Source organism: Priestia aryabhattai (genome assembly GCF_023715685.1).
In the GTDB taxonomy this organism is placed as follows: Bacteria; Bacillota; Bacilli; order Bacillales; family Bacillaceae_H; genus Priestia; species Priestia aryabhattai_B.
This window is the reverse complement of sequence record NZ_JAMBOQ010000001.1, coordinates 1-461,373: the sequence shown is the minus strand read 5'-3', so window position 1 is coordinate 461,373 and position 461,373 is coordinate 1. Positions and strand designations below refer to the sequence as shown.

At 36.7% G+C, this 461,373-nt stretch carries 470 protein-coding genes, 1 tRNA gene, 20 pseudogenes, 5 riboswitches and 1 other annotated feature (1 of these 497 only partly in view); of the genes and pseudogenes, 339 read left to right on the top strand and 152 right to left on the bottom strand.

All coding sequences use genetic code 11. The annotated features are described in order from the left end of the window. The 5 genes from tkt to M3225_RS02400 form a co-directional block, all read left to right on the top strand. Nucleotides 1-570: the 3' portion of a transketolase gene (tkt, locus tag M3225_RS02420; protein ID WP_013058774.1), read on the top strand. The gene continues 1,437 nt to the left of window position 1, outside the view; the window shows 570 of its 2,007 coding nt (coding positions 1,438-2,007); its start codon lies beyond the left edge, outside the window; its stop codon occupies nt 568-570. Between the two features lie 149 nt (nt 571-719). Continuing rightward, nucleotides 720-1,160, top strand: a complete 441-nt coding sequence (gene sirA / locus M3225_RS02415) for a sporulation inhibitor of replication protein SirA (RefSeq protein WP_251390894.1) — start codon at nt 720-722, stop codon at nt 1,158-1,160. Nucleotides 1,161-1,250: 90 nt separating this feature from the next. Then, nucleotides 1,251-1,463 carry a YneF family protein gene (locus M3225_RS02410; protein ID WP_013058772.1) on the top strand — a complete coding sequence of 71 codons (213 nt, stop codon included), beginning with the start codon at nt 1,251-1,253 and terminating at the stop codon, nt 1,461-1,463. A 90-nt stretch (nt 1,464-1,553) separates the two neighbouring features. Further along, nucleotides 1,554-3,317, top strand: a complete 1,764-nt coding sequence (locus M3225_RS02405) for an ABC transporter transmembrane domain-containing protein (RefSeq protein ID WP_251390892.1) — start codon at nt 1,554-1,556, stop codon at nt 3,315-3,317. Then, complete coding sequence (locus M3225_RS02400; protein ID WP_251390890.1) at nt 3,307-5,112, top strand: ABC transporter ATP-binding protein; 1,806 nt, start codon at nt 3,307-3,309, stop codon at nt 5,110-5,112. The genes M3225_RS02405 and M3225_RS02400 overlap by 11 nt, the downstream gene beginning before the upstream one ends. A 21-nt stretch (nt 5,113-5,133) precedes the next feature. Here M3225_RS02400 and M3225_RS02395 read toward each other — a convergent pair whose 3' ends face one another. Next, nucleotides 5,134-5,310 carry an aspartyl-phosphate phosphatase Spo0E family protein gene (locus tag M3225_RS02395; protein ID WP_251390888.1) on the bottom strand — a complete coding sequence of 59 codons (177 nt, stop codon included), beginning with the start codon at nt 5,308-5,310 and terminating at the stop codon, nt 5,134-5,136. 140 nt (nt 5,311-5,450) lie between these two features. On the opposite strand from M3225_RS02395, the gene M3225_RS02390 reads away from it, so the two are divergent. The 3 genes from M3225_RS02390 (at nt 5,451) to M3225_RS02380 (ending at nt 7,523) form a co-directional block, all read left to right on the top strand. Then, nucleotides 5,451-6,158 carry a cytochrome c biogenesis CcdA family protein gene (locus M3225_RS02390; RefSeq protein ID WP_251390886.1) on the top strand — a complete coding sequence of 236 codons (708 nt, stop codon included), beginning with the start codon at nt 5,451-5,453 and terminating at the stop codon, nt 6,156-6,158. A 211-nt stretch (nt 6,159-6,369) separates the two neighbouring features. Then, nucleotides 6,370-6,927 carry a DUF2179 domain-containing protein gene (locus M3225_RS02385; RefSeq protein WP_251390884.1) on the top strand — a complete coding sequence of 186 codons (558 nt, stop codon included), beginning with the start codon at nt 6,370-6,372 and terminating at the stop codon, nt 6,925-6,927. Between the two features lie 104 nt (nt 6,928-7,031). Next, nucleotides 7,032-7,523, top strand: coding sequence for a CcdC family protein (locus M3225_RS02380; RefSeq protein WP_251390882.1), 492 nt, complete (start codon nt 7,032-7,034; stop codon nt 7,521-7,523). Nucleotides 7,524-7,555: 32 nt separating this feature from the next. On the opposite strand, the gene M3225_RS02375 is transcribed toward M3225_RS02380, so the two are convergent. Then, entirely contained in the window at nt 7,556-7,981 is a 426-nt protein-coding gene (locus tag M3225_RS02375) for a DUF2621 domain-containing protein (protein ID WP_251390879.1), read from the bottom strand. Nucleotides 7,982-8,256: 275 nt separating this feature from the next. On the opposite strand from M3225_RS02375, the gene gabT (M3225_RS02370) reads away from it, so the two are divergent. From gabT (M3225_RS02370) to M3225_RS02360, 3 genes are all read left to right on the top strand, one after another. Further along, entirely contained in the window at nt 8,257-9,612 is a 1,356-nt protein-coding gene (gene gabT, locus M3225_RS02370) for a 4-aminobutyrate--2-oxoglutarate transaminase (protein ID WP_216887133.1), read from the top strand. Nucleotides 9,613-9,761: 149 nt separating this feature from the next. Then, nucleotides 9,762-11,132, top strand: a complete 1,371-nt coding sequence (locus M3225_RS02365) for a sigma-54 interaction domain-containing protein (protein WP_251390877.1) — start codon at nt 9,762-9,764, stop codon at nt 11,130-11,132. A 31-nt stretch (nt 11,133-11,163) separates the two neighbouring features. Continuing rightward, complete coding sequence (locus M3225_RS02360) at nt 11,164-12,588, top strand: NAD-dependent succinate-semialdehyde dehydrogenase (protein ID WP_251390875.1); 1,425 nt, start codon at nt 11,164-11,166, stop codon at nt 12,586-12,588. A gap of 37 nt (nt 12,589-12,625) precedes the next feature. Here M3225_RS02360 and M3225_RS02355 read toward each other — a convergent pair whose 3' ends face one another. After that, entirely contained in the window at nt 12,626-12,868 is a 243-nt protein-coding gene (locus M3225_RS02355; RefSeq protein WP_251390873.1) for a hypothetical protein, read from the bottom strand. A gap of 123 nt (nt 12,869-12,991) precedes the next feature. Here M3225_RS02355 and M3225_RS02350 point away from each other — a divergent pair, with 123 nt between their 5' ends. Both M3225_RS02350 and M3225_RS02345 read left to right on the top strand, forming a co-directional pair. Then, on the top strand, nt 12,992-13,159 hold the full coding sequence (locus M3225_RS02350; RefSeq protein ID WP_216143884.1) for a hypothetical protein: 168 nt from the start codon (nt 12,992-12,994) through the stop codon (nt 13,157-13,159). Nucleotides 13,160-13,275: 116 nt separating this feature from the next. Next, nucleotides 13,276-13,761 (top strand): metal-dependent hydrolase, encoded by a 486-nt coding sequence (locus M3225_RS02345; RefSeq protein WP_251390871.1) that lies wholly within the window; start codon nt 13,276-13,278, stop codon nt 13,759-13,761. A 36-nt stretch (nt 13,762-13,797) separates the two neighbouring features. Here the strand turns inward: M3225_RS02345 and M3225_RS02340 are convergent, their stop codons facing one another. After that, entirely contained in the window at nt 13,798-15,003 is a 1,206-nt protein-coding gene (locus M3225_RS02340; RefSeq protein WP_251390869.1) for an ATP-binding protein, read from the bottom strand. A 239-nt stretch (nt 15,004-15,242) separates the two neighbouring features. Continuing rightward, a pseudogene (locus M3225_RS02335) lies at nt 15,243-16,669 on the bottom strand (cryptochrome/photolyase family protein). Between the two features lie 165 nt (nt 16,670-16,834). On the opposite strand from M3225_RS02335, the gene M3225_RS02330 reads away from it, so the two are divergent. The 13 genes from M3225_RS02330 (at nt 16,835) to M3225_RS02270 (ending at nt 30,926) form a co-directional block, all read left to right on the top strand. Further along, nucleotides 16,835-17,641: a hypothetical protein gene (locus M3225_RS02330; RefSeq protein WP_251390867.1), complete on the top strand. Its 807-nt coding sequence runs from the start codon at nt 16,835-16,837 to the stop codon at nt 17,639-17,641. A 251-nt stretch (nt 17,642-17,892) separates the two neighbouring features. Further along, nucleotides 17,893-18,585 carry a copper homeostasis protein CutC gene (locus M3225_RS02325; RefSeq protein WP_251390866.1) on the top strand — a complete coding sequence of 231 codons (693 nt, stop codon included), beginning with the start codon at nt 17,893-17,895 and terminating at the stop codon, nt 18,583-18,585. A 261-nt stretch (nt 18,586-18,846) separates the two neighbouring features. Beyond that, entirely contained in the window at nt 18,847-20,217 is a 1,371-nt protein-coding gene (locus M3225_RS02320) for an aspartate aminotransferase family protein (protein WP_251390864.1), read from the top strand. 1 nt (nt 20,218) lies between these two features. Continuing rightward, nucleotides 20,219-21,739 (top strand): pyridoxal phosphate-dependent decarboxylase family protein, encoded by a 1,521-nt coding sequence (locus M3225_RS02315; RefSeq protein WP_251390862.1) that lies wholly within the window; start codon nt 20,219-20,221, stop codon nt 21,737-21,739. Next, nucleotides 21,717-23,471, top strand: coding sequence for an IucA/IucC family protein (locus M3225_RS02310; protein ID WP_251390860.1), 1,755 nt, complete (start codon nt 21,717-21,719; stop codon nt 23,469-23,471). Before M3225_RS02315 ends, M3225_RS02310 begins: the two co-directional genes overlap by 23 nt. Then, nucleotides 23,468-24,061, top strand: a complete 594-nt coding sequence (locus tag M3225_RS02305; RefSeq protein ID WP_251390858.1) for a GNAT family N-acetyltransferase — start codon at nt 23,468-23,470, stop codon at nt 24,059-24,061. The genes M3225_RS02310 and M3225_RS02305 overlap by 4 nt, the downstream gene beginning before the upstream one ends. Then, on the top strand, nt 24,040-25,329 hold the full coding sequence (locus M3225_RS02300) for a lysine N(6)-hydroxylase/L-ornithine N(5)-oxygenase family protein (RefSeq protein ID WP_251390856.1): 1,290 nt from the start codon (nt 24,040-24,042) through the stop codon (nt 25,327-25,329). The genes M3225_RS02305 and M3225_RS02300 overlap by 22 nt, the downstream gene beginning before the upstream one ends. A gap of 3 nt (nt 25,330-25,332) precedes the next feature. Then, complete coding sequence (locus M3225_RS02295; RefSeq protein WP_251390854.1) at nt 25,333-26,490, top strand: MFS transporter; 1,158 nt, start codon at nt 25,333-25,335, stop codon at nt 26,488-26,490. Beyond that, nucleotides 26,487-28,292, top strand: coding sequence for an IucA/IucC family protein (locus M3225_RS02290; RefSeq protein ID WP_251390852.1), 1,806 nt, complete (start codon nt 26,487-26,489; stop codon nt 28,290-28,292). The genes M3225_RS02295 and M3225_RS02290 overlap by 4 nt, the downstream gene beginning before the upstream one ends. Before the next feature lie 140 nt (nt 28,293-28,432). Continuing rightward, nucleotides 28,433-28,591: a hypothetical protein gene (locus M3225_RS02285; protein ID WP_251390850.1), complete on the top strand. Its 159-nt coding sequence runs from the start codon at nt 28,433-28,435 to the stop codon at nt 28,589-28,591. Next, nucleotides 28,588-29,490: a formyltetrahydrofolate deformylase gene (purU, locus tag M3225_RS02280; RefSeq protein ID WP_251390848.1), complete on the top strand. Its 903-nt coding sequence runs from the start codon at nt 28,588-28,590 to the stop codon at nt 29,488-29,490. The genes M3225_RS02285 and purU overlap by 4 nt, the downstream gene beginning before the upstream one ends. Nucleotides 29,491-29,649: 159 nt before the next feature. Beyond that, nucleotides 29,650-30,444 (top strand): thymidylate synthase, encoded by a 795-nt coding sequence (locus tag M3225_RS02275; RefSeq protein WP_251390846.1) that lies wholly within the window; start codon nt 29,650-29,652, stop codon nt 30,442-30,444. Then, nucleotides 30,441-30,926 carry a dihydrofolate reductase gene (locus tag M3225_RS02270; RefSeq protein ID WP_251390844.1) on the top strand — a complete coding sequence of 162 codons (486 nt, stop codon included), beginning with the start codon at nt 30,441-30,443 and terminating at the stop codon, nt 30,924-30,926. The genes M3225_RS02275 and M3225_RS02270 overlap by 4 nt, the downstream gene beginning before the upstream one ends. 52 nt (nt 30,927-30,978) lie before the next feature. Here M3225_RS02270 and M3225_RS02265 read toward each other — a convergent pair whose 3' ends face one another. Continuing rightward, entirely contained in the window at nt 30,979-31,197 is a 219-nt protein-coding gene (locus M3225_RS02265; protein WP_251390842.1) for a hypothetical protein, read from the bottom strand. 231 nt (nt 31,198-31,428) lie between these two features. Here M3225_RS02265 and ilvA point away from each other — a divergent pair, with 231 nt between their 5' ends. The 7 genes from ilvA (at nt 31,429) to M3225_RS02230 (ending at nt 38,206) form a co-directional block, all read left to right on the top strand. Then, nucleotides 31,429-32,700 (top strand): threonine ammonia-lyase IlvA, encoded by a 1,272-nt coding sequence (ilvA, locus tag M3225_RS02260; protein ID WP_013084697.1) that lies wholly within the window; start codon nt 31,429-31,431, stop codon nt 32,698-32,700. Between the two features lie 161 nt (nt 32,701-32,861). Beyond that, nucleotides 32,862-33,113 carry a DUF2535 family protein gene (locus M3225_RS02255; RefSeq protein WP_116077310.1) on the top strand — a complete coding sequence of 84 codons (252 nt, stop codon included), beginning with the start codon at nt 32,862-32,864 and terminating at the stop codon, nt 33,111-33,113. A 170-nt stretch (nt 33,114-33,283) separates the two neighbouring features. Next, nucleotides 33,284-34,126 carry a DegV family protein gene (locus M3225_RS02250; protein WP_251390840.1) on the top strand — a complete coding sequence of 281 codons (843 nt, stop codon included), beginning with the start codon at nt 33,284-33,286 and terminating at the stop codon, nt 34,124-34,126. A 150-nt stretch (nt 34,127-34,276) separates the two neighbouring features. Beyond that, entirely contained in the window at nt 34,277-35,893 is a 1,617-nt protein-coding gene (locus M3225_RS02245; RefSeq protein WP_251390837.1) for an ATP-binding protein, read from the top strand. A gap of 24 nt (nt 35,894-35,917) precedes the next feature. Further along, a complete protein-coding gene (locus M3225_RS02240; RefSeq protein WP_285885201.1) occupies nt 35,918-36,496 on the top strand; it encodes an SCO family protein in 579 nt (192 codons plus the stop codon). A gap of 240 nt (nt 36,497-36,736) precedes the next feature. Next, nucleotides 36,737-37,621, top strand: coding sequence for an SGNH/GDSL hydrolase family protein (locus M3225_RS02235; protein ID WP_251390836.1), 885 nt, complete (start codon nt 36,737-36,739; stop codon nt 37,619-37,621). A 12-nt stretch (nt 37,622-37,633) separates the two neighbouring features. Beyond that, entirely contained in the window at nt 37,634-38,206 is a 573-nt protein-coding gene (locus M3225_RS02230; protein ID WP_251390834.1) for a YpmS family protein, read from the top strand. Between the two features lie 32 nt (nt 38,207-38,238). Here the strand turns inward: M3225_RS02230 and M3225_RS02225 are convergent, their stop codons facing one another. Beyond that, entirely contained in the window at nt 38,239-38,994 is a 756-nt protein-coding gene (locus M3225_RS02225; protein ID WP_251390832.1) for a DUF4397 domain-containing protein, read from the bottom strand. 207 nt (nt 38,995-39,201) lie between these two features. On the opposite strand from M3225_RS02225, the gene M3225_RS02220 reads away from it, so the two are divergent. The 5 genes from M3225_RS02220 to M3225_RS02200 all read left to right on the top strand — a co-directional run bounded on the left by M3225_RS02220 (nt 39,202) and on the right by M3225_RS02200 (nt 43,280). Then, entirely contained in the window at nt 39,202-39,363 is a 162-nt protein-coding gene (locus M3225_RS02220; protein ID WP_251390831.1) for a hypothetical protein, read from the top strand. Continuing rightward, nucleotides 39,353-39,778 (top strand): hypothetical protein, encoded by a 426-nt coding sequence (locus M3225_RS02215; protein ID WP_251390829.1) that lies wholly within the window; start codon nt 39,353-39,355, stop codon nt 39,776-39,778. Before M3225_RS02220 ends, M3225_RS02215 begins: the two co-directional genes overlap by 11 nt. Before the next feature lie 88 nt (nt 39,779-39,866). Continuing rightward, a complete protein-coding gene (locus M3225_RS02210; RefSeq protein ID WP_116077315.1) occupies nt 39,867-40,040 on the top strand; it encodes a YjcZ family sporulation protein in 174 nt (57 codons plus the stop codon). Between the two features lie 153 nt (nt 40,041-40,193). After that, entirely contained in the window at nt 40,194-41,594 is a 1,401-nt protein-coding gene (locus tag M3225_RS02205; RefSeq protein ID WP_251390827.1) for an ATP-binding protein, read from the top strand. Between the two features lie 216 nt (nt 41,595-41,810). Then, nucleotides 41,811-43,280, top strand: coding sequence for an NAD(P)/FAD-dependent oxidoreductase (locus M3225_RS02200; RefSeq protein ID WP_251390825.1), 1,470 nt, complete (start codon nt 41,811-41,813; stop codon nt 43,278-43,280). Between the two features lie 28 nt (nt 43,281-43,308). On the opposite strand, the gene M3225_RS02195 is transcribed toward M3225_RS02200, so the two are convergent. From M3225_RS02195 to M3225_RS02180, 4 genes are all read right to left on the bottom strand, one after another. Then, nucleotides 43,309-45,216: an ABC transporter permease gene (locus tag M3225_RS02195; protein WP_251390823.1), complete on the bottom strand. Its 1,908-nt coding sequence runs from the start codon at nt 45,214-45,216 to the stop codon at nt 43,309-43,311. Next, nucleotides 45,191-45,964: an ABC transporter ATP-binding protein gene (locus tag M3225_RS02190; RefSeq protein ID WP_251390821.1), complete on the bottom strand. Its 774-nt coding sequence runs from the start codon at nt 45,962-45,964 to the stop codon at nt 45,191-45,193. The genes M3225_RS02195 and M3225_RS02190 overlap by 26 nt, the downstream gene beginning before the upstream one ends. Nucleotides 45,965-46,094: 130 nt before the next feature. Beyond that, nucleotides 46,095-47,108 carry a sensor histidine kinase gene (locus M3225_RS02185; protein ID WP_251390819.1) on the bottom strand — a complete coding sequence of 338 codons (1,014 nt, stop codon included), beginning with the start codon at nt 47,106-47,108 and terminating at the stop codon, nt 46,095-46,097. Then, nucleotides 47,105-47,806, bottom strand: coding sequence for a response regulator transcription factor (locus tag M3225_RS02180; RefSeq protein WP_251390817.1), 702 nt, complete (start codon nt 47,804-47,806; stop codon nt 47,105-47,107). The genes M3225_RS02185 and M3225_RS02180 overlap by 4 nt, the downstream gene beginning before the upstream one ends. A 225-nt stretch (nt 47,807-48,031) precedes the next feature. Between M3225_RS02180 and M3225_RS02175 the strand changes: the two are divergent. The 8 genes and pseudogenes from M3225_RS02175 to M3225_RS02140 form a co-directional block, all read left to right on the top strand. Beyond that, nucleotides 48,032-48,720 (top strand): annotated as a pseudogene (locus M3225_RS02175) (dicarboxylate/amino acid:cation symporter); the annotation flags it as partial. Nucleotides 48,721-48,880: 160 nt separating this feature from the next. Beyond that, nucleotides 48,881-50,230 carry an aspartate aminotransferase family protein gene (locus M3225_RS02170; RefSeq protein WP_251390816.1) on the top strand — a complete coding sequence of 450 codons (1,350 nt, stop codon included), beginning with the start codon at nt 48,881-48,883 and terminating at the stop codon, nt 50,228-50,230. Then, nucleotides 50,231-50,932: a CoA transferase subunit A gene (locus M3225_RS02165; RefSeq protein WP_251390814.1), complete on the top strand. Its 702-nt coding sequence runs from the start codon at nt 50,231-50,233 to the stop codon at nt 50,930-50,932. Further along, nucleotides 50,917-51,579, top strand: a complete 663-nt coding sequence (locus M3225_RS02160) for a 3-oxoacid CoA-transferase subunit B (RefSeq protein WP_251390812.1) — start codon at nt 50,917-50,919, stop codon at nt 51,577-51,579. Before M3225_RS02165 ends, M3225_RS02160 begins: the two co-directional genes overlap by 16 nt. 13 nt (nt 51,580-51,592) lie before the next feature. Beyond that, nucleotides 51,593-52,858, top strand: coding sequence for a peptidase (locus M3225_RS02155; protein WP_251390810.1), 1,266 nt, complete (start codon nt 51,593-51,595; stop codon nt 52,856-52,858). A 29-nt stretch (nt 52,859-52,887) separates the two neighbouring features. Next, nucleotides 52,888-53,736 carry a putative beta-lysine N-acetyltransferase gene (ablB, locus tag M3225_RS02150; RefSeq protein ID WP_251390809.1) on the top strand — a complete coding sequence of 283 codons (849 nt, stop codon included), beginning with the start codon at nt 52,888-52,890 and terminating at the stop codon, nt 53,734-53,736. 67 nt (nt 53,737-53,803) lie between these two features. Next, the gene (gene ablA, locus M3225_RS02145; RefSeq protein WP_251390807.1) at nt 53,804-55,216 is read left to right on the top strand and encodes a lysine 2,3-aminomutase; all 1,413 of its coding nucleotides are present in this window, start codon (nt 53,804-53,806) and stop codon (nt 55,214-55,216) included. 14 nt (nt 55,217-55,230) lie between these two features. Continuing rightward, nucleotides 55,231-55,509: a YokU family protein gene (locus tag M3225_RS02140; RefSeq protein WP_251390805.1), complete on the top strand. Its 279-nt coding sequence runs from the start codon at nt 55,231-55,233 to the stop codon at nt 55,507-55,509. A 35-nt stretch (nt 55,510-55,544) separates the two neighbouring features. Here M3225_RS02140 and dat read toward each other — a convergent pair whose 3' ends face one another. Together dat and M3225_RS02130 are read right to left on the bottom strand one after the other, a co-directional pair. Next, complete coding sequence (dat, locus tag M3225_RS02135; protein ID WP_251390803.1) at nt 55,545-56,390, bottom strand: D-amino-acid transaminase; 846 nt, start codon at nt 56,388-56,390, stop codon at nt 55,545-55,547. Between the two features lie 121 nt (nt 56,391-56,511). After that, nucleotides 56,512-57,549, bottom strand: coding sequence for an acyltransferase family protein (locus M3225_RS02130; RefSeq protein ID WP_116372305.1), 1,038 nt, complete (start codon nt 57,547-57,549; stop codon nt 56,512-56,514). A 409-nt stretch (nt 57,550-57,958) separates the two neighbouring features. Here M3225_RS02130 and M3225_RS02125 point away from each other — a divergent pair, with 409 nt between their 5' ends. From M3225_RS02125 to M3225_RS02115, 3 genes are all read left to right on the top strand, one after another. Next, on the top strand, nt 57,959-58,174 hold the full coding sequence (locus M3225_RS02125) for a YozE family protein (RefSeq protein WP_013058722.1): 216 nt from the start codon (nt 57,959-57,961) through the stop codon (nt 58,172-58,174). 202 nt (nt 58,175-58,376) lie between these two features. Then, a complete protein-coding gene (locus tag M3225_RS02120; protein WP_013058721.1) occupies nt 58,377-59,063 on the top strand; it encodes a hypothetical protein in 687 nt (228 codons plus the stop codon). A gap of 262 nt (nt 59,064-59,325) precedes the next feature. Beyond that, complete coding sequence (locus M3225_RS02115; protein ID WP_013058720.1) at nt 59,326-59,496, top strand: YozD family protein; 171 nt, start codon at nt 59,326-59,328, stop codon at nt 59,494-59,496. Nucleotides 59,497-59,554: 58 nt separating this feature from the next. Here the strand turns inward: M3225_RS02115 and M3225_RS02110 are convergent, their stop codons facing one another. Next, nucleotides 59,555-60,616: a DUF2515 family protein gene (locus M3225_RS02110; protein ID WP_251390801.1), complete on the bottom strand. Its 1,062-nt coding sequence runs from the start codon at nt 60,614-60,616 to the stop codon at nt 59,555-59,557. 117 nt (nt 60,617-60,733) lie between these two features. Here M3225_RS02110 and M3225_RS02105 point away from each other — a divergent pair, with 117 nt between their 5' ends. The 5 genes from M3225_RS02105 (at nt 60,734) to M3225_RS02085 (ending at nt 64,016) form a co-directional block, all read left to right on the top strand. Next, a complete protein-coding gene (locus tag M3225_RS02105) occupies nt 60,734-60,988 on the top strand; it encodes a hypothetical protein (protein WP_114324454.1) in 255 nt (84 codons plus the stop codon). Nucleotides 60,989-60,994: 6 nt separating this feature from the next. Further along, nucleotides 60,995-61,828 carry a serine/threonine protein kinase gene (locus tag M3225_RS02100; protein ID WP_251390799.1) on the top strand — a complete coding sequence of 278 codons (834 nt, stop codon included), beginning with the start codon at nt 60,995-60,997 and terminating at the stop codon, nt 61,826-61,828. Next, a complete protein-coding gene (locus M3225_RS02095; protein WP_251390797.1) occupies nt 61,815-62,585 on the top strand; it encodes a sporulation protein in 771 nt (256 codons plus the stop codon). Before M3225_RS02100 ends, M3225_RS02095 begins: the two co-directional genes overlap by 14 nt. A gap of 234 nt (nt 62,586-62,819) precedes the next feature. Further along, entirely contained in the window at nt 62,820-63,446 is a 627-nt protein-coding gene (locus M3225_RS02090) for a phosphatase PAP2 family protein (RefSeq protein WP_251390794.1), read from the top strand. 246 nt (nt 63,447-63,692) lie between these two features. Further along, nucleotides 63,693-64,016 carry a hypothetical protein gene (locus M3225_RS02085; protein ID WP_013058713.1) on the top strand — a complete coding sequence of 108 codons (324 nt, stop codon included), beginning with the start codon at nt 63,693-63,695 and terminating at the stop codon, nt 64,014-64,016. A gap of 51 nt (nt 64,017-64,067) precedes the next feature. Here the strand turns inward: M3225_RS02085 and M3225_RS02080 are convergent, their stop codons facing one another. Beyond that, complete coding sequence (locus M3225_RS02080; protein ID WP_013058712.1) at nt 64,068-64,220, bottom strand: hypothetical protein; 153 nt, start codon at nt 64,218-64,220, stop codon at nt 64,068-64,070. Between the two features lie 193 nt (nt 64,221-64,413). On the opposite strand from M3225_RS02080, the gene deoD reads away from it, so the two are divergent. Next, the gene (gene deoD / locus M3225_RS02075; RefSeq protein ID WP_013058711.1) at nt 64,414-65,118 is read left to right on the top strand and encodes a purine-nucleoside phosphorylase; all 705 of its coding nucleotides are present in this window, start codon (nt 64,414-64,416) and stop codon (nt 65,116-65,118) included. Nucleotides 65,119-65,337: 219 nt separating this feature from the next. Next, complete coding sequence (locus M3225_RS02070) at nt 65,338-66,786, top strand: SulP family inorganic anion transporter (RefSeq protein ID WP_251390792.1); 1,449 nt, start codon at nt 65,338-65,340, stop codon at nt 66,784-66,786. A gap of 243 nt (nt 66,787-67,029) precedes the next feature. On the opposite strand, the gene M3225_RS02065 is transcribed toward M3225_RS02070, so the two are convergent. Next, the gene (locus M3225_RS02065) at nt 67,030-68,196 is read right to left on the bottom strand and encodes an FtsW/RodA/SpoVE family cell cycle protein (RefSeq protein ID WP_013084672.1); all 1,167 of its coding nucleotides are present in this window, start codon (nt 68,194-68,196) and stop codon (nt 67,030-67,032) included. Between the two features lie 689 nt (nt 68,197-68,885). On the opposite strand from M3225_RS02065, the gene M3225_RS02060 reads away from it, so the two are divergent. From M3225_RS02060 to M3225_RS02005, 12 genes are all read left to right on the top strand, one after another. Then, nucleotides 68,886-69,431 carry a hypothetical protein gene (locus tag M3225_RS02060; protein ID WP_251390790.1) on the top strand — a complete coding sequence of 182 codons (546 nt, stop codon included), beginning with the start codon at nt 68,886-68,888 and terminating at the stop codon, nt 69,429-69,431. Nucleotides 69,432-69,591: 160 nt separating this feature from the next. Further along, nucleotides 69,592-70,053, top strand: a complete 462-nt coding sequence (locus tag M3225_RS02055; RefSeq protein WP_251390788.1) for a transporter — start codon at nt 69,592-69,594, stop codon at nt 70,051-70,053. Between the two features lie 140 nt (nt 70,054-70,193). Beyond that, the gene (locus M3225_RS02050) at nt 70,194-70,820 is read left to right on the top strand and encodes an FMN-dependent NADH-azoreductase (RefSeq protein WP_014458563.1); all 627 of its coding nucleotides are present in this window, start codon (nt 70,194-70,196) and stop codon (nt 70,818-70,820) included. A 254-nt stretch (nt 70,821-71,074) separates the two neighbouring features. Then, nucleotides 71,075-71,572 carry a PTS sugar transporter subunit IIA gene (locus M3225_RS02045; protein WP_251390786.1) on the top strand — a complete coding sequence of 166 codons (498 nt, stop codon included), beginning with the start codon at nt 71,075-71,077 and terminating at the stop codon, nt 71,570-71,572. A 37-nt stretch (nt 71,573-71,609) separates the two neighbouring features. After that, on the top strand, nt 71,610-72,437 hold the full coding sequence (gene licT / locus M3225_RS02040; RefSeq protein WP_251390784.1) for a BglG family transcription antiterminator LicT: 828 nt from the start codon (nt 71,610-71,612) through the stop codon (nt 72,435-72,437). 179 nt (nt 72,438-72,616) lie between these two features. Beyond that, the gene (locus M3225_RS02035; protein ID WP_251390782.1) at nt 72,617-73,996 is read left to right on the top strand and encodes a sucrose-specific PTS transporter subunit IIBC; all 1,380 of its coding nucleotides are present in this window, start codon (nt 72,617-72,619) and stop codon (nt 73,994-73,996) included. Nucleotides 73,997-74,207: 211 nt separating this feature from the next. After that, complete coding sequence (locus tag M3225_RS02030) at nt 74,208-74,480, top strand: hypothetical protein (RefSeq protein WP_013058702.1); 273 nt, start codon at nt 74,208-74,210, stop codon at nt 74,478-74,480. A gap of 21 nt (nt 74,481-74,501) precedes the next feature. Next, nucleotides 74,502-75,320 carry a membrane protein insertase YidC gene (yidC, locus tag M3225_RS02025; RefSeq protein ID WP_013058701.1) on the top strand — a complete coding sequence of 273 codons (819 nt, stop codon included), beginning with the start codon at nt 74,502-74,504 and terminating at the stop codon, nt 75,318-75,320. Between the two features lie 101 nt (nt 75,321-75,421). Beyond that, the gene (locus M3225_RS02020; RefSeq protein WP_251390779.1) at nt 75,422-76,627 is read left to right on the top strand and encodes a TolB domain-containing protein; all 1,206 of its coding nucleotides are present in this window, start codon (nt 75,422-75,424) and stop codon (nt 76,625-76,627) included. Nucleotides 76,628-76,662: 35 nt separating this feature from the next. Then, entirely contained in the window at nt 76,663-77,172 is a 510-nt protein-coding gene (locus tag M3225_RS02015) for a GNAT family N-acetyltransferase (RefSeq protein ID WP_251390777.1), read from the top strand. Between the two features lie 119 nt (nt 77,173-77,291). Next, nucleotides 77,292-78,134, top strand: a complete 843-nt coding sequence (locus M3225_RS02010) for an ATP-binding cassette domain-containing protein (protein ID WP_251390775.1) — start codon at nt 77,292-77,294, stop codon at nt 78,132-78,134. A 1-nt stretch (nt 78,135) separates the two neighbouring features. After that, nucleotides 78,136-78,822, top strand: coding sequence for an ABC transporter permease (locus tag M3225_RS02005; protein WP_251390774.1), 687 nt, complete (start codon nt 78,136-78,138; stop codon nt 78,820-78,822). Between the two features lie 27 nt (nt 78,823-78,849). Here the strand turns inward: M3225_RS02005 and M3225_RS02000 are convergent, their stop codons facing one another. From M3225_RS02000 to M3225_RS01990, 3 genes are all read right to left on the bottom strand, one after another. Next, nucleotides 78,850-79,668 carry a glycerophosphodiester phosphodiesterase family protein gene (locus M3225_RS02000; protein WP_251390772.1) on the bottom strand — a complete coding sequence of 273 codons (819 nt, stop codon included), beginning with the start codon at nt 79,666-79,668 and terminating at the stop codon, nt 78,850-78,852. Between the two features lie 128 nt (nt 79,669-79,796). Next, nucleotides 79,797-80,420, bottom strand: coding sequence for a class F sortase (locus tag M3225_RS01995; RefSeq protein WP_251390770.1), 624 nt, complete (start codon nt 80,418-80,420; stop codon nt 79,797-79,799). After that, nucleotides 80,417-81,226, bottom strand: a complete 810-nt coding sequence (locus M3225_RS01990; RefSeq protein ID WP_251390768.1) for a DUF4397 domain-containing protein — start codon at nt 81,224-81,226, stop codon at nt 80,417-80,419. Before M3225_RS01990 ends, M3225_RS01995 begins: the two co-directional genes overlap by 4 nt. Before the next feature lie 260 nt (nt 81,227-81,486). Here M3225_RS01990 and M3225_RS01985 point away from each other — a divergent pair, with 260 nt between their 5' ends. The 6 genes from M3225_RS01985 to M3225_RS01965 all read left to right on the top strand — a co-directional run bounded on the left by M3225_RS01985 (nt 81,487) and on the right by M3225_RS01965 (nt 85,412). Then, nucleotides 81,487-82,377 carry a YitT family protein gene (locus M3225_RS01985; protein ID WP_251390766.1) on the top strand — a complete coding sequence of 297 codons (891 nt, stop codon included), beginning with the start codon at nt 81,487-81,489 and terminating at the stop codon, nt 82,375-82,377. A gap of 218 nt (nt 82,378-82,595) precedes the next feature. After that, complete coding sequence (locus M3225_RS29425) at nt 82,596-82,718, top strand: hypothetical protein (RefSeq protein WP_285885198.1); 123 nt, start codon at nt 82,596-82,598, stop codon at nt 82,716-82,718. Between the two features lie 14 nt (nt 82,719-82,732). Beyond that, complete coding sequence (locus M3225_RS01980; protein WP_251390764.1) at nt 82,733-83,353, top strand: alpha/beta hydrolase; 621 nt, start codon at nt 82,733-82,735, stop codon at nt 83,351-83,353. Between the two features lie 102 nt (nt 83,354-83,455). Beyond that, nucleotides 83,456-83,824: a GntR family transcriptional regulator gene (locus M3225_RS01975; RefSeq protein ID WP_251390762.1), complete on the top strand. Its 369-nt coding sequence runs from the start codon at nt 83,456-83,458 to the stop codon at nt 83,822-83,824. Next, on the top strand, nt 83,821-84,690 hold the full coding sequence (locus M3225_RS01970) for an ABC transporter ATP-binding protein (protein WP_251390760.1): 870 nt from the start codon (nt 83,821-83,823) through the stop codon (nt 84,688-84,690). Before M3225_RS01975 ends, M3225_RS01970 begins: the two co-directional genes overlap by 4 nt. Next, complete coding sequence (locus tag M3225_RS01965; RefSeq protein ID WP_251390758.1) at nt 84,690-85,412, top strand: hypothetical protein; 723 nt, start codon at nt 84,690-84,692, stop codon at nt 85,410-85,412. Before M3225_RS01970 ends, M3225_RS01965 begins: the two co-directional genes overlap by 1 nt. A gap of 12 nt (nt 85,413-85,424) precedes the next feature. On the opposite strand, the gene M3225_RS01960 is transcribed toward M3225_RS01965, so the two are convergent. After that, entirely contained in the window at nt 85,425-86,027 is a 603-nt protein-coding gene (locus tag M3225_RS01960) for a DUF3885 domain-containing protein (protein ID WP_251390756.1), read from the bottom strand. 230 nt (nt 86,028-86,257) lie between these two features. Between M3225_RS01960 and M3225_RS01955 the strand changes: the two genes are divergently transcribed. Then, nucleotides 86,258-86,626, top strand: coding sequence for a hypothetical protein (locus M3225_RS01955; RefSeq protein ID WP_251390754.1), 369 nt, complete (start codon nt 86,258-86,260; stop codon nt 86,624-86,626). 6 nt (nt 86,627-86,632) lie between these two features. On the opposite strand, the gene M3225_RS01950 is transcribed toward M3225_RS01955, so the two are convergent. Genes M3225_RS01950 through M3225_RS01940 form a run of 3 tightly spaced genes read right to left on the bottom strand, consistent with a single transcriptional unit; the run spans nt 86,633 to nt 90,312 of the window. Then, the gene (locus M3225_RS01950; protein WP_251390752.1) at nt 86,633-87,760 is read right to left on the bottom strand and encodes a Ger(x)C family spore germination protein; all 1,128 of its coding nucleotides are present in this window, start codon (nt 87,758-87,760) and stop codon (nt 86,633-86,635) included. Further along, entirely contained in the window at nt 87,757-88,860 is a 1,104-nt protein-coding gene (locus M3225_RS01945) for a GerAB/ArcD/ProY family transporter (RefSeq protein ID WP_251390750.1), read from the bottom strand. Before M3225_RS01945 ends, M3225_RS01950 begins: the two co-directional genes overlap by 4 nt. 15 nt (nt 88,861-88,875) lie before the next feature. Beyond that, nucleotides 88,876-90,312 (bottom strand): spore germination protein, encoded by a 1,437-nt coding sequence (locus M3225_RS01940; protein ID WP_251390748.1) that lies wholly within the window; start codon nt 90,310-90,312, stop codon nt 88,876-88,878. Between the two features lie 118 nt (nt 90,313-90,430). Between M3225_RS01940 and M3225_RS01935 the strand changes: the two genes are divergently transcribed. From M3225_RS01935 to M3225_RS29415, 3 genes are all read left to right on the top strand, one after another. Continuing rightward, complete coding sequence (locus tag M3225_RS01935; RefSeq protein ID WP_251390746.1) at nt 90,431-90,835, top strand: secondary thiamine-phosphate synthase enzyme YjbQ; 405 nt, start codon at nt 90,431-90,433, stop codon at nt 90,833-90,835. 103 nt (nt 90,836-90,938) lie between these two features. After that, the gene (locus M3225_RS29420; RefSeq protein WP_016765283.1) at nt 90,939-91,064 is read left to right on the top strand and encodes a hypothetical protein; all 126 of its coding nucleotides are present in this window, start codon (nt 90,939-90,941) and stop codon (nt 91,062-91,064) included. A 364-nt stretch (nt 91,065-91,428) separates the two neighbouring features. Then, nucleotides 91,429-91,554, top strand: coding sequence for a hypothetical protein (locus M3225_RS29415; protein ID WP_264467360.1), 126 nt, complete (start codon nt 91,429-91,431; stop codon nt 91,552-91,554). A 152-nt stretch (nt 91,555-91,706) separates the two neighbouring features. Here the strand turns inward: M3225_RS29415 and M3225_RS01930 are convergent, their stop codons facing one another. Continuing rightward, entirely contained in the window at nt 91,707-92,249 is a 543-nt protein-coding gene (locus tag M3225_RS01930) for a 5' nucleotidase, NT5C type (protein WP_251390744.1), read from the bottom strand. 139 nt (nt 92,250-92,388) lie between these two features. Then, nucleotides 92,389-93,066, bottom strand: a complete 678-nt coding sequence (locus tag M3225_RS01925) for a C40 family peptidase (protein WP_251390743.1) — start codon at nt 93,064-93,066, stop codon at nt 92,389-92,391. 345 nt (nt 93,067-93,411) lie between these two features. Between M3225_RS01925 and pfkA the strand changes: the two genes are divergently transcribed. Beyond that, nucleotides 93,412-94,371 (top strand): 6-phosphofructokinase, encoded by a 960-nt coding sequence (pfkA, locus tag M3225_RS01920; protein WP_013058678.1) that lies wholly within the window; start codon nt 93,412-93,414, stop codon nt 94,369-94,371. Nucleotides 94,372-94,397: 26 nt separating this feature from the next. Here pfkA and M3225_RS01915 read toward each other — a convergent pair whose 3' ends face one another. Further along, on the bottom strand, nt 94,398-94,541 hold the full coding sequence (locus tag M3225_RS01915; protein WP_013058677.1) for a hypothetical protein: 144 nt from the start codon (nt 94,539-94,541) through the stop codon (nt 94,398-94,400). A 158-nt stretch (nt 94,542-94,699) separates the two neighbouring features. On the opposite strand from M3225_RS01915, the gene M3225_RS01910 reads away from it, so the two are divergent. The 3 genes from M3225_RS01910 to M3225_RS01900 all read left to right on the top strand — a co-directional run bounded on the left by M3225_RS01910 (nt 94,700) and on the right by M3225_RS01900 (nt 96,175). Then, nucleotides 94,700-95,098, top strand: coding sequence for a universal stress protein (locus M3225_RS01910; RefSeq protein ID WP_251390741.1), 399 nt, complete (start codon nt 94,700-94,702; stop codon nt 95,096-95,098). A 12-nt stretch (nt 95,099-95,110) separates the two neighbouring features. Next, nucleotides 95,111-95,830 (top strand): NAD-dependent protein deacylase, encoded by a 720-nt coding sequence (locus M3225_RS01905; RefSeq protein ID WP_251390739.1) that lies wholly within the window; start codon nt 95,111-95,113, stop codon nt 95,828-95,830. 114 nt (nt 95,831-95,944) lie between these two features. After that, complete coding sequence (locus tag M3225_RS01900) at nt 95,945-96,175, top strand: hypothetical protein (RefSeq protein WP_057233971.1); 231 nt, start codon at nt 95,945-95,947, stop codon at nt 96,173-96,175. A 309-nt stretch (nt 96,176-96,484) separates the two neighbouring features. Here M3225_RS01900 and M3225_RS01895 read toward each other — a convergent pair whose 3' ends face one another. Continuing rightward, complete coding sequence (locus M3225_RS01895; RefSeq protein ID WP_251390738.1) at nt 96,485-96,679, bottom strand: hypothetical protein; 195 nt, start codon at nt 96,677-96,679, stop codon at nt 96,485-96,487. A 121-nt stretch (nt 96,680-96,800) separates the two neighbouring features. On the opposite strand from M3225_RS01895, the gene M3225_RS01890 reads away from it, so the two are divergent. Beyond that, nucleotides 96,801-98,165 (top strand): hemolysin family protein, encoded by a 1,365-nt coding sequence (locus M3225_RS01890; protein WP_251390736.1) that lies wholly within the window; start codon nt 96,801-96,803, stop codon nt 98,163-98,165. Nucleotides 98,166-98,303: 138 nt separating this feature from the next. Next, entirely contained in the window at nt 98,304-98,927 is a 624-nt protein-coding gene (safA, locus tag M3225_RS01885) for a SafA/ExsA family spore coat assembly protein (RefSeq protein WP_078082276.1), read from the top strand. Nucleotides 98,928-98,967: 40 nt separating this feature from the next. Here the strand turns inward: safA and M3225_RS01880 are convergent, their stop codons facing one another. Then, nucleotides 98,968-100,074, bottom strand: coding sequence for a mechanosensitive ion channel family protein (locus M3225_RS01880; protein ID WP_251390734.1), 1,107 nt, complete (start codon nt 100,072-100,074; stop codon nt 98,968-98,970). Nucleotides 100,075-100,365: 291 nt separating this feature from the next. Between M3225_RS01880 and M3225_RS01875 the strand changes: the two genes are divergently transcribed. Together M3225_RS01875 and M3225_RS01870 are read left to right on the top strand one after the other, a co-directional pair. Beyond that, nucleotides 100,366-101,331, top strand: a complete 966-nt coding sequence (locus M3225_RS01875) for a bile acid:sodium symporter family protein (protein ID WP_251390731.1) — start codon at nt 100,366-100,368, stop codon at nt 101,329-101,331. A 157-nt stretch (nt 101,332-101,488) separates the two neighbouring features. Then, the gene (locus tag M3225_RS01870) at nt 101,489-101,941 is read left to right on the top strand and encodes a CBO0543 family protein (RefSeq protein ID WP_057233982.1); all 453 of its coding nucleotides are present in this window, start codon (nt 101,489-101,491) and stop codon (nt 101,939-101,941) included. A gap of 63 nt (nt 101,942-102,004) precedes the next feature. Here M3225_RS01870 and M3225_RS01865 read toward each other — a convergent pair whose 3' ends face one another. Both M3225_RS01865 and M3225_RS01860 read right to left on the bottom strand, forming a co-directional pair. Continuing rightward, nucleotides 102,005-103,438: an alanine/glycine:cation symporter family protein gene (locus M3225_RS01865; RefSeq protein WP_251390730.1), complete on the bottom strand. Its 1,434-nt coding sequence runs from the start codon at nt 103,436-103,438 to the stop codon at nt 102,005-102,007. Between the two features lie 276 nt (nt 103,439-103,714). Beyond that, nucleotides 103,715-104,335, bottom strand: a complete 621-nt coding sequence (locus M3225_RS01860) for a LysE family translocator (RefSeq protein WP_013058667.1) — start codon at nt 104,333-104,335, stop codon at nt 103,715-103,717. Nucleotides 104,336-104,554: 219 nt separating this feature from the next. Between M3225_RS01860 and M3225_RS01855 the strand changes: the two genes are divergently transcribed. From M3225_RS01855 to M3225_RS01840, 4 genes are all read left to right on the top strand, one after another. Next, the gene (locus M3225_RS01855; protein ID WP_251390728.1) at nt 104,555-105,037 is read left to right on the top strand and encodes a GNAT family N-acetyltransferase; all 483 of its coding nucleotides are present in this window, start codon (nt 104,555-104,557) and stop codon (nt 105,035-105,037) included. Further along, nucleotides 105,034-105,960, top strand: coding sequence for a DMT family transporter (locus M3225_RS01850; RefSeq protein ID WP_251390726.1), 927 nt, complete (start codon nt 105,034-105,036; stop codon nt 105,958-105,960). Before M3225_RS01855 ends, M3225_RS01850 begins: the two co-directional genes overlap by 4 nt. Before the next feature lie 24 nt (nt 105,961-105,984). After that, nucleotides 105,985-106,923: an MBL fold metallo-hydrolase gene (locus M3225_RS01845; protein WP_251390724.1), complete on the top strand. Its 939-nt coding sequence runs from the start codon at nt 105,985-105,987 to the stop codon at nt 106,921-106,923. 207 nt (nt 106,924-107,130) lie between these two features. Then, nucleotides 107,131-107,982 (top strand): VOC family protein, encoded by an 852-nt coding sequence (locus M3225_RS01840; RefSeq protein ID WP_251390722.1) that lies wholly within the window; start codon nt 107,131-107,133, stop codon nt 107,980-107,982. A 474-nt stretch (nt 107,983-108,456) separates the two neighbouring features. On the opposite strand, the gene M3225_RS01835 is transcribed toward M3225_RS01840, so the two are convergent. Further along, nucleotides 108,457-109,842: a protoporphyrinogen oxidase gene (locus tag M3225_RS01835; RefSeq protein WP_251390720.1), complete on the bottom strand. Its 1,386-nt coding sequence runs from the start codon at nt 109,840-109,842 to the stop codon at nt 108,457-108,459. A 221-nt stretch (nt 109,843-110,063) separates the two neighbouring features. Here M3225_RS01835 and M3225_RS01830 point away from each other — a divergent pair, with 221 nt between their 5' ends. The 6 genes from M3225_RS01830 to M3225_RS01805 all read left to right on the top strand — a co-directional run bounded on the left by M3225_RS01830 (nt 110,064) and on the right by M3225_RS01805 (nt 115,770). Continuing rightward, nucleotides 110,064-111,389, top strand: coding sequence for a metallophosphoesterase (locus tag M3225_RS01830; RefSeq protein WP_251390718.1), 1,326 nt, complete (start codon nt 110,064-110,066; stop codon nt 111,387-111,389). A gap of 158 nt (nt 111,390-111,547) precedes the next feature. After that, the gene (locus M3225_RS01825; RefSeq protein WP_251390716.1) at nt 111,548-111,970 is read left to right on the top strand and encodes a GtrA family protein; all 423 of its coding nucleotides are present in this window, start codon (nt 111,548-111,550) and stop codon (nt 111,968-111,970) included. A 37-nt stretch (nt 111,971-112,007) separates the two neighbouring features. Next, nucleotides 112,008-113,693: a DUF6044 family protein gene (locus tag M3225_RS01820; RefSeq protein WP_251390714.1), complete on the top strand. Its 1,686-nt coding sequence runs from the start codon at nt 112,008-112,010 to the stop codon at nt 113,691-113,693. 12 nt (nt 113,694-113,705) lie between these two features. Further along, nucleotides 113,706-114,695: a glycosyltransferase family 2 protein gene (locus M3225_RS01815; RefSeq protein ID WP_251390712.1), complete on the top strand. Its 990-nt coding sequence runs from the start codon at nt 113,706-113,708 to the stop codon at nt 114,693-114,695. A 108-nt stretch (nt 114,696-114,803) separates the two neighbouring features. Continuing rightward, nucleotides 114,804-115,244: a hypothetical protein gene (locus M3225_RS01810; protein ID WP_251390710.1), complete on the top strand. Its 441-nt coding sequence runs from the start codon at nt 114,804-114,806 to the stop codon at nt 115,242-115,244. 79 nt (nt 115,245-115,323) lie between these two features. Beyond that, on the top strand, nt 115,324-115,770 hold the full coding sequence (locus M3225_RS01805) for a GNAT family N-acetyltransferase (protein ID WP_251390708.1): 447 nt from the start codon (nt 115,324-115,326) through the stop codon (nt 115,768-115,770). Between the two features lie 12 nt (nt 115,771-115,782). Here the strand turns inward: M3225_RS01805 and M3225_RS01800 are convergent, their stop codons facing one another. Continuing rightward, nucleotides 115,783-116,079: a hypothetical protein gene (locus tag M3225_RS01800; protein ID WP_251390706.1), complete on the bottom strand. Its 297-nt coding sequence runs from the start codon at nt 116,077-116,079 to the stop codon at nt 115,783-115,785. Nucleotides 116,080-116,199: 120 nt separating this feature from the next. Then, nucleotides 116,200-116,301: riboswitch (SAM riboswitch) on the top strand. A gap of 69 nt (nt 116,302-116,370) precedes the next feature. Here M3225_RS01800 and M3225_RS01795 point away from each other — a divergent pair. The 3 genes from M3225_RS01795 to alaP all read left to right on the top strand — a co-directional run bounded on the left by M3225_RS01795 (nt 116,371) and on the right by alaP (nt 118,673). Beyond that, entirely contained in the window at nt 116,371-116,709 is a 339-nt protein-coding gene (locus tag M3225_RS01795) for a hypothetical protein (RefSeq protein ID WP_251390704.1), read from the top strand. A gap of 99 nt (nt 116,710-116,808) precedes the next feature. Further along, nucleotides 116,809-116,967, top strand: coding sequence for a DUF1540 domain-containing protein (locus M3225_RS01790; RefSeq protein ID WP_116514611.1), 159 nt, complete (start codon nt 116,809-116,811; stop codon nt 116,965-116,967). A gap of 302 nt (nt 116,968-117,269) precedes the next feature. Next, nucleotides 117,270-118,673: an alanine permease AlaP gene (gene alaP, locus M3225_RS01785; protein WP_251390702.1), complete on the top strand. Its 1,404-nt coding sequence runs from the start codon at nt 117,270-117,272 to the stop codon at nt 118,671-118,673. A gap of 194 nt (nt 118,674-118,867) precedes the next feature. On the opposite strand, the gene M3225_RS01780 is transcribed toward alaP, so the two are convergent. Further along, complete coding sequence (locus M3225_RS01780) at nt 118,868-119,266, bottom strand: GNAT family N-acetyltransferase (RefSeq protein WP_251390700.1); 399 nt, start codon at nt 119,264-119,266, stop codon at nt 118,868-118,870. Between the two features lie 112 nt (nt 119,267-119,378). Between M3225_RS01780 and pdxR the strand changes: the two genes are divergently transcribed. From pdxR to M3225_RS01765, 3 genes are read left to right on the top strand one after another with little or no spacing between them, the layout of a single operon-like run. Next, nucleotides 119,379-120,782 carry a MocR-like pyridoxine biosynthesis transcription factor PdxR gene (gene pdxR / locus M3225_RS01775; protein WP_251390698.1) on the top strand — a complete coding sequence of 468 codons (1,404 nt, stop codon included), beginning with the start codon at nt 119,379-119,381 and terminating at the stop codon, nt 120,780-120,782. Nucleotides 120,783-120,810: 28 nt separating this feature from the next. Further along, entirely contained in the window at nt 120,811-120,981 is a 171-nt protein-coding gene (locus M3225_RS01770) for a hypothetical protein (RefSeq protein ID WP_251390696.1), read from the top strand. 18 nt (nt 120,982-120,999) lie between these two features. Further along, complete coding sequence (locus M3225_RS01765) at nt 121,000-121,320, top strand: hypothetical protein (protein WP_251390694.1); 321 nt, start codon at nt 121,000-121,002, stop codon at nt 121,318-121,320. A 60-nt stretch (nt 121,321-121,380) separates the two neighbouring features. Here M3225_RS01765 and M3225_RS01760 read toward each other — a convergent pair whose 3' ends face one another. Further along, nucleotides 121,381-122,097: a poly-gamma-glutamate hydrolase family protein gene (locus M3225_RS01760; protein WP_251390692.1), complete on the bottom strand. Its 717-nt coding sequence runs from the start codon at nt 122,095-122,097 to the stop codon at nt 121,381-121,383. A gap of 43 nt (nt 122,098-122,140) precedes the next feature. Beyond that, a complete protein-coding gene (locus M3225_RS01755) occupies nt 122,141-122,950 on the bottom strand; it encodes a class I SAM-dependent methyltransferase (RefSeq protein ID WP_251390690.1) in 810 nt (269 codons plus the stop codon). Between the two features lie 111 nt (nt 122,951-123,061). On the opposite strand from M3225_RS01755, the gene M3225_RS01750 reads away from it, so the two are divergent. From M3225_RS01750 to M3225_RS01740, 3 genes are all read left to right on the top strand, one after another. After that, nucleotides 123,062-123,724 (top strand): MgtC/SapB family protein, encoded by a 663-nt coding sequence (locus M3225_RS01750; protein ID WP_251390688.1) that lies wholly within the window; start codon nt 123,062-123,064, stop codon nt 123,722-123,724. A gap of 130 nt (nt 123,725-123,854) precedes the next feature. Beyond that, nucleotides 123,855-124,496: an NAD(P)-dependent oxidoreductase gene (locus M3225_RS01745; RefSeq protein ID WP_251390685.1), complete on the top strand. Its 642-nt coding sequence runs from the start codon at nt 123,855-123,857 to the stop codon at nt 124,494-124,496. 72 nt (nt 124,497-124,568) lie between these two features. Continuing rightward, a complete protein-coding gene (locus M3225_RS01740; RefSeq protein WP_251390683.1) occupies nt 124,569-125,063 on the top strand; it encodes a GNAT family N-acetyltransferase in 495 nt (164 codons plus the stop codon). Between the two features lie 21 nt (nt 125,064-125,084). Here M3225_RS01740 and M3225_RS01735 read toward each other — a convergent pair whose 3' ends face one another. Further along, nucleotides 125,085-125,834 (bottom strand): sulfite exporter TauE/SafE family protein, encoded by a 750-nt coding sequence (locus tag M3225_RS01735; protein ID WP_014458620.1) that lies wholly within the window; start codon nt 125,832-125,834, stop codon nt 125,085-125,087. A 155-nt stretch (nt 125,835-125,989) separates the two neighbouring features. Between M3225_RS01735 and M3225_RS01730 the strand changes: the two genes are divergently transcribed. From M3225_RS01730 to M3225_RS01715, 4 genes are all read left to right on the top strand, one after another. Next, nucleotides 125,990-126,889 carry a LysR family transcriptional regulator gene (locus M3225_RS01730; RefSeq protein ID WP_251390681.1) on the top strand — a complete coding sequence of 300 codons (900 nt, stop codon included), beginning with the start codon at nt 125,990-125,992 and terminating at the stop codon, nt 126,887-126,889. Further along, the gene (locus tag M3225_RS01725) at nt 126,886-127,524 is read left to right on the top strand and encodes a hypothetical protein (RefSeq protein WP_251390680.1); all 639 of its coding nucleotides are present in this window, start codon (nt 126,886-126,888) and stop codon (nt 127,522-127,524) included. Before M3225_RS01730 ends, M3225_RS01725 begins: the two co-directional genes overlap by 4 nt. 121 nt (nt 127,525-127,645) lie before the next feature. Next, nucleotides 127,646-128,212, top strand: a complete 567-nt coding sequence (locus tag M3225_RS01720) for a TetR/AcrR family transcriptional regulator (RefSeq protein WP_251390678.1) — start codon at nt 127,646-127,648, stop codon at nt 128,210-128,212. Between the two features lie 130 nt (nt 128,213-128,342). Then, on the top strand, nt 128,343-129,569 hold the full coding sequence (locus tag M3225_RS01715) for a DUF819 family protein (RefSeq protein WP_251390676.1): 1,227 nt from the start codon (nt 128,343-128,345) through the stop codon (nt 129,567-129,569). A gap of 41 nt (nt 129,570-129,610) precedes the next feature. Here M3225_RS01715 and M3225_RS01710 read toward each other — a convergent pair whose 3' ends face one another. After that, the gene (locus M3225_RS01710) at nt 129,611-130,981 is read right to left on the bottom strand and encodes an amino acid permease (RefSeq protein ID WP_251390674.1); all 1,371 of its coding nucleotides are present in this window, start codon (nt 130,979-130,981) and stop codon (nt 129,611-129,613) included. A gap of 67 nt (nt 130,982-131,048) precedes the next feature. Further along, nucleotides 131,049-131,280: a binding site (T-box leader), on the bottom strand. A 238-nt stretch (nt 131,281-131,518) separates the two neighbouring features. Here M3225_RS01710 and M3225_RS01705 point away from each other — a divergent pair. The 7 genes from M3225_RS01705 to M3225_RS01675 all read left to right on the top strand — a co-directional run bounded on the left by M3225_RS01705 (nt 131,519) and on the right by M3225_RS01675 (nt 138,856). Then, complete coding sequence (locus M3225_RS01705; protein ID WP_374109805.1) at nt 131,519-132,403, top strand: DUF4405 domain-containing protein; 885 nt, start codon at nt 131,519-131,521, stop codon at nt 132,401-132,403. 108 nt (nt 132,404-132,511) lie between these two features. Continuing rightward, nucleotides 132,512-132,697, top strand: a complete 186-nt coding sequence (locus M3225_RS01700) for a Fur-regulated basic protein FbpA (RefSeq protein WP_251390670.1) — start codon at nt 132,512-132,514, stop codon at nt 132,695-132,697. A gap of 195 nt (nt 132,698-132,892) precedes the next feature. Beyond that, entirely contained in the window at nt 132,893-134,020 is a 1,128-nt protein-coding gene (locus tag M3225_RS01695) for an NADH-dependent flavin oxidoreductase (protein WP_251390668.1), read from the top strand. Between the two features lie 144 nt (nt 134,021-134,164). Further along, the gene (locus tag M3225_RS01690; RefSeq protein WP_251390666.1) at nt 134,165-135,064 is read left to right on the top strand and encodes a DMT family transporter; all 900 of its coding nucleotides are present in this window, start codon (nt 134,165-134,167) and stop codon (nt 135,062-135,064) included. 52 nt (nt 135,065-135,116) lie between these two features. Further along, nucleotides 135,117-135,470 carry a cupin domain-containing protein gene (locus M3225_RS01685; protein WP_251390665.1) on the top strand — a complete coding sequence of 118 codons (354 nt, stop codon included), beginning with the start codon at nt 135,117-135,119 and terminating at the stop codon, nt 135,468-135,470. A gap of 407 nt (nt 135,471-135,877) precedes the next feature. Continuing rightward, nucleotides 135,878-137,800, top strand: a complete 1,923-nt coding sequence (locus M3225_RS01680; protein ID WP_251390663.1) for an LTA synthase family protein — start codon at nt 135,878-135,880, stop codon at nt 137,798-137,800. An 87-nt stretch (nt 137,801-137,887) separates the two neighbouring features. Further along, on the top strand, nt 137,888-138,856 hold the full coding sequence (locus tag M3225_RS01675) for an LCP family protein (RefSeq protein ID WP_251390661.1): 969 nt from the start codon (nt 137,888-137,890) through the stop codon (nt 138,854-138,856). Between the two features lie 37 nt (nt 138,857-138,893). Here the strand turns inward: M3225_RS01675 and M3225_RS01670 are convergent, their stop codons facing one another. Beyond that, on the bottom strand, nt 138,894-139,475 hold the full coding sequence (locus tag M3225_RS01670) for a YitT family protein (protein WP_251390659.1): 582 nt from the start codon (nt 139,473-139,475) through the stop codon (nt 138,894-138,896). Between the two features lie 201 nt (nt 139,476-139,676). On the opposite strand from M3225_RS01670, the gene M3225_RS01665 reads away from it, so the two are divergent. The 3 genes from M3225_RS01665 to M3225_RS01655 all read left to right on the top strand — a co-directional run bounded on the left by M3225_RS01665 (nt 139,677) and on the right by M3225_RS01655 (nt 142,660). Continuing rightward, the gene (locus M3225_RS01665; RefSeq protein ID WP_251390657.1) at nt 139,677-141,044 is read left to right on the top strand and encodes an aspartate aminotransferase family protein; all 1,368 of its coding nucleotides are present in this window, start codon (nt 139,677-139,679) and stop codon (nt 141,042-141,044) included. 135 nt (nt 141,045-141,179) lie between these two features. After that, nucleotides 141,180-142,028 carry a MurR/RpiR family transcriptional regulator gene (locus M3225_RS01660; protein WP_251390655.1) on the top strand — a complete coding sequence of 283 codons (849 nt, stop codon included), beginning with the start codon at nt 141,180-141,182 and terminating at the stop codon, nt 142,026-142,028. 131 nt (nt 142,029-142,159) lie between these two features. Further along, the gene (locus M3225_RS01655; RefSeq protein ID WP_251390653.1) at nt 142,160-142,660 is read left to right on the top strand and encodes a GNAT family N-acetyltransferase; all 501 of its coding nucleotides are present in this window, start codon (nt 142,160-142,162) and stop codon (nt 142,658-142,660) included. Nucleotides 142,661-142,700: 40 nt separating this feature from the next. On the opposite strand, the gene M3225_RS01650 is transcribed toward M3225_RS01655, so the two are convergent. Then, nucleotides 142,701-144,743, bottom strand: a complete 2,043-nt coding sequence (locus M3225_RS01650) for a catalase (protein ID WP_251390651.1) — start codon at nt 144,741-144,743, stop codon at nt 142,701-142,703. Between the two features lie 172 nt (nt 144,744-144,915). On the opposite strand from M3225_RS01650, the gene M3225_RS01645 reads away from it, so the two are divergent. Continuing rightward, complete coding sequence (locus M3225_RS01645; protein WP_251390649.1) at nt 144,916-145,887, top strand: NAD(P)H-dependent flavin oxidoreductase; 972 nt, start codon at nt 144,916-144,918, stop codon at nt 145,885-145,887. Between the two features lie 70 nt (nt 145,888-145,957). Further along, nucleotides 145,958-146,353: a hypothetical protein gene (locus M3225_RS01640; protein ID WP_251390647.1), complete on the top strand. Its 396-nt coding sequence runs from the start codon at nt 145,958-145,960 to the stop codon at nt 146,351-146,353. A 27-nt stretch (nt 146,354-146,380) separates the two neighbouring features. On the opposite strand, the gene M3225_RS01635 is transcribed toward M3225_RS01640, so the two are convergent. Together M3225_RS01635 and M3225_RS01630 are read right to left on the bottom strand one after the other, a co-directional pair. Then, nucleotides 146,381-147,733, bottom strand: a complete 1,353-nt coding sequence (locus tag M3225_RS01635) for a cation:dicarboxylate symporter family transporter (RefSeq protein WP_251390645.1) — start codon at nt 147,731-147,733, stop codon at nt 146,381-146,383. Between the two features lie 232 nt (nt 147,734-147,965). Next, nucleotides 147,966-148,730, bottom strand: a complete 765-nt coding sequence (locus tag M3225_RS01630; RefSeq protein WP_251390643.1) for a sulfite exporter TauE/SafE family protein — start codon at nt 148,728-148,730, stop codon at nt 147,966-147,968. Between the two features lie 271 nt (nt 148,731-149,001). Between M3225_RS01630 and M3225_RS01625 the strand changes: the two genes are divergently transcribed. Continuing rightward, a complete protein-coding gene (locus M3225_RS01625) occupies nt 149,002-150,276 on the top strand; it encodes an ATP-binding protein (RefSeq protein ID WP_251390641.1) in 1,275 nt (424 codons plus the stop codon). Between the two features lie 26 nt (nt 150,277-150,302). Here M3225_RS01625 and M3225_RS01620 read toward each other — a convergent pair whose 3' ends face one another. Further along, nucleotides 150,303-151,205: a TetR/AcrR family transcriptional regulator gene (locus M3225_RS01620; RefSeq protein ID WP_251390639.1), complete on the bottom strand. Its 903-nt coding sequence runs from the start codon at nt 151,203-151,205 to the stop codon at nt 150,303-150,305. 269 nt (nt 151,206-151,474) lie between these two features. Here M3225_RS01620 and M3225_RS01615 point away from each other — a divergent pair, with 269 nt between their 5' ends. Further along, entirely contained in the window at nt 151,475-152,998 is a 1,524-nt protein-coding gene (locus M3225_RS01615) for a DHA2 family efflux MFS transporter permease subunit (RefSeq protein ID WP_251390637.1), read from the top strand. 33 nt (nt 152,999-153,031) lie between these two features. On the opposite strand, the gene M3225_RS01610 is transcribed toward M3225_RS01615, so the two are convergent. Next, nucleotides 153,032-154,084, bottom strand: coding sequence for an aromatic ring-hydroxylating oxygenase subunit alpha (locus M3225_RS01610; RefSeq protein ID WP_251390636.1), 1,053 nt, complete (start codon nt 154,082-154,084; stop codon nt 153,032-153,034). A 210-nt stretch (nt 154,085-154,294) separates the two neighbouring features. Here M3225_RS01610 and M3225_RS01605 point away from each other — a divergent pair. The 5 genes from M3225_RS01605 to M3225_RS01585 all read left to right on the top strand — a co-directional run bounded on the left by M3225_RS01605 (nt 154,295) and on the right by M3225_RS01585 (nt 158,645). Then, a tRNA-Thr gene (locus M3225_RS01605) sits at nt 154,295-154,367 on the top strand. 253 nt (nt 154,368-154,620) lie between these two features. Next, on the top strand, nt 154,621-155,571 hold the full coding sequence (locus tag M3225_RS01600) for an ABC transporter ATP-binding protein (RefSeq protein WP_251391842.1): 951 nt from the start codon (nt 154,621-154,623) through the stop codon (nt 155,569-155,571). Further along, entirely contained in the window at nt 155,571-157,094 is a 1,524-nt protein-coding gene (locus M3225_RS01595) for an ABC transporter permease/substrate-binding protein (protein WP_251390634.1), read from the top strand. The genes M3225_RS01600 and M3225_RS01595 overlap by 1 nt, the downstream gene beginning before the upstream one ends. A 142-nt stretch (nt 157,095-157,236) precedes the next feature. Next, entirely contained in the window at nt 157,237-157,983 is a 747-nt protein-coding gene (locus tag M3225_RS01590; RefSeq protein WP_251390632.1) for a YwaF family protein, read from the top strand. A gap of 140 nt (nt 157,984-158,123) precedes the next feature. Continuing rightward, a complete protein-coding gene (locus tag M3225_RS01585) occupies nt 158,124-158,645 on the top strand; it encodes an NAD(P)H-dependent oxidoreductase (RefSeq protein WP_251390630.1) in 522 nt (173 codons plus the stop codon). 24 nt (nt 158,646-158,669) lie between these two features. On the opposite strand, the gene M3225_RS01580 is transcribed toward M3225_RS01585, so the two are convergent. After that, nucleotides 158,670-159,035, bottom strand: a complete 366-nt coding sequence (locus tag M3225_RS01580; RefSeq protein WP_014458652.1) for a hypothetical protein — start codon at nt 159,033-159,035, stop codon at nt 158,670-158,672. A 225-nt stretch (nt 159,036-159,260) separates the two neighbouring features. After that, on the bottom strand, nt 159,261-159,992 hold the full coding sequence (locus M3225_RS01575) for an LCP family protein (protein WP_374109809.1): 732 nt from the start codon (nt 159,990-159,992) through the stop codon (nt 159,261-159,263). Between the two features lie 537 nt (nt 159,993-160,529). On the opposite strand from M3225_RS01575, the gene M3225_RS01570 reads away from it, so the two are divergent. The 3 genes from M3225_RS01570 (at nt 160,530) to M3225_RS01560 (ending at nt 163,183) form a co-directional block, all read left to right on the top strand. Next, nucleotides 160,530-161,204 carry a hypothetical protein gene (locus M3225_RS01570; RefSeq protein WP_251390626.1) on the top strand — a complete coding sequence of 225 codons (675 nt, stop codon included), beginning with the start codon at nt 160,530-160,532 and terminating at the stop codon, nt 161,202-161,204. Nucleotides 161,205-161,279: 75 nt separating this feature from the next. After that, the gene (locus tag M3225_RS01565) at nt 161,280-162,380 is read left to right on the top strand and encodes a M24 family metallopeptidase (protein ID WP_251390624.1); all 1,101 of its coding nucleotides are present in this window, start codon (nt 161,280-161,282) and stop codon (nt 162,378-162,380) included. A gap of 224 nt (nt 162,381-162,604) precedes the next feature. Further along, nucleotides 162,605-163,183, top strand: coding sequence for a suppressor of fused domain protein (locus M3225_RS01560; protein WP_251390622.1), 579 nt, complete (start codon nt 162,605-162,607; stop codon nt 163,181-163,183). Between the two features lie 40 nt (nt 163,184-163,223). Here the strand turns inward: M3225_RS01560 and M3225_RS01555 are convergent, their stop codons facing one another. The 3 genes from M3225_RS01555 to M3225_RS01545 form a co-directional block, all read right to left on the bottom strand. Next, nucleotides 163,224-164,165, bottom strand: a complete 942-nt coding sequence (locus tag M3225_RS01555) for a DMT family transporter (RefSeq protein ID WP_251390620.1) — start codon at nt 164,163-164,165, stop codon at nt 163,224-163,226. Then, entirely contained in the window at nt 164,162-164,842 is a 681-nt protein-coding gene (locus M3225_RS01550) for a GntR family transcriptional regulator (RefSeq protein WP_251390619.1), read from the bottom strand. Before M3225_RS01550 ends, M3225_RS01555 begins: the two co-directional genes overlap by 4 nt. Nucleotides 164,843-164,917: 75 nt before the next feature. Next, nucleotides 164,918-165,436, bottom strand: a complete 519-nt coding sequence (locus M3225_RS01545; protein WP_251390617.1) for an acyl-CoA thioesterase — start codon at nt 165,434-165,436, stop codon at nt 164,918-164,920. A gap of 151 nt (nt 165,437-165,587) precedes the next feature. On the opposite strand from M3225_RS01545, the gene M3225_RS01540 reads away from it, so the two are divergent. Then, nucleotides 165,588-166,580, top strand: a complete 993-nt coding sequence (locus M3225_RS01540) for a D-cysteine desulfhydrase (RefSeq protein WP_251390615.1) — start codon at nt 165,588-165,590, stop codon at nt 166,578-166,580. A gap of 35 nt (nt 166,581-166,615) precedes the next feature. Here the strand turns inward: M3225_RS01540 and M3225_RS01535 are convergent, their stop codons facing one another. Further along, complete coding sequence (locus M3225_RS01535) at nt 166,616-167,965, bottom strand: sensor histidine kinase (protein WP_251390613.1); 1,350 nt, start codon at nt 167,963-167,965, stop codon at nt 166,616-166,618. Beyond that, nucleotides 167,962-168,633: a response regulator transcription factor gene (locus M3225_RS01530; protein ID WP_251390611.1), complete on the bottom strand. Its 672-nt coding sequence runs from the start codon at nt 168,631-168,633 to the stop codon at nt 167,962-167,964. Before M3225_RS01530 ends, M3225_RS01535 begins: the two co-directional genes overlap by 4 nt. 228 nt (nt 168,634-168,861) lie before the next feature. On the opposite strand from M3225_RS01530, the gene M3225_RS01525 reads away from it, so the two are divergent. After that, nucleotides 168,862-170,145 carry a S1C family serine protease gene (locus tag M3225_RS01525; protein WP_251390610.1) on the top strand — a complete coding sequence of 428 codons (1,284 nt, stop codon included), beginning with the start codon at nt 168,862-168,864 and terminating at the stop codon, nt 170,143-170,145. Next, nucleotides 170,142-171,044 carry a hypothetical protein gene (locus M3225_RS01520; RefSeq protein ID WP_251390607.1) on the top strand — a complete coding sequence of 301 codons (903 nt, stop codon included), beginning with the start codon at nt 170,142-170,144 and terminating at the stop codon, nt 171,042-171,044. The genes M3225_RS01525 and M3225_RS01520 overlap by 4 nt, the downstream gene beginning before the upstream one ends. A gap of 228 nt (nt 171,045-171,272) precedes the next feature. On the opposite strand, the gene M3225_RS01515 is transcribed toward M3225_RS01520, so the two are convergent. Then, nucleotides 171,273-171,737: an Lrp/AsnC family transcriptional regulator gene (locus M3225_RS01515; protein ID WP_251390605.1), complete on the bottom strand. Its 465-nt coding sequence runs from the start codon at nt 171,735-171,737 to the stop codon at nt 171,273-171,275. A gap of 120 nt (nt 171,738-171,857) precedes the next feature. Here M3225_RS01515 and M3225_RS01510 point away from each other — a divergent pair, with 120 nt between their 5' ends. The 4 genes from M3225_RS01510 to M3225_RS01495 all read left to right on the top strand — a co-directional run bounded on the left by M3225_RS01510 (nt 171,858) and on the right by M3225_RS01495 (nt 175,092). Beyond that, on the top strand, nt 171,858-172,316 hold the full coding sequence (locus M3225_RS01510; protein ID WP_251390604.1) for a carboxymuconolactone decarboxylase family protein: 459 nt from the start codon (nt 171,858-171,860) through the stop codon (nt 172,314-172,316). A gap of 116 nt (nt 172,317-172,432) precedes the next feature. Continuing rightward, nucleotides 172,433-172,577: riboswitch (cyclic di-AMP (ydaO/yuaA leader) on the top strand. Nucleotides 172,578-172,701: 124 nt separating this feature from the next. Further along, nucleotides 172,702-173,361 carry a potassium channel family protein gene (locus tag M3225_RS01505; protein WP_251390602.1) on the top strand — a complete coding sequence of 220 codons (660 nt, stop codon included), beginning with the start codon at nt 172,702-172,704 and terminating at the stop codon, nt 173,359-173,361. Between the two features lie 3 nt (nt 173,362-173,364). Next, nucleotides 173,365-174,684, top strand: a complete 1,320-nt coding sequence (locus tag M3225_RS01500; protein ID WP_251390600.1) for a TrkH family potassium uptake protein — start codon at nt 173,365-173,367, stop codon at nt 174,682-174,684. 327 nt (nt 174,685-175,011) lie between these two features. After that, on the top strand, nt 175,012-175,092 hold the full coding sequence (locus M3225_RS01495; protein WP_251391841.1) for a YjcZ family sporulation protein: 81 nt from the start codon (nt 175,012-175,014) through the stop codon (nt 175,090-175,092). 190 nt (nt 175,093-175,282) lie between these two features. On the opposite strand, the gene M3225_RS01490 is transcribed toward M3225_RS01495, so the two are convergent. Further along, complete coding sequence (locus M3225_RS01490; protein ID WP_251391840.1) at nt 175,283-175,369, bottom strand: YjcZ family sporulation protein; 87 nt, start codon at nt 175,367-175,369, stop codon at nt 175,283-175,285. Nucleotides 175,370-175,544: 175 nt separating this feature from the next. Between M3225_RS01490 and M3225_RS01485 the strand changes: the two genes are divergently transcribed. The 4 genes from M3225_RS01485 to M3225_RS01470 all read left to right on the top strand — a co-directional run bounded on the left by M3225_RS01485 (nt 175,545) and on the right by M3225_RS01470 (nt 181,414). Then, nucleotides 175,545-176,042: a tetratricopeptide repeat protein gene (locus M3225_RS01485; RefSeq protein ID WP_251390598.1), complete on the top strand. Its 498-nt coding sequence runs from the start codon at nt 175,545-175,547 to the stop codon at nt 176,040-176,042. Nucleotides 176,043-176,451: 409 nt separating this feature from the next. After that, entirely contained in the window at nt 176,452-178,530 is a 2,079-nt protein-coding gene (gene ggt, locus M3225_RS01480) for a gamma-glutamyltransferase (protein ID WP_251390595.1), read from the top strand. A 297-nt stretch (nt 178,531-178,827) separates the two neighbouring features. After that, nucleotides 178,828-179,727: an arginase gene (gene rocF, locus M3225_RS01475; RefSeq protein ID WP_251390593.1), complete on the top strand. Its 900-nt coding sequence runs from the start codon at nt 178,828-178,830 to the stop codon at nt 179,725-179,727. 253 nt (nt 179,728-179,980) lie between these two features. Continuing rightward, entirely contained in the window at nt 179,981-181,414 is a 1,434-nt protein-coding gene (locus tag M3225_RS01470) for an amino acid permease (RefSeq protein WP_251390591.1), read from the top strand. A gap of 50 nt (nt 181,415-181,464) precedes the next feature. On the opposite strand, the gene M3225_RS01465 is transcribed toward M3225_RS01470, so the two are convergent. Continuing rightward, on the bottom strand, nt 181,465-182,625 hold the full coding sequence (locus tag M3225_RS01465; protein ID WP_251390589.1) for a hypothetical protein: 1,161 nt from the start codon (nt 182,623-182,625) through the stop codon (nt 181,465-181,467). A gap of 730 nt (nt 182,626-183,355) precedes the next feature. Here M3225_RS01465 and M3225_RS01455 point away from each other — a divergent pair. Next, nucleotides 183,356-183,730: a GerAB/ArcD/ProY family transporter gene (locus M3225_RS01455; protein WP_251391839.1), complete on the top strand. Its 375-nt coding sequence runs from the start codon at nt 183,356-183,358 to the stop codon at nt 183,728-183,730. Here the strand turns inward: M3225_RS01455 and M3225_RS01450 are convergent. Continuing rightward, nucleotides 183,686-185,095 (bottom strand): polysaccharide deacetylase family protein, encoded by a 1,410-nt coding sequence (locus tag M3225_RS01450; RefSeq protein ID WP_251390587.1) that lies wholly within the window; start codon nt 185,093-185,095, stop codon nt 183,686-183,688. The genes M3225_RS01455 and M3225_RS01450 overlap by 45 nt on opposite strands. A 158-nt stretch (nt 185,096-185,253) precedes the next feature. Between M3225_RS01450 and M3225_RS01445 the strand changes: the two genes are divergently transcribed. The 3 genes and pseudogenes from M3225_RS01445 to M3225_RS01435 all read left to right on the top strand — a co-directional run bounded on the left by M3225_RS01445 (nt 185,254) and on the right by M3225_RS01435 (nt 187,342). Beyond that, on the top strand, nt 185,254-185,754 hold the full coding sequence (locus M3225_RS01445; protein ID WP_251390585.1) for an RNA polymerase sigma factor: 501 nt from the start codon (nt 185,254-185,256) through the stop codon (nt 185,752-185,754). Next, nucleotides 185,751-186,615, top strand: a pseudogene (locus M3225_RS01440) (RsiV family protein). Before M3225_RS01445 ends, M3225_RS01440 begins: the two are co-directional and overlap by 4 nt. Before the next feature lie 196 nt (nt 186,616-186,811). Then, entirely contained in the window at nt 186,812-187,342 is a 531-nt protein-coding gene (locus M3225_RS01435) for an HTH-type transcriptional regulator Hpr (RefSeq protein WP_308215713.1), read from the top strand. A 41-nt stretch (nt 187,343-187,383) separates the two neighbouring features. Here M3225_RS01435 and M3225_RS01430 read toward each other — a convergent pair whose 3' ends face one another. Beyond that, the gene (locus M3225_RS01430; RefSeq protein WP_251390583.1) at nt 187,384-188,673 is read right to left on the bottom strand and encodes a globin-coupled sensor protein; all 1,290 of its coding nucleotides are present in this window, start codon (nt 188,671-188,673) and stop codon (nt 187,384-187,386) included. 185 nt (nt 188,674-188,858) lie between these two features. Here M3225_RS01430 and M3225_RS01425 point away from each other — a divergent pair, with 185 nt between their 5' ends. From M3225_RS01425 to M3225_RS01390, 8 genes are all read left to right on the top strand, one after another. Continuing rightward, on the top strand, nt 188,859-189,533 hold the full coding sequence (locus M3225_RS01425; RefSeq protein ID WP_251390581.1) for a C40 family peptidase: 675 nt from the start codon (nt 188,859-188,861) through the stop codon (nt 189,531-189,533). Between the two features lie 255 nt (nt 189,534-189,788). Beyond that, the gene (locus M3225_RS01420) at nt 189,789-190,136 is read left to right on the top strand and encodes a DUF2642 domain-containing protein (protein ID WP_251390579.1); all 348 of its coding nucleotides are present in this window, start codon (nt 189,789-189,791) and stop codon (nt 190,134-190,136) included. Nucleotides 190,137-190,154: 18 nt separating this feature from the next. Next, nucleotides 190,155-190,355: a hypothetical protein gene (locus M3225_RS01415; RefSeq protein WP_216144142.1), complete on the top strand. Its 201-nt coding sequence runs from the start codon at nt 190,155-190,157 to the stop codon at nt 190,353-190,355. A 2-nt stretch (nt 190,356-190,357) separates the two neighbouring features. After that, entirely contained in the window at nt 190,358-191,884 is a 1,527-nt protein-coding gene (locus M3225_RS01410; RefSeq protein WP_251390577.1) for a glycosyltransferase family 2 protein, read from the top strand. Beyond that, the gene (locus tag M3225_RS01405) at nt 191,877-193,109 is read left to right on the top strand and encodes a nucleotide sugar dehydrogenase (protein ID WP_251390575.1); all 1,233 of its coding nucleotides are present in this window, start codon (nt 191,877-191,879) and stop codon (nt 193,107-193,109) included. The genes M3225_RS01410 and M3225_RS01405 overlap by 8 nt, the downstream gene beginning before the upstream one ends. Nucleotides 193,110-193,144: 35 nt before the next feature. Further along, on the top strand, nt 193,145-194,566 hold the full coding sequence (locus M3225_RS01400) for a glycosyltransferase family 2 protein (RefSeq protein ID WP_251390574.1): 1,422 nt from the start codon (nt 193,145-193,147) through the stop codon (nt 194,564-194,566). A 148-nt stretch (nt 194,567-194,714) separates the two neighbouring features. Further along, complete coding sequence (locus M3225_RS01395) at nt 194,715-195,110, top strand: DoxX family protein (RefSeq protein ID WP_251390572.1); 396 nt, start codon at nt 194,715-194,717, stop codon at nt 195,108-195,110. A gap of 169 nt (nt 195,111-195,279) precedes the next feature. Then, nucleotides 195,280-196,494: a cytochrome P450 gene (locus M3225_RS01390; protein WP_251390570.1), complete on the top strand. Its 1,215-nt coding sequence runs from the start codon at nt 195,280-195,282 to the stop codon at nt 196,492-196,494. 23 nt (nt 196,495-196,517) lie between these two features. On the opposite strand, the gene M3225_RS01385 is transcribed toward M3225_RS01390, so the two are convergent. Continuing rightward, a complete protein-coding gene (locus M3225_RS01385; protein WP_014458688.1) occupies nt 196,518-196,886 on the bottom strand; it encodes a winged helix-turn-helix transcriptional regulator in 369 nt (122 codons plus the stop codon). A gap of 242 nt (nt 196,887-197,128) precedes the next feature. Here M3225_RS01385 and M3225_RS01380 point away from each other — a divergent pair, with 242 nt between their 5' ends. From M3225_RS01380 to helD, 3 genes are all read left to right on the top strand, one after another. Further along, the gene (locus tag M3225_RS01380; RefSeq protein WP_251390568.1) at nt 197,129-197,644 is read left to right on the top strand and encodes an enoyl-CoA hydratase/isomerase family protein; all 516 of its coding nucleotides are present in this window, start codon (nt 197,129-197,131) and stop codon (nt 197,642-197,644) included. Nucleotides 197,645-197,783: 139 nt separating this feature from the next. Next, nucleotides 197,784-197,912: a hypothetical protein gene (locus tag M3225_RS29410; RefSeq protein WP_276319764.1), complete on the top strand. Its 129-nt coding sequence runs from the start codon at nt 197,784-197,786 to the stop codon at nt 197,910-197,912. A gap of 240 nt (nt 197,913-198,152) precedes the next feature. Further along, nucleotides 198,153-200,471 carry an RNA polymerase recycling motor HelD gene (gene helD / locus M3225_RS01375; protein ID WP_251390566.1) on the top strand — a complete coding sequence of 773 codons (2,319 nt, stop codon included), beginning with the start codon at nt 198,153-198,155 and terminating at the stop codon, nt 200,469-200,471. A 31-nt stretch (nt 200,472-200,502) separates the two neighbouring features. Here the strand turns inward: helD and comJ are convergent, their stop codons facing one another. Further along, nucleotides 200,503-200,910, bottom strand: a complete 408-nt coding sequence (gene comJ, locus M3225_RS01370) for a competence protein ComJ (protein WP_251390564.1) — start codon at nt 200,908-200,910, stop codon at nt 200,503-200,505. Between the two features lie 35 nt (nt 200,911-200,945). Continuing rightward, a pseudogene (locus M3225_RS01365) lies at nt 200,946-201,047 on the bottom strand (NucA/NucB deoxyribonuclease domain-containing protein); the annotation flags it as partial. A gap of 270 nt (nt 201,048-201,317) precedes the next feature. On the opposite strand from M3225_RS01365, the gene M3225_RS01360 reads away from it, so the two are divergent. Together M3225_RS01360 and M3225_RS01355 are read left to right on the top strand one after the other, a co-directional pair. Next, complete coding sequence (locus M3225_RS01360) at nt 201,318-201,578, top strand: metal-sensitive transcriptional regulator (RefSeq protein ID WP_013058561.1); 261 nt, start codon at nt 201,318-201,320, stop codon at nt 201,576-201,578. 156 nt (nt 201,579-201,734) lie between these two features. Next, nucleotides 201,735-203,684, top strand: coding sequence for an FUSC family protein (locus tag M3225_RS01355; RefSeq protein WP_251390562.1), 1,950 nt, complete (start codon nt 201,735-201,737; stop codon nt 203,682-203,684). A 35-nt stretch (nt 203,685-203,719) separates the two neighbouring features. On the opposite strand, the gene M3225_RS01350 is transcribed toward M3225_RS01355, so the two are convergent. After that, on the bottom strand, nt 203,720-204,538 hold the full coding sequence (locus tag M3225_RS01350) for a squalene/phytoene synthase family protein (RefSeq protein WP_251390560.1): 819 nt from the start codon (nt 204,536-204,538) through the stop codon (nt 203,720-203,722). Between the two features lie 324 nt (nt 204,539-204,862). Between M3225_RS01350 and M3225_RS01345 the strand changes: the two genes are divergently transcribed. The 6 genes from M3225_RS01345 (at nt 204,863) to M3225_RS01320 (ending at nt 210,735) form a co-directional block, all read left to right on the top strand. Further along, nucleotides 204,863-205,534, top strand: coding sequence for a response regulator transcription factor (locus M3225_RS01345; RefSeq protein ID WP_251390558.1), 672 nt, complete (start codon nt 204,863-204,865; stop codon nt 205,532-205,534). Nucleotide 205,535: 1 nt separating this feature from the next. Then, nucleotides 205,536-206,570, top strand: coding sequence for a sensor histidine kinase (locus tag M3225_RS01340; RefSeq protein ID WP_251390557.1), 1,035 nt, complete (start codon nt 205,536-205,538; stop codon nt 206,568-206,570). A gap of 87 nt (nt 206,571-206,657) precedes the next feature. Next, nucleotides 206,658-207,014, top strand: a complete 357-nt coding sequence (locus M3225_RS01335) for a DUF1093 domain-containing protein (RefSeq protein WP_251390555.1) — start codon at nt 206,658-206,660, stop codon at nt 207,012-207,014. Further along, entirely contained in the window at nt 207,011-207,778 is a 768-nt protein-coding gene (locus M3225_RS01330) for an ABC transporter ATP-binding protein (RefSeq protein ID WP_251390553.1), read from the top strand. The genes M3225_RS01335 and M3225_RS01330 overlap by 4 nt, the downstream gene beginning before the upstream one ends. Continuing rightward, complete coding sequence (locus M3225_RS01325; protein WP_251390551.1) at nt 207,765-209,675, top strand: FtsX-like permease family protein; 1,911 nt, start codon at nt 207,765-207,767, stop codon at nt 209,673-209,675. The genes M3225_RS01330 and M3225_RS01325 overlap by 14 nt, the downstream gene beginning before the upstream one ends. Nucleotides 209,676-209,802: 127 nt before the next feature. Continuing rightward, nucleotides 209,803-210,735: a patatin-like phospholipase family protein gene (locus M3225_RS01320; protein WP_251390549.1), complete on the top strand. Its 933-nt coding sequence runs from the start codon at nt 209,803-209,805 to the stop codon at nt 210,733-210,735. 11 nt (nt 210,736-210,746) lie between these two features. Here M3225_RS01320 and M3225_RS01315 read toward each other — a convergent pair whose 3' ends face one another. Continuing rightward, nucleotides 210,747-211,112, bottom strand: a complete 366-nt coding sequence (locus M3225_RS01315) for a DUF3221 domain-containing protein (RefSeq protein WP_251390547.1) — start codon at nt 211,110-211,112, stop codon at nt 210,747-210,749. Nucleotides 211,113-211,285: 173 nt separating this feature from the next. On the opposite strand from M3225_RS01315, the gene M3225_RS01310 reads away from it, so the two are divergent. From M3225_RS01310 to M3225_RS01300, 3 genes are all read left to right on the top strand, one after another. Then, the gene (locus tag M3225_RS01310; protein ID WP_251390545.1) at nt 211,286-211,894 is read left to right on the top strand and encodes a hypothetical protein; all 609 of its coding nucleotides are present in this window, start codon (nt 211,286-211,288) and stop codon (nt 211,892-211,894) included. Nucleotides 211,895-212,030: 136 nt separating this feature from the next. Further along, complete coding sequence (locus M3225_RS01305) at nt 212,031-212,291, top strand: hypothetical protein (protein ID WP_251390543.1); 261 nt, start codon at nt 212,031-212,033, stop codon at nt 212,289-212,291. Between the two features lie 233 nt (nt 212,292-212,524). Beyond that, nucleotides 212,525-212,863, top strand: a complete 339-nt coding sequence (locus M3225_RS01300) for a hypothetical protein (RefSeq protein ID WP_251390540.1) — start codon at nt 212,525-212,527, stop codon at nt 212,861-212,863. 43 nt (nt 212,864-212,906) lie between these two features. Here the strand turns inward: M3225_RS01300 and M3225_RS01295 are convergent, their stop codons facing one another. Next, nucleotides 212,907-213,380 carry a YtxH domain-containing protein gene (locus M3225_RS01295; protein ID WP_251390538.1) on the bottom strand — a complete coding sequence of 158 codons (474 nt, stop codon included), beginning with the start codon at nt 213,378-213,380 and terminating at the stop codon, nt 212,907-212,909. Between the two features lie 328 nt (nt 213,381-213,708). Here M3225_RS01295 and M3225_RS01290 point away from each other — a divergent pair, with 328 nt between their 5' ends. Beyond that, nucleotides 213,709-215,184, top strand: coding sequence for a glycoside hydrolase family 32 protein (locus tag M3225_RS01290; protein WP_251390536.1), 1,476 nt, complete (start codon nt 213,709-213,711; stop codon nt 215,182-215,184). 50 nt (nt 215,185-215,234) lie between these two features. On the opposite strand, the gene M3225_RS01285 is transcribed toward M3225_RS01290, so the two are convergent. Further along, on the bottom strand, nt 215,235-215,516 hold the full coding sequence (locus M3225_RS01285) for a hypothetical protein (RefSeq protein ID WP_251390534.1): 282 nt from the start codon (nt 215,514-215,516) through the stop codon (nt 215,235-215,237). An 86-nt stretch (nt 215,517-215,602) separates the two neighbouring features. Beyond that, nucleotides 215,603-215,791 (bottom strand): hypothetical protein, encoded by a 189-nt coding sequence (locus M3225_RS01280; protein WP_251390532.1) that lies wholly within the window; start codon nt 215,789-215,791, stop codon nt 215,603-215,605. Between the two features lie 153 nt (nt 215,792-215,944). Here M3225_RS01280 and M3225_RS01275 point away from each other — a divergent pair, with 153 nt between their 5' ends. Continuing rightward, nucleotides 215,945-216,214, top strand: coding sequence for a hypothetical protein (locus M3225_RS01275; protein WP_251390529.1), 270 nt, complete (start codon nt 215,945-215,947; stop codon nt 216,212-216,214). 108 nt (nt 216,215-216,322) lie between these two features. Here the strand turns inward: M3225_RS01275 and M3225_RS01270 are convergent, their stop codons facing one another. Together M3225_RS01270 and M3225_RS01265 are read right to left on the bottom strand one after the other, a co-directional pair. Further along, nucleotides 216,323-216,814: an MSMEG_1061 family FMN-dependent PPOX-type flavoprotein gene (locus M3225_RS01270; RefSeq protein WP_251391836.1), complete on the bottom strand. Its 492-nt coding sequence runs from the start codon at nt 216,812-216,814 to the stop codon at nt 216,323-216,325. 263 nt (nt 216,815-217,077) lie between these two features. After that, the gene (locus tag M3225_RS01265; protein WP_251390527.1) at nt 217,078-217,326 is read right to left on the bottom strand and encodes a hypothetical protein; all 249 of its coding nucleotides are present in this window, start codon (nt 217,324-217,326) and stop codon (nt 217,078-217,080) included. Between the two features lie 298 nt (nt 217,327-217,624). Here M3225_RS01265 and M3225_RS01260 point away from each other — a divergent pair, with 298 nt between their 5' ends. The 4 genes from M3225_RS01260 (at nt 217,625) to M3225_RS01245 (ending at nt 221,082) form a co-directional block, all read left to right on the top strand. Then, nucleotides 217,625-218,635, top strand: a complete 1,011-nt coding sequence (locus M3225_RS01260; protein ID WP_251390525.1) for an aldo/keto reductase — start codon at nt 217,625-217,627, stop codon at nt 218,633-218,635. 189 nt (nt 218,636-218,824) lie between these two features. Further along, nucleotides 218,825-218,928, top strand: a riboswitch (purine riboswitch). A 156-nt stretch (nt 218,929-219,084) separates the two neighbouring features. After that, nucleotides 219,085-219,957 carry a 5'-methylthioadenosine/S-adenosylhomocysteine nucleosidase gene (locus tag M3225_RS01255; protein WP_251390523.1) on the top strand — a complete coding sequence of 291 codons (873 nt, stop codon included), beginning with the start codon at nt 219,085-219,087 and terminating at the stop codon, nt 219,955-219,957. 346 nt (nt 219,958-220,303) lie between these two features. Continuing rightward, nucleotides 220,304-220,726: a phosphate-starvation-inducible protein PsiE gene (locus M3225_RS01250; protein ID WP_251390521.1), complete on the top strand. Its 423-nt coding sequence runs from the start codon at nt 220,304-220,306 to the stop codon at nt 220,724-220,726. Between the two features lie 2 nt (nt 220,727-220,728). Then, nucleotides 220,729-221,082: a DUF2294 domain-containing protein gene (locus tag M3225_RS01245; RefSeq protein WP_214987352.1), complete on the top strand. Its 354-nt coding sequence runs from the start codon at nt 220,729-220,731 to the stop codon at nt 221,080-221,082. A 151-nt stretch (nt 221,083-221,233) separates the two neighbouring features. On the opposite strand, the gene M3225_RS01240 is transcribed toward M3225_RS01245, so the two are convergent. Continuing rightward, nucleotides 221,234-221,968 carry a class I SAM-dependent DNA methyltransferase gene (locus M3225_RS01240; protein ID WP_251390519.1) on the bottom strand — a complete coding sequence of 245 codons (735 nt, stop codon included), beginning with the start codon at nt 221,966-221,968 and terminating at the stop codon, nt 221,234-221,236. 156 nt (nt 221,969-222,124) lie between these two features. Here M3225_RS01240 and M3225_RS01235 point away from each other — a divergent pair, with 156 nt between their 5' ends. Then, entirely contained in the window at nt 222,125-223,474 is a 1,350-nt protein-coding gene (locus M3225_RS01235) for a TcaA NTF2-like domain-containing protein (RefSeq protein WP_251390517.1), read from the top strand. 100 nt (nt 223,475-223,574) lie between these two features. On the opposite strand, the gene M3225_RS01230 is transcribed toward M3225_RS01235, so the two are convergent. Then, a complete protein-coding gene (locus M3225_RS01230) occupies nt 223,575-224,300 on the bottom strand; it encodes an AbrB/MazE/SpoVT family DNA-binding domain-containing protein (protein ID WP_251390516.1) in 726 nt (241 codons plus the stop codon). 481 nt (nt 224,301-224,781) lie between these two features. Further along, nucleotides 224,782-224,937, bottom strand: a complete 156-nt coding sequence (locus tag M3225_RS01225; RefSeq protein WP_214987348.1) for a hypothetical protein — start codon at nt 224,935-224,937, stop codon at nt 224,782-224,784. 148 nt (nt 224,938-225,085) lie between these two features. On the opposite strand from M3225_RS01225, the gene M3225_RS01220 reads away from it, so the two are divergent. From M3225_RS01220 to M3225_RS01200, 5 genes and pseudogenes are all read left to right on the top strand, one after another. Then, nucleotides 225,086-225,481 carry a PAS domain-containing protein gene (locus M3225_RS01220; RefSeq protein ID WP_308215724.1) on the top strand — a complete coding sequence of 132 codons (396 nt, stop codon included), beginning with the start codon at nt 225,086-225,088 and terminating at the stop codon, nt 225,479-225,481. Further along, nucleotides 225,482-225,832, top strand: a complete 351-nt coding sequence (locus M3225_RS01215) for a diguanylate cyclase domain-containing protein (protein ID WP_251390511.1) — start codon at nt 225,482-225,484, stop codon at nt 225,830-225,832. Nucleotides 225,833-225,895: 63 nt separating this feature from the next. Continuing rightward, nucleotides 225,896-226,093, top strand: coding sequence for a hypothetical protein (locus M3225_RS01210; protein WP_251390509.1), 198 nt, complete (start codon nt 225,896-225,898; stop codon nt 226,091-226,093). Nucleotides 226,094-226,120: 27 nt separating this feature from the next. After that, a pseudogene (locus M3225_RS01205) lies at nt 226,121-226,720 on the top strand (EAL domain-containing protein); the annotation flags it as partial. An 82-nt stretch (nt 226,721-226,802) separates the two neighbouring features. Continuing rightward, nucleotides 226,803-226,952 (top strand): hypothetical protein, encoded by a 150-nt coding sequence (locus M3225_RS01200; RefSeq protein WP_251390505.1) that lies wholly within the window; start codon nt 226,803-226,805, stop codon nt 226,950-226,952. 138 nt (nt 226,953-227,090) lie between these two features. Here M3225_RS01200 and M3225_RS01195 read toward each other — a convergent pair whose 3' ends face one another. Together M3225_RS01195 and spoIIP are read right to left on the bottom strand one after the other, a co-directional pair. Further along, nucleotides 227,091-228,533 (bottom strand): MDR family MFS transporter, encoded by a 1,443-nt coding sequence (locus tag M3225_RS01195; RefSeq protein ID WP_251390504.1) that lies wholly within the window; start codon nt 228,531-228,533, stop codon nt 227,091-227,093. 176 nt (nt 228,534-228,709) lie between these two features. After that, nucleotides 228,710-229,894 carry a stage II sporulation protein P gene (spoIIP, locus tag M3225_RS01190; RefSeq protein WP_251390502.1) on the bottom strand — a complete coding sequence of 395 codons (1,185 nt, stop codon included), beginning with the start codon at nt 229,892-229,894 and terminating at the stop codon, nt 228,710-228,712. 190 nt (nt 229,895-230,084) lie between these two features. Here spoIIP and M3225_RS01185 point away from each other — a divergent pair, with 190 nt between their 5' ends. Then, on the top strand, nt 230,085-230,294 hold the full coding sequence (locus M3225_RS01185; RefSeq protein WP_251390500.1) for a hypothetical protein: 210 nt from the start codon (nt 230,085-230,087) through the stop codon (nt 230,292-230,294). Here M3225_RS01185 and M3225_RS01180 read toward each other — a convergent pair. The 4 genes and pseudogenes from M3225_RS01180 to pruA form a co-directional block, all read right to left on the bottom strand. Continuing rightward, nucleotides 230,262-230,648, bottom strand: a pseudogene (locus tag M3225_RS01180) (VOC family protein). The gene M3225_RS01185 and the pseudogene M3225_RS01180 overlap by 33 nt on opposite strands. Before the next feature lie 226 nt (nt 230,649-230,874). Then, nucleotides 230,875-231,678: a YwqG family protein gene (locus M3225_RS01175; RefSeq protein ID WP_251390498.1), complete on the bottom strand. Its 804-nt coding sequence runs from the start codon at nt 231,676-231,678 to the stop codon at nt 230,875-230,877. A 172-nt stretch (nt 231,679-231,850) separates the two neighbouring features. Continuing rightward, entirely contained in the window at nt 231,851-232,765 is a 915-nt protein-coding gene (locus M3225_RS01170; protein WP_025750035.1) for a proline dehydrogenase family protein, read from the bottom strand. 73 nt (nt 232,766-232,838) lie between these two features. Then, nucleotides 232,839-234,407 carry an L-glutamate gamma-semialdehyde dehydrogenase gene (gene pruA, locus M3225_RS01165; RefSeq protein WP_251390496.1) on the bottom strand — a complete coding sequence of 523 codons (1,569 nt, stop codon included), beginning with the start codon at nt 234,405-234,407 and terminating at the stop codon, nt 232,839-232,841. Between the two features lie 531 nt (nt 234,408-234,938). On the opposite strand from pruA, the gene M3225_RS01160 reads away from it, so the two are divergent. The 4 genes from M3225_RS01160 (at nt 234,939) to M3225_RS01145 (ending at nt 239,232) form a co-directional block, all read left to right on the top strand. Continuing rightward, a complete protein-coding gene (locus M3225_RS01160) occupies nt 234,939-236,333 on the top strand; it encodes an amino acid permease (protein WP_214987341.1) in 1,395 nt (464 codons plus the stop codon). 40 nt (nt 236,334-236,373) lie between these two features. Beyond that, a complete protein-coding gene (locus M3225_RS01155) occupies nt 236,374-237,762 on the top strand; it encodes an amino acid permease (RefSeq protein WP_251390494.1) in 1,389 nt (462 codons plus the stop codon). A 146-nt stretch (nt 237,763-237,908) separates the two neighbouring features. Then, nucleotides 237,909-238,781, top strand: coding sequence for an AraC family transcriptional regulator (locus M3225_RS01150; RefSeq protein ID WP_251390491.1), 873 nt, complete (start codon nt 237,909-237,911; stop codon nt 238,779-238,781). A 337-nt stretch (nt 238,782-239,118) separates the two neighbouring features. Beyond that, nucleotides 239,119-239,232: a YjcZ family sporulation protein gene (locus tag M3225_RS01145; RefSeq protein ID WP_013058504.1), complete on the top strand. Its 114-nt coding sequence runs from the start codon at nt 239,119-239,121 to the stop codon at nt 239,230-239,232. Nucleotides 239,233-239,275: 43 nt separating this feature from the next. On the opposite strand, the gene M3225_RS01140 is transcribed toward M3225_RS01145, so the two are convergent. Further along, nucleotides 239,276-239,950 carry a hypothetical protein gene (locus M3225_RS01140; RefSeq protein ID WP_251390488.1) on the bottom strand — a complete coding sequence of 225 codons (675 nt, stop codon included), beginning with the start codon at nt 239,948-239,950 and terminating at the stop codon, nt 239,276-239,278. Between the two features lie 96 nt (nt 239,951-240,046). On the opposite strand from M3225_RS01140, the gene M3225_RS01135 reads away from it, so the two are divergent. The 4 genes from M3225_RS01135 to sigH all read left to right on the top strand — a co-directional run bounded on the left by M3225_RS01135 (nt 240,047) and on the right by sigH (nt 242,395). After that, nucleotides 240,047-240,607: a histidine phosphatase family protein gene (locus tag M3225_RS01135; RefSeq protein WP_251390486.1), complete on the top strand. Its 561-nt coding sequence runs from the start codon at nt 240,047-240,049 to the stop codon at nt 240,605-240,607. 319 nt (nt 240,608-240,926) lie between these two features. After that, nucleotides 240,927-241,127 (top strand): cold-shock protein, encoded by a 201-nt coding sequence (locus tag M3225_RS01130; RefSeq protein WP_013058502.1) that lies wholly within the window; start codon nt 240,927-240,929, stop codon nt 241,125-241,127. 77 nt (nt 241,128-241,204) lie between these two features. Further along, entirely contained in the window at nt 241,205-241,360 is a 156-nt protein-coding gene (locus M3225_RS01125; RefSeq protein ID WP_251391834.1) for a DUF3934 domain-containing protein, read from the top strand. Nucleotides 241,361-241,744: 384 nt separating this feature from the next. Beyond that, entirely contained in the window at nt 241,745-242,395 is a 651-nt protein-coding gene (sigH, locus tag M3225_RS01120) for an RNA polymerase sporulation sigma factor SigH (protein WP_013058500.1), read from the top strand. Nucleotides 242,396-242,416: 21 nt separating this feature from the next. On the opposite strand, the gene M3225_RS01115 is transcribed toward sigH, so the two are convergent. Next, entirely contained in the window at nt 242,417-242,845 is a 429-nt protein-coding gene (locus M3225_RS01115; protein ID WP_251390483.1) for a hypothetical protein, read from the bottom strand. A gap of 252 nt (nt 242,846-243,097) precedes the next feature. Here M3225_RS01115 and M3225_RS01110 point away from each other — a divergent pair, with 252 nt between their 5' ends. The 6 genes from M3225_RS01110 (at nt 243,098) to M3225_RS01085 (ending at nt 248,577) form a co-directional block, all read left to right on the top strand. Further along, on the top strand, nt 243,098-243,550 hold the full coding sequence (locus tag M3225_RS01110; protein WP_251390481.1) for a MarR family winged helix-turn-helix transcriptional regulator: 453 nt from the start codon (nt 243,098-243,100) through the stop codon (nt 243,548-243,550). Then, nucleotides 243,519-244,718, top strand: a complete 1,200-nt coding sequence (locus M3225_RS01105) for an MFS transporter (RefSeq protein ID WP_251390479.1) — start codon at nt 243,519-243,521, stop codon at nt 244,716-244,718. Before M3225_RS01110 ends, M3225_RS01105 begins: the two co-directional genes overlap by 32 nt. 179 nt (nt 244,719-244,897) lie before the next feature. Next, on the top strand, nt 244,898-246,148 hold the full coding sequence (locus tag M3225_RS01100) for a C40 family peptidase (RefSeq protein ID WP_251390477.1): 1,251 nt from the start codon (nt 244,898-244,900) through the stop codon (nt 246,146-246,148). Between the two features lie 362 nt (nt 246,149-246,510). Then, nucleotides 246,511-247,176, top strand: coding sequence for a sigma-70 family RNA polymerase sigma factor (locus tag M3225_RS01095; RefSeq protein WP_251390475.1), 666 nt, complete (start codon nt 246,511-246,513; stop codon nt 247,174-247,176). A gap of 29 nt (nt 247,177-247,205) precedes the next feature. Further along, a complete protein-coding gene (clpP, locus tag M3225_RS01090) occupies nt 247,206-247,787 on the top strand; it encodes an ATP-dependent Clp endopeptidase proteolytic subunit ClpP (RefSeq protein WP_251390473.1) in 582 nt (193 codons plus the stop codon). Between the two features lie 145 nt (nt 247,788-247,932). Continuing rightward, on the top strand, nt 247,933-248,577 hold the full coding sequence (locus tag M3225_RS01085) for a Bax inhibitor-1/YccA family protein (RefSeq protein WP_251390470.1): 645 nt from the start codon (nt 247,933-247,935) through the stop codon (nt 248,575-248,577). Nucleotides 248,578-248,616: 39 nt separating this feature from the next. Here the strand turns inward: M3225_RS01085 and M3225_RS01080 are convergent, their stop codons facing one another. After that, on the bottom strand, nt 248,617-248,853 hold the full coding sequence (locus M3225_RS01080) for a hypothetical protein (protein WP_251390469.1): 237 nt from the start codon (nt 248,851-248,853) through the stop codon (nt 248,617-248,619). Between the two features lie 158 nt (nt 248,854-249,011). On the opposite strand from M3225_RS01080, the gene M3225_RS01075 reads away from it, so the two are divergent. After that, a complete protein-coding gene (locus M3225_RS01075) occupies nt 249,012-249,749 on the top strand; it encodes a hypothetical protein (protein ID WP_251390467.1) in 738 nt (245 codons plus the stop codon). Between the two features lie 159 nt (nt 249,750-249,908). Here the strand turns inward: M3225_RS01075 and M3225_RS01070 are convergent, their stop codons facing one another. The 3 genes from M3225_RS01070 to M3225_RS01060 form a co-directional block, all read right to left on the bottom strand. Then, complete coding sequence (locus tag M3225_RS01070; protein ID WP_251390465.1) at nt 249,909-250,070, bottom strand: hypothetical protein; 162 nt, start codon at nt 250,068-250,070, stop codon at nt 249,909-249,911. Nucleotides 250,071-250,130: 60 nt separating this feature from the next. Next, nucleotides 250,131-251,447: a CitMHS family transporter gene (locus M3225_RS01065; protein ID WP_251390463.1), complete on the bottom strand. Its 1,317-nt coding sequence runs from the start codon at nt 251,445-251,447 to the stop codon at nt 250,131-250,133. Between the two features lie 295 nt (nt 251,448-251,742). Then, complete coding sequence (locus tag M3225_RS01060; RefSeq protein WP_251390461.1) at nt 251,743-252,603, bottom strand: LysR family transcriptional regulator; 861 nt, start codon at nt 252,601-252,603, stop codon at nt 251,743-251,745. A 184-nt stretch (nt 252,604-252,787) separates the two neighbouring features. Here M3225_RS01060 and M3225_RS01055 point away from each other — a divergent pair, with 184 nt between their 5' ends. The 4 genes from M3225_RS01055 (at nt 252,788) to M3225_RS01040 (ending at nt 255,525) form a co-directional block, all read left to right on the top strand. Continuing rightward, entirely contained in the window at nt 252,788-253,915 is a 1,128-nt protein-coding gene (locus tag M3225_RS01055; protein WP_251391832.1) for a 2-methylaconitate cis-trans isomerase PrpF family protein, read from the top strand. A 251-nt stretch (nt 253,916-254,166) separates the two neighbouring features. After that, nucleotides 254,167-254,682 carry a cyclase family protein gene (locus M3225_RS01050; RefSeq protein WP_251390460.1) on the top strand — a complete coding sequence of 172 codons (516 nt, stop codon included), beginning with the start codon at nt 254,167-254,169 and terminating at the stop codon, nt 254,680-254,682. Further along, the gene (locus tag M3225_RS01045; RefSeq protein ID WP_251390458.1) at nt 254,679-254,921 is read left to right on the top strand and encodes a hypothetical protein; all 243 of its coding nucleotides are present in this window, start codon (nt 254,679-254,681) and stop codon (nt 254,919-254,921) included. The genes M3225_RS01050 and M3225_RS01045 overlap by 4 nt, the downstream gene beginning before the upstream one ends. Further along, nucleotides 254,890-255,525 carry a GNAT family N-acetyltransferase gene (locus M3225_RS01040; protein WP_251390456.1) on the top strand — a complete coding sequence of 212 codons (636 nt, stop codon included), beginning with the start codon at nt 254,890-254,892 and terminating at the stop codon, nt 255,523-255,525. Before M3225_RS01045 ends, M3225_RS01040 begins: the two co-directional genes overlap by 32 nt. 27 nt (nt 255,526-255,552) lie before the next feature. Here M3225_RS01040 and M3225_RS01035 read toward each other — a convergent pair whose 3' ends face one another. Continuing rightward, on the bottom strand, nt 255,553-256,131 hold the full coding sequence (locus M3225_RS01035; protein ID WP_251390454.1) for a YjgB family protein: 579 nt from the start codon (nt 256,129-256,131) through the stop codon (nt 255,553-255,555). A gap of 432 nt (nt 256,132-256,563) precedes the next feature. Here M3225_RS01035 and M3225_RS01030 point away from each other — a divergent pair, with 432 nt between their 5' ends. Together M3225_RS01030 and M3225_RS01025 are read left to right on the top strand one after the other, a co-directional pair. Then, a complete protein-coding gene (locus tag M3225_RS01030; protein WP_251390452.1) occupies nt 256,564-256,932 on the top strand; it encodes a hypothetical protein in 369 nt (122 codons plus the stop codon). Nucleotides 256,933-257,077: 145 nt separating this feature from the next. Further along, nucleotides 257,078-257,184, top strand: a riboswitch (SAM riboswitch). 76 nt (nt 257,185-257,260) lie between these two features. Continuing rightward, on the top strand, nt 257,261-257,923 hold the full coding sequence (locus M3225_RS01025; protein ID WP_251390450.1) for a sulfite oxidase-like oxidoreductase: 663 nt from the start codon (nt 257,261-257,263) through the stop codon (nt 257,921-257,923). Between the two features lie 33 nt (nt 257,924-257,956). Here M3225_RS01025 and M3225_RS01020 read toward each other — a convergent pair whose 3' ends face one another. Both M3225_RS01020 and moaC read right to left on the bottom strand, forming a co-directional pair. Further along, nucleotides 257,957-258,469, bottom strand: a complete 513-nt coding sequence (locus M3225_RS01020; RefSeq protein ID WP_251390448.1) for a MogA/MoaB family molybdenum cofactor biosynthesis protein — start codon at nt 258,467-258,469, stop codon at nt 257,957-257,959. A 12-nt stretch (nt 258,470-258,481) separates the two neighbouring features. Further along, entirely contained in the window at nt 258,482-258,970 is a 489-nt protein-coding gene (moaC, locus tag M3225_RS01015) for a cyclic pyranopterin monophosphate synthase MoaC (protein ID WP_013058475.1), read from the bottom strand. A gap of 114 nt (nt 258,971-259,084) precedes the next feature. Between moaC and M3225_RS01010 the strand changes: the two genes are divergently transcribed. From M3225_RS01010 to M3225_RS00995, 4 genes are all read left to right on the top strand, one after another. Then, nucleotides 259,085-260,350: a molybdopterin molybdotransferase MoeA gene (locus M3225_RS01010; RefSeq protein WP_251390446.1), complete on the top strand. Its 1,266-nt coding sequence runs from the start codon at nt 259,085-259,087 to the stop codon at nt 260,348-260,350. 437 nt (nt 260,351-260,787) lie between these two features. Then, nucleotides 260,788-261,039, top strand: coding sequence for a WGxxGxxG family protein (locus M3225_RS01005; RefSeq protein ID WP_074892997.1), 252 nt, complete (start codon nt 260,788-260,790; stop codon nt 261,037-261,039). A gap of 368 nt (nt 261,040-261,407) precedes the next feature. Continuing rightward, nucleotides 261,408-261,647, top strand: coding sequence for a hypothetical protein (locus tag M3225_RS01000; RefSeq protein WP_251390445.1), 240 nt, complete (start codon nt 261,408-261,410; stop codon nt 261,645-261,647). Between the two features lie 1,010 nt (nt 261,648-262,657). Beyond that, nucleotides 262,658-263,227 carry an MEDS domain-containing protein gene (locus tag M3225_RS00995; RefSeq protein WP_251390442.1) on the top strand — a complete coding sequence of 190 codons (570 nt, stop codon included), beginning with the start codon at nt 262,658-262,660 and terminating at the stop codon, nt 263,225-263,227. Between the two features lie 264 nt (nt 263,228-263,491). Here M3225_RS00995 and M3225_RS00990 read toward each other — a convergent pair whose 3' ends face one another. The 6 genes from M3225_RS00990 to M3225_RS00970 all read right to left on the bottom strand — a co-directional run bounded on the left by M3225_RS00990 (nt 263,492) and on the right by M3225_RS00970 (nt 267,818). Beyond that, nucleotides 263,492-263,962 carry a hypothetical protein gene (locus M3225_RS00990; RefSeq protein ID WP_251390440.1) on the bottom strand — a complete coding sequence of 157 codons (471 nt, stop codon included), beginning with the start codon at nt 263,960-263,962 and terminating at the stop codon, nt 263,492-263,494. Between the two features lie 4 nt (nt 263,963-263,966). After that, entirely contained in the window at nt 263,967-264,755 is a 789-nt protein-coding gene (locus M3225_RS00985) for a hypothetical protein (RefSeq protein ID WP_251390438.1), read from the bottom strand. A 454-nt stretch (nt 264,756-265,209) separates the two neighbouring features. After that, a complete protein-coding gene (locus tag M3225_RS29405; protein WP_308215712.1) occupies nt 265,210-265,485 on the bottom strand; it encodes a CBO0543 family protein in 276 nt (91 codons plus the stop codon). Nucleotides 265,486-266,042: 557 nt separating this feature from the next. Next, on the bottom strand, nt 266,043-266,555 hold the full coding sequence (locus M3225_RS00980) for a DUF3231 family protein (protein ID WP_251390436.1): 513 nt from the start codon (nt 266,553-266,555) through the stop codon (nt 266,043-266,045). Nucleotides 266,556-266,887: 332 nt separating this feature from the next. After that, the gene (locus M3225_RS00975) at nt 266,888-267,097 is read right to left on the bottom strand and encodes an alpha/beta-type small acid-soluble spore protein (RefSeq protein ID WP_013084404.1); all 210 of its coding nucleotides are present in this window, start codon (nt 267,095-267,097) and stop codon (nt 266,888-266,890) included. 493 nt (nt 267,098-267,590) lie between these two features. Continuing rightward, nucleotides 267,591-267,818 carry an alpha/beta-type small acid-soluble spore protein gene (locus M3225_RS00970; RefSeq protein ID WP_061860437.1) on the bottom strand — a complete coding sequence of 76 codons (228 nt, stop codon included), beginning with the start codon at nt 267,816-267,818 and terminating at the stop codon, nt 267,591-267,593. A gap of 957 nt (nt 267,819-268,775) precedes the next feature. On the opposite strand from M3225_RS00970, the gene M3225_RS00965 reads away from it, so the two are divergent. The 6 genes from M3225_RS00965 (at nt 268,776) to M3225_RS00940 (ending at nt 273,582) form a co-directional block, all read left to right on the top strand. Beyond that, on the top strand, nt 268,776-269,039 hold the full coding sequence (locus M3225_RS00965; RefSeq protein WP_251390435.1) for a DUF1292 domain-containing protein: 264 nt from the start codon (nt 268,776-268,778) through the stop codon (nt 269,037-269,039). Between the two features lie 18 nt (nt 269,040-269,057). Continuing rightward, nucleotides 269,058-269,444 carry a hypothetical protein gene (locus M3225_RS00960; RefSeq protein ID WP_251390433.1) on the top strand — a complete coding sequence of 129 codons (387 nt, stop codon included), beginning with the start codon at nt 269,058-269,060 and terminating at the stop codon, nt 269,442-269,444. A gap of 377 nt (nt 269,445-269,821) precedes the next feature. After that, nucleotides 269,822-270,313, top strand: coding sequence for a general stress protein (locus tag M3225_RS00955; protein ID WP_251390431.1), 492 nt, complete (start codon nt 269,822-269,824; stop codon nt 270,311-270,313). Nucleotides 270,314-270,528: 215 nt separating this feature from the next. After that, on the top strand, nt 270,529-271,524 hold the full coding sequence (locus M3225_RS00950) for a DUF3231 family protein (RefSeq protein WP_251390429.1): 996 nt from the start codon (nt 270,529-270,531) through the stop codon (nt 271,522-271,524). 723 nt (nt 271,525-272,247) lie between these two features. Further along, nucleotides 272,248-272,529, top strand: coding sequence for a MerR family transcriptional regulator (locus M3225_RS00945; RefSeq protein ID WP_251390426.1), 282 nt, complete (start codon nt 272,248-272,250; stop codon nt 272,527-272,529). An 816-nt stretch (nt 272,530-273,345) separates the two neighbouring features. Next, nucleotides 273,346-273,582 (top strand): hypothetical protein, encoded by a 237-nt coding sequence (locus M3225_RS00940; protein ID WP_251390424.1) that lies wholly within the window; start codon nt 273,346-273,348, stop codon nt 273,580-273,582. On the opposite strand, the gene M3225_RS00935 is transcribed toward M3225_RS00940, so the two are convergent. The 5 genes from M3225_RS00935 to M3225_RS00910 form a co-directional block, all read right to left on the bottom strand. Next, nucleotides 273,575-274,678 carry a GerAB/ArcD/ProY family transporter gene (locus tag M3225_RS00935; RefSeq protein WP_251390422.1) on the bottom strand — a complete coding sequence of 368 codons (1,104 nt, stop codon included), beginning with the start codon at nt 274,676-274,678 and terminating at the stop codon, nt 273,575-273,577. The two genes, M3225_RS00940 and M3225_RS00935, sit on opposite strands and share 8 nt — an antisense overlap. Nucleotides 274,679-274,786: 108 nt before the next feature. After that, nucleotides 274,787-275,884 carry a GerAB/ArcD/ProY family transporter gene (locus M3225_RS00930; RefSeq protein ID WP_251390421.1) on the bottom strand — a complete coding sequence of 366 codons (1,098 nt, stop codon included), beginning with the start codon at nt 275,882-275,884 and terminating at the stop codon, nt 274,787-274,789. 42 nt (nt 275,885-275,926) lie between these two features. Then, nucleotides 275,927-277,156, bottom strand: a complete 1,230-nt coding sequence (locus tag M3225_RS00925; protein ID WP_251390418.1) for a Ger(x)C family spore germination protein — start codon at nt 277,154-277,156, stop codon at nt 275,927-275,929. After that, nucleotides 277,125-278,768, bottom strand: a complete 1,644-nt coding sequence (locus M3225_RS00920) for a spore germination protein (RefSeq protein ID WP_251390416.1) — start codon at nt 278,766-278,768, stop codon at nt 277,125-277,127. Before M3225_RS00920 ends, M3225_RS00925 begins: the two co-directional genes overlap by 32 nt. Before the next feature lie 772 nt (nt 278,769-279,540). Next, nucleotides 279,541-280,770, bottom strand: a complete 1,230-nt coding sequence (locus M3225_RS00910; protein WP_251390414.1) for an MFS transporter — start codon at nt 280,768-280,770, stop codon at nt 279,541-279,543. Nucleotides 280,771-281,170: 400 nt separating this feature from the next. Between M3225_RS00910 and M3225_RS00905 the strand changes: the two genes are divergently transcribed. From M3225_RS00905 to M3225_RS00895, 3 genes are all read left to right on the top strand, one after another. Beyond that, nucleotides 281,171-282,163, top strand: a complete 993-nt coding sequence (locus tag M3225_RS00905) for a LacI family DNA-binding transcriptional regulator (protein ID WP_251390412.1) — start codon at nt 281,171-281,173, stop codon at nt 282,161-282,163. Between the two features lie 318 nt (nt 282,164-282,481). Then, nucleotides 282,482-284,203, top strand: a complete 1,722-nt coding sequence (locus tag M3225_RS00900; RefSeq protein ID WP_251390410.1) for a glycoside hydrolase family 13 protein — start codon at nt 282,482-282,484, stop codon at nt 284,201-284,203. 54 nt (nt 284,204-284,257) lie between these two features. Then, complete coding sequence (locus M3225_RS00895; protein WP_251390408.1) at nt 284,258-285,772, top strand: glycoside hydrolase family 32 protein; 1,515 nt, start codon at nt 284,258-284,260, stop codon at nt 285,770-285,772. 129 nt (nt 285,773-285,901) lie between these two features. On the opposite strand, the gene M3225_RS00890 is transcribed toward M3225_RS00895, so the two are convergent. Together M3225_RS00890 and M3225_RS00885 are read right to left on the bottom strand one after the other, a co-directional pair. After that, complete coding sequence (locus tag M3225_RS00890; RefSeq protein WP_251390406.1) at nt 285,902-286,312, bottom strand: YvaD family protein; 411 nt, start codon at nt 286,310-286,312, stop codon at nt 285,902-285,904. Nucleotides 286,313-286,316: 4 nt separating this feature from the next. Next, nucleotides 286,317-286,679, bottom strand: a complete 363-nt coding sequence (locus M3225_RS00885) for a DMT family transporter (RefSeq protein WP_251390404.1) — start codon at nt 286,677-286,679, stop codon at nt 286,317-286,319. Between the two features lie 213 nt (nt 286,680-286,892). Here M3225_RS00885 and M3225_RS00880 point away from each other — a divergent pair, with 213 nt between their 5' ends. Further along, nucleotides 286,893-287,525 (top strand): esterase/lipase family protein, encoded by a 633-nt coding sequence (locus tag M3225_RS00880; protein WP_251390402.1) that lies wholly within the window; start codon nt 286,893-286,895, stop codon nt 287,523-287,525. 221 nt (nt 287,526-287,746) lie between these two features. Here M3225_RS00880 and M3225_RS00875 read toward each other — a convergent pair whose 3' ends face one another. The 4 genes from M3225_RS00875 to M3225_RS00860 form a co-directional block, all read right to left on the bottom strand. Next, complete coding sequence (locus tag M3225_RS00875) at nt 287,747-287,905, bottom strand: hypothetical protein (RefSeq protein WP_251390400.1); 159 nt, start codon at nt 287,903-287,905, stop codon at nt 287,747-287,749. Nucleotides 287,906-287,988: 83 nt separating this feature from the next. Further along, entirely contained in the window at nt 287,989-288,198 is a 210-nt protein-coding gene (locus M3225_RS00870; protein WP_221785100.1) for an alpha/beta-type small acid-soluble spore protein, read from the bottom strand. Nucleotides 288,199-288,540: 342 nt separating this feature from the next. After that, nucleotides 288,541-288,747 (bottom strand): hypothetical protein, encoded by a 207-nt coding sequence (locus M3225_RS00865; RefSeq protein WP_251390398.1) that lies wholly within the window; start codon nt 288,745-288,747, stop codon nt 288,541-288,543. Between the two features lie 42 nt (nt 288,748-288,789). Further along, nucleotides 288,790-288,954: a hypothetical protein gene (locus tag M3225_RS00860; protein ID WP_251390396.1), complete on the bottom strand. Its 165-nt coding sequence runs from the start codon at nt 288,952-288,954 to the stop codon at nt 288,790-288,792. 186 nt (nt 288,955-289,140) lie between these two features. Here M3225_RS00860 and M3225_RS00855 point away from each other — a divergent pair, with 186 nt between their 5' ends. The 9 genes from M3225_RS00855 to M3225_RS00815 all read left to right on the top strand — a co-directional run bounded on the left by M3225_RS00855 (nt 289,141) and on the right by M3225_RS00815 (nt 294,071). Further along, a complete protein-coding gene (locus M3225_RS00855) occupies nt 289,141-289,347 on the top strand; it encodes a hypothetical protein (protein ID WP_251390395.1) in 207 nt (68 codons plus the stop codon). A gap of 139 nt (nt 289,348-289,486) precedes the next feature. Beyond that, on the top strand, nt 289,487-289,669 hold the full coding sequence (locus M3225_RS00850; protein ID WP_251390393.1) for a hypothetical protein: 183 nt from the start codon (nt 289,487-289,489) through the stop codon (nt 289,667-289,669). A 223-nt stretch (nt 289,670-289,892) separates the two neighbouring features. Then, nucleotides 289,893-290,636: an HAD family hydrolase gene (locus M3225_RS00845; protein ID WP_251390391.1), complete on the top strand. Its 744-nt coding sequence runs from the start codon at nt 289,893-289,895 to the stop codon at nt 290,634-290,636. 137 nt (nt 290,637-290,773) lie between these two features. After that, nucleotides 290,774-290,962, top strand: coding sequence for a hypothetical protein (locus tag M3225_RS00840; protein ID WP_251390389.1), 189 nt, complete (start codon nt 290,774-290,776; stop codon nt 290,960-290,962). Nucleotides 290,963-291,299: 337 nt separating this feature from the next. Continuing rightward, the gene (locus M3225_RS00835) at nt 291,300-291,584 is read left to right on the top strand and encodes a CotD family spore coat protein (protein ID WP_251390387.1); all 285 of its coding nucleotides are present in this window, start codon (nt 291,300-291,302) and stop codon (nt 291,582-291,584) included. 201 nt (nt 291,585-291,785) lie between these two features. Beyond that, a complete protein-coding gene (locus M3225_RS00830) occupies nt 291,786-291,896 on the top strand; it encodes a YjcZ family sporulation protein (RefSeq protein WP_251390386.1) in 111 nt (36 codons plus the stop codon). A 284-nt stretch (nt 291,897-292,180) separates the two neighbouring features. Further along, a complete protein-coding gene (locus M3225_RS00825; RefSeq protein WP_251390384.1) occupies nt 292,181-292,333 on the top strand; it encodes a YjcZ family sporulation protein in 153 nt (50 codons plus the stop codon). A 193-nt stretch (nt 292,334-292,526) separates the two neighbouring features. Then, nucleotides 292,527-292,715 (top strand): helix-turn-helix domain-containing protein, encoded by a 189-nt coding sequence (locus M3225_RS29785; protein ID WP_308215711.1) that lies wholly within the window; start codon nt 292,527-292,529, stop codon nt 292,713-292,715. Nucleotides 292,716-293,600: 885 nt separating this feature from the next. Then, a complete protein-coding gene (locus tag M3225_RS00815; protein ID WP_251390382.1) occupies nt 293,601-294,071 on the top strand; it encodes a DinB family protein in 471 nt (156 codons plus the stop codon). 83 nt (nt 294,072-294,154) lie between these two features. Here M3225_RS00815 and M3225_RS00810 read toward each other — a convergent pair. The 5 genes and pseudogenes from M3225_RS00810 to M3225_RS00790 form a co-directional block, all read right to left on the bottom strand. Then, a pseudogene (locus M3225_RS00810) lies at nt 294,155-294,400 on the bottom strand (DUF3231 family protein); the annotation flags it as partial. A gap of 174 nt (nt 294,401-294,574) precedes the next feature. Beyond that, nucleotides 294,575-296,638 (bottom strand): cation:proton antiporter, encoded by a 2,064-nt coding sequence (locus M3225_RS00805; RefSeq protein ID WP_251390380.1) that lies wholly within the window; start codon nt 296,636-296,638, stop codon nt 294,575-294,577. 592 nt (nt 296,639-297,230) lie between these two features. Beyond that, nucleotides 297,231-297,431 (bottom strand): hypothetical protein, encoded by a 201-nt coding sequence (locus M3225_RS00800; protein ID WP_251390379.1) that lies wholly within the window; start codon nt 297,429-297,431, stop codon nt 297,231-297,233. A gap of 412 nt (nt 297,432-297,843) precedes the next feature. Then, complete coding sequence (locus M3225_RS00795) at nt 297,844-298,803, bottom strand: TIGR03943 family putative permease subunit (RefSeq protein ID WP_251390376.1); 960 nt, start codon at nt 298,801-298,803, stop codon at nt 297,844-297,846. A 10-nt stretch (nt 298,804-298,813) separates the two neighbouring features. Beyond that, nucleotides 298,814-299,800, bottom strand: a complete 987-nt coding sequence (locus M3225_RS00790; protein WP_251390374.1) for a permease — start codon at nt 299,798-299,800, stop codon at nt 298,814-298,816. A gap of 259 nt (nt 299,801-300,059) precedes the next feature. Between M3225_RS00790 and M3225_RS00785 the strand changes: the two genes are divergently transcribed. From M3225_RS00785 to M3225_RS00765, 5 genes are all read left to right on the top strand, one after another. Continuing rightward, nucleotides 300,060-300,344, top strand: coding sequence for an HMA2 domain-containing protein (locus tag M3225_RS00785; RefSeq protein WP_251390372.1), 285 nt, complete (start codon nt 300,060-300,062; stop codon nt 300,342-300,344). Between the two features lie 18 nt (nt 300,345-300,362). Continuing rightward, nucleotides 300,363-300,896: an HMA2 domain-containing protein gene (locus M3225_RS00780; protein ID WP_251390371.1), complete on the top strand. Its 534-nt coding sequence runs from the start codon at nt 300,363-300,365 to the stop codon at nt 300,894-300,896. Then, complete coding sequence (locus M3225_RS00775) at nt 300,896-303,010, top strand: heavy metal translocating P-type ATPase (protein ID WP_251391830.1); 2,115 nt, start codon at nt 300,896-300,898, stop codon at nt 303,008-303,010. The genes M3225_RS00780 and M3225_RS00775 overlap by 1 nt, the downstream gene beginning before the upstream one ends. Further along, nucleotides 302,982-303,572: an HMA2 domain-containing protein gene (locus tag M3225_RS00770; RefSeq protein ID WP_251390369.1), complete on the top strand. Its 591-nt coding sequence runs from the start codon at nt 302,982-302,984 to the stop codon at nt 303,570-303,572. Before M3225_RS00775 ends, M3225_RS00770 begins: the two co-directional genes overlap by 29 nt. A gap of 65 nt (nt 303,573-303,637) precedes the next feature. Further along, nucleotides 303,638-303,862 (top strand): hypothetical protein, encoded by a 225-nt coding sequence (locus tag M3225_RS00765; protein ID WP_251390367.1) that lies wholly within the window; start codon nt 303,638-303,640, stop codon nt 303,860-303,862. A gap of 257 nt (nt 303,863-304,119) precedes the next feature. On the opposite strand, the gene M3225_RS00760 is transcribed toward M3225_RS00765, so the two are convergent. Together M3225_RS00760 and M3225_RS00755 are read right to left on the bottom strand one after the other, a co-directional pair. Beyond that, a complete protein-coding gene (locus M3225_RS00760; RefSeq protein ID WP_251390365.1) occupies nt 304,120-304,845 on the bottom strand; it encodes a hypothetical protein in 726 nt (241 codons plus the stop codon). A 938-nt stretch (nt 304,846-305,783) separates the two neighbouring features. Beyond that, nucleotides 305,784-305,978 carry a hypothetical protein gene (locus tag M3225_RS00755; protein WP_251390363.1) on the bottom strand — a complete coding sequence of 65 codons (195 nt, stop codon included), beginning with the start codon at nt 305,976-305,978 and terminating at the stop codon, nt 305,784-305,786. 516 nt (nt 305,979-306,494) lie between these two features. On the opposite strand from M3225_RS00755, the gene M3225_RS00750 reads away from it, so the two are divergent. Further along, nucleotides 306,495-307,127 carry a TetR/AcrR family transcriptional regulator gene (locus M3225_RS00750; RefSeq protein ID WP_251390362.1) on the top strand — a complete coding sequence of 211 codons (633 nt, stop codon included), beginning with the start codon at nt 306,495-306,497 and terminating at the stop codon, nt 307,125-307,127. 149 nt (nt 307,128-307,276) lie between these two features. Then, nucleotides 307,277-308,989, top strand: coding sequence for an MFS transporter (locus M3225_RS00745; RefSeq protein WP_251390360.1), 1,713 nt, complete (start codon nt 307,277-307,279; stop codon nt 308,987-308,989). 266 nt (nt 308,990-309,255) lie between these two features. Here the strand turns inward: M3225_RS00745 and M3225_RS00740 are convergent, their stop codons facing one another. From M3225_RS00740 to M3225_RS00730, 3 genes are all read right to left on the bottom strand, one after another. Continuing rightward, nucleotides 309,256-309,474 carry a helix-turn-helix domain-containing protein gene (locus M3225_RS00740; protein ID WP_251390358.1) on the bottom strand — a complete coding sequence of 73 codons (219 nt, stop codon included), beginning with the start codon at nt 309,472-309,474 and terminating at the stop codon, nt 309,256-309,258. 10 nt (nt 309,475-309,484) lie between these two features. After that, a complete protein-coding gene (locus tag M3225_RS00735) occupies nt 309,485-309,961 on the bottom strand; it encodes a DUF2975 domain-containing protein (RefSeq protein WP_251390356.1) in 477 nt (158 codons plus the stop codon). Nucleotides 309,962-310,340: 379 nt separating this feature from the next. Next, a complete protein-coding gene (locus tag M3225_RS00730) occupies nt 310,341-310,589 on the bottom strand; it encodes a hypothetical protein (protein WP_251390355.1) in 249 nt (82 codons plus the stop codon). A 1,416-nt stretch (nt 310,590-312,005) separates the two neighbouring features. Here M3225_RS00730 and M3225_RS00725 point away from each other — a divergent pair. Then, nucleotides 312,006-313,454 (top strand): DHA2 family efflux MFS transporter permease subunit, encoded by a 1,449-nt coding sequence (locus M3225_RS00725; RefSeq protein ID WP_251390353.1) that lies wholly within the window; start codon nt 312,006-312,008, stop codon nt 313,452-313,454. Between the two features lie 174 nt (nt 313,455-313,628). Here M3225_RS00725 and M3225_RS00720 read toward each other — a convergent pair whose 3' ends face one another. Further along, the gene (locus M3225_RS00720) at nt 313,629-314,756 is read right to left on the bottom strand and encodes a 5-methyltetrahydropteroyltriglutamate--homocysteine S-methyltransferase (protein ID WP_251390351.1); all 1,128 of its coding nucleotides are present in this window, start codon (nt 314,754-314,756) and stop codon (nt 313,629-313,631) included. Nucleotides 314,757-314,837: 81 nt separating this feature from the next. Beyond that, nucleotides 314,838-314,938: riboswitch (SAM riboswitch) on the bottom strand. Nucleotides 314,939-315,338: 400 nt separating this feature from the next. Between M3225_RS00720 and M3225_RS00715 the strand changes: the two genes are divergently transcribed. The 3 genes from M3225_RS00715 (at nt 315,339) to M3225_RS00705 (ending at nt 317,919) form a co-directional block, all read left to right on the top strand. Continuing rightward, complete coding sequence (locus M3225_RS00715) at nt 315,339-315,752, top strand: ATP-binding cassette domain-containing protein (RefSeq protein ID WP_251390349.1); 414 nt, start codon at nt 315,339-315,341, stop codon at nt 315,750-315,752. A 1,056-nt stretch (nt 315,753-316,808) separates the two neighbouring features. Beyond that, on the top strand, nt 316,809-317,729 hold the full coding sequence (locus M3225_RS00710; RefSeq protein ID WP_251390347.1) for a CPBP family intramembrane glutamic endopeptidase: 921 nt from the start codon (nt 316,809-316,811) through the stop codon (nt 317,727-317,729). Between the two features lie 43 nt (nt 317,730-317,772). Further along, a complete protein-coding gene (locus tag M3225_RS00705) occupies nt 317,773-317,919 on the top strand; it encodes a hypothetical protein (RefSeq protein ID WP_251390345.1) in 147 nt (48 codons plus the stop codon). 377 nt (nt 317,920-318,296) lie between these two features. Here the strand turns inward: M3225_RS00705 and M3225_RS00700 are convergent, their stop codons facing one another. Both M3225_RS00700 and M3225_RS00695 read right to left on the bottom strand, forming a co-directional pair. After that, nucleotides 318,297-319,091, bottom strand: a complete 795-nt coding sequence (locus tag M3225_RS00700; protein WP_162213552.1) for a DUF2935 domain-containing protein — start codon at nt 319,089-319,091, stop codon at nt 318,297-318,299. A 968-nt stretch (nt 319,092-320,059) separates the two neighbouring features. After that, the gene (locus M3225_RS00695; protein ID WP_251390343.1) at nt 320,060-320,272 is read right to left on the bottom strand and encodes a hypothetical protein; all 213 of its coding nucleotides are present in this window, start codon (nt 320,270-320,272) and stop codon (nt 320,060-320,062) included. A 316-nt stretch (nt 320,273-320,588) separates the two neighbouring features. Between M3225_RS00695 and M3225_RS00690 the strand changes: the two genes are divergently transcribed. From M3225_RS00690 to M3225_RS00675, 4 genes are all read left to right on the top strand, one after another. After that, nucleotides 320,589-320,900: a hypothetical protein gene (locus M3225_RS00690; protein ID WP_251390341.1), complete on the top strand. Its 312-nt coding sequence runs from the start codon at nt 320,589-320,591 to the stop codon at nt 320,898-320,900. Between the two features lie 215 nt (nt 320,901-321,115). Beyond that, nucleotides 321,116-321,952, top strand: a complete 837-nt coding sequence (locus M3225_RS00685; RefSeq protein WP_251390339.1) for an STAS domain-containing protein — start codon at nt 321,116-321,118, stop codon at nt 321,950-321,952. A gap of 589 nt (nt 321,953-322,541) precedes the next feature. After that, nucleotides 322,542-323,384 carry an STAS domain-containing protein gene (locus tag M3225_RS00680; RefSeq protein WP_251390337.1) on the top strand — a complete coding sequence of 281 codons (843 nt, stop codon included), beginning with the start codon at nt 322,542-322,544 and terminating at the stop codon, nt 323,382-323,384. Nucleotides 323,385-323,518: 134 nt separating this feature from the next. Continuing rightward, a complete protein-coding gene (locus M3225_RS00675; protein ID WP_251390334.1) occupies nt 323,519-324,337 on the top strand; it encodes an STAS domain-containing protein in 819 nt (272 codons plus the stop codon). 925 nt (nt 324,338-325,262) lie between these two features. On the opposite strand, the gene M3225_RS00670 is transcribed toward M3225_RS00675, so the two are convergent. Further along, on the bottom strand, nt 325,263-325,466 hold the full coding sequence (locus M3225_RS00670) for a cold-shock protein (protein WP_251390332.1): 204 nt from the start codon (nt 325,464-325,466) through the stop codon (nt 325,263-325,265). A gap of 561 nt (nt 325,467-326,027) precedes the next feature. On the opposite strand from M3225_RS00670, the gene M3225_RS29395 reads away from it, so the two are divergent. Continuing rightward, the gene (locus M3225_RS29395; RefSeq protein WP_285885288.1) at nt 326,028-326,162 is read left to right on the top strand and encodes a hypothetical protein; all 135 of its coding nucleotides are present in this window, start codon (nt 326,028-326,030) and stop codon (nt 326,160-326,162) included. A 155-nt stretch (nt 326,163-326,317) separates the two neighbouring features. Here the strand turns inward: M3225_RS29395 and M3225_RS00665 are convergent, their stop codons facing one another. After that, the gene (locus M3225_RS00665) at nt 326,318-326,467 is read right to left on the bottom strand and encodes a phosphoesterase (protein WP_095380783.1); all 150 of its coding nucleotides are present in this window, start codon (nt 326,465-326,467) and stop codon (nt 326,318-326,320) included. A gap of 199 nt (nt 326,468-326,666) precedes the next feature. Beyond that, nucleotides 326,667-327,091: pseudogene (locus M3225_RS00660) on the bottom strand (transposase); the annotation flags it as partial. Between the two features lie 561 nt (nt 327,092-327,652). Between M3225_RS00660 and M3225_RS00655 the strand changes: the two are divergent. The 4 genes and pseudogenes from M3225_RS00655 (at nt 327,653) to M3225_RS00640 (ending at nt 331,760) form a co-directional block, all read left to right on the top strand. Beyond that, nucleotides 327,653-328,129 (top strand): hypothetical protein, encoded by a 477-nt coding sequence (locus M3225_RS00655; protein WP_251390330.1) that lies wholly within the window; start codon nt 327,653-327,655, stop codon nt 328,127-328,129. Between the two features lie 468 nt (nt 328,130-328,597). After that, entirely contained in the window at nt 328,598-329,836 is a 1,239-nt protein-coding gene (locus M3225_RS00650) for a sugar efflux transporter (RefSeq protein ID WP_251390328.1), read from the top strand. Between the two features lie 548 nt (nt 329,837-330,384). Beyond that, nucleotides 330,385-330,735: an ArsR/SmtB family transcription factor gene (locus tag M3225_RS00645; protein ID WP_251390325.1), complete on the top strand. Its 351-nt coding sequence runs from the start codon at nt 330,385-330,387 to the stop codon at nt 330,733-330,735. 26 nt (nt 330,736-330,761) lie between these two features. Then, a pseudogene (locus M3225_RS00640) lies at nt 330,762-331,760 on the top strand (NADP-dependent oxidoreductase). Between the two features lie 310 nt (nt 331,761-332,070). On the opposite strand, the gene M3225_RS00635 reads toward M3225_RS00640, so the two are convergent. Continuing rightward, nucleotides 332,071-332,706, bottom strand: a complete 636-nt coding sequence (locus M3225_RS00635; RefSeq protein ID WP_251390323.1) for a YcnI family copper-binding membrane protein — start codon at nt 332,704-332,706, stop codon at nt 332,071-332,073. 24 nt (nt 332,707-332,730) lie between these two features. Continuing rightward, nucleotides 332,731-334,335: a copper resistance CopC/CopD family protein gene (locus M3225_RS00630; RefSeq protein WP_251390321.1), complete on the bottom strand. Its 1,605-nt coding sequence runs from the start codon at nt 334,333-334,335 to the stop codon at nt 332,731-332,733. Between the two features lie 592 nt (nt 334,336-334,927). On the opposite strand from M3225_RS00630, the gene M3225_RS00625 reads away from it, so the two are divergent. The 4 genes from M3225_RS00625 to M3225_RS00610 all read left to right on the top strand — a co-directional run bounded on the left by M3225_RS00625 (nt 334,928) and on the right by M3225_RS00610 (nt 338,067). Next, nucleotides 334,928-335,518, top strand: coding sequence for a Vgb family protein (locus M3225_RS00625; protein WP_251390319.1), 591 nt, complete (start codon nt 334,928-334,930; stop codon nt 335,516-335,518). A gap of 70 nt (nt 335,519-335,588) precedes the next feature. After that, on the top strand, nt 335,589-336,242 hold the full coding sequence (locus tag M3225_RS00620; RefSeq protein ID WP_251390317.1) for a Vat family streptogramin A O-acetyltransferase: 654 nt from the start codon (nt 335,589-335,591) through the stop codon (nt 336,240-336,242). A 120-nt stretch (nt 336,243-336,362) separates the two neighbouring features. Then, the gene (locus tag M3225_RS00615; RefSeq protein ID WP_251390315.1) at nt 336,363-336,749 is read left to right on the top strand and encodes a VOC family protein; all 387 of its coding nucleotides are present in this window, start codon (nt 336,363-336,365) and stop codon (nt 336,747-336,749) included. 517 nt (nt 336,750-337,266) lie between these two features. After that, nucleotides 337,267-338,067: a DUF2935 domain-containing protein gene (locus M3225_RS00610; protein WP_251390313.1), complete on the top strand. Its 801-nt coding sequence runs from the start codon at nt 337,267-337,269 to the stop codon at nt 338,065-338,067. Between the two features lie 262 nt (nt 338,068-338,329). On the opposite strand, the gene M3225_RS00605 is transcribed toward M3225_RS00610, so the two are convergent. After that, entirely contained in the window at nt 338,330-338,968 is a 639-nt protein-coding gene (locus M3225_RS00605) for a spore coat protein (protein WP_251391826.1), read from the bottom strand. Between the two features lie 249 nt (nt 338,969-339,217). After that, entirely contained in the window at nt 339,218-340,444 is a 1,227-nt protein-coding gene (locus tag M3225_RS00600; RefSeq protein ID WP_251390311.1) for a CynX/NimT family MFS transporter, read from the bottom strand. Between the two features lie 702 nt (nt 340,445-341,146). On the opposite strand from M3225_RS00600, the gene M3225_RS00595 reads away from it, so the two are divergent. From M3225_RS00595 to M3225_RS00580, 4 genes and pseudogenes are all read left to right on the top strand, one after another. Next, nucleotides 341,147-342,073 (top strand): bifunctional helix-turn-helix transcriptional regulator/GNAT family N-acetyltransferase, encoded by a 927-nt coding sequence (locus M3225_RS00595; RefSeq protein ID WP_251390309.1) that lies wholly within the window; start codon nt 341,147-341,149, stop codon nt 342,071-342,073. A gap of 23 nt (nt 342,074-342,096) precedes the next feature. After that, nucleotides 342,097-343,369, top strand: a pseudogene (locus M3225_RS00590) (MFS transporter). A gap of 127 nt (nt 343,370-343,496) precedes the next feature. Then, a complete protein-coding gene (locus M3225_RS00585) occupies nt 343,497-343,817 on the top strand; it encodes a hypothetical protein (RefSeq protein ID WP_251390307.1) in 321 nt (106 codons plus the stop codon). A gap of 84 nt (nt 343,818-343,901) precedes the next feature. Next, nucleotides 343,902-344,201: a hypothetical protein gene (locus M3225_RS00580; RefSeq protein ID WP_251390305.1), complete on the top strand. Its 300-nt coding sequence runs from the start codon at nt 343,902-343,904 to the stop codon at nt 344,199-344,201. A 13-nt stretch (nt 344,202-344,214) separates the two neighbouring features. Here M3225_RS00580 and M3225_RS00575 read toward each other — a convergent pair whose 3' ends face one another. Next, the gene (locus M3225_RS00575) at nt 344,215-345,057 is read right to left on the bottom strand and encodes a TrmB family transcriptional regulator (RefSeq protein WP_251390303.1); all 843 of its coding nucleotides are present in this window, start codon (nt 345,055-345,057) and stop codon (nt 344,215-344,217) included. A 157-nt stretch (nt 345,058-345,214) separates the two neighbouring features. Here M3225_RS00575 and M3225_RS00570 point away from each other — a divergent pair, with 157 nt between their 5' ends. From M3225_RS00570 to M3225_RS00560, 3 genes and pseudogenes are all read left to right on the top strand, one after another. Further along, on the top strand, nt 345,215-346,144 hold the full coding sequence (locus M3225_RS00570; RefSeq protein ID WP_251390301.1) for a DMT family transporter: 930 nt from the start codon (nt 345,215-345,217) through the stop codon (nt 346,142-346,144). 893 nt (nt 346,145-347,037) lie between these two features. Next, nucleotides 347,038-347,232, top strand: a pseudogene (locus M3225_RS00565) (MerR family transcriptional regulator); the annotation flags it as partial. A gap of 535 nt (nt 347,233-347,767) precedes the next feature. Continuing rightward, nucleotides 347,768-348,544 (top strand): hypothetical protein, encoded by a 777-nt coding sequence (locus M3225_RS00560; protein ID WP_251390299.1) that lies wholly within the window; start codon nt 347,768-347,770, stop codon nt 348,542-348,544. 89 nt (nt 348,545-348,633) lie between these two features. Here M3225_RS00560 and M3225_RS00555 read toward each other — a convergent pair whose 3' ends face one another. Next, nucleotides 348,634-348,858, bottom strand: a complete 225-nt coding sequence (locus M3225_RS00555) for a hypothetical protein (protein ID WP_088568229.1) — start codon at nt 348,856-348,858, stop codon at nt 348,634-348,636. A gap of 132 nt (nt 348,859-348,990) precedes the next feature. On the opposite strand from M3225_RS00555, the gene M3225_RS00550 reads away from it, so the two are divergent. The 5 genes from M3225_RS00550 (at nt 348,991) to M3225_RS00530 (ending at nt 356,142) form a co-directional block, all read left to right on the top strand. Continuing rightward, nucleotides 348,991-350,613 carry a spore germination protein gene (locus M3225_RS00550; RefSeq protein ID WP_251390297.1) on the top strand — a complete coding sequence of 541 codons (1,623 nt, stop codon included), beginning with the start codon at nt 348,991-348,993 and terminating at the stop codon, nt 350,611-350,613. Further along, complete coding sequence (locus tag M3225_RS00545) at nt 350,603-351,832, top strand: Ger(x)C family spore germination protein (RefSeq protein ID WP_251390295.1); 1,230 nt, start codon at nt 350,603-350,605, stop codon at nt 351,830-351,832. Before M3225_RS00550 ends, M3225_RS00545 begins: the two co-directional genes overlap by 11 nt. Before the next feature lie 21 nt (nt 351,833-351,853). After that, nucleotides 351,854-352,963 (top strand): GerAB/ArcD/ProY family transporter, encoded by a 1,110-nt coding sequence (locus M3225_RS00540; RefSeq protein ID WP_251390293.1) that lies wholly within the window; start codon nt 351,854-351,856, stop codon nt 352,961-352,963. Between the two features lie 216 nt (nt 352,964-353,179). Then, nucleotides 353,180-354,280: a GerAB/ArcD/ProY family transporter gene (locus M3225_RS00535; RefSeq protein ID WP_251390291.1), complete on the top strand. Its 1,101-nt coding sequence runs from the start codon at nt 353,180-353,182 to the stop codon at nt 354,278-354,280. 383 nt (nt 354,281-354,663) lie between these two features. Beyond that, nucleotides 354,664-356,142 (top strand): GerAB/ArcD/ProY family transporter, encoded by a 1,479-nt coding sequence (locus tag M3225_RS00530; protein ID WP_251390289.1) that lies wholly within the window; start codon nt 354,664-354,666, stop codon nt 356,140-356,142. A gap of 1,010 nt (nt 356,143-357,152) precedes the next feature. On the opposite strand, the gene M3225_RS00525 is transcribed toward M3225_RS00530, so the two are convergent. The 4 genes from M3225_RS00525 to M3225_RS00510 all read right to left on the bottom strand — a co-directional run bounded on the left by M3225_RS00525 (nt 357,153) and on the right by M3225_RS00510 (nt 362,429). Beyond that, nucleotides 357,153-358,253, bottom strand: a complete 1,101-nt coding sequence (locus tag M3225_RS00525) for a GerAB/ArcD/ProY family transporter (RefSeq protein WP_251390287.1) — start codon at nt 358,251-358,253, stop codon at nt 357,153-357,155. Nucleotides 358,254-358,465: 212 nt separating this feature from the next. Next, a complete protein-coding gene (locus tag M3225_RS00520; RefSeq protein ID WP_251390285.1) occupies nt 358,466-359,566 on the bottom strand; it encodes a GerAB/ArcD/ProY family transporter in 1,101 nt (366 codons plus the stop codon). Nucleotides 359,567-359,587: 21 nt separating this feature from the next. Next, a complete protein-coding gene (locus M3225_RS00515; protein WP_251390283.1) occupies nt 359,588-360,817 on the bottom strand; it encodes a Ger(x)C family spore germination protein in 1,230 nt (409 codons plus the stop codon). Further along, nucleotides 360,807-362,429 (bottom strand): spore germination protein, encoded by a 1,623-nt coding sequence (locus M3225_RS00510; RefSeq protein ID WP_251390281.1) that lies wholly within the window; start codon nt 362,427-362,429, stop codon nt 360,807-360,809. Before M3225_RS00510 ends, M3225_RS00515 begins: the two co-directional genes overlap by 11 nt. Nucleotides 362,430-362,561: 132 nt before the next feature. On the opposite strand from M3225_RS00510, the gene M3225_RS00505 reads away from it, so the two are divergent. After that, nucleotides 362,562-362,792, top strand: coding sequence for a hypothetical protein (locus M3225_RS00505; protein WP_013059999.1), 231 nt, complete (start codon nt 362,562-362,564; stop codon nt 362,790-362,792). Between the two features lie 113 nt (nt 362,793-362,905). On the opposite strand, the gene M3225_RS00500 is transcribed toward M3225_RS00505, so the two are convergent. Continuing rightward, nucleotides 362,906-363,658 (bottom strand): hypothetical protein, encoded by a 753-nt coding sequence (locus M3225_RS00500; protein WP_251390279.1) that lies wholly within the window; start codon nt 363,656-363,658, stop codon nt 362,906-362,908. 81 nt (nt 363,659-363,739) lie between these two features. On the opposite strand from M3225_RS00500, the gene M3225_RS29390 reads away from it, so the two are divergent. Together M3225_RS29390 and M3225_RS00495 are read left to right on the top strand one after the other, a co-directional pair. Continuing rightward, the gene (locus tag M3225_RS29390; protein WP_285885192.1) at nt 363,740-363,868 is read left to right on the top strand and encodes a hypothetical protein; all 129 of its coding nucleotides are present in this window, start codon (nt 363,740-363,742) and stop codon (nt 363,866-363,868) included. Between the two features lie 370 nt (nt 363,869-364,238). After that, a complete protein-coding gene (locus M3225_RS00495) occupies nt 364,239-364,700 on the top strand; it encodes an STAS domain-containing protein (protein ID WP_251390277.1) in 462 nt (153 codons plus the stop codon). A gap of 218 nt (nt 364,701-364,918) precedes the next feature. Here M3225_RS00495 and M3225_RS00490 read toward each other — a convergent pair whose 3' ends face one another. Continuing rightward, nucleotides 364,919-365,755: an STAS domain-containing protein gene (locus M3225_RS00490; RefSeq protein ID WP_251390275.1), complete on the bottom strand. Its 837-nt coding sequence runs from the start codon at nt 365,753-365,755 to the stop codon at nt 364,919-364,921. A 234-nt stretch (nt 365,756-365,989) separates the two neighbouring features. Beyond that, complete coding sequence (locus tag M3225_RS00485; RefSeq protein ID WP_251390273.1) at nt 365,990-366,301, bottom strand: hypothetical protein; 312 nt, start codon at nt 366,299-366,301, stop codon at nt 365,990-365,992. A gap of 316 nt (nt 366,302-366,617) precedes the next feature. Here M3225_RS00485 and M3225_RS00480 point away from each other — a divergent pair, with 316 nt between their 5' ends. The 6 genes from M3225_RS00480 (at nt 366,618) to M3225_RS00455 (ending at nt 372,004) form a co-directional block, all read left to right on the top strand. Continuing rightward, complete coding sequence (locus tag M3225_RS00480) at nt 366,618-366,857, top strand: hypothetical protein (protein WP_251390271.1); 240 nt, start codon at nt 366,618-366,620, stop codon at nt 366,855-366,857. Between the two features lie 122 nt (nt 366,858-366,979). Beyond that, nucleotides 366,980-367,984, top strand: coding sequence for a DUF3231 family protein (locus M3225_RS00475; RefSeq protein ID WP_251390270.1), 1,005 nt, complete (start codon nt 366,980-366,982; stop codon nt 367,982-367,984). 320 nt (nt 367,985-368,304) lie between these two features. After that, entirely contained in the window at nt 368,305-368,673 is a 369-nt protein-coding gene (locus M3225_RS00470; RefSeq protein ID WP_251390268.1) for a MerR family transcriptional regulator, read from the top strand. Nucleotides 368,674-368,911: 238 nt separating this feature from the next. Beyond that, nucleotides 368,912-370,045 carry an NADH-dependent flavin oxidoreductase gene (locus M3225_RS00465; RefSeq protein WP_251390266.1) on the top strand — a complete coding sequence of 378 codons (1,134 nt, stop codon included), beginning with the start codon at nt 368,912-368,914 and terminating at the stop codon, nt 370,043-370,045. Nucleotides 370,046-370,164: 119 nt separating this feature from the next. Then, complete coding sequence (locus tag M3225_RS00460) at nt 370,165-371,145, top strand: aldo/keto reductase (protein ID WP_251390264.1); 981 nt, start codon at nt 370,165-370,167, stop codon at nt 371,143-371,145. A gap of 118 nt (nt 371,146-371,263) precedes the next feature. After that, on the top strand, nt 371,264-372,004 hold the full coding sequence (locus M3225_RS00455) for an SDR family oxidoreductase (RefSeq protein ID WP_251390262.1): 741 nt from the start codon (nt 371,264-371,266) through the stop codon (nt 372,002-372,004). A 272-nt stretch (nt 372,005-372,276) separates the two neighbouring features. Here M3225_RS00455 and M3225_RS00450 read toward each other — a convergent pair whose 3' ends face one another. From M3225_RS00450 to M3225_RS00440, 3 genes are all read right to left on the bottom strand, one after another. Next, a complete protein-coding gene (locus tag M3225_RS00450; RefSeq protein WP_308215723.1) occupies nt 372,277-372,711 on the bottom strand; it encodes a LysR substrate-binding domain-containing protein in 435 nt (144 codons plus the stop codon). Between the two features lie 374 nt (nt 372,712-373,085). Beyond that, nucleotides 373,086-373,577: a CBO0543 family protein gene (locus M3225_RS00445; RefSeq protein WP_251390258.1), complete on the bottom strand. Its 492-nt coding sequence runs from the start codon at nt 373,575-373,577 to the stop codon at nt 373,086-373,088. Between the two features lie 557 nt (nt 373,578-374,134). Further along, a complete protein-coding gene (locus M3225_RS00440) occupies nt 374,135-375,139 on the bottom strand; it encodes a DUF3231 family protein (RefSeq protein ID WP_251390257.1) in 1,005 nt (334 codons plus the stop codon). A 696-nt stretch (nt 375,140-375,835) separates the two neighbouring features. Between M3225_RS00440 and M3225_RS00435 the strand changes: the two genes are divergently transcribed. The 6 genes from M3225_RS00435 to M3225_RS00410 all read left to right on the top strand — a co-directional run bounded on the left by M3225_RS00435 (nt 375,836) and on the right by M3225_RS00410 (nt 381,766). Then, on the top strand, nt 375,836-376,411 hold the full coding sequence (locus M3225_RS00435; protein WP_251390255.1) for a TetR/AcrR family transcriptional regulator: 576 nt from the start codon (nt 375,836-375,838) through the stop codon (nt 376,409-376,411). Nucleotides 376,412-376,479: 68 nt separating this feature from the next. Next, complete coding sequence (locus M3225_RS00430) at nt 376,480-377,229, top strand: SDR family NAD(P)-dependent oxidoreductase (protein ID WP_251390253.1); 750 nt, start codon at nt 376,480-376,482, stop codon at nt 377,227-377,229. 370 nt (nt 377,230-377,599) lie between these two features. Further along, nucleotides 377,600-378,613 (top strand): NADP-dependent oxidoreductase, encoded by a 1,014-nt coding sequence (locus tag M3225_RS00425; RefSeq protein ID WP_251390251.1) that lies wholly within the window; start codon nt 377,600-377,602, stop codon nt 378,611-378,613. Nucleotides 378,614-378,828: 215 nt separating this feature from the next. Further along, entirely contained in the window at nt 378,829-379,617 is a 789-nt protein-coding gene (locus M3225_RS00420) for an SDR family oxidoreductase (RefSeq protein WP_251390249.1), read from the top strand. Between the two features lie 589 nt (nt 379,618-380,206). Beyond that, a complete protein-coding gene (locus M3225_RS00415; RefSeq protein ID WP_251390247.1) occupies nt 380,207-380,668 on the top strand; it encodes a hypothetical protein in 462 nt (153 codons plus the stop codon). 270 nt (nt 380,669-380,938) lie between these two features. Beyond that, complete coding sequence (locus M3225_RS00410) at nt 380,939-381,766, top strand: STAS domain-containing protein (RefSeq protein WP_251390245.1); 828 nt, start codon at nt 380,939-380,941, stop codon at nt 381,764-381,766. A 279-nt stretch (nt 381,767-382,045) separates the two neighbouring features. On the opposite strand, the pseudogene M3225_RS29780 reads toward M3225_RS00410, so the two are convergent. Continuing rightward, a pseudogene (locus M3225_RS29780) lies at nt 382,046-382,540 on the bottom strand (DUF3231 family protein); the annotation flags it as partial. 21 nt (nt 382,541-382,561) lie between these two features. Then, a complete protein-coding gene (locus M3225_RS29775) occupies nt 382,562-383,050 on the bottom strand; it encodes a DUF3231 family protein (RefSeq protein ID WP_308215722.1) in 489 nt (162 codons plus the stop codon). A gap of 580 nt (nt 383,051-383,630) precedes the next feature. On the opposite strand from M3225_RS29775, the gene M3225_RS00400 reads away from it, so the two are divergent. The 17 genes and pseudogenes from M3225_RS00400 (at nt 383,631) to M3225_RS00320 (ending at nt 399,053) form a co-directional block, all read left to right on the top strand. Continuing rightward, nucleotides 383,631-384,041: a hypothetical protein gene (locus M3225_RS00400; RefSeq protein ID WP_251390244.1), complete on the top strand. Its 411-nt coding sequence runs from the start codon at nt 383,631-383,633 to the stop codon at nt 384,039-384,041. 412 nt (nt 384,042-384,453) lie between these two features. Continuing rightward, nucleotides 384,454-385,215 (top strand): ABC transporter ATP-binding protein, encoded by a 762-nt coding sequence (locus M3225_RS00395; protein WP_251390241.1) that lies wholly within the window; start codon nt 384,454-384,456, stop codon nt 385,213-385,215. Beyond that, complete coding sequence (locus M3225_RS00390; protein ID WP_251390239.1) at nt 385,212-387,695, top strand: FtsX-like permease family protein; 2,484 nt, start codon at nt 385,212-385,214, stop codon at nt 387,693-387,695. Before M3225_RS00395 ends, M3225_RS00390 begins: the two co-directional genes overlap by 4 nt. Nucleotides 387,696-388,308: 613 nt before the next feature. Continuing rightward, nucleotides 388,309-388,518, top strand: a pseudogene (locus M3225_RS00385) (hypothetical protein); the annotation flags it as partial. A gap of 13 nt (nt 388,519-388,531) precedes the next feature. Beyond that, complete coding sequence (locus tag M3225_RS00380; RefSeq protein WP_251390237.1) at nt 388,532-388,864, top strand: YolD-like family protein; 333 nt, start codon at nt 388,532-388,534, stop codon at nt 388,862-388,864. 107 nt (nt 388,865-388,971) lie between these two features. Continuing rightward, complete coding sequence (locus M3225_RS00375) at nt 388,972-390,174, top strand: macrolide family glycosyltransferase (protein ID WP_251390235.1); 1,203 nt, start codon at nt 388,972-388,974, stop codon at nt 390,172-390,174. Nucleotides 390,175-390,202: 28 nt separating this feature from the next. Beyond that, nucleotides 390,203-390,772, top strand: coding sequence for a dihydrofolate reductase family protein (locus M3225_RS00370; protein WP_251391824.1), 570 nt, complete (start codon nt 390,203-390,205; stop codon nt 390,770-390,772). Between the two features lie 61 nt (nt 390,773-390,833). Then, nucleotides 390,834-391,010 (top strand): hypothetical protein, encoded by a 177-nt coding sequence (locus M3225_RS00365; protein WP_251390233.1) that lies wholly within the window; start codon nt 390,834-390,836, stop codon nt 391,008-391,010. Nucleotides 391,011-391,507: 497 nt separating this feature from the next. Continuing rightward, nucleotides 391,508-391,906, top strand: coding sequence for a DoxX family protein (locus M3225_RS00360; RefSeq protein ID WP_251390231.1), 399 nt, complete (start codon nt 391,508-391,510; stop codon nt 391,904-391,906). Between the two features lie 152 nt (nt 391,907-392,058). Continuing rightward, nucleotides 392,059-392,997, top strand: a complete 939-nt coding sequence (locus tag M3225_RS00355) for a ring-cleaving dioxygenase (RefSeq protein WP_251390229.1) — start codon at nt 392,059-392,061, stop codon at nt 392,995-392,997. Between the two features lie 155 nt (nt 392,998-393,152). Beyond that, nucleotides 393,153-393,719, top strand: a complete 567-nt coding sequence (locus M3225_RS00350; RefSeq protein WP_251390227.1) for an NADPH-dependent FMN reductase — start codon at nt 393,153-393,155, stop codon at nt 393,717-393,719. 192 nt (nt 393,720-393,911) lie between these two features. Further along, the gene (gene ycaC, locus M3225_RS00345; protein WP_251390225.1) at nt 393,912-394,556 is read left to right on the top strand and encodes an isochorismate family cysteine hydrolase YcaC; all 645 of its coding nucleotides are present in this window, start codon (nt 393,912-393,914) and stop codon (nt 394,554-394,556) included. A gap of 259 nt (nt 394,557-394,815) precedes the next feature. Further along, complete coding sequence (locus M3225_RS00340) at nt 394,816-395,907, top strand: low temperature requirement protein A (RefSeq protein ID WP_251390224.1); 1,092 nt, start codon at nt 394,816-394,818, stop codon at nt 395,905-395,907. 36 nt (nt 395,908-395,943) lie between these two features. Further along, nucleotides 395,944-396,780 (top strand): alpha/beta fold hydrolase, encoded by an 837-nt coding sequence (locus M3225_RS00335; RefSeq protein ID WP_251390222.1) that lies wholly within the window; start codon nt 395,944-395,946, stop codon nt 396,778-396,780. Between the two features lie 226 nt (nt 396,781-397,006). Beyond that, nucleotides 397,007-397,528 carry a WGR domain-containing protein gene (locus M3225_RS00330; protein WP_308215721.1) on the top strand — a complete coding sequence of 174 codons (522 nt, stop codon included), beginning with the start codon at nt 397,007-397,009 and terminating at the stop codon, nt 397,526-397,528. A 515-nt stretch (nt 397,529-398,043) separates the two neighbouring features. Further along, nucleotides 398,044-398,595, top strand: a complete 552-nt coding sequence (locus M3225_RS00325) for an SF0329 family protein (protein ID WP_251390218.1) — start codon at nt 398,044-398,046, stop codon at nt 398,593-398,595. 20 nt (nt 398,596-398,615) lie between these two features. Further along, entirely contained in the window at nt 398,616-399,053 is a 438-nt protein-coding gene (locus tag M3225_RS00320; protein WP_251390216.1) for a hypothetical protein, read from the top strand. 324 nt (nt 399,054-399,377) lie between these two features. On the opposite strand, the gene M3225_RS00315 is transcribed toward M3225_RS00320, so the two are convergent. Then, nucleotides 399,378-400,253, bottom strand: coding sequence for a LysR family transcriptional regulator (locus tag M3225_RS00315; RefSeq protein WP_251390214.1), 876 nt, complete (start codon nt 400,251-400,253; stop codon nt 399,378-399,380). A gap of 106 nt (nt 400,254-400,359) precedes the next feature. Here M3225_RS00315 and M3225_RS00310 point away from each other — a divergent pair, with 106 nt between their 5' ends. The 4 genes from M3225_RS00310 (at nt 400,360) to M3225_RS00295 (ending at nt 402,586) form a co-directional block, all read left to right on the top strand. Next, entirely contained in the window at nt 400,360-400,770 is a 411-nt protein-coding gene (locus tag M3225_RS00310) for a tautomerase family protein (protein ID WP_251390212.1), read from the top strand. Nucleotides 400,771-400,772: 2 nt separating this feature from the next. Continuing rightward, nucleotides 400,773-401,084: a carboxymuconolactone decarboxylase family protein gene (locus M3225_RS00305; protein WP_251390210.1), complete on the top strand. Its 312-nt coding sequence runs from the start codon at nt 400,773-400,775 to the stop codon at nt 401,082-401,084. Nucleotides 401,085-401,597: 513 nt separating this feature from the next. Then, a complete protein-coding gene (locus M3225_RS00300) occupies nt 401,598-401,840 on the top strand; it encodes a hypothetical protein (protein WP_251390208.1) in 243 nt (80 codons plus the stop codon). A gap of 359 nt (nt 401,841-402,199) precedes the next feature. After that, nucleotides 402,200-402,586 carry a hypothetical protein gene (locus M3225_RS00295; protein ID WP_251390206.1) on the top strand — a complete coding sequence of 129 codons (387 nt, stop codon included), beginning with the start codon at nt 402,200-402,202 and terminating at the stop codon, nt 402,584-402,586. Between the two features lie 203 nt (nt 402,587-402,789). On the opposite strand, the gene M3225_RS00290 is transcribed toward M3225_RS00295, so the two are convergent. Continuing rightward, complete coding sequence (locus tag M3225_RS00290; protein WP_251390204.1) at nt 402,790-403,524, bottom strand: class I SAM-dependent methyltransferase; 735 nt, start codon at nt 403,522-403,524, stop codon at nt 402,790-402,792. A 314-nt stretch (nt 403,525-403,838) separates the two neighbouring features. Here M3225_RS00290 and M3225_RS00285 point away from each other — a divergent pair, with 314 nt between their 5' ends. Further along, complete coding sequence (locus M3225_RS00285; RefSeq protein WP_251390202.1) at nt 403,839-404,348, top strand: DoxX family protein; 510 nt, start codon at nt 403,839-403,841, stop codon at nt 404,346-404,348. Nucleotides 404,349-404,695: 347 nt separating this feature from the next. Next, nucleotides 404,696-405,379, top strand: a complete 684-nt coding sequence (locus M3225_RS00280) for a DUF421 domain-containing protein (protein WP_251390200.1) — start codon at nt 404,696-404,698, stop codon at nt 405,377-405,379. A 167-nt stretch (nt 405,380-405,546) separates the two neighbouring features. Here the strand turns inward: M3225_RS00280 and M3225_RS00275 are convergent, their stop codons facing one another. Continuing rightward, nucleotides 405,547-405,828, bottom strand: coding sequence for a hypothetical protein (locus tag M3225_RS00275; protein WP_251390198.1), 282 nt, complete (start codon nt 405,826-405,828; stop codon nt 405,547-405,549). Between the two features lie 170 nt (nt 405,829-405,998). On the opposite strand from M3225_RS00275, the gene M3225_RS00270 reads away from it, so the two are divergent. The 6 genes from M3225_RS00270 (at nt 405,999) to M3225_RS00245 (ending at nt 413,494) form a co-directional block, all read left to right on the top strand. Next, nucleotides 405,999-407,486 carry an FTR1 family protein gene (locus M3225_RS00270; protein WP_251390196.1) on the top strand — a complete coding sequence of 496 codons (1,488 nt, stop codon included), beginning with the start codon at nt 405,999-406,001 and terminating at the stop codon, nt 407,484-407,486. 1 nt (nt 407,487) lies between these two features. Then, the gene (efeO, locus tag M3225_RS00265; protein WP_251390193.1) at nt 407,488-408,669 is read left to right on the top strand and encodes an iron uptake system protein EfeO; all 1,182 of its coding nucleotides are present in this window, start codon (nt 407,488-407,490) and stop codon (nt 408,667-408,669) included. Nucleotides 408,670-408,684: 15 nt separating this feature from the next. After that, nucleotides 408,685-409,929, top strand: coding sequence for an iron uptake transporter deferrochelatase/peroxidase subunit (efeB, locus tag M3225_RS00260; protein WP_374109804.1), 1,245 nt, complete (start codon nt 408,685-408,687; stop codon nt 409,927-409,929). Nucleotides 409,930-410,001: 72 nt separating this feature from the next. Then, nucleotides 410,002-410,205, top strand: coding sequence for a twin-arginine translocase TatA/TatE family subunit (locus tag M3225_RS00255; RefSeq protein ID WP_251390188.1), 204 nt, complete (start codon nt 410,002-410,004; stop codon nt 410,203-410,205). A gap of 1,133 nt (nt 410,206-411,338) precedes the next feature. Further along, nucleotides 411,339-412,340, top strand: a complete 1,002-nt coding sequence (locus tag M3225_RS00250) for a DUF3231 family protein (RefSeq protein WP_251390186.1) — start codon at nt 411,339-411,341, stop codon at nt 412,338-412,340. Between the two features lie 167 nt (nt 412,341-412,507). Beyond that, nucleotides 412,508-413,494: a DUF3231 family protein gene (locus M3225_RS00245; RefSeq protein WP_251390184.1), complete on the top strand. Its 987-nt coding sequence runs from the start codon at nt 412,508-412,510 to the stop codon at nt 413,492-413,494. 142 nt (nt 413,495-413,636) lie between these two features. Here M3225_RS00245 and M3225_RS00240 read toward each other — a convergent pair. The 3 genes and pseudogenes from M3225_RS00240 to M3225_RS00230 all read right to left on the bottom strand — a co-directional run bounded on the left by M3225_RS00240 (nt 413,637) and on the right by M3225_RS00230 (nt 415,948). Beyond that, a pseudogene (locus M3225_RS00240) lies at nt 413,637-414,735 on the bottom strand (IS3 family transposase). A 430-nt stretch (nt 414,736-415,165) separates the two neighbouring features. Further along, nucleotides 415,166-415,570: an NUDIX hydrolase gene (locus tag M3225_RS00235; RefSeq protein ID WP_251390182.1), complete on the bottom strand. Its 405-nt coding sequence runs from the start codon at nt 415,568-415,570 to the stop codon at nt 415,166-415,168. Between the two features lie 132 nt (nt 415,571-415,702). Next, entirely contained in the window at nt 415,703-415,948 is a 246-nt protein-coding gene (locus M3225_RS00230; RefSeq protein WP_251390180.1) for a hypothetical protein, read from the bottom strand. 679 nt (nt 415,949-416,627) lie between these two features. Between M3225_RS00230 and M3225_RS00225 the strand changes: the two genes are divergently transcribed. Both M3225_RS00225 and M3225_RS00220 read left to right on the top strand, forming a co-directional pair. Next, entirely contained in the window at nt 416,628-416,816 is a 189-nt protein-coding gene (locus M3225_RS00225) for a hypothetical protein (RefSeq protein ID WP_251390178.1), read from the top strand. A 317-nt stretch (nt 416,817-417,133) separates the two neighbouring features. Beyond that, nucleotides 417,134-417,555 (top strand): annotated as a pseudogene (locus M3225_RS00220) (oxidoreductase). Here M3225_RS00220 and M3225_RS00215 read toward each other — a convergent pair. Then, a complete protein-coding gene (locus tag M3225_RS00215; protein WP_251390176.1) occupies nt 417,542-418,423 on the bottom strand; it encodes a LysR family transcriptional regulator in 882 nt (293 codons plus the stop codon). The pseudogene M3225_RS00220 and the gene M3225_RS00215 sit on opposite strands and share 14 nt — an antisense overlap. A 127-nt stretch (nt 418,424-418,550) precedes the next feature. Between M3225_RS00215 and M3225_RS00210 the strand changes: the two genes are divergently transcribed. From M3225_RS00210 to M3225_RS00195, 4 genes are all read left to right on the top strand, one after another. Beyond that, a complete protein-coding gene (locus M3225_RS00210; protein WP_251390174.1) occupies nt 418,551-419,753 on the top strand; it encodes a YbfB/YjiJ family MFS transporter in 1,203 nt (400 codons plus the stop codon). A 40-nt stretch (nt 419,754-419,793) separates the two neighbouring features. Further along, a complete protein-coding gene (locus tag M3225_RS00205; protein ID WP_251390172.1) occupies nt 419,794-420,879 on the top strand; it encodes an NAD(P)H-dependent flavin oxidoreductase in 1,086 nt (361 codons plus the stop codon). A 131-nt stretch (nt 420,880-421,010) separates the two neighbouring features. Next, nucleotides 421,011-421,811, top strand: coding sequence for a glutamate racemase (gene murI, locus M3225_RS00200; protein WP_251390171.1), 801 nt, complete (start codon nt 421,011-421,013; stop codon nt 421,809-421,811). Nucleotides 421,812-422,453: 642 nt separating this feature from the next. After that, a complete protein-coding gene (locus M3225_RS00195; RefSeq protein WP_374109803.1) occupies nt 422,454-422,603 on the top strand; it encodes a KGG domain-containing protein in 150 nt (49 codons plus the stop codon). Nucleotides 422,604-422,766: 163 nt separating this feature from the next. Here M3225_RS00195 and M3225_RS00190 read toward each other — a convergent pair whose 3' ends face one another. Next, nucleotides 422,767-422,955 (bottom strand): hypothetical protein, encoded by a 189-nt coding sequence (locus M3225_RS00190; protein WP_251390169.1) that lies wholly within the window; start codon nt 422,953-422,955, stop codon nt 422,767-422,769. Nucleotides 422,956-423,508: 553 nt separating this feature from the next. Between M3225_RS00190 and M3225_RS00185 the strand changes: the two genes are divergently transcribed. Beyond that, a complete protein-coding gene (locus tag M3225_RS00185; protein ID WP_251390167.1) occupies nt 423,509-423,721 on the top strand; it encodes a hypothetical protein in 213 nt (70 codons plus the stop codon). A gap of 732 nt (nt 423,722-424,453) precedes the next feature. On the opposite strand, the gene M3225_RS00180 is transcribed toward M3225_RS00185, so the two are convergent. Both M3225_RS00180 and M3225_RS00175 read right to left on the bottom strand, forming a co-directional pair. Next, entirely contained in the window at nt 424,454-424,882 is a 429-nt protein-coding gene (locus tag M3225_RS00180; RefSeq protein ID WP_251390165.1) for an SMI1/KNR4 family protein, read from the bottom strand. Nucleotides 424,883-425,440: 558 nt separating this feature from the next. Then, nucleotides 425,441-426,874 (bottom strand): amino acid permease, encoded by a 1,434-nt coding sequence (locus M3225_RS00175; protein ID WP_251390164.1) that lies wholly within the window; start codon nt 426,872-426,874, stop codon nt 425,441-425,443. Nucleotides 426,875-427,511: 637 nt separating this feature from the next. Here M3225_RS00175 and hutP point away from each other — a divergent pair. The 5 genes from hutP (at nt 427,512) to M3225_RS00150 (ending at nt 433,944) form a co-directional block, all read left to right on the top strand. Beyond that, nucleotides 427,512-427,976: a hut operon transcriptional regulator HutP gene (gene hutP, locus M3225_RS00170; protein WP_251390162.1), complete on the top strand. Its 465-nt coding sequence runs from the start codon at nt 427,512-427,514 to the stop codon at nt 427,974-427,976. Nucleotides 427,977-428,286: 310 nt separating this feature from the next. Next, nucleotides 428,287-429,798: a histidine ammonia-lyase gene (hutH, locus tag M3225_RS00165; RefSeq protein WP_251390159.1), complete on the top strand. Its 1,512-nt coding sequence runs from the start codon at nt 428,287-428,289 to the stop codon at nt 429,796-429,798. A 217-nt stretch (nt 429,799-430,015) separates the two neighbouring features. Continuing rightward, a complete protein-coding gene (gene hutU / locus M3225_RS00160) occupies nt 430,016-431,674 on the top strand; it encodes a urocanate hydratase (RefSeq protein WP_251390157.1) in 1,659 nt (552 codons plus the stop codon). Nucleotides 431,675-431,693: 19 nt separating this feature from the next. Continuing rightward, nucleotides 431,694-432,989, top strand: coding sequence for an imidazolonepropionase (gene hutI, locus M3225_RS00155; protein ID WP_251390155.1), 1,296 nt, complete (start codon nt 431,694-431,696; stop codon nt 432,987-432,989). Next, nucleotides 432,964-433,944, top strand: coding sequence for an agmatinase family protein (locus tag M3225_RS00150; protein ID WP_251390153.1), 981 nt, complete (start codon nt 432,964-432,966; stop codon nt 433,942-433,944). Before hutI ends, M3225_RS00150 begins: the two co-directional genes overlap by 26 nt. A gap of 262 nt (nt 433,945-434,206) precedes the next feature. Here the strand turns inward: M3225_RS00150 and M3225_RS00145 are convergent, their stop codons facing one another. Then, entirely contained in the window at nt 434,207-434,398 is a 192-nt protein-coding gene (locus M3225_RS00145) for a hypothetical protein (RefSeq protein WP_116079336.1), read from the bottom strand. Between the two features lie 307 nt (nt 434,399-434,705). Here M3225_RS00145 and M3225_RS00140 point away from each other — a divergent pair, with 307 nt between their 5' ends. The 3 genes and pseudogenes from M3225_RS00140 to M3225_RS00130 all read left to right on the top strand — a co-directional run bounded on the left by M3225_RS00140 (nt 434,706) and on the right by M3225_RS00130 (nt 436,768). Then, nucleotides 434,706-435,329, top strand: a complete 624-nt coding sequence (locus tag M3225_RS00140) for a LysE family translocator (RefSeq protein WP_251390151.1) — start codon at nt 434,706-434,708, stop codon at nt 435,327-435,329. A 306-nt stretch (nt 435,330-435,635) separates the two neighbouring features. Next, entirely contained in the window at nt 435,636-435,779 is a 144-nt protein-coding gene (locus M3225_RS00135; protein WP_251390149.1) for a hypothetical protein, read from the top strand. Between the two features lie 368 nt (nt 435,780-436,147). After that, nucleotides 436,148-436,768: pseudogene (locus tag M3225_RS00130) on the top strand (recombinase family protein). A gap of 87 nt (nt 436,769-436,855) precedes the next feature. On the opposite strand, the pseudogene M3225_RS00125 reads toward M3225_RS00130, so the two are convergent. Then, nucleotides 436,856-437,848 (bottom strand): annotated as a pseudogene (locus tag M3225_RS00125) (amino acid permease); the annotation flags it as partial. Here M3225_RS00125 and M3225_RS00120 point away from each other — a divergent pair. Continuing rightward, nucleotides 437,846-438,082 (top strand): annotated as a pseudogene (locus tag M3225_RS00120) (YdeI/OmpD-associated family protein); the annotation flags it as partial. The pseudogenes M3225_RS00125 and M3225_RS00120 sit on opposite strands and share 3 nt — an antisense overlap. A 71-nt stretch (nt 438,083-438,153) precedes the next feature. Here the strand turns inward: M3225_RS00120 and M3225_RS00115 are convergent. Then, entirely contained in the window at nt 438,154-440,679 is a 2,526-nt protein-coding gene (locus M3225_RS00115) for a tetratricopeptide repeat protein (RefSeq protein ID WP_251390147.1), read from the bottom strand. 301 nt (nt 440,680-440,980) lie between these two features. Between M3225_RS00115 and M3225_RS00110 the strand changes: the two genes are divergently transcribed. From M3225_RS00110 to M3225_RS00100, 3 genes are all read left to right on the top strand, one after another. Then, entirely contained in the window at nt 440,981-442,042 is a 1,062-nt protein-coding gene (locus M3225_RS00110) for an NAD(P)-dependent alcohol dehydrogenase (protein ID WP_251390145.1), read from the top strand. 287 nt (nt 442,043-442,329) lie between these two features. Next, nucleotides 442,330-443,724, top strand: a complete 1,395-nt coding sequence (locus tag M3225_RS00105) for an MFS transporter (RefSeq protein WP_251390143.1) — start codon at nt 442,330-442,332, stop codon at nt 443,722-443,724. 40 nt (nt 443,725-443,764) lie between these two features. Beyond that, nucleotides 443,765-444,745 (top strand): carbohydrate kinase family protein, encoded by a 981-nt coding sequence (locus tag M3225_RS00100; RefSeq protein WP_251390141.1) that lies wholly within the window; start codon nt 443,765-443,767, stop codon nt 444,743-444,745. A gap of 125 nt (nt 444,746-444,870) precedes the next feature. On the opposite strand, the gene M3225_RS00095 is transcribed toward M3225_RS00100, so the two are convergent. The 3 genes from M3225_RS00095 to M3225_RS00085 form a co-directional block, all read right to left on the bottom strand. After that, nucleotides 444,871-445,887: a quercetin 2,3-dioxygenase gene (locus M3225_RS00095; RefSeq protein ID WP_251390139.1), complete on the bottom strand. Its 1,017-nt coding sequence runs from the start codon at nt 445,885-445,887 to the stop codon at nt 444,871-444,873. Between the two features lie 90 nt (nt 445,888-445,977). Then, nucleotides 445,978-446,553 carry a TetR/AcrR family transcriptional regulator gene (locus M3225_RS00090; protein WP_251390137.1) on the bottom strand — a complete coding sequence of 192 codons (576 nt, stop codon included), beginning with the start codon at nt 446,551-446,553 and terminating at the stop codon, nt 445,978-445,980. 329 nt (nt 446,554-446,882) lie between these two features. Further along, complete coding sequence (locus M3225_RS00085; RefSeq protein WP_251390135.1) at nt 446,883-447,458, bottom strand: general stress protein; 576 nt, start codon at nt 447,456-447,458, stop codon at nt 446,883-446,885. 176 nt (nt 447,459-447,634) lie between these two features. Here M3225_RS00085 and M3225_RS00080 point away from each other — a divergent pair. The 5 genes and pseudogenes from M3225_RS00080 to M3225_RS00060 form a co-directional block, all read left to right on the top strand. Further along, nucleotides 447,635-447,832: pseudogene (locus tag M3225_RS00080) on the top strand (KGG domain-containing protein); the annotation flags it as partial. A 97-nt stretch (nt 447,833-447,929) separates the two neighbouring features. Then, a complete protein-coding gene (locus M3225_RS00075; RefSeq protein WP_251390133.1) occupies nt 447,930-448,127 on the top strand; it encodes a spore coat protein in 198 nt (65 codons plus the stop codon). A gap of 17 nt (nt 448,128-448,144) precedes the next feature. Further along, nucleotides 448,145-448,435, top strand: a complete 291-nt coding sequence (locus M3225_RS00070; RefSeq protein ID WP_251390131.1) for a spore coat protein — start codon at nt 448,145-448,147, stop codon at nt 448,433-448,435. 337 nt (nt 448,436-448,772) lie between these two features. After that, complete coding sequence (locus M3225_RS00065; RefSeq protein WP_251390129.1) at nt 448,773-448,943, top strand: hypothetical protein; 171 nt, start codon at nt 448,773-448,775, stop codon at nt 448,941-448,943. Between the two features lie 614 nt (nt 448,944-449,557). Next, entirely contained in the window at nt 449,558-449,767 is a 210-nt protein-coding gene (locus tag M3225_RS00060; protein ID WP_013084404.1) for an alpha/beta-type small acid-soluble spore protein, read from the top strand. Between the two features lie 131 nt (nt 449,768-449,898). On the opposite strand, the gene M3225_RS00055 is transcribed toward M3225_RS00060, so the two are convergent. Further along, nucleotides 449,899-450,168: a hypothetical protein gene (locus tag M3225_RS00055; RefSeq protein ID WP_251390127.1), complete on the bottom strand. Its 270-nt coding sequence runs from the start codon at nt 450,166-450,168 to the stop codon at nt 449,899-449,901. A 217-nt stretch (nt 450,169-450,385) separates the two neighbouring features. Next, nucleotides 450,386-450,703, bottom strand: coding sequence for a DUF3243 family protein (locus tag M3225_RS00050; RefSeq protein WP_251390125.1), 318 nt, complete (start codon nt 450,701-450,703; stop codon nt 450,386-450,388). Between the two features lie 466 nt (nt 450,704-451,169). On the opposite strand from M3225_RS00050, the gene M3225_RS00045 reads away from it, so the two are divergent. The 10 genes and pseudogenes from M3225_RS00045 (at nt 451,170) to M3225_RS00005 (ending at nt 461,264) form a co-directional block, all read left to right on the top strand. Beyond that, nucleotides 451,170-451,532 carry a hypothetical protein gene (locus M3225_RS00045; protein ID WP_251390123.1) on the top strand — a complete coding sequence of 121 codons (363 nt, stop codon included), beginning with the start codon at nt 451,170-451,172 and terminating at the stop codon, nt 451,530-451,532. A gap of 415 nt (nt 451,533-451,947) precedes the next feature. Then, entirely contained in the window at nt 451,948-453,294 is a 1,347-nt protein-coding gene (locus tag M3225_RS00040) for an APC family permease (protein ID WP_251390121.1), read from the top strand. 165 nt (nt 453,295-453,459) lie between these two features. Continuing rightward, a complete protein-coding gene (locus M3225_RS29880) occupies nt 453,460-453,717 on the top strand; it encodes an SAV0927 family protein (protein WP_374109802.1) in 258 nt (85 codons plus the stop codon). 53 nt (nt 453,718-453,770) lie between these two features. Continuing rightward, a complete protein-coding gene (locus tag M3225_RS00035; protein WP_251390119.1) occupies nt 453,771-454,022 on the top strand; it encodes a hypothetical protein in 252 nt (83 codons plus the stop codon). A 156-nt stretch (nt 454,023-454,178) separates the two neighbouring features. Beyond that, the gene (locus tag M3225_RS00030; protein ID WP_251390117.1) at nt 454,179-456,308 is read left to right on the top strand and encodes a sigma 54-interacting transcriptional regulator; all 2,130 of its coding nucleotides are present in this window, start codon (nt 454,179-454,181) and stop codon (nt 456,306-456,308) included. 269 nt (nt 456,309-456,577) lie between these two features. Further along, complete coding sequence (gabT, locus tag M3225_RS00025; protein ID WP_251390115.1) at nt 456,578-457,927, top strand: 4-aminobutyrate--2-oxoglutarate transaminase; 1,350 nt, start codon at nt 456,578-456,580, stop codon at nt 457,925-457,927. A 15-nt stretch (nt 457,928-457,942) separates the two neighbouring features. Beyond that, complete coding sequence (locus M3225_RS00020) at nt 457,943-459,412, top strand: NAD-dependent succinate-semialdehyde dehydrogenase (protein ID WP_251390113.1); 1,470 nt, start codon at nt 457,943-457,945, stop codon at nt 459,410-459,412. Between the two features lie 27 nt (nt 459,413-459,439). After that, nucleotides 459,440-459,586, top strand: a pseudogene (locus tag M3225_RS00015) (pyridoxal 5'-phosphate synthase lyase subunit PdxS); the annotation flags it as partial. 139 nt (nt 459,587-459,725) lie between these two features. Then, on the top strand, nt 459,726-461,003 hold the full coding sequence (locus M3225_RS00010; protein WP_251391822.1) for a Glu/Leu/Phe/Val family dehydrogenase: 1,278 nt from the start codon (nt 459,726-459,728) through the stop codon (nt 461,001-461,003). A 120-nt stretch (nt 461,004-461,123) separates the two neighbouring features. After that, entirely contained in the window at nt 461,124-461,264 is a 141-nt protein-coding gene (locus tag M3225_RS00005; RefSeq protein ID WP_251390111.1) for a hypothetical protein, read from the top strand. Nucleotides 461,265-461,373 lie beyond the last annotated feature (109 nt).

Sequence of the window (461,373 nt, the reverse complement as noted above, 5' to 3'; positions counted from 1 at the left end):
TTGCCTTCACTTCGTGCAATGCCAGGTCTTTCAGTGGTTCGTCCTGCAGATGCAAATGAAACAGCTGCTGCATGGCGCTTAGCATTAGAGTCAACTGACCGCCCAACGGCGCTTGTATTGACTCGTCAAAACTTGCCAACGCTTGAAGGTACAAAAGAAAATGCATACGAAGGCGTGTCTAAAGGTGCATACGTTGTATCTAAAGCTGGTAAAGACCAAGCGGATGCATTAATACTTGCAACAGGCTCTGAAGTAAGCCTAGCAGTAGAAGCACAAAAAGCATTAGCTGCAGAAGGCATTGACGTATCTGTAGTAAGTATGCCTGCATGGGATCGTTTCGAAGAGCAATCTGCTGAGTACAAAGAAAGTGTTATCCCTAAATCAGTGAAAAAACGTTTAGGTATTGAAATGGCTTCTACACTTGGCTGGGAACGCTATGTTGGAGACGAAGGACAAGTTCTTGGTATTAATCACTTCGGTGCATCTGCTCCTGGTGAAACAATCATGAAAGAATTTGGTTTTACAGTTGAAAATGTAGTAGCAAAAGTGAAAAGCTTGCTTAATGCATAATTCTTTTTCATAAGAAAGAGCAGACTCCTGTGGTCTGCTCTTTTTTTTCGACAAAAAAACAAAGAAATTTTTTCATCGATAGACAAGCATTGCGTACACCATTCGGTATAATGGTACAAAAAAGAACGAGCCGAAAGGGAGGATGAATCGTGAGAACGTATGAAGTATATTTAATGGAGGAAGAAGTTGCATCATCCTATTTTCGAAGAGAAAAGCTCATTTATCAGCTGCTGATTGAATATAGAATGAAACGTCACTTGCAAGAAACGCACTTGCAAAAACAAGTGAATTACATTACTCGCCAACTGCCCATTTCATTTATTCAACGAGAACTGCTTCAGGCGTTTTCTCATTATCCTCATTTTTTTACTCATCAAGAGACGTTTGTGCTGGAATATCCTCATAAAAAAAGTCGAGCATCTATAAAATTAACGAATCGCTGTATAACAATTGAAGGAGATGGCAATGTTGATGCTGAGACAGCTTTTTTTGAAGTATTACGCAAGCTAGATCCTTGTTTTTTAGCAGTGAATTATGGAACGGATGAATATGGCTGGCTGAGGCCTGTGAAAACAAGAAAATTTGTGTAATTATTTAAGGAAATTGGAACGGAAATATTGTATAATAGCGTATGGTCTAGTACACTGTAAGTTAGACAACATGAAGGAGGAAGTAATACCATGGGAATGTATATTCTAGTTGGTGTTCTAGCATTAATTGTTGGGATAGCGCTAGGATTTTTCATTGCTCGTAAATATATGATGAGCTATCTGAAGAAAAATCCACCAATTAATGAACAAATGTTAAAAATGATGATGATGCAAATGGGCATGAAACCATCGCAGAAAAAAATTAACCAAATGATGAAAGCAATGAACGGCCAAATTAAATAATGGTTAATTGGACAGACACTCTCTATTCAGAAGGGTGTCTTTTGTTTTATGATAGACATAAGAAAATGGTTGTGGGGCTAGGGGGATACGATGAAAATTTTTCGAGAACTATGGTGGTTTTTTAAACAGGAAAAAAAGTCTTACATAACGGGGGTAGCGTTGCTCATTATTGTGGCAGCATTAGAACTTCTCCCGCCTAAAATTATTGGCTTAACGGTAGATGGTATTAAAGAAGGGACGCTGAATGGAAAGCGCTTAATGCAGATGGTTGGCATTTTGCTAGGAGCTGCTGTTGTGGCCTATTTCACAAGATACATATGGCGTATTATGATATTTGGTTCATCTGTTAAACTAGCCAAGCAGCTGAGAAATACCCTCTACACTCATTTTACCAAGATGAATCAGGCCTTTTATCAGCGGAGGCGAATTGGGGATTTGATGGCGCATGCAACTAACGATATTCAAGCTATTCAACAAACTGCAGGTTCGGGCGTTTTGACACTCGTGGATTCGATTGTCACAGGAGGGCTTGTTCTATGCACAATGGCCCTCACAATCAGCTGGAAATTAACGCTTATTTGCCTTATTCCTATGCCGCTTATGGCCGTTTTAACAAGTTACTATGGTACATTGCTTCATGCGCGGTTTCATCACGCACAAGCAGCATTTTCTACTTTAAATGATAAGGTTCAAGAAAGCATTAGCGGAATTAAAGTCATTAAGACATTTGGGGAAGAAGCAGCTGATGTCGAAGAATTTCGCATTAAGTCTGCAGATGTTGTCCAAAAGAACATGAAAGTAGCACGAGTAGATGCATTGTTTGATCCGACCATTTCGATTATTGTAGCACTTTCTTTTTTACTTGCTCTTATTTTTGGCAGCAAGATGGTTATTAGTGAAGAGTTAACACTCGGGCAGCTTGTTACCTTTACAACTTATTTGGGCCTTCTCATTTGGCCGATGCTGGCGTTTGGCTGGCTATTTAACATTGTGGAACGAGGAAGAGCATCATATGACAGGGTATTTTCTTTATTAAAAGAAGAAAATTCGATTGAAGAAGCAGCGCATCCTAGTGTTGAAATGCCAACAGGAAATATTGAAGCTGTTATTCATAGGTTTTCGTACGTTAAAGAAGACGAATACACGTTAAACGAAATTTATTTTACACTTTCTCGCGGTCAAACGTTAGGTATTGTTGGAAAGACAGGAGCTGGGAAAACCACGCTTTTAAAGCTGTTGCTTCGTGAATTTGATGTAAGCGACGGAGCTGTTTTATGGGGAGGAAAAGACATTAAAGACTATGCTTTTGATTCATTGTACAAAAGCATTGGATATGTTCCTCAAGATCACTTTTTGTTTTCGACAACAGTCGCTGATAATATTGCGTTTGGAAAAAGAGAAGCAAGCAATCAAGAAATCAAAGAAGCGGCTAAACTTGCAAATGTACATAGAGACATCCTTGATTTTACAGATGGCTATCAAACAATAGTAGGTGAAAAAGGCGTTTCGTTATCAGGTGGACAAAAACAGCGTATCTCGATTGCAAGAGCTCTTCTATTAGATCCTGAGCTTTTAATTTTAGACGACTCGCTATCAGCGGTAGATGGTAAAACAGAAGCGGGTATTTTACAAGCGTTGAAGCAAAAACGTCAAAATCGAACAACGATTATTACAGCGCATCGACTGAGCTCGGTTATTCATGCGGACCTGATCCTTGTACTTGATAAAGGGAAAATCATTCAGAGAGGAACTCATGATGAACTGCTTAGCGTCAGCGGGTGGTACCGGGATATGTACGATAGACAGCAGCTTGAACGTGCAGTAGAAGAAGGAGAGACGAAAAATGAAAATTGAGCATTCTTCGGTACATAAACGTCTGTTTCGCTATACAATTCCGCATAAAAAATCATTTTTTTTAGCGTTCACACTATTATTAATTGCTACGGCCGCTGATTTATTAGGCCCCATTTTGATTAAAATTTTTATTGACGATTATTTAACTCCTAAGTATTTGCCTCTCCAGCCTCTTGTGCTGCTTGCAAGCAGTTATTTGTTTTTACAGCTTTTAAAAATTGTCGTTCAATACTTTCAGCTTCTGCACTTTCAAAAAATTGCGTTTCAAATTATTCAGCAGATTCGAATTGACGTTTTTTTCCATGTTCATCGTCTGGCGCTTCGCTTTTTTGACAATACGCCAACGGGAAGCCTAGTATCTCGAATTACAAATGACACGGAAGCCATGAAAGAAATGTTTGTGGAAGTCATCGCGGTTTTTATTCAAAATGGAGTATTTTTAATCGGCATTTTTATAGCCATGTTTATGCTAGATGTGAAGCTAGCTTTTTATTGTTTAGTTCTTCTCCCGTTTATTTGGGGACTTATGAAGCTTTATCAGCATTACAGTGCTATTTACTACGGACAGCTCCGAGAAAAGCTAAGTCAGTTAAATGCCAAGCTTCATGAGTCCTTGCAAGGCATGTCTATTATTCAATTGTTTCGTCAAGAAAAGCGGCTGCGCTCGGAATTTGAAGAAATTAATGATGAGCATTACAAAGCGGGAATGCGCAATATTAAGTTAGATGGTTTGTTGCTGAGGCCGGCAGTCGAAATTCTTTACATTTTAGCTGTTATTCTTGTGCTCAGTTATTTTGGTATTTCCGTAGCTGACAACCCTGTTAAAATTGGTGTTCTTTACGCGTTTATCAACTACTTGGATCGTTTTTTTGAACCTGTTAATGAAATGATGCAGCGTCTTTCTATGTATCAGCAAGCGATGGTATCAGCCTCCCGGGTATTTGATTTGATGGATGAAGAAGAAAAAAATCCAGTGATGACAGGAGAACAAAAGCAAGGGATTCAAAAAGGAACGGTGGAATTCCGAAACGTAACGTTCTCCTATGACGGTGTTCGAGATGTGCTTTCTGATATATCATTTACGGTAAACGAAGGAGAAACAGTGGCTTTAGTAGGACATACTGGAAGCGGAAAAAGCTCCATCATTAATTTGTTAATGCGTTTTTATGAGCAGCAAAAAGGAGACATTTTGATAGATAATAAACCACTATCGTCTTTTTCAAATAAACAGCTTCGAGATGAGGTAGGACTGGTGCTGCAAGATGCCTTTTTATTTGCAGATACCGTGAAGCGAAATATTACTCTGCATGAAGACCATTTTTCTGATGAACAAGTAAAAGAAGCGGCGGAATTTGTGCAAGCTCACGCATTTATCGAAGCTCTTCCTAATAAGTATAATGAAGTGCTAGTGGAAAGAGGTTCAACTTTATCAAGCGGCCAGCGTCAGCTCTTAGCATTTGCAAGAACGGTCATCCGAAATCCTAAAATTCTTATTCTTGATGAAGCAACAGCGCACATTGATACAGAAACAGAAGAAGCGATTCAAGAAGTGTTAAGAGATATGGGAAAAGGCCGCACAACAATTGCTATTGCCCATCGTTTATCGACTATTCAACACGCCGACTGTATTTTAGTATTGCATAAAGGAAAAATCGTCGAAAAAGGGACACATGCTGAACTGCTAAACAAAGGCGGTTTGTACTATAATATGTATCAGCTTCAGCACAGTGAGAAAGAGGAGAATTTTAGCAAAGAAACAGGAGTAAAAGAGATTTATACAGAATTGATAGAGTGAAGGAAAAAAAAGAAACAACCTTCATGAAGAGGTTGTTTCTGTCGTTTGAGCAGGGAATTCATTGTAAATGTTTAATAAATGATCTAATTCTTGACTATGTTTAATAGCAGGTGGAGAGTTTAATCCACTTACTCGGACTATGCGGATGAGTTCTTCTCGTTTCTTTTCAATCGCTAATAGAATATCTTTTTTGGCCAATGCTATGTGTCCCTTCTAACAAGTCGTTTACCTAATTATACAAGATAATGGTACTATTTGAAAGAAGTGAGATAAGACAATTTGGTTACAAAATGGTAACGAAAAAGAACAAAAAGAACAAAAAAAAGGAAGTGGGAAATGTGGGAGATGTAAATCTGTTTTTGTCGTTTGGCGCGGGCTTTTTGTCGTTTATTTCACCTTGCTGTTTGCCTTTGTACCCAGCTTTTTTATCGTACATAACGGGAATATCAGTTAGCGAGTTAAAGGAAGGGGCTAAATCACATCAGCGCAAAGCTTTTATTCACACAGCTTTTTTTCTGCTGGGTTTTTCTATTATTTTCATTATGATTGGCTTTACCACTTCGTTTATTGGTCAGTGGTTTTTTAACTATAGAGATTTAATTCGACAGATTGGAGCCATTCTTATTATTTTCTTTGGTCTAGTCGTATTAGGAATTTTTAAGCCTCGAATTCTTATGCAAGAACACAAGGTTAGATTCGCAAATAAACCGGCTGGTCTCTTTGGCTCCTCTTTTATTGGCATGGCTTTTGCTGCCGGTTGGACTCCGTGTACGGGCCCTATTTTAGTATCGGTTATGGCACTTGCAGCGACAAATCCAAGCTCTGGCCTTTTGTATATGATAACTTATTCACTTGGGTTTTCTATTCCGTTTTTTATTATGACGTTTTTTATTGGGAAAATGAACTGGTTAAAAAAACATATGAATTCCATGATGAAAGTTGGCGGATACGCAATGATTGGAATGGGATTTATCTTGTATTTTGACTGGATGACAAAAATTATTATTTATACAACGAGCGTATTTGGAGGGTTTACAGGCTTCTAAAAAGGGAAAGTGATACAAAAAAGAATCTGGGAATTAGCAGATTCTTTTTTGTTTTTTAAAGACAAAATGTTCACTATAGCTCTTAGGAAATAAGCAAGAATATGATTCGGAAAAATATATAGAAAAAATTTATTTTTACTATATCTTCTATAAATACGGAGTGATACAATGAAATCGTTATATTTTTAATTGTTAAAAAGAGGTGTATAAATTGAAAGATATTTTGTTAATCTTGCTTTTGCAACTGATCTATGTACCGATCTTGACGCTGCGCACAATTTTTTTAGTCAAAGGTATGAGTATGTATGCCTCGGTTTTTGGATTTGTTGAAGCGTTAATTTATGTATTCGGCTTATCCCTTGTATTTTCAGGAGATCAAAGCACGCTTGCTATGGTTGTGTATGCAGTTGGATTTGGAGTAGGAATTATACTTGGAAGTTATATCGAATCTAGGCTTGCTATCGGATATACAACATTCTTAGTTAACCTTATGACCAAAAATGAAGAGTTAATTAACCGCCTTCGACAGGAAGGTTTTGGTGTTACTGTTTACCAAGGAGAAGGAAGAGACAGTGCACGCTATAGATTGGACATTTTAACAAAAAGAAGTAGAGAAGAAGAGCTATTAGCATTCATTGAAGAATATGAGCCTCGTGCTTTCATTATTTCGTACGAGCCGCGTAAATTTAAAGGTGGGTTCTTACTAAAAGCAATGAAAAAGCAAAAACAAAAGCAAAAAGCAAAAGCAGATCTTACCTCTACTAAATAAAAACAGAAGAGATACTCTTCTGTTTTTTTGTTGCACTTTTACTTCTGATGTTTTTTGGATTATAATATAAGTAAACACTAAACTATAGTAAAGGAAGGATTTCATTGGTTATTGCTTCAACACTTGTCGCAATTTTTATGGCTTCTTTCATATTATTTATTCGAATGAAAGCTGCTGATAAACCAACGAATGCAAAAAAAATTATACTTCCGCCTTTTTTTATGAGTACGGGAGCGTTAATGTTTATCTTTCCAATGTTTCGAGTAACGGGTGCAGAACTGCTTGAGGCGTTAATAGCAGGCATGATTTTCTCAATCCTGTTAATTAAAACGTCTAAATTTGAAATTCGTGACGATCATATTTACTTGAAGCGTTCAAAAGCTTTTGCATTCATTATTATTGGTTTGCTTATTATTCGAATTGCAATGAAAATATATTTAAGTTCTTCAATTGATGTTGGCCAGCTTGGCGGTATGTTCTGGATTTTAGCATTTGGTATGATTGTACCTTGGCGTATTGCAATGTACACATCGTACAAAAAGCTTGAACGAAAGCTGCATAATGATCGTCTTGCTAATACAACTATATTAAACTAAAAAAGGTGGCTACGTAGCCACCTTTTTTGAATTTAAAATAAATGCTGATAGGGAACGGCATCTATTTTTTGCTTTTTTAATGTTTTTAATAAAAATTTATGATCACGTTTAGGCGTAGCTAAGATGTATCCACGTACGATTAAGTCTTCTGTTATAGAGGCTGCTTGTTCCTCAAGTGCGAGTTCCCCAATTTTCCCTGCAATTTTTTGTTTGGCTACATCGCGAAATAGTTCAGGTACTGGTTCAACAAGAACGTTTAATAGCTGCTTTTGATCCGCTGACCAAAGGTGGACGGTTTTGGAAAGGTAGTGATCTTGCCAATCAAGCTCAGACATACCGTCTTCTTTTGGTAAGCGCTTTAAAAATTTCCTGAACATAAAAAATCCGCCGATAGCAAACATGCTCATTAAAAAGACAACCCAAAATAAAATAACCCATAAAAACCAGCCCTCTAGCATATTTTTCACTCCTTTATAAAGAGGTTAATCATAACATTACTATATTTATACATTTATTATAAAAGCCTTGTTCCTTTTATGGCAATATAAAATTCCTGCACTTTGTGTGAGAAAAGAGTCGTTTTTGACTTATAGATAAGTTTATATAGACTTGATGCCGAGTGAATTATCGTTAGAATTATCTAAAAATGCTTATTTTTCAGCCTTTTAAAAGTTGGCACGTTTTTTGCATATAAACTAATTGAAGAATTATTTAATATGAGAGGAAGATAAAAATGAGTCAAACTTTTAGCAAAGTAGCAACAAATTTACCGGGAGAAAATGCAAAGCAGTTATTAGATAGAAGACACCGTGCCATTCCGAAAGGTGTAAGTTATGGCATTCCGACATTTGCTGATACGGCTGAAGGGGCGATCGTTAAAGATGTCGATGGCAATACATTTATTGATTTCGTAGGCGCAATTGGAACAATCAATGTAGGGCACAGTCATCCAAAAGTAAAAGAAGCACTTCACAAGCAAGTAGATCGTTTTATTCACACAGGATTTAATGTAATGATGTATGAGTCATATGTAGAGCTTGCAGAAAGATTAGCAGCAATTGCACCTGGTGAATTTGAAAAGAAAGTATTACTTTTAAATAGCGGAGCAGAAGCTGTAGAAAACGCAGTGAAAATTGCTCGTAAATATACAAAGCGACAAGGAATTATTTCATTTAACCGCGGTTTCCATGGTCGTACATTAATGACAATGACCATGACAAGTAAAGTAAAACCATATAAATATGAATTTGGACCTTTTGCTCCTGAAGTATATAAAGCTCCATATCCTTATGAGTATCGTCGTCCAGAAGGATTATCGGTTGAAGGATACGAAGAGTTTATGATTACAGAATTTAAAAACTTCTTAAATACAGAAGTAGCACCAGAAACGATTGCAGCTGTTGTAATGGAGCCAATTCAAGGCGAAGGTGGTTTCATTGTTCCAGGTAAACGTTTTGTGCAAGAAGTGTATCAACTATGTAAAGAGCACGGAATTTTATTTGTATCAGATGAAATTCAAGCAGGCTTTGCACGTACAGGCCGCTACTTCGGTATTGAACACTTTGATGTTGAACCTGATTTAATTACGGTATCTAAATCACTAGGAGCTGGCGTACCAATCAGCGGTGTGATTGGCCGTGCAGAAATCATGGATGAATCTAATCCTGGTGAGCTTGGCGGAACTTATTGTGGAAGCCCTCTTGGATGTGAAGCAGCTTTAGCTGTACTTGATATCATTGAAGAAGAAAAGCTAAACGAACGCGGTGAGTATCTTGGAAAAGTGGTAACGTCACGATTTGAAAAATTAGCAGAAAAATATGATTGTATCGGTGATATTCGTGGATTAGGAGCTATGTCTGCCATTGAGCTTGTGAAAGACCGTGAAACAAAAGAAGCTGATAAAGAGCTTACACAGCGCATCGTAAAAGAAGCAAACAAGCGTGGATTATTACTGCTTAGCGCAGGAGTATTCGGAAACGTTCTTCGTATCTTAATGCCAATTGTTATTACGGATGAGCAGCTAGAAGAAGGCTTAGCTATTTTTGAAGCAGCCCTAGAAGCAAGCGTACAGCAAACTGTTGAAGTGTAAGTGAAATTGAGACATGAGTGAAGAGAGAGCTCTTCACTCATTCTTCATGAATCACAAAAAATGGGTATGTTTGGACACTCTATTTATAGATTTTTCATTTTCTGATAAAATAAAATAATAATTATTTTTTTGACGAAAAGGTGATTCAAATGACCATTCATAAAAAGCATATTCAGCAAATTAACGACGAACTTTACGATATATTTGAGTCATCATTTGATGAAATCTTTGTAACTGATGCAAATGGGTATGTATTAGTTGTAAATTCAGAGTGTGAAAAAAATTATGCTTTGAAAGTGGAAGATTTTATTGGAAAGCACGTAAAAGAACTTCAGGAAATGGGTATTTTTTATCCTTCGGCCACGTTAAAAGTGATTGAATCTAATCAAGCGATCGAATTGGTTCAAAAAACAAACTCCGGCCGGTATCTTCATGTGCGGACAAGGCCGGTATTTACAAACGACGGGCATTTAAAAAGCGTTATTAGCTATTCTCGAGATCTCACAGACTTAATGGAATTAAAACGAAAAGTGGAAGAGATGGAAGAACAGCTTGAAAATTATAAAAAAGAGTTAAACGAAGCTGTGGATTTAGAAGGCATTGTGACAAAAAGCGAAGCGATGAAAAAAGTTTTTTCAACAATTCAACGAGTTGCTTTTGTAAATACAACCGTTCTTTTACTTGGAGAAACAGGCGTGGGAAAAAGCAGAGTAGCAAAACTGCTTCACCAGCTTAGTACAAGAAAACAGCAGCCGTATCATGAGCTTAATTGTGCAGCACTTCCTGAACAGCTTATTGAATCAGAGCTATTTGGTTATGAAGGTGGTACGTTCACTGGAGCATTTCGAGAAGGGAAAAAAGGTATCATTGAGCTTTCGAACGAAGGCACGCTTTTTTTAGATGAGATTGGCGAACTTTCTCTTTCAGCACAAAGTAAATTGCTCCATGTGTTGCAAGACCGGACAATTCGTCCCGTGGGTTCAACAAGAGCAGTATCAATAGATGTGCGAATTATTGCTGCTACGAATCAAAATCTAGAGCAAATGGTGGAAGAAGGAAAGTTTAGACGTGATTTGTACTATCGACTTAACGTGGTGCCGATTACCATTCCACCTTTACGAGAGCGAAAAGAAGATATTTTGCCTCTTGTCTATCAGTTTCTTCACCATTTTAATACGTTATACGAACGTAATGTACGCTTATCACCAAAGGCGTTAGATGCGTTTTTAGGACAAGAATGGAAAGGAAACGTTCGTGAAGTGGAAAATATCATTGAGCGTCTGGTTGTTACAGGGGAAGAAATGATTACGCTTAAAGATTTGCCTTTTGCAAAAGAGTTTGCTATCGATCCACCTGTGCACACGCTTCCTGAAATGATTGAACATGTGGAAAAAGAAATGGTCATAAAGGCGTTTGAACAGCATAGGTCGTCTTACAAAGTAGCGGAGCAACTTGGTATTAGCCAATCGCAAGCCAGTCGTAAAATTCGAAAGTACGTTTCGGACAGCACCGAACAGTGAGTAGATAAATTTAAGCAGGGAGTGAAGAAATATGAAGCAAGCAAACTTATATATTAACGGAGAATTTGTTTCAACAAATGATACATACGAAGTGGTAAATCCAGCGACAAATGAAGTAGTAGCTACTGTTGCAAAAGGCGGAGAAAAAGAAGCGAAGCTAGCAGCAGATGCTGCCTATGAGGCGTTTCAAACATGGTCTAAAAAAACAGCGGAAGAACGCGGTAAATTATTATTTAAATGGCATCAGCTGATCGAAGAACACACCGATGAACTGGCTGAAATAATGACAGTCGAGCAAGGTAAGCCTCTTAAAGAAGCAAAAGGTGAAATTGGCTACGCCAACGGATTCGTTTCATGGTATGCAGAAGAAGGAAAACGCATTTATGGGGAAACAATTCCAGCTTCTTCTCCTAATAAACGATTATTTGCTCATAAGCAACCTGTGGGAGTCATGGCAGCTATTACACCGTGGAACTTCCCGGCAGCAATGATTACACGTAAAGTAGCGCCAGCTTTAGCAGCTGGATGTACAGCGGTTATTAAACCGGCAGAACAAACGCCACTAACGGCTCTTCGTCTAGCAGAGCTGGCACAAGAAGCAGGTATCCCAAAAGGCGTAATTAATGTAGTTACGGGAGATGCAAAAGCGATTGGAGAAGCATGGCTTCAAGATGGACGTGTACGTAAACTATCGTTTACGGGCTCTACAGAGGTAGGTAAACTGTTAATGCGCGGAGCAGCTGATACGGTTAAAAAAGTGTCTTTAGAATTAGGAGGACACGCTCCGTTTATCGTAACAGCAAATGCTGATTTGGATAAAGCAGTAACAAATGCAATTGCTTCTAAATTTCGTAACGCTGGTCAAACATGCGTATGTACAAACCGCATCTATGTGCACGAGTCCATTGCTAAACCGTTTGCAGAACAGTTTGCAGCGGCTGTTAGCCAGCTGAAAGTGGGAGATGGCTTGGAAGAAGGCACGGATATTGGACCTTTAATCGATGAAAAAGCGTTAGAAAAAGTAAAGCGCCATTTAGCTGATGTTGTAGAAAAAGGTGGGAACGTCTTAACGGGAGGATCTGTACGTGAAGAGGGAAGCGGACTGTTTGTTGAACCTACGGTTGTAGATGGTGCAACAGATGATATGCTTTGTATGTACGAGGAAACATTCGGACCAATTGCTCCAATTGCGACGTATCAAACAGAAGAAGAAGTTATTCGCCGTGCAAATAACTCGCCTTACGGATTAGCAGCCTATGTGTTCACTGAAAATATTTCAGAAGCTATTCGTATTGCTGAAGCTTTAGAATATGGTATTGTAGGACTAAATGATGGACTACCTTCTACACCACAAGCGCCGTTTGGAGGCTTTAAAGAAAGTGGACTTGGACGTGAAGGCGGACATTATGGAATTGAAGAATATTTAGAAGTAAAATATATTTCTTTAGGCTTTTAATAAAAAGTGATTTCGCTTTCCTGCGAAATCACTTTTTTTAGTAATAGTACACGTGGGGAATTTGTGCATGGATCGATTGGAAATTCATAAATGAAAAACAAAATTCCTCAAGGGTACAGCATTCAAGGTCTTGGCAATCGTGAGAATTAAAAAAATCTTCAAGTATAGTTAGCTCGACGTCTTTAAATAACCAGTGGTGTTCAACATCTTCAAAATTGCCGCGATAAACCTCACTCAACCCATAAAAGTCGAATATATCTTCCAGCTGCATTTGTTGCATAACCATCCCTCCTCTTCCTAGTATAAGAAAAAGAAAGAGATATTAAACAAGCTGTCATACTACTTTGTTTTTTTTATGAAATCTCGTATAGTTAATAGTAATGACAAGCAAAGGAGTTTCGGTATGTTTACATATATCACGTTATTTGGTTTTCTTGGATTCGCTGTGTATTCGAGTACGTGGATTTATTCTATTGTCAAAAAAGATGGAAGAGCAAAGAAAAATGGAAAGGGTACTCTTATTAGTTTTATTGTGATGCTTATCGGATTAGTTGGTCTGCAGTTTACGTAACCATAGATTATTTTGACATTTTTACCACCTTCACTTATAGTTAACGTTGGGCGAACATATGTATGATTTTGGTCATAGTGCTTGCCTTAAGTTGAAAAAGAAAGAAGGTGGCATATTTGAGATATCACACACATATTGCAACATCGATTGCTGCCGGTGCCGGTGTGGCTATAACAGGAGACGCTTCGTTTACATTTCCTTATGTGGTAGGCATTGCGATTGGAGCGCTGCTTCCTGATATTGATGAACCAAATTCATATATTGGTAGAAGGTCTCTTGGTCTCGCAAAAGTGATTAAATCTATTTTTGGACACCGAGGTATTACGCATTCTATTCTTGCAAGCGGACTTATTTTTTATTTACATACGATGTATGACAACGATTTCACATTAGGAATAGCCTATGGATACGCTTTTCATATTCTTGGAGATTTCTTTTCTAAACGAGGGGTACCTTTTTTCTCCCCTCTTAGCAAGAAGAAGTTTAAGCCTCCTTTAACATATGAAACAGGTAGTAGAGCAGAGACTCTCATCTTTTACCTAGCAGTGATAGGAAGTTTTTATATGCTTTATAAGTATCAGCTGTACACCCAGCTGTTTTAAAGGAAGAAGCCATCTGAGTAAATCAGGTGGCTTCTTTCACGCTTCTACTACATAAAGTTCACTCGTTTTCATAGGAAGTGTAATAGTAATGCTTGTGCCGTCATTTTTTTTACTGGATACATGAAAAAAACCTTTATGTTCGTTAATAATTTTGTTGCAAATTGTTAGTCCAAGGCCTATTCCTCGTTCTTTTGTTGTATAAAAAGGCTCTCCAAGATGAGGGATACGCTTTGAGTCAATTCCACATCCACTGTCTTTTATCACGATGCAGAGCGTTTCTCTAGCTGATTTTTCAATCGATACAGCCAGCTTGCCGCCGCTTTCCATAGAATCAACGGCATTTTGTATAATATGAATAAATGCTTGGGTTATCTGTATTTTTTTTCCACTAATGAGCAGAGGATGTTCTTTTGAATAATGGCGAATGATGTGGATGTTTTTGACTCCAGTAACCGGTTCAAATTGCTTTAATACCTCATCTAGCAAGTCTGTAATAACAAGGTTTTCTGTATATACGTACTCTTGTTTAGCTAAACTCATAAACTCTGCGATGATATGTTCAATTTGTGAGAGTTCATGCTGAATGAGATCTTGATAAATCATTGTTTTTTTCGGCTGCTGTGTTTCGCAGAACAGTTGTACAAACCCTTTAATGGTTGTCAAAGGATTCCGAACCTCATGTGCGATACTTGCAGCAAGGTGGCCAATGACAGAGAGTTTTTCTGAATTTCGCATCTTTTTCTCTGCTTGTCTTTTTTCTGTTACGTCTCGTGATACAAATACAAAACCTTCAATTTCTCCAGTAGATGTGATAATTGGAGCGCCTTTACATTCTAATAAAACGATAGTGCCATTTACATGAAACTTTCGGTATTCAAATGTGGAGGCACCTTTTGTTTTACTCATGTTAGCTAAAACAGTGGAGATTATGTGCTTGTCTTCGGGATACGCATTGATGAGCACATGTTGTCCAATAAGCTCATCAGGATAAACGCCTAACGTTTTAGCGTAAGAAGGAGAAGCATATTCATAAATGCCATCTTCAGTAATAGCACATACTAAATCACGGGTATGAGATAAAATAGTCTGATGCTTTGGTTTATTGTCATCCGTAATGATTCGATCTTTTAAAGGATAAAAAAGCTGATCTTCCTGTTTGGCAAAGGTGTGCCGAACTTGAGTGCCACACATTCTGCAAAAATTATAATCTTCCTTATAGTTACAAGAAGGACAAACGGGCATCGAATCACTCCAATCAGATCTATGCAGTGAGAGAGTTCTCAAGCATATATAATAATTATTATATATTCAAATTATAGGAAAAAATATAAAAAATCAAATGTGCTATAGAGGGGAGCATTAGGCTTGAAAACCCTATAAAGAGATTTCAAATACATGTTTTTAGATGTAAATAGATTAGAAATGGAATTTTTACACATTTAAAAAAATCAGCACATCAAATAAGAGGCGTGATTTACCTCTTATTTGATGTGCTGATAATGCTCTAGCGCTCGCTCTCTAGCTGCTTTATGATCGACAATTGGAGTCGGATATGTTTTATTAAGCGTAACGTTTGCTTTTTCTAATACGTCTGCTGGAGCCTCCCAAGGTTTATGAATATAAGAAGACGGAATATCTTTAAGCTCTGGAAGCCACTTTTTAATATATTCTCCTTCTTTATCAAATTTTTCTGATTGAGTAATTGGATTAAAAATACGAAAATATGGCGCGGCGTCTGCTCCTGAGCCTGCAACCCACTGCCAGCCCATTGTGTTATTAGCTAAATCTGCATCTACTAAGGTATCAAAAAACCAATTTGCTCCGTGTTTCCAATGAATTAAAAGGTGCTTTACTAAAAAGGAAGCAGCTATCATTCGAACTCGATTGCGCATAAACCCTGTTTCCCACAGCTCCCGCATTCCGGCATCGACAAGGGGATAGCCGGTTTTTCCATTTTTCCAAGCTTGAAGCTCTTCATTGCCGTCAGCCCACTGAAATTGCTTGAATTTTTCATTAAGCGGTTCACTTGTAGTGTGTGGGAAATGATAAAGCAGCTGATAAGCAAACTCTCTCCATACAAGTTGACGAATAAACATTTCAGCTTGATGTTCAAAAGCATCAGAACGTACTTTTTCTGCTTTAGTTCTCAAATAATGATAAAGGACTCGAGCTGAGAGCTGTCCTGAAGCGAAATAAGGAGACAGAAATGAATTTAATGCTTCAGCGGGAAAATCTCGTCCTTTTTCATAATGAAGCAGCTTATTCTTTAAAAACGTTTTGAAGGCATCAATAGCGCCTTTTTCCGTAGCTTTCCACGTCGACTTAATCGTTTCATCCCACGGTATGCTTGGAAGCAAATCGAGATCTGAGACTGAAAGAGATTCAATCGGCTTAGAGAAGGCCTGGATGGAAGTAACTTTTTTTACAGCAGAAGATACTGAATGTTTTTGAAAAGCTTTATAGTAAGCTGTAAATACTTTATAAGGATCTCCATTTTCTTTTATGATTTTCCAAGGTTCATGAAGGAGAAATCCTTGGAATGTGCGAATATTTATTTGTTGCTCTGAAAAAAAGCTTGTAGCTCTTTATCTCTTTTTAGCGCATGTGGTTCATAGCGTCTGTTCCAATAAATATCTTGCGCATTCGTTTCATGGAGTAATTTTTGTAAAACATCTTTAGGGTTTCCTTTTTGTACAATCAGTGTTCCTTCTATTTTTTTGATCGAGGTTTTGAAGTCATTCAGCGCATGGTGAAGCCACCATTTACTTGCACTTCCTATTGAGCTTTCTTCATAGTCGTCATGGATATAAACAGGTACAATCATTCCTTCTTTAGCTGCGTGAAATAGAGCTGGGTTATCAACTAGCCGAAAATCTTTTCGAATCCATACGATAATGGTTTTATTCATCATGTGCCACCTTTCTATCTGCAATTTGCCTCGATTATAGCTTTTTTCTTATACGTTCTACAATTTTGAATGTGTAGAAGGCCTATTTTCTTATGGACGAATTTCAGATTGATGGTAAAAAGAATAACGTAAACAGAGTAAGAGAATGGGAAGGAGCCCTTAAAAATGAGAAATTCGTATGGAATGAAACAAACCGGACAACCGATATCCAATCCATATATGCAAGCAGCACCTAAACCTGCTAAAATGCCTCCAATGCCTTCTGCAAAAGAAATGCAGGCAATGCCGATGCAAGAAGGCGCAAATCAAATGCCAACGTACGGAGAAATGCCACCGATGAAAGATGGAATGCCACCGATGCATGGGGGAATGAGTCAAATGCCAACGCAAGGCGGAATGCCACCGATGCAAAAAGAAATGAATCAAATGCCAATGTACGGAGAGCTACCGCCAATGCATGGAGGAATGGACCAACTGCCAATGCAAGACGGAATGCCGCCAATGCACGGAGGAATGGACCAACTGCCGATACAAGGCGGAATGCCGCCAATGCACGGAGGAATGGACCAAATGTCGATGCAAGGTGGAATGTCGCCAATGCACGGAGGAATGGACCAAATGTCGATGCAAGGCGGAATGCCGCCAATGCATGGAGGAATGGGTCAGATGCCGATGCAAGGTGGAATGCCGCCAATGCATGGAGGAATGGGTCAGATGCCGATGCAAGGCGGAATGCCGCCAATGCATGGAGGAATGGGTCAGATGCCGATGCAAGGCGGAATGCCGCCAATGCATGGAGGAATGGGTCAGATGCCGATGCAAGGCGGAATGCCGCCAATGCACGGAGGAATGGGTCAGATGCCAATGCATGATTGCGGATGCCGCGATTTCTCAGCACCCGTTGGTCATCAGCAGCCTCATTCTTTAAATGAGTGGATGTTCATGCAACAAACAAATCCACGCTCTTTTTAATAAATCATTTACCCTAGATAAAAGGGATGTATTTTTGAATCTTTAGTATAAATATAGAATTTTATTAATTGAAACGTCATGAGAAAAAGAATAGTTCTTACTCTTTTTCCATGACATTCAATTTTTTGAAAATATTAATCACATCTTTTGGGTGTTTTCTTACATAAGAGAGTTTGGTAGAGTTTTTTAAGTATAAATACAGGGAAAAGAAGGCAAAAGCTCTATATTAAAGGGGAAAGGGTGTTTTTAGAATGATATTAGAAGTTACAGCTGCAACCTTACATGATGCTAAAGTTGCCCAGGAACATGGTGCCGATCGTATAAGCCTTGTAACTGGGATCAGTGAAGGCGGCTTAACCCCCAGCTATGGTTTGATGAAAAAAGTAAAAGAAACGATACATATTCCAATATTTGTGATGATCCGCCCACATAATCAATCTTTTCAATATGACGAAGATGATTTGCAAACAATGATTGAAGATATTCACTATGCAAGAGAAATTGGCATTGATGGAATTGAAATTGGCTGTTTAACAGAAGAAAAAATCATCGATGAGCAAGCTTTAAAGCGACTGCTGGATGCGGCAGGAGAAATGAATGTAACATTTCATTTAGCATTTGATGAAATTAGTGATCAAGAAAAGGCGCTTGAAACGCTTTTAAGCTATAAGCAAATTCAGCGTGTCATGACTTCAGGAGCGGATAAAAGTGCGCTAAACGGTATTCCTCATATTAAAAAACTGTTAAGAAGAATGAAAGATAAAGATATTATTTTAATCGGGACAAAAGGGCTTAAGCCTGAAAATCTTCAAGCGTTTTTATCAGTTACTCCCGTGACAGAAATTCGTATTGGTTCAGGGGTTCGAGTGAATTGTCAATATACAAAGCCGCTTGACCCAAGGAGTGTAAAAGCTGCAAAAGAAACGATGAATAAGCAAAAGTAACAGAAGTGCTACAAGGAATTGTAGCACTTTTTTATTTGGAAATAGAAAGGGACTTATTACATAGTTTTCCCTAATTGGAAAACGCCATAAAACCCTTTGAGTCCTTGATAAATAAGAAAATGTTTAGTTTTGAAGAATTTAGAGTGGAATAGGAATAATTTCATATTTTCAGAATAATCATTGACAGTGATAATCATTATCATTTATTGTTATAATTGTTAATGAAAATCATTATCAATTGAATAAACAGGAGGATATGATATGTCAACGTCAACGTCAACGAAACAACTTACATCAAACGAAATGCTGCTTGCTATGCAAAATGAACGAGAATCCAATGCAAGGTCTTACCCTAGACGCCTTCCTATTGCGATTAAGCAAGCAAAAGGCGCTGTGATTACGGATATGGATGGAAAAGAGTATATTGATTGTTTAGCAGGAGCCGGCACACTTGCTCTTGGCCATAACCATCACGTAGTTCATGAAGCAATTCAAGACGTTTTAGCGAAATCTATTCCTTTACATACATTAGATTTAACAACGCCTGTCAAAGAAGCTTTTATCGATGAAGTATTTGCTAGTTTACCAGAAAAATTTGCGAACAAAGCGAAAATACAGTTTTGCGGTCCAACTGGAGGAGACGCGATTGAAGCGGCTTTAAAGCTTGTGAAAACAGCAACAGGTAACCGAACGATTCTATCTTTTCAAGGGGGATATCACGGCTCAACGCATGGGACGTTAAGCATCAGCGGTACAACGAGTCCCAAAAAACACATTCATGCGTTAGTGCCGGACACACATTTTTTACCTTACCCATATGAATATCGCTGCCCGTTTGGCGTAGGTGCTGAAGGTCACACATACATTAGTACATATATTGAAAATATGCTGGATGATCCTGAAAGTGGAATTGTTACTCCAGCGGGTGTTGTAGTAGAAATCGTACAAGGAGAAGGGGGCTCTGTTCCAGCGCCGATTCCATGGTTAAAAGAGCTCCGCAGAATTACAAAAGAACGAAACATTCCGCTTATTGTAGATGAAGTTCAAACTGGAATTGGACGAACAGGAAAGCTGTATGCATTCGAGCACGCTGAGATCGAACCAGATGTATTAGTGCTGTCCAAAGCAATTGGAGGCAGCCTTCCTTTATCAGTCGTTCTGTATGATAAAAGGCTCGATCAATGGGAAGCGGGTGCACATATCGGTACATTTAGAGGGAATCAGCTTGCGATGGCTACAGGACAAGCCACTCTGCAATTTATAAAACAAGAAAACTTACCTGCACATGCCCATGAATTAGGAGCTTATATTCAAAGTCAGCTAAAACATATTCAAAAGCAAGTATCTTCGATTGGAGATGTACGGGGAAGAGGTTTGATGCTCGGTGTTGAAATCGTAGACGCAACAAAGTCAGCTAATAAAATCGGCAGTTATCCTGCAAACGGTGAGTTAGCTAAACTGATTCAAAGAGAATGTTTCGACAGAGGCGTCATTTTAGAAGTGGGTGGAAGACATGGTGCTGTTATTCGTCTGCTTCCTCCATTAATTTTAACGAAACAACAAACGGATGAAGTGTTAACAAGATTTGATGAAGCGATAAAAGCAGTAGAAAAGAAGTGGGTGAATAAATAGAATGGCGCCGTTTGAAAAATGGTTTTTATCATCATCAAAAGAAAGCCTCCAGAATTATGAAGTGATGCTAGGTGGAATGACTGAGATGATTAAACGTCACTACCGTGAATTACAATCGCCTTATACTCACATTAACGTTAATGATCTAATGAACTTAGTCAATCGTTCTGTCTATTTTAGCGAGCACGAACAGCCGCTAGAAGACTTGTTTGATGACGTACAAACGTTAGTGATGAATCATTCGCTTCATATTTCTCATCCCGGGGCAATGGCGCACTTGCATTGTCCTCCGATTATACCGGCCCTTGCTGCGGAAGTGATGATTTCTGCTTTAAATCAATCTATGGACTCATGGGATCAAAGTCCAGCAGCTACGTATATAGAAGATCAAGTAATTGATGAGTTAACAAAACAAATTGGTTATTCAAGCTCTTCTTCAGGTGTGTTCACAAGCGGAGGGACTCAGTCGAATTATATGGGACTTCTGCTTGCTCGTAATGAATATTGCCATTCTGCATTTTCAATTGATGTCAGTGAAGAAGGCTTACCCTTTGAAGCTAAAAAACTGCGAATTTTTTGTTCGGAAAAAGCCCACTTTACAGTGCAGCAATCTGCAGCTCAGCTTGGACTGGGCATGAATGCAGTGGTGAGTGTAAAGTGCAATGAGCGGTACGAGATGGATATAGAAAATTTAGAAGAAGCGATACAGGAAGTCAAGGCACAGGGAAACCTTCCTCTTGCTATTGTAGCAACGGCAGGTACGACAGATTTTGGAAGCGTAGATCCTCTTCTTGAAATGAGTGAGCTAGCTAAAGAAGAAGGACTTTGGCTTCATGCTGACGCAGCTTATGGAGGAGCGCTGCTATTTTCACATAAGTATCGTGAACGCTTAAAAGCTCTTGAACGAGCGGATTCTATTACGATGGATTTTCATAAGTGGTTTTATCAGCCGGTGAGCTGCGGGGCATTTTTGCTGAAGAATCAAGCTATGTTTAAACATATTCAGCTTCATGCCGATTATTTAAATCCTGAAGAAGATGAGTATGTTCATTTGGTAGATCGCAGTATTCAAACGACAAAACGATTTGACGCCTTAAAGCTATGGCTGACTTTCCGTGCAGTAGGTACAAATGAATATGGAAAAATGGTTGACCATACGATTGAAACTGCTAAGCAGACAGCTGAATATTTACAAAAACAAAGGAATATAGCGGTGTTAAATGACCCTTATATGAACGCCGTTGTCTTTCGCTATGTGCCGGATGTTTTATATGGTGATCCTCAAAAACAGCTGCACTATGAAAATAATTTGAATCAACGTATTCAGCAGCATTTATATGAAAAAGGTACTTTCATCATGGCAAAAACAAAGCATAAAAAACAAGCTTATTTAAAACTAACCATGTTAAACCCTATGATTACATTTGATTCTGTTTCCACTCAGTTAGAGGAAGTCGTTGCTTTAGGAAAACAGTTGGAGAAAAAGGAGGAGCGATTACGTGAACGCTCAGTTATCGGCTAATTTTATTACGATGCAAAATATTATTAATTGCTATATTCGAGAAACAGGGAAGGGAGTATGGCAGTCCGTTTCAGGAATGAAAAGCGAGGAAACGCTCGTTCTTAGGTTAGAAAAACAGCCGATAACTCTTTACTTTCCAGTAAAGTATCGTTCAGCTACCGGACGTCACTTGTTCTTTCCAAACTTTTATTATCGTATTCAGCAAGAGGAGCTCAAAGAGTTAGATATCGTCACTCTTTTGGCCTTTCTCTTAAAAGAAGTAACGGATCATTTATTACAAGTGAATGAGCTAATTGTACGTGTGCTATTAAGCTATGAAAATATGAAATTGTTCATTGAAAAAAGACAGGAAGAGTTAGAGGCGTGCTATAAATGGGACAAAACGTTCTTAGAATCTGAGCAGTCCTTGCTTATTGGACACCAGCTGCATCCAACACCTAAAAGCCGCCAAGGGATATTACCTGAAGAAGAAGAGGTGTTTGGACCTGAAGTGAACGGTGAATTTCAGCTTCATTATTTTAGAGCGCATGAATCTCTTGTTGTAGAACAGTCCGCTGGAAATCAAACCGCTTCACAGCTTATTAAAGAGCAGCTGAAAAAAGATAAGACAGTTTCTGAAGAATTCATACAGTCTTATTGCCAAGCGGACGATTATTCACTTATACCTATGCATCCGCTGCAAGCTCGCTACCTTTTAGGAAAAGAAGAAGTGTGTGAATGGATTCAAACAGGCAGGCTTGCTTACCTAGGTCCACATGGTCAGCGGTTTTATCCGACTTCGTCTGTTAGAACTGTATACAGTAAAGAGGCAGATGTGATGTACAAATTTTCTATTCCGGTGAAGATCACTAATTCACTGAGGGTGAATAAACGAAAAGAATTAAGCAGAGGTGTTGAAGTTAGCCGTTTATTACAAGGGGGATTGCAGGCGGAGCTTCACGAAAATCATCCGGCTTTTCAAGTGATTGAAGACCCTGCTTACATCACGCTTGGGGAAAAGGAACTTGGATTTGAAGTGATGATTCGAAGCAATCCTTTTCAAGGTGAGAAAGGAGATCGAACAACTTTGCTAGCAAGTTTGTGTCAAGACCATATATTTGGAAAAGCTTCTCAAATCGGAAATATTATTAATCATATTGCTGCAAGTGAAAATAGCACGAATGAAGACGTAAGCAAGCGCTGGTTTAACCGCTATTTAGATGTCTCTTTTCATCCTATGATGTGGCTATACACTCAAAAAGGAATAGCGTTAGAAGCTCATCAGCAAAATTCCGTTATTAAGCTTGATGAGAACGGATATCCATCGGTGTTTTACTACCGCGACAACCAAGGCTATTACTTTATGAAATCAAAGGAACAAGAGCTTCGCGAGCTGCTTCCTTCTTTAAACGGAGAAAGCGATACAGTATGTGATGACGCTATAGCAGAAGAAAGATTTCGTTATTACGTATTCTTTAATCATATTTTAGGATTAGTTAATGCTTTTGGTGCAGCTGGTTTGGTTCAAGAGTCAGACTTGCTATTGATTTTGCGACAAGAGATAGAGATGTACAAAGAAAAAGATCATACAGGGCTTGTTTCATCGATTTTAGAAGAGAAAGTGCTTCCTTGCAAAGCCAATTTCTTAACGCGTGTTCATGATATGGATGAGCTGGTAGGATCTCTTGAAACGCAGTCTGTTTATGTAAATGTCGAGAATCCTCTGTACGAATCTGCAGGTGTACGTGTATGAAATCAGCATTACAAACGCAGTATCCATTTATGATTAAACAAAAGGAGCAGAGCATTACCTTTCGCTCTGTTTCTTTTGCAGAAGATCTCGAACGGTTGTACAAGTGGATGCATGAACCACATGTTATTCCGTATTGGAATTTGAATATTTCAAAACAGGCATATAAGCAGCATTTAAAAACATTTCTAGCTGATTCTCATCAAAAGTTGCTAATTGGAGAAATTGACGGTGTACCTATGAGCTATTGGGAATCTTATATGGTTGAAGGCGACATTATCAGTAATTATTACCCTTATGAAAAAGGAGATCAAGGAATTCATTTATTAATTGGAGAACCTGCTTTTTTAGGAAAAGGCTATATTTATCCGCTCCTTCTTAGTTTGCTAAAGCACAAGTTCAACGTGGCAGACACGACTAAAGTAATAGCAGAGCCAGATGTACGAAACGAAAAAATGATTGCAGTATTTAAAAAATGCGGGTTTCAATTTATGAAAGAAGTAGTGCTGCCTGATAAAACAGGTGTATTGCTGAAATGTGAAAGAAAAGTATTTGAAAGAAGGTGGAGCGAATGGAACAACGGGACATTTTAGACGTAATTGGGGTAGGAGTTGGTCCATTTAATTTAGGATTAGCGGCTTTAATTGACAAAACAGATTGTACATACAAATGTTTTGAACAAAAAGATGAGTTTAATTGGCATCCAGGAATGCTTTTGGAAGGGACAACTCTTCAAGTTCCGTTTATGGCAGATGTGGTCACAATGGTGGATCCGAAGAGTCCGTACACGTTCTTAAATTATTTGCATGAGCATGAGCGCTTGTATCAGTTTTATTTCTTTGAGAAGTTTCATATTCCGAGAAATGAATACAATCATTATTGCCGCTGGGTAGCCAGCCAGCTAGGTGGGCTTGAATTTAACAGCACAGTAAAAGAAGTGAAGATGCATGAAGACGCTAAGCCTTTCTATGAAGTAACGGTTGAAAAAGAAGGAAAGCTTCATACATATTACAGCTATCATCTTGTAACCGGAGTAGGTACACAGCCCGTAGTGCCAAGAGACTTTCAATCAGTAGCCAGCGATACGTTCTATCACTCTGCTCATTACAAAATGAACCGTGAGCAAACGCTGCAGGCTAAGAGTATTACTGTGATTGGCTCTGGTCAAAGCGCAGCTGAAATTGTCTATGACTTACTTCAACAGCAGCCTCAGTTTGAGTATAAGCTGAATTGGTATACACGCTCAAAAGGATTTTATCCAATGGAATATTCAAAGCTTGGCCTTGAACATTTTTCACCTGATTATACCCGCTATTTTTACCGATTGGATGAAGAGAAAAAAGAGAGCGTTTTACGAAATCAAGCTCTTCTATACAAAGGAATAAGTTTTGAAACGATCGGTGATATTTATGATTTGATTTATGAACGAACAATTGGCGGCAAAGAATTGCCGCTGACGATGCGTGCGCTTACGGAACTTGCAGGCGTTGAAAAGATGAACGATACACATCTTCTTACTCTTCACCAGTACGAGCAAGACACATTTGAAAAAGAAGAAAGTGAAGTTGTCATTATGGCTACGGGCTACCATGCAAACGAGCCTGCTTTTATTGAAGGTATAAAAGAACATTTGCTGTTTGATGAAAAAGGACAGCTGAAAATTAGCGAATCCTATCAAGTTGAGATGAAGAAAAAAGGCGCCCCGCTATTTGTTCAAAACGGAGAGCTTCATACGCACGGGGTTGGAGCACCAGACTTAGGTTTAGGCGCTTATCGAAATGCTGTCTTGATTAATCAAATTGCAGGTAAAAGCGTGTACAAAATATATGAAAATACTGTCTTTCAAAAGTTTGGATTTTAAGAGATGATTTCTGCGCGCTTTGTTTTTATCTGTTTGTTTATGACCATGACATCAGAGGTATTATTATCACCATTTTATCCACAGTATTTTACAAATGCTTTTCATGTAGATGGAGTCACGATGACGTCTTTTTTCATTATTTGCTGCCGGATTGTGGTCATTGTCATGACACCTTTATGGGGAATGCTGCTTAAGAAGTGGAAAGTAAAACACGTAATCGTAACGTCACTTCTAATGACAGCCTTAATTAAAATCATTCTGAGCGAAGTTGCTACTTTTTATGGATTTTTAGCCACTTCGTTAGTGCTGCTCGTGTTTCAAAGCAATTTATATCTTTTGTACCCATATTTAGTAGGCGGCATTAAAAATGGACAGAAAAAGGCAAGTGCTGCAACAACCTATGTATTTATTGTTCATACGGCTATTATTGTTGCTAGCTTGTTTGGAAGTACGGTTATTGCATGGGAAATGCCGCTTAAAGTATATCAATACTTTGCTTTAGCCGATATTGTGCTGGCTGTATGGCTCTTGAGAATAAAAGATTCATCTTTAAAAATGGAGAAAACACCAGCATACATTCAAAGTATAAATGAGCCTATCTTTTTTTATTTGCTGGCTATTTTCTTTTTTCACTTTGGGCACAATGTAATTCGCCCTTATTTTACATTGTTTACAAATGACACATATGGCGTGAGCAGTCAAGGTAGCGCTTTGTTATATGTGACGCCGAGCATTATGGCCATTGTTTTAAAGCTTACGATACCTACAAAACTATTTAATGGCAAAGTTATACCGCTTTTTTATAGTGTAACGGGTGCTAGTGTTTTACTCCTATGTTTGCAAGCATATGCTGGTCATCTCAGCATGTTTATTATAAGCCGAATTTTATATGGAGCCGGTTTTTACCTCAGTATGGTCATACTGGATATTTATTTATTTCAAAAAAGCAAGCAAGCGGCTGCTTACTATTACAGCTGGCTTATTGCTGTTCAAAATATCGCCTTGCTGATTGCACCGCTTTTAGCATTAGAAATCAGCAAAGTGAATTTGGCGTTTCCTTTAGTAGCGGGAGCAGCCGCTCTGCTAGCTGCTAATGCTGTGATGCCGCTGCGTAATAAAACAATCCCTATTCTAAGACAAGTAAAGGAGAATGAAGGATGAAAATTAAAGAAACGAACCTTTCCGTATTTAATAAGCAATCATGGGAAAAAGCAAATCGGCAGCTTTTAGCTAAAATGCTGCAGGAATTCATGTATGAAAATATTATTGCACCGAAACAACTGCAAAAACAGGGTCCCATTGCTACGTATCAATGGGAAGACCACCGGGGCGTTACGTATATATATCAAGCGAAACAGCGATTGTTTGATAGTTTTTCTGTACTGCCAGAAAGTATTAAGCTAACATCTAAAACGTCAAACCCTACATTTTCGGAAGCCTTGCAGCTATTAATTAGCTTATCTGAAGATAAAGGAATGTCTAGCTCAACCGCAGGTCACTTAGCAAAAGAATATTTTCATACATTAATAGCAGATGTGCATTTGCAAAATCGAAAATCAGCTGATGAATTAGCAGATATGGATTATGCGGAGCTAGAAGGTGAAATGACGGGACACCCTTGGATTACGTACAACAAAGGGCGCATCGGGTTTGGCTATGATGACTATCTTCGGTTTGCACCTGAGCAAAAACAAAAAATTCAGCTTTCATGGATTGCTGTAGCGAAGCAAATTGCTTCATTTCATTCATTAGATACCCTCGACTTTGATGATGTCATAAAGCAGGAGCTAAGCGGTGAGACGCTAGCTGAATTTGAAAAAGAATTAACAAGCCAAGATCTTTTAGCAGCGGACTATTATTATATTCCTGTCCATGAATGGCAGTGGATGAACGTGATTGTTCCATTATTCGCTGAATACATTGCAAATCATTTAATTGTTCCTTTAGGAGAAGGTAAGGATCAGTACTTGCCTCAGCAGTCGATTCGTACATTTGTGAATACAACAAATCAAGATAAATATCATGTAAAGCTTCCAATGAGTATATTAAATACTCTTGTGTACAGAGGACTTCCAAGTGAGCGGACAGTAATTGCGCCTCAAGTAACTCAGCACATTAAAGGCATACGAGATCGTGATGCGTTTTTAAAAGATACGTGCAAAGTAGGGCTTTTAGGCGAAGTGGCTACGTTAAACGTAACTCAGCCGACGTTTGCTTCTATTAAAAATGCGCCTTATCAGTATTTAGAAATGCTGGGAGTGGTTTGGCGTGAAAGCATTTATCAAGAGTTAGAAGAAGGAGAGCATGCGATTACTCTAGCTGCGCTTTTACATGTTGACAGTGAAGGGAAAGCTTTAGTTTCGTCTTATATAGAAAAGTCGGGCTTAACCCCTAACCAGTGGATTGATGCGTTAACCAGCGCTGTTCTGCCGCCGCTTCTTCATTACTTGTATCAATACGGAACTGTATTTTCCCCCCACGGTCAAAATACAGTTCTAGTGCTTAAACATAACAAGCCGGTTCGAATTATTATGAAAGATTTTGTAGACGATGTGAATATTAGCGATCAGCCGTTTGAAGAACTGCAACAGCTATCTCTTGAATTGAAAAAAGTGTTGCGCAGCGAAGAGCCAGAAGGATTGACGCAGTTTATTTTAACAGGGCTATTTGTTTGTCACTTCCGCTATTTAGCGATCATTTTAGAAGAGCATGAAAGCGTAGGAGAAGCGGACTTTTGGAAAAGTGTACGAGAAGAAATTTTACATTATCAAGCATCATTTCCACATTTGAAAGAGCGATTTGAATTGTTTGATTTATTACGTCCAACCATTACGAAATTAACTTTAAATCGAAATCGAATGTTTGATTACGGGTACGAAGATGACGGAGATCGTCCTCATGCAAGTGAATACGGTAAGGTACGGAATGCCTTGCATGAAGTTAGTGAAAAAGCTGTGCAATAATAAGGAAAAGTCGCTGGTGTTGTACTAGCGGCTTTTTTGTTGAGGAAAAACAATAGGCAAAGTACTAGAGAAAGGGATGAGCCGCAGTGCTTTAGGAAACACTCATTTTAAGTATGTGTAAATTAAAGGTGGGTGATTGAATGAAATATATGATTGGAGTAGATATTGGAACAACAAGTACACAAGCCGAAGCAAACGTTTCGGTTTTCTTTTGTCAAAGCCTTATTTCAATGTCGCATCGCTACAAGGATAATGGTACAATTGTCTGTATATTTAAAAAAAGAGAGGGAATTACATGAAATCGCATATTCAAAAACATTTAACTTCATATAAAGAGAAATATAAAAATCGCGGTCGGCTGCTAATTAGCTGCCCGGATCAGCCAGGTATTGTATCGGCCGTGTCTACGTTTTTACATGAGCACGGTGCAAATATTGTAGAATCAAGTCAACATTCAACGAACCATGAAGGGGGTATGTTTTTTATCCGTTTCGAATTTGAATGTGAGGATTTATTAGCTAAAGAAGTAAAACTAGAAGAAAGCTTCAACAAAATTGCCGATACATTTTCAATGAACTGGCAGTTTACATATGCTCATAATTTGAAAAAAACAGCTATTTTTGTGTCAAAAGAGCATCATTGTCTACTAGAGTTGCTGTGGGCATGGGAAAGCGGAGATTTGATGACAGACATCGCTGTCGTTGTGAGCAATCACGAAGATGCACGCGAAGTGGTTGAATCATTCGGTATACCGTTTAAGCATATACCGGCGACAAAAGACATTCGCCAAGAAGCAGAAGCCAAACAGCTGCAGGTATTAAAAGATTATAATATTGATGTGATTATCTTGGCGCGTTATATGCAAATTTTAACGCCGACTTTTGTGGCTGAAAATCCATATCGTATCATTAATATTCACCATTCATTCTTACCGGCATTCATTGGAGCACGTCCATATGAACGCGCATATCAACGAGGTGTAAAATTAATTGGTGCTACGTCTCACTATGTAACGGACGACTTGGATGAAGGACCAATTATTGAACAAGATATTGAACGCGTGAACCACCGTGATGATGCGGATGACTTAAAGAAAAAAGGCCGCTTAATTGAACGTACGGTGCTTGCACGTGCTGTGAAATGGCACTTAGAAGACCGCATTTTAGTTCATGAAAACCGCACAATTGTATTTAATTAACGCAAACAGCCTAATTGTATAAATTAGGCTGTTTTTTCTGGGGAATCGCGTATCTAAACGATAAAGAACTTTTCTACATGCGCTGAGATTTAGTTGTTTACTTAGCCTGTGAACACTTATACAATAGAAAAGGACTTTTTAATAAAGGAAGTGTCGGAAGTGAAACAATATCTTGAACTTTGCGAGCATGTGTTAGTAAATGGAACAAAAAAAGAAGATCGGACAGGAACAGGTACAATTAGCACATTTGGCTATCAAATGCGTTTTAATTTACAAGAAGGTTTCCCGGTATTAACGACAAAAAAACTTCATTTGAAATCAATTATTCATGAACTGCTTTGGTTTTTACAAGGAGATACAAACGTTAAGTATTTACAAGATAACGGCGTGCGCATTTGGAATGAATGGGCGGATGAAAACGGCGAGCTTGGCCCTGTGTATGGTCATCAGTGGCGTTCATGGCCAACACCGGACGGAGAAAAAATTGATCAAATTACAAATGTTATCAATCAAATTAAAAACAATCCTGATTCGCGCCGCTTAATGGTAAGCGCCTGGAATGTATCTGATGTAGACAATATGGCTTTGCCGCCTTGTCACTGCTTATTTCAGTTTTATGTAGCGGACGGCAAATTGTCTTGTCAATTGTATCAGCGCTCAGCTGATATTTTCCTAGGGGTACCGTTTAATATTGCTTCATATGCGCTGCTGACAATGATGGTGGCACAAGTGTGCGATTTAGAGCCTGGTGATTTTGTTCATACGTTTGGTGATGCGCATATCTATAGCAACCACATTGAACAAGTAAACTTGCAGTTAACGCGCGAGCCTCATGCATTACCAAAAATGAAAATAAATCCAGATGTAAAGTCGATCTTTGACTTTAAATTTGAAGACTTTGAATTAGTCGATTATAATGCGCATCCTCATATCAAGGGAGCTGTAAGCGTATGATTTCTCTTATTGTCGCAATGGATCAAAATGGGCTTATCGGCAAAGATAACGATTTGCCATGGCGCCTTCCGGAAGATTTGAAGTATTTCAAGCGCATCACAATGGGTCACACGGTCGTGATGGGAAGAAAAACATTTGAATCAATTGGACGACCGCTTCCTAATCGTGAAAATGTGGTTCTTACGCGTCAAAAAGATTATAAAAAAGAAGGAGCAACAGTTATTCATTCAGTCGAAGAACTAGAAGCATTAGATGCTGAAAAGGAAGACGAGCTGTTTGTGATTGGTGGAGCTACCCTGTATGAGCAAACATTAGACATTGCAAATCGACTTTATATTACTCATATTGAAGAATCGTTTGAAGGAGATACACATTTTCCTGCGGTTAACTTGAACGAATGGAAGGTTATTTCAAAAGCACAAGGAATTCAAGATGAAAAAAATCCATATACGTATTATTTTACCGTATACGAGCGAAGCTAATTTCTTTTATCTATAAAAAAACGCACCCTGCCTGATAAAAAGGCAGGGTGTTTTATATTGATTTTAATTGCTTCATCATTTCGTGAAAAGCTGCTGTGCTAACAAACTGTTCAGCGCTCCAGTTTGCTTCAATCCATTGAATCAGCTCGCTTGGTGTCTTAAAAACTTCTCCGCTTGTATCTGCTTTGCGAAGCATATATCTACCGTTTTCTTCATCTGCAACTACTTCGCATGGAACGGCACTTTCATGACTTTGAAGTGAAAACTTCATTTATTCCACAACCTTTCTTAATTCATACCTGTTATCGCATCAGCTGCATGTAGAAAATATGGGTAATTTTGTAAGTCTATTTAGCGTTTGCTAAACATATGTAAAGTATGTGGACAGTAAAATAGTTGGAAAAGTTTTTTTAGTTATTATTAATGAAAAATAATGATTTTTCTAAATTTTATGTGATATAATGTACAAATTAATAATGGTAGAAGAGGAAGGAAGTTGGTTATGAAACAACAAGTAGATAATCGAACAAAACACGTACATTTAGAGGACATCATGATTGCAAATCAATTGATTAAAGATGTTGTTGTGCATACACCACTACAGCGTAATGACGTTTTGTCTGAACGATATGAATGTAATATCTATTTAAAACGTGAGGATTTACAGGTGGTGCGCTCATTTAAAATTCGCGGTGCGTACAATCGAATCAAAAAGTTATCCCCAGAAGAATTAGAAAATGGAATTGCCTGTGCAAGTGCAGGAAACCACGCACAAGGTGTAGCATATGCGTGCCGTCATTTGAATATCGACGGTAAAATCTTTATGCCGAGCACAACGCCACGCCAAAAAATTAATCAAGTGAAATTTTTAGGCAAAGACAACGTGAAGGTCGTACTAATCGGAGATACGTTTGATGATTCTTATGAACAAGCTATTGCATGCAGTGAAGAGGAACATCGAACATTTATTCATCCATTTAATGATGTGGACGTTATTGCAGGACAGGGTACAGTAGCCGTTGAAATGTTCAATGACTGTGAAGATGAAATTGACTACGTATTTGCGGGTATCGGCGGGGGCGGATTAATTTCCGGTGTCGGCACATACGTAAAAAGCATCTCGCCTCAAACAGCTGTGATTGGGGTAGAACCAGCAGGCGCGCCTGGCATGCAGACATCTTTAGCAAATGGAAATGTAGTGACGCTACCAGCAATCGACCCATTTGTAGATGGGGCGGCTGTTAAAACAGTTGGAACGCTTCCGTATGACATCAGTAAAGAGCTTGTGGACGATATTGTAGTTGTTCCTGAAGGCAAGGTTTGCACAACCATTTTATCTCTATACAATGAAAACGCGATTGTAGCAGAACCGGCAGGAGCTCTTTCGATTGCTGCTCTTGACTCGTACCGTGAGCAAATTAAAGGAAAAACGGTTGTTTGCGTCATCAGCGGAGGAAACAATGACATTGGACGTATGCAGGAAATCAAAGAACGTTCGATGATTTATGAAGGATTACAGCATTATTTTATCGTTAATTTCCCTCAGCGCGCAGGAGCTCTTCGTGAATTTCTAGATGAAGTGCTTGGACCGACAGACGATATTTCTCGCTTCGAGTATACGAAAAAGAATAACAAAGACAGCGGACCAGCACTTGTGGGAATCGAGCTTAAGCATAAAGAAGATTATTATCCACTAATTAACCGTATGGATAAAAAAGGATTTCCTTATACGGAAATTAATAAAGAAAGCAACTTGTTTCACTTATTTATTTAAATAGAAGATCATTTTAAAAAGGAATGCTTCATCAACTGTCGAATAAGTTGATGAAGCATTTTTATTTTAAAAAATATTTGTGCTTTCTTTCTATTTTATCAAGACAGAAAGTGCCTCAAGCATTATAATAAAATAAACGGGTAAAAAGAGGGTTGATCGCCTTGCTATTAAAAAGCCTTGAATTCAAACATGTCAGTGGTCAAAAAGTGAAAATTACTGAAATTCCAGTTTTAGAGGAAAATAGCACGTTTCGGTTCATGTTATCTGCAAAACTTGATTTATTTATTAGACAAATCACGAACGAATCAATTCCGAAGCAAACCTACTCGTTTCAAGAATATTTAAAACGTGTGTTGAAATGGAAAGATTACGAACAGCTCTTTAAGTCTCATGTATTAAAACATAATGCATAAACGTAAAAGTTGACTTTTCTGAATTTTTCAGCAGAGTCAACTTTTTTTTGTTGATATAAAAGGTTGAACATGCGTTTTACGAATTAGCAAAACTTGCATTCTATTATAACTATATTGTTGTAAGTGTTCATGTTATACTAGTCTGCAATGCATCTTATAGGGGTGAACACATGTCGAAAATTAAAGTGGTAACGGATTCAACAATTGATTTAACGTTAGAAGAAGCTGAAAAGTACGGTATTGAGATGATACCTTTATGTATTAATATTGATAATGAAACGTATTTGGATCGCGTGGAATTAACGCCGACAGATTTTATTGAAAAAATGAAAAATTCAAAAGAATTACCAAAAAGCTCTCAGCCAGCTATTGGTTCTTTTGTTGAAGTATATGAACGATTAGTGAGTGAAGGGTATGACGTCATTTCCATTCATATGACTGGAGGAATGAGCGGAACTGTTCGAGCAGCTGAAAGCGCGGCCCAAATGGTAGAAGGAAATATCACCGTTGTAGATTCTATGTACATTACAAAAGCTCTTTCGTTTCAAGTCTTTGAAGCAGTGAAAATGATTGAAGAGGGGCATACGGTGGAGGAAATTGTCGCGCGCTTGGAAGAGGTGCGTCAAAATACGAATCTTTTTGTCGTAGTTGATACGCTTGAAAACTTGGTTAAAGGTGGACGTATTGGACGAGGGAAAGGATTGATCGGTTCTCTTTTAAATATTAAGCCGATTGCTTCTCTAGCCGACGGAGTATATACTCCTGTTGCTAAAGTGCGCAGCCATTCTCAAATTGTTAAGTTTTTAACGAAACAGTTCGAAGAGCACACAGAAGGAAAAAGCATTAAAGGAGTAGGGCTTGTACATGCAGATGGATTTGGACTCGCTTCTAAGTTAAAAGAATCAATCGTGAAGGCAAGAGGATATACACAATTTTCGATTGAAGATACGACGCCTATTATCTCTACGCACACGGGTATTGGTGCAATTGGTTTTATGTATTTTGCTGAATAAAGTGGGTTGCTTTTTGCAAGTCACTTTTTTGGCTTTCTCTTTTTTGGAAAAAGGAGAAAGAGAAGTGGACGAACGTGTGATATAATAGAATCAACTTTCTACCAGCGAATGCTGTGCTGGTTACTATTCTTTTGAATCCGGAGTATACCGATGAAAAAATATATTCGAAATTTGAGTGTGTTTAACAAAACGGTTTTATTTTCTACTTTAATTGTAGTTGTCCTTGGAGTCATTTCTTTAGCCATTAGCTATCAAGTTCAAAAAAAAATGGCAAAAGAGACGTTAACGCAGCACGCGTTAATTATGGCCGATTTATGGAGGGAGTCTTTATCTAAACAAGACGTAATAGCAGCAGTGAATTCAAGAAACAAGACTCTCCCTGAAAAAGACGAGCTCGAAAAGCAGTTCAGAAAGATTTACGAATTGCATCCGTCGTACTTGCAGGGATATATCATGACGACAGAAAAATTCAAGTCGCATGGAAATAAGATTATCGTAACAGCGAATAAGAAAATTAAGCAATCGCTAGAGCCTTCCATGATTTATTATGGCGGAGAAGAATTTTACAAATCATTTAAGCAAGCAGAAAAAGAAAAGAAAAATATCGTAACATCTACATACAAAGACGAATTTGGGACATGGATAACCGTTTTATCGCCTATTACAAACAGCTCTGGAAAAGTGGTGGCGATTCTTGGTGTAGACATAGATGCAAGCGCTATCTATATCTATCAAAAACGTTTAATTGTGGCATTGCTCGTTGCGTTTACGAGTCTATTTACCTTCATTATTGTTATTCAAGACTGGGGGCTAAGGCGATTGATGTCGCCGCTTGGGGAATTAATAGAAGGAATTCAATCGGTAAGTCAAGGGAATTTTGATGTGAAGCTGACCCATGAAGATGATTCTGAGTTAGGGAACGTACACACAAGATTTAATGAAATGACCGAGCGCCTGCAGCAGCTTTTTCACCAAGTGTCAGCAACAAAAGAACAGCTGAACGTAGAAACGGATCTCAGTCATACAAAAGACGGAATTACCAAAGCGATTGATGAATTGGAAGTTATTATGGAAAAAACGCGAATGCAAAAGGAATTGCAGCGAGCAGAGAAAATGAATGCAATTGGTCAATTAGCTGCTTCTGTGGCGCATGAAATTCGAAATCCTATGACGGTTGTAAAAGGTTTTTTGCAGCTGTTTCAAGATAACATAAAGCTTTCAAACACTGAATTAAGTTACATTCATCTTATGATTAACGAAATGGACCGAGCCGAAGCGATTATTCATGACTATTTATCTTTAGCCAAGCGGGATGTTCATCAGCACCATTTTATTAACTGCTTGGAGTGTATCACTAGCTTAGTAGATTTATTATCTTCTTATGCTCTATTAACAAATAATATACTCATAGAATTAGATGCAAAAGAAGAGATGTATATTCAGGGAAACCGAAACGAATTGAATCAAGTCCTGCTTAATATTATGAAAAATGGAATTGAAGCGATGAGAGCTGGAGGAACGCTTCGAGTGGGGCTTTACAAGCGAGAAGGGCATGTACATATTCAAATTGAAGATACTGGTATAGGCATGACCAGTGAACAAGTGAACCGGCTGGGAACAGCGTTTTATTCTTTAAAAGAAAAAGGAACTGGGATTGGTCTAATGGTGTCTTATCAACTGATTGAACAAATGAATGGAAGAATTGAAGTGAAAAGCATATCAGGGAAAGGTTCAACTTTCACCTTGATTTTCCCTAGTTATGACTAAACTTTAAACGTGCAGGAGGAACATATGAAAAGCTGGTCTTATAAATTGGTTTTTTTACTGCTCATTAGTTGCATAATGTTAACAGCCTGTGGTTCCAAAATAGAAAATCCGCTTAATTGGAAGATGGACTCTTTTTCTTACGTTAACCAAGATCAAAAGAAAGTAGGGCTAAGTCAGCTGAAAGGCAATGTTTGGGTAGCTGACTTTATCTTTACAAGCTGTGAAACCGTATGTCCCCCAATGACGGCCCATATGGCTAAATTACAAAAAATGGCTAAGGATGAAGGGTTGGACGTTCGCTTTGTTTCATTTAGCGTAGACCCTGAAGTGGACACTCCACAGAAAATGAAGGATTATGCGACTAAATTTGGCGCTGATTTTTCGAATTGGGATTTCTTAACTGGTTATAAACAAGCGGAAATTGAAAAGTTTGCGCTGGATCAATTCAAAACGATTGTGAAAAAGCCGCAAGAAAATCCGCAGGTTATTCACGGTACGGACTTTTTTCTAATTGATAAAAATGGAGTCGTTCAAAAATCTTATCAGGGAGTGACTGATCCTCCTTATGAAGATATGATAAAAGATATCAAAACCCTTCAGTAAGGACCAGTTATAAAACCATCAAATCTATCCGCAAAACACAGCTATTTTTATAGTGAAGTGTTAGCGGATATTTTTATGAAAGAAACATGCTTATCCTTTTTTTTACATATACTATATATAAGAAACGTAGTAAAATATCAACTTGACATAGTATGATAAGATATAAAGATATAGTTATTCAGAGCGGTAAGCAGTATTGCTTGTGACAGCGAGAATACAGCATAGTTAGTAGGTGTTATAATGAGAAAATGGAAAAATATAGTGATAAGCAGTATGAGTGCGGTGGTGTTAGCGAGCTGTTCGACGACGACTTTTTTGCCAACGGACAATAAAGAAGAAGCAGTTCAGAAAGAAGTGGATTTAACACCTAAAAAGCATATTCCGAAAGGCTTTTTTCCTGTAGATTTAGATATTGTAGCCATTGGTGACTCATTAACAGAAGGGGTAGGAGATGAGTCTAAAAAAGGCGGTTATGTGCCATATTTAACTAAGTACCTTTCTAAGCAAAATGAAGTGCAAAATGTACGAACAGAGAATCTAGGCAAAAGAGGAAACCGGACGGACCAGCTATTAGCGAGGTTAAATCAGCCGGGAGTAGCAGCCGAAGTATCAAGAGCCGACATCGTTTTCTTGACGATTGGCGGCAATGACGTGATGAAAGTGGTAAGAGATTACTTTTATAATATCTCTATTAAGACGTTTGAATCACAGCAGTCAAAATATGAAAAACGTCTAAATGACGTGTTTTCACGTATACGTAAGCTTAATCCTACTGCTCATATTTATTTAATTGGTTTTTATAATCCATTCTTTAAATCGTTAAGCGATGTGAAAGAAATTAATGTAGTTATTAATGAATGGAATGCGGCAAGCGAGAAAATTGCTTCTCAATATGATAATGTAAGTTATGTAAAAATTGATGATATTTTTTATGATTCTGAAGTAAATTTATTAGGAAAAGACGAGTTTCACCCTAATAAAAAAGGGTACAAACTAATGGCTGAGCGCATTAGTAAATCAATGGAGGAAGAAGATCCTCTCGTTGGAGAGCAGAAAAAGGATACAGCAAAAGAAGTTACATCTGATGAAAAAGAGAAAAACACGAAAGAGAGTGGGAACGAGTAAGGAGATTGTTATATGAAGAAGTGGAAAACCCTATTTATCGCGTTATTAGGGATTAATGTTCTAGGGGCTATCCTTATTATTGCGTTTATTTTTCAACCGGTTGACAAGGCCAATCCAACTCCCTCTAAAAAAGTAGAAGGAGACGCAGAACTAACTATTTTGGCTAAAAAAGCGGATTTAAATGTACTTATTGATAAATATCTAAAAAAAGAATTTAAGAATCAGCCGCTTAACTACAAAATTACCCTTACCGATGTAGTAAGAGTAGACGGTACGATTCAAGTATTCGGCGATGATATTAATATTCGAATGACGTTTGATCCAATCGTACAAAAAAATGGAGATATTGTGCTTGAACAGCAGTCACTTTCTATTGGAAAGCTGCAGCTTCCTGTCCGCACAGTGCTTCGATACGTAAATAATAATTTTGCGCTACCAGAATGGGTCACGATTGATCCGAAGAATGAATCAGTATACGTAGCGTTACAGCAGATGAAGTTAGAGAGTGATTTTGCTGTAAAAGTACAAAAGTTTGATTTGAAAAATGATGATATTCGCGTACGTTTAATTTCGCGCAGTGAATAAAAAAACCTTCCAATTTGGAAGGTTTTTTTTTGTTAACGATCTTGAGAAATCAGCGCTTCTAATGCAGGACGATTCTTAGCAAATCCGACGGCGTATACGGTATATGTTCGATTTGGACGAAGGTTCAGTGCCGGGATTTCGAGTACTACATTTTTGGTTCCTGCTATGCGCACACTAAGTTGAACGTGCATGGGGGATAAAGGTAAATATTTTGTGACTTCTTTAAACTGCACCCCAGAAAAAATGACGTCTCCTCCTCTAGCCGCAATATCCACAGCAGGAGCATCAGGAGAAAGGTGCACAAACCGAAGCTTCGTTTCTCCACTTGGTACATCCGTATTGTCATAAATGAACAATAAATCAAGCTTGTTTAGCTCATCTACCGCCGCTACCGTGTAATTTTGATTTCCTTCAAATGTAAATGATTCCGTTAAAACAGGTCTCCCCGTTTCTCCAGCGGGATAAATAGAAATCGTATATCTTCCGGGTTCTTTTAATTCGATATAATCTGTTTCTTGTTTATAAGTTAAGTTGCGAATAACTCGTTTGTTGTTAATATAAATATCTACAGATGGAGAATCTGGAGAAGCATGAAGTATACGAATTTGCGGCGGATTTACGCGCAAATTGGTATTTTCAGAAGAAGTTAAGATGGCTTGCTGGATATAGTACAAATGTTTTTGATAATAATGAATATGCTTAGATGGATCACTATACTTGTAGTAATTAGCTAGAAAATCGTATTTCATTGCTTTTTTAATATATTGATCAAAGGAATAATTAGCCATATGTTCAGCTCCCTTATTGTCGGAGTATAAAAACATTTCCATACGTAACCAAACATATGCTAAAACTCATAATTTATGCCGATCACTCGCGAGACCTCCCAGAAGAAACAATGAGCCAAATGCCTGCTATGTGCATATACTGAATCAAATTATTGACTGAAGGCTTATTGTACTACCGAAATTAGTATAGGAAAAAGGAGTGAGAGCATGCGCGATTTTTATGCCCGGATGCTACGGTTAATTATGTTAAGTTTTTTACTGCTGCTACTTTTAATTCAATTTACAGAGCGCTCTGCTTCATTTATTCACATTACCCCCGCGCTAAATAAAGTAACCGAGCGAATTGAGCTGATTACTTATGATCAATAAATGTATGTTTTCTGCGTTTCGATATGTACTTGTTCTCTATGCTATCTGCTTTACATTTTTATTTGTCAGTACAGTTCCAAGCCTATTTGGTTTCACCGTGACCGTTCAAGAAACGGATTATCACCAGTTGCATCGTGGAGATATAGTTGTCTTTAGAGACGAATCATCTTCTTCAAAGAATGAACTTGTAATGGCCCATAATCAAGAGCTTGATGTACTGGTTACAGCTCAAAGAGATTCTTTGCCTGCTTCTTTTAAAGTGATTGGAAGCTATGCATATCATCTCCCATATGTAGGGGTCATTATTGAGTTTATGAAAGATTTTACTACGTCACTGGTGATGGGAAGTATTTTACTTTTGCTGTTTTCGTATACGCTGCAGCCTAAAAGGCGAATATGGCGTAAGAAAAAGTAAAAAATGGGCGAATGCACATGCAGGACAATCAACTAAAGCATAAAGTACAGTGTACGAAGTGAATAAAAAAACAAGAGGAGAGATTGCTATGTATAACTACGATTGTTACGACCCATGCCATCATGGAGGCTATCACCATCTATATGATACTTGTCACTATCCGATTGGTGGTTACCATCATTGCGGAACGGGTCAGTCATTTACACTAATTGTTGTGCTATTTATTTTATTAATCATCATTGGCTGCACCTGTTTTTGCTGATTAGGCCTCATTTGCTCGCATGTGCGAGCTTTTTATAACAGATGGAAAAGGACAAACTTACATATAAATTGTTTAAAAAATAAAAAAATTTTGCCAAATCAACATTTACCATATTATACTATAGCTAGTAACTCAATAAGCGAAGGTGAATATATGGAAAAGGAAAAAGTATTTCAGCAGCTATTTTCAATGTCATTTACACCACTGCTCGTAATGAATATGGATGGAGATATTCAAATTTTAAATGAAGCGTGCTGCCACCTTTTTAAAACGACGCAGGAACGACTTCTTTCCTGTAATGTATTTGAAGAGCCAAATCGCTTTTTTATTGAAAAGCATGAAGTGGAACCGTTAAGAAAGCAAGAGGAAGAAGTTGTTTTACTTAAGAAAAAAGTAGATCAGCAGTTTCCGATGCACATTCATATTCAACGCACGGAAGGGGATATTCCGCTCTTAGTTGTTCAGTGGAAAGAGTTTTCCTCAAGTATTGAAAAGCAAGAGGAAGTCATTCGGAAAATGAAGCAATATAAGCAGTTTGTCCAGCAAAGCCAAGATGCATTTATTGTAACAAGAGAAGGCAGAATTCAATATTTGAATCCCGCTGGTGTTAAACTTCTTGGCGGTGAGAAAAAAGAAGAGTATATCGGGCGTCCTTGGCTTCATTTTATTCACCCCGAGCATTTAGAAATCGTAAAAGAACGAATGGTTCAGCTGATGAATGGAATGTCTGTAAGGCCACGTGTTGATGTGAAATTATTGACTAAAAAAGGAGTCGTCATTATTGAATCTTCGGCAACTAAGATTAAGTTTGAAGGACAGGATGCCATTCAGTATATTATTCGCGACGTAACGGATCGAAAAAAATACGATGAAATGGCAAGCAAATCTGAAAAGCTTACAATGGTGAGCAAGTTAGCGGCAGGAGTAGCACATGAAATTCGTAATCCAATGACGGCGATTAAAGGGTTTATTCAGCTGTTAAAAGCATCCAAACAGTATAACGAAGAATACAATGATATTATGCTTGAAGAACTGAATCGCGTCGAATCCATTATTCAAGAATTTTTAACGTTGGCCAAGCCTAAAATTGAAAATTCATATCATCCCAAAAGTCTCAATCAAATCATACGCCACGTGACGTTACTATTAGATACACACGCCAATTATAAAAATTGTCGTATTATTAATGAGATTAGTGATGAGATTACAATCTTTTGTGAAGAAAATGCGCTTAAGCAAGTTTTTATCAATTTAATTCAAAATGCGCTTGAGTCAATGAGCAAAGGTACAGTTAAAGTCACCGTTGAGAAAAGAAATGAATACGGCATGGTCATTATTGAGGATGAAGGCTGTGGAATTGATGAGCAATCTTTAGCTCGGCTAGGTGAACCGTTTTATTCCACCAAACAAACAGGAACGGGGCTAGGGTTAATGATTAGTTACCGAATAATTGAACAGCATCAAGGGCATATTTCATTTGCGAGTGAAGTAGGAGTAGGAACAAAAGTAGAAATTGCTCTTCCGTACATTAAAGAACCAGTGAACATTTCATAGCGCTTGCTATTCGTTCACTGGTTTTTATTTGTTTGGAATAAAGACGAATGTTTTTGTAATATTTTATTTTAATGTTCGTATATATTGTTGACTAAAGGGTTTGTTTTTGATATATTATCAAATGGCTAGAAAATAACCGAATGATAATAAAAAAAGAAAATTCGGTCAATAACTTTTATCTTTTACCCAAAGAAAAAGATGATGGGAGAATGTACAATGAACTCAAATTATGATGTTATTGTGGTAGGGGCAGGACCCGCTGGGATTTTTACTTGTTATGAGTTAACGTTAAAATTACCGGAAGCAACTATTTTATTAATCGATAAAGGACACGATATCTATCGACGTAATTGTCCGATTCTTCAGAAAAAAATCGAAAAATGTCCGCCTGCGGTTGGCAAAAAAGATTTTGCTGGCTGTTTGCCTGCTTGTTCTATCACAAATGGTTTCGGTGGAGCCGGCGCATATTCAGACGGGAAATTTAATATCACCAGTGAATTTGGAGGCTGGATGACGGATTATCTGTCTGAATCACAGGTGGTAGATTTAATTAAATATGTGGATGAAATTAATTTAAAACACGGAGCAACCGATACGATTACGGATCCGTTAACTGATAAAGTTCGTGAAATTGAAAAACGCGGATACGCAGCAGGATTAAAGCTATTGCGTGCACAGGTGCGTCATTTAGGAACGGAGCAAAATTTAGAAATTTTAAAAAGCATTTATGAATACTTAAAAGAAAAAATTGATATGCAGTATAAAACCGAAGTAGCCGATTTAATAACAGAAAAAGAAGACGGTCAGCATATTGTGCGCGGGATTCAATTAAAGAATGGTGAAAAGATTACGGCTGATAAAGTAGTTGTTTCACCAGGTCGAGACGGCTCGAAGTGGATGAGCGACTTACTAAAAAAACGCCGCTTAAGAATGATTAACAATCAAGTAGACATCGGTGTTCGAGTAGAAACATCTAACGTTGTTATGGAAGAAATCAACAAGCACTTGTACGAAGGGAAATTCATTTATAATACGTCTGTAGGTACAAGAGTCAGAACGTTCTGCAGCAATCCTTCAGGACATGTGGTAGTAGAGAATCATTCAGGTATTATGTTAGCAAATGGACACGCATACAAAGATCCAAAGCTTGGAAGTCAAAACACGAACTTTGCGCTGCTTGTTTCTCATAAATTTTCGGATCCATTTGATCAGCCGAACGAATATGCGCACGAAGTATCAAGATTAGCTAATATGCTGTCAAACGGGGGCTTAGTTGTTCAAAAATATGGAGATATTTTAAAGGGCCGTCGTTCAACAGCGAATCGAATTAAAGAAGGCTTTTTAGAACCAACGTTAAAAGAAGCTGTGCCTGGTGATTTGGGCTTAGTGCTTCCTTACAATACAATGAAAAGCTTAATTGAAATGACAGAAGCACTGGATCATGTAACGCCTGGTTTAGCATCTGAACATACGCTGTTTTACGGTGTGGAAGCGAAATTTTACTCAGCCCGTCCGAAGTTAAACGATAAGTTTGAAACTGAAATTTCCGGTTTATACGTGGGAGGAGACGGAGCTGGTATTACGCGAGGACTCGCGCAGGCAAGCGCGTGCGGTGTGTGGGTAGCGCGTGACATTGTTGAAAAATTAAAGAATCGCAAAGCAAGTTCTGAACCTGTTACTGTATAAAAAAAGAGGCCGCCACGGCCTCTTTTTTTTACATCACAGCTTTTTTTATATGTGTTAAATAACGAGAGCGAATAAGTAAAAAGTAAAGAACTTGTACCGCTCCAAACCCTAAAAGAACAACAGCCGTTTCTTTTAGAATTGAAAATTCAAACATACTTTGAAGCGCAATAAAAGCAAAAACGCTGTGTACAAATGCAACGACTAAAGGAATAAAAAACAGTAAAAGAAGCTGTGGTGTAATAATTTTATTCAGCTCTTTTTCCGTTAAGCCTACTTTAGCAATCGTGCTGTATTGACGCTTGTCATAATCAAGATCTGTGTACAGACGGAAGTATAAAAAGCTTCCGGCTGCGATAAAGAAAACGCATCCGACTAAAAGAGCAACAAATAGCATGGTTTTATATGTTTCAGCCATCATATTGTACTCATACCCGTTTGAATTATACGCAAATTCAGGGGTGCTTGAGTATGAACCCGTATAAATACCGTTTTTACTTCCGTAAATCGCCGTACCAATATCTTTTGTTGCCAGCCAGTCTTCCGTGTAGTAGCCGTAATAGCGAACGGGGTTCGATGGATTCTTTATTTGAGAAAATAAGGAATCTGAAACTACATACACTTCATACCCAATAATACCTGAGCTTATTACGTTATTTCTAATCGTCTTAACAGGTTTAATAGAAAAGTCACTTTCTTTTAAATGAATTGAAGCAGGAACTTTAGATTTAACTGGATTGTACATGGTGGTTTCGAGTTTATATGCTTGCGTTCCTTTTAAAGAAAGGGTTTCTTGTTTTGCTGTCTTAGCGAATTGATTATAATCTGATAGCTTAATAAGTTCAACAGGCTGCTTTGTTTTTGTATCTGTTTGTTCAATGATGGTTGTTTTGACTTTTGTAAAAGGCAATTTTTGTTTTTTGAAGTCTTGTTCAATCGCTTGTAAGTGCTTGGCTTCCTGTGGATTTTTTTCAGCAGACTGATAAGACACAGGAAACGAAGCATTTTCTTCATATACTTTTTTAAATCCTCCAAAAGCAGATAGAGCACCAATGGCGCAAAACGCTACAGCCGAAACAATCGTCACAAGAAAAAACATGCGTGCATTATCTTTTATTCGATAAGCAAGATCTGAAATCGTAACGAGCCTTGTTTGTTTCCAGTAAAAATATTTGTTTCGTTTCACAAGTTTTAGCAAAAAGACGCTAAGCTGTGTGTAAAAGAAATAAGTACCCACAATCGTCATAAGGATTACCGGGAAAAAGCGAATTCCTATGGTCTGTAGAGTTGTGGTCGCAGCTAAATAATATCCGCCTCCGAGCAGTACAGCTGCGATTAAAGATAGAATAATGGACACTTTCGGCTCTTTTTTCGGCTTATTCGCTGATTGAAATAAGTCCAAAAGTTTATTCGTCCGAACAAAGAAGCTAGTAAAAAACGAAATAACTAAAAACAATGTTGTAAAAGCGAAAACGGTTAAAAGAAGTGCTTTCCATGAAATATAAAAGCGAAGCTCGTTCATTGAAATAATGTTAGCACCAATTAATAAATAAAGTTTAGCTAGAAGCATACCCACGCCGATACCGGTGATGGTAGCAGCGAATCCGATAATCATGTTTTCTAAAAAAATCATCGTATTAAGCTGACTTTTAGACATTCCATGCATGACGAAAATCCCAAACTCCCGTTTGCGTGATTTCAAAAAGGCACTTACAGAATAAAGAACAAAGAAAAAAGAGAAGACATAAATAATATACTCGGCTGCTGTCATTCCTTTTTTAGCAATTTCTCTTGTTACACCTTCTTCAATATCAGGATGAAAAATAAAAATGGCATATAAAAAGAAGATAGTTACTGAAAAAGCACTGCTTAAAAAGTAAGCTGCATACGTGCGTTTGTTTCGAAAGACGTTATTAAAAGCGAGCTGCCGAAAGTTCATGAGCGTCTCCTCCTAATACTGATAACACATCTATAATCTGTTGATAAAAGGCCTGACGATTTTGTCCGCGGTAAATTTCATTGTAGAGTTCACCATCTTTAATAAAAATAACGCGATCACAATAGCTAGCTGCCAAGGCATCATGAGTTACCATCATCATTGTTGCATTTTCTTCTTTATTTAAGTGCTGCAGTGTTTCCATCACATCTTTTGATGCTTTGGAATCCAAGTTTCCGGTAGGTTCATCGGCTAGAATTAGCTGAGGGTGATGAATAATAGCCCTTGCAATGGCTGTACGCTGCATTTGTCCTCCCGAAATTTCGTACGTTCTTTTCTTTAAAATACCTTCAATCCCTAGCTTGCGAGTAACGGATACGACGCGTTCAGCCATTTCCTTTACATTTACTTTATCGAGCGTAAGAGGCAGAATAATGTTTTCTTCTACTGTCAGCGTATCAAGTAAATTGAAATATTGAAATACAAAGCCAAGCTCTCGGCGGCGAAACAGCGCGATATCTTTCTTTTTTAACTTATGAGGGTTTCGCCCGTTAATCATGATCTCACCGGCCGTTGGGGTATCAATAGTTGATACCATATTTAAAAGCGTCGTTTTTCCGCTTCCTGAAGGACCCATAATCCCGACAAACTCACCTTTTTCGATTGAAAAATGAATGCCATCAAGCGCTTTATATGATACTTTCCCTTCGTATATTTTAGTTAAATTTCGAACTTCTAATATAGTAGACATAAAAAACTCCTTTCAAATTTTCATAAATGTAATGTTGAGTACGTATTTATTTTACCTAGTATTTGTAAGGTGTTTCCAATGGTTTATCTTACAGAAACCTTACAATGTTGTAAGGAAACGAAAAAAAGACCTATAAAGGCCTCTTTCTCAATGAAGAATCTGCCAGGTTTTGCTGAAAGACTAAGCGTACGGATGTCCCCACACCTTGTTTGGAATCCAATTCGACACGATGATTTAATTGCTTACAGATTTCTTTTACTAGATATAGACCCATTCCGGTAGACTCTTGGTATTTCCGCCCGTTTTCACCAGTAAAATATGCATTAAACACACGTTTTTGGTCTTGAGGAGAAATTCCGATGCCAAAGTCTTTTATTTCGAGCACGAGCTGTTTTCCGCGTTTGTAAGAGGAAATAGCTACTGTTTGACTGATGTTTGCAGAGTAGCGTACGGCATTCGTTAACAGTTGAGTCAGGACAAAAGCAAGCCATTTTTCATCAGAAGCAATCACTGCCTGAGCATCTACTTCTATAGAGGGATAGACACGATTTCGAATAAACAACCGCTTATGAGAAGAACAGACGTCTTTAACAAATTGTGACAGCGAAATGCTTTCTGCTTGGAAATCATGAGAGAAGACTGACAACCTTGACGTATATAAAATAGTTTCAAGCCCTTTTTGAATACGATCTACTTCATCTTGAATGCTAGTGAATACGGGATCGTCTTGATCTTGAATGGTTAAGTGAATCACGGATAGAGGAGTCTTCATATGATGCACCCATTGATTAATAAAGGTAATTTGTTTATTTAACTGATGTTCAGATGCGTAAAGCTTGTTATGAAATTGTTCAAATTGACTTGATAAAAACTCTCTAAGTGCTTTTGTTAAAGGACTTCTTTGAGAAGAGCTCATCAATTCTTCTGGTTGAAGAGCAGGTGGAGACAAGCGCATATAAAAATCACGATGAGAGACGTAGCGGTATACTAAATAACTTATGTAAAGAGCTGTGCTTAATAAGCAAGCATACAAAAGAGTAAAAAGGTGAGTAAAGCCGTCTAGCCAGCAAATAAGACAGATTAAAAAGAGCTGAAGGAAATAAAAAATGGTAAAAGGGACATGTTCTTTTAAAAACAATTTCATCTTTTTAACCCTCGCGCTGCGTGGAAGATGTATCCTGTTCCTCTTATAGTCTCAACTGCTTTTTCTATTCCTATATCTTTTAGCTTTTTTCGTACACGAGTCATATATACATTTAATGTATTCTCATCTACAAACGGTTGGTCGTCCCAAATCTTTTCAAGCAGCTTGTCTCTGCTTACCACTCTTTCTGCTTTTTCGATGAGTGCTTCAATAATTTTACTTTCTGTATGGCTAAGCTCTACTGTTTTACAATTAAATTCGAGTGTAAGTCTTTCTGGAAATAATGTTAATTCCTCGATACGAATGATTCTTTCTTGTTTATTCGCTGCATAGGAACCATAGGCACGACGCAGGTGACTATTGATTTTAGCTATAGCAATGTCATAATCAAACGGTTTCGTAATATAATCATCAGCTCCGTTTTCCAATGCCATTACTTGATCCATCTTCCCATCGCGAGCAGAAATAAATAGAATAGGACAAGTCGATAATGCACGTATTTGTCTGCACCAATAAAACCCATCAAATTTTGGTAAGTTTACATCAAGCAGTACGAGATGAGGATTTATTTCCTGAAATTCATTTAGAATGGTGTCGAAACTTTTGACGGATTGGGCTTCTAATCCATATTTGTGCAAATGTTCTTCTAACAAACAGGCAATTTTAGGATCGTCTTCTACGATTAAGATTTTAAACATATGTAGGTCTCCTCGTTAAAATTAGATAACTTTATTGTAACAAAAATGATAAAAATTAACAGTTGGAAAGAGATGGTTTTTTGTATAGCTAAAAATATTTCTAAACTACTAATCTGAAAATTTTTAATATATTGTATATTTTGAGAGTTATCGCTCTCAATGCATGGTAAAGCAAGTATGGTAGTTAGAATCATTCTAATATAATTTATTTACGGGAGGTAATCTATGAAGCTATCGACAAAGATCATTATCGCGCTAATTGCTGGTACTGTTGTAGGAGTGTTGATTAATGCTTTTGCTCCGCTGGACAAGTACTTGTTTACACCGCTTGGCCAAATTTTCTTAAGCTTAATTAAAATGTTTGTTGTACCAATTGTGTTTTTCTCTATCACGTTAGGTGTAGCAGGTTTAGGAGATCCTAAAAAACTAGGAAGAATCGGGCAAAAACAGTTTCGTACTTCCTAGTGACAACAACCGTTGCTATTATTATTGGTTTAATTTTAGCGTATGCAATTAAGCCGGGTACGTTTGGATCTTTTGATACAAAAAACGCTTCTTTTGAAGCTGAAAAAGCACCGCCGGTGGGAGAGACATTCTTAAATATGATTCCAGTCAATCCAATTCAAGCGATGGCTGAAGGGAATATGCTTCAACTTATCGTTTTCTCCATCTTTATCGGTTTTGGTATTACGATGCTTGGAAGTAAAACAAAAGGGCTTTACAATTTACTCGAGCAAGGTAATGAATTGATGATGAACCTTGTGAATCTAGTGATGAAGTTTGCTCCTTACGGCACGTTCGGGCTTCTTGCAACAGCGGTTGGAAGTCAAGGCTGGCAGGCAATTAAAGCGATGGGTCTGTACATGATTGTAGTTGTGCTAGCCCTGTTCACCCACTCGATCGTAACATATGGGGGATGAGTCAGAAGCAAAGCGTATCGATAAATCTGTAACGCAATCAGCTTAATAAGTGTAAAAGCTCTAGCTATATGCTAGGGCTTTTTTTATTGGCAAGAAACTCTTCTTTTCAGCATACAGTTTAATAAGAGTGTGTGTTTGAAAGGAGAGTGCGGAAATGAATAAAACCCATGTGATAAAGCCGCTGCTCGACGACGACTACCCAGTTATTTCATATGGAAAAGGAATTTATTTGTACGACCAAGATGGAAAAAGGTACATAGATGCTTCGTCAGGGGCAGTTACAGCAAGTATCGGACACGGCGTAAAAGAAATTATTGATGCGATGACGGATCAGGCACAGAAAGTTGCGTTTGTATATCGGTCGCAGTTTACAAGTGATACTACAGAAGCCTTAGCTAAGAAACTATGTGAATTAAGCAGCAATCATTTTGAGTGGAGCTTTTTTGTTAACAGCGGGACAGAAGCGACTGAAACGGCTATGAAAATGGCAATTCAGCATTTTCAAGAGCAAGGAAAGCCTACTAAAACAAAGATTTTGTCACGCTGGATGAGCTATCACGGTATTACAATAGGAGCTCTGTCTATGTCAGGGCACGTTGGAAGACGAAAACGCTTCTCGTCTTTGCTTGAAGATTATCCTTCCATTTCACCTCCTTATTGCTATCGATGTCCGTTTCATCAAACCTATCCATCCTGTAATCTTGCTTGTGCTCACGAATTAGAAACAGTTATCAAACGAACCGGCCCTGAACATATTGCTGCTTTTATTACAGAGCCCATTGTAGGAGCAGCCGGAGCAGCCCTTACGCCTCCTCCCGGTTATTATGAAGTGATAAGAGAAATTTGTGATAAATATGATGTGTTATGGATTGCGGATGAGGTCATGACTGGCGTTGGGCGTACAGGCGTGATGTTTGCGTATGAGCACTGGGGAGCTAAACCGGACATTATGACTCTTGGAAAAGGAGTGGGGGCAGGATATACGCCGATAGCCGTTACTTTGGCTAGCAGCAAAACGATTGAACCTATCATGAACGGATCCAAATTAATTATGAGCGGACATACGCTAAGCGCTAATCCGCTGTCATCCGCTGTAGGGCTAGCTGTTTTAACCTATATTGAAAAGCATGATCTTGTTCAAGAAGTAGCGCTGAAAGGAGACTATTTAGTAGAAAAATTGAAGGAGCTTCAACTTCTTTACCCTATCATTGGTGATATACGAGGCAAAGGTTTACTAGTTGGTCTTGAGCTTGTACAAAATCCAAAAACGAAGGAGCCTTTTTCATCCTCTGAAAATATGACGGCGCGCGTAATAAGTAAAGCCCAAAAAAATGGTCTTCTCCTTTATCCTTCACAAGCAGGAACAGACGGAGTCGAAGGAGACGGTATTATTATTGCGCCACCATTTACGATTACTCATCATCAACTTGATGAAGCGGTCGATCTGCTTTCGAAAACATTACATGAAGTGCAAAATGAAAAACAGGGAAATGAGGTGAAATAAGTGACAAAGGTCGAAAACTCATTTCAAAAGATTACAACTGTGGAACAAGCGATTGAATACGTGGATCATGCTGCTACGCTAATGATAGGAGGGTTTGGAGGAGTAGGCAGCCCGCCGTCTCTCATTGACAGTCTTATTGAAAGCGGAAAATCAAATTTTACATTGATTTGTAATGATTCAGGCTTTCCTCATATTGGTTCGGGGAAATTAGTAAGTCAAGGAAGAATTCAAAAGCTGATCGCTTCTCACATTGGATCGAACCCAGTGGCTGGAACGCTGATGACAGAAGAAAAGCTGAAAGTTGAGTTTTCTCCTCAAGGAACGCTTGCTGAACGGATTCGAGCGGGAGGAGTTGGACTTGGAGGAGTACTGATTGATGTAGGAATAGAAAATGACATTATTCAATTTGGAAAAGAAAAAGTGGAAGTAGACGGCAAGACATTTTTAGTTGAAAAACCGCTCACAGCCGATGTGGCTTTTGTATATGCAAAAAAAGCAGATCCATTCGGCAACTTGCTTTATGATAAAAGCGCTCGAAACACTAATCCATTAATGGCAATGGCAGGTCGTATAACTATCGCTGAAGTGGATGAAATCGTTCCTCTTGGCGACATTGACCCAGAGAACGTGATGACGTCAGGTGTATTTGTGGATTATATTGTCCCTTCAAAAGGAGTGAATTGGAAATGGGTTTGGGAATAGATATTCGTCATCGTATTGCAAAACGTGCTGCGGCTGAAATCAAAAACGGCATGATTGTTAACTTAGGGATTGGCATTCCTTCTCTTATTCCTAATTATGTACCAAGCGCTGTTCATGTGATGTTTCATGCTGAAAACGGAATTTTAGGGTTAGGATCTTCGCCTCCTTTAGGTGAAGAAGATGAGAATCTCTGCAATGCAGCAGGCTATCCAACAACTACCGTTCAAGGGGCTTCATACTGTGATAGTGCTACAGCATTCGCGATGATTCGAAAAGGATACGTCGATATGACCATTCTTGGTGCGTTAGAAGTGAGTGAAAAAGGGGATTTAGCTAATTGGATTGTGCCAGGTAAGCGAGTTCCTGGGATGGGAGGAGCGATGGAATTAGCTCAAAAAGCGAAAAAAGTCATTGTGCTAATGAATCATACAAGCAAGACAGGAGAACCGAAGCTGGTTAAGACGTGCTCTTTACCTCTTACTGCTTCGGGCTGCGTGGGATTAATTATTACGGATCGGGCGGTTTTTAAAGTAGAAAAAGATGCGCTTCTTCTAACAGAGTTAATGTCTCCTTATACCGTAGAGGATATTTTGGGTTCAACAGAAGCGACAGTTCGCCTGAGTGATCAATTGATTACGATACCATAAGGAGGACCATTACATGAACATACAGCAATCTATTCATAACTGGATGACAGAGCATCGTCAAAGTGCAGTGCGTTTACTCAAGCGTTTCGTAGAAGAAGCAAGCGTACAGGGTTCTGAAAAGCATGCGCAGGCAATTGTCATTGAACGCCTTCGACAGCTGCAGTTAGATATTGATATATGGGAACCGGACGAAAAAGCACTTCGTACCCATGAAGCTTTTGCCTCCAACCGTTCTAATTTTCGAGATAGTCCGAATGTGGTAGGCGTGTTAAAAGGGAAAGGTGGAGGGAAATCCATCATTTTGAATGGGCACATTGATGTGGTGCCACCCGGAGATCTTTCACAGTGGAGGGAAGACCCTTATACGGCAGTTGTAAAAGATGGAAAATTATATGGACGCGGCGCAACGGATATGAAAGGAGGGAATGTGTCGTTACTTTTAGCTATTCAAGCGTTGAAAGAGCTAGGTATTTCACTAAAAGGAGATGTTATTTTTCAAAGCGTAGTTGAAGAGGAGAGCGGAGGTGCAGGAACACTTTCCTGCGTACTTAGAGGATATAAAGCAGATGGTGCCATTATTCCAGAACCAACCAACATGAAGATCTTCCCTAAACAGCAAGGCTCCATGTGGTTTCGAGTGACCGTACATGGAGTAGCAGCACATGGAGGGACTCGGTATGAAGGCGTAAGTGCGATTGAAAAAGCAGCTGTTGTGCTTAAACATATTGAGGGTCTTGAAAAAGAGAGAAACAGTCGAATTACAGATCCGCTCTATAATAAAATTCCCATTCCCGTGCCGATTAATATCGGAAATATACTAGGAGGAACGTGGCCTTCTTCAGTCGCTGATCAAGTAGTATTAGAAGGCAGGATAGGAGTTGCTCCGCATGAAAAAATGAAAAATGTCAGAGCAGAAATGAAATCTTGGCTTGAACTTTTGCCTCAGTGCGATGAGTGGTTTGCTGAGCATCCTGTCGACTTGGAATGGTTTGGGGCCCACTGGCTTCCCGGTGAAATTGAATTGGAGCATCCGCTTATGACCTCTCTTTCGTCCTCTTTTTATCAAGTGAAACAGAATCAGCCGATCATTGAAGCATCTCCTTGGGGAACGGACGGAGGGATATTGTCACAAGTAGGGGATATTCCAACAGTTGTTTTTGGACCGGGAGTAACAGAAGTGGCCCACTTTCCGAATGAGTATATTTGTATTCAAACGATGCTTGACGCAGCAGAAATTATTGCCCTCACTGTAGCAGACTGGTGCAGTATTGCGGACTGAGCTAAAAAGGAGAGAGAGGATACAAACAAATGGCGAAACAAGAAAATATTTGTCAACCAACCTTTGCTATGGCTCTTTTTTTAGATGAATGTAACAAGCGTCTGAGAATAGATGATTACCGGGGAAATGTGAACGATATTTACAGCTATATGTATAAAGAAATTGACAAGGCAACATACGAAAAGTGGATTATAAAAGCACGTGCAGAACATCTTTTGGACTGGATGAGCTTGGGCTTTTCTTTAGAAGCAACTGTTCCCTACTATTTTAACGGAAGCGACGCATATCTTTTATGCTACTATACGTCTCAATCCCGCCGAGACAGCGGGGAGACGTTAAAAGAAACAGAGCTGCTTCAAGATGTTTTGAATTTGCCGACATCTGATTATTCTCCTTTATCAAATCAACTGATCATGCGCCGAGCAATTTCATCTGATGCTAAACAACTTTCTCAGCTCTACCGTCAAATCTTCACAGTGTATCCTACTCCCCTCTACGAAGAAGAGTATCTCTCTAGTTTGCTTCAAGAAGATAGTTTGTTTTATATCATAGTTGACAAGAACGGTATCGTTAGCGCTGCTTCTGCTGAAATCGATTATGTCTATCACAATGCTGAACTAACGGATTGTGCGACTCTCCCTGCTTACCGAAAGTATGGATTAATGAAGCATTTATTAAGCGCACTAGAGGCGGAGCTAAAACAGCGGCATATTTTTTGTGCATACACAATAGCGAGAGCGCTTTCATTTGGGATGAATGCCGCTTTTCATCAGCTTGGGTATATCTACACCGGACGGCTCACGAATAATTGTTACATTTATAAATCGTTAGAAGATATGAACGTATGGGTAAAGGATCTGTCAAAAAGTAAGGGGTGAGAAATAATTAACCAATTTATGGGCTGTAACATATAACAATAGTAAATCTTCATAAAGGAGCGATTGTATGTTATATGATTTATATAAGCCGTCCCGACATTGGAAAGATATTGAGTTATGGAAAGATGTTCCTGAAGAAAAATGGAATGACTGGATTTGGCAATTAACAAACACAATTCGAACGTTAGATGATTTAAAAAAGGTCATTAACTTAACTCCTGAAGAAGAAGAAGGAGTACGCATTTCAACCAAAACAATTCCGCTCAATATTACGCCTTACTATGCATCTTTGATGAATCCAGATGATCCTCGCTGCCCCGTTCGTATGCAGTCTGTTCCGGTTGGCAAAGAACTTCATAAAACAAAATACGATCTAGAAGATCCACTAGATGAAGACGAAGATTCTCCAGTGCCAGGGTTGACTCATCGTTATCCTGATCGCGTTTTGTTCTTAGTCACCAATCAATGTTCAATGTACTGCAGATACTGTACCCGAAGAAGGTTTTCAGGACAAATAGGAATGGGTGTTCCAAAAAAGCAGTTAGATGCTGCGATTGCTTATATTGCCAAAACACCTGAAGTAAGAGATGTACTCATTTCAGGCGGCGATGGCTTGCTGATTAATGACAACATTTTAGAATATATTTTGAAGAATTTAAGAGCTATTCCCCATGTGGAAATTATTCGAATTGGCACAAGAGCACCCGTTGTGTTTCCACAGCGAATAACGGAAAATTTATGTGCAATTTTAAGAAAATATCATCCAGTGTGGTTAAATACTCACTTTAATACATCCATTGAAATTACGGAAGAGACAAAAAAAGCATGTGAAATGCTTGTCGATGCAGGCGTTCCAGTTGGCAATCAAGCGGTTATTTTAGCTGGGATTAATGACAGCGTAGCTATCATGAAAAAGCTTATGCACGATTTAGTGAAAATACGAGTTCGGCCTTACTATATTTATCAATGTGATTTATCAGAAGGAATTGGGCATTTCCGCGCACCTGTTTCCAAAGGGCTTGAAATTATGGAAGGGCTACGAGGTCATACGTCTGGATATGCCGTTCCAACGTTTGTCATTGATGCTCCGGGAGGAGGAGGAAAGATTGCGGTTCAGCCAAACTATATTATTAGTCAAAGCGCAAGTAAAGTTGTTCTGAGAAACTTTGAAGGCGTGATTACAACGTATCCAGAGCCAGAAAGTTATGTAGCTGGGCGTGCAGATGATTATTTTCGAGCTATTTATCCAGCATCGGATGCTAAAGATTCTTCCATCGGCATCTCAGGTCTTATGAATGATACTCAATTCAATCTTGTACCGGAAGGGTTAGGGAGAGTAAAAAGACGTAAAACGTATGAAAGTGACAGTGCTCACGAAAGTCTAAAAGATAAACGCGAAAAAAGAGATGAATTAAAAGATAAAAAGTTTAAAGCTCAATTGAAAAAAGACGGTAAAAGCGACGATGCTCCATCACTTTAAGGAGGTCCTGTAATATGACTGTTCAATGCGCATGGTGCGAAGAAGAAAAAGCGGTAAAAACAACGAATACCGCATACTGGGAATTGCCAGATGGAACGAGAAGTATCGAAATTACTTATATGCCATGTATCAGCTGTTCAGCTTGCGGGATGTCATATCAAGAAGAAGAGACCATAGAAGAAGTGGAAACACAGCTGCTTCTTATCGACACAAAAAAACTTGATGAATCCATTCGGTATGATGAGCTATTAAAAGTGCCAAGATTATTAAAGCGCAACTACTTTAAATTCTGAAAAACCGCCCCTTATTTTGTAAGGGGCGGTTTTGCTTATTGATAAGCCTTTGTTCCAGCAGTACGTAGGCTGTAGGCGTGTTTTAAAGCCACTGTAACAGGACGAACAGTTGGAAGTTCGACTTCGTCTATTTTCGAAACGGGCAAGAGACCAACAGACGTGCTCGTAATAAAAACTTCGTCAGCGTCTTTTAAAAAGGAAGGAGTCATATTTTGTTCTCGAATTTGAATGGCTTGCTCCTGCGCACATTCCAGTACGTTGGCGCGCGTAATACCGGATAGAATTTTTCTTGTGGCAGGAGTCGTGAACAAGACGTTGTCTTTTATCGCAAATACATTGCTGCTCGACCCTTCGGTTATGTATCCGTCTTTTACTAAAATAGCTTCTTTACATCCTTTAGAAGCCGCAGCTTGTTTGGCCAGAAGGTTAGGAAGTAGGTTCAATGATTTGATATAGCAATTAGCCCATCGTTCGTCTTCCAAAAGAAGCGTGGAAATTCCTTTTTCATAGGCTTCTTCAGGTGTTTGGCGAGGATGGCGTATTGTGAGTGCTAATTGTGCAGGTGCATCGGGAAATAAATGATTTCGAGGAGCAATCCCGCGCGTAACTTGAATATAAATATCAGCGTCTTTTAACGTTGATTTTTCCATTGCTTGACGAATGATGTCCTTTAGCTCTTGTCTTGAAACAGGCATTTCGATAAAAATTGCCTTTGCACTTCTTTCTAAGCGGTCTAAGTGACGTTCAATTGAAAACGGAACTCCTTTGTATACGCGAATAAATTCATAAACACCGTCTCCAAACTGGTGACCGCGTTCATCAATTGGAATAACAGCCTCATTAATATCTCTAAACTCTCCAGCATAATATGCTAATTCCATCTTGAAAAACTCCCTTCCTTTAGATATTAAAACGTTAACATAAAATTCAGCAAAATGAAATTATTTACTTGGTTTCTCCAAAGAAAATGAAAAAAGTCATACTCCTTTAGGAGTATGACTTTTATGAAAACGTACGTTTGAATGCTAATGAAAATTTCTGAATGGCTTTTTTAGGTGTAACAAACTGAACGATGAGCTTGGTACCGGTGATGAACCAATCGATAATACGGCTGCCGAGAAGCATCGTTACTAAAATGGACAGTGCGATTAAGACGATAATACCCCATGATGTGGGCTCTAGACTTTTTGAGAAGTCAGTTGTAAAGAACCATTTTAAAATGAAGCCGTGCAATAAATACACGTATAGGGATCGCTGTCCAATGCTTGTTAAAGCAAAACCGCGCGTTGGAATTAAAGCCATAAAGGCAAAAGATACAAGAAAAGCAATTCCATAGTGAGAAACGCGCATTAAAAATTCGGCCACATTGTCGTACGTGTTCGTTCCATACAGCATATCTGTGTAAGCCGTGTCGTCTAAGAAAGAATAGCTTCCAATTAATGTAACCAGTAATACGATGGATGCAATGATTCGATTTCGCGCTGTCAAAAGATTTGTAAAAGGCTCTTGCCGCTGTGACAAATAGTAGCCTAAAAGGAAAAACGGGAAGAAGACAAACATTCGGCTAATGCTTAGAATTTTATCAAATCCGTCAATATCAATGAAGCCCATTGCAAGTCCAAGCGAAATAGAGACTGTTAAGCTAATCCACATCGGGAATTTTGCAAAGAAAGGAAGCATTAATTTCCAAAAAATTAAGCTCAGGAGAAACCACATTGCCCATCTAGGAACCAAATATTGAAGCGTGTACGTTTCATCCGTATAAAGCACACTATAATAAAGCGTATAGATAGTTTGGAAAGCTAAGTAAGGCAGAGCCACCTTTGTAAATATTTTTTTATAATATCCTTTTTTATGAAAATTTTTCGAGAAATAACCTGCTAGTAAAATAAAGACAGGCATATGGAAAATAAAGATAAAGTGGTAAATGGACAGCATTCCGCTGCTATCTGTTCGGTACGGAGAAATCATGTGTCCAAATACAACTAAAAAGATTAATACGAATTTAGCGTTATCAAAGTAAGCATTTCGAGTATTCATGGTATTATTTTTCCTCAACATATGCTGATGTAAACCTCCCACCAACAAGATTTATTTAAATGGCGATTATTGCTAGAATAACCTTTCACTACGGAATTAAAACATGAATTCTTCTTTTTTGCAATGACATAAAGGCTTGAGAAACCTGTCGAATCAACGCTTTTGTTATAAAAACGATGTGCTTTTGTTACAAATGTCTTTTTGAAAAAAGAAAAATATTGATATAACAATATTTATTCGTTACGCTAATAGTGAAATTTGTTTTGCAACTGTAACATGAATTTAATATTTTTTGTCCGGTAAAACAATTACATTGCAGTCTTCGACATCTACATATCACAGAAGAAAGTTGTAGATTTCTAAAAAAAATGATAGAAAAGATAACACATACCGCTGGAGGGGGAGTACGATGAAATCCTTTTATCACTATATAATGAAATTTCGATCAAATAAAAAACATGATCGAATGGGAGAGTTTGCGCGAAGTGCTTATGATGATCACAGCTTCCCGAAATCTTCAACAGATTATGACGAACTGAGCTCTTATTTAGAGCTCAACGGACATTATTTATCAAGTATGACCGTATTTGATGAAGCATGGGAGCTTTATCAAAATAATGCGTGAGAATATAAAAAGCAGGCTGATGGATATTCATCAGCCTGCTTTTTTACTTTCTTTAGCTCATGCAATAAGCAGGAGTAAAAATGATAGAGGGCAATAGATAATAAAGGCTTGGTTCTAAAGATGTTATACTTCCCCTTTTTTAGTTACTGCATATAATATTGTAACTTTTCAGTAGGTGTATGTTTACTAAGGAGGTGCGACGATGGCAGGGAAGAAAAAACCTAAATACGGAATTGGTGAAACAGTCGTTGTAACAATATACGGGACCGTTGGCACTATTACCGATATAAAAGTGATGGATGGGATTTTTGTATACGAAATCAACCATAGTGAAGGTCTTTTTTTAGAAGATACAATTGAGCTTCTAGAAGAATATGAAGGTCAAATATTAGTACAGGAAAGAGTAGAGCTTGAATATAAATTTTTCTTCGGCGATATCGTCCAGGTTTTTAATTATGGAAAAGAGTTATTTAAGATCATTGGTATTCGAACAGAAATATGGCGTTATAAAGAGGATTCATGGGAAGATATTGTCTATGAATTGTCACGTGTAACAGATGGAGAATGGCTTGAGGCTAGTGAAGAAGAACTCATTCTCGTAACTCCTCATGAGGAAACAGAAAATTACGCTCAAAGTGTTGATATGTTGTATTTAGGTAAAGAAATTAAAAAGACGGAGTTGCTACCAAAGATGAAAAAACAAAACGGTTCTGAAAAAGAAGAAGTGAGGTTAACTAAAGAAAAGCATGAGATTATAAACGGTCTTTTAGATGTGTACAATGATTATAAATTTTTGTATGAGCTTTTTGAAGATGAAGAATACGCTGAAGTCATGAACTTAGTGCTGAAACATTTAAAAAAGATAGCAAAATCCGAACAAGGAAAATAGCAGGTAGATGCCTAATAAATAAAAGATAGCCGAGATAGATCACATCTCTCTTAGCTATCTTTTATTGTGTATACGGCGATGGTAATAAAAAAAGAATGGGTATAATTACCTTTCTGTTTAAACTGCTGAAATTTTAGACATACTATTGCCGAATTGTTCATAAATGTGTATAAGGTAAAACTTCAAGCGGAAGATGAAGTGAACCTATTTTTAAGAAAAATGAGGTACGCTAATCCGTTCAAACGGGATAAGGAGTGATATTGTGAAAGAAATCGAAGTGGTCATTGATACGGAAGAAATTGCGGAGTTCTTTTACAATGAACTAGTCAAGCGAGGCTATGTTCCCGCTGAAGAAGAGCTAGGCGAATTAGCGGATATAACTTTTGATTATCTCATTGATAAATGTATTATTGATGAGCAAGATGAAGAATAAAAAGATAGATACATCTGTAACGACGGGGAAACTCGTCGTTTTGTTTATGAGACAGCGGTTATGAAAAAGGGTTAGCAGCTTTAATAGCAGATTGCACTTTTATATGATGCTGAAGGGGAATTTTTTTAACTGAAGAAGCAGGAATAGACTCAAGGAGAGAAAATATGCTTTCGTCTTCAAACCAATCATCTTTTCTTAAAAAAAGATGTACGCGGTCTCCCCAGCTCATATTTAAAGTCGGGCTATACAGCTTTTTGGAATGAGTTCGATCATTTGTAAATATATCCGAATTATAATCGCTTCGAGACCCTGTGTGGGGGTGTTTAAGGCTAAACGTATAAATACCATCATGCAAGTTTGAATAAAAAAGAAGAACGTATAAAGTTTTTCCCACTTCAATCCGTTTTAAGACAGACTCGAAATGATACACTTTTGTTCCACTTAAATCAATTTTATTACCTGAATAATAGGGAAAGATGATTTGAGTCATGCCGAGAAAGTTTTGAGTGTGAAACTGCCAAGAGTGAAGAACATCCCGCTGAAACTCTTTTTTAAAGAGAACATTTTTTTCGATATGATACTGTTCGTTCACAATCAGGGCTATTGATAAGAGCGTTTTGTTTCTATACTGCCAAAAGTCATTCCAAACAGCTTTCATAAAAGAAGATATGTGAAAAGCGGGGAGTAAATGAAACAGATTGCTGTTTTGCTCTTTGCTTTTTTCATAGAGTAAAAGCTGAGCGTAAGCATCATGAAAAATGGCGGAATTGGAATGTTCTAAAAACAAGAAGTACGCGTGCTGTTTTTCTGGCGAAAGCAGGGATTTTATTAAGGTAGTGGAGAGATCTGTCATATAATAGCCGCCGTTTCGTGAAACCAAGTGTGCTAAAAGAGCCCAGTGAATTTCAGGGTGCTTTTGATAATAGTCTAAATAAGCTTGTGTACGTGTAACATTGTTTTGATTAGCTTTTTTTACTTTTTTTCGAATCTCTTTAATCAATTTTACGTCTTCTCCGATAAAAGACAGCGGGAGAGTAGCAGGAGGTTTGAGCTGCATCATTTGCTGCAGGCGAAGAACATCCTCCAATCTAATGAGGGAATTTGTGTCAGTAGAAGTCATGTTAGGCCTCCTTTGAAACGTTTAACTATATAAAAAAAGGGTAAGGGATTTTTTGAAACCTTTATAACATTTCGTACGTATAAAGGGTAACAAATGTTAAGAAAAGAGGTTTTCTTTATGTTCAGAAAAATTTTTGAATCATTAACTGGATCTAAACATCGACGCTACAGCAGCAGCGATCGACACTATCGACGTCCTCGTCACTACAGTAGCAGTGATCATCATTACAGACGTCCGCGTCACCATAGCAGCAGTAGCGATTATAAACGCAGCAAATATTATGACAGCCACAGTCATTCAAAATATGGCCATCACCACTATAAGCGCAAACGTAAAAGCGGAAGCTTCTTCTCAAGCTTTTTCTCAAGTTGATTTGGAATGAAAAAACGAATGTTCAAACACCTTCATCGCTGGCTAGTTGACCGTCCTTTTAAAAAAGGAAAAGTCATTTGTGAGCGCTATGAAATCATAAATGTACTGGGAATGGGAAGCTATGGTATAACATATGTTGCTAACGACATTGTGCAACAAAAAGAGGTAGTAGTAAAACAGCTCCGTAAAACGAAGCAGCGCACGCCTCAGGGGTTGAAGTCTTATCATTATGAAGCGAAATTGCTGTCTCAATTAAATCACCCTCAAATTCCTTCGCTGTATGAAGTTATCGAAACAGATGAAGGATGTTTCCTAGTGATGGAGTTGATTCAAGGAAAAACGTTTGAAGATTTAATTTTTGAAGAAAAGTGCGTATATACGGAAGAAAAAGCGCTTGGAATTTTACTTGATATCCTAGAAGTAGTTTCCGTTATTCATGAGCAAGGAATTGTTCACCGTGATCTTCGTATTCCAAACATTATTGATGTTAAAGGAACCATCTATGTTATTGACTTTGGTCTTGCTAGATTGTTAGGGGATCATGAAGAAACAAGCAGCCTTATAGAAGAACAGCAGTTTATGAGACAAACATCTGTTGCAAGCGATATCTATGCACTTGGTCATTTTCTTTTATTTTTATTATACTCTGGTTATGAGCCGACGGAGAAACAAGAAAGAAGCTGGGAACAAGAGCTAAGTTTGTCGACACCTATTAAGACCATCATTCAAAAAATGCTGAGAGCCGATGAATCGTATGAAAGTATTAAAAGTTTACAAAAAGATATTTATGACTATATAAATAGTAAGAACTCGGGGAGGGGAAAATATGGCGCTATTTAATAAAGCGTTAGCCCGCATTGGAATTGGTGCAGCGCGAGTGGACGCTAAGCTTGTCAATGATGAATTTCGTGCTGGTGAAAAGATTGAAGGGATTGTTGAAGTGTATGGAGGCAATGTTGAACAGAAAATTGACAGCATCTATCTGCGTCTATTCACAACCTATGTAAAAGAAAGAGACGATAAAAAATACAAGCAGGATATTGAGCTTAATACGTTTAAGATTAACGACCCGTTCACGATTCAACCATCTGAAACGAAGTCTATTCCTTTTACATTTCAGCTGCCTGATGATACGCCTGTTACATTAGGGAGAACCCGGGTTTGGGTGGCGACGAGCCTTGATATTAAAGATGCGGTTGATCCGTCGGATATTGATCATGTAAAAGTGCTTCCTAACCTTATGGTAACAAGCACAATTGAAGCCATGGAACAGCTTGGCTTTCGCTTGCGCCAAGTCGAGTGCGAAGAAGCTCCTCGCAGGATGAGAAAAAGACTTCCTTTTGTTCAAGAATTTGAATTTGTTCCAAGCGGTGGAGTGTATGCTGGGAAAGTGGACGAAATTGAAATCATCGTGCAGCCGAGCGGCTTACATGACTACGATTTATTTATAGAAGTGGATCGACGTGCCAGAGGATTTGGCGGTTTTCTATCTGAAATGCTGGATGCAGATGAGTCGCTCGTTCATGTTCATGTTTCTGAAAAAGAAATTCCTCAGTTAAAAAATATATTAACTAATATTATTTCACGCTATAGCTAAAGTGCATAGCTCTCCTTTTTTTTCGTATATTAAAGACAGTAAAAAGAAAGGAGAGAGGTATATGCCGCAACCAAAGCAACCGAAAAAAATAAATGCAAAAGAGGAATTATCGGCTGAATTTGTCGTTCATCAAGCTCCTAAGCCAGAAGACTATATTCAGCCAAAACGTGTGAATAAGTAAAGCATGTAGAACGCTACATGCTTTTTCTTTTAATAGGTTGGAGGAAATAAAAAATGGTAAATCGCACTACAAAATATTCTCTATTTATTGTATCTCTCTTGGCTTTCTTTTTACTCATATTATTTACGTTTAATACACCTTGGGTGAAACAGCTTGACTTTAATGTACTTCATACTATTGAAGGATGGAGGACAGACACGTTAACATCCATCATCATATTTATAACAACGGTAGGATCTTGGTATGTAACTGCGCCAATATGGTTTGCGGTTATGGTCTTTCTTCTCTATAAACGAAAAGGATTGCTCGCTTTATATATGACGCTCGTTTTCTGGGGAGTTCGCGCGTTAAATTGGGGATTAAAGGAGATTTTTGCAAGACCAAGACCTGACTGGAGTCAAGTCGTTCCCGCATCTCACTACAGTTTTCCGAGCGGACATGCCATGAACTCAATGGCGTTTTACAGCGGATTACTTTTGTTAATATGGATGTATACAAGAAGCAGGGCGATTAAAACGGCAGCTACATGCGTAATTGCCATTCTTATTTTATTAATTGGCTTTAGCCGTTTGTATTTAGGCGTACACTTCTTAACTGATATACTAGCAGGATATTGTTTAGGACTTGCTTGGTCGTTAGGGATCTATCTTCTTTCTAAGCGCATATATAAGAAAAAATAGGAGCAATGGTTACATTTTTTTCGTTAATATTTCAATTTGTTTAAGTAGGCCTATTGATTCATCCATTCAAAAACAACTAGTGATAAAATGGGAAACAAATATTTTATGTACATGTTTAACAAGAAAAAACTAGTAATTTCGACAAAAAACGTTTTGATTCGATAAAGGGTTTTCGGATTTTATAACTAATTATATAAGAATACATGACGTAAAAGAGTAGATACTTGCTTTTGGGTGGAGGGAAGAATGTTGAGTGTGTGGACCACAATAAAAAAACAATTTAATATTAGCACAGAATATGATGTAACCATTATGCAAACAGAAGAAAAAGGCGAAAAGCGCGGATATAAGCCTGTCCATCGTCTAACGATTACAGCATTCGATCATCAAGACGCAGCAACACAAGTATTTCAGATGTTTAATATTGCTGATAATTTGCCAAAGGATTGTGATGCGAGGTTTATTAGCACAGGCGATATTTTGTTAATTGATGAAGGTACTCGAGGAAAGTATTACTACAAGCTATGGACAGACGGCTGGCAAAAAGTGAATCGCCTGCACGTACGTTAAACATAAGGTAAAAGCGACCTATCTGGCCGCTTTTTATTTATATGTTGACCCCTAGTAATCACGAGTATGATGGCCAGGGCCATTTTTTCGGTTTGTTGCTGAATATTCATCCCCATGCGCTTCATGTTCTGCTATAATTGCTTCTTTTGGAATATGATTATTCTTTTTAGGCGAATTAATTCGGTTGCGATGTTTTTTTCCCATACATATCACCTCAGCTAAAGTTATTAAATCCTTGCGCTATTAGCGTACCCTTATATAAAAAGACATACTACGCCATTTTTTGGGCAGTATGTCTTTTTATTTTTGACGCATAATGTTAGAAGTAAATAGACATGCAAGGGATACAATATGGTATAGTGAAAGCGTAAGATTTTTTACATATAGGAGGTACGAAATGAGCGTACATATTGGGGCAAAACAAGGTGATATTGCAGAAACGATTTTACTTCCAGGTGATCCACTTCGCGCAAAATACATTGCAGAAACGTTTTTAGAAGATGTAACTTGCTATAACGAAGTGCGCGGTATGCTTGGATTCACAGGAACATATAAAGGAAAGCGCGTTTCTGTTCAAGGAACAGGAATGGGTGTACCATCAATTGCTATTTATGTAAATGAACTAATGAATGAATATGGTGTTCAAAACCTAATTCGCGTTGGCACATGCGGGGCAATTCAAAAAGATGTAAAAGTACGTGACGTTATTTTAGCCATGTCTTCGTCAAGTGATTCACAAATGAACCGCGTTAAATTTGGTCCTATTGACTATGCACCGACAGCTAACTTTGACTTATTAAAGCGCGCTTATGATGCAGGTGTTGAAAAAGGCCTTCAGTTAAAAGTAGGAAGTGTATTTACATCTGATCAATTTTACAATGAAGACGGCCAGCTAGAAAAATTGGCAGCTCACGGCGTATTGGCAGTTGAAATGGAAACAACGGCTCTATATACGCTAGCCGCTAAATACGGCCGTAATGCTTTATCGGTTTTAACAGTAAGTGATCACATTTTCACTGGTGAAGAAACAACGTCAGAAGAGCGTCAAACGACCTTTAACGATATGATTGTTGTTGCGCTTGAAGCAGCAATTAATGAATGAACATAATTTCATTTCTTTTATTTGTTGAATGGCAGCGAAATGCCGCCGCGTAACAAATAAAAAGACGAGAAGCAATCAAGCTTCTCGTCTTTTTATTTGTGAAAATTAATTGTTTCCAAACAGGAAATTGTATGGTACGATTTGATACGTTAAAAACGGATTTGATTTTCGTGAAAGTCGAAAATCGTATAAAAAATTCATAAGAGGTGATAAACCATCATGATGGCAAGTATTAAACAGCAGTGGTTTTCAAACGTTCGAGCAGATATTTTGTCTGGGATGACAGTTGCTCTTGCGCTTATTCCAGAAGCTCTTGCTTTTTCCATTATCGCCGGTGTCGATCCTATGGTTGGCTTGTATGCATCTTTTTGTATGGCAATTGTGATTGCTTTTACAGGCGGAAGACCAGCTATGATTTCAGCTGCAACAGGAGCGATGTCTTTATTGATGATTAACTTAGTGAAAGACCATGGCATTGAGTATTTATTTGCAGCTACTGTTTTAACCGGAATCATTCAAATTTTATTTGGTGTTCTGAAAGTAGGGAAATTTTTATCGTTTCTTCCTCAAACAGTTATGATTGGATTTGTAAATGCGCTAGGTATTTTAATTTTTTCAGCACAGCTTCCGCATTTTGAAGGAGCAAATTGGATGATGTACGCGATGGTAGCCGGAACACTGCTCATCGTCTATTTGTTTCCGCTCATGACCAAAGCAATACCATCTCCGCTTGTTGCTATTGTCTTGATGACGATTGTAGCGATTGTCTTTCATTTAGATTTAAAAACGGTAGGAGATATGGGGAATATTACGCGTTCACTGCCGATTCTTCACTTTCCAAAGGTTGATTTATCAGTGGAGACACTGCTTATCATTTTACCTTATTCGCTTCCTTTAGCGATTGTAGGCCTGCTTGAATCTATGCTAACGGCAACGGTACTGGACGAAATTACAGATACGCCTTCGAATAAAAATAAAGAAGCGCGCGGTCAAGGCATCGCTAATATTGTAACAGGCTTCTTTGGAGGAATGGCTGGCTGTGCCATGATTGGACAATCTATGATTAATGTAAAATCAGGGGGACGAGGAAGGTTATCTACCTTAGTCGCCGGAGTCTTTTTATTGTTCTTAATTATGGTGCTTGGCGATGTTGTTAAACAAATTCCAATGGCTGCTCTTGTAGGCGTTATGTTTATGGTAGCTGCCGGTACATTTGATTGGCAGTCCCTTAAAGACTTAACGAAATATCCGCTATCGGATGCCATTGTAATGATTGTTACGGTGGTTATCGTATTGTTTACACATAACTTAGCACTAGGAGTAATGGTAGGTATTGTTTTAAGTGCCATTGTATTTGGCTGGAAGATGGCTAAAATCAAAACAACTTCACAAATAGAAGGCAATATGAAACAATACAGGGTTTCAGGGCAATTATTTTTTGCCACCATCAGTTTCTTCATGGATGAATTTCAGTATGAAACAGACCCAGATACCATCATTATTGATTTTAGTCATTCTCATATATGGGATCAATCGGCTGTGATTGGCATCTCAAAAATTATGGATAAGTACGAGCGATTGAATAAAAAGGTTATTGTAAAAGGGCTCAATGAAGACAGTAAAAAAATCGTAAGGCAACTCGGTTTAACGTCGCTGACCCATAAATAAAAGGTGTGCAATTGCACACCTTTTTTATGCGTTTCGTTTTAGTAGCTGTATAAGCCAGGTAAAAAAAGAAGATGTAGATGAAGTTACGGATGTCTGTTTTAACAAAATAGCATAGGCTTTGCGCCGATATTGGTAATCAAGCATGCATATCTACCCCTTTTAAAACAGAATTCGAAAGCGTTTTCTTTATTGTAGCATGCTTGATAGGTAGATAAAAGAAAAAAGAGAGACCATCGTCTCTCTTTAATCATTTCCAAACATATAGCGTTTGTGATGCCATGAGATTCCAAACATCAGACCCATTGCAAACATGTTCCCCATCAGTGAACTACCTCCATATGAAATAAAAGGAAGGGGAATTCCGGTAATAGGCAAGACTTGAATGGTCATACCGATATTTTGGAATACGTGGAACGTAAGCATTGAAATAACGCCTACACATAAGTAAGAATTGAATTCATTTTTTGTTTCAAGGCCTAGCTTGATCAAGTAATAAACGAGTACGAAGAAAAGACTAATAACAATGCTGGCACCGATAAAGCCAAACTCTTCTCCAATAACGGCAAAAATAAAGTCGGTCTGTCCCTCTGGCAAATAGACAACTCCATTTCCGATTCCTTTACCGTTTACCATTCCTGACCCAATCGCATCTAACGATTTCTTTAAATGATAGCCCTCACCGGAACTATATGACTCAGGATCAAGCCATGAATAAATACGTCCAAATTGGTATTGCTTAACCCCTAGATACTTTTCTAATAGGCTAGGTGCATAAACAACAAGTCCCAAAATGACAGAGCCAACTGCTGTAATACCTAAAAATGCAGGCGCGATGATTTTCCAGCTTACGCCTGAAACAAATACAAGTCCAACCGTGATTGCTAAGAAAACAAGAGCGGTACCTAAGTCAGGCTGCTGCATGATTAATAATAAAGGTAAAGCAAGTACAGCGCCCAGTTTACCAAGCAGTAAAAAGTCTTCTCTTACTGTCCGGATACGATATTTTTCATTGTGTTTAACAATGACCGTACTCAGTGTGATAATCAAAAACACTTTCATAAACTCTGATGGCTGCAACGAAAAGCCGGGAAGTGTGAACCAACTTTTTGCCCCATTAATTTCTCTGGCAATACTTGACGGAGCCACTAGTAAAAGAAGCAATAAAAAGTTCCCAAATCCATAAAAAACCCACGTTAGCTTTTGAAGCTGATCGGAGTCAAAACGCATGACAAATCCTATAATCACCATTCCAATAATATAAAAAACAACTTGTTGCGCTACGAAGTTCTTATCATACTGCCCAATTTTTTCAGCACTATGGATTGCCACAACGCTTACGCAAAATAATAGGAAGATTAGGAAAGCCAAGTTCCAGTCAAATCTACTAACATTTCTTTGATTTTCACCCATATTATTCACCTGTCACTATTAAATCTGATTCTTTCTTTATGATAAAAGAAAAATGCTGGTTTTTAGTGCAAAGTCGATTAATGAAGAGTCGCACTAACCCCACTTTGCAGTTTTTGCTTTGAATATAGACTTGCTAAAAGTAAGAAAAGATATGTCGCAAACTGCGTTACCATACAGCCTTTTATTATACATGAATTATTCTATAACATAAATAGGAGAAATGATAACAATTTCTTTTTTCTAAAAACTCTATTTGCAGGGATTTATCCAATTCATCTTCTTTATCTCCTTAAAGGTTAATATGAAAACATATTATAGGAATTTATCTTTTTTTGCACGTGAAAAGATAAAGAAACGTATATATATAACGAAAGAAAGGGGCAAATAGTTTCATATGAACGACTGAAAAATTCTAAACTGCGAGGACTAAATCTAGCAAGCTATACATATGAATAATAGTAAAGATAAGAGAGAGTGTTCTCTACTATCTTTTTCTAAACGCAGACATTCAACTTCTTAGCACACCCCCACAAGTAAACAGTTGAGACAAGAATACAGTCATATTCTGCTTTTTTGCTGATAAACGAAAGTATGGAAGGCATAGGGGTAGATTACCGAATAAGAGGCACAGGATATTAGGAAAATAATAGATAGAGATTAATAGAATCATAACGTAGAGAGGTGTGTTTATGATTATTGGGGCAAGTGTGATAGCATTTTTATTATTATGGTGGACAATTTTTTATAGTGGGCGCTACTATCATTATGTTTCAGAGCCTGTTGGCAAAAGACTTTCCCTTCACGTAGGAATACATGTCACCTTAGTGGTTGGAGTGAATGCATGTCTCTGGCTTGAGCAGCCGCTTCTTTTTTCTAGCATTTTAGCAGGGTGTGCAGGACTAGGAGCCGGGTGGTTTGTAGGGATTCCTTTTTCGGTAAAAAGTATTTTAAGCGGAATGATGGGGGGCATAGGAACGGGTATTAGTTTTTATATCTCTATGAGCATGTGGATGGATCAGTTTAACTGGCTATCTTTTTTATTAGTAGGCACGAGCGTTATTTTTAGCGGAAGCTCGTTATTTCAAGTGTTAAAATCGATTCCGTCATTTGAAAAGGTACTGGTGAAAATGTGGATTCAACATCCTTTTCTGATAGCTCCTATTTTGATTACCGTATTTTGGCTATATAATTTTATTGAAAAATATTTTCCACAAGCAGATCCAACACGCAAGTAGTTTCCGTGTTGGATTTATTACTTCCTCCGATAAGGCTCTTCTTTAAGCTCATCAAGTTTGATATAGTTCAATTAGTTTGTAGAAGGTAAAAGTAGACATTCACCTATCTTCATTATGATGCATATTGTAACGTAGCAAGCATTATAAAGGGGGAGTGCGTATGTATCCATATCAATATGATCCACGTTTTCAAAATTTGTTTCCACCTGGAGGAGGCCAAGGGTTTCCAGCGTTTCCACCTGGAGGAGGAGGCCAAGGGTTTCCAGCGTTTCCACCTGGAGGAGGAGGCCAAGGGTTTCCACCGTCACCACCTGGAGGAGGAGGTCAAGGATTTCCACCGCCGCCACCTGGAGGAGCGCAGCCGCCTTCAAGTCCGCCTCCAGCTTTTACACCTACACCAAAGCTAGGTTCAGGAGGTCCATCACTTTATGCTGTTGATCCAGGCGCTATTTCAGGATGCTTATACCGATACACCTATATATGGCCGAGAAATGGTCGACCTTACTGGTTTTACCCAACCTTTGTAGGCAGGCGCTCAGTTGCAGGATATCGCTGGACAGGATCTTTCTGGGTATATGCTGGGGTAGATGTAAATCAAATTCGAGAATTTCAATGTTTATAAAACTCCGCTTGCGGAGTTTTTTTATGCGAAAAGGTTGACGCATAAAAAATGACGTTATATAATAAATCTCGAATTAAAGATAATTTGTTTAGTAATATCTTGAATTAAATATAATATACACTTTTTAGGAGATGACATTTATGGCAAATGTATTATATGTAAAAGTAAATCCGCAGGTTGATGAAGCATCATTTTCAACTCGTTTAGCGCAGGTTTTCTTAGATGAGTATAAAACAGCAAATCCGACTGATACAGTAACAACGCTTGATTTGTATAAAGAAACAGTTCCGTTCATTGATGGAGATGTTTTAGCGGCATGGGGAAAAGCAGGAGCTGGCGAAGAATTATCAGCTGTTGAATTAGAAAAAGTAACGCGTATGGGTGAATTAGTAGAGCAGTTTTTACAAGCTGACAAAGTCATTTTCTCAGCTCCAATGTGGAACTTAAGCTTCCCTCCACTAATGAAAGCATACATTGATAACATTTTAATTGCAGGAAAAACGTTTAAATATACTGAAAATGGTCCAGTAGGATTAGCTTCAGATAAAAAAGTAGTATTACTAGAGGCTCGTGGAGGCGTATATTCAGAAGGCCCTGCGGCAGAGCTAGAATTTACTCAAAGCTATTTACGTACAGTGATGGGCTTCATTGGTGTTCAAGATTTCCAACTGGTTGTTGCAGAAGGTATGGCTTATACACCAGCAGAAGCAGACAATATTTTAGCAAAAGCATCTGAAAAAGCAAAAGAAGTTGCGTCAACATTCTAATGTAAAAAGCCCTTTAAAAGGGCTTTTTTTAGGTTTAAAATTCAATATCCCTCCTTCGAAAAATATGTGAAGGATTACATAAAGTGCAGCATAGGGAACGTACTTCTTATAAAAACGCTTATACATTTTTATTTACAAGACAAAAAAAGCATGGTTAAATAATGACCATGTTAACGTAACACCGGGATAGGAGAAGTTTTTCTACAGAATCATTGGGGTATGCTACAAGTACAATCTAAAAAAGGGTGATTGAGATGTTTAAAAAATTATTTGGTAGTAAGACAAAATCAAAAGAAACAACCGTTCTAGCTCCACTTTCAGGTAATATCCTGCCAATCAGCGAAGTGCCAGATCCAGTGTTTGCACAGAAGATGATGGGAGACGGTTTTGCAATCGAACCTTCAGAGGGAAAAGTTGTTTCACCCGTTGCTGGGGAAGTAGTTCAGCTTTTCCATACAAAACATGCAGTAGGCTTAAAAACAGAAGCCGGTACGGAAGTATTAATACATATCGGCCTTGAAACAGTGGCAATGGAAGGCGAAGGATTCGAAGCTCACGTGGCACAAGGTGACAAAGTAAGTGTAGGAACACCTCTTATTACATTTGATTTAGCGCTTATTCAAGAAAAAGCGAAAAGTATTATCACACCAATTGTTATTACAAATAGTGATGCAAGTGAAAGTTTCGAAATTTTGGCTCAAGGGACGGTTCAAAAAGGCGAAACGGCTTGTGCAAAAGTAACGATGAAGTAATAAGCAAGGCCTTTTCCTTTAAGAAAGGAGAGCGCATTTGAAGATTTTAAAAGTGCTAAATAACAACGCCGTTGTCTTTAAGGAAGGCGGAGTTGAAAAAATTGCGATGGGTCCCGGTATCGCTTTTCAAAAAGGTAAAAATGATCTTATTAATGCTGCGAAAGTTGAGAAAGTCTTTGTCATGAAAGAAGAACAGGAAAAGTTTCAAGAACTATTAAAAAACCTTCCTGAAGAGCATATTCAAGTGGCGGAAGAAATCATTTCTTATGCTGAGCAGCACCTTTCTGCTACGCTAAGTAATCATGTGCATATTGCTTTGAGCGATCATTTATCCTTTGCTATCGAAAGGATAGCCCGGGGAATTTCCATACAAAATAAATTGCTCAATGAAATTAAATCTCTTTATCAGCCTGAGTATGCAATAGGAATGTGGGCTCTTCAGCATATCAAAAAGAGACTAGGTATCACTATGCCGATTGACGAAGCGGGATATATTGCGCTTCATATTCATACAGCGAAACTGAATTCACCAGGAATGCAGCAGCTAATGATGAATACAACGATTATTAATGAAATGGTTACGATTATAAAAAAAGAGCTGAATATGGAGATTGATGAAAACAGCATGTCCTATCAGCGTCTGCTGACTCACTTGCGCTTTGCGTTAAATCGTTTAGCGCAAAATGAACCTTTTCATGAGATGGATGAAGAGATGCTCGAGGTATTAAAAGTCAAATATAAAAAATCGTATCAGTGCGCTGAAACAATAAAGCAATTTGTCAAAGATGAGTACGAAATTAATTTTCCAGAAGCGGAGTTAGGATACATCACGCTTCACATTTGCCGAATAGAGCAAAGAATATAGAAAAAAACCATTGACGAATATTGTTGCTTTGAGTACAATGAAAGCGTATTAATTGAATAATCGGGATTGTGACTGGTAAAGCAGGCAAGACCTAGGATGCGCATGAAGGACAAATGTGTCTTTTATAAGCGTATTTTAGGTCTTGCTTTTTTTATGACATACAAAAAGGAGGAAGTAAGATGGACGTAAAAGAAATTGCTAAAAAACTTGTTCCGCTTTTAGGAGGAAAAGAAAATATTGCTAGTGCTCAGCACTGTGCTACGCGTTTACGCCTCGTTATTCGAGATGAAAGCAAAATCGATCAAAAAGGTTTGGATGAAATAGAAGATGTAAAAGGGGCTTTTTCAAATTCAGGACAGTTTCAAATTATTTTTGGAACCGGTCTCGTTAATAAAATTCACGCTGCTTTTGTTAAAGAACTGGGTGCTGAAGAGGCTGCTGCCCCAGTGGATCACCAAGAAGAAATGAAAAAGAAAATGAACCCATTTGCTCGTTTTGCCCGCATGCTTTCCAATATTTTTGTTCCCATTATTCCAGCCATTGTAGCCAGTGGTTTATTAATGGGACTGCTCGGGATGATGAAAGCGTTCCGCTGGGTATCAGAAGATAGCGCGTTGTTTGTGTTGTTAGATATGTTCTCAGGTGCTGCATTTATTATTTTGCCAATTTTAATCGGGTTTTCAGCTGCAAAAGAATTTGGTTCAAACCCTTATCTTGGGGCGGTTATCGGAGGGATTTTGACGCATCCGATGTTATTAAATCCGTGGACATTGGCAGATGCTAAACCAGAATATATGGATTTGTTTGGCCTAAGTATTCCGCTTATTGGTTATCAAGGTACGGTCGTTCCGATTTTATTGGCTATCTACGTCATGAGCAAAATTGAAAAGGGACTGAGGAAAATTGTGCCGAATTCTGTTGATTTACTCATTACGCCTTTTTTAACTGTTATCATCACAGGCTTTGTGTCACTTGTGTTTATTGGTCCTTTTGGTCGCTATATTGGAGATTTAATTTCCATTAGCCTTCAGTCTCTATACGATGTAGCCGGAGTGTTTGCAGGAATTTTGTTTGGAGGCTTTTATTCAACCATTGTATTAACAGGCTTGCAGCATAGTTTTCATGCCATTGAAGCAGGACTGCTTGCTAATCCGAAGATTGGCGTTAACTTCTTACTCCCTATTTGGGCCTGCGCGAATGTAGCACAGGGAGGAGCAGGGTTAGCTGTTTATTTTAAAACGAAAAATACCAAAACGAAAAAAATTGCGATTCCAGCGGCTATTTCTTCCTTCTTAGGAATTACAGAACCGATTATTTTCGGCGTCAACTTAAGACTTCGCAAGCCCTTTATTGCTGCGGCTATAGGCGGAGCAGCCGGGGGAGGCTACGTTGTACTTATGCACGTAGTAGCCAATGCATACGGACTCACGGGCATTCCAATGATGGCAATCGCTGCACCGCTTGGTATGAGCAATTTAATTCACTATATAATCGGTATGATTATTTCTGTGGGTGTAGCATTCGGCGTTACGTGGTTTATGAAATTAAAAGAAGACTGATGAACAGCGGTAAGAATACAACAATAGCGAACGATATTACATTTGCTCATCATATCTTGTGGTGAGCAAATTTTGTGTCGTAAATATGAAACTTTTTAAAAAGTAATACGTAGAACAGTCAAAGAGATAAGTTGATGTTGTGTAACAGGAACGTAAATGCTACACTACATATATTGGATTGTACTATTATAGTCAGAAAGAGAGCTGGCACATGGAATTTTATCACGATCTTTTTCTATATGCGCCGTATTTATCTGCTTTCGTTTTATACATCCTTTGTTATTATATGCTTCGTGAAGCTAGGTTTACGGCTTTTCATGCGGAACCTGTCACCGACCATGTGAATGCAGGGATCGATCCTTCAGTATTAACGATATGGAAAAGACGAAATGTATTTATACATGTGTATAGAAAAACACCAGTTAAAGAGAAGAATAATGATGAAGAAGATCCTTTCCTTCTGAAAAACACTTCATACATTTAGTCATTATTAGGAGGAAAGAATATGAAAAGAAATAAAAAATTATTATTGCTTGGTTTAATGGGAGCGCTTCTTTTAGCTCTAGCCGGCTGTAGCAGTACAAAAACACCGGTCACGGCTACAAGCGGCGGATTCTGGGATCATTATTTTGTTTACCCTTTATCTATGGCATTAACGAAAATTGCTGAATGGGCAGGCGGAAGTTATGGTCTGTCTATTATCATTGCGACGGTTATCATTCGTTTAGTTCTATTACCGCTTATTTTAAAACAACAAAAGAGCACGATGGCTATGCAAGCACTTCGTCCAGAGATGGAAAAGATTCAAAAGAAATATGCTGGTAAAAAAGATCCGGAAACACAGCAAAAGCAGCAAAAAGAAATGATGCAGCTTTATCAAACGCATAAAATTAATCCGGTTGGCGGATGTTTGCCAATCTTTATTCAAATGCCTATTATTATTGCATTTTATAATGCCATTGCACGAACGCATGAAATTGCTCAGCATTCATTCTTATGGGTAAGTTTAGGAAAGCCAGATCCTTACTTCATTTTACCGGTAGTTGCAGCGATTACGACATTCTTACAAATTCGTGTAAGTATGACAGATGAAATTCAACCTCCAATGAAAATGATGATGAACATTATGCCAATCTTCATCTTAGTAGCTGGAATTTCACTTCCATCTGCTCTTGCATTATATTGGGTAATCGGTAACTTATTCGGAATTGGACAAGGTTACTACTTGAAAAAACGTATGAGTTTATTAAAAGAAAAAGATGCGGCTAATAATACAGCACAAGCTAAAACAAAGCCATCACCAAAATCTAAGTCAAAATCATAATATACAAAAAGCGCAGCGAATAGCTGCGCTTTTTTATTTTTTCAAAAATGTGATGAGATAAGAAGATTTGTGTAACGCTATAAAAAAAGACAGGAGTGAACATGTTGAAAAAAATAGCGTTATGTCTGCTTTTTCTTATGCTGTTCCCTATGCAAATAGATGCTGCCAATTCAGTGAAAGTTAGTTTTATACGGCAAGGAAACCTATGGGTATATGATAACGGTACCGAAAGGCAGTTATCCTATGCCCGTCATGCCTCTATGCCTCAATGGTCATCCCATGGAGATATGATTGCTTATGCAGAAAATGATTCCTTAATGATTGCACCGTTAAAAGGAAAACCAATAATTGTTGAACATGATGTGACTCATTATCAATGGTCACCGGTTGCCGAGGAGCTTGCGTATATTTCAAATGGAATTCTAGTATATTACAATGTTAAAACACATGAAAAGAAGCGTGTAGCCGTAGGCGTTGATCAATTTTCATGGTTTCCAGAAGGAGATCGATTTTTAATTACGTCAGCTGCTACGCTGACGCCCACGGGATGGGGACCGGTAAAGCTATATACAGTGAGCAAATATGCAGGGTTAGATGTGAAAAAAGTAGAGGCTTTTACGACGTTGCCAGCAGAAAATGATTCATTTTTTGCGTATACAACAAGCAGCTTCAAATGGTCTCCTAACGGTCAATGGATTAGTTTTATAGCTATTCCAACGGCTTCGATGTCTGCAGATGCAAATAAGCTGTGCATCATTACAAAAGAAGGAAAAGCTTTTCAAGTAGTGGGAGATATGCTTAATGTACCCAATTGGTTTAAGTGGAGTAATGAAGAGCAAGTACTGGCATTTATTAATGGAGAAGGAAGGTTCGCCACCGAAAATAAAAAGTTCACTTTAAAAGAGATGCCGGTTTTTAAAGAACATGTGTTTACCCCAAAAGGCTTCGCAGATTGGGATTTCACTTGGATAGAAAAAGATAACATCGTCATTTCACGTGTGCCCGAAGCAGGGTGGTCGAATGATGAAAAAAAGAGGCCGCTGCCCTTTTTGTATAGTATGAATGTAAAGACCAATAAGCAAAGTCAGTTCACATTTCCCCGAAAAGGCTTAGGAGATTACGCGCCCGTGTATCATAAAGCAACGAATCAAACGATGTGGATTCGCACAAATCGAAAACAAGCAAATCTTTTAACGCGTGTAAAAGATACGAAAAATGACAAGGTACTTATTTCAGGCTTAGACCTGCCGGGAAATTATTATGAGCTGTATCGGTGGAATGAAGTATTTAGCGTGTACAGTCCTTAATAGTTAATGAAAACATAAGAAACTAAGGTGAAAAAATGAATATACGATTGCTAGGAAAAGAAGACGCTGACGTGTACTTTGAACTCCGTCTTCGTGCTTTAAAAAATCATCCTGAAAGTTTTATTTTAAGTTATGAAGAAGAATATGAAAAAGAAATTGCTGATATCCGAAATCATTTTCCAAGCAGCCAATCAGAATTTGTAGTAGGAGCTTTTATGGAAAAACAACTTGTGGGGATTGTAGGGTTTCAGCAGCAAAAGCCTTTAAAAGTTCAGCATAAAGGAGATATTTGGGGCATGTACGTAGCCCCTGAAGCAAGGGGAAAAGGTCTTGGAAAGAAGCTGTTAAAAACCGCTGTTGAACAAGCTTTTTCCAAAACGAATGTTTTGCAAATCTACCTAGCCGTCGCTTCTGAAAATGAAGGAGCAAAAGCCCTATACAAAAGCCTCGGTTTTACTCCTTATGCGTATGAAAAAAGAGCTCTTCAAGTAGATGGTGAATTTATTGATGAAGAGCATATGGTATTATCTATGAAAAGCCTTTGATCACATCAAAGGCTTTTTCGTGTCGGAAAAATTTAGCTGAAACGTATAGAGATGGAAGCACATTCCCCATAAATATGCTATGATTTAATATATAGGATTATGGAGAGGCGAGGCAGCGGATGGAAAAACTGATTGAATTAAAAAATGTTGCAAAAGTATACAAAAAACATACCGTATTGGAAAACGTTCATACGACGCTTTATAAAGGAGAGACTGTCGCGATTGTTGGAAAAAACGGTGCTGGAAAAAGTACGTTTTTAAAGCTAATTGGCGGATTATCTAAACCGACTAAAGGATCTATTCACCTTCACAAAGGAACCGGTACGCCTGGATTTGTGGTGGAACAGTTTCCTCAGGAGCTGCGTTTTACGCTAGCAGGATATTTGCAGCACATGGGACGAATTCAAGGATTGTCTAAGAAAAAGCGCACCTCTAGAATTGAAGAACTGCTCGAAACTTTCGAAATGGTGGAGTTTAGACATGAAGAGATCATTTCTTTTTCAAAAGGAATGAAGCAAAAAGTCAACATGATGCAAGCGCTGTTGAGTTCTTCAAAGCTGCTATTGCTTGATGAACCACTATCTGGATTAGATGCTCGTGCTCAGCTAGAAGTAGAGAGAATTTTTACAAAGCTCAAAGAACGAGGGATGACCATTGTATTTACTTGTCATGAAGAAAGGCTCATCCATGCTGTAGCGGATCGCGTTATCACCATTGGCTCACAGCGTATTTTGAAGAATGAGCGCGTTCAACTCATTGAGCATTTAACAGTTATTGAGGCAAATGTCATTCTCAATAAGCCGCTTCGTTTATTAAAAGAAAAGTGTACGAAAATTGAACAGCACGGAAACTACTGGATTTTTTATATAGATAAAAAATATGTAAATGAGTTTCTTGCAGAATTGCTTGCTGTTCAAGCTGAAGTTGTAAAGCTATATCATATGGAAAGGGAAGAAATTTAAGATGGGTGCATTGATTCGCTATCATTTTATTACATACATTAAATCGTATCGATATATTCCTCCGCTTGCACTTTATATTATTTCGCTGTGTATGAACTATACATATAGACCGAATCCAGTGCTTGATAGCTTTTTTAATACGGCACTTTACCTCTTTTTTCTAACCACTTGGTTTACAATGTCGCTGTTTCACGCTGAAGATTCCAATCAAGAAGTTATTACAAAACTTCATGTGGGAAAAAAGAACAAGTACTTTACGAGCAAACTTATTAGCGGTATCCTGCTGTTTACGTTTTTATCCGCCGTTTCAATTGCTTATCCCGTGCTACTTGATATGTTTGAAGTGGACATATCCACTAAGCAAATGGTGTTTGGGTTTATTATTCACTGGACGTTTAGTTTGCTTGGTATGAGTATAGGTCTTGTTTTTACACGAGATGTTGTAAGAGAGGGCAGTTTATCTTGGTTTGGACCTCTATTTATTTTAATCGTTACGCTTGCAGCAGCAGGCGTTTCATTTCCGTATCAAGGAGGCGGATTGCTGCTGTATGTATTACCGCCTGTATCTGCAATCATTCAATTTATTAACGAAGGGTTAAATAAATTTTTAGTGTTTGGCTGGGCTTTACTTTATGCCATAGTATTAATCAGCCTGTACTTGTGGAGAGCCAATAGAAGAGATGTATAAAGAATAAACACTTGCCGCGGCAAGTGTTTATTCTTTATGAAGCACGTTATAAAGACGATCCGGGTAATTAGTAAACATACCGGTTACGCCCCATTCGATAAGCGTTCTCATTTGTTTTTCATCATTTACTGTATAAGGATGGACATCTAAATTATACGAGCGAGCTTTTTGTACATATGATTTTGTCAGCGTATTTGCCTTAGGGCCGATGCCGCTCGCGTACGTTTTAATTTGTCTGAACTGCTGATCTGTTAACATATTAGTTTGCTTGGAACGAATTAATTGAATGAGTTTCATAGTAGGTCGGTAGCGATGGACGGTTTTTAAGCTTTCAGGACTAAATGATTGTACAATAACATGATCGGTGTGAATGTTGTACTTAGCCATCAACGTTAACAATTCCTTTTCCATACCTGCATATTCATGAGGAGATTTTGTTTCAATATAATACTTTGTCTTATTGCCAAACGTACGAAATATTTCTTCTAAGGTTGGAATGAGGGCTTTTTTATTACCTTTTCCTGCGTTTAAACGCTGAAGCTGCTTCACTGTGTACTGCTTTACGTATCCTGTTCCATTTGTCGTTCGATCAATCTTATAGTCATGAATTGCTACAAGCTGCTGATCTTTAGACATGTGAAGGTCAAGTTCAATGTAATCCGCTTTTTGCTGTACGGCCGCGAGATAAGATTGCATCGTATGTTCTGGCTCATATCCTGAGGCGCCTCGATGAGCAATAATCGCCACTTTTTCTGCTTGAGTAGAAGCTGCCTGCGTATGGATAAACATAAAAATACCGCATAAACAAAGAGTGAGTGAGCTTACAAACCACCATTTTCGTCTCATATCAAAACTCCTTTTTATTGAGGGGGCGTGCATTAGTTTACTAGCGAGATGTTGTGTTCATATTAAGGCTTTGTAAATATTTAAATAAAACGAACGAGTATGTAATTAAAAGCAACAAACGCCGATGTTTAGTGAGAAACATCGGCTGTTTTTTCCGGACGGAGGCTTGTATAAATAACGAGTCTGCGCTCATGAGTTTTTTGTTTATGATCAAATGTTCCCGTACAGGTGATTAAATTAAGCCGATGTTGAAAAGTTGGACCGAAAATCTCTCTGATAGGAGCAGAATCCCGGGGGTAAGAAGCTTTATTAGTAACAACAAAGGTCAGCTGTTGACCTTGTTGATCGGTTACGAAAATTTCATCTCCTTTTATGAGCTTGTCGAGATGATAAAAAATAGCGGGTCCTTTTTGGTCATCAACATGCCCTGCAATAACCGCATTTCCTTCCTCACCGGGTCTTGCTCCAAGCTTAAACCAAGCTACATCATGACCATTATCAGGAACGCTCATTTCACCTTGATTAGTAAGGCCCATTCCTTTTATAAAAGCTTTGATATGAAGCTTTGGAATAATAAGCTGAGATGGAAGAGGTGTAGAAGCAGTCCCTGAAGATTTCAAGGATTGAGCCGATTTTGTTTCAGCCATCTTCACAACAAAATCTGTCGAGTTGTTTGCAAATGCTGACTGGGCAAACCAACTGCTCATGAAGAGTATAAAAGAAAAGGTGAAAACCCCTCCTATCCATTTCATTCGCTTTCATATCCTCTGTGACGACGCACAACAAATATAGCGACCGCTCCAATTCCTAATAAAGTAAGAACCGGCACAATTGAATTATAATTATCCTCTGAAGCACCGCCCATACCTGTTTTTGGCATTTCCGAAGGCATAGCCGTATTGTCTTTTAATAAAAGCGTTTCAAGGCTGTCGGCTTTATTAATAGCGAGCACTGTGTAGACCGTGTTGGCTTCTAAATTAAGATTTGGAATGTCCAGTACTTTTTTATTGTCTTGACTAGTTGCGATGGTTAAATCATAGGTTCCGGCATCTACTTCAGAATAATTTGTCATTTGTTTAAAAGCAGTATCTTTAAATAAAGTAGGGCCGTGATTAATACCTACATTAACAGCGGGAGCATCTGGAGAAAAGTGAGCAATTCGGATTTTACTCTTTCCTTTAGCTACGTTCATATCATCTTGAGCTACTTTTAATTCTAAGTGCGCAACTTGGTTAATAGCAGCAAGGGTATAGGCTTTGTTGGCTTCGACGGTTACATTAGTGGAAATGACAGGTTTTTCTTTTCCTTTTGTACCTATGGCATATACCTCTACTTTATGAGACCCCGCAGGTACTTTAAGGTAATCTGTCACATCTTTAAACGATGCGCCGACTACGATGCTTTGATTGTCCACATATATATCTACTTCAGGTGCATCAGGTGACGCATGCACCACTCGTATCATCGCCTCCTGCACAGCTGCAGAAGTGAAATTATCTGAAAAAGCTAGCAATAAAACTGCGAGTAAAGAAGCAGCAATAATCTTTACACGGTTCATAACGTTTTACTCTCCTTTTAATCTAAGTTTGTCCTGTTAATCCCGTATGAAAAGTGGTGGGTATGCATTCACTTTTGAACGTACTCGGGCATTTATTCACTTGTTATCATCTACAATTTTATCCAATATATTCATAATTTATTTCATTAGATGAAATTTTTGTAAAAGAACAGATGAATAGTTTGAATTTTATGATAATATAAAAATAGAGCGTTTGGTTAGTAGTTGATGTCTTTATCACAAAAAGGAGGGGAAGTTATGTGCTGCAAACGAATCATGAAATAAAAAAGGTTGTTCATCGTTCGCTATCAGTTAAGATGATTGTAAAGCGTATGCTGTTTATTTTAGTGGGAGCCCTTTTAATGGCCGTAGGGCTAGAATTTTTTCTTGTCCCTAATGAGGTTGTTGACGGTGGAATTGTAGGTATATCTATTATTTTATCCCACTTAACGGATGTTCAAATCGGGTTTTATATCTTCGTATTAAATCTTCCATTCTTTTTTATTGGATACAAGCAAATTGGAAAAACATTTGCGCTATCTACGCTTTTAGGTGTGATCATTCTATCCATTGCTACCTTTATTTTTCACGACTTGCCGGTCTTAACAGGCGACCCTCTTTTAGCAACTGTGTTTGGCGGAATTGTTCTCGGTGTGGGAGTAGGAATTGTTATTCGGTACGGAGGCTCTTTAGACGGCACCGAGATATTAGCTATTTTATTTAATAAGCGTACGCCTTTCTCCGTAGGTGAGACGATTATGTTTTTTAATTTATTTATTTTGGGAAGTGCCGGTTTTGTATTTGGCTGGGACCGCGCTATGTATTCTTTAATGGCTTACTTCATTGCTTTTAAAACGATTGATATTGTGATTCAAGGGTTAGATGAGTCCAAGTCAGCTTGGATTATCAGCGAACAATATGAACAAATTGGCGAAGCAATCCTTGCCCGTTTAGGAAGAGGGGTCACGTATTTAAATGGAGAAGGGGCGTATACGGGAGATGATAAAAAAGTAATTTTTTGTGTTATTACCAGGCTTGAAGAAGCAAAGCTAAAAGCAATTATCGATGAGATAGATCCATCTGCTTTTTTTGCTGTAGCAGCTATTGCTGAAGTCAGGGGAGGAAGGTTTAAGAAACGAGATATTCATTAATGAAGGTTGTCTACTAATGAGACTGCCCCTTATTACAGCTTACAGCAGAATTTTTAGCTTTCTCTGCTTGTTCGAGTATTTGTAATGGTTTGTGTCACTTCTGCTGCTTCATGCATATTGAGCCCCTCTTTTTTCTTGTATGTCTTTGAAACAAACATGTAAAATGTCTAAAAGATATAAAAAGAGTACATAGTAAAAAAACAGAAAGAGGGAGTGACATGAAAAAAACGTTAAAAATATTAGGAGTCGGTCTTGCAGTTCTTGTTGCAGTAACCGTGGCTTTTTTGTCATATGGTCAGGTTTTGATTATGAACCTTCAAAGCAGCTTCACTCACTGGTAGATGAGAAAAAAATAGTGAAGAAAGACAATTATTACGTATTTAAGCCCCAAACGAACAAAGAGATAAAAGCCGGTTATATTATTTATCAAGGTGCTAAAGTAGAGCCGTTAGCATATGGCTATTATGCTCAGCAAATTGCAAATGAAGGATATCTTGTTGCTGTTGTAGATTCTCCGTTTAATATGAGTTTTTTTAGTCAAAACAAAGCGACGGATATTGTGAAGAGCTATTCGAAGATTTCCGCATGGTTTATCGGAGGGCATTCCCTTGGAGGAGTTAGTGCAGCATCTTATGCGTATGATCATCAAAATTCAATAAAGGGCTTAGTTCTTTTAGCATCGTATCCAATGAATAAAAATGATTTTTCAACCTCCACTTACCCTATTTTGTCTTTAACCGGTAAAAAAGATGGTTTGTCGACGCCTGAAAAAATTAAAGAAACCAAGCATTTACTTTCAAAAAATACGGAGCTGGTTCAAGTAAAAGGAGCTAATCACGCACAGTTTGGAATGTACGGGAAACAAAAAGGCGACAACAAAGCCAGTATTTCTCCTAAACAGCAGCAGGATGAGCTAGTAAAAAGAACGGTCAAGTGGTTGAACAGTCAAATAGAAAGTCCGTCAGTAACTAACTGATGGACTTTTTTCTTTTTTTTTGGAAATAATACTTAAAAAAATAACCAAATAGTCATATAGTTAGTTACATGAGCAATGAACCACTTAAGTGAGGTAGTCAAAATGAAACAATCATTAGATCATCAGCGACCAATTTTTCAACAAATTAAAGAAACTATCGAAGAAAATATTTTGAATGATGCTTTTCCAGAAGAAGAGAGAGTACCGTCTACGAATGAATTTGCCAAAATGTATCGCATTAACCCTGCAACAGCAGCTAAAGGAATTAATCAGCTAGTCGACCGCGGAATATTGTATAAAAAGAGAGGGATAGGGATGTTTGTATGTCCTGGAGCCAAAGAAGTATTGCTTACACAAAGAAAAGAAGAATTTTATAACCGTTTTATCGTACCGTTGAAAAAAGAAGCACAGCATTTAGGGATTACGGTAAAAGAGTTAAAAGAGCTGTTAGATAAGGGGGAAATAAAATGAATATAGAAACGCAGCTGTTGAATAAATGCTATGGATCTAAACAAGTGTTAAAAGACATTTCACTTACGCTAGTACAAAATAAAATATACGGGTTGCTAGGGAGAAACGGAGCGGGCAAAACGACTCTTATGCAAATTGTAGCCGGACATATTCCAGTTACGACAGGAGAGGTAAAAGTGGGAAATCAATCTCCGTTTGAAAACCGCTCTGTTTTGCAAAACATCTGCTTAATTAACGAAAGCGGAAATTTCAAAAAAACATTAAAAGTCAAAGACGTACTAAAAATCGCCTCACTTTTTTATCCTTATTGGAGCCAAGAAACGGCTGAGAGGCTTATGGGAGAGTTTGATTTAGATTCGAATATGAAAGTTAAGGCATTATCTAAAGGAATGGAATCAGCGTTAGGAATTGTTGTTGGGCTATCTTCTCGAACAAGCATCACAATCTTTGATGAACCTTATATTGGACTTGATGCTGCGATGAGAGCAGGTTTTTATGAACTTTTATTAGATGAATATGAAGATTATCCACGCACGTTTATTATTTCGACGCACTTAATTGATGAAGTAAGTAATTTATTTGAAGAAGTACTAATTATGCAAAAAGGAAAGCTGATTCTTCAAGACACGGCAGAAAATTTGCAGCAGCGCTGTGTAAGTGTAAAAGGGCCTAAAAGTCAAGTTGAAGAATATGAAAAAGGAAAGCAAGTAATCCATGAACAAGTATTCGGGGGAGAGAAAAAAATAGTGCTGTTTAATGAAGATATTCATGCTGAAGAACTTGTCGACAGTTCATTTAATGTAGAAGCTGTTCACATACAGGATATTATGATTTATCTTACAGCAAATCGTGGAGGTGTAGCGTAATGAAAGGACAGTTTGCCGCCATTAGTTATTCGCTCTATGTTGAACTGAAGTATTTAATGATTCGCTTTTGGACGATTCTTTTAGCTTTTGTTGTAGTAGATATTTTAGTGTTCAGACAGGTGAACGAGCATCTTCTATTAGTAACGAGTATGCCGCAGTACATCTTTTCAGGTATTGTAAGTTTTATTATCATTCGAAAAAGTTTCTCCTTTTGCTTAAAGTTAGGAGCTACTCGCAAGGCATATCTTTCAACGATGACCTGTGTTTTTGCTCTATTTGCAATCGTGATGTCCCTTATCAATGTTGTCATCATGAGTGTTTCCACAAAGGTGATTAATAGTTTGAATTTAATGAATATTCAACTTTATTATGCGAGCGATTTTATCTTTCATGACCCTACTGTCGCTATTCACTTTTTAACAGACGCTGTATTTTATCTTTTTTATTACAGCAGCATCGTGTTTGCTCGGCAGCATCGTTTACAAATTCGGGCAAACAGGAGGGATGATCACCGGTGCTGTTCTGATTTTACTGTTCACGATTCCAGTGACAAAAGAACCGGTTATTCATTTTATAAAAGGCTTTGCGAGCGGGTCGTTATTGCTTACATTTGGAACAATGGTTATCTTAAGCTTCCTACTCTTTCTTATCAACTGGCTGTTTTTAAAAAAAGCGTCTCCTGTCCATCAAGCCTAATAAAAAAGCAATCATTTCTTTACTGAATGATTGCTTTTTTACTGTACTTTTGTTGAACAAGCTGCATCAATATCTAGAATCCAGTCGTGGAACTTTTGCTGAAGCAGTTGAAGAGAAGACTGATTGTTTGATACAATGTCCAGTCCTCGCTCGTCGTAAAGGTGAAAGATGGTTTCTTTATTCAAATTCACAATGTAACACTCTTCTTCAATAGCCGGATGAATATGAAGATCGCGGTTAGCAATTGATTGCAAAAGAAGCTTTTCTTTCACATCATTTGTTTTACAGGCAATAATATACTCAGCGTTATTTAATAATGCTACCGATTGAACTTCTTGCTTCTTAAGGCGAGAGCGAATGAATTTTTTAATAGCTGTTTCTTTTTTCTTTTTTAAAAGTAAATCATCTTGTGCAGCATTCGCTTTGAAAACAAGTAACAGCTCATCATTTTTTTCATGGAGTGTCTCAAAAATTTCGTAAGCGCGTGCGTACACATTTTTCATGTATTCTCGTTCCCATACGCCTTTTTGATTGGTAAGCGTAAAGCGGATACCTGCGGGCGCGTTGTAAAAAAGAGGTCTTTTCATTTGAACATTTGGAAACATTGTTGTTAAGTATGATTGAAGTCGCATTGTGGTCATACGCAACACCTCATTTATTTTAGTCCTAGCTTAATATGTTGAATTTAGTCTATCACGTGATTAGCTAAATTTGTAAAGAAGTAATGTTATTTAATCAAAAGGTAACCAAACTGTTATATTTTGTTGATTTTGCATTATTTCTTTACACAACCTTTGCGGATGAACAGGTTTTTTCATACGCCTGTCGTATTACTTAACGTAGTAACGACGTGAAGAAAGGATGATATACGGTGAAAAAACAGCTTGTTCTTATTTCAATTATTACAGCTGCTTTCTTTGTGCTCATTTTTTACAAAACGATCTTTCAAGAAGGTAATCCTCTTCCTATTGCATGGAGTATTGTAAAATTAAAATCTTCAGGTGAAGATGTTGTTCAAATATCCGATAAGCCTAAAAGGTATCTCATTCATTCAGATGACTACTTAACGTTTATTAAACAAATGAAAAGAAACAAAGTGAATTTTCAATATCAAGATGATAAAAAGTTTTATTTTAATAGCGATAATGAACGCCAGCTGTTTGTCAGCAAAAACTACACCGACAAGTTCACGATTATGGAACTGAAGAAAAAAGAGCTGACTGAAGCTGGCGTTGAGTAGTAGGGGTTAATCTCTGCCCTGTGTGCCAAAATCTTTAATTTGAACATGAACATGATAGTTGATTGTCGACTGGCTAAATATTTCATCCCATTCATGCTGGTGTTTTTTCCAAAAATGAGGATGATGAATTCTTACGTAATCATGCAGGTCAATCACATCAGCTTTGTAGTTATTTTGCAATAAGCGGAGTGTTTTTTCCGCGTTTTTGCGAATAATTGCTTCTATTTTTCTCTCGGTTTTCTTGACATTAGAAGCAGCAAGAGCTTGTTTTGAGGTCTCCCAATCTTCTGATAGCCTGCCGCTTGTTTGAACGTTGATGTCAAAATGAACGGAGTGATTTGAATCGATGCGGGCCTTCACATCTTGCTGAACATCTCCAATTTCATATGAAAAGGGGTATGGTCCGTGTTTGCCGTAAATAATTCCGCCTTTAATATTCCCCGTTAACCACGTTAAAGCTTCCACTTGGTGCTGAGTTAAGGTAAACTTTGCTTTTTTATCTTTTATGATCGCCGCACCGTCTAGTTCAACGCTATTTTTTATTTTAGAAATTCGCTGTATTAGAAAGCTTTGATCTGTTTTTAATTTGGCTGATAGCTCTCCCATTGTTAGGGGGTTTAAAATTTTATTGGTTTTGAATTTATTGTAAACGAGCTCGTAAATTAAGTTGACTGGTGGCACAGACATCCCTTGAATCGTTAAAACATCTTTGGCATCGCCTTTTGTAACAAATGCAAGGCTGCTGCGCCTTATCTCATTATCACGGACAAACTGATTGATAAGCGCATCAAGAGGGATGGTCTTGCTCGCTTTTTCTCCTATTAAAAGAGCGCGCTGATGCTGACTGTATATGGGATCAGATTTCAGCGAAATATTTCGCGTAATTTCATGAACGGTAGGGCCGGCAGTTGTAATGTTCTTGTATGGAATAGAAGAAGACATATTTCCGGATTCCGTTTCGGTTAATGTTTGATGAGTTAGCACAAGCTGGTTTTTTCCTGTTTTTGGTTCGATTTTTGGCGTAATATCCATTGCGACTCCGACGACGAGAGAAAGTTGTTCAATGTTTCGATGGCTCATACAGCCGCACAATAAAAAAATGGTCATTATGACAGGAAGACATTTTTTCGTCATTTGAACACAACCTTTTTCATTTTCATTAACATGCTGAAGAAAAGAGGGATAACCAAAAATGTCACTAAAAAGGCCCAGCCTAGAACAGTTGAATAATTCGACACGTCACTTGCTGTTTTGGGCGCCAAAGAGCTCATAAATAAAACGGGCACAAGAAAGATGATATTGGTAGTTGATCGATTTTTGAAAATCTTTTTAAAGCCTGAAACGGCTAAAAAGAAATACATTACAAAGGTTAAAAAAAACTGAAGAAGCCAAACAATAAGCAAAAATAATTCGAGTCTCTCAAAGAAAATTCCTTTTACTTCATGTGTCTGAACAAATTCAATTGTAGGCCAAACGGTTGTTTTTACTTCCGGGACGGATAAAGCTCCTACAACTAATACGTAAGTGACAATATATAAAAGTAAAGGAATGGAAAATCCGATGATAGAAACTTTTCGTAAATGATTTTTGTTTTTCATATGTTTTGGAAGAAATACAATGATTTCGATTCCTAAAAAGGAAACAGAGACGGTTGTAAAAGCAGCAAGAAGCGGGCTGAATCCGTCAGCTAATACAGGCTGCAAGTTTTTTAAATCCACCATTCCGATGCTAAGAAGATATAAGATAAGAAGAATGATGACCGTTACAGGGAAACATAGCGCCATTACTTTTCCGATAGAATCAATACCGCCAGTGATTAAATAGACGCCTGTCAAAATAAACGAAAGGATAATTAATTCAATGGGCATCGTTTCCAGTAAATAAAAATGAATCATCTCTGCCATAGCTCTTACTTCGAAACTTGCTACAGATGTGAAATAAACGACTATAGCAAAGTTGAATATATTTCCAATCAGCTTGCCGGTTACTTCTTGCGTGAAATCAAACATACAGCTAATCGTAAAATACTTAACCATCCAGACTAAAAAAAGAACAATTCCAATAAACAAAAGGCCGTCCATAATAAGTACAATCCATCCATCTGCATTATTTGTCTGGTTTGTAATGCTGCTTGGCAGTGTTAATAAACCGACGCCCAGCATGGTTGAAGAAATAATTGAAATAGCATAAAAATCTGAAAGAAGCTTGCTTGATTGTGACTGTGATTGTTCCATATGGTCCTCCTTTTGTCAGTTTTGTTGAGATTTATTTTTAGACTGTTTTAGGCTTTTGTTTGGAAGACGAACATAAGAGTCTTTCCATGCTTTTTTATTTAACGCAAAAAACGGTTTGAAGTAAGCCATACCAAAACTTTCGAGTTTGGTTAGGTGAATGACGAGAATAAGGAAAAACATGGTGACTCCATATAATCCAAAGATTGCTGCAATCATCATAGATACGAAACGCAATATTCGAAACGAAAGTCCAATTCCGTACTGAGGAACGGTAAAGGACGCAATTGCCGATACAGATACAACAATAATCATAACGGAGCTAACGATATGGGCTTCCACCGCTGCTTGACCAATAACAACCCCGCCTACAAGTCCAACTGTTTGTCCAACGGGAGTAGGGAGGCGCAGCCCGGCTTCGCGCAATAATTCAAGCGTCACTTCCATGACCACTGCTTCGATAAAAGGAGAAAAAGGAACGTTTTCTCGTGTGGCCGCAATGGTAATAGCTAGTTCCGTTGGAAGCAGACCTTGGTTAAACGAAACGAGTGAAATATAAATAGCTGAAAAGAATAGGGTAATAAAAATAGACAAGTACCTTAGTAATCTTAGCAATGAACCTGCTATCCATCTTTCGTAATAATCATCGGGTGATTTCATAATCATATCGAAAGTTGTAGGCACTAAAAGAGCAAAAGGAGAACCATCTACTAAAATGGCTACTCGCCCTTCATTGACTGCAGCAAGAACACGATCTGGTCTTTCGGTATTTTGTACTTGCGGAAATGGAGAGTAAGGTGCTTCTTCTAAAAATTCTTCAATCATTCCTGAGTCTTGAATGTTATCTAAAGGAATGTCTAATAATTTCTCTCGCACTTGATTCACAATGTGAGTTTGGCAGTGTTTATTGTGAAAAACGATACTTGTACGATGTTCCTTTGCATTTCCAATATAAATGTCTTCAATAACCATTTCTTCTTCGGTAGACCGCTGCCTTAAAAGCCCGAGGTTTTCATCTAAGTTTTCGATAAGCGCAATTTTAGGACCGCGCACCACTTTTTCCGTTGTAGGTTCGCTTAAAGAGCGCTGTTTTGTCATAGACATATTCAGTGAGTATGCAGTGGTGCTTTCGCTAATAAACAGCAAAGGCTGACCTTTAAAAAAACAGGAAATCGCTTGCTTGTATGTATAGACTTCTTTGTCTTTAATGACAGAAATAAACGAGTCAATGTCATCGATTGTTTGCGTTTCACTTTTTGCTTTGGTCTCAACAATATGCTGAGTAAGATTATCAAGTTTTTCTCCGTCGACTAATCCTTGGAGATAAATAATGCATATATATTTTGTGGGAGACAGCCATAATTTTTTGGAACCAACATCTGTATTTTGACCCACCAAATCTAGAAACGTTTGAACGGTGTAGTCTGCATTGGGCTGAAATTTTGAATCGAGCATAAATAAACTCACCGCCTGTTGTGTTAATGAGCTTAGTGTTTACGATGTAAAAATGAGTTATGCGAAAAATGTGGAAGAATAGAAAAGATATGTTATGGTAAAGAAAAGAGGTGATGGTATGCTACATTCATTTACGATAAAAACGAACAAGCGTGACGAAATGACTGACGTCACGAGTCAAGTACAGGCAGTGATAAGAACAGAAGGGTTAAAAGAAGGGGCTATAGTTGTTTACTGTCCTCATACAACAGCTGGTATCACAATTAATGAAAATGCGGATCCGGATGTAAAAACCGATATGATCCGACGCTTTGATGAAGTATATCCTTGGAAACATAAGTTAGATCTTCATATGGAAGGAAATACGGCGGCGCATCTCAAAGCGAGCACGGTCGGCTCTTCTCAGCATATAATCGTTCACGATGGGCAGCTGCTGCTAGGAACGTGGCAAGGAATTTATTTTTGTGAGTTTGATGGACCGAGGACTCGTACGTATTATGTAAAAATTTTATCTGCACAATAACTTTTTTTCATACGTCATTGTCCAACTTTTTTTTGGAAATTGTTATAAAACAAAGTTAATTTAATATAAATGTTATATAACAGTTAAAGGGAGAGATTGAACAATGGAAAAGATAGGTGCAGAACAAGAAACAGTGAAAAAAGAAAATGAAAAAACAAATTTTACATGGGTGGAAGAATACCCAACCATTTTAGACATTGTCAATGAGTATTATAGTACGTGTCGATAAAGTAGAGAGGAGCTAATCATTAGCTCCTCTTTTTTTTATAAAAAAAGATATAATAGTAGCAATTTTCCTAAAAAGTTTAATATAATAAATATTAGGGTACTGAATTGTATGAAATAAAGATAAAACGCATCGTTTCATACTATTTCCTTTTTTACCGCTAGTATAGCCTTGAAGAAAAAGCTTCGTTTGATATACTAACTATACGCTTAATCTTTAAGATAGAGATAAAGATGAAGATTCATTGTCATTGTTACACGCAGTGAATGAGCTGCCTTTGCTTGGCGAAAACGTCGTACTAACAAAGACAGATAGCGAATTGTTTTGGGGGCGTTCATTTAGTTCAAAACAGGGAGGCGATTAGTCTATGTTACTTGTACGTATGGCCATGATTGGTTTCTTTTCATTAACAGCCATATCATTGTTCTCTTTTCAGTCTGTTGAAATTATCCATGCCATTATGGACTTTTTCTCATCAACTGATAAGTACTAAAAACCTATATCTTTTTTAAATAAAAAGCGGATAACCCTTAGTGGGCTATCCGCCAAAAACCGCCCAAAAGGCGGTTTTTTTATGCCTTTAGCTGTGCTAACAAACGCACTACATTCATTCTCCGATGACAAAGTCCACATGTTTTTTTAAGCTCAACATTCTTTAAAATAAGTGTTTACGTACTGTTCAAACTGAAGCCAGTCGTCCACACGAGGGACATTTACTTCTTCGTTATACGGGTAGCTCATGGCAACAGCATGGCGACCTGTAGCTTGAAAAGCCTTCAAATTATGCGGTGCATCATCAAATAGCAAGTCTCCATATACTTTATCTTTTTGGTGTGTAAACACGATATTGTACTTTCCGATAAACGGAAGGTGTTTTTCAACCCACTGTTCTTTTTCTGTATAAGCATAGGTACGGCTGCTCGTGACAATTAAAATAGCAAACCTTTCATAAAGTCGTTTAAGAACCTCAAGAGCATGAGGCAGAGGTTTTAAATGTAAAAAAAGCCCCGGCTGATCGAGGTAGTCATAAATTTTTGTGCCGCACTCTGGCTTTACATACTTTTCTGATTCCCAGCATTTTAACTTTTCAACCGATAAGCTGTCACCATAATCTTTGTTATATTGGTTATGCCAATCTGTCATAAGGTCACAAATGACAGAATCCATGTCAATTAAAAGGGTGTGCATTTATTCAACTTCCTTTACAGTATTCATCTACACGCTTGGTTTTGCAATGTAATGTGCTGTTTCTACTATACCAAATCTTTTACATGCAGAAAAAGAGCAAGCCGCATCAAAATCACACAGCTTGCCCTTTTTATAGAAACTACATTCTTTTAGCACCTAAATAGCGTTTGCTCCAATAGCTCTCTTTCATAGAAGAGATGCTCACACCTTTAGATGAAGAGCAGTGAAGGAACTGGTTGTTTCCTAAATAAATTCCTGCATGAGAAGGTCCTTTTGTATAGGTTTGAAAGAATACAATATCTCCAGCTTTTGGACTTGAGACGCGCGTTCCTTTTTGATAAATTTGAGCTACTGTTCGAGGAAGTTGAACCCCGCCGCCATGTTTGAACGCATAGCCAATAAAACCGCTGCAGTCAAAGCCGCTTGGCGTTGTTCCACCCCAACGATATCGAACGCCCATATACTGTTTTCCTTTGTTAATCACCGCGTTAGGATTATAGCGCGCTGAGCTAGAAGACGATTTGCCCTTTGCTGAAACGCCTAGTTTAGCATACGTTCCTTTTCCGACAATGCCATCTGCTGCTAGTCCGTTTTTGCGCTGAAATGATTTTACAGCAGAAGTTGTAACAGTCCCAAAGTATGTAGTCGTATTCCCTTTAAAATAGCCTTTATTTTTCAACGTTTGTTGTAGTTGTTTAACATCTTGGTGATTTATGCCTTGGCGAAGCGTTTGGTCGCCTAGAGCCGCTTGGCTGACAATCGGGCTAGTAGAAACAATAACGCCAGCAAGCGTAAGAGCTGCTATTACTTTTTTCATAAAACTAGTACCCCCTGAAAATTTTTCCTGACTTGAGTAAATTCATCATATCATCTTTCGACAGTGTTCTACGTTACAATTTCATTACATATATGAAAAAAATGAAATATAACGGTGAATATAGTCTTATAAAAGCCGTACTTAAAAGGGTTCTTTGGATGTGTAATATTGCTAGAAAAACTTTGAATATTTGACGGTAAATAACTAAAAGATATGAAAAAGTATGTACATTTAAAATTTAACAAAGAAATATGTTGTGAATTACTACACAAAAAGTTCGAACTCGGGTAAAATGTAGAACTATAATATAGTAGTCATGTATGTGACTTTGATGAGGTGAAAGTAATGAAAAGAATAGGTGTATTAACAAGCGGCGGAGATTCTCCAGGTATGAATCCTGCGGTTCGTGCTGTTGTGCGTAAAGCAATTCATGAAGGTATGGAAGTTTACGGTATCTATCAAGGATATCAAGGGTTAATAGAAGGAAATATTAAAAAGCTAGAAGTTGGAGATGTTGGTGACATCATTCAACGCGGCGGAACCATGCTTTATTCTGCAAGATGTCCAGAATTCAAAACAGAAGAAGGACGTTTAAAAGGTATTGAAAACCTTAAGAAGCATGGTATTGAAGGCTTAGTAGTTATCGGTGGAGACGGATCATATATGGGAGCTGTAAAACTAACAGAGCTTGGTTTCCCTTGTATCGGTATCCCAGGAACGATTGATAACGACATTCCAGGAACAGATTTTACATTAGGATTTGATACAGCTCTTCATACGGTTATCGACGCAATTGATAAAATCCGTGATACGGCGACTTCTCATGAACGTACGTTTATTATTGAAGTTATGGGTCGTAATGCAGGAGACATCGCTCTTTGGTCAGGTCTTGCTGGCGGGGCGGAAACAATCCTTATCCCAGAAGCAAAAGATGAGTTCCAAGAAATGGTTGATCGTTTGAGAAAAGGACAAGAGCGCGGTAAAAAGCACAGCATTATCGTAGTAGCTGAAGGTGTAGCAAATGGTAATGAAGTAGCGAAGCAGCTGCATGAAGCTGCAGGTATTGAAACGCGTGTAACAGTATTAGGACACATTCAGCGCGGTGGTTCCCCAACTGCTCAAGATCGTGTGCTAGGAAGCCGTTTCGGCGGTCGTGCAGTCGAGCTTCTACTAGAAGGTAAAGGCGGCCGTGCAATCGGTATCCGTAAAAATGAAATTGTAGATTATGATATTATGGAAATTTTAGGTGAACCTCATCATATCAATGCTGATATGTACCGTTTATCTAAAGAGCTTTCAATCTAATCACAGTATTGATGAGGCGAAACTTCTTATATAGAAGGAGTTTCGTCTTTTTTTGATTGCATCCCTGTCCCTTCGCAGTGTTTGCATGTTTTCATGTAACCGATACCAGGAATAACGGCTAGCTTTCCGAGCCCTTTGCAAAAAGTGCAAATTAATTCAAAACCAAACATCGTTCCATCCCCTCTGTACACGTTTTCTTTCAGTTTATCATAAAAGTAGACAAATAATTTTAAAAATTATAGAAATAATCAAAAAAATGATTACATTTGAACAGCGAGTGATATAGTAAAGAGAGAAGACCATTTTACAAAAGAGGAGAGGAAACGTAATGTTTAAACGAATTTTACTTGCCTCAGATGGCTCAGAACATGCAGCTAAAGCAACAGAAAAAGCCGTTCAGCTGGCTCAGCTGATGGAAAACAGTTTTATTCAAGTTATTTATGCAGTAGAGGGTGATTCAAGGTTGAAATCACTTAGCCGCGATGAGGAACGGGAAAGTCGAATACATACAACAGATGAAATTTTAAAAAAGGGAAATGTCGAGTATGAGATTACGTTTATGCATGGAGACGCGGCTAAAACAGTGATTCAATTTGCTAATCAAAATTCATTTGACCTTGTAGTAATAGGAAGCAGAGGGTTAAATCCTGTAAAAGGCATGCTGCTTGGAAGCGTTAGTTCTAAGATTGCACAGCAAGTAACCATTCCTGTGCTAATTGTTAAATAGGAGAGAAATGCAATGTCAAAACAGTACAAAGAATTAAAACAGCTCATTGATGATGCTAAACACATTTGTTTTTTTACGGGAGCAGGGATGAGCACAGAGTCAGGAATACCTGACTTTCGCTCTCAAAATGGCTTATATCGCCAAAACAAAAGCTTTGTGGACATAGTAGCTGCTGACTTTTATGAACAGTATCCTCGTGAATTTTGGCCTCTGTTTAAAGAAATTTTTCATATTAAAATGCTGCATCAGTATAAAGCGAATACGGGCCATCGCTTTATTGCAGGACTAGAAGCAGCCAAAACCGTGCATGTTATTACGCAAAATATTGATGGATTGCACCAAGATGCAGGAAGCACGAACGTTTTTGAAATTCATGGCTCCATTAAACGAGCTCATTGTCCGAGCTGTAAAGAAGAGTATGATTTGGCTTATTTAAATCAGTCAGCTCTCCCACAATGTACAGTGTGTGAGCGCCTTTTAAAGCCAAATGTTGTTCTCTTTGGAGATGCAATTCATCAGTTCGATGAAGCAGTTACAGCAGCGCTGGCATCTGATTTGTTCATCGTGCTTGGTTCATCTCTTGAAGTAGCACCGATTAATCAGATTCCGCTGCTTGTGAGCCGATATAATCGTACAAACATGGTGATGATTAATAAAGAACCTACGCATTACGATTATTTGTTTGATTTGGTTATCTATGATTCCATTGGACAAGTGGTAGCAAATTTATAAGCGCCTATGTATGGACATAGCGCTTTTTTAGCATTTAGTGATAAAGTGTAGGGATGTATCATATGGTGTAGTACATCATACATTCGCTAATGGATAGAAGGGATGTTTTCGCGTATGAGTGTAGGCTTAAGAGTTTGTCTCTTCATTGTTGGTATTGCACTCAAAGTGACAGCTGTTTTGACTTTGATTTTTGAAATGAATCTTGTCCCTATTCACGGAAGGAGTCTCACTTATTATGCTGAAGCGATAGGTATGAAACTCCCCATTATCTGTTTTGTCCTTGGTTTTTTTTGTGTAGCAGCAAGCTTTTATTTACCTGCTAAAAATCGTCGCACCAGTAAATAGCAAGGGCAGGAGACTAACTAAAACGTTTGACTGCAAAGTTTTTAACATTTAAAATAAAGTCAATAAGTTTAAAAAGAAATAGGATAATTATTCCTTATTCTTTTTGGATATACGGAAATAGAGGTGATTGGATGGGGCAGTGTACCACGTTGGCGAAGTAGCATTATATGCACCAGTGTCAAAGCGTACAATACATGATTATACAAAACTACATTTGCTTCACGCATATCGCTCTTTATCACATAATCGCTCTTTTAAGACGTTAACAGACTTTAACTTTATAAAGATTGTAAACTATTATTAAATTTTTTATAAATGAATGGAAGAGAGAATCAGCGCTGAAGCAACATCATGAAATGAAGCGATGTGAGCCATTGCTTCACATCTAGAACAGCTGAATAAAGAATGACCTGTTACACTAACGAGTGAAGCGTGAGATAAGGAAGAAAGATTAGCAGTTTTGCTCCGTATAAAAATGTTTATACATTTATATACATTTATCATGTGATTCCTCCTTATATGCACTTTTCCATGTGATCAGTACAGGGATAGAGTTCTTTATCCAAATTTTTTATTTTTTAGGAGGTGAGTCCTTACTCGTTTTTAAACGAGCTAAGGAACTTGATTGGACATATTTAACTTGATTTTACTAGCGGTACTGATTGCATTAACTGCTTTTTTCGTTGCTACCGAGTTTGCGATTATTCGCGTGAGGAGTTCCAAAGTGGATCAGCTTATAGCAGAAGGGAGCAGCAATGCAAAAGCTGCGAAGCAAGTTATTTCAAATTTAGATGAATACTTATCTGCGTGTCAGCTTGGTATTACGATTACTGCGCTGGGAATTGGTTGGTTAGGAGAGCCTACATTTTCGCATCTCCTGTCACCATTACTTGATCAACTAGGGATAAGCGGAGCTTTAACAAAAGTACTATCTGTTGCGATTTCTTTTGCGGTTGTTACATTTATAAACGTTGTGGTCGGAGAGCTTGCTCCGAAAACATTTGCAATTCAAAAAGCAGAGAAAGTCACTTTATTATTTGTTCGTCCGCTTATACTCTTTTATAAAGTAACCTATCCTTTCATTTGGCTATTAAACAGTTCTTCGCGTTTAATAACAGGGTTATTTGGTCTAAAGCCTGCTTCAGAAAATGAGCTTGCACACAGTGAAGAAGAGCTTCGCATCTTGTTATCAGAAAGCTATAAAAGCGGTGAAATCAATCAATCGGAGTTTAAATATGTAAGTAAAATTTTTGACTTTGATGATCGCGTTGCCAAGGAAATTATGGTGCCCCGTACGGAAGTCGTTTCGATTGACCAGGAAGATACGGTCGAATACATCCTTGATATGGTGCAAGAAGAACGGTTTACCCGCTATCCGGTCATCGATGGAGATAAAGACCATATTATTGGAATGGTCAATATGAAAGAGATTTTAACCGAGATTGTAATGAACAACAGCAAGGAAAAAATAAATTTAAAACAGTATATCCGTCCTGTTATTGAAGTAATTGAGTCGATTCCTATTCATGATTTATTGCTTAAGATGCAGCGTGAACGTATTCATATGGCTATTTTAATTGATGAATACGGAGGAACAGCAGGGATTGTAACAGTAGAGGATATTTTAGAGGAAATTGTCGGTGAAATTCGGGATGAATTTGATGCTGATGAACTTCCATTAATTCAGAAAGTCAAACACGATCATTATATTGTAGATGGAAAGTTATTAGTAAGTGAGCTTAACGAGCTGCTTGGCACAACAATTGATGATACGGATGTCGATACAATTGGAGGCTGGGTCTTGACGGAAAAATATGACGTCAAGCAGGGAGAGAGCCTTAGCTTTGATCAGTATGACTTTACTGTTACGAAAATGGAAGGGCATCACATTCAATATATTGATGTGATAAAAAAACGTCAGGTGCATCAAAGCACGGATGAAGCGGTTAATGTGTCAGACATGAACCAGTCACAGGCTTTATCTTCATAACAAGAAGGCGCATTGTGAAAGAGCAATGCGTCTTTTTTTATAAAGAAAGCGTGCGGGGAAGATGAAAAAGTCATATGGTGGAACTAAGGGATAATATTACCGCTATCAATCTTGAAATCAATTTGCTTTAATAAAAGTATGAAAACTCTATCAAAACTTTTATTAGTAACACTGTTGTCTGTCACTCTAGCTTTTGGTCTTAATAACACTGCGCAAGCAGCAACCGTACATACCGTTCAATCGGGAGATACGATGTGGAAAATAGCAGTAAAATATCAGGTTGGTGTTTCCGAGCTGATTGAAGCGAACTCTGCTATTAAAAACCCTAATTCGATCTATCCTGGACAGAAAATTACTATTCCAACGGATAAAGCAGGAAGTTCCTACGAAGAGCAAGTGGTTCAGCTAGTGAATCAAGAACGTGCTAAAGTAGGGCTTAAGCCTTTAAAGTCTAATTGGGAAGTAGCTCGCGTTGCTCGCTATAAATCGCAGGATATGATTGATAAAAATTATTTCAGTCATACATCGCCTACATATGGAAGTCCGTTCGACATGATGAAAAACTTTGGCATTACATACAGTACAGCAGGTGAAAATATCGCTGCTGGACAAGCAACTCCAAAAGAAGTGGTTAACGCATGGATGAATAGCGAAGGTCACCGTAAAAACATACTATCGAGTCAATTTACCGAAATCGGAGTAGGTTACGCTAAAGGTGGAAGCTACGGCCATTACTGGACTCAAATGTTCATTTCAAACTAAAAAAGAGAGGAAAAAAAGCTGACTTAGTAGTCAGCTTTTTTTAGCTTCGAGCACTTTCTAGAAATTCTTTTGGATTGCCAGAAAGCTTTCCGTCCTGCTCAACGATGAGTGTGCGCGTAGGGAAAGCAAATTCTACACCTTCTTCTTCAAGAATGTCCATAATTTCGAAGTTTATTTTTTCTTTTACATCTAAATAATCAGCAAAAACGGTTGTATTTGTAAAGAAATACAGATAGATATTTAGACTAGATTCATAGAAACCGTCAAAGTTAACAAGAATCGTTTCATTGTGAATCTCTTCGTGCTCAGTCAGCATCTTTTTAATTCTTGCTACTACTGTTTCCAATTTTTCTTTTGGTGTATTATAATTCAAGTTTAAATGAAAGGCAATTTGACGTTTTCCCATTTTAGCCCAGTTGATAATGGGCTCATTAGAAAGAGTAGCATTTGGAACTGTTACGACTGCTTGAGCGAACGTTCGAACTTTGGTGCTTCGAAACGTAATATCTTCTACAACGCCTTCAACACTCGGTGTTTTAATCCAATCTCCAATGGTAAAAGGTTTTTCTGTAATAATCACAATTCCGCCGAATAAATTACTAACGGTGTCTTTTGCGGCTAGGGCAAAAGCAAGGCCACCTAACCCAAGACCTGCTACAAAGCCGTTTACGTTAAAGCCCCATTCTTCTGCGATGATGGAGATAGAAAGCATAACAACAACGATGCGGATGAACTTTTCAATAAAAGGAATAATGATTCGATCCACTTGGATATCAAAGTTTTTGGCAAACGTTGCAAAAAATAAATTGGTAGAAGCAGCTAAATTATACAATCCCCATCCTGCAAGGCCGACAGACGCTGAACGAACTAAATGTCTTTCCGTTTCCGCTGTTAAAACATCAAAGGGAAGATAGGGAAGAGCAAGTTTGAAACCAATAATCACAAAAATCCAGCGCAGCGGCTTTTCAAAAGCTTCTAAAACACTCGTAATTAAATTGATTTTTTTATTTTTGACAAAACCAATAATAAACTTAAATAAATAAGTCGTGAACAGCTTGCGAAGAATTAAAAAGATCAGAAAGATCCCAATCGCAATCACGATTTTTTTCCAATCATCTAACGATGACAGAGACTTCAAAAAATCCATACAATCCTCCTAATTACCAAAACTGTGCTACAGTTCATTTATATCCGTCAATTAAAAGCATTTCTATGTAGAGTGTTCTTTACCCTAAATTCATGCTTTTTAAAAGCTTCTTCCCTATTAAAATAGCACAAAAATACCTGTAAATCTATTTAAGTGATAATTATGAATATATGTCTTTTTAGTAAAACGGACAGACAATAGTCTGAAAATAAGTTGTATAATAAATAGATGATATTATAAACGTTAATTTATTTTATTATTTATTTAAAATGTTCGTTGGAGGGAGAAGCTTTGTTAAGTCAATTAAATAGAATGCTAGAAAAATTGATGCCGTTTATTACGCCGGTCAGCTTACTCATTGGAGTTCTTATCGGTTCGTCACTGAGTCAGTATACTTTTTTAATTCCATGGCTTTTTGCATTAATGACGTTTGCTGGAAGTTTAAACTCAAACTTTCAGCAGTTAAACGCCACGATACACCGTCCATTTCCAATCATTATGGCCCTGTTTGTTTTACATATTTTTATGCCAGCATGGGCTTGGAGCGTTGGCCAAGTGATTTTTCCGCATGATGTATTTACAAGCACAGGTCTTTTGCTAGCAGCGATTATTCCAACCGGAGTGACTAGCTTTATATGGGTCTCTATTTACAAAGGAAGCATTCCTCTTGCGCTATCCATTATTTTAATTGATACCCTTTTAGCGCCGCTTATCGTTCCTTATACGCTTTTATTGGTGGTTGGAGACACCGTGCATTTGGAAGCGCTAAAGTTAGTCAAAGATTTATGTTTTATGATTGTCCTTCCATCTCTGTTAGGCATGTGCTTAAATCAATATACCAAAGGAACAATTAAGCAAACGCTAGGACCAAAGCTGGCACCTGTTTCGAAAATAGGGTTAAGTGTGATGGTCATGGTAAACGGGGGAGTGATTGCACCTTATTTAAAGCATATTGATAAAAAACTGCTGTTTATCATCGTGATCGTCTTTTTAATGAGTTCAGCTGGTTATTTCTTCAGCTGGATGATTGGCAAATGGCTAAAGTGGGACCGAGCAAAAGTTGTGACGCTTACGTTTTGCGGAGGCATGAGAAATATTAGCGCCGGAGCCGTATTAGCCGTATCTTATTTTCCAGCTCCTGTTGCTGTACCCGTCGTATTAGGGATGTTATTTCAGCAGGTATTAGCTGCTTTATCAGGGCGTTTAGTTCAAAACTATTACCAGAAAAAAGACGCTGAATTTGTTTCATTAAAATAAATAGAAAAAGCAGGGAACAAACTACAGTAATCATAAATTAAGCACTCTGTTTTAATGATCAGAGATAAGATGCTTTTACGCTTGTTACGTTCAAGATAATGAGATGATTAGAAAAAGGTACGGTGTGGCATACTAGAAAGAAAAAGGTCGGATATTCTTGCTTATCAATATAGCGCTGGCATTTGTTTTACCTTGGGTTTTTGGCACACTCTATTTACATCCCAGAAATCGTCGTTTACTGCCTTTAGTAGGAACTGCTTTTTGCGTTTTAGCAATCGTCATTAATGAATTCGGTAGCTATTATGGCTTTTGGAAACTCCACACTTCTTTAGAAAATGAAGCATTAGAAGCGCTGCCTTTTAATTTAGGTGTCTATCCTGTATTGGCCAGCTATATGATTTTTTTAATCCAGCGAATCGGAAAGCCTCATTTTTTTATTTTTCTTATAGCGCTGCTTACAACATTTTTTGAAGGAACGTATGTGTATATGGAAAGAGTCATGTACGGGAACGGATGGAATCTTGGTTGGACATTTTTTTCCTACTGGATTCCGTACGGCGTGATTTATGTGTACTATAGGTACTTAGTGAGGCTTCGACTGCTTCATTAGAAGGAAGAAAAAGAAGTAAATATGCGCAACAAAAAAAGCCGTGAATATTCACGGCTTTTTTTGTTAGATCGCTTCTTTCGAGCTAGATTTATCTTTTGAATGATCCCATGCATCAATATTATCAAGTCCAGGAATGCTGTCTTGATAGAAGATAGGGTCTTTTCCAGCTTTCTTTTGGGCAAGATAATCCTTGAGCGCAGCAAAGGCAACTTTCGAGAGCAAGAGAATCGCGATTAAGTTGACTATTACCATAAAGCCCATAAACAGATCTGCTAAATCCCATACAAGCTGGATTTGAGAAATGGAACCAAACACAATCATTGCAAGTACGGCAACACGATAAGTCATCAGCCAAGCTTTATTTGTGTTCAAAAACTCAATATTTGTTTCTCCGTAGTAGTAGTTACCAATTAATGTACTAAAAGCAAATAGGAAAATCATAATCGCAAGAGCGCCCGATGCCCAAGAACCGATGTGAGTGCTTAAAGCAGCTTGTGTTAACTCAATACCGCTTAAATTTTTATTTGTATAAGCACCTGAAAGCAAAATGATAAAGGCAGTACTACTACAAATAATAAGCGTATCTGTTAATACACCAAATGCTTGAATTAATCCTTGTTTTACCGGGTGGCTTGTTGTTGCAGCCGCTGCGGCGTTTGGCGCACTACCCATACCCGCTTCGTTTGAGAATAGACCGCGTTTAATTCCTTGCATAAGAGCTGCTCCAAGAGAACCGCCTGCAATTTGCTCGAAACCAAATGCATTTTTTACGATTAACGCAATAAGAGAAGGCATCTCTTGAATGTTCATGATAATAATGAATAATGCTACGCCAATGTAGGCAACAGCTAGTACCACAACAATATATTCTGACATTTTTGCAATACGCTTAACTCCGCCAAAAATAATGGCAGCGAAAGCCACTGTCATAATAATGCCTAACACTAAACGATTTGTTCCGAACGCATTTTCAAACGCAAGAGTAATCGTATTCGATTGTACAGCATTAAAAATTAAGCCGAATGATAAAGTGATTAAAACGGCAAACAGTCCGCCCATCCATCGTTTTTTTAACCCTTTTTCCATATAGTAAGCGGGCCCGCCTCGGAAGCCGCCGTCTTTGTCTTTTACTTTATATACTTGTGCTAACGTACTTTCAATAAATGCTGAAGCTGAACCAATAATGGCAAGCACCCACATCCAAAATACAGCACCAGGTCCCCCTAAAGCGATCGCAATCGCAATACCTGTAATGTTACCTGTACCAACGCGGGCTGCCATACTGATACAGAACGCTTGGAATGGCGAAATTCCCTCTTTAGAAGAGCTATCCGCACCTTCTTTTAATACACGAATCATTTCTCTTAATAATCGAATTTGTAAAAACTTTGACCTGAACGTAAAAAACAAACCAAATGCAATCAGCATCGCAATCAGTAAGTAGGACCAAAGAAATTCGTTGATTGAACTAACAAAACCTTGAACTACTTCTTGCATAGTTTCACCTCTTCATGAATTATAGTAGAATAATAATAAAAAACATGAATTTATAGAATTTTCCCTCTATTTAGACAGATCTCCCTATTTCCCCGCTGTTTTCTGCATTATCCTTGTCGAATCTTGTTGCTAAATCTGAACCTTATATATATATAAAATAATAATTTTGGTCTTTTGTCAACTAACCTCACATGGAAAAATAGGGTGATATGACAAGTGAAGTGGGTGTGAAAAGGCGATAACAGCAGGGATGAAAGAAATTTCATTTTGTTTTACTTAATTGTTACTAGAAAATAAAAGTTTTAGGCCAAGTACGCCAAAAACCGTTCCTTTTACATATTTTAATGTGTGCTGAAAGATACGACTTTTTTTGACTTTTTTCCCAAGACCAGAAGCAAATAGCGCAATAAGTGAAAAGATGATGAGCGTTTCGGCGATAAAGATGATACCAAACAAAATCATCTGCAAACTTACATGTCCAAGAGACGAATTAACAAACTGCGGTAAGAACGTAATGAAGAAAATAGCTACTTTTGGATTGGTTAAGTTGCTAACAAATCCTTTTCTAAAGTGATGATGTTGTTGAACGTTTTCTGTTAATTCCAACGGACCGCTTTTTTCTCGAAACGATTGATACGCTAAAAACAGCAGATACAGAACGCCTACAACCTTTAGAATCGTAAAGGCAATAATTGATTTTTGAAAGATAATAGATAGCCCCACTGCGGCTAAAAGAGTATGTACAAATGTTCCTGTGATAGAACCTAATACGGTTTTAATGCCTGCTTTGACGCCTGAAGCAATACTTTGTGTCATTACAAAAATCATATCTTGTCCTGGTATTAAGACAATAATAAGTGACACGGCTATGTAAGGTATAAGCCAAGAAAATGTCATGATGATTCCCTCCCCACAGAATTTTAACCATTTCGACAAAGAGTTCTCAAGAGTATGTGCTAATGAATTAATAGATTAATGGAGTAAAGTTAGAAGGCATAAAAGCGTGGGAAGAGGTTATTCTCCCTGATAAAAATCAATAAAAGATGTAGGAAAAAAATAGGTGATGCTGTATAATGATTCGATATAATTAATTTTTATAGAAAGAGGGTGGAAATTATGAAGTACTGTTTAGCACAGCCGGAGGACGCTGCTACAGTTCACGATCTTATGCTGCAAGCTTTTTCGATATATCGCGATTCTGTACCACCGTCCAGTGCTCTTGATGAAACAATAGAATCTATTATGCAATCGTTAAAGAACGGAAAAGAAGCTGTCATTTTATATATCGAAAATAAGCCAATAGCGATGGCGCGTTTTACGCTAGAAGAAACGAGCTTATATTTTTACCGCCTATCTGTTATTCCTTCTTTTCAAGGAAAAGGAATGGCTAAACAGCTTATTCAATGGTTAGAAACATACGCAAAAGAGTGTGGTAAAGAAAGTTTATCATGCAAGGTGAGAATAAGTGTTTCTCGCAATATAGCTTTGTATGAATCAATCGGCTTTTACATAGAGGAAAAAGAAATCGTACATAGAGACGGAGTGGATATTCCTGTAGCAAATATGAAAAAAGACAGTCTAAAAGGAGTACTTGTATGAATAAATCAACCCTGCCTTTACCGCCTGCGTTATTCCTTTTAGTGGGTGTATTAGCCGTTTCTTTTTCTTCTATTTTAATTAAATGGTCGGAAGCGCCTGCTTCTATTTTAGGGATGTATAGACTGCTGTTTACGGTCCTTTTATTTTTACCGTTTTTACCATGGAGGAAAATGAACGTTCTTTTAAAAAATACCACGGTGAAAGAATGGCTAATGCTAGCTGTATCAGGCGTATTTTTAGGACTTCACTTTCTGTTTTGGATGGAGTCTTTTTCACATACAACAGTTGCTAGCGCTATGATTTTGACTGCGCTTGAGCCGGTCTTCGTAGTGGCAGGAGCTTATTTTTTATTTAAAGAAAAAACAGGCAAAGTAGGAATCATCAGCATTTTAATCGCTGTTAGCGGCGCAGCGATTATCGCATCGGGAGATATCGGAGTATCTAAAACGGCTCTTTACGGAGATTTACTTTCTGTTTTAGGTACAGTGGCTGTTTCTGTTCATATGCTGGCGGGACAAGACTTATGCAGGAAAATGCCTCCAATCATCTATAGCTTCGCCGTTTTTTTAATCGGTGGACTGGTTCTATTTGTCTACAATATTTGGACACATGTATCGCTGACTCAGTATGACACAAAGGACTGGTGGATCTTTTTGCTTTTAGCGCTTATTCCTAATATTTTTGGTCACGCCTTATTTAACTGGCTGTTAAAGTATGTAGGTGCTACAACGATTTCAATGGCTATTTTAGGCGAGCCAATTGGTGCCATCATTCTCGCTTATTTCTTGCTTGGAGAAATGACAACAGCTTCTCAGCTAGTGGGAGGAACGATTGTGATGATTAGTGTGATGGTATTCTTAAAGTACAAAGCAGCAGAGCCGGAAAAAGTCATAGCTCTTCAAGAAAAGTCGAATATCAGCTAATTGGATATGCAAGCAGCACCGAGTATGATCCAGTTTATTTATCATTATTTACCATTTGGTAAAGAGGCTTTTATTAAACTACATAAAGCAGGTGTAAATATGCTGAAAAAACTAACGGATCACGTTTATTACTTTCCTCACTCTGAAGAAACGGATCGACCGGTGCTCGGGCTTATATGCGGGGAGAAGTATAGTTTCGTCGTAGATGCTGGGAATTCTCCTGCGCATGCCTCATCATTTTTAGAAGAAGTTGAAAAAATGGGCGCCCCTCCAATCAAAGGAGTAGCTATTACGCATTGGCACTGGGATCATACATTTGGCATTCATGCAATGAACAAGTATACAATCAGCCATCATTTAACGAAGAAAAAGCTGGCCTATTTAAAGACACTGCGCTGGGACGATGATTCCTTGGATAAACGCGTCCAGAAGGGGGAGGAAATCGAATTTTGCCGGGATATGATAAAGAAAGAAATGCCGAGTCGAGAGACGTTAATTTTACAGGAGCCGGACGTAACGTTTCATCATCATATGGAAGTTGACCTAGGTGGAATCACTTGTTGCATTCAGCATATTGGAGGGGCACACGCGCAGGACTCGTCCATTGTCTACGTACCCCAAGAAAAAGTCCTGTTTTTAGGTGATTGTCTATGTCCAGATTTTTATAGCGGTGACTGGAGTCATGATAAAGAAGACTTTGAGCGGATTCAGAGAGAGCTTAAAAAATATGATGCGCAGTATTATCTCTCATCTCATTGGCATCCTGAAACCTCTGAGGAGCTTTGGGAAGATTTACATCAATTGAGTACTATCGGAGAAATTGTAGGAAATGAAGTAGACCTAGAAAAAGCATTTTTTCAGTTTGAATATGAAACGTATAAGAAGCCCACAAATGTAGAAAAAGAAAGAATACAGTATTTTGTTAATGGAAACGTCAAACGCAGAAGCAGAGAACTGTTTTGATGATTTATACATAATGGTAAATAAGCTCGCCTGTTCATACTATGTTATGAGAGGGCGAGCTTATTTAATTTGTTGTACCGTGATATAAGTTTTAATTAAAGTTATGATATTAAAATAAATAACTTGACGAAATAAAGTTATAAAAATATAATAAGTTACATAAAGTAAGTCGATTAAAAAATGATATGTTTTAAAGGAGAAATGATCATGTACTTTCATCGTGCACCGCATGTTTTTGTTGGGCAAGTGAATTTAAAAGTAGAAAATTTAGAGCGTTCACTCGCTTTTTATCAACAAATAATTGGTTTTCAACTTTTAGGGAGAAAAGAGAACAAAGCCTTGTTAACTGCTGATGGACGCACGGCGCTGTTATCGATTGAACAGCCGGAAAACGTTACAGCAAAACAGCCTCGTACAACAGGTTTGTATCATTTTGCTCTATTGTTGCCGACTCGTTCTGATTTAGGAAGTATCCTGCAGCATTTGTTAAATAGCGGTTATCCGCTTCAAGGGGCGTCTGATCATCTAGTGAGCGAAGCGCTATACTTGGCAGATCCAGATGGAAACGGCATAGAGATTTATCGAGATCGTCCGTCAAGTACATGGGAATGGAATGACAGTGAAGTAGTAATGGCTACAAAACCTTTAGATGCAGAAGCGATATTAGCTGAAGGAAACGGTAAACCTTGGACAGGATTGCCTTCAGCTACCTTAATGGGACATATTCACCTTCACGTTTCTGAGTTAGGACAAACGGAAAACTTTTATCGAAATGGATTAGGTTTTGACGTTGTGAGCAATTACCATAATCAAGCATTGTTTATTTCAACTGGGCGCTATCATCATCACATCGGATTAAACGTTTGGAATGGAATTGGAGCGCCTAGTCCTCTTGAAAGCAGCGTTGGTTTAGAGTCATTTACGCTTGTTTTTCCAACTGAAGAAGTAAGGAATCAGGCAATAAATCAGCTTCGTGGAATCGGAGCAACTGTGTATAAAGAAAACCAAGGTTTTGTCACAAAAGATCCATCAGGCAATATAATTAGATTAGTCCTTTAAAATAAAAGCTGCCGCGATTGGCAGCTTTTATTTATCGCAATGTTCGTCAAAATAAGAAAGGAATGTACACGTTTTTCTCAAATAGTAGGATGATAATAGCGAAAACGGTGTTATTTTCGGGGAAATAAACGAAGAGTCTTACGTTTAAAAAAGTTTGTAAACAAGTGGGCGTGGGAATAAAATACATATCAAGCATCATTTCTTATCGTTATTGAATCTTTATATAAAGTCTTTTCATATAAAACCTTAAAGGAAGGGAGCGGAAAGCTGTGAGATATAAAGTGAAACACTGGCTTAGATTAACTTCAGACGAGCGTTATCTTGTATTGTTTGCTACTGCTGCTTTGCAAAAAGAAAAGCGATAAAAGAGTTGTTAATAGTAAGGAAAGTAGCTTTATATGCTAACAAAAAGGTAATAAAAGGCCTGAAAATAATACATTTATTTTCAGGCCTTTTATTGTCTTCAAACCTCGGTTAAGCCAACTGCTGAGAGATAGCTTCAGCAGTTTGTTTGCCGTTTGTTATACACGCTGCAATCCCCACTCCATAGTAGGAACAGCCGGCTAATCTAATAGCGGGGTGCTTGTCATGCAATTTTTGAGTCAAGCTGCGTACGAGTTCACCGTGTTTAAGGTGATAGGTAGGCATTAATTTATCCCAATTGGTTACGTCGTTTTCAATGGGTTGCTCTTTGATGCCTAAGCTGTTTTCAATGTCCTTTTGTGCCATGGCCAGCAGCTCTTCTTTTGACATCGTCCGCAAGCTGTCAAAGTGGTGACTCGTGCTTTTATAAAACAGGCGAACTAACAAATTCCCTCGCTTAGAAGTGTGAGCCCACTTTTTGCTCGTCCACGTACAGGCATTGGCGATTAAGTTGCTTGATTGAGAGGCAATAAACCCAGTGCCTTCAGCGGGAAGAGATTCGTCTGGAACGTCGTAACCGATGTACACGCTAATGAGAGAAGAATCTTTTAACTGCTCAAAGTCTTCGTTTAATTCGGGATCGTTCAACAGGTGCTGAGCAGCCGTGTGCGGTGTAGCTAACACTGCGTAATCCGCCGAAAAGTCTTGCCTCGGCGTACTGATTCGGTAGCGCTCACCGTCCCGTTTTATGCTGGTGGTTGGCGTATCTTTTAAAATCGTTATGTCAGAAAGCTCTTCTTCTAAGCGGTGAATAATCGTTGATAAACCTTGTTTAAACGAAATGAATTTTTTATTTCCTGCCGTTTTAAATTTCTTTTCATTGGCTCCCATTCCTTTGATGATACTTCCGTACGTGTTTTTATAGTCGAGCAGATACGGGAGAGTGGAAGAAATCGTGAGTTTATCTAAATCCCCAGAGTAGACCCCGGATAAAATAGGTGCAATTTGCTTTTCTACTAGCTCTTCTCCTAAAAAATGTTTTAAAAAGAGTCCAATTGAGCTGTCTTTCGTAAACGTTGTATTTTTAGTGATTAAGTCTTTTAAAGCTGTAATTTTAGCTTTTGAAGAAATTAGCTCGCTTTTAAAAAGAGATTCCACGCTTGTCGGAATACCGAACATAGTATCTTCAGGAATTGGCAGTAGCTCATTAGCAGAATAAATAAACGATTTTCCTGTTTCGTTATACACCAAATCGTTCGTTAAGTATAGTTCTTCTAGCAGAGGCATAACGTTTTCTTTTCGAGCGACGATAGAGTCTGCCCCTGTTTCCATGATAAATTCCCCAGCTTCACGCGTATTAATTTTCCCTCCTAGGTGGGAATGTTTCTCTAGTAATAATAATTTAAGCGGGAGATTACGTTCTCGTTTTAGTTTCTGCAAATAGTACAGAGTAGTTAAGCCCGTAATTCCTCCTCCAATAACAGCGACCGTTTTCAAAGTATTCACTCCTACATCTTCAACAATTAGTCTGTAATATACGAAAATCATACCACTATGACTAGGAAAAGTGTAATGAATTGATTGTGAACATAGTTTGTGCAAACACGAAAAGAAATATTGAAACTATACGATTAGATATTTTGAAATTACATAAAATAAAAGCTCATACACGTAGAGAAAATGATTGAGACGCAGCAGTGAAGAAAGGAGGAAGCATCATGCTCGGCGGTTTTATGGAAACGCTGAAAAAAGACTGGCTCGCTTTCGTATTAATAAGTGTTCTTATATGCGGTATTACCTTGAACGTACGAGCCGAAGAGAAGAGCGGACGAAGCGGATACATCGAACCAAAGCTAGTTTTTCCTGTGATCAGTGATGTTCATATTAAGGAAACAGGAACGCTTGATTTGCGTACTTTTCAACATGCATTAACGCAATTAAATGAACAGGCACCAAAACAAGATGCATTTGTAGTAGTAGGAGATTTGGCTGATACAGGCGCGTTAAAAGAATACGACCGCTTTTTTTCTCTTTATAATCAAAATAAACAGCCGCAAGCCGTATCTCTTTTTACAATTGGTAATCATGAATACCGGGACAGTGTAACCAATCAGCAAGCGCAGCGGCGTTTTTTATCTAAAACCAAAATGAAAGCTCTTTACTTTCATCAAGTGATAAAAGGATATCATTTTATCATGCTTGGAACAGAAAGCCGTCTGACCGCCGGTGATTATTCAATCAAACAAATTAACTGGCTTGGTGAACAGTTGAAGATAGCAAAGCGAGATGATCCTAAAAAACCGATTTTTGTCTTTATTCATCAGCCTATTAACAATACACTGTACGGAAAAAACAGATGGGGAATAGAAGTGAATGAACAGCTTCTTTACAATACGTTAAAACCTTATCCGCAAGTCATTACATTTTCCGGTCATACCCACCATCCGTTGGACGATCCTCGTACTATTTTTCAAAAGGATTTTACATCTCTTGCAACGTCTTCTGTTCGGTATATATGGCCCGGTGCTGGATATTTACAAGGTGAACTTCCTCCTGGCTACCGAGATGTGAGTCAAGGTCTTCTTGTAGAGGTTTATAATCGAAAAGTAGTAGTTAAAAGGCGGGATTTTCACGCAAATAAGTGGACGGGAGAAGCGTGGGAAATTGACATACCTGCAGATGCAAAAAAGTTTCACTACACGAATGAACGAGATTTAGTAAAACCAATTTTTCTTCCAAGCTCTACTATTTCTGTTATACAAGAAAAAGCTTCATCGAATCAGATTTATATCCAGTTTACGCAAGCGGTGGATAATCTGATGGTTCATTCTTATCGCATTACCGTCAAAAATAAAGAAACTGGAAAAGTTGTCAAAACATATAATGCATTTTCTCAATATTACAGCGATCCTGTTCCGGATGTTTTAATTCTTCCGTTATCAGGTCTGCAGCCTCATACTGCGTATCAAATAGAAGTAGCAGCAGTGGATGCGTTTGACAATCAAAGTGATCAAAAATTAATCATTGAAGGCTCTACTAAATAGCTAAAAGAATCCTGATTTTTATTGATTCTTTTAGCTTTTTTTCATCTGTTTTTAATGTTATTTTCATTAGATTTTTAAGTGGAGTTGTTACACTAAAACTGTATTTAAAGTCATAATATGTAATCTTCATGAAAGTATTAAAATCAAAAGGAGTTTGTATGAAAGGATCTTTTGGACGTTTTTTAGTAGTAGGGCTGATTAATACAGGAGTAGGCCTCTCCATTATGTATGTGCTGCTTCATATCTTTCATCATTACTGGGCAGCAACGTTTGTCGGCAACGCAGCGGGGGCAGTAGTCAGCTACGTTTTAAATCGAATATTTACATTTAAAAGCGGAGTTCATTTATCTAAAAGCATACTGCGTTTTATTTTAGTTATTGGCGTTTGCTACGGTTTGTCTTACTATATCGGACTGCAGTTCTCCAGCTGGTTATTGCATCAACTCCCTGCTACTGTGCGCCCGTTCAAAAAAGACGTCGGTATATTAATTGGAACAGGTCTGTATACGCTTTTAAATTATACGGGTCAAAAATATGTTGTGTTCAACGAAAAAAAAGAAGCAGTCGTCATACACGATTAGCTTTTAGCAATTATGAAATGGAAATAGGTGTTAACAGATGAAGAAAGAAACAGCTATGAATAAAGAAAAAACATTGCTTATTATTGCTTTCCTTTTGCTGGTTGCGTACGTATCCCCCATGTTTTTGCTCGGGGAAAATTCACATATACGCGTGCACGATAATTTAGATTCAAATATTACGTGGTATAAAGTTCTGCATCAAAGCGGAGAGCTGTTTGGGTCTAGTCATGCCGTATTACCTCAAATTATTAATGGATTGCCAAGAAATACGTTTGGAACAGAATTTAGCGGTATTCAGTGGCTATATGGCTTATTTCCTAGCATGCTTGCGTACAGCCTCAGCCAAACGATCACGCGCGTATTTGCTTTAATTGGAATGTATTTATTATTAAAAAAGCATTTTATCACAAGCGAAGATGCTTATGCGATTCGAGTGCTTGTATCACTTGCTTTTGCACTTACTCCTTTTTGGCCTTCGGGCATGCTGAGTACATTAGGACAGCCACTGGCGCTGTGGGCGTTTTTAACCATTCGAAACCGCGAAGGAACGTGGAAGGAATGGCTTACACTTTTGCTGCTTCCGTTTTACGCGAGTTTTGTGCTAGGATTTTTCTTCTTTTTAGCGGCGATGGGGCTGCTATGGCTAAGAGATGCAGTAAAAAAACGAGCGTGGAATATTCCTTTTTTAAGCAGTATTGCAGCGATGACCGCTGTCTTTCTGCTCATTGAATACCGGCTTGTTGATTCTCTTTTATTTCCGGAAGACCCGACGAGTCGAAATGAATTTTTAAGCTCTACTCTAAGCTTTGGACATTCCGTTCGCCTTGCTTTGAAGAACTATACGCTTGGGCATACGCATGTAATGACGCTTCATACCTTTGTGCTTTTACCGCTTTCTTTTGTCGTGCTGTGGATTGTTGCTCGGAATCGCAAGGGAAAGCTTGAAAAAACGTTTTTGCAGTTATTTATTCTTAATCTACTACTGTCGATTTGGTATGCGTTTTGGTTTTATAAAGGATGGGAGCTGCTAAAAGAAAAATTTCAGCTTTTAAATACGTTCAACTTTGCTAGATTTCATTTTTTACGCCCGCTCATTATTTATTTGATGTTTGCAGTTGGCGGCTATGTTTTATGGAAGCGGGGCAAGACGTGGAAGAAGTTTGTGTGGGTGTGTTTGATTTTACAGCTGCTTGTGTTATTTATAGCGAACCCTGAACTTTATTATCGCTACAATCACGAACCGTCGTTTAAAGGATTTTATGCTGTTCATCAATTCGATGAAATAAGCAGATATATTGGAAAACCTAAATCATCTTATCGGGTAGCAAGCATTGGGCTTCATCCATCAATTGCTCAGTATAACGGCTTTTATACGCTAGATACGTATAACAACTTCTATCCCTTAACGTATAAACATGAGTTTCGCAAAATCATTGCCAAAGAGCTTGATAAAAATAAAAAGTTAGAAAGCTACTATGATCACTGGGGCAACCGCTGCTATGTGTTTGTTAGCGAGCTAGGGAAAAAATATGATTACCGTAAAGACTCAACAAAAAATATCCGTCATTTACAGCTTAATATCAATCAATTTAAAAAAATGGGCGGTCGCTATATCTTTTCAGCTGTGCCAATCGAAAATGCTGAAAGTGACGGTTTGCACTTTTTAAAAGCATTTAACGATAAACAGTCCGCTTGGAAAGTGTATGTATATGAAGCAAAGTAAGGGGGTAATAAAATGAACAGACCTATTTTAACGATTGTTGTTCCATGCTACAACGAAGAAGAAGTATTAAACGAGACGTCTTTTCAATTAACTACTGTAGTAAAAGAACTGATAGATGAACGTCTTGTATCAGGTGAAAGTACAATTTTATTTGTGGACGATGGAAGTAAAGACAGCACGTGGTCGCTTATTGAAAAAGAAAGCTGCAGTAATTTATTTGTAAAAGGGTTAAAGCTAGCGCGAAATGTAGGACATCAAAATGCTTTGCTGGCAGGACTAGAAGCAGCTTACAAACAATCTGACTGCGTCATTTCCATTGACGCAGATTTGCAAGATGATATCAACGTCATTCGTACTTTTGTGGAAAAATATTGGCTCGGGTATGAAGTCGTATATGGTGTTCGAGACAGCAGAGAAACCGATACATTTTTTAAACGAACCACGGCAGTAGGATTTTACCGTTTTATGAATAAGCTAGGAATTCAGCTCGTTCAAAATCACGCGGATTTTCGTCTCATGAGCAAACGTGCTCTTGGTGAACTCATGAAATACAAAGAAGGAAATGTCTTTTTACGAGGCCTTGTACCATTAGTAGGATTTCGCTCCACGGAAGTCACATATGACCGCAAAGAACGGACGGCGGGCGAATCAAAATATCCGCTAAAGAAAATGCTTGCTTTCGCATTTGACGGGATTACATCTTTTAGCGTAGCGCCTATACGATTATTAACGCTGCTTGGAGGAGCTTCTTTTCTCTTTAGTATTGCGTTTGGTATTTATGCGCTGATTCAAAAATATTTAGATCATACACAAATTGGCTGGACGTCTCTTATTTTATCGATTTGGCTTGTAGGCGGCCTGCAGCTAATGGGGATAGGGCTTGTCGGAGAATACATTGGCAAGATTTTCAACGAAGTGAAACAGCGTCCTAAATATGCGATTGAAAGAGATTTATATACGAAACACTCATTAGACAAACAAAAAGATTTGCTTATGCATTAACTAAGAAGCTTCTCCTGAATGGAGAGGCTTTTTGTGTTAAAACGTATATCATAATTTTTAGGGTAATAGGAGATGCTACTACTAAAATTTCTAAGGAGATCAAAATCTATGAAAAGACTAATTTATACAGTCAGCACTTTTTGTTTTGTTTGGCTTGCTTTTGCAACCATTCATGTTAGCGCTCTTTCTATTGAAAAGCTTCCAATGAAGAGAGCATCTGAACAATGGTCAGTTGAACTGACAAAAGCGAGTATGGCAGGAGATAATCAGCTAAAATGGAAAAATAACGTCTATCATACATATGGGTTAATCGTTGAAAACATTGGAAAAGATGTAGAGCGGGTACAGGTCCAAGCTTTTCGACACGAAGGAAAAAATAAGGCGAAATACAGCTTGTTTTCTCCTATTGAAAGGTCTAACTTAAGCAAAAGCGGTCAGCGTTTTCGCTATGCCAATTTTGCTGTTCCTGGAAAAGCTGCAAGTTTAGACATCGTGATTAACTGGACGGATGAACAAGGCAATCACCAAGAGCATTTTGAATTTAAATAAAAGTCTTCGCTTAGGCGAAGACTTTTTTGCAGGAATTCACCTGTGCATGTGGAAAAGCAAAACGAAAGGAGAGATCGTAATGATTGTGAAAGCTACTGAAGAAGAAATACAAGAAATTCGGACGAAATCTGCTGATGCACTGTTTGAAGGAACAATGAAGCAGTTTCATCCGCCAACTGAACGCGTAAATGAACTAATTGATAGCGCACTTGAAAAAGGATGTTATTATTTAGTCTCGAGACAAGAAAATAAACTCGCAGGCTGGGTTCTTGCCGGGCCATCTGCCGACTTCTTTTCAAAAGAAGAAATTGGCTTTATCTACGAATTATATATTTTATCCGAATACCGCGGGCAAGGTCTAGCCAAGCCGTTAATGCGAAAAGCGATCAATGAATTGTCTGCCAAAGGGTACCGTGAAATCAGACTAAGCGTCCATGCCGGGAATTTTGCACAGCATGTGTATCGTGAACTTGGATTTGTAGAAAAGCAAATATCAATGAGCCTGCAGGTGGTAAAACGTCCGTAATGTTGGTGAATGTCAGCGAGTCCATAAAACATAAGATGTTATACATGCGATGAGGTTTGGTAATGAAAGTAAAAGTAAATAAGTAGCCCAAACGGCGCCTTTATCTAGTACTTCAACAGCACCTCCACCTGTATTATTTGAGGAGGGGGGATCTTCAAGCGCATTCATAACCAAAGCCGCCGCTGCTAAAATAATCCCTCCGATGCTTCCAGTTGTTTTGACAATTGCAATATGGAAAGTAGATGAAAAGGCAATGCTGAGAAGCAACAGCAAGCTTCCCGAAAAAGCAGATAACATGTATCGTTTCATGTGCTCACCATCCTTTATGAAAGCATACCATATTTTACTTCTTTTTTCTTTTTATTGAAAAAGTATTGACGTAACCTATAAAACATATTAGAATAGTCAGAAATAATCCAAAACGAAATATTCTTATCTAGAGAGGTGGAGGGACTGGCCCTTTGAAGCCTCAGCAACCACAATTATTGAATGGTGCTAATTCCAGCATAGCCTAGCTCTGACAGATAAGAAGAGGAACCTTTTTCTATGATAAAATCCTCTTCTTACGAAGAAACATTTTGTATAGAAAAGGTGAGGACATTGAACAATAGACAAACGGCGTTAAGCATTGATGATTATTTAGACTTATACTTATTAGCAAAAGAAATAAAAGACGAAACGTGGCAGCATGAAATTTTAGCCGCGCTAAAAACGCAGCAAAATTGTTCATTTGAAGAAAAACAATCCGCACTAGTTCAAGAGATATGGGAAGATTTTAAACAGTTAAATGAAGATATTTCTTTTACGTATCGCTTAATTCAAGAAGAGCCAACTAACGAACGATTTCAGGCTAAATTAAGGCACTTGAGAGAACGACGGATCACGCTGAGTCGTGAGTTATATTTAGCTAAAAAACAGTATGTTAAACACACGCAATAAAAAGATCCGCTTGATAAACAAGCGGTTTTTTGCGTGAAAATGTTAGAAGTATTATATTTCGGGTAGTAAATAGATAAGACAAGCAAAGGAGGGATAACAGTGGCCCAAGGTGTATTATGTGAAGTGAATGAGTGTATGTATTGGAAATCCGGAAATAAATGCAGTGCAGAGTCCATTTACGTTGTGAGTCCTGAAAGTAGTCACCATGTTTCTGACACGGAAGAACCTGGCTGTAAAACTTTTGAACCGGCGAGATAAATGCTAGTTTTCATAAAATGAACGATGCGCTGACGGAGTTGAGTCGGCGTTTTTCTATTTTTTTAAAATGCTATTACTTAGGCGCAATAATAAATACATATTAAAAAAGCAGTGCGAACGCTTAATTGTGCGTTTAAACAAAATGATACGATATTTTTTTTGTTTTTCGACAAAAGAAAAGTGAGAGAAAGGTGATAGAATACAAATATACAGCCTGTCTTTTAGCACGAACTTATATGAAAGCGCTAACAAAAAGGTTGTGTTCATCTCGTTTTGACAGATTGGAAAAAGGGGAGACGTTTATGCAGGGGAAAACTCAGGAAAAAGAATTGAAACGCGGGTTAGAAGAAAGACATGTGACGCTGATGTCCTTAGGAGCAGCCATAGGGGTAGGACTGTTTCTTGGGTCTGCATCTGCTATTAAATTAGCAGGGCCGGGAATATTATTGGCGTACGGATTTAGCGGAATGATTATGTTTTTTATTATGAGAGCACTTGGAGAAATGGCGATTCAAAAACCTGTTGCAGGTTCATTTAGTAAGTACGCGCGTGACTATTTAGGGCCGCTCGCTGGTTATTTAACAGGATGGAATTACTGGTTTCTATGGGTTGTTACATGTATGGCTGAAATTACAGCCGTTGGTATTTATATGGGGTATTGGTATCCGGATGTACCAAACTGGATTTGGGCGTTATCAGCGCTTGTCATCATGACAACCGTTAACTTCTTAGCTGTTAAAGCATATGGTGAACTGGAATTTTGGTTTGCACTTATTAAAATTTTAGCGATTGTGTTAATGATTGCCGTTGGCGTATTGATGATTGTGTTTGGAATCGGTAACGGCGGCGTTGCGACCGGTATCAAAAATTTATGGGACAACGGAGGACTTTTCCCGAACGGATTCAAAGGTATTTTGCTGTCGTTGCAAATGGTAATGTTTGCGTATTTAGGAATTGAAATGATTGGCGTTACCGCGGGAGAAGTGAAAAATCCGGAAAAATCTCTAGCAAGAGCAATTGATTCTGTCTTTTGGCGTATTCTTATTTTCTACGTCGGTGCATTATTTGTCATTATGTCGATTTATCCGTGGCAAGAAATTGGTTCACAGGGAAGTCCGTTTGTATTAACATTTGAAAAAATCGGCATTCCATCGGCGGCTGGTATCATTAACTTTGTGGTGCTAACAGCAGCTCTTTCTTCTTGTAACAGCGGTATTTTCAGTACAGGCCGTATGCTGTTCAACTTAGCAGAACACGGCGAAGCGCCAAAAGGATACAGTCAGCTTACAAAAGGCGGCGTACCAGGAAAGGCTGTTTTAGCATCAGCGGGTGCGCTATTAGTCGGAGTAGCGTTAAACTATATTGTGCCTGCCAAAGTATTTACGTGGGTAACAAGCATTGCAACATTCGGTGCAATTTGGACGTGGGGAATTATTTTGCTTTCTCAAATTAAGTATCGCAAAACGTTAAAAAAGGGTGAAGAGGCAAAGTTAAAATATAAAATGCCTTTATTTCCATTAACATCTTATGTATCACTTGCGTTCTTAGCGCTTGTTGTTGTTCTCATGGCGTATAATCCAGATACAAGAATTGCAGTTGTCATCGGACCATTATGGTTTATCGGTCTTATTATCGCGTATTACGCAAAAGGATTCCATAAACGAAGTCAAGGTTCAGCTGCAACTGAGCAAAAGCTAGTGAAATAAATGAAGAGGCCTCTTTCTTGGAAAGAGGTCTTTTTTTATCATCAGTTTATACGCGAAGGCTTAGTTTATTTTAAGGGACCATTGGTACGTATAAATAATGTAGAAAATATTCTATTTATTCTGTACTATTTAATTATAAAGGAGAACTCATGAGTTATTGGATAAAAAGAAAGGAGAAGCTCATTTCTTCGCTTCTATCGAATTCTGTCAATTTTAAATCCGTTATCAATTTGATGAAAGCCGACTTTTGGATAGTAGTTCATAGCAGAAGGAGCGGAAAGTAAAATCAGCGCGGTTTCTTGGCCGATTTCTGATTGAACATGCTTGATGAGCTGTGTACCAATTCCTTGGTTTTGATAGTCTTTTACGACCGCTAAATCTGATAAATAGCAGCAGTAGCTAAAATCTGTTAACGCTCTGGCTATGCCAATGAGTTCGCTGTCGCTCCAAGCGGTAATGGTAAGAGAAGCGTGATCAAGCATTCTTTGAATACGATTAAGATCTTGTGCAGGACGTTTAATACCTGAATGTACAAACACTTCAGCGGCTTGTTGGGCACGGATTGCGACGTTGGTTTTATAAGTGATGGTCATTGTGTCATCTCCTTAAGTTATAAGATATAGTCCAGTATAGGAAGAAACTGAACTGAAAGTAAGTGTCAGAAATAGTAAATTTGATAGTATCAGTTAGAAAGGAAAGAACACCATGTTAGAGTTAATGCCTTTGCTTAATAAAAGAAAAGCAGATCCCTTATACATGCAGCTTTATACCTACATAAAGAAACAAATTCAAAAAGGTACCATTCCGCCTCATGAAAAACTGCCTTCTAAACGAAAGCTAGCTCTTCATTTAAGCATTAGCCAAAATACGGTTGAAGCGGCTTATGTGCAATTAGAAGCAGAGGGCTATATCGAGATACTAGCCAGGAAAGGAGCATTTGTAAAAGAGATAAAAAATGAAGTAGTACCTCAAAAACAGTCTCCCGTCTATGTGTCTCTGCCGCAAAAAGATCGGAAATCGACTGCCATTGATTTTAGCCATGGAAAGATAAATGTGGAAAAATTTCCGTATAATACGTGGAAAAAGCTAACGGTGCAAGCTATTTATCATGATGAAAGCCAGCTTTTTTATAGCGGACATCCGCAGGGAGAACTGCTCCTTCGTCAAGAAATTGCAGCGTACCTTTACCATTCAAGAGGAGTGCGCTGTACAGCGGAGCAAATTGTGATAGGTGCAGGTACGCAGTATCTCATGTGGCTGCTTTCTGTCATTCTGGGAAAAGAAAAGATAATTGGGTTCGAAAACCCAGGCTTTCACCGAACGAGGCACGTTTTTCAAGAACAAGGTATGTCGGTTGTCCCTATTTCTCTTGATGATTCTGGCTTGAAAGTGAAGGAACTGAAAGAAAGCGGAGCGGATGCGGTGTATATTACCCCGTCTCATCAATTTCCTATTGGTATGGTCATGCCGATTGCAAGAAGGCTTGAATTACTGGAGTGGGCGGCAAAAACGAACGGCTACATTATAGAAGATGACTATGACGGAGAATTTCGCTATAAAGGAAAACCAATTCCGGCACTTCAAGGACTTGATCAAGACGATCGCGTTATTTATACAGGTACGTTTTCAAAGTCGTTGATGCCTTCTCTTCGAATAAGTTATGCCGTGTTGCCACATCGGCTTCTTGCAAGCTATGTGAAGCACTGTGGGCTTTTTAAACAGCCTGTTTCAAGACTTCCTCAGCATACGCTCTTTCTGTTTATGAAAGAAGGGCACTGGGAACGCCACTTGAATAAAATGAGAACAACATACCGGAAAAAACAAGCGCTGCTTCTAGATTGTTTGACTACTATTATGGGAGAACGTGTAGATGTTATTGGAGAACATTCTGGCTTGCATATTCTTCTTAAGGTAAAAAACGGAATGAGTGAACAGAAACTAATTGAAGTAGCTGCCAAGCAAGAGGTAACGATTTATCCAACGTCGATTTATTATCATAGTACCGATGAAAACAAGACGCCTTATGTATTGCTTGGATTTGCGGGACTGTCTGATGAAGAAATAAAAACAGGTGTAAACTTGCTGTTTACAGCTTGGTTTGAACAGTAAGATTGAGGGATATGCTAGGGGGATTTCTATGAAAGTAAAGCGGAAATTATTTCGCTTGTGGACAGGAGAGCTTACGGCAACTTTACTGTTCGCTGTGCTGTGGATAGGGTACTTAAATGAGTTTTCTCATCTAGCTTTTTATTTAACAACATTTTCTAGTGTGTATGCTTTTATCGTACTTGAGTTTATCCTGTTTTAAGGAAGCTTGTACTGGTGTATGAAATGGAGGCGAGTGAGCCGAAAAGAAGATTCTCATTTGCCCTCTAACTACATTCAGTTGTTTCTACTTTTTAAGAAATTAAATAAAATTCTTCTTGCGTTAAGTTTAGGTGTGCTCATTTATCACTGTGTGCAGTTAGGAGTTAAGGGACTTGCTTTTTTTCTGGGCCTTTACGCGTTTGCTTGGATTGAATATATTAACTACTATGTGATTAGGCTTTCTTATCAAAGTACAAGTGAAATCAAGGAGTTTTTTGAGCAAAAAGGATTTAAACGGTCTATTTTAGCGAGAGAAATAGATAAGAACCAGCGCGTTTGATTAGACAGACTGCGCTGGCTTTTTTGTCTGGAAATCAAGGAATAGGCAAGAGTTGATAAGTTAGTGAACTTGAAAGTAAAGGAAAGTTTGATAGGAAGAAGATGCTTCTTGTAAGGAAGTGACAAATGTATGAAAAAGCGGTGTTACATTCATGCGGTTGTTTCTCGACCAATCATGGTTTACGAAAAATGATTTTCTTAGTTCGGCTGTGAGTTCAAGCTGTACTCCGGCTTTTAGAAGATTATCATTTACAATATTTTGCTCGCTTGTTCCGGCTATGTCAGAAGGGGCGTCGCGGACTGTAAAGCTGTTTTTGCGTAGCGCTTGCTTCACCAGCTCTTTATAAAGCTGATTTTTGCCGCCTACATATATGATAGGCTGGCTGCCGCTGTAGCCGTGAATCGTCATGACGGACATGCTTTGCTGAGACATCCCTCTAGCAATCGGTTCGTCAAAGTTTTCTGAGGTTATGTGCAGAACTCCGTTGTTACTTGACTTGATGCCTTCGAATAAATAATAAGAAGCGGAAAAGCGATCGGCGAGTTCTTTGGCGACTTCTGATGTACCTGGTTCAATTCCTCCGCCGTGAATGGCCATAATGGATAGATAGCTAAAGCGCTGTTCGTAGCGAATATCGTAGTCTTGATGGAGAATCTCGTGCTGCTGCAGTTCTGCATAAGAGGAATAATAGTCACCGCTTGCGTACGAGGGAGGGCTAATCAAAAAGCTGTACATCAAACATAGTAAAATGCTTGTACTCCATTTGAAACGGTTCATTAATAATCACCTCTATGTATCCTATGATACATAGAGGTGATTATTAGTATTTTCGCCCGATATAAAGTAAATGAGAAGACAGTCCAAGATGATAAGGGCTCGATGCTTGTTGGATAAGCAGCTGAATGATGCTGTTCATTTCTTCAGGAGACGTTTCCTGCCAGTACTTCCATTCCTCTGAATTAACGGATGAAGCAACGTTAGAGGCAATCAGCTCGACGCATTGAAATCCGTGCTCCTTTAAAAAAGGAATAATATCGTCAATCTCAGTGTAATAAGCGTGAGTAAACCGTCCTTCTTCGGCATGATCAAAGCAGCCTGATTCATAAAAATCATGCAGTGCTTTTGCCGTGTCGTTTGGTTTTAAACGCTCCGGCGATGTTAAAGAAGAAATGACGTGCTGAATGCGCGGCATAAACGAAATAAAGACAGTTCCTCCTGGCTTTGTGACTCGATGAAGCTCTCGAACGGCTTGAATGCGATCTTGTTTCTTCTGCAAATGATACATTGGTCCAAGCATTAATGCCGCATGAAATTGTTCATCTGAACAACATTGAAGGTTCCGGGCATCTGCCACGTGGAAATCACAAAATGCATTATATACTTGCCGTTCTAAAGCTTTCTCTTTGGCTGTTTCAACTAAATGAGGGGTCAAATCAGTTAGAGTTAATTCGTAGCCGTTTTCTGCTAGTTTCAAGGCATATCTTCCCGGTCCGGCACCGTTATCTAAAATATGTCCGCTAGGAGGAAGGTGCTTTTTTATAAAATGCCAGTTTACTTGAAACTCAATAGGCTCGCGTTCTAATCGTCCCCACTCATCGAATCTGCTGTAATAATCAATGATTTTATCCACTTTGATTAGCCTCCCCTTCAAAAATTGGTTATAGTAAATTATAACAAAAATAGAAATAGTTAATAGGTGCATTTATGAAAAAATGAAGATGAAGAGAAAGGAGGAGAAAAAATGACCGCAGCTTTTATTAGTCGTCTAGCGCTATCGGGTCTGTTAGGAGCCTTGGTTGGCTTAGAAAGAGAATTTAGAGCAAAAGAAGCGGGCTTTCGCACTCATTTTTTAGTTGCTGTCGGTAGCACGCTGATTATGTTAATTTCGAAATATGGCTTTTCAGACGTGCTTCATCAAGATCATATGGCCCTTGATCCGAGCCGGGTTGCAGCACAAGTAGTAAGCGGTATTGGGTTTTTAGGAGCAGGTATGATTATTATTCAAAAGCAGCATATTAGAGGGCTCACCACAGCCGCAGGCGTATGGGCCACGTCGGGAATTGGTTTAACAATTGGGGCGGGTATGTATACAGTCGGCATTAGCGCAACTGTACTGGTGCTGATTGGCTTAGAAATATTGAACGTAATGTTTACATCTCTTTCTACTCATTCCATTTTAATTAAGTTTCGTGCAGCCAATCAAGAGGATATTTATGAGCTGCTTGACAAGATTGAAAAGGAAAATATTATGATTTCATCCTATGAAATTCACCAGGATCATCATCAAGGGGAACTGCTTTATTTTGTTGAGATAAAAGGAAAGGCAAAAAAGAAAGGAAATAAAGTAGAGTTGATTAAATCAATTCACTCTATGGCTCACGTGTTATTTATTGAAATTGAATAAGTAATCATTTATTTTTTGTCAAAAGGCCTTCTTCAGGAGGCCTTTTACTTATTTGAACTCGCCCGATGTGTTTTAGCACTACAAAAAGAGGCTACTACTAAGTATGGAGAATTTTACTGGAGGTTTTAAAATGAAAATTGGAGTCGTAGGTGCTACAGGAAAAGCAGGAAGTTTTATCGTAAAAGAAGCCTTAAATCGTGGGCATGACGTAACAGCAATTGTACGCGATGCGAGCAAAGTAGAAGAAAGGGATGTTCGTACACTGGAAAAAGACATCTTTGATATTACGGCAAAAGATATTGAAGGCTTGGATGCAGTGGTAAATGCATTTGGAGCTCCTGAAGGAAAAGAACATCTTCATGTAGAAGCGGGGCAGGCGTTAATCCATGTATTTAAACAAGCTCCGGACGTTCGTCTTCTTGTTGTAGGAGGAGCAGGCAGTTTGTTTGTCGATGAAGAGAAAACGACGCGTCTAGCAGATACGCCTAATTTTCCAGAAGAGTACAAAGCGACAGCTGACAATCAAGCTCAAAATTTAAAAGACTTAGAAAGTACAAGCGACATTAATTGGACGTTTATTAGCCCGGCAGCATTTTTTAATCCTTCAGGAAAACGAACGGATGCTTATAAAAAAGGAAAAGATCATGTCATTTTAAACTCAGAAGGAAAGAGCCACGTCAGCTATGCTGATTACGCGATTGCTGTTGTTGATGAAATTGAGCGAGGAGAGCATGTAAACGAACGTTTTACCGTTGTATCCGACGCTAGATAAAAAAAGCCGCTTTATGCGGCTTTTTTTGTGCATGATATACTATGAAAAAAGAAGGAGGGAGTACAGCAGAAAATGGAGAATACAAAAAACGTAGCGCTAGCGTTTTATAGTGAAACCTACGACTCGTCTATACATAATTATACGCTGCCTGAAGAGCAGCTCATTTATACAGCACTCCCTGTTGAAGCCATAGTGAAGTGTGAGCAGGAAAAGGACAGAACGCCCGTTTTGATTTTGGTAGAAAACAAACTAGCCGGTTTTTTCGTACTCGATGCAGGGGAAGCCGTTAAAGAATATACCGATAGCTTCGGCGCGCTTTTAATACGGTCGTATTCCATTCATCCTGATTATCAAAGAAATGGAATTGGCAAAAAGTCATTGAAACTTCTTTCTTCTTTTATCCAACATCACTTTCCGACTAAAAATGAAGTAGTGCTAGGCGTGAATCATAAAAACACGGCTGCGCAGCATCTATATAACCGAAGCGGCTTTGTCGATACAAACCGGCGTATTTTTGGAAGTCAAGGCGAGCAGTTTGTTTATCAGATGAACATAAAAAAAGCTTGAACGAGAGTTCAAGCTTTTTTCTTAAATAACAAGGAGGAAGCTAGAGCAAATAGGCAGTGCCACAAGGGAAGTTTTTAACACGGGAGCAGGTACGCGATTTGTAAACTTTGCTCCAATGTATGAACCGACCATTGTGCCTACAACTACTTGAATCAGAAGCGGAATATCTAAAAAGCCTTGCTGATAATAGCCCATTCCTCCGCCGATCGCAATCGGAATAATAACGAGCATCGTCGTCCCAGCGGACTGGCGGATAGACAAGCCTAACACCATCATAAGGCCAAGCTGGATAAATGGAGTTGATCCAATTCCAAACATTCCTGACAGAGCGCCGGTAATCAAGCCAATTAGTAAAGAATAGACGACAAATTTAGCTCCTGTTGGAATAGTACGTTCTTTTTGCTGACGGGAAAATAAAAACATTCGCAGCCAAAGCAAAACACCAGATAATAAAAGCATGCCGGCTGTTAGCCATTTTAGCTCGCCTTCTGGGATAAATGATGAAAGGTTAGACCCAATCCAAGCCCCTAATGCGCCGAGGATACCAACAGAGATACCGGATTTTAAAGATACGTTACCTTCACGATAATGACTGACTGCGCCAGATAAAGAAGAGAAAATCATTGCGGTAAGAGCCGTTGCGAGAGCAACGTGTACAGATACGCCGTACAGCAGCGTTAAAATTGAAATAATAAAACCTGATCCGCCTGCCCCGACAAATCCTAAGATCAGTCCGACGGCTAACATTGTTAAAACAATTGAAACATCCATAAACCAATTCCTTCTTTCAACACTTATTCTATGCAGACACATAACATTTTCGGCAAGTGCTACGTTCTTCATTTAAACATGAATTTTTTATGACGTCCAATGTATAATTTATATGAAATTAATAGTATTATGTAATAAGTAAAGGGTGTGAAAAAATGGAATGGCAGCAGCTTGAATATTTTAATGTTGTAGCTCAAACGGAACATTTCACAAAGGCAGCGGAACAATTATCAATCGCACAGCCTACGCTCAGCCGTTCAATTTCTAAATTAGAATCAGAGCTTGGCGTGCCGCTGTTTGAACGAAAAGGAAGGCAAGTCATTTTAAATCGATACGGACGGCTTTTTTACGAACGAACGGCTAAAGTATTAAACGAAATGGAAGAAGCTAAACGTGAGCTTTCAGATTTGATTCATCCTCACCGCGGCAGTATTTCGTTTGCTTTTTTAAAATCATTAGGCGCTTCGTCCGTCCCAAAACTAGTTCATGCTTTTTTACAAGAGTATCCGAACGTTCAATTTCAAATTTTTGAGAACGCCACGAACATCATGCTCGATCAGCTTCAAACGGGGGAAATTGATTTTTGCATGTCTTCCGTAACGGAATCCAGGTCAGGAATTCAGTGGGAATATTTATGGAGAGACGAGCTGTACGCGTATGTCCCTGATACGCATCCTTTTGCCTCAAAGCAAGTGCTTTCGATTTCAGATTTGGCTCATGAATCGTTTATCGCTTTAAAAAAAGGATATGGAAGCCGAACAATTTTTGATCAGCTGTTTGAAGAAGCCGAAATTGTCCCAAATATTACGTTTGAAGGAGAAGAATTTTTGACGGTGATTGGTTTTGTAGCGGCTCATGTAGGGGTTGCCTTGCTTCCTGAAATAAAGGGAGTGGACTTGCGAGCCATAAAAAAAATAAAGCTCAAAGAAGACACAGCTTCAAGGGTAATTGGGATTGCGTGGAACAAGGATAAATATTTAACTCCTGTTGCGAAAAAGTTTCAGGAATTTTTAATTCAGTATTTCAAAGAACATCATACAGGAGGAGAACTATGAATAAAATTGCTTGCCTGCACGCTCATCATTCGAACATCTCTTATATAGAAAAAGCACTGTCGTTTGCGAACTGTATGCATTTCGTAGACCCTGGACTTGTACACCGGGTAACAACCGACCCTAAATTTGCAGCGGAGTCAGCAGCTGCAAAAGTAGAGAAGCAGTTAAAATGGATGGAGGAATGTTCAGCGGATGCCATTTTACTGACGTGTACGAACTACATTGCTCTTTTACCCCAAACATTTACAAGCGACATTCCCGTTATTAAAATCGACGAGCCTTATTTTCGCCGAATATGTGAAATAGAAGAACGGCAGCTTATCGTGTTTACAAATCCGGAGACCGTAGAAGGAACGATGAAGCGCCTAGATGAATTTGCATTTTATCAAAATGTAAAAATAAAGGTTCGCCCTGTTGTTATAGAAGGTGCTTTTGAACTAGTAATGAACGGCAACCTAAAAGAGTATAAACAAAAGGTGAAGCATGTCTTACATGAGTTAATGAAAGAGCATGACGCTGTTGTTTCAGTGGCGCAGCTTTCGATGGTAGAAGCGGCAGAGGAGGTAAGCGGTCGTATTATTACGCCTCTTCAACCATTAGCAGAGGAAGTAAGAAAAACGATCATTAGGTCATAAGGAATAAAAAAAGAAACTGAAAATGGTAAAATATTCACTTTATTTTGACAAAAATTTCATTTCCTTATATGATAAGTAGTGTTATAGAAACCACTTATTATATAGGGGAGGCATCGTTTTTGTGAAGAAAGCAAATGCACGCGATAAGATTTTAGAAACAGCATCGCGGCTTTTTCAGCTGCAAGGCTATCATGCAACAGGATTAAATCAAATTATTAAAGAGAGTGGGTCGCCAAAAGGGTCTCTTTATTATTATTTTCCAAAAGGGAAAGAAGAACTGGCAATTCACGCTGTTCAATATACGAATAAGTACGTCCAAGTTCAAATTAAAGAAAGCTTAAATCAATCTTCTGATGCAGCGCAGGCTATTCAGTATTTTATTGAAGAATTGTCCAAGCAGTTTGAACACGAAGAAAGTATTGCTGGTATGCCTGTTGGACTGATGGCTGGAGAAACAGCGCTTATTAATGAACAGCTTCGCGAAGTCTGCTACGCCGCGTTTCAAGATTGGGAAAAACTTTTTAGAGAGAAAATGATAGAGAGCGGATTTCAAGAGAAGCAAGCAGGAGAGCTCGCAGTTGTAATTAACTGTATGATAGAAGGCGGCATTTTGCGTTCGTTAACAGAAAAAACAAGCGCTCCTTTGCAGCAGATTCAGCAGAAGATTCCGGTTCTTGTTCGTAAATAAAAAGTAGCTTTTCACTTTTAAAGTGGAAAGCTTTTTTATGGATTGACGGAATTTGGCATATATTGATAAAATTTAAGAGTGTATTTTCTGAAAATTCCATTTCCTCTAAAGGGAAAGAAAGGAGTAGCTTGTGCTTTTTACTATTATTCAAGCTGATGATACGTGGGCACTATGGGGAATTCTAGCGATTTGGGCTTCTATTAGTATTTTTCTTGAACAAAAGTATAAGTGGGCTTCTTTTCTGTCAGGAGCGATTATTGCGCTAGCAGGGGCGCTTATTTTATCAAATTTAAAAATCATTCCAACAGAGTCTCCGGTTTATGATGCGGTTTGGGCTTATCTAGTGCCGCTTGCCATTCCTTTGCTGCTATTTCAGGTTAATATGAAAGAATTATTTCAAGAAAGCCGTAAACTGCTTTTTATTTTCTTGATCTGTGCAGTAGGCACGGTCATAGGGAGCACGGTCGGCTTCTTGTTATTAAAAGATTATATTTCCGAACTAGCAAAAATTGCAGCTGCTATCGGGGCTTCTTACGTAGGTGGAGGGGTTAACTTTGCTACCGTTACGGCCAAGTTTGAACCATCAAGCCAAATGGTTTCGGCCACGGTGGTTGCTGATAATATGGTCATGGCTTTACTGTTTGCCGTGTATATGTTTATTCCTTCTATGAAGTTTTTTAGAAAGCATTTTAAGACGCCACATATTCAAGAAGTAGAGGCTGGGCAAAATGGAGAAAGTGACCGTCATACGCTTGCAGAAAAATATTGGGCGAAAAAAGAAATTTCGTTAAAAGACGTTGCGGCTTCAATTGGTACATCGTTTTTTCTAGTGGTTGTGTCGTTTAAATTAGCCGGATGGTTTGGAACAATCATTCCAACCGGTGCAAATGTTTCGATATTTCAAACGTTATTACATACTATTTTAAGCGAAAAATACTTATTGCTTTCCACGCTTACGTTTCTTGTCATTTATCTGTTTCCTTCTTATTTTAAAAACATTAGCGGAAGCCAAGAAATCGGCACGTACTTCATTTATATTTTCTTTGTTGTAATCGGAGTACCGGCGTCCATTCCATTAATTGTTGAAAAAGCACCGCTTTTAATCCTATTTGTGTTCATTGTAGGAATGAGTAATTTAATAGTGGGACTGCTTTTAGGAAAAGTATTTAAAATTGATTTAGAGCATATTTTACTGGCGAGTAATGCAACGGTAGGGGGACCTACAACAGCAAGTGCGATGGCGATTGCTAAAGGATGGGGAAGCTTGATTGGTCCTATCTTGGTAGTGGGAACGCTTGGCTATATTATTGGTAACTATATTGGCTTTGTACTTGGCTATTGGTACTTAACATTTTAACGGAAAAAACGCCTCCTCTGACGATGCAGAGGGGGCGTTTTTTATTTAGCGTGCTTAACTGCTGAAGATTGATAAAAGCGACCTTTAAAGATATACGTAGCTGTAATAAATAAATAGATAGCTAGTGTAATAGTCGTAATAACAACGGATGTTGTACAGATAACGCCAATTAAAATAGCGCTTAGTGCAATAAGGGCAGCCCACGTTGTATAAGGAAACCATTTAACAGAGTAGCTGCTCGATGCTTCTGGCTGAACTTTGCGGGACTTTAAGTGTGCAATCGCAATAATCAACCAAATAAACAACACCGTATACCCTAAAGATCCCATCAGATAATCAAATGTTTTACTTCCTGCGAATAAGGAAATCAACACGCCGACATAAAGGGATGATGTACACATTAAGATTGCATAGACAGGAACTTTGTTAACAGAAAGTTTCGAAAATATCTTTGGCACTCGACCGTCTACTGCTTGCGTGTACAAAATACGTGATGAACCGTAAAGTCCTGAGTTCATAGAAGAAATAACGGCTAACAAGATAACAGCATTCATAATATGATCCGCTCCGGGAATGCCAATCATTTTAAATACCATAACAAAGGGACTTTGGGAAACGCCGTTCACTTCATTCCAAGGAATTAAGCTCACGATGATAAAAAACGGGAACAGATAAAAAGCAATGATGCGCGTTAATGTGCTGCGCACAGCTTTTGGTACTACTTTTTCAGGGTTTTTTGTTTCAGCTAGCGTTACCCCGATGATTTCAGTTCCGCCGTAAGAGTAGATGACAACTAACATCGCCGTAATTAACCCAGTTGGTCCTTTTGGAAAGAAACCGCCGTGATCGCTTAAATTAGAAAAACCCGCTGCGGTATGGTGACCGAATGATACAAACAGTAACAGAAGTCCAGCGATGATAAAGATTACAATGACCGTAATTTTAATTAAAGCTAACCAGTATTCCGTTTCAGCAAATGCTTTAACTGAAAGCAAGTTAATGACTGTGACAATAACGGATACGCCTAAAGCAAGCATCCAAATTGGATAATCAGGAAGCCAGTACTGAATAAAAATAGCGGCTACAACGGCTTCAGCTGCAATGTTTAATACCCACATTTTCCAATAAATCCAGTCCAAAAAGTAAGCGGGATAGTTTCCTAAAATCGATTGAACTAAATCACGAAACGTTCGTGCTTCACTATTTCGAACCGCCATTTCAGCAAGACCTTGCATGATAAATAGTAAAATAATTCCGCCAATTAAGTAGGCAATGATAACAGATGGTCCTGCCATATCAATAGCCGAGCTGCTTCCTTTAAATAAACCAGCGCCAATCGCTCCACCTAGCGCCATCATCATAATGTGACGTGAAGTCATTGTTCGCTGCAAACCTTGGTTGTCCTTCTTCATGACATTTCCCTCCACTTTTTTATAAAATAAAAAAAGCTTATCGTCTCCTACCTCATTATCAAATGAGAGAAGAGACGATAAGCTTTAGCTAACCGCGGTACCACTCTTGTTGGTTCTTAAAGAACCCTGCTTAAAACCTGATAACGAAGGTTAGACGTTAAAACTTAGAGAACACTTCTGCATTCTTTCTGAATTACCACTCCTGGGCGAGTTCAAAGTATTATTGGACTACGTCACACCAACCCGTAGCTCTCTTGACCGAATAATGAGCTTCTACTACTCCCAATCGCTGTGTTTTTAATTAAAATCTGAAAGTTCTTGATGAATAACCATTACTATACGTGCTTCTTTTTTCTTTGTCAACAGCTATTTTTGAAAAAGTGAAAATGATTGAACTTGGTTTTTTATAGAACTCAGGACTGGTTATTTTGGTAAAAAAATCAGTCGTTTCACCTAGTTTTCACCAAATCTGCGTACATTGAAGAATATGAAAAAGAGGTTGTTTTGACAAATACATAGCTGAGGAGAATGAATAAAGTGAAAAAGATGATGTACGTCAGGTTTGGACTGGATCTTTTAATGGCCGTTACGTTTGTTTTATTTTTTAACAAACAGGTATTGGGAGGATTAACGTTTCATGAAATTGCGGGGCTAGCGATTGCCGTCGCCTTTTTAACCCATGTGCTACTAAACTGGCAGTGGGTAAAGAAAGTCACGGTTAAATTATTTGACCGCAAGCTTCCGCGCAGAACAAAGTTCGGTTACTTTTTAAATGTAATGCTGTTGATTACGATGTCGTTTATTATGATCAGCGGTATTTTTATTTCAAGAGTAGTATTTCCAAATATTAATGTAAGCAATGAACAGTGGTTTAAGATTTCGCATATTTCGGTATCGTTTTTAGTATTAGTTTTAGTAGCGGCTCACATAGGTCTCCATTGGCAATGGGTCATAAATGTATGTAAAAACATGACAAAATTCAAAAAGTCAAAGAAAAGCTTGAGCATAGTAGCTAAGCTCGCGACCGTTGTGCTGTTAGTGGTTGGAATATATGAAATAAATGAGACTGGTTTTCTTGGGAAGCTTGGAGGAGTAGCAAGAGTAATGAATTTAAGTTCCTCAGATATGCCACAAAAAGGCGGCGGAAAGCCGGATTTTGATCGCCATTCATTTAGTGAGAACAAATCTTCTGCGACGGCAGCTGCTGGTCGCGAACGTCCGAATTTTGATCACGATGGCGGAGGGCCGGAAAGAGGAATGAAAGGAAAAGAAGGCGGATTTGAAAGTCCGAATCCTTTGGTTGTGATCGGTACTTATTTTGCTATTATGTCTGTTTTTATTATTGTTATTTATTATATTGAAAAAATATTAACGAGTATGAAGAGACGTAAAAAATTTGCGGGTCCTGCTACAGAAATTTAAATAAAAAAGCTTTGTATTTCACTGTTTTTTCATCGTGCAGAAGTAAAATCATTTATGTAAAAGCAAACGCTTTGCAAAATTAATGTGAGATGAACGTAGGTGGTGGAAATGGTGAAACAACACACACAGCCTGAAACGGAACATAAGAAAAATTGGTTTATTAATGCGCTATTGAATTTTGGTATTTATAAAAAAGGAAATCGGCACCTATACGAACTGACACTTCAAGAGTTAGAAGCTCAATATGTAAAAGTGAAAGCATTCATGTATAATCAGAAACCTCTTTCGCAATGATAAAAAAGCACTCAGTATATGAGTGCTTTTTATGTTAGAAAGTCATATTCTTTGACAGGTAAAACTGTACAGATTACAATCACAGTATATTTTAAAGTTACAGTTTTAAAATACGCATACTTATAGGAAGAAAAATCAGTTTCTACCTATAATACGCCAATATTTTTGACCGTATCATTTTTGGAGGGAAATAAAATGACGAATAAAAAGTATGAGCCGCTTTTACAGCCATTTGCTTTTTCAAATGGCATCAAATTAGATAACCGCGTTATTCTTGCACCTATGACAAATTTTTCATCAAATGAAGATGGAACGGTATCAAATGCAGAAGTTGACTACTATGTGCGACGTTCAAAAGGTGTTAGCATGGTCATTACAGCATGTACATACGGAACGCCGAACGGCAAAGGATTTCACGGAGAATTTGCTGCAGACAGCGATGAAATGATTCCTAGCTTGCGCCGTTTAGCAACAGCGATTCAAGATCAAGGAGCAAAGGCAGTTCTTCAAATTTTCCACGGAGGTCGCATGTGCCCGCCTGAACTGGTTCCAAATGGAGATGTTGTTAGCGCAAGCGCTGTTGCCGCAGAACAAGAAGGTGCACCGGTGCCTCGCGAGTTAACAAATGCAGAAATTGAAGGCATTATTCACGATTTTGGTGAAATGACGCGCCGTGCCATTGAAGCAGGATTTGACGGAGTTGAAATTCACGGAGCAAATAACTATTTAATTCAGCAGTTCTTTTCTCCGCATTCTAATCGTCGTGAAGATAAATGGGGTGGCAGCGTAGAGAAACGCTTAACATTCCCGCTAGCAATCGTAGACGAAGTAAAGCAAGCCGTTTCTAACTATGCAAAAGATCCGTTTTTAGTAGGCTATCGCTTCTCGCCAGAAGAGCCTGAAACGCCTGGAATTACAATGGCTGATACATTGAAGTTAGTTGATGCACTAGCTGCAAAAGACCTTGATTACCTTCACGTATCGCTAATGGAATTCTGGTCAAAACCGCGCCGAGGCGTGGAAGATACTCGTTCACGTATTGAAATTATTCAAGAGCGAGTAGGAAGTCGCGTGCCTGTGATGGGCGTAGGTTCTATTCATACAGCAGACGAAGCAGCAGCAGCTCTTGAAACGGGTATTCCACTGCTTGCTATTGGCCGCGAATTAATTATGGATCCAGACTGGGTTCAAAAAGTCAAAGAAGGCCGCGAAAATGAAATTGTTACAACATTAAGCAGAAAAGATCAGGAAAAGCTTGTGATTCCTGACCCGCTGTGGCAAGCAGTTATTAACACGCCAGGCTGGTTCCCAGTGGAAGATTAAAAGAAAGCAGAAAAGTGCAAAGACGATGGGACTGCCCCCATGTCTTTGTGCTTTTTTTATGGAATAGAACGTTCAAACCAGTAATTTACAAATGAGCTTTCTTATGTTTGAATAGTAATAGTTTTCTGAAAGTGAGGTGAGAAAATGAAAGCAGGGCCCATGGTGAAAATGATGATTTCAATGAGTATTTTTGGTTCAATTGGCTTTTTCTCCACCCAAACCGGACTGCCTTCCTTTGATTTAGTATTTGTTCGCTGTATTTGTGCAACGCTTTTTCTCGGAATGTGCTGGTTCGTAACGGGTGAGTACAAAAGGGAAAAATGGAATGTCAAAGAAATAAAGCAGGTTTTACTGTGTGGGATCTTTCTTGTGTTTAACTGGGTGTTTCTATTTAAAGCATTTGAAATGATGTCCGTTACGGTTGCCATTTCTATTTATCATCTTGCACCCGTTTTAGTATTGCTTCTGGGGAGTTTTATGTTTAAGGAGAAATTAACGATTCTTGGCGTTATGTCTATCTTAATTTGTTTTATAGGAACACTTCTAATTATTGGGGTGGAGCAACTTACGATTGAGGGCTTCATGTCTTCAGGAATACTTTGGGCGCTTTTAGCCGCTTTGTTTTATGCATGCACGACGCTGCTTGGAAAAGGAATTATTCATACGAGTGCTTATGCTGTTACATTTCTTCAGACTTTTTTAGGAATCTTTCTATTATTGCCGTTTGTGTATTTTAGTGATTTTCATTTCCTAACAACGGCCAATTGGACAGCTATTTTAGTAACGGGCTTTGTACATACTGGTTTAGTGTATTATTTGTTTTTTGACAGCCTGCGCTATTTAAAAACTCAGGTGATTTCGGTTCTGGTGTTTTTAGATCCAGCCGTTGCCATTTTATTAGATACAGCATTCACAGGATTTCGCCCGACGCTTCTTCAGCTTGCAGGCATTGTTTTGATCTTTTTAGGAATGCTTTTTACCTTAAAGCAAAAACCAGCATCTAAAAAAAACATTTCCAATTGTAGGGTTCAAAAAAGTACATAGAATTTTCCATTTAATTTGTTGGTGTTCGTTCATTAAAAAAAGGGGAGCTGTCATGAAAATCAGTAAGCAAAACGCAGAACATTACGTGTGGGGAGGAAAATGCGATGGGTGGCACCTAGTAAAAAATAAAGACGTAAGTATTATTCATGAGCGCATGCCCCCTCATACGAAAGAGGTAAGGCATTACCACACAAGAGCACATCAATTTTTCTTTGTGCTAAAAGGAACAGCTGCTCTAGAAGTAGACGGAATTATTTATGATATAAAAGCACATGAAGGAGTAGAAGTACTTCCGTCCATTCTTCATCAAATGATGAATCGTTCGAGGGAGGAGATTGAGTTTCTTGTTATTTCCCAGCCTTTTGCACAAGGGGACCGCGTAGCTGTTTGTGAAGAGGCAGAATAAGCATAGATAGAGCTATTTTTACTAGTTAAGACCGTACGCAAAGAATTTCGTCCAGTACAATAGTATCTTTTCATTCAGTAAGCGAAATATTATGCGTAATAAAATAAAAATACTTTTATTGCAGAGCAGAAATGTGGTAAATTAATATGTATGCAATATAGGGAGAACAAAATTTACAAATTAACAATTGTGTAATGTTAACATCATGATAAAAAAATAAGAGATTACAAGTTAAAATGTAAATTTTGTAGATGACTAAAAAAAGAGATGAAGATGATATTGTTTGACAGATTGAATCATTTTCAGGTAATCTTTTGCAGGACGTAACCGTTACGATTTAATGTAGGGGGCTTTCCTGAGGTTAGCTGAACATGAAATCTCTACTTTTTAGTGAAAGGAATTTGAAAATGAAAAAACTATTTTCAAAGCCGTTGTTTTACTTTTTTATAGCGGTTTTATTCATGTGGATCAAGTCTTACATGTCTTACAAAGTGGAGTTCAACTTAGATATAAGTGACTCAATGCAAAAAACGTTATTGTTTATTAATCCAATTAGTTCAACTTTGATCTTTTTAGGGTTAGCATTGTTTGCAAAAGGAAAAAGATCTATCGTTTGGACGCTTATCCTTAGTACAATCATGACGGTCATTTTGTACAGCAATATTTTATATTATCGATTCTTCAATGACTTCGTTACATTGCCTACTTTAACGCAAACAAGCAATGTGGGTCATTTAGGAGGCAGTATCGCTGACTTAGTAAAAGCTCACGATATTCTTTACTTTGTAGATATCATTTTACTGATTGCGCTATTGTTTGTTAGAAAAATCGAATGGCCAAAAGCACGTCTTAAGTTCCGCTATACGTTTGTAGTATTAGCGGCAGGAGCTATCGCTTTTGCAATTAACTTGCACTATGCTGAAAAAGATCGCCCTGAATTACTAACAAGAACATTTGATCGCAACTACTTAGTGAAATATTTAGGAGCATACAACTACACGGTGTATGATGCAGTTCAAACGGTTAAAAACTCAAAGCAGCGAGCATTCGCAAGCAGCGATGACTTAACAACAGTGAAAAACTTCAGTACAAGTCACTATGCAGCTCCAAATATTGAGTATGCGGGTAAAGCAAAAGGAAAAAATATTATTAAAATCCATCTAGAATCATTTCAGTCATTCCTAATTAACTATAAGTTAAACGGGCAAGAAGTAACGCCGTTTTTAAATTCATTAGCAAATGGAAATGAATTTATGTATTTTGATAACTTCTTCCATCAAACAGGACAAGGTAAAACAGCTGATGCAGAGCTTATGATGGATACGTCATTATATGGCTTGCCTCAAGGATCAGCATTTAGCTTAAAAGGCCGCAACACGTATCAAGCAGCACCGGCGATCTTAGATCAAGAAGGCGGCTATACAAGTGCCGTGTTACACGGAGATTATAAAACGTTCTGGAACCGTAATGAAATTTACAAACAGTTCGGTGTGGATAAATTCTTTGATGCAAGTTATTACAATATGACTGGTGATAACAAAGTAAACTATGGATTAAAAGATAAGCCATTCTTCAAAGAATCTATGCCAATGCTACAGTCATTGAAGCAGCCGTTCTATGCGCATATGATTACATTAACAAACCATTTCCCGTTCGTTCTTGATAAAGGCGATGCTAGCATTGAGCCGGCAAACACAGGAGATGGAACAGTAGACCGTTATTTCCAAACGGCTCGTTATTTGGATGAATCACTGCAAGAATTCTTTACAGAGCTAAAAGCGTCAGGCTTATATGACAACTCAGTGATTATGATTTACGGCGACCACTATGGTATTTCTGAAAATCATAACAAAGCGATGGAAAAAGTCCTTGGCGAGAAAATCACACCATATAAAAACGCTCAGCTTCAACGCGTACCGTTCTTCCTTCACGTACCAGGTGTAAAAGGCGGAGTAAACCACACGTACGGCGGTGAAATTGACGTAGTACCTACGCTTCTTCACTTAGTGGGAATTGATAGTAAAGAGTATGTTCAATTCGGTACAGATTTATTATCAAAAGACCATGATCAGGTAGTAGCATTTAGAAATGGTGATTATGTTTCTCCGAAATACACGTCAATTGACGGCAAGTATTACGATACAAACACAGGAGAAAGAATCACAGCAACAGACGAAGCAAAAGCTTATAAAAAGAAAGTTGGAAGAGAACTAGAACTTTCTGATAAAGTGTTATACGGTGATTTATTACGATTTAATAAATTAGATGACTTTAAACCGGTCGATCCTTCAAAATACATGTATGGAAAAGACCAAGAAACAGAAAAGTAATGTGAGCTTTCACATCATACAATCCAAACAAGCAAGTAGAGGAGCTTTTTAAAAGCTTAGCTACTTGCTTGTTTTATGAGAACTTCATTGAAAAAGAAAGCTGGTGACAGAAACGTGGAGCGAACAAGACGCAAAAGAAGAAGAAGAATTCGATGGGGCAGAGTGTTCTTTGCTTTGTTGTTCCTTTTTATTATCGTTGGGAGCATATACAGCTACTGGCAATATAAGCAAGGACTATCGATGGCAAGCGATGGTGAATTTGCTGATGACGGTACGACCTTTGAGCAGTTTCAAGGCAGTCTCCCAAATAATGGAGAAGTAAATATGCTGCTGTTAGGAAGTGACTCACGCGGGGAAAAGCATTCTCGTACAGACTCTATCTTAATTGCTCACTACGATTCTAGAAGCAAACACCCGAAAATTGTTTCACTTATGAGGGATATGTATGTGGATATTCCAGGACACGGCAAGCAAAAACTGAATGCTGCTTACGCGTTCGGAGGTCCTGAGCTGCTGCGTCAAACAATTAAACAAAATTTTGATATCGACATTAACTATTATGCAGTTGTGGACTTTGAAGGATTTTCAAAAATTGTAGATACGATTGCACCTGATGGCATTGAAGTAACCGTGCCTCACGATATGTCTTCAGGAATTGGTATGACGCTTCACAAAGGTACCCAAGTTTTACACGGTGAACAGCTGCTTGGCTACGTACGTTTTCGCCATGATAATATGAGTGACTTTGGACGCGTTCAGCGCCAGCAAGAAGTCGTTTTAAAGCTTAAAGATGAAGTGGCAAGCTTAAACAGCGTGTTTAAAATACCGAAGCTTCTCGGCGTAATGGATCCTTACATCGATACAAATTTAGATACAAAAAGCATGATGCTTTTGGCTAAAGATGCAGTAACAGGAAACATGAAAGATGTTCAAAGCTTGCGATTGCCGTTAGACGGATCGTTTGAAAACAAAACGTATAGCGGTGTTGGTATGGTGCTTGATATTGATTTAGATAAAAATAAAGAAGCACTGCAAGAATTCTTAAATGAAAAATAAAGAAAAGCCTTGAGACGCATATCTCGAGGCTTTTTCCTTATACATAGACGATGATGCGTTTGAATGACGTAATTAAACTGGTCACGATGCCCGAGCATACAACAATGAATAATGAATAAATAGCTGTTTCGTTTTGAAGCAGTAAAATACCTGAAATAATAATAGATGCGTCAAGCACTAAAATGATAATGCCGGGGTTTAAAGATAACCATTTCGCAAGTATCAGAGAAAATAAGTCGACTCCGCCTTGACTTGCGTGCTGCCGAAGCATGATGCCGGTTCCGATTCCGTTAAAAACACCTCCAAGGCAAGCGCTGATGATAATGGGAAGGTGAAAAATCCCGTGAAGCGGAAACAGCAAATCAATCATAACGGCTGAGAGAACCATGCCATAGATAGCATTTAAAAAATAAGAGCGGTTAAAACCTAGTGCCAGAAGATAAATGGGAAGGTTTAAGCAGAAAATCATAACGCCTACTTTATATCCCAGCAAATAATTAATGATTAAGCTGATTCCCGTAATGCCTCCTGTTACAAGCTGAAGCGGAAGAATAAAAACGTTAATTCCAATACTAACAAATACACTGCCGATTCCAATTGCAATCAATTTTTTGTACATGTTGTCTCATCCTTGTCTATGAATCTCTTTGTATGTATATGAAGACAAGCAGAGTTTCAGCACAAAGACTAATTTTTCATAGGGATAGTTTTCAAAAAAAAGTTGAAAAAGAAATAAATATTTCATATTATATTTATAATGAAACATTTATTTCTTTTATTCTTTAGGTTTGTCATTTTTTATGTATAGGGAGGTTTTTTTATGCAAACGAAAAATAAACAAGGATTTTCAAATCGAACAGCTACTTCACTCGAGCTTTTTGAAAAAGCATGCGAAGTAATTCCAGGAGGAGTTACCGCAAATATCAAATATTTTGACCCTCATCCTTTGATGATGGAAAAAGGGAACGGAAGCAAATTGTATGATGTAGATGGGAATGAATATATTGATTATTTGCTTTGCTACGGTGCATTAATTTTAGGGCATGGCCATCCCGCTGTTTTTAATGCAGTGACAGAACAAATGAAAGAGTCAGGTACAACCATTTTTGGCACGCCTCATAAGCTAGAAACCACGATGGCGGAAAAATTAATTGAACTATATCCAGGCATTGAAATGGTGAGGTACACAAACTCGGGGCTCGAAGCGACGCTACTTGCCATTCGTACAGCTGTTGCTTATACAGGAAAGCAGAAAATTGCTAAGTTTGAAGGACACTACCACGGAGGGTATGATCAAGTGCTAGTTAGTGTGAATCCAATTGTTGAACAAGCAGGAAATGCAAAAAAACCTCAAGCTGTTGGAGAATCAAAAGGATTGCCTGACTATTATTTACACAACACCGTTGTTTTGCCATTTAACGACGTAGAAGCAACTGAAAGAATTTTGCGGGCGCACGCTGATGAATTAGCAGGGGTCATTTTAGAGCCTGTTCAAGGCGGTTTTATTCCAGCTGAACAATCATTTATGGAAGGCTTGCGCAAACTTACTGAAGAGTTGGGGATTGTACTAATTTTTGATGAAGTAAAAACAGGGTTTCGTCTATCTCTTGGAGGAGCTCAAAAGGCGTATAATATCAAACCTGACATTACAGCTTTAGGAAAAGTGCTTGGAGGAGGCTTTCCGGTCGGAGCAATTGGAGGCAAAAAAGAAATAATGATGATTAGCTCAGCCAAAGGAGGCCGTGATATTTTAACAGCCGGAGAGAGTGAGGGGCAAGATTCTCTTTACCACAGCGGAACATATAACGGTCATCCAATCGTTCTTGCAGCAGGATTGGCAACCATCAGTGTTTTGGAAGAAGACGGTGTCATGGAGGGGCTGTTTGCTCAAACTACATCATTAAGAAATCAGTTAGAAGAAGTATATAAAAAACATGGAATCAATATGCAAACAGTGGGCATGGGAAGTATTTTTAATATTATTCTATCAAATCAAGAAATTAAAAATTACCGTGATATGAGCAAGGTGGATATGACGCTGCGCAAGACAATTGATTATGAACTGTTAAATTTGGGTATTTACACAAAACCATTAAATCGCTATTCGATGTCTGTTGTCCATACGGATGAAGACATCAAACGTACGGTACACGCGCATAATGAAGCGTTAAAGCGTATTAAAAAGTAAAGATGTAATACGACCGCTTGAATATCAAGCGGTTTTTGTCACGTAAGAATTTATATAAAAGAAAGAACCTTGACAGAAGGAGTATAGAAAAATTATTGTTGAAGTATTATAGTGCGAAGGAGATCAATAAAAGTTATGGAAAATGTATATAAACATATAGCGGAACGCATGTCTTCGATGAGCAAATCTCATGTGAAAATAGCGGAATTTATTTTAGAAAATCGCCACACTGTTCCTTTTTTTACCATAGATAAATTAGCTAAAATGACGGAAGTAAGCGATGCGACGGTTGTTCGTTTTGCTACATCACTAGGGTTTAAAGGATATCCTCATTTGCAGCAAGCGCTGCAAAGTTCTGTTCAGCAGCAGTTAACGACAACAGAGCGCTTAAAGATGTCTAAGGATGTTTATGACGATAACGATCAAGGCGTGTATGATGTTTTTTTAGATGATAGTGCAAATATACGGGCGACGTTAGAAAATTTAGATATGAAAGCATTTAAAAGTGCAGTAGAAGCATTAGTAAAGGCAAAAAGTGTCTATATTATTGCCAATCGAAGCGCTGTTTCGCTCGGGACGTTTCTTCAGTATTATCTTCAGTTCCTTTTAGGAAAAGTAGAGCTGCTCCATTCTATCGAAACAGTTTCTGAACGTTTATACGACCTAGGAAAAGAAGACGTTGTGATTGGGATCAGCTTTTCAAGATATACCAAAAGTACGGTGCAAGTATTTTCTTATGCGCATCAAAAGCAAGCTACGACAATTGCGATTACAGACCATTTATTATCACCGCTTATTCCGTATGCGGATATTCCTTTAACCGCATCTAGTCAAATGCCGACGTTTATTGACTCTTTTGTAGCGCCTCTTAGCTTAATCAATGCTTTATTAGTTTCCATCAGCAAAGAAAAAGAAATCGATTTTCAAGAGAAGCTGGAAGTATTGGAGAACGTTTGGGATCAATTTAATGTGTTTCATAAATGAATCTTCAGAAACCATAATGCAAGAATTAAATATATGCAAAGGAAGTTGTTTTAAGGTGCAAATGAGTTGCATTAACATTCTTCAGCGTAGACAATAAAAGCAAAGAAAGAAGGTAAATGGAGGAGAAAAAATTGATCGTTCGAGAAGCTAGAGAAGAAGAAAGACCATCTATTGAAACAGTGACGATTGCTGCTTATGAGCAATATGCAACCGTAAAATCAGAAGCAAACTGGAAGAGGTATCGAGAAGGAATTCTACATACCCTGAGTGAAGAGAATAAATTTGAGCGCATTGTAGCTGAAATCGATGGAGAAATGGCAGGAAGCGTTTTGTTTTACCCGCCGAATACCGATGTATATGGCGGGTTGTTAAAGCCATTTCCGTGGGCTGAAATTCGTCTGCTGGCAGTTGCTCCGTCTTATCGCCGAAAAGGAGTCGCCAATGCGCTTCTTGAAGCGTGTGAAAAAAAATCTCGGAAACTAGGATGTTCTTATTTAGGTTTGCACACAGATAACTCAATGGAACATGCCATTAAGCTGTACACTAAAAGAGGTTACGTCCGCTTCCCAGATAACGATTTTTATCCGGTAAAAGATTTGCACGTCATGGCATTTAGAAAATCAGTTAAATAAAAAAGCCTTTGAAATCAATGATTTCAAAGGCTTTTTTTATTTATATAACGTGACGATTCCAGTGACGGTGAGCTGAAATAGCTTCAATAAATTCATCTGTAAAGTGTGTAGAATCTCCAGTTACGACACCGGGACTACTGTCTAATCCAGCAGCTTGCAGCCACTTAACACCTTCATCTGTCGCGCCAATCGGTTTGAAATGCTCGAATGCTTCTTGAGCAAACGTCAGTGCTTCTTTACGAAACTTCTCATCAGTTGACGAACTTCCGACAACATAAACCGCATCGAATAAGACAGAATCAGTTGTTAAAAACGTGTGCTGTACTTCAAGTTCTGAGCCGTCTGTTCCTTTTACGTTTTGAAGCGTTGTGTTTACAATTTCAGGCTGAATGCCCTGTTGTTTTAAACTGTTTAACACTTGTGGTAGGTCACTGTTAAAGTCATTAGCTACAATGACAGCTACTTTACGCGTATTCGGCTTTTTAATCGTCTGTTCCTGACTAAGAGCCGGAGACGACTTGGTCACGGGCGCGTCTTCTCCTGATGGAGGCGTCGCACCAATCGCTTGTGCTATTTTTTTAGCTAGCACTGTACTGACGTTGGCAAACATATCGACGACCTGCTGCTGAACAGACTTGCTTTTCACTTTTCCAAGTTCAAAGCTGAAGGCACTGATAATATGCTCTTTTTCAGGGTCGCTCATGCTATTCCAAAATAGCGTTGCCTGTGAAAAGTGGTCTTTAAAACTTTCGCTGCGGCTTCGAACTTTTCTTCCTTCCACTTTTTCTTGATAGTGAGCATAACCGCCCTCTGACTCAGGGACAGGAGCAGGCGTGTTGGCTACAAGAGAGTTTCTGTGATAGCTGACAGGTCCTTTGTTAATCGTTTGGCGTCCGTAACCGTCTCGTTGGTTATTATGAAACGGGCATATAGGACGGTTGATTGGAAGTTCGTGAAAATTCGGACCGCCCAGACGAATAAGCTGGGTATCCGTGTATGAAAACAATCTTCCTTGCAGCAGAGGATCGTTAGAGAAATCAATTCCCGGTACCACATGCCCCGGATGAAATGCGACTTGTTCTGTTTCGGCAAATACGTTGTCTACATTTCGATTTAAGGTCATTTTTCCAACCAATTTGACGGGAATGTCTTCTTCTGGCCAAAGCTTAGTTGGATCGAGAATGTCAAAGTCGAACTTAAATTCATCTTCCTCAGCTATGATTTGAATGCCTAGCTCATATTCAGGATAGTATCCGTTTTCAATCGACTCCCATAAATCGCGGCGATGAAAATCAGGGTCTTTCCCAGAAATTGTTTGAGCTTCGTCCCAAACAAGGGAATGCGTTCCGAGCACAGGCTTCCAATGGAATTTGACAAAATGAGCTTTTCCTTCTGCATTAACTAAGCGAAAAGTATGTACGCCGAAGCCTTCCATCATACGCAAGCTGCGAGGAATTGCACGGTCTGACATTGACCACATGACCATGTGAGCAGACTCTTGGTTATTGGCGACAAAATCCCAAAACGTATCATGTGCTGAAGCCGCCTGCGGCATTTCGTTATGTGGCTCAGGCTTAACAGCGTGAATTAAATCCGGGAATTTAATCGCATCTTGGATGAAGAACACGGGAATGTTATTGCCAACTAAGTCATAGTTTCCTTCCTCCGTATAAAATTTTGTTGCAAAACCACGTGCGTCGCGCACTGTTTCAGCTGAACCTTTAGAACCTGCTACAGTAGAGAAACGGACAAATACAGGCGTTTTTACAGACGGGTTCTGTAAAAATTTAGCTTTTGTATATTCACTGAGAGAGTCATACAGCTCAAATTCTCCGTGAGCAGCGAAGCCGCGTGCGTGAACGATGCGTTCTGGAATGCGTTCATGGTCAAAATGCGTCATTTTTTCACGAAAATGAAAGTCTTCCATAAGGGTTGGGCCACGTTCACCTGCTTTTAAAGAAAATTCATCTTCGGAAAGCTTTAACCCTTGATTGGTTGTGAGCGCTTGGTTTCTATCATCTGTTTTAAACTGCTCGAGCTGTTCTTGCTTGCTTTTTTCATTTACAGGGTGCTTTTTTGTCATACCTGTCTTCCTCCTTGACCTTCAATTAATAATCATTACAAAATGTGTACCCTATCAAAAGTTGACGCAAACAGAAATGTTGGAATTTTTTCGTAGGAAATCCGTTATTTTCTTGTTATGATTATGAATAAGTATTCATAAATAAGAAAATAAAAGGAGAGGGGATACATAGATGAAAACACGGGTAACAGATTTGTTAGGAATTCAATATCCAATTGTACAAGGAGGTCTGGCGTATTTAGCGTACGCAGAGCTCGCTGCTGCTGTCTCAAATGCAGGAGGGCTTGGACAAATTACAGCTATGACGCTCCGAACACCTGAGAAACTTCGAGCTGAAATTAAGAAAGTACGTTCTTTAACTGCGCGTCCTTTTGGCGTTAATTTTGCCGTTGGTGGTCAAACAGAAGGTTCTTATAAAGAACTTCTCGACGTAGCAGTGGAAGAAGGTGCTCCGGTTGTCTCCATAACAGGAGCAAACCCTGCACCTATTTTTGAGAGATTAAAAGGAACGGGAATTAAAACGCTCGTGCTGGTAGCCAACGTTCGTCAAGCTCAAAAAGCTGAGAAGTTAGGAGCAGATGCCGTTATGGCAGTGGGGCAAGAAGCCGGAGGACATATCGGACGTGAGGATCTCGGCACAATGGTGTTAATTCCTCGAGTAGCTGCAGCTGTGTCAATTCCGGTACTTGCAAGCGGAGGAATTGGAAACGGACAAGGATTATTGGCAGCGTTATCATTAGGCGCTGAAGGTATTGAAATGGGAACACGTTTTATTGCGACAAAAGAATGTGTAGATGCTCATGATGCGTATAAACAAGCTATTGTAGAAGCAAAAGAAACCGATACTGTGGTTATTAAACGTTCGTTCGGAGCACCTGGGCGTGTATTAAAGTCTGACTATACTCTTGACATTATTGAACGTGAACAACAAGGTGAGAGGTACGAAGAGTTAAAAGACGTCATTAGCGGAGGGGCAAACTGCCGGTATATTTATGAAAATAAAGTTGATGAAGGCTTTGGATGGGCAGGTCAAGTCGTTGGACTGATTGAGCGTATCCCAACGGTGCAAGAGCTGTTTGACAGTATGATAGAAGAAGCGCAAGCCGGTTCTAAACGACTGCTGAGCATCGTAGAAAAAGAGTAGGTATACAAGCCGTCATACTGCAGCAATTATTCGCATATTTATAATCTATATCTCTAAATGAGGTGAGAGAATGAGAAGGGTGCGAGCATTTGCTATTATGACGTTTTTATTAGTAGGTTCAGGGTATGCAATTTTTACTAAAAAAGAAGAAAGTTCCAAAATGCAGCAAGCACAAGCGTACGAAGAGGCAAAGCCTGTTATTAAACAAATGGACAAACTGGATATTTGGCATAAAATCAGCAGCGGTTTAACAGAAGCGGGCTATAAATCAAGGGGCGTGAATTCATCACTTTACTCAAAGGACAGAGTAGAGCTGGATGTGTATATGGAGCCTTCCGTTTCATCTGATGTTAAAACGCAAGAAAGCATTAAACGAATGGTATATAAAATACTGGAAGAAAATAAGTTTCAGCAAAAGGCCTTTCATGTAACAATCAAATTCCTGCCCGAAAAACAAGCAAACTAGACTTGTCTCGGGCAGGAAATTCTTTTATTAAAATGCTTTTTCATTGGCTGCTGGAATACTCTCTGGGAGGGAAATTTCAGCATTTTTGGGCTGATACGCAATTTTTCCGTCCAGCACATCATTTGCTTTTTGTAGGTCTAATAAATTTTCCCATCGTGCGATAATAAAAGCAGCTACCGCATAACCAATAATATTAACTGTTGTCCGATAATTACCCATAAAGCGATCAGGAGCGAGCATCAGAGCAACGGCTGCTACTGGAATGGATCCAGTCGCTGCTGCGGTCGCAGAGAGAGCAACAAAGGCTGATCCTGGAATACCAGCCATTCCTTTAGACGTAAGAAGCAGGACACCAAGCATCAAAAGCTGATCTGTCAGGCTCAAGTCCACGCCCGTTGCTTGTGCTAAAAAGACGAGGGCAAGAGACAAGTAAATGGAAGCACCGTCTAGATTAAACGAATAGCCCGTAGGCACAACAAGACCAACGACTGCTTTGTTGCATCCTGCTTGTTCGAATTTATCCATAAGCTGCGGCATAACGGCTTCAGTGGAGCCCGTGGCAAATGCCAGCATAATTTCTTCTCGTATATATAGAATGACTTTCCATAAACTTAATTTTAAATAGATTCGTAAAATAACAGCTAAGACAAGAACAAATGCTAGACAAGCAATTGTCATAGCGATAAATAGCTTTCCGAATGCAGCAAGCGTTCCAAGACCGTACTGACTAACTGCAAATGCCATGGCACTAAACGTGGCGAGAGCCGTTAACTTCATAATGTATCCCATAATTTTAAACAACACATCATTTACTTTTTCTAATACATTTAAAAGGGTCTCTGCTGTTTTTCCACCTATATGGACAAGCGCGATGCCGAACAAACAAGAAATTAAAAGCACTTGAAGCATTGAGTTGCTTGAAAAAGCACCAACTGCACTGTCTGGAATCATATTAAGAAAAAAATCACCTTCACTCGGAAGTTCGGAGCCGTTTGTCTTCGCGTCCACTTCGCTTGTGCTTAGGCTTGAAGGATCGACATTCATACCGGTGCCGGGATTCATTACGTTCGCTACTAATAGACCGATCAATAGAGCGAATGTTGTGATAATTTCGAAGTAAAGAATGGTTTTTCCACCGATACGCCCAACTGTTTTAATGTTTCCAACCTTGGCAATTCCGACAACGACTACTCCAAAAATAAGAGGAGCAATCAGCATTTTGATGAGCTTAATAAAACCGTCTCCAATCGGTTTCACAGCATTCCCAAAGCTTGGCCATAGATATCCTACCGCTATACCGAGTATAATTGCCATCATAATTTGAAAGAAAAGACCTTTATAAAAAGGTTTTTGCTTACTTTTTGCTGCTGTTTGTGTCATGTGTTCTCCCTTCGTCGTACATTTTTTGGATATCACAATAGATGTTATGTTTTTTTACATTTTAACGTAAGGTTGTTTGAGGTGTCATTAGTCTCATTGACTAAAATTCAATAAAAATATTGGTTGAAGTGTATAAGAAGAGAAGTAAAGTGGTTTAAATCATTATTATTTTTAATGTGGATCTTTAAAAAAACTAATAAAAAGCACATGCAAAGGCATGTGCTTTTATTTGTTAAATTAATTTAATTCCGCTAATTAAAATGATGGTCGCCATAATGGCTTGAAGCGGTCTTGAAGGCACTTTAGTTGATAAACGGCTTCCGAGTAACACACCTGGAATAGATCCAGTTAATAGATTAGCAGTCAACATATAATCAACGCTTCCAAAGCTTGCATTTAAAATACCAGCCACCGTAACGAGAAGAAACGCATGTGCAATATCAGTTCCAACCAGCTCAGATGTTTTTAGCTTAAATAAGTACAGCATTGCAATCGCAAATAATGAGCCCGAACCAATCGATGTTAGTCCGACAATGAATCCAAAGACTACGCCAATTCCAATTGTTAAGCCTTTTTTCTGATCTAAGTCCATTTCCTGAAAACGATTTGGCCGAATTAGTTTATCAAAAAAGACGCGAAAGATAATTGAAATTGCAACCAGTGTCATTACATACCCAAGAGCGTGCTTAATAATCGTTTCTTGATGCTCGTGAAAAGATGGAAATGCATGAAGTGTGACAATGGCAAGCACAGCGCTCGGAATACTTCCGATGGCTAAATATTTTGCTAATTTAAAGTTAATGGTTCGCTGTTTGTAGTGCTGAGCGACTCCGAATAATTTTGTGATAGAATTGTAGACAAGATCTGTTCCTACGGCAATGGAAGGGTTAATGCCGAGTACAATCAGTAAAGGCGTTAATAAAGCGGCTCCTCCAACCCCCGTTAAGCCTACAAGGGTTCCAACGAATAATCCCATTAAGGTAATTGATAGTTCCATATTTCGTCCTCCTACTCTCAAAACCAAGTACATTGATCTGATTATAGAGCATTATCACTCATATGTAAATAAAATTCTGAATATTTTTAGTGAAGTTGAAAAGGTTTTCTTAGCCTTCACTATTTTAGGGAACGGACGATAAAGTCATAGGAAGTTATAAAAAAGTAAATAGAATACGTTTATTTATCTATGATTACGCTCTAATTTGTGTTACAAATGTAGATGCAATAAAAGAGTTTATTTTTATCTGATTTGAAAGACCGGTGAATACATGAGTTTTGTCACAAAAGATTTGTTAATTAATTTTTTATTTATTTTATTGGCGCTGTTTTTAGTGCAGATGTTTTATTTGATTAAGTATGCTAAAAAAATTCATTGGTGGAAAGATCGTTATATCGCGGTATTTCCGATTTTAGCTATTACCTTTTGCCTTTTGTTTCCGGTTAACGGAGCTTATGTCCCGGATGATTATCGAATGGATTTACGAAGAATCCCTTATATTTTAGGAACGTTATATGGAGGCTGGCCGCTAGGAAGCTTGCTTTTTGTCTTTATTTTACTGCTGCGCTTGCTAATTGGCGGGTACGATGTAGGATTTTTATCAACATTAATTGCTCTTCCGATTTTATCCATTCCTTTATTTTTCATAACGAAATACTTTTTACATTTCTCATTAAAAAATAGAATTATCGTAAGCACATGTCTTAGTGTAATCGGTTCTTTATTAGCTATGCTTGTATCTATTTTTGTCTTACACGTAACGAGCATCCCTATTAGCGTGTGGGTTCAGTTCGCGATTTTAGATGTCGCAGGAATGTTCGTGATTACCGTACTATGGGAAGCGATACGAGCAAATTTATTAGTGCTGCAGCGCCTGATGAAAGCAGAAAAGCTAGAAATTGTCAGTCATTTAGCCGCCAGCATCTCTCATGAGGTGCGAAATCCTCTAACAGCAAGCAGAGGATTTATGCAGATGCTGCAAGAAGATGAAAAAGAACCCGCTAAAAAACGCTACATTTCGATTGCCATTAATGAACTAGACCGTGCAAAAGAAATCATTGATGATTACTTGCTGTTTGCCAATTCCGCTCCAGAACGAAATGAAAAAATGAATATTTCAGAAGAAATTCATCATGTCACCCATATTATGACGCCTCTTGCCAATATGAATGGAGTCGCTATTGATTTTACATTTGATGAAGAAGTGAAGTTCTTCGTAATGGGAGAGAGAAGAAAGCTTCAGCAGTGTCTAATCAATTTATTTAAAAATAGTATTGAAGCCATGCAAAATGGAGGCACGTTAACCGTTAAAGTAGCAAAAGAAGGCGGGGCTGTTATCGTTGATATTATCGATACAGGCTGCGGTATGACGCAAGAACAAATCAATCGGTTAGGCGAACCGTACTTTACAACAAAAGAAAAAGGTACGGGGCTTGGAACGATGGTATCTTTCAGTATTATTCATTATATGAAGGGAAAAGTGAGTGTGTCTAGCATAAAAGGAAAAGAAACGTGCTTTTCACTTCAATTTCCCCTTTGCGAATAAAGAGCAGCTTTAGGACTGCTTTTTATTTAATGAAGTTCACTCACGTACTGATCAATCATCGCCTGCAGTTTTTCTAGCTTCGTTTTACTTTTGTTAACAGGCAGCTGCTTTAAGGAATGAAGAGCACTATCAACAACAAACTTGCGAGGATTCGATTGTTTAAACAGCTCTTCTTCAATAAAGCTAATAAGCTCTGTGCATTTTTGACGTTCGAATTCATCAGTAAATTGTTTGTGAACTTGTTTTTTTAAATCAATAAGTGCTGTAGAAATGTCCTGTTCTATTTGATTTCTGGTATTCGGGCAGGATGGAAGCCATTCTTTGATTGTTTGCGGATCGAGCAAAATGTCTCCTGAACTTGCTACTTCGTCTACAAGAGGAAACAAGCGCTTGACGCTGTAGCTTATGATCTCATGTGGGTCAGTATTTGTGCCGTTAACCATAAAATTATAGTGAAAGTTACGATGAAGTATACCAAGAAACATAATTGCACAATCTAGTAGATATGGTTTCTTTTCTTGTCCAAATAAATCAATGAACCGTTTATAAATCCAGTTTACTTCAATAAACTGGGTTTTTTTTATGTATGACTTTAAATCAGGATCATTGGAAACAAATACTTCTTCAAGTAATGTAAAAAATTTATGTTTATGATGGTTTTTCATCTGCGCATCGATTTGTTTAATAAATACATCTATATCGGTCAGGCTTTTACCAACCAACAGCTGATTGCGCTCTTGTTCAATGGTTGTATGAAGCCATGTAAAAACAGCGATTAATAATTCATTTTTTGATGAAAAATAGTTGTAGAATGTTCCTTTTGAAATGCCGCTATAATCAATGATGTCTTGAATAGATGTAGCTTGAAATCCTTTTTCAACGAAGAGATGGTGTGCATTTTTCACAACTTGCTGCTTTCGATTATTCATTATTATCACCTAAATATAAAAAAATTAGACTCATGGTCCAACTTTATGATACATGATTTAAAGCGTTTACACAAATGTTCTTTTTAAAACGGATTAGCGATATCCCGTCGATATATTGATATAAAAGGATTATAGGACTAAAAAAGTCGAATGAGTAAAGGGTATTAACGCAGGATTTTTCGCTTGCATAAATTGAACTCAGAGTATAACATACTCTATGTAGAACATGTGTCTAAAAAAATGAACTTAAAGTATAAGGAGGTACAATAATGAGTCAATCAATAAATCAAATGGAAAAGCCGCCGTATGGCATAATTGCTATTTTGTTAATTGGCGCTTTTATCTCATTGTTGAATGAAACGTTATTAAACGTGGCGCTGCCGTCTATCATGAAAGACTTAGATGTGACAACGTCAACTGTCCAGTGGCTTTCTACTGGTTATATGTTGGTGAATGGTATTATGATTCCAACTACCGCTTTTTTAATTCAGCGCTATTCTGTCAGAGGATTATTTTTAACGGCGATGACTTTATTTACAGCAGGAACGATACTTGCCGGTGCTTCGCCCGTATTTTCTGTATTGTTAACCGCTCGTATTATTCAAGCATCAGGCGCGGCCATCATGATGCCGCTTTTAATGAACGTATTGCTAACAAGTTTTCCATTAGAAAAACGCGGAGCTGCGATGGGGATTTTCGGTTTAGTTATGATTTTTGCTCCGGCAATTGGTCCTACATTATCAGGGTGGCTAATTGAACACTATGAGTGGAGAATGCTGTTCCACCTTGTTACGCCGATTGCGGCAATTGTATTAATAGGCGCTTTCTTCCTATTAAAAGACAAAAAAGAAAAAGTGGAAATCAATTTGGATTTCTTATCCCTTGTGTTATCTACAATTGGATTTGGAGGACTTCTATACGGATTTAGCTCAGCAGGAGATAAAGGCTGGGATTCTATGGAAGTGTACGGCACAATTATCGTAGGAGCTGTGGCTCTGATTTTATTTATTACGCGTCAGTTCAAGTTAGAAACACCTATGCTTGAATTCCGCATTTTTAAATATCCAATGTTTGCTTTATCGTCAACGATTTCAATGGTGATCACAATGGCATTATTCTCAGCGATGCTGTTAATGCCAATTTATGTTCAAACCGTACGAGGCATTTCTCCGCTTCATTCAGGACTATTAATGCTTCCGGGTGCGTTATTAATGGGTGTGATGTCACCGATTACCGGAAAATTATTTGATAAATTCGGAGCGCGTGCACTGGCTGTAACGGGTCTAGCTATTACAGCGGTTACGACGTATTTCTTCAGTAACTTAGAGCTTAATACGACGTATACAACGCTCATTACGCTTTACACGCTTCGCATGTTCGGAATGTCTATGGTTATGATGCCGGTTATGACAAACGGGTTAAATCAGCTGCCGCAGCGCTTTAATCCGCATGGTACTGCGATGAATAATACGCTTCAACAAGTATCGGGAGCTATTGGTTCGGCTCTTTTAGTAACGGTGATGTCAAACCGTACAGCTACGCATGCAAAAGAGCTGGCTCAAGATGCAATGAGCGGAGCAGGGTCAGCTAATGCAACGGCAGCCGGGGCAGCTCAAATCAAAGAACAAATTGGGATGCAGGCAATGGTGCAAGGAATTAACGATGCGTTTGCCGTCTCAGTAGTACTAGTGGTGGTTGCATTAATTCTTTCATTGTTTATGAAACGCGCAACGCCAGCAAGTGAAGATGAAGTGGTAAAGGAAAAAGCAGGACGCGAGCAGTTTGCTAAATAAAAAAAAATCCCCGCTTAGACAGCGGGGATTTTTTTAGCTTGTATATCTAAAGCTTAAGCCCATTTTCTTTAATAATTTCCGGTAGCCAATGGACGTTTGATCAGCCATAATATGCGCTTCCATCTGCAGGTCTAAAGGCAAGTCTTCAGGCTTTTGGTTTTCAACCATTTCACGGTCTTCGTCAAAGACGCGAAGATTAAAGTCATACACACCTTCGACACTCGAATCTTTGTCAAAGTTTCGAGCGATTGGCGCGAATAAACGCGTTTCGCGGGCTGAAATAGGAGAGACTGCGTTCATAATCCACAGCTCTGCGCCTTGCGGGAAGTAAACCTTTAATGTAGCTGTAAACGGCGGATAAACATCAAAGACGCGAAGCCATTTAAAATCGGGTGGATTTAAATGCTGCTGTTCTTTAGAATAATTGCTCACGGTGCTCGTATATTCTACATGAAGCCCATAATCTGTTTCGCTTACTTTATATTTAGGCACAAAAGCGTTGTTTCGATCGCCAAACGTGTCCGTGTGAACCCAAGCAAAATGAGCTACGTCTAAAAAGCCTTCCATTTGACGACCGGCTGAACCCATGATATCAAAACTCGGACAAACAATTTGCTGAAAATCAGGGTCATCCCACGCATCGAAATAAGGCAGGTTATCTTGTTCTCCTGTCAGGGAAGTCCACACTAATCCAAATCGTTCAATAACTGGATAGACGGCCATGCACAGGCGGGGAGAAATGTTGGCGTCGGGGTGAGCTGGAATCGACGTGCATGCGCCGTCTGTTGCATAGCGGAAGCCGTGGTAAGGACAGATAATCTCATCATCTTCCACCCAGCCCATGCTAAGCGGTGTACCTCGGTGAACGCATAAATCACGAGCCGCTACAACCTTGTTTGTGGTGCGGTATAGAACTAGATTTACATCTAGTAACTTTACGGACGTTGGTTTCTCTGTTACATCACTACAGCGTGCGACGGGGTACCAATACTTGGCGAGCGTCGTCCAATCTTCTAGGCTGAACGTGCAGTCTCTTGGGTAGGGAGTTGCCGTTTTTGATTTGGTCATGGTTGGTTGTTGTTCCATCTATTTTCTTCCCTTCTTTTGTAAGCTCTTTTACTAAGGGTAATATAGAAAAAGAAAATTCACACAATTTATGTAAGGAGTTCTAACATAAAATATGGAACTTTGTAGAAAGTGCGAATTTCAGAAGACGCAAATTAGAGAATATACCAATAAAAAAATTTAAAAAAGCGCTTCCTAAATGAATTTAAACGTGATATAATTTTCCAAGACGCTGGTGTAGCTCAGTAGGTAGAGCACTTGCATGGTAAGCAAGAGGTCGCAGGTTCGATCCCTGTCGCTAGCATACTAAAAAACCTTCTTTCTTGTTGAAAGGAGGTTTTTTTATTTTTGTTGGCTTTAAAATTATTCTTCCTCACCTTGTGAAAACTTTAACAGTTTGATAGCTTTATTAGGAAGCTGTTAGAAAACATGTGTATCTTTTCCACTAAGTCTTATGAATCATATTTAAAAATATTCTTAAAAGAATGTTTATTGCTTCTAAGTATTGGGTACACGAAACTAGGGGTTAAATTTCAACAGGGAGTGTGAACGATAATTTGATTACGTTTAAGAATGTGTCAAAGCAATACCCAGACGGTACAACTGCCGTGAAAAATATTAATCTAGAAATTAAAGAAGGGGAGTTTTTCGTTTTAATTGGTCCGAGTGGGTGTGGGAAAACAACCACCTTAAAAATGATTAACCGTCTTCATGATATTACCGAAGGAGAACTATACATAAAAGATAAGCTCGTATCGGACCACAACATACATGAGTTACGCTGGAACATTGGTTATGTCTTGCAGCAGATTGCTCTTTTTCCTCATATGACCATTGCCGAAAATATAGCCATTGTACCCGAGATGAAGCATTGGAAGAAAAATAAAATCAAAAAGCGCATTGATGAACTGCTTACCTTGGTAGGACTAGACCCAAAGCAGTATCGAAACCGAAAGCCGTCTGAGCTCTCAGGTGGCCAGCAGCAACGTGTCGGTGTAGCACGTGCCCTCGCAGCTGATCCTCCCGTTATTTTAATGGACGAACCCTTTAGTGCCCTCGATCCGTTAAGCCGCGAACAGCTTCAGCAAGATGTTATTAGCTTAAAAGAAAAAATCAAAAAAACATTTGTGTTTGTTACGCATGATATGAGCGAAGCGATGACGCTTGGAGATCGTATTTGCCTGATGAAAGATGGAGAAATTGTCCAAGTTGGAACGCCGGAAGAATTCATTCAAAAGCCTAAAAATGAATTTGTAAAAACGTTTATTGGAAATCAAGGCAATGCTTTATTTGAGACATTGGATATGTTTGTAAAAAAAAGTGAACAACCAGACGTAGAAGCAACTGAAGAGTTAGCTTCAACCGCCACTGTTCAGCAAGCAATGGACGCCCTTTACGACCATGAAGCAGTAGCCGTGAAAAAAGGGAGCAAGCGCATTGGCGTTGTAACGCGCAAAACTCTATTAGCGTTTCTTTCTGATAAAATGAAAGAAGGAGGAACGCTGTAATGAATACACTGAGCACATTATTAGATCAACGGGGAGACACACTGTTTCAAGCTCTTCTAGAACACATCCAAATTTCAGTACTGGCTCTTGTTATCGCCGTGTTAATTTCAGTGCCGCTCGGGCTGTACTTAACGAGGCATGACCGCATTGCTGAACCTATCATTGGGGTAACAGCCGTACTGCAAACCATTCCTTCACTCGCTTTATTAGGATTACTAATTCCTCTTGTCGGAATTGGAACTTTTCCCGCGGTTATTGCACTGTTTTTATATTCGCTTCTTCCTATTGTACGAAATACATATACCGGAATTAAAGAAGTGGACCCATCTTTAATTGAAGCATCCAAAGCGATGGGGATGAACTCGTGGAGACGATTAATTAAAGTAGAACTTCCTCTTGCACTTCCTGTCATTATGGCTGGAATTCGCACAGCGATGGTACTGATTATTGGTACAGCGACAATCGTGGCTCTTATCGGAGCAGGCGGACTGGGAAGCTTAATTTTGCTTGGTATTGACCGAAGTGATAATAGTTTGATTTTATTAGGAGCCATTCCAGCAGCATTATTAGCGCTTATTTTCGATGGAATTCTGCGAACGATTGAACACTCGGCTAAAAAAGGATCTAAAAAACGCTCGTTCATTATGATTATCGTATTAATACTCATTCTTGTTTCTCCGTTTGCTGCGATGAGCGCAACAAAACCAGACCTTGTTATCGGAGGGAAAATTGGCGCAGAACAAGATATTTTAATTAATATGTACAAAGAATTAATTGAAGATCAAACCGATATGAAAGTAAATCTGCGTTCGTCACTTGGAAAAACGGTATTTGTATTTGAGGCTCTGCGTAACAAGGAGATTGATTTGTACCCTGAGTATACGGGTACAGCCATTGTGACGCATCTAAAGGAACAGCCGGACAGCAAAGATGAAACACAGGTGTACAATCAAGCAAAAGAAGGATTTCAAAAGAAATTCGGCCTTGTCTATTTAGATCCAATGAAGTTTAATAATACGTACACATTGACAGTAACAAAAGAATTTGCAAAAGAAAATAATCTAACGACTATTTCGGATTTGGCAAATGCAAGAGATAAAGTAAAAGCAGGGTTGACGCTTGAGTTTAAAGATCGTGAAGACGGCTATGTAGGCATTCAGAAAGAATATGGCCTTACCTTCCCGAATATTAAAACGATGGAGCCCAAGCTTCGCTATCGCGCTGTAGAAAAAGGCGATATTAACATGCTTGATGCTTACGCAACGGATCCTGAAATCAAACAGTTTGGTTTAAAAGTCTTAAAAGACGACCAGCAGTTCTTCCCTCCGTATCAAGGAGCGCCTGTGCTTCGTGAAGATACGCTAAAAGAGCACCCTGAACTGAAAAAAATCTTAAATCAACTGGGCGGTAAAATCAGTGACGACGAAATGCGTGAAATGAACTATCAAGTAAATGCGAAAGGGAAAACGGCTGAAGAAGTCGCTCATCAATTCTTAGTGAAAAAAGGATTAATTAAAGAATAAAAATGAAAAAAAAGCAATTACAGGCACCAGCTGCTGTGTAATTGCTTTTTTATTGTGAGAAAACTGCGCATTAATGAAAATAAGGTCTTATGAACAAGCTAAAGGTACCGAATTTGTTTTCTGATGGAAGGGAGGCGCCGGTATGAATAGGTTTTTTACGTGTCATCCTGTACAACATTCCTTTCAGCTTTTTTCAGTTGAACATCTTGTAACTTTAGCCATCATCGTTGTCATAGGAGCATGTATTTTTTGGTGTCGAAAGCAGCTGAGAAGGAAGATGTGTGTGTTCGGTTTGCTTTCATTCGTTCTAATAGCTTCAGAAGTGGCCTACCAGGCTTGGGAAATCGACTGCCATCAGTGGTCTGCTAAAACTTCTTTGCCTCTTCAGCTAAGTGATATAGTCGTGCTGCTGGCTGCTGTTATGCTGATAACCAAAAGCAGGTTTCTTTTTTATTTTGTGTACTTCGCAGGAATCAGCAGCTCTGTTCAAGCGATGATTACCCCAGACCTTGGCGGTTATGCGTATGCCCAGTTTCGCTATGTGCAGTTCTATGTATCTCATGGCGGTGTGGTACTTGCTTGCTGTGTGCTAATTGCTACCTGCAGATATCAGCCGACATTTCGTTCTTTATGGGTAAGCGTGCTGTTTGTTAATCTTTATGGAGCTTTTATCTATATAATGAATCGTTTGATCGGTGCGAATTATTTATACATGATGAAAAAGCCAGGGCACGCTTCCTTGTTGGATATTCTAGGACCTCATCCTTGGTATTTAGTATGGGTTGAGGGAATCATGATTCTTAGCTTTCTTGTCCTTTATCTGCCGTTTTGGATACATAAGAAAATCAAAGGGGATAAAAGCGAAATCAATTTTGTTGAAGAAGAATGATAATACTGGTAGTTTATAAGTGTAAACTAGCTCGGATTTCCTGACTAAAAAGGAAAGAATGACTGAACAAGCTGTTAGAGGCAAGCATAAAAAATAGGAAAGAATAAAGCAAGCACAGACATCAGAAGGAGAGTATCAAAATGAAAACACTGATTATTTTAGCACATCCAAACTTAGCATCTTCTCGTATTAATAAAGCGTGGGCAGAGCGAGTAAAAAAAGAAGAGAATGTGTACGTTCATGATTTATACGCAGCCTATCCCGATTCTAAAATTGATGTAGAAAAAGAGCAGGAGTTAGCTGTTCAATTCGATCGTATTGTTTTTCAATTTCCATTTTACTGGTACAGCTCACCAGCACTCTTAAAAGAGTGGCAAGATGTTGTATTAACATACGGATGGGCTTATGGCAGCAAAGGCACTAAACTTCACGGAAAAGAGTTTATCGTGGCTACTTCCACAGGAGGCCCTGCAGAAGCTTATCAAGAAGGCGGCTACAACCGTTATCCAATGAGTAATCTGCTTCTTCCTTTTCAAGCTATGGCAAATTTAACAGGTATGAAGTTCCAAACCCCATTTTTATTTCAAGGAGCAGGCGGTGACCTGAGTGACAAAGTCATGCAAGATAGTGCAGAAAGCTACGCTCAATTACTAAGACAATAAAAAAAGCCGCGTCAAAGCGGCTTTTTAATTTACATTTGTTCGTGAGAAAGAAGTAAGCAGCTTTTGAGGAGCAATATCTAATCCTTCAATTAGTAATCCTGTCATAGCAGTTAGACTCCCGACTTCAAAAGATTCCCCGGCTCTCCAAAATGCTGATTCACCTTGTTTGATATAAATTTTCAGTCCGTTATCGCCAGCTACCCAGCCTTCCCCATGAACGACTAAAAGAAGCTGTGGAATCGTAGCTTCTTGACGGGGGGTATAATCATTTTCTTGAAAAGATAAAAAGCTGATTTTGACATCTCCAGTATGAGAAAGCAATGGGTTTACTTTATAGGTAGAATGAAGAAAGGAACGCTCTTCTTCAGATTGAAAACCATATAATTTCATAATTTCATCTCCTTGACTAAAAAATATAAAAAAGAAGTGCTTCTCATTTCATATACGCATGTGATAGAAAAAATAGAACTCTAAAGAAACAGCTGCTTCCTAGAAAATAGCTTGATTTCATCTCCATTTTTTGTCGAAGCTGAAATTTTTTTGAAGGATAGGGAGGAAAAACAGAAGTTTTTTTGAATAGTATAAAAAAAGGTGTCCGCTAATGGACACCTTTTCCTAATTTAAAAATGACTGTAATGCTTGTTTGTTTTCTTCAAGGTCTATGCTTAAAACAGCACCAATACCGGATACTCGTTCATTTGAATAGGAACCTTCAACCGGTAAACGAAGAGATTTTAAATCTGGCTGATTTCCAACTAAGAAATCTTTTCCTATCACAATAAATGTTTTTGGCGGAATATTCGTATCCACATATGGATCAATGACTCCCCATAGCTTAGGAGCTTTCGCCAGCGTCTTTACTTGAAGAGCTTCATCCATTAATTTACCAATAACTTCTTGTTGACGCTTCACGCGCCCGAAATCACTTTGGCTATCGTGTCGGAATCGCACGTATCCTAGTAATTTATCTCCGTGAAGAGTTTGTTTTCCAGGTTTTAGCGTTATGCCAATTCCTGATGACATTTCGTGTGGCACGGTAACCGTAATTCCATCAGGGGCAATCGTATCGGCAACTTTAGAAAAACCTTTAAAATCAACAACGGCATAATAGTTTACATCTACGCCAAAGTTTTCTTTAATTGTCTTACGCATTAATTCGGGCCCGCCAAATGCATAGGCTGAATTTAATTTGTTTTTGCCATGTCCAGGAATATCCACATATGAATCACGCATCAAAGAAACAATTTTAGGCTGATTGCTGTCTTTGTCATAATGAGCAATCATAATTGTATCGGCACGCGAATGTTCTTCACCTCGAGAGTCAATTCCAAGAAGTAGCACATTCATGCTATCTAAATTGGCACTTGCACCATTAAAATCAAACTGTCCATCTTTCCCAAAAGCTCCGTCTGCTTCTGCTAACCCTTGTTGGTATTGATAATACACATACGCACCAGCGGCGATTAGAAGAATTAGAAAGAAAAGAAGTAGCTTTCTAAAGCGTTTCTTTTTTCTTTGCTTCTTTCTTTTATGTTGTTTACGTTCTGTACGTTCTTCCAAATGTCTCACCATCGCATTCAAAAATATTAATACTTTTTTGTTTGAAACCAATTATGCAAAAAATTATAAAACGACATAATAAAATTAACACTAAGGAATTAGATTAGCAAGTACGTTCACTAGTAAATCTGCAGAGACAGCTAAAATAAGAGAAGTATACAAATAGAAGAAAGAGGAAATAAAGGTTATTTTTTTCGAGGATATTTGTTATAATCTATCATAGTTAGGGAAAAAGTTCTGTCTTTTAAGAATGGAATAAGAGGAAAGTCTCTGTTTGTCGAGGATTAAATATAGGTCTAAATGTAGAAAAAAGGAGTGAAGCGAATGAGTATATATGTGTCATCTTCGAACCTTGTGCTGATTCCAGAAGCGGCGTTGAGTCATTGGAAACCTTATGGCGCGGGGGAATTGACCGGAGCTATTATTTCAGGTAAAGATAGTGCTGAAATAATTAAAGAGCTTAATCAATCGTCTATTCTGCCTTTTACAAGTTTTTTCTATCGAAAGCATTTTGTTATTCTGTTTGATAAAGAACAAGTGAAAAATCATTTTGAACAGCTGCTTTTATTATATAAATCTCAGGGCTATGTTTTTTATTCTGCTACTTTATACGATGATCATTGGTCTCAGGTTCTTGAAGGAACCAAGCAGCTGCTAACGGTAAATGGGCAAGTGGTGCCGGTGCTTGAGCTTGAACAAAACGGTGAATTTGACGTTGTGCGTGATGAAGGTGGTCTGCACATTGTTATAGATGATGATGAAGACGAAGAGAAGCAGCTAGAAAAAAAAGTTCATGAGCTTCCGCTTGAAGAAGGTAACTATTTTATTGGCGATCCGGGATTTATTGAAAACCGAGACATGCTGGTAAAAGAATATTTTCCTAAAGGTACGTACGAATTTATTTATAGATACGGAGAAAATGGCTGGCTGATGAAAGTAAGTATTCAACGAAAAGCGATTAAAGAGCAGCTTACTACTCTTCACGCGGCTTTGTCTTAACCTCTATTCATTGTACAATATTGCTAAATAACTATGTTATAATAGTAATATTGCACAATGAAAGGGGTTTTTTTAATGGAAGCACGTTTGCAAAAAGTCGTATCATGGCTGAAAGAAAAGAATGTAGAAACGGCCTTTATTTCGTCAACTGAAAACGTATTTTATTTAACTGGATTTCACACGGATCCGCATGAGCGTCTGCTTGGCTTATTTGTATTTCACGAAGTGGAGCCGATGCTTATTTGTCCATCAATGGAAGTGGGTCAAGCAAAAGAAGCCGGCTGGAAGTTTGATGTGATTGGATATGAAGATCATCAAAATCCTTGGGAACTCATCAAAGAAGCTTTACATAAACGAAACGTAATAGATGTGAAAAAGGTTGCTGTAGAGAAAGAGCAGCTGCTGTATGCGCGAGCTGAAGAACTACTTAACTTATATCCAAATGCTGAGCTAGTTGGAGCAGAAGAGAAATTAAATCAGCTGCGTTTAATTAAAGATGAGCGTGAAGTTGAGATTCTGCAAAAAGCAGCTGAACTAGCTGATTTTGGTGTAGAAGTAGGCGTAGCTGCTTTAAAAGAAGGCGTTACGGAAATGGATGTTCTGGCTAAAATTGAATACGAGTTAAAGCGAAAAGGAATTCGTGAGATGTCGTTTTCAACCATGGTTTTATTTGGTGAAAAAACAGGAGAAGCCCACGGGAACCCAGGTCTTCGCACGTTAAAGCCAGGCGATATGGTTCTGTTTGATTTAGGTGTAGTACTAGACGGATACTGTTCAGATATTACGCGGACAGTAGCTTATAAGTCGATTAATGATAAGCAAAAAGAAATCTATGAAACGGTACAGCGCGCCGAGCAGGCAGCTCTTGAAGCTTCCAAGCCGGGCACTCGCATTGGTGACTTGGACATGGTAGCACGTAATATTATTACAGAAGCAGGGTATGGAGACTATTTCTTGCATCGTCTTGGTCATGGTCTTGGTATCAGCGTGCATGAGTTTCCTTCAATGAGCCGCAACAATGATGATGTGCTTCAAGAAGGCATGGTGTATACGATTGAACCGGGTATCTATATTCCAGGGCTCGGAGGCGTGCGTATTGAAGATGATGTAATCATTACAAAAGATGGATACAAAACGTTAACGAAGTACTCAAAAGAATTACAAATTATTTCATAATAATGTCTCCGAAAAATAGAGGCTGCCATGGCGCAGGCTCTATTTTTTATGGAAAAAGAAAAATTTGGTTAAGGTTTCTTGTTTGCTTCTTGGTACAATTTCATAGTATGTTACGAAACGATAACATTTCTATCACATTTTCTAAAAACTATATCGTAAGCGAGTGCGGTAGTATATGCTGTACAGTAGGGGGCTTTTTAAGGTCGCAAGCAAGGAGGTTTTTTATGAGTAATTTTACAAAAGATGAAGAATTAATTATACATAAAGCAATAGATGTATTTGGTCAAAAGGACCGAATTGAAGATTATTCAGATGAACGAAAAAAGCATGGTATTCACGTTGTGGCGTGTGAAAATCATCCGCGTCAAGACGTAACCGCGTATGCAACGCTCGGTGGACACCACTGTCCGACAGGCTATACAGTTGGAGGGATCCCGCTTCGAATTGAAATCGTTGGGGCTTGTCATGAGGAATTCGGTATTTATTCTGCTATTTTAGCAAACTGTATTTTCCATATGATGAAATCTCACGTGTCCATCTTCCCAGGAGCTATTTATAAAGACGTCATTGCGGTCCTTGATGACAGCTTTCATATGCAGCACATTTTGCTGATTCCGCCGTTTTTATGGGATAATTTTTCAACGATTGAACTATCTGATAAAAAAGTAACGTTCCTGCAAGCCGTTCCGATTTCAGAAAATGAACGTGCTTTTGCACTTGAGTACGGAGTAGACTCATTGCTAAGCCGCTTTGATGCTGAGCAGGTTAATGTCTTCAATTTAGAAAGAAGATCTGTTGTATAAACAAAAAGAGCGCCGACTGAGACGCTCTTTTTGTTATTGGTTAGTAGGTCAATTCTTTTTGCGGTATAGCTTTTTTATGGCTCGTTTGGTAGCTGTGAAGAACCATACCTGCTACGATAATTCCCATTCCAACCCAAGAAAGAATCGATGGTAAAGGACTTGATAGAAGGAAGACCTCACCTAGCAGAGCAAATAAAACTTCCATCGATTGTGTAGCTTCAACTGCACCTAACTTTTGAGAATCTTTTTTAACAAGGTCGGTTGCCGCAAAAAATAAAACCGTTGCACATACGCCTGAAAGTAAAGCAACTAAACTGCTTTGATAAATCTGAGTTGTTTTTGGTAGTCCAGCGGTCACGTAGGCATAGACAGAAAGAATAATCCAAAACGGCAGGCTTGAAAGTGTCATTCCAAGCACGCGCTGAAAAGTATTAAGTGACGACACCTCCATCATTTTACGGTTGCCAAGCGGATACGCAAAAGAGGCAATCAAAATTGGAATGGTACAAAGCAAGGCAGTAGCGGCCGACAGTTCAGTCGCATGCTCAAGCTGCATGAGCACAACTCCTATTAAAATAATAAACGAAAACCCTAGCTGTTTAAAAGGAATGACTCCTCGCTGTTTTCCTTCCTTGTAAAACAAAGGAGCTAGGAGAGACCCCGATAAAATCGTGATTTGCCAAGTGCCTGCAATAAGCCAACCGGGACCGTAGGCTGAAGCAAAACAAAGAGGAGCGTAAAATAAACCAAATCCCACCGTGCTCCAAAGCAGCCATTTTTGCGGCCGGGCTTTTATTTCTGCCACCACAGGTTTGATACCACCCCAAAAATAAACAAGCACAAGCAAAAGAGGTACCATAAAAAAATAGCGCAGCGACGCGCTCCACGCCCAGCTGCCTCCGGATAAATCCATCGCTCGATTTAAAACAAATGTAAAAGCAAAAAAAAATGATGCAGCAATGCCTAATAAAAGAGGCTTCACTTTGATTCCTCCTCACTTGTCAGCGCTTCACCTAGTGTCAGCCAGTTTGTTTCGACAAGCTGTGATGTCAGTGCGACATCTTTTTGACGGCAAGCGTTTATGATTTCTTTGTGCTGGTCAACGGAAGCAAGGCTAGCAAGAGAAGAAAAGCGAGCGATTTCCAGACGCTGAATTTTGGCGCTTGTTTGTTTTACAACACGCTCTAGCTCTACATTATTCGCCCGGTTTAAAAAAACGGAATGAAATGCTTCATCTGCTTCGATCGCTTCAAGTACATTTCTTGTTTTGATCGCATGTTCTAGAGATTGATTGTGTTTGGTTAGTTCGCCCATGTCTTTTTCTTGTAATGAAGTACAAGACAGCTTAGCAGCAAGTGCATGAAGAGCTGCGACGACAATAAAAGATTGTTTTGCCTCCTCAAGGTTTAATGGAGCCACTTTTGTAGAAGAGCCGGGAGTCGTTTGGACAAGGCCTTCATCTTCGAGCCTTTTTAATGCTTCTCGAACAGGAGTGCGGCTAACTCCAAATTGCTCAGCCAGTTCTTTATCCTGAAGCTTTTGTTCCGGCTGAAATTCAAGCATAACAATATTGTGTTTAAGTGTTTGATAGACTTCCTCCCGTAGGGAAAGTCGTTTGAGAGGTTGAATGTTATTTTTCATAAAACCAATATATCGCATATTACATTAAATAACAATGTGAAAACTAAAAAAACTTCATCTAAAAAGCAGACAACGGCTTTTTAGATGAAGAGCTTAATTACTGCTGCGCAAAGATTTAGATAAGATGCTCGCAATAGCTTTGCTGTGCTCAACCTGCGTTTTTTTGGACTCTTTTCGTTCAAGAGCTACTTTTTGAAGACTTTTTTCTTCTTCAGTTTGAGCAATAACTTGAGGAACGGGGGCAGGTTTCCCGTTTTCTAATGCAACAAAGGTGAGAAAAGAAGTAGCAGCAATACGTTTAATGCCCGTTAACAAATTTTCGGCAATCACTTTAACAAAAATAATCATAGAGCTTTTTCCTGTGACAACAACAAATGCTTCATATGAAATAAAATCTTCTTCGGTGACGGGTTCGATAAAGTCAACGTGATCAATGGAAACTGTAACACACGACTTTCGGGAATGTTTAGCTGCTGAAAGAGAAGCCGTCATGTCCATATCAGCTACAATTTTCCCACCAAAAAGGGTGTGGTAATTGTTTAGATCATTTGGAAAAATGTGCTGTGATTTGACTACTCGTGAGACGCTGCAAAGTACTGCTTTTTCACTCATTGAAAACACTCCTTCAAACTGTTTATATGGTTTAATGTATGTTGACTACTTGTTCTTATGTATACAAGTTATAGAAAGCCCTTTCGTAAAAAGCTCTTCACAAGCTGCTCCTATGGTAAAATAGAGCAAATACGAAAGAGAGGATGAGAGTATGAACTTAACCCAATTTTCTAGAAGAAAATATACAGATTCCCCTACACATTTAGAAAAGCTATCGGTTTTATCAGAGCAGTTAAACGGACCTTCAATTTATATGAAGCGGGATGATATGCTCGGACTGACAGGGGGCGGAAATAAGACGCGTAAGCTTGAATATTTAGTAGCAGATGCAAAAGCGCAAGGAGCAGACGTGCTTGTAACGTGCGGAGCGATACAATCCAATCACTGTCGTTTGACGCTTGCTGCGGCTGTAAAAGAGCAAATGAAATGCGTGCTCGTATTGGAAGAAGGAGAGAATAAAGCAAGCGATCAGCCGACAGGGAACTATTTTCTTTATCATTTATTAGGCGCTCACGACATGCGGTTTGTCGCTGAAGGTTCGGATTTGACAGCGGAAATGGAAAAAGTGGAGGGAGAGTTAATTGAAAAAGGTCATAAGCCGTACCTAATTCCAGTAGGAGGGTCGAATGTTATCGGTGCAACGGGGTACGCTGGTTGTGCACAAGAGTTGCTTATGCAAAGCTATGAGCAGCAAATAAAGCTTAGTCACGTGGTTTGCACAAGCGGCAGCGGGGGCATGCATGCAGGGTTAGTGGCAGGCTTTCAAAGTCTTCAAAGTGACGTGTCTGTTATTGGAATGAATGTCAGTCGTGCTAAAAAAGAGCAAGAAGTGAAAGTTGCCAAGCTGACGAGTGAACTTTATGATCATTTACATAGTAAAACGCCTTTTAAAAAAGAAGATATTGTATGTATGGATGAATACGTAGGTCCAGGTTACGCTGTTCCGACAGAAGAGATGGTGGAAGCAGTCAAACTTGTGGCCAGTACGGAAGGGATTTTATTGGATCCTGTATATACAGGAAAAGCGATGGCCGGCCTGATTGATTTAATTCGAAAGGGTTATTTTAAAAAGGATGAAAATGTGGTGTTCATTCACTCAGGCGGCTCACCGGCTCTTTATGCATATACATCGGTTTTTTCATAAAAAAGCAAGGGATTCGACTCCCTTGCTTTTTTAGTTTATATAGGAATAGTAAGTGAAAACGTCACTCCGGTGTCTGTGTTTTTAGCTGTAATTGCTGCATCGTGCATCGTAACAATACGCTTTACGATACTTAAGCCAATACCGAATTCACCGTTTGCTCCTTTTTTAAACGGTTCAAACAAGTGTTGAAGCACGCTTTGATCAATCGGCGGACCGTCGTTGCTGATTATACATTGAACGTTCGTTTGATGTTTAGCAAGCGAAAGTGAAACCTTCGCATCCGTATATCGTAGCTGATTATCGAGTACATTTTCAAGGACCTTTGTCCACAGCTCTTTGTCTCCTCTAATCGTTACGTTTACGTCGTCAAATTCCCACTTTATTTCAGGGCGTCTCCATCGCAAGCGATCCACTACTTCATGAAGTAGTGCAGCAAAATCAAAATCATCTTGTGCAAGCTGATGAGTGGACATATAGTCAAGCTTGGTTAAGTAAAGCAAATCGCGGATTTTCTTCTCAAGGTTTTTGGATTCATCTTCAATGACTTTTACCGTTTGAGATAAATCGCCTTTTGGATAAATGCCGTCTTGAATCGACTGAGCGTAGCTTTGAATAACCATAACCGGTGTTTTTAAATCGTGTGAAATATTTTGAAGCAGCGTTTGCTGTGCTTCATCTTTAGATACGAGCCTTTTGCGCATTTGCTCTATGGACGCGCCTAATTTGCCAATTTCATCGGAACGGTTCACCGTAACGGGTTCATGCCAATTTTGTTCAGCAATTTTTTTGACATCTTTTTCAAGCGATACAAGCGGCTTGCTTAAATATCTTGATAGCCAAATAGATGGAAGCCAGCTGAATAAAAATACAATCGAAATCACGAGAAGCAGCTGTTTAAAAAGAGTAGAAGTGAGCGCGTTGCGATACGTATCCCACGAAAAAGAAAGCAAAAAAGCAGGCTGTCCGTTCACGCTTACTTTTCGAATCACATAAAAAAGCGTTCGGTTGCCGAGATCTTTTTCATAGCGAGCGACGATTTTTCGCTGACTGATCGCATCTTCCTGTGCTTTTTTCAAAAAGTCTTGAGGCAAAACGCGTGATGAAAAATAAGAGATGTCCGCATGCTCAGGCAGTAAAATATGATCAACCGTCCGATTACCAAGCGTCGGTTCGCTATCTTCATTGCTAAAATAGTATTCTCCTGAGCGGCTTGGCAGGCCGTATTCTTTTAAAATATGCTGCTCATTTTCAATGGTTGTATAAATTTCGTCCGTGAAGAACTGTCTGAGCGTCGTTGGGAATAAAATAGCGAGCAAAATCGAAATAAGCAGTAAAATACCGGAGATTACGAGCCAAATTTGAAATGCAAGCGACTTGTTTTTCATGCTTTCATCATCCGATATCCGTATCCGTAAATCGTTTCAATTCGTGCTTGCGGCATTTTTTTACGCACGCGCCTTACTAAATCATCCACCACTCGGTCTGTGCCAAAATAATCTTCTCCCCAAATTAGATTCAGCAGCTGCTCCCGTGAAAAAGCCTGTCCAAGGTCCTTCGAAATGGTGACAAGAAAATCAAATTCTTTAGACGTTAAATCAATTGGCTTTCCATTTTCACTGACTGTGCGCGTATATAAATCGATTTCATAGGGAGTCAGCGTAATGGTATCGGTTTGTTTTTTGGTTGAACCATATACGAGGTTTAGCAGTTTATTTGCTCGAATGACTAGTTCACGAGGCAAAAAAGGCTTTGATAAATAGTCGTCGCTTCCCATTTCAAGTCCAAGAACTCGGTCAATATCAGCATCGCGTGCTGAGATGAAAATAACAGGAACATGTGGCGTTTGCTGCTTGATTTCACGAATGAGCTGATACCCGTCAATGTCAGGCAGCATAATATCTAAAATCCACAGGTGTGGAGGAGTTGCAATCATTTCTTTGGCATCCGTACCGTTAAAAAATGAGCGCACGTCCCAGCCTTCTTTTTGAAGGTAAAGGGTTAAAACTTCATTTAAATTTTGTTCATCCTCTACTAGATATAGTGTAAAGCTCAAATTTGACACCTTCCTCTGAATATATGAAAATTAAGGTAAATCAAGCATATTGCTCCATGAATGCCTATGCTCATTTCTTTAATGGTCTACGTACCCGCTATTATACTACGTGTTTGCTGTTATAAAGAAATTTTTCACAATTTCACACATTGTTTTGATACTTATCCCAAACTTTTATTTTATAGTATAGATAACATAAAATTTGCTACGTTTAAAGGAGTGTTTTTCATGGATCCACGTGATTATGAAAGAGAGCAAGAACGAAAAGAAGAATATGAAAACCGCCAGCAGCGCTATGATCAGTATCAGCCTTCATCGTCATCACAGCCACCAAAAAGACGCTTATTTCCAGTGATCGCATCTTCCATCGCAGGAGCAGTGCTAGGGGGAGGAATTGTGTTATACGGCGCTCCGCAGCTAGGGTTAATGGATTCAGCTGATACGCAAACAGCGAATCAAACGAATCAAACAACGCAGACTCAAACCGCAACAACGACGAGCACAACACCTCGAACAGTAAGCACCACCGTGAATCAGTCAGATCTTGTTTCAGTTGTAAATAAAGTATCAGCGGCTGTTGTAGGCGTGAATAACATCCAGCAGCAAACAAATCCATTTTCTGGAGATACCCAAACGCAAGAAGCAGGAACGGGTTCAGGTGTTATTTTTAAAAAAGAAAATGGAAAAGCATACGTTGTGACAAATAACCACGTTATTGATGGCGCAAGCGAAGTAGAAGTGTCACTTTCAAACGGTCAAAAAGAACAAGCTAAAATTGTAGGAGCTGATGCGCTAACGGATTTAGCCGTGCTTGAAATGTCCGATAAAAATGTGGAACAAGTGGCGAAGTTCGGGAAATCATCAGATTTAGTAGCGGGTGAAACGGTTCTTGCAATCGGAAACCCTCTTGGTGAACAATTCTCGCGTACGGTCACACAAGGTATCGTCAGCGCAGCGAAACGCTCCGTTCCTATTTCAGACAATTGGAACGTAGACGTGATTCAAACGGATGCGGCTATTAATCCGGGAAACAGCGGTGGTGCCTTAATCAATTCTTCCGGTGAAGTAATAGGTATTAACAGTATGAAAATTTCAGAAGACAATGTAGAAGGCATCGGCTTTGCTCTTCCAAGTGATGAAGTGCAGCCAACGATTGAACAGCTGATGAAAAACGGTAAAATAACCCGTCCATATATGGGCGTAGGTCTTCAAGATGTAGGTCAGCTTTCAGCCGAAACAAAACAAAATCAACTAGGCCTAACAAGCGATACGTCTGAAGGAGTTGTCGTAACGACAGTTGAACCGTTTTCTTCTGCTTCTGATGCAGGTTTACAATCAAAAGACGTGATTGTTGCCATCGATGGAAATAAAGTTAAAACATCCAGTGATTTACGTCAATACTTATACACAAAACGCAAAGTAGGAGACACGGTGAAATTAGACGTGTACCGAAACGGAAAGAAACAAACCATTTCTCTGAAGCTTTCAGAGCAGCAGGATAACAATGGATGAGTTCAACACCGTTAAAGCTGCAGCTAGCAGTATTAACAGCGTTCGGACTTTTGACAGGATGCGGAGGGAAGCATTCAAACACGATGTTTCCTTCTGTAGAAATTAGTCAGCTATCTTCTACCAAAGAAGTGGCAGCGTATGAAGGAGGAAAGGTGACAGGAGCTGAATTCAACCGTTTTTTAGCCGTTGAAGGGTTCTTAAATCCCGATGCTCCGCTAAATGATACAAGCTACCGCAAAGAGTTGTTGCGGCGGCTTGTGATGCAAAAAATCTTAATTGCACATCTAGAGACAAGCGATAGGGTACAAAAACAAGTCGAGGATATGTGGAAGCAAATCAAACGCTCATATGACGAGGATACACGAAAGCAAGGTTATGAAGTATTACACATTCGTTCTAGTGATGTAACCAACCAGTTAACGAATCAGTTTAAATTAGAGGAATACTTCCGTAAACAAATTACGTCTGATAAACTAAGCGCTTACTATAAACGTATTGAAAACAATGTAACGCGCGTATCTTTTACGCAGCTAACTCTTCCAACTTTACATGATGCCGATGCTGTTGCGGCTGAACTGCAGAAGGGAACATCGCTCCAAGACGGTCAAAAAAAATTTGCTGATCTCCACACAATCAGCAAAATAGAGAATGCTGATAATCTAAAGCTTTCAAGTCTATCCTCCTCATTTATAGACATTTTGAAAAAACAGCACATCGGAGAGAGTAGCGAACCCATTAAAATGGGTAAAGCCTATTATATTCTTATTTTGAAACAAAAAGATAAAAAAACGGAATCAGAGGTCAAAGAAGAAATGATGAATGAACTTGTTTTGAATGGAATCAACCGGTATATCCAGGATGAACTGCCAAGGCTTCACGTGACTTTTCACCTTAGGTAGTTCCCTTTTATATAGATTGATTGTTTCCAAAAAACAAGCAGTAAAAGAGCTGTCTATATAATAGAGAGCTCTTTTACATTTTTAAGTAGACAGAAATGTCAGCACCTGATAAAATAAAGTTGTAAAACTTTCATTATTCGGAAAATTTATACCCTCCAGCTTTGGAGGGTTATTTTTTGTGTGTTTTCACGCTGTACAATTTAATGGATGAACAAAAGCTTCTATCGTTTATGATAGGTGCTTTTTATGTTTTAAATGATTCAGTAGTTCAAGAGACATCTCCACGTGAGAAAGGGCGATGTGTGAAATCGTTTTGGCATAAGGTGTAATTTCGTTAATAAATTGTTCTAGTACGTGCAGGTGAGGAAGCTGAAGCTTTGTAATAAAGCAGGCTTGCCCAGCGATGCGCTCACAGAATAAAGCATAGGGGTACTGAGAAATAAATCGTTTAAAACGCTCGTGCTCTCCGTTTTTCATGGTTACTTCAATAAAACACGACACGGGCAAATGCAGCTTTTCATAATCAATATCGATTGTATACCCTTTTATAACGCCAAAGCTCTCTAGCTGCCTTACTCGCTCTGCTACCGAAGGAGGAGACAAGTTAATTTGTTTTCCTAGCTCTCTTAAGGAAAGACGGCTGTTTTGCTGCAGCGCCTGCAAAATCGATAAATCAATTTCATCAATTTTCAATTGAAAACCTTCTTTCTTATTAACGTTTCATTTGATTAGTAATAACAGATAAAATGTTTTATATGTTATCTGAAATTTCCATTTTTCTTACTATAATAATTAAAAAGGAGTGAGTAAAAAATGGCAAGAGTTTTGTTAACAAACGAAGAGGGAACAAATTTTGAAAAAGCACTGAATTTAATTCCACATGTAAAAAGATTGTATGATAGGCTTTACGACACGCTTTGGAAGAGCGATATAGTAGAAAAAGAGACAAAGGAAAAAATTAGGCTTTATCTAGCAGGTGTTAACGGCTGTGAGACGTGTATGAGCATGTCATATATAGGTGATGAGACGCTTAATCAAAAAGTATTAAGAGAAGAAAAGCTTGAAGAAAAAGATCGACTCCTGTTTCGATTTATTGATGTATATCGGGTGCGTCCGAGAGATTTGACGGATGCTGAGATGAATCAATTAAAGAAATATTACAGTGATACGCAGCTATTAGAGCTTTTGGCTGTTATTAATTTGTTTGATCAATTTCACAAACTGATTGTCAGTTTAGATTTATATGATTTTTGCAGTTTGCAGCGCAAGTGATGTCTTCCTTAAAAATACCTTGACAGACAAAATCCACAGGAGTAAGATAGCTTTCGTGAAGTGAAACGTATCATAAATCAAATTGATTATTCTAGAAAATAGATCATAGACATTTGAATAAAAAATCGCTTAATCCATTACGGAGCGGAGGACCCATTATTTACGCACATATTGTGCTCTGGGGTGAATCCTTAAAAAGGTAGGGTTACTCTTAAAACCCGAACCCGACAGCTAACTTCGCAAGCGTTTTGAGGGGGAAGAGTGTGAAAAAGCACAGGAGCCTTCCTGTGTTTTTTTGCGCTTTTTTTAAGAAAAAGATGTAATTTTTTAGAAAAAGTATAAGCTAAGAGAACACAGAGCAGTTGAAGAAAGGAATAAATACATTATGAAAAAACAGTTTGCTGTATTGGGATTAGGTCGTTTTGGAGGCAGTTTGGTTGAAGAGTTTGCTAATTTGGATGTGGATGTGCTCGCTATTGACCGCAATCAGGAGGTAGTAAATAAATATAGCAACTCAGCTACATATGTTGTGCAAGCGAACGCAATTGATGAAGCTAGCTTAAAAGGGCTAGGTATTCGCAATGTTGATCATGCTCTTATTTCGTTTGGGGATGATATCGAAGCAAGCGTGCTCGCAACGATGCTTTTAAAAGATATGGGCGTTAAGCAAGTATGGGTAAAAGCGGTGAATATGTATCATCAAAAAGTGCTGGAGAAAATAGGAGCGGACAAAGTCATTCATCCCGAGCGCGATATTGCTAAGCGCATTGCTCATCATGTGGTGTCAGAAAAAATCATTGACTACATTGAACTGTCAAAGGACTACAGTATTGTTGAAATTGTCGCTTCTAAGAAACTTCATAATAAAACGCTGTTTGATTTAAATATTCGCGCAAAGTACGGCTGCAATATTATCGGTTTTCAGCGAAAAGACGGGGAAATGGTGATTTCGCCTACCGCGCATGAAAGAATCGAACAAGGAGATATGCTTATTGTCATCGGACATAATCGCGATTTGAACCGTTTTGAAGAAGAAGGAGTTTAAATCATGAAAAAACAAATTATTAAACTCACCCCTCCTCAGCTGCTTGTTTCTATTTTTGGCGGAGGAATTATTATTGGTGCTTTTCTATTGATGATGCCTTTTTCTACTACTGAGCCGATCCGGTGGGTAGATGCTCTTTTTACGTCTACTTCCGCGATGACAGTAACCGGCTTAGCCGTCGTCGATACGGGCACGCGTTTTACCGTCATCGGTCAAACGATTATTATGCTGTTAATTCAAATAGGTGGTCTTGGCATTATGTCATTTGCCGTGTTGATTTTTATGATGCTAGGTAAAAAAATTGGATTTAAAGAGCGTATGCTTGTTCAGCAGGCATTAAATCAGACGAGCGTCGGTGGAGTTGTGCTGCTAGTTAAAAGGTTGTTTATCTTTTCATTTTTAATTGAGTTTGTTGCACTTATCTTTTTAGCGATACGCTGGGTTCCGGAGTTCGGATGGTCTAAGGGGCTGTTCTTTAGCTTGTTTCATTCGATTTCGGCTTTTAATAACGCAGGGTTCGGACTGTTGTCTGATAACTTAGTTCAGTATGTAGGAGATCCCATTATTAACATAACGATTTCTTTTTTGTTCATTATTGGTGGGTTAGGGTTTACCGTCCTTGCTGATATGTGGGTGAAAAAATCGTATAAAAAACTAACGCTGCATTCAAAAATTATGATTATCAGCACGTTCGCCATTAACGTGATTGCCATGCTTTTTATTTTCTTCTTAGAGTACGGCAATTCGCATACGCTCGGAAATTTATCATTAGGAGACAAAGTATGGGCTTCTTATTTTCAAGCGGTAACGACAAGAACCGCTGGGTTTAATACAATTGATTTAGCTCACCTGCATGATGCAACGGTCTTTTTAATGGTTTTATTAATGTTTATTGGTGCAGGAAGTGCGTCAACAGGAGGCGGTATCAAACTCACGACGTTTGTGGTTATTGTCTTTTCTATATGGGCATTTTTACGAAGCAGGGAAGATATTGTGCTGCTAAAGAGACGCCTTCTTCCTCTTCACGTGTTTAAGGCACTAGCCATTACGATGATTTCAATTATGTTTGTGTTTGGGGCCATTTTCCTGTTAAATATTTCGGAAAACCTGCCGTTTGTAAAAATTATGTTTGAAGTGGTTTCTGCGTTTGGAACAGTAGGTTTATCGATGGGAGCTACTCCTGAACTATCATACTTTGGACGCGTGATCATCATCTTTATTATGTGTTTAGGAAAAGTCGGGCCATTAACGCTTGCTTTTTCATTATCAAAACAGAAGCGAGAAGCTGTACGATATCCAAACGAAGATATTATGCTAGGGTAGAAAAAATCGCCTCCAAGGAGGCGATTTTTTTATGTTATTCATGGAGTCAGGACATGAAAGATGTCACGCATAAAATGGTCGCAATGAGTAAAAAGAAGGTGAAAACAAGAATACTGGGCAATTTGGAATGTCGGCGCATCAAAGGACCCCCTTTTTTTATAGTAAAAAATCTCTTATTATATATAACGAAAGAAACAAAAATATGATTCACTTTTTTTAGCGAATTTTGAAGATTTTTCTCGTAAAAAAATCCGCACAGCTGTCCTAAACATTTTGCCAAGCTGTTGCATACACTAAAAGCAGATAAAAGGAAGTGAGGGATGATACGTGGAAAAACAAAATTTTGCGTTAATCGTTGTGTTATTTGTTTTACTTGTTATTGTAGGCGCGTCTGGCTTTCGCTTTTAAACGTTAACTTTATTTGCGCATAGCCCCCGTCAAGAAGGGCATACTAGGCGGAAGTAAAAACCAAAAATTTCTTCAATATTGCCGAACAATGAGTTCCTCTACTCATTCATCTAATCGGTATGTAGCCATGCGAAAGAGCATGGTTTTTTTTTGAAATAAGAGGATGAATGATGTTCATCCCCTCTAGAAATTAGTAGTAGCAAGAACACCCTACGATTACTAATAGAATAAATAAAACAACGATAAATGAAAAACCCAAACCGCCTTTTTCGCCCATATGTGTAACCTCCTTTAATCAAAGTCTCTATATCCTATGTACTAATTGGGTTAAGTGATTGAGAAATTTGCCTATTTTTTAACGGTAACGATCTTTTGAGAAGAATGAAGAACACTTACTTTTTTTCATTTGCGTAGAAATCCTTTATGATAAAGAAGAAAAGGAGGGTAAATAGGTGGGAATACATGCACAATACGTTATGAATCAGCTAGAAGAGGGAAAGTGGAAAGAGATCAAACGCGAAATTCAACAAGAAATGAAGAAAAAACCTGAAGCATCTGATTTGTACTGTTACTTAGCGGTTTGTTTAGCAAAGCAAATCGAAGAATCAATTATATTTGAAAAAATGGTATTGAATTTAGAAATGGACCGAGCTCTTCACCAGGCATTAACATTAAATCCGTCTTCAAGCTTGGCGCACTTCGTTCGAGGAGTAAAATACCGGGAAACTCCGCTTATGTTTGGAGGGAATTACGAAAAATCGCTGTCTTATTTGCAGCGGGCGCAAGATCTTGGTTTTGAAGGGATTATGCTGCCGCTCGAACTCGCCAAAACATATATTCAATTAAAAGAAATCGAAAAAGCGAAAGAACAGATCGCCTATGCCCGGGAAATCAATCATACTCATGCGAATATTAAAAAAGTCGAAAACATGCTGCAAACAGGACGGTGAATCAAAAGTCCTGTTTTATTTTTGACTTTCAAGAAACGTATGCTGATTTTCATAAAGGATTGCTTTTTATATAACAATAAGAATATTTATAGATATTTTAAGAAGTGCATGTAAGTCGAACGACTTCTTAACTGCTAGATTTTTTACATTATTAGAGCGTTCAGTCTACATAGTTCCAAAAATAGTAAGAAACTATCAGCCTATGGATAAATTGTTAGAAAATATAGATAATTGTAAATGAATAGAGATAAAAGTTAAAAAGGCGACTAACTAAAAAAGCAAAGGTATGATTTACTTTGCTTTTTATTTATACATACATGTAAAAAATATCATAATAAACCAATTTGTTCTTGAGGAAATCCATCGTCTCAGGCGATGTGAAATAATGTATTTGAAGGAGGAGACCCAGATGAAGGTTATGAAGATGTTGGTTATTGCATTATTTAGTTTATGTTTAGTTGTCACACCAGCTGCTGCTCAAGTTCCGGGTGTCGACCATTCAATGAAACGGGGTGCTACACAAGGAATTGTAGCGGCATCTCACCCGCTTGCTGCTGAAGCGGGAAGGCAAGTTTTAGCTGAAGGCGGAAACGCTGTAGATGCGGCAGCTGCCATTCAACTATCTCTAAACGTTGTGGAACCGATGATGTCTGGTATCGGCGGCGGTGGCTTTATGATGATTTATGAAAAAAAGAAAGATAAAATTACGATGCTAGACAGCCGTGAAATGGCACCGGCTGATGTCACACCTAAGCTGTTTTTAGATCCAAGAGGAAAAGTCATCCCTTTCAGTAAACGTCACATAACAGGAAAAGCAGTTGGAGTTCCTGGCACGTTAAAAGGAGTAGAGACAGCACTTAAAGATTATGGAACAATGGACTTATCAGATGTTATTAAACCCGCTATTACTCAAGCAGAACAAGGAATTAAAGTAAATTGGTCGATGGCTCAGTACATTGATGAAAATGTGGATAAGCTTGAAAGATACCAAACGGCCGGTAATGTATTTGTGCCGAATGGCAAACCGTTAAAAGAAGGAGATAAGCTTGTTCAGCCGGATCTTGCTAAAACATTAAAGCTCATTCAAAAAGAAGGTTCAGACGCTCTTTATAAAGGAGAAATTGGAGAAGCGCTTGTTAAAGAAGTTCAAAAGCGCGACGGAAGTATGACCATGGATGATTTAAAAAACTACGTTGTAAAAGAACGCGAGCCGCTAAAAACAACTTACCGAGGCTATGATGTGGTTAGTGCGGCTCCTCCTAGCTCCGGCGGATTAACCGTGCAGCAAATTTTAAAGCTAATGGAAGGTTATGATGTAGAAAAAATGGGTTCCAATACGCCTCAGTATTTACAGCATTTAACGGAAGCTATGCACTTAGCTTTCGCTGACCGCGCGGCATATATGGCGGATGAAGATTTTTACGCAGTACCGAAAAAAGGACTGTTAGATGAAGATTATATTAAAGAACGCCGTAAATTAATTAATCCAAATAAAGCAACGCCTAATGTCAAAGAAGGAGATCCTTGGAAGTATGAAGGAAAAGAAAATCCAAATAAAGCAACTGTAACGGAAGAAAATCCAATTGGCCAAACGACTCATTTCTCTGTCGTGGACAAATGGGGGAACATGGTTTCTTACACGACTACCATTGAACAAGTGTTTGGTTCAGGAATTATGGTTCCTGACTACGGATTTATGCTCAACAATGAAATGACAGATTTTGATGCCGCCCCGGGAGGCGTGAACCAGGTTGAGCCTAAAAAACGTCCTCGAAGCAGCATGTCTCCAACGATGCTGTTAAAAGACGGAAAGCCGTTCATGGCAATTGGTTCACCGGGAGGTCCGACCATTATTGCGTCTGTAGCAGAAACGATTATGAATGTTATTGACCATAAGATGCCGATTCAAAAAGCAATTTTAACACCTCGCATTTATTCAGGCGGCTATCCAACCGTAAGATGGGAACCTGGCTTTAGCCAAGATACGATCCTTGAAATGATGGCTAAAGGAAATGCGTTTGAAGAAACGCCTCAGCATATTGGAAACGTCCAAGCTGTTATCTATGACTACGAAACGGGGAAAATGTACGGAGGAGCGGATAATACGCGCCAAGGCACTGTGTTAGGAGTAGACGCAATTAAATATGTGTCCAAACAGCCAAAATCAATTAAAGAAGAGAAAAAAGGAGAGTTTACCGTTGAAGTCAACAGCGCGGTGTATCCATTTACAGATAAGCAAATGAAGCTGATCGATGGAAAGCCTTATGTCCAGTCCGACCGCCTGCTGTTAGGCTTAGGCGTCATTGATTCGAGTGACTTAAAGCTGTATAAGCCAGATCCTCATTCATATTTATCGGTTATCAAAGTAGCAAGATCACTTGGTTACAAAGTGAAATGGGATAACGAAAAGAAAGTGGTCTCATTAGAAAAAGATCCTGGTGAAGGTGATACCAGTGATGATGAAGACGGAGACATTATTACAAATTAAAAAAAGTCAAAGGGGTAATCCCCTTTGACTTTTTTTATGGAAGCAAATAAAATTGACGATTTTAAACCAAAAGACAAAAAAATTTGCGTAGTTTTCCAAAAAGTTGTAGAAATCGACAATTTTTTTTGCATGTGTAAGAAAACGCGTGATAAAAAGACTGATAGAATGCTACAAACAAAGTTGGCATCATTTTTGCATAAGAAATAGATGAGGAGCTGTATGAATGAAAAAAATACATAGTTAAATAAACGCCTATGTTTACTTCACACAGAATAACATGCAACGGAGGTATAGAAAATGAAAAAAGAAATTTCAATTATCGGTGTACCAATGGATTACGGACAAACAAGAAGGGGTGTAGACATGGGGCCGAGCGCGATCCGCTATGCGGGCATGAATACACGCTTAGAAGCTCTTGGCTATACCGTACACGATGAAGGCGATATTAAAGTAGAAATTAAAGAACGAGCAGACGTGGATAAAAATACGAATTTAAAAAACTTAGCGGCTGTAGCCAGTGGCAATGAACAGCTTGCTGCAAAGGTTGAAGAGGTGAGAGAGCAGGACCGCTTTCCGTTAATATTAGGCGGAGACCACAGTATTGCGATTGGAACGCTTGCAGGAGTCGCGAAAGGTTCAGAAAATTTAGGCGTTATTTGGTATGATGCTCATGGTGATTTAAACACCGCTGAAACATCTCCATCAGGCAACATTCACGGCATGCCGTTAGCGGTGAGCCTGGGTATTGGACATCCTGTGCTTTTAGATATTGGAGGGTATACGCCCAAAATTAAACCTGAAAATCTAGTTATTATCGGCGCGCGCTCATTAGATGATGGTGAAAAAGAGTTAATTAAAGAAAAAGGAATTAAAGTGTATACCATGCATGAAATTGATCGTTTAGGTATGACGCAAGTGATGAAAGAAACGATTGATTATTTAAGTGGTACAGACGGCGTGCACCTGTCGCTAGACTTAGATGGCTTAGATCCAGATGATGCACCAGGCGTAGGTACACCTGTAAAAGGCGGTATCAGCTACCGAGAAAGTCATTTAGCGATGGAAATGTTAGCGGAAGCAGCCATGGTGACATCTGCTGAATTTGTAGAAGTGAACCCAATTTTAGATCAGCATAACAAAACTGCAGAAGTAGCGGTTGCGTTAATGAGTTCATTGTTTGGAGATAAGCTTTTATAAGAAAGAGCTACTTATAGGTATCGTGTGGAGAAAGTCTGTTATGATCCAAGAAACGGTCATGCAGGACTAAGCGGCTGCCATCCTCGCTACGGGGTTGGCGCCATTTGCAAATCATCCGGCATCAATTGACTCCAGTCATGAAATGAGAAGATTATGTCATGAAGAGCTACCTAATAAGAGGCTATAAAACCAAAATAAACCTAAAAAAATGAAAGCGATTTCATTTTTTTGTGCAGCAAAGGGAGGAAATGGGATGAATATTCCACAGGGACAGCCAGGAGAATTAAAAAGAACGATGAAAACAAGGCATCTTTTTATGATATCACTAGGGGGATGTATTGGTACCGGTTTTTTCCTTGGATCAGGTTATACCATCAATGAAGCAGGTCCGATGGGAGCAATGATTTCCTACTTGGTGGGAGGGCTCATTATGTATTTAACGATGCTGTGTCTTGGAGAATTATCCGTTGCCATGCCAGTTGCAGGATCGTTTCAAACGTACTCCACTAAATTTATCGGCCCCGCAACTGGTTTTGCGATTGGATGGCTGTACTGGCTAGGCTGGGCAGTAACGGTTGCACTTGAGTTTTTAGCTGCCGGACAATTAATGCAAAGATGGTTCCCGGACTCGCCCGTTTGGTTATGGTGCGCAATTTTTGGAGCTTTAATTTTTTCATTAAATGCACTTTCAGCTAAAGCATTTGGTGAAACAGAATTTTGGTTTTCAAGCGTTAAAATTTTCGCCATCATTATGTTTATTGTCGTAGGTGGAGCGGCAATGTTTGGACTCATTGATATGAAAAGCGGACAGGAAGCACCGTTTTTATCAAACTTCTTTGCCGAAGGGCTGTTTCCAAACGGCGTAACGGCTTTACTGATTACAATGATTACGGTGAACTTTTCGTTTCAAGGAACAGAATTGATTGGAATTGCGGCAGGAGAAAGTGAAAATCCGGAAAAAACAATTCCAAAAGCGATCAAGCAAACGGTTTGGCGTACGCTTTTCTTTTTCGTCTTATCCGTGTTTGTCTTAGCAAGCATGATTCCTCGTGAAAAAGCAGGCGTCGTAGAAAGCCCGTTTGTTGTTGTGTTAGACAGTGTAGGTGTACCTTATGCGGCGGATATTATGAACTTTATCATTTTAACAGCTCTTCTTTCAGTCGCAAACTCTGGATTTTACGCGGCTACACGTATGCTTTATTCTCTTTCAAGAGAAGGAATGGCAAGTCCTGCGCTTGGGAAAGTCAACAAAAGAGGGGTTCCGTTTAATGCGTTATTAATTACACTTGTGATTTCATGTTTTTCGCTGCTTTCAAGCGTAGTGGCAGCTAAAACCGTTTTTGTATGGCTGATTTCACTCGCTGGACTCGGCGCTCAAATTGGCTGGATTGCGATTACAGCTTCACTGCTTGCGTTCCGCCGTGCTTACGTGGCTAAAGGTGGAAAAGTAGAAGATCTGAAATTTAGAACACCTCTTTATCCGGTTCTTCCTATCGTAGCGCTTATTACGAACTGTATCGTTATGATCAGTCTTGCGTTTGATCCCGAGCAGCGAATGGCGTTATACTGCGGAGGTATTTTCTTTATAGGCTGCTATATTTATTATTATTTGAAAATTCGAAAACAAAATCAATCAAAACAGGTGCAAGAAGTTCAGCTTGCGGAAAATAAGCGAATGATTATTTAACATAAAAAACCCGGAAAATCGTGATTTTCCGGGTTTTTATGTACTCATCTTTAGCTATCTAGTGTTGTCTCTTCATTTTTACGGCGGCGAAGTCTCCATAGCGTGATAAGGGCAACCAGTGTAAGAACAATACCGCTGCCGAGCAGGATATGACTCACCGTTTTATCCTGCTTTTTTTGGCCTCGTTCGAAATATTTCTTGTACATCGCTACCGCAGCTTTATTTTGCTTGTATTTTTTCGGAACGCTCATTTCTTTTCCAAGTTTCCAGCCGTCTTTATAAGCTTTTTTCTGTAAATATTTAACATCTTTATTCGAATAAAAGCCTGCTTTGTACCATTTTTCTAGTTGAGGCTTGGACTGAAGACTTTTAGGCGCTCTATAGGTCTGATAAGTGAAAGCTGAGTCGTATCCATTTGCTTTTACGTCTTTTTGTTTTTGTTTCTGTCCTTTTTCATATCCTTGTTCAAAGGCTGTTTGCAATTCGCCCTCTGCTTCTGCGGGCACTTCGAGTGAAAGGTCGTGATAGCCTTGAACGTAGCCCTGCTTTTCAAACTGCTTTTTTTGCTGATTTAGCACTTCGGCTTGGGCGGTTTCAAAGCCTTCTGTAAAAGCCTGACGTGTGACATCATCATCATCATACATGCTCGGAACACTCATTGAATCATTTTCAAGACCTTGGTCATAGCCATCTTTTTTGGCTTTAACAGATAAGTCCATTAAAGAAATGGCTTTTTTGTAGCCTTGAACATAACCTTTATTCCAGTCGGATGACTTAGAAGGGAAGGATTCGATTTCTGACTGAATAGTAGCATGTTTGTAATCAAGCACGCCTTGCTGATAGCCTTCCTCTTCGCCGGAAGATATTTCATTTTCTTGTTCAGTCTTGAGTTCTTCCTCTTTTTGCTGCTGTCCTTTTTTATATCCTACCGTATACCCCATCATAAACCACGTGAATTCTTCAGAAGATTTGTCCAGTCCTGTTGTTTGATCAAACTGTTCGAATTTTTTCTCTGCGTACCCATCTTCTTCTCCAAGTGAATAACCTTCTTGATAGAGAGAGTCAAAAATAGCTTTTACGTCTTCATTTGTAACGCCTGTTGGTTGGTCCAAAACGTCCGAAGAAGAATCAGGAGTAGCATAAGAAGGGATCGGGTCATTTGCAAGAATAAGTAAGCAGGCTGTACTAATAACGGCTAATTTTTTTTTCATCATTTCTTCACCTTTTAGTTCAAAGTCAATGTTTATTTTGTAGTTTAAGCGTACAGCTTTCCATGCAGAAAGGCGTGTAAAAGCTTTTCCGATTATGAAAATTATAACATTTAAATGGAAAGGAGAATAGGTGGTGAAAAGGAGAAATATGTGTTTTTCACGGAGTTTTATTTTTGTCGCTGTTTTGCTTTTTTTACTTTGAATGAACGATAAAATACTTCAGCTACAAAACAGAACAAAAGGAAAAAAGTACAAATAGTTCAGCGGACTCCATAACACGAAACGGATTGTAGGCATTTTGCAAGGCCATGGAAAAACTAAATCCTTGCATCATATCCACACTGATAGAAAATCCCATTAAGCATCCTAAAAGCAAAGCTGATATCCAAATGATTGTTATATGTATCACTCTCCGTTTTCGTTTTTTTCATAAAGACATTCTATCGATAGTTTTTGTTATTTTTTTGTCTTACGCTTTGATTGTGCTATTAAAAATTGCATACAAAGCATTTATTTCGAAAAAGCTAAAAAAAGAAAGGTATTTTTAATCGTGCCTTCTTTATTTAAAAATAAAAAAAGCAAAGACAATAAAAAGGGTACAGAAGCATCGTCATCAAAGGAAAAAACGACAGCACTTTATTTGTGGTGAATGCGATGCTGATGCTGTTGATTATTTACAAGTTGCACAAAGGATTTGAAGTAATAGCTAGAGCGGCTAGACGTGTTTTTTATGATTACGCTGGTGATTGGAGGATTTGTCAAAATCAGCGTCTTTTTTTACGCTGTGATTGTTGGACTTTCCAAGCTGTTTAAGGTGAAACGACCTTCTGCGCTGACGTATCCTGCTGGCACGGTGATTTTATTTTTTTCTCTGACGATTGCAAGTAATTTTCAAGAGCATTTAAAAGAGGGGCTAACGATTATGCCGGTGTTACCTTTTATCCCTTTTCACGTAGTGATTCCGCTTACGCTACTCTGTATAGCATTTATTAAACATCGCATAAAAAAACAAAAGCACTGCAACCATCATAATGGCTGCAGCGCATTCGTCTGCTTTACGCTACTGCATGTGCAGCTGTTCCCGCTCTCTTTTTACTTGTTCTAGCTGTGAAATCGTAACAAGCTGATATCCTTGTGCATGAAGCTTCTTCATAATTTCAACGGCTGCTTCGGCGCTTGTTTGATAAATATCATGCATTAAAATGACTTTTCCGTCTCCCACTTGACTCATAACTGCTTGAACGGAGTGAGGAACGTTTCTATATTTCCAATCTTCGGGATCGATATCCCATAGAGTCACACCAACATTTCCGATATAGCGTCTTACATTTGCATTCACAGCTCCATAAGGAGGGCGTACATGCAGTGGTTCATAACCGCTGACTTGTTTAATGAGCGCTTGGGTATCTCCTATTTGGTGTTTGACCTGCGCTTCGTTTAAACGAGTGAGCTGAGGATGATCCCAAGAGTGATTTCCGACTTCGTTGCCTTCCTTCACCATACGTTCGATCGTTTCAGGATAATATTGAACGCGGCTTCCTAACACAAAAAAGGTAGCGTGTCCGTTCACTTCTTTTAATCCATCTAAAATCACATTGGTAGATGAAGGGTTAGGTCCATCATCAAAAGTCATCGCAACGACTTTTTTAGTTGGATCAATAGGCGCTCCTTGTTGCGGCATTTCGTTAACAATATGTTTTGGAGGTGTTTCTTTGACTTTATTTTTATTTGCTGCTTCTTCATTATAAGCATCGCTTATTATATCTTTAAATAAATCTTTTTGGATAGCGATTGTTTTGGTTTTAGCTTGTTCAGCGCTTAGCTGATAAGGCTTAAAATAGATCACAATACTGTTTTCAAGCAGTGCAAATTCACTGAAATTTTGATCAGCTGCCTGAGTTCCTTTTTGAAGGTCCGGGTCAAAATCAGCTGTTTTCATTTGTTTTTTTAATTCAGCATATGAAATAGCCGAAAGGCGAGCTAAGTAGTTTGCATCTCTTTTAAATAAATCCTTTAACGCCATTTGTTTTTGAGCAGGCAGGTCAAATGTAAAAGTCTTGAGAGAAGACGTTCCTTTCTCTCCATTTACAGATTCATATTCATCAAAGACAACGCTTAGCGTTTGTTTGCTGTAATGGACAATTTTATATGTAATGGTTAATTCAGATTTTTTATTTTTTGACTGCTTCTGCAGCTTTTTTTCATAGTGTGACACTTCATCTGCTACATAAGCTTGAATGGATTGATCGATTTCTTTTTTTTTAAAGGAAGGGTAGCTAATTGCATAGCCTCCGTAGGTAAGATCCTTAACTAGCGTTTGAATTTCAACGTTAGGATAGGTTTGATCTGTTTGAATACTTGCCGTTTTTTTCTCTGTACTGTTTGCTTTGACGATATACCCTGCTGCACCAAGAAACAAAATACAGCATCCAAGCAATGTCAAAATACGTTTGTAACCCATGGTTTTCATGTAGTAATATTCCCCTTTTTGTATATATCTACCTAATAGACGCATGAGCTCATCATTTAGTTTTACTTTTTTTTAAAAAACCAAACTATTTTTCTCCTTATTCCGTCTACCTTATAGACGTAATTCCGCAAGAAAAAATAGAAGGGGTATGAAAGACGATGAAAAAACATGATGCACATCAAATGCTCGTAGCGTGCATAACCGAGCATAAAGCGGATTTTTACCGGCTTGCTTTTAGCTATGTGAAAAACCAAGAAGATGCGCTTGATATTGTGCAAGAATCGATAAAAAAAGCACTCATTTCAATAGACAGTATCAAGGATATTCAATCGATTAAAAGCTGGCTCTATAAAATTGTCGTACGAACAGCAATCGATTTCCTGCGTAAGCATAAACGTTTAACACTTATGGACGATGAAGCGCTTGAGTACCTGAGCAGAGGACGCGAAGATCAGTACGAAGACATGGATTTAAAACAAGCAATGGATCAGCTGCCGGTTAAATATAAGACCATTATTATTCTACGATTTTTTGAAGATTTAAAAATGGACGAAATTGCCGAAATCATTGAGGAGAATATAAATACGGTAAAGACAAGACTCTACAGAGCGTTGAAGCTGTTACGGATTACGATGACAGAGGAGGACTTAGAACAATGAAGGAAAAAATACAAAAGTTAAAGAAGCAGTATCATGACATTCCGATTCCACAAGAATTAGATGATGTTGTTGCACAGGCACTTACTTCACATCCTCGTAAAAAAGAAATCCTATATTTGGCCGAGTGCAATTGCGGCAGCAGCGATGATTTTTATCACAACGGTGAATGTAAGTCCAGATGCGGCAAATGCAGTGGCGAAAATTCCTGTACTTGGAAAAGTAATAGAAGTGATCACATTTGATGAACTGAAGCAAGAAGAAAAGCATTCTCGTATTGACGTGAAAACACCATCGATTTCAGGCTTGGAAAACAAAGGTCTTCAAACAAGCTTGAATGAAAAGTATGTAAAAGAAAACGAGCAGCTGTATGAACAGTTTAAAAAAGAGATGAAAACATTACAAAAAGAAGACAAAGGAAACGTGGCTGTTAGCAGCGGCTATGATATTGTGACGGATACCGATGATTTGCTTGTTGTTCATCGATATGTGGAAGAATCGAGAGCTTCAACGTCGAGTGTCAATCAGTACGACACGATTGATAAAAAACACGAAGTGCTCGTTACGCTTCCAAGTCTGTTCAAAGATAAAAGCTATATAAAGGTAATTAGTGAAAATATTAAACAGCAAATGAAAGATCAAATGAAGCATGAGAAAGGCAAAATCTATTGGCTGACTGAAGAAGATATGGATCCTTTTAAAGAGATTGGTGAAAATCAAAGCTTCTACATTACAAGAGATCACAAGCTTAGAATTGTATTTGATAAATACGAAGTCGCTCCAGGCTATATGGGGAATATTGAGTTTGAAATTCCAACAGGCGTTATTTCAAACCTTCTAGTTGGTAAACGGTATATTCATTAAAAACCAGGCATGAACGCTGAATGTTCATGCCTGGTTTTTTACATAAAGAAACGGAAATATTTATTTTTATGCAAAATAAGTTGAAATATATAAGCGATCATGTATAATATTTTGTATATATTTTCATTCTTATTGTTTATAAAGTCTTAGAAAAAAGTGATGTGAACGGTTGCATTTCTAGAGAGGAAGTGAAGAGGTGAAACGCACGTTAAATCAAGATACGATTAAAGATGCCATGTTGTTTAATCAACTTGTGATGCAAGTAAGCAAAGCTCTTTGGAAGTCTACTGAAAAGGATTGGGAACAGTGGGTTAAGCCGTACGATCTTAGCATTAATGAGCATCACATTTTGGGGATTGCTTATCAGCTGGAAATTGCGTCGATGACCGACATTTCAAAGCTAGGCGTCATGCATTTATCCACAGCTTTTAACTTTGCAAAAAAATTGCACTTGCGGGGCTATCTTACCCTTTCTAAAAATGAAAGAGATAAGCGGAATACATACGTACAGCTCACAGAAGAAGGAAAAAAGATGTTCTTAAAAACGCTCGAGGATTATAACCCCCTTGAAAACCCTTTGTTTCAAGGAGCGATGCCGCTGCGAGATGTTTACGGAGAGCTGCCTGACTTCGTCGAACTAACGGCTCTGATTCGAAGTATATACGGAGAGGATTTTGTCCAGTTTATCGAACGTTCTTCTCAAGAACCCGCTAGCTTGAAAAAATAAAAAAAGCCTTCTTGTGCAAGCTGAGAAGGCTTTTTTGCATATCAACTTTTTTCGGTTAATCGTTCAAGTTCTTCCGAGGAATGTGCCATCTTCTCAATACGTAGAGACAGCTGCTTCATTACGTCCGCTATTTTTTCAAGTTCTTTTTTTGTTAGAACGGTTTGCTGTTTGTTCTCGGTTGTTATGCTAAGGACGTTCGTGAAAAAAGAAGTAATGTTGTTCATATTATCAGCCGTATCTTTTGTTAATTTAGCGACTTCTCCACCTAACGCCGAGACGCTTTCGATTTGTTTTTGAATGTCTCCGATAAAAGTGGAAATATTAGAAATAGATTTCTTCGTTTCTTCTGCAAGCTTCCGTACTTCTTGCGCGACCACTGCAAATCCCTTTCCATGCTCACCGGCTCGAGCAGACTCAATCGAAGCGTTTAATGCTAATAAATTTGTCTGCTCAGCAATAGAAGTGACAATTGAAACGATTTGATGAATTTGCTGTGATGTATGTTCAAGCGTTTTCATTTTGTTTTGAATGAGAGATGTATTTTTTTGTATGCTTCCAAGCATATTTTGTTCTTCTTTTAGTTTTGCTTGACTCGTAACGGATTCTGTCTCAATGACTTCTGCCAATTGGGAGCTTTTGTTTGCATAGGACACCACGTCAGAGGACTGATTGTGCATTTGATCCATAAATTTCTTCGTTTCTTCAGATAACGAAGAAAGGATAGATGATGTACGAGAGATTTCTAGCTGAATTTGCTCTTTTTGAGTCTGAAGTCCAGCGCGCTGCTCGTCGTACTCAAGCTCATAGGCTTTTAACACAATTTGCTTTTCTAGACTAATAAGCTTTGTCATACTTGCAATAAAAGCCAGACATTCTTCTTTTGAGTCCATCGTATGTTCACAGACTGACAGCAGCGACGTAAATAAATTTTGAAATGCGCACAAATACCAGTTTGGCTCAAGTCCAATTTTAACGTGCATCTTGGAAATTTTTTGACGTTTTACCACAAAAGCATCGTCTATTTGTCCATCAAACATTTCTAAGATGTGCTGTTTTAACGTTTGTTTTAATGCATGAACGCTGCTGTGCTTTTCGATAATCGCAACCAAATGGGCCTGTTCGCCAATAGCTTTGTAAAAATCATTCACAATCTCTTCGATGGCGTTCAGCGCGTGAACTTGAAATCTGGCAATCCGTTCGAGATCATCTTCTGTTAAGGAAATCATGTTAATCTGCTTTTTTATCATCGGGTCCGATACGTGAAGCTTTACAGTGATGAGTTCGACAGCTGCGGCTTCGGCGTGCGCTTTGTTTCGTTTAAACCAATTCATGTTTATCACCTTTATTTGCTAGAATAGTTGTTTTTCTCTTCTTCTTATATTTCGGCGTTTTACATCCAAGAGTTGAGGCTGTTTAAGAAGATTGTTATCAAATTGTTATCTTCTATTAATTGAATTGTTATCCGCAGATGGTATGGTTATACGGTGCTTAAAACATGATTCGGGGAGGAAACGAAATGAAAAAAATGCTATCGGCGCTTCTTGTAGGAGGAGCTTTATTTGCAAGTCCGGCAATGGGACATGCTGCGTTTGGCGACACGGTTTTAAAACAAGGGATGACAAATGATGATGTGGAACAAGTTAAAACGGTGTTAAAAGATAAAGGATTTTTAAAAGGCGAAGTATCGCGTTATTTTAATTATGAAACCAAAAAAGCGGTCATAGCTTTTCAAGAGAAACATAACCTAGAAGCAGACGGAATTGTTGGAGAAAATACATACAATGCATTAGGTAAAGGCGGCGTTGTAGAAGGCGAATCAGAAGTAAATGTTGATAAAGTAATTAGCAAAGCAAAATCCTTAATGGGCACGCCGTACAAATGGGGCGGCACCACACCTTCAGGATTTGACTGCAGCGGATATCTTCAGTATGTATATAAAGAAAGTGTAGGCATCGATATTCCAAGAACGGTTGAAGATATCTATAAAGCAGGTGAAAATGTAAGTGAACCCCAAGTGGGAGATCTTGTTTTCTTTGAAACGTATAAAGAAGGTCCTTCTCATGCAGGCATTTATCTTGGAGACGGAAAGTTTATTAATGCTTCGTCTTCTAAAGGCGTTACAATTAGCGATAAAAATTCAAGCTATTGGAAAGAGCGCTATATAGGGGCAAAGCGTATTGCAGCCAACTGATTCATAATTTAATAGATAAAAAAGGCAAAGCTTAAGGGCTTTGTCTTTTTTGTTTTCGTTTCAGCAGGACTAGGTAACAAAGAATAATCCTATGCAAAACGGGCTAGTCATGTGCGTATTTGTATGAAAATACGATAAAAGTTCTGTCACCTTTATGATAGAGCTTGTATATATTAGTAAAGTAATCTCTTAGGTTACGTCAATTGTTGTAGGTAATTTGAAGGGATAACAGTATAAAAAGGAGGAACAAAATTTATGTTTTTTTGTTGTTACCGTCGCTATATAGAAAAGATAAAACACCTGTTGTTTTCAAATCGATTTGCTGAATTTATTCAGGAAAACACAAAAAAAGCAGTAGAAGACATCGTTTATTCCGACACGTTTAAAGAATACGTAATAAGTATTATTAAAGAATCTCAAGAATCACCTTTTAAAGAAATTGCCGAGCAGTATGTCGGGCAAGAAGTTGTGATTGAAACAACGGCTGGTCCACTCGAAGGTGTTGTGACGTTTGTAGGAGATGATTATTTAGAATTAGTAGAGTCTCCAACATCAACGGTATTACTTCCATTTACAAGCATTGTTACTATTCAAAGCGCTTAAACGAAAGGAGAGAAAAGTATGTTTCAAGATACATTACGAGAAAATGTCGGCTCATTTGTGCAAATCATCACAGCTATTGACGTTATTAATGGAACACTGCTTGCTGTTACGGACGCAGCGGCTGTTGTGCGTACATCAAGCTCATATGGTGAGCCCACGGACGTAACCATTCCACTAGTATCCATTACGTATGTTCGAATTTTCAGCGGAGTTGAGTGAGTTTGAAAGTATCAGTCATTATTCCAGCCTGTAACGAAGGAGATTCGTTATTACCTGTGCTTCAAGAAGTTCATAAAATAAAGCCGTTTGAGATTATCATTGTAGTAAATGGATCCAGTGATGCAACAAAGAAAATTGCCGAGGATGCAGGCTGCCGTGCTGTTTATTATGAAGAAGCTCTTGGCATTAATATTGGAAGAGCCATTGGGGCTAAAAAAGCAAAAGGAGACATTTTGCTTTTTTTGGACGGAGATATAGCGGTTCCTCATGAGGAGCTGATGAAATATACGTATGCTATAGAAATCGGTCATGATATAGCGTTAAACAACCTTTCATGGATTATGAAACGGAAGGTGCGTCCGCATCCTGTTTCCGTTGCAAAATACATGCTGAACTTGTGCTTACAGCGTGAAGATTTATCCGTTCAAGCATTAACAGCCATTCCGCATGCCATTAAAAAAAAATCGGCTGCTGAAATTGGATACGAGAACTTAGCTCACCCACCCCTTGCTCATACGATTGCTCTTTTAAAAGGAATGTCAATTGTTGCACCGTGTTCCTCGGACGTTATTTATACCAATAAGATTAGAAACACCCACAAAACAATTCCTACCAATTCCCCTTTTCCTATTTCTACTAATTATATTATTGGAGATCACATTAAAGCGTTAGCTCATCTTATTGAAGAAAAAGGAATAAGAGGCGGACTAACAGATGGCGATCGAAACCGGGAAATTGTTTCGACTTATACACCGAATGTGAAGCGGAAAATAGGCGTTAAGTATAGTGCTGTTATTCCAGTAGGCGAAGAAAAAGAAACGATTGCCAGCGTTATTAAAGAAGTAAAAAAAGCCGGAGTGGAAGAAATCATTGTGGTTGCCAACGGAGCCGATGAAGTAACGGTTAAGCGAGCGATCGAAGCCGGAGCTACTGTTCTTCATTATAGGCAGAGGCTCGGACACAATGTACCTCGAGCAATTGGTGCGATGTACAGCAGCGGTGAAATTTGCTTGTTCATAGATGGAGATATTGTGATTTCCGCGGAAAACTTACGTCCGTATCTAGAAGCAGCTGACCAAGGCATTGATGTAGCGCTTAATAATTTAGAGTGTCTGCTTGACGAAGTGCATCCTATTCACTCTGTAAGTGCTGCGAAATATTTTCTTAATCTTGTTTGCAAACGTCCTGATTTAACGATCAATACAACGACGGCAATTCCGCATGCCATTAAACGAGATGTAATGGAGAAAGTGGGCTATGATTCTCTTATTATTCCCCCTTTATTTCAATTAAAAAGTATCATGTACGGCTTTACGGTTCAACCTGTTCATTTTGTGGATGTGGCGCGAACGAACCGGATTCGAAAAGAGCATATGAAAGTCAAAGGTCTAGCAGCATCAACTCAGCGAATCCTAGGAGATTATGTAGAGGCCATGGCGTACTATATTAGCCAAACTAGCGAAAGAGGCGAATTTCTTCCAGACATACGAAGACATGATCTTTTGTTTGAGGTGTTGAAGGATGAATAAAAAAGTTGCCGTTATTGGTCTTGGGTATGTAGGACTGCCGCTTGCTCTTTTGTTTGCTAAGAAAAACTATACCGTGATTGGACTTGATATTGACGTCCGGAAAATTGAAGCGCTAAAACAAGGGAAAAGCTATATTCCAGATGTACGTAATGATGTGATTCAAAGCGAGAAAAACTTTCAAGCATATGAATTGCAAAAAGGTATTTCCGCATTTCAAGTATGCGATTATGTAGTGGTGACCGTTCCAACTCCTATTACAGAGAATCATAATCCGGACTTAGGACCAGTTATTAGCGCATCTACGTTTTTGAAAGAACATATGGTAAAAGGGCAAACCGTTATTTATGAAAGCTCTACCTATCCAGGCACGCTTGAAGAAGTCGTTTTACCCATTTTAAAGGAGTCTGATTTGCAAGCGGGAGTTGATTTTTATTTAGCTTATTCTCCAGAGCGAGTCGATCCAGCAAACAAGTCGTACGACATTGAGTATATTCCAAAAGTGATTAGCGGCTACAGTAAAAACTGCCTTTATCACGTGCAGATGTTTTATGAAAGTATTTTTCAGCAAGTCGTGCCTGTTTCTTCTCCAAAAGTAGCGGAAATGTGCAAGCTGTTTGAAAATATTCAGCGCCTTGTCAATATTTCGTTGGTGAATGAAACAAATGAACTGTGCGAGGAATTAGGCATTGATTTTCATGAGGTATTACAGGCGGCATCTACTAAGCCGTTTGGGTTCACTCCGTATTATCCAGGCCCTGGAATTGGAGGACACTGCATACCTGTTGACCCGCTGTATTTTTTATGGAAACTAAAGCAAAATGGGTTAACGAGCGAACTTATTGAAGCTGCTCATCATATTAATGAAGAAATGCCAAATAAAGTGATTAGGCGAGTTGAAAAGCAGCTTGCAGCAAATGAAAAACGAGTGTTTGTTGTAGGCGTGGCGTATAAAAAAGATGTAAATGATATGCGTGAATCGCCGGCGCTGGCGGTGTGTGAAGGTCTTTTAGCAAAAGGGTATGAGTTAGCGTACCATGACCCTTACATTGACTCCGCTATATTAAATAAGCAAACGTATTTCTCTGTCCCGCTGACAAAAGAAGAAGTTGAAAAAAGCGATGTTGTACTTGTGTTAACCGATCATAGTCAAATCGATTGGTCGATTGTAAGATACGCAAAAAAAGTTGTGGATACAAGAGGTATTTTAAATGAATGTAGCCGCTGAATTGCTCAGTGGTTCTTTTTTTAGGGGTGATATCAATGAAAACTCTTTCTGTCGTTCTGCCCATTTATAATGAAGAAGAAACGCTAAAAAACGTGCTTAAGGAAATTAAGAAAGTGAATGTGCTTGAGATTATTGTGATTGCCAATGGGTGTACCGATGCTTCAGTGAAAATAGCTAAAGAAGAGGGATGCACGGTAAAAGTAGTGGGAAAACGCCTTTCTCCACATGAAGCAAGAATGGAAGGAGCGAAGATTGCTAAAGGAGAGGCCGTCTTATTTGTAGACGGAGACATTATTCTTTCTGCTTCTGAGCTTGAGCGTTTTGTTCAGCCTTTGTTATTTGGAAACAGCGATGTTGTGCTAAACAAGTGGGATAAAACAAAAATGAATGCTTGTAACCGCAGCGAGCTGACGTGGAGTGCGGTCTTGCATCATGCGATCGGGAAGCCTCATCGCGCCAACGCTGATTTAAAAGCGCCTTACGGGGTGCTGATAAACGTGTTGCAGAACTACTGGGATCTGCCGCCTCTTTCTTTATTTGTGACGTTTTTAACACAGTATCGTGTAAGCACGCATATGACGATTGAAACGCAGGGAAAGGGAAGCTTTCGCCCGTTTGATCGCCCGCTGCGCAGCAGAGAGCGAATTCAATCCTACCAGCAGCTTCTTCAAACATACTACACGCTTGCGTCAAATCGTAAAAGGCGAGTTGATATGCTTACGCAGTCCATTCCAGTTGTTGAGCACGGCTGGGGGAAATTATCTTCTTTTTATGGAGGAAAACAGCTGTCTGTCATTATTCCAGTTTGCAACGAGGAACAAACAATCAAACAAGTAATTGCAGAAGCAAGAAAACTTGAACCGTTAGAAATTATTGTTGTGATTAACGGCTCTACGGATCAGTCAGAGAAGTATGCCAAAGGACAGGGCGTCAAAACCATCGTCTACGATGAGCGGCTAGGGCATGATTGCGGAAGAGCTGCAGGGGCACTTGCAGCAACAGGAGATATTCTTCTTTTTATAGACGGGGATTTTGTTCTTTCAGCTCAAGAGTTATATCCGTTTGCTTCAGCGATAGCGAGCGGTGTTGATGTAGCTTTAAACGTATGTGAAGATGAAGCCAAGCTCACGCATGTTGTGCAGGGGTGGAAGTATGTGTTAAATGAGACGGTAGGAAGAAAAGATTTATTAATGAGCTCCATGACAGCTGTTCCTCATGCGATAAGCAGAGAGTGTCTGGAGCAAATTGGAACCGAATCTCTTGTTGTTCCGCCTTTTGCTCAAGCAAAAGCGATAATAGAAGATTTTCATGTTCAGGCCGTCCACCACGTTGACGTAAATAAATTCAACCGGTTTCGATACTCTGAGCATCTATCATTAAAGAGCCATTCTACTACGGCAGAACTCATTATTCAGGATCATATTTTTGCTTTTCTATCTTATCTTCACCGTGACTGAGTAGGGTCTGACTTATAGAAGGAATATCTAAAATGAGAAAGAGAAATCTACTGATATTTTGTTTTTCTGTTCTAACCCCTTGAATTTGTTCTCAGTTGTAACTAAAATTGTTACATGTGTAGACAAAAGTAAAAAAGGAGGAAAAGAAATGAAAAGCTGTCAGCTTGGAACGTTTTTACTTCGTCTCATGTTAGGGCTAACGTTTTTTATTCATGGACTTGGCAAATTTCAAAGCGGTATTGATAATACAGTTGGCTTTTTCCACAGCATGGGCATTCCTGCGTTTTTCGCTTATGCGGTTGCTGTTATTGAATTCGTAGGGGGAGCTGCCATGATTCTTGGATTTCAAACGCGCTTAGTCGGTGTCTTGTTTGCGATTGTGATGATTGGTGCTATTTTTACAGCGAAAAGCGGTGCTGGTTTTACAGGCGGCTATGAGCTTGAGCTTGCGCTTTTTGTCGTTTCGCTTCATATGATTCTAGCAGGAAGCGGTGCGTACGCGTTAGACAATCGATTACAAAAACCAGAAGAACATTATTCTTAAAAAAGGCAGGCGCACAGCGTCTGCCCTTTTTTGTAAAATATACCCTCCTATTGATTCATTTTTACTAAAAGGTACAGCTATCATTTTTAAGAAAATTCTTATATATGGTACTATTTGGTCATAGATGACTATATAGTCATTCTATTGAACGATACGGGGAGGTTTTAAAATGAAAACGGAAAGAGAAAACGGAATCGTCCGTCAAGTGAATACGATTCAAACAAAAGAAGAGCGCTTTAATCCTTTTTCTTGGTACGAAGACATGAGAAACAGCGCGCCTGTGCAGTGGGATGAAGAAAGGCAGGTATGGGATGTTTTTCACTATGACGGGGTCAAAGAAGTGCTAGAACAAAAGAATATTTTTTCTTCTGATCGAAGACCTTCACAAAATCAAAGACGAACGGCTCTAGGAACGAGCCTAATTAATATTGATCCGCCTAAACATGCTGAAATGAGAGGGCTTGTTAATAAAGCTTTTACGCCTAAAGCAATGAAAGCATGGGAGCCTAAAATTGCTCGTATTACAAATGAATTATTACAAGAAGTTGAGCATCTTGAAGATATTGATATAGTCGAGCATCTTTCCTATCCGCTTCCGGTTATGGTGATTGCCGACATTTTAGGCGTACCAATAGAAGATCAGCGCCAGTTTAAAGATTGGTCGGATATTATCGTAGCAGGTCCATCGAATAACGAACGTGAAACGCTAGAAAAATTGCAGCAAGAGAAAATGAAAGCAAATGATGAGCTAGAAACTTATTTTTATCGAATCATTGAAGAAAAACGCACGCATCCGGGAGATGATATTATCTCCGTGTTTCTTCAGGCAAAAGAAGAAGGGAAACAGCTAACAGATGAAGAAATCGTCGGGTTTTCCATTTTGCTGCTGATTGCAGGCAACGAAACTACAACAAATTTAATTTCAAATACTATTTATTGTTTGATGGAAGATAAAGCTTCTTTTGAACGACTCAAACGAGAGAAAGAACTTTTGCCTTCTGCGATTGAAGAAGTTCTTCGCTATCGTTCACCCGTTCAAGCTCTTCACCGAATCGTAAAAGAAGATGTGATTCTTGCAGGAAAGAAGCTAAAAGCTGGCGAACACGTAATTCCATGGATGGGGTCAGCGCATCGAGACGCTCAGTATTTTGAAAAGCCGGATGTATTTAAAATCGATCGAAAGCCAAATGTGCATATGGCATTTGGAAGAGGCATTCATTTTTGCTTGGGAGCACCGCTTGCTCGAATAGAAGCAAAAATTATGCTGTCCGAGCTGATTGACCGCTATCCGCAGATGGACTGGAGCCCGTCATTTGAGTTAAAGCCGATTGAAAGCACATTTGTATATGGGTTAAAAGAATTATTGATTCGTAAACATGTATAAAAAAAGCATGCTTTGCGTGCTTTTTACTCTTTCTCTGCTTGAATTCTCGCTTCAGCAATTTTATCGGTATGATTATATCCCCATTGAAACATCAGCTCGATAATAGGGATGAGCGTTTCTCCAAAAGGCGTTAAATAATATTCTACTTTAGGCGGAACTTGTTTATAGACTTCGCGGTGGATAATTCCGTCGCGCTCGAGTTCGCGAAGCTGCAGCGTGAGCATTCGCTGCGTCACGCCGGGAATGAGTCTGCGCAGTTCATTAAAGCGCCGGCGTTCCTTCGATAATTGATATAAAATGACGCTTTTCCATTTGCCTCCGACTACATCAACGGCTGCTTCCACAGGACAAGAATAGCCGTGAGGCTCCCATTTTGTTAAGTCGTATTTCATAGTGATTACTCCTTTTATCAGTGAGTTCAGCTGCATTTGTGCTGTTTATACTATAGCACGTCTTATTTGATAAAAACATGGAAATGATTCATGGAATTATTGACGGAAAATTAAAAAAGTAATGGAAATAATTATGAGTTTGTTGTATGATGAAACTATGAAAATAACTTTTCTATTAAAAAGCGAAATATTTTGAAAGCGCTTTATTTATAAAGAACGACAGGGGAAAGGGCGGAGGAATGATGAAAAGATTTATCAAAGTAGAAAAAAGAAATCATGTGGCGGTTGTACGAATGAATCAGTCGATGCTCAATCGTTTGAACAGTGAAGTCATGTATGAGCTGCAAGAAACGATGAATGAGCTGCAGCACGATGCGTCGGTTGGGTCTATTGTATTTATGGGAGAGTACTATAAAATGAACGGAGATCATAGAGCAACTTCTTTCCTACGTGAAGAAACGGGAAGGCTTTATCAGCCGATTCATGCAGTAACAGCTCGAGCGATTTTTCAGCGTATTTCATGCAGCTCTAAACAAACGATTGCGCTTCTTACAAACTTTACGTTTGGGGGAGGGTATGAGTTAGCTTTAGCATGCAACGTACGAATTGCAGAAGAACCTGTACAGCTCAAGTTAACAAACGGTATGACTGTTAGTGCGCAAGAAGCGTGCAACATGGGAAAAGTGCAGCATGTTGTACAAAAAGGAAAAGGATTAGAATATTCGTTTGCGCTGAACGCATTAGAAAAGGAAGCTTAAAAAACGCTTTCACTTTATTTTTATAAAGTGAAAGCGTTTTTATTTTATTTTATTGATAAAAAGGTATTGAAAATTCTGAAAAAAGGAGTAGAATGATAACAAATCTACTTATTTTAAATAAGTAAAGGAGCTGGTATCAATGCCATTCATTTTTAAAGAAGCCGTAGTCGGATTATTTACAGCGGCAGCAGCAGGTTTACTGGCGTTTCAAGGGGTGGAAGTGGTGTCAGCCATCATTCATCTGCTAACTTTTTGGAAACAGCAATAGCTAATAAGTAGAGGAACGACTTATAAAGATAAGGGGCTTGAGACTTTCTCAGCCCTTTTTGTTGTGGAGTTCATTATTTTTCAGTATACTAACGGTGGAAATTAAGACATAATATGGTTACTTAGCAGGGAATTACGAACTCAGTAGGGAAGTATGTAGACTCTGGAAAAATAAACAATGATCGCTTTTACCCGGTAACAACCCTTGTTATCGGGTAACGTGTGTAAGGGGTGTGGATAAGTGAACGATAAAAATTTAACAGAAGAACAGCAGCGAGTTGATTGGGTAGTAGAAGAAATCAGCCAAAAAGCTGAAAAAATAGGCAAAAGCGTAGGAAACGTAAAAGGCGAAATTGTCGATTTGCGAAGCACGTTTTGGGACGATGTCACGGTTAATATGGATGAGCCGGATGACGTGATTGAGACATTTACGAGCATTAAGCAGCAGGCGGAACTTTTAGCTGAACGTGAAATTACCCATAGACAAGCGTATGATCAATTAAAAACATTAAAAAAACTAACGCAATCCCCTTATTTTGGACGTTTTGACTTTATAGAAAATGGTGAAAAAGAAGCGGAAGCTATTTATGTGGGCGTGGGCTCCTTAATGGATCAAAAAGATGAAGAGTTTTTAATTTATGATTGGCGTGCGCCTATTTCGAGTCTTTATTATGATTATTCACCAGGAAAAGCGCAGTACGAAACGCCAGGTGAAGCCATTAAAGGCGAGATGAAGCTAAAGCGTCAGTTTATTATTGAAAATAGCGTAATTACAAGTATGTTTGATACAGGAATTACCATTCGAGACGAGCTGCTTCAAGAAGTGCTTGGACACAATGCAAGCAGTCAAATGAAAAGTATTGTAGCGACCATTCAAAAAGAACAAAACCAGATTATTCGCAATGAAAAAAATAAAGTGCTGATCGTTCAAGGTGTAGCAGGAAGCGGTAAAACGTCTGCAGCTCTTCAGCGCGTGGCTTATCTTCTCTATCATTACCGAAAGCAGCTGACTGCGGAAAATATGATGCTGTTTTCACCAAATCCGCTTTTTAACAGCTACGTCTCAACCGTTCTTCCGGAGCTTGGGGAAGACAATATGAAACAAACAACGTTTCAGCAATATGCCGATGGACGGTTAGGAAACGAGTTTGAAATCGAGGACTTGTTCGTTCAAATCGAATATTTGCTAACGGAAAAAGATGCCGCGACAAAACAGCAAAAAACGCAGGAAATCCGCTACAAAGCAAGCCATGAATTTAAAAAGCAGGTAGATGCGTATATCGAAGAGCTGTCTACTAAAGACATCATTTTTAAAAACATTAAGTTTCGAGGCGAAATCGTTTTATCCGCTCGACGCTTGCTGTCTTATTTCTATTCACTTGATACGGGAATTTCCATCCCTAACAGAATGCAGCTCGTAGCCGAATGGGCGCTTAAGCTCATCAATCAGCTTGAAAAACTTGAGCGTAAAAAAGATTGGGTTCAAGAAGAAATTCAGCTTTTAGAAAAAGAAGATTATGTGGAGGCCTATCAGCATCTGCAGAAAAAGGAAGGCTATACCGAAAGCTCATTTGATGACTTTGAGCGTGAACAAGCGTATTTAGCCAAAGCAGTTGTAGCTAAGAAGATGAAATTTATTAAGCAGGCCATCAAGCAGCTTAAGTTTATCGACATTCGCCGTATCTATATGCAGCTGTTTGAAAGACATCACCTTTTTTCACATGTAGAAGGATGGGAAGACACAGCCAAAAATACCGTGCAAAGAGTCATGAACATGAAGCTGTCTTATGAAGACGTAACGCCTTACTTATATATAAAAGATCAAATTGAAGGGCGCAAAGCCAATCCTGTCATTCGCTATTTGTTTATTGATGAAGCACAAGACTATTCACCGTTTCAGCTAGCGTTTTTAAAAGAGCTGTTTCCGCATGCCAGAATGACGCTGCTTGGAGATTTAAATCAAGCGATCTATGCGCACGCTCTGAATGCACCGACCATTCTTTCAAGCGAACTGTACGAAGAGAAAGAAGCAGAAACGCTGACTCTTACGAGAAGCTACCGATCAACTCGTCAAATTGTAGAGTTTTCAAGGAATATGGTTGTAAATGGCCATTTAATTGAGCCGTTTAATCGAGACGGAGCGAAGCCAACCGTGACGGCTACAGGTGACGTCAAAGAGTTTCATAAGGCAATCATACACAGAATTAATGAATTAAAGCAGAGAAACTATAAAACGATTGCTGTTATTGCCAAAACAGCTGAAGAAAGTCGAGAAGCATTTGAAACACTGCCTGCTTCGATGTCTGCAAGGCTGCTGACAAAAGAAACAAGTTCATTTGAAAAAGGCATGCTTGTCCTGCCTGCTTACTTAGCTAAAGGAATTGAATTTGATGCCGTGTTAATTTATAATGCGTCGAGTAAATCTTATCAAGATGAATACGAGCGGAATTTATTTTATACGGCATGCACAAGAGCTATGCATGAGCTGCATTTGTTCTCACTTGGTGAAATCAGTCCGTTTATATCGAATAAAGAAACCTATCAATACCAAGGCAAATAATAAAGAAGGCGGCCAATAGGCTGCCTTCTTTTTATTGACTTTCAAAATGCAGTAAATATTTCACCAAATAAAGGCCTGAGGTTGTTTTTTCTTGAAGAGGAATGGTCAGGCATGTGACATAATAATACCCTTTTGGAATGTCATAGCTTAAGGTTTCGGATAGGACGCTTTTTATTTCAATCCCATCATTTTCGACGTGAAAAGGAAGGCGAGTTGTCTTTTCAGCTCGTGATGCGTCAGGCTTTTCGTTTACCCACACTTCAATAATAGCTTTTGTGTTCGACACGGCTTCAAACGAAATGGCTTTATCGTCTGCGACATATCCTTTTTGAATATCTTCATCACTCCAGTCGTGATGGGGCTTTGGCTGTCCTTTTTGAAACAGCGTAAACTGATGATAAGACATTGTTAGCACTTGTTCTTTCCATTTTGTTTTCATCGTTTCACCTCTTCAAAGTAAAGCTTGTTTTGCTATTATTGCACGATAAATTGTACGCGCGTACCATCTGGGTACTGTTCTAATTGATTTCCAACTCGTGAGCCAGCTCCGCGGTTATCAGAAGGTGAGATATAGCGAATAGACTGGCCATTAACTTTTTCCCGTATGTAGCCATCTCAAACCTCTGGTGTAGTCGCTTTTATAACATAACTATACTCTTAGATTGCTAAGTTTAGATTACAGGACAATAAATGCCGTGTAAACAAGTATTAACAATTATGTAAAACAGTAAACTTCCTTTACTTGACAACATACCCTGATAGGTATAAAGTTGTGTATACATTTACTTCTTGCGTATAGCTTAAAAGGAAGAAACACAATCATGTATGAGCGGAGGTATTAGTAGGATGGAATATGATAAGCAAGTTAAAAATCGTTTGAAACGAATTGAAGGTCAATTAAAAGGCGTCTTAAATATGATGGAACAAGGAAAAGACTGCCGTGACATTGTGACGCAGCTCTCAGCAGCTAGAAGTGCAATTGATCGCACGATGGGCGTTATTGTCAGCACAAATCTTGAACAATGCGTAAGAGAAAGCATTGAAAAAGGCGAGAATACGGAAAACTTAGTAAAAGAAGCAGTAGAGCTGTTAGTAAAAAGCAGATGAGACATTCGTTTCATCTGCTTTTTGTTTTTACTGTACTCTGCTCATAAGGATAAAAACCGCTGTTCATAAACACAATACGGATAGGAACAGCGGTTTTTTAGGTTTATCTCGTTTTAAGAACAGGAAAGATATATGGAGAGAAAGGAGGAGGTCAAGGTGAGTGATGACAAAAAGTCACCAACATATAATCATACGGAAATTCATCATAAAATTGAGGCTTCTCCAAAAGCGCCGGGAATCAAAGCTGCTTTTCGTTTTAACCACGCTTCTTCTCCGTGGGTAAGAGGAATCAGCTCAGGTTTGTCTTCAAGCCTGCCGATTTTAATAGGAATTTTATTTGGTCATTTGCAGTACGGACTCATTGCAAGCATTGGCGGCTTTACATATTTGTATACAAAAGATGAGCCTTACGCGCAGCGCGGCGTTAAGTTATTTTTAGCTTTGCTGGGCGTTACGCTTTGCTTTACACTCGGCTCATTATTTGCTGACGTAGATTGGATGAAAACCATTTTATTTGGTGTTATTGGATCCGTATCGGTTTATGTCTTCGGAGCGTTAAAAATTCCAGGGCCTTCTGCCATGTTTTTTGTGCTTTCCTTTGCTGTGAGCACGAGCATTCCAGCTCCGAATTTGCAGGCAGTTTTTTTACATACAGGACTCGTTTTTTTAGGAGGAGCACTATCTTGGTGTATTAGCATGAGCGGATGGCTTATTAATCCGCGCGGACCTGAAACTGCCGCTGTGGCGAAAGCGTACAGGCAGCTAGCTTCATTTGTCGGTTCTCTTGGCACGGAATCGTTTCACGCGGAGCAGCACAAAACGGTTGTAGAGCTCCGGGCAGCGGAAACAGCGATGAAGCAAGCGAAAATTAATCGAAAAAAATCATCGTTTGCGCATCGGCTGTTTTTATTAAATCAAAAAGCAGAAGGGCTGTTTATCTTTGTGATGGCCGCTGCAAATGATTTTAATCCGGCTGTTTCAAAAAAAGCACAAGCGGTGATTGAAACGTTCGCATCCGAAATGGCCACGTTAAAAAAACATAAAAAAATTCGAGATGTCAGAGAAGAAATTGAAGAGCTGTCTATAAAAGAAGAGCTGCGCACATTACTGTTAGATATAAACGACGTTCTTCAAATGAAGGAATTAAAAGAAACAGAGTACATTCAGTTCTCGCATGGTACCATAAGAGCACGGTTAAAAGCTGCTTTTCACAAACGTTCATATGTGCTTAAAAACGCTTTGCGCTACGGAATTATTATGGTTATCGCCGCAGCCGTTGCCTACACAACAAATATTCCAAGGTCTTACTGGATTCCGCTTACATGCGCAGGAGTAATGCTTGGGGCAACCGTGCGTGCCACCGTTCAGCGAGGTATTCAGCGCTCAGTTGGTACGATTTTAGGTATTTTAATTGGGACGGGAATTCTGATGTTTGAGCCGACAGGAATCGTCATTGCACTCATTGTCTTTGTGCTTCAGTCAACGATTGAGATTGTCATTGTTAAAAATTACGCGCTTGGTACGCTTTTTATCACGCCGAATGCTCTTTTAATCGCTGAAAGCGGTCATCCCGATAAAGCTATTAGCTATTTTACGTCCGCTCGGGTGATTGATATTGTTATTGGATCTATTATTGGAGTGGTTGGTACGGTATTAATTTTTAAACGAGCTTCTTCGCTTCGTTTGCCGTATTTGCTTGGAGATGTGATTCGAAAAGAAGGACAGTTTTTAGAAATGCTAAGCACGGAACAAGATGAAGAAAAAATTAAACAAGAAAGAAATAAGCTTCAAGGAGAACTCGTTAATCTTCGGGCGCTGTACGATAATGTGATTGGAGAATATTCCAAAACGGCCGTCAAACTTGAAGGATTGTGGCCTGCGGTTGTCGCTACGCAGCAGTTAGGTTATATGCTTCTTGCTTCGTTTGAAGGATATGAGCTGTCAGAAACGGAGAAACAAGAGCTTCAGGAAACGTTTCAGAAGCTAGCCGCAGCAGCAGAGCAAAAACGAGCGCCGAAGCTTTCAAGTGTTCCGACTCTGGAACGCTACCCTATTATTCACCAGGAAATAACCGCTTTGTATGAAAGTCTGCAGGTAGAAATATAAAAAGCACGGAACCAATGGGCTCCGTGCTTTTGTTTTTACATATCGACAACTTCATTTACCGTCTTATTTACATCGTCACGCGTCATTTTTTCTTTTCCTTTCATCAAGGCGTTTAATGTTCCATCGGCAAGCGCCAACGGAATTTTACAGAAATGAAGAATCGGAAGAGATTTGACATCTTCTAAATATTTCTTTCCTAGTGAAAGATTGCGGCGAGCATAGGCAAACATGTCTTCTCTGCTCCAGTTGTTAGGAAAGAAGCTGACTCCGCGCTCTGAATCTTCCGAGGTATTGCGCAGGATATTAACAGACTGCAAGCCGCGTCCAAAAGCAATAGCTAATTCTTTATCTGTCTCCGTGCCGTCATACCATTTCCAAATGTCGTTAAGCATCACGCCTACTAGACCAGCTACGTAGAACGTATAGTCATCTAAATCCGCTTCATTTTGAATATGCCAGTCTTTTTCTACCCAATCGGCCATTCCTTTAGCCATAATGGAAGTTGCATCTAATACTTGATCTGCAACTCCAGTCGGACAAAGCGCAATCCAGTGGCCGAGCTGAAGCGTTACGTCAGGTAAATCAGCTTGATAAGGACCTACTAATGCCATGTACTCGTCTTCGTTAAAAGGCTGTTTTAACAGGTCACTGATGGCGTAAAGCAAGCGGCTTTTTATACCGGCTTCTAGCTCAGGGTGATCTTCAATTTCATCAATTGCCCTCATACATAAGTAAGCAGATCCTACTGCATCTTGCAATTCTGCCGGCAAGTGGCTAATTGGAATAAAAAATGTTCGGCTTGTTTCTTTTAACATCACCATTGCGTCGTCGCGTAATTTGTTGGGTACACTCATTGATAACTAGCTCCTTTTTACATATCCACATGTCAAATTAGTTTAAGTTTTCATCTTATATACTATAGTAACAAAAAATGAGCATTTAATGGAGTTTAAAGATTACTTATTAACGATATTGTCATTATTTTGTAGTATTTGAACAGAGGTACTTGTATCATATACAAGTTTACACTACGATAATACTCGTTCACTCTTCGTTTTACACCAATAAATGTTTTATCATTCAGAAATCGCTGTCATGCTGATGGGGGAGATGAGTTTTTAAAAGAATACTCAACAGTCGGGTATACATAATATATAGAACAATACAGAGGTGAATGTATGAAAATTTTAGTTGTAGAAGACGATGGTAAAATATATGAATTAGTGAAAGAGAAATTTGAACAGTGGTCATTTGAAGTGGTTGGAGTAGAAGATTTTCAAAAGGTAATGGAAGTATTTATTACAGAAAGCCCAGAGCTGGTCATTTTAGACGTGAATTTGCCTGTATATGACGGATTTTACTGGTGTCAGCAAATACGTACAGTTTCAAAAGCTCCTATCGTATTTCTTTCCTCTCGTGAACATCCAATGGATATTGTTATGGCAATGAATGTTGGGGCAGATGACTACATTCAAAAGCCTTTTAACTTAGATGTTCTTGTTGCTAAAGTGCAGGCACTTCTGCGCAGAACGTATTCGTATGGAGACACGATTTCAGACGTTATCGAGTGGAACGGCGCGGTGCTAGACTTGAAAAAAGGAAGTTTGCATTATAACGACCAAGAAATTCATTTAACTAAAAACGAATTTTTTATTTTACGGCTTCTTTTGGAAGAGCGAGGCAAGATTGTATCGCGAGAAGAGCTTATGCGAAGGTTATGGGAAGATGAGAAATTTGTAAGTGACAATACGCTTTCTGTCAACATCACACGTATTCGTACCAAGCTGGAAGACATCGGGCTGAATGATAAAATTGTGACCAAAAAAGGTCAAGGGTATTTGGTGAATTAAGATGTGGAAAAGTTTTTTAAGAGAAAGGCTAAGCTGGATTTTATTTGTTCTTATATGGCTCGGTGTAATCGATGCTCTACTGCTGTTGGAGTATGATATTAAGGTATCGTCCACGTCTTTTTGGTATTTGAATCTTTTAACGCTGTGTCTGCTGATTCTGTTTCTTTTGTGGAGAGGAGTAAAAGAAAGAAGATTCCTAAAAAAATTAAGCTTAATGCTGCAGCATGATGCGTACGATTTACAAGAAATGCATACATACGTTCGAACGAAAGCAGATGAAGAAATGCTGAGCTTGCTGCAGCATATAGATCGTGTGTATCGCAAGCAAACTCATGCTCTTCACGTAAAGCAGCGAGAGCAGCAGGAATATGTAACGACTTGGGTTCATGAGGCCAAGTCGCCGCTTACTGCTATGAAGCTACTTATTAATGCTCATCGTACAGAGCTTTATAAATGGCCTTGGCTAAAGGATATTGAAGATGAATGGATGAAAATTGACGCGTTAGTGGATCAGAATTTATATGCCGCACGCCTGCAGAAATTGGAAAAAGATTACCAGGTGCAGGCAGTGTCGCTAAGTGAACTTGTTTTTCCAAATGTTGCGTATTTCTCGAAATGGTGTATCGAAAAGAAACTGCATATTGATGTGGAAAACCTAGACATTTTAGTTCACACTGATCCAAAGTGGATGCAGTTTGTTGTGAAGCAAGTGCTGTCTAACGCCATTAAATATAGCCCTCTAGAAGGAAAGCTTTCTTTTTTTAGTGAAGAAACGCCAAAGTATGTGAAGTTATTTATCGCTGATCAAGGGGAAGGTATTCCAACACAAGACCTCCCGCGCGTATTCGAAAAAGGATTCACAGGAAATGTTGGAAGAAAAACGAAAGGAGCTACGGGGCTAGGGCTGTATTTTTCAAAAAAAATTACAGATGCTCTTGGCCATGGAATAGAGGTGAATTCACTTTTACATGAAGGAACCACGGTGATTCTGACCTTCTACAAACGGAATTCTTTCGATAACCTTTCAAAAATGTAAGATTGCACGCTGAGATTGTCATCTGCTTCAAACGAATCTTTCCTTGTTTCAAAGTAAGATAGAGCTATACACAAGGAGGGAACGTAAATGAAGCGAAAGTGGATTAGCCTCTTAGCTCTGCTTTTTGTTGTGGGAGCAGGTATAGGAGGAGTAAAGATTTATCAAAAAGCCGCAACGGAGCATCAATACGGGATCATCCCAAAAGAAGCAAAAAAAGTGGACGAGTATGGACGAGTTCAATATACAATTTCAGTGATAAATGAAAAAGGAAAAACAACATTTCAAACGTTTACAACGATTAAACAGTTAAAAGAAGGAACGGTTATTGACCTTTTGGTTCGAGGTAATGAAGTTCGGAAATATAACATTTTAACAAAAAACGAGCTGCCACAGCGGGTGAAAAGCGTGTGGCCTACAAAAGAACGAAAGGAGGAAGGAAAATGAGTATTGTTCTTGAAGGGAAAAATGTAACCAAAACGTTTGGATCAAGAGGAAACGTATACGAAGCGCTAAAAGGAATTGATTTTACAATCGAAGAAGGAGAGTTTGTCGGTATTATGGGACCATCTGGAGCGGGAAAAACGACGCTGATGAATATTCTTTCAACGATTGACCGTCCTACAGATGGCGAGGTATGGATTCAAGGAGAAAACGTAGCGCTCATGAAAGATAAGAAGCTGTCTGCTTTCAGACGCAATCATTTAGGGTTTATTTTTCAAGATTATAATTTACTGGATACGTTAACGGTAAAGGAAAATATTCTTCTGCCGCTTACGGTTACAAAAATGTCCAAGCAAGAGATGGAAACGAAGCTTAAAGACACAGCAACGCGACTAGGCATCTATGAACTGGCGGATAAGTATCCGTATGAGATTTCTGGCGGACAAAAACAGCGCGTTGCAGCAGCGAGAGCGATGATTACGAACCCAGCCGTTATTTTCGCAGATGAGCCCACCGGAGCTCTTGATTCCAAAGCTGCTTCAAGCCTGCTTGAAAAGCTGTCGCAATTAAATCAGGAAGACCGTGCCACCATTATTATGGTGACGCATGATCCGCTGGCTTCAAGCTACTGCAGCCGCGTGCTGTTTATTAAAGACGGACAAATTTACACAGAGCTGTTTAAAGGCGAACAAACGAGACAAGCATTTTTTAAACGAATTATGAACATTCAAGGCGCATTAGGCGGTGACGGCTATGACCGTATTTGATCTTGTTAAAAAGAATATGCGCAAAAATATTAGCCGGTACAGCCTTTATTTCTTTTCAATGATTTTTAGTATTATTGTGTACTATGTATTTGCTACGCTTCAGTACGACCAATCAATTTCAAAGGTCATTGGAAAAGAGATGAGGCTGCAGGGAGTTTTTAACGCTTCCAATTACGTTCTACTTACCTTTATTGTCGTATTTATTTGGTATACGAACTCATTTTTTATCAGGCAGCGTAAGAGAGAGCTTGGGCTGTATCATTTAGTCGGCATTGAAAAACGTACGATTGGGAAAATGATTTTCTATGAGAATATGCTGCTTGGGATTCTTTCTTTGCTGATAGGTATTTTACTAGGTACCGTTTTTTCAAGGCTGTTTGTGCTGTTTTTACTAAAGCTTATGGGGCTGTCGCTTTCTATTACGCTCACATTTTCTCTTCAAGCGGTTTTAAAAACTGCCGTAGTGTTTTTGATTGTTACCATTTTTATTTCGTTGCAAGGCTATTTTATTATGTACCGCTATACGCTATTAGATTTGTTTCAAGCAGAAAGTAAAAGTGAACGCGTAAATAAAATGAATTCAAAGCGCTCAATTGTAATTGGAGGGCTTGGTATTTTACTCGTTGGCTATGGTTACTATCTTTCATCAGGAAACATTGTGACGCCTAAGTTTTTTCTAATTGTAGCAGTTGTACTGTTTTCGGTCATTTTCGGTACATTTTTACTTTTTAAAGCTACAATTGAGTGGCTGATGGGAATTTACCGAGAGCATGCAAACGGATATTATTCATTTGCCAATATGTTAAGCGTTTCTACTATAATGTATCGAATTAAAGCAAATGCACGGGTGTTAACATTAATTACGATCTTGTCCGCTACTACACTTGTAGCAGTTGGTGTTACGTATTCCTCATACTATAATACAAGAGCTGACGCCAGAAGTATGCAGCCGTATGACTATACGCTGCACAGCCAAAGCGCAGCGCAAGACTTTATGGATGTGCTGCGTGAGCTAAATATCCAATCAAATCAGCATGTCTATCATGTCGTGAAGCACTCTGCTGATTTATCTGACTTTCGATTTATTACATCTGGTTATTATGGAGATGGTGAGCGAATTAGCTTTTTAGATGAAGAAGAAGCTCGGAAAAATGGCGTTTCGATTCCTGCGTTAAGCGCAAACGAAACCGTTGTTTTTGATTCGATGGCAAAAGGAAAAGTGTTTAAGCCTAGTACAGGTAAAACGGCAGCTGTGCAGCTGAATAAATCAGAACAGCTTGCTTTAAAAGTCGTTCAATCAGAACCTTCGCTTATTCTTGACTCTGAGAGTGCAGGCTATCAGTTTGTGGTCAACCACGACACGTTTATAAAGCTTTCAAACGCCGGACAAAAGCAAGCCGTGTATGTATTTAATACAGATGATGGAAACAAACACAATGAACTTACTAAGAACTATCATCAGATCGCAAAAGAAGCTGGAGAAAGCCGTGCTTCATACTATGATGTTTTTCAGGCAGGCTTAATGAGTAAAGGATTGTTTATTTTTATTGGAGGATTTTTAGGGCTCGTCTTTTTGATGGCAACGGGCAGTATTATTTATTTTAAGCAAATCTCAGAAGCCGAACAAGAGCAGAAAAGGTTTGAAGTTCTGCGTAAGCTTGGTTTTTCAGTGTCTCAAATGATGAGCGCCGTTCGAAAGCAGCAGCTGTTTACGTTTGGTTTGCCTTTATTAATTGGCATAGTGCACAGTCTATTTGCGCTGAACGTCATTACTAATCTAACCGGTGAAAGCCTGATAATCCCTGTTTTAATAGCGGATGCAGTATACGGGGTTATTTATTTTATTTTCTACTGGTTAACAATGAATTACTACCGAATGGTAATAAAGCGGCTGTAAAGAAAAGACTGTTTCGATGAAAGAAACAGTCTTTTTTTGCTGGGAAAATAAAAGGTATGGAACAATAAAAAACTGAATATAAAAAAGGGTATATAAAAAGTAGAGAGTCGTATGGGAGGGAAAAGATGTGAAAGCAGATGCTGTGTTTGAAGGGGGAGGCGTTCGAGGGATTGCATTCACGGGTGCGATTGAAGCGATGGAAGAAAGCAATGTGGAATGGCAGCGTCTAGCAGGTACGTCAGCCGGAGCGTTGATTGCTGCTCTTTTAGCGAGCGGCTATAAAAGTGGTGAAATTCGCAAAGAGCTTCAAAACATGGATTATGCCAAGTTTCGCGGAAAAACGATCATTAACCGAATTCCTTTGATTGGGAACTTGATTGAATTGATGGTTCACTTAGGTTTTTATAAAAATGATTATTTAGAAAAATGGGTGTACGGTCTGTTGCGTGAAAAAGAAATCGAAACGTTTGCGGATTTGCCGAGGGATAAGCTGAAAATTATTGCATCAGATATTTCGAACGGACAGATGCTTGTGTTGCCTGACGACTTGCCTCGCTACGGAATGCAGCCAAGTGATATGAAGATTTCACAAGCTGTGATGATGAGTGCGTCCATTCCTTTTTTCTTTCGTCCCGTCATCTGGAAATCCAAAGGGTTCAAGAGGTCATACATTGTGGACGGAGCGCTTTTAAGCAATTTTCCCATTTGGCTGTTTGATACGGAGCATCCGCGTTTCCCGACGTTTGGTTTTCGATTTGTAAAAGAAGAAATTGATACAGCCGCTATTATTCCGACGCCCGTCCATTTATTTAAAAGTATGTTTACGACAATGCTGCAAGCGCACGATTTGCGGTATTTGAACGCGGAGACAAAAGAACGAACCGTACAAATTCCAACGGGTGTGATTACGGCAACGGATTTTGCATTAAAGGAAGAAGAAATTGAATTTTTATATGAATCTGGTTATACCTCGGCAAAGCAATTTTTAGAAAAATGGGATTTTGAACAGCATAAAATGAAACGAACCGGACGTCCACTGACACGAAGAAAGCTCCCGTAACAGGAGCTTTTCTACGGCTGTTTTAAAATGCTGACTTTAACAGCCTCGCCTTTTGCCGGAACGGAATACTGAACGCTTTTGTCTTTTTTGAGCCATGCTTTAACGAGCTGTCCTTTTTTGTATGTTTGATCATCTGAAACTTTTACATAAATAGGTTGTACATCGCTAGCGCCAAGCACTTCGTTTGTTGTATACTCAAGCGCAGTATCTCGCGGAATGACGTTCGCAATGAGAATTTCATCATGTTTCACTTCTAAGATTCGCCCTTGAACTAAATAGCCAGCCGGTTTTTTTGATTGCTCGGCGTTATCAGAACAACCGCTTAAACAAATAAAAAAGAGAAGAAAAAGTGCAGTTGATTGAACGGTAAACTTCATAAAATCTCCTTTCCGTTTCAACATGACTACCATTATAACGCGTTTGGCCATTTCTTTTCCAGTTTTCAGAGAGAGCAAGAGGTAATCGTTGACGTTATTTCAGCGCGCGTGATATGTTTTAACTCATAAAAGCTATTTTTACTAGAAGCCACAATTAGTACGGAGGTCCTTATATGGATGTTACCTTTTTAACCAATGTTATTCGACATATATTAGAACGAGATAATTTTGTCATTGACTTTGAAGAATCAGACGAACAAAATATTCACTTTTGGCATCGAGACGAGCCGTTTCGCCTTTTTATTTCAAAACAAACGGAAAATTATTTAGTATGGACCGTTTATGAAAATGAAAAAGAACAGGGGAGCGGCAAAACATTTCTTCAAGAAGTGACGAATACGTGTAAAGACTGCAGTGAGCCAATCGCGCATTGGATTTATAAAGACGGAGGCAAAGTAGGTTATTGCGATCACTGTCTCCATACCTTTGGAAATGCGTATTTTACAAATCCTGATGACATCAAGCAAAACCTTCATTTAATTGACGGTTCCGTTTGTTTTATTACCGATGAAACCGGGAGCGATTGGTGGATTGCATACGAAGGGTTCAAACGAGCAATTGCAAGATTAGAAGAAAATCCCGATCAGCCAGTCGAAATGTACAAGCCCGAATATCCCGTCTTTAAATGGGAAATACATTTTCTAACGGAAAACAATTCTGCTAGCTTTAAGTTCAAAGATGACTTTGCATCTGGAATTGAACCCAAGGGAAGACTACTCTAACATCCTTGTTATAAGGGTGTTTTTTCTTATAATGGGAAGTTTTTTTAAAAAAATTAATTAATTTAGGTTAAAAAGAAGGAATTAAAGGGTAAAGAGTAGAAGATATATCACTATAGGAAGAATGGGGGAAATAATTATGACAACTACAACAAATTTAACACTAGGGTACAAAATGTACACGATTGATTTTAGCCGTCCAACGCAGTCTAACGAGGCACTGCTTGATTTCTTTAAAGATGTGCAGCACAGACAGGGAAATAACGCAGAAAGTTTTTCTAAAACATTAAAGGAAATTGAAGAAATCAAAACAAAATATGTAGATCATGAAATTGTACTGCTGGCTAAATCGCTTGAACAGCAAATAAGCCGCTCGAATGCAGAAAAACTTGGGGTCTGATAATCACCAGAAATGGTCGATTTATCAGACCTTTTTTATATTTTTATCGATGTTGCCCTCCCTTGCGGGTTGCCGACATCCGCATAGGTGAACCTTCTAGGGGGAATCAAGGGGACTGGGTATCTGGTAGTGTAGTTTTTTAGGTGGAAGGGAGAATTCTGTACATGTCAACGGATGTTTGATTTCATCAAAAGTTGTAGATGAATAGACTATCAAGTCGTTGGAGGCCTTATATGGTTGGAATTTGCAGCTGGAAGTGTGCAGTGAGTGGAATAAGTATTGCGAGTGTGTACAGTAAGCAGCCGTCGTGGCAGCGGGAGTGTTATTTGGTGACACCTGGTGAAGTTTATTATGAATCGTGCTATCAAGGGTATGGAGAGTTTGCGGGAATGGATATTTTTCGTTTAATGAGAGAAAGCGGAGTGGAGCAAGAAGACAATGGAGGGATAGCGGCTTTCAAACCTAAGATTGTGCTGGCGAAGTATTACAGTGGACAGCGTTATGAAGAACTGCCGGAATCAGAGCCGTGTCCGTACGGAGGCTATTTTTTTGAAGGATGGAAAGAAGGATGACGAACATACATAAAAGCTGTAGAGATATCTCTACAGCTTGCTATTAATGTCTTGTTTCATCGACAGATTGTTCTAATTCATTTACTTCTTGAGTAAGTGTATTTAATTCTTCTTGCACTGCTTCAGCTTCAAGAACAGGATCCTGAACGATTTCTGTCGTTTCAAGCTCTTCGGCTGCAGCCGTTTCTGCAAGCGGCTGTTCTTTAGTAGTGCGCAGAGATTTCACTTTGTTGACAACTTGCGAAGACTGTTCGGAGACTTTTTGTGAAAGACGAGCCGTGCGCTGTTTGAGGTCTTGGCCTTTTGCATACACTGTTTCTTTCACTTGACCTGTTTTAGCAAGTGCTTGATTCGCTCCGTCTTGAATAGAAGCTCGCAGCTCTTTTCCTGACTTTGGCGCTACTAGTAAAGCTGTTGTTACACCCACTACGCTACCTACTAACGTGCCGACTAATAACTCTTTGCTTCCACCTTTTGTTTCTTTACCTACTGTTTCTTTTACGTTTTCTTTTGTCATGACATTTCCTCCTTTTATAATATGTAATATGAAGGGTTTACCATTTTGTTGAATACTTCCTGTAAAACGCAAATGATTCGCTAAAAAAATCTGCAAGTGCCGTCGGACGCTCGTACAGGCTGGTGAAATTTGATTGTATATAGTATTCAACCACCTGACAGAAAAACCTTCTTTTCTGCTATAAAAACAGAAAAAAACTTATCTATAAAATCCGACACAAGAAAACGACAACATTCGTTCTTTGGTAGCATTTTCACTTGAAATTTTATATCATAGAATGCAAGGAGAATACGTTCTCTTTTTTTTAGATGCTGGAGGGATTGAAGAAATGGCTGAATCGAAGTACAGAACAATTTTAGAAGCAAAATCTGGAGAATTAGAAGCATTAAAAGAGAAAGCAATCAAAGACAGCTGGCAGCCGATTTATCATATTCACCCATCGTACGGGCTGATGAATGATCCAAACGGTTTGATTCAATTAAACGGTGAGTATCACGTGTTTTATCAGTGGTATCCGTACGGTGCGATGCATGGAATGAAGCACTGGGCTCATGTGAAATCTACGGATTTAGTAACGTGGGAACGTCTTCCGGTTGCGCTAACGCCAACGGAAGAATATGAATCGCACGGCGCATACTCAGGCGGCGCGATTGAAAAGAATGGACAAGGGCTGCTGTTTTATACGGGTAATGTAAAATACGAAGACGGCTCACGTTCAGCTAATCAATGTATCGCGATGCTAAACCAAGATGGAAGCGTGGAAAAGTACACGCAGAATCCAGCGGTGCGAGGCGTTCCTGATGGATACACAGGACATGTGCGCGATCCAAAAGTATGGAAAGAAAATGATACATATTATATGCTGCTAGGCGCTCAGCGTGAAAACGAAACGGGCGCATTAATTGTTTATGAATCAAGCGATGCGCTTCAGTGGTCATTTAAAGGTGAAGTCAAAACATCGCTTCCTGACTTTGGGTATATGTGGGAGTGCCCGGATTATTTTAAGCTTGACGGAAAAGATGTGTTTGTCTTTTCACCGCAGGGAATCAAAGCGGACGGCCACAATTTTCATAATATTTATAATGTGATTTACGCGGTAGGAACATTTGATGTGGAAAGTTTAACGTTTGAAATGGATGACTATCGTGAAATTGATAAGGGATTTGACTTTTACGCACCGCAAACGTTCCAAGATGAAAGCGGACGTCGCTTGCTATTTGCATGGATTGGAAACCCGGACGTTGACTATCCGTCAGACGAATACGGATGGGCCCATGCATTAACGCTTCCTCGTGAGCTTTCGCTTGAAGGAAATGAACTCGTTCAAAAGCCTGTAGAAGAGTTAAATAAGCTTCGAGATCAAGCGGTTCATTTTAGAGGAACGCTAAAAAATGAAGAAGTGATTATAGATGAAGCAACAAACAATGCATATGAAATCAATATGACGTTTCGTGAGGTAGCGGCCAAACAGTTTGGCTTAGAGCTGTTTAATAGTAAAGAAGAAGAGCTTCGCCTTGTGTTTGATACAGAAAAGCAAGAAGTGAGACTCGACCGCTCTTCATTTCACCATCAATATGCAACAGAATACGGTGTGATTCGCTCTGAAAAATGGACAGCGTCAAAGGAAGTCGATGTTCGCGTATTTGTCGACAAAAGCATCGTCGAAATTTATATAAATGGCGGCAAAATTGTTTTCACTTCCCGCGTATTCCCGAAAAAAGATTCCAAATCAGCTGTAAATGTATTTGCAGAAGGAGCTGTGGATTATCGTATTGATTATTACGGTATGTCGCGCGGTATTTAATATAATAAATAAGAAAAGCCAATGAATATGATTCATTGGCTTTTAGGTTTCTATAAAAATAAGATACAAATACAAGAAGCAACTAAATGAGGAACAGCTGCAATAATAAAACGTTTCATCCATTCTGTATCCTCTCGCTGCCGGACCGGGGTAAAGTAAGGTCCCCTCGTTTCAAATCGAAATGCGTCCAGTAGCGTAACGAGTGCAATTGCCGTAAGTAATATGCCAAGAGGGCCTGAAATATAGTAAATATACTGCCAGTTGCCTGCTGTAATAGAAATTATAATCACAATAATTAAAGATATAATGCCAGATAGTAATCCTGTTTTCAAACTAAAAATCTCCTTACATCCAGTTTTTGCTTATCTATTTTACCATAACCGAATGAAGGTTTGTATATACGGCTCCGGACGGATATTTACTTTTTGATTGCCCTTCTATGTAAGTACCTTCTCGTATAAAAAGAGTTTCCTAGTAAAAGGAGTGTCCCTAAAATCCAGCCAGCTGCAGGGGAATAAGGAAAGATATTTTTTAAAGCCATTCCAATAGAAATAGAGGCTGCTCCGAGTATAAATAAAAGCAGCGTGATTCCTTGACGTTTTTTCATATGTACCACCTATCTTACTAATTTTACCATAAAGTGCGAGCGGAGTAGAAAAAATGTAAGGTAACATACAAAAAAAGAAGGATATAGTAAAATATAAAAAGATATGTAGAAAAGAGGGAGCCGAGGATTAAAAAAGGGTTTATAGCAGGTATCGTGACGGTTGGAACTGTTCTTGAGCTTGCAGTTTTTACAGGGAAATGGAGCTATCTTTATTTTGTTTCAGGCACGCTCGGGGCAGTATCACTGGTTTTAGTTTTAGCATATCTTATTGACAGTGCCATATTAGGAAGGAAAGGCACATTCTTTTCAGCAAAAAAGACGCGCAAAGTGAGCAGGTTTGAGGAGGCAAAATGGATGAAAAAAGAACATAAAAAAGAAGAGTCTCAGGTGAAAGTAGATTTTAGGACGGGACGCGCCTGGTGATCATGAATACATAGGTACTTCAAAAAAAGGCGTGCTTCTTGCTTTTTTACCGGTTCTGATCATTGCTGGAGGCATACTTTTTGTGATGGTTAAATGACAAAAGCCGCATTATAGCGGCTTTTTTTCATAGAAGTGGTCAGTTTTGCTTTCTTTGGGATTGTTGCGGATTTCTATGGTGGAAATGCCTGCGTGTTCTGCGACTATTTTAGCTGCGGAAGGAAGTGTTTCGACCGTTTCCCAAGATTCTGGATCCCACAGCTTTGATCGCTTGAACGCTTTGCTGCAGTGGAGAAAGCATTCTTGTACTTCGACGCCGATAGCGAGTAGCGGAGTTTTATTGTGAACCGCCATTGTTTCAAGTATCGCTTTTTCTTTTGCAATGCAAGCTTTGCCGTTAATCCGCAGCGTTTCTTCTACGCCTGGAATCAAAAAAAGCAGTCCGATTTGAGAGTTAGTTAAAATATTTTCCAATGAATCTACTTTTTGATTGCCGCGCCTCTCTGGAATCAGCAGCCTTTTCTCATCGACTACTTGTACAAAACCAGCATGATCACCCCGCGGAGAGCTGTCGCAAACTGCTTTATGATTAGCTGTAGCGATGATGACATTTAATAAATTCCCGTCAGTGTCGATCTAAATGAGAAATTATTTTTTGATGTGCCAATTTGTTAGGTGCGCCGACTATACGGCGAAGCTCTTCTTTCGTTCTTACTCGTTCTTTAAAGTGACCGTTTTCCATTCTTTTTTTCACTCCTACTGTTTGCGTATACTGAAAATACCATTTTTACATATGAAATACTATGTTTTTATATATAAAAAACAGAAAAAACAGTATATTCAAATAGATCAGAAGCGCCATAAGGCTAGTTTCGGTCTTTTTTTAAGTTTTTGATTGCGTTATCAAATATGTCATTAACCGTCTTCATATGTTCGCTGACCAGATGATTCGAGTCTTTTTCTCGCTGGCGCATGTCTTTCAACAAATCATCCATATCATCTAGCAAGCTTTGAAAATACTCATCTTTTTCTTCTTCTTTCGAGCCCTCCATTTCATCAAGCTTATCGAGCTTATCTTCAATTTTTTTGAAGTATTCATCTCTCAAGAATCTCACCTCATTTATAAAGTAGCTTTCTGCTTATTGTATGCAAAATGTTTGTTTGCATGAGTAAGAAGTAGAAAGTACATAAAGAAAAGGAGAGTCTGAAAAGCTCAATTACTATTTAGTAGGTTACTTTTTAGTTCCCATATTACTTTAAAGTGCGTACTTTTTTTTCTTGTTTATATGCTTCATAATGAATTTTGTCAGGGGATAACATGACATTTAATGAATTGATTAGTCGTTGATTTGACCTTCGCACTAATCAATTTCTAGAATAGAGTTAAAACAAATTTCAGGAGGTTTTATTCATATGAGAGAGATACTGCAAGGTAAACTAGGGTTTGGGACTGCACCATTAGGCAATATGTATCGTAATATTCCCGAAGAAGAAGCCATCGCAACAGTTGATGCTGCTTGGGAAAGCGGCATCCGTTACTTTGACGCAGCCCCGCTTTATGGAGCTGGTTTAGCAGAGATGTGCCTTGGTGAAGCACTATCAAAAAGAAATCGTAATGAGTATGTGCTAAGTACAAAAGTAGGTCGCGTTATTTCAGATGAACTGGAAGACTCATCTTCACGTGACTTAGGAGAAAAAGGCGGACTTTTTGAATTTGGCCGTAAAAATAAAATTATCAATGACTACAGCGCGGATGCAACTCTTCGTTCAATCGAGCAAAGTTTAAACCGTTTAAAAACAGATCGATTGGACTTTGTGTATATTCATGATGTCGCGCAAGATTTTTATGGAGACGAGTGGGTAGGACAATTTGAGTCTGCTCGAACTGGAGCATTTCGTGTGCTTACACGTTTACGTGAAGAAGGAGTTATTAAAGGATGGGGACTTGGAGTAAACCGAGTAGAGCCAATTGAAATCATGCTGGATTTGGAAGATGCAAAGCCAGATGTCTCCTTGCTAGCTGGCCGATACACACTATTAGACCATGAGCGTGCACTGCAGCGAGTAATGCCTGCAGCCGTAAAACATAATATGGGCATTGTTGTGGGTGGGCCATACAGCTCAGGCGTTCTTGCTGGAGGTACGCACTTTGAATATCAAAAAGCATCTTCAGACATTATGGCAAAAGTAGAAAAAATCAAAAGTATTGCAGATCGTCATCATATCAGTATTAAGGCTGCTGCTGTACAATTCTCACTTGCTAATCCAGCGGTTGCAGCTGTTATTCCTGGCGCTAGTCGTCCAGAGCGTATTGCAGAAGACAAAGCTGCATTAAACACAGTAATTCCGCCAGAGTTCTGGGAAGAAATGCGTGAACAACAGCTTGTAGCGGCTCATGCACCGCTGCCAATTAACGTTAAGTGAAGTTAGAACGGTAAATGTTTAGTAAGTAGAAAAGCGTCTCAAAGTTCCGATTTTGAGACGCTTTTTTTGTTTTGAGATAGGGATTTATAAAAAATCTAGTAAGATTTGGTTAAAAAACGAACATTTTAACATAAATTTAATTAAAATATTCGTTTTTATATTGGGTAACCAGCCTATATTTGATACATTTAGAAAGTGAAAAATATTGCTCGTATATGCTTGGAAATATGGGCTAAGTGTCTCTACCTAGTTCCCATTCAAAGAACTGGACTACGAGTTAAAGTGTAAAAATGTTCGGTTTATCAATACAGAAACTTTATTTCGTGCTTAATTTCTTATACTTTGACTCTAAAAAGCGTAGACAATTAAACATGTTCTAGGTTTTTTTCTTTTGTCCAAACATCGAGTGTATTAAACAACAAAACGAAACGGAGTGAACGTAACAATCTATGAAAAACAACATGTTAAAAACAGGGGCTTTATTTGCTATTGGTATGATCTTATTACTATCTATACTTGCCGGGTGTAATTCAACTTCAAAAAAGGAAGCTGGAGATAAACAGAAGCCTATTATTGTTCAAGGGCCGATGCCGATAGAAGCGCAGAAATTCGCTAAAAAATTAGAAAATGTAAAAGAAGAAAAATCAGGGAATTTTGTTTTTTACAAAGGAACCGTCGATAATTATCCGGTCATTGTTGTTAAAATGGGAAAGGGAATGGAAAACACAGCAGCTGCTACAGCGATAGCTATAGAGAAATACCATCCTAGAGCTATTATCAATCAAGGAACATCAGGTGGACATGATGAAAATCTAAACGTGTTTGATATTGTTTTAGGGAAGCGAACAACCAATATAGGCTCCTTAAAAACAGCAGATAAAAAAGAAGGCGAAGGAATGGATCCTACTGCGTGGAAGCCGATGGATTTGATGGCTTCTGAAGGAAGTGCTGGGGAAGATCCTGATGCTGAAAAAGCTCGTTATTATGAAGGAGATAAAAAATTACTTGCGGCTGCAAATGAAGTAAAAGATACATATAAAAAGGGTAAAGTGGTTGAAGGAACGATAGGATCAGCAGACACGTGGAATAACGAAGTGGATAGAATTAAGTGGTTCCACACTAAGTATGGGACGTCTGTAGAAGAAATGGAAGGTGCAGCGGCAGCACAAATTGCAGGAAGCTATGACGTTCCATTCTTAGGTATCAGAGTGCTATCTAACAACAAAGTAAACAATGGAAAATATAATCCAAACACAGCAGCTGCTTGTCAAGACTACGTTTATGAAGTAATTAAACACTATATCAGCACAAAAGCTAAGTAAATCTTTATTTAAAGTTTTGATATGTTGCGTTATAATTAATTGTAAAGAAGCTTATTGATAGGAACTCATCACATATGTTTTTTTATCTTTGGTGACTTGACTATATGTAGATATATGGCGGGCTGGATAACAAGTATTGAAAAATGCTGAGTCGTTAACCCATCATAAAGAAATTTGTACAACTATGCACAAATTTCTTTATGATGGGTTTTTTTGTGGAGGAGTGGAGATAGTGGAGACAACTAAAAAAGCAGCAGGCTCTAAAACAGGCTAATAGCTTTTGAGTGTTTTACTAACATGAATAGAATCAATGTAAGGAAGTTAGATAAAAGGAAGGGATACAAAGGTGTTTAAACTATTTTTATGTAAAAAAAGGCAGTATCTAATTACGACATATCAATTTATTTTAAATGTCTCGCTGATTGTTCTTGGGTTTATACTCGTTTATTTCTTATTGAGAGAGCTTTTTTATATTATGAATGATGCCTTAGCAGGAAATAATAACGTTCATAAAATCCTCGGAAAAGTATTGGTTTTCTTTTTATATTTTGCTTTTGTTTCGATGATTATGACTTATTTTAAGGAAAGCTGCCATTTCCCGTTAAGTTATCTTTTATATATTGGAATTACCGCTACAATACGATTTATTATTGTGAATAATAATTATCAAATTGGAAGTTTATTTTTATCGTTAGGAATTATCGCTTTAACTATTAGTTATTTAATGTTAACGAAAAAAAGATTAGAAGATAATGAAAGGAGAATTTGAACATGAGTAGAAATAGGGAGCATGAATTTAGTAATTTGGTGCGCGAAATCCGTAAAGAGCAGGTTGGAAACGGACCGAGGGAAATCACTACTCGTTTTATAGATACATGGGCTGTTAGCGAAATGAAAGGTAATCTTACGAATGTAGAAAAGTTTATGATAACTTCTCCTGAAGGCAAACGGATGGTTCATGAGGCACGTACGGAACTAGTAAAAAAAATTTATGATTGTTCAGATATACGAGATAAGTTTGAAAAACTTGTCCATGCAAAAATTATAAGAGTTTTTTCAGACATTAACATTGAAGAAGATGTTGCGATGACTACTTTTGTTTTTGATAGAAAGTTAGAAGATTAACTAAAATAGTCTTTTTTGGAAGAAAGAGGAATTTAGTCGCGGCAAACAACAGAGATATAGCGTATGCTTGGTGTTGTGAAGAATAAGTGTAAAAAGCATCAAAGCCTTTGTTTCCTTAATGAAGGCTTTGATGCTTTTTTCATCTAGGCGCTTATCCGTTCTTCACGCCGCTCATCAGCAAAAACAAAGGAATGCGCATTCGACGCTCGTAAGTTTCGGCGCTGTCGAAGTGTTCTTTTTGAGGGCATGCTTCCTTTAAGTTTGTGACGGTAAATCCGCTTTGCTGCATCAAAGAAAAGTATTCTTCAAGCGTGCGATGATATTTTTGAACGTATCCGCCCATCCAGTGCTGCTGGCGGAATCCCATTAAGAAATAGTTGTCCACGGTCCAGTTTGTGCGGAGAGCGGAAGGCTGAAGAGTAGACGTAATGACTGGATGTTCAACGGAAAAAATAAATCTTCCTTCAGGTTTGAGCGCTTGATTCACTTTAATGAAAATGGGAGCTAAGTCTTCCATATAGTGAAGAGACAGTCTTGCGGTAACTAAATCGTATTCGGCACGTGGTGGAGTATATTGCTTCATCGATTCATGGATCACTCTTGCATTTGGGTAGTTTGAAAGCTGTTGATGAGCCGCGTTTATCATATTGATTGAGCCGTCTACTCCCGTATACGAGAAACACCCTTGTGCAAGAAGCTCCACGCCAAATCCAGCGTTTCCGCACCCTAAATCTAAAATGTTTGCATCTGTAACATCACCTAGAAGCTGTAGAATGGCCGGTTTTTCAATCGTATCGTTGGCATTTTCTTTCTGCTGCCGGCGTTTAGTATATGCTAAAAACGTCTCGTCATTATCGTAAAATTCAGCTCCGGTTGAACTCTTCAACTAAATCAGCCTCCTCTATGCAAAGTACCTTATTATACACATATATTCAAATTATTTACAATAATTTTGATGGATATGGAAATAGTGTTTTATTTTAGTATAATTGTAGTGTTAATGAATCGTTCTGTGTAACTAGAGAAGAAAAGAGGAGAAGTCATGAAACGTTCCACTATAAGCGTCAGTGTGGTTAGTATTCTGCTGTCGGTTAGTTTATTCATAAGCGGCTGTCAGCAAAATGAGGTATCTTCCCGCGACGAAAAAGAAAGCATCACTTCAAGTGTTCAACATCCTGAGCAAGAAGCAAGTGCTATTCACACATCAGATCAAAAAGATGATAAGGAAAAGAGCAATCATCAAAAGTCAAGCACTTCTTCAACAAGTACTACACCTCCTGCTAAAGATGAAAACAACGTATCCATCCCTACCAAACAAACGGCTAATGTATTAATCAAGTCGTATTTAAAAGGTTTAATAAAAGGAATCAACATCGGTGCTTTCAAAGAAGTAAACAGCTATCTGGTGAAAGGAAGTTCTCTTTATAGGGATCAGCAGTCTTTAATTAGTCATTTACATGGCAAAGGAATTCAAGAAAGATTAGTAGATTATGAAGTGGTTGATTTTAAAAAAGCAGGCTCTGCTTATCATATCCAAACCCATGAAGTGATTAGGATTGTTCAGCCTAATGGTTCAGAAACGATAAAAGAGTATGATTGGCTATATTCAGCGGTATGGTCGGGTGGTCAATTACGTTTAAAGGATATTTCTAAGGCAGAGAATACTGCTTCAATCAAAGCATCAGTACCATCGAAGCAAAGCAGCGGAAACTATGATGGAGAATGGTCAAGAGATATTCATCATCAAGAAGCAGGATTAACCATCACTAATTCAACAAGCGGCTCTTTTGATTTTACAATAGGTGCAGTATACGGTGCGAATGCAGGAGGAATAGAAGGAAAAGCAGAGGTGGAAGGAAATAAAGCTATTTATAAAGACACGGAAGAAGCTACGGAATGTGTACTAAACTTCACGTTAAGCCAAAAAGAAATCAAAATTGATGCTACTGCAGGCTGTTCCTATTACGGCGGGTTAAATGTTTCTTTTGACGGCACGTATAAAAAAGGAAAGATCACAGAACATACGAAGACATTATCAGAGCACGATATCCTTCCAAGCGAACATGATGAAAATGTGAAAAAACTTGTAGGAAATGACTATGAAGCGCTTGTTGATAACTTTCAAATCGTACATGAAGAAAAAGATTTAGATGGCTTAGGCGCGACAGCGCTATCAGGGGGAGTAACCGGTTTGTACACGCTTATGGAAGGAATCATTGAGTATGATAAGCAAGGCTATTATTACGTAGCGTTAATTGTTGACAGTGACAAAGTAAAATTCTACACGAATAATCCCACATATCGAGATCGTATCACACTCACAGTAAAAGAGTGGATGAGTCGCTTTAGCGATTATCCAGTAGAAACAATGTATAAAGAAATAAAAAGATAAGTCTAAAAGCTAAGAGTTGAGTATGGAAGTGTTACGTCTATGCGCAACTCTTAGCTTTTGCTTTGAAGTCGTAGGGAACCATTTGTTTCTGGCGCTGTTCTTATTTCAATAATTTTCCAATGATTGCGGCGTCTATTTGCTGAGATAATACGCTGCTAATCTCTTTTTCATTCTCCACTTTTTCTAAAATTAGCTGCTTATTACCCGTCTTTATTTTTAACATCGTACCTGAGTGGATAGAGAACTCATCTCGCAGCTTTTTAGGAATGGTAAGTCTAAAACGGTCATCAATTTTTCGAGATTGAGCCGTAAATGTTAAAGTCGTTTTCTTACCAAAACTCATTTCATATTTTTGAATCACAATGTTATTTTTTTGGTTAATAAAAAATTGAACCTCCGTGTTTGCATCCAATCCGACTGACGTTAAAAGTTCAGAAGTGAGCTGAATCTGCCGTCCAGTTAATGTTGCATAATAAGGAGGGGGCGCCGCAGGTTTTTGTGAAAGCGCTGTCGATTTTTCGTCTCTTTTTTTCATAACAATTTGCTGCTCTATCACGTATAGTTCTACATAATCAAAGGGCTTAAGTTCATAGTCATCTCGCAGGGATCTCGGAATGACTATTCTACCCATATGGTTAATTGTTCGAATGAAGATATGAGAAGGAACGGGGACATTTTCGTCATGGTGATCAATAATAATCCAATCATCACAGCTCCGTAAGAAAACTTTGTCGTTCGTCTCGAGTTTCGTTAGTTGCATAAACAAAGAAGGAAGGGATACTCTTCCCATTTCATCAATTATACACTCTTCTTTTTTTGTACGCATCTTGCTACTTAATCCTTTCTAAAAACATTTTAGATGGGGTATGTTACTTAAATTACACAGCATTTATTTCTTTGTCAAATGAAGCAAATGAGTATTTATTCATCGTAAAGATTGAGAAATACAGGAAGTTTAACTCTGTCCAGTAGATGTATAGCTGTCCCGTGTAAACGGTAATAATCTGAAGAAAGCAGCCAATCTATTAATTGAAAAAGCATAGAATAGAAGCATTTTTCTTTCTTTTGGTTTTATTGTAAGAAGAGAAGTAAGAAAAGGCTTAAAAAGGGCCAGTATCCCATTTCTAAAGAGTAAGTTTAGGTTTTTAATCAAAAAAATGTAGCCAAACTCAGTCTGAATGATGAATAGATTTATGCATATTAAGCTCAGAAAAAATTTTCAAACGGTGCTTTTTTACTTGTTTTGGAGATCAGTTATAGTTGAAGGATAAAGAAAAAAGCTCAAAGTAATGAGCTTTGAGCCAATTTTATCGTTTTTCAACCAGCAGTAAGATGAAGGTAGCAATCGGTCCTAAAGCAAGAGATAATAAGAACCAGTTCAGACCGGTCCGATTTTTACCTTGCGCTAATCCGGCATTAATTAGAGCCAGCGTTCCCCACCCTACAACGTATTGATTATCCATATGACACCCCGCTACTATTTGTTTCTTTATATGATCAACAAATTTTATATTAGCATAAATATCCATATTTTTGATTGGAATTCCTGAATTAGGGTGGAGAAACATTGAATTTCTTCATGAAGCAAAGTTTCCTGTTTTCCTCAACTTAGTGAAGGTAGTAGTGAATAAGAGAAGGGTGCACGTAGTACACGTGAACGATAAATTCTGTGAAATTTCTAAGTATGAAAGACATGAGCTCCTAGGTCAAGATCATCGTATTATTAATTCGAAACATCATTCAAGCTTGTTTTTTAAAGAGTTATGGAACACGATCAGCTCCGGTAAGGTATGGCACGGAGAGATAAAAAACAAAGCAAAAGACGGTTCGGATTACTGGGTAGATACAACCATTGTTCCTTTTTTAGACGAACGAGGCAAACCGTATCAGTACGTATCGATTCGTAATGATATTACAAAGCGAAAAGCATATGAAGAAAAAATTAAGCAAATGGCTTATTATGATCCTTTAACCAATGTGCCTAATCGCTACTGGTTAAATAAGTAGTTGAAAAAGCTGCTTTTAGATGAAGAATCTCCTGAACTGCTGGCGATTTTATTTTTAGATTTAGACCGTTTTAAATCAATAAATGATACGCTTAGCCATCATCACGGAGATGTGCTGCTGAGGCGCGTAGCAGGAAAGTTAAGAAAATGTATTCCTTCCTCTGATTTTATCTCACGGAACGGGGGCGATGAGTTCATTTTAGTGCTGCATTCTCTAAAGACTGTTGAGGAAATCGAGGAAATGACCGAGCAGATTGTAAAAGAAATGTCGCTGCCTTTTTATATAGACGGAGATAAAGTGTTAACCTCTACAAGCGTTGGCATCGGCTTGTTTTCAAAGGAATGTCAGTAGCATATTATTCCAAAAGACGCAGATGAACTAATCGACTGGCTGATCAAGCAAGCAGATATTGCGATGTATGTGGCAAAACGAAATGGACGAAATACATATGAAATGAGTTCGTCTTCATCAAATGAACGAATGATTAAAACGATCATCATGGAGAATGTGTTAAAGTATGCGTTAGAAAGAAATGAGTTTCAGCTCGTTTATCAGTCGTTAATTGATTTAAAAACGTCTGATGTCATAGGGGCAGAAGCGCTCATCCGCTGAAAGAGCGCAAAATTTGGTACCGTCTATCCAAATGAATTTTTGCCCATTTTAGAAGAAGTAGGTCTGATTGTTCTGGTTGGAAAATGGGTGTTAGAAGAAGCCTGTAAGCAAATGAAAATATGGACAGAAATGAATTCAAAAGCGAGTAAAATATGGGTGAACGTGTCACCGATTCAGCTGAAGTCTTCACGATTTGTAACGGATATTGAACAAATTTTGAAAGAAACGGGCCTCGAGCCGCACTTTCTTGAACTTGAAATCACTGAAAGCGTTATTCAAAACAGTCAAGAATCGAAAAAAGTATTAAACCGCTTGCGGAGTCTAGGGATAAAAGTAGCGATGGATGATTTCGGAACGTGCTACTCTTCCCTTAGCTATCTTAAACACTTGCCGATTAATACGTTAAAAATTGATAAATCATTTATTGACGACTTAGACGAAGTCGGAAAAGTATTAGTGGAAACGATTATTCAAATGGGAAAAAAACTTAACTTTGACTTAACCGCAGAAGGAATCGAAAATGAAGAACAGCTGCAGTTTGTGACGGAACAAGGCTGTCATATCGGTCAAGGCTATATATTTGATAAGCCGCTTTCTCCTGAGAAAATGGGCCGTTTGTTGAATTGAAGGAGAATCAGGTGTACGGAAAGAAGCTCTTTAATAGAGCTTTTTTTATGGTTTTTAATACGATACAAGGAGTGATAAAGTCGTGAAAGAGTATGTCGGAATCTGTACGGTATGTCAAAAAGAAGTGTACTGCTTAGAGGGATTTTTGAACGGCGTGGTTGTCGAAGGAAAGCTTGTGTGCTTTGCATGTGAAGAAAAAGAGAAGTGCGACTTTCATAAAAACAAAAACTAGCTATCTTGGGTAGCTAGTTTTTTTGTTTCTTCACCTACAGTCCGCTCACATAAAGAGAAGAGATTGTATGTGAGATGTTTTCGACTGTTTCCTAATGTTCATTTCGTACGATTTCCCAAAGGTACATTTTATGGGTATTTATAAAGCTGTTTCCGCTGCGCGCTTTCGTTTCTTTTTTAACGTAAATGTTAAAGGAATCGTCAGGATTACAATAACCGTTGTAAAAAAGAACGCGTCATTCATGCCAAGGCTCATTGCTTGTTCATGAAGCATCGTATCTTTGCTATTTATGTGCTGAAGCTCCTTTGTATGAACAAAAGTACGAGAAGCAAGAATGGCGCTGAATATGCCTATTGAAAAAGAGCCGATTACTTGTCGCGTCCAGTTATTGATAGACGAGGCGTGTCCAGAGTATTCTTTTGGAATGACGCTCATTCCGGCATTATTAACAGGCATGTGGGAAAAAGCGGTCCCGACATAGCGAATGCCCATCCATAAAGAGAGATATATAAATGAAGACTGCGGCGTTAACGATTTAAATTTCCACGTGGCAATTCCAATTAAGACAATTCCGATAAAGCTAAGCCACATGGGTCCTACTTTTCCATAAATTTTCCCGATAAGTAATGTAAAAAGAATCATGGCTAACGAGCCGGGAAGCAAGATCAATCCCGTATGTAAAGCAGAAGCGTGCTGAACGCTTTGAGAAAAGACGGGAATCAAAAACGTGCTGGAATATAAGCTGATACCAATAACACAGTTTAAAATGACGCTGTAGGTGTACCGTGTATATTTAAAAACACGCAAATTTAACAGAGGATCTGATGTCCGAAGCTCCCAAAAGATAAAAAGAGATAAACTGATAAGACCTAATAAAAGAAGAAATATTGTTTTTCCATCGAGCCATCCCCAGCTGTTACCTAAGCTAAATGCGACAAGAAGAGAGGCGCTGCTGACGATAACCGTGACAAATCCAACCGCGTCAAATGACTTCACTTGGCTTAAGCGATAGTAAGGAACAAAGCGAGCAGCGATGATAATGGCGATAATCCCGATTGGAAGATTCATTAAAAACAGCGATTTCCAGCCGGAATATTCGGTCATCAAGCCTCCTAAAGTAGGGCCAAATGCAGGAGCAAACATCGCAGATACGCTCCAAAGACTAATCGCAAACGTTTGTTTTTCTTTTTCAATTACCTGATAAATAATCGTCATAGTAGTAGGCATGACAATTCCGCTGCAAATTCCCTGTAAAATTCGAAAGGTAATAAGCGACTCAATATTCCATGCGGCTGCGCATAAGCCAGAAAACAAAGTAAAGCCAATGAGTGTATATACGTATAGTTTTTTATAGCTTAGTTTGTCTCCTAAATAGCCGACGATAGGCGCGATTATTCCAGTTGCTAGCATAAAGCCAGTCACTGCCCACTGTGCAGAGCTTAAATTTGTTTCAAAGTGACTCATTAAAACGGGCAGAGCAACATTGATGGTAGAAGTGCTTAAAATAGCTAAAAAATTCCCAAAGAAGACTGCTAAAATGATGGGCCAAAAAGGTGCTTGTTTTGTACTGTACACATTCATATGTTCTTAACTCCTATACATTGTGATAAAGTTCGTCTTTATAAACAAGTATACTTATAATATTACGTTGACGTAAAGGTTAGAATATATGCAAGTGAAGAACATAACATGACAAAATAAAGAGAAAAAGCTGTCTTATCAGTCACTTCATGGGACTTCAAAGACAGCCATTCTCTTTACTGCGCATTCACTTTTTCAGCTTGCCAGTAATACTCGCTGAACACATCTGAAAAAGCTTTGACGGTATTTGTTAGTTCTTCCATATTGTTATCAACGCCTCCTACTTCAATCAAAATGGAACGGTCGGATAAGTCTTGATTATACAAGCCGTTATTGCCGCTTGTTTTCTTTTTGCTTAATACTCCGCGGCTAAGACCTGGATATTTTTTCTCAAGCTTTTCATGAATCGCTTTGGCCATTTTAACATTTTCATCAAATTTCGGGTTTGCTTCACCTAATACAATCATCATTTTAGCGTACGATTTGCCGTTGATAGTAGCCGTTGTTTTTTCTTGTCGCAGTGAATCACGATGAATATCAATTAAATAATCGACGTCTTTGTTTTGCTGAAGCGCTGTTTCCACCACACTTCGAGACATCGTATAGGCTCGTCCTGTACCCCAGCCTTTTTCATTCAGTTTTTGAGTCATGTTGGTTGTATCTACTTCTGAGCCAATTCCATCTGCTTTTAATTCCATACCTAGCATTTGACCAATGAGCGTGATGTTGGTTTTGTTATCAACGGCTTTATCTTCGTTCGCTTCACCTTGCATCCCGAGTAAAGGAAAATAAGATTCCCAGCTGTGCGTGTGGTAGATGTATACGACTTTTTTGTCTCCTGTGCTTTGCTTGGCCTGTGTTTGAGACTGTTTTTTACTTTCTTCGTACGTTTTGCTTTCAGCAGGATCTAAATCACGCTCTCCGGAAATGCTTTCGAGCGGAGGAGCCGATTCATGGGGAATGGTTGTATAATCGGTTCCTTCACCGGCTAGTAGAATATGAGAATCAAAAATAGAAAAGCCGGGCAGTTCTGATCCAAATAAGCTTCGTGCATCCGCCACGCGAATGTTAGTCGCAAGCTGCAAGGCGACAGAAGAGAGAGGAGGCGGAGAGAAGTCTTCTTCAAATGCATGAGAGAAATGATGGTTTTCTATATGCATGAAGTAGAACAAGCTTTGGGCTTTATAATTTGATAGCGCTTGATAGACAACGTTTGAGCGCAGCGTATGCTGAAGAGTTGAATACGTGACGGTAAAAATAGCGGCAGACGTTAACAGAACAAATAGTACAGCTATAATTAACGATTTATAAGAAAGAATCCCAAAAAGCTTTTTCGGCTTTTCAGTGAACTTGTTTTTCATAGAATGAACCTCCTCTAATGAAATTTTAAAATCAGTGGATGAGAACTCTAAGAGGAGAATGTTATGTATCTACTATTTACTCTATTAAAAAGAAAAAGAAATATGATAGAAACCATGATATTTAACACAACATAAAAAAGTTTGTATTGGGGAATACTGTGAAAAAACGGTGCGTATTGGAGCTGGTTAGATGAACGATTCATGGATCTATCATCATTTTATTAATACACTTTTATTTCCTTTAGCACTGTTTGGAGTGGCATTTTGTGTACTTGGGCTATTGCTGTACATGCTGTGGAAAGAAAAGCAGAAAGAAGGACCAAAAAAACAAGAGCTCTTAAATAAGAGCTCTTGTTTTGTCGGACATTCAGCTAGAAAAAGGGAGATTCACTTTTTCTGAAAACTCCATTCGGTTGCCAAAAGGATCATCGACGTAAATTCTTTCAGCACCGGGGAGATTTTTATCTTCTATAAAAGAAATATCAAGATTAGTCAGATGCTGTTTTAACGCAGTGATGTTTTTAACATAAAATCCCGGGTGCGCTTATTTTGCGGGTGAAAAGGTATGTTCAACACCAATATGCAGTTGATAAGAACCAAATTCAAACCACACACCGCCGCGTTTTTTTAGACTTTCCGGCTTTTCGATTTCTGTTAAGCCAAGAACGGTTCCAAAAAAGTGTCTTGCTTCGCTCTCTGAATTTGGTGGTGCAGCTAGCTGAATATGATCAATGTGCGTTAGTGTAAAAGTCATAAACATTCCCCCTTGAATAGTAGACTACATATCAAGCTTACCTGATGTATCCGTGTAAATAAATGACAAAAAAATAATCGTTTTCATAAGAAAAACTTATAAAAGAAGCAGTATTATATATCCATATAAAGCCAAATTAGGTATATTTTATTTTGTTACTATTTATTAGAATTGGAGATTAACATGGAATATCACTATACGTTAACAAAAGATGATTAAGTTGCTTTTAACAGCAATCCCAGTTGTATAAAACATCCCTAAAGTTACGGTTGCGAAGATCTTCTTCTTTAATGAAGAAGTTTGCCACTCCCGCATCGCCAAACATAATATCCGCTTCGTCGTCCATGGCGAATTGAAGAAGGAGAACATTGTATGCTCGCAGCGCTTCATCGTAGTCTCGAGGATCGATTTGAGGGAAAAAAGCGTATCCGCCCATTTTATGATACTCGCCAGTAAGCTCATTCCAGTAGATTTCTTCAGTTTCTTCATCTTCGAATAAATCTGATTCTATATCATTATATCGATAGTCAGTAGGGGAAACGGGTTCGCTTTTTATTTCAAACTGTAAGCCTACTTCTTGAGGAATAGGGAACATATCTCGGTCAATGTCCTCTAGATACGTAAAATCTGTTATGAGCTTTTTTTCGTCAGTTGTTACGCTCTCATAAAAAACGACGCGAAAGTCTTTTTGAGACGTAGGATGGTCAAAATCGAGATCATACACATCACCGGTGTTATCGTTATCAGCTCCGCAAATAAAAAATTGAAGCATGCCTTGAGACGGCATATTTTCATAGGAAGGAACGTCAGAAAAATTGATTTGTGCCCTCAGCAGCATTGGCTTGCCCTCGGAGTCGAGAGGATGATTTGCTTCTAAAGGAAGGTAGGGATTGCCGCCAAACTTGCTTTCATATAATTTTGGACTGTTCATGACTGTATTGATGTGGATGTAAGGCTTACATGTTTTTTCGATTTCTTTTCGGTAAGATTCTAGCTCAGGAAGCAGTGCTAATTTTGATATAGGATTCATATGTACTCTCCTTTTTATTTATAGTAAAAAGAACATTTGTTCGTATTTTTGTTTTAGCGTAATACATACTGAAAGGGAAGAGAAATAGAATAAAAAATCCCTTTGCAGAAGCATCTACAAAGGGTACAAAGAAATGATAGCGTTTTCATTATGGAACTTACTAAATGACTGCTTATTTAGAAAAGAATCCTTTTAAAGCAAATGCTACGTTTTGCGGTCTTTCTGCTAAGCGGCGCATAAAGTAGCCAAACCAGTCGTTGCCAAATGGAACGTATACGCGCATTGTATAGCCTTCTTTTGCAAGGCTAAGCTGCATATCTGTTCGGAATCCGTACAGCATTTGAAATTCAAACTGCGTGCGCGGGATGTTGTTTTTGTGAGCAAACTCTTTTACTTTTGCAATAATATTGTGATCATGAGATGCAATAGCCGTGTATGTTCCGCTGAGCAGATGTTCTTCGATAATTCGCATATAGTTCTCATCAATTTGTGCTTTATCTTGAAATGCCACGGTTGGTGATTCTTGATACGCGCCTTTTACCAATCGAAGAGGAATTCCTTTTAGCTCTTTTACGTCTTGTTCAGCGCGGAACAGGTAAGCTTGAATAACCGTTCCAACATTATCAAACGTCTCGCGAAGCTCTCGTAAAATATCTAGCGTCATTTGACAGTGGGCATAGTCTTCCATGTCAATTCGAACAAAGTTATCGTATTTTTTTGCTGTTTCAAGAATGCGGCGCATGTTCTCAACGCAAAAACTGCGGTCGATATCCAAACCAAGCTGCGTCATTTTTACAGATAAGTTGCATGTTACACCGGCTTGCCCCATAGCTTCCAGCGTTCTGACGTTATATTGAGTCGCTTCGATGGCTTCTTCTCTGCTTGAAACAAATTCCCCTAAATGATCAAGCGTACAAACAAGTCCTTTTTCATTCAGTTCCCGTACTTTTTTGATCGCATGTTCAATCGTGTCGCCAGCTACCACTTGAGCTGCACCAAAGCGAAGACCCCATTTTTTCGCCGCTTTGTTTAGCGCTTTATTTTGGGAAGCGTGAAGAAACACATTTTTAGATACTTCTGCTAACATAAATATCTCCCCCTATAGAAAAAAATCCCTTGTTGTTTTAAGATAGAGCAGCCTAGGGCTGCTCTACTGAGTATTAAAGCGTAGTGCTTGTTGTTTTTGCTTGCAGGTGCAGAATCAAGTAATCAGGACCGCCAGCTTTTGAATCTGTTCCTGACATATTAAATCCGCCAAACGGCTGGTACCCAACGATGGCACCTGTACAACCGCGGTTGAAGTAAAGGTTTCCGACGTGGAACTCTTCTTTTGCACGCTCGATGTGTTCAGGCGTATTTGAAAGAAGGGCACCTGTTAAGCCGTAGTCTGTATTGTTTGCAATTTCCATCATGTGATCGAAGTCGCGTGCTTTGCAGAATGCTACGACTGGGCCGAAGATTTCTTCTTGCATTAAACGTGCTTTTTCATCTACATCTGCAATGATCGTAGGCTGAATGAAATAGCCTTTTGAATCATCTGCTTCTCCGCCCGTCATTAAACGGCCTTCTTCTTTACCGATTTCAATGTACTTTGTAATTTTGTTAAAAGAAGCCTGATCAATAACAGGTCCCATATAGGTATTCACATCTTCAGGGCTGCCCATTGTTAATGTTTTTGTCAGTGCAACTGCTTTTTCAAGAACGATGTCATATACGTCTTGGTGAACAACCGCACGAGAGCCTGCTGAACACTTTTGTCCAGAGAAGCCAAACGCTGAATACACAATAGAAGAAGCAGCTAAATCTAAATCGGCATCTCTATCCACAACCACTGTGTCTTTACCGCCCATTTCAGCAATGACGCGTTTTAACCAGATTTGACCAGGCTGTACTTTTGCTGCGCGTTCATAGATGCGGCAGCCTACTTCACGAGAACCTGTAAATGAAACGAAGCGTGTTTTTGGATGATCTACTAAATAGTCGCCAATTTCGCTTCCGCTTCCCGGTACGTAGTTTAACACGCCGTCTGGAAGGCCAGCTTCTTTCATTACTTCTACAAATTTCGCTGCGATAACCGGTGTGTTGTTTGCTGGTTTCAATAGAACTGTATTGCCTGCTACAATCGCTGCTGCAGCTGTTCCAGCCATGATCGCTAACGGGAAGTTAAACGGTGAAATAATAACGCCGACACCAAGCGGAATGTAATTAAACTTATTTTCTTCACCTTCGCGGCTTTCAACAGGCGCGCCGTCTTTTAGCTGCACCATTTGGCGAGCGTAGTATTCAAGGAAGTCGATTGCTTCTGCTGTATCAGCATCTGCTTCTTTCCATGGTTTTCCTGCTTCTTTTACAAGGTAAGCGGAAAATTCATGCTTGCGGCGGCGAATAATGTCCGCTGCGCGGAAAAGAATATCTGCTCGAGCTTCCGGCGCTTCTTTTTTCCACGTATTAAATGTAGAAAGTGCCGCTTGCATTGCTTTTTCAGCCAGGTCTTGATCTGCTTTTGACACGCGGCCGATAACTTCTGCTTTATTTGCTGGGTTAATTGACTGAATTTGATCTTCTGTTGTAATTAATTCCCCGCCAATTACAAGAGGATAGTCCTTTCCAAGCTCTGATTGTACAAGTTCTAATGCAGATTCAAACGCATCTTTGTTTTCTGCAACCGTAAAGTCAGTGAAAGGTTCGTGTTTGTATTTTTTGATTTCGTTGATATTCATTGTGTTCATTTTCATTTCCCCTTTTTTAGAAAATTTGCAACATAGTTAATATTCCAACACCCTATACCTGTATTATAATCACCTAATCATCATTTTGTACATAGTTTTTTAACAAAAATGTTCAATATTTTTTAAAAATAAACACTTTTGTTTAAATAACCAATTGTTCCTTCGTTTTTATAGTGATTTTGAACAAAAAGCAAAAGAAGGGACATAGGAAAGTATATGAAAAGATGTTTTGAAGTGAAGAATTACGGTAGAGGAAAGAGTTTATCGTGAGTAAATTAAAATGATCTTCTTTTCAAAAAAACAATAGACAAAGTTGTTCAAGATAAATTATCATATAATTCGAAAAGTAATTTTTGTCGAATGAAGCTGGCTCTTGAGTCAAGTGAAGGCTTCATTTGAATGTGCAGATAGAGGGAGGGTAGGAAAACAGCAGTTATTTGTCCACATTTTTGTAAGGGCTTACATATTTAACGCGCGATGCGAAGAACGTGTAATTCTGTAAATGACGGTTCCTATAAGGAGGATTTTAACATGAGTCATCAACCGCCTGAGTTAAAAAAAGAATTAAAAATTCGACACATAACTATGATTTCTTTAGGAGGAATCATTGGTGCTGGTTTGTTCATTGGAAGCGGATCGCTCATTAACGCAGCAGGTCCAGGTTCCATCTTTTCATACGCGTTTGCCGGTTTACTGGTGATTTTAGTTATGCGAATGCTGGGAGAAATGTCTACAGCTAATCCTTCGAGCGGCTCGTTCGCCACATACGCCAGAGAAGCGCTTGGGCCGTGGGCCGGCTACACAATCGGCTGGCTATACTGGTTTTTCTGGGTCATTGTTATTGCAGTTGAAGCGATTGCCGGTTCAACTATTATTCAATATTGGTTTCCGTCTTTACCATCTTGGGGTGTGAGTCTGATCCTAACATTTTTATTAACTTTAACGAACTTATACTCTGTTAAATCGTTTGGTGAATTTGAATATTGGTTTTCACTCATTAAAGTGGTTAGTTTAGTGCTGTTTTTACTTTTAGGAGGAGCGATTATCCTCGGTTTAATACCGGGAGTAGAGTCTCCAGGAGCGTCGAACCTTCTTCATAGAGGCGGATTTCTTCCAAACGGAATCAGCTCTGTCTTTTTAGGAGTGGCGATTGTAATGTTTTCTTTTATGGGAACAGAAATTGTCGCAACAGCGGCTGGAGAATCAGCTCAGCCTGAACGAGCGATCACCATCGCAACAAATACCGTTATTTATCGTATTTTATTTTTTTATCTTGGGTCAATTTTAATCTTGGTAACTATTCTTCCATGGGATTCTTCAAGCTTGATGAAAAGTCCGTTCGTTTCGATTTTAGAGCTAGTAAACGTCCCTGCAGCGGCTCAAATTATGAACTTTATCGTACTGACTGCCGTTTTGTCTTGCTTAAATTCAGGTCTATACACGAGTTCTCGTATGCTGTACTCAATGGCGCAAAAAGGAGACGCGCCGCGCATGTTTTTGAAAGTGAATAAAAAAGGCATTCCGTTTAATGCCATTGTAGGGTGTACCGTGATTTCTTACATCAGCGTTGGCTTTAACTATCTTTCACCTGATAAAATCTTTTTATTTTTAGTAAACGCATCGGGAGGCGTAGCGCTTCTTGTGTACCTTGTTATTGCTTTTTCGCAGCTTCGCATGAGAAAAAAATACGAAAAAGAAAAGCCGGAAGCCTTAAAAATCAGAATGTGGCTATTTCCTTATTTAACGTATGGAACGATCGCGGCGATCACAAGTATCTTTATTGCGATGGCATTTATTGATTCACTTCGCACTCAGTTTTATCTCACGCTGCTGATTGCAGTATTTGTAGTGTGTTCGTACTTCTTTATGAAAAAGAAAAAAGATAATAGTTCCCTATCAGGACAGGGGAATAAAAGAATTTCTTAATAGAAGAGAAAACCATCAGTAGTGGCTAGGAGGAAGTGAATTGGCAAACAAAGAGTTAAAAAGAGGGCTTGAATCTCGTCATATTCAAATGATTGCCCTTGGAGGAACAATTGGCGTAGGGTTATTCATGGGTTCAGCGAGCACGATTAAATGGACGGGGCCATCCGTCCTGCTTGCGTATGCCATTTGCGGCGTTTTTATTTTCTTTATTATGCGTGCAATGGGTGAGATGCTTTACTTAGAGCCAAGTACGGGTTCATTTGCGACATTTGGCCATAAATATATTCATCCGTTAGCTGGCTACATCACGGCTTGGAGCAACTGGTTTCAATGGGTGATTGTCGGCATGGCAGAAATTATTGCCGTCGGAGCTTACGTGCAGTACTGGTTCCCGCATTTGCCGGCGTGGGTTCCGGGAATTGTTGCGATGATCATTCTCGGTGCGGCAAATTTAATTTCGGTGAAATCCTTCGGAGAGTTTGAATTTTGGTTTGCGATGATTAAAATCGTGACGATTGTTCTCATGATTATTGCTGGTCTTGGCCTTATTTTCTTCGGTCTTGGAAACGGCGGAGAAGCGCTTGGACTGTCGAATTTGTGGGCAAACCGCGGTTTCTTTACAGGCGGATGGTCAGGCTTTTTCTTTGCTCTGTCGCTTGTTATTGCTGCATATCAAGGAGTAGAGCTTATTGGAATTACAGCAGGAGAAGCAAAAGACCCTAAAAAAACGTTAACAAGTGCAATTCAAAGCTTGATTTGGCGTATTTTAATTTTTTATATCGGCGCCATCTTTGTGATTGTAACGGTGTATCCGTGGAACGAGCTGGATTCGCTCGGCAGTCCGTTTGTTTCTACATTTGCTAAAGTAGGAATTACAGCAGCTGCAGGAATTATTAACTTTGTTGTCATCACAGCGGCAATGTCTGGGTGCAACAGCGGAATTTTCAGCGCAGGACGTATGCTTTATACGTTAGGTGTGAATGGACAGGCTCCAGCGTTTTTTACAAAGGTTTCTCGAAACGGAGTGCCTATTTATAGTACCGTTGCGGTGATGATCGGCTTAGCAGCGGGCGTTATCTTAAATTATATTGCACCGCCAAACGTTTTTGTGTACGTGTACAGTGCGAGCGTGCTTCCAGGTATGATTCCGTGGTTTGTGATTCTTATCAGTCAAATGCGTTTTCGAAAAGCAAAAGGAGCGGCGATGGATCAACATCCATTTAAAATGCCTTTTGCCCCTATGACAAACTATGTAACGATTGCTTTTTTACTTATGGTGCTTGTAGGTATGTGGTTTAACGACGAAACGCGCATATCGCTGATTGTCGGCATTATCTTTTTAGCGATTGTCGTGCTGAGTTACTATGTACTTGGTATCGGTAAGCGCACGGAAGTTGCATCTTCTGAGAGTCATAAGCTAGTTAAATAAAAGGAGCTGAAAGAACCCTTAGAGGGTTCTTTTGTTTTTAGAGAACTTGTATAAACTAGAAACAAAGCACCCTGCATATCTGTGCACGGAATGTCGGACAGTGATATTTGTATCCTGCTATTCTTAACATAAGGGAGGTCAAGTAAATGGATATGCTTAAAGGATTAAACGAAGCGTTACGTTATATTGAAAAAAATCTCGCTCAAAACATTGACTTTAAAGAAGCAGCAAAGCGTGCGTATTGTTCAGAGTATCATTTCAAACGAATGTTTTCATTTCTAGCAGGTGTACCGCTCTCGGAGTATATTCGTCGCAGACGTTTAACTTTAGCAGCTTTTGATCTTAAAAATGATGAGAAAAAAGTCATCGATATCGCTGTCAAATATGGATATAGCTCACCGGATTCTTTCACAAGAGCATTTCAGAAATTGCATGGTCTAACTCCTTCAGAGGCTAGAGAAGAGGGCCATTCACTTAAAGCGTATCCAGCGATGACCTTTCAGTTATCTGTTAAAGGAGGAAGCGAAATGAACTATAGAATTGAAAAAAAAGAAGCATTTCGTATTGTGGGAATCATGGAGAGAGTACCAATCATTTTTCATGGCGTGAACCCGAGGATTCGTGCTATGTGGGAGAGCTTAGATCATGATACCATTCACAGACTTAAAAAAATTTCAAATGTTGAACCATCCGGGTTGATTAGTGCGTCCATTCATTTTTCTGAAGGGAGAATGGATGAAAAAGGCGAGCTTGATCATTATATTGGTGCAGCAACGACGAATAAATGTCCAGAGGGTTTCAAAAAACTTGAAGTGCCAGCTTTAACGTGGGCAGTATTCGAAGCAGTTGGGCCGTTTCCAGATACGCTTCAAAACGTGTGGGGACGAATTTATGCAGAGTGGTTTCCATCCTCTAACTATGAACAAGTAGAAGGGCCAGAAATCCTATGGAACGAAAGCAAGGATACCACAGTACCAGTTTTTAAAAGTGAGATATGGGTTCCAGTTATCAAAAAATAAAGATGATACAGAGTTGAAGAAAGTGCATCAGCGCATTTTATCACTCTTTGTTTTTGCCGCTTGGACCATCTTTTTCATTAATATAGGATGACTTTGGGCATAAACCGTGTTCACACTCAAACTAAGTACAGCTATTAAAAGCTAGATGTCTCGTACATTCACCTTAGTTTTGTTGTTTTTTTCTCTCTATTGCTAACGTGCATCATCATGAGGATAAAGAAAAAGTAAAAAAACAGAGTCAAAACGGCGTGTTCAGGCATAAGATAATCCAACTCAAGCGAAATGCAAACAGCATTTTCCTTGAGGAAAGAGTAACTAAAGAAAAGGAAGTGTTCGTATGTCTGGAAACGCTGGATATGGTCATGGATCTGGTTTTGCTTTATTAGTTGTATTATTTATTTTATTAGTGATTATCGGCTGCAGCTGCTACGGCGGAGGCTTTGGCTGGTAATTCACTCATTTAAAAAGCCCTATAAGAGGGCTTTTTTCAATGCTTATAAATAACGCTTTTTCCCGTTTTGATAAATGTTTACATGAAAGCCGTTTATTTCACTCATAGAGATTTTAGCAGGAAAGTCTGCCACTTTGACAGATGAAGTGATTTCGACAGTTTGATACGCCTTTGGTTCCAACGTAACAGTATGAGGTCTAGGCTTATTCATCATAAGTAAAAAAGGAGTATCTTCTTTAAAATAGGAGCGCTCATCCAGTGCTGCTTCAAACGTAATGGGTTTTGAGCTGTGATTTTCAAATGAAAGGTCACAGGAGCCTGTTAATACGGTTTCTTTTTTATTCATTTCAAATGTACAAATGCTGTTTTCAGCGTCGTAAGAAATGGCATACATTCCTGGTAACACGGTCTTTTGTACGGCTTCAACCATATGACCAGGACCCGATATAGCAATAAACGCAGCTAAAATCGTTAGTTTTAAACGATGACAATTTAAACTTTTGTAAAGTGCAAAAAGACCAATTAAAAGTATAATTCCCCACGCATTGCTAGCGTATTGAATTCCCGTCATTGTTTCTTCATCTCCATAGATGGGAAGGCCTAAAAAGGAAAAGACAGAATGACTGAGCGGCGTTGAGTTAGGGAAAGGGATGTTTAAAATAAAAACAGCTAGTAAAAAGATGAGTCCTTTTGTAAAAAGTGATCGTTCACGAATCATGTGGTTCCTCCTTAGCTATAAATCACGTATCATTATATACTATTATTATCTTATTTTGTAATTAATGGTTATTTTATTGTGTGAGGAGGAAAGTGAATGAAAACTTTTTTATTAGTTAGGCATTGTGAAGCAGAAGGACAAGAAGCAAAAGCATCACTGACAGGACAAGGCATACAGCAAGCACGGCAGTTAATGGATTATTTGAACGAGCTAAGCTATCCCGTTGATAAAATTATTTCAAGTTCGTACAAACGAGCCGTACAAACGATTGAACCTTATGCAAAAGAAACCGGTCTGCCTCTCCATATAGATGCAAGGCTAGAAGAAAGACGTTTAAGCGGACAGTCTCTTTCAAACTGGATGGAAGTATTAAAGAGAACGTTTGATGATATAGACTTTAAGGTAGAAGGAGGGGAATCGACGAAAGAAGCCACAGCCCGCGCCTTGGAGCTGCTTGAAGAAGTAATGAATGAAAAAGAGGAAACGATTCTGTTTGTTACCCACGGCAATTTGATGACGTTAATCCTGAGGTATTTTGATCCGAAGTTTGGATTTGATGAATGGTCTCGTTTAACGAACCCCGATGTGTATCAAATCGATCTTGAAAAGAAGAAAGGTTCCATTACAAGGCTCTGGAATGAGAAGAAAACAAATTGATTAAATAAAAGTTTTTTTGTGAAGATGATACATATTGCTGAATGAAAAAGCCTTATGCCGCATCACGATTCAGAAATGTTGTTAGCCTCAAAGCTGTCCCAGAGGCTTTTAGCAGATACATAATTAGTGTAAAGCCTGTCTTAGAACAGAAACTTGCTATTTCTAAATTGATATGTTACACTAAGGTTAATTATTTTTGTTCGGTATGAAATTGAAAGAAGAGAAATATTCTTCAATAGAAATTTTTATCTGGAAATAGTACGATTGAGCAAGGGTAGTAATATATGCGTGGAGTAATTCCACCACTGGAGGAAATAGTATGACTGAAGGTACAGTAAAATGGTTTAATGCAGAAAAAGGTTTCGGTTTCATCGAAATTGAAGGCGGAGAAGATGTATTCGTACATTTCAGCGCAATTCAAGGCGACGGATTCAAATCTTTAGACGAAGGTCAAAAAGTGACTTTCGACATCGAGCAAGGTCAACGCGGTGCACAAGCTGCTAACGTTGTGAAAGCATAATTTTATGCAATCCAAAAAAGACTCCGACTTTGGACGGGGTCTTTTTTTATTGTAGCAAACACGCAGGTAACGGAGGAATACTTATGAGTAAAGCAAAAGGTAAAGGCGGCACGGAGCGAGGCACCGGTAAAAAAGGATGGAACCGCTGGCAGGCGAGTGCAAAAAAGAAGAAAAATGCAAAGCCTTATAAAAGCAAAGGAACAAAAAATGCTGATAAGCCGGAAGGCAACTAATCCTATATGCGCAGCATCATCTGCAACTTCGACTTACTCTGCTTGAGTAAGTTTATTTTATATGGAAGTATTTTTTATTGCTTTTTTTCCGGATTGCTGTCACTATATGAAATAATAAAATGATTTGTGTGAATTTTCTATAAAAATTGATTTTTTTTGCAAACACTTTCATATTTCGACAACCTTTTTGATTTTTATCGGTTATACTCTTTTATAATAGATTATAGAAAGATGCAGGGGAGCATAAAGTGAGAGAGGAAAGCGACAGTTTACTCTGTACGCTTTTTGCGTTTCTGGACCGTATTGCAGTAGCGTCGTAACAAGTAGATCATGCATCAGTTTAGAACACATCAAAACTCAACTAAGTGTAACGGGGGGATATGAGTGAGTGTAGGCATCGTAATTGAAAAAGTTCAAAATTATGCTATGTTAGAAGATCATGTTTTGGTTGAAATGGTTCATAGTGGAGATGAAAAATCATTGGAGTATTTAATCAACAAGTATCAAAATCTTGTCAGGGGAAAAGCAAGAAAATACTTTTTGATTGGTGCTGAAAAAGAAGATATCGTCCAAGAAGGAATGATTGGACTGTACAAAGCGATTCGCGACTTTAACGAAGACAAGTTAACATCTTTTAAAGGGTTTGCGGAGCTATGCATCACAAGACAAATCATTACGGCAATCAAAACGGCTACTCGTCAAAAGCACGGTCCGTTAAATTCTTACATTTCATTGGACAAGCCTCTGTATGATGAAGAATCGAACTATACGCTGATGGATATGATTCCTGGTGATCAAATTGCTAATCCGGAAGCGGTGCTGATTCATCAAGAAAAAGTGGAAGACCGCGAGTTAAAAATTGCGGAAACACTTAGTGAATTGGAAAGAAAAGCACTGACGCTGTATATGGACGGTCATTCGTACGCTGAAATTTCGAAAGAACTAAATACGCACGTTAAGTCAATTGACAATGCACTGCAGCGTATCAAAAGAAAGTTAGGTCGCGACGTAGAAAGCAGACAAGCTATTTCATAATAGGTAAAAAACAGCCGGACCTCAAAGGGGTTTCGGCTCTTTTTCACGTTCTTTTAAAATGTCTTGAATAATTTCAATATGAACAGAAGCCCACGATTGTTCATGAAAATGAAGGATGACGCTTGGAATGAGAATAAAAACATACAGCAGCACAAAAATAATCCAAAGCCAGCTGCCGTCGTGAAATAAAAATTGCTGCAGCCGCTGAGAAAATAAAAAAAAGAGCCAAGGCAAGGCAGAAACAAGGATGGGAATGACTCCTGAGCCGTTTTTTTCTTTGGTCATTCGGTAATAAACTTTTCGTAAAGTAGCGCTGTCGAGCGTAAGGTAAAGCTGCCGAATTTCTTCCATCTCCGCTAATTCACCAATTTCTTCTGTATTTTGGTTTTGATGAGCCGCTTTTTTTAATTTAAGGTAGACTTTATGAGCATCGCCGCGCAGTGAAAACATATACCAGCCTCCCGCATAGTGTTTCGTCTTCTTTAACAGAGTTTGCAGGTGCATGTAAATATATACAAAAAGTTTCGTGATGCGAAAGAATAAGAAAATAGAAGTGAAAGCGTGAATCATTAGTAGAAATAAAGAGAAAACAGCTGTTTTTGGCTCTTTTTGTCCGCCTTTACACATCAAGTAGTAGCACATATACTAATAAAAGAGCGATTAGTTACCTAGGTAAATAAAATAAAAGATGAGGTGAGAAAAGTGAATAACTTAGTGTTTCATGAGCTTCATCAAAAGTCGAGATTGTCTATTAAAGAAGTAAATGAAGTGTTAAAAGCGTACGGGCTATACAGCTCACAGTATTCGATTTTATTTTGTTTAAAGCGATTCGGCTCGATGACACAAACGGAGATTTGGCAGTATTTAAATGTCGAAGCGCCAACGGTTACACGCACGTTAACAAGGCTTGAAAAAAGCGGATGGATTATTCGAAAAGCAGGCAGTGATAAACGAGAGCGCATCGTTTATTTATCTCCTCAAGCAGAGGAAAAGCTTCCGAAGATTCAGCATGAAATTGAATGTTTAGAAGAAAATTTGCTGATTCGTTTATCCGAAAGCGAACAGGATCAGCTTATTTCATTATTAAAGAAAATTTGTAAATCTACAGAAAAGGGTGAAATGAATGACGAACCAGCAGGAGCCAATCTGGACTAAAAGCTTTATCAGCATTGCGATCACCAACTTTTTTATCTTTGTCGTGTTTTATGCATTGCTGACGCTGCTGCCGATTTATGTACTAGATGCCTTAGACGGTACGAGTACGCAGGCAGGGCTTGTTGTTACAATCTTTTTATTATCTGCAATTATTGTTAGACCGTTTTCAGGGAAAGTCATTGAACAATTTGGAAAGAAAAAAACGCTTGTAGTTAGTACCCTCATTTTTGCGCTTTCTTCCTTCTTATATATGCTTATCCACCATTTTAACGTGCTGTTATTACTGCGCTTCTTTCAAGGAATTTCATTCAGCTTAGCAACAACCGTCACGGGAGCGATTGCAGCGGATTTAGTTCCAGCTAAAAGACGAGGAGAAGGACTTGGCTACTTTGGAATGTCAATGAACTTAGCCGTTGTTGCAGGTCCGTTTTTAGCATTAACGCTTCATCAGTACATGGCATACAACATTATTTTCCTTGTATTTGGCGTGATTATGCTAGTTGGCTGGCTGTGCGGAATGCTTGTTAAAAATCTTCAAGAAAACGCTGCTCCGTCAGTAAAAAGATCGTTTTCACTGAGCGATTTATTTGAAAAGAAATCCATGCCGATTTCATCAGTAGGTATTCTCGTTTCTTTTTCGTATGCAAGTATTATTTCTTTTATTTCTGTGTACGCACAGTCGCTTGGATTGATTAAAACTGCAAGCTTTTTCTTCGTCGTGTTCGCAGCTGCGATGCTGATTTCACGACCGTTTACCGGAAGATTATTTGATAAAGCTGGCCCAAACATCGTAATTATTCCATCTTGTATTGTCTTTGCAATTGGTCTATTCAGCTTAAGCTTTACGCATTCTTCTTGGATGCTGCTGTTTTCAGGTGCGTTAGTAGGACTAGGCTACGGGACTTTGCTTCCTAGCTTCCAAACGCTGGCGATTCAAGCAGCACCTGCTCACCGAAGCGCGTACGCAACCGCCACGTTCTTTACGTTTTACGATAGTGGTATTGCAGTTGGTTCATTTGTATTAGGAATTGCAGCAGGCGCTTTAGGCTATTCAAAACTGTACTTTGCGCTAGGGGTTTTTGTTCTCTTGATTACGCTTTACTACAAGTGGATTGCAAATTTACGTCAAAAACAACAAGCAGCAAATATCCAGGTAGGCATGAAATAAAAAGGCTCGGCGGCATAAGCGCCGAGTTTTTTTATGGTTTTTTTGCAGGACTTTGGAAGGTAAGCGTATTTAAGCCAAAAGATACTAGCCAATTCCTATCCATATGCACCATACTTTACCAGGAGAACCATTTACATATAAAACTTCCTGGATGAAATAAAAAACAAAGGAGAACAAACATGAAAGTAATGAAACCTCTTATTGTCACAGCGTTAGGGCTTAGTCTTGCTACTTTTTATGAAGAAACTTTTCCTGCAGAAAAAGCTGTACAAGTACAGGCTGCCACAGATGAGAGCGTGATTGCTGACAAAGCAAAAACGTATGAAGGAGCGGATTATACGTCTGGAGGAGAAACGCTAAGCGACGGGTTTGACAGCTCCGGCTTCGTTCAATATGTTTTCAAGCAAGCGCTTGATACAACGCTTCCTCGTTCGGTGAAAGAACAGTCAGAGCTTGGAACAGACTTTGACAAAAAAGAGCTGCAAGCAGGCGATGTATTGTTTTTTGACACCAATGAAAACGGTGAAGTGAACGTAGCCGCCATTTATATCGGGGACGATGAGATGATTTATGCATCTTCTTCAGACGGAAAAGTTGTTGTAAAAAACGTTTCAAGCAGCGCATATTGGTCATCACATTTTGCAAAAGCAAAGCGTATTACAGGAGCACCGGAAATTGCGAAAGATAATGAAGTAATTGCAGAAGCGCTAAAACATCTCGGTACACCATACGTATTCGGAGGCGAGTCGCCAAAAGACGGTTTTGACTGTTCCGCATTTGTCGCGTATGTATTTCAGCACGCATCGGACGTCTATCTTCCGCGATCCACCGATCAGCAGTGGCAAGTTGGAGAAGAAGTTGCCCGCGCGGATTTAAAGCCAGGAGACGTTATCTTTTTTCAAGACACGTATCGTGAAGGTATTTCACATGTAGGCATTTACGCAGGAGGCAATCAGTTTATTCATGCTAAGCGCAGCGAAAATGTGACGGTTGATTACCTCACGAGCAGCTACTGGACGTCTAAGTATGCAGGAGCAAGGCGCTACAATGACTTATCGCTGTCAAAAGACAATTCATTTGTGACGGAATCTCTTAAATATGTTGGCGAAGTACCTTACGCACAAGGTGGAACGAGCCCTTCTACAGGATTTGATACGGCTGGTTTTGTTCAATACATTTACAAAGAAGCAGCTGGAAAAGATATTCCGCGCTATGCGAGTCAGCAGTGGGAAGAAGGAGAAACCATTTCAAAATCTGACTTACGGCCGGGAGATCTCGTCTTTTTTGAAGGAAGTTCGCTTATTCCATCTATCTATATTGGAAATGACTATGTCGTTCACGTATCTACATCCCAAGGTGTAAAAATTACAAATTATAAAGTGGACAGCTACTGGGCACCTAAATACTACGGAGCAAAGCGCATACCATAAAGGTGAAAAACCAAGACAGTCTGGGGCTGTCTTGGTTTTTTAATATGAAGTCAATTGTTTTTGTATTTCATCTTCTGACGCGTCATAATAGTAAAAAGGGGCGTCACTTGTATAGCTCATAGGCAAAGTGGGCTGAGGGTGTTCACAGGTCAAGTCTCTATAGTGCAGTTTGTTCGTTTTCTTCTTGCCATATAATCTTCTTCTTCGCATATTATTTTAGACTCCTCAGATAAAAGTATCTTCATTATAATACAAAAAAATAGCTGCTTAAGCGTATAATATGTAAAAAAGTTTGATCCCCCGTATCTTTTGAACTTCCTTTAATCGTTTACTAAATAGAGAGTGCAAAAGGAGTGAAAATCATGTCACATTCAAAAAAAATCGAAATAAAAAAAGAGAGCTTTGACGATGCATGCTGGAACGAGCATTACCCAAAATTGCAGCAGTACTGCCGCTTTTTAGCACAAAATGTGTGGGACGGAGACGATATTGCGCAAGAAACATTTTTAAAGGCTCAACGATATAAAGGTGAAGAGCACAATCTGTCTTCCGCGCTGTTAAATAAAATCGCGTATCACCACTGGATTGACCTGCTGAGAAAACGAAAGCGTGAAGTAATAGCCGAAGAAGAAGCTTTGGAACAACAAGCTGAAAAGCATACGTTTGATATTCGAGGACACTCTGTTGAACTGCTGCTTAGTCAATTTACGCCGAAGCAAGCGGTTATCTTTTTCTTAAAAGAAGGCTTTCGCTATCAGCTGAAAGAAATAGCTTCGATTTTACAAACGTCAGAAACAGCGATTAAAAGCAATTTACATCGTGCTAAGCAGCGGTTAGAAAAAGGCGGTGAGCCGTTTTCCACAGATTCTTTTTGGAATGAAAAAGAACGAAAAGAGCTGTCAGAGCTTTTTTATAAAACGTTAGAAGCGCAGGATCCAGCTCTTTTGATTCAGGCTATTCCTTCCTTAAAAAGTGTCATCCAAAAACCGACTTATACTCCGACGTGCACTCTCTGCATGGCTGCATAGCCATATTACGTGTTATAAGGAGGATATATATGAGCACGATTCCATATGTGATTGAACAAAGTAACCGCGGTGAACGTTCGTATGATATTTATTCGAGGCTGTTAAAAGATCGAATTATTTTAATTGGAGATGAAATCAATGATCATATTGCCAACAGCGTGGTCGCGCAGCTGTTATTTCTCGCGGCAGATGATCCTAAAAAAGATATTTCACTTTATATTAACAGCCCCGGCGGCTCGACTTCAGCAGGGTTTGCGATCTATGACACGATGCAGTATATCGAGCCGGACGTTCAAACGATTTGCACGGGCATGGCCGCTTCTTTTGGCGCACTGCTTCTCTTAGCAGGAACAAAAGGAAAGCGCTATGCACTGCCGAATAGTGAAATTATGATTCATCAGCCGCTAGGAGGGGTTAGGGGACAGGCGACTGAAATTGAAATTAGCGCCCGGCGGATTTTAAAGCTCAAGCAGCATATTAATAAAATCATATCAAAACGAACGGGACAGCCGGTTGAAAAAGTGGCAAATGATACAGAACGAGATTATTTTATGAGTGCTGAAGAGGCAAAGGAGTACGGAATTATTGACGGGATTCTTTTGCCGAAATAAAGTAATAACAAGCAAGCATAGACGACAGCGTCTATGCTTGCATTTTTACGGGAATAAGGGAAAAGTCCTTAGTATTATCTTTATTTTTCTTAAAAAGGTAGGTATTATATAAAATATAACAGATTTTAGAAAGAAGGTTTTACACATGCAAGAAGTGATTGGAGTAGAGCAGCGGTCTCTGTTTCAAAAAGTATTAGTAACATTTATTTTCTCGTTATTTATTTCAACAGTTGGCTTATATGTGGGTCAATATGTGCCGCCGGCTTATTTTATTCCATTAGCGATTGCTGAACTTGTGATGCTGGTTGCGGCATTTATGTTAAGAAAGAAAAAAAGCGTAGGATACGGTTTTACATATGCATTTTCATTTATATCAGGCATCACGCTGTTTCCGATTGTCAGCCACTACGCATCAGTAGCGGGGGCGCAAGTTGTTCTTTATGCCTTTGGAAGCACGTTCGTTATTTTTACGGTTATGGGCGTGGTTGGCGCAAAAACGAAAAAAGATTTAGGATTTTTAGGCAGCTTTTTATTAGTAGCGCTGTTAGCATTAGTGTGCATCAGCATTTTCTCGCTGTTTAGTCCCTTAACAACGCCTGGACTCATGGCATTCTCAGTGATTGGTACAATTGTTTTCTCACTTTACGTGCTGTATGATTTTAACCAAATGAAGCACGGTGAAATCACGGAAGAGCTTGTTCCGATGCTGGCACTATCTTTGTATTTAGATTTTATTAATCTATTCATCAACTTGCTTCGCTTTTTTGGTATTTTAGGAAGCGATGATTAAAAGAAAAAACCTGTTGTCTCAACAGGTTTTTTCTTTTATTTATTCTCCTCCATCTCCATCTTGGCTACCGCCATCGTCTGTTTTTTCGTAATTTGGACCGGCAGCGTAGGGCTCTTTAAAAAGCTTGCCAAGCCACGTAGAACTTGTAGCAACTGCGCCGTTTTTAGCATGAATAAATTCACTGATTGTATATATTTCAACGACTTGCTTTCGGTACTTCCGAAAAAAAAATGCGCTGGCAACAACGCCAATGCTGATCATTACATACGTATTCATGAAAGCCTCCTTATAAAAGGGTTAGTGTTATGTATGCCGGATAAGAAAGGGATATGCGAACCTAAAAGAAGTTCGTTTAGTGGTGTAAGCCTTTGGAAAAATGGTAGTATAGAGCATGTTTGGTACATAGAGAACGTAAACTTTTTTGGGAAGGGTGCATGTTAGTAGTGAATTTTAAAGAGTTTTTTACTATTTCTTCTTATGAAATAATTGAACATTGGAGTCGAAAAGAAAACGAAAAGAATATAGATGAATATGAAGTTATGATGTATAACGAAAACGTTAGTCAAACAGAAAATGTGATGATTAAATTTAAAAAGATTAACGATGAAATGATAGTTGAAAAGGTACAAACGCACTCTTATTTTGATCAACAGCGTCCTAAACAACCCTGCAATATTTGTGGCAGTGAAATGATGGTAAAAGAGAAGAGCACTGAAGAACTAGAAGTTTACGCACATGGCTGCTCATTTAACTACGGAGAAATAGAGGATTGTTTAAGGAAACTACTCGAAAATGAACTTTTACAGGATCAATTTACTCAAGAAGAATTTGAACGAAATTATGGAGTTAACTATCGTGACGACAGTAATCAGCAATATGGCTTTTACGATGCGCAGCAAAGAGATACTTTTTACACCATCTTTAACGATAGTGTCTATCACACATCCTACGCAGGACCACAAGAGCTGCGCTGTAAGTTTTGTGGAATGGATGAGGAGCTGCTTGTTGTAGACGGAGCCTTCTATCAAAAATGCTCTGTGTTAACTGAGCATAGAGATCGAATTATTCATATGATTATATCAAGGAAACAAAATGAACCTGGCTTAACAAACGATCATGAAGGGGAATCTGGTTCTCCTGATAAAAGTTCCTCTCTAGGAAAGCTCATATGAGGAGGAGCTGCACACTGTTTGTGAACACTAAATGAATAGGAAGAAAGCTATCTGCTTCATGATTCGTTCGGAGCTTGCAAAGAACATAAAAAAAGAAGCTTCCTTTTGAGCGAAAGGAAGCTTATCAAGTTTGTACCTATAGGGTTGAGTGCTACGTAATTAAATAGCTATCGGAATAACCGATGAATCATTAAAGTAAACAACTTCTGAAAGAATGGTGCATCCTTTCAGCTTTTTCAGCTGAGAGAGCGCTTCTTCTTTACTATCAAACTCGTACATTTTCATATCATCTTTTCTTACATAACACGTAATCACATACATTTAAGAAATACCTCCATCTATCATTTATAAATAAAAAGCTATAACAGCTTTTATCCCCTATTAAAATAACGTAAGTGCACCTGTGACAATAGCAAGGACAATAAGAACAAGAGATGTTAAAACTGCCCATTTAAATGCAAAGCGCTGATGTTCACCAAGATCAACACCTACCATACCTACAAGTAAGAAGGTAGACGCAACGAGTGGACTTAACAGATGAACAGGTTGTCCGAGTATTGAAGCACGTGCAATTTCCAACGGGTCAATCCCGTAAGAAGCGGCGGTTTCAGCGAAGATAGGTAAAACACCGAAGTAATAGGCGTCGTTGCTCATGACAAATGTAAACGGCATGCTTGTTAAAGCGACGATCGTTGGTAAAAACGAACCGAGTGAATCAGGAACTAAATGAATTAACAGGCTGGCCATTTCGTCAACCATTTTAGTGTCTGATAAAATTCCTGTAAAAATGCCGGCTGCAAAGACAAGAGCTGCAACGGTTAACGCGTTACCAGCATGAGCCATTAAACGTTCTTTTTGATCCTCTAATTTTGGATAGTTAATCATAAGAGCAAGCGCAAAACCAATCATAAATAAAACAGAAACAGACCAAATACCAGAAACCAATACGACCATTAGTGCAATTGTTAAAGCTAAGTTGATCCAGATTTTTTTAGGCTGTGTAATATCTTCTTGAGAAGTCAAGGACGCGTCTTCAGCAAAAGCAAGTGAGCTTTTTAATTCAAACTGCTCGATGTCAATGGCACCAAGCCGTCTGCGCTCTTTTTTTCCAAGAACATAGCCTGTAAAGATAACCCACAAAGCGCCGCCAATTAATGTTGGAAGAAGCGGAAGAAAGAAATCTGATGCATCGAGGTTAAGGGCAACAATCGCGCGAGTAGCCGGGCCTCCCCAAGGCGTCATGCTGCTCATAATACTAAGAGAAAGCATCGCAACCGTCGTTAACATTAACGGGCTCATATTCAAGCGTTTATAAAGTGGAAGAAGAGCAGAAACCGTAATCATATAAGTGGTTGTACCGTCTCCGTCTAGTGCAACTAAAAGCGATAGAAGAGCCGTTCCAATCACGATTTTGAGCGGATCGCCTTTTACGATTTTTAACAGCTGTTTAATTAATGGATCAAACAGGCCGGCATCGATCATAACGCCGAAATATAAGATGGCAAACAGCAGCATCGCAGCCGACGGAGCTACTTGTTTTAACCCTTCTAGCATCATGTCTCCGACATCTTTGCCAAATCCTCCAATCACGGCAAAAAGAAGCGGAATGACCATTAAAGCTACGATAGGAGACATCCTTTTTGACATAATCAGATACGTAAAGACAATAATCATTGTAAAACCTAGTAGTGCTAGCATTCAAACAACCTCCTTTATTTTCCCTCTTTTCTTTGAAAGCGTTTTCTTTTGGGGTGAAAAAACGTGATTAACATCTCTCATCCTCATGTATGAGCCGTAGTTTGATTATTAAGAATTTTTAAAGCCACTCTTTACCCCCGCTGATGTTTCTTGTTTTCATGTTAGTACATTTTGAAAAATAAAGGAAATATAGGTTTTTTTAGAAAGTTCATAAAAAAAATTTATAATAGTAGTCTAGAAAAAGCTTGGTCCAAAAGAGAGATTCTCTAAAGACGCAAACTTTTTAGCTTTTGCTTTATTTTTCACTTAGCTTCAAAAAGTCAATAAATGCCTTCACGACGGATAGATTCAAGTAAGAGGGATCATACATGAGCCACGTGTTTCGAAGCAAAGGTGATTCATCTCGGTACGAAAGTCCGTATGTATATAAGTTGTCGCTGGAGTGAAGGCAAATTTCAGGTAAAATCGCAAAGCCTAAATCATTTTTGACCATTTCTTTGGCTGTTTCTTGCCGGTCAACTTCCATCGTAACAAACGGAGGTTCTGAAAATTTGTCATGCCACCAGTCTTGAATTAAATCTTTTAACGACGTATCGGTTTTATAGTTAATATAAGGCAAGTTCGGCAAGTCATCGATAGCGATCTCTTTTTTAGAAATTAAGCAGAGCCGTTCTTTCGTCAGCAGCGATTTTTCTCCGTTCCACGGATAATTGCCTCGTAAGATACCGACGTGAACACGCGAAGAGTCTAATAGATTCATAACTTGCGTACTCCAGCCCGTATTGACGCTGAACTGTACGTTTGGATAGTGAAGGGAAAACTGTTTTAAAATCTTTGGGAGCTTATGCTGTGCAAAGTTACTCGATACCCCTAAGCGAAGCGTTCCCGTAACGGTTTCGCTCATATTGCGCATGTTGTCTTTTGTTTCTTGCAGCTGCTTCCACATATTTTCCGCATAACGAACAAGGTGCTCACCTTCAGATGTAAACTCAATTCCTTTTTTCGTTTTAAAAAAGAGCGTCACGCCAAATTCTTCTTCGAGGTTTTTAAGGCGGTAGCTTAAAGAAGGCTGCGATACATAGAGCCTTTCAGCTGTTCGTGTAATATTTTTTTCTTCGTGAAGCGTTTTAATTAATATCCAATCTTTTTGATCCATCCCAATTCCTCCTTGTATTTAGATTATAAAAAAATTTTTAAAAAGACAATAAATTTTATGTATTTTACTTATGACAACCTCTATTATACGATAAATGGCAAATGAACCGGTTCTAAATAGTAAAAAAATATAATGGTTTGATGAACGCTACGGCGTTTGTTAGTAGGGGAGAAAGGTGAATAATATGACGCGTATTCCTGTAACGGTTATGAGAGGTGGAACTAGTAAAGGAGTCTTTATCAATCATGAAGAAATGCCTGTGAACAAATCGGATTGGGAACCGTTTTTATTAGATATAATGGGAAGTCCGGATCACCGTCAAATTGACGGGCTGGGCGGAGCCAATTCGCTGACAAGTAAAATTGCAATTATTAAAAAATCAGATTTAGAAGAAGCTGACGTAGACTATACGTTTGCGCAGGTCAGCATCTGCGAATCTCTCGTTGATTTTAAAGGAAACTGCGGTAATATCTCCTCAGCGGTGGGGCCTTACGCAATTGAACAAGGACTTGTAACAGCTGTGGAACCGGTGACCAAAGTGCGGATTTATAATACGAATACAAAAAAAGTAATCGTAGCGGAAGTGGAAGTGGAAAACGGAACGGTTAAAACAGAAGGTACGTGTATGATTCCTGGAGTGCCGGGTACAGGTTCGCCTATTTATCTTTCATTTGAAAACGGAGAAGGAGCCGTCACCGGAAAACTGCTGCCAACGGGAAGTGCCGTTGACCTGCTGCAAACATCCATCGGGACGGTAAAAGCATCAATCGTTGATGTAGGAAATCCGCTTGTATTTGTTGAAGCAGCGGATATTGGCCTAACGGGAACAGAACTTCCGCATGAGTATACGGAAAAACAGCTGATGCTATTTGAAGAAATTCGTTCAATTGCAGCGGAAAAAGCGGGGCTGGCACCTCGAGACAAAGCAACTAAACTATCACCAGCCGTTCCTAAAATGACAATTATTGCTCCTCCTATGGACCACCGCGACGGGACTGGAAGAGAAAAAGCGACTTCTCAAATGGACGTATTAATTCGCATGATGTCTATGCAAAAGCCGCATCAAACGCTTGCGATTACAGGAGCGATTTGTACAACGGCGGCTATTTATACAAGTGGCACGCTGCTGTCAGAAATGGTTCAAGTAAAAGGCGATACCGTTCGGCTTGCTCATCCAATGGGAATTATGGAAACCAGTGTGAATCTAAAAAATGGACAGGTTAATGGAATCAAAGTAGTGCGTACAGCCCGCCTTATTTTTGAAGGATTTGTTTATACAAAGCATACGTACGATGTGTGTTTATCAAGTTAATAATGTTCTTTAAAAAACCTCTTTCTAGGAAACTAGGAAGAGGTTTTTTGTGTTAGACTATTTTTACTGAATATTTAAAAAGTAGGTGAAGGTATGAAAAAGAGAACGTATATCGATCTAAGCCACGTAATTGAAGATGGAGTTATGACGCATAAAGGCTTGCCAGCCCAATTATTTGCGATTATTTAAGCCGAGAAGAGTCTAAGAAGCTTTATGAACCAGGCACTGAATTTCAAATCGGTAAAATTGAAATGATCACAAATACCGGTACGTATATTGACGTGGCGTTTCACAGATATAAAGACGGAGCGGATTTAGCTCAAACGGCTATTGATAAAACAGCCGGGCTAGAAGGGATCGTTGTGTCGATCGATCCGACTTTAACGGCTATTGATGAATCTCATTTTCAACATATAGACGTAAAAGGAAAAGCGGTATTAATTCATACCGGATGGGATTGCTACTGGAATACAGACGATTATTTAGAAAATCATCCGTACTTAACAGAAAGTGCCGCAGCTTATTTAGTATCTCAACAGCCCGCTCTTGTTGGAGTTGATTCGATGAATATTGACGATACAAAAGGAAAAGCAAGGCCAGCTCATACGCTGCTGTTAGGATCGGACATTGTGATTGCTGAACACTTATGTCACTTATGTCACTTAGATCAACTAACGGAGCCATTTTTATTTTACGCGGTGCCTCCTAAAATAAAAGGAGCCGGAACGTTTCCAGTAAGAGCATTTGCGGAGGTAGAAAGAAAATGATGCAGTTACGTAGATACAGAGAAGTGCAGGAGTTTAAAAAGGAAGTAGAGCCGCTTTTAATAAAAAATGAAGTTCTTCATAACTTAGCGCTGGGCATTTTACACAGCTTAAATGAAAGCAGCAAACCGAATTTTATGGGCGTTATTTTAAAAGATAGCAGCCGTGCTGCGTTTGTTTTGCTGCAAACGCACCCCTCAGCAAATCATTTTGTCTCAAATCCAACAGCTAACGGATTGTGAACTGAACGAAGTGGCGAAGCTATTACAAGAAATCGAAATACCCGGTTTGGTTGGAGAAAGACAAACGGTTTTATATCTTTCTCAACAACTAGCAGCTCTAAAAAATCAAGAAGTTTCTTTAAAAATCGATCAGCGCATTTATCGGCTAGACAAAGTGAAAAAAACAGCAGACACTGACGGAGTTCTAGTAAAAGCAAGGTTGGAGCACCTTTCGCTAGTAATGGAGTGGATTTGGAGGTTTATGGATATTATTGGAGAGCCTGTATCAAAAGAGCAAGCTGCCAAAACAGGAGAAACTTTTATTGAAGCAGGACAGTTATTTCTATGGGAAGTGAGCGGAAAGTACCTATCCATAGCCAATGCCGCGCGTCCAACAGCGCATAACATCACGATTAACTTTGTGTATACGCCTCGGGAAGAACGTAAAAAAGGCTATGCATCAAGCTGTGTGTCTATGCTTTCTCAGCTCATGCTAGACAGCGTTTTTCAAACAACAAGCTTATACACAGACATTACAAACCCTACGTCTAATAAGATTTACATGGATATTGGCTATGAACACGTAGCTGATTCAGCACTAGTTTTATTTCATGAAAAAAAGTAGCAGACTGTCTGCTACTTTTTCTATTACTTAAGGTTTTGCAACTAAGTTTACGTGATTTAACGTTTTTGCATCATCAAAAATAAATTCAAGATCATAGGCGCCGGCATGATACGTGTACTTCGTTTGAGTAGTACCATCACCTTTTACTTTACTTGTAAAGTTCGGCTGACCTAATTCTTTCTTTAAGTTAGCTTGCGTAATGGATCCTAAATTTGTTTGGCGCTCTACATTTGTACCAAAATAGCGGATTTCGTTAATTACGTTATTTTGGTCATATCCAAATGCATATCCAGGGTGGCCCATTTCCGCATGATAGTAGTCAAAGTTGTTTGATGAACCTTCAGGCGGAGGACCGAACTGATCTCGAACATCTTGACGCAGGCTTTTACCAATTTTTAAGTCTGCTGTTAAGCGTGGCACTTCTCCTTGCACCGCCGCATTATAAATTTCATTAATGTTTTTTACAGCTGTTTGACTGCTTGTTTCTTGGGATGTAGCTGCATGTGCTGGTGTATCAAACTGAGCAACAGGAGCAAATCCAAACGCAGCAATTCCTGTAATGGTTGCAGTAGCTGCTAATTTTGATAATCGTTGTTTCATTTTCATAATCTTTTCCTCCTATATATATCGATTTAGCAACTCCGACCTACCTAAAGAGCAGGTAGGTAGCAGACGCTTAGGTAAACCCTTGGGGGAATAGTCAAGGAGTCTTAGTTGAGTTGGTAACTGATATATATATACTTTAACACGCCTTTTAGAATGTAAACGTCAGGCGAAGTAAAAAGTAAAAAACGATTCATTTATCATAGGTGAAAAGATTGGTTTATATTCCTTTATTATGTAAAAAACGTAATATAGGGAGGATTCTAATTTTTTATAAAAAAGTAAATGAAAAATGTAAGTATGATACAATAACTCAAGTATTTGTTAAAAATATAAAATATATTGTAGCTGTGTATCTAGGACTTGGTGTAAAAACAAGTTTGGGGCAAGCTGTTGTATTAAATAGAAGAAAAAGAATGTAAAGGAGAGAAAGAAGTGTCAAAACGATTTGTACTAACTATCGCCGCTGGAGCATCCATAATAGTCTCCGGCGCGCTGCTGCTATTAAATTGGGAGAAGGTGTTTGGAGACTACCGTCCTATTCAAACAGCGAAAGCCGTAGATAAATTAGAAGTGGGAAGTCAAGATTTAGCAAAGACTACGGATCGAGATGATGCCCTTCACTATATGGTGAAAAAAGGTCATTTAGATGGATATATTAAGCTGATGAATGAAAAAGGCTATGTGCTAAAAGAAAAAGATATTGATCATAATCGACTTGTTTTTAACAATGTACAAGAGAATCAGCAAAGCTACTATAAGCGCTTTGCTAGGAAGTATACCATGATTGAAGGAAAAGAATAAAAGCCTTGACTTGTGTTTTGATAGAAAAAAACCTTATAATCCTATCTGCTTTTAAAGTTTTTTATGTGAAAAAGAAAAATAATATTGACAATTATGACAAAAAGCTTAATACTGACTTTATTGCATAAAACAAATACAATTCGTTTCCTTATCAAGAGAGGTGGAGGGACTGGCCCTGTGAAACCCGGCAACCGCTGTTTATGACAGAATGGTGCCAAATCCTTAAGAGCGTATTGCTCTTAGAGATAAGGAAGAAGCTGAAACGAAGCTCTTCCTTATCTGTTTAAGGAAGGGCTTTTTATGTAGAAAAAACAACGAGGTGATACATTTGAACAAAGCAGACCGTATTAAACGAATGAAAACACCGGAAATCGATCCAAAGTATGAAGGACGAGTGCCTCCGGGGCAAGTAGTGACGGAGCGCTTTCCCATTTTACATGAAGGCGACGTGCCGGAGTATAACTTAGAGGAGTGGACGCTTCGAGTATTCGGATTAGTAAACAAGGAAGTGACCCTTTCATATCAAGATATATTGGACATGCCGCAAACGACGGTAAAATGTGATATTCACTGCGTGACGAGATGGACAAGGTTTGATAATGAATTTACGGGCGTGTTGTTTACAGATTTTTTAAAAGCAATTGGCGTGGAGTTAAAAAGTAAATACATCATGCTGCACGGAGACAATGATTATACGTCAAACATTGAGGTGAAAGATTTACTCAGAGACGATATTCTTCTAGCTCATTCCTTTAACGGAGAGCCGCTTACGGCTAAGCATGGGTATCCGTTAAGATTGATTGTTCCGCATTTGTACTTTTGGAAAAGTGTTAAATGGCTTCGAGGCTTTGAAGCTATTGATGAAAACCATCCTGGCTTTTGGGAGCAAAACGGCTTTCATCTTAGAGGAGATCCGTTTAAAGAAGAGCGTTTTTCTGGAGAAGATTTAGGCATTCCAGAAGATGAGTGGGTACATAAAGACTATGATTAATGAAAATGCCTATGCGTGTGCATAGGCATTTTGTTAACGCTGGCGGTTTAATTCCCACACAACGTGACGAAGTTCGGGCAAAATCAGTTTGGTCATGGCTAGACGAACAGCACCGCTTGATCCCGGTGTAGAAAAAACGGCTTTTTCGTTAATCGTTCCGGCAATTGCTCGGCTCATAATTGCTGCGCTGCCAATGTCTTCAGTGTAGCTCAGCATGCGAAACAGTTCGCCAAATCCAACGATTTCTTTATGAATCAGCGCTTGAACGGCTTCAATCGTGACGTCTCGTTTTGTGATGCCCGTCCCGCCGTTTGTGAGGACAACGTCAATGCTGTCATCACTGCATCCGGCAAGTATGGCTTGTTGAATCGACGTTTGGTCGTCTTTTACAATTTCGTATGAAGCTACTTGCATGTCATGTTCTTTTAGAAGTTCAATCATCAGCGTGCCGCTTTTATCAGTTTCTGTTGTGCGTGTATCTGATACCGTAATGACTTTACAGCGAACGGGCTGAGTTGCTTTGGATTTATGTTCGTGTACGCTCATTTCGTCCCTCCTTTAAGCTTCCGTGCGCTTATAGTCACCGTTTTTGCCGCCTGATTTTTCAAGTAAATACGTTTCGCCGATAATCATCCCTTTATCAATGGCTTTGCACATATCATAGACAGTTAATGCACAGGCAGAAGCGGCGGTTAAAGCTTCCATTTCAACGCCCGTTGAGCCTTCTGTTTTAACAGTTGCTTCTATTAATAAACGGTATTGATCATTGCTTGTGTCCCAGTCAAATGAAAGGTTAACGCCTTTTAATAAAAGAGGGTGACACATCGGAATAATGTCAGACGTGCGCTTTGCAGCCATGATTCCCGCTACTTGTGCGACAGCAAGGACGTCGCCTTTTCCGATTTTATGTTCTACAATGGCTTCGTGAATTTCTTTGTTAACAAGTATGCTTGAACGAGCTGTTGCAACGCGGCGAGTGATAGATTTTTCGCTAATATCGACCATATTGGCACGGCCTTGATCATTAAAATGTGTAAAAGAAGACATCGGTATTTTCATCCTTTTTCAGTAAATTTTGTTGTATGATAGAAATAGTGAGATATGCTATGATTTTACACCATAGCGCAAAAAGTGAACAGACATAAAGGAAGTGAAGAATCTATGTTAGAAAGCAGAACACCTATTTCAATTCCTGAAGCAATTGAAAAAGTTATGACATATAAAAGAAAAGGCAGCATCGAACGCGTATCGATCACCGAAAGCTACGGGCGCTATTTAGGAGAAGATATTATTGCTGATCAAAACGTGCCTCATTTTAATAAATCGCTTTATGACGGCTTTGCGGTTCGAGCACAAGACTGCATAGAAGTATCAAGTGAACATCCTGTGGAGTTCGAAGTGGTAGGTGAAATTGGTGCCGGTTCTGTCTATGAAGAAGAAGTAAAGCCGTTTCAAGCGGTGCGCATTATGACAGGAGCTCAAGTGCCTGCTTCGTGTGATGCGGTTGTGATGCTTGAAGTAACAACGTCGTATAAAAAAGAAGGCAAGACGTATATGGCGTTAAGCCGGCCGGCTTCAAAGTGGGCACACATTGCGTTAAAAGGAGAAGAAACGAAAAAAGGAGACGTGCTGGTTTCAAAAGGAACGCGCATCAATCCGGGCGTCACAGCTTTTTTAGCTACGTTTGGCTATGCGGATGTAGCTGTGGTCAAACAACCGGTTGTTGGGGTGTTAACAACGGGAAGCGAACTGCTTGATGTAAATGAACCGTTAGAACCAGGGAAGATCCGCAATAGTAACTCTTATATGGCACTCGCGCAAATCGTAAGAAGCGGCGGGGTTCCAAAATATTTAGGCAAACTTGAAGATGACTTTGACCGCTGCTATGAAGCGGTAGAAAAAGCGCTTGAAGAAGTGGATATTTTACTGACAACCGGCGGCGTATCCGTTGGGGACTATGATTATTTACCTGCTATTTATGAAAAGCTTGGCGCGAATGTGCTGTTTAACAAAATTGCGATGCGACCGGGAAGCGTCACAACAGTCGCAGAACGAAATGGACAGCTGCTGTTTGGGTTATCAGGAAACCCATCTGCTTGCTATGTTGGGTTTGAACTGTTTGTTCGTCCGATTGTTCGCAGCTTTTTACATTCACCTCTGCCTCATTTACATAAAACAAAAGCGGTATTAAACGGCCGTTTCAAAGAGCCTAATGCATTTACGCGAATGGTGCGAGGAGAGATTTCAGACGAAGGAGGAAAGCTTGCCGTGACGCCGGTTGGCATGGACAAGTCAGGCGCTATTTCGTCTCTAGCTGCTGCGAATGCCTTGATTGTTCTTCCAGGAGGAGAGCATGGGTATGATGAAGGAATAGAAGTAAACGTGCTGCATCTTGAAAAAGAAGGCACGAGCTCGCTTTGGGTATAAAATAGCTATTTTTTATGCAAGAGTTCTAGTCTGAATAGTAATCAAAATGCTGGTAGGTCAACAATGTATACAGTTGTGTATAAATGAGAAAATGAGTAGGCGAACGAGTCCTTGTGTATTAAGGGCTCGCTTTTATGATGTGTTCCGGAAAGAGTGATTATGTTAACTATAAATCATATACAGTCCAAAAATAGAAAAAACTACCTTAGAGTTAGGGAGAAGGTAGTTTTTTCTATGACGTAATTAGGTTTCATGAGTGATGCTTCATTGCATCTTGGGTAGTTTGCTTAATAGATAAGAAATATATTCATACTAATTTTAAAGGCTTCTTTATTTTGGGTATTAGTGAGTAGTTTTAAAAGATATATCTACTTAACGAATAGTAACTAATAACCTTGGGAACTTTATCTATTAACGAAAGGAAAGGAGGGGAAAGTATGCAGAAAAAATGGTCTGTTTTATTATGTACGTTGGCTTTAGCTATGATGACTTTCATCTTACCTGTTAATGCTGAAAATAATAACGTAGATAGAACAAATTATAATGATGACGTAAATACTCGAAATGTCACTACAGCAACTGATGTGGATGATGACAATGATTCACCTTGGGAATTGCTTGGATTATTAGGACTAGCTGGTCTTTTTGGTCTTAAAAGAAGAGATGATCGTGAAGAGAAAGTTCGTTAATATCTATTTTGTATGAGTAGAGATTATCGACTCAACATTCAAAGGCAAGGGAATGCAAATTATAAAAAAAAACTCCTGATACTTGTTCAGGAGTTTTTTCTCTAAGAAGGTTTTAAATTGTGGTATAGAAATTTAAGGAATTCTTTAATAGTTGGTTCTAGTCCTTTTATTTTATTCTTTTATATTAAATATAGTAGTAACAATTCACCGATTAATAACGCTATTGTTGCATTGTATTCTGTTTCAAATGGAACTGAACAAATTATAGACATCACAAAAACAAATGCAGCCGGCTTGTATTAATTTGGAGATATAATCTCTGGAACCTATAGGGTGAAAGCAACAGTACAAGTAGAGGGGTGAAATAAGTGGCAATTAGAGATATCTATTTATTAAAAGAGACCCCTATTTTTGAACTTTCGCCAGGGGAGGAAGTAAATGTTAACCTAACATTGGAGAAAGGTACTCTAGATGAGAAGCTTATCATCTTAATACTTGTTCTCATTCTTAATATTAAATGTGAATATCAGTGTATTAAAAAGTATTATAGACTTAAAATATTTCGACCAGAAAATTTATGTTTTCCTAGAGAAACAAAAAAGTTTTGAGAAACAAAAAAAAGATGAGAAAAAAGTTATCTTATCTATAAAGAAACATGTCTTGTGTGAAAAATCTGTTACTCAGTATTGTAGTTGATAAGATGCTAGTAACAGTTTTTTTTATGTGAAGTAATTATGAATAGTTTTACAAATATCTATAACATTAACAGAATTATATAAATCCTATTTTGTCGAAGTATAATGGATACTTGCTACCTATAACACGCTTTATGTTAACTTCGTTTGTATAAATTATATTTAATAAATGGTAAAATTTATAAATTTTATGTGATTATCTTTTTAAATAATGATAACTTTTTCATTGTAGTAAATATTGATGCCTGACTTGTTAGAACAGGATTATCAAGTTGATTCGAAGCCAATCTTTGAACGATATTATGGTGAAGATGATGAGATTGATTATTGTGATATTTGTGTACCTATAACATTAAAAGAATAATAATAGCTTTTTATCTGAAGATCCTGAAAATCCAACTTCCTTAGATTTTCAGGATCTTTTTTCTACCGCTAGCATGTTTTATGGTAACTAGTTTTGCATAGGCTATAAAAATTAAAAACAGAAAAGATTCACCTTATGATTGATGAATCTTTGGTGTACGAGTATAGTGTTTAAAAGTGTAATCTACTTGTTCTTATATTTATAGCTTAGTATGTTTTACAGAATGAACTGATAAGTGAACTTAATTCTGTAATCATTTCTTGTTGGGGTTTTAATCTTATTTGAGAACGGGTATAGTATTCTTTGGTAATCATATAATTAGCTTGGTGGTCCAACTAGTGTACCGGACGAGCCGCCAGAGCAACTTTCTCAAACGTTATCTCGTTTGCAATATAGATACACTATTCTAAAAAACAGCCTTACACCCCAAAACAAAAGGGAAAACCTATAGTTTTGACAGACAAGAATTCAAAGCGTAGAATTGTTCTAACGGATAGACAATTTACTATTTTAAGCGTCTTAAAATTTAGGTTGATTTTATATAAGGGAGCGTACACACTTGAAAAATCAGTTTGCTCAATTAATACAGAATAATGAAAGCGTTCATATTTACTATAATATTGACGATATGAGAAGTTACTTAGACAATCTTGTGTCTTATATTGTTTCGGGGATTGAACACGAGAGACATACTTTAGTTATAGAAAGTGAAAGACTAATTCCGTTAATTTTTAAAAAATTAGAGGGAATTCTAACTAAAGACCAATTAACATATATACATACCATTAATAATTTTGATTATTACTGTTCAAGTGGAAGTTTTCAGCCTGCTATAATTTTCGAACATCTTTCTAAAAATTTAGAGCCGTTCTATAAAAACAATATATCTTTTCAAATATGGGCTCATGTAGAATGGGGACAGCAAGAAGGCATTATACCTATTTTAGAAGAGTTTGAAAATGAAGCAGACAAATTAGTAAATAAAGGCGGATTATATTTAGTATGCGCTTATGATGAAGAGAGAGTACCAGAAACTCTTAAACTTACTTTAATGAAATGTCATCCATACTTAATTTTAGAAAATAAAATTATTCCATCCAATTTATATGTAATGACAGATGCAGTGTAATTAATATGGTGCTTGGGCCTTATTTTTAAAAAGCAAATGCCAAGCACAAAGGTAAATAGAGAACAAATAAAGAGCCTTATTATTTAAGGCTCTTTATTTGTTGTTTCTTAGAACGGTGATTATGTTAAATAATACATTTATATATCGTATACAGCTTAAAAACAGAAAAACTCCCCCAATACGTTAAGGAAGTTGTCTCTAATACTGAATAGTAATTAATTCATCCTATATCTCGCCATTATATTGTACGGTTATGCCTTGTTTTTATAAGCCATCAGATCTGACTTTTGAAACACCTAAGGCAAGATTATTCCAAAGAATGTTTTCAACCACTTCGGCGTCCACAGCATGACAATCAACAATGAGTATGACTTCCGAATGTTTGCCACGTAGAAGCCGTTGCTTTTTCTTAATGACTGTAAACATAAACAGTTTAATTCCTAATCCTAGGATAAATCCAACAAAAGCACTAATGATACCCCAATAAATAGGGCCCCAGCTTAGTTTAAAACCAATACTTGCACCAATGACTGAAAAGGCTGTGGCTAGAGCCATTCCTAAATCAATAAGAGAAACTCCATCTGCTCGATGAACGCTATCAAAAATCCGGCGATTTTCTGTTCGATTATTAAGAGGAACGATAAATATGCCTTCTTTCTTTATCCCTTTTTTTTCTAGCTCTGAAACAGCTAGTTCTATGTAACTGGAGTATTCAAATGTAGAAAAAACTTGCATATTTTCAATCCACCTTTTTTCCTTTCACAATACAAAAGCTTGGATATTGATACGTTTTCTCGAAGAAGTTTTTCTGCTCTCTTTCAGCAAGTTTATTATTCTCAACGGTATTCATATAGGAATCAAAGGTAGCAAAACCATATAGGGAAGGGAAAAATAACAACCATTCTTTATTTAAAACCGAAGTAGCCTGTTTTATTTCTCCTAAAAATAGCAGAGAAATACCCTCAAGTAGATGAGAATAATAAAAGAAAACGACTGCCCAAATGATAACAAAGAAAGCACCAATGATCCGATGAATATAGAGTTGTCCTAGACCTGGCATCAACAAGGACCAGACAACGGACAAGATGGGATTCCGTTTATCTAAGTAGTTTATTTCCATGGATCCTATACTAAAGGAGTTGAACTGATGATTTTCTCTTTCAGCTAACACGTATATTTTATTTAAATCAACTGTTGTTCGGTAACTATCCCATATAGCAAAAATATAAACGGGAATATAAATAAGAAGCCATCTTGTATTAAGCACGTCTTTGGCCATATCAATGTTTCCTTGAAAAGAATAAATCATAGCTGAATTTACATGAGATTTAATATTTATGACGACCTCCCATATAAATAACACAAAGCCGCGAAGGTATTTAGACAGTAGTAGGTGCCCAAACCCTGGAAAAGCTGCTGACCACCAAGCGATAATATAGGGGTTTCTTAAATGGATTTGAGTCGTTCCAAATATACTGACATAAGCAATATAGCGTCTTGCAGTATTGTCATTTTTATAATTATTCATTTACGATCTCCTATGGATTCGAAAAAAATATACTTTTTATACCTATCATCCATATTTAATATGGTCTTGTTTATTTATTTTATGCAATCCATTGATATACACCTAATCTTTATCAAAATGAAGAGTTCTTTGACAAGAAAAAGCTCTTTATTTTTCCATAAAAAGCTTCTTTACATGTTATTTCTGAAAATTAGTATTATGTTAATAAAGGGGTGGTTAGATGCTTCACAGCGTCTTGACTCGCTTGTTCAAGATATAGGAATATATTCAACTTAGTTTTTATTACGTAGGGAGGAAAAGAAACCAAAGGTTAATTAAAATTTCATGAATTAAGAACTCTTTTCTACTTTTTCGTCTACTACTCTTATAGCTCCGATCATTAACCTATTTAATACTGATTTAACTATGAGGATAAGTAAAGTATGATACCATTTCCAAGGTCTTCGCTATCTAATTAAATTTGTCTTTCTGCCCAAAGTTCGATCAAAAACATTGGAAAGATAAATAAAATAATTTTATATATGATAACTAAGGGTTTATCGTTTTTTGTTAGTTTGTTAATGATAACGGAGACAGCTGGATATAGCAAGAAGCCAAATAAAACATGTATCTTAAACTCTTTTCGAAAATAGCGTACTGGATATCTAATTAGCTTATGAGGAATAACAAATCTGTCAACTATCCCGTTGGTGTACCCATTAAGTAGAAAAGTCAATATTGAGTCTTTCACGGGGGGGCTTTCTAAATAAAAAAGGTAAACCTGATAGAGTTAAAATAAATAGAACCCTCAAAAAACGCTTTTCAAATTTATTTTTTAATTAGTTTTATCTCCTTAATCATACTCGAATTGTCTTTTTGTATATTGTTAGTAGGTTCTCTTAAAAGGCTATTATGTATTCCAGAATTAATTTGGCACTGCTTATAAACGTACATTATGTTCACTAACTTTTTATATTCTATACAACATAAAAACGGAAAAAACTACTGCTCCTGTGCAGTAGTTTTCCTAGTCGTTGAAATATAGAAGTTATTATATTGATAATGCTCTATTGCATCTTGAGTAGTTTGCTCAAGTTATCAATAACTTATGTATTAAAAAACCCACCTGATTTATCAGAGGTAGGTTTTCTTTTAGAAACTCTATGTGTAATTAGTTTGCTCTACTTATTGCTCTTTATTCATAATGAGAAGGAACTACTAATATGGAATGAATCAGTATTTCCTTCTCATAGCATGTTGTAGGGTTTACTTAATGTGAAATCTTCACGTTTTATACGAATTTTATTATCAACAATCCGTGTTTTTTGACTTGTGAAGAGGTGGTGGAACTAACCAGCCTTTTTCTTTATTAAGTCGCAAAAACTTTCCACCAAGGGCTACTTTTTGCATGTGAATTTGACCAAACATTGCTGCAATATCTTCACGAATAGATTGGCCAATCAGTTGACTACAAGCCACTAGACCAGCAGCTATATCCATTGAAATAGCCGCAGCAACTTCGGGATCTTGAACACGTGCACCTACTGGAATATCATCTAAACAAGCTTCTGGACGTTCAGGCGGAGTTGGAGGTAAAGTCACTCCATTCTCTTTTAATAGCTTTTCTACACCTTTCATTTCCTGCTGACATTGTTCAATCGTTTCTTGTACCAACTTATGTAGATCCTTGTCTCCTACATGATTTAGAAATGTTTGATAACCAGCTACTAATCCTTTTGAAGCAGAAAGAAACGACCATGTTCCAAACACCTCACCATAATGCATCGGTTCATCTGTAGGATTTCCACTTAAAATACCCATTGTTATCCTCCTTAACATATTCATAATAATGTGCCACCTTTCTTACTGTGCACATGCTTAACGTCTCCATATCATGTTTTATTATTCTTCTAGATATAAAAAAGTAACTTTATCAGTGAATACAATCTACTGTTTTACGCATACTATTCAAGGTGCCTATAAGAGCATCAGTCACAATACCCTTGTTATACAGAGAGCTGCCTTCTTTGGCAGTTTTTTGTTTAATATATGCTTTATGTGGCTTTCTGCTTGTGATGATAAATAGAAAATTTCCATAATAAAAGAAAGAGTGGATACCCACTCTTTCTTCAGCCATCAATTATAAAGTTGTCTTAGAAACGTCCACCACCAAGTTGTTGCTCAGCCATTTGTACAAGACGTTTTGTGATTTCGCCACCTACTGATCCGTTTGCACGTGCAGTTGTGTCAGCACCAAGGTTTACACCAAATTCGCTAGCGATTTCATATTTCATTTGATCGATTGCTTGTTCAGCACCGTATACTAATAATTCGTTGTTGTTGCTGCTTTTGTTGTTTGCCATGTTGTGTCACCTCCTTGTTTTTCTTAAGTTTCCTATTGGACAAGAAGTGTATACATGGTAAATTATGGATGTATAGATCCTCATCCATTGACCATACTAAAGAGTAGAAACAAATTACGCTGTAAAAAGTGGAATTGCATGTTTCATTTCCTTGCGAAGAAAACTATCCTTGCCATGTGTAGGAAAAAGAATGACAACTCATTTGTCATTCTTTTTTTTTATTTCGTTTATCGTATGTAGAATGGTTCACCGCCACGGGAGTTAAGAAGAAGCCACCCTTCAACTTCACCATCAAATTTAGCATAAAAATATCTGTTATTTGAAGGAGAGGTTAATCTAATCAGATTCAACGAACCAATTGAATTATATTAGGTTAGGATACTGTATTTCCCTTAGCTAAGTAAAAGAGGTTCACATGTAGAAAAAGCTACCTGCTTATAGAGCAGGCAGCTAAAGCCATAAAGGGTATTAAATTTAAGTGTAAGTCTCAAAATTAACGAGAAGTACCTGATTGTCCTGAAAAACCACCAGCTAATTGTTGTTGAGCTGTTGCTACAAGACGTTTTGTGATTTCGCCACCTACTGAACCGTTTGCGCGTGCAGTCGCTTCAGCACCTAGGTTTACACCGAACTCGCTAGCGATTTCATATTTCATTTGATCGATTGCTTGTTCAGCACCACGTACTAATAAATCGTTGTTATTACCACTGTTGTTTGACATATTGTGTCACCTCCCTTGTGTGTATGCTTTTATCATCTGTATTAAGCGAAAATAGATACAAGGAAAGTATTGACTGAATAAAAGGTGTTTGAACTGTGATAATAAAGAAAGTGATGGATATATTTCTCTCCGCAAATAATCGAAATACCTCCTTCATTTCCTTGTTATCTAATATATAGTTGCCATGTGGGAAGAGGATTGCAATTGCTATTGCAATCCTCTTTTTAGAAAAAATTAACTTATCAATTAAAAAATAAAAACCAGCCTCTACTTATTAAAGGGCTCCAGAAAAGTTTCAAACCCAATTATTCACTATTAGTAGCGGAGAAACCCGAAGATTTTAAAGACCTTGTAGATTTTGCTTCTCAATATAAAATAATTTCTGGGAATACAACTATTTATATTTGTGAAAATTATGCTTGTCAGCAGCCAACTACAGACGTTCAACAAGCTATAAAAAAATTACTATAAATACAAAATGAAATTATTAACAAAAGGTACCATATCAATGGTTATTCTTATACTAAGCATAAAATTAAAAATGCAAGAGAGGAAGAGGTTATATTGTCAAAAACACGTCAGAAAAAAGAATATTGTAAAAAGTGCAGAAAAGAAACTATACATACCCTCACAGAAGATGCTTTAGAAATTAATTGTTATTGCCATGAATGTAATTCACAACACAATATTATAAAAACATTTTTTTAATCATTTCTTACAGTTTCACTTTTGAATAGACGAATAAATAACTATTTTCAGCTCTTTTAAAAAAGTTACTTTATGTAATCAGTGTTATCAATAAGAAAAGGAAATAATTTATAAGAGGTCTCTCTTTAGATATATCCTTAACCAAACTGAATACTCTCCTTCGCTATTGAATCTCATTTTGTACGATTATAGAAGCAGAGAAGAACGGGTAAAGTAACCGGGAAGGTTTTTAGTGGAGGTGAACGAAAAGTGAGTAGTAGGGAAAGAGACTTTATAACCATTGAAGATGAAAGAGGTATTGAAAAACAATATGTAGTTGAGGCTTTATTTGATATGAGAAATCAGACTTATGCTTTGTTGCAATCGAACGGGGAAGCGCTGTTAATGCGCGTTGAAGATGATAAGGGTGAACAATATCTTGTTGGATTGACCGATCCTGAGGAACGTGACTCCATTTTAGATGCTTATCAAATCGCTGTAGAGGCTACACCTGCTGACAAAGAATTTTGCTAATTTTATGAGGAGTGCTTTATGAAGAAGAAAATTGTAGATGCAACTCATTTGGAGCAAAAAAAGCAGATTGAAAAGGTTATCAATGGAATGACCTTTACGAAAAACTTCCGGTCTGCTACAGCAGAAGAATGGTACGTGTTTCTTCCAGGTTATGAAGATCCAAGAACAGGAGGAGCTGCAGGAAAAGCAATGATTCATTATAACCTTTATGGAAATAGAGATGTGTTTATTAACACCACAGTTATCTTAGATGATCCAGCACTATTTAGAGCAGAAATCCATCCTCTTGTTTATGCGATTGCAGATGAGCTGGTCAACAGGCTAGTTGGCTATGCTGATACCTTGCTATCGGTTCATGCCGGTGAAAACTCTTTTGATGCAGAATATAAACAAAACAATAATTAATCTTGATTTATTCAATTAAATCTTCTATTTAAAAACCTTTCCCAGTAATGGGATAGGTTTTTTAACCTTTGGCTAAATCTAATGCTTTATCTACCTTTTTTAAATCATGATTTACTTGCTCTTCAATATCATAGGCATGATACATTTCATGATCAATCATATATTGAGTGATCTTTTCATGAAGCTCAATAGCTTCGTCTACTTGCTTTTTAATACTTTGCGAACTTCTGGTATTGTCGTTTCCGTAAGGGCTATTTATTTAAACAATGATTGTCTAATTTTTTGAATGTTTTAGAAAAAGATGCCAGGGTATTACAAGTACCATAAACGAATTAATTGATATAAACCATTTTATATACTAGAAGGAGGAACTACTCATGACAAAAAATGTGATAGGCACGTATGATAATGAAGAAGCTATTGTAACAGCTATTCAAAACTTAAAAACACAAGGTTTTCAAGAGAAGGACCTTTCTCTGGTAACCAGCAAAGATATCGATAAAGAGGACTATTCGGGAGTAGAAAGCAAAGAGGGAATTGACGTAAAGAAGGTTGAAACCACAGCACAAGATCATCAAGATGAGTCGATTATGGATAAAATTAAACATATGTTTTCACCAGATCACCCTAAAGAGACTCAGAAAGATAAAGCAAGAGTAGAAAAGCGTTTAATTAACTTAGGTGTCCCACTTACAGAAGCAGGACCTTATGCAGATGATCTGCAAAAAGGAAAAGTATTATTGCTAGTAAGAGCTAATAGAGAGACAAAAACAAATCAGCTCTTAGGAAGTAGAGAGGATTCTCCTTTTGCAAAGGGTGACTCCGTTTATGATAAATCATTATACGGAGAACATCGTGAGCATGAATAGAAAGAAGAATAAAATTCGAGTTTGTGAGCAAACTAAGAACATTGGAACTCTAATTCCTTATATTCCCTTAAGTATGTGTTTTTTTAAAAGCTACTCATTCGAGTAGCTTTTTCTTTTTTATCGGAAATATTAGGAGAAAAGCTAACTTCTTGTATGAAAGCTTAAAAGGAGAGGAAGCTAAGAAAAAATTAGTTTTTATACGGAGGAACAGAAAATTGCAAAAAAAGAATCAATTAACATCTCCTGAAATTGCAAACTTATGGACACACTATATCCGTGAAACATTATCTGTATGTGTAAATAAATATATGCTTCACACGATCCAAGATCCTGAAATACATAGCCTTTTTCAAACAGCTCTTCAGTATTCACTTAACCATATAGATACCTTAAAAGCGTTATTTAAAAAAGAGAAGTTTCCTCTTCCTAACGGATTTACAGAAGAGGATCTTAATTTAGAAGCTCCTCCTTTATTTACGGACGTTTTGTGTCTCAAATCCCTCTATATGATGAGCACACATGGACACAATGAAATGAGCTTATCTTTTACAACTTCCCTACGTCAAGACGTTGTAGATTTTTATTATCAATGTAATCTTGATGCTATGGAGGTTTATAAGAGATCTAAGGACCTGCTTATTTCAAAACAACTTCATCAGCAACCACCTACCTATATAACACCTAAGAAGGCGGAACTGATTAAACAATGCCACTATGTAACAGATGTCTTCGGTAAGAAGAGACCGATGAATGCAATAGAAACTGGACATACTTATTTTAATTTACATAAAACAATGATTGCGAAAGCGATGATTCTTGGCTTTTCACAAGTTTCAAAAAATCAAAATGTACGAGCATTATTAGAAAAAAGCCTCCAAGTAAAAAACAAGCACATTGATATATTTTCATCCCTATTAACAAAAGACAACCTTCATTTACCTAAGTCATGCGAAACAGAGATTACAAATTCTACTGTTTCTCCTTTTTCAGATCGGCTTATGCTTCTCCAAACAGGTTTCTTATTTGGTGTAGCAGTAACTTATTATAACGCATCCCTCATCGCAAGTATGAGAGCTGATATTGCAGCCCATTGTGAAAAGGCAGCCTTGAATAGCTTATGGATATATAGTCGTATTGGGAAAGATATGATTGATAATCAGTGGATGGAACAACCTCCCCAAGCAGATGACCGTAAGAGATTAGATTATTAGACAAACATTCTCAGTGAATAATATTTAATCCCTGGAGCATACTACTACAGGTGATGTAAATCATCACTCCGTATAAGATTACGTGTAAACAGAAAAGGCTACTGTTCAGGAGCAGTAGTTTTTTTATTTTTAAGATGTATCTTCCATACACTCTTAGTTAACATATATAACTTTAAATTGTTAAACTAGGAATAGTTTTTCATATATTATGATTGTAGAGGAGTTTTCAATTTATTGTATGGCGGTGAAGCTATAGTTTATGCCTCATGGAATGGTTCAACAGAAACAGTCACTTGGCAGGTATTGGAGGGAACAACACCTTTTAAGTTATCAATAGTAGTACTACACAAACAGGTTGCATCGTCTGTGAAATAAATTAACTATTTTACAGCGCTCTGTCGCAAAGACTGAAAGTAAATCTCAAGTTTTTACACCAGAGTGCTTTCTATTATTATCCATTAAGGATTAGGGAATCTTGCGACTACTCTCTAATAAATATATAAAATATACTCGTACTAATTAAACATTCGTGTTAGGAATTATAACCAAGTTGTAGATTATTTGTATAATTTGTTGTTATTGTAGGATTAATTATTTGAAAATTTAGATATTAGATTAGATTTATTATTCATAACATACATACTTATTTTTTTGAAATTTATACAGATTTACTTGTTCTTTATTATTCTAAAGCCAATCAAATAGATAAAGGAGAGGATATATTTGAAAAATTATTATTTATATCGAGAGAAAAAAATAATGACTATGAAAACTGTTACTGAAATGACCGGATTGTCTGAGAGAAAAATTCGTTATTATGAAACTCAAAAACTTATTTTTCCTGAACGTACCTTCTCTGGTACCCGTAGGTATTCTTTTTCTGATATTGAGAGATTAATGGATATTGCAGAAAAAATAGAAGATGGAGTTCTTACACGAGAAATTCGAGATGATCTTTATAAAAGAAGAAAAAAGATATTAATACAAGAAACAAAACGATTATAGGTCAACTAAGAGCTCATTTTCCGCAAACCTAACTTAATAATTTTATCGTCAAGATTAATAATAATTATTACATTGCTTAAAATAAATAATTTAAAATCCTTTCTTCGCTATGCTTTTTACAATTTCCAGAAGGGTGAATTATATATGAAGGGAACAAATGATATGAAAATATTTATGAATCGGGTTATAAAAAACATTACTTGTATAGTTGAATTTGTTTATCTATATATGCTGCTCTCTTTTATAGAATTACAGGCTATTTTACTAAAATCATTGCAAATAAAATAGTCTTCTACCTTAAAAGATTCATAATATATATATCTTTAAAGATATATATATTATGAATCTTTTTGCTGATTTATTTATGGTTCTAACGTAAAAATTGAGGGCCGAAAATTAAGAGGTGATCAATAATTTTATGTAAAAATGAATTTTCTTTTCTTATAGAAATTGTTCATTAGTTTGTTTTAAACATCATTTTTAGTTCTGTGCGAGCTTAATTACAATCAATATGAGATCTTGTCGCAAAGCGCTGACTATACAGAAACAAGGAAGTGTGCAGGTTACTCTTCGTTAGGGAATAAAGCTTGAACAAGAACTGTTATAAACTCATTCATAGGAAGACCTTCTTTCTTTAGGATGGTTGAAGTTACTTAATTTTCTAAGAAAAGTCCTTCCTTTTTGTACTTATTCATTTACACAAGATATTTTACGCTATCTTACGCCTTTCCTTTAATTTAAAACATTAAGGTTTATTATTAAAAAACTTATTTTTGACAAATAATATATTTACTTTAAATTAAAGGAGGGAAAAACATGAAGATTTTCCTAGCAATAATTATTGTCTTTTTATTATCTACTTTAAACCTCTTGTTAATGGATTTTCTATTAGGTTTTAGTTTCCATGATTCATTTATGCACCTTCTAAACCCTTTTTGGGTAATGAGTAATGCTGAATATATCATGTTAGCTGTACTTTTTCTTATTGTCATTGGCCAGCAAATTTTTATGATTATAAAAAAGAAAAAAGAGAAACGATACCATCCTAATTAGTTTTTTTCTTCACGTAGTTCCGAATGATGGAGATAACCAGCATAAACAAAGGAATAACAATAAAAAAAGGAACATGAAAATATTTTAATGTAATAGTAAACCCCTCTTCTAAATGCTCTGAAAAACTGGAGGCGATTGTCATGGATAGAAAAACCAAAATGAATCCTATAGGAAGAATGATTTGCTGGCGGTTCTTCACCTTAAATAAGTCAGTGATTCCAATGATAGCTCCATACATAAAAATAGATGCTTTGAAAAAAACGGTCATTAACAGTGTGAAAACTACAATAGCATCCAGCCTTTCAATAAAATCAAATAGATTGACTTTTCCAATCGTAGCCAAGGTAGGAAATGTAGATCTTTGCATTACATCCAAGCCTAGAATCGACATATTTAAAGCAGCTGTCCAGCTTAAGATCAAGCCACTTGAAATTAAGGCAGATAACCATACCTTTTTTATTAGTTTAGGACGATTCAAATACGGTAGTAACATCGTAAATACGAGCATTTCACCAAATGGAAAAGACACAATAGGAGGAAACGCTGTAGTTAAAATGGGCTTCCAGCCATGTTCAAGAAAGGGTCGGATATGATTGAAATCAATATCTCCAGATACGAGGATAAAGAAATTCCCCCCTAACCCAAATAAGAGTAAAATGACGATAAATACTTCTGCCGTTCTCCCTACTACCTCAATCCCTAGGTAAATGACATAACACATGACAAGAATAAGCGAGAGATTAATTGCTAGTAATGGGGTTTCTGGTAAAGTGGACGAAGTCAGTAAGTCTCCAAAATCCCGTACATTTCTGGCTGCAATATATAAAAAGAACAAACAGTATAATAATCCTAGCACCCATCCAAGGTATTTACCAAATATCTTTCTGATATAACCGGTAAGTGGAAGGGTCGGATATTGACAAAATAACGTATAGTAAACAAAGAATAAGACTATGCCTCCCCCCATCCCAAAAAGGATAGCAAGCCAAGCATCTTTCCTAGCGGGTATTCCATAACTTACGATTAATGCAGTCCCTAAATCGAAAATAAACATCAGGGCAAAGAGTTGAATCACGCTTATTTTCGCTTTCTCCATCTTTGTAGATTACCTCCTTTCTTTACGGTTTTTAAAGCCGTCTTTTTTCTTTCATATTGGCTAATAACTTTCTCAATGTTCAATAATAGAATCAGTCTAAACGCATTACTAATTCATTTTCCTTTTAAAATGCTTACGTATAATCGAAACTAACAACAGCAATACGGGAAGAATGATAAGAGGAATAAAAGCAAAGTAATTAAAAAGAAAACCTTCTTCCGTATGTTCTGAAAAACTAGAAGCCATGGTGAGAGATAAAAAGATAACAACCGTTCCTATCGGTAAAAGAATCTGATGATAATTGTTTAATTTGAATAAATCAGCTATACCAATGACCGCAGTATATAAATAGATGGATGCTTTGAAAAAGACAGTAATCAATAAAGTAAATACCACAATGGCATCCAGTCTTTCTATAAAATCAAACAGATTGACTTTCCCAACTGCTTTTAACATAGGAAACGTCGAACGGTTCATTACATCTAGACCAAGAACAGAGATATTTAACAATACGGTCCAGCTTAAAATCAACCCACTTGAAATCACAGCCCCCAACCAGACTCTCTTTGCTAATTGAGGGCGATTTAAATACGGTAATAGCATCGTAAAAGCAATCATTTCGCCAAATGGGAAAATGAGTAGGTGGGGAAAAGCTGTGGTGAAGATAGGTTTCCATCCGTGTTCAAGAAAGGGACGTATCTGGTGAAAATCAACATCTCCTGATATCAGGACAAAAAAATTCCCGGCTGCTCCAAGTAAGAGCAAAATAACAAAAAATACTTCTGCTGTTCTCCCTAATACTTCCACACCTAGATAAATGACATAGCACATCACAAGCACAAGTGTAATATTGATTACCAATAATGGAGTTTCTGATAAGGTGGATGAAACCAATAGATCTCCAAACTCACGTACATTTCTCCCGCAAATGTACAAAAAGGTGAGACAATATAACAAACCAATAATCCATCCAATATATTTGCCAAATATCTCTCTTATATATCCAGTGAAGAGCAAATTCGGATATTGACGAAATAGAATAAAATAGACAAAAGATAAAATAACACCACCACATATCGCCAAAAGAATAGACAGCCAAGCGTCCTTTCCAGCAGATGTCCCATAACTAACGACTAGCGCTGTTCCCAACTCAAAGATAAACATGAGGGCAAACAGTTGAATGACACTTATTTTCGCTTTCTCCATCGATCAAACAACCCCTTTCTTTGCCCCTTGTGGTTAGATTTGTTATTTGCTTATATAGGATTTGGTTGTCATTCCTGTTCGGCGAATAATTGCCTGTACATTCACATGAACTTCTGTTTCCGGAAAGATGTCTTTTTCCCATGACGTCTCTATATTTTTCCATACATGTTTGTCTGCCATATTAACTATTTCACCAAAATTGAAGATATCACTTTTTTGTTTTTGTGCTTTTTTTACTGTCAGTAATACTTCCTGTTTAATCTCTTCTTCTAGTTGTTCATCTAGTTGGCCAAGGACTAGCGATTTACCAAGGTCCTTAGAACAATTATTTTCTAAGACAGCGCCTTCGGCATGAACGGTAATATAGATAACTGGTTTCTGATGTTTGATTGTTACATGAGTAGATGATTTGGCACGTGAAATTTCAATTGCAGTGGCTTCCTTTTTCTTTCCACAGTTAAGATTCATCACAGTTCGTTTCATTTCATTTGTAATCCAAGTCACTCCTCGTGCAGCATGCCCATCCAACCATTTTTCCAACTTCCCATTTTTAAAAAGAGCCATTCCTTTTATTTCAATCTGCGCGCGTGGGGAAATTTGTTGCGTATTTGTTGTGGCATTTCCACTCTTCGTCTCTCCATTAATCTCAACACCTGTGACCATTACACTTCCTTCTTTTAGTCCTTGAATCACCTGATCTGCACGTGTACTTTTATATGCTCCCCAGTCTTCTTCAGAAGACTTTAATGCATCCCCAATTTTTGCAGAAGGGATGGCTTCTAAAGCTGTTGTGACTTCTAGCGTTTCTTTTGCTGTAACATGCCCTCTTGCAATTAAAACTGGAAAAAGGACGCGAAATTGGGCATCACGTTCAATCATATCAAACAAATCTTCAATTCCTTCTTTCGCTACCCTTTCACCAATCACCAAAACTTGAAGGTGAGGAAAGAAAAGCTCTCCAGGTGACTTTGTTGAAATCTTTCGAAGGGTCTCAGCAAGGGTGCTTCCTGTTTCAGTAAAGGTTGTCACAGGCGAAGCTTGAACTTTCCCCCCCTGTTGTCCACCAGCGACTTGTGAAGGGTTGATGATTTGAACTGTCACTTTATATCTGTTTTTTACGGCGTCACCGCCTTTATCAATGGCCATTCCTGATACGATACTCAGTTGCTGTAACTCTTCGCGGTCCCAGCACCCTGACAATAAGACTAATAATGCACAAAGTAAAAGAAGCATCAGTGGTTTATGTCTCATCGGAATCCCTCTTTGACTCATGTTGTTTCATGCCACCTTCTCTTGGTGAAGGTTCACGATTGTAGTTATCATCTGTCCTCTTCGTTTTTACCTGACTAATTAAACGAGGACGTTTAGACATAAAAGGTAAGGGAAAACGGAAAATAGAATCTTTTTGATCAGCTATAATAATGGGTGCAAAAGGTGCTAAATACGGAATACCAAATGAACGCAAACTACACGTATGAGCTACTAGCATGATTACACCTAAGCCAATTCCATATAGTCCAAAAAAACTTGCCAAGATCATCATTCCGAATCGAAGTAAACGAGTAGCATCTGTCATCGCATAATGAGGGATAGTGAAACTGGCAATGGCTGTGGCGGCCACGACAATAACCATCGCGCTAGAAACAATTCCAGCCGAAACAGCTGCTTCTCCCAATACAAGAGCCCCTACAATAGAAACAGCCTGACCAACGGGACGCGGCATACGAACACCGGCTTCTCGCAACACCTCGAACGTGAACTCCATCAATAACGCTTCTATAATAATGGGAAAGGGAATGCTTTGACGCTGTGCTGCCAAATTAATTAACAACGGTGTTGGAATTAATTCCGGATGGAATGAAAGAAACGCAATAAATAACGATGGACCAAGAAGAGTGATTAAAAAAGAAATAATTCTTAACACTCGCAGAAAGCTAGCCATCGTCCAGCGTAAATAATAGTCCTCCGCGGTCTGGAAAAATTGATTCCATGTCGCAGGGACAATAAGAGGCGTAGGTGTTTCATTTACAAAAATTACGACTCTTCCTTCCAATAGATTTCCTGCCACTACATCGGGGCGTTCGGTTATAAAAACAGTGGGCCAAGGGGTCCAGGTTTCATCTGTAATCCATTCTTCAATCGTATTCGACCCTTGGACTTCATCTACTTCTATTTTACTGAGCCTCTCTTTTATTTCTGTAAGAAGCTTATCATTGACAACTCCTTTTACATACATCAAACCAACGCCTGTTTGCGTGATTTTTCCCATTTCTTTCGTTTCCAACCAAAGATTAGGACTTTTAATTCGCCGACGAATCATGGCTGTATTACTAATAAGAGACTCTGTAAAGCTATCTCGAGGGCCTCGGACAGACGATTCAGTCACAGGTTCCGAAATGGCTCTAAGGTCCCCCCCTTGCGCGGAACAGGCTAACCCTTGATCCCATCCATCTACTAGTACGATTGTTTCTCCCGATAAAAGATGAAGAAAAAGTTTATCAAAATTTGTTACTTCCCCCACATTTGTAATGGTTAATATGTGTTCTTTTATGAACGTCCCTAATTCACTTGGTCCATAAGGATCTTCTTTTTCAATCATATCTACATCATTCATCAGTCTTTCTATAATGGAGTTTCCCAGAATTTCTTTGTCCGTTAATCCATTTATATAAATAGAAGCTACTTTACATAAAAAAGGTTTTCCCATTTTAAAATCCCGAACCACTAAATCTCCACTATTACCTAAAGAATCCTTTACTTTCGTAAGATTTTCAGCTAAAGATGAACTAAGAACCCCGTTATTTGAAGTCGCTTCTTCATACTGAGGGCCCATTTTTTTGGGTTTTCTGGCTTTTTTTATCAAGCGATTCCATGCGCTGTTCATATTTTAATAACCCCCCACTTTTGAATGTCATCGAATGAAGAGGACAATGGATTTTTCCAATATTCACTAGTAATTTTTCCTTATATTACTTTTTTATACATTCATTCAGCCTTCATTAACTTGTTACAAAGGAAAGTAACTAACGTAGCATAAAATTCACTATAATGTGATAACTGGATTTGGATTGAATGGACCTGCCAATATCTCTATTCGTTAGATCGTTTTGGTCGTAATAAAGAAGAAATCCTGCAAGAGTAGAATGCCATCAAAAAAGAGGGTGAGGCGGACATTGCAGTCTTGGATATGCCATTGTTGGATACAGCTCAGTATAAGACTAGGCTAGTTTTGGAACATTTATTGCGGATTTAATTCTGCAAATTCTGTCTTGGATGCTCCAAGAAGAAAGAGATCGTATTCGCAAGTATCAAGGAGCGGGAATTGATGCTGCGCTGAATAAGGAGATAACTTTTGAAAGACCTAAAGCTCAAGTTAGCCAGGAGTTTATTGAAGTTTATAAATGGTGGAAATAAAAGTGAATCAAAACTGTACAAGCCATGAAAGAAGCAAATATGAAGAAAACAACATTTTATAAAGTAGTAAAGCAATATGAAAGTACTTTAAAAAAGGTCACTTTATAATAGAAGAAACTCTCCAAAAAGAAGCCTTTGCTATAATTAGCAAGGGCTTTCAAATTTGGGAGAATCATAATGAATATGACTAAGTTAAAAGGTATTTTTTAAATTTTAGGACTAATGATTATATTTTCCTGTGTCTAAGCAGTAAGTTTTGAATCGTTACTATCTTTAGATGCTTGATCTTTATTTCTTAAGAGGAATGCACCAAATAGAGTAAAGACAGTGACGATAATCCCCATGATTAAGTATGTCTGACGAAATCCAATTGAATCGTATAGATTTCCTACAATAGGAGAGAGTATAACAGCCCCTAGCTGCATCGCAAATTGGTATCCAACTAAATATAAGATTGAAGAGAATTTCGTATCAAAATGTGTAGCAAGATACTTAAAGACAGAAACTATAATAATTGCAAACTCTGGTGCGTTAAGAAGCTTAATAAATGAAATGCTGTATGGATCTGATACTAACCCTGAGCCTGCCACGCGTAAAATCATAATGATTCCTGCTAAAATTAAACCTCCTTTAGGACCTACTTTACGGACAATCAATGGAGCAACTAATAACATACCGGACTCTAAAAAGACCTGACCGGCATTCAAGTAACCAAATATTTGGTTTCCTAATTGTTCTGTTGGGAACAGAGAGGCATAATATACAGGGAATTGTTGGTCAAAAACATTATAAATACAGCCCGTCCCGAGCATGAAAATCATAAAAATCCAGAAATCTTTTCGTTTAAATAAACTACCCAAATCTTGAATAGAAAGGGACTTTGCCTTCTTTTCTTCAATAGTGGATACTTCTACTTTTGTAAGGAAAATAACAAGTAATAAGATAATGCCTGATCCCGATGCAATCCAAAAGTTGATATCAGGGTTAATATTAAGCATTCGTCCCCCTATGGCAGCTGCAACGGCAGCCCCTATTGATCCCCAAAGTCTTGCACGACCGAATTCAAACTCATACTTTCTACCAACTTTTTCGATATATGACTCGATAGCTGAGATACCAGCTAAAAAGGTAATTGCAAGATAAGCCCCACCTGTAAGGGCTCCTACCCAAAAATTCCAGTTTAAAAGAGGTTGATAGATAAAAATTAGAAATGGTCCAGATAAAATAACCAAAACTGAAATGAAGTATAATAAATTCTTTCGTAACCCCAATTTATCGGAGATATATCCATACAGAGGTTGAAAAAGCATAGTAAAGACAGCGTTTACAGAAAAAACAATACCCGTTTGTGCTCCGGAAAGGTGAAGACTTTGTCCCAACCAGATAGCAAAAAAAGTAAAAATAGAGGCAATAGATAAGAAGAATAAGAAAAAGAAACTGCTTAGCTTCCAGTAAAGTTTATTGTTTTGCATATTTAAATCCCCTTTGCTGTTTATGTATCTAAATTTTATTTAGAAAGCGTTTTCGATTTGATTGTATTATATATGGTACCGATTTCATATGTCAATAAGAAAATAATTTTAAAAAATACCTTTAAACAAAGGTTTATTTAAATATAAAATATTTTCTGTTTTGGTATTGATTTCTTATTTGTAGAATAAATACTTTTAATATACTGATTTATTAATGATGAAAATTTCTATAAAAAAATTCTATTTTAAAGAGTCGCAGTAATTCTAATGGTATTCTTGTTGAATAGACGGTATAAAGCTGGTAGAGAGTTGCAAACGAATTCATTCATTGCATTTTGACTCTTTTTTAACGTAAAATAAGTATGAAACTGATTTCAGTTAGTGATGGAGTGATAAACAAATGCCTACAATATATGACGTAGCAAAATTATCGGGGTTATCAAAAACAACTGTTTCCCGTGTTATAAACAATCATTCGTATGTTTCAGAAGAGAAAAAAAATCTTGTGATAAAAGCAATGAAAGAGCTTAACTATACCCCAAACCCTTCGGCAAGAAGGTTAAGAGGGCAAGTAATGACTACAATTGGTGTAATTGTACCAAGAATTATAAATCCATTTTTCTCTTATTTAGTAGACTCAATTGAACAAGTTGCTTATAAAAACGGCTATCATGTATTAATTTTTCAAAGTAATGAAGATAAAGAGAAAGAATTAGCTTTTTTAAACTTACTAAAAACAAAGCAAGTTGACGGAATTATTATGACCTCCATTGAAAATGAGTGGAGTATCATAGAACCGTTTATCGAATATGGTCCTATTTTGTTATGCAATGAATATGTAAACAATGCAAATGTTCCAATTGTTCGATTAGATCAATACAAGGGTGCCTATATAGGTGTAAAGCATTTACTTGAAAAAGGCCATCGGAAAATTGGATACTGCACAGGTGGTTTGTTCGCTGAGGAAGGTAAGGACAAGGACCGGAATCAAGGTTATCAAAAAGCACTTCAAGAGGCAGGAATTGAGCCAGATCCAAAATGGATTTTTGTCAATCAACATAGTATTGAAGACGGCAAAAAGGTAATTAAAAAAATCTTGACGATGGAGGATCGCCCAACGGCTATATTTACAGGAAGTGATGAAATTGCTGGGGGAATGATGATTGAAGCCAAAGAGTCGGGGATAAGAATACCTAATGATTTAGCGATTATTGGCTTTGATGATCAACCTCTTGCACAAATGGTAGATCCAAAGCTAACAACTATTCGACAACCTATTGATCAGATGGGGATAAAAGCAATGGAAACCCTTATTGATATGTTGAATGATTCTGAATTAAAAGTGGAAACTTTTGAACTCCCAATTGAGCTGGTTGTTCGAAGTTCAACATAACAGGAGATAACATATGAAGGTGAGAGCTGAACTTATTAGTTCTCACCATTTTTGAAAAAATTTCAGAAAAATGATTGAAACCGTTCCCATAATGTAATACAATAAATTTACCTTAAAGGAGAATACAGTTTCTCTATATTTAGCTATTTATGGCACACTTAAAATAAAGAGTTTAAGTTAAATATAGAAGTATGAGGGTGAAGGGTTATATCAGATTTTTTAATAGCATAAATTTTTTTAATCATATATGGTATCGATACCATAAGAACGAAGAATAAGTACATAATTTTAATATAAATATATTGGAGCTGATAAGAAATGGTTCAACTAAGTGAAAGAAAGAATGAAGAAAGCGCTACAATAAAGAATAGACAATGGTGGAAGGAATCAGTTGTATATCAAATTTATCCTAAAAGTTTTTATGATTCTAATGGGGATGGAATTGGTGACTTAAAAGGAGTTATTCAAAAGTTAGATTACTTAAAAGAGTTAGGTATTGACGTTATTTGGCTAAGTCCAGTTTATAAATCACCAATGGATGATAACGGATATGACATCTCTGATTATCAAGCAATTGCAGAGGAATTTGGCTCTATGCAAGATATGGATCTACTAATTGATGAAGCTAAAAAAAGAGATATAAAAATTATTATGGATTTAGTAGTTAACCATACTTCGGATGAACATGAATGGTTCCTAGAATCAAAAAGCGATGTAAATCATCCTAAAAGAGATTGGTATATTTGGAGAAATGGAAAAGAAGATGGTGCTCCACCTAATAATTGGCGATCTATTTTTGGCGGTTCCTGCTGGGAGTATGATGAACAAACCGGACAGTATTATCTTCATGCATTTTCTAAAAAGCAACCTGATCTTAATTGGGAAAACCGTGATCTTCGAGATGCCGTCTATAAAATGGTCACATGGTGGTTAGATAAAGGAATTAGCGGCTTTAGAGTAGATGCCATTACATTTATAAAAAAAAGACAAGACTTTGAAGATATATTTGCTAATTCGCAAGACGCAATGAATGTAATTGAAACAAATCAAGAAGGCATTCATGAATTTTTAAGTGAACTAAGTAAAGAAGCTTTTACTTCACGTGATATCTTAACTGTGGCGGAAGCACCTGGAGTATCACACAAAGAATTGCCTATTTATGCAGGAGAAGATGGGCATTTTAGTATGCTTTTTGAATTCGATCATGTTGATCTAGATATAGGCAAAGAAGGAAAATGGTATGAACCGTATAATTGGAACCTACTTGATTTCAAAAAAGCCATTTCTGACAGTCAAACTTTCTATAACGACACAGGCTGGGGGGCACTTTATTTAGAAAACCATGACCAGCCTCGTTCCTTAAACAAATTTATTAAACAAGAAGATATAGGACCTATTTCAGCAAAAATGTTAGCTACTGTCTATTTCCTATTAAAAGGGACGCCATTTATCTATCAAGGGCAAGAAATCGGAATGACAAACGTAGAGTATCCATCGATTGAGCATTATAATGACTTAGCGTCAATCGATCAATATTACTCTGCACTGAAAGAAGGATTTTCAAAAGAGGAAGCATTAGCAGCGATCTGGAGACGCAGCCGTGATAATTCTCGAACACCTATGCAGTGGAATTATTCTGAATATGCAGGGTTTAGCCAAGGCACACCATGGATAGAGATAAATCCAAATTACTCTTCTATTAACGTCGAGAATGCTTTAAAAGATAGTAATTCTTTATTTTATTTCTATAAAAGCTTAATTAGTTTAAGAAAAAGCAGTCCATATTCAGATGTCATTGGTTTTGGTAAATACGAAGATATGTTTGAAGATAGTCTACAAATCATGGCTTACACGAGGGAGTTTAACGATAAAAAAATAGCAGTGATTGCTAACTTTGATAATAAAGAAGTAACTCTAAACTTAGATTTTAATATAAAAAAAGTTATTTTATCGAACTATGATCGTTTAGAATTACACCTAAATCAGATAAAATTACGACCTTACGAGTCCATTGTTTGTGAAATCGATTCATCATTTTAATCTATTTTTATCACAATTAACTCATTCACATACAGAAAGACAGGGTGAAATCTTTTGAAAACATTAAACGATCAACATCAAGAAAAAATCTTAAAGGCAATGGAATCTGTGTTAAAAGAGCAGGAGTCTGTCAATCGGAATCATTGGCGACTACAATACCATGTGTCTACACCAGCATACTGGATGAATGACCCAAACGGATTCAGCTTTTACAAAGGTGAGTATCATTTATTCTATCAACACCATCCTCACTCTCCTAATTGGGGACCAATGTTTTGGGGACATATAAAAAGTAGAGATCTCACTTACTGGGAACACCTTCCTATCGCTCTTGCTCCGAACGAAGAATATGACCAAGATGGATGTTTTTCAGGAAGTGCAATTGAAAAAGATGGAAAGCTGTATGCAATGTATACAGGGAATGTGTGGACAGGGGCTAACTATGATACAGACTTAACACAAGTTCAGTGTCTTGCTGTAAGCGAGGACGGCGTTTATTTTAATAAAGTACCTCAAAATCCAGTTATTAGTTTAGTGCCTGAGGGGGATATTCATCCCTATCATTTTAGAGATCCAAAAGTATGGAAAAAGGATGGCTATTATTATTGTGTTCTTGGATCACGTACAAAGGATCACGAAGGTCAAGTTCTTTTATATCGTTCAAAGGATCTGATGAATTGGGAGTTTATAAATGTAATGGCCAAAAGTCAAGGAGATCTTGGTTTTATGTGGGAGTGTCCAGATCTCTTTAGTCTCGATGGACAGGACGTGCTTGTCATGTCACCTCAAGGGTTAAAACCAAAAGGGGCTCTCTACCATAACTTACATCAAGCTGGATATGTAAAAGGGAAATTAGACTATAAAACGGGACTGCTTCAACATGAAGACTTTCAGCTTTTGGACTACGGGTTTGACTTTTACGCTCCTCAAACAACAGAAGATGAACATGGTAGACGAATCATGATAGCATGGATGGCGATGTGGGAAAGCAACATGCCCGAACAAAAATACAATTGGGCGGGAGCAATGACTATTCCGCGTGAGCTTTCTATTAAACAAGGGAATATAATTAGTAAACCAATTTCAGAGCTTAAGCAGCTTCGTCAAAATCACGTGCAGTATAAAAATATTACAGTTAACGGAGAACAAGAACTTGCGGGTATTTCAGGTGATTGTTACGAACTTGAAGTAAAAATTAACGCAAAAGCTGCTTCACAATTTGGAATAAAATTGAGAACAGATAATGAAACTCACCAGGAAACGCTCTTAACTTATGATAGGCTAGAAAGTTTGTTTATCTTTAATCGCGATAACTCAGGTGAAGGTGATGGGGGAATAAGAAAAGCACCTGTTCAATTAAATGATAATCACTTACATCTTCATCTGTTTGTTGATAAATCGTCAATTGAAGTTTTTATTAATGAAGGCGAGAAAGTGATGACAGGCAGAATCTATCCTGGAGACAACGCAAAAGGTATTTGTTTCTTTGCAGATCAAGAAATTGAATTGAGTACCTTAAATAAATGGAAATTAAGCAAGGGCGTTTCCCCACTGACTTTTAAAGGCTAATAGGAATTGTATAAAGATAGTAGCCAAGCAAAGTACAAGAAAGAAATTACACCAATTTACGTAATTAGATTAACTTGGAGAACAGATGACCTTAAGGGGATCTGTTCTTTATATATATTAATATCTTTATTACCTGGAAAGGTGCTTTTTTTGATTACTGTTATTCTTTATAAATAGTTTTATAAAGAATAGAGGGTAAATCATCAAGTACAAATTAAAAGCCCACCATGTTAAATCGAAATCTTTAATAAATGCCCAATACGCAATAGCTTGTAGCCCTGAGCAAAATGTTAAAACCAGAGAAATTAAAGCGTATCCCTTCCATGATTCCTTATTTAGCTTGTATAAATATAGACTAAATAATCCAGTGAATGAAATAAGAATATCTAGAGGGAAGAACGACCAGTTCCAAGCTATGACTAGGGGATTATTATAATCTTTAAAAGCTGCACTTTGAGGTATAAGCTGAAAATAAGTAACAATCCAATAGATAATAAATCCTATATCGGTGACAAGAAAAAAAGGTTTTAAATATTTCATCTTTTTATCTAATGTGTTCTTCCAAAGTGGATTTACTAGTATCAGCTTCTTTTTCCCCGGTCATATTTAATGTCACTACGCCGATAATAATTAGAGCTATAGCAACGATCTTTAGCAGACTTACACTTTCATTAAAGTACATAAATCCAATTAGCGTAATAATTATAATCCCCATACCTGACCAAATAGCGTAAGCGATTGAAACTTCTAAACTTTTTAACGTTAATGTCAAAAAGCATAAACTACAAATATAAAAAAGTATAAGCAATACACTTGGTATAACTTTAGTAAAACCGTCTGATAATTTCATGGTCGTAGTCCCAGCAACTTCGAAAAGAATAGCTAAACATAGATAAATCCAATGCAACTTTCTTCGCCTCCTTATTTTTTACAGAAATACTATTCAAAAGAATATCTATAATAGAGCTTGATATTTCAATCATTTAAACTATAAAAAAGACTCGTAGATAACAAATAAATATAACTTTAAATATCCCATAAGTATAAGTTTAACATATTAGGATTTTTATGTATAATCTATAGATGTTGTTACTTACATATTTTGAGGAGGAGAAAAGAAATGAAGAAAACGTTTGTCGCATTAATTTTTGCTTTATCCCTGGTTGTATCTGCATTAGGAATTCAGCCTTCCAATGCTAAAGGTGAATCAAACCACAATCCGGTTGTTCTTGTTCATGGAATCAGCGGTGCGTCCTATAACTTTATTGCTATCAAAAACTATTTAATCGCTCAAGGATGGGATCGCAATGATCTTTATGCTATTGATTTTATAGATAAGACAGGCAACAATTTGAATAATGGGCCTCAGCTTGCTCGATACATTGATCAAGTGTTGAAAGAGACGGGAGCTAAGAAGGTAGATATTGTTGCTCATAGTATGGGGGGAGCAAACACGCTGTACTATATTAAATATCTAGGGGGAGGGGATAAGATTGAAAATGTCGTGACATTAGGAGGAGCGAATAGTTTAGTTTCTTCTACAGCACTCCCAGGTACGGATCTCAATCAAAAAATTCTTTATACGTCGATCTACAGTATAAATGATCAAATTGTTGTTAATAGTCTCTCTAGGTTGCAAGGAGCAAGAAATATTCAACTTTATGGCATTGGACATATTGGATTGCTTTCAAATAGTCAGGTTAACGCGTACATAAAAGAAGGGCTGAATGGCGGGGGACAAAATACAAACTAATTATTTTTTAGGTGGGCAAGGCAGGCTCGACTTTTATATATTGGGGATTAGGCTGTTTGCCTTTGTTTTTCAACAGCATGGACTCGATGAAAAACACCTAAAGTCGCAGTATCTTCAGCATAGAAATAGATTAGACTGCTAAAAGTACCTCGGTTAATCGGGGTGCTTTTTTTAGGTTTTTGTACAGCGAGTCCATGATTAAAAACCGCTCAAAGTGGTTTTTAATCGCGCATTGCGCCTGCCTCTCGAGAAGTCATTGCGCCTTGTCCTTGACTTACATCTCTTTGGATTTCTTGTTTTACTTTTTGTGGATCTGTTTCAGAAGCTGCCGGTTTCTCAGTAAAACCCGCATTTCCTTTAGTTGATTGATTCTGTTGCATATAATTTCTCCTTCCTTTTTCATTGGTACAAAAAGGAAGAATGGAAATCCATTCTTCCTTCAGCCATCAATTATAAAATTGTCTTAGAAACGTCCGCCGCCAAGTTGTTGCTCAGCCATTTGTACAAGACGTTTTGTGATTTCGCCACCTACTGATCCGTTTGCACGTGCAGTTGTATCAGCACCAAGGTTTACACCAAATTCGCTAGCGATTTCATATTTCATTTGATCGATTGCTTGTTCAGCACCGTATACTAATAATTCGTTGTTGTTGCTGCTTTTGCTGTTTGCCATGTTGTGTCACCTCCTTGTTTTTCTTAAGTTTCCTATTGTTGAAGAAATGTATCCGTGGTAAATAATGGATGGATATTTCCTCATCAGGATGACATACTAATTTTTAGAAACAACCGACACTGTAAAAAGTGGGATTAGATGTTTCATTTCCTTGTGACTAAAAACTAAACGCTTGCCATGTGTAGGAGAGAGAATGACATTTCGTTTGTCATTCTTTTTTCATGTTCATACGTATACTATTTGAATGACAAAAGCCTAACTCTATAAAGAGTTAGGCTTTCGCTTGATGAGAACGGTCAATATCCAAGGGGCTGCCTCAAATGATTGCTTTTTATATCTATTTTAAGAGTTAGGTTTATTGATTCTAGCCATTGCTTCTTGGACTGCATTTACGATAAAAGGATCTTTTTCCTTCAAGTTATTCACGCTAATTTCACCTGAATGCAAACCTCTGCAAATTTCATGGATATCTTCTTCAATTGTAATCGGCAACTTATTCTCAGTAAGCATGTTACTTAATTCATTTGCTAACATTTTTTGTTGATCCATGGGATTCCCTCCTTGTCATGTAAAAGTATAAAGTGATCAAACTTATTTATCTTCTCTTCCTTCTTGCTGATTCTGTACTTTTTCAATCCCAGTGTTTGATTCAAACCCGACTCTATAGGTTCCGGACTTTTGCTGCTTTACTGACTCTGGCATTTGATACTGTTTTAAATCATCCTGAAACTGTCTTGTGCTTGGATTTCTTTCCACTTATATTCCTCCTCTTCAAATTAAATTTTGACGTTTTAGTTTCCCCATTTCGTAAAACAATTAAGCATGTTGTACATGTTTCTTATCAACAAATAGCTACTTAATTCGGATGAAATAAAAATATAACTTAACCTTCCACTTATTTTATCTTCAAATTTTCAAACAATAGGGCTAGGAGGTGTTTTTATGCCAAAGAAAGACTTTAAAGGCGTTGATAATTCAGGAATTGCAGAAAGAGTTGATTATAACAACTATAAAAATAAAGATAGCAATAATGATCCTACGTTTAACCGTATCGTTGAAGAAGATGGGCGTGCTATTGACCCAGGGGAAACCTTAGAAAATTTTTTCACTGACCTTGAAGGTGAAGAGCCACAAGAAATTACAACCTAATAAAATAAAAAAGAATAGAAAGCAGATGCTCTCTTTTAGGGAAAAGACACATAAAACGTATATATTTTCTTGAGAAAACTCGCTATAACCGAGTTGGAATGAACAAACAAAATGAGTGCTATTAATAGAGGTGAAGTTAATGTCGCATACAAAAATTGAACGAACAACGTATATGTATGATCCGTTGACCATACAAGGTCTTGAAATGAATATACCTAAAGAGGGTGAAGGCAACCAATCACTAATAAATCGTTCAGGATTAAGTACCTCTACGTTCAAAACAAACATGAATAGAGAACATTTTGAACGGTATATTTACTAACAAGAATATCCTGGAGCTTTTTATTTTATAAAAGGATCCTTCTATTTTCTATCCTAGAAGGGTCTTTCCACTCAATATTCTCATTTCAGTATAGTAAATCAACTGCTTATTCCTAACGTATTGGAGATTTCACCTTGGTTTTAGGTGTGGATGGGTAATAAAAGTGGTTAGTATTTTTTCATATATACTGTCTGTACATCCATTGTAGAAAGGATTTAACGAAATGCAGAAACAAACCTTAATTTTTAATTTAGACGATACGCTTGTTCACTGTAATAAATATTTTAGAGATACAATAAATGATTTTGTGGCTCAATTGCAGGAATGGTTTGAGAATCTGACTAAGGAAGAAATAAAACAAAAGCAATTAGAGATAGATTTAAAAAGCATCGAAAAGTATGGCCTTCACTCTTCTCGTTTTCCAGAATCATTAGTAGCTACTTATTTATTTTTTAGTGAACAAAATCATCAAGATATCCATGAAGATAGAGTAGAAATGGTCAAAAAAATTGGTCAAAGTGTATTTGAAGTACCGATAGAGCCTTTGCCAAATATGTATGAAGTATTAGATAAGCTTAAAGAACAAGGACATAATCTTTATTTACACACAGGTGGAGACGAGGAAAATCAGGGTAGAAAAATTGTTCAGCTAGAGTTAGCTAAATATTTTGAAAAAAGGGTGTTCATTTCTGAACAAAAAGATACACCTGCATTAAAAGAAATACTAAACCAAATTAATTATAATCCCCGAAATACTTGGATGATTGGAAATTCTTTAAAAACTGATATAAGGCCAGCAGTAGAAGTTGGAATACATGCCATTCATGTACCTTCTGAACTGGAGTGGAGTTACAACCAAGTTAAAATTGATATTACGCCAAAAGGCAATTTGATAACCGTTAATTCATTGCTGGAAGTTCCAGAAATCATCCAAAAGCATGCTCAAGAAACTGTTGTATCCACCTAAGGTTAGGTCATATGTAAACACAATGTACAAGAGCAGCTAACCGTTGATACAGATCTAAACCTTACTCAACAATAACCAGACAAAGTTCTTATGTTTTTTCTAATCAAATCACATAATATACAGAGGAGGTGACTGATATGGCAGATCAATCCAAAGAATCAGAAAAAATGATATGTGAAGATCATAATTCTCCAGTTGATGAAAGAAGCTACGATTTATACGAAGCGACGCGTAATTCACTTTTACGTAATGAATTAGATGACAAAAATAAAAACATTTTAAATAATATTGATAACGCAGCGATTGATGTTAATCTTGAGGGATAATGGACATTGAAAAACCTTCTATTCTTGTAAGGGTGAACTAAAAAACACCTCATTCTTACTATCACAAAGCATGTTTAAAAGGTTTATAGTCCTCATGTTTAAAAAATATGTACCCTTAGTATCATAGCAATGGCATGTTACTAAGGATCCATACTTCTTTTTCTTTTAGTAAAGAAGACCCTAAATAATTAGGGTCTTTTTTAGGTGTTTGTCCAAACATTCTATGGTTGTTTCACATACAGTAATAGGAGTCTACTAACAGAAAGAAGAAGATTTTTTATAATGAGAAACAACTATCCTTATCACCACTTTAATTACGGGGGGGTATCAAGGGTCTATGTATCCTCAGGAAGGTAATTGCGGTTATCCTCAATCTAAACCTTGCAGTCAATTGCCCCCTCAAACATTGCCTGCTCAATATGACCCAGTTAAACAAAATACATCTTTTACTGATCAAGATGTATTTGTGCCAGTTGTGCATCCTAGTCATACTACAAATGTTTATCGAAAAAATTATAAATATATGCACTCATTCCCGCATGCAGAATCCGTTGTATGTCAAGAAACGCATCAACATTTTTGCGCTCCAAGCTGTCCACCTAGAACTCGCACTTGGTGCTGATAGCCAAAAAAATCCCTTCATTTTAACAATGAAGGGTTTTTAATATGTGAAATTTATGATGTTATCTAGCTATCGTTGAACAAAGTGGCCCATTTTAGACCTAAATCCAATCGATATGAGTTATGTCTACATATAATACCCTAACCCATGTATATTTGAAGTTTTTTCCTTTATTTAAATACCGTGAAAAGAGGTGTTTATATGTCTAGTTATGGTGGATCTGGCTCTGGTTTTGCTTTATTAGTTGTCCTATTTATTCTTCTTGTCATTATTGGATGCAGCTGTTACGGCCGCGGCTTTGGCGGTTACTAACAATAAAAAAGTCTTTCTCTAATATGAGAAAGACTTTTTTATTGTAGGTTGTGTAGGAGGTTCTTTTATACGCAATAGACCTGATTGGGTGGATTCAAACAATCTATTGCGGAGGGAGTAAAGCTCACATATGGGATCTGAGGATGCTTCATTGTATGTTAAAGAAACTAAAAGGTTATTATTTTTTTATTTATAGTGATATAAAACTTAGTCTATTCACTTCATGGAGCAAATTTCTTTTTTAATCATATGCTAAATGTATGAACGATAAGGAGGTGGAGTTTATGTTCTTTGGCGGTTATGGCGGAGGTTATGGCGGCGGCTGCGGTTACGGCGGAGGTTATGGCGGCGGCAGTGGTTTTGCTTTAATCATCGTGCTGTTTATCTTACTAATCATTATCGGCTGTGCTTGTTGGGGAGGATTTGGCGGTTGCTAATTATTAGTCTGCCTTTATCTCTAACTTAAAAAAGTTAGCTTTATGCTAGCTTTTTTTATTTGTTAAATTGGGACATATATAGTGATGTTAATACTGATCTCCGCTATGTTAACCAATGGTTTACAGCTTGTTACTAAGCGTTTATGGAATTTTTTACATATTTGTTGTAAGCTAAGCCTTAGAGGTGATGAAGGTGAATTTAGGGGAAAAGCTACAGAAGTTAAGAGAAGAGAAAAAGATGTCCAAGGAAGAATTAGCTGGGGAAATGAATGTATCTAGACAGGCTGTATATAAGTGGAAAAATAATAAAGGGTATCCTGATATTGAGAACCTTATTAAGTTAAGTGAGCGGTATAACGTGACGTTAGATGAATTGATTTAAGGGGATGAATCTTTTCAAAGCAAAATAGCAATTGACCGAAAAAAGAGTGAGGATTTATCAGATCCTGGTTTTGTTATTGGAATCATTCTTGTATTCGTAGGGCTATTTTTTGATTTGGATACATTTTCAGCTGGTGTTACCATACTGGGTTTTCTAACGATGTTTTTTTATGATGATTTAAAGAAAACATTTTGGAGTATAAAAAAGGATTTTAAGGAAGAAAGGTAAGTAAACAGGCTTTAAGGTCTCTTAAAACCTGTTTTTGTAACTTCAGTTTTCATTAAGAACCTTGCCAATATAATAAAGGCAGTAGATAAAAGTAATGCTGTTAATCCCTGTTTTAAAATAAACCCAAAAATTGTTATAGAAAATGATCCTAAAAAGAACATTAATTTGACTAAAATATTTCTCTTACTCATTTATAATCATCTCAATTCTACATACAGATAATCTATAAAATTACTGATATTGCTTTCTTTGTCCAACAATCCACGCTAAACCTAAAACAGAAACAGTTACAACTACCGCAGTCAACATAACTATATTCACCTCTTCTTCCTTATAATTACATTGTAACATAGCCTCAGAGTGCTGTTTTAAAAGAGATATGAGAATGACCAATACTATTCACTACTTATGGAAAATAGAGAAGTCAGAGCTTACTTACAAAATAATTTTCGTGTTAAGAGAATGATTCGTAATGAGAAGGCTCAAGCAGAGTTTTTATTTCTTTTAAATAAAGAATTGAAGATATGATTCCTAAAGTATGAAAGTTATCATAATCACCTTTATAAGAACCATGGGCAGTTGAAATAAGTTTAGTTGAAAATTCACCTCTTTGTTTTGGGGAAATCATGTAAAATAATGATAAGAGGGGGAGTAGAAATGAATGGAACAGACACAATAGTATTAAATATAAAAGAGATTAGAAGAAGAAGTATAAAGGTCTGGCAAGCAATTCCTGATGATAAACTCGATTGGAAGCCAGATAAAGAAGCTATGACATGCTTAGAAATGGTTCGTCATGTTTTAGAATCAGAATACTATTATCATCTAGCTATCAAAAATTTGGGTAGCTTAAAGGAATTTGATTCTCCTTTTGAAAAAAGACCATTACAATCTATAAAGGATGAATTGGAGTTTGCAGCATCATACCACCAACAATTTTTAGACATGATTACTACTTTTTCTGAAGAAGATTTAACTAATATTCAAATAGACCGTTCAGATGTTGGTTATATTCGTTCCTTAGGGGATATGTTGATGCGGATAGGCTATCATGAATCCGTACACGCTGGACAACTCTTACAGTATTTGAGAATCATGGAGGTTGATCGACCTAGAATATGGGATTAAACCAATTAAATAATATGTATATCATAGATGTCCCTATTTGCTAAGAAACATCTTTTTGTATTTATAGAAAGCTAATTGTTAACAATCTGGACTTTTTGCATGTGAATTTGACCAAACATCGCTGCAATATCTTTACAAATAGACTGACTAATTAATTGGCTACAAGCAACTAGATCAGCGGCTATATCCATGGAGATAGCCGCAGCAACTTCTGGATCTTGAACACGCGCTCCGACTGGAATATCATCCAAAGCTGCTTCTGAACGTTCAGACGGAGTTGGGGGTAAAGCTACCTCATTTTCCTTTAATAGCTTTTCTACAACTTTCATTCATTAGATTAATAAAACATGTTTTGGTGCTTATTCTCCGTGCTTTAGTTTTTTTATATACCTTATTAAGTACTTTACAAAGATATAAAAACCCTGGCCACAGATGTTAATGTGACAAGGGTTTTTGTTTTTAATTCAACCTAATTTTCCAAGGATATATTAGATCTAATATTATTAGTCCTCATAATCACTTTTAAAAAGTAATTCTTTTGGGATTTCCGTGCCACGTGAGCCTCGAATATCTGTTTCCTTCATTTCCGTGGGGTAGAACACGATGAAGTTCTCAAGATTCATTGAAGCTAGTTTTTTCGGTAAAGTTTCTAATTCTGGGTGCCATGCCACAGTTCCTTTTCTAGCACTTAATAAAATCACAAGATCAGTTGACTTAATATTGTTCAAATCATTTTTATAAACGGAATTCCAGCAATCAATGGATTGGAACTCGACTTCGACATTAGGATGTACCTGTTCCGAAGCTTTTCTATAAGCTTCTAAGTCATCACGAATGACAAGGCCTTGAATTGTCGTGTTGAGTTGGGATGCAATGCCTTTAATAATTGAAAGTGAATCTTCAAAACCTGGTTTGTGTACGATATTATTTGGCAGAACAAGAATCACTCGTTCCATCGTATTCAACGGCTGCTTGATCGTGGTTATAAGTGAGCGTTGATAGGTATGTTCAAGGAAATTATCAATAACTCTACCGAAGACCTTTTGGCTTCCTTTACCTGAACCATCCCATCCCACGATAATTGTTGTGATTCGTTCCTCTGTAGCAGCACGTTCGATGCCCCATCCAATATTATGATCTACCCGTGTCAATAACTTAACGGGAATATCTGCCCCTGATGCATATGTAAGAGCGTGTCCAAGCATTCTTTCAGCTTGTGCTACGTCATTACCTGCTTGTTTTAAATCCTTTTGAACGACTGTTAAGGGATAAATCGGTTCTTCTGTCTTTTTCGCCTTTTTAAGAACAAATCCTAAATCAAGTAAAGATTCCATTATATTTGAATTTGTAATTGTGATTAATATACGTTCCGGAAGTGTATCGTCCAGTACTTCTTTATCTTGTGCAACAGCCAATTTCCTTCCATATTTTTCACACAAGTAGGGCCCCAGAATACAAGTAACTAAAATGACAATAATTACAGCATTTATGATTTGCTGGTCAAATAATCCAAATTGATATCCAACAAGTGTTATTGCCAATGTTGCTGCAGCATGGGTAGTGGAAAGTCCAAATATTACCTTACTTTCAGTCTTAGAATAACCATATACTTTACTCGTAACCCAACTGGCAAGTAGTTTACTTCCAATTGCTACAATTGTAATTAATACAATGGTTAGTAATGCTTTAGGGCTCGAAATAAGAACACCAAGATCCATTAACATACCTACAGATAATAAGAAAAATGGAATAAATAAGGCATTTGCCGTAAAGCGAATTCGATTCATTAATGGTCCATGATCGTAAATGTACCGATTTAAGGCTAGACCGGCTAAAAATGCGCCGATGATTGGTTCTAATCCCACAAATAAGGAGATTGCCCCTGCAACGAATAAAATGGCCAGAACAAAGTTGAATTCTGTAGTTCCTTCATTATTAGAACGTTTAAAGAACCACTTTGTGAGATAAGGGGTCAAAAGTAGAACAACTATAGCAAAAAGGGCAGTTGCAATAATCAAGTATACAAAAAAGCCAACGGTTAAATGGCCTTCAGAGGCACCTGTTATTACTGCAAGGAAAAGTAATGCCAAGCTATCTGTTAATAATGTACCGCCAACTGCTGTGGTGACAGCCTGGTTTTTTGCGACGCCAAGTCGGCTGATGGCAGGGTACCCTAAAAGAGTATGTGTAGAGAAAATGCTACCGAATAAAATAGCTGATAGCATGCTGAGATTAAGCCATAACCCTACTAGTATTCCAAGAATCAATGGGATTAAAAACGAGAGGAGACCAAATAAAATGCTGCGATTTCGGTATTTTTTGAAACCATCAAGGTCTAACTCAAGGCCTGCTATAAACATAATAAATAATAATCCAACTGTTCCAAGCAATTGAATGGTTGAATCTCGTGCTAATATTTCTAGACCATTTGGTCCGACGATAATACCTGCAATAATGGGACCAATAATAGCAGGTATCCTTAGTTTTCCCATGAGTATAGGGAATAACAAAAAGATTAATACAGCAAAACCAAATATGAGAACTGGTTCTTTTAGAGGGAAGTGCATAGATATCCCAACCTCACTTTCTACTCGCTAATTTTAGTATTAGCTTTTTTGGAAACATCAATGGTACTATATATAATTTAAAAATTCTAGTCTCAAAACCTATTTGATAAACATTCCTTTTTTCTTTTTAAATTATCCTAAAAGGATAATTTAATTTATAAAATGGAGTACCTTGAGCAAACTACTCAAGACGCTGTGAGGCATCATAATGCTAATTCTCCAGTTTCCTTACGAGAACAGAAAAAGCTACTGTTGAGGCCAGTAGCTTTTTCTGTTTTTAAGCTGCATATGATATACAATTAATTACCATAATGTCTCTTTCGGGAACACATGAAAAAACCAATTCTCTGAGAGGCAAAGGATTGGTAAAAGGGTCTTTTTCTTCTTTATGATGCACGTTTTTCTACATTGTTGAAAATTTAACATTCCTTCAGTAGGTGAGAGTGGAATTAATGCATAAAATAAGTACTTTCTATACCTATGCTTATAGTGGGAAAGATAGTATTTGTTGTGCTTTATTTTCAGTTATAGATTTCTTTAAAAAGGTACCTCATTCTCCAATGCCATTAGAATGAGGTACCTTTTTTCTTATTTAACTACTAAAGAAACTTCCACTCTTTCTTTTTCTCTTATAACGATGATGTCCATAACTTTCGTGGTGGTCACGCTTTTTCCTATAGTTATCACTGCTGCTATAACTCTTAAAAGGTTTTGATTTTCCTCTTTTATAATCACTGCTACTATAACGCTTGTGTTTATTATTCATTAGTGAATCAAACAGTTTCTTGAACATAATTTAATCACTCCTCATAGTCATTTTAAATCTATAAAAAACAAAAAGCGCTTTTATCCTTTTAGTAGATAAAAGCGCTTGATGTACAAACACAGACTTCACCCAACTAAAAATGTAGGCAAAGGTCTTGCTAACAATTAAGATTGCCAACAAAGCCGGAAACATTTTGTTTCGTAGTGACGACTTTTGTTGTACAGCTACTCCCCTTTGGAGTATTCAGTTTGTTCAATGTTAACTTAAACCAATTCTATAAGTCAATTAATAACTAATGAGTAATGATCTTTCCGAACGTTGTTCGTATCGTTTATCTGCCCGTGTAATAAAAACGACAAGTTTTGTTACGTTAGATAAACGCTATGAATGAGTTGCGTGTAGCTGATCCTTGGTAGCGTAGACCAGCCTTATAGTCTTTTTACTCACCAGGGCCTATCAGTTGTTCACCTTGGTAAAGTTCATATACGTATGGGTTATCAGGTGGATGAATGGACTCAATCTGTTGAACCTGAATATAGGGGGTATTTTCTCCGTTATACGTAGTTTTTTGTATTATTCCTGTTATATGAACCCATGTATCTTTTTTTAATGCTGAGGCATTTTCTAGGGTAGATAATAAGCCGTATACAGATGCATCTGCTGCACAACAAGATATTCCAAAACGAGCAACAACGAGTTGATTATCTTTAAATCCTTTTTCACGATATACAAAACCATTTACTTCGATTTTTTTTCCAATAAACTGATCTGTGTTGTTTTCAATAATATTCATGACTGGAATATAATTCGTGTCATTTATAGAAATTACCGATTGCTTGAGTATCTTCTTTTGAAGCAACTCATAAAAACCTTTAGGTGCTACTTTAGCAGTAATACTGTTTTGATGGTTTGTTGGAACATTCTGCGGTGTTTCTTCTGAATTTCCATCTAATAAATCATTTGTATATGTTTCTAATTTTGAATTGGTAGTGTCACTTTTTTTATCATCTGCGGGTTGTTGAGTATCAGGTGTATTAACTGAAAAATTTAATCCTCTTTTTATTGCAACCGAACTATCAAGTGTATGGTTAGACAATAAAAAGCCCGTCATAATAGGCAATAGAAATAAAGAATAAACAAAAGCTGTTTGAATTTTTCCTTTTTCAATATGATCATGACCGCATTCACAAGATAAATCCTTATTTACACTACTTCGCCAAATTTGTATAATTCCCAACAAAAAAAAGGTACCAGAAGAAAACAATATAAAAGGCATCATTTTAGGCACAATAAATTGAATGATTTTACCTGTTAATATGAGTTTAAACATAAGAAGGGAAAAACCAATTAGTAATATTCCCCTTATATAAATAATAAATTGCTGATCAATTTTTTTCATACCATTTCTCCTATCTACTAACTATTCCATAAGTCATGACGATAAGATACACAATCACAGTAATGATAAGAATCAGACTAAATGCAAAACGTTTTTTAAAAAAAGCCAGCAGCATAATAGTGTTTTTAAAATCCATCATAGGTCCATATAGTAGGAAGGCAAGAAGAGCTGTAGGTGAAAATGTATGAGAAAAAGATGAAGCAACAAAAGCATCTGCTTCTGAACAAAGTGACAGCACATAAGCAAATCCCATCATAACGGCAGAAGACATGTAGTCATTGCTTGCAAGATTCGTCAATAGTTGTCTATCTAAAAAGGTTTGAAATAGACTTGCTACGAGTGCACCAAATAATAAGTATTTGCCCATATCGAAAAATTCATCACTGGCATGATACAACGTTTGTTTTAACTTATTTCCTGCTTTTGCTTCCTCATGTTCGTGAACGTATACATCTCGTAGCTGATTGGAATTTTTAAAAAAGAAATAAACGGATAGACCAATTAATATACAAGCAGCAACAGCCAGACCCATACGACTGTAGACGATGGGCGTATTTGACTGGAAAGCATAAAAAGTGGCAGCAAATACAACTGGGTTTAAAATAGGTGCCCCGACTAGAATAACAACGCCAATATGAAGAGGCATTCCTTTTTTTAATAGCCTTCTTATAACGGGAATAATGGCGCATTCACAAACGGGTAAAAGAGTACTTACTAAAACAGCCGGTATAAGCGCAATATATGGATTTTTTGGAATCAAACGTTGAATAAGTTCTTCAGAGACAAATACTTGAATAAGAGCAGATGCAAATACTCCAAGCAGGATAAACGGAATAGCTTCAAGTACAATACTTAAAAAAATGGAGTTTACATTTAATAAGGATGCTGGAATAGCTAAATCTTTCGTATTTATATCAACAAAGAAAAAACAATAACCAAAAAGCAGTAGTAATAAAACACCTATTAGGTCTTTACTTAATTGTGATAGAGTTGTCATAATCTATCGTTCCACCTCCATTTACTAGAACTATATGATAGAGTTTGAACTAATTATGCAGATAATTTAAAAAAGGTAATATAATAAGGGTCATATTATCCATAAAATAACTATAAATATGAGTTTTATTGCTTACTTGCGCTTAATAAAATTTACAATATTTTAATACTTATATTGTTATAAAATACGTAAGTTGGTAAAATAAAGAAAAATGATTGGTGGTATTTGGATATTGATGAGTATTAAAGAGAAGATACTAATGAAGTATGTAGAGAGAAAATTACATAAATTACAAATTAATCTTGTGCATTTCATTCCAGGAAGAATTAGACTTCGATCAACTGTTTGGAAAGAAAATAAAAGATTAGTTGAATTAATTATTTCAAATTTGAAATCTCAGGTTCTTGTATATGATGCATTATTTACACCAGATACCGGGAGTTTACTCATTACATATAATGCTTCTCACATGACAAATAACAAAGAAATTGAAGAGTGGTTTCAACTTATTGAGCAAATATACCAAGAAGAATATAGATCTTAAGGAAAGGGAGGAATGAGCATGCTTCCTACTGTAATTGGTTTAGGTGCCTCTTTTATTGCCCCTAAAATTATGTCTCAATTCCGTGATCAAAAAATAAAAGTATTACATGCTATGCCTGGTCGGTTGCGTATACAATGTGACAGTTGGAAGCACCGTATTATTGCACGTACTTTAACTGAAGAAGTAAAAAAACATCCTCTTATTTTAACTTCACAAGCTTCAGAAATAACCGGAAGTTTAGTACTTCAATTTGTTGTACCTCATATTAATCAAGAAGAGTTAGATGAACTGATGAGTTATATCGTACAAATAGCATCTAACGCCATTTTAAAGATAGATGCTACATTGATGAATGGCATGACTAATACACTTGGATTTATAGACAAAGGGATTAAAAAGCAAACCAATGGTTTTGCTGATCTTGATAGTTTATTTATTCTATTTTTATTAGGAAAAGGAATTCAGACGTTTGGAAGTGCGCCTGCTTTCTCCGCAAGCTTACTTTATTGGTCATACAGCATCATTAAAGATAAGGGGGAAAAGAATAGGTGATGATGTTTGGGGTAAAGGTAGCTCATTCTCTTCCTGGAAGAACCCGGTTTTATATACCTAAACAGCTAGAAATAAGCCATATTGAAACTTGGTTACGTTCTTTTCCAGGAGTACATTCTGCAAGCTATAATCAAGTAACTGGAAGTCTACTTGTTTATCATCATATTAATCTCTCTTTATATAACCTAAAATCGTTCATCTATAAATATAAACATACAATTAAGCAAGCAACATATTCATGGAAGAAAGTTATGCCTATCATAGCTTGTGGGACCATATTTTTAGTTAACTGGTATCTTCAACGTTCTTCGTGTCCTGTTATATTAAAGGCACTTTCTTACTGGCTTAGTATCTTTACTGCCATTGGCACTTCCTATGATGTAATTAAAGATGGTATTTTTCATGTATTAAAAGAAAGAAAAGGGAATGCAAATACATTAACAGCTGCTTCTATATTCGCTTCATTATATATGAAGAATCCAGGATCAGCTTTAATCATTACTTTAATGTCTACAATTAGTGAGCTATTAACAGACTATACATCTGAACAAACAAAACACTATATTCACTCTGTTTTAAAATTAGATACTTCATATGCTTGGAGAGTAAATGAAAAGGGCATTGAAGAGAAGGTTTTAGTAGAGCATATTCAAGTTGGTGATCAGGTCGTTGTATTTACTGGAGAGAAAATTCCTGTTGATGGAATTATAATAGATGGGAACGGGACAGTAGATGAGGCTTCAATCACTGGCGAATATATGCCACGTGAGATAAGTGGTGGGGATAACGTGTATGCAGGAAGTGTCTTACAGGGTGGACATCTTACGGTAACAGTTGAAAAAGTAGGGGAAGATACGTCCCTTTCTAAAATTATAAAATTGTTAGAGGACGCACAAGATAAACGCGCTCCTATTCAGAATATAGCTGATACAGTAGCCGAAAAAATGGTGCCTGTTTCTTTTGGTTTGGCACTACTTACATTTGTCTTAACTCGAAACCTTAACAGAGCTATGAATATGTTAGTTATTGATTTTATTTGCGGAATTAAATTATCAACAGCAACAGCTTTATACGCATCAATTGGACGTGCTGCAAAAGAAGGGGCTATTGTTAAAGGAAGTCATCATATCGAAAAGATGTCTAAAATAAATACTGTCATCCTTGATAAGACAGGAACCATTACAGAAGGAACTCCTGTAGTTCAGCAAGTGATTGCTGCTGAAGGCTTTAATCAAGAAGATGTCATTCGTTTAGCTGCAACAGCTGAGAAAAATTCCACCCATCCTATTGCCGCTGCAATTATTAAACAGGCGAAAGACTGGAACATTTTAATTCCTATTAGAGATGATAATGCTCAGGTAGAAACAACAGTAGGAAAAGGAATTTCTACTTGGTTAAATGGTAAAAAGGTTGTTGTTGGAAGTTCACGCTTTATGAATGAATTAAAGATTAAAACAAATAGCTTACTTCAACAAATGCAAAATGACGAAAATGTGATTTATGTAGCCTATGATCAAACACTTGTAGGAGTAGTTAGCATTTTTGACAAAATACGTTCTGGCATGCACCGCGCAGTGAATAACCTTCGAGATCAAGGTATTAACGACATTATTATGCTTACCGGAGACAAGAGAACGGTTGCAAGAGAAATGGCACGTCGCTTAAAACTGAACTGGTACCATGCAGAGGCTTTGCCAGAGGATAAAGCCTTTTATGTGAAAAGATATGGAAGAACAGGGGCTGTCATGATGGTAGGTGATGGTATTAATGATGCTCCAGCTTTAGCTCATGCCCATGTAGGTGTAACGATGGGCGCTAAACGAACAGACATTGCTTCAGAAGCCAGTGACGTTATCATTACATCTGATAACCCAGAGATGCTTTCTGAGTTAGTTGGATTATCTAGAAAAACCATGAACATTATTAAACAAAATTTTATTGCCACATTTGCTATTAATGGTATTGCAATTTTATTCGGTGCTTTAGGTATCTTCTCTCCAATTGTGGGAGCAGCTATTCATAATGCAGCCACTATTGGTGTAGTAATAAATAGTGCAAGAATTTTATGGTTAGGGGGGGAAACTAATGAATCCCAAATTCTACGTTCTGCATGATATACCAGGTCGTATTCGATTTCATATCCCAGCATTGAGAGACAAGAAAAATCATGTGGAAATTGAGCATATGTTTTCTGCTTTAAAAGGTATAACGAGTGTGAGAATAGAACTCACCATTCAAACAATGCTTATTCACTATGATGTTTCACAACTTTCTCGCAATACAATTTTTCGTTATGTATCTATATTTTTTCAGCAAACGCGTTTAGATCCACTAGATGATATTATGATTCAAATGGATCCTGCCACACGAAATGATTGGTTACGTACACTGTTTTCTGGGGGGTTACTCTTATTAGCAGGTATTCGGAAATCATCTTTTTATAAACCAGATGCACTTGTATATGGAGCTGTAGTAGCAACAGGCTACACGGTCTTATCTCATGGTACGAGCAATAAAATGAGGCACCCAGACATTTTAACAGGAATTGTTACTATGTTATCTCTCGGACCATCAAATATGCTATATGTAGCGATGATTACATGGATTGTAAATGTCTTGGAATTGTTACATGAAAAGCAGAAAGTGCAATCACAAAAGTTATATACAATTACTTAAGATATTCATTCATACATTTTGTATGAATTGATATAAAAAACTTATGATTATGGGGGATTTTTATAATGATTAATCGCGATTTTCTAATGGGATTTGTATCAGGAACAGTGGTAGGCGCAGTAGGCTACCGTTTATATGAACAAAATGGTGGGCAACTACAACGGCTCGTCCAACCTAAACAAGGATATGGTGGACAACAAACTATTTCATCTTATCAACCTTCTATGGAAGAGCTTCAGGCACAGAAAGAGCGTTTAGAAGATATGATTGCTGAGCTACAAGTAAAATAACGATAAAAAGAGTGAGAGGTAGTTCCAGGCTGCCTCTCACTCTTTTTATCTCATAATGAGGGAATCATTTTAAAATGATTAAACGTTTATTTACCATGCGCTAAAAAGTTTCCTATGGTAAACTCTTGTTAATATTATATTCTGTGACTTGAAAATTATCAATAATTATATAGAAAAATATTCTATTTTTCACAAAAGAAAACAATAATGTATATGTTGTTGCAGTTTTCTTTTTGGCTCAATTAAATTTAGTCATTCTAATGGCCATGAAATAATGAAAGGGAATATTGATAAACATAAATAATTAACACCCCTAGCGATATTAAAAGCCATACGTGCAGGTTTCTGAAGTGGTTGATGGTCTTGCCAATTACTTCATGAAAGATAACAAAGGAGAGTGTACCAATTGCTCCTCCAGTCGATAAAGCTTGTAATTTAAGCGAGGAAGCTTGTACACTTTCACCAATTAATAAACTGCCACCCAAGGATAGAGAGAGGAAAGCTATAATTATTAAAAAGAAGATGTTAGGTACTTTTGCTATAGAGAGGACTGTCATAATTGCCATCCCTTCTGGGACCTGATGTAAAAGGGTAGCTGCGAATACAGAAGCTGATTGGTGCATATCTGTTATTCCAAAGGTAATACCTGTGATGACATTATGAAAAAAGATAGCAACCGTTAATAAGATAAGTGCCTGTAAAGGTGAGATTTCGCTGTTTTGTTTATGCAAAAAGAGGTCAATGCATAGCATGATGATATATCCGGCTACAATTCCTAATAAAACCCCTCTTAAGTCATATAGATGCCAAGTAGACGGAAGGATATCAAAGAATAATAAACCTAATAAGATTCCTCCACATATAGCATACATAAATTGAATTCTTCCCCGAGCTAGATGACTTACTAATTTAAGAAGTCCTCCTCCTACTAATAAACCAAGTAAAGAACCCAAAGTGAATAAGATATTCATTTCTATATGCATAGTTGTTACTTCCTTTCGGCTATATTGTTTTTTACAAATAACCTATTCAAAGGAGAGATAATCATACCTACGTTTTATAAATGATTAAAAAATAAAAATTTATTATAGGAACATTCTACGAACAGCAAGTTTTTCGAAAATACATGATAGCAAGAAATCAAAAATTTCTAGATCGCTGAAATTTGCATCAGTTATCGATAAAATCCAGGTTAATTTCCTCAGAGAGCGTTCCTCTTCATAGTATAAAGATAATAGCCAAACAAAGTATAAGAAAGAACAGACGGCCTTAAGGGCATCTGTTCTTTCTTATAACGACAAAATCGTCGTAGAGTAAATGATAAAACTAGTAATTGTATAAGTTAATTTATAGAATGCTTTCCACAAATAAAATGTATTTATTAATTATCTGTCACTAAGTTAGTTTCTAGAATCAAATTATGTAAATTCGAAAAGAAAAAGCCTGTATCTAAGGAGATACAGGCTTTTTTCCATACTGTCTAGGAATTTGTTCATTGGCCCTTGTGAGGCTCTTTCGTTACGTATATCGATTCATAACCAAAGTGCCTTGTGTAAGATACGAGTATCTACTTTCAATTTGAGGTAATACGTTTGTCGAAGTCACTGTTAATTCTTTCAAAACTAATCAGTCCCTTCATGGATTAAGTATTTACCTTCGCACAACAACCAATAATATTAGCGTTGTACTGTATGTGTACCACTTGTTTTAAAGTTAAAACGTTAATCCAACAGATTTTTTAGATTGCTCTTTTATAACAGAACGGTTCGTTAACCATCTTTTTAAATTTCCATAATTGATTTAATGAAGCAAAAGTTAAATAAAGAAATCTATTTAATAGAGAAAAAAGCCTGACCTATAGGATATTATATCGATATAAAAGGACATTACTTTTGTAGATAACGTCCTTTTACATAGTTAATTATTCTTTTTCAGCTATAGTAAAGTATTGTACGTTCCTCTTAACAATGACTAAGTCATTAGCTAGATCCAATACTTTACTTTTATCTTCAAACCTATACTGTATGTAGTTCTTTGCACGAATAAGTGATTTAGCTTCAACTAAATGACTTATTTCACTATTAATTAGATGAAACGTTACTTCATACTTTTTCATAAGAAAACACCTCCATATTATCAATTTTTACTATTACTTAATTTCTGATACCATTTCTTTTGACTGATAATTAAAAAATTAGTTTTGTTCTGTTAGGGCAGACAGAGAAAAAAGCATAAAAATAACGTATGACGTTTCTAGGTAGGGAAAATTCCAAAAACGAAATGAACAGCAAAAACTCACGCCCCTGTAGGAGTATCGTGAGTTTTTGCTGTAATACATAGAAATATTTAATTTGAACGTTCCTTACAAAAGATTTCATTCTTAAGTTAACGTAATCCATATACAACAATTAAATGATTTAACCTTAACCAATTTTTGATATTGACAGATTGGTTATACTTTGTGAGACTTAAAATACATATTGTTCATTAGTTTACATCATGTATAGAATGTATTTTGATGGTACAGGATAGTTTAAATAGTCAATAATCAGAAAAGGTCTAAACGTTTACCACTATACAAGTCACAATCATATGTCAAACACTCAATAAAAGTTATACAAGGAGATGAACTATGTCTAAAAAAACAAAATTGGATCCTAGGATAAGAAGAACAAATAAATACTTAAGAGACGCTTTAGTAGAACTTCTTAAGGAGAAAGATGTCACATCAATTACGATTCAGGAAATTACAGAAAAAGCAGAATTAACACGAGGAACATTTTATTTACATTACCAAGATAAGCAAGACTTTCTCGTTCAGAGTATGAATGAAGTTCTAGAAGATCTACTAGAGCAGGTAAAGCCTAAACAAAGTAATGAGGTTTCCTCAGAATTAGAAGAAAAAGATGAATCTGTTTCTTTCTTAAAGCTTTTTGAATTCATCTATGAACATGCCGATTATTTTAAAGTCATGCTAAGTGATCGAGGGTTACCGCAATTTAGAAGTTATATGACGGAAATTGTAAAGAAGAGAGTATATGGAGAGCTAATCTCTTCCATTAGAGAAGCAGAGGATGGACTTGATATTCCTAAAGATATTTTTATCAGTTATATTACATCAGCTCATATAGGTGTAATTTGTTCTTGGTTAGAAAGTGATATGAAATTTAGCCCTGCATTTATGGCCAATAAATTAACTAGCCTAACACTTTTAGGACCAATTCGAGTGGCAGGTTTAGAAAATAAAATAAAGCTTCCTTACTGAAGCTTTATTTTTTAATTTGTCCTACCTGTAGGCATGCATGAGGATAATTATTTTTTCTTCTTTAACCTAGATACTGTAATGGTTTGAAGAAATATTGGCTCCATATTTTTAGTTTTTTTAAAACATGAAAGGAAGAAAGGAATTGTAGTATGAAAATAGAAAAACATTGGGGAATTTCTTTACTTGCAGTTTTAGCTATTGGTCCTGGTTTAATGTTAAACACTGCATTAAATTCTATACATGAAATTCTTCAAAAAACTTTTAACAATCAATCTTATATTTCTATAACACCGGTTTTAATAGGGGTTATTAGCTTTGCATTTTGTATTCCATTTGGACCTATCCTTCGACATAAGCTAGGTGAGAGAAGGACGTATGTTTTTTCAATGTGCTTGTTTCTTATAGGAGCTATCGTAAGTATTACTTCCAACAGCTTCTTAGGAATGGGAATTGGGCGGTTTCTACAAGGTATAGGAACTGGTTTAACACTTATGATGATGATTCCAATGCTGGTTCTTTCCTTCCCTATTCATAAACGTAACTTTGCATTACTTATCCTTATAGGCGGATTTTATGGATCTAGTGTTACGGGTATTTTTCTGGGAATGTTAGTGAATAGCTACGGACATTGGAGATGGTTATTCTATATAGCGATTGTACTTTCCTTATTGGGAATATGTTTAAGCTATAAATTCTTAACAAATGATCATTCTAAGCAACAGCAGAAAGATCATTTGCCATTTGACATAATAGGTTTAACTTTAATGTTTATTTTCACAGCATTTATTGCTTTTACATTACTTAATCTCCAAAAATTAGGATGGACATCTACTTATGTATGGATAGGCATAGTAGGAAGCATCACTTTTCTATGCTTTTTATTTATAGCAGAGTGGCATATTGAGAACCCTTTAATCCCCTTTAGATTAGTGGTTTCTCCAAAACCTGCTCTCGCTATACTAATAGCTATTATAGGCAACATTAGTATGAGTTTAACTCTTTTATCATTGCAGGGGCTGCTTAAAAATGGATCTGTTTTTGATAAAGGAGACATTTCACTGATATATATAGGGCTTTTTGTTGGAATAGTGATCGCGGCCATATTAAGTACCATATTGTATGATAAAGTTGGACCAGGCGTATTAGGTATTTTAGGAGCCATCATTATTATGGGAGTTAACATACAATGGATTTATTTAAAAGGTACCGTTCCAGCTTTCCTCTTTGTTAGTAGCTTTGCAGCTTTAATAGCAGGAGTAGGTTTAACAGTTGCATCTGGACTAATGGGTGCAGCTTTAGGCGGACCTTTACCAAGTTTAGTACCTAGGATGGTCACTGTTCAATTCATAAGAGTCATAGCATCTGCAGTAATTCCTGTAAGTAGTAGTGTAGTCTTTGCAAAGGTGTATAAAGATAACCTTATGACGGTAAGTTCAGAAGGCCAGCTTGCTAGTAAAGAAAATTTCACTCAATCTCTACATTTAAAATCTGAAATTATCACCTATCATACTTTTTCTGCTTTTTCGTGTTTATTGAGTTTTTTGGTATTAATTCTCTCGTTTTTGATGTTCCTAACAGGTAAGGGCCACAAGCTAGCTCATAAGCCTCATGATAAAGAAAAAAATAAAGAAAATCTAAATGCGGAAAAGATTCACAGTACAAAAGCTAAAAAAACTACTCCGCTTCCGCCCCTTGACGGTTCATCTAAAGAGTCTTTTTCTAATCAAGTAATTGGTGATAGCGAGTATAGAGAAGCTTTGAAAAAGTTTGGACAACCTAAATATTCTCCTAATAAAATGGTGTATATGGGAGATCAAGAATATAGAAAAGCTCTTAAAAGGATTAAAGACATAGGAGAATAAGTTAAAAGTTGAACTAAAGGAACTTGAATAAAGAACAGAAAGAGCAAACTCTAATGATAGGGAGTTTGCTCTTTTTATTTATGCAGATGATTCTGTGATACTAACAACCGTCTTTTTTTAAATACATCAAAAAACTCTGTTTATCGTACATAAAGTTTGATACAAGTTTTGGAACAGAAATAAGGTCTTATTTAGGCAGAAATTAATTAGTGATGAAAACGTCTCAAGACCATACTTTTGCTGACTAATCTTTATTGCACCTCATCTTATTCACTATCTGTATCATTTCTATATTCTAAAATATCCCCAGGCTGGCATTCTAAGGCTTTACAAATTGCTTCTAAAGTTGAAAAACGAACGGCTTTTGCCTTTCCATTTTTTAATATAGAAAGGTTAGCCATTGTGATTCCGACTCTCTCTGAAAGTTCTGTTACACTCATTTTCCTTTTAGCTAACATCACGTCAATATTAATAATAATTGCCATGTTAACCACCTTAGACCGTTAAGTCATTTTCTGATTTTATATCAATCGCTTCTTTTAACAGTTTTTGAAGAACAGCAGCGAAAACAGCAATGACCATAGATGCAAAAACAGGAACCATACCGATAATGATGAGACCTGGAGCATCATCTTTCTCCGCTACGAGATAAACAAACGGCATCATGATTACATATAAAATGCTAATTGTGATAGCACAGTATTTTATTTTCTTCAAAACTCTCACAGACATTTCAGAGAACGCTTCATTCTTATCGATGTAGCATAAAAGACGAAACGCCTGATACAACGCAATAAAATATGGAATCACAGATACATACATAATGGTGACACCAGGATAGAGTAGATACGAATAATCTGGATTAACGGGATGATGAGCTAATTGGATGATGCTCAATACGCATAAAGCAAGAACAGGAATTCCCATAAGACCAACAGCTATTTTTAAAAAAAAGGTTGAACCTTGTTTCATAAAAAGCACCTCACTTATTTATTATCTATCTGAATTTAACACATAATTTATCGTTTTACAATAAATTATTATTCTTTAGTAATATAAAATTGTTGTTGAAATTCTTAATTTATTAGAGAAAGGTTAGGCTATTTTATATAATACGCCTTTAAATATTATCAGGAGTTAAAAGCATACATACTTGTGGCGATGAGGAAAACAATAAGGCTTTACGTAATGAAAGAAGGAGGAATATATGCAACAGGATCAACAATCTAAACGTAATAATAGTAAAAAGAGAAGGTTTGAACCTTCTCCTTGTTTTACAATTCTATTTAGTCATTTTAAAAATTTTAAATATACGATTGTACTTGGTAATAAGGAGAAGGTAAGCCTACTTTCAAGACATACTATCCATTCGAGACATATAGTTCTTACGAAATAATCCAACTATTAAAAGAACAAGTGGATAAATAAGTCCAATAATTAAGCTGTAAGGAAGCCAAGTTTCTGTGTCCCACACTTTTTGGTAAGTAACACTTGGATATACAGTAATAGACAGGACTACCACGATGATGGTACTACCAATGCTGTACAAAATCACTAATACCCTAAACTGATGAGGAGATATCTTGCTTTTATTCAGCATCTTTTCACTTCCTTTTAATTCAATATATTAACTAAAAGCTCAGCAAATGGTTTTAAGATAAGGGCAACCCAGTCAGCAGGGTTAGGGAAATTACTCCAAAATTTTTTAGCCAGTACAATTATAAAACTAAAGTGAAGAAGTAGGATAAATGCTCGAAATTCTTTCTTCGTCTTAGCCTGTATAAGACGAGAACCATCTATTTTTATAAGTATTGCAGATATGATTAACATGCTTACAATTAAAGTCATCTTATTTATTTATACACTCTAAAGGTATCCTTTTGTTATAAATAATTATGTCCCTTACTGTTTAATTTTATTTAATGAGAGGTAGAGAAAAAGAGCAAATGAAAAAGGTCAATTTCACCTTAATTGAAGCCTTACATAAAAATTAACAAGTAGATCTTACCTACCATAAGCACGGTCAGTGTATTACAGAGAGTGAATTCATTCAGTTTGTAGATTCCCTTAGTGATGTATTTATTTTTCAGTAATGACATATTAAGTTAAAGAATAAGATGAGGTTAAGTGGGCTAATCGATGCTCGTTTTGTTTGAAAAGAAAAAAGCTACTCATTTGAGTAGCTTTTCTAAAAAACATATACTTAAAGGAATATAAGGGATTGGGGGTCCTATAGTTTTAGTTTGCCCTAAAAAATAATATTTATTCCTGCATTTTAAGATGATATATGTTTCATATCAAAAGAATAAAATACATAATATGCTTAACAGTAACAACTTTCAATTGTCACAAGAGGACCGAAGTAGGTATATAGTTATTGTTATTTAGTATATTTTAGATAGAAACGGTACTTATAGTTGTGTTACAATATTCTTGGTATACAAAGTGGAATTCATTTTTCCTTTGTGAAGGGGAACGGTATAAACATGTGCCTTTCCTCTTTTCGTTTTTTTAGTTCTATTTCGTTTTATCTTGCTTATTGAAAAAGCCCATATATCAACGGGAACTAGTTTACATACGAAAATTTCTAAAGCTAATTTAGAAATGAAATGGAGAGAGAGGTAACTATGGAAAGAAGCGAACTTAGAAGACAAAAAGCAATCCGGTCAAAACGGAAGAGAAAGCAAAAGCTTAGTCAACATAATGTCTTAAACATATTACTAATCTTCGTATCGATATGCATTGTGTGTCTACTAATCAACTTATCATTAAGATAGAAAAACTCCATTAAGTTGAAGGCAGTCAAGTTTTTCTCTCATAGAGATTTAAAATGGCGAGTAAAGAAGAACTATTGAAAGAAAAGCATAAGTCTTAATTTAAAATAGACTCTTTCTAAAAAACGTTCACCGAAAAGAGAGACTCTTAGTGAATTATCTCAAGCTATGGACAAATGCTGCTTTAACCTTATTTATTAACGTGTAAAAAGAGCATGTAAAAGGGAGGAAGACAATTTAATATGAGTAATCAACAAACAGTAGCCGAAAGCTCTAACATCAAAGCGCTGCCGATTATTACATCGTTTCTTATTGCCGGGTTTATCGGTTTATTTAGTGAAACAGCTTTAAATATGGCATTAAAAGAGCTAATTTCTGGATTTGGCATTCACGAAACAACCGCACAATGGCTGACAACAGGATACCTGTTAACATTAGGAATTCTGGTACCTATTTCAGGTTTTATTCTTCAACGGTTTACGACCAGACAACTTTTTATAGCATCTCTGATCTGCTCTATCATTGGAACATTTATTGCAGCTATCGCACCAACGTTTGGTGTACTAATGATTGCCCGTGTAGTTCAAGCCGTGGGAACTGCTTTGCTTTTACCGCTTATGTTTAACACTATCCTTGTCATTATTCCACCACATAAACGTGGAAAGTCAATGGGTATTATCGGCCTTGTTATTATGTTTGCGCCAGCTGTTGGACCAACAGTATCAGGCTTAATCTTAAAAACACTAACATGGCACTGGATTTTCTGGATTTCACTTCCACTCTTATTTGTTGCTTTAGTATTTGGGGCTTTCTTTATGCAGAACGTTACCACACCAACAAAGCCAAAAATCGATATTATTTCTGTTGTTCTTTCAACAATAGGTTTTGGAGGAATCGTATTCGGATTTAGTAGCGCTGGAGAAGGTGGAGGGTGGGGAAGCTTACACGTTGTTCTAGCTATTGTGATAGGAGTTATTGCATTAGTTGCATTCTCTATTCGTCAAACGAAGATGAAAGAGCCAATGTTAGACCTTAAAGCCTTTAAGTATCCAATGTTTACAATTGGTCTTCTATTAATTCTAGTCTGCATGATGGTACTGCTGTCTGCGATGGTGATTTTACCCTTGTACTTACAGACATCATTAGCTTTATCAACCTTTGCCGCTGGTCTAATGCTTCTTCCTGGAGGAGTTATTAACGGAATTCTTTCACCAGTTATGGGCGGATTATTTGACCGCTTTGGTCCAAAATGGTTAGTTATCCCTGGACTTGTGATTGTAGCGGGCACAATGTATGGTTTCTCAACCGTAACGCTGGAAACTTCAACAGGGTTTATTGTTGGATTACACATTGCGCTTATGATAGCAATTTCGATGATTATGATGCCAGCTCAAACAAATGGATTAAACCAGCTTCCACCTGAGCTGTATCCGCATGGAACAGCGATTATGAACACCTTACAGCAGGTTTCTGGTGCAATTGGAACAGCTGTTGGGATCTCCATTCTCTCATCGGGTTCAAGAAGCTTCCTTGAGACAGTATCAGACAAAATGGATCCATTAAATCAAGTTCTTGCCTTTACCAACGGTGTTCAACATGCTTTCATCTTTGCGATCATTGTTGCAATTGTTGGGCTAGTCATCTCATTTTTTATCAAAAGAGTCAATGTTGAACAGAAGGCGCATGGGTAAAACGATTCAATAGAATGTTTATATCTCTACTATCATGAGTATTTATGCTTTATAAAGAAAAAGGATGACAAGTATACTTGTCATCCTTTTTCTATTTATAAGTTTCTTCTCTTTACCATACTTCAAAACATCCAGAATACTCCTTATGTACAATTAAGAAAAAAATATCACTCTTTAGTTATCTCCCCAGACATCTTGAGCAATTTGAATTACGTGCTTAATTTTATTCCATTGCTCTTCTTCTGTTAATTCGTTTCCTTCTTCTGTACTTGCAAAGCCACATTGTGGACTCAATGACAAGTTATCTAGAGGAACATACTGACTTGCTTCTTGGATTCTTCGCTTAATAATCTCAGCATCTTCTAGTGTAGGGAATTTAGATGTTACTAATCCTAGCACAACTGTTTTATTGTTATGTGTAAAGTTTTTTAATGGTTCAAAATCACCTGAACGCTTATCATCATATTCAAGGAAAAGTCCATCTACATGTAAGTTAGCAAAGATTGCATCAGATATAGTATCATAGCCACCACTTGTGATATACGTAGATCTGAAGTTTCCACGACAAATATGCATAGTAATGAGCATATCTTCAGGCTTTTTGGAAATAGCATCATTTAAGCAACTTACTCTTGTATCAATAATGTCTTTTACATCCATACCAAGCTTCTCAACAACTGCATTTATACGTTCTTCAGAAACAAAATCAATCCAAGAAGTATCATCTAATTGTAGATAACGGCAACCTGCATCGTAAAAGGCTTGAATGGCCTTTTGATAAGCAGCTACAGTATCATGATAAAACTCCTCTCTGTTCCCATTGTAATATGTATCTTCTTGAATTCGAGTAAATAACATGTTGGGGCTTGGAATAGAGAATTTAGCAACTTGGCTTTCATCACCATGTTGTTCGACAGCTTCTTTTAAAAACGTAAAGTGTTCTAGCATATAATGGTGATTGAAGTCCACTTTACCTACTACTTTAATCGCTTTATTTTTTGTTTTTGCTCCTTTGAATTGACTGATGTATTCTGTTTCAAACTCTTCTACGCCTTCTAAGCCTGATAAAAAGTCCAAATGCCACCATGAGCGCCTAAATTCACCATCTGTGATGGATTTAAGCCCAACTTCAATTTGTTTCTGAACAAGTTTTTCAATTTCTTTGTCCTCTACAGATTTTAAATCAGCCTTATTGATTCTCCCATTCACATACGCTTCTCTTGCTTCTTTAAGGGGAGTTGTTCTTAAAAAGCTGCCTACGTGATCAGCTTTAAATGGAGCCTTCACTAATGTCTTTGTCATGGTTTTGTTTCCTTCTTTCTTTTCAAAATAAAAAACCTCTTCTTAAAAATAAGAAGAGGTTAATGATCATTATCGGTTCTCTTCTTATCTTCAAGCAAATTGCTACTGGAATTGGCACAGTACTTTAACAGTCTGTTGCCGAGGCTTCCTAGGGCCAGTCCCTCCACCTCTCGAGATAAGAATATTCAATTTAATTAACTAGAAAAAAGATTACACCTGTTTTCTTAGCTTGTCAATAAAAAATTGAAAAATCAGAAATAACATACCTCTTATCTCACTACTTACTATTAACCTAATGCAGTAAGCAGGCGATGTGAAAATTGCAATCTAGCTTCCTTCAAAAGTTCTGTAAAAGGTGGTGTTTTTTACGAGAATGGCCCGATGTGGGATGAAAAAGAGTATATAAGCTTAGATGATTATACAGTAAAAAGAGAAAGGGTTTATCCTTCTTTTTTTTTGTTTTTTTATTAGAAAAATCAAATTAATTTCTTTGGAATTTTACCATTTTGATTTAATATACTATACTTAATTTTTAATTAATATTTATAAAAATAAACAATGTCGGAAATAAGAAACTTGAGTATGACTACAAGAGAAGTATTACTCTATGAAGCTAATATAGACCTGGAAAAATGTACTGTATATGGTTTATCTGCTAGAAATGGTAGTGGGAAAACAACTTTATTAAGAACAATAAGTGGTCTTAGAAAGGAGCCTGAAGGTTCTATTTTAATTCAAGAAGGTAGCAAAACCTTAACTTTATTAGAAAGTAAACAGAAATTGTTTTATTATGAGACAGTCCGATGGTTTGATACTAATTTATCAGGGTTTGATTATTTAAACTTTATTCAATCTGCTTGGTCGAACGAGTGGCATACATCAATAAGTGAAGTTATAAGTTTCTGGGACATAGATAACTACATAGTAATCACTTATCACATTTTGACCCTCAAGAAAATGCACTACATACATATATTGGATGCTATCATGTTGTAGGTAAGGTATTTCATAAAACACCTGTGGAAATTATGAATTCAGATCATACAATTGAAATAAGTAATACTCTACATGGTGGCTTCTCCAACGATTTGGAATTTGTCCCTAGCGGATTTACCAAACCTGTACTTCAACTAGATTTTGAGATAGAAGTTCTTTGGGTACTTCTTGAAGAGCCATATTAAGGTAATGTTGTACCTTAACTATCGTCTTAAAATGTATTATCTCAATACTAAAAGAGACGAAAAAAGTTATGAAAATTCCCATCTAAGATTTAAATAAAAGAAGCAAACTCCTAATGATAGGGAGTTTGCTCTTTTTGTTTTTTAAAATATTCCTGCCGGACAACAAGCCCTTTTTTTCCAACATGCTTTTGATTTATTTATATGTATGATATTAATCTAGTGATTTTATCTATTTTACTAGGCACTTCATATTGATTATCCTATTTTTCTTAGTTATAATATTGTTGTTATATTTGTAATAATAATGTAATATTATTGTAACTTATATACATTTTTGTAGTGTTATATAAGTTGGTGGCTAATTTAAAAACTAAAAAAGTTGTTTATGGATAAACCCTTAGGTGTTGTGGTAACAGTCATGAGGGTAAAAGTTTGAATAAAAAGGTGAGGAAAATGTGGAAAAAAATATTTATTTTAGTTGTTCTAGGATATATATTCTTGAGTAGCAAGTACTTTCTGCAGAATTATGTGTATGCTGGCACATATGAGCAAGACATAACTGTTAAAGATGACTTGCTGTCTAGTCTTCTTTCAGAAAAAGCTGTTTTTTAACGGCTTTTATGAGCTAAGTAAGAGAAGCAGAAAGAACTCTGTGTGAAGATGCAGGGGATAAATAAGGTGATGCTTTACTGATATTGTCAGTCTCTTGGCTTATCTCCAAAGGTAAAAAGCAAAAATAAGCGGTATTTGAAATATTTGTAGGGCTTCTCGTTCTAATACGTGGAGTAGGTACTTATACATCGTCTGGATGAAAACGAAGTAGAGAAGAAATATTTGATTGAGAAGAGAACGCTGAGGGAGTAAGAATAAAATGAAGAATTATCTAGATGTGGAAGAAGGAAAAAATGGATGGAAGCGTTATTTAAGCACAACGATACTGGCTTCTGCGTTCATGCTATTAGGGTCGATTATTTATATTATAGCTGACATGGTTATGGTTGCAGCTGATGAAAGTGGAAAATCATACTTTGATTTTGATAGTGGAATTGCTGTAGGAATCAATGCTAATCTCGATTTTCTGTTATCTCATATTGTTTACATATGTTGGATTTTTGGTTTGTGGATCGGAATTCGTTTCATTCATAAAAGAAAAATGAAATCATTAATAACCTCTAATAAACGTGTGAATTGCAAGAAAATAATATGGTCCTTTGGAGCTTTTAGCATGTTATTAATCGTTGGGCAAGTAATTGATGTTGTTTTTAACCATTCGGATTATTCATGGAACCACGTAAGCCTGAAAGAGTATATCTTCTTAATCCTTATTACGTTTTTATTAGTGCCTATTCAAACAACAACGGAGGAACTGTTCTTTAGGGGACTTCTTCTCCAATGGGTGAGTAAGAAAGTGAAGCGCCCCATTTTACTGGCCATTATTGTTGGACTAATGTTCTCCATAGGCCATTTTGCTAATCCTGAAATGAATATATCCATTATATTAGTCGGACTGGATTACATTGTAGCTGGTTTTGCTCTTACATATATCGCCATTAAAACAAAAAGCTTAGAAATTACCATTGGAGCACATGCAGCAAATAATATGTTTCTGGCTCTGTTCCTTACAACGGACGATTCTGTCTTCGGATCTATCCCAAGTTTGTTTAAGGTAGCTAACACTGAGCCAGGAGCTAACCTTATTTGGTCGATTATTACTTTTAGTGTTTTTTATATCTTATGTAGAGGGAAAATAAAAAAGGAAGAAGCAGCTAACGACGATCAGCTTATTGCTTAAATTAGTGGAACCAATAACTAAATAAGATGGGAGATGTAACATAGTGAGTGGAAATCACGATGAAAAGAAACCATTGACTCGTGCAGAAATGAAGCGAGACCACTTAGCTACTCAACATCGCATTTTAAATGTACTTATAGTCCTTGCATCGATTGCTGCAGTGTACCTAGCTATAAAAACGATATTTTAAAAGAGCAACCTTTATGGTTGCTCTTTTTATTCCTACAGTATGTTACCTAAGAATGTATACAACATTAAGATATAAAATATAGAAAAAATGTTATTATATAGTTATTACTTCAAAAATAAAATGATGTATAGGGGATATCAGCTAATATGTTTTTTGTCATTATAGGATTTATAGCCGTCTTTATAACTTTATGTTCATTAGAAGCTAAGCTAAGAACGATAGTCAAACAAATAGCTTCTTCTTTGCAAAACGAACAGGTAAGTTTAGAATCCCTAATTTTTTTTCATGAGGAACCTCAAGGCGTGTAATACCATCCTTAACATGTTCCTTACAAACCACTAGCATATATTTCATCTCATTTCTCTCAAAAATTAGGATTAATCTTGGTTTCTTAAGCTAGCCTCGAACATATCAATGATATGAAGAAATCTTTCAGCTTCACGAAAAGTGTGATCTGCTAAAAGAGGGTGTATAATGCTTTTAATTCTACATTCCTCAATTAAATCTCTCGCAGTTTTCTTAAAATCCCGAAGAGAAGCTACAGAAACACGATTCTCATCAAGGAATTGATCTAGGAGGGGTACGGTTTGGGACTGTGGTTTCATCGAATCTAAATCTCTAGCCTGAAAAACCAACTGATCAAAATCATTACTAAAGTTTCTAGCCATATCTACTAGTTTTCTTTCTGATGGATCAAGGAGATGTCCTATGAATTTAGCATGATCAGCCATAATTCTTAAAAAGAATACATTCTCTTTGATAATAGCATCGGCAAGTGGTTTCAATTTTCCTTCGTTTAATTCAATTAGTCTTTTTCTAAAATAATTAGCTTCTCTACTAATGTGATCAACTAAGAGAGGAAAATTGTTTGCTCCTTGCATTTTTCCATTTAAAATTAACCCTAAAATTTTTCTCTTAAAAGCAAATATGCCAGTAGCAGCTTGTTGAACTTCTGAATTAAATCTCTTCATTTGTTCAGGATCAATTTGACTGGTAAATGAGTGAGCTCTTTGTTCTATTTGTTCAAACAGATGGTAAAATTGATTTGCTTCCTGAATCAATTGCGTATCCTCACATCTAAAACCTAATCTAAGAAACAAAGAATGTTCCTTCATAATCCTTGACCAAAAACGAATTTCATCTAAGGACCTCTCTACAAATCCATCGATCATTATTACTCCCCCTACTATTAAAAGTTAACTTCACTGTCATATTATTCAGATTTACGATTGAACATGCGTAAAGCCCCATTAAAACAAGCTCAAGTCTAATTTTAGACCTGAGCTTGTTTTAAATTTCCTCTCATGAATAACCTGCAATATTTTGAGCAAACTACCCAAGATGCTTTAAAGTATCAAATAAAACGGAATAATGTACACATCAGAAAAACTCCTTACGGAAATAGGGAGTTTTTCTTTTTGATACATAGATTATTGATAGCTTGAGCAAACTACCCAAGATGCAATGAAGCATCACTCATGAAACCTAATTACGTCATAGAAAAAACTACCTTCTCCCTAACTCTAAGGTGGTTTTTTCTATTTTTGGGCTGTATATGATATACAATTATAGTTAACATAATCACTCTTTCCGGTACACATACCAAAAACGAGCCCTTGATACACAAGGCCTCGTTTGCTTTATAAATTTATTTTTTATACAGCATTTTATGCATTGTTGATTTATCAGTATTTATGACCAATATGAATGGAGAAAGAATGAGTGAAAAAACTGCCTTTTATACATCACTCTCCTTTATAGCATGGTCATCTCAAGGGAAATTAATAAAATGATAAGCCCTAAAATGACAGAAACCATATTGAACCACCATTTATTTCGTGATTTAAGAATCCATAGGCCAGCAAGTATTACCATTAAATATTTAGAAACAGTTTCGTTTACATGCAATACTTCAGGTAAAAAGATCGCTGATAAATAAAAACCAGCAGCTAATATCAAAGAGTTTCTAACTAAAATGAACAATATAAGTACACTCCGTTAAATATTTTTAGATATGAATTTTATAACATATATTGAATTAGGTCGTTTGGTCAACCCGTTAGTGACTATATATTGCATATGAGATTGATCGTCTTATGTCAATAATTTCTCTCTTACGGGTTCTAACTTTTTGAACTTCTTATGATAAGATTGTCGTTGTAATAAGTGTAGTCTCCACATCCGGAAAATGTTCAATATGGCCCGTTTCAATATTCTTTACTTGAAAATTCTTTAGTTCTTTAGAATAACTGAGAGAAAGGGTATTATTTCCATTGCGAAAGGTATGAGTGATTTCACTATCTTCATATCGTAATAAAGTTTCTAACATTTCTTTGATTTTTATTATTGTCATGTATCACCAAACCCCTTTCTCACTATTTAAAGAAATTTTACAAATTAAAGTTTAATCCATTTTAACATAGGGTATATTTATAAGTTATTACCTTCAATAATTGAAATAAAGATTTTAAAAATGAAATAAATTTGTAAAAAAAACAAAAAATGTAATGTTGTATTGGGATTAGGTGCTATATGACGAATGCAACATAGTTAGCAATTCTTAATATATATAGTAAAAAAGATGGATGTAAAATACATGTTTTGAGGGTAAAAACAAAAAGAGTCGTATTTAAAAATGATATTTTTGAGGAGGTAGGAGGTATCTGACATTGAGTAGTGCATCTAGATTCAAAATGCGTATTTATAGCCCTCGGTGGGGACTTAAGGACCTTTATCATTTTAAAAAAACAAAAGGGGGTTGGAAGTTTGAAAACTATAGATGTAAGGGTGAAGTAGATAAAGGCGGTAATCCTTTATTTTATAAAGCCCTTATTACTGAATCCATTTCCTATCCTGATCATCTAGAGATTTATATTTCTAGTGCATGGGAGAATGTTGACACGTTAAATAAAGAACAAGTGCAGAACATTTTTGATGAACTATCTGAATGGATATCAGCCAGTGAAAATAACCTCCATTGACCCTTTATCATGTTGAAAGAAGTGTCACTACCATGGGTATGTTCAAGATTTACAAATTGGTTATAAAAGCATTAGCATTTTTTATCTGAAGCCATATCTATTGTAGATAGTACAAGGAAGACTTTTCTTTATAGACAATGAAAAGATGACATTTTACTTTGGGATATTAATTATTTAAAGCTAAGTATAATCAAAAAAAATAAGGGGGATTTAAAATGGAGATTATTTATAATCAGAGAGAGAAAATGACTGATTTTATTAGAGACAACAAACAGAGTTTTCAGGATAAACTTTTATCAGAGGCGGTTAACGTTGCCTCTAAGATTAATGATATTTTAGAAACTGGAAATATTGATCTTTTAAAAAATGCTCAAAAGTTATCTCTATATGTCGTGGAGCAAAAAGAAGAACAACTCATTGCTTTCGCTCAACAAGAAGGGGTAGCCTGGGCGGAGCACGCCTTAACTCTTGCCTTCAAACTAGAATGGGTACAGGCCATTAGGCGAACGTTGTGGCATTTTCTCTATCAATATGACCGAATAAATAACCATTTTAATAGCCGTGAAGAATTTTATGCCTTAGAGAAACGTATTAATGATAAGATTGATCAATTTCTTAACACTTTTCTCATTAGTTATTCCAAATATAAAGATGAATTAATTGCCTCCCAGAGGGACTTAGTTGAACATCTATCGGTGCCTATTATACCACTTAGCCAATCTGTAGCTGTATTACCATTGATTGGAATGGTTGACACATACCGTATCCAAACGATTGAGGAGAAAGTATTGATAGGCATATCAGATTTAAGGATTGAAACATTAATTATAGATCTTTCTGGAATTGCCAACATGGAGATGCATGTTATTGACCATCTTCAAAAAATATTAACTGGCATTTCAATGATGGGATGTAAGGCTATTCTTACAGGTTTACGTGCTGATCTAGTGCGGACAATGATTCACTCAGGAATCTCCTTTGAAGAAAAGGCAGAAACAAAAGGGACGTTACAGCAAACATTAAAAGAATATCTAGAACTCCACCAAATGTAGGAGGAATAGGGTAGTTTACTCTACACACAGAAATGAAAATGAATTTATGAAATTAGAATCGTTTTTGAAAAAATAAATCAGCATTCAGAAAAGCCTACTGATCCATTCTTTATCAGTAGGCTTTTCTTTTTAATACATAAGTTATTAACCACTTGAGCAAACTACTCACAGTGTCAAAAGACATATGGACATGTATAGCATACTGGCAACCAGAAAAATCACTGACGGAAACAGTGATTTTTCGCTTTTTTAGGCTGTATATGCACCTTTAGTTAACATAAAACAGATTATCGGAAGGACATTAATACAATATTTATAAAGTAACTTTTGGTCGCTAAGATCCATCTTATATTTTCTTGAATCCTTTGCTCCTTATAGAAATAAAAAGAATAAAAATAACTTCTTTTGTTTTTTATATTTTTTGGTCTTTTTTTATTTGAAATTTTAATAGATAATTAGAAGAGGTAAGAATGGAGAATTTTATACTACGAAATTAACAAAAAATAAGCGTTTTGACACGTAATGATATAATTAATTTAAAAAATTAAATAACAGCCTCAACAGGCTTTTCGGAGGAAAAGAGGAAAAAATGAAAGATGAAATAAAGTTTTTAGGGGATACAATCCTAGAGTATAGATTTGAAATTGCTAATGAGGTACATGAAAGTAGAATTATTGGTATTACAGAAGAAGAAAAAAAACAATTGGCTCCTTTTGAAGCAGAACTTATTAATATCCGAGCTCACTTTATAAGTTTATTTGGTGAAGTTCTTAGGGATCATCTAGATGAAGAAACCGCACTCCAAAAATTTACACAATGGGGAAAAGACACAGGAGAAATGTTTTGCAATTTGAAGGTCCCATTGGATGAAGCGTTAAAAGATACAAGATATTATCGAACTTTCTTATGGAAGAAATTGAAGGAAGTAATAAAGAAAAACAATCTATCAATAGATACGGTATTTGAAGTAGGTGGAATTATTGATCTTCTTTTAGATCATGCTGCTTATTCCTTTAGTTTAAATTATGTGCATTTCTATCAATTAACCCTTGAACGTGCGCAAAGTGCATTTCTTGAATTATCGGTGCCTGTTGTACCTTTAGCCAAAGAAATCGCTGTTTTACCTCTCATTGGAAATATAGATACGGAAAGAGCCAATTATCTAATGGAAGAAACGTTGAAATCAGTAAACAGACTACAGCTTCAACGGTTAATATTAGATTTGTCGGGTGTTTATATTATAGATACTATGGTAGCAGATCGGATTTTCAAAGTGATAGACTCGTTAAAGCTTCTTGGTGTAGAAACAATCCTAACAGGAATTCGTCCGGAAGTTGCACAGACCATTGTAAGTATTGGCATTGATTTCAGTAGTTTGACTATAAAATCAAGTTTACAAAAGGCAATAGAAGATGTACTTATTCATGTGTAGTTTTAAATAAAAACTTCTTTTTATAAATTTATATACTCAGAACAATAAAGAAAAGCTTGCTAAATAAAGAAAGCAAGAGATAAAATGACTACCTAAATGTATTAATGAATAAGAAGATGAGGAAGTGACAATTATTGAAAGGGATTATAGGCGTTGCTAAGCACTTAGATGACAACGCAGAAATGTTAGCAAATGAAATTGTTCAAGAAATTTCTCAGAGCCCCAATTTTGAAGCTCTAAAGGAGGAACTTGAACAAGCAATTATCGTCTATACTGAATTTATTAGGTTTTTAGGGGAAAGTCTCCTTAGCAGTGAAAACAACATACCTGAAGGACTTGTTGAATGGAGTAAGACCAATGGTAAGCGTACAGCATCCCAACGGGAGAGAATTTCTATTATTATTACACGCTATCCTCCTACTCGCCTAGTCTTTATCGATTACCTTACTAAAATAAGTATAGAACACGGACTCTCTACAGAAGAAGTTGTATTGATTAATAAACGATTTAACTATCTGCTGGATATAAGTATCACCGAAACTGTTATAGTATTTGAACAAGTAAAAGATGAAATTATTAAAAAGGCACAACAAGAGGTGTTGAAGCTATCGGTTCCTGTCGTCCCCATTCAGGATAAAACCGCCGTTCTCCCACTAATAGGCTCTATCGATTCAGAAAGAGCTGAATATATCTTGGAGAATGTGATCTTGAAAATTCTCGAAATGAAAGTAGAGTATCTGATTGTTGATTTTTCAGGCATCTTGAATATAGATACTATAGCTGAACGTTACCTCTTTGATATCTACAGTGTTCTTCGCTTACAAGGTATTGAGGTCATGATGACAGGTATACGACCTGAACTTGCTCAAACTGTTGTTAGAAATGGCTTTGATTTCTCATCTATTAAAACCTATGCAACAGTTAAACAAGCGATAGAAACTCAAAAAAGCTAGGAAATTAAGTTTCCCAGCTTTTTTGCATTAAGTTGATTTAAGATGTATATCATATAAGAGATTAGTTAACATAATCACAATTCTAGGTATTAGGCATAGAGGAAGGTGAAAGAGAAGTTCTCTTTCACCTTCCTTTATTTTCCCTTATATATTTCTATTATATTTTTTTCAGGATCATAAAAATGTGCAACACGGGATCCCTAGTCTTTTCTATCATGAGGTTTATTGATAAATCCAACACTTTTATCTTTTAAATTGTTGTAATATATGTCAACGTCTGGGACTTCAAGTTGAATTACAAATTTCATTTGTGAAGTAGTTTCATCCAGTTGATATTCCTGAAAAAGTGCCTCAGCCATTTTCTCTTGAGAGAAGAGAGCGATGTTTGCTTTCTCAAAATATGCGTATTGCTGTTCATCGTCATGTCACTCCTCAAATCCAAGGATATCCCTGTAGAATCTGAGACAGTCTTGAAAGTTGGTCACACATAATCTGCTTGCATGAAATTCCATCTTTAATCCCTCCATGTTATCTAGCAAAAGATCTTAGAACGTTAGGATAATACGAATAAAGTTAATAGAGAAAAAGGCTGGTTAGTTCCTCCTCCTCTTCATAAGTCTAAAAATACGGATTGTTAACGATTAGCTTTCTAGAAAAGTTTACCTTAAATAATAAAAAAGATGTCCCTATTTGCTAAAAGACACTTTTTTATTTCCCATAACTGACATTATGTTAAGTAAATAATGCTCCACAAATCCGTTATTTTATGACTATTCAATAACTTACAATTTATAAGCTGTAAAAGCCACTACTAAAAGGCTTTTTAGTATCAAATATGTTAATTAAATGTGTATAGGATATTCATCTAAAAAGAGAAAAAGTCAATTCAAAATAGTAGAGAAATGCTTTTATACCAGCTGCATAGTTAGAGTAGCATGACATATTCTGCTTGAGGCCCTTTATGACCTTTATATTCTATATAAGAAACTTCCTGACCTACTTTTAAAGAGTTGGAGTTATAAATAGAACTAAAATGAACAAATAACTCCTCAATCCCATTATCTGGTGAGATGAACCCAAAACCTTTTTCCCTGTCGTAACATTTCACTTTTCCTGTTTTACTTTCCATTATAGATAATCTCCTAATATATTTATTTGTAAGGTAATTATACATGAATATAAAATAAGCTGCCTCTTTATGATCCTTAGTAGTTTTTATAGTAACCAAAGATATATAGCAGATAGAAAATAAAAAAGAAAAAGCTCATAAGATTGAACTTTTTCTCAGAAATATAGGACTTATGACTGCTAGTTATATTCTATGATTCCTACTTTGTTTTAAGCCTACTGATAAAGCTTATTATAGAAATAAAAAAATACATGTTATGAAAAGTTTTTATCTAGTAATTAAATTACGTTATGGAATTATATATATAATCATTTGTTATGTAAGCGATTTCTGTTATACTAAGGTTAGGTGGATAGCATGCGTGGCTATCATTGTATTTGGCGCAGGTGGGGCCCATACAAAAAGAAAGAATGAACTTTTCTTAACTCTGCGTTGTGTTACATACAACTTCATACATACAAGTTAATACAATCAATAAGTACATTATTAATTTGTATGTATATGAGATTACTAGATAGGTAATGATAGAGGTAAGAAACATAAATAAAGGAGGAAAAGATGTTGAAAGAATATAAACAGGTGTTTTCTGATTTTATTGACGAAGACCGATTCGAACTACATTCATACCTTACTTATTTATTCAATCAATCTCAGGATAAAGATTTAATTCAGTTAGAAGATGAACATATAACATAATAAACGTACACATATTGTAAAGTGAAAGGGTAAATATATGAATAAAAAAATAGGATAAGCGACCTTACTGTTCGAATTAAGATAGATAAGTCGCTTATTATTGTTCTCATGGAAAGGCTTCCTGTTAGTGGGTTAATTCTATTACATAGGGTATTCTATGAAATACTTCGAAGCTGTTTAGTTAATCGTAAGAGAGTTTCTTTATCTTTATTCTTTGAAGCTTGTTCCATTTGCACCAAAATTTCTGTTTTTTGAACGTCACGTAGATTTTTCATTGACAAAAGTTGATTAAATGTAGAATTCATGTCTTTTATCTCTCCTATCTTTGTGCAACCGGTTTTCTTTTTATTCCACAACAATCATCCTTTTCCCTTTAAAATATCTTTACTATTTAAGATCGTAAAGAAGGATTTCTTTGCAAGAAAAAAGATAGGTGTAAAATTAACACCTATCTTTAAGTAGCTTATCAAAGATGTATTTAATAGATAGAGTTATATTGGTATGGAAAATGTCTATGATTGCAGAGGTAACGTCATCTTCTGTCGGACGCTCCTTCGCTTCATAATAATGCGTACTTCTTGAGAGTTGTAGGACTTTGCACATTGCTGATATCGAGTATTTGTGTTGATTATTCTCGATCACTTTTACTTTCGTCCTAGTATCAGCGCGGCTTGCTATAAAATATCATTCTCCATTTCTAATTGTTTATTTTGTTTGCGAAGCTCCATCAGTTCTTTTTGTTCCTCAGTCAGATTATCTTTTTCTTTAAACGAACCAGATGTTTGACTTTGCTCCACCCACTTATCTAAAGAGGAAGGAGTCAAGTCATATTCACGAATAATCTCTTTTCTCGGCTTTCCACTCTGATATAGCTGCACCATCTGTTGTTTAAATTCCTCTGTAAATGTTCGACGTTCTCTTCTGGTCATTGTAGATGCTCCTTTAATAGGTTATCTGTAGTCTACTTGACCTTAAAAATTCTGTCCAACTAAGTGTAGCCTATCCATTTTTTGTTTGTCCTTCTTGTCAGGTAAGAGTACATTATAAAAAGGAGCACTTCCTTTCACGTGAGCATTCCCCAAGTTGTACATATGTAAAGAAGCAGTTGGAGAAAAAATATAGATAAGTAAAGAAAAAAGCCAGACTAGTTAAAATCAGTCTGGCCTCTTAAGATAACATGTGCATTGAAATCAAAAGATATCTCGATTATAGCATATATTCTAGGTGCCCATAGAAGGATAGGTTGAGAATCTTCATATTTAGTATAAAGTCCGAACTAATTAAAATAAAAAAAGGTGCTTTCCTTTAGGAAAAGCACCTTTTTTCGAAATTAAAGTATTGGTTAAATTTATTATAACATGTTCTGCTTCAAAAAAGATAGGAAGACTTTGTCATAATCAAAGTGCAATACGATTAATACTGATTGAAACTAGAAAGTTTTCCTTTTTTACAATATGTGGTATATTGAGTTAAAAAGGAAAATGAGCGCTATGATAGGTCTTATTAGTGTGATTGTGTTATGTAACTTTATTGCGTTTAAAACGAATAAAAGATTAACAGGAAATCAAATTCTGCATATTTGGCTTATTACAATCGCTCTTCAAAGTAATTTCGACGTTTTTATTGATTTAAAATATCATGGATACTGGTATTTTACAGAGGGAGCAGATTGGAAAGGAATCCTTGTCCATACGGTGTTACTACCACCTGTGAATATGATTTTTCTTAATTGGTATCCTTTCAAAAGGCCGATTATTAAAAAAATTTCCTACCTGATCTTTTGGGTAATAGCTATTTTGCTTTATGAAATGATGACATTATTGCCAGAGCCATGGGGTTACTTTCACTATGGTTGGTGGAGTTTATGGCATTCAGCTGTTCTTGACCCTTTTCTTTTATTGATGATATTAAGATACTATAAGTGGGTATGTAAAATAGAAGAAAAAGCGTTATCAAGAAAAAAATAAACTACCTCAATTTGCAGGAGAGGCAGGCTGTAGAGCGCCCTGTTTCATTTTTTGAAAAAATAAATGCAACCTTTCATCCTGGTTCATATTTTGAGTACTTGTTTGCTCCTAATAAAAAAATAAAAACCATGGTGATAAACTTATTCCATTTGTCATTCAAGAACCATGATACATAAGAGATAAAAACTAAACCATTTCAAAAGTGCTGAAAATCGGCACTTTTTTTAATTAGTAAAGAGTGGGCAAAAGCCCTGAATGAATCCACAATGTCTTAATAAATAACAAATTAGAATAAAGGTAGTCCATTAAATTTGGAGAAGCTCTTGCTCTTACTTTCAGGGACAAGTAAAGTGAAGGAAGTGATAGGTGATGGTAAGGAGGTACAAAAGAAAAGGTTTTCATAATTTAGTGTGAATCAATTATAAACTTATTTCACTCACAGTTATCTTATAAAAAGGAAGTGTGATTATGCCAAAAGGAAAGGGAGTTAAAAAAACCATTGAGATGTTATGGGGCATTCCTATGTTTCCAGTACTCTTGCTGGGGAATTTTGTATTTGGGTTAGCCACATCTTTTTTTGCACCATATGCCTCATTGTTTGGTATTGACGAAGTCGGAATGAGCAATATACAATTTGGCTTTTTTATGACCATTATTTCAGTAGGTGCGGTTGTTATTACCACCATTATTGGTAAAACCTCAGACCGAGTTCCCAGTCGAAAAAAATTGTTATTACTCACTACGGGCGCTGCCATTTTAGGGTACGCTGGATTTGCATTCATCCGTAACTTTTATCTTCTTGCTTTTATTGCTTTCTTTTTACTAGGAACAGCAGCCTCTATCGTACCTCAATTATGGGCATTTACAAGAGAAGCATTAAAACAAAGCACAGTAGAAGATAAAGAAACGCCTTTTGTAATGAATGTTTTCCGTGCGTTTTTCGCTCTCTCTTGGACTGTGGGGCCAGCAGTTGCAGGTTGGGTATTGTATGCGGTTGGATTTAAGGGACTCTTTTTATGTGTATCAGGCGGATATCTACTAGCAGCGATTGCGTTAACCTTTTTATTAAAAGATATCAAAATTGAAGTGGAAGCTAAGCCAGCTCCTGTGGTTCTGCGTAAATTTATTGTTCAATCTCATATCTTAAAGAACATTATCGCAATGACGTGTATGGCTATGGCTGCTTCTATGGCTAATTTAAACATGTCGCAATTTATTACGAAAGTACTTAACGGGACAGAAAAGCAAGTAGGGCTAGTTGTGAGCGTACCTCCAGTATTTGAGGTCCCATTTATGATTGCAGTGGGGATATTAGCCACAAAAATCGGTAGTCGGCTGTTGATACGATTGGGATTTGGTATTTCAGTTTTTTACTATGGACTCTTATTTTTAGTCACAGAACCGTGGCAAATCTATCCGATTCAAATATTAAGTGCTGGACAGGTTTCCATAACAGCTGGCATTGCGGTGTCGTACTTTCAAGACTTTATTCCAGATGAACCAGGGACGGCAACGGCGCTATATATGAACACGACACAAGTAGGAAATGTGCTTGGCTTCCTGGGGTTCGGATTCTTTTCAAGTTTGATAGGGTACCTTAATTTATATTTGTTATGTACAGGACTTGTTATTGTAGGGTTAACTATTTTGTTAAGCGAAAGAGGAAAAAAGAAACTAAAAGGAGTAATTCCTCTTGTCCCAAAATAATGCTGTTTTTTAATCAGAGTAAACAATTAGAAGTAATTAGAAGTAAAATGATAATTTTGGGAAGGGGTTATTTCGAAACAAGAACAATATCCTGCTGTTAGGACAGATTTAGAGGGGGATTTTTCCTTATAAATGGCTTTTTTTAGACGATACGGAGTATTTGTAAAAAGCTCAAAATGTTGATAAATCAACCATATATAAAATCCTACATAAACGATAAATTTAAGTGTAGCGCAATCTCTTTTTGCCCAAGGGATTGCGTCTTTATTTGGTTCCTGAAATCTGAACTATGTTAACTAGCATTTATTTTAATGAATGGATCAAGCGGAATACTAAATTTGCTTTATTTCTTAGAGAAATCATCAAACATAGTCCCCTTTTTTAAGTTGCTGAACATTAAAAGTTAATGATGCTCCCCCTCTAAGATGTATTCGTCTCGATTTGCTTTCTCAATATTGCACCCAACGTAACAATAGTATATTGTTGTATTCAGTTATATAGTTCATCAACTTAAACCATTAAACCGATTATTGGAGGTATTTTACTCAATGAATAAACAGGACCAACTAAATATGATCAAAGAGGATTTTATTAATTGTCAAAAGGTACTATTGGCAATTGGTGATGAAACACGTCAATCGATCTTGTTAGTTCTAATGGGGACGGATTGTCAAACAGGATTACGTGTGGGTGAAATCACTGAACAAACACACCTTTCTCGACCTGCTGTTTCACATCATCTTAAGGTTTTACGAGATGCTGGTGTTATTTTAATGCGTAAGGAAGGGACAAAAAACTTTTATTATATTAATGTACGTACAGAATTAGGTTTATTAAGAACGCTTGTGCTGGATATTGATAAGTTCATGCAGAACTTTTATAGAAATGATGGAATTTAAACACACGTTATTTGGAGGTATAGGCTATGAAAGCAATGGTTATTGATAGGTATGGGAAAGTTCCAATATGTTTGTAATAAATTACCACACCTGAAATTGGTGAATATGAGGTACTCGCAGAAATTCATGCAGCTAGTATTAATCCTGTTGATTTTAAGATACGCGATGGGAAAGTGAAATTGTTAGTTAAATATAAAATGCCTCTTATCTTAGGGAATGACTTTTCTGGTGTCGTTGCAAAGGTTGGCGCAAAAGTGACTCGTTTTAAAGCTGGTGACGAAATATATGCACGTCCACGTAAGAGTAAAATCGGTACTTTTGCTGAATATATTGCTATTCATGAAGATGACATCGCCTTAAAACCTAAAAATTTGAGCTTTGAAGAAGCAGCATCGATCCCACTGGTTGGGTTAACCTCCTATCAAGCACTAACAGACATTTTGCAATTACAAAAGGGACAAAAGATTTTAATCCAAGCTGGGGCTGGTGGTGTCGGTACCTTTGCTATTCAACTGGCCAAATTAATGGGTGCCACTGTTGCAACGACTGCCAGTGAAGCTGGTGCGAATTTAGTAAAATCTCTTGGTGCAGATGAAATTATAAATTACAAGACAGAAAAATTTGAGGAAATACTGAAAAACTATGATGCAGTATTTGATACACTTGGGGGCGAGATACTCGAAAAATCATTTGGTGTTATAAAAGGCAGAGGAAAAATTGTTTCCGTTTCGGGTTTACCGAATGCTCGTTTTGGTAAAGAATATGGTTCCGGATTTTTTAAGACGTTGTTGTTTTCAGCAGCAAGTCATAAACTTACTGTGCTTGAAAAAAAGCATAATATTCAATATACGTTTTTATTTATGAAGCCAAGTGGAGAGCAATTACGTATAATCGCAAATTTTATTGAGACTGGTAAAATCAAACCTATAATTGATAGAGTTTTTCCTTTTGGAGATGCTCAAAAAGCGATGGAATATGCGGAGTCAGGAAGGGCGAAAGGGAAAATAATATTAAAAATCAGATAGTTGTCAAACGAAGCAAAAAATATATCATAAATTCATATTTTATACCAATTTATCGTTTGTCTTCCCCTTATTCTACCAAAAACGTTCGTGAAAGTTTATAGTTTTTAGAAGACGTTCATAATTTATTTCCCAACTTAAATGAACGATAAAAACGATAGATTTTATATCCAAAACAAAAGTCCGTAAACGTATACGTTTACGGACAAGATAGTGAAATCCGTTATAAAATGTTAAAATAAGTATTATTGTTAACAAAATAAAAAGCCACCTAGCGTAAGGTAGCTTACTTTTTATTCTATATTATCTTGAATTAGCTTTGCTTCTTTCTTCTTAAACTAAAGATCAACGAAATAACGCCTAATGCTAATGCAATAGTGGAAAGAGTAGTAGGAAGTGTAGCATTTGAATCATTGGTAGTTTCTTCATTAGTAGCAGTGGTTTCGTTAGTAGCTGATGTATGAGAATCTCCCTCTGCTCCGTTTCCTTTTACTACCGTTGTAATAGATGCAGGTGTATCTGCATCAGCTGGTCCTTCCCATGCTACTGTTGATCCATCTTTATATGTTTGATAAGCCTTCCAAACAATCTTCTTAGCATTATCGCCTACTTTTCCTTGCATATTGAATTCCCCAAACTCTGTAGGTGACAAACCTGCATCAGTAGCTGTCCATGTCACACTTGTAATCAAACCTGAAGAGTCTTTTTGAAGCTCATATTTCCATCCTTCTTTAGGCTCAAATCGAGATATTTCTACGTCTTTTGGAATATCAATTTTCACTTTTGTAGTTGGAATATCTTTTTCAGTTGGAACGCGTACAGTAAATTTTTCATAAGAGCCTTGTGTCGCTTCTTGAGGGTATACGACAACATGAGCACTCGCAGTTCCCGCAAATGCAATCGTTGAAAGAACTAATGTAGATAAAAGAGCTGTTACTTGTTTTTTCATTTCTTTTCCTTCTTTCTAAAATCATTATTTAACATCATAAACAACGATGTCTTTATAGATTACAACCTCATCTAGGTTTGAGGTCACAAGCCGTACGGCAATTTGCCATCTTCCCGCATAAGGAATGACAAGGTTGTTTGTTTCATACATCTTATACTGTAATTGTTGTTTCTCCTGACTTTCGTCTTTATTTACTTTTAAGGGCACGTCAATTGGTGCAAGCTCTCCTTTATTCTTAGGAGAAAGTGCAATGTCTATCGATTGAATAGAAGATCCATCCTGTGGTAAAGATGCTTTTACCCAGAGAGAATCCTTGCCTGGAGATAAGGTTGACGTTTTTACGAGAAACTCTATGTCTTGCTTATTTTCTTTCCATACCAAGGGTTCATTCTGTGGAATGGGGTTTAAGTGTGTAATCATTCCTACAATCAGGACAATAACCAGCATAAAACTTACATCGGAAATCAAAAACTTTCCAAGGCTTGATGAATCGTTCTTTCGGAGATGTTCTCTAATGAGTATCCCTACACCAGCTACTAACATGACCATAAATATTTTAGCTAACAATAACAGTCCCCATGTGGTTTTAAAGAGTGCTGTTATGTCTGGAAGAAGCTTTAATGTGTAAAGAACACCCGAAAGGATTAATAGAATAAGACTCACAAAGGCTATACGCGAAAAAATCGGAAGAAAAGCTAGAGCTTGTTCTCTCTCCTTACGCCAAATCATGAAAAGATAAACTAACCCAGCTGTCCATAAAGAGGCTGTAACTAAATGGATAAAGTCTAAAATCATTGTATAGACTGGTACGTCCGATGCTACAGCGTGACCATTTAACGTAGTAGCTACTAACAGCAAAAATACCCATATGAAATCAAGCCACTTATTCTTTAGTAGGAAGAGAAATCCTACACACGCAAGAAGGATACAAGTCATCCACGACCAACCAGTAGCAGAATGAATGACAAATATTTTTATTTGCGAAAGGTTAGAACCCTTTAATAGCGCAGTACTTTGGACTCCTATACTAATCAGTAAAAAAATGATATAGGCAATTTGGAGGTACTTTACATTCGTTTTATACTTTTGTTTTTGTTGATCTGATTGATAAGGAACATACCATTTCCATAGGACAAAGCCAACTAGCCATGATAAAGCCAGATAATAGAATATCTGCACTATAGAAAATCCTATATTATAAAAAGAGCTCTGCTTGCCATTTTCACCTTGATTACTAGTGTCATTTGTAATAGCTTGATCCATTTTTTCTCCTATAGAAAAGACGTACGTTCCTTGTACAGGATGGCTATCCGCAGAAATGACTGAATAGCTAACGGTGTAAATACCTTTTTTAGAAGACGGTACATCTAGGAAAATGGTTTGGTGAGTTCGATTCATTGTTGCTTTCTTAGTGGTAATAAGCTTCCCTTTATCATTGCGTACTTGAAGATTAAAAACGCCTTCTCCTAGTCGTTCATTAAACGTCAATGATACCTTGTCAGGCATTTGCTTTAGTTGACTTCCTTCTTTCGGTGATGCATCCAAAAGGACTGCGTGTGCTGATACATTAAGAGGAGCACCTAAAGCAAAAAAAGATATGGATAAAAGTAAAGCTATCTTTTTTAACATACATTTTTCACCTATAGATTCTTATTTTATAATATTCATTCTTAGTATAAGTTTAGCCTTAAACAAAGAAAATCACTCAGTAGAGTGATTTTCTTTAAATAGTAGACAAAAATATTGAACATTTTAGAACAAATGAGAAGCAACACAATGAAATAGAAAAGCTTTTTTAGGTGTTAGCTTCCTAGAAAACTCCATTATGGTAACTAATGTTTCATATTGTATATATATTAATTATACAGTTCAGAGAGAATAATTTACTTAAAAACCCTTTTTTTGAAATTTTTATATATAATTAGGTACAAGGAGGTTTTTTATGACTTACGATAAAAAGAAATTAAAACTAGTAGGTGCTACTTTATTTGGAGCTGGAATTGGAGCTATCTTAGGAATACTAGCTTATACAAATAATGGGCTAGGATAATTAAATTACTAGATGACAAAAAAGCCTTACTTATAAGGCTTTTTTTGTAACGATAACGGTGATTATGTTATCTCGTTGTGCATACCTTATACAAAATTTCTTTCGCAGGAATTCAATTATTTTATAACGAATTATTGGAGGGATTTTATACAAGAAAAAGGAGGAATTAGCGTGAGAATAAATATTGAAGAGTACGAACTTCCTCATATAGATTCAGGTCCTTATGGAATTACTACGGGTAAAGATGGTGCGCTACGGTTTACTCAACATAAAACGAATCAAATAGGTCGAATGACTGTTGATGGTAAATTAACGCATATTGATCTTCCTACTGTCAATGCAGGCGTTCTATCTATCACTTCTACAGCTCAGGGTGATATATGGTTTACTGAAAATAGGGTAAATAAAATCGGAAAACTAACAGTAACAGGTGAAATTACTGAATATACGCTACCGACCAGCGATTCTGGACCTTTTGAAATCACACAAGGACACAATGGAGACATTTGGTTTACAGAAATGAACGGTAATAGAGTAGGAGTAATTTCACGAGATGGTGAAATCACTGAGTATGATTTGCCAGATCCAGGTTCTTACCCTTCTTTTATTGTAGCTGGTACTGATCATGCTTTATGGTTTACTGAATGGGGAAGCAATCAAATCGGTCGTATTACAGTGAATGGGAAAATTACGGAATATCCTATTCCTATAAAGAATGCGGAGCCACATGGTATTGTAGTCGGATCTGATAAAGCCTTATAGTTCGCAGAGGAATGTAATAAGTTAGGGCGATTGAGTTTTGTCCAAAAACCGTGAGAGGCAGTGAATATTTATGGAATCAAATAAAGCACACGGCCCAAATCCTACAGATAAATATCCGATTAAAGGAAATAATGTTGTACAATTCATTAAAAATACAACCACTAGGCCAAATATCATTGTAGGCGATTATTCTTATTACGATGCAAGAAACGGAGAATCCTTTGAAGATCAAGTATTGTACCATTATGAATTTTTTGGTGATCGACTTGTTATAGGGAAATTTTGTGCCATAGCCCTCGGCGTAACGTTTATTATGAATGGAGCTAATCATAGGATGGATGGCTTCTCAACGTATCCGTTTAATATTTTCGGAGAAGGTTGGGAGAAACATACACCCACGTTAAATCAATTGCCGTTTAAAGGAGATACGATAATTGGAAACGATGTCTGGGTTGGGATGGATACGGTCATTATGCCTGGGATTAATATAGGTGATGGTGCCATTGTAGCAGCCAAATCAGTTATTACAAAGGATGTAGAACCCTACACGATTGTTGGAGGAAATCCTGCACAGAAAATCAAAGAACGTTTCCCAGAACAAATTATTAATAAATTACTAGAAATTCAATGGTGGGATTTAAATATTGAGATTATTTCTGACCATATTGATGTAATAGTTAATGGAGACATAGAAAAGCTAGAAAAATTGAAAAATCACAATTAAGAAAGGACAATTATCTATAACTTCTATTAGGTTAACTAAAAATGTGCAGGGTAAACGGAGAAGAAAACACGAAGGTCTTTTGATAAATAAAGAGAATTATATCATGAGGAGGAGATTGAATTGAAGCTGCTACAAATCAGACTATTAGTTAATGATTTTAAAAAGAGTACTGAATTCTATAGGGATCTGTTAGGAATTTCAATAAGTTGGTATCAGGAAGAAATGGAGTATGCACTTTTCAATAATGGAGAAACGAAAATCGAGCTTTTATCTCAAAATGCCATGGCAGAAGTGATTGGAAAGGAAAATAAGTCTTTAGACGGCGAATCCCAATCAAACTTTTTACTTCAATTTGAAGTAGAGAACGTAGATAAGACCTATGATTATTTAAGAGAAAATGGGGTTGAATTTGTTACTGAACCACACGATCGTAAAGAATGGAGATCACGTATTGCACATTTTCGGGATCCAGATAAGAATCTTATTGAAATATATAAAATGCTGTAATTAATCAGGAAATTTTTCATACTCATTGTAGCTCTGTTTCGATTTATTCGAACAGAGTTATTTGTGCTCCTACCGATAATTGTGATTATGTTAACAAATTTTGTATATCATATACAGGTTGAAATAGAAAAAAACTACTGCTCCTGTTCAGTAGTTTTTTCTGTCCTCGTAAGGAAATAGGAGAATTATTCTTATGATGCCTCACGGCTTCTTGGGTAGTTTGCTCAAGTGATAATAACTTATGTATCACAAAGAAAAATCTACTGATACGGAATGAATCAGTAGGCTTTTCTTTTAGCATGTTGTCAACTTGAAGCAATGAGGATTAGAAAGCCTCTTTATACTTTACTCTTATAACCGAAAATAAAAAATGAAATATAACTGTTTTTTATAAAATGTATTTTGGTTTTGATAAAACATTTAGCTTAAATGTGCTAGATTTTCTCTTATATATTAATATAAATAGGTTTTCTTTAATATGTATGGAAAGTGACTATCTTATTAAAGGAGGAAAATAATGAATAGTAACTATACTCAAAATGCAAAATTTGAACATACATTTTGGATTCAAATTTTGAAAGACCATTCCCAATTTATCTTAGATGCCTTGGCAGAAAAAGAGCACAAAGAAATACAAGTGGCTAAAACCTTCATCCAATCTTTTAATAGTTTGTTAGAGAAAGTTAAAGCAGAACATAACAACCTAGAAAGCATTACAATGAAAGCTAAAGCTCAAACAATAGCACTCAAAGAATTTAAACTATCCTTATTAAAAAAGCACTTAACAACTGACTTTACGATTCATCTTACACCTACTTTTCTAAACCATATGGTCAATGAACTGGATGAGTATTTATTAATTCTTAGCTACTTAGAACAACAACAAATTCCACCCATCTTTCATGAGCTTCATCATCATTTATTATGGACATTAGATGCTGCGGGACATGCTGGAGCTATTTCCGATAGTCTTGATGCAGTAGAAAAGCAACTAAAACAAAAAAGTATGCAATTTTCTAGCCATTTTGAACATTTTTATCTGAAGGCTGTAGAATTAACTGGTTATTTAAGAACGAATCTAGAATCCTTTCCAGCATTAAAGAAAATGAACAAAGACGTTAAGTTAGAAATAGAGTTATTTCAAGTATTTCTTCATGAGATCGAAGAATTAGAACTATCAAACGAAATGCTTAGTACATTTTCTGCTTTAATGGCCGATCATATGATGAGGGAGGAATGCTACTATTTAACTAAGTTAGCACAATCAACGAATACCGCAAAACCATCGTGTGACCCTACTTCATCTCATTATAAATAGGTGCCAATTTTAACCTTTACATTCCAAGACTTCAGATAACTTAGAGTCACAACTCTAAGTTAAATTTGTATTTGTAAACTATTTAAACTGAGAAATATATCTGATTTTATAAAAAAAGCTATCCTTTTGGTTATTTTACAAAAAGGATAGCTTTGACACGCTTGAGCGCTATTAATTCTTCTTAATTTGATGAAGATTCGAAATATCAAGTTTCTAGCACTATAAAATGAACCACTCTTACGTTATAATCACTTCTTTTATATTAATGAGTGGTATTGTTATTTGGCATTTGCGGTTGACCTTGAGCAGGTGCAAATGCATTTACCATTTGCTGCAGGTCTTGTTGGGCAAGCTGTGGTACTTGATAATAATGATGTTTGTTTTGATAAAGGGAAATTTCATACGCCATTTCAATACAATTTGGAACAGAATCAGCTAGTACACGACGTACAACTGGATTGGTTGTTTCGAGTGCTGACATTGTTTTCATCGAAGCAGATGATTTTACAGCACCAAGCATATGTCCTGAAATCCACTCATCTGTAATTTCTGATGCAGACTGCAACGGTTTCTTTGGCTGAGAAGGTTTAAGACCATATACAAAGTCATTACCTTGTTTCATTCTATAACTCTGTGTAGGCGTGGAAGGATCCTGCCCTGTTTTAAAGCATTCTACTGTTGTATTGTATTCCTGTTGAATAAATTGATATTGGCGATCCAGAATATCTTTTAACTCCGGATCCTTCACGTGTTGGCTTAGTAACATATATGAGTTCAATGTATCAATTGCTCCTGATAACACCTCATGTACATCAAATACCTCGTGGCCTCCATGATTCATTTGTGAAGGGACATTTCCTGTGTGCATGTTTTGATGTGTTTGCCCTTGTGGATTTTCCATCATTTAAAATTCCTCCTACTTTGACTAGATTATGTATCGTCGTTAGTATGGATAAAGAAAGGGAAATTATTCATATACATAATAATTGTAATGAAAATCCAACACAAAAAGCCTTCGAAGTATATGTCGAGGTGTAATATATGGAATGAGTAATACCGACAGTAAGAAACAATTAAAGTAAATGTAGAATAATAAGCAATATAGAAACCCTCTAGAGCTACCGTTCTAAAGGGTTTTTATATTGCTTAATTATTTAGAAGTTACATATTCATTTTTCCCTGCTCCCATGCCCACAATAAAAATAAGGACTGAAACTAAAACTAACATTAGTAAAGGAATAGTCCAGCTGTGTGTAATGTCGTGTAGCCCTCCAAATAACACAGGCCCTACAGCAGACAAAAGATAACCGAATGATTGAGCCATACCCGATAGCTCTGCTGCCTCGTTAGTACTTTTTGTACGTAAACTAAAGAACATCATAGCTAAACTAAATACAAATCCAACTCCAATTCCAACCATAATAATCCATAGTGGGATAAGGAGTGTACTTCCATATAAGATGCCGAATAACCCTACAATAAGCAAGACGGCTGGAACAACTACTAATAAACGCTGACTTTGTAAACGTCCAGCTAAAATAGGAACAATAAACGTAATAGGAAGCACAGCAAGCTGCATTAACGATAACATCCAGCCAGCGTCATGAGTGTTCAATCCCTTTTGTTCAAGAATTTCAGGCATCCATGTAATAACTGTGTAGAAGATAAAGGATTGAAATCCCATAAATAATGTGACATTCCATGCTAGTTTAGAACCCCATAAGTTAATAGATTTAACCTTTTGCGCTGTTTGGTCAGACTTCATAGGCTTATGTCGAGTTCGCAATTGAGGCAACCAAATGAAAATAGTAAGAAGAGACAAAAATCCCCAACATCCAAGGGCTCCGGTCCATCCTAAACCCGATAATGAAGAAATAGGAATACTTATACCAGATCCAATAGCGCCACATAAATTCATAGAAACTGCATAAATTCCTGTCATCATGCCTATATTTTGTGCAAAGTTATATTTAATTAGACTGGGCAACAATACATTACCAATGGCAATAGATAAACCAATTAAGATCGTTCCTATAAATAGGGTTTCTACTCCACCAAAAGAACGTATTCCAATTCCAATTGTTAATAAGATTAAAGAAATGAATAGCGTAAACTCCATGCCAAAACGCCGAGCTAACTTTGGAACAAAAGGAGATAGGAATGCAAAAGCTAGTAACGGCACTGTAGTTATTGTCCCTGCTAAAGTATTAGATATTCCCAAACTGTCACGAATAGAAGCCACTAGTGGTCCTACAGATGTTAAGGGAGCTCTGAGATTAGCCCCAATTAGGATAATACCTATAATCAGTAATCCTATTCTAGGCTTTATATCTAGTTTTGGTTGTTCTAATTGATTTTTCGCTTGTGCAATACCCATGATAGCTATAGACCCTCCGTATTTAATCCGAAATTTTTTTATACACAACTCCATTTTGTAGGATCATTGGTTTATTGGTTATTTTAGCATATATATGAGAGTATAAATACGACTGCGGTATTAGACAGCGAAATATTGTTAGTTTTTCTACAAAGTATGTAATAATTAACGATATTTTGAATAAAGTAAGTTAATTATTACATATCTATTTGAAGTGATTTAGTTCATGTGAAATTTTACATAACGAAGATTATATTAATTAACAATTTATTGGATAAATGTGTTAAATTTGAAATGTTGGGGGAGGGATACTTGCTTTATTTAGTTTGCACAATTATTGGCTCAATAATTTTTGTTTTCAAGATTGTTAAAGATAGAGATTTTATATGGCAATGTATGTTTATTCCTATGTTCATACAATTTCTTATTACTCAAACTCACTTTTTTAATTTTATAATTGAACCTTATAAGCTTGGGGTTATTTTGATTATGTATATCGGAACATATTTTATTTTTATATGATTTTAATAAAATTAATCATCAAGCTGTTTTTGTACCGATAAGGAATATTATGGCAACTAAGTTTGTATATCGCATTCTTTTTTAAAAGAATAAAATTCAAGAATAATAGTTGACTTAGGCAAGTGTTGGGGTTATAATTGGTAAATAATTACGTTTATATTATTTAAAAGAGGTGTAAAAATGATTGATGTACACAGTAAGTGTGTTCTTGAATTTAGGAAGTTTAACCGTTTTTACACAGATATTTTAGGTTTTTTAAATGAACATATCTATGACAGTCCGTTTTCTTTAACAGAAACTCGTATTCTATTTGAAATTTATAACACTAGTAATTGTACGGCTAAAAACATTCAAGAAAGATTAGATTTAGATGGTGGTTATGTAAGTAGAATTATCAAAAAATTCGAAAAAGAAAAGATGGTTTATAAGCAAAAGTGTAAAGAGGATGGACGTAATCTTCTTTTATATGTAACCAGCCATGGGGAATTGATTTACAAAGAGTTAGAGAAAAAAGCTAATCAGCAAGTAGAATATATTCTTGGAAGCTTGGACCATGATCAACAACAAAAGCTTGTAGCCTCAATGAATACCATACAAGAAATTCTTTCTACGTCATTTAAAGAAAAAGACGTAGAAGCTGTTTCTGTTAGAAGCTATTATACTTCTGATGATATTAACACCATAATTGAACAACAATGGTTATTTTATAATCAAGTACATAAATGGGATAACAGCTTTTTAGCATATCTTCAGGAGACTTTTAATGCTGATATAGAAAGAATCTGGATAGCAGAAATAAATCGCGAGTTTGCAGGCTGTATTGGCTTAGTGAATGATGGCAATAAGGTAGGACAGTTAAGGTGGTTCTTAGTAAATCCGTCATTTCACAAAAAAGGAATAGGGAGTCAACTTATTAACTCTCTAGTTCAATACTGTAAAGAACTTGATTATGAACGCCTTTTTCTTTGGACCGTTAGTGATATGGTGACAGCTAGACCACTCTATAAAAAATTTGGGTTTGAAATAATGGAAGTGCAAGAGAAAAAATCCTTGTGGGGAGCTACTTTAATAGAAGAACGCTGGGATTTAGAGCTAAGAAAAAAATAATCACTTTTATTTGAGGGGAATATATGAAAAGAACATTTCATTACGCTTGGATTATTGTTTTTGTTACATTTTTGACCTTTTTAGCCGTTCAAGGTGTTCGTCTTTCATTTGGAGCTTTTGTTGAACCTTGGGAAACAGATTTCTTAATGGATAGAGGAACCATTTCTCTTATCTCAACATTGAGTTTTATTACTTATGGGCTGTCTCAACCACTCATTGGAAGATTGGTAGATAAATTGGGTGCTTGGCTCATTTTATCCTTTAGCACTTTTCTAGTAGGTATAAGTATTTTTCTCACATCTTTTGTAACTCATCCCTGGCAATTATTCTTTCTTTACGAAATTATGGTTTCTCTCGGCGTGGGAGGAGCCTCCAATGTAGCCGCAACAGTGGTTGTGACCAATTGGTTTAACGAAAAACGTGGACTTGCGTTTGGGATTATGGAAGCTGGATTTAGTGCTGGACAAATGCTTCTTGTCCCAGGATCTCTCATGTTAATTCATTGGCTTAATTGGAAAATGACAGTTGTTATATTAGGCGCCTTTTTAGTGCTTATTGTCTTTCCTATCGTCCTTTTATTTTTACGGAATCATCCTAAAGAGAAAGGTTTAGTTCCTATTGGGGGGTGAAATCGTAGAAGAAGGTACAGGCGAAAAAAAAGCTTTAAACACAAACTCTTCAATATGGAATGTCTTTCTAAAAAGAGAGTTTTGGTTTTTAATCTTACCTTTTGCTATTTGTGGTTTCACTACTACAGGATTAATGGATACGCACCTTATTCCTTTTTCACATGATCATGGATTCTCAACAAGTGTTACTAGTGCTGCAGTAAGTATACTTGCTGGGTTTAATATTATAGGTATCTTACTATCTGGTGTTGTGGCTGATCGCTGGAGTAGTCGCAAAATGTTATTCCTTTTATATGGAATGAGGGCGATATCTATTTGTATGCTCTTGTACAGTCATAATTCTGCATTATTGCTTGTTTTTGCAGTATTCTTTGGATTAGTTGACTTTGCAACTGTAGCTCCAACTCAATTACTAGGTACTCAATATTTTAAAGGATACTCCATTGGGTTTATTTTAGGATGGTTATTTCTTAGTCATCAAATAGGATCGGCATTGGGCGCTTATTTGCCAGGCTTATTTTATAACGAAACAGGTAGTTATAATATTTCTTTTTATGTTTCAATTATGATCTTAGCAGGAGCAGCCATTTTAAACTTGTTACTGCCTGAACCTCATAAAGTTACGCAAAAGGAGAAAATAGATACTCATGAACAACTACAAGGTTAATAAAAAGGTAAGCCTTCATTAACGGCTTACTTCTTTTATTTATTATGACTACCTATAAGAGTTTGGTATGCTCCCGTTATAGTAGACAAGTAAAAGAAAGCAACCTATCAACCGTGGATTGTTAACCATGTTGGCCATGACAGGTCTTCGTGTACAAGAAATAGCCAAAGCTTCGTGGGGAGACGTGTATCTAGACAGTTTAAGTGGCCATTATCGGTTAAGAGGAGTAGGTAAGGGTGGAAAGAAATTTGATAAGTTACTTCATCCCTCTTTATATGAACGCATTCTTGCCTTTAGAGCAAGACGCCATGTCAGTACAGCATTAAATACAAGTGATCAAGGGCCATTATTTCCAACCAAAGACGGAGGATATTATCAATATAAAAACTTAAGTAATTATATTGTTCGTATTATTGAACGAACGGAGTTACCTTTTATGGTGTATTGATAGCCTGTATTCCTTTAATTATTGCTGGAGTTTTTATTTGGTGCAACTGGTGAATAGATTTACACGTGATGGGTGGGGGTACTTTTGTTAAAGTTTATTGAAGAAGGCTTTTTATATGGTTTTATTCTATGTATATCATTAGCGCTTTTTACAGTTCCTTATAAAGAAGTTACTGTAGGAGAAGATTTGCAAGAAACAACATACATAGATTTATCTGATTTTATAATACCTCTACTTAGAGTTGGAGTTGTCATAGCCTTACTTGGAGCAGTAATAGGGTTTTTCCTTTACCAACATAAAAAAAGAGCTTGGATTGATTCATCCAAGCTCTTTTTTCTGTCGATAAACGTGATTATGTTAAGTAATTTTATTATTAGTATATAAGCTGTTACACTGGCTATTTAATTAATCCTAATTTTGCTGCCACGCTATAACCTGAGGAGCTGAATTTAAACCGATTACGAAGTTCAATAAGATTTGGACCAAAGCTTGACTCTAGTATATCTCGATGTTTTTTCATCATTTCATAGATATACAAGTCGTGAATGATAACTTCCGTAATTGGCATAACTAATCCAGGATGCATCGTCCAGGCAGCACGGCTATCTTCACCAAGTGATAATATACCTGCAACCACTTCTCGATCATCAGCACTCAGAACAATCCATCGTCCCCCATATTCATTGGTTATTTCTTCGCTTGCATCATGCTGGTGAACCTGCGCAAAATCAAATACTAAATCTCCATAAGAAACAATTAAAATTTCTACGCCTCTTTTGGCTGCTGCTTGTAATTCTTCTTTTAGTTCCTGGGCATCTTCTGCCCATATTTCCAATAGGATACGCCCTGTAGCTTCTTTTATAGCTTCCTTCGTACGATTTAGTATAAGTTCATAACCTGTAATATTCCAGATATTTTCTCTGTTTAAGGATACATAAGAATAATTTTCGAGAGCTTCTTCAGCTACTTCAAAAGAAGATTCAGCTTTACGTTTTTTCAAATTGATTAATTCATTAGGAGGTAACGGTGTATAGAGCGCTGGATTTTCATGACTGACCATGACTTCTCCACGGTCTACTAGACCTCCTAATACTTCATAAATTTTAGACCTTGGAACTCCAGAGTTTAAGGAGATAGCATATCCTGAGAGAGGCGACTTTTCCAATAAAGCCAAATATGCTTTTGCCTCGTATTCAGTAAAATTTACATCTTTCAAAATTTTTATTATATCTAATGTCATGAGTGTTCCTCCTTGATAATACGGGGATAGAGTCAATGATTTTAAACTAAGTATACCATTACTATACTTGACAGTTTGAATTAAAAATTATAATTTAATTTTAGTTGCTACAAAAGTAGCTACTATATAGTTTTTAATACTGCTTGGAGGTGTAATAATGGATACAATGATGGCGAAACAACAAGAAAGATTAAAAACAAGGAGGGTTAGAAGAGGAAATAGTTTATACATAAGTGCTTCCATAATAGCCGTCCTTTTATGGAGTACATCGTTTGTTGGGACCAAAATAGCCTATACTTCTTTTCCACCACTTACATTAGGCGCAGCTCGTTTTGTTATAGCTGCTGTTATTTTAGGCCTTATTCTCTTCATCAAGAAAGATAAAATTAAGCCTTCAGTCAAAGATATAGGGTTAATGTCTATTAGTGGTGTACTAGGTACTACCCTTTATTTTTCTTTGGAGAACATAGGAGTTGAATTAACGACAGCATCTAATGCTGCTATTATTGTCGCATCATATCCTGCTATAACGGCTTTAATGGAATTTCTCTTTTTTAAAACAAAGACATCCTGGCTAAAGGGTATTGGAATTGGCGTAGCCATGATAGGTGTATATCAAATATCCTATAGTCCTGAAACTCAGACAGATGATAAACAGTTGGTTGGTAATATTATATTAATTGTTGCAGGTTTTATTTTTGCTCTCTATAACTTTACAACTCGTAAAGTTGTCCAAAAATATTCCATGATTACTATATCTTTTTATCAAACTTTGGCAGGGGCTATTACGTTTATTCCATTAGCCTTTATAGAGGAGTCAAGTTGGCAAACACCAGATATAAAATCGTTTCTAATCTTATTGTATCTAGGTGTTTTCTGTTCGGTTATTGCTTTTTTATTATATAACTTCGGACTACGCAAATTATCTTCTAGTTCTGCGATGACTTTAATGAATCTTGTTCCTATTTTTGGTGTATTATTTTCAGTTCTGCTACTTAATGAAGTGTTAAGCATATACCAATTGATTGGTGGAGTCATTATCATTTTGGGCGTAGTTTTAAGCATAAGGGAAACGAGTAAAAAGTAAGTTATAGAAAGTAAATGAAAAGTGTAGATCTCAAAAAAGCCCTCAGTCAAAAAAAGGACTTTTTTTATTATCAGCTGCCTATAAGGCACATTATGGTAGCTAAAAAAGTATACTTTTACGGACTCCTAATTCGATTCTCTTTTAAAACATTAAAGGAATAAAGTAAAGGATTTTCTTTGAATTATTGAAATTAATTTGACGCAACGAAAATAAAAGGTTAATTAATACTTTTTATAAATTAATTTACTTTTAATCCGTTTTTAACCATTTTTTAATACTTCGTTATAGTTATTGGATTATAATGGAACTACCAAAGTGATTATCCTTCTTTTAACTTGCTTTTCATCTAAAGCAAGTCTTTTTTATTTATCGGACTGAAATTTAATAAAATTATATAGGTTACACCGTATCAACATATTTCATTAGTAATCACACTAAATTCTACACGATATTAAATAGCTGGAATAAAAGAAGTAACAAGCTTGGTTAAGTAGTGCTCTTAGAAGCATAATTTGTTCATTAAATAAAAATCCACTATTTTTATTAAGAAAGACATCAAATATATGTTTCGGATATTCAGAGAAACGCTCTCTGAGGGAATTAACTTTGGTTTTACATATAATGAATCATTGGATGCAAATTTCAGCAATCTAGAAGCTTTTGTTTTCTTGTTATTATTGGTTTTTAAAAACTCGCTTTCCAAAGTCCGTTACCATACTGTCACTTACAGGAACTAAAAACTCCTTTTACTAAAGAGTTTTTGTATCGTATGATATTTAATAAACTTCATTTCTATATACAGCCCAAAGGTTAATAACATATATACTAATAAAGATTGGAAGTAGGAGAGGATATTCTTGACTAATAATCATTCATATTTAGATGAGAAAGTTATGACTATAAAAATCGTTACTGAAATGACAGGTTTATCAGAAAGACAAGTTCGTTATTATGAAACCCGTGAGCTTATTTTCCAAAAACGAAACTCTTCAGGTACCTGAATGTATTCCTTTTTCGACGTTGAAAGATTAATGAACATTGCAGAAAAAATTGAAGACGGTGTTCGAACACGAGAAATACGTAAAGATTTTTCTTAAAGAAGGAAAGCTAAAAGCGAGAACTATTTATTAATGTTATGCTGATCTTTAGCTTAGAGTTAATATAGTTTTATAGACACATGTTAATTAAATTTTTATAGTGCAAAAGCAAACTGCTGAGGTCTAGCTGCTTACTATAAATTCGAAGAAGAATACCTGGAAAAATTTGTAGCCCCTTTACTTTCATAAATAAGTTCTCTAGAAGTCACTATCATATTTTTAATCAAACCTTAACGTTATTTTCTATATAAAGGCGAAAATCTTGTAGTTAGAAGTAATATTTCCTTCATTAAGAATAACACTCGATAAGTGGGGGAAACTACTCAAGACGCTATGAAGCGTCCATTTGGAAATCCTCATTGTTGCGAGTTGACAACATATATCAAGGAAAGCTACTGATAAAGAATCAGTAGCTTTCCTTGTCTTTTTAATATATATCTTATAGAGATTTAGCCCTACTTGTATATGAATTCCATTATTATACATAATAATAAAAAATATAATTTCTTAAAAGGGGCTTTCGATAGTGAATAGAGAACAAGTCATTGAAGTTTATAAAGATGTTCTAGACAAGAGAAGAAAACGATTTCCTAATTATTTCTTTGTAGGTAAGGAAGGGAAAAAATATATGCGCTATATGACATGCTATTTACTTGAGCAACACTTATCGATACCCATCAATGAAATCCCTTTTCAAGTAGGCGCAAATACATTATGGTCTCATCGTCTCAGACCCCCTGCTATGCTATACGGATGGAATTATTATGAAGTCATTGATAATGCCTACCCAGGAAAATTTAAACCTTGGCAATTCCAACAAACTCCTGATAAATATTGGAACGGAGAAGAAGGGAAAAGGCGAGCTATTGAAGCAGTAAAATATGTAATAGAGGAAAAATCGAAACTTCATATGGAAGAAATACCCTTTAAGGTTAATTTCCATTTTTTTAAACAACATGGTCTAGGCGGCCCCTTTACCCTTTTAGGCTACTCTCCTTTTCAAATAGTTGAAGCCATTTATCCTGGTGTCTTTAGGCCTTGGCAATTTGCTCATGTTCCTATGAATTGTTGGAAAAATGAAGAATATATTCAAGAAGCTATGGACAATTTTTTATTCAAACAGCTTCATTTCTCTTCTTATGAGGAGGCTTTTCTTCAATTAAAAGGAAATGATTTCACCGATTTTCAGTTAACTGGTCTCTTTCAAATGGCGTTTGATTCCAGAATGAACAACGTGAAGGAATGGATAAAAAACCAATTAACAAATATAGACAATGAATTATTTTACGTGGATCTTGATTAATAAAACAACCGATTGAAACGAATAACCTGAACTAAATTACCATTATGTCCATTTCCTATTTTTAAAAATAATGATTGATGAGTATATGGTTACTTGCTTTGATTTTTCTTCTTCATAAAAAGATATAAAGATTCAGCAAAAAAAAGAAAAAGAAGAAAAAAGAGCACAAATAATTCAGCGACTTCCATTACCCTAAAGGGACTCACGGCGTTGTACAACGCCTGAGAAACATCAAATCCTTGAAAAATATCGATGCCTAAAGAAAAGCCCATTAAGCATCCCATCATTAAAAGGCTAATACCTATAATTTTCATATCTATCACGCTCCATTTAATAGGTTCTTCCCTTTCTTCTATGATGATACATAAATATTTATTGTTAATTTTTACATAAAAAACTCTTATATGGTTAAATTAATAAAAACTTAAAGAAGGGTGCTTAAATCTATGCCTTCGTTTTTTAAAGATCGCAAACAAAAAAAGAAACGACCACAGGATGACGAGAGTCAAACTAAGGATCATCCAATAGAACTGATACAAGTTTCATTATCGGGCAACCTTAACATGATTAAGCAGAAAACCGGAAATAGTTCAGATGTCGTTATTCGTGAGATAAAAATGGGGGGGGATTCCGACATTAAAACGGCGATTGTCTATGTAGAAGGAATTGTAGACAATCAGTCGATTCAAGAGTATCTACTGCAATCTATGATGAAGGATGATCATAAAGAAGAAATAAATCAGCACAATGCGATAGACCTGCTTTCTAAAGATATAATGACAATTGGAAACATATCTTCCATCACTAACTTGGATGATTTATTTGCATCTTTAATGGCAGGAGATACTCTTATTTTAGTGGATGGAATAGATCAGGCACTGAGTGCTAGCACCAAAGGTGGAGAAAAGCGTTCCATTGCGGAATCTACTACCCAAATGGTGGTGCGAGGGCCAAAAGGAGCATTTACCGAGTCTCTTGGGACCAATACAGCTATGGTACGCCGCATCATTAAGACCCCCGATTTATGGATGGAGTCTTTAAAAGTTGGGCGTGTAACAAAGACAGATGTGACGCTTATGTACATACATGGCATTGCCAATGACAAAGTCGTTAAAGAAGTTCGTCAGCGATTACATAGAATTGATATCGATAGCATTTTGGAATCAGGTTATATTGAACAACTAATAGAGGATCAAACATTCACCCCTTTTCCAACCATCTACAATACAGAAAGACCTGATGTTGTAGCTGGAAACCTGTTAGAAGGGCGGATTGCTATATTTGTGGATGGAACCCCTTTTGTACTTATTGCGCCAGCTGTGTTCATGCAATTCTTCCAATCGGCTGAAGATTATTATGCCCGGTTCGACATTGCAACCTCGATTCGTCTTTTACGTATTTTTATGTTTATGATTTCGCTTATTGCGCCTGCTACCTATGTCGCCGTTACAACCTTCCACCAGGAAATGGTGCCCACAACGCTGATTGTAGCCATTGCGGCACAAAGGGAAGCTGTTCCTTTTCCAGCATTTGTGGAAGCTCTACTCATGGAATTAACTTTTGAAATCTTACGAGAAGCAGGGATACGCTTACCCAAAGCCATTGGTTCAGCCGTATCCATTGTCGGGGCCCTTGTAATTGGTCAAGCAGCCGTTCAAGCAAGTATTGTTTCACCAGCAATGGTTATCATTGTATCGATCACAGCCATTGCTAGTTTTGCCACACCTTCTTTTGATATGGCGATCTCAGCTCGCTTAATTCGTTTTTTGTTTATGATTGGTGCAGCAACATTTGGTTTCTACGGCATCATTTTGTGTCTTTTAATGATGGTTGTCCATCTATGCGGCTTACGTTCATTTGGAGTACCCTATATGGCTCCATTTGCTCCCTTCATCCCCGTAAATAATGGAGATACTATCGTAAGATTACCGTGGTGGACGCTGAGACAAAGACCACGATTAATTACTGCTAATACGGTTCGAGAAGGAGCAAATCGATACCCACATCCTCCTGCATCTCGTGGTATGGTAAATCGGGACCTTGAAGAAGGTGACAACAATGAAGCGTAAGGGATTTTTTCTTTTGTTGATGGTGACGATAACCATCTTGCTCACAAGTTGTTGGAGTAAAAAGGAGTTAACTGACCTTGCCATCGTGGCAGCTCTGGGCGTCGATAAAACAAAAGATGGAAGATATCACATAACGCTCCAAATTATTAATCCAGGGAATGTGGCAGGAGGTATGCAAGGAGGAGGTGGTGGTACCCAGAGCCCTCCTATTACCATCTATTCGGCTTCAGGAGACAATATAGTCGAAGCAAGTAGACGGGCTTCGGGCAGAATTTCTCGACGATTATATTATGCTCATACAAACTTGGTCGTGGTTGGTGAAAAACTGGCCAAAGAAGAAGGAATTAATACATTAGTGGATGCGTTTGATCGAGATCCAGAATTTCGAAATACTTCCACCCTCGTGATTGCCAACCATTCGTCCGCAGCTGATCTTGTGAAAACGTTAACGCCAGTTGATAAGATTCCAGCGAATAAAGTGCTAAAAACCTTAGAATTTACGGAAAGAAAATGGGGAGAGAATGTAAAAACATCGCTTCAAGAGGTGATGAAGAGCCTTGAATCTCCTGGAAGAGGAACTGTCGTATCAGGATTTCGTCTAGATGGGAATCCCCAGCAAGCACAAAAGCTGGATAACCTTCAAGAAAGTGCACCTGAAGCGACGCTTCGAGCTTCGGGAATTGCTGTTTTAAAGCAAGGAAAATTAGTGGATTGGCTGTATAAAGAACCAGCAAGAGGAACGGTATGGATTCTCGACAAAATCCAAGGAACGGATATTAATATTGATTGGGCAGGAAAGAAAGAAGCTATTGCTTATCAAACTGTACGACAAAAAACAAGTGTATCTGCCCAAGTGAAGAATGGGAAACCTCATATTTCTGTTCATACACGTGTTGAAGGAGATATCGGTGACATGGAGGTACCTGTTGATATCACCAATCCAAAGGTCATTACAAAAATCGAACAATCCGTAAGGAAAGAAATTAAAAAAGAGCTCAAGACAGCTATTGAACGTGCGCAAAAAAACAAAACGGATATTTTGGGATTTGGCGAAGTAGTTCACCGTACGAGACCAAATCAATTTAAGAAATTAAAAAGGGAATGGAATGATGTGTACTTTCCAAAGTTAGATGTAGATATTACAGTGGAAGCCTATGTACGTCGAGCTGGCTTACGAAATAAATCGTTTCTTTCAGGGGTAAAAGAGAATCAAAAGTAAGGAAAAGAGGGTGCCAGTTAAATGGAGAAAGCAAAAATTAGTGCCAGTCAGCTCTTTATTCTAATGGTCCTGTTTGAGCTCGGTAGTGCCTTACTGGTACCTCTTGCCATCAGAGCTAAACAGGATGCATGGCTTGCGATTCTGCTGGGCATGTTAGGAAGCTTTGTTTTATTTTTAGTTTATCATAAACTTTATACGTATTATCCCAACCTCTTACCCACAGAATATATGCAAAAAATCTTAGGTAAAGTGATGGGCACCGTACTGGCTTTTGTTTACATTCTTTATTTTATGTATGATGCCTCAAGAGTTCTACGTGATTTTGGTGAAATGCTGTTAACTTTTGCCTATCCTGACACGCCTTTATTCATCGCGAATGCATTATTAATGCTTGTCATTATTTATACCATTAGAAAAGGAATTGAGGTCATAGCTCGATCAGGAGAATTGCTTTTTATTTTTATGTATGTTCTTGCGGTTGCTGGCTTTATCTTAATTATTTCTTCTGGTTTAATTGATTTCAAGAATTTACAACCTGTTTTGGAAGAAGGAATATTACCAACGGTAAAGGTTGCAGCGTCTGAAACCTTATATTTTCCATTTACCGAAGCTATCGTATTCACAATGATTTTGCCGTATCTAAATAACTCGAAGAAAGCAAAGGTGACCATGCTAGGTGCAACGGGATTAAGTGGAATCAATTTAGTTATTACGATGCTCATTAATATCAGTGTAATTGGTGTTAATCTAACTGCTCGTTCCCAATTTCCACTTCTTAGTACAGTCGCGAGCATCCAAGTAGCAGATTTTTTAGAACGGCTTGATGTATTTTTTATGCTTGCTATGGTGATTGGCATTTTTTTTAAGGTTACCATATTATTTTATGCAGCCACTATAGGAGCAGCTAACTTATTCAAAATTAAATCACCTTCAAAGTTAGCGTATCCTTTAGGTATTGTTATTCTATTTCTATCTATCACAATCGCGAGTAATTTCCAAGAACACCTCCATGAAGGATTATATATAGCCAAGTTTATTCTACATATTCCTCTATTCATAATAATTCCTCCTATCCTTCTTTTTATAGCTTTCTTACAAAAAAGGAAGGACCATGGGAGCAAACATGTTTGACTAGCTAGTTTTCATATAGAATATTGTTTTTATAGCAACATTTCCTAATAAGGTAATTACCTGCAGAAAAATTCTCTCTACATTAGAGTTACCTTTAAAGAAAATCTCATATCTACTACATAACGTTCAGAAAATCGTACGTGATGAAAAGGTTAAAGAACGATTCAAAAAAGCAGAAGGTCGCTTTAATAAAACCAAAAAGGAGGTCTCAATTGAATGGAAAAAGCTAAGATTAGTTCTAGTCAGCTCTTTATCTTAATGGTCCTATTCGAACTGGGTAGTGCTTTACTGGTACCTCTTGCGATCGATGCAAAACAAGACGCTTGGCTTGCGATTCTGCTTGGAATGGTATTCAGTTTCGTTCTATTATTAGTCTATCATAGGCTTTATACATATTACCCTGACCTTTTGCCTACAGAATATATGCAAAAAATCTTAGGTAAAGTGATGGGCACCGTACTGGCTTTTGTTTACATTCTTTACTTTATGTACGATGCCTCAAGGGTTCTACGTGATTTTGGTGAGATGCTGTTAACTTTTGCCTATCCTGACACACCTTTATTCATCGCGAATGCATTATTAATGCTTGTCATTATTTATACCATTAGAAAAGGAATTGAGGTCATAGCTCGATCAGGAGAATTGCTTTTTATTTTTATGTATGTCCTTGCGGTTGCTGGCTTTATCTTAATTGTTTCTTCTGGTTTAATTGAGATTAAAAATTTACAACCTATTTTGGAAGAAGGCTTATTCCCTGTCCTAAAAGTGGTATTTACACAAACTTTGTATTTCCCATTTACAGAAGTCATTGTATTTACGATGGTTTTGCCGTATTTAAATAATCCTAAGAAGGCAAAGGTGACCATGCTATGTGCAACGGGATTAAGTGGAATCAATTTAGTTATTACCATGCTTATTAATGTCTGTGTACTGGGTGTTGATTTAACTGCACGTTCACAATACCCACTTCTTAGCACAATTGAGAGCATCCAAGTAGCTAATTTTTTAGAACGGCTTGATGTATTTTTTATGCTTGCTTTAATTATCACCATCTTCTTTAAAATCTGCTTATTATTTTACGCAGCTGTCGTAGGTACGGCTACTCTATTCAAAGTTAAATCACCTTCACGGTTATCATATCCTTTGGGGCTAATCATTCTCTTTTTATCTATTACCATTGCGAGTAATCTTCAAGAGCATAACCATGAAGGACTGAAAGTGGCAATGTTTGTTATACATATCCCTCTTCTTGCAATTGTTCCTCCTTTTCTTCTTCTTGTAGCTTTCTTTAAAAATAGAAGGAAGCAGAAAGCATGACAGGTTTGTTTACTGACTCTTTGGATGATATAAATCTTCCAGCCTTGAATCATTATAAGCTACTAGTACTTATCACAATGGATTTAAATTATGTGAGGTGATTTTTCTGTATACTTGGTTTTATGATCATTTTATCAACACAATTCTATTTCCTCTTACTTGTATAGTGATGGTAGCTATCATGTTAAGCGCATATGCGTATTTTAAATTTAAAAAAATAAATAATAAATAATAAATAATTAATAATTAATAGTTTCTAGGGCTTATTGATTTCAAATATGGATTTTTCTCCTTTAAAACTCGATTATTTATACAAGATATAGTCATCACCTATATTAATGATTAAAAAAAGCTCGTAGCTATCAACAGAAGGTCATTATCTAGTGGAAAAAGCAAAAATTAGTGGCAGTCAACTATTTACCTTAATGATGCTGTTTGAATTTGGAACTGCTTTCCTCCTTCCTATTGTTATAGAAGCGAAACAAGATGTTTGGCTTTCCATTATATTTGGAATGGTAGGTGGTTTTCTTCTATTTTTAGTCTACTATCAACTCCATCGTTACTACCCTGATTTATTACTTGTAGAACTCACACAAAAAATTATGGGGAAATGGATTGGTCGTCTCGTTTCGTTTCTTTACATTTTCTACTTTGCGAATCTTGCTTCCAGAGTCATTCGGGATTTTGGAGACATGTTATTGACATTTGCTTATCCAGACACTCCTTTATTTATTGTAAATGCCTTACTGATGTTTGTTGTTATCTATACCGTGAGCAAAGGAATCGAGGTATTGGCAAGATCCAGTCAACTTCTGTTTATTTTGCTCTACCTCTTTGCCATTTCTGGATTCCTGCTTATTGTATGTTCTGGTTTACTTGACTTTAAAAATTTAAAACCTGTATTAGAAAACGGCCTTTGGCTGCCTCTGAAAGTTTCCCTAACTCAAAATGTATATTTTCCATTTGGCGAAACAATTGTATTTTTGATGATCTTACCGTATGTGAAAAATGTGAGTAAAGGAATTGGAATAAGCGCCATTGGATTAACGGGTATCAATTTAATGACTACCATGATTATAAATGTCAGTGTATTGGGAGTAAGTCTTACTGCACGTTCACAGTTTCCTCTTCTAAGTACAGTAGAAAGTATTCAGGTAGCTGATTTTTTAGAGCGTCTTGACGTGTTTTTCATGCTTACAGCAGTTATTGGGGGATTTATTAGGACAAGTGTATTTTTCTACGCTGTCGTAATAGGTTATATGCCTTCTTATTTAGATGAAAATATCGGTATAAGTGATACTATAAGTACCCCCATTACAGCAATTGTATTGATTATTATGGTACCTTTCGCTATCACTTTTGGTAAGCTAGGGGATAAGTTAGGAAATAAAAAAGTTATATCAATTGGATTAGTATTAGGAATTGTACTTTCAATTATTTCTTTCCAGTTTCTTAATATGGGAAGTATGCCTTTCTTATTTATAGGGCTCTTAATGTTAGGCATTGTTTTATCTGTATACGAAGGTACTATGCCAGGATCTTTACCTACGTTGTTTCATACTGACATTAGATACCGTACATTATCATGGACATTCAACATATCCGTCTCTATTTTTGGTGGTACAACGCCTTTAGTTGCTTCTTGGTTAGTTCACGTGACAGGAAATAATTTGGCGCCTGGATTCTATTTATTAGCAGTTAGTTTAATTGGTTTAATCGTTGTGTTAACGCTATTTAAGGATACTGCAGGTAAATCTTTAAAAGGTTCTTACCCAACAGTTGCTTCTAAAGCTGAGTATAAAGAGGCTGTTGAAAATCCAAAAGATTCCTTATGGTGGCATACAGAACAAATAGAGAAATAAGTCGAATTAAAAAGCAACTACTTGATTAAATGAATATTCGAGATATGGATATCAAAAAAGAATGTCTGTATCTTGGATCGTTGTTTTACTTGCTGCTTTCCCATATCCCCACAGTGTCTTGAAACCAAAAATAATCACTTTCAAAAAATGAATAATACCCTATATCTGGAGCAAACTACACAAGATTCCATAAGGTATCCAATAATCCAACACGAATCTCTTCTCCAAGAGCAGAAAAAACTCCCAACCGCCTGTGGAGTTTTTTCTGTTTTTTAAGCTGTATATGATATATAACTTTAGTTCACCTAATGTCTCTTAATGGAACCCAATCAAAAAAACGAGTCCTTGATATACAAGGGATCGTTCGCTTTTCGAATTTATCGTTTATGCAGCTTTTTATACATTCTTGATTTATCAATCTTTCTTCTCGAACTGAGTGACAAATAGATGCGTAAAAAGCGCACGTTTTATCCATATGCGAATTCGGGAAGATATAGTATCTGCAGTGATAATTTCCAGTTCACATCCACAAAATATTTTGGTAAAATTCATAAATGATTATCTATTAGCAGACTAACTGCTCAACCAAAAAAAGCAACCTCACTCCAATGCTGGTGAATGAGGTTGCTTTTTTTTATTAAGAGCTTCCTCTCTGATATAACTCCTTTTCTAGCTCAATTGTATATCTTAATCTTGTTTGCTTTTTATAAAGCTCATCAGATAAATCATTAAATTCATTTTCTGTAATAATTCCTTTGATTAAATCAGAAAAGAGACTATTGATTCTTTGTTTTCCTCAATTTAAAGTATGCATATGCACTTAAAGTGATGGCTACCATCACTATACAAGTAAGAGGAAAAAGGATAGTGTTAATAAAATGATCATAAAACCACGTATACATAAAACCACCTCAAATAGTTTAAATTCACCTTGATAAGCACTAGCTTATAAGAACTCAACAGATTATATGAATCACTTCATCTTCGGAAAAATGATACAAATGAACTTGTTATCCTCTCTGTTTCTTTCTGTTTTTCAAGAAAGCAACAAGAAGAAGCAGAGGAGGAATAATCGCGAGGATAGGCATATGCAGAATAAACATTTCTACCTTTAGTCCTTCATGGAGATGTTCTTGAAAATTGCTCGCAATCGTGCTAGCCATAAATAGAATAACGAAGCCCAAAGGGTATGAAAGGCGTGAAGGTGATTTAATCTTAAATAAGTTAGCCGTCCCTATGACAGCTGCATATAACAACACGCTAATCTTAATGAAACCACCGATAACTAAAGCAAGCATAAAAAATACATCAAGACGTTCCAAAAAGTCAGCTACCTGGATGCTTTGTACGGTACTAAGAAGAGGGAATTGTGAACGTGCAGTCAAATCAACCCCTAGTACACTAATGTTAATAAGCATTGTAATAGTTAAGTTGATTCCACTTAATCCTGTTGCACATAACATGGCCATTTTTGCCTTTTTTTGGTCTTTTAAATACGGTAAAATCATCGTAAATACCATCGCTTCTGCAAACGGGAAATAGATAGTTTGAGTAAATGCAACTTTCAGGACGGGTAAAACACCCTCTTCAAGTACTGGCTGTAAGTTTGTAAACTCGATTAAACCTGAACATACGATGAGAACAAACCCCATGATGGCAAAAATATACATAAATATAAAAAGGATCTCTCCTGAGCGAGCTACAACCTCGATTCCTTTTCGAATCGTATAAATAATGACAAGCATTAATAAAGTATGTGCAATGAATAAAGGAGTCTCAGGGTAGGCGGAGGTTAACAACATCGCGCCAAAATCACGGAGAACCCTTGCTGCATCATACATAAAATAAAGGATGTAGACAAAGGCAAGTATCGTTCCCATCCATTTACCCATGATTTTTTGCATGTACTCTGTAGGCAGGAGATCTGGATAATATGAATGCAGCTTATGATAGACTAAAAATAGAACAAAACTTCCTACCATCCCAAGCAGAATCGCAAGCCAGGCGTCTTGTTTTACATCCATTGCAATAGGTACCAATAAAGAACTACCTAGTTCAAACAGAACCATTAGAATAAATAATTGACTGGCACTAATTTTTGCCTTCTCCATTCAATTTGAACCTCCTTTCCAATTTTATTTAAATTGACCTTTTGCTTTCTTGACCTTTCATTACTTCCAATCGTTTGAACGTTATGTAAAGCTACCAAATTCGCTATAAAGTTAGTTATAGGATAGAAGTATTGTCTTCGTAGGGAAGAGTTCCATTGGGAATTTTAATAATAACCATAATATCCTATATGAATATTAGCTAGTCTAATGGGTTATCCGCCATACTTCTTCCTGTTTTTTAAGAAAGCTACAAGAAGAAGGAGAGAGGGAATAATTGTAAATAGAGGAATATGCAGAACAAATTTTGCTGCATAGAGTCCTTCATGGAGGTGTTCTTGAAAATTACTCGCAATCGTGATAGACATAAATAGAATGATGATGCCTAAAGGATACGACATCCGGGAAGGTGATTTAATCTTAAATAAGTTAGCCGTCCCTATGACGGCTGCATAAAATAACACGCTTACTTTAAAGAAAATACCAATCACCATAGCAAGCATAAAAAACACATCAAGACGTTCTAAAAAATCAGCTACTTGGATGCTCTCGACTGTACTAAGAAGAGGAAATTGTGAACGCGCAGTCAAGTTAACGCCAAGTACACTAACATTGATGAGCATCGTAATAGCCAAATTGATTCCACTTAATCCCGTTGCACATAACATGGTCACTTTTGCTTTCTTAGAGTTATTTAAATACGGCAATATCATTGTAAATACAATCGCTTCAGTAAACGGGAAATATAACGTTTCAGACAATGCCACTTTTAATGGTGGTAACAGGCCTTCTTCCAGTGCAGGTTTCAAGTTTGTAACATCGATTAAACCTGAACTCACAATCAAAATAAATCCAGCGACCGCAAGGATATACATAAAAATAAAAAGCAGTTCTCCTGATCGGGCTATGACCTCAATTCCTTTTCGGACCGTATAAATAATAACAAGCATTAATAATGCATTCGCGATAAATAAAGGGGTGTCAGGATAGGCAAAGGTTAACAGCATTTCACCAAAATCACGTAGAACTCTTGAGGCATCATACATAAAGTAAAGAATGTAAACAAAGGCTAGTACGGTTCCCATCACTTTGCCTAGAATTTTTTGCATGTATTCTGTAGGCAAGAGATTGGGATAATACGTATACAGCTTATGATAGACTAAAAATAAAACAAAACTGCCTAACATGCCAAGCAGAATTGCTAGCCACGCCTCTTGTTTTGCTCTAATGGCAAGAGGTACCAGTAAAGCACTCCCCAGTTCAAACAGGACCATTAAAATAAAGAGCTGACTGGCACTAATTTTCGCTTTCTCCATTTAACTGGCACCTCCTTTTCTTCACTTTTGATTCTCCTTTATACCTGAAAGAAACGATTTATTTCGTAAACCAGCACGACGCACATAGGCTTCCACGGTGATGTCGACCTTTAATTTTGGAAAGTACACATCGCTCCATTCAGATTTTATTTTTTTCCATTGATTCGGCCTTGAACGGTGAACGACTTCGCCGAATCCAAAGATATCTGCTTTGTTTTTCTGCGCATGTTCAATAGCTTTCTTTAGCTCTTTTTCAATTTCTGTTCTCAATAATTGTTCGATTTTTGTAATGACCTTTGGATTGGTGATATCGACAGGAACCTCTATTTCAGCAATATCTCCTTCTACACGCGCATGAACAGAAATGTAAGGTTGACCATTCTTTACCTGCGCAGATATCTGTGTTTTTTGGCGAACGGTTTGATAAGCAATCGCTTCTTTTTCTCCTCCCCAATCAATGTTGATATCGGTTCCTTGGATTTTATCGAGAATCCATATCGTTCCCCTTGCTTTTTCTCCATACAACCAATCCACTAACTTTCCTTGTTTTAAAACAGCAATTCCGGAAGCGCGAAGCGTTGCTTCAGGTGCACTTTCTTGAAGATTCTCCAACATCTGTGCTTGCTTATGGTTCCCAACCACACGGAATCCTCCTACTATCGTTTGCTCCCCAGGAGAACGTAGCTTTTTTATCACTTCTTGAAGCGTCAACTTTATGTTCTCTCCCCATTCTCTCTGCGTGAACTCTAATGTTTTAAGTACTTTATTCGCTGGAATCTTATCAACGGGTGTTAATGTTTTGACGAAATCTGCGGCAGTTGAATGATTTGCAATTACCATGGTGGCAGTATTTCGGAATTCCGGGTCACGATCCATAGCATCAATTAACGGGTTAAGCCCATTTTCTCTTGCCAGCTTCTCACCAATCACAATCAAGTTTGCATGAGCATAATAAAGTCTTCGGGAAATCTTACTTGAAGCCCGTCTACTTGCTTCGACTATATTATCTCCCGAAGCCGAATAGATGGTAACAGGAGGGCTTTGAGTACCGCCTCCCCCTCCTTGCATGCCTCCAGCCACGTTTCCTGGATTAATAATTTGGAGCGTTAAGTGATATCTTCCATCTTTCGTTTTATCGATACCTATGGCTGATACAATGGCAAGGTCGGTTAACTCTTTTTTACTCCAACAACTCGAGAGCAAGACAGTCATTGTCATCATCAATAAAAGAAAAAGGCCTTTACGCTTCATTGTTGTCACCTTCTTCAAAATCCCGATTCACCATACCACGAGATGCAGGAGGTTGCGGGCGTCGATTTGCTCCTTCTCGAACCGTATTAGCAGTAATTAATCGTGGCCTTTGTCTCAGTGTCCACCATGGTAACCTCACAACAGTATCCCCATTGTTTACAGGGATGAAGGGTGCAAAGGGGGCCATATAGGGCACACCAAATGAACGTAAGCTGCATAGATGAACGACCATCATCAGCAAGACCAGAATAATCCCATAGAAACCAAATGTTGCGGCACCAAGCATAAATAAAAAGCGAATTAAACGAGCCGAAATAGCCATATCAAAGGAAGGTGTAGCAAAACTAGCAATGGCTGTGATAGAAACGATAATGACCATAGCCGGTGACACAATACTTGCTTGAACGGCTGCTTGACCAATAACAAGGGCACCGACAATGGAGACGGCCGAACCAATGGCTTTGGGCAGTCGAATCCCTGCTTCTCGTAAGATTTCAAAGGTGACCTCCATGAGAAGGGCTTCCACAAATGCTGGAAAGGGAACGGCTTCCCTTTGCGCCGCGATGGCTACAATCAGTGTTGTTGGCACCATTTCCTGATGGAAGGTCGTGACAGCCACATAAGTAGCAGGCGCAATAAGAGAAATCAAAAACATAAAAATACGTAAAAGACGAATCGATGTTGCAATGTCGAAACGGGCATAATAATCCTCGGCCGATTGGAAAAATTGCATAAATACAGCAGGCGCAATGAGTACAAAAGGGGTTCCATCTACAAAAATAGCAATCCGACCCTCTAACAGATTCCCTGCCACTACATCAGGTCTTTCAGTGTTGTAAACGGTTGGAAAAGGTGTCATCGTCTCGTCTTCTATGAGTTGCTCAATATAACCTGATTCCAAAATGCTATCAATGTCAATTTTGTTTAATCGTTGACGAATTTCGTTAATAACTTTGTCATTGGCAATGTCATGTATGTACATAAGCGTCACATCTGTCTTAGTTACACGCCCTATTTTAAAGGACTCTGTCCATAAATCAGGGGTCTTAATGATGCGACGTACCATGGCTGTATTGGTTCCAATAGACTCTGTAAACGCGCCTTTTGGTCCTCGAACCACCATTTGGGTAGTCGATTCTGCAATAGAACGTTTTTCTCCCCCTTGGGTGCCAGCACTCAGTGCCTGATCTATTCCATCCACTAGAATAAGAGTATCGCCTGCCATTAAGGCCAAAAATAAGTCATCCCAGTTATGGATAAATGATACGTTACTAACCGCCATCATATCTTCAGAAATCAGGTCTAACGCATCGTACTCATTCACTTTTTCTTTCTCATCATCTTTCATCATGGATTCAAGTAAGAATTCTTGAATCGATTGATTGTCTACGATTCCTTCTAGATACACAATCGCTACCCTTATATTGAAGTTGCTCCCCATTTTTAAATGACGAATAACAACGTCTGAACTGTTTCCTGTTTTTTGTTTAATGATGTTAAGGTTCGCTGACAGTGAATCTTGTATATGTTCTATGAATTGATCAGTTGCTTGATTTTTAGCATCATTTTGGCGGTTCTTTTTTGATTTTCGATCTTTAAAAAACGAAGGCATAGATTCAAGCACCCTTCTTTTAGTTTTTATTAATTTAACCGTATGAAGGGTTTTTATGTATTTTTTAACAATTAATATTTATGTATCGTAATAGGTAAAAGAGAAGAACCTATTGAATGGAGCGTGATAAATATGAAAATCATGGGTATTAGTCTTTTGATGCTGGGATGTTTAATAGCTTTTTCTTTAGGCATCGATATTTTTCAAGGATTTGATGTTTCTCAGGCATTGTACAACGCCGTGAGTCCCTTTAGGGTAATGGAAGTAGCTGAATTATTTGTGCTCTTTTTTCTTCTTTTTCTTTTTTTTGCTGAATCCGTTTACCTTTTCATAAAGGAGAGAAAGGGAAATCAAAGTAAGTAACCATATAGGTATAAATCGTCATTTTTGAAGCTGAAAAATGAGAATAATATGAACGCAGCCCGGGTTATGTGTTCTACTCGGTTCTTCTACTAGTCAAGATCCGTATAAAATGATTATTTACCTATATTTATTAATTGTTTTTTTATCCATTTCTTCACGTTATTCATTCTGGAATCAAAAGCCATTTGAAAGAGACCAGTTAATTGGAAATCAGTAAAATGATTTCTTTTTAATTTGAGTAAAGCTTCTTTATAGGAAGAAAAATGGAGCTGTTTGAATAAAAAATCTTCCATTGCCTCCCGAATATATTTTTCATTTTTCCAACAATTCATGGGCACATGAGCAAATTGCCAGGGTTTAAAGACACCAGGATAAACAGCTTCTACCACTTGAAAAGGGGATTGGCCGAAAAGGGAAAAGACACCTCCTAGGCTATGTTGATTAAAAAAGTGAATATTAACTTGAATAGGAATTTCGTTAAGAGGAATTTTTAGTTTTTCCTCTATTACGTACTTTACTGCTTCAATAGCTCGTTTTTTTCCCTCTTCTCCATCCCAATATTTATCAGGAACTTGTTGGAACTGCCAGGGTTTAAATATTCCCGGATAGGCATTATCAATGACTTCATAATAATTCCATCCATAAAGCATTGCAGGTGGTCTGAGGCGATGAGACCACAACGTATTTGCCCCTACTTGAAGAGGGATTTCATGAACAGGAATCATTAAATGTTGTTCAAGTAGATAGCATGTCATATAGCTCATATATTTTTTTCCTTCCTTACCTACAAAGAAATAATTAGGAAACCGTTTTCTTTTCCTTTCTAGAACATGTTGATAAATTTCAATAACTTGTTCTCTATTCACTATCCTGAGCTCCTTTTAAAAAAAGCATTTTCCATTAGTATGTATAACTATGGGGTTTTTATACAAGGGGAGAATTGTTACATGAAGAAAGGCAAAATATATACATTGATAGATGGGAGTGAAAGAAACATTATCATTGATAAAGGAACGACGTTAAGAGAAGATGTGTATAGAGTAGGAATCAGGGAAGGGGATCTCCTGTATATGTAACTGGTTATATAAGAAGAGGAATACAATGAGTTAAATAACTGATAAGCTATCATATATAATTATAGTGTTATCAATTACTCTAACTAACGACAAATAAGAAATATGACTCTTAAAAATTATGTATACGATATAGAAACCAAAAAAGCCATGAATATGTAGATTCATGGCCAATCTTTTAATAAATTCACGCATTGTAAAGGGGAGAAATAAAAAAGTTATTATCTGTCATAATATATTGATGTAATTGCTGCAGACTAGTATCCAAAGTAGAAGATAAAGACTCAGCAGCATATGCACAAACTGAAATCATACCTTCCTTTTTAACAAAATTATAAGTATAGAACACAGACTCTCTACAGAAGAAGTTGTATTGATTAATAAACGATTTAACTATCTGTTGGATATAAGTATCACCGAAACTGTTATAGTGTTTGAACAAGTAAAAGATGAAATTATTAAAAAGGCACAACAAGAGGTATTGGCATTATCTGTTCCTGTCGTTCCTATTCAAGATAAAACCGCTGTTCTCCCACTAATTGGCTCTATTGACTCGGAAAGAGCAGAATTTATCTCGGAGAATGTGATCTTGAAAATTATTGAAATGAAGGTAGAGCGTCTGATTGTTGATTTTTCAGGTATCTTAGATATAGACACTATAGCTGAACGTTACCTCTTTGATATCTACAGTGTTCTTCGATTACAAGGTATTGAGGTCATGATGACAGGTATACGACCTGAACTTGCCCAAATTGTTGTTAGAAATGGAATTGATTTCTCATCTATTAAAACCTATGCAACAGTTAAACAAGCGATAGAAACTCAAAAAAGCTAGGAAATTAAGTTTTCCAGCTTTTTGATTTAAGATGTATATTATATGCGGGATTAGTATTTTATTTGTACTATAGCAAAATGCCCCTAGAGTTATAGCTCTAGGGTTATCTTAGTAAAGATTACTCAGATAGAATACACTTTCTTTACTTTTTCAAAAACGATTCTAATTTCCTAAACTTATTTGTATGTCCACGTATAGAGAAAACTTCTCTATTCCTCCTACAGTCGATTCAGTTCTAGATACTCTTTTAAAGTTTGCTGTAATGTCCCTTTTGTTTCTGCTCTGTCCTCAAAGGAGATTCCTGAGTGAATCATTGTTCGCACTAGATCAGCACGTAAACCTGTAAGAATAGCTTTACATCCCATCATTGAAATGCCAGTTAATATTTTTTGAAGATGGTCAATAACATGCATCTCCATGTTAGCAATTCCAGACAGGTCTATAATTAATGTTTCAATCCTCAAATCTGATATGCCTGTCAATACTTTCTCCTCAATCGTTTGGATACGATATGTGTTAACCATTCCGATCAACGGTAATACAGCTACAGATTGGCTAAGTGGTATAATAGGCACCGATAGATGTTCAACTAAGTCCCTTTGGGAGGCAATTAATTCATCTTTATACTTGGAATAACTAATTAAAAAAGTGTTAAGAAATTGATCAATCCTGTCATTAATACGCTTCTCTAAGGAATAAAATTCTTCACGACTATTAAAATGGCTATTTATTCGATCATATTGATAGAGAAAATGCCACAATGTTCGCCTAATGGACTGTACCCATTCTAGTTTGAAGGCAAGAGTTAAGGCGTGCTCCGCCCAGGCTATCCCTTCTTGTTGAGCGAAAGCAATGAGTTGGTGTTCTTTTTGCTCTACGACATATAGAGCTAACTTTTGAGCATTTTTTAAAAGATCAATATTTCCAGTTTCTAAAATGTCATTAATCTTAGAGGCTACGTTAACTGCCTCTGATAAGAGCTTATCTTGGAAATTCTGTTTGTTATCTCTAATAAAATCGGTCATTTTCTCTCTCTGGTTATAAATAATTTCCATTTTAAATACGCCCCTTATTTGTTTTTAGATTATAGTTATCTTTAATTAATCACTATCCCTAAATGAATTATTATCTATTTTCGTTTTCATTCTTTGTATATAAAGAAAAATCCTCCTTCCTTATACAAACCATAATAGAGATGTTTTAAGATAAAAAACAACAGAGCTTTTATAATGAATCTTTACACCTGGATATACCCATGGTCGTTCTCATTTTTTCAACATGATAAAGGGTTAATTAAAGTCATTTTCGCTAGCCGATACGCATTCAGATACTTCATCAAAAATGTTCTGAACTTGTTCTTTATTTAACGCGTCAACTTTCTCCCAAGCACTAGAAATATAACCTTCTAAATAATCAGGATAGGAAATAGATTCAGAAGTAAGTGCTTTATAGAATAAAGGGTTGCCTCCTTTATCTACTTCACCCTTACATCTATAGTTTTCAAACTTCCAACCATCTTTTGTTTTTATAAACTGATAAAGGTCATTTTGTCCCCATCTAGGACTGTAAATTTGCATTTTGAATCTAGATGCACTACTCAATTTCAGATACCTCCTACCTCCCCAAAAATATCATTTTTAAATAAGATTCTTTGTTTCTTTACCCCTAAAACATATATTTTATTTACATCTTTTTTGTCATATATATCTATAGTTCTTAACTGTGTTGCATTCGTCATATAATCCTTAATTTCAATGTGTAATTCCATTTTTTTGTTTTTTTACAAATTTATTTCATTTTTAAAATCTTTATTTCAATTATTAGAGGTAATAACTTATACCTATACCCTATGTTAAAATGGATTAAACTTTAATTTGTAAAATTTCTTTAAATAGTGAGAAAGGGGTTTGGTGATAAATGACAATAATTAAAATCAAAGAAATGTTAGAAACTTTATTACAATATGAAGATAGTGAGATCACTCATACCATTTGTAGTGTAAATAATACCTTTTCTCTCAGTTATTCTAAAGAACTACAGACTTTTCAATTGAAGAATGTTGAAACGGGCCATATTGAACGTTTTACAGATGTGGAAACTACATCTTTAGCTCTGGATAGAATAATAAGTATTGCGGAAAAAGAAGTCACTGAGTAATAATCCACTTTTAAAGTTTACATAATGGATTTTATCGGAAATTACATGCTAAAAGCTTTTTTTATGAAGAAAGAATTCATATCTATTAACGAATTGGTAAATATTATCCAAGAGGTGATGATTTGGATAAGAATAAATTAAAGCTTACATCTTCCGAAATAGGAACACTATGGGGAGAGTATGTAAACGGAACGATGACAGATATAGTAAATAGATATATGTTCTCTATTATTGAAGATGAGTCAATAAAGACCATTTTTGAAGATGCTATCAAGACCTTCGCAAAACAAAAAAAACAAATTGTGGCTTTTATAGAAAACGAAGGGTTTCCAGTACCAATTGGATTTACAGAGTCTGATCTTAATAAAGGTACCCAGAGGTTGTTCACGGACATATTCTGTTTGAATTATTTACATATTATGACATTGCATGGGTTGCTAGGACATACAACCTCATTAGGTGTTTCTGTCAGAGAAGACTTACGCCACTTCTACGATTCATGTGATAATGATGCAAAAAGAATGTATCATCAAACGGTTGAATTATTACTTGAAAAAGGGGATTTTCAGAGGGACCCTTATTTTTATCCTGCTACGAATCCTGAATATATTTCTAGCCAGGATTTTACGGATGGTTTTTTCGGAAAAGGCAGACGTTTATCGGCAATAGAAATCATAAGTATTTCTTTCAACCTTAAAAAAAGCATTATGGCTAAAACTCTTTCTATTGGATTTAGTCAGGTCTCTCAATCAAAAGAAGTAAGGAAATTTTTAGAGGATTCGGAGAAAACAGCTGATGATCAAATACAATCCTTTTCAAAAATCATGCACGCAGATAATTTACCAATTCCTAAATCGTGGGAGACAGAAGTAACAACTTCAACAGACTCTCCTTTTTCTGATAAATTAATGATGTATCATATTGGTTTCTTGTTCCAAGCTGCACAAGCATATCATGGAACAGGTTTAGCATCAGCCATGCGAACAGATCTTGTAGCTACTTATGAAAGGATTATTCTAAAGAATTTAATGGTAACAAAAAGATGGTTTAACATTATGGTGAAAAATAAATGGGTAGAACAACCACCACTTGCTCCTAACAGAAAAGAAATTGCAAAAGAGAAATGATAAAAAATATTTACATAAAACATGTTAACGGTAGAAAAAAAGCGCAAACCTGTTTAATAAAAACGAGTTGGCGCTTTTTTTCTATTATTATGAACGAGCAAAATCGTCATATCTATCACTTACTTTTAATTACCTTGTGACTCTATAAAAAACGCCCACAAACAGATAGTTCGAAAAATGAACGTCCATAAAAGTATATCTTTCGATTTAAGTTTCTCACCCTTGACTTAGAGTGAACTCTAAGCATTATTCTTTCTTTATGTCACAAATTAAAAAGGAAAGAAGAAATAGTTCTATCAGATTTAATGGAGGCGGTTATATTGACATATTCTATTGGAGAATTTTCTAAACTCGTTGGGTTAAGTGGATATACATTGAGGTTTTATGAAAAAGAAGGGTTAATAAAAGTAAACAGAGACGAGAACAATGTCAGAATCTACTCGGATGAAAATAAATTATGGATTGAATCTTTGCTTCACCTGAAAAATACGGGGATGTCACTTAAAGACATGAAACGATTTGCAATGTGGGGACATATGGGGGATAAAACAATGGAAGAAAGGTTAGATTTGCTTAGAAATCATCGCAAAAAAGTAGTGGAAGACTTGGAGAAACTTCGTCAAAGTTTAGAGCATCTAGATAAAAAAATAGATTTTTATGAAAAAGAAGTAGGAGACTGTTTCTCTTAAAAATTAAGCAGCCAAGTGTTTTTTCCATTTGCATCTTTTGGATAAACCTCATACAGACAGCTTTTTACATTGTGCTTTTATCGAAAATAAAAAAAACAAAAAAACACTTGCGTTAGAGTGCTCTCTAAGGATTAACCTATTCTTGTACCATTTAAATACATGAGGGGTTAAACAACCTTTACAACATACGACAAACTAACAATGTTAGATCAATACTATTCAGAAAGAGGTTAAAAAAATGAACGAAAAATATAGCAACTTATTTAAATCTTTTACATTTAAAAAAGGGATTACCTTTAATAATAGAGTCGTTATGGCACCAATGACAACTTGGTCCAGTAATGATGATTACACGGTTTCAGATGAGGAATTAACCTATTACAAAAAAAGAGTAAACGGAGTAGGACTTGTGATTACAGGTTGTACACATGTGACTCCAAACGGGATCGGTTTTACAAATGAATTTGCAGCTTATGACGATACATTTATGCCGGGCTTACGTAAATTAGCTGAAGCCGCGAAAAGTGGCGGAGCTCCTGCTATCCTTCAAATTTTCCATGCAGGTAACAAAGCACTACCGGATCTTGTGCCAAATGGTGAGGTTGTTAGTTCAAGTGCTGTAGAAACTGAGGCAACTGGATTTGCTCCTTCAGTTTTGCCTAGAGAACTTTCACATGAGGAAATTTTAGATATCATCCATGCATTTGGAGAAACAACAAGAAGAGCAATTGAAGCAGGTTTTGACGGCGTTGAGCTTCATGGTGCTCATGGATTTTTAATGCAGAACTTCTTCTCACCTTTCTTCAACAGACGAGAAGATCAATGGGGAGGATCATTAGAAAATCGCATGCGTTTCCCACTAGCAATTGTTCAGGAAGTGAACAATGTCATTGAAAAGCATGCAACAAAACCGTTTATGTTAGGATACAGACTATCCCCTGACGAACATGAAGAAGGCGGTTTGAGAATGAAGGATACCTATGCATTGATTGAACGCCTTATTGAAGAGGATGTTGATTATGTCCATGCTTCATTGGCTGATGCTCTTTCTTCAAAGCCAGTCGATAGTCAAGGTGAAAAAACATATCTTGAGTTAATTGTTGACCATGTAAACGGTCGAGTTCCTGTACTGGCTGCTGGTTCTATGGTAACTCCGGATGATGTTGCCAAAGCATTAGATAAGGGTCTTACCCTAGCTGCAATTGGCCACGCGTTAATCATGAATCCTGACTGGGTTGAAAAGGTTCAAAATGGACAAGAGTCTGAGGTCCAAACAGCGATAAAGGCTTCAAAGGTTAGTGAGCTTGAGCTTCCAGAAAAACTTTGGGGCGTCATTCAAGCTTCAGGCCCATGGTTTAAGATTGAGGAATAATCTAGAACCAACGGTTGATTAACTAAGGGCAAGAGAGGTTTGCAAGGGAGATGCCTTCAGTTGCTGCATCTCTTGGCAAAAATCGAAGCGTCAAAGAGCTCCTCAAGGGGGAAAATAAAATGAAAACACGAAAACTTGGAACATTAGAAGTATCGGAATTAGGATTAGGGTGCATGAGCATTAGTGCAAATTATGGGCCTCCAGCAGACAAAGACCAAGGTATCAAGACAATTCGTACAGCCTATGAAAAAGGCGTCACGTTCTTTGATACAGCCGAAGTTTACGGTCCATATACTAACGAAGAGCTGGTTGGAGAAGCTGTCGCGCCTTTCCGCGATGAAGTGGTTATCGCAAGTAAATTTGGTTTTGACCTTGAAGGTTCAGAAGGTCTTAACAGCCGACCAGAACACATCAAGAAAGTGGTTGAGGACTCGCTTAAGCGCCTAAAAACGGACCGTATTGATCTCTACTACCAGCATCGAGTAGATCCGAAAATACCAATCGAAGAAGTGGCTGGTGCAATGAAAGATCTAATCATGGAAGGGAAGATTTTACATTATGGTCTCTCTGAGGCGAGTGAGAACACAATCCGCCGAGCGCATGCTGTACAACCTGTTACAGCAATTCAGAGCGAATACTCGTTTATGGAAAGAGCACCAGAACAAAATGGCGTACTTAAAGCTTGTGAGGAGTTAGGAATTGGCTTCGTCCCATGGGGGCCAGTTGGAATGGGTTATCTCACTGGGAAGCTAGATGCTCGCACAAATTTCGACCCGAAAACGGACCTTCGAGCTGAGTTCTCTCGCTTTACTCCTGAAAACTTAGCAGCAAATATGCCGGTTGTTGAATTGCTCAGAGAGTTTGCAGAAAAAAAGAATGCTACACCGGCTCAAATTTCCCTTGCATGGCTTATGGCACAGAATCCTTGGATTGTTTCTATTCCAGGTACACGCAATATAGATCACCTGAACGAGAACTTAGGAGCAATGAATATTCAGCTGACACCAGAAGAACTTCGTGAGCTCGAAACTGATTTCTCTAAAATCAAAGTGCACGGTGGCCGTATGAATGAAATGCAGATGCAGATTGTTGAAAAGTGACAGTTTAATCTTTGGCGTGTTGGAGAACGCGTTTCTCTGAGGCTCATCGTGATTTACGTATAAAGTAGAAAAGTTTATTGTTTTTATCATGTTTTTATTAAGAGAGGATGTCATTTATATGTCAAATATTCAAGATAAGGTTGTCATTATTACGGGCGCTTCTAGTGGAATTGGAGAAGCGACTGCAAAAGAACTTGCATCTAAAGGTGCGCAGCTGGTACTGGCGGCTCGTCGCGAAGATCGATTAAAGAAATTGCAAGAAGAGATTCAAAAGAATGGTGGGCAAGCTATTTATAAAGTGACGGATGTTGCCTCACATGAACAAATGGAAGAGTTAGCTGAGTATGCTCTAACAGAGTTTGGAAAAATTGATGTAATGGTTAATAATGCAGGAGTAATGCCACTGTCACCTGTTTATCAGAAAAAAATCAATGAATGGGATTCGATGATTGATATTAACATCAAGGGTGTACTTTATGGTATTGCTGCTGTCCTTCCTTCCATGAGAGAAAGAAAAGAAGGGCATATCATTAATGTTTCCTCAATAGCCGGTCACTTAGTATTCCAAGCTAGTGCAGTTTATAGTGGTACAAAGTTTGCTGTACGTGCCATTACAGAAGGTCTCCGTAAGGAAGAGGCACCCAATAATATTCGTACAACTATTATTTCGCCAGGAACTATTTCTACAGAATTACTAGAATCCATTTCAGATGAGGAATTAAAATCTGAAATCGTTGAAGTTAGTAAAATTGGAATCGAGCCTGCTAGCATTGCTCGTGCCGTTGCATTTGCCATTGAACAACCATCAGATGTAGCGATTAATGAAATGATTGTTCGTCCAACAATTCAAGAACTCTAAAAAAACTTTTGTAATGAGGCAGCCCCACTTTTTTTGGTGGCTGCCTCATTACCTTCTACTTTGCCAATAATGAAAGGAGAAGTTACATCTTTATAAATGCAAAAAGCCCTTGATAAAAGAGTTTTTTAGCACGAAATTGCCGATAATGTTCATTGTGATAACTAAGCATACATAGAATATATCATTTTCATTTTATATACTTGTACTTAAACTAACGATGAATTTGAATACAAGAATAAATCATTAGAAACTGTGCATGACCTCAGATAATATCAAAAACATTCATACTTATTAAAAATTGGAATAACAGATTCTTTTACTAATTCAACAAAAGCGTTTACTATTGGCGTTTGATTTTTATTTTCCCATACAAGAGCTGTGACAGTATTGAATTTGTTATCTCGAATGTCACGATATACCACTTCATTTTGTAATAATAATTGTATTGAGGCAGGGACTATAGCTATACCAATTCCTGCAGAAACTAAAGATATAACAGTGGACATTTCTTTTGTTTCTTGTATGATGTTTGGGCTAAACCCTGCGTCATAACAACTATTAATTATCCCGTCATAATGACTTTGATTTGAATTTCTTCCAGTTAAAATAAAAGGATCATTGGCTAACTCAATAAGATCGATGGAGGATGTTTTGGAAGCTAAAGGGTGTTCTTTTGATAAGGCTGCAACCATAGGTTCTTTTCTAATTATTTCAAGCTTTCCTCATTGCTAATTGTCGCCCTTATCTTAATGTATACGGTGAGACACCTTAAGGATATTAAGGAGTAAAAGAAGATCTAACTAAAATTTTAAGAAAAAAAAGAATTTTTTAACACTTAAATTGATTTCATAAAAAATAAAAAGCCCTTTTCGTCAGGGCTTTTTATTTTACGACTAAACTTGATAATTGTTTAACAAAAAATGATTTATTCCTTCTAATTATTGGAACCTATTAGGTTTTGGACTTGTCAATATTTACTGGACATTACAGAAACTCAACATACCAAAGAAAGCTCCTGTTATTAAATGAAAGAGCTTTTTTACTAATTCTTCCTTATTTTATAAATAAATTATAACCTTAATCATTGCACTTGATTCTTTGATATTTTCCTTACAATTTCAATAAAGAATCTAGTTAGTAAAGATTTGAAGATAATACCAAAAAAAGTAGTATGCCAATTCCATCCCTTTTTCCACTTAATGAGATTCGTCCTCTTTTCTGCCCATAACTCAACCAAAGACAGAGGGGCTATCAGGGCAAGTAGCTTATACAGAACAGCAAATGGTTTATCTTTCCACGTCATTTGATTGTACAGAACTGTAAAGGTTGGATATAATAAAAAATCAAATAGATAGTGTGTTTTCGTTGTTTTTTGAAACAAACGAACAGGATATTTAACTATATTTGATGAAGTAAGAAAATTATCTATGATACCGTTGGTAAGAGCATTAAATAAATATACTAATAACCAATCTTTTATGGAAGGTTTTCTAAATAATAAAGGACCTAAAATACCTATGTTTAAAATGAGTAAAGTACGTAAAAAATTGTTTTCAAATTTATGCCTTTTCATAAAGCAACTCCTTTCATTATTAGAATGCTTCAGAAAAGGGAATACTATTACATTTTAAAACGACTAACATTCTTACTATCATAAAAAGCACATTTTTAAAGAAATACACGTCACAAAATTGGTTACCTCGTTATATGGGTCATTGCCATTTTAGTTTATGAAGTAATTACATTGCTTCCTGAACCATGGGGATACTTTCATTATGGATGGTGGAAACTATGGCATTCAGCTATTGTCAATCCTATCTTATTTTTAATTTTATTAGGTTATTATAAATGGGTATGTAAAGTAGAAAATAAACTTCTTACTAAGGATAGATAAAGGTTTATATTTTGAACAAACTACTTAAAATGGATGAATTATTGCTCTATGACTACCTCGCACTGAACAGAAAAAACACTGATTAGGCTCAGTGTTTTTTTATTTTTAAGTTGAATATGATGTATATATCTAGTATACATAATTATTCCTAGAGGAACCCAACAAAAAAGCAACCTCACTCAAGCATCGACTATGAATGAGATTGTTTTTTAACTTGTGATAAAAATTTGTACTTCTTACTTATCTTTCGTTAATTTCTTTCGATCAGCTGCCATAGGTGGCTTTTCTAACCATTCCTTATTAATCATAATGTTAGCTCCATCTTCTGAATAAGCTAATGTCTCCGTTAGTAAACGAGAATAATCAACGACTAAATCACTTCTTTGACTCTGAGAAATCGAAACCCCATAATTCCCTACTCCTGCATAAATCATTAAGGAGAAATGAAACATCATTAGTTTTTCAGAAAAAGGCGCTTCTGTTGAGATAGTGATTTCATGGTCATGTGATACTGGAACAGGAAGATCATGAGACTTCAAATAAGAACTAAAGACTTCAAAATGTTTCTTTGATATTTCTTTTCCTTTTAACATGTATTCTCGAATCTTTTTAGTAGTGGTTACTTGAGCAAATGCTGTCGCAATAGCTGTTCCCATGATATTCGTTTGGATATTTGCATAAAGGTTTGTCACCTCTTGGCCAGTAAGAGGACGACTTTCACCCAAAGCTTCAAATAGAAACGACTGTTTACGAATAAACTCAACCTGCTGAGGCTTTGGGATTTGAGGAGGTCTTACAGCTAATCCCTTTTCCAACAGAAGATGTGTTGCTTCAGTATGCAATTCATTACTAGATGTTAAACATTTTGAGTAAAATGCCAGGATATCTTCCCTATACATATTAGGTAGAACAGTTGCATTTGCAACTAATCCACCTTTCGTCATATTTTTAAGATAAAATAAACAGAAAGTATCTGTAAATAATGGTTTGGCTTTTAAGTTGACATCATGTTCTCTAAAACCTTTAGGAACTGCTATCTCCTCTTTTTCAAAGATATTTTTGATTATTTCAACATGCTGTTGGGATAGATCTAGAGCATGCTTAATTACTTTCTTAATTTGCTCATCCTTAATCCCTTGAACTAAATATTTAAAGACACAAATAGACATACTATCAGCAAGATAACTGCTCCATAAGCAAGATATCTCGGCTGATGTTAAATCAATATGTTGCTTCTCCATTGAAAACCTACCTCTCACTTGTTTAACTTTTTCGTCTTATAAGATGTAGGTTTCCCTTTTTATAAGTTGAATATTTGGAACGAAGGCTTTTTTTGTAATCCTTCTTGGTCTTTTCTTTCCGTCTTCATACGCTTTCGAATGTCATAAGTGCATTGAATAAAATCAAATATTTGATAATAATCTAAACTTATCCAAAATATCAAATGTTTACTTTCGAAATAGAGAATGATACCTTTCAAAAAGACCTTGACTTTATTCCTTTAAAGTTTTGAAATAGAATCAAATATAATGTTCGTAAAAGTATACTTTTTGAACAATCTTCATTCATAGATTTATTTACCCAAACTTACTCTTTTATTATTTAAGTTTTACCTTTTACATTTAGTAGCGACAAATAAGTTATTTTTGATCTTAAACTTAAAGGAGAAAGCATACTAATGAGTTCTGAGTAGTTAGGAAAATAGTGGTTTTTAGCTTTCGGTTAAAAATTCTTTACTGAACGTTCTTAAATTGATATACTCAAAACAAGTTAGATCTAACAGTTTTTTTACCAAAATGAGAATGATCATTCTTAAATTACCTAAAGAATTTATTGAGGGGGAATGAATAGTATAAAATTGTTGCACTCTAAGTGCGTCAAATAATTCTAAATCCTTTCTCAGAAATAAGAGATAATACGTTATAAGGTGGGAGTACATGGCTAGAAATAAAGAATTTGATGAAAAAGAAGCATTAAGGAGAGCAATGGAGCTTTTCTGGCAACAGGGATATGAAAAAACATCCATGCAAGATTTGGTGAACTATATGGGCGTTCATCGTAGGAGTATCTATGATACATTCGGTGACAAACATACTTTATTTATTCGAGCCCTAAGTCACTATGTAGAAGTAATGGATGTAAGAATTAAAAATAACATAAAACCAGAATTAACGGTTAAGCAGGCTATACGAAAATTATTTGAAATGGTTATTTATCCAAATGATAAACAGCCAAAAGGATGTTTAACAGTAAACACAGCAGCTGAATTATCGTTACTTGATCAAGAAGTAGCTGAAAAAGTTACAGAGACTTTTATAAAGACCAAAACCTTATTATTTGATCTACTGAAACGTGGTCAAGAACAAGGAGAAATTCCTGAACACTATGATATCAAAGGGCTTTCTAAATTTATTCATAATTCCCTTGTAGGAATACGAGTATTAGCAAAAACAACAGACGATAAGAAGGAACTAGAAACCATTATTGATGTGACTTTGTCAACACTGGACTGAAATATATCTTGTTATTTGAATAAACTTACTAACACCACTTTAAATATATTATTAGGGAGAGAATGAATATGAAGTACACAGTCATTACAGGAGCAAGCTCAGGTATAGGATATGAAACTGCCCTAGAATTTGCTGCTCGTGGCAAAAATTTAATTATTGTAGCTAGAAGATTTGATAAATTAGAAGAGCTTAAATCAGCCATTCAGAATATAAATCCTGATTTAAATGTTATTATTCGTACAAGTGACTTATCTGTCACAAATGAGGCATATACACTGTATAACAGTTTAAAGGAGTATCAAATTGAGACTTGGATTAATAATGCTGGGATTGGTGAATCCTCTGCTGTAGCAAATCAGAATTTAAATAAGGTAGAAACCATGTTACGCCTCAATATAGAGTCATTGACGATTCTTTCTACACTATTTGTACGAGACTATTCTCATGTAGAGGGAACTCAATTAATTAACGTATCCTCAGCTCTCGGATATGCAATTTCTCTTGATACTATTACTTATTCTGCATCTAAATATTTTGTTAGTGCATTTACAGAAGGGCTTGCAAAAGAACTGGAAAGGAAAGGTGCCAAAATGAAGGTGAAAGTTTTAGCACCAGCAATGACAGAAACAGAATTTGGAAAAAATGCAAGTGATATAAAAGAATTTGATTACAAAGCAAATGTCCCTATGTATCACACAGCTAAGCAAATGGCTGGTTTTATGATGGAACTTTATGACAGTGATAAAGTGGTAGGGATTGTAGATGAAAATTATGAATTCAAATTAAGAGATCAAATTTATCTAATACTAGGTGCATAATTTGTCAACAAAGCTTTTAAATCTATATACGACTAAAGAAATGGAAATAATCTGTTAGGGTGAAAAACATAGATTTCTTTACAGTATCTATTCAAAAAAATTTAATCAATTAAGAATGAACGTTCTAAAAACAACATTACTAAATGGATAAAAAAAATAATTTTGTAAGTATTTAAAGTTTTGGTGGTGGGTTGATCCTAAAATAGGAAGGCAGACTTCTCTTAAAATAAGATTCCCTCCACCTAAACGATTGGATTAATGTAGGTGATTCATTATTAATGGAAGAAAAATGAAGTAGATAGTGGAAATCATAAAAATAAGTTAAAGAAACTTAATAAATGTAATTCAACGGAAGGGTGCTGATGAAAAAATGAAAACACTCATGAAAGCAGCTCAGATCACCAAGTACTCAAAAAATATCCATGCTCAAGTCAATGACATTCCAATTCCAAAAGTCGATGACAACGAAGTCTTGGTAAAGGTCAAAGCTGCGGCGATCAATCCACTCGAAATGTTGATTGTCACAGGTAGCGTGAAACTAATTCAAGATTATGAATTCCCATTAACGCTTGGTAATGAATTGGCAGGTATTATCGAAAAAGTCGGAAAAAATGTGACAGACTTCCGCGTAGGAGATGCCATCTATACACGTCTCCCACTAGAAAAAATTGGTGCTTTGGCGGAATATGTTGCAATTGACGCTGCCGCAATTGCACCCATGCCAAAAAACTTGTCCTACATGGAAGCTGCTGCTTCAGCGCTAGTTGGACTCACAGCATATCAAGGTCTACATGAAGAACTTGAGGCACAGCCTGGTAAATCTGTTTTCATTCCAGGTGGATCGGGTAGTTTTGGTCAAATGGCTGTCCCAATCGCAAAGGCCATGGGTCTAAATGTCATTGTCAGTGGCAACTCAGCAGCGCGCGAACGCACTTTGGAAATTGGTGCAGACCAATATTTAGATTATACAACAGAACACTATGTTGACTTGCTGTCGAATGTGGATTTCGTAATTGATACACTGGGTCCTAAAGAATTTGACAATGAATTGAGTATCATCAAACCGGGCGGAAGATTGCTCTCTCTCCGTACAGGACCAAATAAACGTTTCGGAAAAGGCAGAAATTTTCCATGGTGGAAACAAAAGCTATTTTCCCTTGCTGGCGCAAAGTTTGACCACAAAGCCAAGAAACAAGACGTGGAATACCATTTTATCTTCGTTCGTTCTGACGGCGCACAACTCAGAGAGATTACCAAAATCATTGAAAAAAACAACATTATTCCACCAATTCATCCAACACTATTTACCATAGACAACATAAATGAAGCGCTAGAACTAGTAGCAAATGGACGACCAAAAGGGAAAGTGATTATTAATTTTTAAGAGAACATGATGAATGCAGTCCAAATACAAAGCTACTAGAAAAGGCTAGAAGCTTACATCAACGATGTGTCTATTCCAAGAATAAACAAACATCAAGTATTAATCAAAGTTGCAGAGGCTTCTTTTCGGCAAGTGAGCGAAGCTATTGCCAAAATCTCAAAAGGGAAAGCTCACGGAAAGATTCTTATGACTATACAAGAGGGAGAAACAACCATATGAAATTGACAAATCGAACTATTTTAGTGACGGGCGGGACATCTGGTATAGGCTTGGCATTCGCGAAAAAGTTTCTTGAAATGGGCAACACGGTGATTGTCACTAGTCGTTTGAAGCAAAACATTGACCGAGTAATCAAAGAAAACCCTAATTTAATCGGCATTGCTGCGGATGTCAGTCAAGTGAAGTCGGTTGACCAGTTGATGCATCAAATCAAACAACAGTATCCGAAACTAGACGTCCTGTTTAACTCAGCTGGTATCATGCGTTACTATGATTTATTTGCTGAAAAAGTCACAGTGGAACAATTAACCGCAGAAATTGATACGAACCTGAACGGCACAATCTATGTGACAAAAGCATTCCTTCCTCTTCTTGCTAAACAAGAAGAAGCCATGATTGTGAATGTCAGCTCTGTACTAGCAAATATCTCGGTTGCAAGTAGTCCAATTTATTCTGCAACAAAAGCTGGAATACACATGTACACAGATGCGTTACGTGAACAAATTCGTGCCAAAAATGCGATGATTCATGTCATGGAACTCTGTCCACCACTCATTTCTGAAACGAATTTAGAGGACAACCTGTCACGCGCCAAGTCAATGAGATTTATCAATTTGCCATTAGACAAGCTTGTTGATGCCGGCATCAAAGGCATGGAAAAAAATAAAATTCGTTTGAATCCAGGTTTTAGCAAAATCATGCGTTTCATGAGCAAGATTGCACCAGATTTTGTGACGCATCAATGGGGAAAAACAATGATGAAAAGGATGAATAACGAGAATTAGTGTGGATAACAAGTGAAAATAATAACGTTGTGTTTATTTTATCCTATATCTTCTTTAATAGTAGACAAATCATAATATCATCTGTTGATGTATTTAGATTATAAAGGTCTATGATATATGAAACGAAATTGAAAATTATAATATTAAGAAAGATAAATAACATTTTATATTATTAATAAGAGTGATAGTTAAAATGTTTTATTAAAAAGTATTTTAACTATTATATATATTGTAGAAAAAGCCCATATTTGTCGTCAGATAGAGTAAATGATAAAACTTTGATTTTTATAAAAGAGTTTATTCATTTACTTCTTTATATAAAAGGAATTAAATATATATTTTTTGCAAGGGTTATCTTGTCAAAAACACATTAACTTTAAATGCTTCTGAATTTTCTATTGGATTATTGTGAATCTAACAACTTCTTAAAAGTTAAGTAAAAGATAGATTGGTATATGATAAGAAGTAAAAAATCTCATTTGTCGTCATTAAGTGTAAAATTAACTACATCACTTAATATCCATCTATGTGTATAATAATTCCAATTTGAAGAATAATACTCTTATCTTTTAAATTGGAGGAAATTATAATGAAGAAAGCACAAGTTTTGATTCTTAGCAGTATCTTTTTTTCACTAATTTTAGGTTCTGTTAATGCTCATGCTTATAAACCAGAAAAGCTACCTACTTCTCAATCATCAAATCACTGGAAAGTAGAAATAGACAAGCCAGATGTTAAAGATTTAACAGAAAAAGAAGGGGAATTCAATGTCTATAGTATTGATGTTAGAAATTTAGGTTCTCAGGTCTACGATGCTACAGTGGAAGTATATAGGGACGAACCTAATACAAGTACCAAACATGAATTAATTACCTTTAAAATACCTGAAGCACAGAATTTCTTTCATCATCAAAATCAACCTATTTCAGTTGATTCAAAAGTAGTAGAAGTAGTTGTAACATGGAAAGAAGAACCTTATAGGGTTATGAAGGATGGAAGGAAATCTCCAGCCCGTAAGTTTAAACAAACATTCTTGTTTTCACAAAAGTGAACTTAAAAGCCTTCTTTTCACTAAAGGGGGCTTTTAAATTCACTTTTAATTAACGTAATGGATTTTATCGGAAACAAAATATATTTTGTGAAAAATACTGTATTTTATGTTTCGTTTTAAATTAGACAGGGTAAAGTATTACAATGGATTGGAATTTTACAAGAAACAGTCTTTTTTAGATCTGTTTCTTTTTTTATTTAATGACTATAAAATAAATAATGAATTGTTATGCTTTTACTACATAATCATGATATTTAGTAGGTGAAAAAAATGAAAGATGTATTGCTAAATGAAAAATTACAACAGATTACTGCTGTAATCTTACATAAAAAAGAAGAATTAGCTGAACAAAAAAGACACTATCAATTCTATAATCATGATGTTTATGTTCAACTAGTTCCTTGGCGAGAGAAGTTAATTAAAATTTATGCAGAATCTATATCTATTGATGAAGAGCTTACTTTTCAAATCTTAGAAAAGTGGGGAATGGAAGTAGCAAATGTATTAACAACTCTTCAACTTCCTTTAGATATTGCTTTAGAAGAAATCAGTTATTATCGAAATCAAATTGGAGAAGTCATTACAGAAGAAGCAAAGAAAGAAAATTTTTCTTTTGACTTGTTCTCTAAGATTATATCTAGATACAATTTGGTAGTAGACAAAGCTGTACATTGGGTCAGTCAATCTTATATGAAAGATTATACAGATAAGATTCAATCTGCTCAGTACGCTATAGATGAACTGTCTATACCTGTAGTGCGTATAACAAAAGAAATTGGTGTCATTCCTCTTGTAGGCGAGATCGATACACATAGAGCTCAAATTTTAATGGAAAATGCATTGAAACAAGGTAACACTTACAAACTAAATTGGTTAATTATTGATCTATCTGCCGTACCTATTATTGATACCATGGTTGCAGACCAACTTTTCAAAGTAGTTGCGGCTTTGAAACTTATAGGAATAGATGTTGTATTAAGTGGCATTCGCTCTGAAATTGCCCTTACAATGGTTCAGTTAGGTGTAAAATTAAATGACGTTGTCACATTCAACAGTCTTTATGGAGCACTAGACTACACAAACTCTCGAATGCAGTAGATATGAATAAGTATTTCACCTATCAAAAAATGGTTTTAAGTCGAATAGTCTTGCCTATTATGGCTTAGAACGCTGACTTTATAATTAATATTACCATTTTAAAAGGTAATTTATATAAATTACCCGAAGTAAATCCTTTGGAATTTTTTATTCCAAAGGATTTTTCAATTCATATAATCTCTAAAAAACATAGTTTACTTCCTATATGCCTATAACAGGTATTAGTAGAACCAGTGTTAGAGTATGTAATAACTTTCCAAACAAATTAGGAGAGTTATTTTAATTTTGCTCTATTTCTTTTGTTAATTGTTCTTTATCAACCGTTCCAGGAGGCTGTTCAAGCCAATTGTTCTTTATCATAATATCTGCTCCAGCTTTAGCAAATCGAGCTATTTCTAATGATAGACGTTCATAGTTCCAGATTAAATCGCTTCTTTGACTTGCGGATGCTGCTGTTGCGTAATTTCCAGCTCCTGCAGTACTTAATAATGCCATATGAAACATAACTAATTTATCCGAAAATGGTGGAATAGTGGAATCCGTAATACAAACATCTGATGACATGGGAACTTGTATATTATCGTCTATCAGAGTAGAAGAGAAAATTTTTATATGTTTTTGGGAAATTTCTTTTCCTCTTATCATATATTCTTGAATTTCTTTCATTGATGAAGTTTGAGCAAAGCTAAGAGCAAGTTTAAAGCCTATAAGATTTGTTTGAATGTTTAAGTATAAATTTGATATTTCAATGGCATTTAGGGGGCGTTGTTTACTAAATAAACTGAATCCACTTAACTATTTTTTAGTATCTATATAATCTATTTTTGAAGGTACCATTATATATGGAGATCTTACAAATAATCCTTTATTTATCAGTACTTCTGAACTTTGATTGAATAATGTGGAAGTTTCAGTAAGACATTGAATAAAATAATTTCTCATGTCTTCCCGTGCGCTTAAAACAATAAATCCACTGTATGCTAACAATCCAAACTTGGACATATGGTTAAGATAGGTTAAATAAAAAGCATCTGTAAATAAGCTAGGAGCATTTAGGTTCACATCTGATTCTGTAAATCCATTTGGTATAGCAAAGTTTTCATATTCAAAAATTCCACTAAGTTGTTCCAGGTGATTTGAAGCAATAATGAGTCCGAGTTGAATAACAGGTTGAACTTCAGAATCTTGAATATGTTTTAACATATAACTTAAAATACATTTGGCCATAATATCATTCATATAAGCTGTCCAAAGAGAAGCTATTTCAGATGAAGTAAGGTTAATATTATTTTAGGCATAATTCTAAAACCTCCAAAAAATAGTTAGATATAGATCTATTCTTTGGCAAATAACTGTATATTATGAAAAGCTAAGAAAGTAACCAATTTTAGTTACCATAATGTGCGTTATAGGAAATCTGCATAAAGACAGCGCTTAATTATTTAGGCGCTGTCTTTATGCAGAAGGGCTTTCTGAATCTTCAATCAACTAACTCTATATTACTAGAAACTGATATAAGCAAGCTATAACTTTGTTATGATTTCTGACACAACTAATCTAATATTATTTTTCATTTTATTATATTTAAATTGCCTACGTTGAATAATATCCACTATAGCGAGCAAACTACTCAAGAAGTCTTGTGAGGCTTCATCCACAATTTAATTTATCAGTAGAAAATAGCTATCTTCTTACGAAGGTAGTTGTTTTCTTTTTAGATTGTATAAAGTATTCGCTCTTAGTTAACATAAAACACATTCTAGGAAACTATTTGAATTTAATTATTCTTACAATTTACAAAAATGTAAATAAAATATATAATTCTAAATGTTATGAAAATATTAGATTCGAAGGGTAGGTTTTTATGAGTAAAAAACTTTTTAAAGTATCTTTAATTATTCCTTTACTATTAGCTTGTGCACTATTTGTACCTCACATTCCAGGAGAGCGTCACGATCATCATGCACATGCTGAAACTGGGCCATGCGCAAAGTATGGAGTACATAGAATGTATTCGCAAGGACCTGCTATTGTGAAAAATTACAAAACAGATAAAGTAATTTTCCATGGGGGTTGGTATAAATGTGCTTGTGGTCAAATGTTTATAGCTTCAGGATACCCTCATCTTGGTGGACCAATTAATAAATATGTAACACACGGTGGAATTAAATCTATCCAATATATCTCGGGATCTGCATCTTTCATGGTAGATTCAACTAAGGTTTATTCTACTTCTAAAAGTACCATGTCCGGTTATAGATTTCTTTCACAATAATCTATAAAATATGTAACCAATATCAAATTTTCAGAAGACTATAGGAGTAAATCCTATAGTCTTTTTTTGTATATGATATACAAAATCAGTTTACATAATAACTCTTTCCGGTACACACGACAAAAACGAGTCCTTGGTACACAAGGGATCGTTTGCTTTTCCTTTTTATCGTTTATACAGTTTTTTATACAACCTTGATATAAAGGCATTTACTCGATACTTAAGTTTGAAGAGAATGTATAAAAAGTGAAAATTACGGTGTTTTCATATAAATATGAAACTATTTCCATTTTAAAACGTAATAGTTGTAGTGGTGACATGTTTAGAGTGACAAATCCTTTTACAATAAGTAATCACAGTATTATAACTTGGAATGATGAATTATGATGAAAACATACTTCGAGGTGAATGCATGAATAATCAAATAGTATTAGACATTAAAGAACTATCTAAAGTTTACAAGAGTGAAAAACATAAAGTAGAAGCACTGAAAGATATTTCATTTCAATTATATCGAGGAGAAATGGTTGCTGTAATGGGGACAAGTGGTTCAGGAAAAAGTACGCTTTTAAACATCTTAGGGGCACTGGACGAACCTACATCTGGGTCTATTAAAGTAAATGGAAAATATTCAAAAGAAATGTTCCAAGAACCTCATGCCTCGTTATATAGAAAAGATAATATTGGTTTTATCTTTCAGTCCTTTCATTTGCTAAAAGATTTAACTGTAGAGGAGAACATTGCTCTTCCTTTAATTTTAAAAGGAGTGAAAGAAAAGATAATTACTTCAAAGGTCAATCAAGTTATTGAACTCATGGGGTTGACAGAATGGAAATCTCATCGACCTGTTCAACTTTCAGGTGGTCAGCAACAGCGCGTAGCTATAGGAAGAGCGATTATTACAGAGCCTCCTATTATCTTAGCTGATGAACCCACAGGAAATTTAGATTTTAATACATCTGTAGACATTTTAAATGCTTTGGTTGAAACAAAAACAAGGCTTAAACAGAGTATCCTGTTAGTCACGCATGATCCTCACGTGGCAACATACGCAGATCGTGTTTTATTTTTTCATGACGGCAGTATCGTAGATGAATACAAGTGTAGTGTACATAATGATTTAGAGTATATCTTGGAGAAGTTTAAACTGATTACGAAGAGGCAAGTGGTATGAAATCACTAAAAGGACTTTCATTTCGACTTTTTCGTGCCAATAAATTTATTGTCTTTTCTTCCATACTCAGTATTGCTATTGCATCCATACTAGCTTTAAGCATGGTTTTATTTTCATTTAACGCTCAAAGTACTCTAAAAGATGAATTAAAGCAAATGTATGGCGATATGGATTTATCTGTGGGGTTTAATATCGATCAAAGTAAAGTTGTTTCGCCTAGCTTAACAGAACAAATATCAAAAAATAAGGACGTTAAGCAACTATCTAGGGTATCAGTTACACATGTTACTGTAGATAAGATCAACTCTTCTATCTACACAGCAGGTGTAGAAAATAATAACTTGGCGAAAAGTCGCTATCATTTTAAACAGTACTTAAACGATGATTCTATAGCGATGAATAAGGGGCTAGCTAAAACACTCCACGCTAAGGTTGGTGACAAAGTGTCTATTCAAGGTCACTCCTTTACGTTAGTAGAAATCATAAATGACCTAGATGCTACGGGGATTGCCCCTGATATGATTTTAATGAGTCAGAAAACAGCCAAAGAGTATAGCAAACTAAATGATCATGTACATGCAGATGCTACCTACTTATTAGTTAAAGCCACAAAAGGCACGAATGCATTGACATTGTCTAACCAGATTAAATCTTATGACAAAGATTTGAGGATCGATATAGCAGAACAAGATCCATTCGTTAAAAACAACCTACAATCCTTACAGGTATTTGTTATTGTATTATCCTTCTTGGTATTAATAGTCACTTCACTCTTAATTATTTCTAATTTCGAGTTGCTACTTTATAAAATGAAAAATCAATTTGCTATTATGCGATCATTGGGTGCAACCACAAAGCAAATAAGCCAATTAATTTTTACTCAAAGTATCATTATTAATTTTTTAGGTATATGCATAGGCCTGTTAGGAACTTTTTTTAGTCAAAAATACGTTTATGCTTGGATGGGTAAATTCTTTAAAATTCCTTCATCTCCAACACAGTTTAATCTAGGAATTACGATTATTATTGCATTATGTAGTTTTATCATCATTCAATTATTCTTACTTATACCATCTTATAGAAGCGCGAAAATATTACCTCTTAAGATTATGCAGAAAAATGAGCGTTTAGATTTTGGCTATTCTAAAGCTAGAGTCATTCTTTTTAAAATTTTAATAAGCATATCGATATTTTTAATAATAGCTAGTCAAGTGCTGCCAACTAGGGAGGAATACGGGGTCTTTTTCTTACTAATTGCTGCTGTTCTTACCCTACTGGCGTTCTTTATCATTTTCCCGGTATGGTTACCGAAAATTTTAGAAGGATTATTACCTTTTGGACAAAAAATATTTGGTCGGGAATATTACGTAGCGATTAAAAATTTAATCCCTCAAGTCAAAAAAAATACACTTATTGTCTTAACAATAAGCTCCTTAATGATTATTGCTGTATTTGGATCTGTTACCCTAAGAACAATCCAAGCAAATGAACAGGAAAGCTTAAAAAATGATTTTCTAACTCCTATTGTTGTTGAAACTCGACTTGGTGCTAATACAAAAATAAACTCTACAGAATTTACCAAAGTCGTCGAGAAACTACCGGATGTAAAGTCCGTCAGTAATTTTAGTACTCAAGGATCGGCAGAGTTACAAGTGGGAGACAAAAATATAGATATGGATTATGCAGTGGTTGATCTAGAAAGGCTACAAGCACAAGGGCTAATGTCTCAATTAAAAAGTAAACCTGCTAATAATAGCCTAATCATATCTGAAAGTTTCGCAAAACAAAATCATTTAAAAGTAGGGCAAACCATTCGGTTAGGAGAATTTTCTGATGCGAAACAAGCTGTTGAGCCAAAAGGAAGTTATAAAGTTACTGCTATAGAAAAGCAGATGATTGATAATGCTGACGCATATTTGGACTGGAATAATGGAAAATTGATGAATGTTAATTTTTATTCTCTTTATGTACATTCTGCACATATAAAAGATGCAGTCAATGAGCTTGAGGGAATAAAAAGTCAGTTTCCAGAGATTAAAATTAGTAACTATGAACAAGCAGCTAAACAAGCTACGTCAATGTTTTATCAACGTTGGGGTATTTTTATAGTAGTTATCGCGACTTTAGTTATTTGTACAATGGTGGGGGTATTTAATTCGCTAGCTAATAATATCTACTCAAAAAGAAAAGAATATGCTGTATTGCGTATAATGGGTGTTAAGCCTAAAGGAATTCGAAATATAGTCCTTTCACAGGTTACTACTTATATCATAATTGGATTGATTATAGGAATGATATTAGGAATTGTATTAACCTATATTTTATTACTCGTAGATCCTGGAAAGTTAATTATCGACTATAGAGTAATAGCAGCAATCATTGTAACGATGATTACGTGTAGTACAGTTTTATTTACTTATTTGGGTAAGAAAATTGGGAACCAAAATATCTCTTTAGAAATAACTAATGACAACAAATAAAAGACAATTCTTTTTATAAGGTAAAAGGGGTAGAAGAAATTCTGCCCCTTTTTCATGTATATTTCGTGGCATTAGATTTCGATTAAATGAGTAGTTATATGCAAAATAAAGTTAGGCGTCCGCAAAAGTATACTTTTACGGACATGTGGGAAATTACTAATTTCTATGTATAAGTGTATCCGTAAAAGTTAAAAAACAATTTTCGAACGTTCTGTTATTTACATATACCTTTACGGACGTTTTTTCTTTATTATCAAGTTAAAAACGAATATGAAAATCAGATAGTTGGTAATCTGTCTTACGTCTTTTATTAACTACATCAAGTAATGAATTGAGCCGTTTATTATCTTTCACTTCTTTACCCAATAGATAGTCACAAAAAGTGATATTATGCAATGTGGCAAAGATCATTTTATCTTAATCAGGTTCATCTATGGTTTCATTGATGATTTTATAAAATTGTTCGATTCTTCCCTTAATAATTTTTTCTTCAATTACAACGCATTTATCAAATTTTGAAATGCTCATTTTTTATCTCACCTTTTTACCTATAAGGAAAAGAGACAAAACTATGATAAATATGTTTTAAAAGCTAAATCTATTTTTAAAGTGGTTATCATTATCGAATACCAGCATTGAAGAAGAGGAGCAAATAAGCTTATTTGAGGATATCGATCAGCGTGAAAAAGCCTATGCTCTTGCCAAAACGATTGATGACATTCGGCTACGTTATGGGAAGAATAGTGTACTACGTGCGTCTAGTCACCTTTCTTATTCAACAGCTCGTTATCGAAATGGTCTTATAGGTGGTCATAAATCATAAGGAGGAAAAAGGTATGGAATATAGAGGAATGAAAAAATGGCGCCCTTTTGCTACAATGCCAGAGCAGTACATAGGATTACAGGAAATCATAAACAAGCAAGTAGAAGTACCTCAACCTCTTTTAACAGAAGAGCAAATGGAACAAATCAATTTCACCTTGATTGAAACCTTACATACAAATAAACAAGTATACCTTACATATTATAAGAACGGGCAACGTATAACCGAAACAGGATTCATACAATTCGTCGATTCCCTGGGGGATCTCTTTATTTTTATCGATGAAGTATTCGAATTAAAAAATAAAATGAGGTTAAGTGAGCTAATTGATGTTCGATTCGTTTAAAGTTAGGATAAATTCAGTTTCATTATTTAAGTTAAGCAAGAGTTTGCAGCAGTGCTCCTTACTCTTATATAAAATCTAGAGAACATCTTACTTAAGGAGTGATTATAATGGCACGTGTTTTATTTATTAATGGTGGATCAGAAGGACATATCAACCCAACAATTGCAGTTGTACAAGAGCTTATTTCGCGTGGAGAAGAGGTAGTATACTTTTCGATAGAAGCTTTTCGAGAACGTATTGAAAAGACAGGAGCTGATGTACGAACATTTGACGGTCAAAAATTTTTAAAAGCCTTTATCTCAGGTGGAAGAAATTATTTACCCGAAAGAATCAACGGTCTTTTACATACGGCGGATATCATTATACCTAGCGTTCTTGAACAAATCCAGGGAGAACATTTTGATTACATCATTCACGATTCGATGTTTGGTTGTGGACGTTTACTTTCCCAAATTCTAAAGCTCCCTGCAATTAATTCATGTACATCTTTTGCTCAAACGGAAATATCATTTAAAAGAATGTTAGAACATCTTTCGCAAAATATCCCGGAAGAAATTGCTAAGAGGATAAATAATGATTTTCAAAACCTAACAACAAAAATTAAAGAAAAATATGGTGTTGAAATCACTTCTCATTATGAAGTTTTTTGTAATCCTGCACCACTTACAATTGTGTATACAACCTGGGAGTTTCAACCTTTTGGAGAAACATTTGATCAAACGTACAAATTTGTAGGACCATCCATTCCTACAATGGAAACACAAGGAAGCTTCGACTTTTCTGTATTAAAAGAAAAAAGCGTCATTTACATTTCATTAGGTACTGTTTTTAATCAGGAAATTGATTTCTATAAACTTTGCTTTAAGGCTCTTGAGAACACTGACTATACCGTTGTTATGTCTATTGGAGGAAAAACTCAGCTATCTGATTTAGGGAAGATTCCTAAAAATTTTATTGTAAAAAATTACGTTCCACAAACTGAAGTGCTAAAGTACACGAAATTATTTATCACACATGGCGGAATGAATAGCACCAATGAAGGTCTCTATTATGGGATTCCACTCATTGTAATCCCACAAAGCGCAGATCAGCCGGTAATTGCTCAACAAGTTGAGAGTCTTGGAGCCGGCATTAAGTTACAAATGCAAGGGTTGACTGTAAGTCAACTATGTAAAACCGTGGATTATGTGTTAGGACATCCCTCCTTTCATAAAGCTCTTACAGATATAAGAGAATTTTTTCAAAGATCAGGGGGATATCAGCAGGCTGTAGATGAGGTTTTCACATTTAAAAGGCAATACGATATTTAACTATAGAACATGTAAGGGTGGAGATTTTATATCCAATAACATACGACCTAGAAAAATAATTTTAGATTTAGCTGTTACTTTAGATGGGTTTATTGAAGAGCCAAAAGGAGAAGTTGATTGGTGTATCATGGACTCTGATATGGGATTCACTCATTTCTTAAATCAAATTGATACTATTTTATATGGAAGAAAAAGCTACGATCTATGGGGGCAATATACGCTTGAATTAGGAAGTTCTGATACTGAAAAAGAAATATGGGAATTAGTTCACAGCAAAGAAAAGTATGTTTTTTCTAGGACGCAAAAAAAGAATGATCATGAAGCAATATTTATAAATGATCATATTGTTGAAGAAGTAAATAAATTAAAGAAAAAGCCTGGTAAGGACATCTGGCTCTATGGCGGAGCAAGTCTTATTACGAATTTTATCAATTTAGGGCTTGTTGATGAATTTAGATTATCGGTTTACCCTGTTGTTTTGGGAAGTGGAAAACCTTTATTTATTGACATAGAACAAAGGTTAAACCTTAAACTGGTTAATACAAAAACGTTTTCTTCTGGCGTTATCCAGGTGTGCTATCGCCTTAATGATAATTAATAAAATTCAAGAAAGCTTTTGTTAATACTCTAATAAGAGTAAACAGAAAAGAGTGATCAACGTGGAAGAAAAACAGCACCAAGAAATAGATCTTGATAAAGTGTATAACTATGCTGAATATCCAGATAAGGTAAGTGGAAGATGTGACAACTGCAATTCATCTTACTTCAAAAGTTCTGTAAAAGGTGGCGTTTTCCTTCGTGAATACCAGGAATGTGGAATGAAGAAAAGTATCTAAGTCTGAATAATTATATAGTAAAAAGAGAAGGTTTTATCCTTCTCTTTTTTTAATTTAATCGTGTTTTCACTTTTTTTAGAACGTGAGACATACGATTTACAATGCTACTCCCACTGATCCTCATTACTTTATATCCTTATTTCCTTAAATAGACATCTTGATTGAGATTACGAGCTTTTTGATACGGTGAAGAATTAATGTACTCTAGAGAATATATAGTACTTATATTTCTCCTTGCTTAATACCTTTAATTAACTCTTCAAGCCAATGAATGGTGTGCTCTGATCTTGTTGAAAAATAACCATTCATAAATTCCACAAACTTTTCTTTCTCTTTATCTTTCTGAATATGCTTTTTATATCTTGTTAAGCGTTTCTATAAAAAAATATAAAATTTATATTGACAGTGGAAACATATGTATTTTATAATTACTTTTAATTAAAGATATTTTAATTCAAGATTTTAAAACGATGAAGAAAAAATAGGAGGAATAAAAAATGATGAGCATTGGTTTATTGTTAATACGTTTGGTAATTGGACTATCTTTTATGGCTCATGGAACTCAGAAATTATTCGGATGGTTCGGTGGCCATGGATTAAAAGGAACGGGAGGATGGTTTGAATCCATTGGAATGAAACCAGGTGTTAGAATGGCTTTAATGGCTGGATTGTCAGAGCTAGTAGGCGGGGCTTTATTTGCTGCAGGACTTCTTACACCTCTTGGAGCGATTTTGATTGCAGGAACAATGGTAATGGCTATTATTAAAGTACACAGTCCAAATGGATACTGGGCAACACAAAACGGGTATGAATATAACCTTACGCTGCTAGTTGTAGCGATCAGTATCGCGATTACTGGACCAGGATATTACGCAATAGACACTTTTATTTTCTAAAAGAGAAAATTGGTTCAAATGAGAAAGATGCGTTCATTTTTTTGTATAATATCTCGAATTCGAGATATATAATATAGATAATTATAATTGTATTCATTGTAAGAGGGATAACTAAACGAATGACGAAAAATGTATTAAAGGAGATGGTAGTAATGATTAAAAAAACAGCGGGCATTCATCATATTACGGCGATTGTAGGTCATCCCCAAGAAAATGTTGATTTCTATGCGGGTGTGTTAGGATTACGTTTGGTCAAACAAACAGTAAACTTTGATGATCCAGGAACGTATCACCTTTACTTTGGAAATGAAGGCGGAAAACCTGGAACAATCATCACATTCTTCCCGTGGGCAAGTGCACGGCAAGGAAAGATAGGTGACGGGCAAGTTGGCGTAACTTCCTATGTGGTTCCAAAGGATGCTATGGGCTTTTGGGAACAAAGATTAGCTAAGTTTGGGGTTCCCGTTACAAAGATGGAGCGATTTGGAGAACAGTACTTAGAGTTTGACGATCCTCATGGTTTGCATCTAGAGATTGTTGAAAGAGAAGAAGGAGAAAAGAATACGTGGCAAGTTGGCGAAATTAATTCGGAGGTGGCTATCAAAGGATTCGGAGGCGCCACGCTATTATCTGTTCAACCTGATGAAACAGCCAAATTATTAGAAAACGTAATGGGTATAAAAAAGATAGGTGAAGAAGGAGATTTTATACGTTTTCAATCATCAGCTGAAATTGGAAATGTTATCGATTTAAAATTAACAACAATTGGACGTGGCCAAATGGGTGTTGGAACGGTTCACCATATTGCATGGCGAGCTAAAGATGATGAAGATCAGTTAGAATGGCAGAAATACGTAGCAGATAGCGGATATGGAGTGACAGCTGTTCGAGATCGAAATTACTTTAATGCTATTTACTTTAAAGAACATGGAGAAATCCTATTTGAAATTGCAACAGACCCTCCAGGTTTTGCCCATGATGAATCACATGAAACAATGGGAGAAAGACTCATGCTGCCTGAGCAGTATGAAATTCACCGAAATAAAATTGAAGAAACTTTGATTCCTTTTGAAGTTAGAGACTTAGATTAGACCTTAATGAGAGGGTTCTCTTCGTAATAGTAAAACTCTAGTTCAACCATAATTTAGGTATAAAGAAGGAATTAATTTATCTATATATAAAACTGATATCTATATTTGAAACATCGTGTTAATATGAAATTAATTCCAAGCAAGGAGGTGAATATATGACGAAAACCATTGGTCTTATTTGTGGAAGTTTACGAAAAGATTCGTATAATCGAATTATTGCTGAATCATTAACTAAACTAGATGATTCAGCTCAATATCGTTGGATTGAAATAAACAGCCTGCCTTTTTTTAATGAAGACCTAGAAGTTGACGGAGCACCAGAATCTGTAGCATCCTTTAGAGCCGCTATAGAAGATGTTGACGGCGTCATCATTGTAAGTCCAGAGTACAATTCCGGAATTCCAGGGGTGCTAAAAAATGCCTTGGACTGGGCATCAAGACCTCGCACCTCTTCTGTTTTAAACAGAAAACCAGTTGGTCTAATCGGAGCAACCCCTGGAGGCTTCGGTACTGCCTTTGCTCAAATGCAAACTAGAGAAGTACTGGAAGCTATGCAGGTTAATGTTCTACCATTTCAAAAAATGCTGATTTCGCAAGTTCATGAAAAAATTGATGCTCATCAAAAAGTACTGACCGATGAACAAACGAAACGTTATCTTCAACGCTACTTACAACAGTTCATCCATTGGATTGATCAAGCGCCTGTTCCTGTTCTAGATTAATAGAGAGATAACAAACCTCACGAAAATTCACCTCAGAAATAGCTTTTCTTTCTATACATGTTATTACCTAACAGATCATAAATGAAATCCAGAAACCGTTCAAATTATAGACCGCTTGTAAGAGGTGGAAGAGGTACATTTATCTTTTCCAATTTGCAAACTTACTTGCCTTAATTTAAGGAGGATTATAAAATGTCTGATCTTTACTCTCGTCTGTCAAAAGATGATGCTGCTGTGCTTTTAGTTGATCATCAAACTGGTCTTATTTCCGGTCTCGTACGTGACTATGGTGTTGATGAATTTAAAAACAACGTCTTGGCTCTTGGTGACACGGCTAAATTCTTTGATTTACCGGTTATTTTAACAACTAGCTTTGAGAATGGACCCAACGGCCCGCTGATGCAGGAACTCGTTGATTTGTTTCCTGATGCGCCAAAAATAGCTCGTCCTGGACAAATTAACGCGTGGGACAACGAAGACTTTGTTAAAGCAATTGAAGCAACTGGCAAAAAACAGCTGATCATCGCGGGTGTAGTTACAGACGTCTGCGTTGCTTTTCCTGCACTTTCCGCCATTAAAGCAGGTTACGAAGTGTTTGTTGTGACAGATGCTTCTGGAACATTCAATAAGCAAGTGGCAGATGCAGCGTTAACGCGTATGGCTCATGGCGGCGCGCAGCTTATGAACTGGTTTAGCGTAGCATGCGAGCTGCAGCGTGATTGGCGCAACGACGTTGAAGGTTTTGGCAATTTAATTTCTAGTCATCTTCCTGGCTATCAAAATTTAATGGGCAGCTATAGAGAAGCTCAGCGCGATTTCAGCAAGCAGAGTGTCTAACGTAGCCAAGCTTAATTTTGGTATAGGTCGTTCTCTTTACATATAAGACATGAAAGTAGAATGGCATCTATGGATCATTTATGTGACGGAGAAAATGTAACGACATAAAGGCAATTGTTAGATAGGTGAGCCGACTGATGAACAGTTGGCTCACCTATCTTTTACTATGCTACCTGTCATGAAGTATGCGTCTCTTGTATATAAAATAAAGTAATTCATTCACTATAGCTTTATAGATTATTGGAAGGGATGCGGAGTAGTGGAAGAAAAAAAAGTTACGTGGCTGGAGCTTTTTTATGATTTGTTATTTGTGGCAGCTGTTGCTACTGCTACTCATGTTTTACTTCACGTTGAACAAGGGCATATTCATGCGGAGTATTTGTTAAAGTTTGTACTGATCTTTATTCCTATATGGTGGGCATGGACGGGACAAACGATGTTTATCAATCGGTTTGGACAAGATTTTTTGCATCAACGCATTTTTATGATTCTTCAAATGCTGTTTGTCCTTATTATGATCTCAAGCTTGTCTGTAGATTTTGATCAATATTACGTCTCTTTTCTGATTGGTTATATTGGGCTAAGAGCGTTAACCTCCATTCAATACCTTATTGTTCAAAAATTTGAACAGGATGAGAGAAAAATAGTTGCTCAGTTTTTAGGAATATGTTTTGGAATTGGAATTTTTATCTCGCTTCTTTCGCTCTTTTTTGATTCATGGGTCCGATACGCCGTGTTATATACAGGAATTGCAGTGGACATGATTTTACCTATTTTAGGGCATAGAAAGTTGGCAAAATTACCGACTAATACCGCTCATTTATTAGAACGCTTTGCTTTATTAACATTAATTCTGTTTGGAGAATCGGTTGTCAGCATTCTTGCTGTGATACAGCCTCAAAAAGGGGATTGGAATACAATCCTATTTTCTGTTATTTCATTTGTCCTTATCATTTCAATGTGGTGGCAGTACTTTGAGAACGTAGAAAAGAAAGTAAACAAGGCCATTCAAAGAGCCGGACAAACGATTATTTACGGACACTTAATTATCCTCATGTCTCTAAGCATGATTGCAGCATCTATCAAACTCATGTTTTTACATAAAGTTCATTATACATTCAGCTTATATTTCGTATTTGGCTCTGTGCTGCTCTACTTCACGGCAACTACCCTTGTTTTTCACCAATATAGATTTGAAGAACATCGTTTAAAAGTTTATCATTTAGGGTTATTTTTAGGGATTTTAGCTGTATTTTTTATTGTTAACTTAATTCTGATTGTTCCCAGCACTTTCATCATAGGAGAATTAGCGATATTTTTTATTATCTATGCTAGGTTTACAACCACTTAACAAAATAGAGAACGAATATATATTGGAGGTAGCGAAATGGCAAAAATTACTGTAGGAACAGAAAATCAAACACCTATTGAACTATATTATGAGGATCATGGTACGGGGAAGCCGGTTGTATTAATCCATGGTTGGCCATTAAGTGGGCGGTCTTGGGAATATCAAGTGCCTGTTCTGATTGAGGCTGGATATAGAGTAATAACTTATGACCGTCGAGGATTCGGAAGCTCTTCTCAGCCATGGAACGGTTACGATTATGATACATTCGTTGCTGATTTACATCTGTTACTAGAACATTTAGATCTAACAAATGTTACACTCGTCGGGTTTTCAATGGGTGGCGGAGAAGTAGCTCGTTATATAGGAACTTACGGAACAAATAGAGTAGAAAAAGCTGTATTTGCAGGAGCTGTACCACCATTTCTTTATAAGTCAGAGGATCATCCTGAGGGAGTGTTGGATGATGCAGCAATTCAAGAATTTGAAAACGGGGTAAAAAATGATCGCTTAGCTTTTCTTGATGAGTTTACAAGAACATTTTTTGCTGCTGAAGACCGAACTGACTTAGTCAGTGAGCCATTTCGACTTTACAATTGGGATATTGCAGCTGGTGCATCGCCTAAAGGGACACTAGATTGTATAGCTGCTTTCAGCAAAACGGATTTCAGAGAAGATTTAGCCAAGTTTACTATACCTACCCTTGTTGTTCATGGTGATTCAGATGCCATTGTTCCATTTGAATATAGCGGAAAGCTAACACATGAAGCAATCCATGATTCCAAGGTAGTCTTAATAAAGGGCGGTCCACACGGCTTAAATGCAACACATCCAAAAGAATTTAACGAAGCACTGCTGTCATTTTTAAGAGACTAAATACAACTGATTATTTTGTAGGTAAAAATAGCTCAGCTCCTGATGTATAAATAGTAAAAGAGGGAAGAAAGAAGTTACCAAAGGGTCACTTCTTTTTTATTGCTATATAAAGGCTTGAGTTGAAATTTAAATAGAAATAACAGAAAATTAGCATACACAATAACTATTGTCATTGTTTGTTAAAAAGCTATTTTTTCGACGATATGGGGTGATAGTCTTGATTAAGATGATTAAACAGAGTGATGTTGAAGTTTCGTATTGGGAAGTTTGGCAAGATGGTAGAATGCTTATTATTCATTACGGTACCATTGGAGAGACTGGTGAGACTGAGGAAAAGAAATTATCACTATCTCAAAAGGCAGAAAAGTTGATGGATAAATTAGCAGAAGAAAAAGCTAATCAGGGATACGATTATCTAGATGAAGATGAGCTATGGGAGCTTGTTGTTCAGTACAGTTATGAAGAAGAACAAATGGAAGCAACTCTTGAAAAGCGACATCAGGTTGAAAATTTAATAAATGAATGTTTAGGTTGGACAGGCAACGGTTCTTGTGACGGTGGAGATATAGGCAGTGGTACAGCTAATATTGTCAACTATGTTGTAGATGTTGAAAAGGCAACACAAACAATTATAGAAGAACTAAAGAGCAACAACCTGCTTGAAGGGGTAAAAATAGCTTATTTAAACCCTGAAGACGAGAAATACATCACTTTGTATCCAGAAGGAGCCTATTTCGATTTAATGTAAAAGGGAGCATGGAAAATTCTCAATGCTCTCTTTTCTGTTATTTACTAATTGTATTGCTAAAATTATATTAACTGCAGCTTTATATCATATACAGGCTGAAGTTAATTATAATTTTTGATAAAATGTAATTATAAGGGAATAAGGGGATTTTAAATGAATAAAGTTAAAAATTATATTATAGAAAATCCTCCATTGTATTCTGGACTATCATTTTTTATGATATTTGGAGGTCAATTCATTATTGGGTGCATAAGAGAGAACGTCTTCTATCTTTTTCACTTAACACTTGGAATTTTAGGCTTGCTTATGATGATTGTAAGTCTACTAGTAAAAAAGAGAAATAAAGTGAATAAAAAGAGCATCTAATTATCAGATGCTCTTTTTAATGTATAGGACGGTGACTCAGTATGTTCTATACATCAAGAAAAACCACTTGAACTAGAAACATCTTGTATAATATGTTTCTATAAGCGGAATCGTATAGTTTTAGAAAAGAATAGGAGTACAAGGATAGCATGAAATGGACGAAATTAAAGGGAAATATGAAAAATTTAATTTGTGATAAATTAAAGCATAGATTGGGTATTCATTTGACTAAATATAATGTTTCTCTTGGAGAGCAGACACGTATTTGGATTACTCTAGATAAGAAGGAAGTTTTTAATGCTTCTTCAGCAAAATATTTAATGGAACACGATAAACTTTGGGAGGAAGTGAAGAAGAAAACAAGCAAACCCTTTCCAGATTGTTTATATGAATGTTTCCCAGAGTGTATTGGGAAGGTAGATGATATGGACTACACTGCAAGTATTCTAGAACATAGAGGTGTTTTTAACGTTGATCTTGTTTATAACGCTTTTATTCAGTATCCTCAGTTATCCATCAATCGAGCATTGAATTCTGAAAATGTTATTTTTCAAGCTCTTGCATTAGTGGATAGAAGGTTAGGCAAGAGGACGTTGAAAGCTTTAAGATACAATTCTAATGTGCACCCCTTAATCATGCAATTTTATGAACTAAGATGCGAGGTTGATAACATCACGCCGTTCAAACTTACGCCCAGTTAATAAAAGAAGGAGGCTATACTGTGCAGCCCACAAATTTCTTCATTAAAGATATCAAAGACTTTCAATCCACTAATAAAAATTTAAAAAGTCTTTTTAACACGAATAAGGAATTGCCTAATCAAGTATTTAACAAAAGGTGTGATTATTACTTATTTGAAGAGTTCTATTGGGTCATGTGTGAGGATTTTTGGCCTACGGTACAATATTTAACAAAAATCTTTAATGAAAAAGAAGTTACAGTTGCTGTTTTAGATCCATACCCCACAGATTATTTTTATAAAGAGTTTGGCTATTTTAATTATTTGCAGCTTCCTACTTCTTTATCAAGTGAAGATTATATGAATGCCTTAGAAACTGGACCGGAGGATAGCCTTGCTGATGCTCCTTACTATAATTCAGAGAAAGTTGTATGGTTTTCTTCTTTTAAGAAATGGGCGATATGGGAGAACGGAGCTTAGATATATGTGTCATAGGTTTTAATGAATCCCTTTTGTTAGACCATTTACTGAAACCTCCATCTAAATGGTCGTATTTAAATAAAGATATTGAAGATTTAATTGGTTTAAATTTTAGAAACATGATTCTTCCTCAAGTTTTTAGAGAAAGCTTATCAAAAAACTATGCCCGTGATAGAGATAGTGGATGAGTATTATATTAATCTATAAAACTGACCAAAATGATAATGTATTCTCTCTATAACTATAAATTTGAAAATCCTTTGCTTTGGAAGCAAAGGATTCTTTTTTTTATAAATGAATTCATTATTCTGGATAAGTGTTCGTCTACGATAATAAAGATTTAATTACCTCTATAATTTGTTTTTTTGTCTGACTCAAGTAGTTTCTTTTTTCAGAAGAAATTAATAAACCTATAGGCATCTGAGGATCAAACCCTTTTACTTTAAATAGGATATTACTTGGTTTCAAACTAGTTCCTCTAGGGATAATCCCTACTGTATGTCCAAACATCATTTCTGGAATAAGGTGTAGTGCACTACAGTTGTAGACTCGTTTAAAGGCTAAATTATTCTCCAATAAAAAATGGTTTACGGAGTGATAATAATAACAGCTATTTTCTCCTATTAGAATGGGATAGTTAATAATATCTGCTATTTCAACTGATTTCTGTTGTAATAATGGATGGTTAGGCGTATCAACAATAAATTCAATTTGTTCTTTACCAAGCGGAGTAAAAGTCACGCCGGAAAGGTTTTTATTCTCTCCGCAAACAGCAAAATCGATTTTATCTTGATTTAATAGTTCCGATAAAAGTGCGGTGTTTCCAATGGTAAAATCGCAGTGTATGTAAGGTTTCTCAGCATTTAGATAGCTTAATATAGAAGACATCAGCTTCTCAGCAATAGATTCTGATAATCCTATTTTGATTGTTCCTTTTTCCTCTTTGCTTATACGTTGTGCTTGAGATATTGAATACTCCCAGTGCTTCAACAAGCTATCTACTTCTTCTACAAATAATGTACCTTCCTTTGTTAGTTTTGCTTCCCAACCTCGTTCAAATAAAAGAAATCCAAGATCTTTTTCTAACTTTTTTATATGAGTTGTGACGGTAGGCTGGGCATAGTTTAATTTTTTTGCTGCAAGTGAAAAAGTCCCTTCTGCAACAATTGTTTTAAACGTCGTTAATTCTTTAATTTCCACTTTCTAACCCCATCTCTATCGGTTTTTTTGATAATTATAAGATATATTTTCAATTATAAAAATGAAGATAGTGGAAGTAAACTAAATATAGAAAGGAAGATGATAGATGCCATTTGTAAACGTTTATTATCCAGAATATCAATTAAATGATAAGGAACTAAAAAAAGTAAGCAATCGTATTCACCAGTCTTTAATTGCACATTTTCACATTCCAAAAGACGATTATTTTCAACTATTTTTACCGTACCCATCTCAGTATTTTTTCTATGATCCACAGTACCTCTTAGAAAATGGGGAAAAAAGAACAAATCAAATAATTTATATTTCCATTACATGTGGACAGGGAAGAACGATTGAGCAAAAAAAGAAGCTATATCAATCCATTGCAGAGGGTCTTTCCACTTACTTAGATCTTTCTACAAACAATATTTTTATTACATTAAACGAGACGCCTGTTGAAAACTGGTCATTTGGGCAAGGAATAGCACAAATGGTGAATCCAAAGGAGGAACAATAAAAATGAATAATCATATTGAGTCCAAGCTACTGAAAGAAATGAAAGATCTCGCTCCTGACTTTGTGAAATATGGAGAAAATATATTATTTGGAGAAGTGTGGAACGACCCGACTTTAACATCAAAAGAAAGAAGTTTGAGTACACTTTCTGCTTTAATCAGTATTGGCAACACTGAACAAATGCCTTTTCATCTACAATTGGCAAAAAAGAATGGAGTCACTGAAAAAGAAATGATCGCATTAATAACCCATATGGCTTTTTACGTGGAGTGGCCAAAAGCATCTGCAGCAATGAATATAGTAGCGAGGCAATAATAAAAAACGTGTAAAAATTATGTTTAAAAATAAGGTAGTAGTTGCTGGTAGCCAATAGAGGTGAAGGAGTTGGAAAGGATACTTCCTATGATTTTGAGATTTTTGTATTATTTAGGTGTTTATGTTAAATTATGTAAATCCTTCTGTTATTTTAGAAAGGAGTGAATTTATATCTTAAAAATAGTAACTGCCTCAATCATTGCAGATATTTTATTTAGCTTTTGTACAAAATTAGCGATGTATACAAGATGGTCAAAGCGATTTATAAAGGCAAATGAAGATTCTCATAAGCCAATTAACTTTGTTCTTCAAGGAGCTTTGTTTGCCATTATCATGTTCATTATGTTTTTAATTGTAAAACCTTTTACATAAGAAAAGGTGGCAAATTTGTTATATTAAAAGAAGTAAGTAAAATTATATTTTAAGACAATAAATAACTTTTTTATGTTAACTTAAGTATAGGTATCCTAAATTTCCCTTTAATGTTATTTTAGATAAGATAGGGGGCGGGATATGAATATAAAAAAGAGCCAGTCTTATATTGAACTAACGGTGAAAAACTGGGAAAATACAGAGTTTGGGAGTACATTGACAGAAATGTGTGAAGCAGCTAGGGAATATGTAAATGATACTGTTGAGGTTCATCAAGTAGTGAACTTAGGTAAACGTAAGGGAGAGTGGCATTATTTAATTATTTTAAATATAAGCCAAGATTTAGATGATTTAGGAGCACCAGTAGAAAGTGATTATAAATAATGAAAAGCTCTTCATGGCATATTTATATAGGCTAGAAGGGCTTTTTTGATTCGGTAAAGAACACTATGTTAACCAAGAATGTGCACAGTATTAAGATATAAAATATAGAAAAAATGTTATTATATAGCTATTGGTTTGAAAATAAAATGATGTATAGGAGATACCATCTAATATGTTTTTTGTCATTAGAGGGTTTATAGCCGTCTTTATCACTTTATGTTCATTAGAAGCTAAGTTAAGAACGATAGTCAAACAAAATGATAGAGTAATTAAATTACTTGAAAAAAAGAACAGATAATAACAAAAAATCGCCCAATAGGATATTTGGGTGCTTTTTTACCGTATAGGAGGATTTAAAATTGAAAAGAAATTTTTTGTTTTTAGGATTTATATCTATTTTTTTATTAGTAGTATTGGGTAGCTGTGGTAATAAGGAAGAAAGTGTGCGTTTCGAAGGTGAAGGAGATCATTGGAAAGCTTTATATCTTTTAAATAAAGGAGAGAATACTCAAAATGGGCAAGGCAGTATCATCTATAAAGGAAAAGATAAAGAGAAATTAGGAAAGGTTTCTTATGTTGTTGAAGGAGAAACAAGCAAATTAGCAGGTACGGATAACGAGACAGAAGGAAAAATTAATTTAAATGGGAGCTGCAGTGGGTGTGCGACTCAAAGCAGTAACGTTCCTTTTCATGTGATAATAAAGTGGAATGGTCAAGAAGATAAATTTGATTTAAAAGCTAAGTAGGACGATAAACTAAAGAGTGTCTAGAATGTTTGTTATGTTTAGTTTCACTTTTCAACATACTATTGAAATAACAAACTCATTTTATAAGTGGTTTCATCATTTACTTAACATAATCACTGTTTTAGGAAACAGAAAAGGTGTCCTTTAGTAAGTTAGGACACCTTTTTATTATTTAATTAACTAATTCTTCTTCATGAAACAAATTAGTTCTTTTCTGCTAAGATTATTAAAAACATCGGCCTTCTAGTTTCATGTATCATTTCAGGTATACTTTCTAACACTTCATCAGAAGGCATTGGTTCCTTTACTGCTTTGATTGTAAAACCTGTACTAATCAAGTCATTCATATAAGTGGAAATCGTATGATGATACTTTATTACATCCTCAGTTAAAAAGGACGTATTACGAATTCCTTCTTCTTGATAATAATCAAGAGGCCAATGTAGAGGATTTCCATCGTTGTCATAGTACCAGTCTTGTTCATTCCTAGAAGTAAAGATTGGATGCTCTACTGAAAAAAGAAATGTACCACCTAATTTTAGAAAACTGGATACCTTTTTAGCAACTTCTCTAAATGACTTAATGTAGTGAAAAGCTAACGAACTAATAACCACATCAAATTCCGATTCTTTAAAATTAATATCTTCTATCGGCATTTGGATATATGAAATAGAAGGATCCTTTGTTTTTTTCCGAGCTTTTTCAAGCATCTTTTCAGATATGTCAACACCGATTACTGAACGTGCTCCTTGTTCATGTGCAAACTGGCAATGCCAGCCGAATCCACAACCTAAATCCAGTACTTTTTTGTCTTTCATAACTGGCATTAATGCTTTTAATACATGCCATTCACCAGCGCCTTCAAGCCCTTTAATAGAACGTGGCATCTGCTCGTAAGCAGAAAAGAACTTTTCAACATCATATTTATTTTGTTTCATTACTGATAACAACTCCTATATAGTAAAATAGCCTCCTAAGATCACTTAAACGTCTATTGCAGGAGGCTACCTATCTTCTCCTTACCATTATGACCACTCCATTTTTGTTTTAGAATACTACCAATTATCATAACATAGAGGCTAACTATTTAAGGACAGAAAAATTCGTCCATATCCTCAAAGTAGTAATAGAATCTTTTTTTTTATGGTGCTTTCGGAATTTCTACATACTCTTCATAAAATGATAATGATATTCATTTTCGACTATACTATTATGTTTTAGTACTTATATCTTGTTTGTTGGAGAAAACGACATGTTTATTGAGGTTTTAAGACAAAACAAAAAGGTCTCTATACTTTTAGCTGTATTACGTGTATATCTTGGATATACATGGTTAATGGCTGGCTGGGGGAAAATAGTAGACGGACAGTTTGATGCTTCTGGTTTCTTGAAATTAGCATTAGCACAAGCAACTGGAGAGTACCCGGCAGTTCAGGGATGGTGGGTTGTCTTTCTAGAAGACCTGGCCATTCCTCATGTAGAACTATTTAATACATTAGTACCCAGGGGAGAATTACTAGTCGGAATAGGTTTATTGATTGGTTGCTTTACTAAAACGGCTGTCTTTATTGGCCTTGTTATGAATTTTTCTTATTTGTTTAGTGGTTCAACAAGTATCAATGTACAACTTGTTTTATTATCTATGTTTATTCTTGTTTCTGCTTTAAATGCAGGGAGATATGGAGTGGATGGTATGTTGCTATCACGACTTAAAGATAAACTATTTATTAGTAAAACCACTGAGGTTAAAGATGTAGCTTAGTTTCATTAGGTACATTCAAAAGATCGCTGATATAGGCGGTCTTTTTTGTTACTGTTCTTAAATTTATAGGCATAAGAAATACCTTATATAGCTCTTACATAATGACAATCGTGGGGCTTTTTCTTGGTTCGTAATTCTTGCTATATAGGACAGGTCCTCTAATAGTCATCTATACATGGCCTATACTTAGGTGGCTTATATAATTTATCTGTATTAACACATACTAAAAACACATTAAAAGCTCAATTGCATTTTTGGATTAAATCACTAGCTTAATTAATCATTTTAGATGATCCAAAAGAAGAGCGTTTTATTCCTAATACGACCAGAGTGGAGGCTAATAAGCAATGAGTTTTATTGAGGTTATAGGCAGGGTAATCATTTCTTTTGGTGTTTTACTATTGATGACTCGTATTATGGGGAAAAAACAAGTAAGTCAGTTAACGTATTTTAACTACATTACAGGGATCACAATTGGTGCTGTCGCTGCTTCCATTACGATTGATACAAGTATTGATATGACCGATGGTTTCGTTAGTATGGTTTGTTGGTCACTTCTTACTGTTCTAGTGAGTTATATTAATTTAAAGTCTCCAAAAGCTCGTATATTACTTGATGGCCAACCTACAATTGTCATCAAAAATGGAGAAATCTTAGAAAAAACATTGGCTGGATTAAGGTTAAACATGGATGATCTTAGTATGTTATTACGAGAAAAAAATATTTTTTCGACTCAAGAGGTGGACTATGCCGTATTAGAACCAGATGGGCAGCTGTCGGTTTTAAAAAAAGTGGACCAGCAGAGTGTTACGAAAAAAGATTTAAAGGTAGCAGCTGTGAAACCTTTGTACGTGCCTACGGAAATTATTGTTGATAGCAAAATTATTACCCGTAATTTAGAAGAACTTGATCTAAGCCAAAACTGGTTGGAGAAGCAACTGCATCAGTCAGGAACAAGCCTACAAGAGATATTTTATGCTGAAATACAAAGTGATGGCACTTTATATATTGATAAAAGACAAGATAATTAGCTCACATCACATAAAAATATAAAGAAACATGTTGAAACTCCTTTTTCTTTATATTGTTTAAATATACAGAAAGGACATAGGTTTTATGGCAGTCTTTTAAGTCGTTTCATAAAGGAATATAAAAAACGTTCAATAAACGATATAAATGAGTGTTTATTAAACGTTTTTTATATTTCTAGAAATTCCATTATAGTAACTAAATCTGTATATTGCATAGATAAGAAAAGAGGAATAAGAACAACTCTATTTTTCTTATCTGCAGCACAACATTTAAGAGAACAGAACTTACTTGTAGCTCGTATAGGTTTGTATTCTTTTCTACAGATTTTACACTCTTTAATTGAATGTTTAATATAGGCTTGTCCTTTACATGATTGAGAGCAGTATTTTGCATTTTTATTATAACTTTTAAACTCAGAATCGCATATTGGACAAATAAATTGAGCCAAGATTAAATTCACTCCTATCGCGTTATATATCTAAAGGCTGAAATGCATAACTTTCCTTGTTTTAATTTGGATGTTTTTTCCTTTAAATTTTGTTTGACAAGTTATTATATTCTAATGATAATTAAGAAGTCAATGATAATGATTTTCATTACTATATAGGAGTGTTAGGCATGATAAAACAAATCTTCATTAGTTTAATAGTTGTAGGACTAATAGTTATTTCATTTACTACTACCAGTTCTTTTGCAAAAGAAACTAATTCTAAAAAAACAGCTAAGCAGTCTATTCAATATATAGATAAGGCTATTTCTAATATAAAAAGGGGAGATTTAGACGCAGCTAATCAATCGTTTCAATTATTCAAACAAGAATGGACGAAAATGAAGGCAGGCATTCAAAAAGATTCTTTATATGCTCATGGCAAAATTGAAAGAGAAATAGCTGCCATATCTATTGCCTTGTTAAATGAAGATAAAAAAAATGCCGAAGAATCTCTTGAATCACTTAAGAGTTTCTTAAATCAATATAGCAGAGGCCAATTGACAGCTAAACCCCAATCAGACAAAGAAATGAGTCTAGCCTCGTACGTAGAACTTTTAGAAAATACTAAAAAAACTTTAGAAAGCAAGGATATACCAAAAGGAAAGGCTCAAGTGCAAGAGTTAACATCCCAATGGCTAAGTGTGGAAGGGAATGTTGTAGGAAAATCTCAGGCTGTCTACAATAATTCAGAAAGAAGATTAGTAGAGTTGGATTCATCTTTAAGTAATCCTAAAGAGGTTAACAAAAGTATTGAAATTATAGATAAAATGATTATCGATTTAAAACCATTAGTTAACACTTCGTATAGCATGTGGGATGCGGCTCTTATTCCAATTAGAGAGGGAGTCGAAGCTTTATTAGTTATTGGAGCGCTTCTGACAATTACCAAAAAAGGGCCTTCAAATAAAGGAAACCGTTGGGTTTGGGGAGGAGCTTCATTAGGTATTCTTTGTAGTCTAGTCATTGGCTTTTTAGTTACTTATGTTTTAAACTCTGCTACTTTCGGCCAAAACAACTTCCTAATCAATGGTTTTTCAGGAGTAGTTGCCAGCCTCATGCTTTTATATGTTAGCTATTGGCTACACAGCAACTCAAATGTTGAAAAGTGGAACAAATTTATCAACGGAAAAACAGCCCAAGCTCTTAGCAATGGAAAGATGATTTCATTTGCAATACTAGCATTTTTGGCAATTTTAAGAGAAGGGATTGAAACAGTTCTCTTTTTAATTGGTATAGCTAGTCAAATGTCTTCCTCACAATTAATTTTGGGAGTAGCAATTGGTTTTGGAGTTCTTATTGCTATTGGAATTTTCATGTTGAAGATTGGTATTAAATTGCCATTAAAGCCATTTTTCTTTATTTCTAGTATTATCGTGTTTTATATGTGTCTCAAATTTATGGGGTCAGGTGTACATAGTTTGCAGTTATCAGGAATAGTTCCTTCATTAAGTACAAACGTCATTCCAACCATTGATGTGTTAAGTATATACCCTTCTTGGTATAGTACACTGCCACAACTTCTTATAATTGGATTTGCCTTATCAATACTTATAGTTCAGAAAAGGAAACAAAACAATAAAAACAATACAAACCAAAAAAAACAGGGGGTTATTTAACATGTTCTTATCTAAAAAAATTACTTACACTGCACTTACCCTATCTTTACTAACTGTACCAGCTTTAGGTGCATGCAGTAATTCGACAACTTCTAGTGCTCAGAATGATACCAAACAAACAGCTAGTCAAGAGAAGGAAAGTAAACAAGATACTTTAAAAAATAACGTAAAGAAGATGCAAATCACGCTTAATAAGCTGCAGAGTGGTTTAGAGAAACAGGATCAAAAACAGATTAAGGAATATGGGAAAGAGCTCTATAATCAGTGGTTATCTTATGAAAATAACATTCGTGAGAAATACCCACTTTTATACACAGATACAGAAAAATATATTCTTCCATTATCTACTGAAATAGAAAAAGGCTCAATTGACCAGAAAAAGGTGCAAGAACTAAGTGTTCAGCTAGATCGTTCGTTTGCAAATTTGAAAGATGCGAAAGAAACAGCGACAAAGACATCAGAAGCATTGAAAAAGGCTGTTAATAATTACAAAACGTATGTAAATGACCAAACAGAACAGTTAGTAAAAACGACTACTACCTTTACAGATGCTGTGAATGCAGGGGATCTAGAAAAGGCGAAAACTTCTTATGCAGAAGCTCGTGTATATTATGAACGTATTGAACCAATTGCTGAAAGTTTTGGTGACCTAGATCCAAAAATTGATGCCCGTGAAGGTGACGTCGATAATTCAGAATGGGGAGGATTCCATCGCATTGAAAAAGCAATTTGGAAAGACTCTTCTTTAAAGGGGATGAGTCAATATGCAACTCAACTAAATAAAGATGTACAGGATCTACAGCAAAGAGTAAAAGAAGTTAAATTAGAACCTACACAAGTAGTCGCTGGTTCAATGGAACTGTTAAATGAAGCTGCTATTTCCAAAGTGACAGGGGAAGAGGAAAGATATTCTCATATTGATTTAGTAGATTTAGCTTCAAACGTTGAGGGTTCTCTAGCTGTCTATCATGCTGTTTTACCAATTCTAAATGAAAAAAGTCCAGATCTTTCAGAGCAATTAGATAAAGAATTTACTCAACTAACAGCTACCTTAGGGAAATATCAAAAAAATGGAACGTATCTCCCATATACAGAATTAACAAAGGAACAGATTCGAGAACTGAGTCAACAGTTAAATACCTTATCAGAATCTATGGCCCAAACAGCTGAGATATTTCAATAGAAAAGGAGAATGAACGTGAAAGAATCGAAGAGGCCTAAACAATACACACGTCGTGACATGTTAAAAATGTCAGTATTTACGGGTGTAGGTGTTGCGGTAAGTACAAGTGGCATCGGCGTTCTAGCTAACATGGCTAATGGGCTAGGCAATACAAGCGATCAAGCCTCAAGCAATTCTGTAGAGGATTCTATTATTTCTTTTAATGGAAAAAACCAAGCAGGAATTGTAACACCTCAGCAAACATATGCTTATGTAGCTGCTTTTGATTTATTAATAAATCAAAAAGATAAGGTTATAGATCTTTTCAAAAAATGGACAGTGTTGAGTCAATCTACGACTCAGGGGAAAGTTAATGAAGATAATAATAATGATTGGCTCCCACCAAAAGATACAGGAGAAGCACAAGATTTAAATCCTTCCAGATTAACCTTAACATTTGGCTTTGGTCCTTCTTTCTTTTCTAAGAATGGAGAAGATCGTTTTGGCTTAGCTGATAAGAGGCCCAAACATCTTAAGGATATCCCAGCAATGCCAAGAGATGATTTGCAAGAGCCTTTTATAGGGGGAGATATTTCTGTACAAGTTTGTGCAGATGATCAACAAGTGGCATTTCATGCTGTACGAAACCTTATCAAATCAGCAGTAGGCATAGCAGAGGTAAAATGGATGCAATCTGGTTTTATTAGTGCTCCAGATGAGAAAACGCCACGGAATTTATTTGGCTTTAAAGATGGCACGGCAAATGTTTCTTCTACTGATTTTGAATCTCATAACCGAATTATTTGGGCGAATAATTCAGAACCAGCATGGATGCAAGGTGGAACTTATATGGCTTTTAGAAAAATTCAGATGTTTTTAGAGGTGTGGGATCGATCATCTCTTAAAGACCAAGAAGACACGTTCGGCCGAAAAAAGGCTAGTGGGGCTCCTTACGGAAAAGTAAAAGAACATGATAAAGTAAGTCTTATGCAAATGCCTTCTACTTCTCATACTGCTTTAGCAAAGGGAACAAAGCAAGAGATTTATAGAAGAGCGTATTCCTATACAGATGGGGTAGATCCCAAAACAGGGAATATAAATGCAGGACTTATGTTCATTAGTTACCAAAAGAATCCTGACACGCAATTTATACCAATGCTTAAGGTGTTATCTCAGCAGGATAAATTAAATGAGTATACGAAACATATAGGTAGTGCAATGTTTGCTTGTGCTCGTGGAATCCGTAAAGGAGAGTACATTGCACAGTCTTTGTTAGAATAGGATCATAAGAATTTTATCAGGTTAGATACCAGTTTTTCAGTACTGTTATAGATAGGAAATGAGGTGATTGTAATGGTAGGAGCTGGAAGTGCAATTTTAATAGGGGTAACAGCATTAATTATATTTGGTCCTAAAAGGCTACCTGAGTTAGGACGTTCTGCCGGTAAAACACTCCGTGAATTTAAAAATGCAACCCAAGGAATTATGGAAGACCACGATAAAGAGGATAAAAAATTATTAAAAAACGAGGAGAAAGATGACAAAACATCTCTTTAATAAATTGAGATAAGTTATTTTTTGATAAATACAGAAGCCAAGTTCTTTATATGTGAAGAGTTTGGCTTTTTACAATATCTGATTTGTTAACTAAGGTTGTATATACAATTCTTTTTTGTTTTAACAGATGTTTATATATGTAATAAGCATCCCTTAAAATAAAAAAACTATGGTAACGTACATTCATATTTAGTTACCATAATGGATATTTTCGGAACACATTTATTCATGCAATAGAATGTTGCAAATTGGCTCAAAAGTTGCATAGTTCTTGTAACTTTTGAGCAAGCTACCCATGATGTGAAGTACTATCTATACTAACTTCTAATTGCGTTATCAAAAAAGCTATTGACTTAGGCACTAGTGGTTTTTTATTTTATCGGTAAGTATTACCAATAAAACCGAAAACGCCCTGACTATGTTCTAAATAGTCAGGGCGTTTTGTCTCTACTTTTGAAAGTTGAGTTCCAAAAGAAAATTAGCTTTTCCGGGCTCTATAGTATATGAAAATCATTATTATTAAGCACTAGTATCGATAATACAAAATGAATTTGTGCAAACTATTTATGATGCTATAGTGCATTAAATAAATACACCTCGTATAAAGCCAGTGAAAGAACCATCCTTTCAACTGGTTTTATATGTTAGTACAGGTTATAAAAAGAGTATATGTACATATTCTTATAATAAGCAGTAAAATTATTCACTTCGTGGTTTTATAAATGAACTAAAAGAAAGTCTACTGGGGATCTCAGTAGACTTTCTTTCTTTTTTATTATGTATAGTTATTGATTATGTTAAGCAAACTACTCAAGACGCCGTGAGGCTTCAGTCCTTTGGTTAAATAATGTAGCAGAAAAAACTGTATATCGTATACAACCTTAGTTAACATAATCACTCTTAAAGGAACCAACCAGAAAAACCCCCTTGTTCAGCGATAGGGGATTTCATAAGGGTCTCTATTATGGATTGTGCAGCTTTTTAGATATTCATTAGACTTTTAGTCTAGCCATGGAGGTAGTTCAATAGTATGTGGTCTTTACTATGAATGAGATTTGTTATGATGGTGCATAAATATTAAATATTAGACAAATGTATGTTATAGCATTTATATCCTATTGGAGGTAACAAATTTGAGCAGAAACGACAGTAGGTTGACTTCCTCAGAAATTACAAGTCTGTGGGTACAATATATTCGGGAAACAATGGCGATTTGTATTAGTAAATACGTATTAGCAATCGTTAAAGACTCCGAAATTCGATCCCTTTTCGAATTTTGTTTAGGATTATCTGAAAAGCATCTTAAAGTGTTAACGAAGATTTTAAATAACGAGAATTTCCCTCTACCAAATGGCTTCACGGATAAAGATGTAAACCTGCAAGCTCCTTCTTTATTTACAGATTCCTTTTGGCTACAGTACATACATGATATGACAATTCATGGATTATCAGGACATGGTATGTCGTTTAGTGGATCAGTTCGAAAAGATATACGGGCTCATTACTATCAATGTAATATTGATGCGATGGACGTTTATAATAAATCAATTGATATTCTCTTATCTAAAGGAATTTATGAAAGAGATCCTTATTATTCTACACCACAAAATAGTGAATTCATTACGGACTTAGGATATGCAATGGATATATTAGGGAAGAAAAGGCCTTTAAATACGATGGAGGCTTCAAATATATACTTTAATTTGAGAAAGAGTATTGCAGCAAAGGGGATTATTCTTGGTTTTCAGCAAGTAACTAAGGATAAAAAAGCACATAAATTTATGGGTGATGCTTTAAATTTGTGCAACAAACATATTGGTATTTTTTCTTCGATATTACATGAAGACAACCTTCATTCTCCAGGGTTATTAGACACCCAAGTTACAAATTCGAAAGTAGCTCCTTTCTCAGATAAATTAATGTTATTTCATGCCGGGTTTATGTTTAATTTAGCAATGGTATATTACTCCAATGCTATGGCTGCAAGTATGAGGGTAGATGTAATAACACATTGTGAAGCATCTATTCTAAGGGATTTAAAACTGACTACAAGTTGGGGAAACATTATGATTGAAAGAGGATGGATAGAGAAACCTCCTCAAGCAAATGATAGAAAGGAATTGCCTAATAATTAAAGTTTAGAAAAAGACATCAGGACGTTAATCGAGCATCTTACTTTACCAATGAACAGATTGAGATTTATTTAAATGATTTTTTTTGGAAAAACTATAGTTAAGGGATTAGAAGAATATATATTCTTTTAATGGTAAATCTAAGAAAAAATCGGTTTAGGAGATTTTATATGGAAAAATTAAATTCTGCGGAAATGGGTAAACTTTGGGCTACATATATGGGAAATAGCATGTCTACATGTATTCTAAGTTACTTTCTTCAACATGTTGAAGACCAAGATATAAAAAAATTATTGGAAAATGCACTAAACTTAAGTAAAGAATTTCAGAAAACCATAAAAGATATTTTCATAAAAGAAAACATTCCTATTCCATATGGTTTTACAAAGGAAGATGTTAATCTTGATGCTCCAAAATTATTTGAAGACGAGTTCTATGTACATTATTTAAGATATGTAACTAAAGTAGGACTTAGTCTTTACAGTGTAGGAATACCGTTAATGTATAGAGAGGATATAAGGAAATTTTCTCTTTATTGTATGGAGTCAACTATAAAATTGGGGGAACATATCAAAGATCTTTCAATAAACAAGGGGTGGGTTATTAAATCGCCTATTATTCCGACCCCACAAAAAGTAAATATAGCACACAAAAATTATTTAAAAGGTTTTATTGGAGATGTACGACCTTTGCATGCATTAGAAATTGCCCATTTATACGATAATTTAGAGACTAACGTGGCAAGTAAAGTCTTAGTAATGGCATTTAGTCAAGTTACAAAAACGAAAAAGATTCGAAATTTATTTATAAAAGGAGAAGAACTTACTTATAAAGCGATTGAAGGTTATATAAAAAAACTTCACGATGATAACTTGCCTTCTCCAGAACTAATTGATCATTTAGTGACTACTTCAACATCTTCTCCTTTTTCCGATAAATTAATGGTTTTTCATAAGATGGATATGTTTTCAATGAGAGTAAGAAATTTTGGAAACTCAGTAGCAGTAAACGGAAGACGCGATTTAGCGCTAATGTATGCAAATTTTTTAAAGGATATATCAGGATTTGTCAATGATGCAGCCGATATTATGATAGAAAATGGATGGATGGAAACACCACCCGAAGCTGCGGATAGAGAAGATTTATTTTCAAAGTAGGGACTAAATAATTGTCAATGGGCGGACCGGAAAAAGACATTATGTCAACTGAAAATATATATTATATTCATCTTAAAAAGAAAAAACTAATGAACAGGGTGGGGACTGACCCCTGTTTTTGAGACAGGGATCAAAACACCTTTTAAACAACCAGTTGACGATATTGCACAGATGACTGGTTGTTTAGTTTTGTTTGAATACGGGCATTGTTATAGTAAGTAATATAGTTTTTGACGGTTTGCTCTACGATGGTGGTCGTAGTGTATGTTAATTCGTCAAGGTAGAACGTTTCAGACTTTAGCGAGGAATGAAACGATTCGATAGAGGCATTATCTGCGGGAGTCCCTTTACGGGACATACTCATGGTAATGTCTCTTTCTTTGATTTTTTGTTGATAAGCATACGATGTGTAAACAGAACCTTGATCGCTATGCAACGTACACCCTTCAGGCAAAGAAGGAAGTTGGCTTAACGTATCTAAAACAAACGCTACGTTTTGACAATCACCAATGGAATACGCAATGATTTTCCCGTTAAATAAATCTTGAATACTTGAAAGATACAACTGTTTAGGTCCAAAAGGCAAGTAGGTAATATCAGTAACTAGTTTTTGAAGAGGACGATCAGCTCGAAATTCACGATTTAATACATTCTCTGCAACCTGATAAGGTTGTCCCGTTCGCTGACGTTTCTTCCGTTTTATGCGGCATTGCTAACCATACTTCTGCATGGCACGCTGCACAAATTTATGATTAATCTTCATCGTTCGATTGAGTAATGCTGTAATCTTTCGGTAGCCATATCGAAACTTGTGTTTATAACATTGTTCACCCACTTATTGTTCCCTCCATTTCTTTGATGTATCCGTTGTGTATGTTGCTTCCAACGATAGTAAGTCGATCGAGCGATATCAAGGTGTAGACAGATTTGATAAATAGATACCTGATCTTTTAACTCTTCCACTGCGTTCACTACGATTTCTGGTACCACTTCCTTTCCAATTCTTTGTACTTTTTTAAGATTTCAATCTGTTGCCTTAAATGCCGATTCTCTGCCTCCAACTTAGACGTCTCGTTCTCGAAGTCAGGACCTTTCCCATATGAATATTGCTTGCCCACAGGCTGTTCGAATAGATGCATTTCTCCATTTTTATACCATGTCATCCACGTTTTTAATTGAGTATGATTGCGAATATTTAATTGTGATAATACTTCTTTGACAGGTACACAAGCTAATCTCATTTCAATGGCTTTTAACTTTATTTCTACTGGATACTGACTCTTGTCCCCATAAAAAGACACCTCCAAGTGATTGTTAGGTAATACATACCCGTTTTTCAACTTAAAGGTGTTTTTTATTTGTCTCACTCTAGGGGGTCAGTCCCCGAGGCCAGTAGCTTTTTTTTGTTAACTAGATAAATTATCTTGGAGGAGATAAATAATATATTTTATGGTCTCTTAGATCTAGATAACAAAATGTCCCTCGAATTGAGGTAATGATTCATAAAGACTAAGTTATTCCTCATAGTAGTATGCATGACAATTTTTATTAAATTAATGGTTGTATTAATCAATTATTTAACTTCCCCTCTATATATTTTTATAGTTTTTTTCAAAAGACAACGGACCTCCATACACCTATATAGAGGTAAAATAATATACTTGAGCAAAATTAAATGAATTGTTTTTTCTTTTTTATATAATTTAGTACAACTTCACGCTCACCTTCAAATAACAGGTTCAAATGATTAATTTTAGATATAGGTTGCCAGAAGTATGAGTCAACGATCTGGACTTTCTTTTCTCCAGCTAATATCTTAACTTCAAAATAGGTCATGTGAACATCAACATTATAGGTAGTTGACCTATTCTCGTGTATTTTTTTAACTATCTCTACTTGATAACCCGTTTGATTCCATACTTCTCGAACACAACAATCTTCGAGTCTTTCATGTCCTTCGATAGCACCAGAAGGAACAGACCAACGTTTGGGCATGTTGGGTTTCTCTTGGGAGACCATTAATAATTCATCTTTATCATTTAAGCAAATTATTGCAAAACCACAACACGTATTCACTAAGATCTCCCCTTAAAAAACATTATAGGCGTACAGGTATTTCTTATAAATAGAACTTAATCAAACTCAATGATATTCTTAAGTAAGTCCTTTAAAAAAGTTACAGTGTGAGCTTAAACACAGGCGATTTCTTTATTTGGTAAGTGTAACTTTAAATACCACTTCTGTGTCATCTGTTACTTCAGCTCCTTGATAAAATGTACTATGCGAAACACTATGTGCTATAAATCTTTCACTCGTTTCAGGGATCACGACAGTATAATGAGTATTCTCAAAAAAGGAATCGTATAATTGATAATCTTGTTTACCTAAAACAGAAAATGAAAACTTAATTTGATCTCTTCCCTTAGTCATTTTTCTTAATAATTCTTTTTTCAAGTTCCACTTCTTCTCTGCTGACTGTAGACGTAGTAAGATATTTTACATCAAATACAACATCATTAATGACTAATTCTTTCACTATTAAGTCCTCCTTCTCTATTTGTTTCCTTTCCTTAATTCGCCAAAGCTTAACAGGTCACCTCTTTTCTAATATATAACATATCTCTTTCTATAACCCATCTTAAAAAAGAACTCTTGTCTCTGAACCCTAAATATTTTTGTAATGAGTCCATTAAATATCTAACTAACTGACTAACTAAGCTGTTTTATCTGAGCATGCACAAAAGGTGAAAAAAGAAGGATTTCCAGGAACGAAAATACAGTATGAAGGTCATATAGACGAATTAAAGAATATTTTGGAAAATGGAAAGAAGGAAAGATATTTAGAAACAAAAAAACCCTTAGTAAGAAACTGTAGGAGATAAACACGATTATTTTATTAGTAACCGAGAGTAAACACTAATATCCAGATGCCTAAAGTGGAATTAGATAAAGTAAATAGACAAGGAAATGGGACGGGATAAAAATAAGGGATTGAAGGTACCATGGAAGAGGAACTAGATTGGCCAAATAGATATTTAAAGAAGATTCCCAAAGTTTACACCTATATAATAGTAGCAAAATGAGAGGTAGGAAAAAGAAAGAGAATAAAACAACATTTGAAAGGTAAATTCTGTTGAAAGAACGAGAACTTCAAGAAGTAACTCAACATCTAGAAGGATTATTTGAAGATTTAATAAACGAGGATATCACAGAAGAGGAATTTAACTATTTGTCTGATGAGCTTTACAAAAGACAAACCAGACTTAGATATGAGATTGAGATTGAAAATGGGATATATTACAGGAATTATTTCAAATTTTAAAACTAGCTAACCAAAAGGACAAGGGTAGCTTTCTTAAGAGCTAGAAAATCATATATTCTATACATACAAAAAAATAGTTAGTTATAACATAAATTGAGAAATTGATAGGATCTTTAACTATTTAAAATAAGAGTAGCCTTTAAGCAAGAAAAGAGGTTGTTTCTTAGGGGAAGTAATTAAACTTAATAATCGAATCAAACATTTTATTGGTTACATAGACTGTTTAAAAATGACTTAATATTATTTTAATTAAGGTTTTTGAGGTGTTTTTAAATTAAATCGCCTAAAGCTTTTTTAAGAAGAAAGGAGCTTTCACAATGACCGATCTAAAACTATTATTTAAAAATGTTACATTAGGCAATATAACATTAAATAACCGAATAGGGGTTGCTCCAATGGCATGCGCAAGCGCAACTTTTGAAGGGGTGGCAACCAATCAGATGGTATCATACTACACATCATTTGCCCGCGGAGGATTGGACTTATTATTACGGAAGCAATTTATACTGATGACAAGTATAGTCAAGGATATTTTAATAATCCAGGTCTTATTAATGAAGAACAAACACAAGCATGGAAGAAGGTCGTCGATTCTGTCCATCAAGCAGGTGCTAAAATATTTGCACAAATAATGCATGCGGGAGCCCTTTCACAAGGGAATCGTTTTATTCATGAAACAATTGGACCATCTGCTGTCCAGCCAAAAGGGAAACAAATGGAATTTTCTAGGGAGTTATAGAGGAGTGCTTCTCTTGAAACATTTCTATAAATTTAATAAGAGGTGTAGAGAAGGTAGTATCATCCCGATAAATGAAAAGTGTATCAACTAATGAAAATTTTTCGGGAATTGGATAATAAGTAATCTCTTCGAGATGGCTGTATTTTTGTACAATAGACAGAGGAAGTAAAGTAACTCCCAGTCCAGCTGCTATACATCCCATAAGCGCATCCAAGGAACCAAACTCCATAACTTTAGAAGGCCTAACACCCTCTTCATGTAACCAATGTTTAAACTTCTCCCGATAAAAACAACCTTTGTGTAATACTAAAAGTGTTAAATTATCAAGACTTTCTGATTCTAAAGAACGGGAAAGAAACAGGTTTCCTACTAACACTAACTCTTCTCTGAAAACTTTTTTTACAATAAGATCAGGGTGAGATAGAGGTCCAGAGACAAACGCACCATCCAATTTATAATTTAATACGTCTTCAATATGCCGACCAGTAGGCCCCGTCTTTAAGTTTAAATCTACTTGAGGATAAGTAGAATGATACCTAGAAAGAAATCTAGGTAAATGAACGGCAGCTGTTGTCTCCATTGACCCAATACTTAACGGCCCCTGAGGCTCTTCTTCATCTCTCATTATTTGTTTCGTTTCTTCTAAAAGACGAAAAATCTTATCAGTATAGGTTATTAATAATTCCCCTTTTGCTGTTAGGGTAATTCCCTTGTTATGTCTATGAAATAAGACAGTCTGTAAGCTATTTTCTAACTGTTGCATCCGAGTCGTAATATTGGACTGTGCATAGTTTAGCTCTTTTGCAGCCTTTGTGATACTTCCATACTCGGCAACTGCCCTAAAAATACGCAATGATTGAATATCCATGTTTTTTCACACCTATTTTCTATTTGTCATCTGTTAAAGTGATGGCAAAGATCTTTATTTCGAATTATACCATATGGAGAAAAGCGTATATGATAAATATAGAGCATCTTTTGTAAGGAGTGAAGAAATGGATAAAAAAAACCTCTCTTTTTTAATAGGAGGATTACTTGCAATGGCCATTGCATTAGGGATCGGAAGATTTTCTTACACTCCTATCCTACCTCTTATGCAACAGAAATTTGATTTTCCAGAAACCATTGCCGGTTATCTCGCTTCAGCTAATTATGCAGGCTATCTAATTGGAGCTATTTTAACTGGACTATTTTCCATGAAGGGAAGAACGATTCCTATCTTAAGGATAAGCTTAATTATTGGTGTTGCGACCACGTGCTTGATGAGTTTTACGACTTCTTATACGCTTTGGGCAATATTAAGATTTTTATCTGGAGTGTGTAGTGCTATTGTCTTTGTATTGGCCTCAAGCATAGTTTTAGGAAAGCTGAGAGAAATAGGTAGGACGAATTGGGCTGGTTTCTTTTATATGGGACCTGGCTGCGGGATTTTCCTAACCGGCATTTCCATTCCTTTTTTTTATCATAGTTGGGGCTGGAAAGGAGCGTGGATTGGTTTAGCTGGGTTAAGCTTACTTTTGTTAGTTGTTATCTTTCTAACTTTTAAAGAACATCCTGTCTTCCTACATAGTAAAAAAGGAGGCGAAGCTCACCAAAGTACAGCTCCACCAAGAGAATGGTTACCTTTCTTGATAGTAGCCAATGGCTGCGAAGGATTAGGGTATATTGTAACGGGCACATTTATTGTCTCTATCGCCCAAAAAACACCTTCTTTTCATTTCGACCCTTCTGTAATTTGGACAGTAGTAGGTATAACAGCCATTCCTTCTTGTCTATTATGGTCAGCGTGTTCTAAAAGATGGGGATTTATCAAATCGTTAATCCTAGCTATGTTCATACAAGCTGTCGGTGTAAGCATTCCTGTATGGTCATCTTCCTCCTTTAGTTTGCTTGCGAGTGCTGCTATATTTGGAGCTACCTTCATGGGGATTACCTCTCTTGGAGCTACGCTGCTAGGGCAAATGGTACGAAAAAACAACAGCCGGATAATGGGATATTTCACGGCTGCTTACGCAGTTGGACAAATGATTGGTCCTACTCTTGCTGGAGTGCTTTCAGAGGCCACAAATAATTATAATACCTCTTTGCTAGGAGCAGCAGTAATTGTTCTCATAGGGTCTATATTACTTATGTCAGGATTAAAGTATGAAAATAAAAAAGAACTTACTACCAAGTCCCATCGCTTATTTAAATCTTAATACAACTCGTGTAGTTTACTTCATAATCTGGGGGAGAAAAATGAATTTATATAATCGCGTTTGTGAAGTTTTAGATATTAAGGTGCCCATTATACAGGCTGGTATGGCAGGAGACAAAATTACAACAATAGACCTTATCGTAAACGTATGTGAAGCAGGTGGTCTCGGAACATTAGGAGCTGCTTATATGCATCCAGATGATATACGACAAGCTGTGAGAGAGATTCGAAAATACACAAGAAGCCCCTTTGCTGTTAATCTTTTTGCTACTGAAATGGCAGATAATACAGGTGGGTTAGAAGAGGTTCAGCAAGTATTAGACACGATGCGAGGTGTTTTAGATATTAGGCGTGTTGATCAAGAAGTCAAAACTAAAAATTTATTCAAAGAGCAATTTAAAGTATTAGTAGAAGAACAAGTACCTATAGTAAGCACAGCTTTTGGCATTCTTCCGTCTTATGCGATGAAAATAACAAAAGAAAATGATATGAAAGTTATCACAATGGTTACAACCGTCAGAGAAGCCTTAACTGCACAAGAACAGGGTACAGATGTGATTATAGCGCAAGGAAGTGAAGCAGGTGGTCATCGGGGAACATTTGATGTAAATGAACATCCTTATGGAGCTAATATTGGGCTCTTCTCACTTGTACCTCAAATAGTAGATCAAGTAGATGTTCCTGTCATCGCCACTGGTGGAATTATGGATGGAAGAGGACTAATCGCAGCTTTAGCTCTGGGTGCGAGTGGTGTACAAATGGGAACTGCCTTTTTAGCAACACAACAATCTGGAGCACATCCTTGTTATAAAGAGGCTCTTCACGAAAGTAATGAAGAAAGCACGGTTCTCACTAGACATTTTTCAGGTCGTCCCGCACGAGGAATAGCAAATACTTTTATTAAGGAGTTCGAAACCTCTAATATTCAACCGTTATGTTTTCCTACACAAAATACAATTACGGGAGATATTCGAAAAGCTGCAGCTAAGCTAGGTAATAAAGAGTATATGTCTTTATGGTGTGGCCAAAGTACAAGGCTATTAGAAAGAGATAGGACAGCAGCTGATCTAGTGACAGCTACTATACAACAAGCAAAAAATATTTTAAAAACACTCAATTATAGTTAAATCAGCAAACGAGCCTCTTTCTATAGTACTTACCCATTGGATCTATAGAATTGGGCTTTTTCTATTCAATCATTTACTCTAAAGGTATAATAAATGATGTGAAAAAATATTTGAATTGTAAGGTGAACAACATGAGAATTGGTTTTTTTGACTCTGGGATTGGCGGAATATCAGTATTAAATGAAGCAATAAAACATTTTCCGAAAGAAGATTTTTTATATTATGCTGATACGCGCAACGTCCCGTATAGAACCAAGACAAAAGAAGAAGTAAATAAACATGTCCAAACTGTAGTAGAAGATATTCTTAAAGAAGAGGTTAAAGCACTTGTTATTGCTTGTAATACAGCTACTAGCATCTCTATTAATGAATTAAGGTCTATTTACGATATCCCAATAATCGGAATGGAGCCTGCTGCAAAGCCTGCTATTAAACTAAGTAGTTCAATGGATAAAAGGGTGCTTGTTTTTGCTACAGACTTAACATTAAAAGAATTAAAATATAGAAAGTTAATTACCAGAATTGATAAGGGTTCAATTGTTGACCCATTACCTCTTCCAGAATTAGTTGAATTCTGTGAAGACCTAAACTTTAATTGGGATGAATTAAGTACGTATTTCAGAACAAAGCTAGAAGGATTTGATTTAAATCAATATGGTACGGTTGTATTAGGTTGTACTCATTTCCCTTATTATAAGCCTATATTAAAGGAAGTTCTGCCTTCTCACATTCAACTTATTGATGGCGGTAAGGGTACCGTAGAAAGGCTTTCAAGTCTTCTAAACGAAAAGAATTTATTAAGTGATAATGGAACCAATGATATTTCATTTAAATGTTCTAATAGAGATAAGAACTATATGCTAAAGATGAGAAATGCATTAAATGTACTTCAAAATGAATTAAATAAACCAAAAAGAAAGCACCTTAAGTAAAGGTGCTTTCTTTTTATTTCCTGTAATGGGTATTACGTTTAGTTTCAATTTTCAACATATCGATAACATAATAAACTAACTCTACATTACATTTCATCATTTATATGTTTTGTAGAAAAAGAACCAATTTGTCACCACTTTAGGTAACTAATAAAGCTAATCAATTTAACGAGATACTTTATTAGTTACTTACCGTAATGGATTTTATCGGAAGTAAAATAAATTTTATAAAAAATAATCATATTTCATGTTTTATTTTCAATGACACGGGTAAAGTATTGAGATTGAAAGATGCTTTAAAATTGAATAAGTTCTTGGTACTTCAAGCAAACCACTGTTATGCTTTTTTAATAAACAATATATCAGCAGTGCTACAAGATGTTTCATTTTCTATACATAAATAATATTCAAGATCCTCTATATACTGTCCTTTGTTGTTAACAGAATGTTCTTTATAGATACCCTCGCCTTAAAAGAAGAAGCTTATGAGGAAATATAATTAAGACTTTTTTAAAAAAGGGGGTTATAAAATAGGAAATGGGAAAAGTTTCTCAATTATTAGGAAAACAAAGATAAATAGTTTAACTCCTTTTTAACGTGGAAGACAATAAACAAGTCAAAAATTATTAGGAGGAATGTAAAATGGCAACTAATAAAAATAATGACAAAATGAGCCATGAAGAAGCTGGAAGAATGGGTGGAGAAGCAACAGCTAAAAACCATGATAAAGAGTTTTACCAAGAGATTGGTGAAAAGGGTGGAAAATCTAACAACAAACGTAATAACGACTAATTAATTGTCTATAAAATTGAAGCATCATTAAAATAAATAGAAAAAACTACTTCTGAGTTTTCAGGAAGTGGTTTTTTCTAATTTTAGTCTGTATGCTTTATTCTTTTTTAGTTACCATAATCAACGTTATAAGAACCTATAAAAAAGAGAGAAGATCATGTTCCTAATCTTCTCTTTTTCTATATTTCAACTGTCCCCCTTTATAAATAAAATTCAGTATTAAACAAAATCCTGCTAGAAGCCAACCAATAATAGGGGAATAAATAAAAACATTTGTTAATAACAATCCTCCACAAATAGAGATCACCGAAAACATTAATAAAAAAACGTTAGTACCTTCATTTTTATTCATATAAATCACCTCTCTAATTAATCAACTAAGTGAAAAAATAAAAACTTTGAAAGAATTCCATAATATTTCCTAGCTTCTAAGAAATATTTCTCAAGCAAAAAAGGACATTTCTTTTATGCCCTGTTCCCTCGTATCAGCCCCGCCTACGCTAAATACTATGACAGCCACTCATGCCATCCAACCTACACTCAGTATAAATGAAAGCGATTACAAAGTAAAGTAATTAATTAAATATTCTGTTTATTATTTTTATTATATTCAACTTGTCTATTACGAATAATACCAAATATGATGAGATAATTACTCAAGATGATATCAATCATCTCATCTATAATCTTTGAAAAAACTTCTGATTGAGCTCAGGAGTTTTTTGTCTTTTTAATACTGTATACGCCATATATTCTTAGTTAACATAATCAGCGAAAGCCGAAGTTAGCCAATCGCAATGTAGATGTCTATCTTTGACAGCCCTCTCAGTATTTGATACATTAATTAGTTCCGGTAGACGAAAAGCAAAATTAACAATCATTAATTATAAAAGGGGGATATTTAAATGGAATTTGATGTATTTGAATTAGTTGAAGCAAAACGTCAAATTGATTCAACTTTACACAAACTCAGAGAGACAGTAAAAACTTTTGAAGCTAAAGAAAATCCTAATAGATATAAATCCCAAATTACCTTAGCTAAAAGACGAATAGAAGCATTCGAAATTTCAGTATCTCTTATTGAAAGAGAAATAAATGACCTTGATAAAAAAATCTGATTTTCAATTTTTTCTTTGGTTCAAACTATGATTATTTTAGAATTAAGTTTTACATCAGCCCCTAACCTCTTTCCAAAGCTACTAAATCAAAATAGATGGATTCTAAAGCAGTCCAATTGGGACCTCCTTTTCTTTAAATATTTTACATCTATATGTAACTAAACTGCCCGTAGTTGAACAAGGAATAATGTGTACCCTATACATGTTAAGTTTACATAAGTCATCTTAAAGGAACCAAGAAAGCAAAAGAACCCTTCAGGAAAAGGGTTCTCTCGTGGGTGCCTTTAATTGGATATGCAGCTTTTATACATATGCTCAATCAGAAAAATGTAGTCTTTATAGAAAAATGTGTTATTATTTATTTACTAATATTTCTACCTCATGACAAATATTAGCTGTAAAAAGCAGCCTCGCTTGCCAATTGTCGAGATTGCTTTTTATTTTGTTACTTTAACATCTTGTAATAGATTTAAATATTTCGACCGTAAAAGTATACGTTTATGGGCTATCTATAGCAGACAAACCTGGACATTAATAAAATAAAAGGCTATACCATTATGAAATGATGTAGCCTTTTATTTTTAAGTATTAGATGAAATTTGTAAAAATATAATCAGTTTCTCTACAAATATATCATATTCATATGATTAAAGATTCTTTTTTTAATTAGGCACACTTTATTATGATCGAGTCAACATAATAAAAAATAAAGAAAATAAAACAAAGAACTATTTACATACTTAACTTTCCACTTATCCAACCTTCTACAAAATCTTCCAATGAAGGTGCAATCTGGGCTCGATGATTGTTCTCATGATTCCAAACATAAATATCATTTTGGTTTATAGATCTATCTGATGTTGAATATCCAAACATATCACCATTCCCAGCATCTGCGAAAAATAACAAATTGTTAAAAGGGATGTATACGTCCTCCATTCTGTCTCCTAAATTTAAATTTTCTCTTATAATTTTCTCTATAGACCAAATTAATGAGCAACCATAACCATCATTTACACCATTTGTTTCGTACAATAAACTTCTTAATTCTTTTGGAATCTGAATACTAAATAGCTTTTCCAGCACTTCTATGTCCTCTATACTAGCCGGTTCTCCATATACACATTCTGTTGAAATATTTTGTATTAAATCCTTCCACATAGGCTCACCTTCTTTATTAAAAGATTATATGTTAAGTTGGTAAGATAACATATAATTGCTTCGGTAGCTGTGAGAAAATTCACAACTTTAAGATCTGGAGAACGTTATAATGTATTTGACCTTCTTAACAAAGGCTCAGTCTTTCTTTGCATTATATAAGAACAATCATTCTGTAGTAATCTCTGTTCTGCTATGTTCGGAGATTTTTTTCTATGTTGAGAATAACTTCTAGTTGTCATAATGTCTCCTTCCGAAGCACATAGTAAAAAATAGCTTTTGTACCATAAGAAATCTCAGAGGCTCTTTTTATTTCAGAATACACGGATTAAAGGTCTTTTGAAAAATATAGAGGTAACCCATATTCAGATGACAGAGTTTAACCACATGTTTTATAAAAAGGCTTGATGGATTAATTCTTGTATAATGTTTGTTATTGTAATTAAAAAGCAGATCTTATCCAAGGATAAAATCTGCTAAAAAATCAAAAAGAAGTAATGAAAACATCGTGATTTACTCAATGATTCATTAATTAAAGGAAGAATGTCATTCCCAGTAGGACTATTCCCCAGAACTTCTCTTTAATATTATTGTATCTTTTTCCTTATCTATTTTCTTATGAATACGTAAGTAATAGTAGGCATAGCATCCAATTGCAAATGGGATACCACAATATAAAGCAGCCCTGAGAGAATCAACAAAAGCCATACTAACAATGACTACTAAACAGAGTATAAAGCAGGTAATTGGAACAATAGGATACAGAGGTGTACGGAAGTTTAATTGATTAATATCATTTCCTTCCGCAATATAAGCTTTACGGAAATTTAATTGAGATAAGGCAGTTAACATCCAAACAGTGATACCAGCTAGGCCAGCAATCGATACTAAAATTAGAAAAACAGTATTAGCAGCAATGAAGCTTGTTAAGAGGGATAGACATGCTACTAAAAAAGTTACACTTAATGCACGTAATGGCACCCCTTTTTGGCTTAATTTTGAAAAAGATTTTCCAGCGAATCCTTCACGGCTCATAGCCCATAACATTCGTGTGGATGCATATAACCCTGAATTTGCAACCGATAAAACTGCAGTAAGAATAACAAAATTCATCACATCTGCGGCATACGGTATCCCAACATTGTCGAAAACATAAACAAATGGGCTATCCACTGTTCCTGCTTTTCGCCAGGAGATTAAACTAACAAGGATAAGCATGGAAATCACATAAAAAAATACTGTTCGCCAAACTGTATTTTTAATAGCTCTAGGGATTTCCCTATGTGGATTTTCAGATTCTCCAGCTGCAATACCAATCAATTCGGTTCCTTGAAAAGAAAAAACAACTCCAATCATGGCAAAGAAAACACTACTAAATCCATTTGGAAAAAATCCGCCATTATTCATTATGGTAGAAACACTTTGAACTGGATTTTTTGCCCCATGAGTATCAAGAAATCCAAAAATTATACCTGCCCCAATTATAATAAATAATAAAATGGTTACAATTTTAATGCTTGAGAACCAAAATTCTGTTTCTGCAAAACTGCGAGTAGACAGAGAGTTAATAACAAACAAAGAAGTTCCAAAAATAGCACACCAAACCCAAACAGGAATATCAGGAAACCATCGCTGCATTAATAATCCAGATGCTGTGAATTCAACACTTACTGTAACTGCCCAATTCAACCAGTACATCCACCCCACAGTAAAACCTGTTCCAGGTCCTATATATTTTGTTGCATAAGCTTGAAATGATCCTGTCACTGGCATGGATACGGTCAATTCACCAAGGCAAAGCATAACTAAGTACATCAGGAAACCCACAACGAGGTAAGCTAATATAGCACCACCAGGACCCGCCTCGTTGATAATATGACCCGAATTTAGAAAAAGTCCTGTTCCAATTACTCCACCGATTGAAATCATAAATAAATGTCTGCTTTTCATATTTCGTTGAAGCTCATTGGATACTTCTGTTTTTTTACTATGCATGTATAACCCTCTTCCTAATAGTATGATTTAATTATTTTTGTGCTATAAGCAGAGTTCTCCTTTAATCTAAAATTTTAAACGAGCAGATCAGTTGAAGAGAATTTAAAATATGATTTGAATGAATATAGTTTTTTCATAATTTTTAAAATGTCTATGAAAATCTCAAAAAAATATAATTTAACTTTCCTTTCCAAGTTACTATAAGTCTTTTCAATACAAAAAAACTTCGCAAAAATAATAATTCTCTTTTTGCCAAGTTCCATTCTATAAACTAATAACTAAATTGGAGTCTTGTTTTATTTATTTAACTTCACCTAAATAAACTTATATAACTAATATTTTTAAGTTTGATAGGTATTTGATCTACTCTCTTGGAGAAAACCCTATTCTAAAAAATAACATCATACCTGATTTTTATATTTCAATCTTGTTGTTAAAATATTCCATTAACTAAAATTTAATTCATCCACTAAAGGCTATATTATCTAGAATTTTCAGAATTATATTCAGTATATCTGCCGAATAAATAGTTGTCAACGCAGAAATGTATGCGCTATCAAAAACTGGATTGACAACTAATATACCCTTCAGTATATACTAATCTAGTAGTAAGGGAAGCACAAAGGGGGAACATTTTATGAGCAATCAGGTTAAACAAAAGAATAATTTTTCAATGGGTAAGTTAACTTCTTTATTGGTTCTCTTGCATAATACTGAACTGGTGAAAGAAGTTGAACAAGAACTGAACTCAAGGGGTTATAACTATACAGTTGGAAAAGTTGGGGCTATGGAGCTATCAAAAGTAGTTGCTGCTGTTGAAACAAGTGCTAAAAATAACCATATTATAAATGCTAATTCGTATAGGGAAGTCCATGCTCTTTATCATGCCATATTGGAAGCAATTCAGGGAGTAAGTAGGGGGACTTTACAGTTAGGAGATATTTTACGTACAGTTGGTTTAACTTTTTCAATTGTCAGAGGAAATATTGACTCCTCTGGTTATGGTGGAGAATGGATTAGTGTATGTGTCTATGGAACTATAGGTGCCCCCAAAAAAGGGTTTGAACATGATGCATTAGGTTTTGGATTCAACCATATCTAAAAAAATCTATTCAAAGTAGTTTAAATAAATATTTTTTAATTTTAAAAAAACAATTGACAAATTATTCAGATAAAGAGATACTGGTTTCAGATACATTAGTTGCTTTAAGCTTTAGATCTTAAAGTATAGATTCATTTAGCATTGTTAGTTATGTTTGTTTTAGATATTTAAAATTGTATTTAAAGCCCATAGTTTATTCAGTTTAGTTTATAGGGGGCTATATCAAAAAAGATTTGTTTCTTTTTTGATATAGCCCCTTTTTATGTTCAAAAAACAACAAGATTTTTTAATTTAAAAAGGAGTGATTAGAATGTTTGTTCAAATAGACGGTAACTCATTAACGTATGAACAAATTCACCAAGTTATTTATGAAGGTTATTCTGTTAAAATTAGTGATCACGCGCTAGAAAATATCAAAAGAAGTAGAGCTTTAGTGGAGGATAGCATTACCAATAACAAGGTAATTTACGGTGTGAACACAGGATTTGGGAAATTCAGTGACACAGTTATTTCAAAGGATGATTTAGCCGATTTACAAATCAATTTAATTCGAAGCCATGCTTGTGGGCTTGGGGAGCCATTTCCTATAGAAGTAAGCCAAGTTATGTTACTTCTAAGAGCTAATGCATTAGCGAAAGGCTATTCAGGAATTCGTCTAGAAACGCTGCAGTTATTAATAGATTGTTTAAATCAAAATATCGTTCCAGTTATTCCTAGTCAAGGATCACTAGGAGCAAGTGGTGATCTAGCTCCTCTATCGCACTTAGCCCTATTATTAGTTGGAGAAGGCGAAGCCGTCTTTGATGGTGAAAAAATGTCAGGTGCAGAAGCATTGAAATTAGCAGGCCTTCAACCAATCAAATTGCAAGCTAAGGAAGGGCTTGCTTTAATCAATGGAACCCAAGCTATGACTGCTGTAGGTGTGGTTGCTTATATGGAGGCTCAAAAGTTAGCTGACCTTTCAGATGGAATTGCTTCCCTAACATTAGAAGGTTTACAAGGAATTGTTGACGCTTTCACACCAGAATCTCATTCTGTAAGACCTTACCCTGAACAGAAACAAGTGGCCGAACGAATTCTTTCTTACCTTGACGGTAGTCAACTAACCACTACTCAAGGACAAATTCGAGTTCAAGATGCGTATTCATTACGATGCATCCCACAAGTTCATGGTGCTATTCAACAAGTTTTAAATTATGTAAAAGAGAAACTATCGATTGAGATAAACTCAGCAACAGATAATCCACTAATCTTCTCGGACAGTGGAAATGTTATTTCCGGTGGAAACTTCCATGGGCAACCTATCGCTTTTGCGATGGACTTTCTTGGAATTGCAATGTCTGAAGTAGGAAATATTTCTGAAAGACGTATCGAACGATTGGTGAATCCCCAACTAAGTGATTTACCGGCATTTTTAAGTCCAGACCCTGGTCTTCAATCAGGCTTAATGATTACTCAATATGCTGCTGCTTCATTAGTTTCGGAAAATAAGACATTAGCTCATCCTTCTAGTGTAGACTCTATTCCATCTTCTGCTAATCAAGAAGATCATGTGAGTATGGGAACAACTGCTGCTCGCCATGCTTATCAAATTATTCAAAATAGCAGAAGGGTTCTTGCCATCGAAGCTATCTGTGCTGCTCAGGCTGCTGATATTAGAGGTGTAAGTAAGTTAGCTCCAGAAACAACGAAACTTTATTCGAGAATTAGAAAAGTTGTTCCAACAATTACAAAAGATCGAATCTTCTCACGTGATATTGAAAAATTAGCTGCTGATTTAAAAGGGGTTGTAAAAGAAGTTAATTACGAAATGGTACGTTAATGAACGTGTGAAGTCGTTTTTATTATAAAACTTTAGCAAAAACTTATTAAAATATTAGGGTATAAATCTTTCTTTTTCTCAATTATGAGAATTTATGAGATTTCCTGTATAAAGTAAACCCGTATGAAATATGGCCAGATTATAAGCAATTATCTATAAGAATAAATTTGAAAAAACAGTTTAAAATTATTTGAATTAATTTACAGGGGGAAAAAATATGACTACTGAACAAAAAGTAATTAAGGCGCCTCATGGAAAAGAATTAAATACAAAAGGTTGGGTCCAAGAAGCTGTTCTTCGTATGTTAATGAACAATTTAGACCCACAAGTAGCCGAACATCCAGAGAAATTAATTGTATATGGGGGAATAGGGAAGGCAGCTCGAAATTGGGATGCATTCGATCGTATCGTAGCTACTTTGAAAAATCTAGAAGAGGATGAAACACTATTAGTACAGTCAGGGAAGCCTGTAGCTGTTTTCAAAACTCATAAAGATGCACCACGTGTACTCTTAGCTAACTCCAATATTGTTCCTGCATTCGCAAATTGGGAAAAATTCCATGAACTCGATAAAAAAGGATTGATGATGTATGGGCAAATGACAGCCGGTAGCTGGATTTATATTGGAAGCCAAGGCATTGTACAAGGTACGTATGAAACATTTGCTGAATGTGCGAAACAACATTTTAATGGTAGTCTCGAAGGTACCATTACCGTAACAGCTGGATTAGGAGGCATGGGAGGCGCCCAGCCATTAGCCGTTACAATGGCAGGAGGTGTAGTCATTGGAATTGATGTTGATCGAACACGTATTGAAAAACGAATTGAAACACGATATTGTGACGTTGTGTTAGAAAGCTTAGATGATGCTATTGCTTTAGCACAAGAAGCAAGAGACTCAGGAAAAGCGCTCTCGATTGGTTTGGTTGGAAATGCAGCTGAAGTACTTCCTCAAATGATTAAACGCGGCTTTATTCCAGACATTGTAACGGATCAGACATCCGCACATGATCCATTAAATGGATACCTTCCAGTAGGCTTTACTTTAGAACAAGGGGAAGTATTACGTACCGATAATCCTGAAGAATATGTAAGGAAATCTAAGGCTAGTATGGCTGTTCATGTTCAGGCTATGTTAGATATGCAGAAAGAAGGAGCCATTGCTTTCGACTATGGAAATAATATTCGTCAAGTAGCGTTAGATGAAGGCGTAAAAGACGCGTTCAACTTCCCAGGTTTTGTACCTGCTTATATCCGTCCTCAATTCTGTGAAGGAAAAGGGCCTTTCCGTTGGGTAGCTTTATCAGGTGATCCAGAAGATATTTATAAAACAGACGAAGTTATTTTACGTGAATTCTCATATAATACTCATCTTTGTAACTGGATTAAAATGGCGAGAGAAAAAATTGAATTTCAAGGATTACCGGCGCGTATCTGTTGGCTAGGATATGGAGAACGTGCACGATTTGGAAAAATTATTAATGAAATGGTTGCATCCGGAGAACTTTCAGCACCTATTGTTATTGGTAGAGATCATTTAGACGCAGGATCTGTTGCTTCGCCAAACCGCGAAACAGAAGCGATGAGAGATGGCAGTGATGCTGTAGCAGATTGGCCAATTTTAAATGCACTAGTTAATACAGCTGCAGGGGCAAGTTGGGTATCCGTCCACCATGGTGGCGGCGTAGGAATGGGATATTCTCTTCATGCAGGTATGGTTGTAGTAGCAGATGGCACGGAAGATGCGGCTAAACGTCTTGAACGCGTATTAACAACAGATCCTGGTATGGGGGTTGTTCGCCATTTAGATGCAGGCTATGAGTTAGCCATTCAAACAGCCAAGGAAAAAGGCATGAACATTCCAACATTAGACTAAAGGAAACGGAGTGAGTATTATGTCATCTATTACGTATATTAAACGTGCCTCACAACTGATTACAGTTAGAGGTGGAAGTAAAGAACCAAAACGTGCTCAAGATATGTCCGATATCGGTATTATCGAACATGGCAGTGTTGTAGTGGAAAATGGAATGATTACATTTGTTGGATCAGATGTTGAAGCAGAACGCTATGTTCATACTTTGAATGGACATATAAATACGATTGATGCTTCAGGAAAAATTGTTACTCCAGGTCTAATCGATGCTCATACTCATATTGTGTTTGGGGGAAGTCGTGAAAAAGAGCTAGAGATGCGATTAAACGGAGCTAAATATATTGATATCCTAAAGGCAGGCGGAGGAATTCTCCAAACAACAACAAGTACAAGAGAAGCTACAGAAGAACAGTTGATTCAAGAAACCTCCAAACGCCTAAATCGTTTTCTACAATATGGAGTTACAACGATTGAAGCGAAAAGTGGATATGGTTTGACACTGGAAGATGAATTGAAACAGCTACGAGCAGCAAAAAAGCTCGATGAAAGGCATCCTATAGATTTAGTTTCTACCTTCATGGGAGCTCATGCTGTTCCAGTTGAATATAAAGAAAATCCAGACGAATTTGTTCGTTTAGTGATAGAGGAAATGATTCCAAGAGTTGCAGAAGAAAATTTGGCTGAGTTTTGCGATGTTTTTTGTGAAGAAGGAGTCTTTACAATTGAACAGTCCGAGCGAATTCTTGAGGCAGGAAAAAGATATGGTTTAAAACCAAAAATACATGCGGATGAAATTGTTCAATTTGGCGGTGCAGAACTTGCAGCAAAGGTAGGGGCTGTTTCAGCAGACCATTTATTACAAGCATCGGATGAAGGTATTAAGCAAATGGCTAAAAGGGGTGTTATTGCAGTCTTGTTGCCAGGTACAGCGTTCTTTTTAATGGAGAAGCCTGCGAATGCAAGAAAGATGATTGAAGCTGGAGTTCCGGTTGCCCTTTCAACTGATCGTAATCCAGGGTCATCGCCTACTGAATCATTACCTTTTATTATGAATCTAGCATGTCTTACGATGAAGATGACGCCAGCCGAAGTTCTAACAGCATGTACAATTAATGCAGCTCATGCCATTGGAAAAGCTGATGAAGTGGGGAGTATCGAAGTAGGAAAGAAAGGGGACCTTGTTTTATTTGATGCACCGAATTATCAAACGTTGCAGTATAACTATGCAGTGAACCTTGTAGATACTGTCATTAAAAAAGGACAAGTGATCGTGGAAGGTGGGGCTTTATGTGATGTACCCGTACCCACAACTTAATCGTCCCTCTTTTCATTGGGAAAGACAGCGTTCCACTGAACCTAAAGTAAGTGATTGGATCGAGACATTTGAAGTGCAAGATGAAATAGATTTTCAAGCTGTAGATGTAACCGTTTTGGGAGTCCCTCTTTCAAGATCTTCTATTAGTGCCTCCGGGGCAAGTGAAACACCCCTTGCCATGAGACAACTATGGAAGTCGTTTAATCCGTATCATATTGAATATGATACGGATTTGACCCCCTTATCGGTTTTAGATTTAGGCGATGTCAAACAGCATGTAACAGATATTTCACTTTCTCACCAGTATATTAAAGAAGCAATGATTTCAATGCGGAAATATCACCCTCATACACTGCCTATCATGTTAGGGGGAGATCATTCGATTACGGCTATGTTAGTAAAGGGCTGGAAATCGTCGCATCCAGAACAACGTATAGGAATTCTTCAATTCGATACACATTTCGATTTACGCAGTTTAGAAGATAACGGACCATCAAATGGAACACCCATTCGAAACTTGATTGAGAGTGGTACGATTGAAGGCAAAAACGTTTGGAATATTGGCCTGCATGGGCTTTATAACTCGAAATCTCTCAAAGAGTATGCAGATACACACAATATTAATTACGTGACCTTACTTCAAGCTAGAAAAACAGGAATCTCTAATACAGTTGAAAAAGCCTTAGACGATTTAGCTAAGAAAGTGGATGTCATCTATCTTACAGTAGATATGGATGTTCTTGATGTTGCTTATGCCCCTGGTGTACCAGCAGGAACTACAGGAGGAATGAGAACGGATGAATTGTTCGAAGCGATATATATGGCTGGTTCACATCCATTAGTCCAAGCAATGGATATTGTATGTTTAGACCCTCTACGTGATAAAAGTGGAATTACTATTAAAGCAGGAGTACATGTATTTTTAACCTTTTTAACAGGTTTTTTAAATAGGTAATAATATGAATTTTTAACCTTTTACATTAAATAATAATTTATTTCGCTTTATTTGTAAGAGTGATGGTTAACGTGCTCTATTTTTAAAAAGTATCTAATATCGATCTTATAGTCAAACGCTGTATATTATCTTTACAGGAACCTATACAATAAAAGAGAAGAACACATTTGTGATCTTCTCTTTTTTCCATTTAGATAAATTTATTATGTAACATTTTAAATAATATCTATATCCTTTATATTTTTAGGTATTTTTTAGTCTTTTAATATCTGAAATTTACTTCATTCATTAATCTATTTAAAGCAATTTTTAAAATATCATAATCTGTATACTCTTGTTTAGAAGATAAATATCTCTGCCCTTTTTCCATCAATAACTTTTTAATCTGATTACATAAATCAATTTCAGCTTTCAAAAGTTTTATTTCTTTGCTGGTTTCCATTTGTTGATGCACAAAAACAACTCCTTTTTCTTTTGAATGTATAGAAATATTCTATGCTGAAGATAAAGCTCCTTCATTTATAAGCTTATTTTTTGTATAAAAGAGTAAACTTCAGTAGCATTTTCTGTTTTTAATCTGTATGTCATATATATGTTCAGTTAACATAATCACTTTTCTGAAACGCACAATAAAAGGAACTCATTAGTTCAGAAAAAACAATGAAAAATATTACAGTGTTTATCTTCAATTAATAATTAACATATAATACCATGTAAGAATTATAGATACAGAACTATTTTGATCGAGAGGCGATAACAAAATGGAAAACTTTTATTTGTTTGTGATTACATGCATATTTCTAGTTATTTTACCTGGTCCGGATACTGCAATCATGACAAAAAACACTCTAACTGTTGGGAGACAGGGAGGGTTTAAAACGATGCTTGGAATTTGTTGTGCACTATCTATTCACACATTAACTGCTATTTTAGGACTTTCGGCGATTATTGCGAAATCGGTTTTGTTATTTTCTATCTTCAAATATATCGGTGCAGTGTACTTAATTTATTTAGGCATCAAGTCATTATGGACATTGAGAAATAAAGAAAAAGCAGAAACAACTGCCGAAAATAAATATAAGAATAAGTCTTCTTTCAAACAAGGTTTCCTTACCAATTTACTAAATCCAAAAATAGCTGTTTTCTTCCTAACCTTTCTGCCACAGTTCGTGAATCCTGGAAGCAATACGTTTATGCCGTTTCTTATACTTGGGATAACTTATATTGTATTAACCGTCGTGTGGTATTTATTTTATATTTATTTACTTAACCAGATTAGTGCTTTTATGAAGAAGCCTAAGACACAAAAGGTTATCGAAGGAATAACAGGTACTATACTGATAGGATTTGGTATAAAACTAGCTCTAGAAAAGGCTCATAATTAGATAGTTGCGATTTCATTATCGATACGGATTCCTATATAGCTTAAAAACAGAAAATCCACTGGGCTTAATCAGTGGATTTTCTGTTTATTGAACGTTAGTCGTAAAGTGATGATTCATCCATCTCAGTTAATTTGCTCAAAAGAGTAAAAAAATATGTACATACATAAAAAATGAAGTGTATTTTAAATTTATGTTTTGAAACAAATAAAAAAGGGAAAAGAATCTTGATTTTATTCCAGATAGATTTTAGATAAGAAAATGGTTAATATGTGAAACAAACTATAATATCAAACCTGGAGGGAAGGTATGTCAATTAATAAAGAAGTTTTCTATCGCGGTAAACGATTTAAAATCATTCATATTTATAGTTCTGGTTATTGTGAGCTTAGAAAAATTAACGATCCATTTAAAGTAGAACTAGCTTTATTAAATGATATCCTATTAACATGATAATAATTGGAGATATTCTTAGTTAACTAATCAAGGCGTTTAACTTTGATTTTTGTTGTAAAAAACTTATTAATCATTTTTCTGATGAAAATAAAAAGCTAAGTTCTTTATGCTTAAAGGACTTAGCTTTTTATAATATCTGTTAGGGAAACTGGCTTTAGGTAGCAAGCTTTCCTTTAACGTTCTGAAACAAATTCATAGTCCGTAAAAGTATACCTTTACGGACTTTTCTTTTGGATAGAAAATCTATCTTTTTTAACGTTCGTTTAAGTTCTAAAGTTAATTACGAACGTTTATTAAAGATAATACACTTTTACGAACGTTTTTTTGTAGAATAAGAAGAAGAGATCTATAAAAGGGGTGTAAAAATGGAAAACAGAAGATTTGGATACATACGTGTAAGCAGTCAAGATCAAAATGAAGGTCGTCAACTTCAATCCCTGCAAGAAGTGGGTATTTCTCCTCGCGATATTTTCATTGATAAACAAAGTGGAAAAAACTTCAATCGAGAACAGTATCAATTATTGAAACGAATGATTCGTAAAGAGGATATCCTTTATATTCATTCGTTAGATCGTTTCGGTCGTAATAAAGAAGAAATTTTACAAGAGTGGAATGCGATCACAAAAGAGATTGAGGCTGACATTGTCGTCTTGAATATGCCGTTGCTTGATACAACTCAGTATAAGGACAGTTTAGGCACATTCATTGCCGATTTAGTTCTTTAAATTTTGTCTTGGATGGCTCAAGAAGAACGGGACCGAATTCGTAAGCGACAACGTGAGGGTATTGATGCTGCGCTGAATAAGGGAGTATCTTTCGGGCGACCTAAAGCTCAAGTCAGTAAAGAGTTTATTGAAGTTTATAATCGATGGAAGCAAAAAGAAATTACAGCCGTACAGGCAATGAAGGAAGCAAATATAAAAAAGACAACGTTTTATAAGTTAGTAAAGCAACATGAAAATACGCATAATGTGACTACTATATAATTAAGAAGAAACTCGTCTAAAAATTGCTTACTTCTTAGAGATAAGCCTATTTTACACGAGCTTTTTATAATGATTATGAAATAAATGTTAACTTTTAAAACTTATAAACGTTAATAATGAATTTTTCTCTATTTCTACTTTTGTTATATTCCTTCTGTTTTTTGTAAGAAAGAAAGATCCTATAATGAATAAAGCTATTAGTAAAGTTAAAAAGAACTGTGTACATAAAGAATCAATAAAAGGCATTGCGATAAAAATACTAGTAATGCCAACAATCGTGCTGTATGTTAAGTAAGGGAACAGCCACATCCTTATTTTGAGTTTCTCGGGCTGCTCCTTTTCACAACTTTTACGCATACGTAATTGAGAGAAAGCGATTACCAAATATACATGAAGAGCGACTCCTCCAGAAGCATTGACTAGAAACAAAAAAATCTTATCAGGAGAAAGATAATTAAAACCTACGCTAATATAAGAGATAATTGTACAGCCTATAATTGCATTAAAGGGAATTCCTTTTCTATTTACCTTTAAAAATAGTTTAGGTGCATCTCCTTTCTGAGCCATAGAAAATAACATGCGAGAACTTGTATAAAGACCTGAATTTAAGCAAGAAAGTACAGCTATTAACAAGAGAAAATTCATTACTTGAGCTGCTGCTGGAATATTGACGATTTCTAATAGCGATACAAAAGGACGTTTCATCAAACTAGAAGAATCCCAAGGAAGAACTGTTACAAGAATCAGGATAAAACTAAGATAGAAAAGTAAAATTCTATAGATGACAGTATTTGTTGCGGATATAATTGCTTTCTCTGGATGAGGTGATTCACCTGCTGCTGTGGCTACAAACTCGGTTCCCATAAATGAGAACATTACAACCGTTACTCCTAAAAAGACTGAACTGATTCCATTGGGAAGGAACCCATCTCTATGAAAAAGGTTTGATGTTCCAGGTGACTCTACTCCTGATATAAAACCGCATATGATAGCCCCTCCAAGGATTAAAAACAGAACAAGACTCACTACTTTAATTAAAGAAGACCAATATTCAAATTCACCAAAAGACTTGACAGAAAAGTGGAAAAAGCCGGTTTGAAAGTTAAAAAGCCTGAAGAACTGATTATCCCTGAAGAACTTCAACATAAATTTGATGAAATTCCTGCACTGAAAACAGCTTTTGAAGCATTGACTCCAGAACGGCAAAGAGCATATATTATTTATTTTTCTACAGCTAAGCAATCTAAGACTCGAGAATCAAGGGTTGAAAAATGTATGCAGAACATTCTCAATGGAAAAGGGTTAAATGATTAAAGTTATTTAAAAAATAGCCAATTTAAGAAGCCACTTATATAAAACAAGTGGCTTTTTTCTACTTAATTCTTTCAAATATTATGTTTAATGACGTCATTGAATTCTTCTACTTCTTTTCGAATACTAATGGTTGGTCCCCAAGAATCGATAAGGTTGATAGCTTTTTGGCTTGATTGTAAAGCCTCCATATGCTCTCCTTTTCGTAATAACAATTGGGCCATTCCATAGTGGTAATATATTAATTCAATTTGGTTGGCTTTATCTTTTTGATAAAGAAGGCTATTAAAGCATTTTTCTGCTTCTTCAAGCTTATCACAAATGACATAAGCTACTCCTAAATTGAAGTAAGCTTCAATGGTCTTTTCTCCTCCATAGATTAAACTGATTTCATTAGCTTCTTCGTATAACCAGATGGCTGCTTCATAATTTTTATACAGCATAAATAAATCACCGCGCACTAGCAAAATTCTATGCTGAATAACTGGTGTAGTAGAAATCTCCCTAACTTCTTTAAGAATACGTTCTGCTTTCTTAGGATTATTCTTCTTTAAAAAAAGCCTTGCTTTTAAGGAAAGTCCCAAAGCCTTCAAATCGTAAACATCAGAATTGTCTGAGCTTAACTGATCTAGTGTCTTTAGACCGGAATCTATTTGTAGTAGGGAATCATCTAGGTTATTGACCTCCATCAGTGCCCACCCCAATGTGTCGATTCGAAAAAATGCTTCATGTGTATGTTTTCTAAGTTGTTTTGCATAATCTGCTGCTATTTTCCCATATTTAATCCTTAAAGGTAAATTAATTCGACTTAGAAAATGGCTTATACGAATTACAAGTTCAATCAAAAGCTCTTTTTGGTCGGATTTGTTTGCCCATTTTATAACTTTAAGTATATTTAGCCATTCTTTCTTAATTTCCTCCAAATCACGACCAAGTAAATAACTCCAATAAATAGAATCAGGAAGATCTCGTTTTAAATGGTTGTCTAAATACTGGATATAGTATTGGCTCCAACGCTTACGTGCTATATTTTCGAATTGTTTATCTTCTAACAATCGTTGTTCACCATACGTTACTACGGTTTGATGCCCTAAATAATGAATTTTTCCTTCTATACGTTCTCCTTGAATAAGTGCAAATAGTTTCATTTGATCAACAGCAAAATGGAATCTTCGAGCGTCTAGTCCAGCCACTGTTGCCCAACTTTCCTCATCAGGAGGTTTACTGAAAAAACATAACACTTTCCATAGAAGTAAAGTGTCCTCATTACATCGCTCCCACGTACGTCCAAAAAGAAAATCAAATAATTCCAAAAGTGAGTAACCTGCTTTGCCCAGTTCCTCAATGAGTTGCTGAGCAGGAATGTCATCATCTGCAATGTAAGCTATACTAAGCGCGATAGCTTTAGGGTTTCCAGCAGTAGCCGAAATTAGCTCTTCGCGAATTTCACGAGGGCTATTTAATAACTGTTCCATTTGTTCTTGTTTATTTGAAGAATTAGACATTTTCATATGTTGTTGCACTTCATAAGAAAGATAGTTAAGAGCGTCATCTTTTTCCAGACCCTTTAGTTGAATGGTTACCATATCTCTAAAGTTGTTTCTATATTTTTGTTGTAGATTCTCACGAGATGTGAGTAATACTTTAACGCCTTGTGGAAGATTAGTAATAAATTCATAAATTTCACTTTCAGCTGTATCGATACTATCTATAACAAGTAATACGGATTCTTCTTTTGCATAATTAGCCAGTGCATTACGAACCACAAAACGTTTTTCATCAATTGATCGGTTTATTTGTTCTATCCGTCCAAGTTGGTAAGCAATTGTATTTAGAAAGTCACTAAAGGTTAGTCCTTTCCAATCGGCACTAAACCATATTATAGAGTTGAATTTTGGCCAATCCATTTCAAGGTTTTCTACTTCCTTATAATGCTCCTGAACACATGCGTATGCTACTTCAAGAGCAATGGTTGTTTTTCCAATACCAGCCCATCCGGCAATTAAACATAATGGAGAAGGGGAATTTACCCACTGGCGAATTGCCTCTAAGTCAATGTGTCTTCCAATAAAAACGCCTGACCAACGTGTTGGTAAATTATGTATTGTGGAATATTCTTTGAAATTAGCATCTTCAGTCTGCTGTTTATTAGAAAATAGTTGTTTAACTACTTCCTCAATATCTCCATTAAGGGGTGCGCCAAATGAGTTGTCTGCCCCTAATATTTTCGCCTTTCCCAGACATGAAGATACCCAAGCAGGTAAAGCAGGTTTAAGAATAGGTATAGAAGTTGTTTCCATCAGTTTTGAGAACCAATCTATATCTAAATCCGTTTTTTTTAGTATTATCCATATGACACCGAAAAGCTTCCCATCATCAATACGGCCAGGAATATATTTCAAACCCATCTGGCCTATCCAACTTTTAATTGTATTGGATGATACACCTAATTCATTGGCGACATTAGCTATATAAGATTGTCCTAGTGAGCTATCTTCGCCTTTTTTTCTTTTAATCTTATAATCAGGGTGAAGTTTTAGTTCTTTAACACCCAAAGATAACAGTTCTGCAAATTTCTTCTGATCTTCAATTTCAGCCATAAGAACTTTACACCTCCTATTAGCTTTATTTTAACGCTATATCTTTTTTTGTATATAAAAAAGGAAAGTACAGTGCTACTGTACTTTTATACAGTACAAAAGGCTATTAATAATGTGATGTTAACAGGTAAAATTAGCTCATGTAATAAAAAACTTCAAAATGTATGCACTTACATAATAATAGAAATATATTTAAGATACAGTCAAGTACATTAGAGGTTTATGAGTTAAAAATAAATTCATATTAATTTTCACGTTATGGATTTATATAGAAATTCTATTAAAGAAAGGAAAATTATTGATGAATAACAACTTACCTAAAACTATGAAAGCAGCTGTCATGCACGGCACAAGAGAAATTAGTATTGAAACACTACCTATACCACAAATTGATGATAATGAAGTTTTAATTAAAGTAATGGCTGTAGGGATTTGTGGCTCAGACTTACATTATTATACCCACGGTAGAATTGGTAAATACAAAGTAGAGAAACCATTTATCCTTGGACATGAGTGCTCAGGTGAGATTGTAGCTATTGGATCATCTGTTGAAAGATTTAGTGTAGGTGACCGCGTAGCCGTTGAACCAGGAGTAACCTGTGGACATTGTGAAGCATGCAAAGAGGGAAGATATAACCTTTGTCCAGATGTTCAATTTTTGGCAACACCACCGGTTGATGGTGCCTTTGTTCAATATATAAAAATGCGTCAGGATTTTGTCTTTTCAATCCCAGATACCCTTTCCTATGAAGATGCTGCCTTAATAGAACCTTTTTCAGTTGGCATTCACGCAGCGACGAGAACAAAACTTCAGCCGGGGTCAACAATTGCTATTATGGGAATGGGACCGGTAGGTCTAATGGCAGTGGCCGCAGCGAAAGCATGTGGAGCAAGTACAATAATAGCAACAGACTTAGAACCATTGCGTCTTGAGGCAGCAAAACGAATGGGGGCAACTCATGTTATTAATATCAGAGAGAAAGATCCTCTTAATGAAATTAAAAACATTACCGATAACATAGGCGTTGACGTTGCGTGGGAGACAGCAGGAAACCCAAAAGCATTACAATCTTCATTAGCTTCACTTCGTCGTGGTGGAAAATTAGCAATTGTAGGTTTACCTCCTCAAAGTGACATTGCACTCGATGTACCATTTATTGCCGATAATGAGATTGATATATATGGTATTTTCCGTTATGCCAACACTTATCCAAAGGGAATTAAGTTTCTTGCTTATGGTGCAATTGATACAAAGAACCTTGTAACAGATAAATATGCGTTAGCTGACACACATGAAGCGATGGAGAGGGCACTGAATTTTAAAAACGAATGTTTAAAAGTTATAGTGTATCCAAACGAATAATTTTGATTTAATGGAATAAAACACTAAACTTGGAAGCTAGGTTTTAATTGTTATTTATAACAAAATTCTTTGACTTCTAATTTTCAGATGCGGATTTAAAAATAGAACAACTGCAAGTAGTCCGCGTCTGTTTTTTTTAAGATTTAATGATTAGAAAAGAAAAAAGAGTAGTTCTTCCTCAGGCTTCACTAAGTAACAATTGTTTTATTAAAAGAAAAGGTCCATAAGCGGATTTTATATTGGTTTTCTTAACATATTTTTGAAAACGCATTCTGGGGGTATTGCCTATGTTAAACGCAGAACAATCACAAATATTAGAGACTGAAAATAAAGACAAATCTAGTTCTACTACTAGGCTGTCCTGGTTAGAACGGTTTGGATATGGATTGGGAGATATGTCATATAATATTGTTTTTCAATTCGTTAATGCCTATCTACTTTTCTATTACACTGATGTTGGAGGTATTCATCCTGCAGTTGTTGCGACATTGTTTTTAGTAGTACGAGTTCTGGATGCTATTTGCGACCCTATAATGGGAGTTATTTTAGATAAAACTAATACACGTTGGGGAAAAGCAAGACCATATTTGTTGTGGGTCTCACTTCCTTTTGCGTTATTCACTATCCTATGTTTTACCAACCCTCACTTAGGGTCAACTGGAAATATTATATATATGTATATTACCTATATCTTACTAGGGATGACTTTTAGTATGCAAACGATTCCAGTTAATAGTTTAACAGGACGAATTACTAATAATGTTCAGGAACGTACGGTTTTAACGACTACTCGTATGATATTAGTTTATGTAGGAATACTCCTCTCCATTTCATGCGCAACACCTCTTGTAACAGCTCTTGGAGGAAGAAATCAAGAACTTGGATTCCAAATGACTGCGCTAGTCTATGCTGTTGTAAGTATAATTTTAAATCTATTTAGCTTCTTTACGGTACGAGAGCGTATTGTTCCTAAAAAGAGTAAAAAACATGGGCTTAAAGTAACTTTATCTGTTTTGTTTAAAAACAAGCCACTACTAGTATTAGTTTCAGCTTTCTTGGCATTTGCTATCGGTTTTAATATTAAACTTAGTACAATGGTTTACTATTTTACTTACAATGTTCACCAAAAAGAATTAGTATTTTGGGGCACTGTTTTATTTTTTGGAGCTGCACTAATTAGTAACTTATTTATTCCTTTATTCTCCGATAAATGGGGTAGAAAGAGTGTAATGATTGTATCAGCTAGCGTATCTCTTATTTCATATATAGGACTCCAGTTTACTTCTTTTGATTCAGTTACTTTAATTTTATTTTGGTTGTTTGCTTCAGGATTCTTTACAACCCCACTAAACACACTAGCTTGGGGAATGGTTGCCGATTGTGTAGATTATGCTGAATGGAAAACTGGAGTTCGAGCAGATGGTGTTGTTATTTCCTTAATGAGTTTTACTAATAAGTTAGGAGTTGCGCTTGCTGGCTCATTCTCTGCCATTTATTTGGGTATAGCAGGTTATGTAGCTAATGCAGAACAAACCGTAACTTCCCTAAATGCTATTAAAAATATGAATGCTTTAGTGCCAGGAATTTTCATTTTACTGTCTGTATTAATAATATGCTTTTATCCTTTAACTGAAAAAACATACAAGAAAATGATTTTGGATTTAGAGAAAAAATCTAAGTAGTTAATTCAATTTTAAAATTAAGTAAATGAGTGTGATATAAGTGCAAAATAGTATAAGTGAAAATGCTTCAGTTGTTTGTGTAGGAGAATTATTAATTGATTTCTTTTGTAGCGATATTAATTCTAATTTAATAGAAGGACGCCAATTTTTAAAAAGTGCCGGCGGAGCACCAGCGAATGTATGCGCAACCATAGCCAAACTAGGGGGGAATGTATCATTTAGTGGTAAAGTAGGTAAGGACCCATTCGGTTACTTTTTAGAAGAAACCTTAAATTCATTAAACGTAGATACTTCCATGCTTGCTTGGGATGAGAAAACAGCAACTACCTTAGCCTTTGTGTCCTTGCAAGAAAATGGTGAGCGAGATTTTGTATTTCATAGGGGAGCTGACGCTTTAATGACATTGGATGACATTGACCTAAATGAAATAAATAAAGCTAAGATCCTTCATTTTGGTTCAGCTACGGCTATGTTAAATTCTCCATTCCGTGAAACTTATTTAAGTCTTATATCTAGTGGTAGAGAGAAAGGAAAATTTATTTCTTTTGATCCTAACTATCGAAGGGATTTATGGAAGGGAAGATTAAGTGATTTCATCTCAATTGCTAAGAAAGCTATTGCTTTAAGTGATTTTGTAAAAGTAAGTGATGAGGAATTAGAAATCATCACAAGTATTAAAGATCATGAATTAGGTGTTGATGCCCTACATAAAATGGGAGCTACAATTGTAGCAGTTACTCTTGGAAGAAAAGGAACATTGATATCTAATAGCAGAAAAAAAGAACTAGTAAAGAGTATTCCTATTAAGTCAATTGACTCTACAGGAGCTGGCGATGCTTTTGTAGGTGCAACTTTATTCAAATTAGCAAACACACAGAATATCAAATCCATTGAAAATGATTTTGAGCAGTTACTCGACATTATTACATTTGCAAATCGGGTTGGAGCGCTTGTATGTACAAAGATAGGAGCAATTGAGGCAATGTCAAGTATTGAAAAAATGGAAATTACTAGCGTGTAAATAACCTAGCAGTAACAATTCAATACCTAAAACACACAGTACAAAAGCCACTTATCATTATACAAGTGGCTTTTTGCTACGTTAAAAGTACTTCTATTAAAATGACACAATGCTTAACGTTCAATCTACTCCTTTTGATTGGCCATTTTTAAATCAAGGGTGTGGATCTTTTTAATAACTCGATCAAAACGTAGTGGCTGAGATTCAGCTGGGAAAACGTAATATTCATATTGGTCTCCTAACGTACGGAAGAATGGTTCAAATAAACCAGAAACCAGTAAGCCTACCATTTTCGTATAAGGAGAATCTAGACGATATGAGTGAGCTGTATTAGCCGGAACATGAAGAAAATCTCCCGGGTTTAACACAATTTCTTCGCCATTTGCCCACATGGTCATTTGCCCTTCTAAGCAGTAAAATGTTTCCGTATGATGTTCATGGTAATGATCCACAATACGATCTCCTTTAGGACCTTCAGATGAAACCACAATAAACTGTCCATTCGTATTTGTCTGTGCTGCCACAATTCGATGAAGCTGGTCACCTGTTAAAAGACGATCACCTTCGCCAGATTCAAGAACGTATGAAACTACTTTATCAGGACGTTTTGAGTTTGTTACAAGTTTAGCTTCAGTCTCTATAGGTTTCTCGTTTAATACAAACTCAATATCAGAGAATGCTGCAGCTTGTAAAAAGCACTTATAAGATAATTCTTCAGCATACGGCGGATGCTCTACATGCTGATAAGGTTTACCAATTTCAGCATAAAAGTTAGCAACTTTTTCTGCCATTGTATAGGAAACAAAACGAGTACGATGACTCTTCATTTCATAGCTGTGCGCTGTACCTGCTGGAATATGAGCATAGTCACCTGATACAAGTAGGTGCTTTTCTCCATTAAGGATAAGTTCTACTCTTCCGTCTAGAACTAAAATGCCTTCATGGGTTTCTTTATGAAGATGAAGTGGGAAAGAGTCTCCTTTTCCCCCTGAAAGCAAGACGATTTCAAACATATTACCTGTACTTTCAGCGTTAGCCATAATGGTTGCTACTTGTCTGCCAAATAAGTATTTAGGACCTTTGCCATTTCGTAATAAATAAGGCATTTGTTTTTTCGGTAACTTACTAATAATTATTGTCATGTTATTTCCTCCTTAGTAGTAGACCAATCTACATATAAACTGGACTGGTCAGTCTACTTAATTTAATATAAACGAAAAGATAGCAAAATACTATCCTTTTTTAGTTAAAATTAATGGTATTTGTTGAGAAATAAGTAAAAGTGGCTGTTTATCTTTGTGGGCAAGCGAAAACATAATACCACCTTCAATCATTGAGTTTATAGTCATTCCAAGCTGTTCTGCTTCTTCATGTTTAAACCCATGTTGAATTAATTTTTTCGCAAACACATCTGACCAACTCTTAAAAACGTTAACACATGTACATCGTAAAGGTTCGCTTATTAAGGCTGTTTCACTTGCTAATAATCCTACAGGTATTCCTTCAACGCTTTCTGGATCATTAAACTGTTTGGACGTTATTTCAATAAAATGCTGAATAGCTTCAGCAGGATCCAAGACTTGAGCCATACTATCTTTAATTTGTTCTTCAACAAATCTACCTGTATATTTTACTGCTTCAATAGCCAATTCTTCTTTACCATTTGGAAAGTGATAATAAACAGATCCTCTAGGGGCTTTACTTTCCTTGATAATTTGATTTAGACCTGTAGCATGATATCCTTGAAGTTGAAAGAGGTGTGCTGCGGTTTTAATAATTCTTTCTTTCGTCTCACCTTTACTGTTCATTTCATTTCCTCCTAATGATTATGAAGACCAATCGGTTTAATTATAGAATTTGATGAGCAAAAAGTCAAAATTCTGTTTCTAACTTCTGTAATACTCCCGCCAACACATAGCCACTATAAAAAGTTACTTGTGCTAAACAAGTGGCTTTTGTTACAAAGAAAAAAGCTACTCATTTGAGTAGCTTTTCTAAAAACACATACTTAAGGGTATATAAAGAATTGGGGTTCCTATACGTTTAATTTGCTCAAAAACTGTAATTTTATACTTTTTTGTTCAGAACCCGTTGATTTAACGCTTAATAATACGCCAAGATAAGCTTACCTCAGTTTTTAAAATCCTCTTTCTCTTTCTGTTCCTACATGCAATTGTTCTTCTTTTAGCTCGTTACGATCTTCTGCACTTGTTGGTACATTTTGTTCATGTTCACGATGTTCTCCATATAATGATTTCTCATAAATGGAGTCACCTTTCTCGAAAGGAGAGTTCTCCCTCTTTTCTAAGAAAGAATTTGTTTTTCTGTCGCTATTAGCTCTTACTAACAATAACACTTTTCCTTCTTGCAGGTCATCTGCATAAGGCTCGGCTTGGGTAACAGGAACGCCTAAGTTAATTAAACGTCTTTCTACTTTTTCTTTATCTCTATGATTACCTTTATGCTGCTCTGGGGAAAACACATGTTTAATCTTATCCATAATCGATTCCTCTTGACCGCTCTGTTTCGTTGTTTCAACCTTTTTTACATCAATTCCTTCTTTGCTTTCTACTTCTAAATAATCCTCTTCGTCTATGTCTTTACTTGTTACTAAAGAAAGGTCCTCCTCTTGAAATCCTTGTGTTTTTAAATTTTGAATAGCTGTGATAACAGCTTCTTCATTTTCATACGCGCCTATCACGTTCTTTGTCATGGGTAGTTCCTCCTTTTATTATAGAGAATGCTTTATATGAATCGATTCATTTATGTTATTTTTAATACCACGATTCCTTTTTCTGAAACGTTCAAAAAATTAATTAATTGGTGTTTAAATGAAAATGAGCTGGGAATATAATTCACAAGTTAAAAAAATTTAAGGAGGAATCAAGCATGGCAAAGAATAAACAAAATGAAAAAATGAGTAGAGAGGAAGCTGGACGAAAAGGTGGAGAAACTACTTCGAAAAATCATGACAAGGAATTTTTCCAAGAGATTGGAGAAAAGGGTGGAAAAGCTACATCTAAGAATCATAACAAAGAGTTTTTTCGAGAAATTGGTGAAAAAGGCGGAAAAGCTAGCAATAAAAATTCTAACAATTAAAACCTCTACAAAAATAACTTGTTCAGGTACTGATTTATACACATAGGGTCTTCAAAAAAATACGATGACACGGAGGAATTGAGACATGACAAAAAAATTAGCTATGCACGAGACGCTAGAAGTTCATGAAATCTTAACGCTTAAAACATCGTGTGTAACAAAAGGTACAGCGATGTTGGAGCTGGTAGAGGATGAAAAATTAAAAAAGATTCTTGAAGAAGACGTACAAACGTCTACTAAAGCGATTGATGAATTACAAAAAATCTTAAAGAAAGCTCAATAAATAGGAGGAATCGAAGAATGGCTACTAAAAGTACGCTTACTAAAACATTAGACGACCTTGCTATCGCAACTGATTTATTATTATCAACTAAAAATGGTGTACGAACATATGCAGTAGCGCTTACGGAAACTGCAACACCAGAAGTGCGCAAGGTATTGAAAAAGCAATTAGATGAGACTATTGAACTTCATGGGAAAATTGCTCAATATATGATTGATAATGAAATGTACCATGCCTATGATGTTGAAGAACAAGTAAACCACGATTTGAAAAAGGCAGATAAAGCATTAGATTTAGCAAAAGGTTAAAAAGTACTCTCCCATTAATGGGAGAGTACTTTTTACATAAAATCCAATTTGAAATTGAATGTTATATTAATACAAGGTTGATATATAAAACCAAAATCCTGCTTTATAACCTATAACTAGAGCTATGTCTTTCAAAAACAAGATAAATCATTAATTAGTAATTATTTCATTAGGAATAACACATTCTATCTAGCCGTTGAAGTGAGCACATAAAGCAAATTTATTGGATTTGCTTTTATGATTTATTTTCAAGGTATATTCTTTTCCTTTGTATACCTAATTAATGACCGAATAATTGCTTCTTAAATAGAGAAAAATAAGAAAAAAGAGGTGTAACATGAAAGAAAAAAGAGAACCACAATTTAGAAGTGGCGAGCTAGAAAATGCGGAACTGAAAGGCTATTATGGAATGGATCCTGAAACTAGCCTTCAATCTGTTAATTTTGCCACGACAGAGAACCCATACTTAAATGAGCATTACCAGGAAGATTCTAAAGAAAATGAATAAAGGTTGAAGAAAATAACTGGGCTTTATTTCTTTTCTGGAGTTACGCATTTTTATTAAGTTGACAATAGAAGAAGATGCAGATATCGTGTTTCAATTTTCATTATTGTAACTTCTGCACCATTCTTACTCAACACATAGACACTATAAAAAGCCACTTGTTTAAAACAAGTGGCTTTTTGCTACATTGAATACATTAGATAATTCACGTATTATTCCCATCACTATTATAACATAGTTAATGTATCTGTATAATATATTTTGGTCTTAATATGACTAAAATATATTATACAGTTGATTAAGAATACAATATTAGCCCTCTACATTGTATAACCTTGTTTGCTCAACTAGACATCTTCTTCGTTATTCATATGGGCATATCTTATTTTCATTTAAAAATAGGACTCTAAACAAGAAAAGGGATGACAGCTTTAACTGTCATCCCTTTTCCTACACATGATAACAAGGAAATGAAACATGTAATTCCACTTTTTACAGCGTAATTTGTTTCTTCCTTTTATTATGGTTATGGGTTAAGAAACTATACATCCATCATTTACCATGTATACACCTTTTCTACAATAGGAAACTTAAAAGAAACAAGGAGGTGACACAACATGGCAAACAACAAAAGCAGCAACAACAACGAATTATTAGTATACGGTGCTGAACAAGCAATCGATCAAATGAAATATGAAATCGCTAGCGAATTTGGTGTAAACCTTGGTGCTGACACAACTGCACGTGCAAACGGATCAGTAGGTGGCGAAATCACAAAACGTCTTGTACAAATGGCTGAGCAACAACTTGGCGGCGGACGTTTCTAATCCAATTTTATAATGATGGCTGAGGGAAGAATGGATCTCTATTCTTCCTTTTTCCATGAATAAAAGAGGATTTGCCAATCACTAAAGATATACGCTTTTAATGTCTTCTCAATCTTTGATTTTAGAAAACATTAAAAATGTATGTGTAAGTCACTAAGTCTATATTCTACATCATAATGTTCATTAACAATTGAAATCAATGAAGCAAGACGACAATTTTCATCTACTTGAATCCCTAATAGATAATGGCAAAAAGCAATTTGAGTGAGCGTAATTAATACACGATCCTTTAGCTCCTTTTCCTCCATATATTCATGAACTAATTTATATAGACTGTCTATTCGCTTCGTAATTGAGTCACCTTCAATTACAATAGCCTTGTTAAATTTAGAAATACCCATTTTCTACTTCAACTCACTTTCATTCATCCATTTTATAAACTTAATATCTTCTAAGGGATCAAAAAGATACCTCTCATTAAGAGTCACTAAAATCGTCTTCTATAATAGAGATAGATGAAAAAAGAAGAATGACTTAGTCATTCTTCTTTGCAAGATAATATAAATATACACCCCATGGACGAATTATATATTTTTAGAAGGTTGTAAGTGATATAGATTATTTTTTAATGAATTTAACAAGCATATGTGCAAGATGATGCTGTTCTTCCTCGTTTTCAGCTTTCCACAACTCATGTAACAAGTATTGCTCTTCGTTTTGTGGCTCCTCATGTTTGGCGAGATAATCAGCTGTTTTTTTAGCTGCCAAAGTTAATTGGTTATCATTTAATCCTAATTTTTCACCTTTTGTGACTTTATCTCCTAAGTCCATTTTAAATTCATTAAAACTAGAAAGAATGTTGTCTTTCTTCTCTTGACTCATCTCATTTAGTTTATCCTCTACTTTGTTTTCAACGGTTTCAGTATTACTGTTCATTTTTTATTCTCCTTCCGATTAAGTAGTAATGTTCTTATAGGGTAAGTCCCCCAATTACAGGTATGTAAACACTTGATTCCATTTCAATGTGCTGTAGTAGACATAGCCCTTCCGAAATGAATAAGAGTATGCAAAAAACACTCAAACTCTCCTTTATAGCGTCTAAGATAAGCTATTTTACTTATATTGGTAGAAAATATAAAGTTTACTAGAATATTTTTTTATCTTTTATCTCTGTCATTAATAAAAATCCAATTTATTTAGTAGTGATTCTGAGGATGAAGATTGTAGTACGTGGAAATTCTGTAATCATTCAATCTGACATATTGCCAGTACATTATAAGTTGGCATAAATATTGCAAGTTAAATAAAGCAACTAACCTGAAATTTAAAGGAGGTAATATGAAAATAAAATTGATTGATTGTTTATTTAATTCAATTTTGAAGACAAGGAGACGAAAAGACTATGACTATGAAAGTGCCAGTAGAAAATTTTGTAGAGTTATATGTTTCTCATCAATTCTTGCAGTCATTCCCATTTTTAAATCATATCTATAAGGATATAACATTAGACACATGTTTAGATTTTATAGGTACTAAACAAAAACAAGGTTATCAATTTTTTGCCCTCTATCATGATACACACATTGTAGCTTTGGCAAGCGTTAACTGGTGTAGGAATAAGAAAAACGTGTATTTACAAGGACTAGTTACTGAATCATGTAGTGTTTTTTCAGATCAATATATAAAAAATGCTCTTCTTGATTCCTTATATGAATGGATAACAAACAAGGGAGCTGGATCTTTGCAAGTAGAATGTCTAGTTTGAAGATTTAATTATGTCTTTAAGAGAGAGAAATTAATGCTTATATACCACTATATTAAAGTGAAAACAGCAGCTCCTGAGAGGACTGCTCTTTTTTATGTCAATAAATAAACTCTTTACATAAAAGTTATCAATAATTATGTAATAAAGCATAAGTTATGCAAATATGGGTAAGACCCCGAAAGGTATATGCAGATAATCAGTAAATTAGGCATGAAATTATCTTGTAGATAAAGCTCTTGCAACTTGGTATAAAAATTGCATTATTCTTAAATGAGTCAGAAAATTTAAAATAGGAAGAAGTATCCCGTTTTATACAAAAAATATCTACTTAAGCTATTAACATCCGTATTTAGAGTGAGTAGAAAACGTATGTATGGGCTTATCTATTTTTTTCTATTAGCAGGGGGAATGATAAGTGAAACAGGTAGAGTTGAAACGTTCATTAAAGTTATGGTCAATCGTATTTCTAGGAGTAGGATATATGACACCGATGGTGGTATTCGATACCTTTGGCATTGTAGCTGAAAAAACAAATGGACATGTACCAACAGCTTATATTTTGGCCTTAGTGGCTATGCTTTTCACAGCCATAAGTTACGGAAAAATGGTTAAAGTTTATCCGGTAGCAGGATCAGCTTATACATATACTCAGAAAACCATCAATTCGAACCTTGGTTTTCTTGTTGGATGGTCATCCTTGTTAGACTATTTGTTTTTACCCATGATTAACGCTGTTTTAACAAAGATATATCTTTCTGCACTTTTCCCTAATATCCCATCTTGGTTATTTATTGTAGGGTTTGTAAGTGTAGTGACGCTTATAAATTTATTTAGTGTTAATGCTACCGCAAACTTTAATAATTTCTTAGTTACCTTTCAAATATTGGTTATCATTATTTTTGTGATTTTAGTTGTCACGGGAGTATCTCGTGGGGAAGGAACAGGCAAATTTTTTTCTATTCAACCTTTTTTTCAACCAGGTATGCAGCTATCAAGTTTAATATCCGGAGCTACGATTCTTTGTTTTTCATTTTTAGGGTTTGATGCAGTAACGACACTGGCCGAAGAAACAGCTAATCCAACAGTCACTATTCCGCGCGCGATATTCCTAACAGCTCTTATAGGAGGTATATTATTTATAGGGGCTTCCTATTTTACACAGTCCTATTTTCCTGATATATCGCGCTTTAGCGATCTTGAAGCAACTTCTCCAGAAATCGCTTTATATGTAGGGGGGAAATTATTTCAGGCTTTCTTTTTAGCAGGAACTGTAACAGGAACTCTAGCCTCCGGGCTATCGTCACATGCGAGTGTATCCCGACTATTGTATGTAATGGGCCGTGACAATGTACTGCCAAAAAGGTTTTTTGGCTATATACATCCTCGTTGGAATACACCCTTTTTAAATGTTCTATTTGTAGGGGCTATTTCATTATCGGCAATATTTTTTAATCTGTTAACGGCTACTTCTCTAATTAACTTTGGGGCCTTAATTGCCTTTACTTTTGTAAATGTATGTGTAGTTGTACATTATGTAATAAGAGAGAAGCAACATAAAACAATACGGGGATTTATAAACTACCTCGTATTACCGGGGATAGGAGGAGGAACAGTGGTTGTCCTATGGATTAACCTAAGTGCAGACTCCCTCATATTAGGTCTTATCTGGGCAGGAGTCGGTCTCATTTACCTGACTTATCTAACAAAATTATTTACTTGTAAGCCTCCTCAATTCCAGTTTGAAAAAGCGAAAGAATTGTAAGCGTTTACTATCGGAATAATGTAATTGCAAATATGTAATTAGATGTTGGGACTTATTATTATGTTGGAGATTAATTTGCCTTATGAGTGATTTATATAAGAGGAAATATTTAGTTCTTGTGAAAATAAATTTTATAAAAGGAATTATTTTATAAATAATGAAAATTTGCTACAGGAGAAAGAAACACCGATTGTTTATTATTATTGTATTGCAACAGATGATTGTCGATATGACTTTTCAATTATTTACTCAAATATGTTTTGTGGAAAAGCCATGGTCATTTTTATACAAACAGGAAATATGGCGCTATTATGTAGCGATGATATGGAAGATGAGGAACTACAGATAGAAAAGCTAGGGATTAAGATAGTAGATATTATTCAGTGCAAGACATTTTTACAGCTAGTTTTGCAGCAGATATAATTCTTTAGCTCCTATTGGAGCATCCAGCAGGTAAAATGAAAGGGGATTATAATATGATTAGTCATGAATTTATTATGAGTTCATGTTATGGAGTTATTGAAGATATACTCATTCAAATTCACTCACAAATATATGAAGGGAAACCTTTGTTTACTATAAGGAATAGCGAAGGAAATATCGAAACTGTAAGGGTTAAACTAAGTGGAAAAGTACATTCTTTAGAGGTGCAAAAAGGAGATCGTGTAATACCTGGTATGGTACTTGCCTTTGTTAAAGAGGATTCCTTTTTAATTGAAAACCAGTAAAGAGGAAATCTGCCAGAGAGGAGATGAATAACCATCTCCTCTTTTCCCAGTGAGAGGAAATATTACAATTACGATAGATTCAATAGAAAAAACAATTATTTTCATATAATCAGATTTTTCAAATGATAAAATAAGGAGATAGAAGGAGGAACATCTATGTTTTTACTAGATAAAGAGAAAATAAGACCAATTATTTCAATATCAATTGATTGCCCTGAAGAGGGATGGCAACATCAACTGAAAAATTACTCTGATCCGTTTCTTTTCCTTATGAAAGACAGCCAACTATTTTCTTATATTCGTTTGAAAGATTTTTTATTAACTAATCAAACGGAGCAAAGTACTACACTTATAGACTTAGTAGAAAATGCTGTTTCATTAGAAAATGTATGTAAATTAAATGAAACAATTTCGTTACCTCTCCTTTTTCAAATTATTGGAGAACCTATAGCCCTTGTTAAAGATAAACAAGAAGAAGTCATAGGTTATATAAGAAGGGAAGACGTATTAGTTGAACTTTTTAAGCAAGAAAATAGACATAGTTTTGATTTATTAAAAATCATTCTCGCCTCTATTCCTATGGGAATCTTTGTAGTAGATCAAGAAAGAAAAATTGTTAATTGTAATGATTCAGGAATAAAAATGATGAAAATGATCCGTGAGGATGTAATGAATAAGTCTGCTAAAACCCTTTTTAATGATGAACATATAAATACTGTATTTTCATCAAACGAGACCATTTTAAATGAACTCGAAATTACTGATAAAACAAGTGTCCTAGTTGATTATAGTCCAATTACAAACTTTAATCAGAAAGTGGAAGGGGTTCTTATCATTGTTCAAGATTTACCAATGGTTGAGAAAATGGCTATGGAAATTGAACATATAAAAAATTTAAATAAAGATTTAAATGCCATTCTTTCCACCATATATGATGAGATCCTTGTCGTAAACAATAAGGGGGAACTCATTCGTTACAGCGATAGCTTTATTTCAGAGTTCTGGCGTAGAGACTTAAAAGATTTTATTGGAAAAAATCTAATAGAATTAGAGGATAAAGGGTTGTTCAGTCCATCCGTAACTCGTTTAGTTATTGAACACAAGAAGAAAGTTTCCATCGTACAAGAAACAGACAATGGTAAGAAAATTCTTGCAGTGGGAAATCCTATTTTTGATGAAAAAGGAAAAATTGAACGAATTATCATCGCATCAAGAGATATTACGGAAACTACTAAGTTAAAAACTGAACTAAGGGAAATTAAAAAGATTTCAAATCAATATAAACAGGAATTGGATACATTTAAGAGTAAAAATAAGGTTTTTGAAAAATTGATTTATTGTAGTTCAAAAATGGAACGGGTTGTAGAGCAAATAAATAAAATTTCTAATTTTTCTTCTACAGTTTTAATCTATGGTGAGTCAGGAGTAGGAAAGGAAGTTATTGCTCAGGCTATTCATCAATTGGGAAGCCGATCAAACCAGCCATTTCTAAAATTAAACTGTGGGGCTATTCCGGAGAATTTACTAGAAAGCGAATTATTTGGTTACACTCAAGGATCTTTTACCGGGGCTGATAAAAATGGGAAAGTAGGTTACTTTAAGAAAGCAGATCAAGGTATCCTGTTTTTAGATGAGATTGGTGAAATGCCTCTGAGCTTACAGGTAAAATTACTCCGGGTTTTGCAGGAACAAGAGGTCATTCCTATTGGAAGCACAAGGCCTATACCTATTAATGTACAAATTGTTGCAGCAACGAATAAACGTTTGGAGAAAATGGTTGAGGAAGGAACATTTCGCGAAGATTTGTTTTATCGTTTAAATGTTATTCCCATTTATATTCCTCCTTTACGTGAGCGATCAGAAGATATTCCCTTATTAGCCTTTCATTTTTTACAACAATTAAATAAAAAGTACAATAAAAATTATCATTTGTCGCCGGATGCACTTAACTTATTAGAGGTGTACCCATGGCCAGGTAACATACGTGAGCTTCAAAACATGATTGAAAGATTAGCTGTGTCTGCTGATGATTCCACTATTGACGGTGACTTTGTAAATGAATTTTTATCTGCCAGTCATCATTTTAAAAAAGCAAAACCAACATTTACTCAAATTATGCCACTTCACGAAGCACAGAATTATGTAGAAGAACAATTAATTTTGTTAGCAATGAAGAGATATAAGACCACCACCAAAGCAGCAAAGGCTCTCGGTATAAGCCAGTCTTCTGTCAGTCGAAAATATCAGAAGATTTTAATTGAACAACAGGAAAATAATTCTTTATAGTTTTATTATTTCGTAGTAAATAAGCGATACAGATGTAAATCTGTATCGCTTATTTGTTTTTTATACATCTGTACATAAAGTATGCATCTATGCATACCTAGAAGCAAATTTCTGATGAAAAATTCGGAGAAACCCTACTTCTTTTGCCTGGCATAGTTCTTGCAATGTTCATAACTAAAGGGGGGATTAAACATATCAATACATAATAGAGAAAATTATGAGATAAGAAAAATCGAATTCTATTAACTTGTATAAAAGGAGCATATAAAATGCAGAAGCATATCACGTTAAATACGGTAATACCAGGACCAAAATCCCAGGATCTATTAGACAGAAGAAAGAGAGTAGTTCCACGAGGAATTAGCAATGGGTGTACAGCCTTTGTTAAACAAGCAAATGGCGCCCTTGTTGAAGATATGGACGGTAATAAATTTATTGATTTTGCGGGAGCAATCGGCACAGTAAATGTTGGTCATTCCCATCCTCAGGTGGTAGAGGCCCTCCAAAAACAACTAGAAAATTTTATTCATACAGGTTTTAATGTCATGATGTATGAATCCTATATTGAATTAGCAGAAAAATTAACAGAACTGGCACCCGGAAATTTTCCAAAACAAGCAGCTTTTTTTAACAGTGGTGCGGAAGCAGTAGAAAATGCAGTGAAAATAGCTAGGAAATATACAAAAAGACAAGGAGTTATTTCATTTACACGGGGATTTCATGGTCGTACATTAATGACAATGACGATGACAAGTAAAGTTAAACCATATAAATATGAATTCGGTCCCTTTGCCCCTGAAGTATATAAGGCTCCTTATCCATATGAGTATCGTAGACCCAAGGAAATGACTGAACAGCAATATAATGAATTCATAATTGAACAATTTGAACAATTTTTAGTAACAGAGGTTTCTCCCCAAACAGTGGCTGCCGTTGTTATGGAGCCAGTACAAGGAGAAGGTGGCTTTATTATTCCGAACAAAGCATTTGTACAACGAGTATATGAAATTTGTAAAGAAAACAGCATTGTATTTGTTGCCGATGAAATTCAAACTGGTTTTGCAAGAACAGGAAAACATTTTGCTATCGAGCATTTTGATATTGCTCCTGATCTCATTACAATCTCAAAATCAATGGGAGCTGGAGTGCCAATCAGTGGGGTTATTGGTAGGAAAGAAATTATGGATGTATCAGAACCCGGCGAATTGGGGGGAACTTATTCGGGAAGTCCACTAGGTTGTCGGGCAGCATTGGAAGTCTTAGAAATTATTGAAAAAGAGAATTTAAATAATCGAGCAAAAATATTAGGAAAAGAGGTGTTGAATAAATTTCAATATTTATCTGCTCGTTTTGAGCAAGTTGACGGAGTTCGAGGTCTTGGAGCAATGTGCGCGCTGGAAATCGTAACAGATAAGCATACAAAGAAACCAGATAAAGAAACGACTCAGAAAATCGTAAAGGAAGCAATAAATAGAGGGCTGCTCTTATTAAGCGCAGGTATATTTGGAAATGTGATTCGTATTCTAATGCCTTTGACAATAACAGATGAACAGCTTAAGGAAGGTTTAGCAATTTTAGAAGAATCAATAGAAGCTGCAGTAGCAGTTCAACATATCTAAGAGAGGGGAATAAAAATGAGGATCGATAGCACCGAAGCAAAAAATCAAGTATTTAGCATGTATATTGATGGAAATTGGATAGGTAGCGAATGCAAAGAATTAAGGAAAGTAGTAAACCCAGCCACTCATGAAATTGTCGGGCTCATTCCTCAAGGAGGATTTTATGAGGCTAAACAAGCTGTAGATGCTGCTTACCAGGCCTTAAAACAATGGAGAAACAGAACAGCTGAAGAGCGTAGTCAAGTATTGATGAAGTGGTTTCATTTAATTGATGAATGTAAAGAAGAGATTGGAAAAATAATGACCCAAGAACAAGGAAAGCCGATAAAAGAAGCAATTGGTGAAGTTATGTATGCCAATAGTTTTATTTCTTGGTACGCTGAAGAAGGAAAGCGAATCTATGGAGAGACAATTCCAGCTTCACATCCTGATAAGCGGATCTTCATCCGCAAAGAACCAGTGGGAGTTATTGCAGCCATTACCCCCTGGAACTTTCCAGCAGCTATGATTACACGAAAAGTTGCACCAGCCCTCGCAGCAGGTTGCACAGCAGTTGTAAAGCCAGCCAATGAAACTCCATTAACAGCTTTAAAATTAGCCGAGTTGGCTGAAAAAGCCGGTATTCCAAAGGGAGTGTTAAATGTTGTAACTGGTAATTCACAAGAGATTGGTAAGGCGTGGCTAAATGACCACCGAGTTAGAAAAATAACTTTTACAGGGTCTACAGAGGTAGGAAAAGTACTAATGAAAGGTGCTGCTGAAAATGTAAAAAAAGTCTCGCTTGAATTAGGGGGGAATGCGCCTTTTATTGTAATGCAAGATGCCAACTTATCAAAGGCGGCAAAAGGATTAATTAACTCTAAGTTTCGGAATGCTGGTCAAACTTGCATATGTACAAATAGAATATATGTACATGAATCTAAAGAGGATGAGTTTATTGAAATCTTTAAAAATGAGTTAGAGAAGCTAAAGGTAGGGAACGGATGCGAAGAGGGAACAGATATTGGACCATTAATTGATCAGGCAGCAGTAGACAAAGTAAAGTCGTTTATTGATGATGCATTGTTACACGGTGGAGAAACTGTCTATGTCGGTACTAAGCCTGAAGCAAATGATGGATTTTATTACCCACCTACTATTATTAGGAACGTACAAGATCATATGTTATGTGTGAGAGAGGAAATATTTGGTCCCTTAGCTCCTATTACTACATTTAAAACCGAGGAAGAAGTTATTCAACGAGCTAACAACACTAATTATGGGTTAGCAGCTTATGTTTTTACTCAAAATCTTAGCCGTGCTTTTCATATTAGTGAAGAACTTGAATATGGAATTATTGGGTTAAATGATGGGTTACCTTCAGTAGCACAGGCACCTTTTGGAGGCTATAAAGAAAGTGGTTTAGGACGTGAGGGCGGTCATCATGGGATGGATGAGTACCTTGAATTGAAATATATATCAATCGAGTTGAACAATGAAGGATAGAAAGGAAAAACTTACAATGAGTAATAATTTGCACGTTCAATTGTAGAAGCAACGACTCATTATGAAGATTATGAATTAATTGCTTCCCTTTTGAAAGGATTGGGAACAGCAATGAAAGGCATTGAAGTATCTACTATTTTACCTGAGCATAGAATGCAAGAGCGTGGATGGTAAATATATTTATTTTCACTCTATTTGATGAAACGAGCTATATCTTCCACCTATATAATGAATGATAATCAGTCATTTGAGATTATAAATAGCTACTATTAAATGAAAAAGAGGGGTCCATATGAAAAAAGAACTTATAAAAATGGAAAACACTTCACATCATGGGGAATCAGTAGAGTTAAATAATCCCTTAGAGGAATTTCAAGAAACGTTAAAAGAAGCTATTAGTTATCTAAATTATCCAAAAGAAGTATTTGAATTTTTGAAGAAGCCCATGAGGTTTTTAGAGGTAAGTATTCCCGTAAAAATGGATGATGGTACTACTCAAATATTTCAAGGATATCGTGCCCAACACAACGATGCAACTGGCCCGACAAAAGGCGGTATAAGATTTCACCCAGATGTTACAGCTGAAGAAGTTAAGGCACTAGCAGGGTGGATGAGCTTAAAATGTGGTATTACTGACCTTCCATATGGAGGAGCAAAAGGCGGCATTGTATGTGAGCCAAGAAACATGAGTTTATCGGAATTGCAAAAGTTAAGCAGAGGGTATGTAAGAGCCGTTAGTCAAATTGTCGGACCAACGAAAGATATACCTGCACCGGATATGTATACAAATTCTCAAATTATGGCCTGGATGCTTGATGAATATGATCACATTCGTGAGTTTGATTCTCCTGGATTTATCACAGGTAAACCATTAGTGCTTGGTGGATCAGAAGGACGAGAGACTGCAACTTCTAAAGGAGTCTTATATACAATTCAATTAGTAAGTGAAATAAAAAATATTCCTATTAAAGGCATGCGTGTTATTATCCAAGGGTTTGGAAATGTAGGGAGTTATTTAGCTGAATATTTACATGAATTAGGCGCAAAAGTAGTAGGAGTTTCAGATGCATTGGGAGCATTATACGATCCGCAAGGCTTAGATATTCCCTATTTAATGGAAAATAGAGATTCTTTTGGTGTTGTAACTACTCTTTATAATGACATAATTTCAAATCAAGAACTATTAGAGAAAGAATGTGATATATTAATTCCTGCTGCAATCGGGGGGGTTATTACAAGAGAAAATGCGGAGCGCCTTCAATGCCAAATTGTTATTGAAGCTGCCAACGGTCCTACTTCTAAGGAAGCTATTCAAATATTGGATAAAAAAGGAATAATGGTTGTTCCGGATATTCTCGCTAACTCTGGAGGTGTTATTGTTTCATATTTTGAATGGTGTCAAAACAATCAAGGTTATTACTGGCCAGCAGCGCTTGTTGATGAACGTTTAAAAGAAAAAATGACAGAAAGCTTTTTAAACATTGTCCATACAGCGGATAAGTTCGGAACAAACCTAAAAGTTGCAGCCTATATACAAGGAATTCGAAAAATAGTGGAGGCTTCTCGTCTTCGAGGATGGTTTGAATTTTAAGAACTCAGAGAAAAATAAAATCATTTTATTATAAATAGTGATAGCTCTGGGGGCAGATCATCGATAATTAATATTCGATTATAATTAATAGCAATAATCGGGAAAACTTTAGAGTTTTTATTGGATAACGAACGTTCGTTCGTATTCGGTAGAGAACGAACGTTCTTTATTTTAGAAGTACTTTCAATGGATTATGGGCAGCTACCAAACAGAGTTATTATTTATATCGATATGAAGTCGTTCTTTGGTGCGAGACGTTAATCTCAAAAGTTAGGCTAATAACCTAACGGGGAGGGATTGATCTCAATGGAATCTGAATTTAGATTACAAGAGATACAACTTTTTCAGTGACAGAAGGAATGATTGGGTA

Coding starts and splice junctions, on each gene's coding strand:
- M3225_RS02410 (WP_013058772.1), top strand. CDS start 1,251: ATGGGAATGTATATTCTAGTTGGTGTTCTAGCATTAATTGTTGGGATA.
- M3225_RS02405 (WP_251390892.1), top strand. CDS start 1,554: ATGAAAATTTTTCGAGAACTATGGTGGTTTTTTAAACAGGAAAAAAAG.
- M3225_RS02400 (WP_251390890.1), top strand. CDS start 3,307: ATGAAAATTGAGCATTCTTCGGTACATAAACGTCTGTTTCGCTATACA.
- M3225_RS02375 (WP_251390879.1), bottom strand. CDS start 7,981: ATGCTAGAGGGCTGGTTTTTATGGGTTATTTTATTTTGGGTTGTCTTT.
- gabT (WP_216887133.1), top strand. CDS start 8,257: ATGAGTCAAACTTTTAGCAAAGTAGCAACAAATTTACCGGGAGAAAAT.
- M3225_RS02365 (WP_251390877.1), top strand. CDS start 9,762: ATGACCATTCATAAAAAGCATATTCAGCAAATTAACGACGAACTTTAC.
- M3225_RS02360 (WP_251390875.1), top strand. CDS start 11,164: ATGAAGCAAGCAAACTTATATATTAACGGAGAATTTGTTTCAACAAAT.
- M3225_RS02355 (WP_251390873.1), bottom strand. CDS start 12,868: ATGCAACAAATGCAGCTGGAAGATATATTCGACTTTTATGGGTTGAGT.
- M3225_RS02350 (WP_216143884.1), top strand. CDS start 12,992: ATGTTTACATATATCACGTTATTTGGTTTTCTTGGATTCGCTGTGTAT.
- M3225_RS02340 (WP_251390869.1), bottom strand. CDS start 15,003: ATGCCCGTTTGTCCTTCTTGTAACTATAAGGAAGATTATAATTTTTGC.
- M3225_RS02330 (WP_251390867.1), top strand. CDS start 16,835: ATGAGAAATTCGTATGGAATGAAACAAACCGGACAACCGATATCCAAT.
- M3225_RS02325 (WP_251390866.1), top strand. CDS start 17,893: ATGATATTAGAAGTTACAGCTGCAACCTTACATGATGCTAAAGTTGCC.
- M3225_RS02320 (WP_251390864.1), top strand. CDS start 18,847: ATGTCAACGTCAACGTCAACGAAACAACTTACATCAAACGAAATGCTG.
- M3225_RS02315 (WP_251390862.1), top strand. CDS start 20,219: ATGGCGCCGTTTGAAAAATGGTTTTTATCATCATCAAAAGAAAGCCTC.
- M3225_RS02305 (WP_251390858.1), top strand. CDS start 23,468: ATGAAATCAGCATTACAAACGCAGTATCCATTTATGATTAAACAAAAG.
- M3225_RS02300 (WP_251390856.1), top strand. CDS start 24,040: ATGGAACAACGGGACATTTTAGACGTAATTGGGGTAGGAGTTGGTCCA.
- M3225_RS02295 (WP_251390854.1), top strand. CDS start 25,333: ATGATTTCTGCGCGCTTTGTTTTTATCTGTTTGTTTATGACCATGACA.
- M3225_RS02290 (WP_251390852.1), top strand. CDS start 26,487: ATGAAAATTAAAGAAACGAACCTTTCCGTATTTAATAAGCAATCATGG.
- M3225_RS02285 (WP_251390850.1), top strand. CDS start 28,433: ATGAAATATATGATTGGAGTAGATATTGGAACAACAAGTACACAAGCC.
- purU (WP_251390848.1), top strand. CDS start 28,588: ATGAAATCGCATATTCAAAAACATTTAACTTCATATAAAGAGAAATAT.
- M3225_RS02270 (WP_251390844.1), top strand. CDS start 30,441: ATGATTTCTCTTATTGTCGCAATGGATCAAAATGGGCTTATCGGCAAA.
- M3225_RS02265 (WP_251390842.1), bottom strand. CDS start 31,197: ATGAAGTTTTCACTTCAAAGTCATGAAAGTGCCGTTCCATGCGAAGTA.
- ilvA (WP_013084697.1), top strand. CDS start 31,429: ATGAAACAACAAGTAGATAATCGAACAAAACACGTACATTTAGAGGAC.
- M3225_RS02250 (WP_251390840.1), top strand. CDS start 33,284: ATGTCGAAAATTAAAGTGGTAACGGATTCAACAATTGATTTAACGTTA.
- M3225_RS02245 (WP_251390837.1), top strand. CDS start 34,277: ATGAAAAAATATATTCGAAATTTGAGTGTGTTTAACAAAACGGTTTTA.
- M3225_RS02240 (WP_285885201.1), top strand. CDS start 35,918: ATGAAAAGCTGGTCTTATAAATTGGTTTTTTTACTGCTCATTAGTTGC.
- M3225_RS02235 (WP_251390836.1), top strand. CDS start 36,737: ATGAGAAAATGGAAAAATATAGTGATAAGCAGTATGAGTGCGGTGGTG.
- M3225_RS02230 (WP_251390834.1), top strand. CDS start 37,634: ATGAAGAAGTGGAAAACCCTATTTATCGCGTTATTAGGGATTAATGTT.
- M3225_RS02225 (WP_251390832.1), bottom strand. CDS start 38,994: ATGGCTAATTATTCCTTTGATCAATATATTAAAAAAGCAATGAAATAC.
- M3225_RS02220 (WP_251390831.1), top strand. CDS start 39,202: ATGCGCGATTTTTATGCCCGGATGCTACGGTTAATTATGTTAAGTTTT.
- M3225_RS02215 (WP_251390829.1), top strand. CDS start 39,353: ATGATCAATAAATGTATGTTTTCTGCGTTTCGATATGTACTTGTTCTC.
- M3225_RS02210 (WP_116077315.1), top strand. CDS start 39,867: ATGTATAACTACGATTGTTACGACCCATGCCATCATGGAGGCTATCAC.
- M3225_RS02205 (WP_251390827.1), top strand. CDS start 40,194: ATGGAAAAGGAAAAAGTATTTCAGCAGCTATTTTCAATGTCATTTACA.
- M3225_RS02200 (WP_251390825.1), top strand. CDS start 41,811: ATGAACTCAAATTATGATGTTATTGTGGTAGGGGCAGGACCCGCTGGG.
- M3225_RS02195 (WP_251390823.1), bottom strand. CDS start 45,216: ATGAACTTTCGGCAGCTCGCTTTTAATAACGTCTTTCGAAACAAACGC.
- M3225_RS02190 (WP_251390821.1), bottom strand. CDS start 45,964: ATGTCTACTATATTAGAAGTTCGAAATTTAACTAAAATATACGAAGGG.
- M3225_RS02185 (WP_251390819.1), bottom strand. CDS start 47,108: ATGAAATTGTTTTTAAAAGAACATGTCCCTTTTACCATTTTTTATTTC.
- M3225_RS02180 (WP_251390817.1), bottom strand. CDS start 47,806: ATGTTTAAAATCTTAATCGTAGAAGACGATCCTAAAATTGCCTGTTTG.
- M3225_RS02170 (WP_251390816.1), top strand. CDS start 48,881: ATGAATAAAACCCATGTGATAAAGCCGCTGCTCGACGACGACTACCCA.
- M3225_RS02160 (WP_251390812.1), top strand. CDS start 50,917: ATGGGTTTGGGAATAGATATTCGTCATCGTATTGCAAAACGTGCTGCG.
- M3225_RS02155 (WP_251390810.1), top strand. CDS start 51,593: ATGAACATACAGCAATCTATTCATAACTGGATGACAGAGCATCGTCAA.
- ablB (WP_251390809.1), top strand. CDS start 52,888: ATGGCGAAACAAGAAAATATTTGTCAACCAACCTTTGCTATGGCTCTT.
- ablA (WP_251390807.1), top strand. CDS start 53,804: ATGTTATATGATTTATATAAGCCGTCCCGACATTGGAAAGATATTGAG.
- M3225_RS02140 (WP_251390805.1), top strand. CDS start 55,231: ATGACTGTTCAATGCGCATGGTGCGAAGAAGAAAAAGCGGTAAAAACA.
- dat (WP_251390803.1), bottom strand. CDS start 56,390: ATGGAATTAGCATATTATGCTGGAGAGTTTAGAGATATTAATGAGGCT.
- M3225_RS02130 (WP_116372305.1), bottom strand. CDS start 57,549: ATGAATACTCGAAATGCTTACTTTGATAACGCTAAATTCGTATTAATC.
- M3225_RS02125 (WP_013058722.1), top strand. CDS start 57,959: ATGAAATCCTTTTATCACTATATAATGAAATTTCGATCAAATAAAAAA.
- M3225_RS02120 (WP_013058721.1), top strand. CDS start 58,377: ATGGCAGGGAAGAAAAAACCTAAATACGGAATTGGTGAAACAGTCGTT.
- M3225_RS02110 (WP_251390801.1), bottom strand. CDS start 60,616: ATGACTTCTACTGACACAAATTCCCTCATTAGATTGGAGGATGTTCTT.
- M3225_RS02105 (WP_114324454.1), top strand. CDS start 60,734: ATGTTCAGAAAAATTTTTGAATCATTAACTGGATCTAAACATCGACGC.
- M3225_RS02100 (WP_251390799.1), top strand. CDS start 60,995: ATGAAAAAACGAATGTTCAAACACCTTCATCGCTGGCTAGTTGACCGT.
- M3225_RS02095 (WP_251390797.1), top strand. CDS start 61,815: ATGGCGCTATTTAATAAAGCGTTAGCCCGCATTGGAATTGGTGCAGCG.
- M3225_RS02090 (WP_251390794.1), top strand. CDS start 62,820: ATGGTAAATCGCACTACAAAATATTCTCTATTTATTGTATCTCTCTTG.
- M3225_RS02085 (WP_013058713.1), top strand. CDS start 63,693: ATGTTGAGTGTGTGGACCACAATAAAAAAACAATTTAATATTAGCACA.
- M3225_RS02080 (WP_013058712.1), bottom strand. CDS start 64,220: ATGGGAAAAAAACATCGCAACCGAATTAATTCGCCTAAAAAGAATAAT.
- deoD (WP_013058711.1), top strand. CDS start 64,414: ATGAGCGTACATATTGGGGCAAAACAAGGTGATATTGCAGAAACGATT.
- M3225_RS02070 (WP_251390792.1), top strand. CDS start 65,338: ATGATGGCAAGTATTAAACAGCAGTGGTTTTCAAACGTTCGAGCAGAT.
- M3225_RS02065 (WP_013084672.1), bottom strand. CDS start 68,196: ATGGGTGAAAATCAAAGAAATGTTAGTAGATTTGACTGGAACTTGGCT.
- M3225_RS02060 (WP_251390790.1), top strand. CDS start 68,886: ATGATTATTGGGGCAAGTGTGATAGCATTTTTATTATTATGGTGGACA.
- M3225_RS02055 (WP_251390788.1), top strand. CDS start 69,592: ATGTATCCATATCAATATGATCCACGTTTTCAAAATTTGTTTCCACCT.
- M3225_RS02050 (WP_014458563.1), top strand. CDS start 70,194: ATGGCAAATGTATTATATGTAAAAGTAAATCCGCAGGTTGATGAAGCA.
- M3225_RS02045 (WP_251390786.1), top strand. CDS start 71,075: ATGTTTAAAAAATTATTTGGTAGTAAGACAAAATCAAAAGAAACAACC.
- M3225_RS02035 (WP_251390782.1), top strand. CDS start 72,617: ATGGACGTAAAAGAAATTGCTAAAAAACTTGTTCCGCTTTTAGGAGGA.
- M3225_RS02030 (WP_013058702.1), top strand. CDS start 74,208: ATGGAATTTTATCACGATCTTTTTCTATATGCGCCGTATTTATCTGCT.
- yidC (WP_013058701.1), top strand. CDS start 74,502: ATGAAAAGAAATAAAAAATTATTATTGCTTGGTTTAATGGGAGCGCTT.
- M3225_RS02020 (WP_251390779.1), top strand. CDS start 75,422: ATGTTGAAAAAAATAGCGTTATGTCTGCTTTTTCTTATGCTGTTCCCT.
- M3225_RS02015 (WP_251390777.1), top strand. CDS start 76,663: ATGAATATACGATTGCTAGGAAAAGAAGACGCTGACGTGTACTTTGAA.
- M3225_RS02010 (WP_251390775.1), top strand. CDS start 77,292: ATGGAAAAACTGATTGAATTAAAAAATGTTGCAAAAGTATACAAAAAA.
- M3225_RS02005 (WP_251390774.1), top strand. CDS start 78,136: ATGGGTGCATTGATTCGCTATCATTTTATTACATACATTAAATCGTAT.
- M3225_RS02000 (WP_251390772.1), bottom strand. CDS start 79,668: ATGAGACGAAAATGGTGGTTTGTAAGCTCACTCACTCTTTGTTTATGC.
- M3225_RS01995 (WP_251390770.1), bottom strand. CDS start 80,420: ATGAAATGGATAGGAGGGGTTTTCACCTTTTCTTTTATACTCTTCATG.
- M3225_RS01990 (WP_251390768.1), bottom strand. CDS start 81,226: ATGAACCGTGTAAAGATTATTGCTGCTTCTTTACTCGCAGTTTTATTG.
- M3225_RS29425 (WP_285885198.1), top strand. CDS start 82,596: ATGAAAAAAACGTTAAAAATATTAGGAGTCGGTCTTGCAGTTCTTGTT.
- M3225_RS01975 (WP_251390762.1), top strand. CDS start 83,456: ATGAAACAATCATTAGATCATCAGCGACCAATTTTTCAACAAATTAAA.
- M3225_RS01970 (WP_251390760.1), top strand. CDS start 83,821: ATGAATATAGAAACGCAGCTGTTGAATAAATGCTATGGATCTAAACAA.
- M3225_RS01965 (WP_251390758.1), top strand. CDS start 84,690: ATGAAAGGACAGTTTGCCGCCATTAGTTATTCGCTCTATGTTGAACTG.
- M3225_RS01960 (WP_251390756.1), bottom strand. CDS start 86,027: ATGACCACAATGCGACTTCAATCATACTTAACAACAATGTTTCCAAAT.
- M3225_RS01950 (WP_251390752.1), bottom strand. CDS start 87,760: ATGACGAAAAAATGTCTTCCTGTCATAATGACCATTTTTTTATTGTGC.
- M3225_RS01945 (WP_251390750.1), bottom strand. CDS start 88,860: ATGGAACAATCACAGTCACAATCAAGCAAGCTTCTTTCAGATTTTTAT.
- M3225_RS01940 (WP_251390748.1), bottom strand. CDS start 90,312: ATGCTCGATTCAAAATTTCAGCCCAATGCAGACTACACCGTTCAAACG.
- M3225_RS01935 (WP_251390746.1), top strand. CDS start 90,431: ATGCTACATTCATTTACGATAAAAACGAACAAGCGTGACGAAATGACT.
- M3225_RS29420 (WP_016765283.1), top strand. CDS start 90,939: ATGGAAAAGATAGGTGCAGAACAAGAAACAGTGAAAAAAGAAAATGAA.
- M3225_RS29415 (WP_264467360.1), top strand. CDS start 91,429: ATGTTACTTGTACGTATGGCCATGATTGGTTTCTTTTCATTAACAGCC.
- M3225_RS01930 (WP_251390744.1), bottom strand. CDS start 92,249: ATGCACACCCTTTTAATTGACATGGATTCTGTCATTTGTGACCTTATG.
- M3225_RS01925 (WP_251390743.1), bottom strand. CDS start 93,066: ATGAAAAAAGTAATAGCAGCTCTTACGCTTGCTGGCGTTATTGTTTCT.
- pfkA (WP_013058678.1), top strand. CDS start 93,412: ATGAAAAGAATAGGTGTATTAACAAGCGGCGGAGATTCTCCAGGTATG.
- M3225_RS01915 (WP_013058677.1), bottom strand. CDS start 94,541: ATGTTTGGTTTTGAATTAATTTGCACTTTTTGCAAAGGGCTCGGAAAG.
- M3225_RS01910 (WP_251390741.1), top strand. CDS start 94,700: ATGTTTAAACGAATTTTACTTGCCTCAGATGGCTCAGAACATGCAGCT.
- M3225_RS01905 (WP_251390739.1), top strand. CDS start 95,111: ATGTCAAAACAGTACAAAGAATTAAAACAGCTCATTGATGATGCTAAA.
- M3225_RS01900 (WP_057233971.1), top strand. CDS start 95,945: ATGAGTGTAGGCTTAAGAGTTTGTCTCTTCATTGTTGGTATTGCACTC.
- M3225_RS01895 (WP_251390738.1), bottom strand. CDS start 96,679: ATGATAAATGTATATAAATGTATAAACATTTTTATACGGAGCAAAACT.
- safA (WP_078082276.1), top strand. CDS start 98,304: ATGAAAACTCTATCAAAACTTTTATTAGTAACACTGTTGTCTGTCACT.
- M3225_RS01880 (WP_251390734.1), bottom strand. CDS start 100,074: ATGGATTTTTTGAAGTCTCTGTCATCGTTAGATGATTGGAAAAAAATC.
- M3225_RS01865 (WP_251390730.1), bottom strand. CDS start 103,438: ATGCAAGAAGTAGTTCAAGGTTTTGTTAGTTCAATCAACGAATTTCTT.
- M3225_RS01860 (WP_013058667.1), bottom strand. CDS start 104,335: ATGACATTTTCTTGGCTTATACCTTACATAGCCGTGTCACTTATTATT.
- M3225_RS01855 (WP_251390728.1), top strand. CDS start 104,555: ATGAAGTACTGTTTAGCACAGCCGGAGGACGCTGCTACAGTTCACGAT.
- M3225_RS01850 (WP_251390726.1), top strand. CDS start 105,034: ATGAATAAATCAACCCTGCCTTTACCGCCTGCGTTATTCCTTTTAGTG.
- M3225_RS01845 (WP_251390724.1), top strand. CDS start 105,985: ATGATCCAGTTTATTTATCATTATTTACCATTTGGTAAAGAGGCTTTT.
- M3225_RS01840 (WP_251390722.1), top strand. CDS start 107,131: ATGTACTTTCATCGTGCACCGCATGTTTTTGTTGGGCAAGTGAATTTA.
- M3225_RS01830 (WP_251390718.1), top strand. CDS start 110,064: ATGCTCGGCGGTTTTATGGAAACGCTGAAAAAAGACTGGCTCGCTTTC.
- M3225_RS01825 (WP_251390716.1), top strand. CDS start 111,548: ATGAAAGGATCTTTTGGACGTTTTTTAGTAGTAGGGCTGATTAATACA.
- M3225_RS01820 (WP_251390714.1), top strand. CDS start 112,008: ATGAAGAAAGAAACAGCTATGAATAAAGAAAAAACATTGCTTATTATT.
- M3225_RS01815 (WP_251390712.1), top strand. CDS start 113,706: ATGAACAGACCTATTTTAACGATTGTTGTTCCATGCTACAACGAAGAA.
- M3225_RS01810 (WP_251390710.1), top strand. CDS start 114,804: ATGAAAAGACTAATTTATACAGTCAGCACTTTTTGTTTTGTTTGGCTT.
- M3225_RS01805 (WP_251390708.1), top strand. CDS start 115,324: ATGATTGTGAAAGCTACTGAAGAAGAAATACAAGAAATTCGGACGAAA.
- M3225_RS01800 (WP_251390706.1), bottom strand. CDS start 116,079: ATGAAACGATACATGTTATCTGCTTTTTCGGGAAGCTTGCTGTTGCTT.
- alaP (WP_251390702.1), top strand. CDS start 117,270: ATGCAGGGGAAAACTCAGGAAAAAGAATTGAAACGCGGGTTAGAAGAA.
- M3225_RS01780 (WP_251390700.1), bottom strand. CDS start 119,266: ATGACCATCACTTATAAAACCAACGTCGCAATCCGTGCCCAACAAGCC.
- pdxR (WP_251390698.1), top strand. CDS start 119,379: ATGTTAGAGTTAATGCCTTTGCTTAATAAAAGAAAAGCAGATCCCTTA.
- M3225_RS01770 (WP_251390696.1), top strand. CDS start 120,811: ATGAAAGTAAAGCGGAAATTATTTCGCTTGTGGACAGGAGAGCTTACG.
- M3225_RS01765 (WP_251390694.1), top strand. CDS start 121,000: ATGAAATGGAGGCGAGTGAGCCGAAAAGAAGATTCTCATTTGCCCTCT.
- M3225_RS01760 (WP_251390692.1), bottom strand. CDS start 122,097: ATGAACCGTTTCAAATGGAGTACAAGCATTTTACTATGTTTGATGTAC.
- M3225_RS01750 (WP_251390688.1), top strand. CDS start 123,062: ATGACCGCAGCTTTTATTAGTCGTCTAGCGCTATCGGGTCTGTTAGGA.
- M3225_RS01745 (WP_251390685.1), top strand. CDS start 123,855: ATGAAAATTGGAGTCGTAGGTGCTACAGGAAAAGCAGGAAGTTTTATC.
- M3225_RS01740 (WP_251390683.1), top strand. CDS start 124,569: ATGGAGAATACAAAAAACGTAGCGCTAGCGTTTTATAGTGAAACCTAC.
- M3225_RS01735 (WP_014458620.1), bottom strand. CDS start 125,834: ATGGATGTTTCAATTGTTTTAACAATGTTAGCCGTCGGACTGATCTTA.
- M3225_RS01730 (WP_251390681.1), top strand. CDS start 125,990: ATGGAATGGCAGCAGCTTGAATATTTTAATGTTGTAGCTCAAACGGAA.
- M3225_RS01725 (WP_251390680.1), top strand. CDS start 126,886: ATGAATAAAATTGCTTGCCTGCACGCTCATCATTCGAACATCTCTTAT.
- M3225_RS01710 (WP_251390674.1), bottom strand. CDS start 130,981: ATGAAGAAGGACAACCAAGGTTTGCAGCGAACAATGACTTCACGTCAC.
- M3225_RS01700 (WP_251390670.1), top strand. CDS start 132,512: ATGGTGAAACAACACACACAGCCTGAAACGGAACATAAGAAAAATTGG.
- M3225_RS01695 (WP_251390668.1), top strand. CDS start 132,893: ATGACGAATAAAAAGTATGAGCCGCTTTTACAGCCATTTGCTTTTTCA.
- M3225_RS01690 (WP_251390666.1), top strand. CDS start 134,165: ATGAAAGCAGGGCCCATGGTGAAAATGATGATTTCAATGAGTATTTTT.
- M3225_RS01685 (WP_251390665.1), top strand. CDS start 135,117: ATGAAAATCAGTAAGCAAAACGCAGAACATTACGTGTGGGGAGGAAAA.
- M3225_RS01680 (WP_251390663.1), top strand. CDS start 135,878: ATGAAAAAACTATTTTCAAAGCCGTTGTTTTACTTTTTTATAGCGGTT.
- M3225_RS01670 (WP_251390659.1), bottom strand. CDS start 139,475: ATGTACAAAAAATTGATTGCAATTGGAATCGGCAGTGTATTTGTTAGT.
- M3225_RS01665 (WP_251390657.1), top strand. CDS start 139,677: ATGCAAACGAAAAATAAACAAGGATTTTCAAATCGAACAGCTACTTCA.
- M3225_RS01660 (WP_251390655.1), top strand. CDS start 141,180: ATGGAAAATGTATATAAACATATAGCGGAACGCATGTCTTCGATGAGC.
- M3225_RS01650 (WP_251390651.1), bottom strand. CDS start 144,743: ATGACAAAAAAGCACCCTGTAAATGAAAAAAGCAAGCAAGAACAGCTC.
- M3225_RS01645 (WP_251390649.1), top strand. CDS start 144,916: ATGAAAACACGGGTAACAGATTTGTTAGGAATTCAATATCCAATTGTA.
- M3225_RS01640 (WP_251390647.1), top strand. CDS start 145,958: ATGAGAAGGGTGCGAGCATTTGCTATTATGACGTTTTTATTAGTAGGT.
- M3225_RS01635 (WP_251390645.1), bottom strand. CDS start 147,733: ATGACACAAACAGCAGCAAAAAGTAAGCAAAAACCTTTTTATAAAGGT.
- M3225_RS01630 (WP_251390643.1), bottom strand. CDS start 148,730: ATGGAACTATCAATTACCTTAATGGGATTATTCGTTGGAACCCTTGTA.
- M3225_RS01625 (WP_251390641.1), top strand. CDS start 149,002: ATGAGTTTTGTCACAAAAGATTTGTTAATTAATTTTTTATTTATTTTA.
- M3225_RS01620 (WP_251390639.1), bottom strand. CDS start 151,205: ATGAATAATCGAAAGCAGCAAGTTGTGAAAAATGCACACCATCTCTTC.
- M3225_RS01615 (WP_251390637.1), top strand. CDS start 151,475: ATGAGTCAATCAATAAATCAAATGGAAAAGCCGCCGTATGGCATAATT.
- M3225_RS01610 (WP_251390636.1), bottom strand. CDS start 154,084: ATGGAACAACAACCAACCATGACCAAATCAAAAACGGCAACTCCCTAC.
- M3225_RS01595 (WP_251390634.1), top strand. CDS start 155,571: ATGAATACACTGAGCACATTATTAGATCAACGGGGAGACACACTGTTT.
- M3225_RS01590 (WP_251390632.1), top strand. CDS start 157,237: ATGAATAGGTTTTTTACGTGTCATCCTGTACAACATTCCTTTCAGCTT.
- M3225_RS01585 (WP_251390630.1), top strand. CDS start 158,124: ATGAAAACACTGATTATTTTAGCACATCCAAACTTAGCATCTTCTCGT.
- M3225_RS01580 (WP_014458652.1), bottom strand. CDS start 159,035: ATGAAATTATATGGTTTTCAATCTGAAGAAGAGCGTTCCTTTCTTCAT.
- M3225_RS01575 (WP_374109809.1), bottom strand. CDS start 159,992: ATGAATGTGCTACTTCTTGGAATTGACTCTCGAGGTGAAGAACATTCG.
- M3225_RS01570 (WP_251390626.1), top strand. CDS start 160,530: ATGAGTATATATGTGTCATCTTCGAACCTTGTGCTGATTCCAGAAGCG.
- M3225_RS01565 (WP_251390624.1), top strand. CDS start 161,280: ATGGAAGCACGTTTGCAAAAAGTCGTATCATGGCTGAAAGAAAAGAAT.
- M3225_RS01560 (WP_251390622.1), top strand. CDS start 162,605: ATGAGTAATTTTACAAAAGATGAAGAATTAATTATACATAAAGCAATA.
- M3225_RS01550 (WP_251390619.1), bottom strand. CDS start 164,842: ATGCGATATATTGGTTTTATGAAAAATAACATTCAACCTCTCAAACGA.
- M3225_RS01545 (WP_251390617.1), bottom strand. CDS start 165,436: ATGAGTGAAAAAGCAGTACTTTGCAGCGTCTCACGAGTAGTCAAATCA.
- M3225_RS01540 (WP_251390615.1), top strand. CDS start 165,588: ATGAACTTAACCCAATTTTCTAGAAGAAAATATACAGATTCCCCTACA.
- M3225_RS01535 (WP_251390613.1), bottom strand. CDS start 167,965: ATGAAAAACAAGTCGCTTGCATTTCAAATTTGGCTCGTAATCTCCGGT.
- M3225_RS01525 (WP_251390610.1), top strand. CDS start 168,862: ATGGATCCACGTGATTATGAAAGAGAGCAAGAACGAAAAGAAGAATAT.
- M3225_RS01520 (WP_251390607.1), top strand. CDS start 170,142: ATGAGTTCAACACCGTTAAAGCTGCAGCTAGCAGTATTAACAGCGTTC.
- M3225_RS01510 (WP_251390604.1), top strand. CDS start 171,858: ATGGCAAGAGTTTTGTTAACAAACGAAGAGGGAACAAATTTTGAAAAA.
- M3225_RS01505 (WP_251390602.1), top strand. CDS start 172,702: ATGAAAAAACAGTTTGCTGTATTGGGATTAGGTCGTTTTGGAGGCAGT.
- M3225_RS01500 (WP_251390600.1), top strand. CDS start 173,365: ATGAAAAAACAAATTATTAAACTCACCCCTCCTCAGCTGCTTGTTTCT.
- M3225_RS01490 (WP_251391840.1), bottom strand. CDS start 175,369: ATGGGCGAAAAAGGCGGTTTGGGTTTTTCATTTATCGTTGTTTTATTT.
- ggt (WP_251390595.1), top strand. CDS start 176,452: ATGAAGGTTATGAAGATGTTGGTTATTGCATTATTTAGTTTATGTTTA.
- rocF (WP_251390593.1), top strand. CDS start 178,828: ATGAAAAAAGAAATTTCAATTATCGGTGTACCAATGGATTACGGACAA.
- M3225_RS01470 (WP_251390591.1), top strand. CDS start 179,981: ATGAATATTCCACAGGGACAGCCAGGAGAATTAAAAAGAACGATGAAA.
- M3225_RS01465 (WP_251390589.1), bottom strand. CDS start 182,625: ATGAAAAAAAAATTAGCCGTTATTAGTACAGCCTGCTTACTTATTCTT.
- M3225_RS01455 (WP_251391839.1), top strand. CDS start 183,356: ATGATTACGCTGGTGATTGGAGGATTTGTCAAAATCAGCGTCTTTTTT.
- M3225_RS01450 (WP_251390587.1), bottom strand. CDS start 185,095: ATGAAAACCATGGGTTACAAACGTATTTTGACATTGCTTGGATGCTGT.
- M3225_RS01445 (WP_251390585.1), top strand. CDS start 185,254: ATGAAAAAACATGATGCACATCAAATGCTCGTAGCGTGCATAACCGAG.
- M3225_RS01430 (WP_251390583.1), bottom strand. CDS start 188,673: ATGAATTGGTTTAAACGAAACAAAGCGCACGCCGAAGCCGCAGCTGTC.
- M3225_RS01425 (WP_251390581.1), top strand. CDS start 188,859: ATGAAAAAAATGCTATCGGCGCTTCTTGTAGGAGGAGCTTTATTTGCA.
- M3225_RS01420 (WP_251390579.1), top strand. CDS start 189,789: ATGTTTTTTTGTTGTTACCGTCGCTATATAGAAAAGATAAAACACCTG.
- M3225_RS01415 (WP_216144142.1), top strand. CDS start 190,155: ATGTTTCAAGATACATTACGAGAAAATGTCGGCTCATTTGTGCAAATC.
- M3225_RS01405 (WP_251390575.1), top strand. CDS start 191,877: ATGAATAAAAAAGTTGCCGTTATTGGTCTTGGGTATGTAGGACTGCCG.
- M3225_RS01400 (WP_251390574.1), top strand. CDS start 193,145: ATGAAAACTCTTTCTGTCGTTCTGCCCATTTATAATGAAGAAGAAACG.
- M3225_RS01395 (WP_251390572.1), top strand. CDS start 194,715: ATGAAAAGCTGTCAGCTTGGAACGTTTTTACTTCGTCTCATGTTAGGG.
- M3225_RS01390 (WP_251390570.1), top strand. CDS start 195,280: ATGAAAACGGAAAGAGAAAACGGAATCGTCCGTCAAGTGAATACGATT.
- M3225_RS01385 (WP_014458688.1), bottom strand. CDS start 196,886: ATGAAATACGACTTAACAAAATGGGAGCCTCACGGCTATTCTTGTCCT.
- M3225_RS01380 (WP_251390568.1), top strand. CDS start 197,129: ATGAAAAGATTTATCAAAGTAGAAAAAAGAAATCATGTGGCGGTTGTA.
- M3225_RS29410 (WP_276319764.1), top strand. CDS start 197,784: ATGCCATTCATTTTTAAAGAAGCCGTAGTCGGATTATTTACAGCGGCA.
- comJ (WP_251390564.1), bottom strand. CDS start 200,910: ATGAAAACAAAATGGAAAGAACAAGTGCTAACAATGTCTTATCATCAG.
- M3225_RS01360 (WP_013058561.1), top strand. CDS start 201,318: ATGGAATATGATAAGCAAGTTAAAAATCGTTTGAAACGAATTGAAGGT.
- M3225_RS01350 (WP_251390560.1), bottom strand. CDS start 204,538: ATGAGTGTACCCAACAAATTACGCGACGACGCAATGGTGATGTTAAAA.
- M3225_RS01345 (WP_251390558.1), top strand. CDS start 204,863: ATGAAAATTTTAGTTGTAGAAGACGATGGTAAAATATATGAATTAGTG.
- M3225_RS01340 (WP_251390557.1), top strand. CDS start 205,536: ATGTGGAAAAGTTTTTTAAGAGAAAGGCTAAGCTGGATTTTATTTGTT.
- M3225_RS01335 (WP_251390555.1), top strand. CDS start 206,658: ATGAAGCGAAAGTGGATTAGCCTCTTAGCTCTGCTTTTTGTTGTGGGA.
- M3225_RS01330 (WP_251390553.1), top strand. CDS start 207,011: ATGAGTATTGTTCTTGAAGGGAAAAATGTAACCAAAACGTTTGGATCA.
- M3225_RS01325 (WP_251390551.1), top strand. CDS start 207,765: ATGACCGTATTTGATCTTGTTAAAAAGAATATGCGCAAAAATATTAGC.
- M3225_RS01315 (WP_251390547.1), bottom strand. CDS start 211,112: ATGAAGTTTACCGTTCAATCAACTGCACTTTTTCTTCTCTTTTTTATT.
- M3225_RS01310 (WP_251390545.1), top strand. CDS start 211,286: ATGGATGTTACCTTTTTAACCAATGTTATTCGACATATATTAGAACGA.
- M3225_RS01305 (WP_251390543.1), top strand. CDS start 212,031: ATGACAACTACAACAAATTTAACACTAGGGTACAAAATGTACACGATT.
- M3225_RS01300 (WP_251390540.1), top strand. CDS start 212,525: ATGGTTGGAATTTGCAGCTGGAAGTGTGCAGTGAGTGGAATAAGTATT.
- M3225_RS01295 (WP_251390538.1), bottom strand. CDS start 213,380: ATGACAAAAGAAAACGTAAAAGAAACAGTAGGTAAAGAAACAAAAGGT.
- M3225_RS01290 (WP_251390536.1), top strand. CDS start 213,709: ATGGCTGAATCGAAGTACAGAACAATTTTAGAAGCAAAATCTGGAGAA.
- M3225_RS01280 (WP_251390532.1), bottom strand. CDS start 215,791: ATGAAAAAACGTCAAGGAATCACGCTGCTTTTATTTATACTCGGAGCA.
- M3225_RS01260 (WP_251390525.1), top strand. CDS start 217,625: ATGAGAGAGATACTGCAAGGTAAACTAGGGTTTGGGACTGCACCATTA.
- M3225_RS01255 (WP_251390523.1), top strand. CDS start 219,085: ATGAAAAACAACATGTTAAAAACAGGGGCTTTATTTGCTATTGGTATG.
- M3225_RS01245 (WP_214987352.1), top strand. CDS start 220,729: ATGAGTAGAAATAGGGAGCATGAATTTAGTAATTTGGTGCGCGAAATC.
- M3225_RS01235 (WP_251390517.1), top strand. CDS start 222,125: ATGAAACGTTCCACTATAAGCGTCAGTGTGGTTAGTATTCTGCTGTCG.
- M3225_RS01230 (WP_251390516.1), bottom strand. CDS start 224,300: ATGCGTACAAAAAAAGAAGAGTGTATAATTGATGAAATGGGAAGAGTA.
- M3225_RS01225 (WP_214987348.1), bottom strand. CDS start 224,937: ATGGATAATCAATACGTTGTAGGGTGGGGAACGCTGGCTCTAATTAAT.
- M3225_RS01210 (WP_251390509.1), top strand. CDS start 225,896: ATGTATGTGGCAAAACGAAATGGACGAAATACATATGAAATGAGTTCG.
- M3225_RS01195 (WP_251390504.1), bottom strand. CDS start 228,533: ATGAATGTGTACAGTACAAAACAAGCACCTTTTTGGCCCATCATTTTA.
- spoIIP (WP_251390502.1), bottom strand. CDS start 229,894: ATGAAAAACAAGTTCACTGAAAAGCCGAAAAAGCTTTTTGGGATTCTT.
- M3225_RS01185 (WP_251390500.1), top strand. CDS start 230,085: ATGAACGATTCATGGATCTATCATCATTTTATTAATACACTTTTATTT.
- M3225_RS01175 (WP_251390498.1), bottom strand. CDS start 231,678: ATGAATCCTATATCAAAATTAGCACTGCTTCCTGAGCTAGAATCTTAC.
- M3225_RS01170 (WP_025750035.1), bottom strand. CDS start 232,765: ATGTTAGCAGAAGTATCTAAAAATGTGTTTCTTCACGCTTCCCAAAAT.
- pruA (WP_251390496.1), bottom strand. CDS start 234,407: ATGAACACAATGAATATCAACGAAATCAAAAAATACAAACACGAACCT.
- M3225_RS01160 (WP_214987341.1), top strand. CDS start 234,939: ATGAGTCATCAACCGCCTGAGTTAAAAAAAGAATTAAAAATTCGACAC.
- M3225_RS01150 (WP_251390491.1), top strand. CDS start 237,909: ATGGATATGCTTAAAGGATTAAACGAAGCGTTACGTTATATTGAAAAA.
- M3225_RS01145 (WP_013058504.1), top strand. CDS start 239,119: ATGTCTGGAAACGCTGGATATGGTCATGGATCTGGTTTTGCTTTATTA.
- M3225_RS01140 (WP_251390488.1), bottom strand. CDS start 239,950: ATGATTCGTGAACGATCACTTTTTACAAAAGGACTCATCTTTTTACTA.
- M3225_RS01135 (WP_251390486.1), top strand. CDS start 240,047: ATGAAAACTTTTTTATTAGTTAGGCATTGTGAAGCAGAAGGACAAGAA.
- M3225_RS01130 (WP_013058502.1), top strand. CDS start 240,927: ATGACTGAAGGTACAGTAAAATGGTTTAATGCAGAAAAAGGTTTCGGT.
- M3225_RS01115 (WP_251390483.1), bottom strand. CDS start 242,845: ATGTTTTCACTGCGCGGCGATGCTCATAAAGTCTACCTTAAATTAAAA.
- M3225_RS01105 (WP_251390479.1), top strand. CDS start 243,519: ATGACGAACCAGCAGGAGCCAATCTGGACTAAAAGCTTTATCAGCATT.
- M3225_RS01100 (WP_251390477.1), top strand. CDS start 244,898: ATGAAAGTAATGAAACCTCTTATTGTCACAGCGTTAGGGCTTAGTCTT.
- M3225_RS01095 (WP_251390475.1), top strand. CDS start 246,511: ATGTCACATTCAAAAAAAATCGAAATAAAAAAAGAGAGCTTTGACGAT.
- clpP (WP_251390473.1), top strand. CDS start 247,206: ATGAGCACGATTCCATATGTGATTGAACAAAGTAACCGCGGTGAACGT.
- M3225_RS01085 (WP_251390470.1), top strand. CDS start 247,933: ATGCAAGAAGTGATTGGAGTAGAGCAGCGGTCTCTGTTTCAAAAAGTA.
- M3225_RS01080 (WP_251390469.1), bottom strand. CDS start 248,853: ATGAATACGTATGTAATGATCAGCATTGGCGTTGTTGCCAGCGCATTT.
- M3225_RS01075 (WP_251390467.1), top strand. CDS start 249,012: ATGTTAGTAGTGAATTTTAAAGAGTTTTTTACTATTTCTTCTTATGAA.
- M3225_RS01070 (WP_251390465.1), bottom strand. CDS start 250,070: ATGTATGTGATTACGTGTTATGTAAGAAAAGATGATATGAAAATGTAC.
- M3225_RS01065 (WP_251390463.1), bottom strand. CDS start 251,447: ATGCTAGCACTACTAGGTTTTACAATGATTATTGTCTTTACGTATCTG.
- M3225_RS01060 (WP_251390461.1), bottom strand. CDS start 252,603: ATGGATCAAAAAGATTGGATATTAATTAAAACGCTTCACGAAGAAAAA.
- M3225_RS01055 (WP_251391832.1), top strand. CDS start 252,788: ATGACGCGTATTCCTGTAACGGTTATGAGAGGTGGAACTAGTAAAGGA.
- M3225_RS01050 (WP_251390460.1), top strand. CDS start 254,167: ATGATCACAAATACCGGTACGTATATTGACGTGGCGTTTCACAGATAT.
- M3225_RS01045 (WP_251390458.1), top strand. CDS start 254,679: ATGATGCAGTTACGTAGATACAGAGAAGTGCAGGAGTTTAAAAAGGAA.
- M3225_RS01035 (WP_251390454.1), bottom strand. CDS start 256,131: ATGAAAATGAAACAACGATTATCAAAATTAGCAGCTACTGCAACCATT.
- M3225_RS01020 (WP_251390448.1), bottom strand. CDS start 258,469: ATGAGCGTACACGAACATAAATCCAAAGCAACTCAGCCCGTTCGCTGT.
- moaC (WP_013058475.1), bottom strand. CDS start 258,970: ATGTCTTCTTTTACACATTTTAATGATCAAGGCCGTGCCAATATGGTC.
- M3225_RS01010 (WP_251390446.1), top strand. CDS start 259,085: ATGTTAGAAAGCAGAACACCTATTTCAATTCCTGAAGCAATTGAAAAA.
- M3225_RS01005 (WP_074892997.1), top strand. CDS start 260,788: ATGCAGAAAAAATGGTCTGTTTTATTATGTACGTTGGCTTTAGCTATG.
- M3225_RS00990 (WP_251390440.1), bottom strand. CDS start 263,962: ATGCAAGTTTTTTCTACATTTGAATACTCCAGTTACATAGAACTAGCT.
- M3225_RS00985 (WP_251390438.1), bottom strand. CDS start 264,755: ATGAATAATTATAAAAATGACAATACTGCAAGACGCTATATTGCTTAT.
- M3225_RS00980 (WP_251390436.1), bottom strand. CDS start 266,555: ATGGGTATTTTAAGTGGAAATCCTACAGATGAACCGATGCATTATGGT.
- M3225_RS00975 (WP_013084404.1), bottom strand. CDS start 267,097: ATGGCAAACAACAAAAGCAGCAACAACAACGAATTATTAGTATACGGT.
- M3225_RS00970 (WP_061860437.1), bottom strand. CDS start 267,818: ATGTCAAACAACAGTGGTAATAACAACGATTTATTAGTACGTGGTGCT.
- M3225_RS00960 (WP_251390433.1), top strand. CDS start 269,058: ATGAAGAAGAAAATTGTAGATGCAACTCATTTGGAGCAAAAAAAGCAG.
- M3225_RS00955 (WP_251390431.1), top strand. CDS start 269,822: ATGACAAAAAATGTGATAGGCACGTATGATAATGAAGAAGCTATTGTA.
- M3225_RS00940 (WP_251390424.1), top strand. CDS start 273,346: ATGAAGATTTTCCTAGCAATAATTATTGTCTTTTTATTATCTACTTTA.
- M3225_RS00935 (WP_251390422.1), bottom strand. CDS start 274,678: ATGGAGAAAGCGAAAATAAGCGTGATTCAACTCTTTGCCCTGATGTTT.
- M3225_RS00930 (WP_251390421.1), bottom strand. CDS start 275,884: ATGGAGAAAGCGAAAATAAGTGTCATTCAACTGTTTGCCCTCATGTTT.
- M3225_RS00925 (WP_251390418.1), bottom strand. CDS start 277,156: ATGAGTCAAAGAGGGATTCCGATGAGACATAAACCACTGATGCTTCTT.
- M3225_RS00920 (WP_251390416.1), bottom strand. CDS start 278,768: ATGAACAGCGCATGGAATCGCTTGATAAAAAAAGCCAGAAAACCCAAA.
- M3225_RS00910 (WP_251390414.1), bottom strand. CDS start 280,770: ATGCAAAACAATAAACTTTACTGGAAGCTAAGCAGTTTCTTTTTCTTA.
- M3225_RS00905 (WP_251390412.1), top strand. CDS start 281,171: ATGCCTACAATATATGACGTAGCAAAATTATCGGGGTTATCAAAAACA.
- M3225_RS00900 (WP_251390410.1), top strand. CDS start 282,482: ATGGTTCAACTAAGTGAAAGAAAGAATGAAGAAAGCGCTACAATAAAG.
- M3225_RS00890 (WP_251390406.1), bottom strand. CDS start 286,312: ATGAAATATTTAAAACCTTTTTTTCTTGTCACCGATATAGGATTTATT.
- M3225_RS00880 (WP_251390402.1), top strand. CDS start 286,893: ATGAAGAAAACGTTTGTCGCATTAATTTTTGCTTTATCCCTGGTTGTA.
- M3225_RS00875 (WP_251390400.1), bottom strand. CDS start 287,905: ATGCAACAGAATCAATCAACTAAAGGAAATGCGGGTTTTACTGAGAAA.
- M3225_RS00870 (WP_221785100.1), bottom strand. CDS start 288,198: ATGGCAAACAGCAAAAGCAGCAACAACAACGAATTATTAGTATACGGT.
- M3225_RS00865 (WP_251390398.1), bottom strand. CDS start 288,747: ATGGATCAACAAAAAATGTTAGCAAATGAATTAAGTAACATGCTTACT.
- M3225_RS00855 (WP_251390395.1), top strand. CDS start 289,141: ATGCCAAAGAAAGACTTTAAAGGCGTTGATAATTCAGGAATTGCAGAA.
- M3225_RS00850 (WP_251390393.1), top strand. CDS start 289,487: ATGTCGCATACAAAAATTGAACGAACAACGTATATGTATGATCCGTTG.
- M3225_RS00845 (WP_251390391.1), top strand. CDS start 289,893: ATGCAGAAACAAACCTTAATTTTTAATTTAGACGATACGCTTGTTCAC.
- M3225_RS00840 (WP_251390389.1), top strand. CDS start 290,774: ATGGCAGATCAATCCAAAGAATCAGAAAAAATGATATGTGAAGATCAT.
- M3225_RS00835 (WP_251390387.1), top strand. CDS start 291,300: ATGTATCCTCAGGAAGGTAATTGCGGTTATCCTCAATCTAAACCTTGC.
- M3225_RS00830 (WP_251390386.1), top strand. CDS start 291,786: ATGTCTAGTTATGGTGGATCTGGCTCTGGTTTTGCTTTATTAGTTGTC.
- M3225_RS00825 (WP_251390384.1), top strand. CDS start 292,181: ATGTTCTTTGGCGGTTATGGCGGAGGTTATGGCGGCGGCTGCGGTTAC.
- M3225_RS00815 (WP_251390382.1), top strand. CDS start 293,601: ATGAATGGAACAGACACAATAGTATTAAATATAAAAGAGATTAGAAGA.
- M3225_RS00805 (WP_251390380.1), bottom strand. CDS start 296,638: ATGCACTTCCCTCTAAAAGAACCAGTTCTCATATTTGGTTTTGCTGTA.
- M3225_RS00800 (WP_251390379.1), bottom strand. CDS start 297,431: ATGTTCAAGAAACTGTTTGATTCACTAATGAATAATAAACACAAGCGT.
- M3225_RS00795 (WP_251390376.1), bottom strand. CDS start 298,803: ATGAAAAAAATTGATCAGCAATTTATTATTTATATAAGGGGAATATTA.
- M3225_RS00790 (WP_251390374.1), bottom strand. CDS start 299,800: ATGACAACTCTATCACAATTAAGTAAAGACCTAATAGGTGTTTTATTA.
- M3225_RS00785 (WP_251390372.1), top strand. CDS start 300,060: ATGAAGTATGTAGAGAGAAAATTACATAAATTACAAATTAATCTTGTG.
- M3225_RS00780 (WP_251390371.1), top strand. CDS start 300,363: ATGCTTCCTACTGTAATTGGTTTAGGTGCCTCTTTTATTGCCCCTAAA.
- M3225_RS00775 (WP_251391830.1), top strand. CDS start 300,896: ATGATGTTTGGGGTAAAGGTAGCTCATTCTCTTCCTGGAAGAACCCGG.
- M3225_RS00770 (WP_251390369.1), top strand. CDS start 302,982: ATGAATCCCAAATTCTACGTTCTGCATGATATACCAGGTCGTATTCGA.
- M3225_RS00765 (WP_251390367.1), top strand. CDS start 303,638: ATGATTAATCGCGATTTTCTAATGGGATTTGTATCAGGAACAGTGGTA.
- M3225_RS00760 (WP_251390365.1), bottom strand. CDS start 304,845: ATGCATATAGAAATGAATATCTTATTCACTTTGGGTTCTTTACTTGGT.
- M3225_RS00755 (WP_251390363.1), bottom strand. CDS start 305,978: ATGAAAAAGTATGAAGTAACGTTTCATCTAATTAATAGTGAAATAAGT.
- M3225_RS00750 (WP_251390362.1), top strand. CDS start 306,495: ATGTCTAAAAAAACAAAATTGGATCCTAGGATAAGAAGAACAAATAAA.
- M3225_RS00745 (WP_251390360.1), top strand. CDS start 307,277: ATGAAAATAGAAAAACATTGGGGAATTTCTTTACTTGCAGTTTTAGCT.
- M3225_RS00740 (WP_251390358.1), bottom strand. CDS start 309,474: ATGGCAATTATTATTAATATTGACGTGATGTTAGCTAAAAGGAAAATG.
- M3225_RS00735 (WP_251390356.1), bottom strand. CDS start 309,961: ATGAAACAAGGTTCAACCTTTTTTTTAAAAATAGCTGTTGGTCTTATG.
- M3225_RS00730 (WP_251390355.1), bottom strand. CDS start 310,589: ATGCTGAATAAAAGCAAGATATCTCCTCATCAGTTTAGGGTATTAGTG.
- M3225_RS00725 (WP_251390353.1), top strand. CDS start 312,006: ATGAGTAATCAACAAACAGTAGCCGAAAGCTCTAACATCAAAGCGCTG.
- M3225_RS00720 (WP_251390351.1), bottom strand. CDS start 314,756: ATGACAAAGACATTAGTGAAGGCTCCATTTAAAGCTGATCACGTAGGC.
- M3225_RS00715 (WP_251390349.1), top strand. CDS start 315,339: ATGACTACAAGAGAAGTATTACTCTATGAAGCTAATATAGACCTGGAA.
- M3225_RS00710 (WP_251390347.1), top strand. CDS start 316,809: ATGAAGAATTATCTAGATGTGGAAGAAGGAAAAAATGGATGGAAGCGT.
- M3225_RS00700 (WP_162213552.1), bottom strand. CDS start 319,091: ATGATCGATGGATTTGTAGAGAGGTCCTTAGATGAAATTCGTTTTTGG.
- M3225_RS00695 (WP_251390343.1), bottom strand. CDS start 320,272: ATGACAATAATAAAAATCAAAGAAATGTTAGAAACTTTATTACGATAT.
- M3225_RS00685 (WP_251390339.1), top strand. CDS start 321,116: ATGGAGATTATTTATAATCAGAGAGAGAAAATGACTGATTTTATTAGA.
- M3225_RS00680 (WP_251390337.1), top strand. CDS start 322,542: ATGAAAGATGAAATAAAGTTTTTAGGGGATACAATCCTAGAGTATAGA.
- M3225_RS00670 (WP_251390332.1), bottom strand. CDS start 325,466: ATGGAAAGTAAAACAGGAAAAGTGAAATGTTACGACAGGGAAAAAGGT.
- M3225_RS00665 (WP_095380783.1), bottom strand. CDS start 326,467: ATGAATTCTACATTTAATCAACTTTTGTCAATGAAAAATCTACGTGAC.
- M3225_RS00655 (WP_251390330.1), top strand. CDS start 327,653: ATGATAGGTCTTATTAGTGTGATTGTGTTATGTAACTTTATTGCGTTT.
- M3225_RS00650 (WP_251390328.1), top strand. CDS start 328,598: ATGCCAAAAGGAAAGGGAGTTAAAAAAACCATTGAGATGTTATGGGGC.
- M3225_RS00645 (WP_251390325.1), top strand. CDS start 330,385: ATGAATAAACAGGACCAACTAAATATGATCAAAGAGGATTTTATTAAT.
- M3225_RS00635 (WP_251390323.1), bottom strand. CDS start 332,706: ATGAAAAAACAAGTAACAGCTCTTTTATCTACATTAGTTCTTTCAACG.
- M3225_RS00630 (WP_251390321.1), bottom strand. CDS start 334,335: ATGTTAAAAAAGATAGCTTTACTTTTATCCATATCTTTTTTTGCTTTA.
- M3225_RS00620 (WP_251390317.1), top strand. CDS start 335,589: ATGGAATCAAATAAAGCACACGGCCCAAATCCTACAGATAAATATCCG.
- M3225_RS00610 (WP_251390313.1), top strand. CDS start 337,267: ATGAATAGTAACTATACTCAAAATGCAAAATTTGAACATACATTTTGG.
- M3225_RS00605 (WP_251391826.1), bottom strand. CDS start 338,968: ATGGAAAATCCACAAGGGCAAACACATCAAAACATGCACACAGGAAAT.
- M3225_RS00600 (WP_251390311.1), bottom strand. CDS start 340,444: ATGGGTATTGCACAAGCGAAAAATCAATTAGAACAACCAAAACTAGAT.
- M3225_RS00595 (WP_251390309.1), top strand. CDS start 341,147: ATGATTGATGTACACAGTAAGTGTGTTCTTGAATTTAGGAAGTTTAAC.
- M3225_RS00585 (WP_251390307.1), top strand. CDS start 343,497: ATGTTGGCCATGACAGGTCTTCGTGTACAAGAAATAGCCAAAGCTTCG.
- M3225_RS00575 (WP_251390303.1), bottom strand. CDS start 345,057: ATGACATTAGATATAATAAAAATTTTGAAAGATGTAAATTTTACTGAA.
- M3225_RS00570 (WP_251390301.1), top strand. CDS start 345,215: ATGGATACAATGATGGCGAAACAACAAGAAAGATTAAAAACAAGGAGG.
- M3225_RS00555 (WP_088568229.1), bottom strand. CDS start 348,858: ATGAAAATTATAGGTATTAGCCTTTTAATGATGGGATGCTTAATGGGC.
- M3225_RS00550 (WP_251390297.1), top strand. CDS start 348,991: ATGCCTTCGTTTTTTAAAGATCGCAAACAAAAAAAGAAACGACCACAG.
- M3225_RS00545 (WP_251390295.1), top strand. CDS start 350,603: ATGAAGCGTAAGGGATTTTTTCTTTTGTTGATGGTGACGATAACCATC.
- M3225_RS00540 (WP_251390293.1), top strand. CDS start 351,854: ATGGAGAAAGCAAAAATTAGTGCCAGTCAGCTCTTTATTCTAATGGTC.
- M3225_RS00535 (WP_251390291.1), top strand. CDS start 353,180: ATGGAAAAAGCTAAGATTAGTTCTAGTCAGCTCTTTATCTTAATGGTC.
- M3225_RS00525 (WP_251390287.1), bottom strand. CDS start 358,253: ATGGAGAAGGCAAAAATTAGTGCCAGTCAATTATTTATTCTAATGGTT.
- M3225_RS00520 (WP_251390285.1), bottom strand. CDS start 359,566: ATGGAGAAAGCGAAAATTAGTGCCAGTCAGCTCTTTATTTTAATGGTC.
- M3225_RS00515 (WP_251390283.1), bottom strand. CDS start 360,817: ATGAAGCGTAAAGGCCTTTTTCTTTTATTGATGATGACAATGACTGTC.
- M3225_RS00510 (WP_251390281.1), bottom strand. CDS start 362,429: ATGCCTTCGTTTTTTAAAGATCGAAAATCAAAAAAGAACCGCCAAAAT.
- M3225_RS00505 (WP_013059999.1), top strand. CDS start 362,562: ATGAAAATCATGGGTATTAGTCTTTTGATGCTGGGATGTTTAATAGCT.
- M3225_RS29390 (WP_285885192.1), top strand. CDS start 363,740: ATGAAGAAAGGCAAAATATATACATTGATAGATGGGAGTGAAAGAAAC.
- M3225_RS00490 (WP_251390275.1), bottom strand. CDS start 365,755: ATGGAAATTATTTATAACCAGAGAGAGAAAATGACCGATTTTATTAGA.
- M3225_RS00480 (WP_251390271.1), top strand. CDS start 366,618: ATGACAATAATTAAAATCAAAGAAATGTTAGAAACTTTATTACAATAT.
- M3225_RS00465 (WP_251390266.1), top strand. CDS start 368,912: ATGAACGAAAAATATAGCAACTTATTTAAATCTTTTACATTTAAAAAA.
- M3225_RS00460 (WP_251390264.1), top strand. CDS start 370,165: ATGAAAACACGAAAACTTGGAACATTAGAAGTATCGGAATTAGGATTA.
- M3225_RS00455 (WP_251390262.1), top strand. CDS start 371,264: ATGTCAAATATTCAAGATAAGGTTGTCATTATTACGGGCGCTTCTAGT.
- M3225_RS00445 (WP_251390258.1), bottom strand. CDS start 373,577: ATGAAAAGGCATAAATTTGAAAACAATTTTTTACGTACTTTACTCATT.
- M3225_RS00440 (WP_251390257.1), bottom strand. CDS start 375,139: ATGGAGAAGCAACATATTGATTTAACATCAGCCGAGATATCTTGCTTA.
- M3225_RS00435 (WP_251390255.1), top strand. CDS start 375,836: ATGGCTAGAAATAAAGAATTTGATGAAAAAGAAGCATTAAGGAGAGCA.
- M3225_RS00430 (WP_251390253.1), top strand. CDS start 376,480: ATGAAGTACACAGTCATTACAGGAGCAAGCTCAGGTATAGGATATGAA.
- M3225_RS00425 (WP_251390251.1), top strand. CDS start 377,600: ATGAAAACACTCATGAAAGCAGCTCAGATCACCAAGTACTCAAAAAAT.
- M3225_RS00420 (WP_251390249.1), top strand. CDS start 378,829: ATGAAATTGACAAATCGAACTATTTTAGTGACGGGCGGGACATCTGGT.
- M3225_RS00415 (WP_251390247.1), top strand. CDS start 380,207: ATGAAGAAAGCACAAGTTTTGATTCTTAGCAGTATCTTTTTTTCACTA.
- M3225_RS00410 (WP_251390245.1), top strand. CDS start 380,939: ATGAAAGATGTATTGCTAAATGAAAAATTACAACAGATTACTGCTGTA.
- M3225_RS00400 (WP_251390244.1), top strand. CDS start 383,631: ATGAGTAAAAAACTTTTTAAAGTATCTTTAATTATTCCTTTACTATTA.
- M3225_RS00395 (WP_251390241.1), top strand. CDS start 384,454: ATGAATAATCAAATAGTATTAGACATTAAAGAACTATCTAAAGTTTAC.
- M3225_RS00390 (WP_251390239.1), top strand. CDS start 385,212: ATGAAATCACTAAAAGGACTTTCATTTCGACTTTTTCGTGCCAATAAA.
- M3225_RS00380 (WP_251390237.1), top strand. CDS start 388,532: ATGGAATATAGAGGAATGAAAAAATGGCGCCCTTTTGCTACAATGCCA.
- M3225_RS00375 (WP_251390235.1), top strand. CDS start 388,972: ATGGCACGTGTTTTATTTATTAATGGTGGATCAGAAGGACATATCAAC.
- M3225_RS00360 (WP_251390231.1), top strand. CDS start 391,508: ATGATGAGCATTGGTTTATTGTTAATACGTTTGGTAATTGGACTATCT.
- M3225_RS00355 (WP_251390229.1), top strand. CDS start 392,059: ATGATTAAAAAAACAGCGGGCATTCATCATATTACGGCGATTGTAGGT.
- M3225_RS00350 (WP_251390227.1), top strand. CDS start 393,153: ATGACGAAAACCATTGGTCTTATTTGTGGAAGTTTACGAAAAGATTCG.
- ycaC (WP_251390225.1), top strand. CDS start 393,912: ATGTCTGATCTTTACTCTCGTCTGTCAAAAGATGATGCTGCTGTGCTT.
- M3225_RS00335 (WP_251390222.1), top strand. CDS start 395,944: ATGGCAAAAATTACTGTAGGAACAGAAAATCAAACACCTATTGAACTA.
- M3225_RS00330 (WP_308215721.1), top strand. CDS start 397,007: ATGATTAAACAGAGTGATGTTGAAGTTTCGTATTGGGAAGTTTGGCAA.
- M3225_RS00325 (WP_251390218.1), top strand. CDS start 398,044: ATGAAATGGACGAAATTAAAGGGAAATATGAAAAATTTAATTTGTGAT.
- M3225_RS00310 (WP_251390212.1), top strand. CDS start 400,360: ATGCCATTTGTAAACGTTTATTATCCAGAATATCAATTAAATGATAAG.
- M3225_RS00305 (WP_251390210.1), top strand. CDS start 400,773: ATGAATAATCATATTGAGTCCAAGCTACTGAAAGAAATGAAAGATCTC.
- M3225_RS00300 (WP_251390208.1), top strand. CDS start 401,598: ATGAATATAAAAAAGAGCCAGTCTTATATTGAACTAACGGTGAAAAAC.
- M3225_RS00290 (WP_251390204.1), bottom strand. CDS start 403,524: ATGAAACAAAATAAATATGATGTTGAAAAGTTCTTTTCTGCTTACGAG.
- M3225_RS00285 (WP_251390202.1), top strand. CDS start 403,839: ATGTTTATTGAGGTTTTAAGACAAAACAAAAAGGTCTCTATACTTTTA.
- M3225_RS00280 (WP_251390200.1), top strand. CDS start 404,696: ATGAGTTTTATTGAGGTTATAGGCAGGGTAATCATTTCTTTTGGTGTT.
- M3225_RS00270 (WP_251390196.1), top strand. CDS start 405,999: ATGATAAAACAAATCTTCATTAGTTTAATAGTTGTAGGACTAATAGTT.
- efeO (WP_251390193.1), top strand. CDS start 407,488: ATGTTCTTATCTAAAAAAATTACTTACACTGCACTTACCCTATCTTTA.
- M3225_RS00255 (WP_251390188.1), top strand. CDS start 410,002: ATGGTAGGAGCTGGAAGTGCAATTTTAATAGGGGTAACAGCATTAATT.
- M3225_RS00245 (WP_251390184.1), top strand. CDS start 412,508: ATGGAAAAATTAAATTCTGCGGAAATGGGTAAACTTTGGGCTACATAT.
- M3225_RS00215 (WP_251390176.1), bottom strand. CDS start 418,423: ATGGATATTCAATCATTGCGTATTTTTAGGGCAGTTGCCGAGTATGGA.
- M3225_RS00210 (WP_251390174.1), top strand. CDS start 418,551: ATGGATAAAAAAAACCTCTCTTTTTTAATAGGAGGATTACTTGCAATG.
- M3225_RS00205 (WP_251390172.1), top strand. CDS start 419,794: ATGAATTTATATAATCGCGTTTGTGAAGTTTTAGATATTAAGGTGCCC.
- murI (WP_251390171.1), top strand. CDS start 421,011: ATGAGAATTGGTTTTTTTGACTCTGGGATTGGCGGAATATCAGTATTA.
- M3225_RS00195 (WP_374109803.1), top strand. CDS start 422,454: ATGGCAACTAATAAAAATAATGACAAAATGAGCCATGAAGAAGCTGGA.
- M3225_RS00190 (WP_251390169.1), bottom strand. CDS start 422,955: ATGAATAAAAATGAAGGTACTAACGTTTTTTTATTAATGTTTTCGGTG.
- M3225_RS00185 (WP_251390167.1), top strand. CDS start 423,509: ATGGAATTTGATGTATTTGAATTAGTTGAAGCAAAACGTCAAATTGAT.
- M3225_RS00180 (WP_251390165.1), bottom strand. CDS start 424,882: ATGTGGAAGGATTTAATACAAAATATTTCAACAGAATGTGTATATGGA.
- M3225_RS00175 (WP_251390164.1), bottom strand. CDS start 426,874: ATGCATAGTAAAAAAACAGAAGTATCCAATGAGCTTCAACGAAATATG.
- hutP (WP_251390162.1), top strand. CDS start 427,512: ATGAGCAATCAGGTTAAACAAAAGAATAATTTTTCAATGGGTAAGTTA.
- hutH (WP_251390159.1), top strand. CDS start 428,287: ATGTTTGTTCAAATAGACGGTAACTCATTAACGTATGAACAAATTCAC.
- hutU (WP_251390157.1), top strand. CDS start 430,016: ATGACTACTGAACAAAAAGTAATTAAGGCGCCTCATGGAAAAGAATTA.
- hutI (WP_251390155.1), top strand. CDS start 431,694: ATGTCATCTATTACGTATATTAAACGTGCCTCACAACTGATTACAGTT.
- M3225_RS00140 (WP_251390151.1), top strand. CDS start 434,706: ATGGAAAACTTTTATTTGTTTGTGATTACATGCATATTTCTAGTTATT.
- M3225_RS00135 (WP_251390149.1), top strand. CDS start 435,636: ATGTCAATTAATAAAGAAGTTTTCTATCGCGGTAAACGATTTAAAATC.
- M3225_RS00115 (WP_251390147.1), bottom strand. CDS start 440,679: ATGGCTGAAATTGAAGATCAGAAGAAATTTGCAGAACTGTTATCTTTG.
- M3225_RS00110 (WP_251390145.1), top strand. CDS start 440,981: ATGAATAACAACTTACCTAAAACTATGAAAGCAGCTGTCATGCACGGC.
- M3225_RS00105 (WP_251390143.1), top strand. CDS start 442,330: ATGTTAAACGCAGAACAATCACAAATATTAGAGACTGAAAATAAAGAC.
- M3225_RS00095 (WP_251390139.1), bottom strand. CDS start 445,887: ATGACAATAATTATTAGTAAGTTACCGAAAAAACAAATGCCTTATTTA.
- M3225_RS00090 (WP_251390137.1), bottom strand. CDS start 446,553: ATGAACAGTAAAGGTGAGACGAAAGAAAGAATTATTAAAACCGCAGCA.
- M3225_RS00085 (WP_251390135.1), bottom strand. CDS start 447,458: ATGACAAAGAACGTGATAGGCGCGTATGAAAATGAAGAAGCTGTTATC.
- M3225_RS00075 (WP_251390133.1), top strand. CDS start 447,930: ATGACAAAAAAATTAGCTATGCACGAGACGCTAGAAGTTCATGAAATC.
- M3225_RS00070 (WP_251390131.1), top strand. CDS start 448,145: ATGGCTACTAAAAGTACGCTTACTAAAACATTAGACGACCTTGCTATC.
- M3225_RS00065 (WP_251390129.1), top strand. CDS start 448,773: ATGAAAGAAAAAAGAGAACCACAATTTAGAAGTGGCGAGCTAGAAAAT.
- M3225_RS00060 (WP_013084404.1), top strand. CDS start 449,558: ATGGCAAACAACAAAAGCAGCAACAACAACGAATTATTAGTATACGGT.
- M3225_RS00055 (WP_251390127.1), bottom strand. CDS start 450,168: ATGGGTATTTCTAAATTTAACAAGGCTATTGTAATTGAAGGTGACTCA.
- M3225_RS00050 (WP_251390125.1), bottom strand. CDS start 450,703: ATGAACAGTAATACTGAAACCGTTGAAAACAAAGTAGAGGATAAACTA.
- M3225_RS00045 (WP_251390123.1), top strand. CDS start 451,170: ATGACTATGAAAGTGCCAGTAGAAAATTTTGTAGAGTTATATGTTTCT.
- M3225_RS00035 (WP_251390119.1), top strand. CDS start 453,771: ATGATTAGTCATGAATTTATTATGAGTTCATGTTATGGAGTTATTGAA.
- M3225_RS00030 (WP_251390117.1), top strand. CDS start 454,179: ATGTTTTTACTAGATAAAGAGAAAATAAGACCAATTATTTCAATATCA.
- gabT (WP_251390115.1), top strand. CDS start 456,578: ATGCAGAAGCATATCACGTTAAATACGGTAATACCAGGACCAAAATCC.
- M3225_RS00020 (WP_251390113.1), top strand. CDS start 457,943: ATGAGGATCGATAGCACCGAAGCAAAAAATCAAGTATTTAGCATGTAT.
- M3225_RS00010 (WP_251391822.1), top strand. CDS start 459,726: ATGGAAAACACTTCACATCATGGGGAATCAGTAGAGTTAAATAATCCC.